This window comes from Angustibacter sp. McL0619, from assembly GCF_049994355.1.
Taxonomy (GTDB): Bacteria; Actinomycetota; Actinomycetes; order Actinomycetales; family Angustibacteraceae; genus Angustibacter.
Genome location: NZ_CP188257.1, coordinates 3,289,959 through 3,748,986 on the forward strand (window position 1 = coordinate 3,289,959; position 459,028 = coordinate 3,748,986).

The window sequence follows — 459,028 nt, forward strand, 5'->3', positions numbered from 1 at the left end:
GCCCACGACGACGGGGCGGGTCACGACGGCCGACGCTTGGTTCTGCCCGGCCGAGGAGTCGGCGAGGGCCAGCCGGCTGCCCACCTTCAGCCCGGCGTCCGCGGCAAGGGTCCGGGACACCACGGCTTGCCCGTCGCCCTGCGAGCAGGTGCCGGCGGACATCACCAGGTGCCGGCAGACCTGGTCGCGGGCGATCACGGGCACGAGGGTGGGGTTCTTGCCGATCACCAGACCGGGGGCGCTGCCGCCCCCCACCGACGCCTGCCAGGTGGACGACGAGAGCTCGGGCTGCATGGCCGCGCGAAGCTCGTCCGGGCTGAGCGGTTTGTCGGAGGACATGCTGACCGCAACACCACGGTCGTGCGGGGTGGCGGCGAGCAACGTGCCGCGCTGCACGGACTCCGCGACCGCCCGGGCGTATGCCACACCCAGCACCGCCGTGAGCGCGAGCATGCCCGAGAGCGCGCCCACGAGCGCGGCCTGTGCGGGCTGGGAGCGCAGTCGGGCAACCACCAGTCCCGTCACTAGGCAAGCCTCTCCGACCGGGACCCTCCCGGAAAGCGGCGCGCGGGCTTCGTGATGCAGTCGTGATCGCATCGTGAGCCTATGCACACGCAGTGCTAACGAACCCAGCGCTCCTCGATGACGCCGGTGCCGGGATGCGGCTTGGTCCGCCCGTCCGGAGCGAAGCCGAGCCTGCGGTAGAACGCCATCGCACGGTCGTTGCCGCGCAGCACCCACAGGCTCAGGGGCGCGTCGGGCGCCACGGCGTCGACAGCGGCCTCGAGCAGCGCTCGGCTGCGGCCGCTGCCGTGGTGCGCGGCGAGCACGTTGATCGCGTAGAGCTCGAAGGCGGGGTCCGCTGGGTCGTCGCGGCTCGGGCCAGCGGTCGCGATGCCGACCGGCTCGCCGTCCGCGCACAGCACGAACGTCCGGCGCGGCGCGGTGCCGTCGGCCTCACTGCGCAGCAGTTCGTGCCAGCGCTCGGTGAACGACTCGACCGACAGCTCGGCCAGATACGGCGCCGGCAGGACACCGGCGTAGGCCTCGCGCCAGACCTGCAGGTGCACCGGTCCGAGGCTGTGCTCGTCCCCGGGCCGTGCGGCGCGGATCGAGTACGGCACTAGCCCTGGTCCGTGGGCCCTGCCTCGATGGCAGCCTCGAGCCGGTCCAGCTTCGCCGTCATCTCGCCGGTCCGGCCCGGGCGGATGTCGGCCTTCAGCACCAGCGAGACCCGCTCACCGTGGGCGCCGACGACCTCGCAAGCCCGCTTGACGACGTCCAGGCACTCGTCCCACTCCCCCTCGATGGTGGTGAACATCGAGTCGGTGCGATTCGGTAGTCCGGACTCCCGCACGACGCGGACGGCGGCCGCGACGGCTGCCGAGACGGAGTCACCGGAACCGGACGGGGCGACGGAGAAGGCAACCAGCATGCCGGCAACCTACCTAGGCGTCGTCGCTGCGGACGAAGCGGGTGGTCGCCCTAGACTTTGCGCATGGCTGATCCGATCAGTGCCCTGACCCCGCGCGTCCAGGCGGCGATGGCGGCGGCACTGGGGCCACAGTGGTCCGACGCCGACCCGGTGATCCGACCGGCCAACAAGAAGCAGACCACGGCCGACCTTCAGGTCAACGCATCCATGGCCCTGGCCAAGACGATCGGCAAGCAGCCGCGCGATGTCGCCCAGGCCATCGCCGAGCACCTCGAGGCGCCCGACCTGATCGACCGCGTCGACCTCGCCGGCCCCGGCTTCCTCAACGTCACCCTGAAGTCCTCGTGGATCGGCGACGAAGCCACGGCGCTGCTCGACGACCCGCTGCTCGGCGTCGTTCAACCGCCCCAGGAGACGGTGGTCATCGACTACTCCGCGGCCAACGCCGCCAAGGAGATGCACGTCGCTCACCTGCGAACGACCGTCGTCGGCGACTCGCTCGCGCGGACCTTGGAGTTCCTGGGCCACAACGTGATCCGGCAGAACCACCTCGGCGACTGGGGTACGCCGTTCGGCATGCTGATCGAGCACCTCCTGGAGGTCGGCACCGACAGCGACGAGGCGAGGCTGCTCGAGACCGACCCGAACGCGTTCTACCGGGCCGCTCGGGCAAAGTTCGACGGCCCAGAGGGTGCAGAACCCGCGCTCGGCGCCGGTGACTTCGACGCGCGAGCCCGCGCGCGGGTAGCCGAGCTGCAGAGTGGAGACCCGCAGTCCCTCGCCCTGTGGAGCCGCATCATGGAGCTCACCCGCGGATACCTCAACCGCGTCTACCGCGAGCTGGACATCACGCTCACCGATGACGACATCCGCGGTGAATCGGCCTACAACGACCAGCTCGCCGAGGTCTGTGACTCGTTGCAGGCCAAGGGAATCGCCACCATCAGCGACGGGGCGCTGTGCGTCTTCCTGGACGGATTCACCGGCCGTGACGCCAAGCCGGTGCCGCTGATCATCCGCAAGTCCGACGGCGGCTACGGGTACGCCACCACAGACATCGCGACCATCCAGTACCGCTCCCTGGTGCTCAAGGCCGACCGGGCACTGTACGTCGTCGGTGCACCGCAGAACCTGCATTTCCGCATGTGCTGGGCCGCTGCCGACAAGGCCGGCTGGATACAGGGCACCGAGCCCGTCCACGTCCAGATTGGCAACGTCGTCGGCACCGACGGCAAGATCCTGCGATCCCGGACGGGCGACCTGGTCTCGCTGCAGTCGCTCGTCGATGCAGCCTTGGAGCGGGCAGCTTCAGTCGTCGCCGAGTCCCGGCCCGACCTCGATGAGCAGACCCGCGCCGACATCGCGCACAAGGTCGGCCTCGCCGCGATCAAGTACGCCGATCTCTCGGTCGGCCACGACTCCGGCTACACCTTCGACCTGGATCGGATGGTCGCGTTCCAGGGCAACACCGGCCCCTACCTGCAGTACGCCACGGCCCGCATCCGCTCCATCCTGGGGCGCGCCGATACCGTCGACCCGAAGGGGCCGATCGTGCTCACCGAGCCGGCCGAGCGCACTCTCGCCCTCAAGCTGCTGGACTTCGGCGCGGTCGTCGACCAGGTCGGTATCACCCTCGAACCACATCGGCTGGCGACGTACCTGTTCGACCTGGCGAGTGCGTTCACGACCTTCTACGAGGAGTGTCCGGTGCTCAAGGCGGAGTCGACAAAGCTGCGCGACTCGCGGCTGGCGCTGTCGCGACTGACCGAGAAGGTGCTCGTACAGGGCCTCGACCTGCTCGGCGTGGACGCGCCCGAACAGATGTGACCCGACGACCTGACCGCCGGCAAGCTGCCTAAGCGTCGTCCCAGCGGAAGAAGCGGGTAGCCACCGCCGTCAGCACGACCGCGAAGGCGAGCAGGATCAGGCACGGCCCGACGACCGCCTGCAGGCCCTGGTTGCGGGCCAGCACATCGAGCATGGCGTCGTTCATGTGCCGCAACGGGAAGACCTGGCTGATCCCGCGCAGCCAGGCCGGCGCCGCCGAGATGTCGAAGAACGTGCCGGACAGGAACGCCATCGGCAGCACGATGAAGTTGGCCATAGCGCTGGCCGCCTCCTCCGTCTTGGCGACCGACCCGACCAGCAGCCCGATGGACAGGAAGGCCAACGTGCCGCAGACCAGCAGCGGGGCAGCGAGCCACCAGCTGCCGGTCAGCTTCAACCCGAACGGTGGCGTCATGGCGAGCCCGACGTAGACGCCGGCCTGCACGAACGCGACCACCAGGCTCACCCCGACCCGGGCCGCCACCACCGTCCACGCCGGTGCCGGCGAGAGCCGCACCCGACGCAGCAGCTGCTTCTTGCGCCAGCTGACGATGGTCAGCGCCGCACCGAACGTCGCGGACGTCGCGATGCCCCAGCACAGGATGCCGCCGGTGGTGAACTGGATGGGCTTGAGCGACTGGTCCTCGACCCGTTGCGACTGCAGGTCCAGCTTCGGCGGCAGACCCGAGGCGGCCACGTTGGACCGGTCCACCACCGCGTTCAGGATGCCCTGCACGGTTGCCGCCTTGACCGGGTCGCTGGCCGCGTAGCGCAGCACCAGGGTGTCTCCCTGTTGCATCACCACCGCCGGGATGTCGCCCTTGCGGACCGCCGCTATCCCGGCGTCCAGGCTCGGGTAGGTCTTGGCGGTCAGCACGCTGGTCGGCAGGCCCTGTACCAGCACCCCGTCACCCACCACCCCGATCGTGACCTTGCTCGAGCCGGTGTTGGCGAAGATCAGCCCGAACACCACCAGGAACATCAGCGGGAAGAAGAAGGTGAAGAACAGCGCCATCCGGTCCCGGAAGAAGCTGCGCATCATCGCCCGGGCGAGGGTCCGCAGGCTGGTCCAGGAGGACGTCCTCGCGACGACCCGTGCGTACCCGGGCGCGTTGTCGTCGGGACGGTCGACGGCGGTTCTGGACGGCGAGGTCATGCCCGGTACTCCCGTCCGGTCAGGTTCAGGAAGACGTCCTCCAGGGTGGCGGTGCGGACGCTCACCCCGTCGAGGCGGTCCCGCTCGGCGAGCGCCTGCAGCAGGGCGGCCGGACGTCGGGTGCTCATCACCAGCTCGCCCTCGCCGTCCTGGACCCGGTCCGCGCCAGGCAGCCCGCGAGCCTCGACGGCGCTCAGCACGCCCTCGGGAAGCGCGACCCTGGTGTCGGCGTCCAGGCCGCGGACCAGGGCGGCCGGGGTGTCCATCGCGAGGATGCGACCGGCGTCCATGATGGCGACGCGGTCGCAGAGGACCTCGGCCTCGTCCAGGTAGTGGGTGGTGTAGACGACGGTGGTGCCGCGGGACTGGACCTCGCGCAGCACGTCCCACAGGTTGCGCCGGGCCTGCGGGTCGAGAGCCGCGGTGGGCTCGTCGAAGAAGACCAGCTCGGGGTCGTGCACCAACGCGCACGCGATCGAGAGCCGCTGGCGCTGACCGCCGGACAGCTTGTCCTCACGGGTGGATGCCTTGTCGGACAGGCCGACCAGCTCGAGCATCTCGTCGATCCGCGAGCCACGTACGCCGTACAAGGCACCGAACGTCTGCAACTGCTCGCGGGCGGTCAGCTTCTCGAAGAACGCCGAGGCCTGAAGCTGGACTCCCATCCGAGGCAACAGCTTCGGGTTTCGCGGCCACGGTGACTCACCGAGCAGCCGCACCGTGCCGGCATCCGGTTCGCGCAGCCCCTCGACCATCTCCAGCGTCGTGGTTTTGCCCGCGCCGTTAGGGCCGAGGATGCCGAAGAACTCACCGCGAGCGACGTCGAAGGACACGCCATCGACCGCGACGAGGTCGTCGTAAGACTTGACTAGGCCCTCGACCTGGATCGTCGTCCCCCGAGCAAGGCTCATGCCGCGCAACGCTACCCGAGGCCGGCGTTGACCACGTTATGTGTGTGAAGGCCCGCTTCTCGAGGCGCAGAACCCTGGTTAAGTGGGTATACGCCTACCTAACGTGGTCAACATCAAAGAGGGGCGCGGGTCAGTCGGTGGTGACGGCGGCGACGAGGGTGTCCGCGGCGGAGTACGGGTCGCGGTGGCCGTCGACGACCTCGGCGGCGAGCTCGTCCAGGCCTCGGCCGTGCCGCAGGTCGCCCATCCGCTCACGCAGCACGCCCATCGCGATCGCCTCGACCTCGTCGGCCGCGCGGCGCAGCCGGCGCTCGCGCAGGTGCCCGGTCTCACCCAGCCACGCCTGGTGCTTGTCGAGGGCCTCGACCAGGTCGTCCAGCCCCTCCTCCCGCGACGCCACGGTCTTGACCACGGGTGGCCGCCAGTCCCCCGGCGAGCGGGAGTCCCCCAGCGAGATCATGTGCCGGATGTCGCGCATCGTGGCGTCCGCGCCGTCCCGGTCGGCCTTGTTCACCACGAAGATGTCGCCGACCTCGAGGATGCCGGCCTTCGCGGCCTGGATGCCGTCGCCCATGCCCGGCGCCAGCAGCACCAGCGTCGTGTCCGCCATGGCGGCGACCTCGACCTCGCTCTGCCCGACCCCGACGGTCTCGACCAGGACGACGTCGCAGCCCGCCGCGTCCAGCACCCGCAGTGCCTGCGGGGTGGCCCAGGACAGGCCGCCGAGATGCCCGCGACTGGCCATCGATCGGATGTAGACGCCGGGGTCGAGCGCGTGGTCCTGCATCCGCACCCGATCGCCGAGCAGCGCGCCGCCGGAGAACGGGGACGACGGGTCCACCGCCAGTACTCCCACCCGCAAGTCCCTACCGCGCAAGGCTTTCACCAGCGCGGACGTCGAGGTCGACTTGCCGACCCCGGGGCTGCCGGTGATACCGATCACGTGCGCGTTGCCGGTGTGCGGCGCGAGGGTCGCCATCACCTCACGCAGCGCCGGGTGGGCATCCTCGACCAGCGAGATCAGCCGCGCGACAGCACGCGGACTGCCCGCCCTGGCCTGCTCGACCAGGGCGGGGACGTCGACCGCGCGCGCCACCGGCTGGTGTCTTCGACCGGACTCAGGCCTGCGGGACGCGCACGATGAGCGCGTCGCCCTGGCCGCCGCCACCGCACAGCGCGGCCGCGCCGACGCCACCACCGCGGCGCTTGAGCTCCAGTGCCAGATGCAGCGCGATGCGCGCGCCCGACATGCCGATCGGGTGGCCCAACGCGATGGCGCCGCCGTTGACGTTCACGATGTCCGCGTCGAGGCCGAGCTCGCGGGTCGAGGCCAGTCCGACGGCGGCGAACGCCTCGTTGATCTCGACCAGGTCGAGGGCGGACGGTGCGATGCCCTCCTTCTCGCAGGCCCTGGCGATGGCGCGCGCCGGCTGGCTCTGCAGGGTCGAGTCGGGGCCGGCGACGACGCCGTGCGCGCCGATCTCGGCGAGCCAGCTGAGACCGAGCTCCTCGGCCTTGGTCTTGCTCATCACGACAACTGCGGCGGCGCCGTCCGAGATCTGCGACGCCGAGCCCGCGGTGATCGTGCCGTCCTTGCTGAAGGCCGGCCGCAGCCGCGCGAGCGTCTCGATGGTGGTGTCCGCGCGGATCCCCTCGTCGTCCTTGAACACGACCGGGTCACCCTTGCGCTGCGGGATCTCGACGGAGACCACCTCGTCGTCGAACAGGCCGTTCTTCCACGCCTGCGCGGCGAGCTGGTGGCTGCGCGCGCTGAACGCGTCCTGCTCCGCGCGGGTGAACTCGTTGTCGGCGACGTTGGCGGACTCGGTCAGGTTGCCCATGGCCTGGTCGGTGAACGCGTCCCACAGGCCGTCGTAGGCCATGTGGTCGCGCATGGTGACGTCGCCGTACTTGAAGCCGGTGCGGGACTTCTCGAGCAGGTGCGGCGCCTGGCTCATCGACTCCTGGCCGCCCGCCACCACCACGTCGAACTCGCCGGCGCGGATCAGCTGGTCGGCCAGCGCGATGGCGTCGATGCCGGACAGGCAGACCTTGTTGATGGTCAGCGCCGGCACGTTCATCGAGATGCCGGCCTTCTGCGCCGCCTGGCGGGCCGGAATCTGGCCCGCACCCGCGGTCAGCACCTGGCCCATGATCACGTACTCGACGGCGTCCGCGGAGACGCCGGACTTGTCCAGCGCGCCCTTGATGGCGAACCCGCCGAGCTCGGCGCCGCTGAACCCGGACAGGGATCCGAGCAGCCGTCCCATCGGCGTCCGGGCTCCCCCGACGATGACGGACGTGCGCGGGTTCGCGGACTGCTGAGCGGACACGAAGGGCCTCCAGGCATCGACGTTCGGCGCGACGTCGCTGTCGCGCGCCCTCCAGCCTAACCGGGCTGGGAGGCGGCGGCGGCGTGGCGCTGGCCACACTGCGGCCTTCCCCGTTCCGCGAGCACGTGCCGTCCGCCTAGCCTGCGGGCATGACCGACGCGAGCCTGCCGACCCACCTGTTCACCGCGATCGACCACGTCGGGGTGGCGGTCCCCGACCTGGACGCCGCCATAGCGTTCTACCGGGACGGCTTCGGAATGCGGTTGGTGCACCAGGAGGTCAACGAGGAGCAGGGGGTGCGCGAGGCGATGATGGCCGTCGGCGACTCCGGGTCGTGCGTGCAGCTGCTGGCGCCGCTGTCCCCGGCGTCCACGATCGCGAAGTTCCTGGACCGCTCCGGCCCCGGCCTGCAGCAGGTCGCCTACCGGGTGCAGGACGTCGAAGCGGTCGCCGCGGTGCTTCGCGGACGCGGACTGCGCCTGCTGTACGACACCGCAAGGCGCGGCACCGCGGGCAGCCGCGTCAACTTCGTGCACCCCAAGGACGCCGGTGGGGTGCTCGTCGAGCTGGTCGAGCCGGCCGCGCACTGAGAGGCGTGTCGTCCCTCACATCGCCACCTCAGACCTGCCCCTGGCGGTAACCGGTCAGTAACGTCGTCGCCAGCCCCGCCACTCCTTGGAGGACGACGTGCAGCACATCCTTGACGCCATCACCGCCGGTGACACCTCCGCCGAGGACTTCGCCGCGCTGCAGGTCCCCGAGTCCTACCGCGCCGTGACCGTGCACAAGGACGAGGTCGACATGTTCGAGGGCGTCGAGTCGCGCGACAAGGACCCGCGCAAGAGCCTGCACGTCGAGGACGTCGCACTGCCCGAGGTCGGCCCGGGCGAGGCGCTGGTGGCCGTGATGGCCAGCGCCATCAACTACAACACGGTCTGGACGTCGATCTTCGAGCCGGTGCCGACGTTCGGCTTCCTGGAGCGCTACGCCCGGACGTCGCCGCTGGCCGCCAAGCACGACCAGCCCTACCACGTGGTGGGCTCGGACCTGTCGGGCGTCGTGCTGCGCACCGGCGCCGGCGTGCACTCGTGGAAGCCCGGCACCGAGGTGGTCGCACACTGCCTGTCCGTCGAGCTGGAGTCCCCGGACGGTCACAACGACACGATGCTCGACCCCGAGCAGCGGATCTGGGGCTTCGAGACGAACTTCGGCGGGCTGGCGCACCTGGCCCTGGTCAAGGCCAACCAGCTGATGCCCAAGCCGACGCACCTGACCTGGGAGGAGGCGGCCAGCCCCGGGCTGGTCAACTCCACCGCCTACCGGCAGCTGATCTCCAAGAACGGCGCCGGCCTCAAGCTCGGCGACACCGTGCTGATCTGGGGGGCGTCCGGCGGACTCGGGTCGTACGCCACCCAGATGGCGCTGGCCGCCGGCGCGACGCCGGTCTGCGTGGTCTCCAGCGAGGACAAGGCTCAGATCTGCCACTCGATGGGCGCCGAGCTGGTCATCGACCGGCGCGCCGAGGACTACCGGTTCTGGAAGGACGAGCGCACCCAGGACCAGAAGGAGTGGCGCCGGTTCGGCGCCCGGATCCGCGAGCTCACCGGCGGGCGGGACGTCGACGTCGTGTTCGAGCACCCGGGCCGGGAGACGTTCGGGGCCAGCGTCTTCGCCGCGCGCAAGGGCGGCACGATCGTGACCTGCGCCTCGACGTCCGGCTACCTGCACGAGTACGACAACCGCTACCTGTGGATGAACCTGAAGCGGATCATCGGCTCGCACTTCGCGAACTACCGCGAGGCTTGGGAGGCGAATGACCTGATCAAGCGCGGACTGATCCACCCGACCCTGTCGAAGGTGTACCCCTTGGACGACGTCGGCCAGGCCGCGCAGGACGTGCACGCCAACCTGCACCAGGGCAAGGTCGGCGTCCTGTGTCTGTCCCCGCAGCAAGGCCTCGGCGTGCGTGACACGGCCAAACGCGAAGCGCTGCTGCCGCTGATCAACCGCTTCCGCGACGTCTGACCCCCTAGGCTCCTTCGACGGGAGGAGCCAGATGATCCGCAGGAAGAACACCACGCCGGACGACGAGCCCACAGCCGTGGCCGGTGAGCTCGAGGCCACCGCCGGGACCGAGGCGGCGCAGACGACGTCCCAGGCGGCGCAGACCTCCGGCGCTGCTGTCGGTGAGCAGGCTGTCGGTGAGCAGGCTGTCGGTGAGCAGGCTGTCGGTGAGCATGCTGTCGCCGCCGCGCGCGCTCCCGTCGGCGGCGAAGACAGCACGTTCGGCATCCCCGGCGCGCCGCTGAACCGGCACTCGCCCTTCTACCTCGGTTTCTTCGGTGCCATCGGCGCGCTGCTGGGCTGGGCGCTGTTGGGCCTGGTCTCGCAGCTCTCCTCGGTGCTCACCCTGCTGGCGATCTCGCTGTTCCTCGCCCTGGGGCTGGACCCCGTCGTGCAGGCTGTGCAGGCCCGTGGCCTCAAGCGCGGGGCGTCGGTGACCGTGGTCTTCCTCACCGTGATCGCGCTGTTCGTCGGGATCATCGCGCTGCTCGTACCGCCGGTGGTCAGGGAGGCGGTGGAGCTGGCGAACAACGCACCCGACCTGGTGTCCCGGCTGCAGCGCAACGACCAGCTGAACAAGCTCGACGACCAGTACCACTTCATCGAGCAGATCCAGAACCAGCTGCACCAGAAGGACTTCTGGACCTCGCTGTTCGGCGGGGTGTTCGGCGCCGGCAAGGCCGTCGCCTCCGGGCTGTTCAGCGCCTTCACGGTGCTGGTACTGACGCTCTACCTGACGGCTTCGCTGCCCACGGCGAAGGCGTCGGTCTATCGGATGATCCCGCGGACCAGGCGCCAGCGGGTGACGTTCCTGTCCGAGGAGATCAGCAAGCGGGTGGGCGGATACTTCCTCGGCCAGGTGGGCGTCGCGACGCTCAACGCGGTCTGCAGCTACATCATGATGAAGATCGTCGGCGTCCCGTACAGCGCTGTGCTGGCGGTCACCGTCGGGCTCTTCGGGCTGATCCCGATGGTCGGTGCGACCATCGGCGCGATCATCGTGGTCATCGTGGCGTTCTTCAACTCGACCCAGTCCGCGATCATCGTGGCCATCTACTACGTGGTCTACCAACAGGTCGAGAACTACGTCATCGCCCCACGGATCATGAGCCGCACCGTCTCGGTGCCCGGAGCGATCACCGTCGTCGCGGCGCTGGCCGGAGGCACTCTCCTCGGGGTGCTGGGCGCGTTGATGGCGATCCCGGTCGCCGCGGGGTTGCTGCTGATCTACCGCGAGGTGCTGCTCCCCCGCCAGCAGGCGCACTGACCGGCGTCGTTCGACCTGACCACCCAGATGAACACCGTGTCCTGGTCGTGATCACCACCATTTCGCGGTGACTATCGCGGTGACTATCGCGGTGAGTAGCGGGGCCGCCGTCAGCGGGCCGACTCAGTCGGTGTGCAGCGCCTCACCGAGCGGGCCGTCCCAGGTGGTCGGCAGCGGCGAGCGACCGGGCGCCACCCGCGCGACGATCTCGTCCAGCACCCGGCGTACGGCCGGCTCGCCCACCCACAGGTGCTTGGCGCCGTCCACCCCAATCACCTCGGCCTGCGGGATGGCCGCGAACCGCTCGCGGGCCTCGGGCGGCTGCAGGTAGTCGTCGTGCTCGGGCACCAGGGCCAGAACGGGTTTGCCGGACGCCGCCCAGCGGGCCAGGTCGTCGGGTGTGGAGTAGCGCAGCGGCGGGCTGAGCAGGATGGCGCCGTCGATGGAGGGGTCGCAGCCGTGCATCAGCGTCAGGTCGGTGCCGAAGCTCCACCCCACCAGCCACGGGTGCGGCAGCTCGCGGAACTCCGCCAGCTCGATCGCCGCCGCCACGTCGAACCGCTCGGAGTCACCCCCGTCGAAGGTGCCCTGGCTGGTCCCGCGAGGGCTGCTGACCCCGCGCAAGTTGAACCGGAGCACCGCGATGTCAGCCAGCGCGGGCAGCCGGTAGGACGCCTTGCGGTAGACGTGCGAGTCCATGAACCCGCCGTGGGTGGGCAGCGGGTGCAGGGTGAGCAGCGTGGCGACCGGGTCGTGCTCGAGCGGCAGGGCCAGCTCACCGACCAGGGTCAGCCCGTCGGCGGTGTGCAGCTCGACGTCCTGGCGACGGGCCGGGAGCACCGTCCCGGAACGGATCATGTTCTGCCGGAAGGTGTGCGGGTCCTGCTGCGCCGGGTCGGCTGGCTGCTCGCTCATCGCGACCCAGGGTATCGGGGACGGCGTAGGGTCCGAGCATGCGCATCCTGCACGTGGCACTCCCCCAGGACTGGGCCCGCGGACACGACGACGGCAGCTACGACGTGTCCACCCGGGGCGTCTCGCTGGTGGACGAGGGGTACATCCACGCGTCCACCCTCGCCCAGGTCGGGCCGGTCCTCGACAGCTACTTCGGCGATGTCGCCGCCGTGGACCTGCTCGTGGTCGACCTCGACAAGCTCGACCACGAGGGAGCCCAGGTGCTCTGGGAGCACGTCGAGGGAGCGGACGACCCGTTCCCGCACGTCTACGGCGTGATCCCGACGCAGACCGTGGTGGAGGTTGTCCGGCTCGAGCACGAGCCCGGCTCGCCGTGGCAGGTGCCGCAGATCGACGACGTCGCCACCGGTCCAGCCTGACCACGAGGCACCGCGGCGGGTTCATACTCGGGCCATGGGCTACGAGGAGCTCGATGCCTCGGGCGCGCGCGACGGACCGGCGCGACTCGCTGCAACCTCGCCCGATGCGGTGGCTGTCGATCTCGGCGAGCCGCCCGCACCGGGGCCTCCCTCCCGGCTGCAGCAACTAGGAACGCCGAAGCGCATCATGTGGCTGCGCATCACCGTGGCCGGCCTGATCGGCATCGGCCTCGGTGCCCTGTTCACCGCGCAACAGACGCACCTGGCTCAGCAGGCCTCCTCGCGCTCGAGGGTTACCGGGCTGGCCACGGTGGTCGACGTGGCCCCCACCTACACGACGCAAGGCCCGGCGATGGGGTTCTCCATGGTCGTCAACAACCTTGGCCCCCAGCCGCTCACGCTGGTCGTGTCACCGCGCGGCGCCACCCTGGACGCCCACGCCGCGGTCTACGAGCTCACGGCCGGCCAGGAGCGGGTCGCGGCTGGCGACTACTCACGGGTCATCGCACGGGTCCTGCTCGACTGCGACGCTGACTCGGCTGTCCGGCTGGCGATACCGGTCCGCAGTCCCGACGGCACCCGGCAGCAGCTGCAGGTCCAGATGGCCAGCGCTTTCAACGCCACGCTGTCCCAAGCCGGTCTGTGCCAGCTGTCGGGCGACTACCGACCGCTGGTCGCGCGCATCGGTGGCACTGTCGCGGCCGCCGTTCTCGATCTCAAGAACACGACGAACCAGCCCCTGACGGTGAGCATCGACACAGCCCCCGGTGAGGCCACGCCCCGACGCATCAGGCTCACCACCGTCCCGGCCCTGCCGATCACCGTGCCCGCGCACACCGCGCGCCAGTCCCCGATCCGGCTCGACCTGCCCGGATGCAGCCCGAGCAGCCAGCTGCAGGCCTACAGCGGCTTCGAGCTGCTCGCCGTGCACGGGCTCACGCCGGCCGGTGAGGACGTCGGAGCGACCGAGCTGGACATCAGTCCGCTGCTCGGCTCGGCTCTGGGGGGCGCCTGCCACTGAGTTGCGAACGCCCCTGCCATCGGCCGATCTGCGGCCGCCTAGCGCCCTGGGCGCCGGCGGGCGCGGGCGGACCAGCACGGCGTGTGCCAGTGCCGTCGGTCGCCCAGCGAGTCCTCGTCGCTGCGGGCCCCGTCAGCGGGCCAGGCAACGGTGTGCGGCTGCCCTGGACGCACCTCCTGCGAGCACCCGGGACAGCGGTACGCCTTGCTGGACGACGGCCCGGCCACCGCGCGCACGAACCACTCGCCGTCCGGGTGGACCTCGCGCCGCGGAGCACCACCCAGCGCGCGAGCGACGTCCAGGTCGGACTCGTCGCGACGACGACGGTTGGGGCGGGGCACCCGACCATTCTCTCAGCCAGCCCTCCGCGACAGGATCCGACCAGCTCCGGGCGGCAAGTCGCCTCTCATGTCACACGAGTCACCGGCGTGACAGGACCCGGTCGGATCCTGTCGCGCTCAGGGGTAGGTGCGGAACCCGCGGCCGACCTTGCGACCGAGATACCCGGCGGTGACCAGCTGCTCGAGCAGCGGGGCCGGCGAGAATCCGCGCTCCCGGAACTCCAGGTAGAGCTCGCGCTGGATGGTGTGCGAGACGTCCAGGCCGACGACGTCGAGCAGCTCGAACGGGCCCATCGGGTAACCGCAGCCGGTCTTCATCGCCGTGTCGATGTCGTCCGCCGAGGCGTAGTGCGCCTCCAGCATCTTGACCGCGTCGTTCAGGTAGGGGAACAGCAGTGCGTTGACGATGAAGCCGGCGCGGTCACCGCAGCTGACCGGGTGCTTGCCGATCCGGCGACACAGGTCCGTGACCGTCGCGACCACGTCGTCCGCGGTCGACACCGTGTGCACGACCTCGACCAGCTTCATCACCGGCGCGGGGTTGAAGAAGTGCATGCCGACCACGTCAGCTGGCCGGGACGTCGCCGCCGCGCACTCCACCACCGGCAGCGAGGAGGTGGTGGTGGCCAGGATCGCGCCGGGCCGGCAGATCTCGTCGAGGTTCTCGAACAGCGCCTGCTTGACGCCGAGGTCCTCCACCACAGCCTCGACGACGAGGTCCACCGTGGCCAGGTCCTCCAGGCGCGAGCTGCCGGTGATCCGGGCCAGCGCTGCGTCCCGGTCGGCACCGTCGAGCTTTCCGCGCTGGACGGCCTTCTCCAGGCTCTTGGCCAGCGCCGCGCGCACGCCAGCCACCTTGGCATCGCTGCGCGCGATGTAGACGACGTCCAGCCCGCCCTTGGCCAGCACCTCGACGATCCCGGTGGCCATCGTCCCGGAGCCGACCACGCCGACCGACGACACGGGCCGAACCGCCTCGTGCTCCCCGGACACCTCGGCCGGCGTCAGGTTGTCGGTGACGACCGTGCTCGAGCCGGCCTCGGCGTACTTGTAGAAGCCCTGCCCGCTCTTGCGACCCTTCAGCCCGGCCGTGACCATCTGCTTCAGGATCGGGCTCGGGGCATGCAGGCGGTCCCGGCCCTGCTTGTACATCGTGTCCAGGATCTCGTAGGCGGTGTCCAGGCCGATCAGGTCCATCAGCGCCAGCGGGCCCATCGGCAGGCCGCAGCCGAGCTGCATGGCCGCGTCGATGTCCTCGCGGGTGGCGTAGCGCGACTCGAACATCGACACCGCGTGGTTGAGGTAGCCGAACAGCAGCGCGTTGGCGATGAAGCCGGCCTTGTCGCCGACGACGACCGGCATCTTGCCGATCCGGGCGGCGAGCGCGGTCACGTCGTCCACCACGTCGTCCTCGGTGACCACTGTGCGGATCACCTCGACGAACTTCAGCACCGGTGCGGGGTTGAAGAAGTGCATGCCGACGACGCGTCGCGGGTTGTGCGTGGCCACCGAGATCTCGGTGACCGACAGGCTCGAGGTGTTGGTGGCCAGGATGGCGTCGGAGCGCACGATGGAGTCGAGCTTGCCGAAGATCTCGCGCTTGAGGTCCAGGTGCTCGGGCACGGCCTCGACCACCAGGTCGCAGGCGGCCAGGTCGTCCAGGCTGGAGGCGAACCGCACGCGGGCGATCAGCGCGGCCTGCTCCTCGGTGCTGAGCTTGCCGCGGGCGACCGCACGGCCGGTGGAGTGCTCGAGGTGACCGCGGCCTCGCTCCAGGCCCGTCGGGTCGGCCTCGACGGCGACGACGTCCAGCCCGTTGCGGGCGAACACCTCCACGATCCCGGCCCCCATCGTGCCCAGGCCCACCACGCCGATCGTGCTCAGCTCACGCGCCATCGAGTTCGCTCCTGTGTCCGTCCGGGCGACTCCGCCGTCGAAACCGCCGACAGGCATCCTCCCAGAGCAGCGGCACGGCGCCGCACGCACGTGACGAACGCCACGCCTGCCGGACAGCACCAGAGGGCAGTCAGGTTAGGCTGCGCCGGTGCGTCTGGTCATTGCTCGCTGCTCCGTCGACTACGACGGTCGGCTCACCGCCCACCTCCCGCTGGCCACCCGGCTGCTGCTCGTCAAGGCCGACGGCAGCGTGCTCGTGCACTCCGACGGCGGCTCGTACAAACCACTGAACTGGATGAGCCCCCCGTGCACGCTGGACGTCGGTGAGCCCGGTACGGCGGACGTCGCGTCCGGGGTCAGCGAGGTCTGGACGGTTCGGCACACCAAGACCGACGACCGGCTCGTCGTCCGGGTGCACGAGGTGCTGCACGACTCCGCGCACGAGCTAGGCGTCGACCCGGGGCTGGTCAAGGACGGCGTCGAGGCGCACCTGCAGCAGCTGCTGGCCGAGCAGATCGTCACCCTGGGCGACGGGTACACGTTGGTCCGGCGCGAGTACATGACCGCGATCGGGCCGGTCGACATCCTCTGCCGGGACGCCAGCGGCGGCTCCGTTGCGGTGGAGATCAAGCGCCGCGGCGAGATCGACGGCGTCGAGCAGCTGACCCGGTACCTCGAGCTGATGAACCGCGACCCGATCCTGGCGCCGGTCACCGGGGTGTTCGCCGCGCAGGAGATCAAGCCGCAGGCCCGGACGCTGGCCACCGACCGCGGCATCCGGTGCGTGACGCTGGACTACGCGGCGCTGCGCGGGCACGACGACACGGACTCCCGACTGTTCTGAGGGAACAAACCGGGCACCGGCCTGGCTGACGCCAGCATGACGAACACTCCGAGAGAGATCCGGTACACAGCCCACGCGACCGCCCAGGGCGGCCGACGCGGCCACTCGACCACCGACGACGGCAAGGTCGACGTGAAGCTGTCGGCGCCGACCGAGCTCGGCGGCGACGGCGTCGGCACCAACCCCGAGCAGCTCTTCGCCGTCGGTTACGCGGCCTGCTTCAACGGCGCGCTGGCCGCGGTGGCCGGCAAGCGTGACATCGACGCGTCCGGCGCGACGACCCGGGTGGACATCGGCTTCGGCCCCGAGGGACGCAGCTACGGAATCACCGCCGAGCTGGTCAGCCAGGTCCCCGGCGTGGACCTGGCCACCGCGCAGGAACTGGTCGAGGCGGCGCACGAGTTCTGCCCGTACTCCAAGGCGATCCGCGGCAACGTGCCGGTCATCGTGAGGGCAGTCGAGTCGCTGTGAGCCGCGCCACCGCGCCACTCGATAGCGTGGCGCGGTGGGCACCACAGACCTGCTGATCGGCAGCTACACGACCGGGACCGGCTCACCGGGCGTCGTGCGGGCGAGCCTGGACGACGAGACCGGGGCGCTCGAGGCTGCGGGCGAGATCGCGCTCACCGACCCGTCCTGGATCGCCCTGTCCCAGGACAGACGGACGCTGTACGCAGTCGGGGAGCACGTAGCCGGCACGCTCACGTCGGTGGCACTGCACGACCCGTCGGTGCGAACGGAGCGGGACGGCGCCGGGGACGACCCGTGCCACCTCATCCTGCACCGCGGCCACGCGGTCGTCGCGGGCTACAGTTCCGGAACCGTCGCGGTGTTCGCGCTCGGTCCAGGCGGCGAGCTGGGCAGGCGCACGCAGCTGTTGCAGCACAACGGTTCCGGGTCGCACGAACGGCAGGAGGCCGCGCACGCGCACCAGGTCTGCAAGTCCCCGGACGGTCGCCACCTGCTGGTCGTCGACCTGGGCACGGACAGCGTGACCACCTACCGGCTGGACGACGGACCGGACGGCCCGCAGCTCGTGCCGGTCAGCCGCGCGCAGGCACCGCCGGGCAGCGGCCCGCGGAACCTGACCTTCCACCCGGGAGGCCGCGCCGCCCTGCTCGCCCTCGAGCTGACGCCCGGCGTCGCCGTCTGCACCTACGACCCGGACTCCGGCGCGCTGTCCATCGGCACCGTCGTCCTGGCCGGGGTGGACGGGTTGGCGTCGGCGCTGCTCATCACCCAGGACGGCCACCACGCCTACCTCGGTATGCGGGACCAGGACGGCACCGGGACCGACGCCGTCCTGCACTTCGCGATGGCGGTGGCCGGGTCCGCCGTCCGACGCGTCGGGCTCCATCCGAGCGGTGGCCGGGCCCCGCGCCACCTGCGGCTCTCGCCCGACGAGCGATGGCTGCTGGCCGCGAACCAGCTCAGCGGCACCGTGACCAGCCTGCCGGTAGACCGGCTTGGCGCGGTCGGCGCCCCCGTCGGCTTCCTGGACGTCCCTGGCGCCGCCTGCGTCGTACTGGCCTGAGCGCACGGGGCGAGCCAGGACTACGGTGCGCAGATGGCGACGGAGCCGGACCTGCCCTACGACGACCAGCGCCACGAGACGCGGAACCAGCGGTTGGACCGCAACTGGAACGAGCTGCTCCAGGAGCTGCGGGTCACCCAGACCGGCGTCCAGATCCTGGCCGGCTTCCTGCTGACGCTGCCGTTCCAGATCCGGTTCGCCGGGCTCGGGTCCTATGAGCGCTGGCTCTACCTCGCCACCGTGCTGGTGTCCTGCTTCGCGACGATCCTGCTGATCGCCCCGGTGGCAGTGCATCGGGCGCTGTTCCGCCGGCACGAGAAGGACCGGCTGGTCGAGGCCGGCGACGTGCTCGCCCGAGCTGGGCTGACGGCGCTCGGGCTCGCCGTGACCGGCGTGGTGATGCTGGTCTTCACCGTCGTCCTGGGGCGCTGGCAGGGAGTCGTGGCCGCCGGCGCGCTGCTGTGCTCGATCGTGGTCTTCTGGTGGGTGATCCCGCGCCGGCTGCGCCAGCGCACGCCGGCCGCGCCCGAACCCTGACACGGCAGCCGTACGCGCAAGCCTTGGCCTCGGGACCCTGGCGGCGGCTCCCTCGCACCGTCAAGATGGGTTGGGCCCGAGAGAGGACAGCCGATGTCGATCATGCAGCTCGTGGGGTTTCTGAGCGACGACGAGGCGGACCTGGTCCGCGAGACCGAGGTCGAGCGGATGGCAGTCCTCGACGAGGACGACCTGCTCGCGCTGCACGCGCGGGTGCGACGGGCGCGGACCAAGTACGTCAAGCTCTACCGCCGGCAGGCGGCGGCCCGAGTGGGTGCCAAAGGCGCACGCGGCAGCGCACGGCCGGCCAACCGCCGCAACGCCGACAAGGCCGAGGTCTTCGAGCTGGCGCTGGCCCGGGTGAGCAAGCGGGTCGACGTCGTCGCCCGGGCAGCCGCGGCCGAGCTGAAGGCCGAGCGGCTGGCCGCGGCCAAGGCCGCGAAGGCCGCGCCGGTGGACCGGCGGCAGTCGTCCGGTGCCGCGGCGAAGCCGACGGCCGGTACCGCGGCGAAGCCGACGTCCCGCACAGTCGCGCACAGCAAGACGACCGGTGCGAAGAAGCGCGACGCCTCATCCAAGGCGGCGGGTGCTCGGCGGCAGGCGAAGCGGGACAGCCGGTAGCCGGCTCGAGACGGGGGTCAACATGAGCGAGACGGGCAACACCGAGGGCAACACCGAGGGCAGCACGGCGAACCGCCCCGGCCGGCTCCGGCGGGTGCTCCGCGCGACCTGGCTGCCGCTCGCCGTGTGCCTGCTGGCGGTCAGCGTCATCGCGGTGGTTGCGGGCGTGGGGTGGTCCAGGGCCCGGGACAGCGCCCTGTGCAACCCGCGCGACGTCGCGAGCAAGGCCATGCCGTCCGTGGTGACCATCCTGGTCAGCACGAGCACCAGTGGTAGCAACGGTTCCGGCGAGTTCCTGGACACCGAGGGACACATCCTGACCAACAACCACGTCATCTCCCCCGCGGCCCTGAACGGCGGAACGATCGTCGTCCAGCGCCCCAACGGCGAGCAGCTGCCGGCGACCCTGGTCGGCCGGGACAACGACACCGACCTCGCGGTCATCAAGGTCTCCACCGACACCACGATCGCGCCGATCCCGTTCGGGCCGGCGCCGTCGGTCGGTGACCAGGTGTTCGCGATCGGCGCCCCGCTCGGACTGGCGGACACCTTCACGGCCGGTGTTGTCAGCGCCCTGGGCCGCTCGATCGGCGTGCCGGCGGACAACGGCAGCACCGCGCTGGTGACCTCGGCGATCCAGACCGACGCCTCGATCAACCCGGGCAACAGCGGTGGCACCCTGGCGAACTGCGACGGCGAGCTGGTCGGCGTCCCGACCGCCGGCGCGACGGCCAACGACTCCTCGGGCGCGGCCGTGGCCGGCAGCATCGGCCTGGGCTTCGCCATCCCCGCGGACTTCGCGCACCGGATCGCCGACGAGCTGATCGCGCATGGCACGGTCGAGCACGCGGACTTCGGCATGTCTGTCGTGCCGGTGACCCGGGCCGAGAGCGGGATCACTCCGGACGGTCTGTACATCACCGCAGTGGCGCCTGGTGGGGCGGCGGCCCGGGCCGGGCTGCGGCGCGGCGACATCGTGGTGACCCTGGACGGCCAGGCGGTCACCAGCGCCGACCAGCTGCAGGCGATCTCGTTGAACAAGAAGCCGGGCGAGGAGGTGGCGGTCGGCTACCTGCGCGACGGGCAGAGCGCCACCGCCACGCTGACCCTGGGAACGCGCACGTTCCCGGTAGGCAGCGGCTAGCCCGCAGCCGGGCCGAGGTGCACGTGTGTGGTCACCCGGCGGTAGCCGAGGCGCGAGTACAGGCCGCTCACCTCGTCCTCGCAGTGCAGCCACGCGATCGGCGAGCGTTGCAGCGCGCGCTGGGTGGCCAGTGCGGACGTCGCCAGCCCCCAGCCGCGGCCGCGCAGCTCGGGCCGCACGGTGATCCCGCCGACGTACGTCGTCCCGGCCAGGTCGCGAAGCCGCGCGCACGCCACCGCCGCGCCCTCGTGCCGCAGCACGACGAACTCACGGTCCGGCGCATCGAGCTGCCCCTGCACCATCGGTCGGAGATCGACTCCGAAGACCGAGAGGAACTCCTCGACGGAGTCGGCCGGCCCGAGCTCGAGGCCGTCGGCGGCCACGACGTCCGCCACGACGTCCGCCGCGACGTCCGGCACCTCCTCGCAAACCCAGGCGCCGTGCCGCATGAGCTCGACCAACCCGTGCCGAGCGGTGACCTCGGCGGCCCAGTGCTCGCCCACCACCAGGTGCCAGGCCCCCGGCGAGTGGGCGTCGAGCCACGCGGTCACCTCGTCCACCGCACCGGGCGACGGCGTGAGGCCCAGCCCGGTGACCGAGGCCTGGGTGGCCCACGCCTGGGCGATCGGCAGGCTGGCACAGGCGATGCCGCGGACCGTGGCGTAGGCCGACCCGGGCAGTGGCTCCCCGTCCGGCGGCAGGTTGCGTTCGCTGTCCGCGCGATCCACCAGCTCGGCCAGGTCACCCGGGTGCGGGTCGCTGCCCAGCGCCGGGCTCCGCGTCGGCCAGGCGAGGAGTTGCCAGCCGTCGGCGTCCCCCTGCATCTCGACCACGCCGCAGTTCGGCACGCCCGAGCCACGAGCCCGGTCGTCGCGGACGTCACCGGCCAGCAGCGGCAGCGCGAGGGCCATCGCGCCGCCGTGGCTGACCACGACGACCGTCTCGCCGCGGTGCTGGTCTGCGACCGACTCCAGCCCGGCGCGGACCCGGCTCAGCACCTCCAGCCCCGACTCCCCGCCGGGCAGGGTGTGCGACAGGTGCCCGTCCAGCCAGGCGTCGAACAGGCCGTCGACCCTCGCCCAGTCCTCGTCGGTCTCGCTGCCCTCGCACTCCCCCAAGGAGAACTCCCGGACCTCGTCGAGCACCTGCACCTCACCCGCACCGACCACCTGGGCGACGATCTGCGCGGTCTGCTGGGCGCGCAGCAGGGGGCTGGCGTACACGCGTGCGACGTTCCGGTCGACGAGCCTTGCCGCCGCGTCACGAGCCTGCTGGCGGCCCTGCTCGGTCAGCTCGCCGCCGGGGGCCGCGGACGACAGCCGCCGCGAGACGTTGCCGGCGCTCTGGCCGTGGCGCAGCACGAGCACGGTCGCCGGGCACTGGAGGTCGCTCACGCCACCAACGCTAGCGACTGGCAGGATCGGGGAATGCACGAGCCACTCATCGTGGACCTGACCGACGACGAGCTGCGCGGCCGCGGCGGACTCAAGTGGAGCTACCCGCCGCCCGACGTGCTCCCGGCATGGGTCGCGGAGACGGACGTCGAACCCGACCCGGTCGTGCAGCGCGCCGTGGCCGAGGCGGTGGGCCGGGGCGACTTCGGCTACCCGGCGTTCGACGCCGACTCCGGCCTGCCGGAGGTGCTCGCGGCCTATGCCGGGCAGCAGTGGCGCTGGACGGTGGAGCCGGGCCGGGTCTGCGTCACCGCGGACGTCATGCACGGCATCCACCTGGCCCTGACGCAGTTGTGCGAGGACGCACCGGTGGTCGTCCCGACGCCGACCTACCCGCCGTTCCTGCAGGCGGTCCCGCACGCCGGGCGGCAGATGGTCACAGTGCCGCTGGACCCGGACGCCGAGCGGGCCGAGCTCGACCTGGAGCGCATCGAGGAGGCGCTGGCCGCCGGGGCGCGCACCGTGCTGCTCTGCAACCCGCACAACCCGTGGGGGCGCGCGTTCGGGCGGGACGAGCTGACCGACCTGCTGGAGGTGGTGCACCGGCACGGCGCCAGGATCGTCAGCGACGAGATCCACGCCGGGCTGGTGCTGCCGGGGGCCGAGCACGTCCCGCTCGCTGCCCTGCCCGGCGGCGCCGAGGTGACGACCACGGTGCTGTCGGCCAGCAAGGCGTGGAACCTGCCGGCCCTCAAGTGCGCGCAGGTGGTGACCGGCACAGCAGCCGACGCGAAGGTGCTGCGCGCGCTGCCGATGATCGCCAACCACGGCACCTCGTCGCTGGGAATCGTTGCGGCACAGGCGGCCTACACCGGTGGCCAGCCGTGGCTGGACGCCTGGGTGGCCAGGCTGGACGGCAACCGGACGCTGTTCGCCGAGCTGGTTCGCGACCAGCTGCCGCAGGCTCGGTTCCGTCCGCTCGAGGCGACCTACCTGGCCTGGCTCGACGTTCGCACCTACGGCCACCAGGACCCGGCAGCCGTTGCGCTGCAACGAGGTCGCGTGATGGTCAACTCCGGACGCCCGTTCGGCCCCGGCGGCGAGGGGCACGTGCGGGTCAACCTCGCGACGTCCCCTGAGCGGGTCGAACGGCTCGTCGCGGCGCTCGCCGCCGGGCTCGTGGCCGACCCGAGCTGACGACCAGCTCGCTGGTGTCAGGGATGATCCTGCCGAAGGTCCGGGACCCGCGCTTCGTGACGATCCGCCGCGGCGGGACTCTCACCGACTCGGACCACCACCTTCTCGCGCTGTGGGCAGCATCGTGCGCGGAGCACGTCCTTCCGCTGTTCGAAGCCGTCCGGCCGCAGGACCCTCGACCGCTCCAGGCGATCGAGCAGGCCCGCGCCTGGGTGCGTGGCGGGGCCACGATGATGCAGGCTCGGGCCGCCGGCGGCCACGCGATGGGCGCCGCCAGGCACCTGCGTGGTGCACCGCGGCATGCTGCCTACGCCGCCGGCCAGGCGGGGGCCGTCGCCCACGTCGCCGCGCATGAGCTCGGCGCGGCCGCCTATGCGATCAAGGCCGCTCGTGCGGCCGCACCGGCGGGCCAGGGCGAGTCCGCGGGTCGACTCGAGTGCCACTGGCAGCGTGACCAGCTCCCGGGCGGGATTCGCGAGCTCGTGCTCGACGACCAGCGGTTGCGAAACGACCTCTGCTGGTCCGCGTTCGACTGCTGAACCTTCCGGCGGCGACCGTGAACACCCACTCGACAACCACCTTGCACCGTGAGGTCGTCTGGCTGCAGACGCTCCAGCCCGGCACGCACACCGTGAGGGTCGTGAACAAGGCGACGGTCGGTCACCCGCGGATCGACGTGGACGCCATGCTGAACCCGGCCGGCGACGACTGACGGACGCGCACGCCTGCGGCGACAACACCACTGGACGGCCGTCCGCGTCGTCCAGAGGTGACCGCGAGTGTTGCTGCGGTCGGTGACGCGGTCGGTGACGCGGTCGGTGACGCAGTCGGTGACGCAGTCGGTGACGCAGTCGGTGACGCAGTCGGTGACCGCCGACCGTCTGAGCCTTACAGCGCGCGGATCCGGGACAGATACACCTGGAAGTCTTGCGGCGCCCGCTGGAACGCAGCGGGGTCCGTGAGCCAGGTCTCCAGGACGTGGCCGAGGGTGGCTAGGGCCTGCGTGACACGCTCCTTCGATCCAGATTTGGTGGCCCCATACAGCTCCTGCTCTGCGCTGCGGACCATGGAGTCGAGCTTCGGGGCAGTCGTGTGCGCAATGGCTTCGATCACTGCGATGTGTCCGACCAGATCAGCGATCCACTCCTCCATCGCCGGCATCGGGTCCTTGGTCACCTGGAAGAACATCATCCACTTGGAGATCTCGGCCATGCCCGCTCGGACGGCGTCGAACGACCGAGCCTCGGTTGCCAGTTGCCGCTCATGCCGCAGCGCTAACCAGACGCCTGCAGCGGTCACGGCGCCACCGATGACCCCGCCGATCAGGCCGTCCAACAGCGTCTGCGGCCATCCACCACCGCCAACGGTGACATGGACGACTGGCGGGGTAGTGGCCGATGCCACCAGGAAGCCGAACGACATGGACGTGACCCTAGGGCAGCTCAGATGTCGCGGAAGGTCTCGATCTGGGCACCGAGTGCGTTCAGCCGCTCGGCGAGGTCCTCGTAGCCGCGGTTGATCACGTAGACGCTGCGCAGTACCGAGGTGCCCTTCGCGGCCAGCATCGCGATCAGGATGACCACGGCCGGCCGCAGCGCCGGCGGGCACACCACCTCGGCCGCCCGCCACCGGGTCGGCCCCTCGATCAACACCCGGTGCGGGTCCAGCAGCTGCACGCTCGCCCCGAGCTTGTTGAGCTCGGTGAGGTAGATGGCGCGGTTCTCGTAGACCCAGTCGTGCAGCAGCGTGCTGCCCTGAGCCGTCGCGGCGATGACGGCGAAGAACGGCAGGTTGTCGATGTTCAGGCCGGGGAAGGGCATCGGGTGGATCTTGTCCAGCGGCGCCTTGAGGGTGGAGGGGTAGGTGGTGATGTCCACCAGGCGGGTGCGACCGTTGAGCGCCAGGTACTCCTCGCTGCGGTCGTAGCGCAGCCCCATCTCCTCCAGCAGCGCGAGCTCGATCTCGAGGAACTCGATCGGTGCACGGCGGACCGTGATGGTCGACCCGGTCACGATGGCCGCCGTCATCAGGCTCATCGCCTCGATCGGGTCCTCGCTCGGCGCGTAGGTGACGTCACGGTCGATGGTGGTGAGCCCGGTCACGGTGAGGGTCGTGGTGCCGATCCCGTCGATCTGGACGCCCAGCTCGGTGAGGAAGAAGCACAGGTCCTGCACCATGTAGTTCGGGCTGGCGTTACGGATCACCGTAGTGCCGGCGTGGCCCGCCGCCGCCAGCAGCGCGTTCTCGGTGACCGTGTCGCCGCGCTCGGTCAGCACGATCGGACGACGGGGCTGGGTCGTCGGGTCCACCAGCGCGTGGTAGCTGCCCTCGGTCGCCTTGACCTCCAGCCCGAAGGGCCGCAGCGCGGTCATGTGCGGCTCTACCGTCCGGGTGCCGAGGTCGCAGCCACCGGCGTAGGGGATCTCGAAGGTCTCCAGCCGGTGCAGCAGCGGGCCGAGGAACATGATGATCGAGCGGGTGCGGCGCGCGGCCTCGGCATCGATGTGGGCCAGGTCGAGCTCGGCCGGCGGGACGATCTCGAGGTCGTTGTCGGCGTTCAGCCACCGGGTACGCACCCCGATCGACTCGAGCACCTCGATCAGCCGGTTGACCTCCTCGATCCGGGCGACCTTGCGCAGCGTCGTGGTGCCGCGGTTCAGCAGCGACGCGCACAGCAGGGCGACGCCGGCGTTCTTGCTGGACTTGACGTCGATCTCGCCGGACAGCTCGGTGCCGCCCGCGACACGCAGGTGGCTCGGGCCCGACGTGCCCAGCGAGACGATCTCGGAGTCGAGCGCCTCGCCGATCCGGGCTAGCATCTCCAGGCTGAGGTTCTGGCCGCCCTTCTCGATCCGGTTGATCGCGCTCTGGCTGGTGGCCAGTTCGTGCGCGAGCTGGGACTGCGTCCAACCACGGTGCTTGCGGGCGTCACGGATCAGGCCGCCGATGCGGACCAGGTAGTCGTCTGCCATCCCGTCAACGTATCTCATATGTGAGATACAGACGACCTGACACTCCCGACGTCCAGCCCGCGAGACGCCCGGACGACCTCGACGATACGGCCCATCATCGCGGTCAGCCCGAAGTCCTTCGGGGTGAACACCGCGGCCACCCCCAGCGCCCGCAGCGCCCGCTCGTCGGACTCCGGGATGATCCCGCCGACGATGACCGGGACCTCCCCCGCGCCTGCCGCACGCAGCCCGTCCAGCACAGCCGGCACCAAGGCCATGTGCGAGCCAGACAGCACCGACAGCCCGACGCAGTGCACGTCCTCGGCGACCGCCGCCGCGACGATCTCGGACGGCGTCAGCCGGATCCCCTGGTAGACCACCTCGAAGCCCGCGTCGCGGGCCCGCACCGCCACCTGCTCGGCGCCGTTGCTGTGACCGTCCAGGCCGGGCTTGCCGACCAGCAGGCGCAGCCGCTCGCCCAGCTCGTCGCCGGTGGCGCGCACCGCGGCGCGCACCCGGGCCAGCTCGTCGCTGACCTCGACCACGCCCACCGAACCGCTCACCCCGGTCGGCGCCCGGTACTCGCCGAACTGCTCGCGCAGCACCGCTGCCCACTCCCCTGTGGTGATCCCCGCTCGGGCGCAGTCCAGCGTCGCCGCGAACAGGTTTGCCGCGGTCGCCGCTTCGTCCCTAAGTCGTTGCAGCGCAACCGATGCGGCCGCTGCGCGGACCGGGTCGGCGTCCCGCTCGGAACGCCAGACCCGGACCGCGGCGGCAGCCCGCTCCTCGACGTCCGGGTCGACGGTCTGGATCGCGGTCCCCAGGTCAGCGGTCAACGGGTTCGGCTCGGTGGACTCGAACCTGTTCACCCCGACCACGACGTCCTCGCCGGACTCGATGCGGCCCCGACGGGCCGAGTGCGAGCCGACCATCGCCGACTTCATGTACCCGGACTCAACCGCAGCGACCGCACCGCCGAGCTCGGCCACCCGAGCCATCTCGGCCCGCGCACCCTCGACGATCTGCGCGACCTTGGCCTCCACGACCTTGCTGCCCTCGAAGAGGTCCTCGTACTCGAGCAGGTCCGACTCGTAGGCCAGCACCTGCTGGATCCGCAGCGACCACTGCTGGTCCCAGGGACGCGGCAGTCCGAGCGCCTCGTTCCAGGCGGGCAGCTGGACGGCGCGAGCCCGGGCGTCCTTGCTCAGCGTCACCGCGAGCATCTCCAGCACGATGCGCTGGACGTTGTTCTCCGGCTGGGCCTCGGTGAGCCCGAGGGAGTTCACCTGGACGCCGTACCGGAACCGTCGCGCCTTGTCGTCGGTGACGCCGTACCGCTCCCGGGTCAGCTCGTCCCACAGCTGGACGAAGGCGCGCATCTTGCACATCTCCTCGACGAAGCGCACGCCCGCGTTCACGAAGAACGAGATCCGGGCGACGACGTCCGAGAAGCGCTCCGGCGGCACCTGGCCGCTGTCCCGCACCGCGTCCAGCACAGCGACCGCGGTGGACAGGGCGTACGCGACCTCCTGCACCGGCGTCGCGCCCGCCTCCTGCAGGTGGTAGCTGCAGATGTTGATCGGGTTCCACCGCGGCATGCTCGAGACCGTGTAGGCGATCATGTCGGTGATCAGCCGCAGGCTCGGCGCGGGCGGGAAGGCGTACGTCCCGCGCGAGAGGTACTCCTTGATGATGTCGTTCTGCGTCGTGCCGGCCAGCGCGCGAGCTGCTTGCTGCGGGTCGCCGCCATCCGCGAGCGCCTGCTCCTCGGCGGCCACCTGGTAGAGCGCGAGCAGCCACATCGCGCTGGCGTTGATCGTCATCGACGTGTTCATGGTGGACAGGGGGATGCCGTCGAACAGCTGCCGCACGTCGCCGATGTGGCTGACCGGCACGCCGACCTTGCCCACCTCGCCGCGCGCCAGCTCGTGGTCGGGGTCGTAGCCGGTCTGGGTCGGCAGGTCGAACGCCACGGACAGCCCGGTCTGCCCCTTCTCGAGGTTGCGCCGGTACAGGGCGTTGGAGGCGCTCGCGCTGGAGTGCCCGGCATAGGTGCGCATCACCCAGGGGCGGTCACGGTCAGGCACGGTTCCTCCAACGTTCGGCTCGCCTTTGGACCGTACCCGTGGGTAACCCCGCAGCGGAACGGTTGAGCGCGGTGAGGGTCGTCACGTCCCCGCTCCCGCCCCTCCCCCCCCACCTCGAGTGCGGCCTCTGGGGATGTCGCGGCGCAACGCAGCTCCACTAGGAATGGAGTAGCGGCACGCAGTCCCAATCGGACGGCGTGCTCCAGGAGCGCTCGTGGTTGGAGTGGCGGCACGCAGTTGCGATAGGTGCGTAACTGCGTTGCGCCGCGACAAGAAGGGGAGGCCGCGACAAGAACCGCCGCGACAAGAACCGCCGCGACATGAACGGGAGGCCGCGACGAGAAGGGGAGGTGGGCGGCGCCGGGTCAGCCCTCGGCGATCCCCGCCGTCGCCAGCCGGCGGAAGCCGACGCGCTCGTAGACCCGTGCCACGTCCTCGTCCTGGGCGGCGAGGAACACCGTGTGCTGGCCGTCCTCGAGCGCGGCACTGGCCAGCACCCCCGCCAGCGCGGCCGCGATCCCGCGACGCCGGAAGGCCGGCAGGGTGGCGATACCGACGAGCTCCGCGACGCCCGCGGCGTGCTGGTACCCGCCAGACCCGACCGGCCCGTCTGCGGTCCGTGCCACTGCGCGCACCTGCTCACCACGACGGATCCCGTCGCGGCGGCTGGCCAGCCGAGCCGGGTCCTGCGCTGCCTCGGCCTGCGCCCGCTCGGCCAGACCCGCCTCACCAACCCGGGTGCCGATCCCGGCGCCGAATGCGACCGAGGCCACCGCCTCGGAGGCCGCCAGGTCGTCGTCGTCGGGCCCGCCGAGCTGCACCTCGACGTCGGCGACCAGCGGCACGGTCAGCGCATCCACGTCGAGCACCATCAACGGGCACCGCTGCACCGGCAGACCGTTGGACGCGACCGCCTCGGTCAGCGACGGCGTCAGGTCGTGCACCCACTCGAACTGGTGGGGCACGGCGAGCTGGCTCATCCGAGCCCGGACGGCGCGCACGTCCAGCTCAGTGATGTGCACGTCCGGGGACGTCGGTCGCGCGTAGTACGGCCAGCCGGCACCCTCGCGCACGAACAGCACCAGCGGGCCGAGCACCTCGGCGCGGGCGCCCAGCCGCGGCACCGCGTCGTAGAAGGTCTCGATCCGGCGCAGCAGGTCGGCGTCGGGCTCGGTCCGGGTCGTCACGGGTGAGTTCACCGCGCGATCATCCCAGCAGCTCGTCGACGAAGCACCAGCGCCAGTGCTCGTGCGGCTCGAAGCTGCGCATCACCGGGTGGTCCGTCTCGTCGAAGTGCCGCCCCGCGTGCTTCTCCGGCGAGCTGTCGCAGCAGCCCACGTGCCCGCAGGTCAGGCAGAGCCTCAGGTGCACCCACGTCGTGCCGTCCCGCAGACACTCCTCGCAACCATCCGGCGTCCCGGGCTTGACCAAGGTGGGGGCGGCCAGCAGGTGCTCGCAGCCCTGAGCCGTGCGCTCCGGCGCCAGTCGCTCGGCCAGCCGCTCGTTGCTCAGCTCGCGGCGGTCCAGCAGGGACTCCTCGACGTCCAGCACCGTCGTCCCGGCGCGCAGTACCTCGTCGTCGTAGCGGCCCTCGTCGCGCGCCTTGATCAGCGCTGCGCGCTCGGAGTCCAGCATGGCCAGGCGCAGCCGCAGGTACGTCGCGGACGGTGGTTCGTACTCGTCGTGCGGTCGCCCGAGCCGCTCCCAGGCGCTGGCCACCCGCTGCTCGGACTTGCCTCGCAGCGACTCGACGACGTCGTCCGGGTCGTCCGAGGTGCGCTCGCGGTCCAGGCGTTCGATGCCGGCCTTGGTCAGCTCGCTGAGCAGGGCCGCCTGGGCGAGCGCGTCCTCGGCCGGGTCGGGGCCCGGCAGCTTGAGCGCCCGGGCCAGCGCGGGAAGGGTCAGCCCCTGCAGGGAGAGCGTGCCGACGACCACCACGAACGCGACCAGCAGCAGGGTGCCGCGGTGCGGGGTCTGCTCGGGCAGCGCGAGCACCGCGGCCAGCGTGACCACGCCGCGCATGCCAGCCCAGGCCACCAGGGTCGACGTGCGCCACGTCCAGCCGTCGTCGATCTGGCGGTGCAACAGCAGCCGGACCAAGTACGCCCCGTACACCCAGACGAACCGGGAGAGCAGGACGACGAGCAGCACGCTCGCGCACACCATGACCAGGGTGGGGTCGCTCAGCTCCTGGCGCGCCTGGTCCACCACGAACGGCGCCTGCAGGCCGATCATCAGGAAGACGGCGTTCTCCAGCAGGAACTGGATGGTCCGCCAGTTGCTGGCCTCGGCCAGACGCGAGGCACCCGACTGCAGCAGGTGCGAGCGGTGGCTGAGCAGCAGTCCGGTGACGACGACCGCGAGCACCCCGGAGGCGTGCACCCGCTCCCCCACCAGGTACGCCACGAACGGCGCCAGCAGGGACAGCACCGTGTCGATGACCGGGTCGTTCACCCGACGCCGGACGAACGAGAACACCCAGGCCACCGCCACGCCGGCCAGCACGCCACCGACCGAGGCCCAGGCGAAGTCGAGCCCGACCTCCCAGACCGCGATGGTGGAGATGATCGCGGTTCTGGCCGTGTTCAGCGCCACCAGCGCGGTCGCGTCGTTGACCAGGCTCTCGCCCTCCAGGATCGACACGACTCGCCGCGGCATGCCCACCCGCCGGGCGATGGCGCTCGCTGCCACGGCATCCGGCGGCGCGACCACAGCCCCCAAGGCGAACGCCGCGGCCACCGAGAAGGGCGGCGGGATGACCCAGAAGGCGACCAGCGCGACAACGACCGTGGTGAACAAGGTGTAGCCGACGGACAGCAGCAGGATCGAGGAGCGGTTGGCCCGGAAGTCCACCAGGGACGACCGGATCGCTGCCGCGTAGAGCAGTGGCGGCAGGACGCCGACTAGGACGACCTCGGGGTTGAGGCGCACCTCCGGCACGAAGGGCAGGTAGCCGCACAGCACCCCGGCGGCGACCAGCACCAGCGGCGGCGAGGCTCCGTACCGTTGAGCCAGGCCCGCTACCAGCGTGACGACGACCGTGATCTCGACGAAGCCGAAAGCTGCGTGCACCGCCCAATCATGGCGGGTGCCGGACGACGGCGGCGCGCCGGCGGGGGCGGGTCAGCCGTCGTAGCTGTAGAAGCCCCGGCCAGACTTGCGGCCGATGTCGCCCGCGGTGACCATCCGGTTCAGCGTCTCGGGCGGGTTGAACTTCTCGTCCTGGGTCTCGAGGTAGATGTTTCGCGAGGCGTTGCGCAGGATGTCGACGCCGGTCAGGTCGACCGTGGCCAGTGGACCCATCGCGTGTCCGAAGCCGAGCTTGCACGCGATGTCGACGTCCTCGGCAGTGGCCACGCCGTTCTCCACCAGCTTCACTGCCTCGACGACCAGGGCAGCGATCAGCCGGGTGGTCACGAAGCCCGCGACGTCCCGGTTCACCACGATGCAGGTCTTGCCCACCGACTCGGCGAAGGCCCGGGCCCGGGCCAGGGTCTCGTCGCTGGTCTTGAAACCGCGGACCAGCTCGCACAGCTGCATCATCGGCACCGGTGAGAAGAAGTGCGTGCCCACCACGGACTGCGGCCGCTGGGTGGCTGCGGCGATCTGGGTGATCGGGATCGCCGAGGTGTTGGTGGCCAGCACGGCGTCCGCCTTGCAGATCCGGTCCAGGTCGGCGAACAGCGCCGTCTTGACGTCCAGGCTCTCGAAGACCGCCTCGACCACGAAGTCGCTGTCCGCCGCGGCGTCCAGCTCGGTGGTCGTGCTGATCCTCGCCAGGGCGTCGTCCGCGTCCTGCTGGGTCATCCGGTCCTTGGCCACGAACCGCGCGTACGACGTCTCGATGGCCGATCGGCCCCGGTCCAGCGCCTCCTGCGTGACGTCGCGCAGCACGACCTGGTGGCCTGCCTGCGCGCTGACCTGCGCGATACCCGAACCCATCAGGCCGGCGCCGATGACGGTGATCTTCTGCTCTGCGGACATGACCAGGACTGTAGCCAGCGGTTGGCGCGCCGAGCTGCCCGGGCCGACACTGGAGCGTGGCCTCGTGGGGCAGCTTCTCCTTCGTCTACGGCCCGCTGGTCGCGTTCGCCGTCATCGGGCTGCTGGTGCTGCTGCTGCGCTGGACGTTCCGCCGAGGCCACTCGCTGGTGGCCTCGACGCCGCGCCAGGGTGCGCCGGACGAGTACGGCCTGCTCGTGGCGGTCGCCGAGCCGGACTCCTTCGCCGAGGCCGAGCTGATCCGGCAGCGGCTGCTGGCCCAGGGCGTGCGGGCCACGCTCGCGCCGACCACGCAGGGTCCGCGGGTGATGGTGTTCGCGGACGAGGCCCGGGTCGCCAGGGCCCTGCTGCGCGGGCCGCGCTGACCCGCTCAGCCGGTGGTCGTGAACAGCTGGTCGCTGACCGTCTCGCGGACGACGTCAGCGCCGAGGGCACGCAGGTCGACGTCGAAGTCCGGGTAGCCGCGGTCCACGTGCCCGGTCCCCTCCACGGTCGTCACGCCGTCCGCGACCAGGCCGGCCAGCACCAGCGCCGCGACCGCCCTGATGTCGCTGCCCACCACCGGGGCGGCCGAGAGCCGCTCCCGGCCGCGCAGCAGCGCGTGGTGGCCGTCCACCCGGACGTCGGCGCCGAGCCGGGCCAGCTCGGACGCCGTGTGGAACCGTGCCTCGAACAGGTTCTCGGTGACCATGGCCGAGCCCTCGGCGACCGCGTCGAAGACCAGGGCGAACGGCTGCAGGTCGGTCGGGAATCCCGGGAAGGGCAACGTCATCACGTCGAACGCCCGCGGCCGGCGCGGGCAGGTGACCCGGACCCCGTCGTCCTCGCGGTCGATGACCACCCCGGCGTCCACCAGCTTGTCCAGCACGAAGCCCAGGTGGCGCGGCTGGAAGCCGCGGACCATCACGTCTCCCCGGGTCAGCGCGGCGGCGAACACCCAGGTGCCGGCGGCGATCCGGTCACCGACCACCTCGTGCTCGACGGGGTGCAGCTCGTCGACCCCGGTGACGACCAGCGTCGAGCTGCCGATCCCCTCGATCTGGGCGCCCATCGTGACCAGCATCGCGGCCAGGTCGCCGATCTCCGGCTCGCGCGCCGCGTTCTCGATCATCGTGCTGCCGCGGGCCAGGACGGCCGCCATCAGCACGTTCTCGGTCGCGCCGACCGACGGGAACTCCAGCGAGATCGGCGCACCCACCAGACCGCCTGGAGCCTCGGCGACCAGGTAGCCGTGGTCGACGTGCACGTTCGCGCCGAGCCGGGTCAGGCCATCCGCGTGCAGGTCCAGGCCACGCGACCCGATCGCGTCGCCACCGGGGATCGCGACGTCCGCCACGCCGCAGCGCACGGTCAGCGGCCCGAGCACGCTGATCGACGCCCGCATCGCCCGGACGAGCTCGTAGTCGGCGCGGTGGCCGAGCTCCTGCGGGACGTCGATCGTGACGGTGCCCAGCGAGCTGTCGTGCTCGACGGTGCAACCCAGTCGGCGCAGCAGCTCGGCCATCACCGCGACGTCCACGATGTTCGGCACCCGGGTCAGCGTCGTGCGCCCGACTGCCAGCAACGCCGCGGCCATCAGCTTGAGCGCGCTGTTCTTCGCGCCGGCCACCGTGACCTCGCCTGTCAGCGGTCCCCCGCCGGACACCCGGAACCTCTCCACGGCGCAAAGGCTAGTGTGCGGGTCATGGTCGTGCTCTCTCGCATCTACACCCGCACCGGCGACGACGGGACGACGGCGCTCGGCGACTTCAGCCGGACCGCCAAGACGGACCCGCGGCTGCAGGCGTACGCCGACTGCGACGAGGCCGGCGCCGCGATCGGCGTGGCCATCGCGTGCGGGGACCTGCCCGACGAGATGGCAACCCTGCTGCAGCGCGTGCAGAACGACCTGTTCGACGTCGGGGCGGACCTGTGCAACCCGCTGGCTTCCTCGTACGAGCACCCGCCGCTGCGCGTGCAGGACGCGTGGGTCGACGAGCTCGAGCAGGCGTGCGACACGTTCGGCGAGCCGCTGGCGACGCTGCGCTCGTTCGTGCTGGCCGGCGGGACCGTGGGCAGCGCGCACCTGCACGTGGCGCGAACCGTGGCGCGACGGGCCGAGCGGTCCGCCTGGGCGGCCATCGCGACCTACGGCACGGGTGAGGACGGCGGGGTGAACCCGCTCACGGCCAGGTACCTGAACCGGTTGTCGGACCTGCTGTTCGTCCTGGGCCGCGCGGCCAACCACGGCCGCGGCGGCGACGTGCTGTGGGTGCCGGGCGGCGGGCGCGACCAGCGCGAAAGCTAGGCGACGGAGACGTTCTGGCCGGGGGGCGCAGCCTCGAGCCAGGAGGCGAAGCCGGTGTACGACTGCTGGCTCATGGCGAGCTCGACGAAGCCGCCGCCGCGTCGACATCGCACGATCACGAACCCGCTCATCACCGAGAAGGCCTCAGGCCCACTCGGGTTGCGCGGCGGCTGGACCACCATGAGGTCCCCGCGGCGCAGCACCTGCCCTGGCCGCATCGACACGCTGAACACGCGATACCACTCGATCCGGTCGGCCTCGTAGCGAGCGACCCCGAGGTGCCAGCCCTTGCCCTGGCTGCTGCTGGAGGTCCGCAGTGAGCAGTCGAAGGTGCCGACCTTGCGACTCAGCCACCGCCTGCGCACGACCACCCCGACCAGCGCGGCGACAACCAGTACCAGCAGCAGTCCGACGACCTCGAGCGGAATGATCAGGCCGTCCACCGCTGCGCCGTATCAGTTTCCGGAGTCGGCGCCGACGCGGGCGCTGTCCGCGATGATGGTCACCCGGTCGTGGTCCACCGACAGGAAGCCGTGGTTCACCTCGGCGGTGAGCTGCTGCCCGTCGCCGGTGATGCGGACCTCGCCCTCCACCAGCACTCCGAGCAGCGGCGCGTGACCGGGCAGGATGCCGATCTCGCCGTCGGTCGTCCGAGCGACGACGTTCGTCGCCTCGCCGCTCCAGACCTTGCGGTCTGCGGCAACCAGCTCCACGGTGAGCGCCACGGGGGTCCTTCCGTCCAGGGATGACGCAACGATACCGGGTGCCGAGGGCTGGACAGGTCACGGGGTTGACGCGATACCGCATCGGTCAGCGGGCGGTGCCGCCGTAGGAGCCGGCCAGCGCGCGAGCGACCGCAGAGGCGTCCGCGGTGACCTCGGCCTGCGGGTAGGGCGGCAGCAGGTCGTCCCACACCACGAGGAACGACCCGCGCAGCTGTCTGAAGCCCTCGGGACGGGCGAAGAAGAAGACGTGCAGGTGCGCGCCGCCGTCCCCTATCCGCATCACGTGGCAGCGCGCGATCCGGGGCACAGCCTCGACTGCCCGGCAGATGTGCTGCATCAGCACGCCCATCTCGGCGGCCAGGTCGTCCGGCAGGTCAGGCAGGTCGTGGTGCGCGATGGGCACCAGCATCATCACCAGCGGTGCCCCGCTCGGCTCGAACGCGACCAGCCGCCAGCGCTCGTTGCTCCAGACCTCGCGGTCGTCGCTGGCCCGGGAGGCGACGCGCTCGCAGACGTCGCACGGACGTCCGCCCTCCCCGGTGCGCGGCGCCTCGGGCAGCTCGGGCGGCTGCAGGCGGGCGACCCGCAGTCCCTCGCCCTCGAACGGGAACGTGCCCCACGAGGTCATCCGAGACATCGCGGCCAGCTCCTCTGAGTCCCCCGCCGCCATCACCCGGTCATAGAAAGCCTGCGCATCCTCAGCCATGGGCCGCAGTTGACCACGTTAAGCAGGCAGACATCCACTTCTCGAGGCGTCTACGCATGGTTAGGCGTGCGTTGACCCACCTAACGTGATCAACGATCGGACGGCCGACCAGGGTGAGTGGGTAGCAAACGGGACGAGGGCCGGTGACCGCCGGGCGGCGTCAAACGAGCTTGCGAGAGCCGCCCAGAGGTCACCGGCCCTCGGCCGGTGCGTCAGATCAGAGGTTCTTCTGGATGTCCGCCCAGTTCCGCTCGACGTCGTCCAGCCCACCGCACATGAAGAAGGCCTGCTCGGAGATGTGGTCGTACTCGCCTTCTGCGATCTTCGTGAAGGCCTCGACGGTCTCGTCCAGCGGGACCGTGGAGCCCTCGATGCCGGTGAACTGCTTTGCGACGTAAGTGTTCTGCGACAGGAAGCGCTGGATACGGCGGGCACGGTTCACCAGCGTCTTGTCCTCCTCCGACAGCTCGTCGATACCGAGGATCGCGATGATGTCCTGGAGCTCCTTGTTGCGCTGCAGGATCTGCTTGACCCGCACCGCGGTGTCGTAGTGCTCCTGCGAGATGTAACGCGGGTCCAGGATGCGCGAGGTCGAGGTCAGCGGGTCGACCGCGGGGTAGATACCCAGCGAGGCGATGTCGCGGGAGAGCTCGGTGGTCGCGTCCAGGTGGGCGAACGTGGTCGCCGGTGCCGGGTCGGTGTAGTCGTCCGCGGGCACGTAGATCGCCTGCATCGAGGTGATCGAGTGACCACGGGTCGAGGTGATCCGCTCCTGCAGCACGCCCATCTCGTCGGCCAGGGTCGGCTGGTACCCCACGGCGGACGGCATGCGGCCGAGCAGGGTGGAGACCTCGGACCCGGCCTGGGTGAACCGGAAGATGTTGTCGATGAACAGCAGCACGTCCTGGTTCTGCACGTCGCGGAAGTACTCCGCCATGGTCAGGGCCGAGAGCGCGACGCGCAGCCGGGTGCCCGGCGGCTCGTCCATCTGGCCGAAGACCAGCGCGGTCTGGCCGATGACGTCGGACTCGGTCATCTCCTCGATCAGGTCGTTTCCCTCACGAGTGCGCTCCCCGACGCCGGCGAACACCGAAACGCCGTCGTGGTCGCGCGCCACCCGGGCGATCATCTCCTGGATGAGGACCGTCTTGCCGACTCCCGCACCACCGAAGAGGCCGATCTTGCCGCCGAGGACGTACGGCGTGAGCAGGTCGATGACCTTGATGCCGGTCTGGAACATCTCGGTCTTCGGCTCGAGCTGGTCGAACGCCGGTGCCTTGCGGTGGATCGGCCAGCGCTCGGTGATCTCGAGCGTCTCGCCCTCCTTGAGGTTGACGCAGTCGCCGGTCACGTTGAACACGTGGCCCTTGGTGACGTCGCCGACCGGCACGGAGATGCCGGCACCGGTGTCGCGCACGGCCGCGCCACGGACGAGTCCGTCGGTCGGCTTCATGGCGATGGCCCGGATCATGTTGTCGCCGATGTGCTGGGCGACCTCGAGCACGAGCGTGCGGGACTCACCCGTCAGCTCGTAGTCGATCTCGAGGGCGTTGTACATCTCCGGCATCGCGTCCGGCGGGAACTCGATGTCGACGACGGGGCCGATCACCCGGCTGATGCGGCCGACACCCGCAGTGCCGGCGTCCGCGGCCTTGTCGGTGGCAGTGGCAGTCATGTCTCTCACTCTCAGTTCTCGACTCCGGCGGAGGCCAGTGCGTCGGCGCCGCCGACGATCTCGCTGATCTCCTGGGTGATCTCGGCCTGGCGGGCCTGGTTGGCCAACCGGGTGTACAGGCGGATGAGGTCGGAGGCGTTGTCCGACGCCGACTTCATGGCGCGCTGACGGGCAGCCTGCTCACTCGCGGCGGCCTGCAGCATGCAGTTGTAGATGCGGCTGCTGATGTAGCTGGGCAGCAGCGCGTCGAACACGGCCTCCGCGTTCGGTTCGAACTCGTACAGCGGCAGGACGTCGTCCTCGGACGGCGCCGCCTCACCCTCGACGACCTCCAGCGGCAGGAGGCGGATGACCTCCGGCGTCTGGGTGACCATGTTGACGAAGTGCGTGTAGACGATGTGGATCTCGTCCACGCCGCCCTCGGCCGAGCCCTTCAGGAAGGCGTCGACCAGGACGTCGCCGACCTCCTTGGCGTCCGAGTGCTGGGGCGCCTCGCTGAAGCCGGTCCACTCCTGAGCCGTCTCGCGACGGCGGAACCGGAAGTAGGCCACGCCCTTGCGTCCGACGACATACGGCACCGTCTCGACGCCGCGCGCGCGAAGATGCTCGGTGAGCCGCTCGCCGGCCTTGAGGACGTTCGCGGAGTAGGCCCCCGCCATGCCGCGGTCGCTCGTGATGACGAGCACCGCGGCCTTGCGGACGTCGTCCTTCTCGGTGATCAGCGGGTGCTCGGTGTTCGAGTACGTCGCCACCGCCGAGACCGCTCGGGTGATCGCCCGGGCGTAGGGGGACGACGCCTCGACCGCAGCGCGCGCCTTGGCGATCCGGGACGTGGCGATGAGCTCCATCGCGCTGAAGATCTTCTTCAGTGACGAGGTGGAGTTGATCCGTTGGCGGTAGACCCGCTGCTGTGCACCCATGCCTCAGCCGCGCTTCTGACGGACGATCTTCTCGTGGGCGACGTCGTCGCCCTCCATCGCCTCGGCCTCTTCGTGACCGGCCTCGACCGGCTTGCGGTCATCGGTCTGGAAGGCCTTCTTGAACGCGTCCGTCTCGGACTTGAGCTTGTTCGCGGTGTCGTCCTCGAACTTGCCGGTCTCGCGGATCGTGGTGAGGACGTCGCTCGAGCGACGCAGGTGGTCGAGCAGCTCGCGCTCGAACTTGCGGACGTCGTCGACCGCGACGTCGTCCAGCTGGCCGGTCGTGCCGAGCCAGACCGAGACGACCTGCTCCTCCACCGGGTACGGCGAGTACTGACCCTGCTTGAGCAGCTCCATCAGCCGCTGGCCACGGGACAGCTGCTGGCGCGAGGCGGCGTCCAGGTCGGAGGCGAACAGCGCGAACGCCTCCAGGGCGCGGAACTGCGCCAGGTCGATCTTCAGACGACCGGAGACCGACTTCATCGCCTTGGTCTGGGCCGCGCCACCGACGCGGGAGACCGACACACCGACGTTGACCGCGGGGCGCTGGTTGGCGTTGAAGAGGTCCGACTCGAGGAAGATCTGGCCGTCGGTGATCGAGATGACATTGGTCGGGATGTACGCCGAGACGTCGTTGGCCTTGGTCTCGATGATCGGCAGGCCGGTCATCGAGCCGGCACCGAGCTCGTCGGAGAGCTTGGCGCAGCGCTCGAGCAGGCGCGAGTGCAGGTAGAAGACGTCGCCGGGGTAGGCCTCGCGGCCCGGCGGGCGGCGCAGCAGCAGCGACACGGCGCGGTAGGCCTCGGCCTGCTTGGAAAGGTCGTCGAAGATGATCAGGACGTGCTTGCCCTCGTACATCCAGTGCTGGCCGATGGCCGAGCCGGTGTACGGCGCGAGGTACTTGAAGCCGGCCGGATCGGACGCCGGAGCCGCCACGATGGTGGTGTACTCCATCGCGCCGGCCTCCTCGAGCGCACCGCGCACGGAGGCGATCGTCGAGCCCTTCTGGCCGATGGCGACGTAGATGCAGCGAACCTGCTTGCTCGGGTCGCCGCTCTCCCAGAACTCCTTCTGGTTGATGATCGTGTCGATCGCCACGGCGGTCTTGCCGGTCTGCCGGTCACCGATGATCAGCTGACGCTGGCCGCGGCCGATCGGGGTCATCGAGTCGATGGCCTTGATCCCGGTCTGCAGCGGCTCGTGCACCGACTTGCGATCGACCACCGAGGCGGCCTGCAGCTCCAGCGCGCGGGTCTCGGTCGACTCGATGTCGCCCAGCCCGTCGATCGGCGTGCCCAGCGGGTCGACGACCCGGCCGAGGAAGTTGTCGCCCACCGGGACCGAGAGGATCTCGCCGGTGCGCTGCACCTCCTGGCCCTCCTCGATGCCGGAGAACTCACCGAGCACGACCACGCCGATCTCGCGCACGTCGAGGTTCAGCGCGAGGCCCAGCGTGCCGTCCTCGAAGCGCAGCAGCTCGTTGGCCATGCACGAGGGCAGGCCCTCGACACGCGCGATGCCGTCGCCGGCCTCGCTGACGCGGCCGACCTCTTCGCGAGCGGCCGTTCCGGGCTCGTAGGACTGCACGAAGGTGTCCAGGGCGGCCCGGATCTCCTCCGGGCGGATCGTGAGCTCCGTCATCGTGGTTCCTGCCTTCTGTTCTCTGTCGTGGTGCGGGGTTCGGGAGATCTGGAGGTGGTGCGGTTCAGCGGGCCAGCTGGCGGCGGACGTCGTCGAGCCGGCGCGACACCGTGCCGTCGAGCACCTCGTCGCCGATCTCGACCCGGATGCCACCGAGGACCTTGGGGTCCACGTCGACGTTGAGGTGCACGCGCTTGCCGTACAGGGTGGTCAGCGCCGCTGCGAGCCGCGCACGCTGGTCGCCCTCGAGCGGCAGCGCCACCCGGATGTGAGCCACGAGCTTGTCGCGGCGGGTCGCGGCGAGCTGGACGTTGGCGTTCAGCGCGCGGTCGAGGTTCTGGCCACGACCGGTCAGCACCGCGCGACGGATCAGCACGACTGCCTCGGGGGCCGCCTTGGCGCTGATTAGCTCGTCGATCAGCGCCGACTTGCTGTCCACCGGTGCTGCGCGGTCGGCGAGCGCCCGGGCGAGCTCGGGGTCGGCGTCCACGATCCGCTCGAACCGGAACAGCTCGTCCTCGACCCGGTCGGCGCGGTCCTGGGCCTCGGCGCCGGCGATGACGGCCGACGAGCCGAGCTTCTCGATCGCGTCACCGAGGTCGCGCGCCCGCGACCAGCGCGAGCGGGCCATGTCGGCCAGCAGGGTGACGACGTCCGCCGACACCTTGCCCTCGAGCAGCCGGGTGATCAGGCCCGACTTGGCGTCGGGCTCGCTGGACGGGTCCGTCAGGGCCCGGCGCAGCGACACGTTCGCGTCCAGCACGTCGACGACGGCGAACAGCGCCTGGCCGATCGCCGTGCCGTCCGTGCCCGCCGTGCCCAGGAGAGCATCGAGCTGCTCCTCGGCCGTCGCGAGCGACTCACGGCTGACGCCCTGCATCAGGACTCCTGCTCGATCGCCGCGTCGGCTCGCGACACGAGCGACACCGACTCGATGTCACCGGCCTCGAGCTCGGCCAGGAAGCGCTCGACGGTGCGACGCTGGCGCGCCTCGTCCTCGAGGGACTCACCGACCACGCGCGAGGCGAGCTCGGTGGCGAGGGCGCCGACCTCGGCCCGCAGCGAGATGACAGCCTGCTGACGCTCGGCGGTGATCTGCGCCTGCGCGGAAGCGGTGATCCGCTCGGACTCGGACTGCGCCTGCGCCTTGAGCTCGGCGAGGATCTGCGCGCCCTCGGCGCGCGCCTCCTCGCGGATGCGGCTGGCCTCGGCGCGCGACTCGGCGAGCTGTGCCTTGTACTGCTCGAGCAGCTCGGCGGCCTCGGCGTTGGCCTTGTCCGCCTCCTCGATCTGACCCTCGATCGCGGCGGCGCGCGCGGCGTACATGACCTCGAGACGGGGCACGACCTTCTTGGCCACGACCCAGTAGAGGATGGCGAAGGCGACGATGCCGAAGATCAGCTCACCGGGGTGAGGGATGATCGGGGGCGCCGTCTCCCAGTCGATGGCGACGATGTGTGCGGTGTGCACGGTGTCTCCTCAGGGAGTCGGAGGTCGGGTCAGCCCTTGAAGACGAACGCGAGCGCGAGACCGAAGATGGCCAGCGCCTCTGCGAGCGCGAAGCCGAGGAAGGCGATCGGCTGGAGCATGCCGCGGGCCTCGGGCTGACGCGCGACGCCGTTGATGTAGGCCGCGAACACCAGACCGACACCGATACCGGGGCCGATGGCGGACAGGCCGTAGCCGAGGATCGCGATGTCGCCGGTCATGTCAATTCACTCTCTCTCTGGTTGCCTGCGAGCGGGAGTGCTCGAAGGTGACTTCCTCTGTGGTTGTGGCTGTAGGTCAGTGCTCGTCGGCGAGGGCGCCGGCGATGTAGATGGCGGTCAGCAGGGTGAAGATGTACGCCTGCAGCACCTGGACGAGGAGCTCGAACAACGTCATCACGAAGCCCATGCCCAGTGAGCCGACACCGGCGAGCTTCACGCCGAAGGCGCCGTGCTGGAGCATGTACTCGCCGCCGCCGATGAACAGCACGAGCAGCAGGTGCCCGGCGAACATGTTGCCGAACAGTCGCAGGGCGAGCGTGACCGGCCGGGTGAACACGTCGGTCAGCAGCTCGAGGATGAAGATGTACGGGATGAGGGCCAGCGGGAGCCCGGAGGGCACCAGCGACTTCCAGTAGCCGAAGAAGCCGTGCTTGCGGAACCCGACCACGTGGTAGATCACGAACACGAACAGGGCCAGCGCGGCCGCGAAGCCGATGCGGCTCATCGTCGGGAACTGGATCACCGGGATGATGCTGAACACGTTGTTCACGATGATCAGGCAGAACAGCGTGAACAGCAGCGGCACGTACTTCAGGAACTCCTTGCTGCCGATGATGTCCCGGCCGACGCCGTCCCGCACCAGGCTGTAGGCCACCTCGGTGCTGGCCTGCTTGCGGTTCGGGACCACGGACATCTTCTTCGTGCCGGCCAGCAGCAGCCATGAGATCAGGGCCACCGACAGCATGATCACGACCATCGCCCGCGTGATGGCGAACGGACCGTCGCCGATCAGCGGCTGCCAGAAGTCCTGGACCCCGGGCGGCTCGTAGGTCGAGCCTTCGGTGGCCAGCGCCACGATGCTCACGGCTTCTCCTCAACAGCTGGGGACGTCGTCAAAGAACAGGGACCGCAGTCGAATCCGATGCACGGGCGCACAACAGCGCCTCGACGCAATGCGTTCGGGGTCAGTGCGTACCGTACCGGAACCAGATCAGGTAGAGCGATAGCCCCATCCCGCCCACGATCCCGACCGGCAGCAGGAACTCCGTACCGAACCAGTTGTCCAGTAGCCAGCCCAGCCCGCCGTACACCAGCGGACCGGTGAGCAGGTAGGCGAACGCCCGCCACGCCTGGTGCGCCTCCAGTCCGGGGATCTCGTCTGACGGATCCGGCTGGGACTGCGGTGCGGGCTTGGGTGGGGTGGGCATCAGGGGCTCCACGGTAGCAACGGGTCATCGGGGGGCGCCCTCGTCCGAGACGTCGCTCGAAGGCCGGTCGGCGCCCGGTGCGACGAGGATCCGGAGCTTGGTGAACGCGCGCATCTCGAACGCCAGCCAGACGAGCGTGCAGGCGATGATCGACAGGGCGAGCGCCTGACCGGACAGCCAGCTCGCGTCGCGCAGCAGGACCATGGCGATGCCGAGGGCGAGGATCTTGCCGGTGTAGGTCGCCAGGACCACGGACATCACCGCGATCGGCTGCAGGTGCGCCGTCTGGCGCATCACCAGCAGGCTGAGCGAGAAGAACACCACTACCAGCGCGGCGCCCAGGGCGGCGGACCAGGCGGCCTTGCTGCCGCCGAGCAGTCCACCGAGGACGACGGCCCCGACGCCGGTCACCAGGGTGGGCATCAGCGCGGTGCGCAGCATCGCAGCGAACTGGGCGCGGGTCTGTGCGGCCTCCTGCTCGGAGACAGCTGGGGTGGGGGCGCCCTCGTCCACGGCACGAGCATCCTCGGATACGAGGCTCGTGGCGAGCGGACGTTCGTCCTTGGCCATCACGGGCGCCTGCCTTTCGGCGGCTCGAGGGGTGGTCTTCGGGCGGTGCTTCAACTGCTTGTGAATGCTATCACAAGCGTCTTCACATGTTGTTCACACCCCGGCGGGGCGGCTCGCCGAGACCCTGCGGTGGATCGGTCCGGCCGCGGTCATCGCCACCGCGAGCAGCAGCAACCCGGCGATCACGGCCAGCGCCCAGATCAGCGGGAGAAGGGCCAGCGCGGCCATCCCGAACGCCACGGTGGCCGCCCACAGGTACAGCGACAGCACGGCGCCGGCGTGCGTGTGCCCCAGGGCGAGCATCTGGTGGTGCAGGTGCTGGGCGTCGGGCTGCCATGGCAGCCGACCGGCTCGGGTGCGCCGGATGATCGCCAGCACGAGGTCCAGCAACGGGACCACCAGCACCGCGATCGGCATCAGCAGCGGGAACAGGTAGAGCAGCTCCGGCGGCAGGTCCCCCGCGCTGAGCGCGGCCGGGTCGATGTTGCCGGTCAGCGAGATCGTGGCGGCGGACAGCAGCAGGCCGAGCAGCATCGCGCCGGTGTCTCCCATGAAGATCTTCGCCGGGTTGAAGTTGAACGGCAGGAACCCCAGGCAGCAGCCGATCAGCACGGCAGCGATCAGCGAGGCCACCGAGAAGACGTTCGCCGAGTAGTCCTTCGAGATCGAGTACGCGTAAGCGAAGAAGCCGATGGCGGCGATGCACGTGATGCCGGCGGCCAGGCCGTCCAGGCCGTCCACGAAGTTCACCGCGTTCATCGTGGTCACCACCACGAGCACCGTGATCACGACCAGCACCGTGGTCGGCAGGTAGGTCACACCGAACACCGGCAAGGACAGCATCTGCACGCCCTGGAACGCCATCACGCCCGCGGCCAGCAACTGGCCGGCGAACTTCGTCCACGCCTCCAGGCCCCAGATGTCGTCGGCCACCCCGAGCACCACGACCAGCAGCGCCCCGATCAGCACCGCGTGCAGGTCGCTGTTGTCCTGGGTCACCGTGCGCAGGAACGGTAGGTGGCTGGCCACCAGCAGGGCCACCACGAATCCGGCGAAGATCGCCAGACCACCCAGCCGCGGCATCGGCACGGCGTGCACGTCCCGGTCGCGTACGGCGGTCACCCAGCCGCGCCGCACAGCGAGCGTCCGCACCACCGGGGTCGTCACGTAGGTGACGGTGGCGGCAACCAGGAGGACGAACAGGTACTCGCGCACTCAGCGTCCCCCGGCCGCCCGACGGGTCACCGGGTCAGCTCCGCGGATAGGCCGGGAAGGCCTCGACCAACTCACGCACCTCGGCGCGAACCTCACGGGCAACCGCGTGGTCGGGGTCGCCGTCCGTCTCCCGCACCGAACGCCCGATCAGCGCGGCGATCTGCGACATCTGCTCCTCGCCCATGCCCTGGGTGGTCACCGAGGGGCTGCCCACCCGGATGCCGGAGGCGATGCTCGGCGGCTGCGGGTCGTTCGGGATCGCGTTCTTGTTCAGCACGATGCCGGCCGCGTCGCAGCGCGCCTCGGCGTCCTTGCCGCTCACCCCGGTCTCGGCGAGGTCGAGCAGCGCCAGGTGCGTGTCCGTTCCGCCGGTCACCGGCCGCATGCCGTGCTCGCTCAGGCCCTTGGTCAGCGCCTGGGCGTTGGCGATGACCTGCCGCGCGTACGCCTGGTACTCCGGCGTCATGCACTCCTTGAGGTTGACCGCCTTGGCCGCCACCGCGTGCATCAGTGGACCGCCCTGCATCATCGGGAACACGGCCTTGTCGAGCTTGGCCGCGTGCTCGGACTTGCAGACCAGGGCCCCACCACGCGGACCGCGCAGCACCTTGTGCGTGGTGAACGTGACGACGTCCGCGTACGGCACCGGGCTCGGGATCGCCTTGCCGGCCACCAGGCCGATGAAGTGCGCGGCGTCGACCATCAGGATCGCGCCGACCTCGTCGGCGATCTCGCGGAAGGCCTTGAAGTCGATCAGCCGCGGGATGGCCGAGCCGCCGCAGATGATCATCTTCGGCTTGTGCTCGCGGGCCAGGTCGCGCGCCTGGTCGTAGTCGATGTCCTCGGTCTTGGCGTCCACGCCGTAGTGCACCGCGTTGAACCACTTGCCACTGAACGAGACCTTGGTGCCGTGGGTCAGGTGGCCGCCGTGCGGCAGGCTCATCGCCAGCACGGTGTCGCCCGGCTGGCAGAACGCGCCGTAGGCGGCGATGTTGGCGCTCGCGCCGGAGTGCGGCTGCAGGTTCGCGTGCTCGGCGCCGAACAGCTCCTTGGCGCGGGCGATGCCCAGCTCCTCGGCCTTGTCGACCTCGACGCAGCCACCGTAGTAGCGCCGGCCCGGGTAGCCCTCGGCGTACTTGTTGCTCAGCGTCGAGCCGAGCGCGGCGAGGACCGCAGGAGAGGTGAAGTTCTCGCTGGCGATCAGCTGCAGGCCGGATCGGAGCCGCTCGAGCTCGTCGACCACGACGGCCGCGATCTCGGGGTCCTGGGCGCTCAGGGCATCGAAATCCGGGCCCCAGTAGGTCTCGCTCATGACGGGTGCTCCGCGGTCTGCTCGGGGACGGGCCGAGGCCCACTCTATTGGGCCGACCGCCGCTAGTCCGACTCGACCTGCCCGGCCACCGCGCGCAACCTCTCCAGCGCGATCGGTCCCGCGCGAAGAACTCGGGGCACCGCTCCGGTGACGTCCACGATGGTGGACGCGACCCCGGACGGGCTGGTCCCGCCGTCCAGGTACACGCTGACCGCCTCACCCAGCTGGGCGACCGCCTCGTCGACCGTGGTCGCCGCCGGCTCGCCGGTGCGGTTCGCGCTGGTCACGGCCATCGGGCCGGTCAGCTCGAGCACGGCCAGGGCCACCCGGTGCAGCGGCATCCGCAGGGCCACGGTGCCGTTGGTCTCGCCGAGGTCCCAGTCCAGCGACGGCACGGCCCGGCATACCAGGGTCAGCGGCCCGGGCCAGAACGCGGCGACCAGCTCGCGCGTCGCGTCGCTGACGTCGGTGGCCAGGCCGTCCAGGGTTCGCGGGTTCGGCACCAGGACGGGCGGCGGGACGTCGCGGCCGCGACCCTTCGCCGCCAGCACGGCGGCGACGGCGCGGCGGTCGAACGCGTCCGCGCCGACGCCGTACACGGTGTCGGTGGGCAGGACGACGACCTCGCCGCGCTGGACGGCGTCCGCGGCCAGCCTGGCCCCAGTGGTGCGCCCGGTGTCCGTGCGGGCATCGATGCGGTTCACGGGCGCCATCCTGGCACCACGTCCCGCGCACCGTGGCAACGGTGTTCGCCAGGGCGCACGCCGTTGCCACGTTCTGGTCAGGCGCGGCGGGCGCTCACGTAGCGAGGAGTGCCGGTCAGGTCTGTGTGCCCGGCCTCGTCCAACCACAGCCCGGACGCCGTCAGGGACCGCAGGAGGGCAGCTTGCTGGACGTCGGCGTGCTCCATGACGACCAGTCCGCCCGGCCGCAGCAGCCGGGCGGCCGCGGCCACGACGGCCCGCGGAACCTGCAGGCCGTCCGGCCCGAGCCCGTACAGCGCCACCGCGGGATCGTGGTCGCGGACCTCCGGGTCGACCGGCTCGGAGTCGGGCGGGATGTACGGCGGGTTGCTCACCACGACGTCGACGGCGCCGTCCAGGTCACCGAACGCCTGCGCCGCGTCGCCGAGCCGCAGGTCAACGGCCGGCGCGAGGTCCTCGACATTGCGCGCAGCCCAGGCCAGGGCATGCTCGGACAGCTCGACCGCGTGGACCCGCGCGCCAGGCACCTCACGGGCCACGGCCACCGCGATGGCGCCGGACCCGGTGCACAGGTCGACCACCACCGGTGCCGGCAGCTCGCGGGCGAACGCGATCGCGGCGCCCGCCACCAGCTCGGTCTCGGGCCGCGGCACGAACACCCCAGGCCCGACCCGCAGCTGGACGTCGCGGAAGGGCGCCGTCCCGGTCAGGTGCTGCAGGGGTACCCGGCGGGCCCGCTCGTCGACGAGGTCGTCGAACACCACTGGCAGCACCACGTCGTCCCCCCGAAGGGCCATGACGGCGACCTGCGGGCGCGGGCGTCCCAGGACGTGGCCGGCCAGCACCTCGGCGTCATGACGTGCACTGGGCACCCCGGCCTCGGCCAGCCGGGCGGTGGCCGCCCGCAACTGCTCGGTCAGGCTCATCCTGCCGCGCTCATCGGGTCGCTCACTCGGCCATCGCGGCGAGCTGGGCGGCCTCGTCGGCCTCCACGGCGGACTGCACCACCGCGTCCAGGTCGCCGTCCAGCACGGTGTCGAGGTTGTACGCCTTGAAGCCGGTCCGATGGTCGCTGATCCGGTTCTCCGGGAAGTTGTAGGTCCGGATCCGCTCCGAGCGGTCGACGGTGCGGACCTGGCTGCGCCGGGCCGCCGAGGCCTCGGCCTGCGCCTGCTCCTGGGCCAGTGCGTGCAGCCGGGCGCGCAGGATCCGCATCGCGCTCTCGCGGTTCTGCAGCTGGCTCTTCTCGTTCTGGCAGGACACCACCAGGCCGGTCGGCAGGTGCGTGATCCGCACCGCGGAGTCCGTCGTGTTGACGCTCTGCCCACCCGGCCCGCTGGAGCGGAACACGTCGACCCGGATGTCGTTCGGGCCGATCTCGAGCTCGACCTCCTCGTCCGGCTCGGGCATCACCAGCACGCCGGCCGCCGAGGTGTGGATGCGTCCCTGGGACTCGGTCACCGGCACCCGCTGCACGCGGTGCACGCCACCCTCGTACTTCAGCCGCGACCACACGCCGTGCCCCGGCTCGGGCGTGCCACGCGCCTTGACCGCGACCGAGACGTCCTTGTAGCCGCCGAGGTCGGACTCGGTGGCCTCGAGCACCTGGGTGCTCCAGCCGGACCGCTCGGCGTAGCGCAGGTACATCCGCAGCAGGTCGCCGGCGAACAGCGCGGACTCCTCGCCGCCCTCACCGGCCTTGACCTCCAGGATCACGTCCCGGTCGTCGTCCGGGTCCCGCGGGACGAGCAGTCGGCGCAGGTGGTCGGCGGCGGCCTGCTCGGCCTCGACCAGGGACGGCAGCTCCTCGGCGAAGCCGGGGTCGTCGGCGGCCAGCTCGCGGGCGGCCTGGGCATCGTCCCGCGCGCCCACCCAGGCGGCGCGAGCGGCTACCAGCGGGGTCAGCTCGGCGTAGCGGCGGGCCAGCCGGCGGGCCAGCGCCTGGTCGGCGTGCACCGCCGGGTCCGCGAGCTGGCGCTCGAGGTCAGCGTGCTCGGCGACCAGCGCGTCGACGGCGTCCTGCACCTGGGGCTCCTCAGCTGGGCGAACGTGCCTGACCACGACCGGGATGGGGTCGCAGAGGCGGGGCGCAAAGCGACGGTGCCGGCACCCTCGCGGGTACCGGCACCGTGGTGGAGCTACTTGGCCTCGGCCTTGGCGTCGTCCTTCTTGCCGTAGCGGGCCTGGAACCGGGCTACGCGACCGCCGGTGTCCATCAGCTTCTGCTTGCCCGTGTAGAACGGGTGGCACTGGCTGCAGACATCGGCGTGCATCTTGCCGGAAGACAGGGTGCTGCGCGTGGTGAACTCCGCGCCACAGGTGCACGTGACCTGCGTCTCGATGTACTCGGGGTGGATGTCCTTCTTCACGATGCTCCTTGGCGTTTACGGTCGCCGGGTCGCCCGAGGCGGGATGCGCGGGGGCGTGAGCCGGAACCAACGGTCCAGTGTGCCAGACCTGGCACGGGAGTCATAACGCCCGCGCCAGGTCCGGCATTCCGGTCAGGGCACGAGCCGACCCAACGGGCCGGCCAGCGGACCGAACTGGCGAGTGGACATCGCCTGGATCCCCGCGGTGTGGTCGCCGTTGAACGGCGTCACCGTGGTCGGGCAGCCCGCGGCGGCAGCAGCGGCCGGCGAACCGAACCACAGCCCCAGGTGGAACATGTGCACCGGCGCGGACGCCGGGTTGCTGGCCGCGTCCGGGAACGTGCCACCGGAGTGCACGACGGGGGCCGCCGTGCTGCCCGGTGCCACCAGGAACGTCTCGCGGTTGAACCGCCCGACGTAGTGGCCGTGCCCGTCGCCGTTGGCGTCCGACTCCAGGTCGCCCTGGTACCAGGCGTCACCGAACGGTGCGTCCGGGACCTGGATGACGAAGAGGTCGAACTCCTGGCTCGGCGGCAGGTGGTGGGCGGTGATGTCCATGACCTCCACCTGACCCTGCTGCTTGATCGTGACCTGGGCGGTCGCGCCGCGAAGGCAGTTGGCCGCGACCACGCCGGTCGAGCGCTGCAGTGCGAAGCCCAGGGTCTTGCCCTGCTGCTTGCCGGACTGGGCGGTCGGGTCCCCCGACCCGCTCGCCGAGGCCGTGCCGGCCGCGAACCCGATGGCAGCGAGCGCCGTAAGGCCCGCAGTGAGTGCATGCGACTTTCGCATGGGTGATCTCCTTCTTGGTGGAGCCGGCCGTCGCCCGCGATCGGGCCGAGCCGGTGTCCCCCCCGGTTGGCAAGACGGCCGCGATGACCGCCTCGTCGATCCTCGCCGCCGTCCTGGCACGGCCGCATCGGGGAAAACCCGCACACTCCCGGAGGGCGGGAGCGCCCGGTCCGGGTCAGTCCGGTGGCGGCGCCAGCGCCGCCAGCCCGGCGCGGGAGGACAGCCCCAGCTTGGTGAAGATGTGCCCCAGGTGGCTCTCCACGGTCTTCTCGCTGACCACCAGCTCGGCCGCGATCTGCCGGTTGGTCTGACCGAGCGCCACGAGCGCGGCCACCTGGCGCTCGCGTGGCGACAGCACCGCGAGCGGACCGGCCGCCGGGTCGCCGGCCTCGGCGCGCTCGGCGGCGGCGCGCTCGGCGGCGGCGGTCGGCAGTCGCAGTCCCAGGCGGCGCAGCTCGAACCTGGCCTCGGCCAGCAGACGCCGTGCACCGCAGGTCGCGAACGTGGTCTGCGCCTCGTGCAGGACGGCGAGCGCAGCACCGCGCTCACCCGCCAGTGCGGCCGCCCGGCCCTGGACCAGCTGGGCCCTGGCCCGGTCGAGCTCGTAGCCGGCCCGGGCGAACAGCTCCGCCGCACGCTCGGCGTCAGTCGCCGCGGCCGCGCCGTCGCCCCGGGCCAGCAGCACCTCGGCCGACGCCAGCCGCGCGTTCGCAGCCGGTGCGGACAGCTCGACGGACGCGGCGCAGCGGGCCGATCGTGCTGCCAGGTCGGCCGCCAGCTCGTGCTGCCCTTCGAGGAGGGCTGCTCGGGTGGCCACCTCCCACCAGTCGCAGCGCGACGCCGGGTCGAACGACTCCAGCTCGATGCCGCCGCCCGCGTCGAAGATCGCCTGCACGCAACCCTGCGGATGCCCGGCCGCCAGCCGAGCCTGGGCCAGCGTGGCGACCGCCACCGAGGCGAACCAGTTCTCCCGCCCTTGCGCGGCACGCACCGCCCGAGCGCCAAGGGTCCGCGCCCGCCGCAGGTCGCCGAGCCAGGTCGCCGCCCGGCACTGCATCGTCACGGTCATGGTCTCCAGCTCCGGGCTGGCCGTCGGTGCCGCCGCCTCGGCTGCCTCGTCGAACACCTCGGCGGCCTCGCCGAGCCGGCCCACCGTCTTCAATGCGCTGCCGTAGCCGATCAGCAGGTGAGCCAGCACGTGCTGGTGCGCGCCGCGCCGGGCGATGGTCAGGCACCGCTCCAGGTGCCGGATCGAGTCCGCGAGCCGCTCCAGGAAGAGCTCGGCCCAGCCCAGCCAGGTGCCGGCCTCCAGCGACGCGGCGAGCTCGCTGTCGCTCAGCCCGTCCAACGCTGCGGCCGCCTTGGCGCACTCCTCGAGCCCCGACCGGACGTCTCCGCTGACCGCTGCGCCGAGGGCGATGACCCCGCCGGCGTAGGCCGCGAGCAGGTGATCGGACGTCGTCCCGAGCCGTCGCGCCCGCCGGGCGGCCAGCCGGGCCTCGGCGAAGGAGCCGCCCAGCAGTCGCGTCGTGGCCAGCTCCAGCTCGAGCTCGGCGCGGACCCTGGGACTGCCACGCCCGGTGGCGGCCAGCTCACGGGTGAGCATCGCCGCCGACTCGGAGTTTCGGCCCATCAGGTGCTCCACCCGGGCCGCGATCCGGCTGGCCGCCGCTCGCCGCGAGTCGCCGACGGGCAGCAGGGCGAGCAGGTCGTGCACGAGGTCGCGGGTGCGGTTCAGCTGTCCGACCGAGGTCAGCGCCTGGGCCCGGGCCAGCTGGACGCCGGCCGTGCCCCGCGATCCCCCGTCCGGCAGCACCGCCAAAGCCCCTGCGTACCACTGCTCGGCGAGCCCCGGAGCCTGTCCGGCCACACCGTCCGCCGCGTCCAGCAGCAGCTCGGCCGCCGCCACGTCCCCCGGGCGGGCGGCCACCAGCACGTGCCGGGCTCGTTGGGCCGGGGTGGCACCGGTGCGCGCGAGCTGCACCGCGGCCCGCCGGTGGTGCTCGACCCGGGCGCTGCTGGACTGCGCGTCGTAGGCGACCCGGCGCACCAGGGAGTGCCGAAAGCACCACCGGCCGTCCACTGTCGGCTGGCACAGGTCGCGGTCACGCAGCGCGTCCAGCGCAGCCAGGACCTCGCCCACCGGGACGTCGGCGACCGCTCCGACCAGCTCGGCGGCGAACGGGTCGCCGACCACGGCCGCGGCCTCGACGACCTGGCGCTGGCAGGGGTCGCAGGCGTCGATCTCGGCCCGCAGAGCGGCGTGCACCGCCGCCGGCAGCCGCGACCCGTCGTCCGCCGTGGACGTCGGCTGCTGCTGGGCGTGGTGCAGCGCCAGCAGGTAGAAGGGGTTCCCGGCACTGGACTCCAGCAGCGAGCGACGTCGAGCCGCGGGCGTGTCCGGAAGCAGCAGCGCGACGTCGTCGTCGTCCAGCGGTCCCAGCTCGATGCGCTGCCGGGTGGCGGACGCCGTGCCCTCCACCCGCCCGGGCGGCAGCCCGTGCAGCGCGGCGACCCGGGGCTGCGGACGGTACCCGAGCAACACGGTGACGGCGGCGTGCGGCGGACGCCTGGACAGGCTGGCCAGCACGTCCACCGAGCCCTCGTCCGCCCAGTGCACGTCGTCCACCGCGAGCAGCACCGGACGGCTGGCGGCGAGGTCCGTGAGCACCTCACGCAGCAGCCGTCCCACCTCACGCGCACCCGGCTCGGCTCCGCCCTCCGGGTCGGCCAGGCCGATCGCGGCCAGCCGGCCGAGCTCGGGGCCGGCCCCGCCCCTCGACCCGCCGGCCGACTCGGGAACGACGCTCAGGTAGTGCTCGAACGGGTCGGCGACGGCGCCGAACAGCCGTCCGGCGTCTCGTTCGGCCGCACTGCTGTGCAGCACGGTCGCTCCCTGGACCGCTGCCGTGGCGCAGGTCTGGGCGATCAGCCTGGACTTGCCCAGGCCGGGCAGCCCCGACAGGTGGACCACCGACGGACGGCCGCGCCGGGCCTCGGCAAGGGCCCGCTCCAGGACCTGCGTCTCACCTCGCCGGCCGACCAGCGGCCGCGCCGCCGGGTCCACTCGTTCGTACGCCGCCCCACCCACGCTCGTCAGGTCTACGCGAGTGGCGCCGGTCGCGCCAGCCCGTTTGTTTCGCGAGTCCGCTCAGACCCGCAGCACGTAGCCGGCCGCGCCGGAGGGGGCGTCGGCGTCCCACTTGGGCAGTGTGACGGTGAAGGTCGTCCCGCGACCCTCGACGGAGTCGACGTCCACCCGCCCGCCGTGCGCGGCCACGATGCCGCCGACGATGGCCAGGCCGAGCCCGGTGCCCGGGATCTGGCGCTGGGTCGCGTTGGAGGCCCGGTAGAAGCGGGTGAAGAGCGCCTGCACCTCGGCCTTCGGGATGCCTATCCCGGTGTCCTGCACGCGCACGATCACGTCGTCCGCCGCAAGCTCCACGCTGACCGTGACCCGGCCACGGCTAGGAGTGAACTTCACCGCGTTGCCGACCAGGTTCAGCAGCATCCGGTCGATCTGGCCGGGGTCGGCGAGCAGCATGGCGTCAGCCGGCACGGGGAAGGTGTCGATCCGCACCCCGGCCGCCTCGGCCTGCGGACGCAGCGAGTCGGCCACGTGGTCGACCAGCCCGCTCAGGGCGACCGGCATGCGCTCGCTGCGCACGGCGCCGGACTCGACCTTGGAGATCATCAGCACGTCCTCGATCAGGTCGCGCAGCCGCTGGGTGTTGCGCGCGACGATCTCGAGCATGTTGTCCTGCATGGGCTGCAGGTCGCCCGCGTCGCCGTCCCGCATCATCTCGACGTAACCGGCGATGCTGGTCAGCGGCGTGCGCAGCTCGTGGCTGATGGTGGACAGGAAGTCCGACTTCGTCCGGTCCAGCTCGCGCAGCTGGCCCACCACGGAGGTCTGCTGCTCGAAGAGCCGGGCGTGGTGCACGGCACGGGCCAGGTCGCCGGCGACGCTCTCGACCAGATCGCCGTCCCCGGCCTCGAAGCGCGGACCGCTGTCGGCCCGCGCGCAGACCAGGACGCCGATCCGCTCGGTGCCGACCACGACCGGGGCGACGATCATCGGGCCGACACCGGGATATCCGGCCCCAAGCGCCGACTCGGCGCGGACCTCGACGTGCACCCGGACGTCGTCCGTGACCAAGGCCCGGTGCCCGCGCGCGCTGACCGCGACCGCCGACTCCAGCGGGTGGGTCGGCCCCGGCGGCTCGGTGGCCAGCAGCGGCAGGCCCGGGGTGTTCCACTGGGCGACGACCCGGCCCATCCGGTTGCCCTCGACCAGGCGCAGGTGCACGCGGTCGGCGCGAACCATCGGACCCAGTCCGCTGACCACCTCGTCCGAAACCGCCCCCGGGTGCAGGTGGGCACGCATCCGGCGGTCGAGGTCCTGGGTCAACGAGTGGATCTGGGCGCGCACATGCTCCGCGTCGCGCAGCCTCGCGCTCTGCTCCGCGAGCCGGTTGATGCTGGACGCCACGGCACGCATCTCCTGCGGCCCGCGCTCCTGCACGCGGGCGTCCAGGTCACCGGCGGCCAACCGCCCCAGTGCCGTGCGCAGCCGGGTGAGCGAAGGCACGACCTGACGCACGGTGAGCCAGGCCAGCAGGCCGAGCCCCAGTCCGGCCAGCACTGTGGTGGCCACCAGCACCCACAGGCTCAGCCCCCAGCGTCGGTCCGCGTGCCGCAGCGAGGCGTCGATCTGCCGGTCGAGCTGCTGGGCGAGCGCGTCGTTGGCCGCGTAGAACGTGTGCAACGCCGAGCGCGAGGCCTGGTAACGGGCATCCGCCTTGCTGCGCGGGATCTCGCCGGTGGCGACCGGGTCGGCGATCTGGGTGAGCCACTGCTGCACTGCGACGTCCTGCTCGGCGATGCCCGCGCACGAACCGGGTGAGGTGATGCAGAGCCGGCGAGCGTGGCTCAGCGTGTCCTGGTAGCCGGCCCGGTCGGTCTGCAGCGACACCAGAGCCGCTTGGTCGCCGGTCACGATGTAGGCCCTCAGGTCGGAGGCCGTCGCAACCACCGCATCGCGCAGCTGGCTGTTGGCCCGCTGCAGTGGCAGCTCAGCACTGGCCACGTCCCGAAGCACCCCGGACGACGACCGGCTGAGCAGCAGCCCACCCACGCCGGAGCCGAGCACCACCAGACCGACGACCGCGAACGCGCCGAGCAACCGGTGCCGGATGCTCCAGGCGCGGCTCGAGGCCTGTCGGCTGGTCACGAGCCCACCCGCTCGGAGCGCTGCGAAGCGGGGGTGCGGAGATCCTGGCTCATGACGTCGGGACGGCGCGGTTCGGCCTGGGTGAAGCCGACCCGGGTCATCACCCCCCACTCGTAGCCGCTGCCGCGGATCTCGTCCCAGAGGCCCTGCAGCCGCCAGATCGCGGTCAGCTGCCGGTAGCCGATGTTCTCGGCGAGGGCCGCGGCGACCGTCCAGACCAGGTCCCGCCAGCGGCCGTAGCGGTGGAAAGAGAACTCCTCGAGCGCGGCCGAGGCCACGGTGAGCAGGAACGCGTAGCCGAACGCCACCGCCGTGAAGAGCAGCGCGAAGTGCAGGTTGATGGCGCCGACCGCGAAGCCGGCGGCCATGGCCAGCAGGCCGAACACCTCGACGACGGGCGCCAGCAGCTCGAATACGACGTAGTACGGCAGGGTCAACAGGCCGATGCGCCCGTAGCGCGGGTTGCCGATCATGTCCCGGTGCCGCCACAGGGTCTGGGCCAGACCGCGGTGCCAGCGTCGACGCTGGCGCCCGAGCACGCTGCGGGTCGGCGGCACCTCGGTCCAGACCACCGGCTCCGGGACGAACACCACCCGATAGTCGGTCCGCTCGCGGCGCATCCGCTGGTGGATCCGGGTGACCAGGTCGAAGTCCTCGCCCAGGTTGGTCACGTCCAGACCGCCCACAGACACCACGACGTCGCGGCGGAACATGCCGAACGCGCCGGAGATGATCGCCAGCGCACCCAGCCGCGACCAGCCGGTGCGGCCCATCAGGAACGCGCGCAGGTACTCCACCGCCTGGATCCGTGGCAGCCAGGTCTTCGGCATCCGGACGTCGACCACCCGGCCGGCGGCGACGGTGCTGTCGTTCACCGCGCGCACGACTCCCCCGGTGGCCACCACCCGGGCCGGGTCGTCCGCGAACGGCTTGCTCACCAGCAGCAGCGCGTCGGTGTCCAGCAGCGAGTCGGCGTCCACGAAGCAGACCAGGGGGTAGCGCGCGACGTTGACCCCGGTGTTCAGCGAGTCCGACCGGCCGCCGTTCTCCTTGCGGACGACGACCAGCGGTGCAGACGCGGACACGTGGACGTCGATGAGCGCGCCCACCGTGTGCACGTCGGACGGCACCTCGCGAGGAATCCTGCGCAGGTCGAACGCGGCGGCCAGCAGGTCGAAGGTGTCGTCGGTGCTGCCGTCGTCGACCACGACGACCTCGAACTCGGGGTAGCGCAAAGAGAGCATGCCGCGGATCGACTCCACGATGCCGACGGACTCGTTCCAGGCCGGCACGATCACCGAGACCGGCATGGTCAGCGGGCTGGCGTGCGCCTCGTCGTAGCCGGCGAACGGCACTCGGCGCAGCTGGCGGGCGAACTCCATCGTGGCCAGCACCAGCAGCAGTAGGTACGAGCTGTTGATGGCCAGGAAGTAGATCAGCACGGCGACATCCATCACCGACAACAGCTGCACGATCCCGGGTCGCAGCGCGTCCAGCGGGCCGCTCACCGGACCACGTCCGAGACCATCGCCGAGGCGATCGCCTGCACCTGGGCCGGCACGACCGACAGGCCGGCCCGCGCCGGTCCTGCGGACGCCAGCGCGTTCATCGCCAGCGACTCGGCCGCGTACACCGCGCCGGGACCGCCGCCGGCGGCGACCACCCGCAGCCGCTCGACCGCACGGTCACCGAGCCGGCCCAGGGCCCGGGCGGCGTTGCTGGCTACCCGGTGCTCGTCGTCCACCAGCAGCGGCTCGAGCAGATCGACCGCCTGCCGGCCGCCGACCTCGCCGATCGCGCGTGCCGCCACCGCGCGCAGCGCGACGGGTTCAGTGGGTCGAACACAGCGCTCCAGCACCGCCAGGCCGGTCGGGACGCCGATCCGCCCGAGCGCGCGGGCGCACCGGATCCGCACGTCGTCGTCCGGGTCGTGCAACGCGTGGTTGGCCAGCACGCTGACCGCCGTGACCGCGCCACCGAGCCCGAGGATCTCCGCGGAGACCGCCCGGACGGCCGGGACCTGAGCGCCCATCGCGGTGACCAGCACCGGCGCGGCGCCCGGCCCGAGCCGGGCCAGGCTGCGCGCGACGATCCGCATCGGCACCGGGTGCGGCCCGGCCACCGAACGGACCAGGATCTTCGTGGACGCCGGGTCGCCGATCTCGCCCAGGGCACGGGCGGCGACGATGCGGACCTCGGGGTCGCGGTCGTGCTCGAGCAGGAGCTCGAGCTCCGCGCGGGGTGCATGGGCGCCGAGCAGGCCGAGCAGCTCGGCCGCGCGGGCCCGTCCGACCGCGCCGGGGCTGTGCAGCCGCCGGGTCAGCCGCTCGATCGTGCCGCGTCGGTGCAGGAGCTCGACCAGGGCGGCGCGGGCGCCGCCGCGCAGCTTGCGGACCATCGACACGACCACCGGCTCAAGCGCCTTCCAGACCTCGTCGTCCAAGGCGAGTAGCCGCTCGACATGCGCGGCGTCGCGGCCCTCGTCGGCTACCACCGCCACGAGCAGCGGACGGTAGGGGTCGGCCAGCGCGATCCGGCGGCGTACCGAGCGCTGACGCAGGCCGCGACGCAGCACGATCGCGATGGCCAGGAGCACGCACAGCAGCGCGATGGCCAGACCACCGGCAGCGAACGCCGCCGCTGCGGTCACGAGGTGCTGCGCGCGAGCACCGCCTGCACCCGGCTCAACAGCTCGCGGGGGCTGAAGGGTTTGACGACGTAGTCGTCGGCGCCCATCGAGAAGCCGGACTCGACGTCCGCCTCCTGCGCCTTCGCGGTGAGCAGGATGACCCTGATCGTGCTCAGGTCGGGGCGGGCCCGCAGCTGCTGCAGCACCTGCATGCCGCTCATCCCGGGCATCATCACGTCCAGCACGGCGACATCCGGACGCGACTCGAGCGCAGTGCTCAGGGCCTGGTCACCGTCGCCCGCGACGAGCACGTCGAAGCCCGCTGCCTCGAGCTTGAACGCCACGAGGTCACGGATGTCGCGGTCGTCGTCCGCCACGAGCACGGTGGTCAAGATGACCCTCCCGGTGGGCCGATCGGGGGCGTCGGTGCGCGCCCCCTACCCGGTTCTTGTCGGCCTTCCGGGCAGATTCTTGAGCCGAACGGGTGAGACGTATCGGGCCGAACGCGCCAGGCCCCGCTCACCGAGGTGGGCGGGGCCTCGCAGGACGGGGTGCGTCAGTCGTCGTCACCACCCTTGCCGGGGACCGGCGTCGTCTTCTGCACCTGCATCAGGAACTCGGTGTTGCTCTTGGTCTCCTTCAGCTTCGACAGCAGCAGCTCGAGCGCCTGCTGAGAGTCGAGGCCGGACAGCACGCGGCGGAGCTTCCAACTGACCTGGAGCTCCTCACGGCCGAGCAGGATCTCTTCGCGGCGGGTGCTGGACGGGTTGACGTCCACCGCCGGGAACAGCCGCTTGTCGGCAAGGCGCCGGTCGAGCCGCAGCTCCATGTTTCCGGTGCCCTTGAACTCCTCGAAGATGACCTCGTCCATCTTGGAGCCGGTCTCGACGAGCGCGGTGGCCAGGATGGTCAGCGAGCCGCCGTTCTCGATGTTGCGGGCCGCACCGAAGAACCGCTTCGGCGGGTAGAGCGCGCTCGAGTCGACACCGCCGGACAGGATGCGCCCGCTGGCCGGAGCGGCCAAGTTGTAGGCGCGCCCCAGGCGGGTGATCGAGTCGAGCAGGACGACGACGTCGTTGCCCATCTCGACCAGGCGCTTGGCCCGCTCGATGGCGAGCTCGGCGACCGTGGTGTGGTCCTCGGCCGGGCGGTCGAAGGTCGAGGCGATGACCTCGCCCTTGACCGTGCGCTGCATGTCCGTGACCTCTTCAGGGCGCTCGTCGACGAGCACGACCATCAGGTGGGCCTCGGGGTTGTTGGTGGCGACGGCGTTGGCGATCGCCTGCAGGATCAGCGTCTTTCCCGCCTTCGGCGGCGAGACGATGAGGCCGCGCTGGCCCTTGCCGATCGGCGAGACCAGGTCGATGATCCGGGTGGTCAGCACGCCGGGCTCGGTCTCCAGCCGCAGACGCTCCTGCGGGTAGAGCGGGGTCAGCTTGCCGAACTCGACGCGCGCCTTGGCCTCGTCCGGGGTCATCCCGTTGACCGTGTCAAGGCGGACGAGGGCGTTGAACTTGCTGCGGTTGCCCTGGCCAGTGCCCTGCTGCTCGCCCTCGCGGGGCTGACGGACCGCACCGGTGACAGCGTCACCCTTGCGCAGGCCGTTCTTCTTGACCTGGCCGAGCGAGACGTAGACGTCGTTCGGGCCCGGCAGGTAGCCGGAGGTGCGGATGAACGCATAGCTCTCCAGCACGTCCAGGATTCCGGCGACGGGGAGCAGGACGTCGTCCTCGCTGATCTCCGGCTCCTCCATGCCGTGGCCGGGGTCGCCGACCCGGGTGCCGCCACGACGCTTGCGGTCGCGGTACCGACCACGACGGCGGCGGCCGCCGCCTTCCTCGTCGTCGTCGTAGCGGTTCTGGCCGCCCTGGGCCTGGTTCTGGTTCTGGCCGCCCTGGGCCTGGTTCTGGTTCTGGCCGCCCTGGGCCTGGCTCTGGCTCTGGCCCTGGTTCTGAGCGCCCTGGTTCTGGCCCGGCTGACGACTCTGGTTCTGGTTGCCGCCCTGCTGACGCTCGCCCTGCTGACGCTCGCCCTGCTGACGCTCGCCCTGCTGACGATCGTTGCGCTGGCTCTGCTGGCGCTCGCCCTGCTGGCGCTCAGCCTGCTGGCGCTGGCGCTCCTGGCGCTCTGCGCGGTCCGAACCGTCGGAGCGGCCGTTCTGCCTGTCGCCCGCGTCGGAGCCGGACGGGCTCTCACCGGAAGGGGCCTGCTGGGCCGGGGCGGTACGCGACGGCTGCTCGGTGCGCGTCTCGCGCGCCACCGGAGCCGTCGACTTGGCTCCGGAGCCGGCGCCGCGACGCTCGCCGATGGCGGCGATCAGGTCGCTCTTGCGCATCTTGCCGGTGCCGGTGATGCCGAGGTCCGCGGCCATGGCCTGCAGCTCGGGCAGCCGCTTGCCGGTCAGGCCGCCACTCTGGCGGGTCGTGCGCGCCTGCTCAGCCACATCTGTGGCTGGCGCCGCTGCACGTTCGGTGGTATCGGTCACGAAGGATCCTTCTCCCCTCGTCGCAGTCCGGCGCTGTTGCCGGCCGCGGGTGTGACACCCGGCGCTGCTGCCTGGGTGTAGATGCCGTCATCCGTGCGAGGTGGCAGTCCCGCCAGGGAGACGGGACAGCCGTGTTTCGGATTCGCCGAGCCGATCCCTGACGGGATGAGGCTTGGATGGCGACTGCGTCGGCTTCCGGAAGGCGGGGAGCGTGCCGGAGCGGGGACGCGCTGTCACGATAACACCATCAGGTGCTGAATGTGTTCCCGGGCACACTCCGTGTCGCCGCCGCGCCACCCGTTCAGCGCACGCCAGCGGGCGGTCGCGCTACCTGGCAGTCACGTTGCGCCACGAGCAGCGGGGCCTCGGGTACAACGGACGACGCCAGGCAGGCTCCGGCCGTTGCGGCACAGCGGCTGCGCGGATCGCGGTCCCGCCCGAGATCCATCGAAATCAGACGCGCCCTTCCCAGTCGACTGCAACGTCCGCCCAGTCCTGACCACTCAGGAAGTGGCAGCACGGCGCCTTCGAGCTCTCGAACTGGAGGCGCTTCTGCGCCTCCCTCAGGAATCAGGTCGTCCAAGCAGGCAGGCGGTCGCCTCACGGAGTCTCGAGGGGGCTGGTGACAACGCCAGCGAGGGCCAGGTCGGGCGCGATACTGCGCCACTCGTCTCCGGCGAGATCGGAAGACAACGCCATCGAAGCCTCGGCGTCTGCGCGGTCGGCCAACACCAACACGCTCGGTCCGGCGCCGGAGACCACGGCCGCCAGTCCTCGATCGCGCAGTGCCTGGACCAGCTCGAGCGTGATCGGCATGGCCGCCGAACGCTGCCGCTGGTGCAGGCGGTCCTCAGTGGCCGGCAGCAGTAGGTCGGGCCGGCTGGTCAACGCGTGCACGAGCAGCGCCGCGCGGCCGCTGTTGGTTGCCGCGTCCTCGTGGCTGACGCTGGCCGGCAGCACCGAGCGGGCCTGGTGCGTGGCCAGGCGGGTGTCCGGCACCAGGAGCTGCGCCACCAGCGCCGGGTGCGGCTCGAGCCGCACCGCCCGCGGCACGTCGTGCCCGGTCCAGGCGATGGTCAGGCCGCCGAGCAGCGCCGCGGCCGCGTTGTCCGGGTGGCCCTCGAAGGCAGTGGCGAGGGCCAGCAGCTCGCCGTCGTCCATCCCGTCGTCCATCCCGTCGTCCATCCCGCCGTCGACAGCGGAACCGGCCAGCCCACGGGCAGCAGCCAGACCCGCCACCACGGCCGCCGCGGACGACCCCAGCCCTCGGCCGTGCGGAATCGCGTTGCGACACACCAGGTCCAGCCCGGCAGGCTGCGCGCAGCCGCTCGCCGCCAGGCCGCGCAGCAGCGCTTGGACGACGAGGTGCCGTTCGTCGTCCGACACCTCGCCGGCACCCTCGCCGTGCACGACGACCCGTACGCCGGGGACGGCGGACACCCGGACGTCGACCTCGTCGTACACCCCGAGGGCGAGCCCGAGGCTGTCGAAGCCGGGCCCGAGGTTGGCGCTGGTCGCGCTCACCCGAACCCGGACCGCGGACCGCATAGGCCCTCGGCCAGGCACGCCGATCAGCCTTCGAGGCCGAGCGCGGAGGCGACCGACACCGTGTCCACCGGGACGCGCACTGGGGAGACAGTGGTGCCGTCCAGCGTCCGAAGGGCCCACTCCGGGTCCTTGAGCCCGTGACCGGTCACAGTGCAGACAACGCGCAGCCCCGACGTCAGCCGGCCCGCCTGGTGTGCGGCGAGCAGCCCAGCGACCCCCGCCGCTGAGGCAGGCTCCACGAAGACCCCCTCACGGCTGGACAGCCAGCGGTGCGCCGCCAGGATCTGCTGGTCGCTGACCGCCTCGATCCGCCCACCGCTGTCGTCGCGGGCCTGCTCGGCCTGCCGCCAGGACGCCGGGTTGCCGATCCGGATCGCGGTGGCGATGGTCTCGGGCTCGTCGATCGGGTGGCCGGCGACGATCGGCGCAGCACCCGCCGCCTGAAAGCCCCACATCTGCGGCGCACGGGTGGCCGGTCCCGGTTGCGCGGACGACGTCGTGTATTCGCCGTAGCCCTTCCAGTACGCCGTGATGTTTCCCGCGTTGCCGACCGGCAGGCAGTGCAGGTCGGGGGCGTCGCCCAGCGCGTCGACCACCTCGAACGCCGCGGTCTTCTGGCCCTCGATGCGGTACGGGTTCACGGAGTTGACGAGCTCGACCGGGTAGGCGTCCGCCAGCTTGCGGGCCACGGTCAGGCAGTCGTCGAAGTTGCCGTCCACCTGGAGCAGGGTGGCGCCGTGCGCGATGGCCTGGCTCAGCTTGCCCATCGCGATCTTGCCCTCCGGCACGAGCACCGCACAGCTCATTCCGGCCGCGGTCGCGTAGGCCGCGGCCGACGCGGAGGTGTTGCCGGTCGAGGCGCAGACCACGACGCGGGCACCGGCCTGGGCCGCCTTCGAGATCGCCATGGTCATGCCGCGGTCCTTGAACGAGCCGGTGGGGTTCATCCCCTCGACCTTGAGCCAGACCTCGCAGCCGGTCTCCCGCGACAGCTGCCGGGCGGGGACCACCGGGGTGCCGCCCTCGCCCAGCGTCACGACCGGCGTGTCCGCGTCGACCGGTAGCCGGTCGCGGTACTCCTCGATGACCCCGCGCCACTGGTGAGCCACTAGTCCCCCTCCACGCGCATCACGCTGGCCACGGCCTGCACGACGTCCAGCTTGCCGAGGTCGTCGACCGTCGCCGCAAGCGCCTCGTCGGTCGCCTTGTGGGTGACCACGACGAGCGCGGCGCGCGGCGCGGCCTCGCCCACGCCGGGGGTGAGCTGCTGGCGGACCGTCTCGATGGACACCTCGTGGGCCGCGAACACCTGGGCGACCTGGGCCAGTACGCCGGGGCGGTCCGCCACGTCGAGGCTGACGTGGTACCGCGTCCAGGTGCGACCCATCGGCAGCAGCCGCAGGTCCGCGTAGGACGACTCCCCCGGACCGCGACCGCCCTGCACCCGGTGCCGGGCGACCGAGACGACGTCGCCGAGCACCGCGCTAGCGGTCGGTTCGCCACCGGCGCCAGGGCCGTAGAACATCAGCTCGCCAGCGGCCTCGGCCTCGACGAACACCGCGTTGAACGCCCCCCGGACGCCGGCCAGCGGGTGGGTGCGCGGCAGCATCGCGGGGTGCACCCGCACCGAGACCCCTTCACCCAGCTCGGACGACGGGTCGCCGGACCGCTCGGCGATGGCCAGCAGCTTGACCACGCAGCCCATCTGCCGCGCCGCCGCGACGTCCGCCGCACTGACCTCGGTGATGCCCTCGCGGTACACGGCGGACGCCGGAACCCGGGTGTGGAAGGCCAGCGAGGCCAGGATGGCCGCCTTGGCCGCGGCGTCGAACCCCTCGACGTCCGCCGTCGGGTCGGCCTCGGCATAGCCGAGCGCCTGGGCCTGCTCGACGGCCTCGGCGAAACCTGCCCCGGTGGTGTCCATCTGGTCGAGCACGTAGTTGGTGGTGCCGTTGACGATGCCCAGCACCCGCAGGATGCGGTCGCCGGCCAGTGACTCGCGCACCGGACGGACCAGCGGGATCGCGCCGGCCACCGCGGCCTCGAAGTACAGGTCGACCCCGAACCGATCGGCGGCCGCGTAAAGCGCGGGGCCGTCCTGGGCCAGCAGCGCCTTGTTCGCAGTCACCACCGACGCGCCGTGCTCCATGGCGGACAGGATCAGGGTGCGCGCCGGCTCGATACCGCCGATCACCTCGATGACGATGTCGGCCTCGGTGACCAGGCTGGCGGCGTCCGTGGTGAAACGGTCGGGGGCGACCCCGGTGGCCTGCCGGTCGCGTCCGGTACGCCGGACCGCGATGCCGACGAGGTCCAGCGCGCGTCCGGACCGGGCGGCGAGCTCGTCGGCGTGCGCGGTCAGCAGTCGCGCCACCTGCGTGCCGACCACTCCGCAGCCGAGCATGGCCACCCGCAGCGGTGCGGTGCTCACCGGTTCTCCTGTCGCTGGACGCTGTCGTAGCGCATCATGCCGTCTGTCCGGGGGCCGACGGCGCCTGCGTCCGTGATCCGGACCCCGCTCACCCGACGTCCAGGGCCAGCAGGTCGTCCTCGGTCTCGCGGCGCAGCAGCACCCGGACCTCACCGTCGCGGGCGGCGAGCACCGGCGGGCGTGGCACGTGGTTGTACTGGCTGGCCATGCTCCGGCAGTAGGCACCGGTCCCAGGGACAGCAACGAGATCACCGGGGCCGACGTCGGAGGGAAGGAACTCGTCCTTGACGACGATGTCGCCGCTCTCGCAGTGCTTGCCGACGACTCGGGACAGCACCGGGGGGGCCTGCGAGCGGCGGTTGGCGAGCGTGGCCGAGTAGTCCGCGTCGTACAGGGCGGTGCGGATGTTGTCGCTCATGCCGCCGTCCACCGCGACGTACCGGCGCACGCCGCCGCCGTCCAGGTCGACGTCCTTGACCGTGCCCACCGTGTACAGCGTGAACGTGCTCGGCCCGGCGATCGCCCGGCCGGGCTCCACCGAGATGCGCGGGACATCGACCCCCAGGTCCGCGCACTCCTTGCCGACGATCTGGGCGAGCCCCGCGGCCAGCTCGGCCGGCGCGAGCGGGTCGTGCTGGGTGGTGTACGCGATGCCGAAGCCGCCGCCGAGGTCGAGCTCGGGCAGCTGGACGCCGTGCTCGGCGGCCACCGCGGCATGCAGTCCGAGCACCCGGCGGGCGGCGACCTCGAAACCCTGGACGTCGAAGATCTGCGAGCCGATGTGCGAGTGCAGGCCGCGCAGCTCGAGCTCGGGTCGGGCGAGCACCTGGGCGACTGCCGCGTGCGCCTGGCCGGAGCTCAGCGACAGGCCGAACTTCTGGTCCTCGTGCGCGGTCGCGATGTAGGAGTGGGTGTGCGCCTCGACGCCGACGGTGACCCGCAGCAGCACCGGCGCCCGCACGCCGCGCGCGCGGGCCAGGTCGGCCACCCGGTCGATCTCGGACGGCGCGTCGACCACGATCCGGCCGATGCCGGCGTCCAGTGCGCGACCGATCTCTGCGTCGCTCTTGTTGTTGCCGTGCAGGCCGAGCCTGGCCGGCGGCACCTGAGCCCGCAGCGCGACGGCCAGCTCGCCGCCGGTGCAGGTGTCCAGGCTGAGGCCTTCCTCGACCACCCAGCGCGCCACCTCGGTGCACAGGAAGGCCTTGCCGGCGTAGTAGACGTCCGCACCGCCGCACAGGTGCGCGAACGCCTCGTCGAAGGCGGTGGCGTACCCGCGCGCCCGGGCCCGGAAGTCGGCCTCGTCGATCACGTACGCCGGCGTGCCGAACTCGGCCGCGATCGCCACGACGTCCACCTCGGCGACCTTCAGCTTGCCGCACTGACTGCCCCGGCGCACGGTGCGGGCCCATAGTGCGGGCACCAGCTCGTTGACGTCGTCCGGCGGACGCAGCCAGGACGGCCCCAGGTAGCCCTCCGCGTGCAGGGCACCCGCCTCGTGCGCGCGCACTACATCTGCTCCGGTGCCGAGACCCCGAGCAGGTCAAGCCCGCGGGCCAGCACCGTGCGGGTCGCCTCGTTCAGCCACAGCCTGGTGCGGTGCAGGTCGGTGATCTCCTCGTCCGCTCCCTGCGGCCGGACCCGGCACTCGTCGTACCACTTGTGGTACTTGCCGGCGAGCTCCTCGAGGTAGCGCGCCACCCGGTGCGGCTCGCGCAGCTCAGCGGCCTGACCGACCACCCGCGGGAACTGCCCGAGGGTGGCGAGCAGCGCCGACTCGGTCTGGTGGTCCAGCAGAGCCGGGTCGAAACCGTCCTCGCGACGAACGCCGTCCTCGGCCGCGAGCCGGGACATCCGGCTGATCCGGGCGTGCGCGTACTGCACGTAGAAGACCGGGTTGTCGTTGCTGCGCTTGCGCAGCTGCTCGCCGTCCAGGTTCAGCGGCGAGTCGGCCGGGTAGCGAGCCAGCGAGTACCGGACGGCGTCGCTGCCGATCCACTCGATCAGGTCGCGCATCTCGATCATGTTGCCGGCGCGCTTGGACAGCTTGGCCCCGTTGAGGTTGATCAACTGACCGATCAGCACCTCGATGCTGGTGGCCGGGTCGTCCCCGGCGCACGCCGCGATGGCCTTGAGCCGACCGACGTAGCCGTGGTGGTCCGCACCGAGCATGTAGACCTTCTCCGGGAAACCGCGGTCCTTCTTGCTCAGGTAGTACGCCGCGTCGGCAGCGAAGTAGGTGGGTACGCCGTCCTGCCGGATCAGCACCCGGTCGCGGTCGTCGCCGAAGTCGGTGGTGCGCAGCCACACCGCGCCGTCCGCGTCGAACACGTGACCCTGCTCGCGCAGCCGCGCGACGGCCTGCTCCACAGCGCCGCCCTCGTGCAGCGTGCGCTCGCTGAACCAGACGTCGAAGTGCACGTCGAACGACGCCAGCACCTGCTGGATCTCCGCCAGCTGGGTCCGGTAGCCGATGTCGCGGGCTATCACGAGGGCCTCGTCGGGCGGCAGGTCGAGCAGGTCGGGCTGTGCGTCCAGCACGCGCTTGGCAAGTCCGTCGACGTACTCGCCCGGGTAGCCGTTCTCCGGCACCGGCTCCTGGCGGGCACGGGCCAGCACCGACGCCGCGAAGTTGTCCATCTGCGCACCGGCGTCGTTCACGTAGTACTCGCTGGTGACCGTCGCGCCGCTGGCCGCCAGCAGGCGGCGCAGCGAGTCACCCAGCGCGGCCCAGCGGGTGTGGCCGATGTGCAGCGGGCCGGTCGGGTTGGCCGAGACGAACTCCAGGTTGACCACGTGCCCAGCCAGGGTCGAGTTCTCGCCGAACCGCGGGCCGGCCTCGACCACGCTGCGGGCCAGCTCGCCGGCGGCCCCGGCGTCCAGGGTGATGTTCAGGAAGCCCGGTCCGGCGACGTCGACGCGCTGCACGCCCTCCACGGCAGCGAGCCGGCGGGCCAGCACCTGCGCGAGCTCGCGTGGCGGGATGCCAGCGCCCTTGGCGAGCTGGAGGGCCAGGTTGGTCGACCAGTCTCCGTGGTCGCGGTTGCGCGGCCGCTCCACCCGGACCTCGTCGGGCACGGCGGCACTGAGCTCGCCGGACGTGACGGCGTCGGCCAGGACGCCGCGGACGGCCAGGGACAGCTGCTCAGGGGTCACCCGGGAAAGGCTACCGGCGCAGCGGGCACGACCTCGCCGGGGATTACCCAGCGGTCCGGCAGATCAGTGCACCCGGCCGGCGGAGGCCAGGACGCCGACGATCGCCACCAGCTCGTCCGGGTCGAAAGGCTTGGCGATGAAAGCATCCACGTTGGCCTGCTCCGCCTGGGCCCGGTGGTGGCTTTGCACCGACGCGGTGACCATCACGACCGGCAGGTGCTCCAGCCGCGGGTCGCTGCGGATCATCGACACCGTCCACCAGCCGTCCCGGCGCGGCATCAGGGCATCGACGGTGACGACGTCGGGCAGGACGTTGTTGGGGTCACTGAGCAGGTCCAGCGCCTCCTGGCCGTCGTGCGCCTCCATCACGTCGTAGCCCTCGAGCTCGAGGTTCATCACGATCAGGGACCGCACGGAGTCGGTGTCGTCGCAGACCAGAACCCGAGGCGACGACAGGGAACTCACCGAGCGCCGTCGACGCCCCCGTCCCTCGTGACTCATTCAGCCAATGTAGGACCGCCGAGGTGATCTTGGGGTCCGAACAGGTGATGAGCCTGGCGACGGCTCGACCTACGGGATGGGTACTTGCTTGTGCTGGCGCAGCGTTCCCGTGAGCAGGGTGGCACTCAAGCCGGTTTCGTGGCGGCCGCAACCACCGACGAACCGAACGACAGGTCGCGGCGGTGAAGCCACCAAGCGTCAAGGCGACACAGGCCGCGCAGCACCCGGTCGGCCGCCGGAGATACCTTCGGCAGGGAAGCTTCGGCGGTCGGACGAAGGCGCCTCACCAGCCGCTCAGCCGTGAACGGGGGCAGTGTCCCGGCGAAGATGTGCGTACACCGGTCCACCGTGAACTCCGCTTCCGCCAACGCGTCGCGCAGCCGCCGGCGGGTGTAGCGGCGGTAGTGGCCGGCGGCCACGTCGAAGTCGGTCCAGGCCCACTGGTAGGCCGGGACCGACAGCAGGAACCGACCACCGGGAGCGAGGACACGGCGCACTTCTGCAAGCGCCACTGACTCCGGCTCGCAGTGCTCTACGACGTCGAACGCTGTCACCAGGTCAAACGCCCCGTCCGCGAACGGCAGAGCCAAAGCCGACCCGCACACCCCGCCGGGCATCAGGCCCGCCGGGTCCAGGTCGAGGGAAGTGCGCGGGGGCAACCAGTCGACCGACGGGCCGTCCGCGCTGCCCACGTCCAGCGTCCGGGCCGGATCGCCAACGTATTCGCCGACCGCCGCGGCCAGTAGCCCAGCCCGCGCGGCGTACCACCAATAGTCAGGCTTTTCGATGGACGCTGATGCCGGTTGAGACACGAGAGGCATCGCCACATCATGCCCTAGCGACCCACCCGAGTCACACGTGCAGCGCCTGAACGGGCGAGGTCCGGCGAGCAAATTGATCGGCGCCCCCGGCAGGATTCGAACCTGCGCCCCCGCCTCCGGAGGGCGGTGCTCTATCCCCTGAGCTACGGGGGCTCGGGCTTCACGAGGCTACCAGCCGCGGACCCGTGCCAGAGAACGGGGCTACTCCCCCGATGCCTGGGTCTTCGACTCGCCCTCGACGAACTCCCAGTGCCACGGTTCGGGCCGGCTACCGGTGCCGGGTCGGGCCCAGGCCGGGTTGTCCCAGCCGAACTTGGGTGCGTTGGCCAAGAACCAGGAGCGCCGCGCGCCGCCCGTTTGGTCGGGGCCGTCGCACACGTCGACGGCGAGTCCCCAGCCGTGCTCGCTGGTGCCCGGCCGCGCGGCCAGCCCCGGCTTGCGGGCGGCGACGCTGTACTGCGAGGCGAGCGACCGGTACGAGTCCGTCAGGCAGAGGCTCTGGCCGAACCGGCCCTTGTAGGAGTCGTTGAGCCGGATCAGCTGAACCGCGGCGTCGGCCCGCAGCCGGTGCCGCGGGGCGAAGGGCAGCGAGCACAGGATGGATGTCGGCAGCTCACCGTTCGAGTACGACTGGGTCGGCGCTTTCCCGCTGCAGCCGGCGATGGCGCCACGCTCCTGCGAGCGCGACACCGCGACCATCCGGAAGGCCTTGTCCAGGGTGCCGCCGGCGAGCTGAGAAGTGGACTGCTCGGTGCTGGGCTGGGAGCCGGTGCCGTCCAGGGCGCTGCCAGCCGCGGACGGCGAGCGCGGGCTCAGCGAGGTCGCCGCCTGGTCGGCGGCCTCAGTCGGCAGCGCACCACCGGCCACCGCGGCGACACCCATCGCCGCCACGGCCGCGAGGGCCCCGACGATGGCCAGCCCGCGGTGGCGCGACTGCGGCTCGGGCTGGACCTGCAGCCCGCGCAGCTGCGGTGCCCGGCGAACGTTCGGTGAGGGGCGCGTCGGCAGCACCGTCGTGGCCGGTCCGACGGCGAGCGCCGGCGGAGCTGCCGTCACAGGTGCCATCGTCCGTGCTGTGACGGGGTCGGCGGCCGACCTGCCACGCGCCTGCTCCTTGGCCGGCTCCGCCGCCCAGGCGGCCTTGGCCTCGGCGCGGGTCTGGAACTTCGGCGCCGCGGGCGCGATTTCGGCCAACGCGTCCAGCACGTCAGCACGGCGCACCGGCTCGGTGTCGTCGGCCGGCCCCACGGGCTGGGCCCGGCGGCGCCCGCGGTAACCGGGTTCGGCTTCGGGTTCTGCGGCCGACCAGTCGATGGACAGACGGTCGTCTGTCATCGAACGGGAGGCAGCAGGCACGCGAGAACTCCAGCTGGTCGGCTTCAGGGCACGTCGAACAGGGGGCTGAACAGGGGCTTACAGGGCTGAGCAGGGGCACCACACGTCTCACTCGCCCGCGAGGGGCGGCCACTACCTGGGCGGATAGCAGCGGAGGCGTCTGACAGACCCTAGGTGAATTGGGCGAATCACAACAGGGGCACTTGCACGAAATGTGACGCGGACCACATCAGGAAGACGTGTGGGGGCCGGCGGAGTGCCGGCGAGTCTCGTCCCGCACCTCGCCCACCAGCTCCTCGAGCACGTCCTCGAGGAACACCACGCCGGTCACCTCGTCGCCGTCGACCACCCGGGCCAGGTGCGCGCCCGAGCGCTGCATCGTGGCCAGCACGTCCTCGACCTCGTCCGCGGACGCGACGGTGACCAGCGAGCGCACCCGCTTGGCCGGCACCGGCTGGTCGTAGCGCTCGTCGTCCGCGTAGAGCACGTCCTTGAGGTGCAGGTAGCCGACGACCTCGTCGTCCTCCGTCACCGCGAACCTGGAGAAGCCCGTCCGCGACACCAGCCGCTCGACGTCCGCCGGTGTCGCGCCGACCGGCACGGTGACGAGCTCGGCCAGCGGCACCTCGACGTCGCGCGCGCACCGGTTGCTGAACTCCAGAGCGCCGGCTACCAGGAGGTGCGCACCACCGAGCAGGCCCTCGCGCTGGGACTCGGCGACGATCGAGGAGACCTCCGCCGCGGTGAACGTCGAGGTGACCTCGTCCTTGGGCTCCACCCGGAACAGCCGCAGGCAGGCGTTGGCCATCCCGTTCAGCAGCGAGATCACTGGGCCAAGGGCGCGCGAGAGCGCGACCAGGGGCGGGGCGAGCACCAGGGCTACGCGGTCCGGGCCGGCGATGGCCAGGTTCTTCGGGACCATCTCGCCGATCACCACGTGCAGGTAGACGACCACGGCCAACGCCAGGGCGAAGCCGACCGCGTGCACCAGCGCCGGCGAGGCACCGAGCGCCTCCAACGGCGACTCGATCAGATGCGCGAGCGCGGGTTCGGCCACCGCACCCAGGCTCACCGAGCAGACGGTCACCCCCAGCTGCGCGCAGGCCAGCATCACCGAGACGTGCTCCATCGCCCACAACGTGCTGCGCGCCCGACGGGAGCCCTGCGCGGCCAGCACCTCGATCTGGCTGCGCCGCGCGGCCATCACCGCGAACTCCGCACCGACGAAGAACGCGTTGGCCAGCAGCAGCGCCACGGCGACCGCCAACGCCACGCCGGCGCTCACCGTTCGCCGTCCTCGTCCGAAGGCTGCTCCTCGGGCACCGGGGTGACCAGCAACCGGTCGACCCGTCGTCCGTCCATCCGGGTCACCGAGAGGCGCCAGCCCGCGATCGAGACCACGTCGCCGACGTCCGGCACTCGGCCGAGCCGGGCCATCACGAAACCGCCCACGGTCTCGTAGGCACCGTCGTCCGGCACCGGCGCGCCGACCCGGTCACGCAGCTCGTCCGGTCGCCACAGCCCGGGCACCACCCACGCGCCGTCGCGCAGCCGACGCCCGACGGTCCGGCCGCGGTCGTGCTCGTCGGCTACCTCGCCGACGATCTCCTCGATGACGTCCTCGAGGGTGACCACCCCCGACGTGCCGCCGTACTCGTCCACCACAACGGCCAGCTGCAGCCCCTGCTCGCGCAGCTGGGCCAGCAGCGGGTCCAGGCGCACGGTCTCGGGCACCATCAGCGGCTCGGACATCAGTGCCGCGGCAGGCACCTCGCCGCGTCGATCCAGCGGCACCGAGACGGCTCGCTTGACGTGCACGACGCCGACGACGTCGTCCAAACCCTCGTCGACGACCGGGAAGCGCGAGTGCCCCGTCGAGCGGGCCAGCCGGACGACGTCCGCCGCAGACTCCTCACGCTGCACGACGGTGCAGCGCAGGCGGGGCGTCATCACGTCCTCAGCGGTGCGCTCGCCGAAGCCGAGCGAGCGGGTCAGCAGGCGCGCGGTGGACGCGCCCAGCGTCCCGGCCTCGGCGGAGCGGCGGACCAGGGACGCGAGCTCCTGTGGCGTCCGCGCGCTGGACAGCTCCTCCTTCGGCTCCACCCCGACCCGGCGCAGCAGGGCGTTGGCGCTGCCGTTGAGCAGCACGATCAACGGCTTGGCCACCAGCGAGAACATCCGCATCGGGACCGCGATCAGCTGGGCGGTACCCAGCGGGCGGGCGATGGCGAGGTTCTTCGGCACCAGCTCGCCGATCACCATGGAGAAGCCGGTGGCCAGCACGAGGGCGGCCGTGACCGCTACCGGCTGGACCGCGGACTCGGGAACCCCGATCGCCTCCAACGGGCCGCCGAGCAGCGCCGCGATGCTCGGTTCGGCGAGATAGCCGACCAGCAACGTGGTGAGCGTGATGCCCACCTGGCACGCCGACAGCTGGGTCGACAGCTGGCGCAGGGCGCTGAGCACCGGACCGGAACGCGCGTCACCTTCCGAGACGGACCTCTCCACGAACGAGCGGTCGAGGGTCACCAGCGAGAACTCGGCGGCGACGAAGACCGCCGTGCCCAGCGTGAGCACGACACTGGCGAGCAGCAGCAACCACTCGGTCACCGGGCCTGGCTCCTCGCCGCGCTGGGATGGTGGGGTTCGTCCGCTGGGTCGTCAGGCGCTGCGCTCACCTCATGGATCGTACGGTGCGCCGACGTCACCAGCCGGTCGGCAGGGGCCGACCCTCGTCGTAGCCGGCGCTGGACTGCAGCCCGACCACGGCCTTGTCGTGCAGCTCGTCCAGCGTGCGCGCCCCGACGTACGTGCAGGCACTGCGGACGCCTGAGGTGATCTGGTCGAGCAGGTCCTCCACCCCCGGCCGGGCCGGGTCGAGCATCATCCGCGAGCTGGAGATGCCCTCCTCGAACAGGCCCTTGCGAGCGCGGTCGAACGCCGACTCGTCCCGGGTACGGGCTGCGACGGCGCGAGCGGAGGCCATTCCGAAGCTCTCCTTGTACTCGCGGCCCTGCGCGTCGGACATCAGGTCGCCCGGGCTCTCGCTGGTGCCTGCGAACCACGAACCGACCATCACCTGGCTGGCCCCGGCGGCCAGCGCGAGCGCGACGTCGCGCGGGTGCCGGACCCCGCCGTCCGCCCAGACGTGCTGGCCGAGCTCACGCGCGGCGGCCGAGCAGTCCAGCACGGCCGAGAACTGTGGCCGGCCGACCGCGGTCATCATCCGGGTGGTGCACATCGCACCCGGCCCGACACCGACCTTGACCACGTCGGCGCCCGCGGCGACCAGGTCGCGCACGCCCTCGGCAGTGACCACGTTGCCGGCTACCACGGGGACCTGCGGCGACAGCGAGCGGACGGCCTTGAGCGCCTCGAGCATCTTGGCCTGGTGCCCGTGCGCGGTGTCGACCACGAGGGCGTCCACCCCGGTCTCCAGGATGGCCTGCGCCTTGGCACCGACGTCGCCGTTGATCCCGACCGCCGCCGCGACGCGCAGCCGACCGGACGCGTCCAGGGCGGGTTCGTAGATGGTCGAGCGCAGCGCGCCGGTCCGGGTGAGCAGGCCGACCAGGACGCCGTCGGAGACGACCGGCGCCAACCTGGCGCGCACGTCGTGCAGGGCGTCGAAGCCGGCACGCAGGGCCCCCTGGCCGGACAGGTCCGCAGCGTCGAGGGTGAGCAGCTCGGTGGACATCACGTCCTCGAGCGCGGTGTAGCGGTCGACCCGCGAGCAGTCCTCGGTGGTCACCACACCGACGGGGCGGTGCGCGTCGTCCACCACGACGACCGCACCGTGGGCGCGCTTGGGGATCAGGTGCAACGCATCCAGCACGGTGTCGCGGGCGTTCAGGGTCAGCGGGGTCTCGAAGACCGGGTGGCGCTCCTTGACCCAGCCGACCACCTCGGCGAGCACGGACAGCGGGATGTCCTGCGGGATCACCACGAGGCCGCCGCGACGGGCGACGGTCTCCGCCATCCGCCGTCCGGCGACTGCGGTCATGTTGGCCACCACGATCGGGATCGTGGTGCCCGTGCCGTCACCGCTGGACAGGTCCACGTCCAGCCGGGAGGTGACGTCCGAGCGGCCGGGGACCAGGAACACGTCGTGGTAGGTCAGGTCGCCGTGCGGGCTCTGACCGTCGAGGAAGCGCACCGCACCACGATATGCCCGGCGCGGCCGGGGCCGTAGAGTCCGACCATGAGCGGCCAGCAGCAAGGCGGTGCGGCGGCAGCGCCGCGACGTGTCCTCATCGTGGAGGACGAACCCACCATCGCCCTCTCGGTAGCGCACCGGTTGCGTGCCGAGGGCTACCAGGTCGAGATCGCCGGCGACGGCCCCTCGGCGGTCCAGTCGGCGCTGTCCAACCCGCCCGACGCGATCGTGCTCGATGTGATGCTGCCTGGCTTCGACGGCCTGGAGGTCTGCCGTCGGGTCCAGGCCGAGCGGCCGGTGCCGGTGCTGATGCTGACCGCTCGCGACGACGAGACAGACATGCTGGTCGGACTGGGCGTCGGCGCCGACGACTACATGACCAAGCCCTTCTCGATGCGCGAGCTGGTGGCCAGGGTCAACGCGCTGCTGCGTCGGGTCACCCGCGCGCAGCACCTGGTGGACGACCAGGAGGGCCCGACGTCGATCACCCTGGGACCGGTGGAGATCGACCGTGCCGAGCGACGGGTCCGCCGGGACGGCGCGGAGGTCCACCTGACGCCGATCGAGTTCGACCTGCTGGTCCGGCTGGCCGTCAGCCAGCGGACCGTGCTGACCCGCGAGACGCTGCTGGCCGACGTGTGGGACTGGGCCGACGCCTCTGGCACCCGCACTGTGGACAGCCACATCAAGGCGCTGCGACGCAAGCTCGGTCCCGGCCTGATCCGCACCGTGCACGGCGTCGGCTACTCCGTCGAGCCGGACGGCGAGACTGGCGAGAACGGCGAGAACGGGGACGACGAGTCAGGGAACGGGACGACGGACGCCGGACCCACGTGAGCCCGACCGTGAAGCCGACTACCAGCGCCCTGGTCCGCGACCTGCGGCCGCTGGACTCGTTCCACTCCATCAAGATCAAGCTCGGCATCCTCGTCGCGGCCACCTGCTCGACGTCCGCGATCTTCGTCTGGGCCGGGCTGCACAACGAGCTGGCCACCCGGTACACCCTGCCGCTGTCGGTCCTGTTCTCGCTGGCCGTGACCCAGGTACTGGCCCGCGGCATGACCTCGCCGCTGCGCGAGATGACCGCCGCAGCTCAGGCGATGGCGCGCGGCGACTACAGCCGCCGGGTGCGCGCCACCAGCAACGACGAGGTCGGTGACCTCAGCCGGGCGTTCAACCGGATGGCCGAGGACCTCGGCGACGCCGACCGGCAGCGCCGCGAGCTGGTCGCGAACGTCAGCCACGAGCTGCGCACCCCGGTCTCGGCGCTGCGCGCGGTGCTGGAGAACCTGGTCGACGGCGTAACCTCCCCGGATGACGCGTCGCTGCGGGCCGCACTGGCGCAGACCGAGCGGCTCGGCGACCTGGTGACCCAGCTGCTGGACCTGTCCAGGGTCGAGGCCGGCGCCGTGCCGTTGCACCTGGGAACCATTGGGCTGCAACGGTTCTTCACCACCTGCACCAACGAGGCTGAGCTGGCCGGCCGAGACGTGCGCTACGTGGTCGACGTCGAGCCGCCGGACCTGAGTTTCGTGGCCGACCAGGACCGGCTGCACCAGGTGCTGGCCAACCTGCTGGACAACGCGGCCCGGCACTCCCCACCTGGCGGCACCGTCACCGCGCGGGCCCGGGCCAGCGCCGGGACCGTCCAGCTCGACGTGATCGACCAGGGTCCGGGCATCGACGCTCGCGACCGGGGTCGGGTGTTCGACCGCTTCCACCGCGGCGGCGCGTCCGCCCTGGACGGCGGTACCGGACTCGGGCTGGCCATCGCCCGGTGGGTCGTCGACCTGCACGAGGGCACCATCCGGGTCGCGGAGTCGACCAGCGGGTGCGACATCCGGGTCACCCTTCCGCAGCGTCCGGACGACACGGGACACTGAAGATCGAGCCGAATCCCGCCGAAACGACTTGTGAGTGAGTGCTCACTCACATAAGGTCGAGGGGTGAGTCCACGTGCCCCGGCGATGTCCGCCGACCAGCGCCGCGCTGCCTTGGTCGACGCCACGCTGCCCCTGCTCCGCGAGCGCGGACCGGCGGTCAGCACCCGAGAGATCGCGGCCGCGGCGGGCATCGCCGAGGGCACGATCTTCCGGGTGTTCGACTCCAAGGACGAGCTGGTCCAGGCCTGCATCCACCACGCCTTCGACAGCGACCGGCTGCTGGCCGCTCTGCATGACGTCGACCGCGCCCTCCCCCTGCAGCCACGGCTCACCGCCGCCGTGGAGCTGCTGCAGGCGCACCTGCGCGGCGTGTTCTCGCTGATGATCACCCTGCGCAGCGGTCCGCCGTCGGCGGTGCACCGCCCCTCGTCCGAAGCCGAGGTGGCCGAGCATGCTGACCGGCGACGACGTGACACGGCCCGCATCGACGCCGAGATGACCGAGCTGGTGGGCGCGGACGCCGAGACGCTGCGGGTGCCTGTGCAGCGGCTGCTGGACTTCGTGCGGATGCTGACGTTGTCCAGCGTGCACCCGTTCATGCAGCACTCCTCGGCGAGCGCCGCCGAGATCGTCGACGTCGCCCTCTTCGGGCTGTCCGCAGCCGGCCCAATGACAAGGGGGAATTGATGCTCGTCCGCCTGATGCGCACGTACCTGACGCCGTACCGCAACCTGCTGACCGGACTGGTCCTGCTGCAGCTCGTGGCCACCATGGCGTCCCTGTACCTGCCCAGCCTGAACGGACGGATCATCGACGAGGGGGTCTCGCAGGGCAACACCGAGTACATCCTGCACACCGGCGCCGTGATGCTGCTGGTGTCCCTGCTCCAGGTGACGGCGACGGTGGGGGCGACCTACCTCGGCGCCCGCTCCGCCGCTGGTCTCGGTCGGGACCTGCGCACCGCGGTGTTCGCCCGGGTCGGCGAGTTCTCCGCGCAGGAGGTGTCCCGGTTCGGCGCGCCCACGCTGATCTCGCGGAGCACGAACGACGTGACCCAGGTGCAGACGGTCACGTTCATGGGCGCCGCGATGATGGTGTCCGCGCCGCTGATGATGGTCGGCGGCGTGATCATGGCGGTACGCGAGGACGTGGGGCTGGCGTGGCTGGTCGCCGTCGCCGTCCCGCTGCTCGCCCTGTCGGTCGCGCTGGTGATCCGCAAGATGATCCCGCAGTTCAAGCTGATGCAGCAGTCGGTGGACTGGGTGAACCGGGTGCTGCGCGAGCAGATCACCGGCATCCGGGTGGTGCGCGCCTTCGTCCGCGAGGACCACGAGCGCGGGCGCTTCGCCGAGGCCAACACGCAGTACACGGGCACCGCGGTCGCTGTCGGCCGGCTGATGGCCCTGGTGTTCCCGATCGTGATGCTGGTCTTCAACGCGTCCACCGTCGCGGTGCTCTGGTTCGGCGCGCACCGGGTCGAGTCCGGCGAGATGCAGATCGGCGCGCTGACCGCGTTCATGTCCTACCTGTTGCAGATCCTGATGTCGGTGATGATGGCGACCTTCATGTCGATGATGATCCCGCGCGCCGCGGTGTCGGCTGGACGCATCACCGAGGTGCTGGGCACCGACTCGACCGTGCTGCCGCCGATCCAGGCGACGCCCATCCCGGCCGGTCCGGTCAGCGTCGAGCTGCGCGACGTCGAGTTCGCCTACCCGGGCGCCCAGGTGCCTGTGCTGCAACGGATCTCGCTGACCGCCGAGCCCGGCAGCACCACCGCGATCATCGGCAGCACCGGCGCCGGCAAGTCGACCTTGCTGTCGCTGGTCCCCCGGCTCTACGACGCCACCGGCGGTGAGGTCCTGCTCGGCGGCGTCGACGTCCGCGACGCCGAGCTGGACGACGTGTGGTCCCGGATCGGGCTGGTGCCGCAGAAGCCGTACCTGTTCACCGGCACAGTGGCCAGCAACCTTCGCTACGGCGACCCCGAGGCCAGCGACGACGACCTGTGGGTCGCCCTGCGGATCGCGCAGGCCGAGGACTTCGTGCGCGACATGCCGGCCGGCCTCGACTCCCCCATCGCCCAGGGCGGCACGAACGTCTCCGGTGGCCAGCGCCAACGGCTGGCCATCGCCCGTGCACTGGTCGCCAAACCGTCCGTCTACCTGTTCGACGACTCGTTCTCGGCGCTCGACCTGGCCACCGACGCCCGGCTGCGCGCCGCGCTGCGTCCCGTGACCCGGAACGCCGCGGTCATCGTTGTCGCCCAACGGGTCTCCACCATCATCGACGCCGACCGGATCGTCGTCCTGGACGACGGACTGGTGGTCGGCATCGGCACCCACGACGAGCTGCTGGACGGCTGTCCCACCTACCAGGAGATCGCCCGCTCGCAGACCTCTGCGACGGAGGTGGCGGCATGAGCGAGGGCATCAAGACCGCAGAGGAGAAGGCGGCCGAGGCGCGCCGCGGACCGCGCACCCAGCGCGGGCCGGGCATGGGCATGGCCATGCCGACCGAGAAGTCGCAGGACTTCGTGCCCTCGGCCAAGCGACTGCTTCGCCTGCTCGAGCCGCAGCGGGTCCAGCTGACCGCCGTCCTGGCGCTCGCGCTCGGCGCCGTGTCGCTGTCCGCGCTCGGGCCGAGGATCCTCGGCGGCGCGACCGACATCATCTTCGCCGGCGCCATTGGCGCGAAGCTCGACGACGACGTGACCCAGGCCCAAGTCGTCGAGGGGCTGCGCGCGCGCGGCGAGAACCAGCTGGCAGACCTGATCTCCGGCATCAAGAACCTGGTGCCCGGGCAGGGCATCGACTTCGCCGCCCTCGGGCGGGTGCTCGTCTTCGTGATGATGCTGTACGTCGTGGCCTCGCTGCTGCAGTGGGCGCAGGGGTGGATCCTGACCGGCGCGGTGAACCGGACGATCTACAAGCTGCGCAGCGACGTCGAGGACAAGCTCGGCCGGCTGCCGCTGCCCTACTTCGACAACCAGCCCCGAGGTGAGCTGCTCAGCCGGGTGACCAACGACATCGACAACCTGGCGCAGGGCCTGCAGCAGACCCTCAGCCAGCTGTTGACCTCGCTACTCACCGTGGTCGCGATGATCGCGATGATGCTCTGGATCTCGCCACTGCTGGCCGTGCTCGCACTGGTGACCATCCCGGTGACGATGGTGGTCACGGCGATCATCGGCAAGCGTGCCCAGAAGCACTTCGTGCAGCAGTGGAAGAGCACGGGGCAGCTCAACGCGATCATCGAGGAGTCGTTCACCGGCCACAGCCTGGTCAAGGTGTTCGGCCGTCAGCACGAGAACGAGCAGGTCTTCGCCGAGAAGAACCAGGAACTGCACGACGCGGGATTCGGCGCCCAGTTCATCTCCGGCATCATCATGCCGACGATGATGTTCATCGGGAACCTGAACTACGTCGTCATCGCGGTGGTCGGCGGGCTGCAGGTCGCCAACGGGTCGATGACGCTGGGCAGCGTGCAGGCGTTCATCCAGTACTCCCGGCAGTTCACCCAGCCGCTGACCCAGGTGGCGTCGATGTCCAACCTGATGCAGTCCGCGGTGGCCTCCGCCGAGCGCGTGTTCGAGCTGCTGGACGCCGAGGAGCAGGAGCCGGACCATGCCGACGCGCAGGTGCTCGACGACCCCCACGGACGCGTGGCCTTCGAGTCCGTGTCGTTCTCCTACAGCAAGAACGAGCCGCTGATCGAGGACCTCTCGCTCAGCGTCGACCCTGGCCAGACCGTCGCGATCGTGGGGCCGACCGGGGCCGGCAAGACGACTCTGGTGAACCTGATCATGCGGTTCTACGAGCTCGACTCCGGGAGGATCACGCTGGACGGCGTGGACATCACGGACCTGACGCGCAACGCACTGCGCTCAGAGATCGGGATGGTGCTGCAGGACACCTGGCTGTTCGCCGGCACGATCCGCGAGAACATCGCCTACGGCCGGCCCAGCGCCAGCGACGAGGAGGTGATGGCCGCGGCCCGGGCCACCTTCGTTGACCGCTTCGTGCACTCGCTGCCGGACGGCTACGAGACCGTGCTGGACGCCGAGGCGAGCAACATCAGCGCGGGCGAGAAGCAGCTGGTGACCATCGCGCGCGCGTTCCTGGCCGACCCTGCGCTGCTCATCCTGGACGAGGCCACCAGCTCGGTGGACACCCGGACGGAGCTGCTCGTGCAGCAGGCCATGGCGGCCCTGCGCACCGACCGGACCAGCTTCGTGATCGCCCACCGGCTGTCCACGATCAGGGATGCCGACGTCATCCTGGTGATGGAGCACGGCGCCATCGTCGAGCAGGGCGACCACGCCGAGCTGCTCGCCCGCGGCGGGGTCTACGCGAACCTGTACGCCGCGCAGTTCAGCGGCGCAGCGATCGAGGCCGAGGACGCCGGGTCGAACGGTGGGTCGAACGGTGGGGCGCAGTCCGACCTCGTCCCGGCCGGAGCGCCGTCCCTGCCCGAAGCCGCCGACGACGCCGGACCACCTGCCTCCGGTCCGCCCGCTCCCTGAGCCACCCAGCCACCTACGCGCCGCGGCTCCGCACTTGTGGTGAGTTATGGGTGTCTCGCGCCGCTCTGAGACCCCCATAACCCACCACAAGTGGGGGAAGGCGGGCGGGTGGTGACGCGCCGACGCGTGATTACCAGGAGGCGGTCGGCGGCCGCGCTGACGAAGCACTAGCCTGGGGCGTGTCGGTCGCCTGCCGGTGACCGGAGCAGTGCATCACGCGATCGAGGAAACGAAAGAGGCGATCACCGCCGTGTCGCAGGAGTCCGCGAGCAGCGACCCGATGGCGGCCTTCGGGCCTAACGAATGGCTGGTGGACGAGCTCTACCAGCAGTACCTGAAGGACCGTTCGACGGTCGACAAGGCCTGGTGGGAGTTCTTCGAGGACTACACGCCCTCCGAGCTGGCGCCGACGAACGGCCAGGTCGCCGCCTCCGACGACACCGACCCAGGGCTCGCGCTGCCCGCCACGCCCGCCGAGACTCCGCCCGAGCGCTCCGCGCCGGCCGTGCCCTCAGCAGCGCCCACGCCGCCGGCTCCGGCTGCCGCCACCCCGGCACCGCCGGCACCACCCGCGGCGCCCGCGCTCCCGGCCAAGGCTGCCGCCAGCCCGGCCCCACCCGCACCGCCCGCCGCTAGCCCAGCACCGCCCGCACCACCCGCACCGCCGGCCCCGGTTGCCGCCCGGCCGGTACCCACCGCCGCCAGCACCCCTGCGCCGGCCGCCAAGACCCCGCGCCCCGCGGACGCCGAGAGCGACGTCCGCCCGTTGCGCGGCGCGTCCGCACGGGTCGTCACCAACATGGAGGCCAGCCTCCATGTCCCGACCGCGACCAGCGTGCGCGCCGTCCCGGCCAAGCTGCTGATCGACAACCGCATCGTGATCAACAGCCACCTCAAGCGCAGCCGCGGCGGCAAGGTCTCGTTCACCCACCTGATCGGCTACGCGGTCGTCAAGGCGCTCGCCGCGATGCCGGACATGAACTACAGCTTCGTCGAGGTGGACGGCAAGCCCGGCGTCTCGCGGTCCGAGGCGGTCAACCTCGGCCTGGCCATCGACCTGGCCAAGCCGGACGGCACCCGCCAGCTGCTCGTCCCGAGCATCAAGGGCGCCGAGTCGATGGACTTCGCTCAGTTCTGGACCGGCTACGAGGACGTCGTACGCCGGGCCCGCGCGCAGAAGCTCACCGCCGACGACTTCGCGGGGACGACGATCAGCCTGACCAACCCGGGCACCATCGGCACCAACCACTCGGTGCCGCGACTGATGTCCGGCCAGGGCACGATCGTCGGTGTCGGGTCGCTGGAGTACCCGGCCGAGTGGCAGGGCGCAAGCGAGGAGACGTTGAACCGCAGCGCGATCTCCAAGATCGTCACGCTGACCTCGACCTACGACCACCGGATCATCCAGGGCGCGCAGTCCGGCGACTTCCTGCGGCGCATCCACCAGCTGCTGCTGGGCGACGACGGCTTCTACGACGGGATCTTCCGGTCGCTGCGGATCCCGTACGAGCCGATCCGCTGGGTGCAGGACATCTCGGCCAGCCACGACGACGACATCACCAAGACCGCCCGGGTGCAGGAGCTGATCCACGCCTACCGGGTGCGCGGTCACCTGATGGCCGACACCGACCCGCTGGAGTACCGCCAGCGCCGTCACCCCGACCTCGACGTGATCACCCACGGGCTGAGCCTGTGGGACCTCGACCGCGAGTTCCCCACCGGCGGCTTCGGCGGCAAGCCCTTCATGAAGCTGCGCCACATCCTCGGCGTGCTGCGCGACTCCTACTGCCGCACCGTCGGCATCGAGTACATGCACATCCAGGACCCCGAGCAGCGAGCCTGGATCCAGAGCAAGGTCGAGCGCCCCTACGACCGGACGTCCGCGGACGAGCAGCTGCGCATCCTGCGCCGGCTCAACGCGGCCGAGGCGTTCGAGACGTTCCTGCAGACCAAGTACGTCGGGCAGAAGCGTTTCAGCCTCGAGGGCGGCGAGTCCGTGATCGCCCTGCTGGACCGCATCCTGTCCCGCGCCGCCACCGACCAGCTCGACGAGGTCTGCATCGGCATGCCGCACCGCGGCCGGCTGAACGTGCTGGCCAACATCGCTGGCAAGTCCTACTCCCAGATCTTCCGCGAGTTCGAGGGCACCCAGGACCCGCGCAGCGTGCAGGGCTCGGGTGATGTGAAGTACCACCTGGGCACCGAGGGCAAGTTCACCTCCGAGGAGGGCGACAACACCAAGGTCTACCTGGCCGCCAACCCCAGCCACCTCGAGGCCGTGAACCCGGTCCTGGAGGGCATCGTGCGGGCCAAGCAGGACCGGCTCGACCTCGGCGGCGAGTCGTTCACGGTGCTGCCGGTGCTGCTGCACGGCGACGCCGCGTTCGCCGGCCAGGGTGTGGTCGCCGAGACGCTGAACCTGTCCCAGCTGCGCGGGTACCGCACCGGCGGCACGATCCACGTGGTCGTCAACAACCAGGTCGGGTTCACCACCGCGCCGTCCGCCTCGCGTTCCTCGTTCTACTCGACCGACGTCGCCCGGATGATCCAGGCGCCGATCTTCCACGTCAACGGCGACGACCCAGAGGCCTGCGTCCGGGTCGCCGAGCTGGCGTTCGAGTTCCGCCAGGAGTTCGGCAAGGACGTCGTGGTCGACATGGTCTGCTACCGCCGCCGCGGCCACAACGAGGGCGACGACCCGTCGATGACCCAGCCCTTGATGTACCGGCTGATCGAGAACAAGCGCAGCGTCCGCAAGCTCTACACCGAGTCGCTGATCGGCCGCGGCGACATCAGCGTCGAGGACGCCGAGGCCGCGCTGCGCGACTACCAGCAGCAGCTGGAGCGGGTCTTCACCGAGACCCGCGAGGCCACCCGGACGACCGGCGACGGTGACGCCCGCGGCGGCCTGGAGCGGCCGAAGGCGCAGGTGGACGACGACGTGTTCTCGGTGTCGCGTCCGTCGGCGATCAGCCCCGAGGTGCTGGAGCGGATCGGCGACGCGTTCTCGTCGGCACCCGACGGGTTCACGGTGCACCCCAAGCTCGCGCAGCTGATGGCCAAGCGGACCCAGATGACCCGCGAGGGCGGGATCGACTGGGCGATGGGCGAGCTGCTGGCCTTCGGCTCGCTGCTGATGGAGCAGACGCCGGTGCGGCTGGCCGGTCAGGACTCGCGGCGCGGCACTTTTGTGCAGCGCCACTCGGTGCTGATCGACAAGGTGACCGCCGAGGAGTGGACGCCCCTGCTCTACCTGAGCGACGACCAGGCCCGGTTCTGGGTCTACGACTCTCTGCTCTCGGAGTTCGCCGCCATGGGCTTCGAGTACGGCTACTCCGTGGAGCGGCCGGACGCCCTGGTGCTGTGGGAGGCGCAGTTCGGCGACTTCGTCAACGGCGCGCAGACGATCATGGACGAGTTCATCTCGTCCTCCGAGCAGAAGTGGGGCCAGCACTCCTCGGTCGTCCTGCTGCTGCCGCACGGCTTCGAGGGCCAGGGCCCGGACCACTCCTCGGCCCGGATCGAGCGCTTCCTGCAGATGTGCGCGGAAGACAACATGACCGTCGCGATGCCCAGCACCCCGGCGTCCTACTTCCACCTGCTGCGGCGTCAGGCCTACGCCCGGCCACGTCGTCCGCTGATCGTCTTCACGCCGAAGTCGATGCTGCGGCTGAAGTCCGCGGTGAGCGGCACGCAGGAGTTCACCAGCGGGCACTTCCTGCCCGTGATCGGGGACGCGACCGTGGACGCAGCGGACGTCGACCGGGTGCTGCTCTGCTCCGGCAAGATCTACTGGGACCTGGTCGTCGAGCGCGCCAAGCGCGAGGACCACGCGACCGCCATCGTGCGGGTCGAGCAGCTCGCTCCCCTGCCGGTGGACGAGATCCTGGCCGAGATCGACAAGTACCCGGGCGCTCAGCTGGTGTGGGCGCAGCAGGAGCCGGCGAACATGGGCCCCTGGCCGCACGTTGCGTTGAACCTGCCCGAGTACCTCGCCGGCCGCGCGCTGCACCGGGCCAGCCGCCCGGCGTCCGCGTCCCCGGCCAGCGGGTCGTCCAAGCGCCACGAGGAGGAGCTCAACGCGCTGCTCGAGCAGGCTCTGGGCCGCTGACCGTGGGGGCGTGACGGATGTACTTCACCGACCGCGGGATCGAGGAGCTCGAGCAGCGGCGCGGCGAGGAAGAGGTCTCGCTGTCCTGGGTCGCGGAGCGGATGCGTGAGTTCGTGGACCTGAACCCCGAGTTCGAGATCCCGATGGAGCGGCTGGCCACCTGGCTGGCTCGCCTGGACGACGAGGACGAGTGATCCGGTGAGCGAGCAGGACGATGGACGGCGCGACGTCCGGATCTGCGTGGTCGGCAGCTCGATGGCGCTCGGGTACGGCGATCCCAAGGCACTCGGCTGGGTGGGACGCGTCCAGGCTCGAACCCCGCAGGACGAGATCGACCTGACGGTGCACAACCTGGGTGTGCGCGGCGACACCACGGCCGGCGTGGTGGAGCGGTGGCGTTCGGAGGTGGGGCGGCGGACGACCGGCGGCGCCGACAACCGGCTCGTCGTCTCCGTCGGAGCAGGCGACGTCGACACCGGCCTCTCGCTGGCCCGCACCCGGTTGAACCTGGCCAACGTGGTCGACGAGGCCGCTGCCGACGGCCTGAAACCGTTCGTGGTCGGTCCGCCCCCGCGGGCGGATCAGTCCTTCAACGACCGGCTGCGCGCCGTGGTGGACGCCGAACGCGACGTCTGCGAGCGGCGCTCGGTGCCGTTCGTGGACTGCTTCGAGCCGTTGCTGGCGCACGAGCAGTGGATCACCGACCTGTCGACCGGGGACGGCGTGCACCCGGGTCAGGCCGGGTACGGCCTGCTCGCCTGGCTCGTGCTGCACTGCGGCTGGCCCGAGTGGTTGGGACTCGAACCGCTTCCTTAGCCGAAGGGCTTGACGACTCGCGATAGTCGCGATATATCTTGAGTTCCCAAGACGAGATATATCGCGAATGGAGCACGAGATGTCGGAGAGCTGGAAGGTCGACGGACCCAAGATCCTCGAGATCGGTGGCGAGGGCGAGCCAGTGCACGTGCTCCGGGTGGGCCTGGTCGCCGGCCGGGTCGACGTCGTGGCCCACGAGGACGACGAGCAGGGCGCCCGCATCGAGGTGACCAAGGTCAAGGGCCGTCCGCTCGAGATCGAGTGGGCTGCCGGCGAGCTGTCCGTGGCCCACCCCAAGGTCAAGTGGGACGGCCTGCTGGACGGACTGAAGAGCATCGGCCGCCGGGACGACGCCGCCGAGCTGAGCATCGCGGTCCCCCGCGGCTGCGAGGTCAGGATCTCCACCGTGTCGGCGGACGGCCTGCTGGCCGGGCTACAGGCCCAGGCGTCGGTCCGCACGGTCAGTGGTGAGCTGGCCGTCTCCAGCGTCCGCGGCGACGTCAGCGCCCGTACGGTCTCCGGCCGGATCGACGTCCGCGACCTGCGTGGCAGCCTCAGCGGCGAGTCGGTCAGCGGATCGCTGATCGTGCACGCCGCCGAGCTCGACTCGCTGGACGTCAAGACGGTGTCCGGCGAGCTCGTGCTGGACCTGGAGTCCACGCCCAGCAAGGTCAACATGAAGAGCGTCTCCGGCGACCTGGTCGTGCGCATCCCGCGCGAGTCCGGGTTCCGGCTGGACGCCAAGACCATGTCCGGCCAGATCGTGGCCGACGGCCGCCGGCTGGGCTCCGGCCGCCCCGGACCGCCGCAGGGCGAGATCCGGCACGGCGACGAGTCAGTGCGGGTGTCGGCCATGACGGTCAGCGGTGATGTCACGTTGCTCCGGACGGCGACCCCGTGAGTCCGGTCTTCGCGCACGGCCAGCTCCGGCTGTACATGCTGATCTCGCTGGCGGACGGCCCACGCCACGGCTACGAGATCATCCGGGACCTCGAGGAACGCTTCGACGGCCTGTACGCGCCCAGCGCGGGCACCATCTACCCGCGACTGGCCCGACTGGAGGAGGAGGGGCTCGTCGTCCGCGAGGAGGAGGGCCGCAAGGCCGTCTACCGGATCACCGATGCCGGACGGGCCGAGCTCGAGCACCGCTCGGACGACGTGCAGGACCTCGAGGTCGACCTGGACCGCACGGTCCGACAGCTCGCCGAGGAGGTCCGCGCGCAGGTCCGCGGCGGCGCCAAGGACCTTCGCGCCGAGCTGATGGACGCCGCGCGCACGGCACGCCAGCACGCGCGCGACGAGCCGGCCGACCGAACGGCGCGGGACGCGTCGTACGGGCGGCACCCACAGATCGAGAACGCCGTGGAAGAGCTGCGGCGCGGGTTGCGATCGGCAACCCGCCGGCAGTGGATCGACCAGCAGTCGCTCAACGAGATCGCATCCATCATCGAGCGGGCTCGCGACGACGTCGTCGCCGTCGTGGAGCGCGCCGTCAAGAACGGGAGGCAGTCATGATCGCCGGAGCAAGCATCGACCTGATGTCGTTCGTCCAGCGCGAGCGGGTGCGGGCCGCATCGCGGCACCACCACGTCGAGCACGACCCGAGCCATGTGGCGTCACTGCGCCGCGGCCTGACCGACTGAGCCAGCGAACGACCGCCTGACCGGCGGACGCGCCGGTCAGGAGCGGGTGAACACGACCTTGCCGAACACGTCCGAGTCGAGCATCCGGGCGAACCCGTCCCGGGCCTGCTCCAGCGGCAGCACCTGGTCGACCAACGGGCGGACGCCGGTCACCGCGCACAGCCGCATCAGCCGCTCGAGCTCCTCGCGGGTGCCCATGGTTGAGCCGACCACCCGCAGCTGCAGGAAGAACACCCGGGTCAGCTCGGCCGGCGGCGCGTCACCGCTGGTGGCACCGCAGGTGACGATCACCCCACCCGGCTTGAGCGACTTGACCGAGTGCGACCAGGTGGCCTGACCGACGGTCTCCATCACGCCGTCCACCCGCTCGGGCAGCCGCTCGCCGGAGGCGAACCCGCGGTCCGCACCGAGCTCGAGCGCCTTCGCGGCCTTGGCCTCGTCCCGGCTGGTCACCCACATCCGGTAGCCGGCGGCCGAGCCGAGCGCCACCAGCGCGGTCGCCACCCCGCCGCCGGCGCCCTGCACCAGCACCGTCGAGCCCGGCGCCAGACCGGACCGGGTGAACAGCATGCGGTAGGCCGTCAGCCAGGCGGTCGGCAGGCAGGCAGCCTCCTCGAAGCTCAGCTCAGCCGGCTTCGGCACCAGGTTGCGCCTCGGCACGACCACCTCGTCGGCGAACGTGCCCTGGTGCTTCTCGGACAGCAGCGTGCGGCCGGGGTCCAGGGTCTCGTCGCCGCTCCAGCCGTCGGAGGGGATCACGGCGTGCACGACGACCTCGTTGCCGTCGTCGTCGATCCCGGCCCCGTCGCAGCCCAGGATCATCGGCAGCCGGTCGGCTGGCAGCCCCACCCCGCGCAGGCTCCACAGGTCGTGGTGGTTCAGGCTGGCCGCGCGCAGCCGGACGCGAGCCCAGCCTTCCGGTACGTCGGGTGCTGGTCGCTCCCCCAGCGTCAGTGCGGACAGTGGATCGTCGGAGGAGCTTGCGGAGGCGAAGACGGCAAACATGGTGCGACCCTAACGTCCGTGACCCGACCCGGCAGCAGCGCAGACACCGCCCCGTACATCGTCGTCGGTCCTGTCCTGCGGTTCGTCGACCAGAGTTCCGCGACGATCTGGGTGGAGGTCGACCGCGCGTGCGTCGTCGAGGTCCTCGGCCACGCCGCACCGACGTGGGACCTGTACGGGCACCACTACGCGCTGGTCGTCGTCGAGGGGCTGGCGGCGGCCAGCCGGACGCCGTACGAGGTGCACCTGGACGGTCAGCTCGCCTGGCCGCAGGCGGGTGACGTGCAGCCGCCGAGCGTGATCCGCACGCTCGGCGACGAGACCGTGGCGCGGGTCGCCTTCGGGTCCTGCCGTCGGGCGGCACCTTTCGACCGGCGCAGCCTGCGGGTCGTCGGCGCGGACGCGCTGGTCGCCCTGGCCGAGCGGATGATGGGCGGCGGCTTCGAGCTGTGGCCCGACCTGCTGCTGCTGGTCGGCGACCAGGTGTACGCCGACGACCCGTCCCCGGCGCTGAAGAAGCGGCTGCGCGAGCTGCACGACCACGACCAGCGCGAGACCGCCGCGCAGGGACCGGACAGCGACGACGTCCGCGAGGAGATCGTGGACTTCGAGGAGTACACCTGGCTCTATCACGAGTCGTGGCGGACCCCGGCCGTGCGCTGGCTGCTCGCCACCTTGCCGACCTGCATGATCCTGGACGACCACGACCTGCGCGACGACTGGAACAGCTCGTGGTCCTGGCGACAGGAGATGACCGCCAAGACCTGGTGGCGGGACCGCGTGGTCGGCGCCTTCTCGTCCTACTGGGTGTACCAGCACCTGGGCAACCTCTCCCCTGTCGATCTGGCCGAAGACGTGGTGTACCAACAGGTTCGGGACGTTGCGGACGCGACGACGCGCGAGCGCCTGCTGGCCGACTTCGTGCTGCAAGCCGACGCCGAGCCGGACACGGCGCGCTGGAGCTTCCATCGCGACCTCGGCCGGACCCGACTCGTGGTGCTCGACTCGCGCTGCTCGCGACGGCTCGACCCGGGCGACCGCGCCATCGTGGACGACCTCGAGTGGGAATGGTTCCGCGAGGTGACGGACGTCGACGTGGACCACCTGCTGGTCGGCACGTCGCTGCCGGTGCTGCTGCTGCACGGCGTGCACCACCTGGAAGGGTGGAGCGAAGCGGTCGCGGAAGGTGCCTGGGGTCGGTGGGGCATGTGGCTCGGGGAGCAGGTGCGGCTCAAGGTGGACCTGGAGCACTGGGCGGCGTTCCGCCAGTCGTTCGACTCCATGGTGACCCTGGTGCAGGAGGTCGCGGGCCGGCCGAACCCACCGGCCAGCCTGCTGTGGCTGTCCGGCGACGTGCACTGCTCGTACCTGGCGACCGCGCACGTGGGCGGGGTCGACGCCGCACGCACCACCGTGCGGCAGCTCACCATGTCGCCCTTCCGCAACCCGCTGCAGAACTGGGTCCGGGTCGCGAACGGACGGCTGGACCATCGGTTCGCGAGGGCCGTGCTGGGTTGGCTGGCCCGCCGGGCCGGCGTCCGCGAGCCCGCGATGACCTGGGACGTCGACCACGGGCCGTGGTTCGACAACGGGGTGATGACCGTGGTGCTGGACGGCCGGTCGGCGAGCGTCGAGGTCGAGCACGCCCGCGTGGTCGCCGGCCGTCAGGTGCTGGACCGCACGCTGACCCTGCCGCTCACCGCAGAGCCCACGCCCTCGCCCGCCTGACCGTGGCAACGGCGTGCGCCAGAGCGAACGCCGTTGCCACGATCACCGCTAGGCGCGGGCGATCCCCTCGCGGCGGGCCGCGTCCGCCACCGCGGCGGCGACAGCAGGCACGACGCGCTCGTCGAAGACGCCGGGCACGATCTCGCCCGCGGTCGGCTCGGGCACCAGTTCCGCGATCGCCTGAGCTGCAGCGAGCTTCATGCCCTCGCTGACCCGTGGGGCCCGCACGTCGAAGGCACCGCGGAAGACCCCTGGGAAGGCCAGCACGTTGTTGATCTGGTTCGGGAAGTCGCTTCGGCCGGTCGCCACGACAGCTGCGAAACGGGCCGCCACGTCCGGGTGCACCTCGGGATCGGGGTTGGCCAGGCCGAAGATGATCGCGTCCGGCGACATGCCCGCGAGGGCCGCCTCCGGCACGGTGCCGCCGCTGACCCCGATGTAGGCGTCGGCACCGCGCAGCGCGTCCGCCAACGTCCCCTGGACGGCGCGCGGGTTGGTGGTCAGGGCCAGTCGCCGCTTGTGCATGGCCAGGTCGCCGCGCGCGGCCCCCAGCACCCCTTGGGAGTCGCACACGACGACGTCCGCCACGCCGGCGCGCCGCAGGATGCAGCTGACCGCGACGCCGGCAGCGCCGGCTCCGCCGACGACCACGCGCAGTCCGGTCAGGTCCTTGCCGACCACCCGTGCCGCGTTGTGCAGTGCCGCGAGGGCGACGATCGCGGTCCCGTGCTGGTCGTCGTGGAACACCGGGATGTCCAGCAGCTGCTGCAGGCGACGCTCGATCTCGAAGCAGCGCGGAGCGGAGATGTCCTCGAGGTTGATCCCGCCGAAGGTCGGGGCCAGCCGGACCACGGTCTCCACCAGCTCGTCGACATCCGTGGTCGCCAGGCAGATCGGCACGGCGTCGACGTCGGCGAAGTGCTTGAAGAGCAGGGCCTTGCCCTCCATCACCGGCAGCGCGGCGGCCGGGCCGATGTCGCCCAGGCCGAGCACCGCCGTCCCGTCGGTGACCACGGCGACCGTGTTCGCCCGGCTGGTGTAGACGTCCGCCAGGCCGGGGTCGGCGGCGATCGCGAGCGACACCTCGGCCACCCCCGGGGTGTACGCGAGGGAGAGGTCCTCGCGGCCGGTCAGCGGACGTCGGGCCGCGACCTCGAGCTTGCCACCGAGGTGGTACCGGAACACGGCCGAGCTCGGATCATGGGACGAATGGGGCGGATGGGCAGCATGATGCAGCGGTTCGGCGGACACGGGTCCGGTCACCTCAATCAGGATCGCCAGTGCAACGGGGAGGACCTCGAGGAACGCTCTACGACCGGGTATGGCCGGAATGCCCTCGCACGGGGGTCTCCCGCAAGGCACTGCCCATGGTGCCACACCGACCGGGGCAGCACGAGGCCCGTTATCCGGGCGAGACGTGGATCACGCATGGATCGCCTGCGATCACGGAAGATCACGAGACGGTCCCGATCAGCGGCGGGGTATCACCGAGAGGAAGGTCGGTGGCAGGATGCCGCCATCAGATGAGCCTTAGGAGGCCCTCGTGTTGTTGCGTTCCCGTGGTGTGGCTGCTGCCGTCCTCTTCGGCGCAGGCGCCGCGCTATCCCTCACGGCCTGCGGGTCGAACTCCCTGTCGAAGGACAGCGGGAGCTCGAGCTCGCAGACGGTGGCGTCCGCGACGGTCGACGCCGCGCTCGCCGCGAAGCTCCCGGAGAAGGTCAAGACCGCCAAGAAGATTGTCGTCGGCACGGACGCCTCCTACGCGCCGAGCGAGTTCCTGGCGGCAGACGGCAAGACCGTCGAAGGCTTCGACGTCGACCTGTTCAAGGCGGTCGGCCAGAAGTTCGGCGTGGACGTCGAGTTCGTCCCGTCGTCCTTCGACTCGATCATCGCCGGCACGAACACCGGCAAGTACGACGTCGGCGTCTCGTCGTTCACCATCAACGACAAGCGCAAGCAGCAGGCCAACATGGTCTCCTACTACAGCGCCGGCACCCAGTGGGCCACTGCCAAGGGCAACCCCAAGAACGTGTCGCCGGACGCCGCGTGCGGCCTGAAGGTGGCCGTCCAGACGGGCACCACCCAGGAGCAGGACGACCTCCCGAAGAAGCAGGCTGCGTGCAAGGCCGCCGGCAAGCCCGCCATCGTCATCCAGTCCTACCAGGGCCAGGACGAGGCGACCGCAGCCGTGGCCACCGGCAAGGCCGACGCCATGCTGGCCGACTCCCCCGTCGGTGCCTACGCCGTGCAGAAGTCCGAGGGCGCGCTGATGACCATCGGCGACATCTACGACTCGGCACCGTACGGCTACGTCTTGCCGAAGACCGAGACGGACTTCAGCCAGGCCATCGCTGACGCACTCAAGGCACTCAAGGCGGACGGGACCTACGACAAGGTCCTGAGCAAGTGGGGCGTCCAGTCCGGCGGGATCAGCGACTTCGCCGTCAACCCGTGACCGACCACACTGCGTCGACCCCCGGGACGGGTGACCGTCCCGGGGCGATCGACGCGGTGCCGGTGCGCCACCCCGGCCGGATCGTCGCGATCGTCGTCATCGCCATCCTGGCGGCGATGTTCGTCCACCTGCTGACGAACCCGGCGTTCAGGTGGCACTTCGTCTTCCAGGCGATGATCCAGCAGCCGGTGATCAACGGCCTGGTCCGCGGCACGATCGTGGTGACGGTCGGCGCGATGCTGATGGGCATCGTCCTGGGCGTGATCCTCGCGGTGATGCGGCTGTCGCCCAACAAGATCCTGTCCTGGACGGCGTGGACGTTCACCTGGTTCTTCCGGGCCATCCCGCGCTACGTCCTGCTGTTCATCATCGGCAACCTGGCGATCCTGCTGCCTCGCATCGAGATCGGTATCCCCTTCGACTGGGTCGCGACCGACCTGCTGGGCATCAACGGGGACGCCCGTATCTTCGGCTTCGGCACCACGGTCATCGGGGCCACCGTCGTCGGCGGCATCCTGGGCCTCGGGCTGTCCGAGGCGGCGTACATGGCCGAGATCGCCCGGGCCGGCATCATGAGCGTCGACAAGGGCCAGAACGAGGCCGCCGAGGCGCTCGGCATGAGCCGCGGCAAGGCGATGCGCCGCGTCGTGCTGCCGCAGGCCATGCGGGTCATCGTGCCGCCGACCGGCAACGAGACCATCGCGATGCTGAAGGACACCTCGCTGCTGATCGCCCTGCCGCTGAACGCGGAGCTGTTCTTCCAGCTGCGCTCGATCGGCTCGCGCACCTTCCAGGTCTTCCCCGTGGCGGTCGCCGCCACGCTCTGGTACCTGATCATGTGCAGCGTCCTGATGGTCGGGCAGTACTTCCTTGAGCGTCGCTTCGGGCGAGGGTTCGGCACGTCCTCCAAGGCCAAGGCGCAGCCAGGAACCGTCCCCACCGCCGCCGGGCTCACCGTGACCGGGAACAAGTGATGACTACCGCCGACACCAAGCCGCTGGTGCATGCGGTCAACGTGCACAAGGCCTTTCACGGCACGGACGTCCTCAAGGGCATCGACATGGACGTCGCGTCGGGTGAGGTCGTCACCCTGCTCGGCCCCTCCGGCTCCGGCAAGACCACTTTCCTGCGCTGCATCAACCAGCTCGAGACGATCGACGGCGGCCGGATCTGGGTGGACGGCGACCTGATGGGCTATGTCGAGAAGGGCGGCCGGCTGCACACCCTGAACGACAAGCAGATTGCCGCCCAGCGCCGCGAGATCGGCATGGTGTTCCAGCGGTTCAACCTGTTCCCGCACATGACCGCGACCGAGAACGTGATGGAGGCGCCGGTCCAGGTCAAGGGCGAGAGCAGGTCCGATGCGCGCAAGCGGGCCGGTGAGCTGCTCGAGCGGGTCGGGATGTCCGACCGTTCGCACGCCTACCCGGCCCAGCTGTCCGGCGGCCAGCAGCAGCGGGTCGCGATCGCGCGGGCGCTGGCGATGCAGCCCAAGCTGATGCTGTTCGACGAGCCGACCAGCGCGCTTGACCCCGAGCTGGTCGGCGAGGTCCTCAACGTGATGCGCGAGCTGGCCAACGACGGCATGACGATGATCGTCGTCACGCACGAGATGAGCTTCGCGCGGGAGGTCGCCGACCGCGTCGTCTTCATGGACGGCGGCGTGGTCGTCGAGCAGGGCGACCCGCGCCAGGTCATCTCCAACCCGCAGCACGCGCGGACGAAGTCCTTCCTGCAGCGCATGCAGCGCGAGGAGGCCGAGGGCCACCACGGCGCCGCGATCGCCATCCCCGCCGACGTCGAGCCACCGGCCGACGCGACGGAGGCCTGAGCTGAGCGCTGACCCCCCCGCTGGACGGTGGGGTCAGGTCGTCGTCCGTGGGCGCTCGATGAGCCCGACGCTGTCGGACGGCGACCGGCTGGCCGTGCGCTGGGGTGCATCCCCCCAGGTCGGCCAGCTCGTCGTCGTCCGGCTCCCGGACGGCCCCGACGGTCCGCGCCCGGTCAGCGTAAAGCGGGCCGCGATGCGGGTGCACGACGGCTGGTGGGTCGAGCGGGACAACCCCGACGAAGGCGTCGACTCCTGGCTGGTGGGCGCGGTGGCGGACGCCGACGTCCTGGGCGTCGTGCACCTGCGGCTCTGGCCACGACCTGGTCGCGCGACCCGTCGACCCCGCAGGTAGGTTGACGTCGTACTCGAGCCGCGAAAGAAGGGAACATCCATGCTCTCCCGCCTGTTCGCCCGCACCGTCGAGGTCAGCGCCCACTGCGACCTCCCCTGCGGCGTCTACGACCCCGCCCAGGCCAAGATCGAGGCTGAGTCCGTCAAGGCCATCATCGGCAAGATGAAGGACAGCTCCGACCCGGAGTTCATCGCCCGGGCGGTGCTCATCAAGGAGCAGCGCTCGGAGCTGGTCAAGCACCACCTCTGGGTGCTGTGGACCGACTACTTCAAGCCGCCGCACTTCGAGAAGTACCCGAACCTGCACACCCTGTTCAACGAGGCCACCAAGCTGGCCGGTGCGGCCGGCACCAAGGGCACCTCGGACGCCGGCAAGGCCGACGAGCTGCTGGCCAAGATCGACGAGATCGCAGCGATCTTCTGGGAGACCAAGAAGGCCGCGTGAGCGGAGCACCGCAAGCCCCGGAGGCCGACCCCGCGACCTCGGGGCCGGCCTCCGACGGGCCGGGGCTGGTCGCGGCCGGGGTGAGCAAGCAGTTCGGGCGCAAGACCATCATCGGTGCGGTCGACATCGAGGTGGCTCCGGGCGAGGTGCTGGCCCTTGTCGGCGGCAACGGATCCGGCAAGACGACCTTGCTGCGCATCCTCACCGGGGCCATCGACCCGGACGCCGGTGAGGTCTCCTGGCGCGGACGCCCGCTGGACGAGTCCGACCCGTGGGTCCGCCGCGAGGTCGCCGTGCTGCTCGACGACGCCGAGACCTTCCCCGACCTGTCCGTGCTCGAGCACGTCGAGCTGCTCGCCCGGGCGTTCGGGCTGGACGACGCCCGTCGTCGCGCCACCGAGGTTCTGGACGAGGTCGGGCTGAGCGGCCAGGTCGGGCAGCTGCCGACGTCCCTGTCCAGCGGCCAGCGGCACCGGTTGGGCCTGGCCAGCGTCCTGGTCCGCCCGGCCGGGCTCGTCGTGCTGGACGAGCCCGAGCAGCGGCTCGACGAGAGCGGCCGGCTCTGGCTGTCCACCCGGCTGCGCCGGCTCGCGGACGACGGAGCCTCGATCGTGCTGGCCAGCCACGACGAGCAGCTGGTCGAGGACGTCGCGGACCTCGTGCTCGAGCTCGGCTGACGAGGCCGGATGGCCACCGCAGTCAGCGTCGAGCTCCCAGCGAGGGCAGTCCGCAAACACCTGCGCAAGACCCGCCGGGCCTCCAGCGCCGCCCGGCCGGTCACGGAGGTCCTGCAGGACCTCTACATCGGCCTGTTCGGTCTCGTGCTGGTGTCCGTGATGGTCGCGCCGCTGGCCCGCAGCGCGCTGAAGGACGTCGTCGCGCACGGCGGCGCCGGGCACGTCCCGCACGCCCTGGTTCCCGACCTCGGCCTCGCGCTCGCGCTGGTCGCCGCCGGCACCGGCCTGCGCGCGCTGCAGCTGATCGGGCCGGTGATCTGCGACCCGGCACGAGCGACCTGGCTGCTGGCGTCCCCGGTGTCGCGCTCCGGCCTGCTCGGCGCTGCCGCCGGCCTGGCGGTGGTCGGCACCGCACTGTCCGGCGCGGTGGCCGGCCTCGCGGTCGGACTGCTGCTGTCCTGGCCGGCCGTCGGGTCGGCCGTCGTCGGCGGTCTCGTCGCGGCCCTGCTGTCGCTGCTCGCGACCACCCTGCAGGGCCGCTCCTGGGGTGCGGCCTGGCTGCGCCGGACCGGTGACGTGCTGGCCGCCCTGGCCGTCCCCGTCCTGGTCGCCGGGTTGGTCGGGGTGGACGCCGAGCCGCCGTCGCCGTCCGAGCGCACCGCGCTGCTGGTCGCGCTCGCGCTGGGGCTGCTCACCGCCGGGTGCGCCTTGGGACTGCGCCGCGCGCTGGCCCGGCTGCGCCGGGCCGACCTGGTGGCCGGCACCGGTCTGGCCACCGGGCTGCGGGCCACGGTGACCGCGCTGGACGGTTCGTTCGTCGCCGAGACACTGCGCCTGCGCAGGTTGCTCGAGCGCGGCGAGGTCGGCTCCAAGCCGTTGCGCGGCAACGGGTTCAGTGCTCTGGCCTGGGCCGACGTCCGCCGGGCCTGGCGAGCGCGTCGGGGCTGGCTGGCCGCCATCGCCGCCACCACACTGGTCTGGGCCGCGGACGACCTGTACGGCCGGCTCGGGGCGGCGCTGGCGATGGTGCTGGTGGCCTGGGCCGGTGCTGGCGCGGCGGCCGCCGGGCTCCGTACGATCTCGCGCTCCCCCGCGCTCTCGCGCGCGCTGCCGTTCACCGACGCCGACCTGCGGGCGGCCCACCTGGTCGTCCCCGGCGCGGTCGCCCTGGTGATCGGCGAGATCGGCTGCGTGCTGGCGTCCAGGCCCGGGTGGTGGGCGGTGATCGCCACGCTGCTCGCTGTGGCCGGCGTGCTGCGCACCGCCGGCGGTCGACCGGACATCCGCTGGGAGCTGCAGGCCACCTCACCGATGGGGGCGCTGCCGGTCGGCGCCGTCACGGCGTACCTGGTCGGCCCGGACGTCGTCGTGCTGGCCGCGCTGCCGTTCGTGTTCGGGGCGGATCCGCTGCTCTCGTCGTTGCTGCCGCTGCTCGCGGTGGCCGTGCTGCTGCGCAGAAAGTCCCGTCGCGCCTGATCCGGTTGCCTCGTGCCGGTTTGGGAGTAACGTCCCGCCCGGTGGGCGGCATGCAGGCCGTCCGCAGCAGGGGCAACGGCATCGGAGGCGCGCACCGTGGGCACACCCGCAGAGGAAGACTCGAACGTCAACGGTCCCGCGCACCGAAACCTGCCGACACCGATGATCGTCGTGGTCGGCGTGCTGCTCGCCCTGCCGGTGGTCGCGCTGCTCTGGGTCTCGAGCTACGCCAAGGACACGCCGCGGCTGTGGGGGTTCCCCTTCTTCTACTGGTACCAGCTCCTGTGGGTGTTCCTGGCCGCGATCTGCACGTCTCTCGCGTACCGGATCGTCATGGGACACACCCGCCGTGACGGAGGCCAGAAGTGAGCGCCGGGCTGCTGGCGGCCAGCGGCGAGGACACCACCGGGATCAACTGGGTCGCGCTGACCATCGTGATCGTGCTGTTCTGCGTCGTCACCGTGATGGGCTTCATGGCCGCGAGGTGGCGGCGTCAGGACGCCAGCATGGGCAGCCTGCAGGAGTGGGGTCTGGGCGGGCGCAGCTTCGGCACGTTCATCACCTGGTTCCTGCTCGGCGGCGACCTCTACACGGCGTACACGTTCGTCGCGGTGCCGGCCGCGATGTTCGCCACCGGAGCGGTCACCGGCTTCTTCGCCGTCCCCTACACGATCATCGTCTACCCGATCATCTTCGTCTTCATGTCGCGGCTGTGGTCGATCTCGCACACCCACGGGTTCGTCACGCCGGCCGACTTCGTCAAGGGCCGGTACGGCTCGCGCGGACTGTCCCTGGCGGTCGCGCTGACCGGGATCCTGGCGACCATGCCGTACATCGCGCTGCAGCTCGTCGGCATCCAGGCTGTGCTGGAGGTGATGGGCATCGGCGGGTCGCAGAACAAGTTCGCCCAGGACCTGCCGCTGCTGATCGCCTTCGCCGTCCTGGCGGCGTACACCTACTCCAGCGGGTTGCGGGCTCCGGCGATGATCGCGTTCGTCAAGGACGGGCTCATCTACCTGGTCATCCTGGTCGCGATCGTCTACCTGCCGCAGCACGTCGGCGGCTGGGCGCACGTCTTCGACTCGGCGCAGGAGAAGATGGCCAAGACCAATCCGGTGACCAACAAGCCGGTCGGCGCGTTCATCCCGAACACCATGCAGTTCTGGCCGTACGCGACGCTGGCGCTCGGCTCGGCCATGGCGCTGTTCATGTACCCGCACTCCATCACCGCGGTGCTGTCGTCCAAGAACCGCAACGTGATCCGGCGCAACGCCTCGATCCTGCCGGCGTACTCGTTCCTGCTCGGCCTGCTCGCACTGCTGGGGTTCATCGCCATCGCGGCCGGCACCAAGCCGATCGGCCTGGACGGGCTGCCCAACCCGCAGCTCGTCGTACCTCAGCTCTTCGAGGACGAGTTCCCGTCCTGGTTCGCCGGCATCGCGTTCGCGGCGATCGCGATCGGCGCCCTGGTGCCCGCCGCGATCATGTCGATCGCAGCCGCGAACCTGTTCACCCGCAACATCTACCGGGACTTCCTGAAGCCGGACGCGACGCACGCCCAGGAGGCCAAGGTCTCCAAGCTCGCGTCGCTAGTGGTCAAGCTCGGGGCACTGGTCTTCGTCTTCGCCCTCGACAAGACGCTGGCGCTGAACTTCCAGCTGCTCGGCGGAGTCTGGATCCTGCAGACGTTCCCGGCGATCGTGTTCGGACTGTACACACGCTGGTTCCACCGGTGGGCGCTGCTGGCCGGCTGGGCGGTGGCGATGCTCTACGGCTCGATCACCGCGTACCAGCAGATCAACCCGGCCACCCACAAGCACTTCGGGACGTCCGTGGCGCCGATCGAGCTGATCGGCAGGAGCGGCTACATCGCCTTGACCGCCTTCGCGATCAACGTGCTGGTGGCCGCAGTCCTGACCGTGGTGTTCCGGCTGGCCAAGGCACCGGAGGGCAGCGACATCACGAAGCCGTCGGACTACAAGGCGGACGCCGGCGACCCGAGCGTGCACGACCTCCCCGAGCTCACCGACGCCTGAGTTCGGCAGCAAGGTGTGATGGATGGGGAAGGTCCCCTGCCCAGGCTGAGCGGCGCTCACAGGGCGCCCGCGAGCCATCGCTAGGCGACACCAGAGTGACTCCTGTGACAGTGGAAGACGTTGATCCGCCGTCTGCGGCGTGTCGCCAAGGCTCTAACCGTCGATGACCGCCCTTGTGACGGATAGGGCGTCTGTGGCTTCCTGGGTGCTTGGGCCCGGTGGGTTCAGCCCGAGCCCAGGGTTGGCCCCACGATGAGCGAGAGCTCGGCCGCGGCCTGCAGGGCGGTGTGCAGGTTGTGCGCGCCGAGTTTCCGGTAGATCCGCTCGGTGTGCTTCTGGACGGTGCGCACGGAGATGCCGAGCCTCATGGCGGTGCCCGTCGCGGTGATGCCGTCCTCGAGTAGTTGCAGCACGGTGAGCTCGCGTTCAGTGAGCTGCTGGCCAGTGGCCCGATAGGACAGCCGGTGCTGCTCGCGGCACTGGGCCTGGCGGGAGATGACGTCGAGCAGCCGGCGCAGCGCCTCTGCGGCTGCCCGGTCGGCCATGGTGAAGTCGTGCTCGCCGCGGCCGAGTACCCAGACGCGGGTCTCGGGGACGCCCGGCTCTGGGGTGACCGGGATGGCCAGCTGGTAGTTGCGACCCCAGTTCGGCCGCATCTGGCGGCACATCTCGAGGGCGAGCCATTCGCGCTCAGGCACCAGGTCGGTTATCGCGAACGGTTCGCAGGGTCCGCGGTGGGTGACGAGGAACTGGATGCCGGCGTGCATGGCGCCAGCCTCCGCGGTCGGCAGGTGACCGTGCGGTATGTGCTGCCACATCTCGTCCGGGACGATGCGCAGCGCCGTGGTCCAGCCGAACCACTCGTGCCGGTAGTAGCCCGCGACGTCAGCACCGATCGTGGACCGTAGCGCTTGCAGCACGGGGCCCACGACATCGGTGCTTGGCGGACCCTGCAGTGCGGCGGTGGCGACGTCGAGAACCGCGCTCGTTGTCCGGTTGAGCGAGCCCATGGCTCACCTCCGTACGCATCTTGCGTACAGACACGGTGCACCCGCTCGCCTATCGTCGACAACCGCCCCGGCGGCCTGACCGGCACCGCCGCCCCGGGTGGGAGGCCAAACCATGTTCGGACCAGATCACCAAGCCCCCTCAGCCCGCTCGCGAAGGCGCACGCGACACCGAGACCCTCGTGTGGTGGGGCTCATCGCAGCCGTTTGCGTGCTGCCAGTTCTGGCGGCGAGCCCTGCCGCCGCATCGCCCGTGCATGGGCGGCCCCACGTGCGCGACGGTCAGATCCTGTACACGCCCTTCGTGGACGCCGTCGGCGACGTCACCCTCTTCACGGTCAACCCCGACGGCACGCACGCCCGCCAGGCGTACCCGTACGCGATGGAGTGCCCGCACTGGTCGCCTGACGGCCGCCAGGTCGCCAGCTGCGGGACCCCTGGTGGAGATGGCACCACCATCCTCGACATCGACACCGGCCACACCCGGCTGCTGCCGTTCCTGGCACCTGGGCTGTTCAGCCCCTGCTTCGTGTGGTCACCAGACGGCTCCCGGCTGGCCTGCGAGGGCGCCACCGACGAGGGGACGCAGAACGGCATCTACACGGTGCGAGTGCGCGACTGGGGGGACGTGCGGAAGGTCACCAGCATTCCAGGCGGAGACGACCACCCCGGAGGCTTCTCACCCGACGGCAGGCGGCTGGAGTTCGTCCGCTTCACCGACCCGGACACCGGCCCGGGCGCACTGTACGTCGTGAACACCAACGGCAGCGGCCTGCGGAAGATCACCCCGGACTGGCTGAACGTACGCTCCGAGGGCGATTGGTCTCCTCGCGGCAACGAGATCGTGTTCTCGGCGCGCACACAAGACGACTTGCGCCAGCAGTTGTGGATGGTCCGCTCCGACGGGTCCGACCTCCGCACCATCACGGTGGCCGCAGACCCCCCGTGTGGTGGCCTGTCGGCCGACCAAGCATCAGTCGGCTGCACCGGGCCGACGTGGTCGCCGACTGGTGACCGGATCGCGTTCCGCCGTAACTCCGCCACCGGCATCGAGTTGGTCACCTCGTGCCCGGACGGAAGCCATGTCGCCCACGTGGCAGATGAGGGGTCGGACGCGGGCGACGCTGACTGGGGCGTGCACCCGCTCGCACGCTGAGGTTCCCGGCGATCAGGCCAGGACTTGGGGCACCACGGTGAAGCGGCGCGCCCGGACCAGACGTGGCTCACTCGGCTGATGGCGCCGGACTGGGATGGGGTTTGCCGTCTTCGTCGAGCTCGGTGGACAGCCGCACGAGCAGGCGGATGAGGCGCCCGGCGCGCTGGCCGCGCTTGGCTCGTAGCTCGGCCCAGCCGTCGGCGGTGTTGCCGTCCCAGGCACTGAGCGTCTCGGCGCAGACCTTGATGGCACGTTCGAGGGCCGTCGTGCTGCCATGGCCGGCGAGCCGGGCGTGGGCGGCGACGAGCCGCGGCTGGCGGCCGCCGGCGCGGTGGACGTAGCGGCCTGGTCTGCCGCTGAGGCGTCCTGTCCGTCGGCGCGGGTCTCCTTGTACAACAGGCAGGCGGCCGAGGAGGCAAGCTCAGCTACGCGTGCTGCGGGCCCAAGCGTGCGACTTTCGCCCACGACATCACACCTTGCTTGCCGAATTGACCGACGCCTGACTTCCCTGCCGTGCCCGCTGCGGTAGGGGTGGTCGTCAGGTCGGCAGGCGGCCCAGGAAGCGCTGGACGTCGACCACGACCCGGGTGACCTGCCCGGTGGCGAGCAGCCGGCCGTCGCGTCCGGTGACGACGACCGCGAACCGCAGCAACCGTCCGTCCTGGTGGCTCGGCTCGGCCCGCACCAGCACCTGCTCACCGACCGGGCTCGCGGCCAGGTGCTCGAGCTCGACGCGGGTGCCGACGCTGGTCGAGCCGTCGGGCAGCGGCTCGGCGGCCGCGCAGGTCACGGCCTCGCACCAGGCCAGCAGGCGCGGGGTGGCCAGCACCTCCAGCGTGCCGGACCCGAGCGCCCGTGCGGTGTCGACGTCCGAGACCTGGAAGGTTCGTTCAGCAGCGGCCACGCCCGTGACGCTACCTGGCCGGGCGGGCGCCGGAGCTCGCCGAACGAGCTTGCCGAACGAGTCAGGCGACCAGGCCGATGCGACGCAGCTCGACGGTGAGGTCGTGCGGGTTGCTGGCGGCGCTCATGGCGTCCTCCAGGGTCACCACGCCGTCCCGGATCAGCTGGGTCAGGTGCTGGTCGAAGGTCTGCATGCCGTAGAAGCTGCCCTCGGTGATCAGCTCGGTGAGGGTGTTGGTCTTCTCCGGGTCCGCGATGGCGTCCGCGACCCGACCGGTGTTGATGGCGATCTCCATCGCCACGCAGCGGCCCTGGCCGTCAGCGCGGGGCACCAGACGCTGGCAGATGATGCCGCGCAGCGAGCCGGCCAGCGCGAGCCGGACCTGCTTCTGCTCGTGCGGGGGGAAGAAGTCGATGATGCGGGCGACGGTCTCCTGCGCGTTGGTGGTGTGCAGGGTCGACATCACGAAGTGCCCCGTCTCGGACGCCGACAGCGCCGCCTTGACGGTCTCCGGGTCGCGCATCTCACCGACCAGGATGACGTCCGGGTCCTGGCGCATGGCGGCCCGCAGCGCGACCGCGAAGTCCTCGGTGTCCAGCCGGACCTCGCGCTGGTTGATCATGGACAGCTGGTCGCGGTGCAGGATCTCGATCGGGTCCTCGATCGTGACGATATGGCACTCACGGTGGGTGTTGATGTGGTCCACCATGCCCGCGAGGGTGGTGGTCTTGCCCGATCCCGTCGGACCGGTCACCAGCACGAGGCCGCGCGGCTCGAGCGCCAGCTGGCTGATCACCTGCGGGACGCTCAGCTCCTCCAGCGGCAGCGCACCGACCGAGACCCGGCGGAAGACCAGCCCGATCGAGCCCCGCGAGCGGAACGCGTTCACCCGGAACCGGCCGACGCCAGCCAGCGAGTACGCGAAGTCGGCCTCGTTCGTCCGCTTGAACACGTCACGCAGGTCGTCTCGCATGACCTCGTCGGCGATGGCGGAGGTCTGCTCGGGCGTCAGCGGCGGCCCCTGCAGCTTGCGCAGGCGGCCGTCGATGCGCAGCCGCGCCGGTGAGCCGACCTTGATGTGCAGGTCGGACCCGCGCAGCTCTGAGAGCGCGCGGAGGTACGGCGACACGGAGATCACGGCAGGCTCGTCCACGACTTCCAGATCGGCGCGGGCCGGGAGGGACTTGAGGAACCGAAGGCGCCCGGCACGACCGGAACCCGTGAAACAGCACGTCCCATGACCGGGTGCTCCGTTCGGGTTACTCCACTCGGGTGACGACCCGGGTCAGCGCCGACACCACGCGCGGGTCGTACTCGTAGGCCAGACCCAGGTGGATCCGCTCCAGCGCCTCGCGCCGGCGGGCCTGCGACCCGCCGTCACCGACCAGGTCGTCATAGGCGTTGGCCGCCTTGATGATGCGGCTGCTCAGCGGCACCGCCCGGTCGTCGGTCTGGTGGTGCCGGCGGTACGGCTCGCACTGGCGCTCGATGATGTCGGCGACGTCGTCCAGCACCCCGGTGCGACGCACCACGGCGGCGCCGAGGTCGGCGATCCGCCGCTGTTCCATCGGTGCGGCCATCACGGTCGCGCCGCCTGGGATGGGCTCGGCGAGGGACAGCTGGCCGATGTCGTGCAGCAGGGCCGCGTACTCCAGGTCGCGCAGCGCTCGCTCCACCATGCCCAGGTCGCGGCCCATGGCCAGCGCGAGTGAGGCGACCCGGCGGGAGTGACCCGTCTCCGTGTAGCCGCCGAGCTCGGTGACCCTGGACAGCGATCTGATGGTCTGGTTGTAGGTCTCACGGACCATCGAGTACCGCCGGAAGGCGAACTGGGTCAGCAGCAGGGGCGCGAGGAAGACCGGGACGGCGAGCAGTCCCATCGGCTCGGCCGCCAGGGCGATCAGCACGCCGCCGCAGCCGATGGCGCTGCCGAGCGCGGCGGTGAAGCGCAGCTCGTCGGCCAGCACGGACTTCAGCCGGGCGTTCTCGGCCCCGGCGCGCATCATCGCCGCGAGCAGCGCGTCCAGCACCAGGATGACGGCGACCGCGAGCAGCATGAGCAGCGCCAGGAGCCAGCGGTAGCCCTCCCAGGCCCGGCCGGCCTCGGCGAACGAGCCGTGCGAGGTGAACGGGATGACCCGCCAGATCACGGTCAGCGCCGAGATGGCCAGGAACCGGTGCACGATGCCGGCCAGTTCGAGCGGCCGTCCGGCCAGCAGGTGCGGGAGCACCCCGATGATCGTGGACATTGCCACCACGGCGACCACGGTCGCGGCGTCCACCGACCCGCCCCCGCTGGGCCCGATCTTCGTGGTGAGCACGAAGGCGACCGCGGCTGCGGTGCCGACCGGCGCAGCCTCGCGGTCGCCGGGCAGCCAGATGCGCAGCGCCTCGCCCAGCGTGATCGCCGCGGCGAAGACCACGACCACGTCGAGGTTCTGCACGCCGTGCTGGGTCAGGGCCGCCGCCGAGGCCCCCACGGCGGCTGCCGCGACGAGGGCGGCCAGGCAGGTGAAGGCCCAGGTGATCGACAGCCCCGGCCGGTTCACTCCCACCAGGGTCATCGAGGTCCACCGCCGCCGTCGGTCTCGGTGAGGTCCAGGGGACGGCGCCCCTCGGTGGCGAAGCCGGGGTCGTCGTGGTCGCGCGAGTCCGGGACGTCGGCGCCGTTGCCCTCGCGGATCGCGTGGTCCAGCAGCCGGTCTGCCGCGGTCTGCGGTGCCGGCGCGGCGGAGACCCACTCGGTGCGGGCCAGTCCGTCGGTCAGCGCCTCGACGAAGACCTGGTCGAACTGGGTACCGGTGCACCGCCGGAGCTCCTCGAGCGCCTCGGCGACCGAACGGGCCTGACGGTAGGAGCGGGTCGAGGTCATCGAGTCGAAGGCGTCCGCGACCGCGATGATCCTGGCGAACTCGGGGATGGCGCTGCCGGCCAGGCCCATCGGGTAGCCGCGCCCGTCGAGCCGCTCGTGGTGGTGCAGGATCCCCTCGAACGCCTCCCCCAGGAACTCGATCTCACGCACCATCTCGAGCCCGCGTACCGGGTGCCGAGCGATGGTGGCGAACTCCTCGTCGGTCAGCGCGCCGGTCTTCTGCAGCACTCGGGTGGGGACGCCGAGCTTGCCCACGTCGTGCAGCATCCCGGCGAAGTGCAGGGTCGAGGTCCGCTGCTGGGACAGTCCGGTCGACCGCGCGATGATCACCGACGCCCGAGCGACGCGCTCGCTGTGGCCACGGGTGTAGTGGTCCTTGGCCTCCACCGCCTGCACCAGCGCGGCCACCGTGCGCTCGTGGGCGGCGTTCTGCTCGGCGTACTGCGCGAACGCCCACCGCGCGACGAACAGCGGGGCCAGCACGAGCACCGCGGCCAGCGCGCCGACGCCGGCGGCCTCCCACAGCACGACCAGGAGCAGCCCGAACAAGCCGTAGCCGATGTAGGCGATCCCGCCGCTGCGCAGGGTGCCGCTGAGCACCTCCCGGTAAGGCGCGTGCTCAGAGACGCTGACGATGCCCGCGACCAGGCCGGCGTTCAGCAAGCACATCACGATGTTGGCCAGGACCAGGGGCAGCGCGAGGTTCGTCAGCAGGTCGGCGGTCGAGTGCCACGTATTGCGGTCGTCAGTGCCGCCGAACGCGTAGAACGTCGCACCGGCGGCTGCTCCGAGCAGTGCGAACAGGGCACTGTTCATCGCCCAGACGCGCGGCTTGGCCCGGCGCAGCTCCGGCAGCCAGGAGGCCACGCCGACGATGATCGCGCCGGTCGTGCCGACGAGCACGACCGCGGCCAGCAGCACGATCGAGCTCGTGCCCAGGTCCGTGCGCCCGTAGACGCTGCGAACCCGGGTCATGCTGCTCACGATGCACAGGAGGGACAGCACGATGATGCCGGCCCAGTCGTCCACCGTCGGTGGAGCGACGTGCCAGCTCAGGGCGAAGGCAGCGGCCGCAGCGAGGACGGTGGCGCCTACGTACAGCCGGACGCGACGCAGCGAACCCTTCACCTCGTTCCCCTTCACGTTGGATCCAGCGTGCGTGAAGGAGGCCGGAGGTCAGATCGGCTGCTGCTGTGCAATCCGGACTGGGCTGGGCTCAGCCGCCCCAGCTCCAGCCCGGTTGGGACGAGAGAAACTTCTCGACAGCGGAAACGATCTTGCTCACCGGACATCACTCCTTATTGAGGTCGTCACGGGTCCGCTAGCCCCCGTGCGCACTCCGCTCCGCTAAGGAACAGGACGTACCGGGCAAACGTACAGGGGGTGTCGTTTGCCCGGCAAAAGGCTCGCCCGCCGGCCTCCATCACGCACTCTGGAGTTGTGTGCGCGGCCACCGGGACCGCGCGGCTGTGCGTGCGGATCGTACTTCCCCACCAGTCACTTCAGCATCAAATCTGCGTGACGACCTTCGCGTCGTTGCGCTGTTCGGGTGAACCGCCTGGTCACAGAGTGCGACATTCCACCGGCGATCACGACCGGCAACCCCCTCTGGCACTACTTTCGGTGCTTACCGGGACGGGAGACCAGATGACGACGATGCGGTTGCGGCCTGACCTCGAGGACGCCCTGCGCGCCCTGCCCGGCGTCCAGGCGGTCAGTGTGGTGACCTCCGCACTGGGCGTGCCCACCGAGGTGCATGTCCTGGCCAGCCCCGGCAAGTCGCCCAAGCAGGTGGTCCGCGACGTGCAGTCGATGGCCATGACCGCGTTCGAGATGGATATCGACCGGCGGATCGTCAGCGTCGTCCAGATCGGCCAGCAGGAGGGCGCGCCGACCGCGGTCTTGGTCACGCCGTCAGGTCCCGACACGAACGAGGTGGATGCCCTGGAAGCCATGACCGACGGATCGGCCAGCGTGATCCGGCCGATCGTGCAGCGGATCTCGCTGACCTCGACCCGGACCAGCTCCTCGGCCAACGTCGTGATCCGGATGGGCAGCGACGAGTTCACCGGCGAGGTCACCGGTGCCGGGTCGGCCGCCGCCCGGGCCTGGGTGGTCGCCGAGGCGGCCGTGCAGGCGGTCAGCGAGCTGATCGGTACCGGCTGCGAGGTGGAGTCGGCCCAGGTGGTGGCCTCGGGATCGCGTGAGGTCGCCGTCGTCGTGCTCGTGCTGCAGGTGCCACGGGTGGGTGAGCACGTGCTCACCGGCAGCGCGCTGGTGCGCACCTACGCGGATGACGCGGTGGTGCGCGCCGTGCTGGACGCCCTGAACCGTCACCTGACCGGCTGAGCGCGGCTGCTCGCGTCGGGCGGCCCACCGTGGTGTGGGACGATGGTCGGCGAGCATGAGCAGCCAGCAGCAGGAAGGAGCAGCGATGAGCAAGCGCGCACGCAAGCGCCGCAGCCGCAAGGGCAACGCCGCCAACCACGGCAAGAAGCCCAACGCGTAGGCATCGCAGACGACATGACGAGGGGCCCGAACCATACGGTTCGGGCCCCTCGCTCGTACTCGGTCTGCGGCGGGTCGGCGCGGGCTACGCCTCGAACTGGATCCGCACCTGGGTGATCCGGGTGAGCACCCGGGTGCGCAGCTCCTCGGGGGCGGACTCGCACGCGCAGCTGCGCCGGATCAGTGCCTTGAGCGCCTGGTCGAGGTCGTACTCCTGCAGGCAGGGACCGCACTCCTCGAGATGCTGCTTGATCTTGGCGCAGTCCAGCTCGCCCATCTCGTTGTCGAGGTACTCGAACACGCGGTCCAGGACCTCGCGACAGTCAGTGTCGTGGTGGTTGCCGCAGCTCACGACTCCCCTCCGTTCGGGGTACCGGCGGCCACCAGGCCGCGCTCTCGTGCGTAGTCGGTTAGCAGCTCGCGAAGCTGGCGGCGCCCACGGTGCAGGCGGGACATGACGGTACCGATCGGCGTCCCCATGATGTCGGCGATCTCCTTGTAGGCAAACCCCTCGACGTCGGCGTAGTACACCGCCATCCGGAAGTCCTCGGGGATCTGCTGCAGGGCGTCCTTCACGTCGCTGTCGGGCAGGTGGTCCAGGGCCTCGGCCTCGGCGGAGCGCAGACCACGGGAGGTGTGCGACTCGGCCCGCGCCAGCTGGTAGTCCTCGACCTTCTCGGCGTCGGACTGCAGCGGCTCACGCTGCTTCTTGCGGTAGGTGTTGATGTACGTGTTCGTGAGGATCCGGTAGAGCCAGGCCTTCAGGTTCGTACCCGGGCGGTACTGGTGGAACGCCGCGAACGCCTTGGCGAACGTCTCCTGCACGAGGTCCTCGGCGTCGGAGGGGTTGCGCGTCATGCGCAGCGCCGCCGAGTAGAGCTGGTCGAGGTACTGCAACGCGTCCTGCTCGAACCGGTCGCTGCGCTCCTGCGCGCTCTCGGACTCCGGGGCACGCGTCGTGTCGTCGTCCGTCCCCTCGACGCCCTCGGCGCCGGCCGCTGTCCCGCTCGTCTCAGTCATTGCTGACCAGGGTATCGCCGTACCGACCCCGGCCTTGACGGTCGTCCGCTTGCGTGAAGCGTTTGGCAGCGACGCCGACGCTCCGGACGTCCACCAACCCATGGCCGGACCGTCCACCGCGCGGTCGGGTGCAGCAGTGAGCAACGCGACTCCTCCCAGTCCAGAGGCGCACCGGCTCGATCAGCTGTGCGCTCGTCCAGGAGGGTGAACGTCGTCTGGGCGGTGGTCATTCCGGCTGCGCTCACCGCGCCAGCTCGACGAGCAGCTCGCGGACGGCGGAAACGACCGCGGGCAGGTCGGCCGACAGGCCGTGGTCGCCGTCCACCGCCACCACCCGCCCGGAAGGCGGGAGCACGAGCCCGACGTCCTGCGGGCCACCGAACGGGTCCCTGCGGCCCTGCACGACGAGCAGCGGCAGGCCCTGGACCAGGGCCAGCTCGTCCGCCCGGCTGCGTTCCGGCCTGCCCGGCGGGTGCAGGGGAAAGGCCAGCGCCAGCACACCGGCGGCGCCGAGCGCGGTCGCCGTCCGGCAGGCCACCCGGGCGCCGGCGCTGCGACCGCCCAGCACCAGCGGGCCGGGCAGCGAGCCACGGCCGGAGCGCAGTGCCTGGACCACCGGCAGCCACGCCTCGTCCAGCCGCGGCGGCGGTGCCGCGACCCTCTTGCCGGCCACCCGCCAGGGCTGCTCGACCAGCACGACGGCCCAGCCGCAGTCGAGCCCCGCGCGGGCGGCCGCGGTGAGGTCCTTGGCGCCGATCCCGCCACCCGCGCCGTGACCGAGGACCATCGTGCCGACGGCGTTCACCGGACGCCGAACGTGTGCGCGAGCCGGCCCGGTCGGCGTCTCGACCTCCAGCACGCGGGCCGCAGGCGAGGCGGCCATCAGCTGCCCCCGAGGATCTCGCCGGTCATCGGGTCGACGACGCCGACCAGCTCTTCAGCTCTGGCCGGCTCCAGCAGCGTCGGGCCCTCGTTGCGCACGTCACCGACTCGCCGGGACACCGGGTAGGCGACGAACCGACCGGGCGGCAGGGGCTCGAGCAGCCCGCGCACCTCGTCGGGGTCGGTCAGCGCCGGGTCGAGCCAGGCGCCCCAGCGCTCGCGGGGCACGACGAACGGCATCCGGTCGTGCAACCGATCCAGCCCCGGCTCGGCCGGACCCGTGATGATGGTGAACGTGGTCAGCCAGGCGTCGTCGGCGTCGTCCGGCTTGGCCGGGTCGCGCCAGAACTCGTAGAGACCACCGAAGGCCAGTCGGCCACCGTCCGCGAGATGGGTGAAGAACGGCTGCTTGCGCGGCTTGCCCTTGGCGTCGTGCGCGGTCGGGCTGACCTGCCACTCGTACCAGCCGTCCGCCGGCACCAGGCAGCGTCGGGCCGCCGCCGCGCGCTTGAAGCCCGGCTTGTCGAAGAGCGACTCGACCCGAGCGTTGATCATCCGGCTGCCGACCTTCGGGTCCTTCGCCCACGACGGAACCAGCCCCCAGGTCAGCATCCTGAGCTGGCGCACCGGCGCGGCTTCGCGGTCGGCGCGCGGCGCACGCTCCAGAACGACCGGGACCTGGTGGGTCGGGGCCACGTTGTAGTCGGGCTGGACGGCCCCACCGGTCTCGTCGGACTCGATCTCGAGCTCTTCGACGAGGTCGTCGGGGTTGGCGCTCGCCGCGTACCTGCCACACATGGCGCCAGCCTGCCATCGAGCGCCGACAGCCGCATGGAGGGTCTGAAGAAGCCGGGCAGAAGCCGGGCAGAAGTCTGGCCGATGCCGGGCCGGGTCGCGTCGATCGCCGCAGGTCGGCAGGATGGGGACGGTCAGCCACTGGGGAGGTTCCATGTCCGTCGTCCGCCGGGTCGCCCGCCCGCTGCTCGCCCTGACGTTCATCGACGGTGGCTGGGACGCCTTCCGGCACCCCTCCGCCAAGGCCGAGCGAGCCGCACCACTGATCGACAAGCTCGCCCCCGCACTCGGTGTGCCCAACGACCCGGAGATGCTCGTGCGGGCCAACGGCCTGACCATGATGGGCGCCGGAGTGCTGTTCGCCCTGGGCCGGGCGCCGCGCACGTCCGCGACCGTGATGGCCGTCTCGCTGATCCCGACCACGCTGGCCGGCCATCCCTTCTGGGAGGCCGACGACCCCGCGCAGCGTCGCCAGCAGCGGCTGCACTTCCTGAAGAACCTCGGCCTGCTCGGCGGTCTGCTCATCGCGAGCGTGGACACCGCGGGCAAGCCCGGTATGAGCTGGCGTGCGCAACGAGCCGCCAAGGACGCCTCGCGCACCGCGAGGCAGGCCAAGCGGGACGCCCGGCACGTCGCGCAGACCGCCCGCCGCGAGGCCAAGCTGGCCCGAGCCCAGCTGGTGGACGCGCTGCCCATCGGCTGACCGCCGGCACGACGGGTCGAGCGGGTCGGACGGCCCGCGTCGAACCGGGTTAGACGGGGTCGACACCCAACCGCGAGACTGTGCGCCATGAGCGCCGACCCCACCAACACGCCCGTGCGCGACTGGACGGCGCCCACCGCCACCTCCCCGGTCCAGGCCGAGGTGGTCGTCCCCGGCAGCAAGTCGCTGACCAACCGGTTGCTGGTAGTGGGAGCCCTCGCCGACGGACCGAGCCGGCTGCGCCGGCCGCTGCGCTCGCGCGACACCCAGCTGATGGCCGACAGCCTGCGCGCCCTCGGTGCCGACGTCCGCGACGACGGCGAGGACTGGCTGGTCGACCCTGGCCCGTTGACCGGCGACGTGCAGGTGGACGTCGGCCTGGCCGGCACCGTGATGCGCTTCCTGCCTGCCGTCGCCGCCCTGGCCGACGGACCCGTCGCGCTGGACGGCGACCCGCGGGCTCGCGAGCGGCCGATGGCCCCGGTCCTGGAGGCGCTGCGCACCCTGGGCGTGCAGGTGGAGGACGACGGACGCGGCGTGCTGCCGTTCACGGTGCACGGCGCCGGGTCGGCGCCCGGCGGTGAGGTGACGCTGGACGCCTCGGCGTCCAGCCAGTTCGTGTCCGGGCTGCTGCTGGCCGCGGCCCGCTTCGATCGGGGCGTCGTGGTGCACCACGACGGCAAACCGGTGCCGAGCCAGCCGCACATCGCGATGACCGTCGAGGTCCTGCGCGACCGCGGCGTGCTGGTCGACGACAGCGAGCCCAACACCTGGCGCGTGCAACCCGGCACCATCAGCGGGTTCGACATCGAGATCGAGCCCGACCTGTCGACCGCCGCGCCGTTCCTGGCCGCGGCGCTGGTCACCGGAGGGCGGGTGCATGTAGCCGGCTGGCCGGACCAGACCACCCAGGCCGGCGACGGCCTGCGCGACATCCTGGACGCGATGGGCGCGGACGTGACCCTGGACCGCAGCGGGCTGACCGTCGTCGGCGGCGGCGCGGTAGAGGGCATCGACGTCGACCTGCACGACGTCGGCGAGCTGACCCCGGTGGTGGCGGCCGTGGCCGCACTGGCCCAGTCGCCGTCCTGGCTGCGTGGGGTCGGCCACCTGCGCGGGCACGAGTCCGACCGGCTCGCCGCACTGGCCACCGAGATCAACGGGCTGGGCGGCGCGGTCACCGAGACCGACGACGGACTGCGGATCCGGCCGGCAGCGCTGCACGGTGGCCGCTGGGCGACCTACCACGACCACCGGATGGCGATGGCCGGCGCGGTGATCGGGCTCTGCGTGCCCGACGTCGTGGTCGAGGACGTCGAGACCACGGCCAAGACGCTGCCGCGCTTCACCGAGCGCTGGGCGCAGCTGCTGGCCGGCGCATGAGGCGACCATGAGCCGGCGCAAGGCCAGCGACTACGACGAGTCCGACGCCCGGGTTCGCCCGTCGCGCAAGGGAACCAGGCCGCGCACCAAGGACCGTCCGGCGCACGAGGACGCCGAGTTCGCGCTGGTCGTCGGCGTGGACCGTGGGCGGTACACGGTGCTGGCCGGCACCGGCGACTACGAGCGCACCGTGCTGGCCATGAAGGCGCGCGAGCTGGGCCGCAAGGGAATCGTGGTGGGCGACGAGGTCGCGCTGGTCGGCGACACCACCGGCGAACCCGACTCGCTGGCCCGGATCGTGCGGGTGGAGCACCGGCGCACCGTGCTGCGCCGGACCGCCGACGACACCGACCCCTACGAGCGCATCGTGGTGGCCAACGCCGACCAGCTGGTCGTGGTGACCGCGCTGGCCGAGCCCGAGCCGCGCCCGCGGATGGTGGATCGCTGCCTGGTCGCCGCGTACGACGCCGGGCTCGCACCGCTGCTGCTGCTGACCAAGGCGGACCTCGCCGACCCCGGCCCGTTCGTGGGCAGCTATGCGCCGCTGGACGTCCCGTACGTGGTCACCCACCGCGAGGCGGACGGCACGATCGTCGGGCTGGACGACGTCCTGGAACGCCTGCGCGGCAAGCGTTCGGTGCTGATCGGGCACTCCGGAGTCGGCAAGTCCACGTTGGTGAACGCGCTGGTCCCCGGGACCTTTCGGTCGGTCGGCGTGGTCAACGTGGTCACCGGCCGCGGAAGGCACACCTCGACGTCCGCGGTGGCGCTGCGGCTGCCCGAGCGGGCCGGCTGGGTCATCGACACCCCGGGCGTGCGGTCGTTCGGGCTGGCGCACATCGACCTGGCGCGGATCATCAACGCCTTCCCGGACCTCGAGCCCGGCACCGAGGACTGCCCGCGCGGCTGCACCCACGACGAGCCCGAGTGCGCCCTGGACGCCTGGGTCGAGAACGGGAACGCCGGCCCAGCAGGGCGCTCGCGGCTGGACTCGCTGCGCCGGGTGCTGCGCGCGCGCACCGGAACGGCCCCGGCCGACTCCCCCGAGCAGGACGAGGAGCCCGGCTGACCCGGGCTACTTCGGGTTCGTGTTGGCGATGATGTCCTTCCAGACCGCGTTCGAGCCCGCCTCGCCGGTCCGGATGACCCAGCCGATCGCCGCCAGCGAGGCGACCACCGCGATCACCGCCGCGGCCGTCGGCAGGGGCGCAGAGCTGTTGCGCGCCAAGGCGACCAGCACGGAGGCGGCCAGCATCGCGAGGGCGAACCAGAGCATCTGGTCGCCGAGCTTGAGGTGGTGCTCGATGGCCGGTGAGCTGCCGATCCGTCCGAGCAGCTGGTTGCCGCTGAGCTGTGCGACCTTGACCAGTACCACCACGACGACGTTGCCGACCACGACGAGCCAGGCGACCTTGGCTCGCCAGCGCGGCAACCACGCGACCAGCGCGGTCAGCACCGCCATCAACGGTGTCAGCACCACCACCGCGTGCACGACGAGGACGTGCACCGGCAGACCACGAAAGGTGTCGAACACATCGTCCTCCTGATCGGGGTGACCGGATTGCTGCCGATGATGATGCCCCACCAGCCCCGACCAAGGTCGGCAGCCCGCGCGGGTTCAACCTCGGGGCGGGTCCTTGCGGGCCGGGTCGTCGGGTGCGTCGAGCAGCACGGTCCCGCCGCTTCGCCAGTACACCGACGCGCTGCGCGTCATGAACCCCTCGTCGACCAGGTAGCGGCGCAGTGCGGCCACATCGGGGTGGAAGGCGCGCAGCAGCGCGTTGACCTCTGACTCGGGGTAGCGCGTGCCCACGTCGAAGACCTGTGAGATTCGGTCCAGCACCACCAACCGCTTTGACCGCCTGGCCGGGATGGAGCTCAGGGAGCCGTCCGGGCGCACGAACGCCCGCAGCACCGCCTCGGCGCGGGCTGCGTCGTCCGGCGCGGAGTCCGCCACGTCCAGCACGTTACGTCAGCCGTTCCGGGTGGGCCAGGCGGTAGGTTGCCACCGTGCCGACCTACGACGACGACCTCCGGCTCGCGCACGTCGTGGCCGACCAGGTCGACGCGCTCACGATGGATCGCTTCCGGGCCACCGACCTGCGGGTCGAGTCGAAGCCGGACCTCACGCCGGTCTCGGACGCCGACCTGCGCGCCGAGGAGCTGGTCCGCTCCCAGCTCAAACGGACCAGGCCGCGCGACGCCGTCGTGGGCGAGGAGCTGGAGACCACCGGCCACGGGCCACGGCGCTGGGTGATCGACCCGATCGACGGCACCAAGAACTTCGTCCGCGGAGTGCCGGTGTGGGCCACCTTGATCGCGCTGGTCGACGAGGACCGCCCGGTGCTGGGCCTGGTCTCTGCGCCTGCGCTGCAACGACGCTGGTGGGCGGCGCTGGGCTCGGGCGCCTGGAGCGGGCGCAGCCTGTCCCAGGCGAGCCGCCTCGCGGTGTCGTCGGTGGGCTCCGTGGCGGACGCCTCGTTGTCGTACTCCAGCCTCGGCGGGTGGCGGGAGGCCGGTCGCAAGCGTGCGTTCTTGAACCTGTGCGAGCGCTGCTGGCGCACCCGGGCGTTCGGGGACTTCTGGTCGTACATGCTGGTGGCCGAGGGCGCGGTGGACATCGCCTGCGAACCCGAGCTGGCCCTGCACGACATGGCCGCGCTGGTGCCGATCGTCACCGAGGCCGGCGGCCGGTTCACCTCCCTGACGGGACAGGACGGCCCGTGGGGCGGCGATGCGGTGGCCACCAACGGGCTGCTGCACGACGAGGTGCTCGCGGCGCTCGGTCAGCCCACCGGCTCGAGCAGCTCCGACGGCTGATCGATCCTGGTCAGCGTGCGGACGCTGCGGCTGCACAGCGCGAACAGCGATGACGCGACCACCAGGACGGCGCACCAGGTCAGCGTCGTGCTGACCCCGTAGGCGTGCGCGATCGGGCCGACCAGGATCTCGCCGAGCGGGATGGCCACGAACGAGCCGACGGCGTCGTAGGAGTACACCCTGGCGAGCTTCTCCGCCGGCACCTGCTCCTGCATGGAGACGTCCCAGGCGACGCCGAACAGCTCGAACGTCAGCCCGGTCAGGAAGAGCGCGGCGGCCAGTGCCGCCAGCACTGGCAGGTAGGCCAGCGCGAGCAGCGGCAGCGCGGCCAGCGGCGACAGCGCGACAGCCAGCCGGAGGGCGTGCCGGGGCTGCCAACGCAGCGAGACCAGCCCACCGACCAGCATCCCCGCCGTCGAGGCGGCCAGTGCGATCCCCCAGCTGCGCCGTCCGATCGAGTCGTCGGCGACCGCCGGCCCGAGCACCGCGATGCCGCCCGTGTAGGCAGCGTTCAGGCCCATTGCGGCGACCACGACCACCCAGACCCAGGTGCGGCTGACGAACTCGCCCCAGCCCTCGCGCAGCTGGGTCAGCGTGCTGGTCGCGGCGCCCGGCGAGGACGGCAGGTCGGGCACCCGGATCCGCGAGAAGCACAGGCCGGCCACGGCGAAGCTCGCCGCGTCCACCGCGATCCCCCACCCCGGTCCGACGCCGGCCACCAGCACGCCACCGATCGCCGTGCCACCGATCAGCGCCGTGTTGGTGGCGAGCCGCAGCAGCGCGTTGGCCTGGCGGATCAGGGACCCGGGAACGGTCTGCGGGGTCAGCGCGGCCGAAGCCGGGAAGGACATGCCGGCGACCGCGCCGTTGAGCACACCGAGCACCATCAGCATCGGAATGGTCGCGGTGTGCGTGAGCACCACCACGGCGACGACGGCCTGGGTGAGCGCCGCAGCGTACGAGGACCCGCGCAGCACCAGGGCGCGTGGCAGCCGGTCGGCCAGCACACCGCCGAACAGGAGCAGCAGCACGTTGGCGATCGATCGGGCGCCGACGACGAGCCCGAGGTCGCTGACCGAGCCGGTCAGGTCGAGCACCGCGAACGCGAGTGCCACGGGCGCCACCGCGTTGCCGAGGTAGCTGGCGAACCGGCCAGTGAGCAGCCAGCGGAACCCGCTGTGCCGCAAGGGCTCTGCGGCAGCGTTCCTGGTGGTGGTCATCTCGGCTCCGGCTCGGGGTGCATGACGAACATGGACATCGTGGTGCTGGTGCGGATCGTGCCGGGGGCGCGGGGCGCCTGGGCGGCGTCGTGCAGGTCGGTCATCGCCTGCACCACTCGGTTGCAGACGTCCTCCCAGACCTGCGGGTCGACCCAGAGCTCAGCGTCGGTCAACGGACCGGGCACGCCCTCTCTGCGCCGCAGCGTGCGCCGACGAAGCTCCTCACCCAGAGCGGCCGCCAGTGTCAGGCGGTCGTTCGTGCCGGCCGGCGTGAGCCGGTTGCCGACCTGCGGGTCGTGCCGGTAGCGCTTTGCCATGCCGCCGCGCACGGAAACCGCCTCGGCGACGTCGAGCAGGCCGGCGTCGAGCAGCTGGCGTAGGTGGTAGCTGGCGTTGGCCTGGGTGCCACCGATCTCTCGCGCGACCTCGGCAGCGCTCATCGCGGTGCCGGTCAGCAGCGACAGGATCTGCAGCCGCAGCGGGTGCGCGAAGGCCCGTAGCGGGATCTCGGCGTCGCTCATGGCAGGAGTCTGGGGCGCCGTTGCAGAACTGTCAAACACTTCTTTGGGGGTATGCCCGCGCGCCACGGTTGCTGGCATGATCAAGGGATGGAAGACGTGGCCGTCGGTGAGGGTGGAATCCGGCTCGGGCAGCTCCTGAAGCTGGCCGGGCTCGCGGAGAGCGGCGCCGACGCCAAGGGACTGCTCGCCGCCGGGCTGGTCACCGTGAACGACGAGGTGGACACCCGGCGCGGCAGACAGCTCGAGCCGGGGGACGTCGTCCGGTGCGCAGGAAGGGCCGTCCGGGTCGTCTAACACGACGGATTCGCGCGGATACTCGCATTCGGCTCATCCGCGGGGCCAGTGCAGCCGATGATGCAGGTGTGAACCTGCCTGCGACCGCTGCGCGCGTCATGGCACTTGCTCAGGACGGCCAGGTCGACGCAGCGGACGAGCTCGCGGAGTCCGCACTCGCCTCGTGCGCAGGCGCCTCGCCCGCCGACCAGGCCGCGCTGAGCTATGCCGTCGCGGTCGTCGAGTACGTCCGGCAGGCGCCGCAGCAGCAGGTCGTCGCCGCAGAGCGTGCCCTCGAGCTTGCCGTGCAGGCATCCTCGGACGGATGGGCCGCCAATGCCCGCTCGTTGCGCGCCATCGCGCTGCTGCGGCAGGGCCACGTCGAGCAGGCGCTGTTGGACCTCGCGCGGGCCGAGGTGGAGCTCGCCGCCTGCGACGACCCGGGACTGCGCTGCTGGGCGCACACCGGCCTGGGCGTCTGCTACCTGAAGCTGCGGCTGTACGAGCTGGCGCAGCCGCACCTGGAGGCGGCTGCCCGGCTGGACGCGAGCCCGATCCCGCTGCCTTCGGCTCATGCCATCGACATGCTGAACCTCGCCGAGCTGCACCTGCGCTGGGCCGACGAGCTCGAACGTGTCGTCCAGCACGAGCCGGCCGAGCACGATCTCGACTACGGCGACGACGAGGCCGTCGCGCGGCACCGCGCGATCGGCCACGCGCACGCGATCGACGCGGTCGCCGAGGCCCGAGGCGTGCAGGCGTCGACCCTGCTCACCGCGTCGCTGGCGATGGAGCTGTGCTCGCGCCCGCTGCCCGACGCGCCGTCCTGGCTCCCGCAGATGCGCGCCGCGTTCGCCGACCCCGACCACCTGGACCACCAAGGCACCCGGGCTCAGGTGGGCGGGTGGCTGGCCCGCGCGCTGTGGACCGTCGGCGAGCGCGACGAGGCGCTGACCACCGCACGCGAGGCCGTTGAGCACGCCCGGGCCACCGGGGACTGGCAGGTCTGCGCCACGATCGGCTGGCTGCTCGTCGAGCTGGAGGCTGAGGCCGGCGTGCCCGGCGCGGCGGCCGGACGCTCGTACGGCCAGCTGCTCTCACGTGTGCTCTGGCAGCAGCGCCTGAGCACGCTCCAGGGGGCCAAGGCCGCGCTGGACGTCGAGCGGCTGCGCCGGGACACCGAGATCGCCCAGCGCGAGGCCAGCGAGGACCCGCTGACCGGGATCGGCAACCGCCGGGCCCTGAACGAGGCATTGCGCGCCGCCGCCGAGCGGGTCGGGGACGTCGCACCGGACGTCGGCCACCACCCCTGGCACAGCCTGCTGGTGATCGACCTGAACGCCTTCAAGGCGGTCAACGACGTGCACGGCCACGTGGTCGGCGACGAGGTGCTGCGCGCCGTCGCCGGCACGTTGCGCAGCGTGGCGCGGACCGAGGACGTCGTGGTGCGACTGGGTGGGGACGAGTTCGTGGTGCTCGCGCACGACGCCGACGAGAAGGTCGGGCGGGCGCTGGCCCAGCGGGTCACCGACGCCGTCGCCGCGCTGCGCGTGCCGTCACCGGCCGGGCCGATCACGCTGCGGGCCAGCGTCGGGGTGAGCACGACCGGGCCCGATCTCGACGTCGAGGGTCTGCTCGACGAGGCCGACCGGGCGATGTACCGGGTGAAGGCCGCAGTGGCCGCCGGGGTCGACGCGGAGCCGACGTCCGACGAGACCGTCCGCGGGGCCTGACGCCGGTCACGACTCGCCGCACCCACCACCGCACGCTCGGGCGCACCTGCGGGCCTGGCGCGAACGTGGACTGTCGGTGCCTTCTGACAGCGTGGCTTGACGTCGTCTTCGCGGCAGACCTAATATTCCGCGTGGAATAATCGGCGCGGTTCAATCCCGCCGGAGCAACCGAGGTGAGAGGAGCGCAACCATGGCCGCTGGCCTCACCCCGCTCGCCGTCTCGGTGCTCGCCCTGCTCGTCGAGCGACCGATGCACCCCTACGAGATGTTCCAGCTGCTGATGGAGCGCCACGAGGACGAGCTGGTGAAGGTGCGGCCCGGCTCGCTCTACCACACGGTCGAGCGGATGGCCGCGCTCGGCCACGTCCGGGCCTGCGGCACCGCACGCTCCGGAAACCGCCCCGAGCGGACGACGTACGAGATCACCTCGACCGGGCGGGCCGCGTTGCGCTGGCGGCTGCTCGAGATGCTGAACGCCCCGGTCAACGAGTACCCGCAGTTCCCCGTCGCGCTCGGCGAGGCGCACAACCTCGGCAGCGACCAGGTCATCAACCAGCTGCGCGAGCGCGCGTCCATGCTCGACTCGGACGTCGTCCGCGCCCGAGAGCTGATGGCCCAGGCCCGCGACCGCGGGGTCGCCGAGGCCTACTGGATGGCCGCCGACTACCTGGCCGCGGTGAAGTCCGCCGAACGCGACTGGATCCTCAACCTGATCGATCGACTGGAGCACAAGGAGCTGGAATGGCCGAGCGACAGCAAATAGTGAACCCGTGGCCGGCGCTGTGGGCGCTGGTCCTCGGGTTCTTCATGATCCTGGTCGACTCGACCATCGTCTCCGTCGCGACGCCGGCCATCCTGCGCGACCTGGACGCTGACGTGAACCAGGTCGTCTGGGTGACAAGCGCGTACCTGCTCGCCTACGCGGTGCCGCTGCTGATCACCGGGCGGCTCGGCGACCGGTTCGGGCCGAAGAACCTGTACCTGGTCGGCCTCGCCGTGTTCACGACCGCTTCGCTGTGGTGCGGCCTGACCGGCACGATCGAGCAGCTGATCGTCGCCCGGGTCTTCCAGGGTCTCGGCGCCGCGATGATGACGCCGCAGACGATGGCCGTGATCACCCGGACCTTCCCGGCCACCCAGCGCGGCCGCGCGATGAGCCTGTGGGGTGCCGTCGCCGGCGTCGCCACGCTGGTGGGCCCGATCCTCGGTGGCGTCCTGGTGGACGGCCTCGGCTGGCAGTGGATCTTCTTCATCAACGTTCCCGTCGGAGTGGTCGGCTTCGTGCTCGCCGTGCGGCTGGTGCCGAAGCTGGAGACGCACACCCACTCGTTCGACCTGCTCGGGGTGCTGCTGAGCGCGGTCGGGATGTTCCTGCTGGTGTTCGGCATCCAGGAGGGCGAGAAGTACGACTGGGGCACCATCAAGGGACCGATCACCGTGGTGTCGCTGATCGTGTCCGGGATCGTCGTGCTGGCAGTCTTCCTGGTGTGGCAGCACTACAACCGCAAGGAGCCGCTGCTGCCGCTGGGCCTGTTCAAGGACCGCAACTTCTCGCTGGCCAACGTGGGCATCAGCTCCGTCGGTTTCACCATCACCGCGATGGCGTTCCCGCTGATGCTCTGGGCCCAGGTGGTCCGTGGCCTGAGCCCGACTCGCTCGGCGCTGCTGCTGGTCCCGATGGCGGTCATCACCAGCGCGCTGGCGCCCGTCGTCGGCAAGATGACCGACCGGGTGCACCCGCGCTACATCGCCGGCGTCGGTCTGACCTGCCTGCCGATCTCCCTGGTCTGGCTGGCGGCTGTGCTCAGCCCGGACGACCCGATCTGGCACATGCTGCTGCCGATCGCACTGCTCGGTGTGGCCAACGGCTTCATGTGGGCGCCGCTGGGCACCACGGCGACGCGCAACCTGCCGATGCACCAGGCTGGTGCCGGCGCAGGCGTCTACAACACGACCAGGCAGGTCGGCGCGGTGCTCGGCAGCGCCGCGATCGCCGCACTCATGCAGTCCCGGCTGGCTGCCGAGCTGAGCGGTGCGGGCGGTGCCGCCAGCGGTGCCTCGTTCGGCCAGTCGCTGCCGGAGCTGGCTCGACAGGGCTTCAACGACGCGATGGCCCAGTCACTGCTGCTGCCGGCGGCCGTCGCCGTCATCGGGCTGGTCGCCGTGCTGATGTTCGAGCGTCCGGCGCACATGGTGCAGGGCGCCGCCGCGGTCACCGAGCCCGCGATCGCGGCCGGCTGAGCCTGCCTGCTGGATCCCGATCCGGCGCGATCTCGGCCGCTACGCGTCATCCGCGACGCGTAGCTGCCGGGATCGTTGCTAGGGCACGCTCAGCGGGAAGGCCTCGACCAGCTCGTGCACCGGTCGACCGCCCGGCCCCTGTCCGAGCCGCGACCGGACGAGCCGGATCTCCTCGGCCCACCACAGCGGCCCGCGGTACGACTCGAGCACTCGCACCCAACGCGTCAGGTCGTGCGGGTGCCGGCTACGGGCCAGGGTCAGGTGCGGGCGGAACCGGCCGCCGTCCGCGCCCGCCCCGGCCCGGTTCGCGGCGGCGCGTGCCCCGGTCGCCAGCCGATCCAGCTCGGTCTCGTCGTCGAGGTCCAGCCCGGCGTACAGAACGCGGGCGCGGGCGACGTCCGGGAACGCCCCTCCCCCGCTGACCGACAGCCCGAAAGCGCTGCGGCGCAACGCTGCGCGGGCCAGCCGGTCCTGCAAGTCGTCCAGGCTGCGCTCCGGGACGTCGGGCAGGAACGCCAGCGTCACGTGCCACTGGTCGGCGCTGCTCCAGCGGAGCTCAGGGTCGGCGTCCCGACGGGGTTCGACGAAGTCCGCCAGCTCCTGCAACGCCCCTGGGCTTGGCGTGAGCGCCACGAACATCCTCATCGGGTCAAGCATGGCACGTTGGTCAGGCCCTTCCCCCGTCGTTCGGCTGGCCGGTCTGCGACTGTGGCTGCACAGCCGGTGGAACGCCGTTGGCCGATGGCGTGGCAGAGTGTCGCACCGAGCGGTCCGGCAGCTGGATCGTGGACTAGGGGGAGGGCGAGGCAGCTGATGTCGGACGTGGACCTGTCGGCCGTGCGCAGACAACCGGGGCAGCAGCGCAGTCGAGAGCGCGTCGAGCACATCCTGAACGTCGCGGCCGAGATGATCGCCCGCGACGGGATCTCGGCGACGTCCATGAGCGGGCTGGCCAAGGCGGCCAAGGTCTCGCTGCCCTCGATCTACCGGTACTTCCCGAACAAGCAGGCGATCCTGCACACGCTGCTGGAACGCACCGCGATGCGAGTGCGCACGATGATGCTCGAGTCCGTGGGCAACGTCACCAGCACCGAACAGGCCCTGTCCGCGATGACGAGCGCCATGCGTGCCTACTGGGCCCTGTACCGCGACGATCCGAACTTCGCCGGGATCTGGACGGCGGCAGCGTCCGTGCCGGAGCTCGTGCAGCAGGACATCGAGGACACCCGGCGAACCGGAGGGATGCTGGCCGAGGCGTTCCGGGACGCGGTCCCTGCAAGCATGGTTGGGCACCTGGAGGTCCTGGGGTTCATGTGCGCACACCTGGCATCGGCCAGCGTGCGGTTGGCCGCCCAGCTCGGGCCGGCGGACGCCGAGGTGGTCATCGAGGCGATGACGGACCGGATCCTGCCGGCCGCGCTAGGACTGCCGCCGAGCGAGAGCTAGATGGAGCCACCCGAGGCCGCCGACCCGAGCGCCCTGGTCGTCCCCCCGACCAGATCTGTGCCGCGGCCCTGGACGGGTGGTCGCCTGCGACCGTTGCGACTCTCGGACCTCGATGACCTCCTTGCGCTGCAGGAGGAGGGCGCGGTGCAGGGGCTCGAGCACATCTTTCCCCAGCAGGAGCATCCGTTTCCTCGCGAAGCCGTCCGCCGTCGCTGGGAGGGGGAGATCGACTCCGGCGCTTCTACGAACGGCGAGGGTGGACCGACACCGGTCAGCGGTCGGCCTCGCAGTACCCGCCGTACCCGGTTCTCGTTCGCTACCGGCTGGAGCGAGGTCAGGCGCCCGGGTGACCCCCACCCGGCTCAGTCCTCGAAGTTCGGCACCGCGCCGCGCGTCGCGTCGGCGCGACCCTTCGGCTCCTCCCAGTCCTCCTGGCGGCCCAGCGCCGTCATGTCAAGGAACGCGTACCCGCCGCCGAGCTGCTCCGTGCCCCGCCCGAAGGTCGAGTACGTGTGGAACACCTCGTCGCCGTCCCGCAGGAAGCAGCTGTACCCCGGCTGCTCGGACGACTCCCCCGCCTTGCCCAGTCCGTCCGGCCAGCCGTGCTCGCGCCACTCGGCGTCCGAGCGGTAGTTGTACTCCAGTGGCGCCTTGCTGGCATCCAGCGTCACGTGGAAGTCGTAGTTGAAGTCGCTGCCGTACGAGGAGAACCACGGCACCGTCCAGCCCTTGCGGTCCCGGTAGTCCACGATCTTGGCCAGGGGTGCCCGCGCGACCAGCACGAACGTGGTGTCCCGGGACCGGACGTGGTCCAGCAGACCGTCGGACAGCTCGTCGATCGCAGCGGTGCAGCTCGGGCACGCGTCGTCCCAGGCCGGGTCGAACATCACGTGCTGCATGATCAGCTGCCGCCGGCCGTCGAACAGGCCGGCCAGGTCGGTCTCGCCGTCCGGACCGTCGAACCGGTAGTCCTTCTCGACGCGCACCATCGGCAGCCGCCGCCGATCGGCGTTGAGCGCGTCCAGGCTGCGCCGGTACTCCTTCTCGCGAACCAGCAGCTCCACGCGTGCCTTGCGCCACTGCTCGGGCGAGACGATGTCGGGCAGGGTCATCAGTGCCTCCTGAGATCGGTCGTCACCAGGGCAGACCGGACGGCGCCGCAAAACTCATCTCTGCACGGAGGTCGAGCTCCCGGCGAACTGCCGCATGGTCAGCCCGAACCAGCGGTCGGTCGGCCCCTCGTCGGCCATGCCGAGCCGGCGCGCGACAGCCTGCGACGGCTCGTTGTCCAGGTCGGTGAGGGCCAGCACCCGCGGGTAGCCGGCGGTGGCCGCCCGGTCGAGCAGTGCCCGCGCGGCCCGGGTGGCCAGGCCCTTGCCCTGGTGGTCGGGGTGCAGGTGCCAGCCGACCTCGACCTCATCGGTGCGACCGGTCTCGTCGTCCAGCGGCATCAGCATCGCCGTCCCGACCGGGACGCCGTCCACGGCCCCGGCCGAGAGCGGCACGATCGCCCACAACCCTTGCGGTGCACTCAGATCCAGGCCACGTTGAACCCAGCGGGCCAGCCGTTCAGCAGCCTCGTCGAGGTCGACCACGGCGCGGCGGGGCTGCGGACCGAGCCAGCGCATCACGTCCCAGCGCGAGTACACGTCGAAGAACCCGTCCAGATCGTCCGGGCGCCAGCTGCGCAGCAGCAGGTCCGGGGTCCGTGAGAGCTCCACGCCGGTGACCCTACTGACCGCGCACGGTGTCAGCCGAACACGTAACCGGTGGCCGCGTGGGCGTGGGTCACCGGCGGTGCGGTGATCGCGACGCTGCCGACCCGGTCACCACGGATGGTCAGCCAACCGACGCTGTTGGCCTGGAAACCGTCCGGCCGCACCGCCGCGACCTCCAGCGGGTGCAGGATCAGCTCCCCTTCCAGCGCCTTCCTGATCTCTTCCCGCAGGTCGTCCGGGGCCGTATCGCCCAGGTACACGAAGACCTGTCCGTCCAAGAAGATCAGGACGGGCCCGTAGGCCGTCCCGCCGTCGCCGTTGCTCGGATCGCTCACAACATGACCTCCTCGTCGAGCCCGAGGCGGTAGACCATGGCCGTCGCCTCCGAGCGGTTGTGCACCTGGAGCTTGGCCAGGATGTTGGACACGTGCACGCTCGCCGTCTTCTCGGTGATGTGCAACGCGCTGCCGATCTGCCGGTTGGTCTCGCCGCGCGCGATCCGACCGAGCACCTGCCGCTCGCGGACGGTGAGGTCGGCGAGCACCCCGCGGGCGGTAGACCCGTCCACGCCGTCCGGCTGCTCCTGGTCCGGGACCTGGAGCAGGTCGTCCACCGCCACCCGGCTGACGGACGCCAGCCGGAGCACCCAGGAGGCGAGCAGTCCCGGGCCGAGCGGCGCGAGCACCTGTGCGGCCGCGCGCAGCGGTCCGGTGACCGCCGCCGGTCCGCGCTGCGCCAGCGACTGCTCGGCCTGGCGCAGCCACGCGTAGCCGGCGAGCTGCGGTTGGCCGGCCGCCACGCAGTGAGTTGCCAGGTCGGCCCACCCCTGCGCGGACGCCGTCCCCCGGGCCCGGGCGAGCTCCTGCCGGCACACCACCAGCAACGTCTGGCACGGCGGCAGCCACGGGGCCAGCTCGGCCAACGTCTCGGCCTGTCGATCCAGCTCGTCCCCGTACCCGACGAGGACGTCGGCCGAGGGCGAGCCGGCCGGGCGAAGGGCCGGCGGCAGGGTGGCCAGGTCAGCGAGCGCCCGCAGCCCGAGCGCGCACATCCGCAACCCGGTCGTCGGGTCGTCCTGGGTGGACTCCTGGCGCCGCACGACGTCCAGCAGGGCTACCTGCGGCCGCCCCTGCTCCAGGGCGAGCGCCCCGGAGGCGATCACCAGCTGGTTCGCGGTCACGACGTCCCCGGGATCCACCGGCCCGACGTCCGCCAGTCGCTGCTCGGCCTCGTCCAGCGCGCCGTGCTCGACGAGCACCTCGGCCAGCACCGCCTGGAGGAACGAGCGTGAGGTGGCGGACGTCGGCCCGCTGGCCTGGGCGAGCAGCCCCTCCAGCACCGCCCTCGCCTCGACCCACTTGCCGCAGGCCAGCAACGACGTCGCCTGGTTGGCCGACAGCAGAGCGCCGGCGGTCAACGAGAGGCCGTTGCGTTCGGCGACAGCCAGGCCGGACGTCGCGGCCTGCACCGCCTCGACCCACCGGCCGGCGTTCTCCAGCACGTAGGTGAGATTCACCCAGGCCCGGACGGTCGCCTCGACGTCGCCGGACCGGTCCGAGAGCTCCAGCGCCTGCCGCACGGTGGCGACGGCGCGCTCAGGTCCGTCCAGGACGACCCGGTTGACCCCCTCCACGGCCAGTGCGTACGCGGTCGTGGCCAGGTCGTCGGCCGAGGCGGACAGCTCCAGGGCCCGCTGGCACTCCCCGTGCGACTCGACGTACTGCCCGCGCACCATCAGGATCGCGCCCAACGTGGCGAAGCACCGAGCAGCCAGGCTCTGTCCGGTTCGCCCGCGCAGCCGCGGAGCCAGCAGGCAGGCCTCGTGCGCGGCGACCAGGGCGTCGGCGCCCCACCCGCAGTCGTTCAGGTGCAGCGCGAGCCGCTCCAGCACCTGGGCGCGCCGGGCGTCGTCCGTCGGGTCGAGCTCGATCAGAGTCTGGTGGAGCGTCTGCACCCCGTCGCTCGCCTCGGGTCCCCACCGCAACGCGGCCGCGAGCTGCAGACGGGCCGCCGGCCGGTCCAGACCGTCCACCTGCGCACCCGGGTCGGTCGGCCACAGCTCGAGGGCCGAGCGCCACAGCCGGGCCGCGTCGGTCGGTGCACGGCGAACGGCGGCGGCTCGTGCAGCCCGCACCAGCGGACCGACTGCCAGGTCCGGCCGGCCGGCCGCCTGCCAGTGCTCGGCCAGTACGGCGGACGCCCGCTCGGGCCCACCCACCAGGCCGGGGTCGGCGGCCACCTGTTCGGCCACCTTCGTGTGCCAGGTGGTCCGCTCACCGGGTAACAGCTCGCCGTAGACCGCCTCCTGGACCAGCGCGTGCCGGACGACGAACTCGTTGTTGCCCCGCCGGCGCAGCATGCCGTCCCGCAGTGCGGTGCGCAGCGCGACGTTGAGCTCGTCGTCCTCCAGGTCGAGCAGCCTGGTCAGCAGCTCGTGGCTCACCGGGTCCACCAGGACGCAGGCCAGCTCGACGACCTTGCGGGCATCCGGCGGCAGCATCTCGTGCCGGACCAGCAGGACGTCGCGCAGCGCCGCCGGCAACGGCTGCCCCGGTCCACTTGCCCGCGCCAGCTCCTCGGCGAAGAACGGGTTTCCCATCGCCCGGCGCACCAGCGCGGTGACGGCGTCCTCGCCCAGCTCGGCGTCGACGTCCTTGATGATCCGGCGGACGGCAGCGTCCGGCAACGCTTCCAGGTCGAGTCGGGAGCAGCGCGGCAGGGAGCCCAGCAGTGCCAGCGCGGTGCGCAGCCAGGCTGGCTGCGACGGCTCGTCGAGCCGCAGCGTCCCGACCACCAGCAGGCGCTCGACGGACAGGTTGCCGGCCAGGAACGTCAGCAGGTCCATGGTGGCCTGGTCGGCCCAGTGCAGGTCCTCCAGGACCAGCACGACCGGCCCGGCCTGGGTGAGCTCGCCCAGCAGCGCGAGAGTCAGCTCGAGGACCTGCGCGCCCCGCCAGCGGTCAGCCGGCCCCGGGTCCGGCGCGGCGGCCGCCAGGACCGGCGACAGTGCGGTGACGGCGGCCGGATGCCAGTCGTCCAGCAGCGGCCCCGCCGCCACCGGGCGCAGCGCCTGCACCACCGGCGCGTAGGGCAGCGTGGTGGCGGCCAAGCGCTGGCAGGCCCCACGCAGCACGGTCACGTCGTCCAGACCGGCGGACCACTCGTCGACGAGCCGGCTCTTGCCTGCTCCGGCATCGCCCCGGATCAGCAGCAGGCGCGGCTCTGCCCGCACGACGTCCGCCAGGGCAACCCCCAGCAGTCCCCGCTCAGCTTCTCGCCCGATGAAGGCGGTCCGGAGCGCCGCTCCCACGACAACCCAGTATGCCCGTGCCGACGATCTTGGGCGGGACCATTCGCCCGAACCGGGACACCTAAGGGTTCTGCACGGCCCGACTAAGGCTTCCTGCCGATCCGGGCGACCGCGCGCCGGGCACATCCTCGAAGTTGCCGGCTCATCGCCGGCAAGGGGAATCACCACCAGAGGGGGCACGATGTCTTCCGCACACCAGCTGATCGCGATCGCTCGCGCCGAGCTCGGCGCCCACGAGCTACCGCCCGGCTCCAACGTCACGAAGTACGGCAAGGCCTACGGCCTGACGCCCGCGTTCTGGTGCGCCCAGTTCGCCTGCGCCTGGGTCTGGAAGCGGGCCGGACTCCCGATCCCGAAGGACGCCGACTCACCCGAGCACGGGTGGGCGAGCGTCCAGCACTTCCTGAACTCCGGCCATCGGCACGGCTGGGTGCTGCCCGGTGGCAAGACCGGGCACGCCAAGCCGGGCGACTACGTCTGCTTCGAGTGGGACAAGGACAGCTGGGCCGACCACGTCGGCATCGTCGTCGCCGTCTCACCGGCCGGCCGGCTGACCACCATCGAGGGCAACTCGGCGGGACCGCACGGGTACGACGCGGTCGCGTACCACCACCGCTCGCGCGGGACGGTCGCTGCCTTCGTGCGACCGCCCTACAGCCACAACGGTTCTGCGCCCACCGACGGAGCACCGAAGCACATGGCGCACCCGGCCAGCGGCAAGCGGCACCCGAGCACGCACCCGACGCTGCCGCACGGCGTCGTGCTCATCCCCGGTTCGCCACACCACGACCTGGTCGCCGTCTACCAGCACCGCATGCTCAAGCGCGGTTGGACGCCGATCCGACGGGTGGACGGCGTCTTCGACCGCCGCACCGAGGCCGTCACCCGGCAGTTCCAGAAGCGCCTGCACCTGGAGGTCGACGGCGTCGTCGGCCCCGAGACCTGGAAGGCCGCCTTCGGACCGGTCAAGCACTGAGCACCAACAACCAACCAGAAACCACGAGCAGGGGAAGATCATGAGCGCACAGCAGCACGAGACCGACTGGGGCCAAGGCCCCACCGCCACCGTCGCGACCGCCAGGACGTTGGTGCCGGCGCAGGAGCCGGACGACGACTTCAGCGACCTCGACGACCTGGACTCCTTCGAGCCCGGGTTCCCGGACGCTGACCCTCGCCCGACCGCCGCGGACGACGTCGTGGACGACAGCGCGGACGACGTCGTGGACGACAGCGCGGACGACGGCGCGGACGACGGCGCGGACGAGGCCACGGACGAGGCCACGGACGAGGCCACGGACGACGGCGCGGACGAGGCCACGGGCGACGGCCCGGCAGCCGAGGCCGAGGTGCGGCCCGTCACGTCACCGGGCGACGCCCCTGCCGCGCCGTCCGAACCGAAGAGGGGGATCCGCACCAGTGAGTTCTGGCAGACCTTCTTCACTCAGCTGCTGGCTTTCGGGGTGTCCGTCGCGGCGTTGTTCGGTGGTCACATCAACTCGGATGCCCTCCAGGCGTTCGTCCCAGCGGCTGCGTTGCTCGCCTCGGCGGGAGCGACCGCGCACTACAGCTCCTCGCGGAGCAAGGTGAAGGCCGCGCACGCCTCGACGCTGGCCCCACCGACCGCCGGTGGCGCCTGAGGGCGTCGACCTACCGGTCCGTGCTGGCGACGGCCACCGCTCCACGGCGCATGTCCAGCACGGGCCGGTACCGGTCGTACCAGGTCACGATCACGCTGAGCAGCAACGCGAAGAACAGCGCGTGCTCGATCTTGAACCGGTCGGAGATCAGGTGCAGCACCTCGGCGGTCGCCAGGTTCAGCGCGACCAGGCCGACGAACAGGTACACCGACGTCAGCATGGACCGCCGCCGCAGGTTCACCACGATGCTGTATGCCGAGTCGACAGTGACGAAGAAGGCCGCGCCGACCAGCACGTTGAGGTGGGTCGCCGTGGTGTCGGGCAGGATCTCGCTGAAGATGATGACGACCAGCGTGATCAGCACGATCTTCTCGAACAGGCTCCAGCTGAGCAGCTTGGGTCGGATGTCCGGCACCGCCGGCAGCCGGTCAGCCACGATCCGCAGCTTCCAGTCAGCCGCCGGCAGCCTCTTCCAGTTCAGCCACAAGGCGAGGATCCCGCCGACCACGAGCACCGCGATCGTGGGGTACACCCAAGAGTGCTCGTCCGCGAAGTCGGTGAAGTCGAGCTCGGCCACGTGGATCCACCACTCCTGCGGAAGCTTGATGAAGATCCAGATGAACGCGGCGAGGTAGATGACCGCACGAGGGGACATCCGTCTGGGGTCCCAGCGGAGCCGGACCGTCTCGTAGGCGATGAAGAAGTACTCGAAGGTGTTGGGGAACACCAGCAGCAGCCAGCGCCACGAGCTCGGGTCCGCCGCGTCGTGCAGGCTCTCGAAGATCGTGACCCCGACCAGCCGGTAGTACCAGAGGAACTGGGCGGTGGCGACGGCCGTGAGGTTCGTCCAGTTCCGCAGCGTCGAGATGTACGCCATCGACAGGTAGTAGATGTCCAGCGCCTTGTCGTAGCCCTGGTAGCCGCTCTCCACCGAGGCCCATGTCTGCGGGCTCAGGTGGGTCTGGAAGATCGTCTGGTCGGCCGCGTCGATGACCAGGCAGGCGATGATCGCGGGCAGCGGAAAGATCGGCAGCAGCAACGGCACCAGCAGCCGCAGACCTACCACGACCACGACGAGCGTGACGTCGTCCGCGGTCCATGAGCCCATTGCTGCCTCCAGGTCCGCCGGTCAGGCCTGCGGGTCGGTGACGGATCTCGCCCGGTGCCCGAGGGCGGCGAGGACCACGGCCACCGAGGCGACCGCGACGGTGAGGGAGACGAGCTTGGACCCGCGCAGCGGCCCAGTGCTGCTGGACTGCATCAGGCCGCCCTGCGAGCGCCAGGACATCACCGAGGAGCCGGACTGCCCGGACAGCACCGAGCCTTGGCTCTGGAAGGACAAGGCCGCGGTCATCGACTGGAACGACCCCAGGGACAGCATCGACATGGCCGACCCGACCGAGCCGAGCGAGAGCACCGAGCCGACCGACCCGATGGACAGGATCGATCCCACGGAGCCGATGGACAGGATCGAGTTGCTGGAGGCCAGCGACCACAGCGAGCCGCCGCAGCGGTCGCGGGTGGCGGACATGATCACACCGTAGCGACCCGCGGTCGATCGGTCAGGCAGCCGCGACGAGTGCGATCGGATCGTGCCGGGTGGCTGTGGGCCCCACCACAGCCACCCGGCCGGTCGATCAGTGGGCTACCGACAGGGTGCCCAGCAGCCCGTGGGACTCGTCCTGCGGACCTGCGGTGAACAGCACCTGGTCGGTGCCGGCCTCCATGCCGTTGCCCGGCAGCAGAGCCCACAGCCCGTCGATCTTGATCGGCGTGCCGTGCGCACCGCGCACGATGCCCTGGAAGACGAGGCTGTTGCGGTCGTAGGCGTGGATCCGGCCGTTCCCGAAGTTGCCGACGAGCAGGTCACCGGAGAAGGTGCCGAAGCCGGCGGGCGCGATCGTCATTCCCCAGGGCGCGTTCAGCGTGCGGTGGGCGGGCAGTCGACGGACCAGGTCACCCTGCAGGGTGAAGACGTCGACCCGGCCGCGGCCGGTGCCGGCCACCTCGTCCTCGCGGGCGGCGTCCTGCTGGGCGTAGGCGACGTACACCTGGTCGCCGGAGACCATCACGTTGAACGGCGCGAAGTGCGCCGGCAGCTTCGGGTCCTGGAAGTTGCCGGTGGTGATGACTCGTTGGAACAGTCCGTTGTAGACGTCGACCGTGCCGGCGGAGAAGTCGGCGGCGTACAGCAGCGGCCCGCCGGGGTCGGCGCCCATCGCCAGGCCCTTGTAGACCGCGCCGGGCGTGACGACGGCGTCAACGGCGTGGGTGGAGGGTACGGTCCCGCCGCCGCCGACAGTGGGCGCCCACCCGCTCAGGTGACCGCTCTCGCCGACGAACAGGAACTTGGCCGGCGCCGAGATGCCTGCGTCGTCCCGGACGAGGAACGACGTGGTCGGGTTCGAAACCTGACCGGTCGGCTTGCCGCCGGGCAGCGAGACGACGAGCGAGTTGATCGTCTGCGGCGTACCGTGCACGCCGCCGGCGTAGAGGGTGGTCACGTCCTTGCCGTTGTCGGACACCCACAGCGGGCTGGTGCCGAGGTAGGACGCGCCCCAGGGGTTGACCAGGTTGGGATCGGTGACCTGGGCAGCGCCGCGGACGTCGGAGACGAGGTTCACCTGGGTGTACCTCGTCGGGCCGACGGCCTCGGCGTTCGCAGTGCCCGCGGCCAGAGCGGACACCGCACACACGGCGGTCCCGACGGCCAGCCAGACGGATGGACGGCGCAGAGTGGTGCTCACGGACGCCTCCTTCGGCGTTGCCGCCCGCCACGGACGGAGGGCGGTCACGTGGTCCACGGGACTGCGGGGCCAGAGGTTCAACGGCCCGGGCGTGTCGCTTTCGACCGAGGCCCGAGGGGTTGCCGCAGCCGACCCGGCCGTGCTGACCATGGGTTGACGCTGGACCGATCGGGGCCAGGGCCTGTGACGCGAGGAGTCGTGGATGACCGAGCACGCGGTGGTGGTCGCCGGAGGCGGCCCGACCGGGCTGATGCTGGCGGCCGAGCTGGCACTGGCGGGGGTGGACGTCGTCGTCGTGGAGCGACGCACCAGCCAGACCGTCGACGGATCGCGAGCCGGGGGGCTGCACTCGCGCACCATCGAGGTGCTCGACCAGCGTGGCGTCGCGGACCGGTTTCTCGAGGCGGGGCAGACGGTGCAGGCTGTCGGGTTCGCCGGGCTCCGTCTGGACATCAGCGACTTCCCGACCCGCCACCCTTATGTGCTCGGGCTCTGGCAGAAGCTGTTCGAGCCGATCCTGGCGGACTGGGTCGCTGAGCTCGGGGTCCCGATCCGTCGCGGCTGCGACGTGGTGGGCCTGGCCCAGGACGACGGTGGGGTCGAGGTCCGGTTGTCCGGGGACGACTCGCTGCGGGCCGAGTACCTGGTCGGCTGCGACGGGGGACGAAGCGTCGTCCGCAAGGCGGCCGGTATCGACTTCGTCGGAGTGGCCGCCTCCACCAGCTGGATGATCGCCGAGGTCGAGATGGCCGACGACCCGGTGATCGGGGTGCGCCGCGAGGGTGGTGGGATCGGTCCCGCCAACCGCGGGGAGGATGGCGGGCCGTACCGGGTCGTGCTGACCGAACGGGAGCCCGAGCACACCGGCGAGCCGACCCTGCAGGATCTCAGTGAGGTGCTCGTCGATGCCTACGGCAGCGACTTCGGCGTGCACAGCCCGACCTGGATCTCCCGGTTCACCGACGTGTCCCGGCAGGCGGCCTCGTACCGGCGCGGCCGGGTGCTGGTGGCCGGGGACGCCGCGCACGTGCATCCTCCGCAGGGCGGCCAGGGCCTCAACGTCGGCGTGCAGGATGCGGTGAACCTGGGGTGGAAGCTGGCTCAGGTGGTCAGCGGCACCTCACCGGGGGTCCTGTTGGACAGCTACCACGCCGAACGGCACCCGGTCGGTGCCCGGGTGCAGCAGAACACGATGGTCGCGGTCACCCTCGGTGTCCCCGACGAACGTCACGAGGCCACCAGAGCCATGATGGCCGAGCTGCTGAGCCTGGACGAGCCGCGCCGCCGCATCGCCGGGATGCTCACCGGTCTCGACGTCCACTACGACCTCGGCGCCGGGCACCCGCTGCTCGGCCGGCGCATGCCGGACCTGGACCTGCAGACCGCGACGGGTCCCACGCGGGTCTACGCCCTGCTGCACAACGCCCGGCCGGTGCTGCTCAACCTCGGCGAACCCGGCGGCTTCGACCTCTCCGGCTGGGCGGACCGGGCCCGGCTGGTCGACGCGACGTACGACGGCAGGTGGGAGATCCCGGTGCTCGGCGAGGTCGACCCTCCCCCAGCGGTGCTGATCCGGCCCGACGGTCACGTCGCCTGGGTCGGGGACCTCGCGGATCCAGCGCTGCCGCAGGCGCTGGCGACCTGGTTCGGAGAGCCGACGGCGTGCTAGCCGTTCTCGCGCAACAGGTCTGCGGGCGGCGCGCCGGACCAGGCACGCTCGAGCAGCGCTCGGACGCCGTCCGCGGTGACCTCGCGGGGATTGGCGTACGGCGTGGCCAGCACCTCGTGCACCACCGGCTCGAGGTCGGCGTGCGGCATGCCGAGCTCGCGCAACGACGCCGGCGCGCCGAGCAGGCCGCTCAGCTCCCACAGGTCGGTCGCCGGGTCGCCGCCGCCCAGCAGGTTTTCGAGGCGACGGGACAGCGCGGGCAGCGCCGGCAGGTTGAAGGCCATCACATGCGGCAGGACCACTGCGTGGGTCGGCGCATGCGGCAGTGCTGAAACCCCACCCAGGGCGTGGCAGAGCTTGTGGTGCAAGGACATCGTGGTCCCGCCGAGGCAGGCGCCGGCCAGCCACGCGCCGTACAGCACCGTCGCCCTGGCCTCGATCCCGCTGGGGTCGGCAACGACGTCCGGCAGTGCCGAGACCAGGCTGCGGATCGCCTCCTGCGCCATCAACGTGATGATCGGGTTGCGGTCCGGAGCGTAAAGCGCCTCGACCGCGTGCGCCATGGCATTGAGCGCGCTGGTCACCGACACCTCGACCGGCAGGGCGAGGGTGAGCTCGGGGTCGTAGAGCACGCTGACCGGCAGGACCGCAGGGTCGCGTCCGGTCCGCTTCACCGTCCCCTCGGTCAGCCCCCAGACGGACGTCATCTCGGAACCTGCGTACGTCGTCGGCACCGCGAGCACGGGCAGGCCGGACGTCAGGGCGACGGCCTTTGCCAACCCGATCGCCGAGCCGCCGCCGACCGCGACCAGAGCGTCTACACCCAGTCGCGCCGCCTCGGCGCGGGCCGTCTCGGCCACCTCGACCGGTACGTGCATCCGCGCGTGGGCGTGCACGCCAGCGCACCGCTCCCCCAGCGGCGCGAGCACGTCGCGCGCGAGCTGGGCCTGGCCCGGCGTCGACAGGGCGAGCACGGACCCGAGGCCGAGCCGCTGCACCTCGTCGTCCAGCAGCCGCACCGAGCCCGCACCGAACCGGACCCGCATCGGCAGCGCCTGGTAGGCGAACCGGTCCAGGTCGTCGAGGGGCACGGGCACGAGTCCACCCCAGCCGCGGCACGCCGTCAACGCAGAGGAATCCGGCGAAGTTTCTTGCGCAGGCAACTACCGCCGGGACAAACCGGGAGTTACGATGCGCGAGTAGCGGCAACGAAGCCCAGCAGGAAGGTACGCGATGCCAACGGACGCTGAGCTGGTTGAGCTGGAGTCGCGCCGCCAGCAGCTTCGAGAGCAGTACCTGCAGCCGGTCCCCGAGCGACCGGCTACCAACGGGCGCGGCATCCATCACGCCGCGCTGATCTGCTCGAACGTCGAGCAGACCATCCAGTTCTACCAAGGCCTGCTGGGCTTCCCTCTGGTCGAGCTGGTCGAGAACCGTGACTACCAGGGGTCCTCGCACTTCTTCTTCGACCTCGGCAACCAGACGCTGCTGGGCTTCTTCGACTTCCCGGGTCTGGGTCTGCAGCCCGGCGTCGAGTCGATCGGCAGCGTGCAGCACATCGCGATCTCGGTGCCTCGGGACAAGTGGGAGAAGCTCCGCGAGCGCCTCGACACAGAAGGCGTCACATACGCCGGGCCGGATCTCGGGATCGAGGAGTCCATGTACTTCAAGGACCCCGACGGCATCCAGATCGAGCTGCTCAGCGACCCGCTGATGTACTTCGGCGGCGCGCAGCTCGACGAGTAGGGACCATCCAGAACGCAAGCAGGGGTTGTCGAGAGGCGTCGGTCATGACCGCATGGAACGCGATGACGTACGAAGGCAAGGACACCATCATGGGGGTGGTGCGCACGGAGGCCGAGCAGTTCTTCGCGCTCGCCGAGGCGCCCGGCGCCTGGGATCGGCCGACGCCGTGCGACGGCTGGTCCTCGCGGGACCTGGTGGCGCACATCATCGACACCACCGAGGGGTACTTCCGCGCGTTCGACGCTGCTCAGGGTGCCGGCGAGGTCCCCGAGCCCTACGGGCTGGCCGTGATGGCCGAGAAGGTGGACGACGCGGCCCGGACGTTCCGGGGCGTGCCGCAGGCCGAGATGATGGACCGGCTGCGTTCGGACTTCGCCAAGATGCAGGAGATCCTCGAGCCGATCGGGCCGCAGGACTGGACCGGCTACATGGTGACCCACCCGTACATGGGTCCGGTGCCGGCGTCTTTCTACGCCGCGGGCCAGCTGATGGACTACGGCGTGCACTCCTGGGACATCCGCCAGGGCAGCGGCCAGGCGCACGGGCTGTCCGGCGACGCCGCGGACCTGTTGGTGCCGTTCATGTTCGAGATCTGGCGCGGCACCGTGAAGATGGACCAGGTCAGCGAACCCTTCACCATCGGGATCCGGGTCACCGGCCGCAACGCCGGCGACTACCGGGTAACCGTCGGGCCGGAGGGGCTGAGCTACGAGCCGGGCGAGATCGAGAACCTGCCCGCCTACATCGAGTTCGACGCCGGGAGCCTGGTGCTGACGGCGTTCGGGCGCAGTAACTCCGGCACGGTGCGCGGGGACGCGGCCCTGGCCGAGAAGTACCTGAACCTGTTCTTCCGCATCTGATCTCACTGAGCGCGCCTAGCACCTCGTGGCAACGGCGTTCGCTCTGGCGACCTGGCGCGAGTGCCACGAACGCTGAGCACGGCTGCGGCACTTCGACGCACCCGTGCTCAGCACCTACGTTCGCGCCCTGGCCGTGTTCGACAGACGCATGTACGGCTCGACGCCTAGCCGCTCTTCGACTTCGGTCAGCTCGGGCCACCGAGCAGTGTCTAGACGGTCGCGGCGCTGCACTGGAGTTACCGGTTCTGCGACGAGCGGATGTGCCGCCTACCAGGAGGCAGTCGCCCAACCAGGCGATGAGGCTCCCGGTTGGGCCGCGCGCTGCTCGGCCATCGCGCGGAGACGAGGAGGCCGCGAAGCTCCGTCCACTGCGCGGCGTTGGGATGACGTTGGCGATGTCGCTGAGGAGGGCGGGCAATGGCTTCGGTTTTGGAAAGGGTGGTGTCTGGGGCAGCTTGGCCCCACGCGGCCTAGTCGAACTGGACGATTCCGACACGCCGTTCTCGGCGATGGCCGGGACCGACGCGATCACCGGCTGAACGTTTGTTGACACCGAACGTGAGGTCCTCCTGCTGAGGTCCAGGTCTAGGCTGAGTAGCGGATCGAAAGAGCGCGGGAAGTTCGATCGGAGTTCGGTCAAATGGCCGCTGCACCAGCCCAGGAGACGTGGTCGACACGGTGTGCCGCGCTTGACGACGCATTGGGCAAGGCGCTGGCCGAGGCTCGTCTGGTCGGGGCCGTGCTCATCGTGATGCAGGGCGGAGAGATCGTCTACCGGCGTGCGGTCGGTCTCGCCGATCGCGAGAGCCATCGCCCGATGACGGTAGACACACTGTTTCGCTACTCGTCTCTGACGAAACCAATTGTCGCCGCTGCGGCCCTGGTTTTGGTGGAGCAGGGCACCCTTGAGCTCCACGAGCCTGTCACGCGGTGGATTCGGACGTTTCGCCCGTCACTGGCAGACGGCACGCCTGCGACGATCTCCATTCACCACCTCCTCACCCACACCTCTGGGCTCTCGTACCCCTTCAACGAAGCTTCGCCGGACGGCCCCTACCACCAGGCGGACGTTTGCGACGGAATTGGGTCTTCCGGGCTGACCCTGGACGAGAACGTCGCCCGGATTGCCTCGGCGCCGCTCGACTTCGCTCCGGGCGAGTCATGGCAGTACTCGGTCAGCACGGATGTACTCGGCTCCGTGATCGAGCACGCGACCGGTGAGGCGCTGCCCTCGGTGGTCTCTCGGCTTGTCACCGAGCCGCTGGGGATGAACGACACCGCGTTCCAGGTCGCTGACCGCGCACGTTTGGCGGCTGCGTATGGCGACGGGACGCCCGAACCACTACTGATGGGGGAGGGTCACGTCGTCCCCGGCAGCCTGATCGAATTCTCCCCAGGACGGGCGTTCGACCCAACGGCCTTTCCTTCAGGCGGCGCTGGAATGATCGGGTCAGCGCCGGACTTCGTGCACTTCCTGGAGTTGATCCGAACGGGCGGCGGTCCGATCCTGACCCCTGCTACAGCGGCGCTGATGATGGGCAACCAACTCGGCGACTTGACCGTCGATGACCGGCCCGGCGAAGGCCACAGCTACGGAGGCAGCGTCATCATGGACCCGGACGCGGCCGGAGTGCCCCACTCGCCCGGTACCTGTTGGTGGGGTGGGATTTACGGGCACAGGTGGTTCGTCGATCCGACATTGGGCGTGACGTTGGCTCTGCTGACGAACACCGCAATCGAAGGTCTCTTCGGCAAGCTCGCCGACGATGTCGTGGCCGCCACACGCACGTAGGCAGTGAGTTCGTGCTGGTTGCGGCGCAAGGTTCATGATCGGCTGCATCTGCATACCGGTCGCCGCAGGCAGGTCCTGGACAACGTCGGCGAAGGGCTTGACGTCGCGCTTGCGTCTGGCGGCCATGCGTCGAAGGCTCCGTCGCACCCGAACTGAGCATCCGCTCATCAGCGTGAGGCGTTTAGCGTCAAGGGTGGGCGGGTGCCCGTGTCCTGGTCGTCGGTCCCTGCATAGCGGTAATCGAGGTGTGCTCGGCAGCGTGTGATCGGGTTGTGTCGACGACGGGACGGGGCGGCCTGTGATGAGCGTCGAGATACCTGGTGGTTCTCAATGCCGCGGAAGGCTCGCCCCGCCCCAGCCCTTGGGTCGCGTCCTGCTGGCTGACTGTGCGGTGCGGATCGGGTTATGCGGCGACCACCTCCAGCGTCTTGGTGCCGTGGGCGGCGACGACGGGGTCCCAGGCTTGGCGGTGGGTGATGACGTAGTGGAGCTGGCGCAGGATCGCTGCGGCGACGGCGGTCTGGGCTTGGGTCGGGGTCAGCCGGTTGGTTTCCCGGCCGGTCAGGTGCCGGTAGCGGGCGGCGTACACCCGGTTGGTTTGCAGGCAACCCCACACGGCCCGCCAGGCGGCGGCGCGCAGCAGTGGGCGGCCGGCGCCGGTGACGTGGGCACGGCCGGTGAAGGCGCCCGACTTACGTTCTCGGGGGGCCAGGCCGGCGTGTTTGACCACGGCCCGGGCGGAGGTGAACCTGTTCAGGTCGCCGGTCTCGGCCAGGATTGCCGCGGCCCCGACCGCCGACAGCCCGTCGATCGAGCAGGCCAGGGCGGTCAGGTCCAGTTCGTCCAGGACGGTGACCATCCGGGCCTGGGTGTCGGCCAGCTTGGCCTTGGCGTGGTCCCAGTCGTCGATCACCCAGGCGACTCGTTCGAACGCGGCCGGTCGGTGCGCGATCACCCCGGCGGGGTCAGCCAAGGCGGTGAACAGGCGGCGGACGATCCGCAGGCAGGGACGGACCTTCCCGCGGCGGGTCACTTCGCGGCGCACGGCGTGCTCGAACCGGGCCGGGCCGAGGCGTCGGGTGCGGGACAGGTCGCCACCGTCGCGGTCCATCACCACGGTCAGGGCGGCGACCCAGGTGGTCGACTTGAACGGGTGCTCGGCGGCGTCCAGCGCGGCCGGCCACACGCACTCGAGCAGGTCGCGGACCTGCTGCACGCACGCCACGTGCTCGCCGTTCAGCTGTTCGCGGCGGGTGCCGAGGTGCCGCAGCCTCGCCCAGGTCTCGTCGACCGGTTCGGGCAGGTAGCAGCGCAGCTGTGCGGTCAGGCGGGCGATCAGCACCGCGTCCTTGTCGTCGGTCTTGTCGCTGGTCAGGTCCTCGGTCTTGCGCACCCACGAGCAGACCGCCGGCTGCACGCACACCAACGCCATCCCGCGTTCGTCCGCCAGCTGGCCCAGGACCCGCCAGCGGTGCCCGGTCGGCTCCGCCGCGACCGTCACCCCCGTGAAGCCGGCCCGGGCACCGCGTTCGGTGGCCCAGTCCAACGCTGCGCCCAGGTCCCACGCCTTGACCCGGAACGTGCGCCGGGCCAGGACCTTGGAGTCGTGGTCGGTGACCACGACCATCTGCTTGCGATCGGCCAGATCGATCCCGACGATCGCGTTCGTCACCGGGACGGCCGCCCGCAGCCGCGACAGACGTGCGTTCCGGTTCCGATCACCACGAGAGACACCACTACCGTTACTCATGAACGTCCTCCTTCTTGCGCTTTGGGACACCAAGCCCGACAAGCGCATCAGGAGGACGTTCCCCACGCCAGACCGAAGACGCTCAACGCCTTCCTATGCCGCTGACCGTGCGCGGTCGTGCCGATGAGCAGATATCTGGTTGTCGGTGGGGTTTGCGTTCGTCGACACTCAGATGGTGAACGTTGACTCAAGCTCGGACTTGTGGGTCGAGTTCAGGGATCGGTACGAGCGATGCTGCGTGGCATGCCGCAGTCACGACGTCGAGGGGTTCCTCGCGTGGGCGGGCCCTGAGGGGACATTCGTCCGCGACGACGGCACCTTCGGTCGGTGGGCAGACACGGGGCCATTCTGGGAATGGCGGTTCACTCAGATACTCGAGGTAGGGCAGTTCGACATCACCGTCGAGAACATCAAGGTCGACGATGATGGCTTGTTCGTCGTCGACTTTCACGAAGTCAGCCGGCTCACAGTCCGAAACTTCACCGGGCACCCTGCCGTTCGGTTCGCAGACCTTCACAACCGGAACTGGTGGCGTCGCTCGGAGGCTGGCCTGTCGATCGTCAAAGGCGCCGAGCCGCGGACGCGCCGAACCCTGGACGGGATCCCGATAGAGGACCTCGACGATCCCATCGGCTTCGCGAGGTGGGGGCGCATCAGCCGGGGCGAAGACTCCGAGGCCCACGGCGGGTAGCCGCCCGTCGCAGCATGACTACCGAGGTATGGGCGACTCTCCCGAGGGCCCGGTCGGCGTCGTCGTCCGGATGCACTCTCATGCCGCTGTCCGTGCGCAGTCGCACCGATGTGCTCGCTGAGCCCGCGATCAGGCACCCGACGCGGTGCTTCCTAGTTCTGGCTGCGGGGATTGCCTGGCGAGCCTGCGCGCGATGGGGTGCCGAACGGCCAGGCCGAGGATCAGGAGGGCGATGCCCGCGAGGATCTGGAACCCGCGCTCTTCGGCCTCGAACTCGACGTCCCCCGGAGAGGCCAGGAAGAGCACAAGCGAGAACGTGTACAGGCCGTACATCCGCCAGTACGTCGCCCGCTGCATCACCGCGAGCACGAACGCGGCTACAGCAAGCGCGGTCTGCGCCCACGGCGACAGGCCGATGACGGCCACGGCCATGGCGGCGGCAGCGCCGACCGCCGTGCCGAGCACCTTCTCGCGTATCCGCTCACGATGTCCCATCAGTAGGTACATGACGAGCACGAGGATCGGCTCCGGCACCCAGTACGGCTCGGTCCACCCCAGTGCCACCCCGAGGGCTGCCGCGGCACCCATGACACCGCCGAAACAGAGCGCGATGACCGCGGCGACCGGCAGCGAGTACCGGTCGCCCTCGACCACCGACGGGGCACCGAAGCGGCGCATGATCACGACGCCGTACGCCGTGCCGATCGCGACGATTGCTCCGAAGGTGACGGCGGACCTGGCGGTATCCACCGGCGTCACGAAGGTGGCGGCGTAGGCACCTATCAGCAGCGGGGCGAACCACCCGAACCGGTACCCGACACCGGCGAGGACGCCCGTCACCGCCAGCAGAGCCACCCACCACCAGTCGTAGGCGGTGAACGCGCCCAGACCGGCCACGACCCCGACCAGGGGTGTCACGTACACCATCCGGCGTGTCCCCGCGAGCTTCGAACCGACCGCGCCCCACACCACGCCCGTGAACAGCGCCGAGACGCCCAACTCGCCCACCAACGCGCCGACCAGCACGGCCGGGAGAACAACCCCGACAAGCAGCGCCCCTAGGAGATGGAGCAGCCGATGACTACCTGACGATTCCTGCGGCGACGGTGCCGCGAGATCGCCCGGCTGCGAGTCTCCGGGGCCGACACCCTCGGCACCGCTCATACCCACAACCCATCGGCAGAGTCCCAGTCCCTGACGACTCTACGCGCCGATCACCCCGCGAAGGGCCCCGGAATCGAGGCGTCCTCGAACGCGCTCATCTGCCGCTGATCGCGCGCGGTCGTGCCGCCGAGCGTGCGCAGTCGTGCCGATGACAGTGCGTCAGACCTCAAGCAGAGTCTCGTCGGTCCATACGTCCTCGTGCCCCGGCGCGAGTGGGAATCGCGTGCCTGGAGGAAGCGAGAGAAACCTAGAGAGCAATGGCACGCGCTCGACAAGGTGTGCCGCCTGGAGCGGTTGAAAGAAGTCGTCTGCCTGGCTCAAGTCCCCGGTCCAGACGTACCAACCTGATGTGCCTGCCTCCGGTGGATGCCGCAGACCGTGAATCGGCCACTCCCAGCCGCCGTCGATTAGTGATCGAGATGCACCCAGCTTGTCGACGGATTCGTTTGGCTGACCCATGGCCGCCATCTTGCACGATGCAACGCCCGGATCTGCCGCAGACTGCGCGAATGCTGACGTCAGGCGAGGTAGCGGCCCGGCGCGTCTCAGGCGGGTCTTTCCACGAATGCGTAAAGCGTCTTGACCTTGTCGTCGGCCAAGACCGCGAAGTCCATCCCGCTGACGGGGCCGAAGCGCCAGTAGGTTCGTAGCGCGTCGCCGACGACGGAGGGCTCGCCCACCATCTCAAACAGCTGGCCGGGGAAGCGCTGTTGCAGGGAGTCGCTGAACGACTCGATACCGGCGTGGCCGGTGAAGACGCCATCGGGGTCGTGGAACACAACGTCATCGTGGTAGTGGGCGCCGATCGCGTCTCGACGGCCCCTCGGGTCGGTCTCGGTCCAGATCGCGAGCAGTTCGGTCATGAACTGCTTCGCCTGCTCCGTACTCAAGGCTGGCATCGTCGCGTCTCCGTCCAAGTGGGTGTCAAAGCAGGGCGCCCTAAGAGAGGCTGGGGACCAACTGACCGAAAGATGTGTCGGTACTTCGGGGAGGCACTCTGTGACTCACCGGCGCCTCGAGCGTATCCGCCACGGGACCCCGCTACGGCGACATCCCGATCTGCCGCGTTGAGGGCGGCCACGGCCGCCCGGATCTGCCGCCGTGCGGGCACGGTCGTGCCGGGATCCGGTGGTTCATGTGTATGGGCGATCATGCAGGTCCTTGCACGTTTGTCCGCCGGGCGGTCTACCCAGTTCAATCGTTGACGTTGTACGGGATCGCCGATTCGGGAGCACTTTAGTTCGATCGCTGCGGGGGGCTCGGCGTCGTGCTGCGCGAGTTGCTTGGCTGAGACCGCATGCTGGCGGCAGTCTCATTGACTAGACGCCAACGCCGTCCACCTCGCGGGCGACTGGTCCATGGCGCTCTGGAGGCTCTGCCAGGCTGGGACGATGAGGGAAGCGTTCCGGGCCGAGCCGTTCCGCATTCGGGTGAGCGACGAGGTGCTTGCCGACCTCCGCCGCCGCATCGAAACCACCCGGTGGCCAGAGGCGTCGCCGGACGCGCCATGGAAGCAGGGCACGGATCTTGCGTACCTCCAAGCTTTGCTGGCGTACTGGGCGGACGGCTTTGATTGGCGAGCGCAGGAACGCTCGTTGAACGCCCTCCACCAGTTCCGTGCTGAGCTCGACGGCGTTCGTATCCATTTCGTGCACGAGCGGGCACGCAGCGGCGACGGGATCCCGCTGGTCCTGACGAACGGATGGCCAAGCTGTTTCGCCGAGTTCCTCCCGCTCGTCGCCCGCCTGACCGATCCGGCCGCACACGGCCTGGCGGGACCCGGTTTCGACGTCGTGATCCCCTCCCTGCCCGGATACGGCTTCTCCGAGCGTCCGGCACGAGTCGGCATTACCAGCCGGTACACCGCCCGGCTGTGGCATCAGCTGATGCAGGGTCTCGGCTACCGCCGTTACGGCGCGCACGGAGGCGACTGGGGCTCTGCCGTGACGACGTTCATGGCGTTGGACGACCCAGCGCCAATGCTCGGCATACATCTGTCCAATCTGGACCTCGCCCCGTACATCGGACCAGGCTCGCGTCCGCTGTCGGACGCCGAACGCGCCTACCTCGCGCAGTACGAGCGTTGGCGCGAGGACGACCGCGGCTACGGCGCGGTCCAGGCGACCCGGCCGCAGACCGTCGGCTACGGGCTCAACGACTCACCCGCCGGGCTCGCCGCCTGGATCCTGGAGAAGTGGCGTGGATGGGCCGACTCCGCCGGCGACATCGAAGCCACGTTCTCCCGCGACTTCCTCCTCACGATCGTCACCCTGTACTGGGTGACCGAGACGATCACGTCCTCGATGCGGGAGTACGTGGACAATCGATGGCTGGCCGCGGAGCGGCGTCCGAGCGACTTCGTCACCGTGCCGACCGGCGTCGCGGTCTTTGCAAATCAGTTCATTGACGATGGCGCGCCGCCGCGCGAGTGGGCCCAGCGCCTGTACAACATCCGCCGGTGGACCCCGATGCCGAGAGGCGGTCATTTCCCGTCCGCCGAGGAGCCCGAACTGCTCAGCCGCGACATCACCGCCTTCTTCGACGAGTTGGGCGCCGGCTAGCGGCCCGTCGCGCCCGAATGACTGCGGGGGCGGGCATGCACGAGATCGGACTGATCTGAGCGATAACCGCCGGCGGTCCGAGGAATGCTGAGCCGACCGTCTTGGTGCGCCGCAGCACCGATCCCACAGGAGCGTCGACTGGCCACGAGTCGTGAACGCCGCCGCACGACACTCCACGCTCGGTCACGAGCCGGGGCCCGAAATTGGACACCCGTATGGATGCGCCCCCGGCTCAGACCGCATTGCGTGATTCAACTCTCGTCAACTTGGCCAGGACGGACGCCGATATACCAACAGACGCGTGTTTGCGCTGACATCGCAACCCGTATCGCGGCCCGCCACGACGACGACAGGACTGACTTGAGCGAGACAGGACACTCGGAGGCACCGAAGTCGCCGGGCCCCGGGTGGTACCCGGACACGGCGGGGACCCTGCGCTGGTGGGATGGGCATGCCTGGGGCCCAGCCGCTCCCTCGAACCAAGAGGGCCTCACTTGGGCAACCCTCTGTCACCTGAGCTGGATGTTGCTTCCGCTCGTGCTCCCGATCGTCCTGCGCGTGGTCGCGGGCCGGCAGGGCCGGTTCACGCGTCACCACACCAACGAGGCGCTGAACGCTCAGATCTGGTTTGCCATCATCTGGAACGCGTCGATCGTGACGCTGATCGTCGCCACCAACGGCGCCGAGGCGCCGTCGTGGATCGGGGTGCCCATCACGATCGTCATCCTCGACGGCCTCGCCCTGCTCGTTTTCGGCATCCTGGCAGCAGTGCGGGCGTCGCAGGGCAGGTACTGGCGATACCCACTGCCGTTCAGGTTCACGCCGGGATCCGTACGCGGGCAGGCAGACGCCTGAACCGGACTGCACATGCCGCGTTGCGTGCGCGGTCGTGCCGGTGGTCTCAATAGGTCGGCGCAACACTTCCTTGATCGACGTGTGTCGAGGAGGTCGTTGTGGGACATGGCGATTACGAGAGGTTGACGCCGGAGGCGATCGACCAGCTGTGGTTGCGGATGCGGGCCGGGATGGCGGCGAAGCCGTCGGCGCGTGAGCTGGGGTTGTGCACCGGGACGGTGCGGGCGTATCTGATCCGCTGCGGCGGGATCAGACCCGACCCGCGACGGCGGGCCGCGGGCCGGCTGAGCCTGGTCGAGCGGGAGGAGATCTCCCGCGGGTTGGCGGCCGGTGAGTCGTTGCGGGTGATCGCGGCCGGGTTGGGTCGGGCACCGTCGACGGTCTGTCGGGAGGTCAACGCCAATGGTGGCCGGCGTCGTTACCGGGCGGCGCGCGCCGATGTGTCGGCGTGGTCGCGGGCGACCCGGCCCAAGGCGTGCAAGCTGGCGAGCCGTCCGGTGCTGCGGGCGGTGGTGGAGGCGAAGCTGACGCAACGCTGGTCGCCGCAGCAGATTGCCGGTTGGCTGAAGCTGACCTTCCCCGACCGTCCGGAGATGCAGGTGTCGCACGAGAGCATCTACCGCACCCTGTTCGTGCAGTCCCGTGGGGCGCTGCGCAAGGAGCTGACCCGCTACCTGCGCACCGGGCGGGTGGTCCGGCGCCCGAAAGGGGTGCGCCTGCCCGACGGGCGCGGTGGACGCCCGAACACCCTGCACATCTCCGAGCGGCCGGCCGAGGCAGAGGACCGGGCGGTGCCCGGGCACTGGGAGGGTGACCTGGTGTTCGGCAAGAACATGAGCCCGGTGGCCACCCTGGTCGAACGCAAGACCCGGTTCCTGATGCTGGTCGGGCTGCCCCGCGGGGACCACCGGGCCGACGCCGTCGCCGACGCGTTGGCCGCGGCGATCACCACCCTTCCCGCCCAGCTGGCCAAGTCGCTGACCTGGGACCTGGGCCACGAGATGGCCCAACACCAACGGCTGACGATCCAGACCGGGGTGCAGGTCTACTTCTGTGACCCCAAGTCACCGTGGCAGCGGGGCAGCAACGAGAACGCCAACGGCCTGCTGCGCCAGTACCTGCCCCGCCGACTCGACTTCCGAGCCCTCACCCAGGCCGACCTGGACCTCATCGCCGCCGAGCTCAACGGACGCCCTCGACAGACCCTTGGCTTCAAGACACCATCACAAGCACTGGCAGAGGCGTTGCGTTGACCGCCTGAACCCGCACCGATGAGCGGTCGTTTCAGTGCCGAGTCGGTAGACGGTCCTCAGCGTCCTGGGAGGACAGCCCGCGACGCTCCAACTCGGCCTCGGCCTGCTGGATCTTCTCGCGCCACATGCGACCAGCCTTCGGGTTGCGTCCCATGCCCCTGTCCATGGACCAGCGCTCGAACTTGCGGGCCATCATCAACCGTTCGCGGACTCCCTCGTCGGTGAGCCCGGGCAGATCCTTCTCCCAGTTCTTGATCGTCTTGTCGCCCACGCACTCAGTATCGGCGAACATCCGCTTATGCCGCGGAGCGCGCGGTCGTGCCGATGTGCGGATGCCCCTACCGACCGGCCTCCCATGCCGCCAGTGCCTCATCGAGTTCCCGCACGACGTCCCACATGGACGCCACCCGCGCCTTGTCCCTCTGGTCAAAGGCGGCAGCCGCTGACGCTTGCTGCTCACGGAGCGAGCGTGCATTGGCAGCGTCCGATTCGGTCCACTGCTCGGGTCGGGACAGAAGATCACCGAGGGCTGCGTAGTCCTGGTTATCGGGCATGTCGCGAGGGTAGGCCGAACCGCACTCATCGGCCGCGTTGAGGGCGGCTACTCTCGCCCGGATCCGCCGCGTTGCCGGCCCCGCTCGGCGCAGGCCTACCGGGCTCAGGACAGTGCGAGACCGGAGTTCGAGCCCCATGCTGGGAGAGTCGTGGCCGGGGATTGTGGTGCTGGGTGAAGGGAGCCCCGATGGAGGTCAGTGGAGCCACGCGGCTGTTCCCGATCATTGGTGATCCGGTGACGCACGTCGAGTCGCCGGTCCGCTTGACGCGCACGCTCACGGAGGGTGGTCACGACGCTGTGTGCATCCCGGTGCAGGTGGCAGAGGGCCATCTCGGGCTCGTCATGGCGGGCCTGGCCGTGTCGGGGAACGTGGATGGGATTCTCGTCACGATGCCGCACAAGCGCGCGGCCTTCGGCTACTGCGCCACCAGCTCGGAGCGCGCCCGCATGCTGGGGGTGGTGAGTGTCATCCGGCGCAATCCAGACGGAACCTGGCACGGCGACATGCTCGATGGGCTTGCGTTCGTCAAGGCGCAGGTCGACCACGGCGCCCGCGTGGAGGGAGCGCGTGCCCTGCTGGTGGGTGCGGGAGCTGCGGGCGCCGCGATCGCCATCGCGCTGCTCGAGGCAGGTGTGCGTGAGCTTGTTGTCCACGATGCCGATGCCTCGCGTGTCGCGGACCTGCTCCGCCTGCTCGCGGGCCACGGTGATGGGGGGGTGAGTTCGGGGCCGCCAGACCCGCGCGGGTGCGACTTGGTGTTCAACGCGAGCCCGCTGGGGATGGACGACGGCGACCCGTTGCCCGTCGACGCTGGGTTCCTCGGGGCGTCGATGTTCGTTGGAGACGTGATCTCCGGACACGGGGCGACCCGGTTCATCGTGGCGGCGCGGGCCGCCGGCTGCGCTACGGCGGACGGCGCCGACATGGTCGAGGCCGTCCAAACGCTCATGGCGGACTTCATGATCGGCGGCCAGCGGCCGCCAGCCACCGATTGACCAACGTCCGCTCATCAGCGTGAGGCGTTTAGCGTCAAGGGTGGGCGGGTGCCCGTGTCCTGGTCGTCGGTCCCTGCATAGCGGTAATCGAGGTGTGCTCGGCAGCGTGTGATCGGGTTGTGTCGACGACGGGACGGGGCGGCCTGTGATGAGCGTCGAGATACCTGGTGGTTCTCAATGCCGCGGAAGGCTCGCCCCGCCCCAGCCCTTGGGTCGCGTCCTGCTGGCTGACTGTGCGGTGCGGATCGGGTTATGCGGCGACCACCTCCAGCGTCTTGGTGCCGTGGGCGGCGACGACGGGGTCCCAGGCTTGGCGGTGGGTGATGACGTAGTGGAGCTGGCGCAGGATCGCTGCGGCGACGGCGGTCTGGGCTTGGGTCGGGGTCAGCCGGTTGGTTTCCCGGCCGGTCAGGTGCCGGTAGCGGGCGGCGTACACCCGGTTGGTTTGCAGGCAACCCCACACGGCCCGCCAGGCGGCGGCGCGCAGCAGTGGGCGGCCGGCGCCGGTGACGTGGGCACGGCCGGTGAAGGCGCCCGACTTACGTTCTCGGGGGGCCAGGCCGGCGTGTTTGACCACGGCCCGGGCGGAGGTGAACCTGTTCAGGTCGCCGGTCTCGGCCAGGATTGCCGCGGCCCCGACCGCCGACAGCCCGTCGATCGAGCAGGCCAGGGCGGTCAGGTCCAGTTCGTCCAGGACGGTGACCATCCGGGCCTGGGTGTCGGCCAGCTTGGCCTTGGCGTGGTCCCAGTCGTCGATCACCCAGGCGACTCGTTCGAACGCGGCCGGTCGGTGCGCGATCACCCCGGCGGGGTCAGCCAAGGCGGTGAACAGGCGGCGGACGATCCGCAGGCAGGGACGGACCTTCCCGCGGCGGGTCACTTCGCGGCGCACGGCGTGCTCGAACCGGGCCGGGCCGAGGCGTCGGGTGCGGGACAGGTCGCCACCGTCGCGGTCCATCACCACGGTCAGGGCGGCGACCCAGGTGGTCGACTTGAACGGGTGCTCGGCGGCGTCCAGCGCGGCCGGCCACACGCACTCGAGCAGGTCGCGGACCTGCTGCACGCACGCCACGTGCTCGCCGTTCAGCTGTTCGCGGCGGGTGCCGAAGTGCCGCAGCCTCGCCCAGGTCTCGTCGACCGGTTCGGGCAGGTAGCAGCGCAGCTGTGCGGTCAGGCGGGCGATCAGCACCGCGTCCTTGTCGTCGGTCTTGTCGCTGGTCAGGTCCTCGGTCTTGCGCACCCACGAGCAGACCGCCGGCTGCACGCACACCAACGCCATCCCGCGTTCGTCCGCCAGCTGGCCCAGGACCCGCCAGCGGTGCCCGGTCGGCTCCGCCGCGACCGTCACCCCCGTGAAGCCGGCCCGGGCACCGCGTTCGGTGGCCCAGTCCAACGCTGCGCCCAGGTCCCACGCCTTGACCCGGAACGTGCGCCGGGCCAGGACCTTGGAGTCGTGGTCGGTGACCACGACCATCTGCTTGCGATCGGCCAGATCGATCCCGACGATCGCGTTCGTCACCGGGACGGCCGCCCGCAGCCGCGACAGACGTGCGTTCCGGTTCCGATCACCACGAGAGACACCACTACCGTTACTCATGAACGTCCTCCTTCTTGCGCTTTGGGACACCAAGCCCGACAAGCGCATCAGGAGGACGTTCCCCACGCCAGACCGAAGACGCTCAACGCCTTCCTATGCCGCGTTCCGCGCCCTGTGGAGCCTGACCCACTTCCCCGGACACCCGATCTGAGGTGACGATGTCACCTTCGAGGGGAGTCTGGATGCCTGTTGCCAAGCCGCGGGAGTTCCGCCGTCGGGCGGTGGAACTGGCTCGTCAGGGAGACAAGCCGGTGGCTCAGATCGCTCATGATCTGGGCATCAGTGAGTCGTGTCTGCGCCGCTGGATGAAGGTCGACGATGTCGAGGCCGGCCGCGTCGAGGGCGTCACCAGTTCCGAGCGGGCGGAGCTGGTTCGGTTGCGCCGCGAGCTGCGGGTGGCCCAGATGGAGATCGAGATCCTGAAGCGGGCCTCGGCCTACTTCGCTCGAGAGAACGTGCTGCCGAACCCAAAATAGTGTTCCGGCTGGTCCGTGAGCTCGCCGGCGACGGAGTGTCCGTCGCGGTGGCCTGCCGGTTGTTGAGGGTCTCGCGTTCGGGCTACTACGAGTGGTTGGGTCGCCCGCCATCACCGCGCGCGGTGGCTGATGCTGCGCTGACCGCCACGATCGTGCAGGTCCATCAGATGTCGCGGTGCTCCTATGGTGCGCCGCGGGTGCATGCCGAGCTGCGCCTCGGGCTGGGTCTGGCGTGTGGGCGCAAGCGGGTCGCCAGGTTGATGAGAGCCGCTGGCCTGCAAGGGATTTGCCACCGCCGCAAGCGGGGTCGGCACCGGCCGCTGCCGGCCCCGCACGAGGACCTGGTGCAACGCCGGTTCGTCGCCGACTCACCCGACAAGCTGTGGTGCACCGACGTCACCGAACATCCCACGAGCACCGGCAAGGTGTACTGCTGCGCGGTGCTGGACGTGTACTCCCGCACGATCGTGGGCTGGTCGATCGCCGACCACATCCGCGCCGAGCTGGTCGTCGACGCCCTGCAGATGGCCACCTGGCGGCGCCACCCCGAACCGGGAACCGTGGTGCACGCCGACCGCGGCCCGCAGTACACCTCGTGGGTCTTCGGGCACCGGCTGCGCACCGCCGGCCTGCTCGGCTCCATGGGCCGGGTCGCCTCCTCCGTGGACAACACGATGATCGAATCGTTCTGGTCCACGATGCAACGCGAGCTCCTCGACGTCCGCAGCTGGGACAGCCAGGAACAGCTCGCCTCGGCGATCTTCGAGTGGATCGAGGGCTGGTACAACCCCCGACGCCGGCACACCAGCCTCGGAGACCTCGCCCCAGCCGAGTACGAAGCCCTTCACACCACCGCCGCTCCGGCGGCATGATCAACACACCGAACGTGTCCGGGAGACCGGGTCAGGCTCCGCCGAGGTCTGCGACGTACTCAGCTGCCTCCTGTTCGGCCAGTTCGATTACGGCGTCGGCGTCGGCTGCGCGCCAGAGGGTGATCCTCTCCTCGCAGTCGATCTGACCAGGCTCGAGGTCGCGAGGTCCCCAGGGTCGGTTTTCGTTGTTGGCTACGACGGTCCGCACAGCGAACCAGACATCTTCGGGCATGGCCCCACACTGCCGGGTCAGAGCGCGCTCTCATGCCGCAGAGAAGTTGACCCGAGCGAGCCATGGTGAGCCCGATGCCTCGCGAAGGACCGCCCGCTACGGTCGCGGTCGTGACCAACGACCAGAGCCAGATCAACGATGTCGTGCGGACCTTCTTCGCCGCCTTCACCTCCGACTCCGACATCGGGCCGCGCCTCGACGGGCTCCGTGAGGTGCTGCTCCCAGAGGCATTGATCGTGCGGACGTGCGGCTCGCCGATGTCCTACGACGTCGACGGGTTCATCGAACCCCGGCGGCAGATGCTGACGAGTGGACGCATCACCGACTTCCGGGAGTGGCAGGTGGACGGCGCCACTGAGGTATACGGGGACATCGCCCACCACTGGTGCACCTATGCAAAGGAGTGGGTGGAGGGCGGAGAGCAGGTGACCGGCACCGGAGCCAAGACGATCCAGCTCGTGCGAACCGAGGCGGGCTGGCGGATCAGCGCCATCGCATGGGACGACGAGCGCTAGCCGTCATCAACCACTCGACATTGGGCCTCTCCATCCGAGTCCGCCGTTACCGTGCGGGCATGACTACCACGCACCCTGGTTGGCAGATCGACGAGCTCGCCACCATCGGACGGGAAAACCTGGACCCGAGGCACGTTCACAGGTACGACGAGAAGGAGGACGCCGGAGCCTCGCGCGAGGTGGCCCTGCTTCAATCGCTCGGATACGGGACCGAGTCCGTGGTCGTCGACCTGGGAGCCGGAACCGGGCAGTTCGCCCTGGAAGCCGCCGAGTCGTTCGGGCGCGTGGTGGCGGTCGACCCGTCGCCCGTCATGCTGGCCAAGCTGCGTGATTCGGTCCGGCAGCGAGACTCCAGCCTTGAAGTCGTCCAGGGTGGCTTCCTGTCCTATCAGCACCAGGGCCAGTGCGCCGACGTCATATACAGCCGCTGGGCTCTCCATCACCTGCCAGACTTCTGGAAGTCCATCGCCCTGCATCGCATGCGCGCGATGCTTCCCGCGGGTGGGCACTTACGCCTATCCGACGTGGTGTTCTGTTTCGACATCGACGAAGCGGAGGATCGCATCGAAGCCTGGTGCGCCGCTATCGGAGCGGATGAGACCGGGTGGACCCGAGTGGACGCCGAAGAGCACGTGCGCGACGAGCACTCGACCTACTCGTGGCTCTTGGAACCCATGATCGAGGCGGCCGGATTCGAGATAGGCGAGGCTGTGTACAGCGACGACCGGTTCTTGGCGCAGTACCTCTTGATCGCAGCTCCGTAGCAACCGATGCGACCCACGGAAACGTCCGCTTCTGCCGCGTTGAGGGCGCGGTCGTGCCGATGATGTCTGAGGGGCGAGTTCGTTCCGCCTGTATTACTCAGTGGTGAGGGAGTGCGGAGCGTGATTGGACTGCGCAGGTGCCACCGACGATGAGCGGTGGCGACTTTCGCGAGTTGTCTGTCGAGTTCTCTTCGGGCACGGCGTCCGCGCGTGAGGACGATGACGTGGTGCGTGAGTTCAGCTATCGGCTGCAGTTTCGAGACGGCCTCGTGGAGGATCCGCCGCAGCTTTCTTGGCAGTTCGACAGGGCCGACCCGCCGGGTGTGGTGTGGACGGACTGGGCGGTTCGCCTGGTCTCGCCGGCGGTCAAGCAGATCCTGAGTGCGCACGCCGGACCCCGCGACGTCATCCAGTGGATGCCCGCTGCGTTGACCGACGCGTCGGGCCGCGAGGCCGAGTACTGGACACCGCACTTTCCGGTCTGGCACGACGTCTTGCACGAGGAGCTGACTGAGATCGGCTCGAGCGGTCTGCCGATGCGGTGGGTGCTGGACCGATCCAAGCTCGACGGGCTGGCGGTCTTCATCGTGCCGCGAATGACGAGCCACGTGGTGGTCCGTCAGGACGTGGCCGACCTACTCTCCGCAGCCCGGGTAGGCGGATACAGCGAGCAGCGAGCACCACAGGCTTAGACCGAGGCGGAGTCTGACTCGCAATCGTCCGGATCTAGCCGCCGATAGGGCGCGGTCGTACCGTTCCGGGGATGTCCTCGTCAGGCTTGTGACGGCTGAGTGTTCGCGAGGTGTGGCCTGCTCCGGTGGTGCGTACGCTGCCGGACATGAGCGGCGGCGTGACGTACGCGCACCTGGGACGGTCGGGGCTACTGGTCAGCCGGATCGCGCTCGGGACGATGGACTTCGGGTACCTGCTGGACGAGTCCACCAGCTTCGACGTGATGGACGCCGCGGTCGGGGCCGGCATCAACCACTTCGACACCGCCGACGTCTACGGCGGTCCGCAAGCCGCGGACATGGCCATGGGCTACGGCGTGTCGGAGGAAGTGATAGGACGATGGCTGCAGCGCAGCGGGCATCGCGACGACATCGTGCTTGCGACGAAGGCGTACCAGCCGATGGGGCTCGGGCCCAATGACCGGCGTCTGTCCGCCTACCACCTTCGGCGGGCGTGCGATGCGAGCCTGCGCCGACTGCAGACCGACCACATCGACCTGTACCAGATGCACCACGTCGACCGGGCCACGCCGTGGGAAGAGATCTGGCAGGCGATGGAGCTGCTGGTCCGCGATGGCAAGGTCAGCTATGTCGGCAGCAGCAACTTCGCCGCCTGGGACGTCGCCTTGGCCCAGTCCGCAGCCACGACAAGGCACTTCCTCGGGCTCACTTCGGAGCAGTGCCTGTACAACCTGGCCAAGCGCAACGTCGAGATCGAGCTGGTGCCCGCACTGCGCAGTCTCGGCATCGGCCTGATCGCCTACAGCCCGCTGCACGCCGGGCTGCTGGCCGGCGCGTTGGAGGCCGTCACGGCCGGCCGCGCGTCGAGCGAGATGCAACAACGGGTCGCCACCCAGCACGATCAGCTCGAGGCTTACGAAGGGCTCTGCCGCGAGCTGGACGCCAAGCCAGCGAACGTGGCGCTGGCCTGGTTGCTGGGCACACCCGGAGTGTCAACAGCGATCGTCGGTGCCGGCTCTGTCGAGCAGCTTCGCGCGAACCTCGGCGGTGTCACGCTGAGTCTGGGGGCCGAGGCCGTGCAGAAGCTCGAGGACATCTGGCCAGGTCCTGGCGAGGCGCCGCAGGCTTACGCCTGGTGAGCCGCCCATACCAGCGTGTGAGGGGCGAGCGGGGTTCATGCATGCTGCGCGAGACGTCCGCTTCTGCCGCGTTGAGGCCGTTTCCGCGGTCAGCTAGGTTCGAGCGCTCGCCCGAAGGGGCTTCGCGCCCTCTATCGGTGCCGGATGAAGCCGGATACGTTGCGCCTGACCCGTTCGCATCAACACCAGGAGGCAGGCCGTGCCAAATTTCCCCCCACTCGCTCACGTCGCCGTAACGGTCACCGATCTGCAACGCAGCACGGCCTGGTACACCGCACTGTTCGGGTCGGAGCCTGTCCTCGATGAGGACGAGGAGAGTGGCGACTTCCATCACACCGTCTATGCCCTCTCGGGTGGACAGCTGTTCGGGCTGCACACCCATGCCGAGCCGGCCGCCGGGACCTTCGACGAGCGCCAGACCGGTCTCGACCACGTCTCCTTCGCCTGCAGCGGTCGCGGCGAGCTGCAGAAGTGGGCCGATCATCTGGCCACGCTTGGCGTCTCGCACGAGGGCATCAAGGATGCGTCCTACGGCTCCGGGGTCTCGTTCCGGGATCCCGACGGGATCGCGCTCGAGTTCTTCGCGCCACCCGGGGTCGAGTGAGTTAGGGCTTGCCGGCTGCGGCGCGGCCGAGGGCAGCACCTCGGGGCCACCGAACTCGATGATCTGCCCTGAGGAGCCACACCCTTGCTTCAGCCAAACTCATCCGCCCATGCCGATGAGCTGCCGCGAGCTCGCTAAGCATGCTCTTCTGCCGCTGTCCGTGCGCGGTCCTGCCGGTGGTCTCAATAGGTCGGCGCAACACTTCCTTGATCGACGTGTGTCGAGGAGGTCGTTGTGGGACATGGCGATTACGAGAGGTTGACGCCGGAGGCGATCGACCAGCTGTGGTTGCGGATGCGGGCCGGGATGGCGGCGAAGCCGTCGGCGCGTGAGCTGGGGTTGTGCACCGGGACGGTGCGGGCGTATCTGATCCGCTGCGGCGGGATCAGACCCGACCCGCGACGGCGGGCCGCGGGCCGGCTGAGCCTGGTCGAGCGGGAGGAGATCTCCCGCGGGTTGGCGGCCGGTGAGTCGTTGCGGGTGATCGCGGCCGGGTTGGGTCGGGCACCGTCGACGGTCTGTCGGGAGGTCAACGCCAATGGTGGCCGGCGTCGTTACCGGGCGGCGCGCGCCGATGTGTCGGCGTGGTCGCGGGCGACCCGGCCCAAGGCGTGCAAGCTGGCGAGCCGTCCGGTGCTGCGGGCGGTGGTGGAGGCGAAGCTGACGCAACGCTGGTCGCCGCAGCAGATTGCCGGTTGGCTGAAGCTGACCTTCCCCGACCGTCCGGAGATGCAGGTGTCGCACGAGAGCATCTACCGCACCCTGTTCGTGCAGTCCCGTGGGGCGCTGCGCAAGGAGCTGACCCGCTACCTGCGCACCGGGCGGGTGGTCCGGCGCCCGAAAGGGGTGCGCCTGCCCGACGGGCGCGGTGGACGCCCGAACACCCTGCACATCTCCGAGCGGCCGGCCGAGGCAGAGGACCGGGCGGTGCCCGGGCACTGGGAGGGTGACCTGGTGTTCGGCAAGAACATGAGCCCGGTGGCCACCCTGGTCGAACGCAAGACCCGGTTCCTGATGCTGGTCGGGCTGCCCCGCGGGGACCACCGGGCCGACGCCGTCGCCGACGCGTTGGCCGCGGCGATCACCACCCTTCCCGCCCAGCTGGCCAAGTCGCTGACCTGGGACCTGGGCCACGAGATGGCCCAACACCAACGGCTGACGATCCAGACCGGGGTGCAGGTCTACTTCTGTGACCCCAAGTCACCGTGGCAGCGGGGCAGCAACGAGAACGCCAACGGCCTGCTGCGCCAGTACCTGCCCCGCCGACTCGACTTCCGAGCCCTCACCCAGGCCGACCTGGACCTCATCGCCGCCGAGCTCAACGGACGCCCTCGACAGACCCTTGGCTTCAAGACACCATCACAAGCACTGGCAGAGGCGTTGCGTTGACCGCCTGAACCCGCACCGATGAGCGGACGTTGGCCGTGTCCGACGCGAGCGGTCGGCGTGCGTCACCACCAGTAGTTGTCCTGCGCGGCGTACGGGTCCTGCAGCGCCTGGATTTCGTCCGGGGTGAGGCGGACGTCCATGGCTGCCACCGCGTCATCGAGGTGTTTGGGCTTGGTGGCGCCGACGATGGGACAGGCGACGACGGGCTTGGACAACACCCAGGCCAGGGCCACCTGCGCCATCGACGCTCCGCGCGCCTCCGCGATCTGTTGGACGGCGTCGACGACGCCCTTGTCGGCGTCCCGGTCGAACGCCTTGGCCACCGCATCGGTGGAAGAGCGGCCGGTCTGCTCACCCCATGGACGGGCAGCCCGGCCCTTCGCCAGCGGCGAGTACGGGGTCAGACCGACCCCCTGGTCCAGGCACAGCGGGATCATGTCGCGCTCTTCCTCACGCTTAAGGACGTTGTACTGGTCCTCCATCGCCGAGAACCTGGTCCAGCCATTGACCTCGGCGGCGGTCTGCAGCTTGGCGAACTGCCACGCCCACATCGACGAGGCACCCAGGTAGCGCACCTTCCCCGCCCGGACGACGTCGTGCAGGGCCGCCATGGTCTCCTCGACCGGGACTTGCTCGTCGAACCGGTGGAGGTAGTAGACGTCGACGTAGTCGGTACCCAGCCGGCGCAGCGAGCCGTCCAACTGCTCGAGGACGGCCTTGCGCGACAGGCCGCTGCCCCCCGGTCCGTCATGCATCCTCCCGTGCACCTTGGTGGCCAGCACGATGTCCTCGCGGCGCGAGTAGCGGTTGATGGCCCGGCCGACGAACTCCTCCGAAGTGCCGCCCTGGTAGACGTTCGCGGTGTCCCAGAAGGTGACCCCGAGCTCGACCGCCTGCCGGAAGAACGGCGCCGCAGCGTCCTCGTCCAGGGTCCACTGGTGCATCCCAGATGCCGCCTGACCGTAACTCATGCAACCCAGGCCGATTCGGCTCACCGTCAGCCCCGACTGCCCCAGCCGTGTGTACTCCATGTGAAACACCTTCCGCGAAGCCCGGCTCGCCGCGACGAGACCACGGCAGGCCAGGCGGGTGCCGATGTGACCGACCTCCGATAGCGAGCCTAGGGGTGCGCCGGCGGTGGGGAGTCCCTGGCATCTGACCCTTCGCCGGGGCCCCGGACAACGCACTCATCTGCCGCTGTCCGCGCTCCGTCGTGCCGGGCGGAGGCTGCGACTGGATCGTCGCAACGAGACACCGCTCAAGGCGCAGGTGCGCTGGCCCAGCCCGTGTCGTTGCCGCCTGGAGGCTCTTCGCGCTGCTTGCCGCACCGCAGGCACTTCAGGAAGTAGCCATCCGGGCTGCCTGGATATCGGACAGCTTCCAGTTGTGCCCCGCCACCATGCACAGCTTCCGCCTTACCACGTCGCGCCTCCAGGCATGGCTCGCCCTGACGGCAGGAACTATCCACGCGCTGCGCGGACGCGTCAAGGTTGCCCGAGGCAACGCACTGCCGTAGAGCAGGCGCTCGGAGTCGAACGCTCGCTTCGTCCTCCGTGATGCTGCGTCGTCGCGGAACTTCGCCCTAGTCGCCATGCTCGGGCTACTCGGCCCTGCGGATCTTCGAAGCGACCAACCGCGACATCAACGACGTCGGCGAGGAACACGGCCACCGAGTCCTGCGAGTCGTCGGCAAGGGCAGCCGGATCGTGCTGGTCCCGGTGCCACCCGAAGGCTCCGCCGACTCGCCGAGACCGCCGGCGTTCGGCTGCCCCGAATGCACCCCCACATGCTCCGACACACCTTCGTCACCACCATGCTCGACGCCGGCGTCGACCTGCGCGACGTCCAGATCGCCGCCCGCCACGCCGACCCCAGAACCACCATGCGCTACGACCCGGCCCGCCCGAACCTGGACCGTCACCCCAACTACATCCTCGCCGCCTACATGGCCTCAGGCACCTAAGCCCTAACGTGCCGATGTCCGTTCACTCAGCGCAGCCACGAACGTGGTGTGCTTGTCGAAGGGATGCAGAGTTGGCTGCGCTCGTCGCGAGCCTCGAGGCTGTGTCGAAGCGGACAAGAGTGCAGGGTCGGGGTAGCTGACGACGTCACCTGGCACATGGGCATTCGCCGACAACGCGGCGTGGTCGCCGGGCTCGCGGTGGTTGGTCCTCGCGGGAGGGCACTTTGATCGTGGTCGGACGTGGTGCTACTCCCCGACGGAGGCCCCACCGATGCCACCAACGCTGAAGTATCGGTGTCCCAGGCCGAACAGCAGGATGGCCGGCGCCATCGCGACCAGAGCCACGGAGCTCCCCGCCGGCGATCCCGGACCGAAAATATCGAGGGCTACAGGCAGCGTGTACTTCGACTGCGAGCGCAGGAAAACGACGGCCATCAGGTAGTCGTTCCAGGACAGCAGGAAGGTGAAGATCGCCGTGGACAACAGGCCCGGCCACGAGTTGGGCAACACGATCCGCACGAACGCGCCGAAGATCGACGCACCGTCGAGCCACGCCGCCTGATCGAGGCTGGTCGGGATCGAGTCCATATACGTAGCGCTCATCCAGGTGGCGACGGCGAGCGAGGCGCCGACGTAGATGATCATCAGGCCGAACAGGCTGTCCACCAGGTGCAGGCCGACGAAGAGGATGAACAGCGGGATCACCGCACTGATCGTCGGCAATGATTGGATGATGAACAACAGAAGCGAGTAGCCGGAGAGCAGTCGACTCCGGCCGCGGGAGATGACGTAGCCGGCCGGAGCCGCGACAACGATGCAGACCATGACAGTTGACAGCGTGACTGCGAGGCTGTTAGCCAGCCATCGCGCCGTGTCGGAGTAGCGGAAAACGTCGACGAGATTCGTCGTGGAAAGGCCGAAGAAGCGATTCCCATGGCCTGGGGCGCGAAGCGCGCGAGCGAAGATGACTGCGATGGGTGCCAGGGCCACTGACGTCACAACCAGTGCGACCGTGAACCGCAACCACTTCCACCGATCACGCCGGCTGGCTCCCACCACTCAAGCCTAACTGCGTGAACGCGCTCCGCCAGGCCGAAACGAACTCTCATGCCGTAGCGTCCCCACGGCATTGCGCACGTGTCTCCCAGCGCGCCCTGCCAGGCGGCCAAGGCGCGAACGTCAGGTCTGCCCGATGACCTCACAGACATCGACGCTGACCAACGTGGCCGGCGCGTCGGGCATGTCCCGCAGCGTGTTGTAGGTCGCCTCGGCTGCTCGGGCGTTTGCTTCGGTGTCAAACAGCCAGAAGGAGTGTTGGATCAGTTCCCCGTCTACCGTTCGTGCCCAGTAGCCGCCGCCGGAACCGGGCATGCCGCGCACCATCGCGACCCCGCCCTCGATCATCGACAACGCCTCGTCGGCTCGGTTCGGCTTGATTTCGACTTTCCCGATGACCGCGTACATGGCGTTCCCCTTCCAACGACTCCGGGCCGGGGTCAGTCTTGCTCACTCATGCACCACGGTCCATGGGCTGAGCCCGGCACCCGTCTCTCGGGCGTCACCAATCGCACGCTCATGGCTCCCATCCGGGATGAGCCGCGACAGTTCCTCTCGAATCATGCCCGCACTTTCGTCGCGACGATCGAGCCCGAACAACCCGGAGGTCGATCCTGCGCCATTGCAACGCAAAGGGGCGATCGCGGTGCGACGAGCGAATCGGCAAGCTCGCGCTACGAGGAGCGCCATCGTCAGCTGTTGGCGCGCCTCCTCCTCACTGGCAAACCCGGTAACGGAAGCCAGCAAGGCCAGGCGCGCTGGCGCGGACCATCTGCCGATTCGCGGGCCTAGCGTCCTCGTGAACTACGGTTTGGCCGTGACGGATCCAAGCTGGACGCTCATGCATGAGATGAAGCCCGCTCTGTTGGAGGCATTGCGTGAATCGGGGGTGACCAGGATCGAGTATGTGACCAGGTTCCCGACCCGGGACGATGCGTGGGTGTGGCTGGGAACTGCTACGGACGCTGAGCGGGATGCCCTGTCCGAGTCGCAGGTGCTCCTACAGGTGCGGCTCATCGCCGAGCGTCTGGGATTGTCACCCGGGAAGGTCGCCGGGGTCACCGTGCAATCGGAGGAAACGGTCGCCCGGGACTTCGCGGGGAGTTGGTTCTATGCCCTTCGCTGATCATCCGGAGCCGCGTTCAGAGCGCTGTTATGCCGGTGAGCTCTGCGCCGTGGGTCGTGCCAAACTGCGAAGGTGAGCCTGTTCAAGACGCCCCAGGTCGTTCTGTTCAGTATGGACTTGCCTCGGACGGCGAGATTCTATGAAGCCCTCGGTTTCGAGGAGGTCTTCAGAACTCCGACGGAGGGTTCCCCCATTCACGTCGACCTAGTGCTCGACGGGTACCGAATCGGTCTGGCAAGCGAGGGCTCCACTCGCGACGACCATGGCCTCGAGCCAGTTGTGCGTGGCCAGCGTGCCGCCGTGATCTTGTGGACAGACGACGCCGCAGCTTCGTACGCACGCCTTCAAGAGGTGGGGGCCACGCCAGTGAAGGAGCCAGAGCCGTGGCTTGGGCGGCTCCTCATCGCTTGGGTCGAAGACCCGGACGGTCACCTGATCCAGGTAGCGGAAGCCGTCTGAAGGCCTGCAAGTAGCGACGCCCGGATCTGCCGCTGAGCGTGCGCGGTTGTGCCGATGAGCGCGCTCCCGTCAGGAATCGGCGAGCAACAACTCGGCCCAGACCTGCCGCGGCCAATCAGGCCGGTCGGCGGGGTCGCGCCGTACCTCGACGAACCCGTGGCGCGCATAGACAGCCGCGGCCCTGGCGTTGCCGTCGATGTACTCGATGGCAACGGTTCCTCGCGCGGCCGGAACTACCCCGATAAGAGCGGTGAGCAGTGAGCTTCCCACACCCTCGCCTTGGTGACCGGGATGGACGTACAGCTTCCAGATCACAGGTGGGTCGGGGCGCAGGTCGACGTTGCCCACGCCGACCACGTGGCCTTCGGACTCCGCAACCAGGGTCGTGGTCGTGGCGAGGCCACGCTCGACAGCGGCCGCCGACCACCAGGTTGCCAAGCCGTGCTCGACGAAGTCCTGCCCCGCGAACGCGTACGTTCCGGGCCACGCGGCACGGCCGATCTCACAGATTGCGTCGACATCGGTCTGGGTGGCACGCCGCACTTCTAGCGTCATGCTGAGAGCCTAGACACCCGGGGGATGCGGTCCCTCGGCCGGTACGCGTGCGCTCGCCGACGCAGCCCGACGCCGCGCAAGCCCTGTGGCCGTGGCTGCGCTGCTGGCGCTGTTGGCGGCCGGGATCGTCCTGGCGTCGGCCTGGCGAGCCTCGCGTTCGACCGGGGCCAACCGGTCCTGCACCCTCGGGCAGAGCTTGAAGGCTGCTGGACGGTTCGTGTTCGACTTCCTCCGATCGAGCGCATGCACACAGCGAACTCCCGGATCTCCCGCGATGAGGCGACGGCTCCAAGTGGATGGCATCCGTGCGACCTGCTGACTGTCTGTGTCGTACCGGCGACGGTTCGGCACGGCACCTAAGGCGAGACGGCGACGCCGAGCGACGTGGCGCCGCCGAACTTGGGCGCTCCCTGTTCGTAGAAGACGTCGACCGCCTCGACGCGGAACCCGGCACCGGTCAGCAGCTCCACGATCGGCCGGGTCAGGTGGCAACCGCCGACCAGCCGTTGCTGCCAGGGATCGAGCCGGCGCTGCCAACGCCGCACCTTCTCGTCCTCGGCCGGCGCCAGACCGTGCTCGAGGAAGTGCAGCGACCCGCCGGGCCGCAGCACCCGGCGCAGCTCACCCAGCGCAGTGCCGACGTCCGCGATGGTGCACAGCGTCCAGGTGGACACGGCCATGTCGAAGCTGTTGTCCTCGAACGGCAGTGCCTGGCCGTCCAGGCCGGACCGCTCCACGAGCACGCTGCTGGCCGCCAGTCGCTTCTCGGCCAGCCGCCATCCGAGGTCGGCCGGTTCGACGGCTGCCACCCGGGTGACGCTCGGCGGGTAGAACGGGACGTTGTGGCCGGTCCCGAAGCCGACCTCGACCACCTCGCCCACCAGGCCGCCGCAGACCCTCCGCCGCAATGCCTGCAGCTCCTTGCCGCCGCAGGCCACGTTCAGCAGTCGCGGCAGTACCCGCTCACCGTAGATGCCCATGACGCCTCTCAGCCGGGCTGTGCGATCGCCTGGCGCGGCGACGGTCCCAGGACGAACATCAGCGCGAGCAGTGACGCGACGATGATGGTGAGCGCTGGCGCCACCAGCGCCAGCACTGTCGCGACCGTGTACCCGACGAGCCCTGCCAGGTAGCGGACGTCGACGTCCCGGACGAACTCCGGCGACACCCCGCTGACCATGAGGCCGTGCCGGGTGACCCGGCGCCAGATCAGGTTGAAGGCGACCGCGCTGACCGTCAGCGTCGCGCCGTACAGGAGGGCGGCGGTCCGTCCGTCCGCGCCCGTCGTGTGCTCGGCGACGAGGCCGGTGGGCAGCGGGAGGAACGAGACGCTGGCCAGCAGCAGCAGGTTCTCCAGCAGCAGGATCTGGTCGACCTGCTCGACGAGCCGGAACAGCGCGTGGTGGTTGGCCCAGATGATGCCGATCTGCAGGAAGCTCGCGGCGTACGCGCCGATCTGCGGCAACGAGGAGTGCAGTGCGTGGGCGAGAGACTCCCCCTCGGCCGGCTCGACCCGGACGTCCAGGATCAACAACGTGACCGCGATGGCCAGGACGCCGTCACTGAACGCCTCCAGCCGGGCCGAGTCGCCACGCAGCGCGCTGCCGCCCCACCACCGACTGGTCGGCTGAGTCATCCTGCGAACACGATCATGCTGGGGCGGCAGCGGGGATGTCGACGTTCGCCTCTGCGGTCACAGTCGTGGTGCCGGACAGCGCCGACACCTTGACGACGTGCGCACCCGCGGTGGTGTCGGCGGGAACCGCGAAACGGACCTGCGAGCCGGTCGAGTCCAGCAGGTCCACCACCGTGTCGTCGAGGCGCACGGTCGCAGCCGCCCCGCCGAGGTTCAGCCCGCTCACGGTGAGGATACGCTTCACCGGGTCGAACGAGGCGGACGTGACCGTCGGCGTCGCCCCGGACACCGCCTTGTTCGCCGTGTAGGTCAACGCCGAGATGCTGGTCAACCCCGCGAAGGCGGTGGGCAGGTCCGGTAGCCCCCCGTGCGGCGAGATGCTGAACCGCACGACCACGTAGGCGAGCGCGACGGCGTTGAACATCAGGAACTGGAAGTCGACCAGGTCGCTCTGGCCGGCGTCGTTGGTGGCCAGGTCCTTGACCGAGAACGTCGGGTCCACGGCCGGCGGCTTGGACAGCGTGCCGTTGTTGATCCTGGTGACGGTGATGCCCTTGGCCAGCACCAGGGCCGCGAACGGCCCGCCGAGCAGCAGGAGGTAGCTGTCGGCCAGCTGGTCGAGGCTGTCGCCGAACGGCTTGTCGTCCACGATGGCGATGACGGACAGGGTGGCCAGCGCGTACACGACCGCGATCGTCCAGGCGAACGCCGTGGCCTTGCTGGTGGACAGGCGCCCGTCGTGGCCCATCATCAGCGCCCTGATGGGTGCGCTGGACTTCTTGGTGCCGGCCTCCGAACTGCCCGGCCGTCTGCGCTTGCCCAGCTTCCACGGATCGTCGCCGCCCAGGACGCCGAAGAGTCCCAGCAGCAGCAGGGTGACCGCGGCACCGATCAGGTCCGCGACGAAGGAGTTCACGAGGAACCGTCCATGGCGCGGACGATAGTCCGGTTCGCCCACCCGCGGAACGGTTTCGTTGATTCCTGCCGGACTATGACAAGGGTCGGCGCAGCCCGCTGGCCCGACGGACCGGTCGGCCGACGGCGGCCCGGACGGCGGCCTCGGTGCCGACGACGTGGACGTGCTCACGGGCGCGGGTCACCGCGGTGTAGAAGAGCTCGCGGGTCAGCAGCAACGACGACGGCCCTGGCAGCAGCAGGGAGACGTGCGCGAACTGGCTGCCCTGACCTCGGTGCACCGTCATTGCGTAGACCACCTCGGTGGCCGGGAGTCGGTGCGGCCGAACGAGAAGCGGCCGCTGGGGGTCGCCGAAGGCTGCGACCAGCCCGCTGTCGCCGTCCGCCACGACCACCCCGGTATCCCCGTTGAACAGCCCGGTGTCCCGGTCGTTCTTGGTGACCAGCAAAGGCTGGCCGGCGAACCAGGTTGCCGCCGACCCACCGGGACCCATCCCTCCACCCGATGGCTCGCCCAGGGCGACGCCCACCCAGGCCTGCACCTTCCCGGCCCAGTGCGCGACGCCCACCGCTCCTCGGCGGTGCGCCAGCAGCAGGCGGTGCGCGTCGAGCGCTTGCAGTGCCTGCCCGACGTCCCCCGACCGGGCGGCGGTGACGAGGGCGACCCCGGCCTGCTGGGCGGCTTCGCGCACCGCTGTGACGTCGGCCTCGCTCGGCCGCTCCTGGGCAGTCTCGGCGAACGTCACCGCGGCGGAGCCGGCGCGCAGCACCGCCAGGACCTCGTCGGCGTCCCCCGACCGCACCGCTCTGGCGAGCCGGCCGATGTCCTCGCCGTGCCGGTGCACGACCTCCAGCCGGACGACCCCGTTGCGCAGCGCGGTGCGGGCCGACGAGTCGTCCGGGACGTCGTCCGGGACGGTCGCCGTCAGGGCCGCGGGCAGCAGGTCCGCCGTGGGCGGCAACGCGACCAGGTCGCCGAGCACCGCGCCGACCTCCACCGAGGCCAGCTGGTCTGGATCCCCGACCAGCACCAGCCGGGCCTGCGGGGCAAGGGCTTCGAGCAGTCGAGCCATCAGCGGCAGCGACACCATCGACGTCTCGTCGACCACGACGACGTCGTACGGCAGGTGGTGGTCGCGGTCGTGCCGGAACCTGGTGGACGACCCGGGCCGCCAGCCGAGCAGCCGGTGCAGCGTCGTCGCGGTGGGGGTGCCCACCCGGACGCGGTCGTCCTCGTCGGGCAGCCTCGCCACCTCGGCGCGGACCGCCTCCTGCAGGCGGGCGGCCGCCTTGCCGGTCGGTGCGGCCAGCGCGACGCGAAGACCGGGCCCCGCAACGTCGTGCAGGACGGCGAGCAGCCGTGCCACGGTGGTCGTCTTGCCGGTGCCGGGCCCGCCGGTGAGCACCGTCAGCCGGCTGAGTGCGGCGGTGGCGGCGGCCAGCCGCTGGCGAGCGGCGTCGCCGGGCAGCACCCGGTGCACGGCTGCTGCCACCCGGGCGGGCTCGACGGGCTCTATGCCCGCGGCGAGCCGGTCGTCCACCGCTGCCCGGACGGTCTGTTCGTGGCGCCAGTAGCGGTCGAGGTAGAGCCGTCCACCCACCCAACGAACCGGGCGTTCCTCGGCGCCCGCGACGCCGACCGCGACCAGCGGGCTCGCCTCGACGGCGGCGCGCCACTGAGCCGGTTCGGGCCAGGGCAGGTCCTGCACCGGCTCGGCATCCTCCACCTCCGGCGCGGCCAGCGCCTCCAGGTCGTCGAGGTCGATGCACACCGACCCGCTGCGCGCACCCCGCACCGCCAACGCGACCGCGAGCAGCACCCGCTCGTCGTTCTCACCGGCCAGCCGACCCAGGCGCTGGGCGACGTGCACGTCGGCGGCGGACACCAGCTGGGCGGCGTTGAACACCGACAGCATCGGGCCGGCTCGCAACGCGATCCGCGGGCCGAACGTCTCGGCGCTCACCGCGCACCGCCGTCCAGCAGCGACGACAGCTCGACCACCAGTGCGGTCGGCGGCCGCCACGACAGCACTCCGCAGGGCGTGCCGTCGACCACCGGTGTCCGCGGACCGCACATCCCTCGCACGAACAGGTACAGCGCTCCCCCGAGCTGCTGGTCCGGGTCGTAGCCAGGCTGCCGCCACCTCAGGAACCGGTGCAGCGCAACGGAGTACAGCAGCAGCTGGAGCGGGTAGTGCGCCGCCATCATGGCCTCGGCCATCACCTGAGGGCGGTAGTGCCAGGTGGTCAGCTGCTCGTCGACGGGTGCCAACCTGTTGGTCTTGTAGTCCACCACCAGGTATCGCGGCGAGCCGTCGGCGGCTCGAACCCGCAGCACGGCGTCCAGGCTGCCGGTCAGGTAGCCGCGCAGCAGTCCCTGGCCGAGGCCGGCGGCGATCAGCCGCGCGCCGTACGACGCGAACGGGTCGTCGGACGGGACGTGACGGTTGATCAGGGCGGCGACCTGGTCGAGCGTGCAAGCGTTGCCGGACGGCGTGTCTCCGCCGGCCAGCGGCAGCTCGAAGTCGAGCTCGGCGAGCCGGTCGCCGACCGGGATGTCGCTGAGCGTCATACCTGCGGCCAGGTCACCCAACGGTGTCGCGAGAACCGGTGCCAGGCTGCGAGCGAGCTCCTCCGGGTCGACTCCGGGTACCCGCGAGGTGCCTGCCTCCTGGCACCGGCTGAGCAGCTCCGCGTCCAGGTCCGCGGCCATCGGGTCGACCCGTTCCAGGACCTCGTGCACCAGCGTCCCGAACGCCGCACCTCCGGGCAGCGCGGCCATCAGCGGGACCAGGTGACCGGTCTCGCCGGACGGCGCGACGGCGGCGGCCGCCTCGGCGGGCGGGACGTCCACCTCGTCCTGCACGCCAGTCACTTCCGGCTCGCTGCTGACGTCGGGCCGCGCCAGCTCATGGGCCGCCGCGGTGAGCCCGGAGTACGACGTCCGGCGCCAGGTCACGTCCAGCCGGCGGCGGAGCGTGCCCACCGACAGGTCCGGGGGGCGGGCGGCTGGCGCCGACCAGCGTCGGAGCGTGGGCCGGACGTCGACCTGCTCCACGGCGACCAGGTCGCCGACGCGCTCGGCGAAGCGGGCCAGCGACGCGGTCACCGTGGCGTCGACCGGGACCGAGACCCGCGGCGGCGGTTGCTGACCGGCCGACCAGTCGCCGAGCAGCATCCGCCCGAGCGGCCCGCTGGCCGAGTTCCGGGACGGCGCCCACCAGGCGACCACCTGCGACCGGGCCCGGGTCAGCGCGACGTACAGCAGGCGCAGGTCCTCGCCGCGGGCCTCGGCGAAGTGCCGCTCGCGAGCCGCGTCGTAGTCCGCGTCGTCGCTGCCGCCCAGGTGCAGCAGCCGCTGCCCGAGATCGTCGTGGAAGCGCAGGGTGTCCGGGGTGGCCGGCTCGAAGCGGTCCCAGCCGAACGGGACGTACACCACGGGGAACTCTAGGCCCTTGCTGGCGTGCACCGTCACCACCTGGACGGCCTCGGCGTCCGTCTCGAGCCGGCGGCTGCGGTCCTCGGCGTAGTCCTCGCCCGCATCGGCGACCCGACGGCGCAGCCAGTCGGTCAGCGCCGCGACCCCGAACTGGTCCTGCACGACCGCCAGGTGCAGGGACTGCCCGACGTGTCGCAGGTCGGTCAGCCGGCGCTCGCCGCTGGACGTGGCCATCAGGCGCTCGGCCAGGCCCTCCGCAGTGGCCGCCTCGAGCAGCGCGGCGACACCCCGGCCGGTCAGCACCTGCGCCCAGCCGCGCACCCGGTCGGACAGCTCGTCCCGCTCGGCGGCACTCGCCGAGGCCAGCCGGGCGGCGTCCCAGCCGACGAACGGGGTGAGCGCCACGGCGGCGGCGCGGCCGCTGTGACCGGGCTGCTCCAACGCGGTCAGCAAGGTCAGCCAGTCCTTCGCGGCGGCCGAGCCGAAGACGCTGGACAGGCCGGACACCACCGCTGGCACGCCGGCCTCGACCAGGGCGGCGCGAACCGTGCCGGCGTCGGCGTTGCGTTGTGCCAGCACCGCGATGTCACCCGGACGCAGCGCGCGCCAGGTGCCCCGGTCGAGCAACCTGGTCTGCTCGAGCTGCCGCACGACGTCCGCCGCGACGTCCGCCGCGATCAGCAGCCGGACGTCGCCGACCGGCGGCGTCCGGCTTCCCTTGAGGCCGAAGGGTTCTCGGGTGACCTGCCGCAACCGCAGCGGCGCGCCGCCGTCCAGCTCGCGCCCCTCGCGCGCGGCCCGCACGCCGTGCACGACGATCGCCGGGTCACCCAGCGCGGCGCCGCCCATCAGGTGGTCCAACGCCTGCAGCAGCGGCTCGTCGCTGCGCCAGCTGCGGTCGAGGGTCGCGGTGGCGTCCGCGTCGCGCCGGGCGGCGAGATAGGTCACCACGTCCCCGCCGCGGAACGCGTAGATCGCCTGCTTCGGGTCACCGATGAGCACCAGCGTGCGGTGTCCGTGGAACGCAGCCCGCAGGATCTGCCACTGCACCGGGTCGGTGTCCTGGAACTCGTCCACCAGCACGACCTGGTAGCGGTCCCGGACCCGTTGCGCCGCAGCGGAACCGGTCTGCGGGTCGACCAGGGCGTCGCGCAGCAGGACGAGCAGGTCGTCGTAGTCGAGCAGTCGGCGCGCCCGTTTGCGGTGCTCGACCTCGGCGACCACCTGCCGGGCGAACGCGAAGCGGTGTCCGGGCAGCGACCCGGCGGGGGCGCGGGTCGGTTCGAGCCCGGCCTGTGGGTCGCCGACCGCAGCACGGGCGACGCGGCGGGCGTCGTTGACGGTCAGCATCGGTGCCGGCTCCGCGGCGTAGCGCTGCAGGTAGACGTCGTCGACGACCTCGTCGAGCAGGTCGTCGATGTCCGGCACCAGCACTGCGTCCGGGTCGACGTCTGCGCTCGCCCCGAGCGAGCTGAGCATCTGCTGGCAGAAGCCGTGCGTCGTCGCGATGGTCGCCGCGTCGAAGCCGGACAACGCGGTGGTGAGCCGGCGGCGGCGCGCGGCGAGCTCGTCGTCGTCCACGTCGGCCAGGTGCCGGACCAGCTCGTCCACGCTGTCGCGGGCGTCAGGACGGCGCAGTGCCCGTTCCGCCGACACCAGCCGTTCGCGCACCCGGTCCCGCAGCTCGGACGTCGCGGCCCGACCGAAGGTGACCAGCAGCAGCTCGGACAGCTCGGCGACGCCCTCGGCGACGTAGCGGACGGCCAAGGCCGCGATCGTGAACGTCTTGCCGGTGCCGGCGCTGGCCTCCAGCACCGTCGTACCGGTCGGCAGCTCGCCGAACAGGTCGAAGACGGCGGACGGCGCGGTCAGCGGCGAGCTCACGGGGTCACCGTCGACTCGTGGTCCAGCAGCGGGTCCCAGACCCGACGGGCCAGCACGCCGAGGCGGCTGCTGTCCTGCGGCCACCACGCCTGCTCGGTCGCGTCCGGCGTCCCGAGCAGGTCGCCCAGCGAGGCCTGCTCGCCCCAGCACAGCACGTGGTACTCGTCGTCCGCCTCGAAGCCGTCCTGCCAGGTGTGCCGGGCGCTCTCCAGCGCCTGAACCTCTGCGTCCCCGCCGTGCCGGCTGCGGGCATAGGCGTGCGCCGTGTCGACGGGCATCGGCAGCGGCTCGCGGATCGCCCTGTCCCGCAACCGAACCAGGTCCTCCAGGCGCTGCACCGCCCACGGCGCGCTCGGCGTCCGGATCGCGACTACCGCCGCACTCGGTACCCGGGTCGGCGCGCGCCCGATGGTGACCGCCCGCCACGGGACGTCCGGCTCGGAGGCCACCAGCGCGAGGAGCTGGACCCACGCCCGGAGCCGATGCTTGGCCCCCAGCCGCGAGTACACCGTGCGGACCACGAGGTCGTCGTGCACCTCGGGCACCGAGCCGTTGACCACGACGCCGGACGGCAGGTCGGCTCGGACGTCGACCACCCGCGGCGCCCCGACCGCGTAGCGGCGGGCCGCCTGCGCGATGGGCTCGACCCGGCCCGCGACGTCCTGCAGCGTGGCTCGGCCGAGCTCCTTGGGAGGTACTTGCCCGCGTCGCCACTCCGCTGCGAGGGCCAGGCCCGGGTCGACCCCGGCCAGCCGAGCGGTCAGCAGCCGGTCGCCGATCCCCCACGACTGCAGTCCGTCCAGCTGCAGCGGCAGCCGGTCGTCCACCTCGTCCTCGTCGGTGACCACCGAGAGCTGCAACCGCTGCCGGGCGAACCACTTCACCGGGTGCTCGAGCATCCGGACCAGGTCGTCGAGGTCCACCTCGTCCGGGCGGGCCAGCTTGGGCAGGGGGCGGCTGAGGAACTCGACCCGGCCGGCCCGCTCGCCCCTTCCGGCAATCGCGGCGCGGTACCCGGTGGCGTCGAAGCTGAACGGTCCCCGGCGACCCAGCGCCCCAGCGGTGAAGTTGCGCTCGTCCACCGTCTGCAACGGATGCCGGACGACGACGTGGTCACGCAGGCTGCCACCGCCCGGACCGGTGGCCACGCCGTCCAGGGCGTCGAGCAGCTCGCTGACCGGAACCGCCGGTGGGCGGGCGGCGCCGGTGCGCTCGTCGGCCCCGGAGTACAGCACCACCAGGTGCTCGCCGGCCGCGGAGACCGCGTCGAGGAAGAGCTGTCGGTCTTCACCGCGGCGATCCCGCTCGCCGACCCACGGGTCACGCAGCAGCAGGTCGTCACCGTCGGACGACGTGCCGCGCGGGAACGTGCCGTCGTCCAGGCCCAGCAGGCACACCACCCGGTGCGGAACGGCGCGCATGGGTTCCAGCGAGCAGACGGTCAGCGCGCCGGTGCGAAAGCCCGACCGGCTTGGTCGTCCGGCCAGCCGGTCGGCAAGCAGCGAACGCACGTCCGGCAGCCGGATCGGGAGCAGGTCGCGACCTTGCGTCGACTGCCGGGCCTGGGCCAGCACCCGGCGCGCCTGAACGACCTGCCAGCCGTCGGCGACGGCGGTGTCCGCGAGCAGGTCGATCGCCGCGTCCAGGTGGTCCAGCCAGGCCCCGACCGGCTGCGCGCCGTCCAACGCGGCGAGGACCGCGGTGACCCGCTCGACGAGCTCCGCCAGCCGGCCGGCGAGCTCGATGTCCGTGCTGTCCACGTCGTCCAACGGGATCGCCGGCCCGACGAACCGCTCGTGCTCGTCGGCCATCGCGACCCCGAGCAGGATCCGGTCCAACGCGGTGTCCCAGGTCCCCTGGCGCAGCTCGGGCAGACCGAACCGGGCCCGGCGCGCAAGATCCTCGCCCCAGTGCACCCCGGCGGCCACCGACCACCGGCGGATCTGCGCCAGATCGTCGTCGGCGAAGCCGAACCGGCGTCGCACCGGTGCGGTGGCCGCCAGGTCCAGCACCTCGGACGCGCTCACCCGCCCGTCGGCCAGGCTCAGCAGACTCGCGATCAGTGACAGCACCGGGTTCGTCTGCCGCAGCGAGCGATCTGCCAGGCGCACCCGCAGCAGGTGCCCTGGGTGCACCGGCGTCGACGGTTGGTCCACGTCGGGCGCGAGCCCGAAGGTCGCGCCCACCAGCGGGGCGTACGCCTCGACGTCCGGGCACATCACGACGACGTCGCGCGGTTCCAACGTGGGATCGTCGGCGAACATCCCGACCAGGACCTCGCGCAACACCTCGACCTGCCGCGAGCGCCCGTGGCACGCGTGCACCTGGACGCTGCGGTCGGCTGCTGCGACGGCGGGCGGCACCTGGTTCGGGTCCGTGGCGGTGTCGTCCCGCAGGCTCCGCTGCAGCGCGCCGAGCAGGCTGGCCGGCGGTGGGGGTCCGGCGAACATGACGTCCTGGTCGACGCCGAGCGCCGTCAGCCGCAGCTGGAGCTCGGTGGCGTCGCGGGCCATCGAACCGAGCATCGGGTGCGCTGCGACGACGGGCCGTCCCCGGCGCGGCGACATCGGCGACGGTGACGACGTCGCGGAGACCTTCTGCCACAACGCAGGCGAGGGATGTGCCAGCCACAGGTGGACGTCGCGATGCCGGCTCAGCGCGTGCAGCACCAGGAGCTGGTCGGTGGGCAGCCGGGTGGGGCCGAACACCGACAGCCGCGCGGGCAGGTCGACCGCCGCCGCCGACCCGCCGAGCAGTCGGACCGCCTCGTCGAGCCGCTCGGCCGGGCTCGGCACTCCCAGGTGCGCGCGAACCCGGCGCCACAGCTGCGGCTGCCAGGCCAGGTCCGCCGGCACCGGCTGCCCGCCGCCGTCCTCGTCGCGGTCCGCGGCCCAAGCGAGCAGCATCGCCGGACGTTGCGCGCCGTAGCCGGCGAACAGCCGCGCGATGTGCCGGGCCACCCCGAGCCGGCGTCCGCGGCGCAGCTCGTCGTGGGTGTCGGCGCCGACGTGCCGGTTCAGCGCCGCGGACCACGGCTCGCCCGCGCAGGCGTCGATCACCTCGAGCAACGGCCAGCTCAGCGCCTCGGCTCGCCACGGGTCGTCGTCCGGGTCCACCCCGAGCACCCGGGACAGCACACCGGAGACGAGGCGGCCGGGCGAACCGAAGTCGACAGCCGCGCACACGCCGGCCTCGCCGTCCGGCCCAGCGCCGAGGTGGTGGGAGAGCCGCTGCGCGAGCCAGCGCTCCACCCCCCGGGTGGGCACCGCGATCACGTCCGGGATGAACGGGTCTTCCATCGGGACGCCGAGCAGTGCGGCGAGCGGTCCGACGAGCACGTCGGCGCGCTCGGAGCGATGCACCAGCAACACGCGGCCGCCTCCGATTCCTCGACGCAGCAGGCTACAGCGCGGTACCCCTCCCCTGGCCTTCGCCTCCTCGGCACCCTCGCCCGAAATGGGTGAGGACACCGCGAACGGCACCGATCTAGCGTCGTGTGACCGCAATCCCGCCGGGGGCTGCGCGAAAGGGGGCTGCGCGATGAGCGCGATGGACGTTCCGGTGCCGGAGCAGGGGCCCAGTCGGTCGGCGGCCGGGGAGCGCACGGCCGCGCGGGCCGTCCCCAAGAGCGCCTACATCTCCTGGCTCGCCCTAGCCTTCATGACGACCAGCTCGGTGGCCAGCCTGCGGGCCGCACCGACGATGGCGGTCTACGGACTGGCCTGCGTGTTCCTGTACATCGTCCCGGCGATCGTCTTCCTGCTCCCCCAGTCGCTGGTGTCGGCCGAGCTCGCCTCGGGCTGGAACGGTGGCGTGTACCGCTGGATCAGCGAGGGCATCTCCAAGCCGATGGGGTTCCTCGGCGTCTGGTGCCAGTTCGCCATGACGATCTTCTACTACCCCAGCCTGCTGGGGTTCGTGGCGAGCACCTTCGCGTACGTGATCAACCCCGAGCTCGCGACCAACGGCCTCTACACGGCGATCATCATCGTGGTCACCTTCTGGTCCGGCGTGTGGATCTCCTCGCGCGGCACCAAGGCGGTCGCCGGGCTCTCCAGCGGCGGGCTGATCATCGGCACCCTGATCCCGGGCGTGCTGCTCGTCGTCCTCGGCATGGTGTTCCTGGCCCAGGGCAACCCGTCGGCCGCGCCGATGGATGCCGCGCACATCCTGCCGCCGTGGGCCGGCGTGGCCAGCCTGGTGCTGATCGTGAACAACTTCCTGTCCTACTCGGGCATGGAGATGAACGCGGTGCACGTGTCCAGCCTGAAGAGCCCGGGCAAGGAGTTCCCCAAGGCGATGTTCCTGGCCTGCGGGCTGGTGCTGCTGATCTTCATCCTGCCGGCGCTGGCGATCTCCTGGGTGGTGCCGGCGGACGAGCTCAGCCTGACCGCCGGTGTGATGCAGGCCTTCGACGCGGTGTTCGCGAACTTCGGCGTGCAGTGGCTGACCCCGATCCTCGGCCTCATGCTGATCATGGCCTCGCTCGGCGGCATGCTCACCTGGCTCGCCGGGCCATCCAAGGGTCTGCTGCTGATCTCGCGCGAGGAAGGCTACCTGCCGCCATGGCTGCAGAAGCTCAACGCGCACGGCATCCAGCAGAACATCCTGGTCGCGCAGGGCATCGTCACCACGTTCATCGCGCTGCTCTACGCGTTCATCCCGGACGTGTCGAGCGCCTACTGGATCCTGTCGGTCATCACCACCCAGGTGTACCTCGTGGTCTACCTGCTGATGTTCGTCGCCGCCGTGAAGCTGCGACGCAGCCAGCCGGACCACCCGCGCGGCTTCAAGGCCCCAATGATCGGGCTGCTGTGCGTCGTCGGGTTCACCGCGTCGATGGCGGCCATGCTGATCGGCTTCGTGCCGCCCTCGCAGTTCGGTGACGGCTCGCCCTGGGTGTACTTCGCCATCGTGGGTGGCGGCCTGGTGATCGTCGGCCTGCTCGTGCCCTTCCTGTTCTACAAGCTGCGCAAGCCGAGCTGGCGCAACCCTGCGGACGCTGCCGCCGCAGCGGCCGAAGGAGGTGCGTCGTGAGCACCGTCCCGCAGGACCAGAACCCCCGCTCGCGATGGATCGTCTACACCACGGTGGGGCTGCTGTTCGTCGCGCTGATGATCGTGATGCTCACCCAGTACCGCGGCCAGCCCGACCCGCAGAGCGACGTGGCCCAGCAGAAGGCCCAACAGCTCGGCGAGGCCATCAACGAGGCCGGCTACCCCTCGCCCGACGTCGACTCCATCGCCCGGGTGCTGGGTCAGGACGGCGGCGCCGTCTGCGCCTCCCCGCAGGACGCGCTCACCCAGGGGCTGCTCAAGGTCACGATGTCCAACGGAGCGGCCGGCCCCGGCATGCGCCCGGTCAGGATCGACCGGATCGTCGTCGGCGGGCAACGGCTGATCATCCAGACCTACTGCCCCGAGCAGCTCGCCGACTTCGACGAGTTCGTCTCGACGCTCTCGTTCTCCGACACGGTGAAGAACTGATGGCAATGGACCTCGACGCGGTGCGCGGCACGGTGCACGGGCTGATGCCGCGCGCTCGTGCCGAGCTGTCCGAGCTGGTCGCCATCCCGTCCGTCGCGGACGCGCGCCAGTACCCGCCGTCCGAGTGCGCCCGGGCGGCGCAGTGGGTGCTGGACGCCTTCGCCGAGGTCGGGCTCGAGCAGCTGCGGCTCGAGCGCACCCCGGACGGCAGCGACGCGGTCGTGGGTCACGTCCAGGGTCCGGACGGCGCGCCAACGGTGCTGCTCTATGCGCACTACGACGTCCAGCCACCGCTGGACGACGCCGCCTGGCAGACACCGCCATTCGAGCTCACCGAGCGAGACGGACGCTGGTACGGCCGCGGCACGGCCGACTGCAAGGGAAACATCCTCATGCACCTGACCGCGCTGCGGACGCTGCGCGCACTCGACCCCGGCGGCGGCGCACCGTTCCCGGTCACGGTGCGGCTGGTCGTCGAAGGCTCCGAGGAGCAGGGCACCGGCGGGCTCGAGAAGCACGTCGAGGCCAACCCCGCCACCTTCGCCGCCGACGTCATCGTGGTCGCCGACACCGGCAACGCGGAGGTCGGCGTCCCGACCGTGACGACGACGCTGCGCGGCCTGGCGAACGTCGTGGTGTCGGTGCAGGCGCTGGCCGGCGAGGTGCACTCGGGGATGTTCGGCGGACCCGCCCCGGACGCGCTGGCGGCGTTGGTACACATCCTGTCCAGCCTGCGCGACGAGCGCGGGAACACCACGATCGACGGTCTGGACGCGACCGCGACCTGGACCGGTGTCCCCTACCCCGTCGACCAGTTCCGCAAGGACGCCGGCGTGCTGGACGGCGTCGACCTGCTTGGCGACGGGATGGTCGCGGACGTCGTGTGGGCGCGGCCGGCCGTTACCGTCCTGGGCATCGACTGCCCACCGGTGGTCGGCTCCGCGGCCGCCATCCAGGCGAAGGCCGCCGCTCGGCTGAACCTGCGGGTGCCGCCCGGGCAGGACGCCAAGGCGGCCCAGCAGGCCTTGGTCGCACACCTGACCAACGCCGCGCCCTGGGGGGTCAAGGTGACCGTGACCCCCGAGGCCGAAGGCCAGCCGTTCCGCGCCGCCACCGACGGTCCGGCGTACACCACGCTCGCCGCGGCGATGTCGGACGCCTACGGCCGCGACATGGCATCGGCGGGCCAGGGCGGCTCCATCCCGCTGTGCAACGTGTTCGCCGACACCTACCCCGGTGCCGAGATCGTTCTGCTGGGCGTCGAGGAGCCGGCCTGCCTGATCCACGCACCGAACGAGAGCGTGCACCCCAGCGAGATCGAGCACATGGCCATCGTCGAGGCGCTGTTCCTGGCTCGGCTGGGCGGGCACTGATGACCTCGACGTCGTCGACAGCAGCCGCGACCGCGGCCAAGGGCGGGGGCGTGCTGGCGGCCGCCTGCCTGTCCACGTTGGTGGTCAACGCGAACACCTCCGCCGTCACCATCCTGCTGCCCGCCATCAGCGAGGACACCGGGATGTCCGTGGACACGCTGCAATGGGCGGTCACCGGCTACTCGCTGGTCGGCGCCGCCGTCATCGTCACCTCCGGTGCGCTGGGTGACGTGTTCGGCCGCAAGCGCATCTTCCAGCTCGGCCTGCTGCTGTTCGTCGCCTCGTGCGTGTTGATCGCGTTGGCCCCCAACGGTGGCACGGTGATCGCCGGGCGGATGATCCAGGGTGCGGCCGGTGCCACGATCCTGGCCTGCGGGATGAGCCTGCTCTCGGTGGCCACCTCGGGTAACGCGCAGCTGCGCGCCATCTCGCTGTGGGGCGCCGCCTCCGCCGTCGGGGCCGCCCTCGGGCCGGTCCTGGGCGGGGTGCTCGTCGAGGTGACCGGCTGGCAGGGCCTGTTCTGGCTGGACGCCGGGATCGCGGTCGGGTGCATCGTGCTGACCGCCGTGACCGTGTCGGAGTCCCGCGACCCCACCAGGTCGCGCTCGATCGACCTCGCCGGCACCGTCCTGGTGGCACTCACGCTCGCGTCGCTGATCCTGGCGCTCAGCAAGGGCAGCGACTGGGGCTGGGCGTCCGCGGCCACCATCGGCTGCCTCCTGGTCGGAGTCGCCGCCGCCATCGGCTTCGTCATGGTGGAGCAGCGGGTCGACGCCCCGCTGCTGGACCTGGCGTTGCTGCGCAACCGGATCCTGGTCGGTTCCACGATCGCCATCCTGATCGGCGCGGGCACCATCAACGGTCTGATGTACCTGCTGAGCCTGTACTTCCAGGACCCCAGCGCCCTGAACTTCTCCCCCTTGCAGGCGGGCGTGGCCACCCTGCCCGCGGCCGCGGGTCTGGTCGTCATCGCACCGATCGTGCCGAAGCTGGCAGCTCGCGCCGGCGGCCGCAAGGTGATCGTTCTCGGCTTCCTGATCACCACCATCGGCTTCGTCGCCATCGGCTTCGTCGACGCCGACTGGAAGTACCGCGCGTTCCTGCTGCCGCTGATCGCGATCGCGGTCGGGATGGGGCTCTCGAACGGTCCGGCGTCCTCGGCGTCCACGGCCGCGGTGGCCCCCGAGCAGGTCGGCGCGGCGTCCGGGGTGTCGAACATGGCCCGGTACGTCGGCGCCGCGGTGGCAACGGCGCTGGCCGCGACCATCTACGCGAGCGTCACGGCGAGCGCCACCGCGGACGGCAAGAGCGCCAGCGTCGCACTGGCCAGCGGACTCGGTGCCGCGTCCTGGGTGATGGCTGCCTTCAGTGCCGTCGGGGTGCTGATGGGCGTCCTCGTGCGCCGTCACCAGCGCCAGGCCGGCACGCTCGCCGACTCGGCGGCGGCCGCCGCCGCGCATACCCACACCCTGCCCACCAGCGCGACGCCGAAGGTCCCGGAGGAGGGGGTGCGGGCCTGACGCCTGGACCAGCTCATCCTCGACCGCATCGACAGGGCGGCGTCGCGCCGTCAGTCTGGTGTGACAGGCTGCGATCGGAGTCGACGTGCGCCAGACCGGAACCCGGGACTACCTCAAGGGCGCGTTGTGGGTCTACCCCACGGTCGCGGCAGTACTGGCGCTCGCCGCCGGGTCGGTACTGAGCTCCATCGACGTCCCGCCGGGGTCCTGGCTCGAGCCGCTGCTGTTCCAAGGCACCGCCGACGACGCGCGTAGCCTGCTGATCGGCATCTCGGGGACGATGATGACCGTCATCGCGCTGGTGCTCGGCCTCACCCTCGTCGCGCTGCAGCTGTCCTCCACCCAGTTCTCGCCGCGCATCCTGCGGAACTTCCTGCAGGACAGGGTGAACCAGGTCGTGCTGAGCGTCTTTGTGGCCACGTTCGTCTACAGCACGGCGGGGCTGTACACGGTGGGCATCAACAGCGGTCGGCGTACCGACGAGTACCCGCAGCTGGCGGTCACCCTGGCGATCGCCCTGATGTTCGCGAGCCTGATCGTGCTGGTCTACTTCGTGCACCACATCTCGCACTCGATCCAGGTGGACCAGGTCATGGTGACCATCGAGAACCGCACGATGCTGGCCATCGAACACGACCTGCCCACGAAGGACGTGTACACCGAGGGGATCCCGTTGCCGCCCGCCTGGGCGGTCCCGGTCAGGGCCTACCGCTCCGGATACGTGCAGACGCTGCACCCCAGCTCGCTGGTGCGCGCCGCGAGCGCGGCCGGCGTCGTGGTCTCGGTCGTCCCGATGGTCGGCGAGCACGTGCTGGCCGACGAGCCGCTGGCCTGGCTCTGGCGACCGACGGCGGACGACCCGACGCCGGACCCGGCCGCCGTCGCCGGAGCGGTGCAGGACGCCGTGCGCATCGGCTTCGAGCGGACCGCCGAGCAGGACGTCGCCTTCGGCATCCGCCAGCTGGCCGACGTCGCGGTCAAGGCGCTGTCGCCGGCGGTCAACGACCCGTACACCGGCATCCAGGCGCTGGAGCACATCTCTGTGGTGCTCACCGCTCTCGCATCCAGGTCGCTGGGCAGCCAGCTGGTCCCGGACGACTCCGGTGCCCTGCGGGTGGTGCTCCGAGGGCGAGACCTGGAGTACCTCGTCGAGCTCGCCACCGGCCAGATCCGCCGGTACGGGCGCGACGAACCGCGCGTGCTGCAGGCCCTGCTGCGCACGCTCCGCCGGACCGGCTACTTCTGCCGGGACGACGAGGGTCGGGCGGTGGTGGCCCGACACGTCCGCCTCGTCATCGAGGCCGCCCGCACGAACGTGGGCCAGCAGGGGGACCTGGCTCCGGTGATCGAGCACGGCGAAGCCGTCCTGCGCGACCTGACCCGGTAGCCCTCAGTCGCTGGTGTGGTTGCAGACCTCCGGCGCACCCACCAGCTGAGGGTCCAGGTTGCGGTCGCGCAAGGGCTCGACGTGCACCAGGCCCGTCGTGTCCCGCAACGAGACCTGTGGCCGGATCGAGGAGCCCGGCTCGCAGGTCAGCATCACGACGGCGATGAACTCACCTTGCTGACCGGCCGGCACCGTGTCCGTGTCGGTCGGCGACACCAGAACGGTCCGGTTCACCGGCGCCGTCCCCTCCGGCCGCCCTCCGGTCACCACCACGACTGGCCGGTCACCGAGGTTGCGCACATGCACCTCGTAGGTCAGCACACCGTGGCCGCCGTTGCGGAACGACGACGTCAGCGAGGCGACGGCGACCACGGAGAGCCGGTGGCCCTCGGCGCCCTGCTGGGCCCGGTGGGCGCGATGCGTCGCCCACCCGGAACCCAGGGCGATACCGGCGACGAGGGTGAGGACCGCAAGGGCGGCGACCTGACGGGCCGACGGTGGGCGACGTCGACGGCGTCGACGGTGCGGACGTCGTCCGGCGACCGGCTCCGACGCGGCAGCATCCGGTTCGAGCTCCACCACGTCCGTGGGGTGCGGTGTGCCGAACTGCGGGTCGGCCAGCGGCGCTCCTGAGCCCAGGACCTCGTACCCCATGACTCGGAGTATGCGCTCGGATCGGTCCGGCGGCACCCGTGGTCGCGCTTTCAGTCCTCGAAGGTCTCCTGACCGGTCGGCTCGACGTGGTCGACGGCGTTCATCCGCTGGCGCAGCTTGGCCAGCTCCCAGTACATCCGCAGGCGGGCCCGGTTGGAGCTCCCCAGAGGGCGGTGCTCGGCCAGGCTGTGCCACGGGTTGTAGCGAAGAACGTCGGCGAAGCGCAGCTGGGCGTCGGAGTCGAAGCGCTGCCGCACCAGCCGCAGCTCGGCCACCGGGACGTACGGCGAGAGACGCTCGGGCCACTTCACGGTCGCGTTCTCCAGTGGCATCCGGTGCGAGTCGGTCTGCACCTGCACCATGAAGTCGAACGCCCACTCCCCCTCGTCGAGGGTGCGGACCATCGCATCACGAAGATAGTTCTCCGCCGCATGCACCGGGATCCGGGACCGCCTACGGTCCTTGGGGCGCAACGAGTACTGCACGGCCTGGCCCTCGCCGAGCAGGAACGGGACGTTGCTGTAGTACTGGTCCTCGAGCGGGTTCGCGTGCATCGGCGAGTAGAGCAGCTGCATGACCAGGTGCAGCCAGTGCCGCGGGTTGAACGCGTAGCCCAACGGCGCCTTGGCCCGCACCCAGCGCTGCATCTTCGCGTTCTCCCGGATGTCCGGGGTGACGAAGCTGGCCGGGGTGACCAGGATCAGGTCCTGGGTGCCCTGCTCGTCCTCCATCAGCTTCGGCCCTGGCACGCCCATCACCTTGATCCCCACCGAGCACTGGCCGAAGTCCTCGAGGTCGGGCGGGGCGTAGGGGCCGGGCCCGGAGAACCGCACCCAGGCGGGATACCTGCCGGGTTCGGCGAACAGCCCGTGCCGCAGCGGTTCTGGCAGGTCGTCCAGCACAGTGAACTCGGCGCGCAGCACGCCGTAGGTCTTGGTGTTGCCGAACCGCTGGACGGCGCCGGGCAGCCAGTTCTCGCGCATGAACTTGGCGATCTCGTCGATCACGTCCTGGATCAGCTGCTCCTCGCGGTCCAGCAGCTTCTCCTGCGCCAGCTCGAGGTGCTCGTTGCGCCGGAACAGGTTCTGCAGACCCTGGGCCGCGCTGAACAGCGGCGGGCGCAGCCAGCGGTCGAACCACCTGCGGTACAGGAACTCGAAGCGCCGCTCGATGTGCCACAGCCACAAGGTGAAGTCGCTCAACGGCCGCAGCACGTAGAACGTGAACCTGCCCTGGGGGTTCACCGCGGGTCCCCGACCGGACGCCCGGCCAGCTCGGCCAGGAAGCGCAGTGCCCCGAGCCCGGGCAGGAAGAAGTAGGAACCCCCGCGCACGTGCACGAACTGGGGCAGGTCGCGGTACCGACGTCGCAGCGGGACCGCCTGCACGCTGAAGGTCGCGCCGCCACCGTGCCGGACCCCGACGAGCGGGTCGGTGGCGTCGTCGAGCAGGTTGAAGCCCGGGTCGCCGAGCCAGCTGTGCTGGATGAACTCGAACTGGCGAGCCAGGTTCGCGTTGAAGCACAGGAAGTACAGACCGGTGCGCACGGTGCCGTCCGGGTCCTCGGAGCGGAACCCGCGTCCGCGGCGCAGGATGCGGTGCCGGTGGTTGATCTGGATGGACGCAGGGGTGCCGGGGCGCGGGTCCAGGCTGTCCCGGGGGTTGGCTCGGCGCACGTGCGCACCGATCGGGCAGGCCAGCCCGTCCGGATCCGTTGCCTGGTAACCGAAGTCGTTGCGGTCGCCGTGATCGGGGTTGTCGTGGTCCGGGTCCAGGACCAGTGGTGCCCCGCTGGGCCAGCGCCCGACGATCTTGGCCGCCAGGCGCTCGGCCGCGCTCGGGTCGCTGCGACCGGCTTCGTCGCGAGTAGCACGGTCCAGGTAGTCGCGGAAGCCGTCGACGTCCTGCTCGAGCTCGCGCAGTACCAGGTAGGACCCGTTGCGTCCCAGGTCCGCCGAGCCGCTGCCGTCGGCGTCGCGGGGCAGCAGCCGGTGCGGGTCCTGCTCGGCCGGCAGCAGCGGGCGCTCGGAGCGCTGGCCGTACTCGTTGCGGTATCCGAGCACGAACTCGCCGGCCCGGACGACGTCCGTGGCCCCCTGTGCGAGCGGCAACCCGGCGACGACCGGCTGGGAGATTCCGTCGTGGAAGCCGAACGGTTCGCGTTCGCCGAGGGTGTGCGTGTCGAGCTGCGCCACTACAGCCAGCCCGCCTGCCTGGGCCCGGGCTACCGCGGTGTCGCGCAGCGACTGCAGGCCGGCGGCACTGGCGGCGTAGAGCATCAGCAGGAGGTGCACCTCGGGGGTGCCCGGGCCACCCCACCTCCAGGTGCGCGGGTCGTCGTCCTGCACGTCGCCGAGCAGGCGGCTGCGGTACTCGGTGGCCATGCCCGAGGTGAACTGCTGAGAGAAGCCGCTCACCGAGCCGGCGAGGACCTGGATCCCCTGGGTGGTCAGCGCGAGGTGAGTGGCCACGTCGTCCGGCCGGGACGACGCCGGGGTGACCTGCTGCGCCCAGCGGGCCAGCAGGTTGCCGGCGGCCCGCCGGTCCTGCACGGCGAACAGCACGAACACCGCCTCCGGCAGGTTGGGGTACCCGCGCACCAGCAGCCCCTGGATGTCCTCCAGGTCCAAGGACTCGGCCTCCGTGGCGGTCACAGCGACGCCACCCAGCGCTCGGCCTGGGGCTGGTCGAGCTCGAGCCGCAGGCCCTCGCGCAGTGCCGCGTTGGCGTCCACCTTCGGGGCATGCAGTGTCGGGTAGGCCGAGAACCAGACCACCGTCGGCACCTGGTGGCGGCGCAGGTAGCGCTTGAAGGCCAGCTCGTCGTGCGCACCACCGAACAACAGCCAGCGGGTGCTGGGGTAGCCGACGCCGTTGCTGAACACCAGGTTGAGCCCCCAGGCGAGCCGGTCGATGAAGTCGTTCATGTAGCTCTCCTGGCTGCCGTCATAGCTGCTCGCGAAGACCAGCCTGCGGCCGTCGTCCAGCGGCACCCAGCGGGCGAAGTGCAGCGTGCGGACCCCGGCCAGGGTGTTGCGGGCGAAGAACCGCCGGTTCGCGAAGTCGAGGCCGGCCAGGGCGACGCGCATCGTCACCCGGCGGACCAGGCCCGCCTTGACGAACCCGATCGCGGTGAACGGGTTCTGGGTGGCCCAGTCCTCGTACTGCTCCACGTCGTGCACGTGCTTCGGGTCGACGGCCCCGGTCTCGGCGACGTCACGTCGCTCGTGCAGGCGGATGGCCACCAGGAAGACCACCAGCAGCGCGAGCAGCAGCGGCAGCAGGACGATCGCGAGGACGGCGAGCCCCGCGACCATGGCGATCGACACCAGCCTGGTCGGCGCACCGCTGCGGTCGGCGCCGTGCAGCGCCCACGCCAGGTCTGGCCGGGAGCGCACCTGCTCGCGCAGCCGAGCGTGCACGGCGAGCGCATCGCGGCCGGCACCGAGGTCGTCGTCGGTCATCTTCTCGAGCTCCTCGCGCAGCCGGGCCTCGTCCCTGACCTGCTGGAGGCTGCGGCCCCTGGTGTGCACGTAGACGGCTGCGGGAGAGAGCGCGTGCGCGCTGAGCCAGCCGACCCGGTCTTCGACGGACGGCTCGGCCGGGTAGTCGGGACTGCGTCCGAACAACGCGTCCAGGCCGTGCCCGGCGACCGTCGCCAGGTCCTGCAGGTGCCGATGCTGCGGGAGGTCGACGTCGCTCATGTACACCAGCGACGGGGCGATCGTCGCGCCGTCCGGGTCGCCAACCTGCTCGAGCACGAACACCCGCGCGAAGTGCACGCCCGGCAGCGACGCAAGCGGGAGCAGGACGCCCGACTCACCTTCGGCGCGGATCTGCCGGAGCAGCTCGACGACGGCGGGTACGGCGTCAGGCGGCAGGGGTGCGTGCACGGTGACCGCCGACTGCCGCGGCATCTGCGGCTCAGCTACGACCGGGGTTGCCGCGCAACGTGAACCACGCGACGCGTTTGTGCCAGGTCCACACCACGCCCAGGTACAGGCCAGGTGCCACCAGCCGGATCTCGTCCCGGACCATGCGCGCCACGAAAGAGGTGCGCGAGTAGTCCAGGACGACGCACTGCTCGCCGTCCACCCAGCTCGGCTCGTGCGCCAGTCGTGCGGCGATCAGCCGCAGCCGCAGCGGGGTGATCTTGTTACGCAGCATCCGTTGCCGGCCGTTGACCACCTTGCCCTGCCAGGCAACCGCGTAGGCCCCAACGGCTATCGGCTTGGCCAGCACCGTGCCGGGAAAGATCAGCACCGTCCCGCGCATGTTGCCGTCCGGGATCGCGCCGGGCGGGCTGGCCCGGAACAGCACGTCCAGCTCGGCGTTGCTCATGGCGAGCAGCGCGGACTCGTCGATCAGCGCAGTCGACTGCGGCTCGGGCTCTCCGGACAGCTCTGCGGCCATCGAGGTGCTCCTCTCGCCGGCCCTGCGGGCGGCGTCCCGCCGAACGCGCCCACGATCCTCCGGACCTCAGCCGGTTGTAAAGAAGAGCGTGCAGCTGATCGGCTGATACCGGCAGCCTGAGGGACCGTTGACAGTGCGTGTGGGCGCTGAGAGTGTGGCCACACCTGCAGGCCGCCGGGGAAGGGGCCGCTGCCATGGACCCGACTCTGGCCCGGAAGGCACTCGCGACGGTCCGGCTCGTCAACGGGACGCTGGGCTTGCTCGCCCCCCAGCTGCTGCTACGGCGGCTCGGGACCGATCCGGACATCGACCGGTCCGGCTACTACCCGTTCCGCATGTTCGGCATCCGGACCCTGGTCATCGGGGTGGAGCTGCTGGTGCTGAAGGGCGACCAGCGCCGCCGGGCGGTGCGCCTGGCCGTGCTGATCCACGCCAGCGACACCGTCTCGGCCGCACTGGCCGGCATCCGCGGCGACCTCGCCCGCAAACCGGCGGCCGTCACCACCGCGATCTCCGCCACCAACACCGCACTCGCGATCATCGCCACCCGGGAGTAGCGCCATGGCCCGCAGCTCAGCCGCGAACCCCCTTGCCCAGCCGTCCGCGTACCGGTCGGGCCTCGGCTGGCGGGTCTACGGCCAGGTGTGCGAGCGGCTGGACCACAAGGTGGGCTGGGACAAGCTGCCCAGACCGCTGGGGCTGCTGGTGCTGGTCGGACTGCGCAACGTGCTGCGGCGGGAGAACCTGTACGACACCAACGGTGCGCCAGCCCAGAACCTACCTCCGCTGGAACCGGCGTCCCCCACGCATCGCACGCAGCGCACCGCGGACGGCAGCCACAACGACCTCGACGAGCCGCGGATGGGCATGGCCGGCGCCCGGTTCGGCCGCAACGTCCCGCTGTCGGCCGGGGTCGCCGAGTCCGGCGATCGGCTGATGACACCGAACCCGCGGGTGGTCAGCCGCCGGCTGATGACCCGCACCACGTTCCAGCCGGCGACCACGGTGAACGTGCTGGCGGCCACCTGGATCCAGTTCATGGTCAAGGACTGGTTCTCGCACGGTCCCGGCGACGCGACCCGGACGTTCGACGTCCCGCTGCCGGCCGGGGACCCGTGGCCGGCCCCGCCCATGCTCGTGCCGCAGACCCTGGCCGACCCGACCCGCGCGAACCCGGACGACGGCCCGCCCACCTTCGTGAACATCAACACGGCCTGGTGGGACGGCTCGTCGATCTACGGCAGCAACCTCGACCAGCAGCGGATCATTCGATCCGGCGTCGACGGAAAGCTCAACGTGTCGGCGGACGGCATGCTGATCCTGCCGGACGAGCCCCAGCTCGACCCCACGCGGGTGCCGGGGTTCTGGGTCGGGTTGGCCGCCATGGGCGGGCTGTTCACGTTGGAGCACAACGCGGTCTGCGACCGGCTGAAGGCGGACAACCCGACCTGGTCCGACGAGGAGCTGTTCCAGCGAGCCAGGCTGGTGGTCTGCGCCCTGATCGCCAAGATCCACACCGTCGAGTGGACGCCGGCCATCATCAGCCACCCGACCACCGTCACCGGGCTGCGCGCCAACTGGTTCGGGCTGGCCGGCGAGCGGGTCAGCAAGACGTTCGGCCGGATCAGCCGCAGCGAGATCCTCAGCGGCATACCGGGTTCGGAGACGAGCCACTACGGGGTGCCGTACTCGCTGACTGAGGAGTTCTCGATCGTCTACCGGATGCACCCGCTGATCCCGGACGACTACGCGATCCGGTCCGCGGCCGACGACCGGACGGTGGCCGACTACACGTTCCGCGACCTGGCCGGACCGGCCGCGCGCATCGTGCTGGGGCAGGTGTCGATGACCGACCTGCTGTACAGCTTCGGGACGGCCAACCCGGGCGCCATCGTGCTGAACAACTTCCCGCGGTTCCTGCAGGAGTTCCAGCGCCCGGACGGAAAGCTCAACGACCTGGCAGCGGTCGACATCCTGCGCACCCGCGAGCTCGGCGTCCCGCGGTACAACGAGTTCCGCCGTCTGCTTCACCTCAAGCCGGCCGCGGACTTCCTCTCGCTCACCGGCGACGCGGACCTGGCCGCCACCATGCAGGACGTGTACGCAGGTGACATCGAGAGCGTGGACACCATCGTGGGGATGTTCGCGGAGCAGCGACCGACCGGGTTCGCGTTTAGCGACACGGCGTTTCGCATCTTCATCCTGATGGCGTCCCGACGGCTGAACTCGGACCGGTTCCTGAGCCAGGACTTCACCCCCGAGATCTACAGCCCGGCCGGCTTCGCCTGGGTGCGGGACAACGACTTCAGCTCCGTCGTGCTGCGACACCACCCGCAGCTGAGGGCCAGCCTGCACGGCGTGCAGAACCCGTTCGCGCCGTGGGTCAGCAGCGGCTGACCGCGCGCGCTCAGCTGCCGAAAGCGGTCAGGAAGCGGTCCCGGAACGCGTCCATCCGCCAGACCGGCGCGTCAGCGGCGGGGCGCAGCCCGGGCTGCCAGCCCCACCCGGAGATCCGGTCCAGCACCGCTGGGTCGCGGGCGATGACCGAGACCGGGACGTCGTGGCCGGCGTGCTGGCCGGACACGATCGTGGCCGGCTGGTGGTCGCCGAGCACGACGAGCACGAGGTTCGGGTCCTGCTGGTGGGTGACGAACGAGACCAGCGCGTCCATCGAGTACTGGATCGACTGCTGGTACGCGGCGCGCACCGCGCGCGGATCGCGCCACACGACGTCCGGCGTCTGGCCCTGCTCGGGCATGCCGTGGAACACCGACCCGTCGCCGACGTCCGCCGGGTCGACCATCCGCGGCAGCGGGGCCCACGGCGTGTGGCTGGACACCAGGTCGATCTCGGCCATCACCGGCGCTCGGTGGGTGCCGGTGAGCTCGCGCCGGCCGAACTCGGTGAGCGTGTACTGGTCGGGCATCGCCGCGTAGCTGAACGAGGGCCCGGCGTACCCGACGTTGGCCGCGTCGTAGAGCTGGTCGTAGTGGTAGAACGACCGGCCCTGCGGCCAGTCCCCCTGGTTGGACGGCACGTCGGCCACGGTGCGCCATCCAGCCCGCTGGAACGCCTGGCTCAGGGTGAGTCGATCCCCGGACACCAGCTGGTTGTAGCGCCGCTGGTCGTCCACCCAGAGGCCGGACTGCAGGGTGGAGTGCGCTAGCCAGCTGATCCCGCCGAAGGTCGGCGAGGTCAGGTACGCGCTGCGCGCGGCGAAGCCGGCCCCCTGCAGCTCGCGGGTGCCGGCGTCCAGGCCGGCCTCGACACCGGCGGCGGCGGGCGAGCCGTCGATGGCGACCCGGCCATAGCTCTCGACGAAGGCCACGATGACGTCCTTGCCGCGCAGGCCGGTCAGCAGCTGAGCGGCCGGAGTGCTGCGGAACGGGTCGACGGCCGCGGCACGGGTGAACGCCTGCTGGTCCTGGAGTCCGGCACGGACCTCGCGCACGTGGCGGACGGCCAGGTCGGTGACCGGGGCGCCGGCCAGCGGAGCACCCGGTACGAGCTGCAGGCCGAGCAGCGTAGCGGCCAGCCAGCCGGCCGCCACCAGGGCGAGCGCTCGCACCGACGCCCGACGGTGGGTCGCCAGCAGTTCGGTCAGCCGCCGCAGCGACAACGGCAGCAGCACCAGCAGGCCGAGCAGCACGCCGCCGGCGACGACCAGGAAGACGCCTGCCTCGACTCGCCCGATCGACTCGCGCAGCAGCCCTGCGGCAGAAGGGAAGTAGGCCCAGTCGCCGAGCGGGTCGAAAGGCCGACCCAAGGCGAGGTAGAAGCCCATGTCGAGGACCCGCACGACGGCCAGCACACCGAGCAGGGCGCCGCCCAGCAGCGCCAGCACGCGTCGTGGACGGTCCGGCAGCACGAGCGCGACGGCCACGACGAGCAGACCCTCGACCGGGATCCGGGCGAACACCAGCGGGGTGAGCTGGCTGACCCGGTCCGGGGCGACCAGCGCGAACCACACCAGAAGGCCGGCCAGCACCGTCGCCAGCACCCGCAGGACCGCACGTAGCCGGGGCCTCGCGTCGAGCCCCGTCAAGCCGTCGGGTTGCTTCTCCCCTGAGCCCAGCTGCGTCAGGGTCGTGGCAGCCACGCCTCAGCTCCGCTCTGCCAGGACCGGGACGACCACCAGCGGTTCAACCCGCTCGACCGGCTCGTACCGGCGGTCGTACCGATGCAGCCACAGCCAGCACACCTGCCGCCCGAACGACTCGACCAGCAGGGCGAGCGCGACCAGCAGGGCGAGCGTCGCCACCAGGTGCGGCAGCACCTGCGCCGCCGCCGCGGTCAGCACGACGCCCTGGACGACGGCGACGACCTTGCACCAGTAGCGCGGCGGGGACGACGCCCGCAGCCACGGCTGCAGCCGACCCAGGCTCACGAAGGCGTAGCGGGCCAGCCCGATGGCCAGCACCCAGGCACCGAACGACCCGGCCACCAGCACGCTGAGGACCAGGATGAGAAAGGCGTCCACCTCCATGTCGAACCGGGCCCCCAGCTCGGACGACGTCCCGGTCCATCGGGCGACCCGGCCGTCGACGCCGTCCAGCACCAGCGCCAGTGCGGCCAGGCCCACCAGCATCCACGTGCGGGCGGTCGGCACCGACGTCCCGGCGATGATGGAGTCCGCGACCAGCGCGGCGACGCCGCCGGCTAGGGTGGCCCGCGCCAGGGTCACCCAGTCCGCCGGTCCGAGCCGATCGCGCCCGTGCCGGACCACAGCGCCCGCCAGCACGACCGTCAGGGTCAGCGTCCACCCGACACCGGCCGCCCAGCCGGCCGCGCCGACACCGACCGTCCCGGCCAGGGCAGCGAGCAGCCCGACTTGGGCGACGAGCCCGGAAAGCGGGCCGGTTTGGACCATGCGCACCGTACCTCCGCCTCCTGGGTGTACACCGGTAGCACGGGAAACGCGAGGCTCCGGTTCAAGTCGGGGCACGGGAGGGGTGAGCCGGTGTCCACCGAGGCACTCGCCTACTGGCTGCGCGAGCCCGGTGTGGGCGAGATCCTGCCCACCACCGTGGCGGATCCCGGCCCCGGGGAGGTCCTGGTGCGGACCCTGCGCAGCGGTGCGAGCCGGGGCACCGAGACGCTGGTGTTCAGCGGCCGCGTCCCGCCCAGCCAGCATGCGGTGATGCGAGCTCCCTTCCAGGACGGCGACTTCCCCGGCCCGGTCAAGTACGGCTACCTGAACGTCGGCGTCGTCGAGCGGGGTCCAGCGCACCTGCGTGGCCGAACCGTCTTCTGCCTCTACCCGCACCAGACTAGCTACGTCGTCCCCGTCGAGGCCGTGACCGTCGTCCCGGACGACGTCCCGCCGTCCCGCGCGGTGCTGGCCGGCACCGTGGAGACCGCTGTCAACGCCCTTTGGGACGCCGCTCCCCTGCTGGGCGACCGGATCACTGTCGTCGGTGCGGGCATGGTCGGCTGCTGCGTGGCTCGGCTACTGCGCCGGTTCCCGCAGGTCGAGGTGTGCCTGGTCGACGTCGACCCCGCTCGGGCGGACGTCGCCAAGGCCTTGGACGTGGACTTCGCGCTGCCGGACGACGCCGCGGGCTCGCGCGACCTGGTGGTGCACGCCAGCGCGACCGCCGCGGGCCTGCAGCGTTCGCTGGAGCTGCTCGCCGCCGAGAGCACGGTGCTGGACCTCAGCTGGTACGGCGACACCGAGGTGACGTTGTCCCTCGGCGGCGCCTTCCACTCCGGGCGGCTCGGACTGCGCGCCAGCCAGGTCGGTGTGGTCGCTGCGGCCCGGCGCGGGCGCCGGACGACCCGTGACCGGCTCGCTCTCGCACTGGACCTGTTGCGCGACACCGCGTTCGATGCGCTAATCACTGGGGAGTCCCGATTCGCCGAGCTGCCCGAGGTCATGCCCCGGCTGGCCGACGCGAGCCTGCCGGCGCTCTGCCACACCTTCACGTACCCCGAGAGGTAGGTCCATGTTCAGCGTGACCGTCCGCGACCACATGATGGTCGCGCACAGCTTCCGTGGTGAGGTCTTCGGGCCCGCGCAACGCCTGCACGGCGCCACCTTCGTGGTCGACGCGACGTTCCGCCGGGCGGAACTTGACGATGACGGGATCGTGGTCGACATCGGCCGCGCGGGCGAGGCGCTGCACGCCATCCTGTCCGAGCTGAACTACCGCAACCTCGACGACGAGCCGCAGTTCGCCGGGACGAACACCACGACCGAGGTGCTGGCCCGGACCATCGCCGACCGGCTGGCCGAGCAGGTGCACGCCGATGCCTTGGGGGCCGGCGCCCGCGAGCTGTCCGGACTGGCCGTCACCCTGCGCGAGTCGCACGTCGCGTGGGCCAGCTACGAGCGGGACCTGTGAGCACCCTGCACGTGGTCGTGCCGCAGGGTATCGACGACCCCGCCGAACCCAGCGGGGGCAACGTCTACGACCGCCGGATCTGCACCGGCCTGGCCGCCAGCGGGTGGTCCGTCCGCGAGCGCGACGTCCCTGGCCACTGGCCTGAACCGGACGACGCGGCGCGCAATGCGCTGGCCGAGTCGCTGCGCGCGATCCCGGACGCCTCGGTCACCCTGCTGGACGGTCTGATCGCCTCCAGCACGCCGCAGGTGCTGGAGCCGCACGCCGACCGGCTGCGGATGGTGGTGCTGGTACACACGCCGCTCGGCCAGGGGTTGCCCCCGGACGCCCCGGTCGCGGTCGCCGAGCGGGCCGCTCTTTCCGCGGCCCGGGCGGTCGTCACCACCAGCCACTGGACCCAGCGGTGGCTGGTCGAGACGTACGGCCTGCCGACCGGGCGCGTGCACGTCGCAGAGCCCGGAGCAGACGTCGCGGACCTCGCGCCGGGCACGTTCGCCGGCGGACAGCTGCTGTGCGTCGGCGCGGTCACCCCGGGCAAGGGCCACGACGTGCTGGTGGCCGCGCTCGCCGCCGTCGCCGACCTGCCGTGGCGGTGCCTGTGCGTGGGACCGCTGACCCGCGACCGCGGGTTCGCCGTCCAGGTCGACCAGCAGGCACAGACCGACGGCATCGGCGACCGGGTGCGGTTCACCGGCCCTCGCCACGGTGCCGACCTCTCGGCCAGCTACGCCGCAGCCGACCTGCTGGTGCTGCCCTCGCGCGCCGAGACGTACGGGATCGTCGTCGTGGAGGCGCTGGCGCACGCGGTGCCAGCCGTCGCCTCGGACGTCGGCGGTGTGGGCGAGGCACTGGGTCGCGGGGCCGACGGGAGGCGGCCGGGGCTGCTGGTCGCCCCGGACGACCACGAGGCGCTCGCCGCCGCGCTGCGCAGCTGGCTGGTGGATCCCGACCTGCGCTTCCGGCTGCGCCGCAGCGCTCGGGAGCGCCGCACCACGCTGACCCGCTGGTCGCAGACCACCGAGCGGCTGGCGCACATCCTGGGGCAGCTGGCGGCATGAGCACTGCAGCCGGTGAACCGATGGCCTGCGACCCCCGTGTGTTGGGCAGGGCGCGCGAGGGGACATTGACATGAGCGGTACGTGGTTGAGGTGGGCGCGCGTCCTGGTGGGCGCGGCCATCGTCGTCGCCCTGCTCTGGCGGGTCGGCGCCGACCCCTTCCTGGACGCGTTGCGACGCATCGACGCAGTGTCGCTGGCGGCTGCCTTCGTGATCGCGGTGGTCACCACCGTGTGCTGCGCCTGGCGCTGGAGCCTGGTGTCCCGCGGCCTCGGCGTCGCGGTGCCGCTGCGAGTGGCGGTGCGCGCCTGCTACCGCTCCCAGTTCCTCAACACGACGCTGCCCGGCGGGGTGATCGGCGACGTGCACCGTGGCGTCCGGGCCGGCCGCGACGTCGGGGACGTCGGGCGCAGCCTGCGCGCCGTCGCCTGGGAGCGTTCGGCCGGGCAGGTCGTCCAGCTGGCGCTGGCGGTGGGTGTCCTGCTGGTGCTGTCCTCACCGCTGCGTTCGGTCACCGCGGTGGTGGCGGTCACGGTGGCGGGCGGTGTGGCCTGTGCGGTGCTGGCCGCGCTCGCGCTGTCCCGCGGCGGGCGCTCGTGGCCGGCCAGGCTGGCCCGGACGGTCCGCGCCGACGTCCGGCTCGGCCTGCTCGCCCGGCGCGCCTGGCCCGGTGTCCTGCTGGCGTCCGCGGTGGTGGTGGTCGGGCACGCGCTGACGTTCGTGATCGCGGTACGGACGGCGGGCTCGACCGCTCCGCTGACCCAGGTGCTGCCGCTGGCGCTGCTGGCCCTGCTGGCGATGAGCATCCCGGCGAACGTGGCCGGCTGGGGTCCGCGCGAAGGGGTGGCGGCCTGGTCGTTCGGACTGGTCGGACTCGGTGCGGCACAGGGGGTGACGGCCGCCGTGGTGTACGGCGTGCTGGCCTTCGTCGCGAGCCTGCCCGGGGCCGCCGTGCTGGTGGCCGAGGGGGTCGCTCGTGGCTGAGCGCCCCTACACGCTGCTCAGCTGCGGCATGTCGATCGACGGCTACCTCGACGGCGGCTGCAGTGAGCGCCTGGTGCTGTCCAACGAGGCCGACCTGGACCGGGTCGACGAGGTCCGGGCGGGCTGCGACGCGATCCTGGTCGGGGCGGCGACGGTGCGCAACGACAACCCGCGGTTGCTGGTGCGCGCGCCGGCCCGTCGGGCAGCGCGCGTCGCCCGTGGGCTGCCCGCCTCACCGACCAAGGTGACGGTGACCGCCAGCGGACAGCTCGACCCGGACGCGAGCTTCTTCCAGCCGGACGGCGCGTGCAAGCTGGTCTACTGCGCGAGCAGGGTCGTCGACGAGACCGCGGCGCGCCTGGGGGCAGCGGCCACGGTCGTCGACGGCGGGGCGCCGGTCGACCTGCGCCGGGTCACCGAGGACCTGTTCGAGCGAGGCGTGCGCCGGCTGATGGTCGAGGGCGGCGGGACGGTGCTGACTCAGCTGCTCACCGCAGACCTGGTCGACGAGCTCCAGCTGGTGGTGGCCCCGCTCTTCGTCGGCGACTCCCGGGCGCACCGGCTGGTCGGGGACGGCGCGTTCCCGTGGAACGCCGAGCGCCGCGCGAGGCTCGCCGAGGTGCGCGCGATCGGGGACGTCGTCCTGCTGCGCTACGCCCTGTCCCCCCGGTTCCGGACGGACTGATCGAGGAGAACTGAATGCCCCACGACCTGCCCGTCGCGACCATCCGCACCCAGCTGATGCTGCCCATGCGGTTCGCCGACGGCTTCGCCACGACGGCACGGGTGTTCACCTTCGACGGCCTGGTCGACGGCCGTGAGCACCTCGCACTCGGCCTCGGAGAACGCTCGAAGGCGCTGTGTCCCAACGCCTGTCCGGACGAGCCGGTATTGGTCCGCCCGCACAGCGAGTGCCTGACCGGTGACGTGCTCGGCAGCCAGCGATGCGACTGCGGGCCGCAGTTCCGAGAGGCCGTCGAGCTGATCGCCGAGGCCGGCGGGTACCTGCTGTACCTGCGCCAGGAGGGCCGCGGGATCGGCCTGTACGCCAAGCTGGACGCGTACGGCCTGCAGGACGCCGGCATGGACACCTACCAGGCCAACCTCGCGCTCGGCTTCGGCGCGGACGAGCGCGACTACACCGTCGCCGCGCAGATGCTGCGCGCCCTGGGACTGACCAGGGTCGCGCTGCTGAGCAACAACCCGGACAAGGCCGCCCAGCTCGACCGGCTGGGGGTCGTGGTCACCGATCGGGTACCGACCGGGGTGCACCTGTCCCCGGCAAACGCCGGCTACCTGGCGACGAAGGCCCGCCGCGGCGCGCACACGCTGGAGCTCTGACGACCCTGAGGGGGCCCTATGCGCGGGCGGATCGCGGTGCCAGACTCGGTTCGTCCTCGAGAATCCAAGGAGCTTTCCATGGCCGAGTCAGACGGCGTCTTCCTGTTCATCGCCACCTACCCCGACGAGGACTCGGCCAGAGCCGACTACGAAGTCGTCAAGGAACTGCACCTCGTCGACGCGATCGGGAACTTCGACGCGGCGGTCGTCACCAAGGACGACAAGGGCAAGATCCACGTGAACAAGGACGAGACGGTGACCCGCAAGGCGGCCTGGGGCGGGGTCGCCGCGGGAGCCGTGCTGGGCATCCTCTTCCCCCCGTCCATCCTGGCCTCGGCGGCAGTGCTGGGCACCGCCGGTGGCGTTGCCGGGCACCTGTGGAAGGGCATGTCCCGTAGCGACGTCAAGGAGCTGGGCGAGTTCATCGACGAAGGCCAGGCCGCCCTGCTGGTGGTCGGCGACATCACGGTCTCCGAGGCGCTGGAGAAGGCCGAGCTGAGGGCCGTGAAGGAGATGCGCAAGCAGGTCAACGTGGACCTCGACGAACTCGAGAAGGAGATCAAGGCGGCCAACGACTAGCTCGACGGAGCGGCGGGTGGACGCTGGCGGCGGGTCGACCCCCTCAAGGGTCGTCCGGCTGCTCCCGATCGTAGGCTGGCTGCGCGAGTACGAGCGGCCGTGGCTGCGCGCTGACCTGATCGCCGGCGTGACCGTCGCGGCGCTCATCGTGCCGAAGAACCTCGGTTACGCCGGCATCGCCGGGATCCCGTTGCAGAACGGGCTGTACGCCGCTGCCGCCGGTGCCATCCTCTACGCGGTGTTCGGCAGCTGCCGGCAGATCTCGATGGGACCGAGCTCGGGGCTGGCCGCAGTGGCCGCCAGCGCGGTCGCCACCGCCGGCCTGACCGGCGCGCAGGACATCGCGTCCTTCGTCGCCGGCATCACCCTCGCGTCGGGGGTGCTGTTCCTGCTCCTGGCGATCCTGCGGATGGGGTGGATCGCCCAGTTCCTGTCCCGAGCGGTGGTCACCGGCTTCCTCTTCGGCGCCGCCATCGACGTCGTCATCGGTGAGCTGCCGAAGCTCACCGGTACCGACACCGAGGGCTCGAACTCGTTCCAGGAGCTGTGGTCCTGGTTCGGCTCGCTCGCCGACGCGCAGACCGCGACCGTGGTCGTGGGGGCGCTGGCTCTCGTCGTCGTCTTCGGGTTGCGGGTCGTCGCGCCCAAGGTGCCCGGCGCGCTCGTCCTGGTGGTCGGCGGTCTGATCGCCTCCCACGTCTTCGACCTCGGTGCCCGCGGCGTCGCCCTCGTCGGCGACGTGCCCAGCGGGCTGCCCACCCCGCAGGTGCCCGACCTGGGACTGATGTGGGAGCACGCCGGCACGGTCACCGTGGCCGCGGTCGCGCTGATGCTGATCGGCTTCTCCCAGACGGCCGGCGACGCCCGGTTCTTCGCGACCAAGCACCGCTACCTGGTCGACGTCGACCAGGAGTCGGTCGCGCAGTCGGCCGCCAACATCGGTTCCGGTCTGCTGCAAGGGATGCCGGTCTCGACCAGCCTGTCGGCCAGCTCGCTCAACGACCACTCGGGGGCACGGACGGGGATCGCGTCCATCACCTCCGGCGTCACGGTGCTGCTCACGCTGCTGTTCCTGGCACCACTGTTCTCCGACCTGCCCAAGCCGGTGCTCGGCGCGCTGATCATCGAGGCCGTCGTGATGGGCATGATGAACCTTCCCGAGATGCGCCGGATCTACCGGGTGCAGCGGACCGACTTCTGGGTCGCCATCGCCGCCATCCTCGGCACCCTGGTGTTCGGGGTGCTGGCCGGCGTCGTCATCGGGATCGCGCTGTCGCTGGCCTGGCTGGTCGCAGTGGCCACCCACCCGGACATGCCGCGTCTGGGTCGCGAACCGGGAACGCAGGTCTACCGCGACACCGCCGAGAACCCCGACGACGAGCTGCCGGCCGGCGTGGTCGCGCTGCGGCTGGACGGCGGCCTGTTCTTCGCCACCTCGGACGCGCTCGAGGACCGGATCCGCGAGCTGCTGCAGGGCAGCGGAACGGTGTCCGGGCTGGTGCTGGACTGCGAGGGCATCAACTTCGTCGACTCGCAGGGCACGGCGAAGATGAACGACATCATCGACCTGTGCGAGCAGGCGGGCGTGACGTTGCGCCTGGCCCGGCTCAAGCCGAACGTCCGGACAGTCCTCGAGCGCGAGAACGTGGTCCAGCGGTTGGGTGCAGACCACATCCACGGGAACGTGCACCGCGCGGTCGAGGCGCAGCTGGATCACTAGCCCGACAGCCAGCTGCCCCGGCGGCGGCGCCGGGACAGCTGGCTGCGACCCGTCCGTCAGGCCAGGTCGAACCGGTCGAGCTCCATCACCTTGACCCATGCGCGGACGAAGTCGCGGACGAACTTCTCGTTCGCGTCGTCGGCGGCGTACACCTCGGCGATCGCCCGCAGCTGGGAGTTCGCGCCGAAGACGAGGTCGGCGGCGGTTGCGGTCCAGCGGGTCTGGCCGGTGCCACGGTGGCTGCCCTCGAACACGTTCTCGGCCGACGCCGACGCCTTCCACTGCGTGCCGTCGTCCAGCAGGTTGACGAAGAAGTCGTTGGTCAACGTCTCCGGCCGGTCGGTCAGCACTCCGTGCGGCGACTGCCCGGCGTTGGCGTTCAGCGACCGTAGGCCGCCGACCAGCACCGTCATCTCGGGGGCGCTGAGCCGCAGCAGGTTGGCCCGGTCCAGCAGCCGCACCTCGGCGGGCAGCTTCTCGCCCGCGCGCAGGTAGTTGCGGAAGCCGTCGGCCGTGGGCTCCAGCACGGCGAAGGACTCGACGTCCGTCTCGTCCTGGGTGGCGTCCGCCCGCCCGGGCGTGAAGGGGACCGTGACGTCGTGGCCGGCCCGCCGGGCGGCCTGCTCGATGCCAGCGCTCCCACCGAGCACGATCAGGTCCGCCAGTGAGACCCGCTTGCCGCCGGCCTGCGCGTCGTTGAACTCTCGCTGGACCCGTTCGAGGGTGGCCAGCACGTCGCCGAGCTCGGTCGGGTCGTTGACCTCCCAGTCCCGTTGCGGCGCAAGGCGTATCCGCGCTCCGTTGGCGCCACCACGGTCGTCGGTGCCACGGAAGCTGGACGCCGACGCCCAGGCCGTGCGCACCAGCTGTGCGGTCGACAGGCCCGAGCCGAGCAGGCTCGCCTTCAGGGCGGCGATGTCGTCGTCCCCGATCAGCTCGTGGTCTGCGGCCGGGACGGGGTCCTGCCACAGCTGGGCCGGCGGCACCCACGGGCCGAGGTAGCGCGAGGCCGGGCCCATGTCGCGGTGCAGCAGCTTGTACCAGGCCTTGGCGAATGCGTCCGCGAGCTGGTCCGGGTTCTCGTAGAACCGCCGGGAGATCGGCTCGTAGGCCGGGTCCAGCCGCAGCGCGAGGTCCGAGGTCAGCATCATCGGCGCGTGCCGTACCGAGGCGTCGTGCGCGTCCGGTACGGCGTCGGCCGCGGCGCCGTCCTTCGGCTTCCACTGCTTGGCCCCGGCCGGGCTCTCAGCCAGCTCCCACTCGTGGCCGAACAGCGTCTCGAAGAAGCTGTTGTCCCAGGCGGTCGGCGTCGGCGTCCAGGCGCCTTCGAGGCCGCTGGTGATGGCGTCCTTGCCCGCGCCGGTGCCGTAGGTGTTCTTCCAGCCCAGGCCCTGCGCCTCCAGGGGCGCACCCTCGGGCTCCGGCCCGACGTAGTCGGCCGGCGCCGCACCGTGGGTCTTGCCGAAGGTGTGGCCGCCAGCGATCAGCGCGACCGTCTCCTCGTCGTTCATCGCCATCCGGCGGAACGTCTCGCGGATGTCGCGGGCCGAGGCCAGCGGGTCCGGACGACCGTTCGGGCCCTCGGGGTTGACGTAGATCAGGCCCATCTGGACCGCGCCGAGCGGGCCGGACAGCTGCCGGTCGCCGCTGTAGCGCTCGTCGCCGAGCCAGGTGTCCTCTCCGCCCCAGAAGACCTCCTCGGGCTCCCAGACGTCCTCACGGCCGAAGCCGAAGCCGAAGGTCTTGAACCCCATGGACTCCAGGGCGCAGTTCCCGGCGAAGACGAGCAGGTCGGCCCACGAGATCGCGCGGCCGTACTTCTTCTTCACCGGCCAGAGCAGCCGGCGAGCCTTGTCCAGGTTCGCGTTGTCCGGCCAGCTGTTCAGCGGGGCGAAGCGCTGCGCGCCGTCGCCCGCGCCGCCGCGTCCGTCCTCGATCCGGTACGTGCCGGCGGCGTGCCAGCTGAGCCGGATGAAGAGCGGGCCGTAGTGGCCGTAGTCGGCCGGCCACCACTCCTGCGACGTCGTCATCACCTCGTACACGTCGCGCTTGAGGGCGTCCACGTCCAGGCCTGCGAACTCCTGCGCGTAGTCGAAGTCCTCGTCCATCGGGTTGCCCCGCGGCGAGTGCTGGTGCAGGACCTGAAGGTCGAGCTGGTTGGGCCACCAGTCCTGGTTCGTCCGGGGCCGCTGCCCCTTCGCCTCGGGGGGAGCGATTACCGGGTTCTCGCTTTCGCTGCCGTGCTCAGACACGTCGGTCCTTCTCCTCTTCGATGGGTCACTTCATGGCTGGTCGCTCAGACCGCTAGCGCGGCACACTCGGGGCATCGTGCCCAGTACGTCACCTCGGCCTCTTCGATCGCGAACCCGTGGTCGTCGGACGCGGTCAGGCACGGCGCCTCGCCGACGGCGCAGTCCACGTCGGCGATCGCACCGCACGACCGGCACACGACGTGGTGGTGGTTGTCGCCCACTCGGGCCTCGTAGCGGGCCACCGAGCCGGACGGCTGGATGCGTCGCAGCAGCCCGGCGCCGGTCAGTGCCCGCAGCACGTCGTAGACCGCCTGGTGCGACACCTCGCCCAGGTCGCGCCGGACCAGGCGGATGATCGAGTCGGTGTCCGCGTGCGGATGTGCATGCACGGCCGAGAGCACGGCCACCCGCGGGCGGGTCACCCGCAGGGACGCCGCACGCAGCAGCAGGTCGAGCTCGGACGTGCTGGGCACGTCGGCCAGTATCGACGATGATCTGGAACGAGTAAAGTCTTGCCGGCCGCCGAGCTCGCCGGGCGGCACGAAGGAGCCGGCCCACCGGTGATCCGGTGAGCCGACTCCGTGCGGGGCTGGTGACGCCTGGGGACTCAGGCAGCCGGGACGGACCGGAATCCCTTGACGGTCAGCCAGACCCCCAGCGAGAACTCCCACGCCGCGATCGGGAGGGCGCAGAGCGCACCCGCGCCGGACACCTGATCCCAGAGACCGAAGATGGTCGCGCTGGCCGACATCAGGATCAGCGGCGCACCGATCAGGCCGACGGTCGGGATGATCCGCGGGACGAGCCGTCCCTTGTACATGGCGTAGCCGAGGAAGAGACCGTTGACGCCGGCGATCACGCCGGGGCCGACCAGGAACGTCCACTGGCGCATCGCGACCAGCGCCTCACCTGTCACCCCGACCGCGTCGGCCTGGGCACCCGTGGCGCCGGCGAAGTGGCCCTGCAGCGTCACGACGGACAGCACGCACACGACGCCGACCAGGATGAGCGCTGACTCCACCACCCGGGAGGTCACGAAGCCGATGGCGGCGGTCCGGCTGATCCGGCGGGTGACCGGGTAGAGGGCGACGGCGGTGCCGATGCCGGCGGCTGCCGTGACGATCTCGAGCCAGCTGCCCCACAGCACCGGCGTGTTGCTGCCGGCAGAGCTGATGTAGCCGGTCGGGTCGTCGATGAGGTGTGCGAACAGCTTCAGCTGCGGGAACGAGGCTACGAAGGTGATCAGGTAAAGCACGCCGGCGGCGAGCGAGACTCGCCGCATGGGGTCCATCGTGCGGCGTGCGGTCGGTGACGCGGTAGGGGGCGTCGCGGGCGCGGTGTCGGTCTGCGTGGTCATGTCAAGCTCCTTCGGGTCTGTGCCGGGTCGGAAGGGATCGGGGTGACCGACAGGAGCGGCACACCGATGTCGCTGAGCTTTCGCAGCAGGCCGTGCAGGGCGGACTGGTCGACGACCGTCCCTTGGATGACGGTGGTTCCGTCGTCCTCCTGGGTGAGGGTCATGCCGTCGAACCAGTCCGTCCAGCGGGTTGCGAGGTGGCCGCTGACGCGGATCGCGTAACGCCCCGCACCGGGTTCGTGGCTCCTGGCTGCTTGGCTCATGGCCAGAAGGTGTCAGCCGATGTGGTGAGCGGTCATCACCACATGTGGTGAGCTCGTGGCCGGCCGGGTGAGAACGGCGGTCAGCTGGGTCGTCGGCCGGGCAGCAGGTCGAGCGCCTGCGCCTGGCGGACCGCATCGCGTCGGCTGGTGACGCCGAGCTTGGTGTAGATGCTCTTGGTGTGCGTCCGCATCGTGTTCAGGGACACGGACAGCGCGCGGGCGATGTCAGGCCCGCCCAGGTCGGTGCCGAGCAGTCGCAGCACGTCGAGCTCGCGCTCGCTCAACGGGTCCACGAGAGTGGTCGGGCCAAACGGGCTGGGCTCGGTGCCGGCTGTCGAGGCCTGAAGTCGCCGGAGGTGGCCCCGGGCCGACGCCTGTTTCGTCAGCTTCCTCAGCAGCGCGGCCATCGGCGCCCCCTCGTCGGCGAACACGCGCACGTAGCCGGGCGGCTGGGCGAGGTCCACGCCGCGGTCCAGCGCCGCGAGCGCAGCCGAGGTTTCGCCTCGGCCGTGCTCCGCCAGGGCCAGCAGCACCAGCAGCTCGATGACCGTGCCACCGCGGCCGCCTGCCTCGGCGGCGGCCAGCAGCCGCCGAAGCAGGCGGAGGGCGTCGTCGAGCGCCGCGTCGTCCCGCTCACCGCGGTGCCGGGCGATCAGCAGCCGGACGAGCGTGACGTGCTCGTACTCCCGCAGGTACGACAGCTCGTCGTCGGCTGACAGCTGACGTTCACCGGCCCAGGCCGCGGCCTGGCCCAGCTCGCCGCGACGCAGCAGCAGTCGGGCGCGCATCGCAGGAACCGGGCGCACGTTCGGGGAGTAGTCGCCGTCGTACACCCGGTTCGCCTCGTCGAGCAGCGCGAGGGCGGCGTCCAGGTCGCCCTCCACCTCCCTCAGCCGGGCCTCGACGACCCGCCGGCGATAGGGGTTCTGCGGCAGCCCGTTGTGCTCGCCCAGCCGGTCGCTGACCGCCAGGTGCTCCGCGGCGGCCGCCACGTCGTCCTGCTCGAGCAGCACCCCCGCCAGCCCGACGTGCATGTCGGCCGTTCCCCGCAACGGCTCGCCGCCGCCGGACTCCCGGGCTGCCAGGTCGAGGGCCTGCTGGTACGTGCGGACCGCGTCCGGCAGCCGTCCCTGGGTGCAGCAGATGTCGCCGAGCGTGATGGTGCAGCCGAGGACGTCCGCGAGAAAGCCGACGTTGCGCAGGCCGGCGACCGACTCGGTGTAGGCCGCGTGGGCGGCGGCGAGGTCCCCGTTGGCCCAGGACGCGAGCCCGGCGAGGGCACCTGCCGAGGCCCGCACGAGGTCTCCGTGCGGCGGCGCTAGGGACAACGCCTCCCGCGCTCGGGTGACTGTGCCGGTCAGGTCCCCGTGAGCCAGCGCCAGCGCGGCCCGGTACAGCTCGACGGCGGCCGGCACGGAGCGGTACGCCTCCTGGTCGACGACGACCAGGCCGGGGGGCGGCTGCGCGAACCACGTGCCGTCGTCCGACCGCACCGAGCGCTCGATGCCTGACAGCCGCTCGGCGACGGAGTCGAACTGCGACACCTGCGCCAGGACGCCGACGAAGGCGACGCCGAGCACCGGCCTGACCTGCACCACCTCGTCGGGCAGTACGCGCACCCACCGGGCGAGCTCGGCCTCCCGTCGGCCCTGCTGCATGGCCGGCATGGCGAGCTCCATCAGGTCCGCGGCACGGCCGACGTCACCCGCGGACAAGGCGTGGTTGATGGCCGGCGAGGTCTGCCCGGCGGCCTCGAACCAGCGGCTGGCGCGCAGGTGCAGCTCAGCCAGCCGGCTGGCGTCGTCCTCGAGCAGGTGCGCTCGAAGGACGTCTGCGAACAGGTGGTGGTACCGATACCACTGCCGCCGGTCGTCCAGCGGGACGACGAAGAGGTTGGCGCGCTCCAGCGACTCCAGCCGTGCCCTGCCACCGGACTGTCCGGTCACGGCTTCGCACAGCGAGCCGCACAGGCGGTCGAGGATGCTCGTCGTGAGCAGGAACTCGCGCAGGTCCACGGGCTGGCGGGCCAGCACCTCCTCGGCGAGGTAGTCAACGACGTAGCGGTCGTCGCCCGCGAAGCCGGCGATGAAAGCACTGGCGTCGCCGCGGTCCTGCATCGACAGCCCCGCCAGCTGCAGGGCGGCGATCCACCCCTCGGTGCGCTCGGCCAGCATCGCGACGTCCGATCCGTTGAGCGCGAGGCCCATCGGCCCGCTCAGGTACTCGGCCGCCTCCTGCTCGGTGAAACGCAGGTCGGCAGAGCGGATCTCGACCAAGTGGCCGCGGACCCGATGACGTGCCAGCGGGAGCGGCGGGTCGGCCCGGGTGGCGATCACCAGGTGGACCTGGGCCGGCAGGTGGTCCAGCAGGAAGGCCATGCCGTCGTGGATCTCCTGAGAGTCGATGACGTGGTAGTCGTCCAGGACGAGGACCAGCTCGCCGTCGTGAGCCTGCAGCTCGTTCAGCAGCACGGTCAGCGCCGCCTCGGTCCGCGGCGGCCGAGACTGCAGGAGCGCGAGGGCGCCGGCGCCGAGGCCCTCGACCCGGGCACGCAAGGCGGTGATGACATACATCCAGAACAGGGTCGGCTCGTCGTCGCCCTGGTCCAGCGACACCCAGGCCAAACCTGGGGCGGGGGCCGGCAGGTCGGCCAGCCACTGCATGAGCAGGGTCGTCTTGCCGAAGCCGGCCGGCGCGGACACCAGGGTGATCGCCGACGTCGCGCTCGTACCGAGTCGTCGGCCCAGCCTCGGCCGCGCCAACGTGCCCGGACGTCGTCCGGGCACGTTGGTCTTGCTGTCGAGCAGAGGACCTACCATCGCCGTCCAAGTCTCGCGCGCCGCACGGCACCATCCTCCCCCAGTCGCAACCTCTCAGGCGGTCATCAAGGTGTTGTGCGTCGAGGCGATCTGCCAGTCGCCCGCACCGTCGGGCCGGCGCACGAAGACGCTGGTCGACATTGCGTGGTGCCGGCCGGCCAGCGGACCCGACGGGGCGTCCAGCGTGCTCATCGCGATCGACAGCACGACCCCGGGCGCGGTCTCGGTGGCACTCACCAGCTCCATCCGGTTGACGCTGCCGGCGTAGATGCTGGCGAAGATGGCGCCATGTCCCGCGCCGATCGCACGGCTTCCGACGATGTGCTCGCCGCGGATGGTGACGAAGGACGCGTCTGCTGCGTACTCGGCGCCGAACGCCGCGCCGTCGCCGTCGTTCCACGCGGCTTCGAGGCGCGCAAGCACCTCGAGCGCCACGCGCCTCGCGTCGGTCGGCAGCTCTGTCGTGGTCGTGGTCATGGTCGTGGTCATGGTCGGAACCTTTCGTTGAGGTGTTACTCGATTCATTCGAGTGTTCCTCAGTGAATATAGAACATCTCACCGAACCTGTACAGTGGTTGCCGTGAGCCAATCCCGCCCGTACCGGTCCGAGCTGCGCGAGCAGCAGGCCGAGCGCACCCGCGAGCTGATCGCGACGTCGGCCCGCGAACGCTTCCTGGACAAGGGGTGGGCAGGCACGAGCGTCCGGTCGGTGGCCGAAGGGGCTGGCGTCTCCGAAGCCACGGTCTACAGCGTCTACGGCAGCAAGGCGGGTCTGGCCATCTCGTTGATCGACGCCGCCGAGCAGCGGGCGAACGTCCAGCAGGCGATCGCCGAGCTGAAGGAGCAAGCCGGCAGCCCGCTCGAACAGCTGCGCACCTTCGTCGACTTCGACCGGCGGCTCTTCGAGCAGGGCGGCGACGTGATCAGGATCCTGGGCGAGGGACGACGTCAGCATCCGGAGCTCGGTGTGGCGTACGACGAAGGCCGGCGACGCGGCACCAGCCAGCGCACCGACGTCTTCTCCTCCTGGCCCGCTACCGCTTGGGCACCCGGGATGGACGCCGCCCGGGCCGTCGCGGTCTACGCGGCGCTGGTGTCACTCGAGAGCTTCGACACCGCCACTCGCGAGTACGGGTGGAGCCCGGGCGAGGTCGGGGACTGGTGGGCGTCCACCCTGGCGCAGCAGTTCCTGAAGTAGGCGATCCCGCCCGGCTCACCGACGCTTCGAGGTCCCCGGGCCGAGCAGCAGCACGCTGCTCGTGGCGGCGATCCACGACTCGATCCGCTCCAGCGACCAGCCGTAGCTGTCCTGCAGCAGCATGGCGAAGCGGAAGTCCGAGACGGCCGCAAGGCTCTGCGCGGCAGTCGACACGTCGACGGAATCGTCCAGGGCGTCCAGCTCCTGGAGCAGCCCGATCACTGTCGCGGCTCCTTCGACGTGCCGGCGATGTCCCTCGGCGAGGACGACGGCGAGCTCCGGCTCAGCCGCCGCGCCGGTGACCAGCGCGTGCACGATGTCGCCGCAGTTCTCCAGGATCGAGCGGGTGATCCTGGCCGAGACCGCGACGACCTGCGCCGGGTCGCTCGCCTGGGCGGCCCCGCGCACGATGCCCGCGATGTCGGCCTCGGCGTCGACCAGGTCGTTCAGTCGCGCCACCAGCGCCTGCTTGGTGCCGATGCTGTCGTAGACCGTCTGCGCCGAGACGCCGGCCGCCTCAGCGATGTCCCGCACGCTCGTGCGTGTGTACCCGCGCTCGGCGAAGAGCCGCCGCGCGGCGTTCAGGATCTCGTCACGGGTCAGCTGGGCCTGGCGTTCCCGCAGGCTCGGTGGCTTGTCCGGCATGGGCCTCTTTCTATCACTTGACATTCTGTGTGTTGGTCTTATAGTCGTTCCAGTTACTTGATCATACATCAACCGACTGGAATGGAGTTCCATCATGACCGTCACCACCAGCATCGCCAGTGAGTCCGACCTGACGTCGACCGTCACCCAGCGGGCCGCCGGCGACATCAGCACCCGGCTCGCGGGGATCGGCGCCCTGACGTTCGCGGGCGTCGTCTTCGCGCAGAACGTCATCCGCGGGGCCACCGCGCCCGGCAACGGTGCGAGCAGCGCCGAGCTCATCGCCCACTACGGCAATGACGGGGCGATCCCGTACGTGCTGGCCGCCACGTACGTGCTGAGCGGCGTGGGAATGGCCCTGTTCCTGGGCGGTGGGCTGCGCCTGCTGCTGGCCGGCGGCAGGCGGGCGTGGGCCGTCACCGGGTTCGTCGGCGCCGTGTCGATCATGGCGCTGTTCGCCGTGGTCGTCGGGGCCGAACAGGCACTCGGCGTGGTCGCGCACCAGACCCAGCCGGACGTCGGCGCAGTCCAAGCCGTGTCGGCCCTGCACAACAGCGTCTTCACGGTGCTGGACTTCTCCATCGCCGTCGCACTGCTCGGCCTCGCCCGAGCCGGCGTCGCAGCCGGGATCACGCCCCGGGTGTTCCGTCGGCTGGCCCCGGTCGGCGCGGCCCTGCTCCTGGTCGGGACGCTCGCCGGCCCGTCGATCGCCGAGGGCGACGCCATGTCGCTGTTCGGCCTGACCGGCATCGGCTTCCTGATCTGGCTGTCGTTTCTGGTCGCCACCGGCGCTCGGCTCGTCCGCTCCGGGACCACCGCTGGCTGACCCGGTGAGAGTCGCAGCTGGGGCACCCGAACTCGTCGTGGTGCCCCTTCTGCGACCTCTCGCCGGGTATGGGCGGGTTAGGCGGCCTCGGACAACGCGTCGGTCAGCAGGGCCACCAACGCCTCGAGCTGGACGTCGGCCGCCGACCCCTCGTCGTCCGACCCGTCGAGGGCCCGGGCAGCGAGGCCGGCCTTGCTCTCGATCAGCTCGGCGATCCGCGCGTCGATGGTCTGGGCCGCGATGATCCGCCACGCGGTGACCGGCTCGGTCTGCCCTATGCGGTGGCTGCGGTCGATGGCCTGGGTCTGCTCCGCGTCGGTCCAGGACAGCTCGGCGAGCACGATGTTGGAGGCGACCTGCAGGTTCAGGCCCACCCCGGCCGCGGTCAACGAGCAGACCGCGATCGCGACGTCGGGGTCGTTGACGAACGCGTCGATCTGCTTCTGCCGCGCCGTCGACGTCTGGTCGCCACGGATCGAGGAGTACCGGATGCCGCGCTCGGCGAAGGTCTCCTCGGCGACGTTCATCACGTCGACGTGCTTGGCGAAGAACACGACCTTGCCGGCGCTGCGAGCCAGCTGCGCGGCATAGTCCGCGGCGGGACCGGCCTTCGCCCGACCGATCCGGCGCATCATGCTGAACACGTTCTCGCCGGACTTCGCCGCGGTCGCCTCCTTCCGCTCCCAGGTGGCGACCTGACGCACCAGCTCGTGATCGATGCCCTGGTCGAGGTCCTGGTGGTCGATGCCCTCGTGGTCGATGCCCTGGACCGCCGGGCGTTCGGCGCGGGCCGCGAGCGCGCTCTCGTACCGCGAGACCATCCGCCGGGCCAGGTCGCGCTCCGCCTTGCGGATCGAGCGGCTGGCCTTGTCGTCGAGCTCGACCGGCAAGTCGGCGATCCGGCGGGCCGGTATGTCGGCGGCGACATCGACCTTGCGGCGCCGGACGATGCCGAGGTCGACCACGCACTGGCGGGCCGCGGCGTAGAAGCCCGGATCGGCAGGGTTCAGCCCGGTCTCCTCCAGCGACGTCATCAGCTGGGCCCGCGGCTTCTTGTCGTCGATCCAGCCGAGGAACTGCCAGATGGCCCGGAAGTCCTCGATGTCGTTGATCAGCGGGGTGCCGGTCAGTGCCATCAGCAGCGGTCGAGGGTTGCGCAGCCGGATGCGCTCGGACAGCTCGAGCACGTGCTGCGAACGCTGGGACGACTTGTTCTTGATGAAGTGCGCCTCGTCGACGACCATGCCGTGGAAGCCGAGGTCGCCTAGCCACCCGACGTGCCGGTCGAGCACCTCGTAGTTCACCACGACGATGTCGGCGAAGCCGTCGATGGTGTCGCCGTTGCCGTGGATCACGGTGGCCGCTCGGTTCGGCGTCCAGAGCGCTGCCTCGCGCGCCCAGTTGGTCTTGACGACGTTGGGCACGACCACCAGCAGCGGGTACGCGTTCGCGGCCTGCGCCGCGAGCAGCGCCTGCGCCGTCTTGCCCAGACCGGGCTCGTCCGCGAGCAGGAACGTGCGGTGGCCGGCCGCGGCCGCCGCGACCAGCTCCGCCTGGTGCTTCATCAGCTCGTGCCCACCGGGCGCCCAGCGGGAGGACGGCGCGGGCAGGGCCATACCGGTCGACGCTCCGCCGCCGGCCCGCTCGAACGAGCTGAACAGCGGGCCGAGCAGCTCCCAGTCGGCCAGGTGGCCGGCCGGCACCTTCGGCCGAGGGGCCGAGAAGTCCGGCGCCAGGAAGGGGTTGGCGAGCTGTCGCGAGACCACCGACTGCGGGACCACCTGCCGCTCGGGCCGGACGCTGGTCGTGGCCACCGGCGGTGGCGGTGGCGCAAGCTCCTCGGGCACCGACTCCACGCCGGCCTCCCGGAGCATGTCCTGGCGAAGCGAGCGAGCCGCTGCCGAGACGGTGGCTTCCTCGCCGAGCAGGGCGAGCAGCGAGGTGTCTCGCGCCGCGGTCTTGGCGAGGATGAGCGCGATTCCGTCGAGCCGTTTGAGCTGCGCGGCCCGGTTGCTCTCGGTGCTGGTCGCGTCAGCCCGGATCCGGGACCGCTCCTCACGCACCAGCAGCGCCACGACCTGGAACTTCGTGCGCACCGACTGGGCCACCCGACCGCGCTGGACGGCGGCCTCGACCTCGCGCACTGTGCGGGCGAGCACCGGGATGATGCCGTCGTTGTCACGGGCGCGGGAGTGTGACTGCTGCCGCGCGGGGGCACGGCGAGCACTCGGCTGGCGTTGGCCACCTCGAGCCAAGGACTCCTCCTTCGGACGGCGCGCTCACCACGACGGACCGGGGCACCCGGCCGCGGGCAAGCGGTCGACGCGTCGGCGTCTGATCGGCCCGCGCGGTGGGAACCCGCCGCGGGGAACCTGCGGCCACGTCGATGGGCCGGTCACTGAGCAGCACGGTGAGAGCCGTCACCGTGCCCGTGCCGCACGAGCTGTGGGCACAACGTCAATCGTAGCGGGCCGCCGCGGGTTACGATCCCGCGGACGACGTCGCTCGAGAAAGGGTGTGCCGCGTGCCCGGTCCCGAGCTGTCGTTGCCCGCGGCTGCGCAGCGTCCGGCCGAGTACGGCCACGACGCGCTCGTGGTCTGCGACAACCTCGTGCGCATCTACCAGACCGAGGCGGTCGAGGTGCAGGCGCTGCAGGGTCTGGACCTGCTCGTGCACACCGGTGAGATGGTGGCGATCGTCGGCGCCTCCGGCTCGGGCAAGTCGACGCTCCTGCAGGTGCTGGCCGGCGTCGACGCGCCGACCGCGGGGCGGGCCCGGGTCGCCGGCCACGACCTGCTGGCCATGTCCCGGGCCGACCGGGTCCGCTACCGCCGGCACGTCGTCGGGTTCGTGCGCCAGCAGACGTCGCGCAACCTGGTGCCGTACCTCACGGCGTCCCAGGTCGTCGACCTGCCGATGACGCTGGCCGGCGTCCCGCGCAAGGAGCGGCGAGAGCGCGCCGGCCGCCTGCTGGAGGCCGTCGGAGTCGCGCACTGTGCTGACCGCCGTCCGAACCAGATGTCCGGCGGCGAGCAGCAGCGGGTCGCCATCTGTGTCGCGCTCGCCAACGACCCGCGCGTCCTGCTGGCCGACGAACCGACCGGCGAGCTGGACAGCGAGACGGCTCGGGAGGTGTTCACCGCGCTGCGCACGGCGAACCGCGACCTCGGCGCCACCGTGGTGGTGGTCACCCACGACACCGCGGTCAGCGGCCAGGTCGAGCGCACCGTCGCGATCCGGGACGGGCGGACCAGCAGCGAGGTGGTGCGTCGGCTGAACCCGGACGTCGACGGCGAGCACCACGCCGAGGAGTACGCCGTGATGGACCGGGCCGGCCGCGTGCAGGTGCCACGCGAGTACCGCGAGGCCCTGGACCTGACCCGCCGGGTACGGCTCAGCCTCGAGGCAGACCACGTGTCGGTCCGCAAGGACGGCGGCGAGAGCAGCCGATGACGACGGCGTCCGAGGAGGCGATGGTCTCCGTTCGCGGGCTGACCCGCACCTTCGGCACCGGCCCGGGCACCGTGCACGCCCTGCGCGAGGTCTCGTTCGACGTCGCACCCGGCGAGATGGTGGCCATCGTCGGCCGCTCGGGCTCGGGCAAGACCACGCTGCTCAACATGGTGGGCGGCCTGGACCGCCCGGACGCCGGCACCGTGCACGTTGACGGCACCGACGTCACGGCCCTGGACGACGAGGGTCTGAGCCGGCTGCGCCGGGACTCGGTGTCCTACGTGTTCCAGACGTTCGGGCTGGTGCCGGTGCTCACCGCGGCGGAGAACGTCGGGGTGCCGCTGCGGCTGCGCCGGACGCCGGTGGCCGACCGCGAGCGCCGGGTCGAGCTGCTGCTCGACCTGGTCGGCCTGCGCGAGCACGCCGACCAGCGGCCCGGCGAGCTGTCCGGGGGGCAGCAGCAGCGGGTGGCGATCGCGCGGGCACTGGCGGGATCGCCGCGGCTGCTGGTGGCGGACGAGCCGACCGGCCAGCTGGACGCCGAGACTGGCCTGTCCGTGATGGCGCTGCTGCGCGCGCTGGTCGAGTCTGAAGGCGTCACCGCGGTGGTGGCGACCCACGACCCGGTCATGATGTCGCTCGCCGACCGGGTGCTGCGGATCGCGGACGGACGCGTGCAGAGCTGAGATGGCAGCTCGGTGCTGAGGCTGGTCGCGCGACGGGCCGTCGTCCAGTGGCGTCTGCTCGCCGGGGTCGTCGCCCTCGTCACGGTCGGGGCGACGGTGCTCGGGGTGTGTGCGCTGCTGCTGAGCCGGACGCAGGACCGGGCGTTCGCCAAGGGGGTGCAGCAGGCGGAGCCAGCTGCGCTGGACGTGACGGCCTTCCTGGTCACCGTGCCGAGCAAGGACGCCCGCTCGGCCGGCGAGGCCAGCCGGGCGGTGATCAGCTCGGCGTTGGCTCCAATAGCGTCAACGACCACGACCAACGCGGTCTCGGCGTTGCGCCAGCTCGGCGGCCCTGACCGGCGCGCGTACCTCGGCAGCGGCGACGACCTGGCCGACCGGGCGGTGCTGACCGCGGGCCACTGGCCGCAGCCCGGTCCGTCGACCGCGGCGCCGCAGGCCGTCGTCCCGGAGGCCCCGGCACGCCTGCTGCACCTGGGGCTCGGCCAGCGGGTCAGGCTCGGCCGCGAGACCGGGATCACCGGCGTCGAACGTCCGGTGACCGTCGTCGTGGTGGGCACCTTCCGGCCTCGGTCGAGGCACGGTTGGGAGCGGGACCCGTTGTCCGGCAAGGGTTTCGCGGCCGCGTACAACGACGGCCGGGCCAGCACACCGACGTACGGGCCGTTCATGCTGGACGACGACGCGCTGCTGGCCAGTGGGTCGACCCTGGACGCACTGCAGGTCACCGGACGCCCCTCCCGGACCGGCGTCACCGAAGAATCGCTGGGTGCCGTGGCGACCTCGGTCGATGCCGCCGACGCCAGGCTGTCCGCGAAGCTGGAGGGCCGGGCCCGGATCAGCCGGGTCGCCTCGGACCTGCCAAGCACCGTCGACCTCATCCGCGCGCAGCAGACGGCGACCCGGTCCACCGTCCTGGTCGTCGTCCTGCTCGGCACGACGCTCGCCGTCGCCGCGCTGCTGCTCGCCGGGCGGCTGCTGACCGTACTGCGCTCCGACGAGCGCGCCCTGCTGGTCACCTTCGGGTCGGACCGGCGTCAGCTCCTCGCCGGTGCCACGACCGAGGCGGCGCTGCTCGCCGCGGTGGCGGCGTTGCTCGCGGTCCCGGCGTCCGCGCTCGCGCACGCTGCGTTGACCCGACTCCCGGCCCTCGCCGCGGCCGGGCTGACCCAGCCACCCGCCGTCACTGCGGGGCTGGTGCTGACCGTGACGCTCAGCGCACTTCTGCTGGCCTGCGCGCTGGTGCTTCCGTCGCTGCGCGCGGAGTCGACTCAGGTGGCGCCGCCGGGCCGCGGACGGCTCGCCCTGGCCGGCCGATCCGGGCTGGACGTCCTGCTACTCGGGCTGGCCGCGGTCGGCTGGTGGCAGGTGCGGTCCCAACCGTCGGGCAGTGCGAGCAGCGGCGATCTGGTGCGCATCGTGGCGCCGGTGCTCTGCGTGCTCGCCGCAGCTGTCGTCGCGGTCCGGTGCGTGCCACCGTTGCTGGACCTGGCCAGCCGACCGGCCCGCAGGGCCCGGGCACTGGTGCTGCCACTGGCGGTCTTCGAGGCCGCCCGCCGTCCGCACGCCGTCACCGCCTCGGTGCTGCTCGCGGTGGCGGCCGCGGCCAGCACGTTCGGGCTCTCGCTGCACGCGACGTGGGAGCGCTCGCAGGTGGATCAGGCCGCGCTGCAGGTGGGCACCGACCTGGCGGTCGCGCTCACCGCACCACCGACCAGCAGCGACGCGGCGGCAGTGGCCGCAGCGGCGGGTGGCGGCGTGGTGTCTGCGGTCACCGCTCGACCGGTCGCGCTCGGCCAGTTCGTCGGCGAGCGGCAGGCCGCTCCGGAGCTGGTGGCGGTCGACGCGCAACAGGCCGGCGCGCTGCTGCGCGGCCGGCTGGACGGACGGCGCACCTGGGCCCAGGTGGGCGCGGCGCTCGCCGCCAACGACGAGGTGGTCGGCCTCCCGCTGCCCGATGGGGCGCCCGGTCTGACCCTCAGCGGCAGCGCCCCGGCCGGGGCGCAGGTCACGGCGGCGCCGACCTTGGTCGTGCAGGACCGGTCCGGCCTGCGCAGCACGCTGTCCGGCGACCCCGTGCCGCTCGACGGGCGGCCGCACCGGCTGCGGTGGCGGACCGCGGTCGGGCCGGGGCAGCGGCTCGTGGCGATGGAGCTGGGGTTGTCTGCCGGCCAGCAGGCCGCCGCGGTCGACGATGCCGGTGACATCTCGGTCTCGGTGCGGGTCCCCGGCGCGGGCTCGGCGGCGTCCCGGTGGACGGCGCGCAGCCTGGGAGACCTGCCGACGGCGGCGACCTCGACCGCGGTCGCGGTGGACGAGGACGGTGGTGACGCGGTGGTCCGGGCGTCGACCCGGCTGTCTGTCGCCGAGCTCACCTACGCGCAGACCGACCTGCTGGCCACTGCGTTCGAGCCACCGACCACGCTGCCGGTCGCGGTGTCCCAGCAGCTCGCGGACTCGGTGGGCACCAAGGTCGGCGGCGGGTTCACCGCGAGCGTCGGCACCATCGACGTCCCGGTCAAGGTCGTCGCGATCGTGCCGTCCGTGCCGTCCGCGCCCGGTCAGGTCGCCCTGCTGGCCGACGCGGACACGTTGTCCCGCACGCTGATCGGGGCCGGTGAGCTGGAGCCCGTCGTCGACGCGTGGTGGGTCGGGCATCCGTCGCCCAACGCCGCGCGAGCCGTCGCCGCGCTGGATCTGGGCGACGTCACGACGCGCCGCGAGGTGGCGGCGCAGCTGGCTCGCGGGCCGTTGCGGGTCAGCGTGACCGCCGCGCTGGTGACCCTCGTGGTCGCCGCCGGGCTGCTGCTGCTGGCTGGCACGGCCCTGCTGCTGACCGCCGACCTGGAGTCCCGGGCCGTCGAGCTCGCCCGCTTGCGAGCGCTCGGCCTGACCAGACGCGAGGTGCTGCGGCTGCTGGTCACCCAGCACGGTGCCGTGCTCACGCTGCTGGTCGTGATCGGCGCGCTCGTGGGCGCCGGCGCGTCGCTGGCTCTCGGACCGAGTCTGGTGCGCTCCGACCTCGGCGGCGCACCGGCCCAGCCCGTGCTGGCCCGGTGGCCCTGGCCCACCGAGGCGTCACTGGTGCTCGGCCTCGTGCTGGGCTGCCTGGCGGTGACCGCGCTGGTCGCGGGTGTCCAGGTCCGCCGGTCCGACACCGCGCACCTGCGAGTGGGTGACGCATGAACCCGTTGCGGCTGCACCGCCCCAGCGTTGCCGGCCGTGCCCGGGCCGACGTCCTCCTGCTGCTGTTCGTCGCGGGCGTGGTGGCCCTCACCGGTCTGCTCTCGGCCGCCGTCCCGCCCGCGGCCGAGCACACTTCCGACCGGGCGGTCGCGGACACCGTCCGACAGTCCGGCTCGGACGGCGACCTGGTCGCCACGATCCCGTTCGAGGACGACACCCGGTCGCCGACGCGGGTGCGCGATCCCGGGTCGGTGGCGCAGGTGCGGCAAGCCGCAGCGCTGGCCAGGCTGCAGCTGCCGCGTGGTCTGGACGCCGTGGTCCGGCCGGGAGTAGCGAGCGTCAGCAGCACTGAGCTGCACGTGCTTCGCGAGGCGCCCGGGCAGTTCCTGCGGCTGGCCTACGTGGTCGGGCCGCGCGGTGCGCCGGCGGTCACTTGGACGTCGGGTGGCCCGCCGCGCGCGAGCGGGTCGGCCGGGAGCTCCTCGGTGTCGATCTCGACCGACGGGACCTGGCCGGTGCAGGTCGCTCTGTCGCAGGCCGCGGCCGACACCCTCGGACTGCGGCCCGGGGACCGGTTCGACGCCGAGGACGAGCAGTTCCGTCGGGTCTCCGTGGTGATCAGTGGCATCTACACCGCGACCGACCCACGTGACGCCGCGTGGCAGGCCGCGCCGCAGCTGCTGCACCCCGTTCGCGGGCGGTCGTCGAAGCTGCCCCGCTCCTCGGCGGCGGCGCTGGTGCTTGACGAATCGCTGCCGGACCTGCGGCTCGCCGTCCCGTTCGACGACCTGGTCCGCCGGGTCGTGTTCACGCCGCAGCCCGAGCAGCTGCGTTTTCGCGACACCGAGTCGTTGGTGCAGTCCGTGGTAGGACTCAAGGCGTCGGCTGTGGGCAACGCCGACGGCAGCACCGGGGAGTACTGGGACAGCCTGCTCGACCGGGTGCTGCTGGACGCCCACTCGCAAGTGACGGCGGCTCGGGCCCAGGCGACGGTGCTGCTGGTCGGACTGCTCACCTGCGCCGGGCTCGTCCTGGTCCTGGCCGCTCAACTGCTGGTGCGGCGGCGGACCGGTGCGCTGGTCCTCGAGCGCGAACGCGGTGCGGCCCTGCTCGGCATCGGCACCGAGCTCTTCGTCGAGGCCGGCGCGGTCGCGGTCGCCGGAACGGCGGTCGGGGTGGCAGCTGCGCAGGTGCTCGTGGGCGGGGTGTCCGTGACCTGGACGGTGCCCGTGCTGGTCGTCGCGGCGTTCGCCGGACCGGTCCTGGGCGTGCTGCTCGCCGCTCGAGCCACCCGACGTCGGGTGCCGGCCAACCGGTCCGCCCGGCGCACCGCGGCGCGCGCCCAGCAGGTGCGGCGGATCCTCGTGGAGACTGCCGTCGCGCTGGTGGCGGCGGCGTCTTTCGTCGCGCTGCAGCAGCGTGGTGTGCTGTCCGGTGGGGGCCAGGGGTCGGGCGCGGACCTGCTGTCGGCCAGCGCGCCGATCTGGTTGACCATCCTGGGCGCCGTCGTGGTGCTGCGCCTCGTGCCACTGGCGGTGAGCTTCGCGCTCGCCCGTTCTCGACGCTCGTCGCGCGGTGTCCCGCTGTTCGCGGCGGCCGGTGCGGCCCGGACGGCGACCCGTGCGCTGCCCTTCCTCATCGTGGTGGCGACCACCGCGCAGCTCACGCTCTGCCTGGCCCTGGCTGCCACCGAACAGCACGGGCAAGCGGCTGGAGCGTGGCTGCAGGTCGGCGCCGACGCCCGGCTGCAGACCGACCCGGACGGTGCCGTCCAGCAGGTCGCCGAGGCGGTGGCCGCGGCGCCGGGCGTACGTGGGGCGGTGGCGGCCAGGGTCGCCGACGGCGTCCCCGCGGCCTCCGCGCAGACGTCGGCGGTGGTGCGCCTGGTCGTCGTCGACTCGGCCGCGTTCGAGCGGCTGCTCGCGGCGAGCCCGCTGCCCGACGCGCCACAGCTCGCCCGGTTGCGCGCCCGCGGGCCGGGTACGTTGGCGCTGCTGCGCGGAGGCGATCCCGCGCTGCGCGAAGGGCTGCGGATCGGTTGGGACGACACGCGTCTGCCGCTGAACGTGGTGGGCACCGCGCCTGCCGTCGGCACCGGACAGGACCCGGTCGTCGTGGTCGACGCCGAGGCGTTCGCGGCCACCGGCGCGGTCGCGGATCCGGGGACGGTGTGGGCGGTCGGGCCGGGTGCGGCGAGCGCCATCGAGGCGGCTGCCGCGCGCGGCGGCACGGTGGTCCTGCGCGACGACGTGCTGCAGGCCCGACGGGACGCGCCGCTGGCCTCGGGGCTGCATCGCCTGGCGGTTGCCTGCGGCGCGCTGCTGCTGCTGTTCGCGATCCTCTCGATCGTGCTCGCGGCGTGGGTCGACGCACCGGTGCGTGGCGAGTCGTTGGGACGGCTGCGCTCCTTGGGGTTGCGTGCGGACGAGATGCGGCGGGTGCTCGGCGGCGAGCTCGTGCCACCGGTGCTGCTGGGCGCGGTCACGGGGTTGGCGCTCGGTATCGGGTGCGCTGCAACGATGTTCGCGCCGTTGGCGCTCGAGCGAATCACGGGGCAGACCCTGGCGCCGGTAGTCATGGTGCCTTGGTGGACGGCGGCAGTTGTGGCCGCGCTGCTGGTGGCCGTGCTCGCGGTGACCCAGGTCGAGTCGATCACGTTGCGCCGCAAGCAACTTGCGCAGCTCCTGCGCGAGAGCTGACTCACTGACCGCGGATCTCGGCAGCTACACGTCACCGGCGACGCGTACCTGCCGCGATCCTGAGGCGATCGCGCAGAAACCGACGCGACGGGGGCCGTGGCGGGCGGCTCGCCACGGCACCGGCGCCATGCTGGCGCCCCCGGCCGCGTCTCGGCGCATCGTGGCAACTTCGCATCACCGGCGACGCGAAGTTGCCACGATCCCCGAGGGTACGTACGGACGCGGAGCGTTGGTTCAGCCGTTCAGTCCGGCTGCACCCCGGATGCCGGCGTTCTCGCATCACGCTTTGGTGCGCGTGCGCTGCCGGACATGCCTGTAACGACGATCCCGGCCCGGCCGACCATGCGCATTCAGGTCCGGATGCGGCGCCGTCACGTGCCGTCCAGGGGCGGTGTTCTCCCCTTCCTCGACATCGTGTCCCGGCACCTGCCTCATACGGGAAAGGCCGTCTGGACAACGAAATGTCGATTCTTCACATCCGTGACGCGCAGAATTGCCTGAACCTCCTTGAGCACCCCCGTCACTTCCTCGACGCGTCGAACTGGCGCGTTCAATGGGTTCTGGTCATAGCCCTGCCAGGCCTGCGGATTGGCGTTGGGGGTGTTCTGACGGCGCTCCATAACCCGGTAGGCCTCGCCGATGCGACGTCGACAGTTCCATGTGATCGAAAGGTTCTCGCCGATAGCAACCCCTGGCGCATTGAACGCCTTCTGAATCCTGGAGCCGTTGCCCGCGATGGCCTCGTCCAAACTCTCGCGCATCACCTTCTCGGACAGGAAACGGCTGGCTTGACCCACCAAGCGATCACCTAGCCCTTCCGGCACGGCTCGCACAGGCCCCCCAGGAGCTGCGGACGCAACCGGAACGCCGCCGACGCGCTGCCGGAGGCCCTCCCGGGTGATTTGGACGTGTCGAGTGAGGAGGTGGACATCTGCGGCGGGACCTGGCGTCCCTTGATTCGTGGTGGTCGGAATTTCCGTTCCCTCCCAAGCCGGGTAACCACCAGGGGCAAGGCTGAACTCCCCGGAGCCGTCCTTGTCCTTTGTGTTGCGCCGTGGATTGAGCTCTACATAGACACGGAAGGTGCCCTTCGCCCCCTCGACGATCTTGATAGTGGTCAGCCGATACTTGTCCTTGATCGGCCCCAGTGCGGTCGCCACGGTTTCGCGGCTGGAACCCGACTTGTCCATGACCGCCTCTACCTCGGCAACCGCGCCGTCGACAGCAGCCCATTTCTGTTGCAGAGTACGATCGTCTTCGTTGCGTCTGGCACCGTTGCTGAGAAGTTGTCCGAGCAGCGCCTTTAGGTTCACCAACTGTGCGCCGGCGGTCGCCTCGATCTGCGCACGCGTGACCTTGGAGCCGGCAGCCGACGCGGCCGAGACGCTTGCCTTGACCCGGTCGTCTTTCAGGTCGTCCAGGGAGCCGAACAGCTCCGATGGGTTGGGGAGAATCTCGCCGGGTGCCCAGCGACCCCGCTTCTTCAGTTCCAGCGCAACCTCTGGCCGGGATAGGAACGCGTCCCTCTTCGCCTTCATTGCACTGATCATCGCCAAGTCTGAGGAGGTCTTGATTCGAGCCGCCTTGAACTTCCAGGTGACAGTCATCATGTTGGCGTACATCGCGTTGATAGCTGCCGACGCGCGCTCCAAGCCCAACCAAGCTGCGAAGAGCGCGCCGGGAACAATGTGCTCATGCTCGAACTCGCCCTTGCCGCCACGGGCCTGGAGATTGTATGGCCGGATCGAGCCCTCCTTCAGCTCCGCTTCCGGCACGAGCATCCCCTTGCGACGGCCCCACTTCGCTGCGTAGTCACGCAGCGCTGCAAGGAAGCGACCGAAGTGCGCCTTGGCCACGGCGATCGCGTTAGCGTCCTTGGTCTTACCCGCAGACTTGACCTTCTGCTCGGCATCCATAGCCGCAGCCAACATTTCCCACGCCTCACGCAATCGATCTGGATTCTTGGACTGGGCGGCGCGGTCGACCTCGTCCTTCATGTTGTCAACCGCGTCTCGCTCTGCTGACTGCATGAGCAAGCGCGGATTGCCACCCTCCGTCGCAATGACGGTGTGGCTTTCGCCTGCCCAGGGGACACGACGTCGCAACCCTTCCCACTTGCCCTTGACCCACTGCTTGCCCGCCTCGGCCTTGCCCTTCACCCAGGCCTTGCCGGTAGCGACCTTCGACTTCACCTTCCCGGCGATGCCCTTGACACCCCGGATGACCGGACCGGCCAGCTTGAGCCCGGTCTTGATCACGAAGTCGAGAGCCTTGGCGACCGGCTTCTGCAGCTTCTGGACGATCTCGCGGATCTTCGCCCCGATCCCGCCCAGCCCGATCACGCTCGCCAGGAAGCCGATGATGATCGGCACCATCTGGCCGAGGACGTCCTCGATCTTGGCCGCGACGCCACTGATGTTGCCACGCACGATGTCCGCGACCGAGTCGAGGATCGTATTGACGAACTTGGCGATCCGGCTGGCGTTGTCGACGAAGAACATCACCACGTCGTAGATCAGCTTGCAGGCCTTGATGAACGCGGCGGCCGGGTTGAGCAGGCTGATCAGCCAGGTGATGCCAGCGGTGATGATCTTCGTCAGCACGAAGTCCTTGACCTGCTCGAGGATCATCTCCTTGATGTCGCCGAGCTTCTCCAGCAACATCTCCCACAGCGCGCCGACGCCTCCAGCCGCCAGCTTCTGGAAGATGTCGACACCCTTCTCGACCGCCGCCATCGCCTTCTCGCCGATCTGCTTGACGATGCGGTCGCGAATGAAGCGCCAGGTCAGGCCGAACAGCGAAGCCAGCAGCTTGATGACGCCCTTGAGGTCGAACGTGTCCGGCAGCTCGACGCCGCCCTCGGCCAGCGCGCCGAATAGCCACGACAGCAGCCCCTTGCGCAGGTGGCCGAGGAAGTTGTCCTTGAACCGGTTGATGCCGCTCTTGATTCCGTCGATCAGGTTGCCCAGGAACCGAACCGGGTGCTTGATGATGTCGCCGACGACGCCGGCCACCCGGGCGAGCACGTTCTTGAGCATCGCGACGAGCTCGCGGATCGTGTTGACGATCGCCTTGATCGCGCCGATCACCTTGTCGACCAGGCCCCGGTTCTCGGCCTGCAGCTCTTCGATCCGCTCGTCGAGCCCCTTGCGTGCGGCGACGTACTTCGTGGCGAGGGTGTCGACGACCGACTCCTGCTTCGAGTCGACCTCACTCTCCAGCTGCTCGAACCGCTCGCCGATCTCCTGCGAGGCCTCGGACCCGACCTTCTTCAAGTCGTTCGGCAGGCTCTTCACGTAGGTCGAGATCTCGAGCTTGCCGGACGCGATCCGCTTCTTCGCAGCCGTCAGGTCGCCCCCGACGATGTCGGCGACACGGGCGATGGTGACGTTCATCTTCTCGAGGTACAGCTCACGCCCGGCCACGTAGAACTCGTTAACCTTGTCCGGCATCCCACGGATCTTGTCCCTGAGCCAGCGGAACTTGCCGGTCCAGCCGCCGTACCGGTCCTCCTTGTACGCCGACATCTTGGCCGACACGTAGTTCTCGAACGTCGCACGGGCGGACTTCTCGCCGTCCTCGAACTCCTTCTCTACCTTGGGATCGATCCCGTCCAGGATCTCCTTCACAGCAGTCTCGGTGGCGTTGAAGATCGACTGGATCTTCGCCGTGACCTCGGCGCGCTTCTGCTCGTCCTTCGACTTGGTCTTTCCCTTGTCCGCGACCAACTTTGCCAAGGCAGCGCCCTTGGCGCCCTGCATACCTTCGACGCCCTCCTTGGTCTCCGTCGCGGCGTCGGTCCTGCCCTGCTCGATGACCTGCTGCTCCTGCTTGCGGTACTCCCCCGGAGCGGTGTCTGCGTGCTCGGCCGCTTTTTTCTTGTCGACGAGCGCCTGCTCGAACTGCGGCTCACCCGAGTCCGCGAGCTGCTCCTCCGAGACCTCGCCGTCGGCCAGCTCCTGGTTGGCCTGGTGCTTTCCAGCCTCGAGGTTCAGCTGCTCGGGCGGGGCCGGCTTGGGCACCGCACCGGCGGCCGGGATCGGCACCGCCGAACCCGGCGGCTCCGGTCCCATCGGCGTCACCGGCTTCGGCACGGCCGTCGACTGGTCCGGTGGCGCCTCGGTGGCCGCCTCGATGTCCTTGGCCTGCCCCTCCTTGCCTTGCGTGACCAGACCCTTGACCTCGCCTTTGACCTCGCGCGCCTTGCCCGACTCCTTGTAGTCGTCCGCCTCTTTCAGGGTCTTCGGCGACTTCGCCTCGATGGCTGCCTTGACCGAGGCGATGAACGCCTTCTTGTCGAAGCTGCCCGGTTGCTGCGCGTCCATCGTGTCGGCCTTGGCCGCCTTGGCCTGACCGGTGAGGTCGTCCGTCGGTGCGAGAGCCGCATCCTGCGCCTCCTTGGCCTTCGAGGCCGCAGGTGGGTGCGCGCGCTTCGCCTTGGCGAACGTCTTCACGTTCTTCGTGACGCTGGTGAAGGCTGGGTCGCTCGCGGGTTCCACGCCTGGTGGCTCGACCGGCGGCTGCAGGAGCTCTTCGCCGGACAGGGCGGCGGGCTCGGCCGCAGCTGCGACCGCAGTCATCTCAGGTGCCGGGGCGGCACTGCCGGGACCGCCCCCGACCGGCTTCGCGCCCTTGGCGGCTGCCTTTCCCAGTGGGCTGGCGGCCGGTACCGGCTTGGGAGGTGGCACCGGCTTCTTGGCCCCGACCGCCTCAGGTCCGAAGCCGGTGGTGGTGACCGCGAGGGCGGACGCCGGGGGCCGGATCCCCTCGAGATCGACGGGGATCCCCAACTCCTTCGCCGCCTTGAGCCCCTTCTCGAGCGGGTCGACCGCCGGCTCGTCCTTGCGCAGCTCTCGTAGCCCCTCGTCGATGTCCGCCCTCGCCTCCTCCCCGGGAAACCTGAGGCGGGCGGCCATGAGGGCGTTCACGGCGGAGTTGCCGGCACTGCGCTGCATCGCCAGAAGAGCGCGCGCGCCGACCGCGGGGGCGGAAGGTCCGCCTCCTGCTTGTCGGTTCCCCTTCGCGAGCGCGCCACCCACGATCGCTCGCGCACCATCAACCGTCCGGCGTGCGCCGCCCATGGTTCGAGGGTCGCGGCTGCGGGTTCGCGGCACCCCGGACGGTCAGGCCGGCCTCGGGGCACGACCGGCTGCCCGAACGGGCAACCCGCCAGCCGGCGACCCGATACCGAGCAGAGCCGGCGGTCAAGGCCGAGATCGCCGAGCCGACGCTGAGCTGCGGTGCGGACTGCTCAGCGCCGCACGACGACGAGCCCGGCTGCGGCCGCCAGGACGACGGCGGCCGCAGGCAGCGGGATCGCGCCGACACCGCTCGCGGCGGCCAGCACCGACGCCAGCGCCGCTCCGACCGCGATTCCGCCGTTGAACAGGACCGGGATCAGGGCGCCAGCGGTGGCGCGGTGCTCGGTCCCGGCGCGGCGCATGATCTCGGTCTGGGCCAACGCCGGCAGAGCGCCGGATGCGACTCCCCAGGCGAGCACGGCCAGCAGTCCGACGATCGCGTGCCCGTCGGCCGCTCGCACTGTGACCAGGGTGGCCGCGGTCGCGGCGACCGAGATGACCAGGGCAGTGCGGGTCTGCTCGTGCACCCGGCCGGCGACGGCGATGCCGACCACCGAGGCGACACCGAAACCCAGGAGCAGCGTGCTGGTCCCACCGGGAAGTGCGTCGACCGGGGCCAGCAGCGTGATGAAGGTGAAGGCGCCGTAGTGGCCGACGAGCATGAGCGCCACCAGTCCGGTCAGGGCGAGCAACGGTGCGATCGACCGATGATGCGCGTTGTCGGTCCGCGCCGCAGCGGTACGGGTGGTCCGACGTCCCGGGGCCACCACCGCGCGGACCAGGACGGCGACGACCACGGCGAACCCGCCGAGGACGGCGAAGGAGGTGCGCCAGCCCGCGAGGTCGGCGACCAGACGCGCGACGGGCGTGCCCAGCACCATGCCGAGGGTGGCGCCGCCGAGCACCACCGAGATCGCCGCGCCCAGCAGACGCTCGGGGACCAGGTCGGCCAGGTGTGCGTTGACCGTCGCCCACAGCAGCCCGACCGCGCCCGCGCCCAGCAGCCGGGCCGCGACTGCGGTGTCGTAGCTGGGCGCCAGGGCCGTCAGTCCTGCCGAGGCAGCCAGCACGAGCATGGCCGTGACGACGACGCCACGGCGGTCGAACCGGCGGGTCAGCGCCACCAGCGGGAAGCTCGCGACGACGACCACGGCTGCCCAGAGCGAGACGAGCTGCGCGGCCTGGGAGTCCGCCACGCCGAGGCCCTGGCTCATCGGCACGAGCACCGCGGTCGGCAGCATCTCTGCGCTCACCATGGTGAAGGTCGCGACGCCCAGCACGAGCAAGCTGGGCCAGGGCAGGCGCTCTGTGGAACTGCTGGTCACGGCTTCGGTGGGCGTGGCCCGGACGAATGTCGTACTCATACGATCGACGCTAAACTCTGACACTAATGTCAATGTCAAGCCTGCGAGGTAACGAGCGATGAAGATCGGCGAGCTGGCCCAGCGCAGCGAGGTCGCGCCCCGGCTGATCCGCTACTACGAGCAGCAGGGTCTGCTCGCGCCGCCGCGCTCGGACAACGGGTACCGCAGCTACAGCGAGGACCACGTGGAGCGGGTGTCCCGAGTGGCCAGCCTGGTGCAGGCCGGCCTGCCGACCCGGCTGGTCAAGGTGCTGCTGGACGCCGAGGAGGCCGCCGCGCGCAACGAGGAGACCTGCCCGGTCGCGGTGGCCGAGCAGCTGGCCGAGGAGCTGCACGGCCTGGAGTCGCGGATCGCCTGTCTGAGCAAGAGCCGGGACACCATCCGGGACTACCTGGCGCGCACCCAGCACGAGGTTCTGCTGCGCGAGGCTGCCAAACCAACTCAGCAGCGATCGGCCGAGGCCTGAGACCAGCCCGCCTCAGGCAGGCTGGAACAGTTCCACCACGTTGCCCGACGGGTCCTCGCAGAGAATCTGCTGGCCGCCCGGACCGGACACGATGTCGTTGCGGAACGGCACCCCGCGCTCACGCAGCCTCGCCACCACGCTGGCCAGGTCGTCGACCTGCAGGACGAACCTGTTCCAGCCGCCCGGCCCCGGCTTCCGGCCGTCGGGCATCGGCCTGGCCGCCGAGGCGGTCGGCCCGGCCACCCAGAGCGTGAGGTCGTCGCGTCGCAGGATCGCGATCGCCGGACCGTACTGCTGCTCGACGGTGAACCCGAGTCCGTCGACGTAGAACGTGACGGCCTCGTCGACGTTCGTGACGAGGTATCGAACCGATGCCATGTTGCCTCCCGACGTCCGGCGCCCGGACACCCGGTCACCACTTCACATGATCTCGGCAACAACGCGTCGCCGGTGACGCGTACCTGCCGAGATCGCAGCCTCATCGGCACGACCACCTGACGATCTCGGCGGGTCCGCGCGCGGACGACGGCCGTCCAGGACGAGCCGTCGGATGGGATGCTGACCCGGTGCACGCATGGGTGGTGGACCATTGCGCCCCGATCGACGACGGGCCGATTGTGCGGGTGGAGCGCGCCGAACCCACTCCTGGACAGGGCCAGATCCTGGTGGCCGTCCGCTGCTGCGGCGTCTGCCGGACCGACCTCCACCTCGCCGAAGGCGATCTGCCTCCCCGCCGCCCGGGCGTCGTACCAGGTCACGAGGTGGTCGGTGTCGTGCAGGCGCGCGGCCCTGGGGCCGTCCGCTTCGACCTCGGTCAACGGGTCGGTGTCCCGTGGCTCGCCCGGACCGACGGCAGCTGCCCGTACTGCCGCCGAGGCGACGAGAACCTCTGCGCGGCCTCGACGTTCACGGGTTGGGACGTGGACGGCGGGTATGCGGACTTCTGCCTGGCTGACGAGGCCTTCGCGTACGCCCTCGCCGACGACCTGGACGACGAGAGCGCCGCACCCCTGCTGTGCGCCGGGATCATCGGGTACCGGTCCTTGCGGGCCGCAGCCGTGCCAGCCGGTGGCACGCTCGGCATCTACGGCTTCGGTGGGAGCGCTCACCTGACCGCGCAGGTCGCCCTCCACCTCGGCCTGCGCGTGCACGTCCTGACCCGCGGCGAGCACAACCAACGACTGGCGACGGACCTCGGCGTCGACTCGGTGGGCGCGGCCGCCGACGCACCGCCTGAACCCCTCGACGGCGCGATCCTGTTCGCCCCTGCGGGCGAGCTGGTTCCGGTCGCGCTGCGAGCCCTGGGCCCGGGCGGCACGCTCGCCGTCGCCGGCATCTGGCTCTCGGACATACCGTCCATCGAGTACGAGGCCGAGCTCTTCCGCGAGAAGAGGCTGCGCAGCGTCACCGCCAACACGCGACAGGACGGCGAGGAGTTCCTCGCGCTGGCTTCGCGCTTCGGCGTCGCCGCGACGACCGTCGCCTATCCGATGGACCAGGCGCCGCGAGCCATGGCGGACCTGATGCACGGACGCTTCGGCGGCGCCGCCGTCCTGCACAACTGACCTGGTGGTTCGACGCCCACAGAGCCGCGCACGACCGCTGCACTGATCCGGCTGTGCCGCAGAGCCGCCGGTCGTGGCCGAACATTTCGTTGGCGTGCATCGCAACGAAGTCGCCATGATGTTCGGTGGCGACCGCATCCGGGGGAAGGGGACGCTGTGATGACAGAGGCCGAGCCGGTGGTCCGGGTGGCAGCCGGTGCCGTGCGCGGCAGGCTGGAGTCCGGGGTGGCGGTCTTCAAGGGCATCCCGTTCGCTGAGCTGCCCGTGCGGTTCGGAGCACCTGCGCCGGTCGAGGGCTGGGAGGGGACGCGGGACGCGCAGTCGTACGGCCCGCCGCCTCCCCAGTCGGCCATGTTCGGCACAGACGCGCTGGCCGCGGCCCCCGATGGATGGCTCACGGTCAACGTGTGGACGTCCGATCCGGCGGCGAACCTGCCGGTGATGGTGTGGATCCAGGGCGGGGGCTACATGCTCGGTATGTCCGGCCTGCCCGAGTACGACGGCGGCCGGTTGGCACGGGACGGCGTCGTCCTCGTCACGTTCAACTACCGGGTGGGCATCGAAGGCTTCGCCCTGATCGACGGAGCGCCCGCGAACCGCGGCCTGCTCGACCAGGTCGCGGCGCTGGAATGGTTGCGGGACAACGTCAGCGCGTTCGGCGGGGACCCCGACCAGGTGACCATCTTCGGCCAGTCCGCAGGAGGGGGGTCGGTGGCCGCGCTGCTGGCGATGCCCAGCGCTGCTGGCCTGTTTCGCCGCGCGGTCGTGCAGAGCATGCCGGGCGTGTTCCTCACGCCTGAGCTCGCCACTGACATCGCCGGTGTCTTTGCCGCCGAGCTCGGACTGCAACCTGCCGAGCTGGCCTCGGTCGCACCTGACGCACTGCCGGCGGTCGCTGACGCGGTCCTGGCGACGATCGGCCAGCGGGCCGACCGGTGGGGCCTGGCCGCGCACCGCAGGGTCCCGTTGGGTCCCGTCGTCGACGGCGCGACGCTCCCGACCGACCCCTGGGCGGCGCTGGCCGGCGGGGCTGCCCGAGACGTCGACCTGCTCGTCGGACACGTCCGTCACGAGCAGCGGCTGTTCGACCTGATCGAGGGCACACTCGGCCAGATCTCCGAGGAACAGGCGGCGGCCGCGCTGAGCCTGTTCGCACCGGGCCCGGACGGCGAGGCCCAGTACCGTGCAGCCGGTGGTGGCCCGAACGAGCTGTACGACCAGGTCCACTCCGACTGGCTCTTCCGGATGCCCTCGCTGCACCTCGCCGAGGCGCATACCGGCCGGGTCCACGTGTACGAGCTGACCTGGCCCGCACCGGGCCTGGGGGGCGCGCTGGGCGCCTGCCACGGCCTCGACGTGCCGCTCGTGTTCGGCAACCTGACCAGCGGCCAGACGGCGATGTTGCTCGGCGACGACCTGACCGAGGCGGAAGTCGTGTCAGCGCAACTGCGTGGCTCGTGGACGAGGTTCGCCAACGACGGCGACCCCGGCTGGCCGGCCTACGATCGCGAACAACGCCTGACCCGGGTCTTCGTCACCGAGCCGTCGGTGGTCGCGTACCCGGAGGAGACATCGCGCCAAATCTGGCAGGACCACGTCTTCTCGGCTCTGCCGTTGCTCAGCCGGGGGTGACCCACCGCGTCGGCGGACCTTCGCGGGCCTAGGCGCGCCGGCCGAGGCGGGTCCAGGTCTCGACGACGGTGTCGGGGTTGAGCGACATGGTGTCGATGCCCTGCTCGAGCAGCCACTCGGCCAGGTCGGGGTGGTCGCTTGGGCCCTGGCCGCAGATGCCGATGTACTTGCCGCGGGCCTTGCAGGCGGTGATGGCGCGGCTGAGCATCTCCTTGACCGCGGGGTCGCGCTCGTCGAAGCCGGCCGCGACCAGGGCTGAGTCGCGGTCCAGGCCGAGGGTCAGCTGGGTCATGTCGTTGGAGCCGATGGAGAACCCGTCGAAGTGGTCCAGGAACTGGTCGGCGATGACGGCGTTGGAGGGGACCTCGCACATCATGATGACCTGCAGGTCGTTCTCACCGCGGCGAAGCCCGTGGTCGGCGAGCAGCTCGATCACCCCGCGGGCCTCGGTCAAGGTCCGCACGAACGGGATCATCACCTTGACGTTGGTCAGGCCCATGTCGTCGCGGACGAACTTCAAGGCCTCGCACTCCATTGCGAAGCACTCACGGAAGTCCTGCGACAGATAGCGAGAGGCGCCGCGGTACCCGATCATCGGGTTCTCCTCGTGCGGCTCGTACAGGTCGCCGCCGATCAGGTTGGCGTACTCGTTGGACTTGAAGTCCGACATCCGCACGATCACCGGCTTGGGTGCGAACGCGGCCGCGATGGTGGCCACCCCCTCGGTCACCCGCTGCACGAAGTACTCCCGCGGTGAGGCGTACGGCGCCACGGCGGCTTCCACCTGCTCACGGACCGTGCCGGTCAGCTGTTCGAGGTCGAGCAGGGCCTTGGGGTGGATGCCGATCTGCCGGTTGATGATGAACTCCAACCGGGCCAGCCCAACGCCCTCGTTCGGCAGCCGGGAGAACGCGAACGCCTGGTCGGGGGTGCCGACGTTCATCATGATTCCCACCGGGATATCCGGCATCGCCTCCATGTCGGTCTCCTCGACCGCGAAGTCCAGCAGCCCTTCGTACACGAAGCCGGTGTCCCCCTCGGCGCACGAGACCGTGACCTCACGGCCGTCGGCCAGCTCGCTGGTGGCGTTGCCGGCGCCGACGACCGCAGGGATGCCGAGCTCGCGGGCGATGATCGCCGCGTGACAGGTGCGTCCACCCCGGTTCGTCACGATCGCACTGGCCCGCTTCATGATCGGTTCCCAGTCCGGGTCGGTCATGTCCGCCACCAGCACGTCGCCGCGCTGGAAGTCACGCATCTGATCGGCCGAGGCCAGCACCCGCACCGGCCCCGCGCCGATCTTCTGCCCGATCGCGCGGCCCTCGACCAGCAGCGGCCCGCGCTCGCTGATCCGGTACCGCGAGACCGTCGTAGCCGACTGGCGCGACTTGACCGTCTCAGGGCGGGCCTGCAGGACGTACAGCTCGCCGTCCAGGCCGTCCTTGCCCCACTCGATGTCCATCGGACGGCCGTAGTGCTCCTCGATGACCAGGGCGTGCCTGGCCAGCTCCTCGACCTCGGCATCGGTCAGGCTGAGCAGGCCCTGCTCGGCCGCGTCGACGTCGACGAACTCGGTCGTCCTCCCGACCGCCGCGTCAAAGGTGTAGACCATCTTGGTCGCCTTGCCGCCGACCGACCGCTTGAGGATGGCCGGGCGCCCGGCGCGCAGGCCGGGCTTGTAGACGTAGAACTCGTCAGGATTCACCGCACCCTGCACCACGGCCTCCCCCAGCCCGTACGAGGAGGTGATGAACACCGCGTCGTCGAAGCCGGACTCAGTGTCCATCGTGAACATCACCCCGGACGCGCCGACGTCCGAGCGGACCATGCGCTGGACGCCGGCGGACAGCGCGACCGTCTCATGCTCGAACTCGTGGTGCACCCGGTAGGCGATTGCCCGGTCGTTGTACAGCGAGGCGAAGACCTCCTTGACCGCGAGCAGCACCGCGTCGATGCCACGGATGTTCAGGAACGTCTCCTGCTGCCCGGCGAACGAGGCGTCCGGCAGGTCTTCCGCCGTCGCGCTGGACCGGACCGCGAACGACGCCTGCGGGTTGGCGGCGACCAGCTCGTCGTACGCCGTGCGGATCTCGGCCTCAAGGTCGCCCGGCAGCGGTTGGGCGACGATCGCCGTCCGCACCTGCTGACCCACCTCGGCCAGCCGGACGACGTCCTCGGTGTCCAGCCCAGCCATCGCCTCGATGATCGTCGCCGACAGTCCCTCCTGCGCGATGAACCGACGGTAGGCGTCCGCGGTCGTCGCGAAACCGTCCGGCACCCGGACGCCGGCCGAGGCCAGGTTCGCGACCATCTCCCCCAGCGACGCGTTCTTGCCACCCACCTGGTCCAGGTCCGCCATGCCCAGCGTCGAGAACCACAGCACGTTGCTCATGGATGGCTTCTTTCGCGAGGGGACCGGGAACCGAGAGTCTGCAGGATCAACGTGGACATCTCCTCCACCGACCTGGTCGTCGAGTTGATCACCGGGATGCCGTGGGCCCGGTACAGGGCGTCGGCACGGCGCAGCTCCTTGGTGCACTGCTCGAGGGACGCGTAGCTCGAGTTGGGCCGTCGCTGCTGGCGCACCTCACTCAGCCTCGCCGGCGTGGCGATCAGCCCGAAGCACCGCTCCCCCAGGTGCGCGATCGGTCGCGGCAGGTCTGTGGTGTGCAGGTCGTCCTCGATCAGCGGGTAGTTAGCCACGAACAGCCCGTGCTGCAGCGCGAGGTACATCGTGGTAGGCGTCTTGCCACAGCGCGACGGCGCCACCAGGATCACGTCCGCGCGGTCCAGGGCTCGCAGGCTCTGGCCGTCGTCGTGCTCGATCGCATACTCGATCGCCTGCATGCGCGAGTTGTAGCGCTGGACGTCGCCGACGCCGTGCAGCCGGGCCGCCACCCGGGCGCCCGAGGCGCCGAGGATCGACTCGACCCGCTTCATGTGCAGCTCGAAGAAGTCGATGATCGGGCATCGCGAGGTCAGCAGCACCTTGCGGATCTCGTCCGTGGCGGCCGTGGTGAAAGCCAGCGGCGTGACCGGGCCGTCCATCGCCTCGTCGAGGATCGCGACGACCTTGCGGGCCTCCTCCTCGGTGGAGATGAACGGGATCAGTCGGCGCTCGAACCGCAGGTCCGGGAACTGGATGAGCAGCGCGTTGCCCATCGTCTCGGCGCTGATTCCCGTGCTGTCGGAGAGGAAGAACACCGGGACAGGCTCGTCCTGCATCAGATCTCCTCCCCACCGAGCCCGGCACGTTCGACCAGCACATCAAGAGGTTCGCGAAGGCACCCGGGGGCGTCCATCCAGACGAAGTGTCCGGCGTCCGGGACGACCACGACCGACGCGGCCGCTCCGATGCGCTCGGCGGTGTCCGTCGATGCTGTGACGGGCATCGGGCTCGCCGCGCCATGCACGAAGACGGTCGGCACGTTGCAACCGGCCAGCCGGCGGGTCAGTCCGGGGAGCTCTTCGACAGCTGACTGCAGCGTCGGGCCGGCCGATGCAGCGTTGACCCGGAGATCAGGAAACTCCGGCGCACGATCGGGGGAAGGAAAGTATGCCGGCCAGAAGATTCGCAACGACTCCACCGCTTCCGCTTCGGTGGCAACGCCATCCATCAGTCGCCGGTCCAACATCGCGGCACGCTCGACCTGTTCCGGGGGTGTGCGGCGTGTCATCTCCGCGTCGAAAGCCGGAAATCCGCCATCACCGACACCGCCCAAGGAGTCGACCACCAGAGCGCCCACCACTCGCTCGGGATGCGTCGCGAGCAGGTGCATCAACAGGTTCCCGCCCCAGGAGTGGCCACCAATGATCGCGCGTTCCCAGCCGAGCTGATCGAGCACCGCGATCACGTCCGCGAGGTGGGTCGAAACGTCATACGGCTCAGCCAACGTTGAGGGTTCCAAGCCGCGTTGTTGGTACGTCGCCACCCGGTAGTCGTCGCGGAGCTCATCGGCCAAGGGTTCCAGGTAGTTGGACACCGGCCCCCCGTGCAAGAGCAGGAGCTCAGGTCCCTGGCCACCGACGCGACCGACGAGCTCTCCTCCCGCAACTTCGGTGCGGAACTCGCTCGCAAGAACCGTCTGCTCGGCCATCGGCCCAATGTAGCCACTGGGTGCTGCGGCCCTCTCGTTGTGCACCGACCTCGCAGACGTCGCCGACCTCAAACCCGGCCAACACCAAGCCGACGCGCTCAACACCCACCTCGGTGTCGCCGTCCTAGTGACCATGGCGGCGGTAGGTCAGGTTCGCGCGAGGCCCAGCAGACGACTTTGGCCGCCACTGCCAGGCGTTGGGTGGGGACTCGCTCTCGGTGGAGAGGTGCGGGATCCGGCAGGGGGTTGCTGCGTGGTCGCGTGCCGCGTCGAGGATGCGGTGCAGGCTGGTGTCGATGAGCTTCTGGTCGGCACCGAATCGTCGGAACCGGGGAACAACGCTGGCCAGGATCCACCACCAGCGGTCATCGAAGCGAGTGATTCTCGGCCACCCCCGCGACTGCAGGACTCGGGGAAGGCCCCGGGTCAGCGAGTCAAGGTAGAACGAGGTGAAGTACCCGGCCTCCTGGCGCGCTCCACGCACCTCGAAGCTGGTGGCCGAGCCGAGGGAGACGAGCCTGGCGAAGGCACACGACAGGCGATCGAAGTGGGGTTGTACCAAGGCGCGCTGCTCGTGCTCGAGCAGTTGGACGTTGCCCGCCCAGATCAGATCTTCCGCAGCCTGCCGATCGAGCGTGGAGGCTGACCTGCCTTCCAAGACCCGGCGCCCTTGCTCGATCGCCTCGAAGCCGGCAATGACCGAACCGTAGTAGCTGTCGGCCTGCAGCAGGGCCCGAACCCGTCCGATGCCGTCGTCGCCGCTGACATAGGCGAGGTGGACCCAGAAGATGTCGTTGAAGATGGCGTTGTTCGTTTCCCGGATCGTGTTCACGTCCTCCATCAGCAGCAACCGCTGACGCCCCAGGCTTCGCGGGATGTTCACGTAGCCGCTGCGATCGGTATCCAGCCACAGCGGAACCAGCGCGAGGCGGACGTGGTGCGACGCGAAGGCGGCCAGCCCGACCCATTTGAAGCAGGCGGGCAGGAGCCCATACATCCAGGCATAGCGAGCCGAGATCTCCATGTTTCGATGGAATGCGCACGCCCGGTTCACCAGCAGGCCGTCGGCCAGAGCCTTCCACCCAGTGATGGTTTCCGGTTCGCCGACCCGCGAGACAAGCTCACGTAGCTCACTCGCGCCAGAGGCAGATGAGTCCACCATGGGCCGCTCCTCGTGAATGCTGCCAACGATAGTGGCGTCACGGGTGGCGGGTCCGGGCGCGTTGATACGGCTGGCTTCGAAGGTCTTGACGAACACGAAGAGCTAGCTTGGTCCGTCCGGCGATGCACCTGCGGGGACGGCGGACTGGGTGAATAGATAGGCTGAGAAAGTTCGGGGTGGGGCCCTGTCCCTCGACGCCGCGTCGTTCGTCAGCTGTCCGTCTAGTGCCGCCCGCCGGTTGGCGCTACGGTCAGCGTGCGCCGCCGGCCCGCACCCCCCCCTGTGGGGCCGGCGGCGTCTTCGCAATCGGACGAGTTCAGGTGCGGGCTCGTCGCCTATCGGTTTGAGCGGGCGCTGCCTCGCCGTCGGATCAGTTGAGGAGCGGCTCTGTTTACACCTGTCGCTCCGTGTGGAAATCTCAGACTCGGCTCCTGAATCACCCAATAGCGAAATCCTGGGGCAGGTCGCCACACTACGTGCCATTCGCGCACGTCAGTGACGTGCGAGCGAGGTGGCCATGGTCCAGCCAGCGCCCCCCAACATCACCGAGCCTCTGTCCTCGTGCAGCCGCCGGGTACGTCTGGACGGGATGGTGCGCGCGGCCGTCGTGGACCTGCGCGGCACCGCAGGCCGCCAGCTTGGCCGATGGACCGCAACGTGGCCAGATGAGCTGTTCGACTTCGACCCGGGTGTGCAGCTGAGGCCGGGCGAGCTGGTGTGGGCCAGGCAGACCGCACCCAGCGGCGAGGTCAGCAGCTGGACCACCTACCCGCAGGCAACGCAGGCGGCCGCCCCGTCGACACCGATGTTCGACCTTCCGGTGGTGGCCTGCGCACCTGAGGTCAGCGTGTCCTCGGTAACCCCCGGGTCCCTTGTCACAGTCCTGGACCAGACCGCCAAGGCCGACGTCGGCTCGACCTCGGGCGGGATCACGGAGAACGTCAAGCTCACCCGGGTCGTCGACCCGATCGATGTGCTCCAGCTGCGCGCCACCCCCTGCGGAGGGCTACCACCGGGGCCGTTGAGCACCGTGCCGACGATCGAGAAGCTTCGGACCCTGAGTGTAGAAGACCGCCGCCTTCCCCAGGTCGAGCTCGAAATGCCGTTGCGCGCATGCCAGCGGCTGCTGACCGTGCGCCACGGCCAGCCCGGAACCCGGCTCATCCTCAAACGCGGTGACGGCAGCGAGCTCGCGTGGTCCCTGCACGCCGGCAGCGAGGAGACGCTGCGGATCGATGAGCTGCACGAGAACGAGGACGTGCAGTGGTGGGTCACCCAGAGCGGCACGCCGTGCGACGTTCTGGACAGCGAACCGACCACCACCAAGGCCGTCAACTCGAAGCCCCCGCAACCACGCGTGGTCGCCGCACCCTGCCCCGGTTCACCGCAGCTGCAGCTGGGTGGGCTGGTCAAGAGCGCAACGGTGCGCCTACGCGTCGACGGTGTCGAGGTTCGCGAGCTGGTCGCGCCCGCGGACAGCTGCCCAATGGACATCGGCGACCTCAACCTGGTGCTGGGGCAGGTCCTGACTGTCGTGCAGCGCCTGTGCCACGACTGGAGCGACCCCTCACCCGATGTTGCCGTCAGCGCCGCCTGGGACCGCCAGCCCGTCATCGCCGAACCGCTCGAGGCGTGCTCGACCGTCGTCGTCGTCAACGACGTCTCCCCCGGCGCCCTGGTCGTAGTGCTGGATCTGGTCAGCGAGGTAGAAGGTGAGCTCGGCCGCACCGTCGCAGACGGCACAACCGCCGCCGTCCACGTCGCCCCACTCCTGCCCGACCACACCATCGTGGTCCGCGTTGTGGGCTGCCGCCCAGCTGACCTCAAGGCGCTGGTCCAACCCGATCGCGAACGTCTGGACCCGATTCTGCAGCAGGCCTACGTCGGGACCCGGACCGCCGTCGTGACCCAGGTGTCCACCGGCACCCGCGTCGACGTGTCCGTCAACGGTCACCATGGCGGCACGGCGATCGCCACCGGCCCCAGCGTCGACGTCACGTTGGACAACAAGCTGGCCGATGGCGACACGGTCGAGGTGCTGGCCAGACGTTGCAACATCCCCCGCAGCTCAAAACCGCGGCCAGCGGACGCACTCCCGGTCCCGGCTTACACGCTCCTGCAACCCGGCGGAGCGGACTGCGGCGGCGGGAACTGGGCGTCTGGTCGGGTCGAGGCCATCGTCGCCACCCCCGGTGACGTGCTGGTCCTGGGGTGCACCAACTCCGGGGTGTGGATCTCCCATCCCGACGGGTCCGCCGAGCCCGTCTCAATGACCTGGCCCAGCGCAGAGGTGGTCGCGCTGGCCAGCGACCCGAGCAACGTGATGCACGTGTTCGCGGCAACCAGGTACGGCCTGCATGAGAGCGACCCCACCGCGCCCGACCCGCTGCACACGTGGAAGGACATTCCCCTGCCACCCACCTTGGGCGGCGAGCTGCGAACGGTCGTCGTCAGCGACCAGAGGATCGTGCTCGTCGCCGGATCGGGCGGGATCGCCTGGGCACCCATCCCGGGCCCGGGTGCGCCATGGGCGCTGAGCGAGGACCCCAGCATGCGGGTCAGCTGGACCGGAGCAGCGCCTGGGCCGGACGGCTCGCTCGTGCTGGCCGCGGCAAGCATCCAACCGCCGCCGCCAGCTCCGGGGGTACCGCCGGTCCCGGTGATACCTGGCCGGCTCGCACGCGGGGCCTGGTCGCCGGCGGCGGGGACCTTCACCTGGACCGACAACGCCGGCACCGCCCCGCCCGCGTTCACCGCCCGGATGGGCCGCACCGTGATGACCTCCTGCCCAGCTGACCGCAACCACCTGTACGCCCTAGCCGCAAACGGCCTGGTCGGCCCGGACGCCGCGACCCTGCTAGGTGTGCTCCACTCCCCCGACGGTGGCCGGAACTGGGCCTGCCACCACTTCGACCCGAACGACCTGGACCAGTTCGCCGCCCCAAAACCTTGGGACATGGGCACTCAGGCCGGCGCCAACTTGGCGGTCGTGGCGCACCCCCTGGACCCGGCCAGGGTGCTCATCGCCGGCAGGAACGAGCGACTGCTGGGCTCAACGGACTTCTGTGCCACGTTCGACGCGGCCGGCTACCCGCGGGTCCTTGGGCCGACCTTCCACGCGGACAACCGGGCGCTCAACTGGGATATGAGCACTGGCCAGCTGCGAGTGCTGGTCGGCGGCGACGGCGGCATCTACGTCAGCACCGACGCCGACGGGCACGCGTTCAACAGCTCACGAAGCCGCGGGCTGTCCACCCTCATGGTTGACCGCGAGCGGGTCCCGGCGCTGGCCTCGGCACCAGATGTCCCGGGAAGCTGCTGCATCGGCCTGCAGGACAACGACGAGGCTGCGACGACGGCGGGGTCGGTGTGGCGGCAGAAGTTCGCCGGCGGTGACGGCAAGCACCAGATCATGATCAGTGGCAGGTTCCTGCTGCACAACGGCAACGACGCGCCACCGCTGCAGTGGTCGGAGGTGTCCTCGGCCGGGGTCGGTCCGAACGTCGAGGTCGGGCGGCCGCCCGCGGACCCGGGCGGGTCGCGGCCGACCTTCGAAAGGATCCTGAACGCCGTGGTGGCGCCCGCCTGGCGCAACGTCGACGGCCACCTGCTGGTCGCCTACGCCGCCGAGGTGTTGACGGGGGTGGACCAGGCGCGCCTGTACGGCATCTTCGAGGACCCGGACGCCGGCGCCGGACGATTCTTCGGGGTACAGCTGGCCGTGCTCACCGGGGTCCCCATAGCCGTCGCAAGCTTTGACGGCAGGACTGCCGTCGTGACAACGCAGACGTTCCCCAACCTGGTCCCACACGTGTACCGCTTCGACGCCGCGACCGGCGTCCTGCTCGAGTCCGTCATCCCCCGTCCAGCGCCGGTACCACCTCCTGCACCACCTCCCGCTCCTTCGGAGGTGTGGGGCGTGGTGATGACCGGACCGCATTCGGGGGCAGCGATCCACGACTACGAAATCCTGGTATCCGACGACCTGCAGGTGTGGACCCTGATGACCCTGCCACGCGCGCTACCCCCAGTCCGGGTCCTTGCCGCCGACCACGGGAGCCATCCTGCGGCGCTGCACGTGGGAACCGACTCGCTATCGGCGGTGATCCACGAGGGCGGTGCAGCGCTGACGGTGGCCACAGGGTTGCCGGTCAACTCCCTGACCCGACACCTGTCGATCGTCGCCGACGCCAACGGGGACCGTTGGGTCTACCTCGGGTCCTACGGCTGGTCGGTGTGGCGAGCCCGTCTGCCCTGACGCGGACAACGCGCCTCGGTGCGGCGAAGCCCACAGGACCTTGACGGTCCGCAAGACCAGGGCCAGGATCCAGGATGTCCGCACCGACTTGCGGGCATCACTCTGGAGACGCCGCCGCGCATCGCGCCCTTCTCGCGCTCGCGGCACGTGGTGTGGCGACGCCCCCTCAGCAGGGGCCGGCGCAGACCACCTGACAGCCCCTGCTCTCGGCATACCGGGAGGGGACATGCCAGGAGTCGGGACGCACACCACGACCATCCAGCGACTGGCGAAGGCCGGCCTCGGCGACCCGACGGTCCGGACCTTCCTCGGCGACCCGGACCTGAACGCGGACTGGCTGGCCTACTCGACGATCCCCGAGGCCCTGCAGGGGCGCTACGCCGTCCTCGGCGCCATGGGGCCCGACATCTTCTTCGCGATGCTCGACTACGGCGGCGGCATCCAGGAGGTGGAGGACGTCGTCCTCAAGCTGGCCGGCACGTTCCGCTGCGCGGGTCAGCTCTCGGCAAGGTTGAACAACCTGGTCGACAGCACGCTCGACGACTTCACCGACGACGTCTGGGGGGAGATCCAGACGATCTTCGCCCGGGTGAAGGGCATCCTGACCGAGGGCGCGATCGACCTGCTGATCGACGTGGTCAACCCGTGGTCGTTGTACCTGCCGCTGCGCCAGGTCGACGACATCCAAAACAACTGGTACTGGGGCGACTACCTGCACTACGTGAAGACGGGCTGCTTCACCCGCAAGCTGCTCGACCAGGCGCGCGCGCTGCACGCCGCGGACCCGAGCTCGGCGACGGGTCGGTGCCTTTCCGCGTACGCGCTCGGCTACCTGACGCACTACGTCTCGGACACTGTCGGGCACGGCTGGGTGAACCGGATCGTCGAGTCCCCGTACCGGAACCTGTGGCAGCGCCACCACCTGGTGGAGAACTTCATCGACGCCCACGTCTGGGCCAGCTGGCACGACGAAGGCGCGGACCCGACCCACCCCGCCGACGAGCAGGGCCTGGACACCATCCGCGCGATGGCCGGCGACCCGCTGCGCACCGGGGCGGCCCGGTACAGCTACGCGCGGCTGAACGACCTGTGCAACATCGGCTCGGCCGGCATCGACCCGTTCATCGACCACACCCTGGACCAGATCTGCAACGCCATCCAGAAGGGCCTGTTCCAGCTCGGAGCCTCGGTCGTGCCGGCGATGCAGTCCCCTGACGACCCGGTCTTCACGACCTGGACGCAGTTCGTCGCGGATGCGATCTGGCAGACCTACCCGCCGGGCCAGATGCACCCCAGCCGGATGGGCCGCTACCCCACCCCGGACGACGTGGCCGGCGCCTACGGCGCCTTCCGGATCCTGCTCTCGCTGGCCACCGAGGACGACGTCGAGCCGCCGAAGCCGCCGATGACGACCGACGTGGGTGCCGTCCTGGACCAGATGTGGAAGGACATCCAGAGCGAGGTGTCGATGATCCCGCCACCGCCGTCGACTGCCGGTGGTGGCGGCAGCTTCAGCCTGACGGCGCTGTGGAACTCGATCAAGGCCGAGCTGGCCTGGCTCGGCCAGGTCGCCGACGCGGCGCTGCATGTGTTGGGGAGCCTGGTCGAGGGCCTGATCAAGGCGGGTACCGCCGCCGTGGGGAACCTCATCAAGCCCGCCCTGTACGTGCTCGACACGATCCTCTACTCGATGTACCACACGCTGCGGATGGGCGTCGTGATGTCGGGGTACGCCGGACCGTTCACCGAGGACCTGACGGCGGTGTGGGAGGGGCTCGACCTGACGACGTTGTGGAACGCCGGCAGCGCCCAGACCAGCCCCCGGTACCCCCTCGAGCCGGTGGTGTCGCAGCGCGATCTGCTGCTGGACCCGTCGCACCCGTTCTCGCCGTACCGGCCATACTTCCAGCCGTCGATGATGGCCCCGGTGACCGTGGAGCAGCCGACCACGACGTTCCCGACCCAGGTGCTCGGCTGGTCGATGCCCGAGGACATGCTCGACTCGGCCGTGCCGGGCACCCACGACATGTTCTCCCGGCAGGGGCCGGCGCCGGCCGTGCTGTCCACGCTGCCGAACCCGGACGGCAGCACGAAGGCCCTGCTCGAGTCGTTCGACGGGAGCCAGCGCTACTTCGGCAGCATCATGGCCAACTGCGAGCGCGCCCTGGGCTTCGCCGTGCCGTACCTGTCAGGCGCGAAGTGGCCGAAGGGCGTCGTGCTGCCCGACTACAACATGGATGCCGACCGCGGCTATGCCTGGCCGTGCTGGGACGTCGACTGGTCTGCCCCGACGTCGTCCATGGTCCCCTTCCCCTGGAACGGCTGCGACCCTTTCCCGCTGGACACCGCGGCCCGGGTGTCGGCGACGCCGCCGCTCAGCTGGGGCGACGGCGAGAAGCCGCGCACCAACCCGAAGTTCCCCGGGCCAATGGTTTCCGTGAACGACCCGTGGGGCAGCCCGCGCTCCGGGACGGCCTTCGTCAACGCCAAGGCACTCAGCACCACCCCCGGGCAGTGCCAGTACGAGCCACTGCCCTTCCCGTGCATCGTGATCAACCCGAAGCCCGGGCCGGACAACCCGCAGGGTGACGCGCGCAGCGGTCTGGACGGCTGCAAGTTCAAGCTGCCGCTGGCGCGGCCCAGCATGCTCGAAGGCGAGCTGCTCAGTCCCGACTACCGGCTCGCCGATCCGCAGTTCCTGCACAGCGACGGCAGCATGACCAAAGACGACATGGTCAGCGTCTACCGGAACCTGCCGTACGACGATGTGACCAACACGAGGCAGGTGGAGAACGACGGGCGGCTGACCGACGTCCTGCGAGCGCTGGCGAGCGCCAGCATCCTCATCGACCCTCCGCTGACGATCCTCCCACCCGACGCGGAGCTGCCGCCCACCCACAAGGCCAACCCGAGGCTGGTCCTGGCCAACGCGGTGAGCCTACGGCTCGGCGGCGGGACGACGGCGCTGCAGTGGGATGGCGGCACCGTCCAGGTGACAACTACCGACCCTGACACCAAGCTGGCGACCGCGGTCGCCCAGCTCGCCGTCACCGGGCGCAAGATGTACGCCGAGTTCGCCCTCTGGTCGCCGCACGACGCCGACCTCGTCACGGAGTACGGCCACACGTTCCCGGCGTCGCTGTTCGCCGCGGCCGACGTGCAGACCGCGGTCACGAAGGTCCTCGACGACGCCTACACCGCGCTGTGGGCGATCAGGTCGAACGACCCGGCCTGGCGGCTCAGGCGCAGCGAGCTCGAGTGGATCGCGGTGTCTGGCTTCGACGACACACCGCACCGGCCGGTGAACGTGCCCACCGCGCCGTACCCGCAGTACGACCTCGACGTGCGGCTCACGGGCAAGGAGCGGTGGATGACGGTGACCACGCGTTACCTCGTCGCCTCGGCCGGTGGGTGGGTCGGGCCGATGGACGCGGCGAAGTCGTCGTTCGTCAACCCGAAGAAGGACGTGCTCGGTGACCCGCCGCAGGTGCCTTCGGTCGGCGCGCCACCGCGGGCGGTGCCGCAGGACTTCCCGGTGATCGGGGGCAACAAGATCATCCTGTACATCCACGGCGGCGGCTCGCGGGCCGAGGAGGCCGTGGACATGGCCAACTGGTTCATCGCCGACGGCGCACTGGCGGGAGACAAGTACACGGTCATCTCGCTGGACCTACCGAACAGCGCGTACGGCTCGACGTTCGACCTGTCCGACGTCGTCGGGCCTGACTACGACTACGTCCCGATGGACGTCCTGCACTTCGTGGTCCGGTACGTGATCGCCTTCATCGACACGCTGGACTCGCAGGTCGCCAACGTGAAGGACCGGATCGTGGCGGTGATGGGCGGCAGCCTCGGCGGCAACACCTCGCTGCTGCTGACCGACTTCTACGACGCGACGAACCGGCCCTGGCTGAAGACGATCGTCTCCTGGTCGGTGACGGCGACGGCGCCGGCGAAGTACGCCGGGCTGGTGCCCGCCGCCTGGCTGGCCGCCAAGAAGAGCCTGACGGAGGAGGCCCAGAACCCCGAGCCGCCGGGCAACCACAAGATCGAGGCGGCCTACATCTCGAAGATGTATGCCGAGCCGCTGACCCCCAAGGAGCTGTTCTGGGCGCTGCCTATTCCGGCGCAGCCCATCCTGTGGTTCCGCGGAGGCTACGCGCCGGACGGCAGGCTGGACTGGCAGTCGTGCAAGGACGCGTCCATCGCCCGATCGCGTTTCGACCGCTACGAGATCTACACGCCGGCCATCCGGCACTGGATCACCGCGCTGGACCTGGAGCAGATCGCGTTCACCTTCCAGGAGCGTCTGCCGAGGCAGTTCGCGCCGGAACAACGGCTGATGCTGGTCGCCGGCGAAATGGACAACTACTTCCCGAACGCCATCTACAACAGCACCATCGAGGTGGCCCGGGCCATCCGCGCGACGGCGCACGGCAAGGCCGAGTTCTGGCTGGCCACCGGGCACAGCATCCACAGCGAGCGGCCGCATCTCTTCGTGCAGGAGATCCTGTACTTCCTGGACAACCCTGATGCCGGCGACTCCCACAACGGCGTCGTCGTCTCGACGCCGCCCAAGGCGGTCTACTCGCTGGTGGACCGATGAGCACCGTCGACCGCACCAACCACGAGGCGTCACGGACGGCGCCCTGCCCGACGTGCGGCTGCCAGCCCCTCTGCGTCTGCGCCTGCACCTGCCACGGGCCGGGATCCGATGGGTCGGGCGGCGGCCGCGAGACCCTGCCGGTGCCGACGCCGTTCCTGGTCATCCCGTGCCGGCCCGGCGACGCCGGGGCCCGGCCGCTGCCGACGAGCCTGGCGATCTACAGCGACGCGATCGGCTGGAGGGTCGCGAACCCGAACGCCGCCGGCGGGTGGCACGACTTCCAGCTGTGGGTGTCGTGCGCCGTGGCCAACCTCGGGCCGGTGGCCAGCCCGGCGGCGATGATCGAGTTCTACACCGGGACGGCGATCGGGATCCGGCACCAGCAGCACGCGACCCTGACCCCCGCCGAGGTGCAGGCTGGGGCAAAGCTGCTGGGGCGTGCGTCGTTCACCGCGCCGCCCGGGGTGGTCACGACCGTCACCTGCCCGGTGCCCTGGATGCCGGGCGCGTACAAGGCTGCGCTGCAAGGGATCCTGGTGCAGGTACGAGACCTGTTCACCGACCCGTGGACGGCGCCGTTCGACGCGTTCGACGACCGCCACGTCGGGCGGAACGACGACACCATGCCGCGGATCTGGAACACGGGGGTCGACTACAACGCGGACCCGGTCCAGCCCAGTGCCGTGGACCAGCACTGGATGCTCGTCGCCGGACCCGGGGTCACCGACCCACAGCCATGCGTCGCGGTGGCGGAGCAGCACCCGGGTGGCGCCTACTTCCCGACGGTCGACTCCGCGTGGATCTGGCAGAACGCCGCGGGTACCGCGGACGTCGGCGTGCCCTATATGTTCCGGCTGACGATCGACGTGTCCGGGCTGGATCCCTCGTCGGTGACGATCGGCGGCGCCTGGGGGGTCGACAACGACGGGACGATCACGCTGAACGGCCAGGCGCCGACGGGCACGGGGACGTTCTCGCTGACCCGCGCGAACCTAGACAACTTCAACGTGCTCCACCCGTTCTCCATCACTGGTGGGTTCGTGGCCGGGGTCAACACGTTGGACCTCCAGGTGACGAACGCGGACGGGCCGGCGGCGCTGAACGTCACCGACCTGACGCTCAACGGGACGCCCGACTGATCCTCGCCGACGCCCGGTCAGCGCCGGGCCCGCCCGCCTTCCAGGTAGACCTTGCTGTGCCTACGCACGAGGGCTGCGATCACCGCGTCGTGCGCGACCCCAGGCCCGTCAGTTCGGCACTGTGTCCGCGTTGGCGGTCTCCTCGAGGTCGTCGGTGCTGATGATGCCGCGGCGCAGTGCGGCAGCGACGGCTTCCCCGCGACTGGCCGCACCGAGCTTGGTCAGGATGCGGGACACGTGCACGCTCGCGGTCTTCGGGCTCATGTACAGCGCGGACCCGATCTGGGGGTTGGACCGCCCTGCTGCCACCAGCCGCAGTACCTCCATCTCTCGCTCAGTAAGGTCTGTGGCCGACCGCTCGACAGCACCCGACCCGGGGCGTGTCAGCAAGGCCCGTACCGCCTCGGCACGCCCGGAGATGTGTGGGTGGCGGGCGTCCTGCCGGTCGATCGCTCGCGCCAACCAGCCAGGGCTGCGTGGGGCTGCTGCTCGGGCCGCCACGCCAAGCAACGGCCACAACAGGTAGGGCGGCACCGCCTCGCCACATCGCTCGAGGCAGCCGCTCGCGAGCCGCAGGGCGGCGTCCTTGCTGCCGGCCCGGAGGGCCAGCTCGGCATCGACCGTGGCCAGTGGGGCCACCCACTGGTCATCCACACACGACGCCGGGAGCCGCGCATGGGCCTCGGCTGCCGCCGCGCGCGCTCCCGCCGAGTCATCCAGCCGTAGGCAGGTCTGCGCGAGGCAGATGTACAGGCCCGCATGGCCCACCGAGGGGTCGTCGATGCTCAACGCGTCCTCGAGGACTGCCTTTGCCTGATCTGGTCGATCGGTGTCGAGAAGCACCTGGACGTACGTTCCCGTCCAGTAGGGGGGAGCCGGTCCGCTGCCTTCGGGCGCGAGGGCAAAGGCGCGGTCGATGAGGGCTTCGGCTTCTGCGGGCCGTCCAAGCGTGAGCAGGAAGTCCGCCTCCTGGTTCAGCCACCCGCGCTCGAGGTCTGACGATCCAGACGTACGAGTCTCTTCCCGGATGCTCCTGAACACCTCGAGCGCGGCGTCGGCCTCTCCCAGCGCGGCCAGGTGAACCGCGTACTCGCCGCGCAGGGCTACGCGCATAGAAGGGATGAGCTCGTCGAGCGGGCCATCGAGCGCGTCCAGCAGGATCGACGTCCGATCAGGGCCGCCGCGCCGATGTTCAGGACTGACCGTCAACAGGGCCTGACACAGGTAGGAGCGGGCGGCACTCCGGCCAGGTAGCAGCTCGGCCAGAGCCTTCTGGATCGCAGCGTGGACTTCCGGGAGCTCGCCGAGTTCCTGAACCAGGAACGCTTGCAAGTCGAGCAGACGTGCGCGCCGGGCGGGCTCGACGGGTGACGGCAGCGTCGTGATCGCCAACCCCAACAGCTCGAGGGAATGCTCGAAGTCTCCGGCGAACATCGCGGCCAGCCCTGCCTGCTCGGCCAGCGTCGAAATGTCCATGGCGATGCTGACCCGCTCGCCCAGCTCAAGGGCACGCAGCCGCAGCCGCAGCTCGTCGGCGACGGCACCCAGGTCGTGGGCGTGGCCGGCCGCGGCCATGGCGGCATCGAACGCGCGCTGCTCGTCGCCGGCCTGCCACCAGTGCTCCGCCGCCGCCATCGCCGCCGCCGGGTCGCCGACCCGCTGGTCCAGCAGCCGCGCGTAGGCCGCATGCAGTTCGGCCGCCTCCCCGGGCAGCACGTCCCGCTCGACGGCCTCACGCAGCAGCGCGTGCCGCAGTCGGTACCCGCCGCTGTGCTGGTCGACTACGAGCAACCCCACCTGCCGCAGCTCCCGGCATGCGGCGCGGAGCTCCGCCGCAGCAAGCCCCGTGGCCGCGCGCAGCATCGGCTCGTCGACCGATGTCCCGGCCACCGCGACGGCGCGCAGCACCGCCGTTGCCGGTGCGGGCAGGCCGGAGGTGCGCTGCCGCAACAGCTGCCCGACCTCGGCGGGCGGGCCGGCCCGGCCAACGGTCTCGTTCGCGACCAGCTCCTCGACGTAGAACGGGACCCCCTCGCTGCGTGCGACGATCCGTGCTGCCAGCGCCGCCTCCGGCGGATGACCGAGAAGCGCACGGACCTGCTCGACGACACCGTCCGGCTTGAGCCGACCGAGTTCCACGGTCACCGCATGCGGCAGCCGGGCCAGCTCCCCGAGGGCGGTCCCGACCGCGGCCGGCACCTCGGCCTCGTCGACGCGCGCGGTCGCCACCGTCATCACAGGCGCCCGCCGCAACCCCCGAGCCAGGTAGTCCAGCATCTCCATCGTGGCCGGGTCAGCCCAGTGCAGGTCCTCCAGCACCAGCAGCACGGGCCGCGCGGTCGCCGCGTCCAGCAGAGCCCGAGCGGCCTCGTCGGCCAGCTGACCCGGCCGCCGCTCCCGGCCGTCCAGCACACCCGGCCCGAACAGGGCCAGGAGCACGGGCACGAACCCGTGGAACGCCACCGCGCCGCCCGCGCCGAATGCGCACCCGCCCTGCAGCACTAGAGCGACACTCTCATCGCGGCTGACGCCGGCGGTGACCTCGTCCACCAGCCGGGTCTTGCCGATCCCGGCCTCTCCGGTAACCAGGACAACGCGCCCCGACCCGGCCACACTCGCTCGCCAGGCCCCCATCAAGGCGTCCAGCTCGTCCGCGCGACCTACCAGCTCCGGGCTGGTCAACCGGCCCACCCGTTCACTGTGCCACCCGACCAGCGCGCGGCACAGTCAAGAACCGCCCGCAGAGGCAAAGCAACCGCCGGACAGCAAGGAGACCGAACCACCGCGACCGAGGCTGCGTCACCGCTCCGGCGGCGCCGGCTAAGACAGGTCAGCCGCGAAAACTTGGTCAACTGCCGGACGCGCGAGGCCCTCCTTACCGAGCACCGTCGAGTCGTCAAACCCACCGCCCCAACCGGATCTTCGAGGCGGACCCCCAAGGGAGGAAGCCATGACCACTCGCACAGCCACCCGCAAGACGCTCATCGTCGCCGTGCTCACCGTCGCCGTACTCGCCGCCCCGGTGAGCATGCCGGCCGCGCAAGCCAGGATCGCACCACCCGACACCTCCCCGCAGGCGGCCGCCAGCAGCCAGCTGGCCCACACCCAGTCCGCGCTGGAAGCGTTCTACCAGGACCAGCAGAACCTCCAGCACTCACGACTCGCGAACATCGCAGCCGAGATGAATCGCCAGGACGCCCGCGACTGGCCCGTGCCGCAGACCGCAGTCGCATCGGGCACGACCTGCCCGTGAGCTCGGCCGACCCGTCGCACTGGCGACCCGCTCGCAAGCACAACTTCTGCAGGTCGCCAGGCGACGGTTCACTCCGCGCAGACCAGACCAACCAGCAAGGAGCCCTGGTCCTGGAGTTTAGGACGATGGCGGTCCGCGGCCTCGAGTTCGTCCGGATGAATAGGCGCCGTGGCGCATGAACAGACCACGCTGCGCTGCCTCCCACATCTAGTAGGTTCCAGAACGAGGCGCACCTAGGTGTACCCGGCTGTGGGTGGTGGCGCGTCGAGTACATCTAGCGCTGCAGCCTCAGCACCAGGGTTCCGGTGCCGTCTTCATTCTCATCAAGGGTGCCGTCCCCGCTGCCGGTCCGGAACTGTCCCGAGCCGCCGGTCACGGCAAGGACCTTGTGCGGTGGCGGGGCGTTGACGAAAGCGAAGGTGATGGTGCCCCGCCCCTTCAGCCGCACGACACCAGTGCAGTTGGCGAGGCCGTTGGGATCGACCAGGACGCAGCTCCCGATTTCGTCCCCGACGCCCTTGCCGCCCTGCTGCAGCCGGTCATGGAAGACGATGACGTCCGCGGCCGATGGTCCGGGGGCGCCGAGATCGGTGTAGTTGAACGGGCTGAAGACCACGTGGAAGGTCATGGCCCCGCTGTGTGGTGCCGACGCCTGTTCCGCGCTCGCGCTCGCCGTGTGGCCCGAGCCTTGGAGAAGGAGTGCGACCGCTGCGACGGTCACCCCTGCCGTCATGGTTCGTGTTGATCTGCGCACCGTGTTCTCCTGACTGCGGCCGGCGAGGCTGCCGACCTGACGTCGACGGGAGCCCGCCGCACCGGGGCGCCGCGGGCGCTGGTCTGCTGAGTGTGCGCGAGACCGTGGGCCCCGACAACCCAACCAACCTGGACAGGGCCGCCCTTCATGGGCGGCGCGAGGTCCGACGGAGAGCTGGATCTGGGTTTCCTCGCACAGCGACTCTCGATGGCATCGAGGGGCCGCGAGCTCACCCTCGACCTCAACAAGGACTAGCAGCCCGAAAATGACCAAGGCCCCGAACCCACTTCCACAGGTTCGGGCCTTGCCGACGTCCTGGGCATCACATCCGGAGCGTGCGTCACGGCCTCGAACAGACGTGTGTCGATCGCCTCGCTTTCGGGCTCCTCGCTTGCGGAAGACCGGGTGCGTGGCACCAACGTCGCTGAGCGCCAGGTCGGCGACTGTCCGCTCGACCAGTGCCAGACTGGCTCTGGTCCGCTCTATTGTGACCACGTGCGTCCTGCTAGCCCCGGCGTCTACGTCGATGTCCTGGTGCCGTTCTCCGGCCCGGTGCACGAGGCCGTGACGCACCGGGACCGAACCGCTCTTGGGGAGTTTCCACCGCGCCAGCGATGGAGCGGGGCGAGCACCGTGGCGGCGTTCCTGGGTCAAGCGGAGCTTGGCCCCTATGACCGCCCGATACTTCTGAGCGACTGGCGGCAGTTCGACGATACCTTCGGTCAGCGGCGGGACGGCATGCACCTTTCGACCGCCGTCCACGGGTTCTTCGCGAACGGCGGCACGCAATGCTACGTCGTGCGCCTCGAGGGGTACGACGTCAGTGCGGCCCTGGAGGAGCTGGACCGGCTCGACATCGCTCTGTACTGCGCCCCGGACCTGACCTCGGCTCCAGACACAGCGGCACAGCGCACCGCGAGCCTCTGCCTAGTGCAGGCGTGCGAGCTCCGTGGCGACAGGATCGTCGTCCTGGATGCTCCGCCGGACCTGTCCCCATCGGCTGTGAAGGAGTGGAGGTTGAACGTCGGTTTGGATTCTTCGCTAGCTGCGCTCTACTACCCGTGGTTGAAGGTGCGCGACCCAGATTTGGGGTTCGCGGAGTTGGCTCCGCCGTCCGGACACGTTGCCGGGCTGATTGCCCGGACTGACGCAACGCGAGGGTTCCACCAGTCCCCGGGCAACGAGACGGTCCGGGACGCCGACGATCTGGCAATCGACCTGTCCCAGCACGAGCTGGACCTGCTCACCCCTGTCGGCATCAACGCCTTGGTGCGCTCACCGTCGCGCGGTGTCGTGATGTGGGGAGCCCGCACCCTGTCGAGCGACCCGGCGTGGCGCTACCTTCGCCGTGCTCGCTTGGTGTCGTTTACGATCGGTAGCATTCGGCGAGGCACCGACTGGGTGATCCTCCGGCGCGCCGACCGCTCCACCCGCGCACAGGTCGCTTCGGAAGTGGCCGACCTACTTCACCTGCTATGGCGGGGGGCGCGCTCGCCGGAGACACCACCAATGAGGCCTACTCGGTCGCATATGACGACGAAAGCGGTGATGAAGGCGAGTTCTCGGTTGACTGTGTCCTTGCCGCCGACCCTGGCCTGTCAGTCCACCTACGCGTCCACTACGTCTGTGAGGCCTGATCAGATCGATCAAGCCTGCCGATCTCGCTGAGGTGGAACAGCGCCGCCGTGGTGCCGATCTCGCGCAGGGCATCGACCGCGGCGTCAGCTGCTGGTGGAGGAGCCTCGGTCAGTCCGATCAGTTCAGGGACAACGGCACCTCCCATGCCAACGGCGGCCCTGACTGATGCGCTCCGCCGGAGCGAGGCGTCGCTGTGCATCGCTCTGGCGACAGCGGGAACAGCCTCTGGGTATAGGCCCGCCAGTGAGTCCGCCGCAGCCTCCCGACAGATGACGTCGTCGTCGCCGAGCATGTGCTCAAGGCCGCCCAACGCTCGCGGCATGCGCATTCCACCCAGGACCGTTGCTGCAGCGGCCCGGACGCCCGCCTCCGAAGCGCCGAGGCACTCGATGAGCCCATCCGTCGCGGGCGCACCCACGACAGTCAGCCCCAGCGCAGCGGCCTCACGCGCCTCGCGGTCGTCGGACCGAAGCGCGTCGAGCAGGGCCGGAACGGCTGCATCCCCCTGACGCCCAAGGGCCTGGGCGGCTGCCACCCGAAGGCTCCGTCGTGGCGATCGGAGGCTGGTGGCCAGAGCCGGGACGACCTCCCGACCCATCGCCGAGAGCGCTGCGAGTGCGGCATGCCCGACGCGATCCTCGTGCGCGAGTGCCTCGGTCAGCGCGGGGACTGCTGGCGCACCGATAGCGGCGAGCGCTGCGACGGCGCACCACCAGACCTCGGCGTCGTCGCTTTCGAGAGACTGGACCAGGACGCCCACCGCCTCTGCGCTGCCTCGCTGACCCAACGCGCGAGCGGCGGACATTCGTACCGAGCGAGGCCCTTCGGCGAGCGCCCGGACCAGCACCGGGACGGCACGATCAGCGGCGCCGAGATCCCCCAATGCTTCCGCCGCGCGCCAGCCTTCCTCGTGGAACCCGTCGAAGCCGTACCCCATGCCCGCGCCGCTCTCGGCGGCCCGAGCGAGGCTCGCAAGCAGACCATCGAGGGAAACGGCCCCGGCGTCGACAAGGCCCCGTAGAGGCACTCGCGCCCGTTCTGCTGCGGTGGGATCGTCGGACAAGGTGGCGCGCCGAAGGGCGGCACGTGCTGGCCCCAGTTCGCCACCACGGATATGGCTCTCCCCCAGAGCGACCTCAGCGCGGGCCGACCAGCCGGGATACCCCCACTCGGCCACGCGCCTGAGCCAACTCTGCGTCGCCGGTTCGTCACCGGCGCTCCGCATCAGCTCGGCGCACGCGAACGCCCCGCGCGGCGAGTACTCGGGATGTCCCGCGTCAGCGGCAAACTCGTAGGCGGCAAGAGCGGCCTTGGTATCACGCAGCCTGTTGCGGAGGTCGCCGAGGTCGCAGGCAGCACGCGGAGCCCATTCCGGGTGGCCGTCGTCCACTACCACTTGATAAGCAATCGTCGCAGCGCCGAGGTCCCCTTGACGCTCCAGCAGCACGCCCAGACGATGGGCGGCCATCGTCGAGCAGTCACCCGCACCGGCATTGCTTAGCGTCCGATATGCGCGAGTCGCTTCGTACAGATCATTCCGGCGTTCCATCGCCAAGGCCGACAACAGGTTTCGGGTTCCGCCGGGCGACCCTTCAGCCACCACCGCCGTGGCGGCGCGGGCAACGGCGCTCGAGAACGCCGGCCATGGCCCGTGACCTTGGTCAACATCCACCCCGGCGCTCTCCTGCGAGGCCAGGGCCAGGGCCATCGTGAGCTCACCCACGGCCTGATCGAAGCTGCGCTGCGGGGTGGAGCCTGCCACTTCGCGCAATCGATCGCGGACGTAGTGGTACACATCGTCGATGGAGATCAGCCCGTCGCGATCGCTGTCGGGCGCCGCTCCCGTCAACGCCTGGGCCAGGTGGTGCGTGAAGGGGCTCGGTTCTGAAGCCGCGTCTGCATCGGAGGACAGCTGGGCGCGACGCGAGCTCGTCAGCACAAAGCGACCCTCCCCAGCAAGCCGGCGTGGCAGGACCGCCCCGCTCTTGAAGCTCCCCGAATAGCAGCAGTCCAAGACCACGATCTTGGCGCGGGCTCGGCACGCGGCGATCATCTGGCTGATATCGGCGGCACTAACGGCCGAGGAGACGAGCCTGTCAGTGAGCGTGTCCTGCACGCACAAGTAGAGCTCGTCCTCAAGGTTGAGCCTGCCGTGGCCGCTGAAGTAGATCAGCAGTTGGTCGCTGCGACGGCCGTCGGCGAAGAAGTCGTCGAGGGTGGACAGAATCTCGGCCCTCGTCCGGTTGGTCAGAACGGTCACCTCGTCCGGTCGATGCAGTCCGGTCTGCGGATGCGTCAGCGCCGCCTGCATCACCGGCAGGTCGTACTGCGGACCGCTGAGCGTCGGGAGTTGGTCAGGGTCGCGCGGGTATTGCCAGTTCGCGATGAGCAGGGCTCGGTAGTGGCGGTCATCCGCCATGCGGAAGCCGTTCAAGTGCCGAGGTCAAGGCCGACGTCATGGCACTGTCGCTCACTGTGGTGCCGTCGACCTCAACACTGACCTCCCGGTTGCCTTCCCGGAAAGTCAGCTTGAGTTGTCGGCTTCGGTCTCGCGACAACCAAGCGCGGATCACCTCGACAGCTGCGGTGATCGCTCCGGAAGTACCGAGGGCGATGATGAGCGACTCCGCGCCCGCCTTGTGACCCGGCGAGGGGATCTCCTCGCGTCGCACGTCATCGAGGTCGGCGTCCTGCAGTCCGCGACGCAGAGCGATCACCTGGGCACGCCAACCAGGGTCGTCGGGCGAGAAATCGGTGCTCGCGGGCTCGACCAAGACTTCCAGGAGCGAGGGATGGGTCCCCACGGTGCGATTCTTCCGCTTTCCTACCCATCGGTCCATACTGCAGCCATGGTCGACGAGCCGCGCCTCGACGACAGACGGTTCCAGGATCTCGTCGATGATGCCCGGCGGATTCTCGGCTCCCGGGTCGCTGGTGCCGGTCCCGCCGGCGAGGAGTCGGCGTTGGCGCTGATCGAGGCAGCTGCGCTGATGGTCGACCAGCTTCTCTTTCGTGTGAACCAGCTGCCGTCGCGGATGCAAGCTTCGTTGGTGGAACTCATTGGGATCCACCCCTATCCCGCACGCGCGGCCCAAACCGTGATGAACTTCTGGACGTCGACCGGGCTGGCCGACGACCTGGTTATCCCATCAGCGACACAGGTCTCCGTGCCGCATGGGCCAACCTTCACGACGCGACGGGCGCTGCGCTTGGCCGCGGTCCACTCGACCCGCGTCCTGGTCCGCCGAGCAGGGGTGGACCTCGAGCTGTCGGCACAACAAGCCGTTGACGATGTCCCCTCGGTCGGCGACGCCTTGCTGGTCGCGCTGTCCGACCCGGCACCCCACTGCATGGTCAAGCTGGACGTCACCTGTTCCGAGGGGCCCGTGGGAGTTGACCCGATGTCCCCACCTCTCACGTGGGAGGCAACGGTTGGCGACCAGTGGCTTCCCTGCGAGCTCCTGCTGGACGAGACCGGGGGCTTGGCACGGTCCGGGTCGGTAGTTGTGCACCTTCCCCGCGAGCATCACCAGCAGGTGATTGCCGATCACCAGGCTGCGTGGGTGCGAGGCCGCATCACCGAACCCGAGCCGGGAATGCCCCCCTACCTTCGCTTTCCTGTGGTTTCGGCGGTCGAGGCCGCCACCGTGGGCGGCAGCATCGAGGCTGTGCACGGTTTCGTGGTCCCCGAGGAACTGCTTGGCACGTCGTCCGGCCAGCCGGGACAGTCCTTCCGCATGCGCGCTCCCACCGCGATCGACCCCGATGACACCGTCATCGTGGAAGTGTTCGAGCACGACTCATGGGTCACTTGGCGGCTGGTATCCAGCTTTGCCGACAGCGCCGCGAACGACCGGGTCGTGCACCTGGCGGCGGGCAACGGGCTGCTGTTGTTCGGTCCGTCGGTCCGCCAGCCTGACGGCAGCATCCAGCAGTACGGCGCGGTGCCGGTCGAGGGCGCGCTGGTGCGGATACGCAACCACCTGGTCGGGGGTGGCCGCGCCGGGAATGTCGCCCAGGGGATGATCACCGTCCTCGAGACATCGATCCCCTACATCTCGAGGGTCGATAACCCGGTCCGTGCGATTGGCGGTCACGATGCCGAGTCAGCCGAGGAGGTGCGACGCCGAATACCCCTGACCCTTCGTAGCCGCGGCCGCGCGGTGACGAGCGACGACTTCGAGTATCTCGCCCGCGAAGCGGCTCCGGAACTCGCCCGCGTCCACTGCATCGCCAACGAGAGCGCCGGCTCCGCCACTGTGCTGGTCGTACCATGGATCGTCGAGGGCTCCGGCCGCATGGCGTTCCTGGACCTTGTGCCCGACCAGGTGCTGCTTGAACGGGTCAGGGACTACCTCGACGACCGTCGCATCGTCGGAACACGGCTGCTGGTGGAGCCCCCCGTATATCACGGCGTCACCATCGTGGCGATGATCAGAGGCACCAACCAAGTCCGTCCGGAAATCCTTCGGGACGCGGCCCTTGAGGCGCTCTACGGGTACTACCACCCCACGCGTGGTGGGCCCGCGGGCGACGGCTGGCCGTTCGGGCGGCCGGTGGTGCTCGGGGAGGTGTTCGCCGTGCTGCAACGGGTGCCCGGCGTCGACGTTGTCGAGGATGTGGCCCTCTTCCCGGCCGACCCGCGCACCGGGCACCGGGGAGAGTCCACGCAGCGCATCGAGTTGGGCAGAGGCAGCCTGGTCTTCTCCTTCGAGCACCAGATCAAGGTGGTCGGCCCGTGAGTGAACTCGACCTCACCTGGTGGCAGCTTCAAGAGTGGGAGGTGGCCTCGGTTGCCCATGCGATGAGCAAGATGGTCGAGCCGGTAGAGCAGCTCCTGGACCGCTTCGGCGACTATCTCGATCCCGCGACTGCGCCACCGCAACTGGTGAACTGGCTGAGCAGCTCCATCGGGATCGGGCTTAGCGCCGAGGCGCCCCATCAGCAGCAACGCCTCCTAGCAGCCGCGCCGGAGATGCTGTTGGCCTGGGGGACGGCCCATGGGATCAGGCTCCTGGTTAGCAGCTTTCTCGATGTCGAGTACGAGGACGTCTACCTGGACGAGAACGGGGCGTCAGGCGTCTCGGCGCAACCAGGGGGCCGCATGCCAGGCAGCACACCACCCCATCTCCACGTTCGCGTCCGCGTACCGAGTGACTCCCCCCACGACTCACGCACCCTGCAACAGCTACTGGCAGCCGCAGTCCCGGCCACCGTTCCGTTCGACGTTCAGCTCGAAGAGCAAGTCCCATAGGAGTTGGCTGACGGGCCTATCCCCCGCGGAGGAGATCCAACACCTCACCAACCTCGATACCGGCGGCGGTGGTTGACCTGTAACCGGTACCTAGGCCTTGTCCACCGCAAGGAGAGGTTCAGCGAGATGACTGCGGCGGCGTCCTGCCTGAGTTTGGGATCGACGCGACGTCGGCCCACTGGAAGCTGGCAAAGACTGACTTTGGTTCCCGCGCGTTCCGGGCCACGATCTGCTGTAGGGACGTCGTCTCGTCGATGATCTTGAGGCCTGTTCTCGTGAAGGTCGCCTCGTTGAAGACGTTCTTGGCCAGCAAGGGGTTCGTCAGCGCTTGAGTGAACGCGTCATATCCCACCATGGTGGTCAGCAACTCACCAACGAAGAAGTCGTCGGGATAGTCCTCGGCGAAGACCCCGACGTACCACTCGAGCTTGTCGACATCGTCTCCGTAGAGGGCCTTGAGGCGTTCTTGTACTTCGACGTCCTTGGTCAGCTGGTCGTAGTCCGTGAGCGGCGACAGCCCGAACTGACGGCGGTAGTCATTGAACGACCGGAGGTTCGCCTGACGCATGAGCGCGATCGTGCGCTCCTCAACCGCTGGATAGGCCGCGTCCTTCCGGTCGACAAGGAAGGCGGGGCTGTTGAACAAGCCGACCTTCGCGGCGCGAGATCGCGAGCACTGGGCGATCAGCCACTCGACACCCTTCGACACCACCACATCGTTGTTGTCCCTGAGGAATCCCTTGCTGTCGCTCACACCGTCGTCCGTCGTGATCGTGTCCGGCACCATCGAGTGCCAGCGATACAAGAGGTTGAACTCGATGGCGATCCAGTTCGACCTGTTCCAGTTCTTTCCGTCCGCCATCGCAGGGATGAGCTTGATCGGTGGATCGTCCGGTGCGATGTGCCCGATGTACTCCTCGACGACCAGCTTCAGCAGGAGGACCATCACGATGTTTCGGGTCGTCTGGAACAGCCGCTCGTCAAGGTCGGCGCGGCTTAGCGGACGACTCCACTGCGGCCGCTCGGTCCTTCGCTCGTACTCCTTCTCCAAGATGCCGGCGATGCGGTTGTGCTCGCGGACGAAGACTACGTCCAGAGCGATGCTGCCGACGGTGGAGTTTCCGTGCTCCAGCCCGACGGCGAAGAACAGGTCCTTCTGCCGGTCGGAGACACCGTTGAGGAGGACGTTCATCAGGAAGTCCTCATCGTGAAGCCCTTCGAACTCCGGCTTGACCGAGTGCGACCCCGTGGAGGTGCGCTCGAAGTAGAAGGGCGGGTATTCCTGACCGTCGATCTGTTGGGACTTCAGCCGCCCCCGGTCCATCTCGCGCAGCATGCGCGTCTGGGCCTCCGACAACCCGTAGATCTGGCAGAAGTCGATCTCCTGGGTGGACGTGTTCTTTCGCCAGTCGGTCCGGTCGGTTCTGAGAAAGCTGTCGGTGAACCACTGCGCGAAGAACATGAACATAACGCTGGTGTCCGTCGACGGAATCTCTCCACCCGGCTTGCGCCTGAAGAGCTCCTTGACGTCGGCTTCACTGGGCAGCCCGACGGCGCCGGGATTGGCCGGGGGCAGGTGCCGTCCGGTGAACGTCCGGTCGGTGAGGCTCAGCCAGCTGGTGTAGTCGCTCGCCAGGGTGAAGGGCCTGGGTCGTGGTGGAGTGGCGTTTGCCAGCTGGCCCACCAGCAGCTCAGTGACCAGCTTGGGCCCGAACGGCACATGGCGCAGTGCCCCGAAGACCCCCGGGAGAAATCGATCCAGCGCACGCGGAATCTGCATCTTGCCCTCCGGCGACCTTGCCTCGTGTGCTCAGGATCGTGGTCATCGGGTTCAGCGTCAACGCCGCCACCGGTGAACTCTTACCAGAGCTCACCCTTCGACCGGCGGCGCGCCGAACTGGGAGCCGGTCGAGTGGGCGACGCATCTGACCTCCGACCCGCGCGATTTCATCGCCCTACTCGAGCGGGTGGGCTCGGACCGACTGTGCGCTCCGTACGGTCAGCGACGCAGCCAGGCCAGTACGGCGAGAACCCGCCGGTGCTCGTCGGCGGTGGGATGCAGCTCCAGCTTGGTCATGATCCTGGCGATGTGGCTCTCGACCGTACGCAGGTCTATGACCAGGTCTGCGGCGATCGCGGCGTTCGACCGGCCCTGGGCTATCAGCTCCAGCACCCCTCGCTCGCGGGCGCTGAGCCTGTCGAGCTCGTCGGCGAGACCGGTGTTCCCCATCAGGTGCGAGACCACCGCCGGGTCGAGCACGGTGCCGCCGGCAAGGATGGTGTGCATCGCCTGGACGAGCACGTCGACATCGATCACCCGGTCCTTGAGCAGGTAGCCGAACCGTTGCGGGTGGGCACGCGCCAGGTCCGCCACGTACCGGCTCTCCAGGGACTGGGACAGCAGCAGGATGCCGAGTTCGGGGTGTCGCTCGCGGAGCTCGACCGCGGCGCGCGCGCCTTCGTGGGTGTACGTCGGCGGCATCCTGATGTCGATGACGGCAAGGTCTGGCCGGTGTTCGTCGACGGTCGCGATCAGACCAATGGCGTCCCCGACCGCCGCGACCACCTCCGTGCCGGTCTCCGCCAGCAGCCGGGTGAGTCCGTCCCGCAGGAGCCCGGAGTCGTCAGCGATCACGACGCGCACGGGAGCACCGCCTGGATGCTCGTCCCGGCACCAGCCGGGGAGTCGATTACCAACGTGCCGCCCGCCGCCTCGACCCGGTCGCGCATGCCCCGAAGCCCAGGCCCGTCGGGATTGGCCGCGCCGTGTCCGTCGTCGCGGATCCGGATTCGCAGCTGGCAGTCGTGCTGGTGCACCTCGACCGTTACCCGGGTGGCATGCGCGTGCTTCTGTGCGTTGACCAGTGACTCGCAGATCACGAGCCAGGCGGTGAACTCGAGAGCCGGGTCGAGTCGCGGAACCTCCACCTCGAGGTGAAGGTCGACCGGCGAGTGCCGGGCGAGGTCGTCGAGCGCCGCGGGCAGGCCGCCGTCGGACAAAGCTGCCGGGTGCAGGCCGTTGGCCAGGTCGCGGAGCTCGCGGACCGCCGACTGCGCTGCAGTCGCGCCGTCGGAGAGGGCCTGGCGCATGCGTTCATCGTTGCCACTCAGGTGGGCGGATCTGAGCTCCATCGCCAGCGCGAGGAGCTGCTGCTGTGCCCCGTCGTGGAGGTCGCGCTCGATCCGCCGGCGCTCGGTGCGCTGGGCTTCCGCGAGTCGGCGACGCGAGCTCTCGACGTCGCCGAGCCGGCGGGCGAGCTCCGCACGGAGGCCGGCGTTGTCCAGCTCGGCTGCAGCGATTCGGGCGCCCGCACTGACCACCTCGGCGTCCGTGCGTGTCGGGTCGTAGCCGATCCGGGCCACGATCTGACCGTGCCGCGCAACGCCCACCCAGTCGACCATCTTGGGCGGTGCCAGTCCGGCGTCTGTGACCCACGTGTCCGGCCGGGCACCCGGATAGGCCACCGCGACTGACGGATCATCGAACGCCCGACGGAACAACGCCGCGAGATCGCGGCCGGCCCGCTCATCCGCGAGCTCGGCTCCAACCAGGCGGACGGCGTCGTACCGCCGCCGGTTGAATCGCCGGTCTATGAGCTCCTGGATCGCACGCCGAGCCGGTGCAGCGATGGCCGCGACGACGAGGGCACCCACCGTGGCAGCGACCGCCGGCGAGGTCGACCAGCGCTGGGCACCGCGCGCGCCGAACCACACGATCAGTCCGTAGGTCCCTATCAGCAGCAAGCTGAGCAGGACATAGGTCGTGGTCCGGGCAAGGATTCGCTCGACGTCGTACAGGTGGTACCGGGTGATCGACAGTCCGGCAGCGATCGGGATGAGCACGACGAACCCGCCGGTCGACGCCACCGTGCCGACCGAGCTTCCAGCGTTCGAGGCGACGAACGCCGCGACGACGAAGACGGGCAGGGGCACCACGACCAGGGCGAGCCAGAGCAGTTGGCGTTTCTCGTCGCCACGGGCGCGACGCCAGCGGAGCAGGAGCGACACACCGGAGGCGACCAGGCCGGCGGCCACGAGCAGGACCAGGCCATACTCGACCCAAGCGGACGCCGGCTGGATCACCGGCACGGCCCAGGGGTTCTCGATATCCTGGAACGGCGATTCAAACGGGTCCGTCTTCAGAAGGCCCAGCAGGAACGCCACCGCACCAGCACCGACGACGACCCGGCCGAGCGCGCGCCAGCGTGGGGAGAGATAGGTGCCTGTAGGGGTGAGGAGCAGGATCAACGCCACGAGGACGAACCACGGGATCCAGGTGGCGTCGTTGACCGCCGCGACAGCGCCCGTTGCGGGCAGCGACCCCGGCCGCGCCAATTGGCCCCACTCGATCCAGGCCTCGAGAGGTCCGGAGACCAGGATCATGGCGCTCAAGGCAAGGAAGAGCCAACCGACAGGGTGTCGCGGCTCGGTACGGACGATCGCGAACCCCACCACTGCGGCCGAGGCGACGCCCAGCAGCAGGACCCAGGTCTCCCCGCCGAAGCTGACCACGTCCGCATGGCCTGCACGCACGAGCAACCGGTCCGAGACCAACCCCACGAGCAGGACGCTGGCCTCGATCGCGACGACCGAGGTCGCGATCCACCGTGCCCGGTGCGCACCCACCTTCGAATGCTGACACCAAATCACGGCTTCCGTATCCGTGATCGCACGGAACCTTCGTCGGGGTGGGCACGCCACCACAGTTCCGAGCGCGCTCCGATGTGCACAGCCGCAGCTGAAGCGAGGCTGGACGCATGACCATCACCAGCACCCCTCCTCGCTCCACCGCACTCGACGGCCCGCACGCGGGCCGCCGAACCATGGTGACGCTCGCCGTCGTCTACCTCGGGTTCTTCGCGCTTCTCATGGCCAGCGGCGCCGACCGCGAACCGGACGCCAATCCGGCCAAGCTGATCGCCGACTACGACATCAGCGCGACCGTTATCCAGATCGTCACCTACTCGACCGTCGTCGCGGGGGCCGTCCTCGTCTTCTTCGGGGCAGCGCTCCGATCCGCGCTGACCCTGCGTACCCGGCAGTGGACAGCGGATGTCGCGTTCCTCGGATTCGCGCTGATGGCGTTGACGCTGGTCACCTGGGCGACGAGTGCTCTCGCCCTCTATCACGCTGTTGACATCGGGGACACCGGCACCGTCAGAGCGATCAACGTCATCGACACCACGAACTTCCCGCTCGCGATGCTGTCCATGAGCTGCGCGATGATCGGGGTCGGTGTCACTGCACTCCGTGAGCAGGCACTGCCGACCTGGCTCTGCTGGGCATCCATCGTTCTGGGTGTGATGTCACCACTCGGACCCCTCGCGTTCGCACCGTTCCTCCTGTTCGCCATCTGGACCGTCGTGGTCGCCGCCACGGTCCGCCTGTCGGACGCCTGACCAGCCCAGCAGAACACCCAAACGCCCCACCAGAAACGACGAAACCGGGTGAACCCGTAGGTTCACCCGGTTTCCGATCTCTTGAGAGATCACATTTGTAGCGGCGGGACCGCACAGTTCTGCCCTTGTCCGTTTCGTGGAGTACTTACTCGTGCTCGGTTGCACCACTGCCCTGGCATCGGCCACCCCACTCACCACGTCGTCGAGCCTATGCAAGCACAGGCCGCGGACAGGATCGATCTGCCTGACCGCGCTCCAACGTACGGCCTGAGCACGCACGGCAGTTGAACCCGGGCATCGTCCGGCCCTTAAGCGAGCCGGGACATCGGCTCGGTCTCGCCCAGGAGGCCGCCGGATCCTCGAAACGCCGGGCTCCCGCCGATGCCAAGCGGCAGGCCCAGGAGCAGGTACGTCACTCACGGCTGGCTGATCACCTCCCAGGTCTCGACGTACGACCGGAATCCGGTGTGGCCGTCAGCCGGCGCCAGCGGGCGACGGTCGCGGGGTCCGCAGCGTCATCCTCACACTGCCGGTGTCCTGAACTTCGAAGGTCAGCGCGCACGTCGCTGACGTGGCAGACAAGATGACTCCCGTGGATGTGCGCGCATGGCTCCTGACCAACCCGGAGCGGGAGAACTCGCACACCCGGATCGACGACATCCGCGGCGACGGCACCGCGTGGAGCAGCGGCAACACCGTACGGGCCATCGTCCACGGGCGGCCCTGATGTCGCAGCGCGGGGCGGCGCGCGCCGCCCGCCCGCCCGGACGACTGCGCCGGCTGGCCCCACCGGAGCTGACCGACACCCAGCTCCGTTGGGCGCCCCGGCTGTACGACCTGCTGTTTGACCCCATGGCCGCCCACACCCCGGATCCGGAGCCTGAACGATGACCAAGAGACGTGACATCGGCGCTTGGAGCAAGGACCCGCGCGATGCCCTCCGCGCCGGCCCTGACTTCGACCTGGACACGATGGACCGCGGTGGGACTCCCGGGTGGGAGGACGACAAGAAGTCGGCCAAGCGGTTCAGCGCGCAGCGCGGCAGGCTGCTCAGCGAGCTGCAGGAGCGGCTGTTCGCCGAAGGCCGGGCGGGCGGGGACCGGGCGCTGCTGCTCATCGTCCAGGGCCTCGACACCGCCGGGAAGGGTGGCGTCGCCCGACACGTCATGAGCAAGGTCGACCCCCAGGGCGTGGCCTTACATTCGTTCGGGCCACCGACCGAGGAGGAGCAGCAGCACCACTTCCTGTGGCGGGTCCGCAAGGAGCAGCCCGAACCCGGTCTCATCGGGGTCTTCGACCGGTCTCACTACGAGGACGTGCTGATCGCGCGAGTCGACGAGCTGGTGCCACCAGCGACCTGGGAGGGTCGCTTCGACGAGATCAACCGGTTCGAGAGCGACCTCGCCGAGGCGGATACGACCGTGCTGAAGTTCGCGATGATGGTCAGCCACGACGAGCAAGGCGTTCGACTCATGAAGCGCCTGGACCGCCCCGACAAGCACTGGAAGTACAGCGCCAACGACCTCCCCACCCGGCGCCATTGGGACGAGTACCAGGAGGCCTACGCCGAGGTGTTCCGCCGTACCTCCACCGGTACGGCGCCGTGGTACGTCATCCCGGCTGACCACAAGTGGTACGCCCGCCTGGCCATCACCGAGATCCTGACCCAGACCCTGATCGACCTGGACCCCCATTGGCCGTCGGTCCGCTGGGACCCGATGGTCCAACGGCGCGAGCTCGCCCGGACCATGAGCACCAAGGCCCTCGCCGACTCCCTCGTCGAGACCGACGAGCAGGTCGGGAAGGCCATCAAGGACGACCGCAAGGTCGGCAAGGAGGCCGCCCGGGCCAGCACGGTCGGCGATGGCTCGGATCCGGTCGCCGATTCCGAGGCCAAGGCAAGAGCCGCCGAGGCATCTGCAACGGCCGCCGCCGCCTTGGCAGACCTACAGCGAACTCGCCAGCAGAAGGCCGATCTGCTGGCCGAGCGCGACGACACCTGAGCTGGCGCCTGTGGGCATGCGATCAAACTCGCGGAGATGTCCGCGCCAGGGCGACGACCGTCGACAACCCGCCTCCCCCGCCGGGGGCTCACGTCGGAGAGCTGGTTGCGCAAATGCAAGGGGCCCTCACTTCTCCTGGACGGCGCCGAGGAGACCCCGGGGTGCTGGCTGAGCAGCACGTCGATGTTGTCGAAGGTGAACGTCCGGACGTGCGCTTCGTGGAGCTCCGCGAGGGCATCGCGGCTGGGCTCGAGTACCGGTGCGCCAATGCGGTCCAGGTAGCCGGCGAGGTCGAGCACGTCGGTCTGCCACGGATCGGTCGGCCTGCGAACAGTCAAGCGCAGCGGCGGCCAGACCGCACGACGCAAGCGACGACCGGACTGGCTGCGCGTTGACCTTGCGCATCGTGCGGGCGCAGTGTTGACGTGACACGCCCGGGCAGGTTCTCGACGTGCACGTCCTGGAGGAGAAGCGAATGAACTCGGCTGAACAGGTCCCCGGAATCGTGCGCTGGACCCTGAGGCTGGAGAACGCCACGGTGCTCGATCGGCCGGTGCAGGCGTTGGAGCCGTCGATCCGGAACGTGTTCGGCATCGGGACTCGCGCTTCGGTGCTGCGCGGCGAGTGGCTCGGCCACGCCGTCCACCCGGTGCTCACCGATGTGGTGCTCGGCACGTGGACGTCGGCGAGTCTGCTCGACCTCTTCGGAGGGCCTGACTCGTCGGCCGCGGCTCAGCGGCTGGTGGGCACCGGTCTGCTTGCCGCCGGTCCCACCGCCTGGACCGGATGGGCGGAGTGGTCGGCAGCCGGGCCGCGCGAGAAGCGGGTGGGTCTGGTCCACGCGGTGACCAACGGCGTCGCAATCGGGCTGTACGCGGCGTCCTTGCTCGCCCGTCGGCGCGGCCGACACGCAGCCGGCGTCCGACGGGCTCTTGCCGGAGCGGTGGTTTCGGGGGCGGGAGCCTATCTGGGCGGCCATCTCAGCGCGGCCCGCAAGGTGGGGAGCCACGATCGCGCCTACGACGACGCACCGGCAGGGTGACCGCCCGCTGCCGTCACCAGACGTGGGGAACGAGCCGGGCCCGGCCGGCGGCGAACACTCGGTAGCGGTCGCCCAGGGCGGCCTCCAGGGCACGCTCCTCGATCCGTAGGCGAAAGATGAGAGCGGCCAGCAACACCCCCACCGCGCCGATGGTGCTCACCCAGTTGCCCATCATGAGACCGCAGCCTGCGAAGGCCAGCAGCACGCCCGTGTAGCTCGGATGTCGAAGCACCCGGTAGGGACCACGGTCCACCACGGGTTGGTCCTCGCTGGTCTGCACGACCACGGTGAAGTACTGCCCCAGGCTCACGAAGGACCACCAGCGCAGCAGCAGGCCGAGCCATGCGATCAGCAGCCCGAGCGCGAAAACCCAGCCGCCGCCTATCGCAGCGCCTGGTGCGACTGCTCGACCGAAGGGGAACAGGAGAATCGCGCAGAACAACATCGCCCGGAACAGGAGCTCTGCGCGCAGGCCGGCCCGGGTCGCGCCGCGGCGTCTGCGGAACGTCTGCCAGAGCTCGCCCACCAGGAAGGCGCCGACGGTGACTGCGAAGGCAGTACGCGCGAAGTCCGAGTGCAGCTCGTACGGCACGGGCGCGCTCAGAAGTGCAGTGTCGAGGATGCCTGCACGGGCCATCCCAGCAGTGTGTCAAGGCCGTTGGCAGCGGCGCGGGACGCTGTGACCCGGCCGGCACTGAGGAGCGTCGTCGGGTTCGTGGTGCCGAGAAAGCTGGCTGCGAGCTCTGCGACGTCCAAGGTGACGTCTGCCGCGCGCGACGTGGGCTCGATGGATGCGCGGCCGCCCGACAGCCGGATCAGCCATCTCCCGCTGGCTGGTCCTGTGCGGTCCGTGACGTCGACCGCCAGCTGGGCATCGGCGGCCGAGTACCCGCGCATGAGCAGCGCTCGAGCCGGGTCCACGATGCGAAGCGAGTAGCCGTCGTTCAGCCCGGTGACCCGCCACGCGGCCCGGTCCGTGAGCATCCACGGCAGCGGATCGTCAGGGCGCATATCGGTAGCGCACACCGTGCTCGCGATCCCCGTGGACGAGATCGCCTGCCAGAGCGCCGCGTGGGCGTCGAACGTGGAGTACGTCTCCGAGAGGACGTCGAGCACCTGCGCTTGCGGTGTCCAGCCCCGGAACACGTAGGTCAGGACGCCGTCGACGTTCCCGCGTTCGTCGGCGTGCACGAGGCATCGGGCCGGGTGTTCGTCGTCCGGCTGCTGGTTCCTGGCTGGGTGCGTGACCGCCAGCGCCCCGAAGCGGTAGGGGCCTGAGGACGCTGCGACTGCGCGGGCCTGCTCGTCGGCGTGGCGCGGGTCAGCGGCGTGCACGGTGCCCGGAGGATCGCGGAGCAACGCGAAGCGGGCGCAGTCGACCTCGACTGTGCTGGAACGGATTGCCGGCGAGAACCCGAAGCGCGCGTACAGCGCGGGATGCGCGGCGTGCAGGGCCAGGAGCGGAACCCCCGCGTCCACTGCTTCGGTCGTGACCGCCTCCATGAGTCGACGCATGAGGCCCTGCCCCTGGTGCGTCGCGCGCACGGTGACGTCCGCGATGAGGGTGCACGGGATGTCCTCGTCCTCACCCGCGTTCAGGCTGGCCCCGATCGTGGCCAGGGTGGCGACGGGTACGTCCGGGCTCAGGGCGGTGTCCGGCCGCGGGCCGCGGTCGTGGATCGCGTGCAGGATGCGTCCCTCGTCCTGCCAGGCCCCGGCGACGGCGGCGCGCTGGTCAGCTGAGGGCTCGGCCTGCAGGAAACCGTTGTACCGAGCCGTCATCCAGGCCCGGGTCTGCACGTCCGGGCCCTCGTCGGTGCAGCCGGCGGGGAACCTCCGGTACTGCACGTCGGCCACCCGGCTCACGTCGGCGCGCTCATCGACGACTGCACCTGCACGGCGCGTCCTCCCGACCGGGCCGACTCGATTGCGGCGGCCATGATCTCGACGGACCGGACCCCGGCCACTGCATCGGCGTCGATCGAGGCTCGCCCTCGGACGGCGTTGACGAAGTTGTCGATCATGTCGGCGTCCATGTCGGATCCGTACGCCCACCACTGGGGACCGCCGTCGGCGTAGCCCGCGACCCTGAGGTTGAACGGATCGATGCGTAGCCGGCCCTTCGTGCCGATGACGTCAAGGGTGAGGCCGCCCCAGGTCGGTGCTGTCCGGGGTTGGCTCCACGAGCAGTCGACCGTGGCGATGAAGCCCTGTTCGTACTCGATGGTGACTATCCCGCCCGTCTCGACCTCGGTGGGGGGCTCCTGCTCCAGGATGCGGTTGGTCACCGCACGGACGCGCACCGCCGGTCGGTCAAGGAGGCCGTCGATCAGGTCCGTGCAGTGCACGAGGTGGTCTGCGAGCGCGCCGCCCCCTGACCACTGCGGCTGGGTGAACCACGCCCTGTCCCGCGGCAGCATGCCGTTGTTGGTGCCGAGCAGGGACAGCACCGAGCCCAGCGCGCCGGCTTCGACCCGGGCCCTCAGATGGCGGTACGCCGCGGACTGCCGGACCGGGTGCGCGACCCCGAGCACCAGCCCGGCCCCACTGGCCGCCTGCCACATGTCGAGTGCGTCGGCGGCCGTGGTGGCCATGGGCTTCTCGCAGAGCACGTGGCAACCCTGCGCGAGGGCCGCCATCACGTCGTCGTGGTGCCTGGCGTTCTCGGAGCACACGATAACTACGTCCGAGCCGGCGAGCAGCTCGGTGGGGTCCTCGACCCAGCTCGCACCGCTCGCCTCCGCCAGCCGTGCACCTCGGTCGAGCTGATCGGGGGCCGAGTCCGGGTCGCTGAAGAGGACTGCGACGTCCCGACGTGCGCCGAGGTGTCCGAGGTATCCGGCGGCGTGTCCGTGGGCAGCCGACAGCACGCCGATACGCAGCATCGAATCGCTCACCGTGCACCGCCGATCTGCTCGCGCCAGGGTGTGAAGTCCACCGGTTCACCGCGGTTGACCGACTCTCTGGCCGCCTCGGCCAGCGCTACCGCGGTGACGCCGTCCCACACGTCGACGCAAGAGGGCGCGTCGTCGAGGAGCGTTCGGGAGAACTCTGCGAGCTGGGTGAAGTACGGGCTCTCCTCCGCAGTCTCGGGAGGCAGGTAGGACTGCTCCACCTCGAGCCCGGGCAGGTCCTCGAAGACCGTGAGCTCATGGGCCGGGCTGCTCACCAGACGGCCGGCACTGCCGGAGACGTCGAACGACGGCCCGAAGCTGAAGCCAGGGCTTCCCCAGAACGACTGGATCTGGGAGATGGCCCCGCTGTCGTGGACCAGCGTGGCGTGGGCCACGACCTCGGGGGGAACCTGCCCGTTCGAGCTGGCCGGATTCTGCACGGCGTGCACCGTGCGCACCTCACCGCCCAGCCAGCTCGCCTGGTCCAGGTCGTGAACCATCAGGTCGAACAGGATCCCACCGGACTGCGCCTCGTCGAGAAACCAGTCGCCGGTGGGCTTGGACCCGCCCCGCACGAAACGCAGGATCGCCAGGTCGCCGAGCGCGCCCGCACGGACGGCCCGATGCAGCGCGTCGTACTGGCCGAAGAACCTCACGACGTGTGCCGGCAGCACAAGCACGTCACGTCGGCGAGCCTCCTGCGCGAGGTGGAGCGCGTCCTTGAACGACAGCGCCATCGGCTTCTCGCAGACCACGGGGAGGCCCTGCCGGACGGCGGCCTCGGCCACCGCCGCGTGGCTCCCCGACGGGGTGCACACGTCGACGACATCGACGCTGGCGAGCAGGCCCTCCAGGGTTGGCTGGACCTGGAGCCCGTAACGCTCGGCCAACGACTGCGCCCCGTGCAGAGCGTGCACCGACACCTCCCAGCCGAGGCGTTTCCAGAACGGGACGTGCAGTGTCGTGACGCTGCCGGCTCCGACAATGCCCACCCGGCGCGCGCCCATCGCGACCCCTTCGATCCGAAACGTTTAGGCTGGACGACAATAGCGAACCCCTGGCGTCTGGACAGCCGGGCGAATCGTACGGTCGGAGGAATGGGAGCCATGCAGCCACGGGTCACGATCGTGGACGTCGCGAGAGACGCCGGCGTCTCCATCGCCACCGTCTCGGCCGCGCTGAACGACCGACCGGGGGTGTCCGAGCCCACCCGCAAGCGGGTCGTGGCGACGGCCCAGCAGCTCGGCTGGTCGCCCTCGTTGCGAGGCCGCAGCCTCTCGCAGAAGCGCGCCTTCAACGTGGGGCTGGTGATCCAGCGCAACCCTTCGGTCATCGCCTCCGACCCGTTCTTCGCCGGGTTCATCAGCGGCGTCGAGTCGGTGCTCGAGGACGGCGGGTACGCGCTCGTCCTCCAAGTGGCCCCGACCCGTCAGCGCACGGTCGAGCGGTACCGGCGCCTGGCCGCGGACCATCGCGTGGACGGCGTCTTCCTCACCGACGTGTCAATGCCTGACTCCCGATTCGACCTCGTGCGCAAGCTCGGCATCCCAGCCGTCGCCATCAACGCCGCGTCGCGTGGAGAGGGCATCTCCTCCGTCCGCCAGTCCCACGAGCCCGGCATCGACGCCCTGCTGGCCCACCTCGTCGACCTCGGCCACCGACGGATCGCGCACGTCTGCGGACCTAGGGACTACATCCACGCCCACGACCGCGAGAGGGCGTGGCGCGACTACCTGTCGGCCGCCCGGATCCGGCCCGGCGCCTGCGTCGAGGGGGACTTCTCCCTTGCGGGCGGAAGCCGCGCCGCAGCAGCGCTGCTGCGACGAAAGCCCCGACCGACCGCGGTGTTCTGCGCGAACGACCTGATGGCCATCGGGTTCATCGCCAAGGCGACGGAGATGGGGTTCTCCGTGCCCGGGGACGTCTCCGTCGCGGGGTACGACGGCATCGACTTCGGGGCCTATGCCCGCCCCTCATTGACCACCGTCACGACGGCCCCGCACGCACTCGGCGAGCAGGCGGCTCGAACTCTGCTGGGAATGCTCGACGGCAAGCCGGCCTCCCACGTGGACACCGAACCGGCCAGCCTCGTCGTCCGCGCCTCCACCGGCCCACTGGCCTGACCGACTCGACCCCGGTGCAATTGTCCGGTTGCGCATCCGAAACGTTTTGGTAAGGTCCGGCTCATCCAAAACGTTTCGGAGATTCGCGGAGGAACCATGCCGACAACGACGTTCCGCGCAGCGGCCCGACTCTCGCTCGTAGTGGCTGGGGTCACCGCCCTCATGGCCGCCACGGCGTGTAACAACGGCGCAGGTGGGTCCGCGGCTCCCACCCCCAAGGGCAGCGCCAGCGGCACTCTCAACATCCTGGTCTCCAGCGCCACCGGCTCGGACGCGGGCTTCCAGGCGGTCAACAAGGCGTTCGTGGCCAAGTACCCGGGCGTGAAGATCAACTTCTCGGCGGTGCCGAACGAGACCTACGCCCAGGCCCACGCCTCCAGGCTCACTGCCGGCAGCATCGACGTGGGCCTGGCCGGCCCGAAGGAGCTGCCGAGCTACGTCCCCGCCTCCAACGAGGGCGACGACGCGAGGCTGGCTGACCAGGGCGGCTACGTGGACCTGACGGACCAGGCGTTCATGAAGAAGTACAACCCGACCGTGCTGGACCAGATCAAGTACAAGGGCAAGAACTACACCGTGCCCACCGGCCTGAGCTACTACTCCGGGATGTTCTACAACAAGAAGATCCTCGCCGACAACGGGATCAAGGTCCCCACGACCTGGAGCGAGCTCACCGCGGCCTGCGACACCCTCAAGGCCAAGGGCATCGTCCCGCTGGGGATCGGCGGCAAGGACTCTGCCGGACTGAACATGCTCGGCGTGGCCCAGAGCCTCTACCCCACCGCGCAGGTCAAGGACGATCTCGCGAAGGGCCTGTACGACGGCTCGGTGAAGCTCAACGTGGACACCCAGCTCAAGGTGCTCCAGCAGGTCCAGAAGCTCTACTCCTACGCCGAGCCGAACTTCGCCGGCGTGTCCTACGCGACGATGACCTCGGACTTCGTCAACGGCAAGTTCGCCATGATGAGCGACGGCACGTGGAACACCACCACCATCCAGCAGGCCGGCGGGTCCAAGCTCGACTTCGGCTACTTCCCGCTGCCCGCCAGCGACAACGCGGCCGACAACAAGTTCCTCGGGGGGAAGGTCGAGCTGACCCTGGCCATCCCGAGCAACGCCAAGAACAAGTCAGCCGCGATCGAGTACCTGTCGTTCTTCACCGACAACTACCAGCTCTTTGACGACCAGGCCGGTTTCGCACCGTCCGTGACCGGCGCCAAGAGCAACCCGTTCTACACCGACATCGCGCAGTACACCAGCACCTTCCAGCCGGCCTGGGACACGATCTGGATCCCCAACACCAAGGCTGGCCCGGCGGCTCAGAACCCGTTCAACTGGGCGGGCATCGCGCCGATGGGCAAGTCCGACGCCCAAGGGGCGGCTGACGCCTCGCAAAAGGACTGGCAGGCGGGTCTGAAGTAGACCATGAGCCAGTCGCGTTCGTTCATCTTCGGACGGCGATGGTCAGCACAGCTAACCTTCGCGGTCGGGATCAGCCTCGTCGTCGTGTTCTCGCTCGTCCCGGCCGTCGGCATCTTCGCGATCTCCCTCACCGACATCCGGTCGCTGCCGTTTATCCCGATCCACTGGGTGGGGCTGGAGAACTACTCCACGTTCTTCTCCTCGGCCCAGCTCGGCTACAACCTGCACGCCTTGAAGAACACGTTCGTGTTCGCAATCTCGGTGACGTTGTTGCAGAACACGATCGCCCTGCTCATCGCCGTCCTGCTCAACCAGCGGCTGCGAGGGCGCAACTTCGCCCGCGCGGTGGTGTTCATGCCCACCATCCTGGGCGTGACCGTCATCGGGCTGATCTTCACGCTGATCTTCAATCCGAGCGGCGGGCCAGCGGCAAGCGTCTGGAAGTCTCTCGGGGCGTCCTCGGCGTTCTTCGGCGACCCGCACCTGGCCATGGCACTGGTGATCGCGGTGTCGGTGTGGGCCGGCATGGGCGTCGCCGTGGTCATCTACCTCGCCGGCCTACAGGCCATTCCCGGCGAGCTCTACGAGGTGGCGTCCATCGACGGGGCGACGTCCGCGCAGAAGCTCCGCCACATCACCTTCCCGTTGCTCGCTCCCGCGGTGACGGCGAACACCCTGCTGTCCATTATCGGTGCCCTGCAGAGCTACCAGCTGATCTACGTCCTGACCGGTCCGATCAACCCTGCCACCCAGGTCCTGTCGCTCGCGATCTTCACCCAGGGATTCGGTGGCGCCCAAGGAGGGGCGGTGCAGTCACAGGGCTATGCGGCCGCGATCTCGGTCGTCCAGTTCATCATCGTGATGATCGTCTCCGTGGCGACTCTTCTCTACCTCCGCCGGAAGGAGACGTCACTGTGAGCGAGCTCGTCACCGCCGTCCCGACCGTTGCCGCCCCGGGCAGCCCGCAGAAGCCGGGCCGCAGCACCGGTCGCCGATCCGTTTCGGCGAAGGTCGTGAACTACGGCCTGATGGTCGTGGTCACCGTGATCTACCTGTACCCGCTGGTGTTCCTGGTCAACACCGCCCTGAAGAGCAACGGCGAGTTCTTCAGCAATCCGACCGGCCTGGTCAAGGCGCCCCACCTGTCGAACTTCAGCACCGCGTGGCGGCAGGGCAACTTCGCGTCCTACGTCCTCAACAGCGCCCTGTACACGTTCGCCGCAGCAGCGATGGGGACGGTGATGTCGCTGATGGTGGCCTTCCCGGTGTCCCGCGGCTATCTCAAGCACAACAGGCTCTGGTACGTCCTGTTCGTCTCGATGTTGTTCCTGCCGAACACCCTGGTGACGGTCTTCCAGTTGGCGCTGCGCATGCACCTGTACGACACGCGGCTGGGCTACGTGCTGATCATGGCCTCGGGGATCGGCGTGGGTCCGCTGCTGATCGCCGGCTACCTCAAGTCGATCCCCAGGGAGCTCGACGAGGCCGCCGCCCTCGATGGTGTGGGCTACCTGCGCTACCTGTTCAGGTTCCTTCCGCCGCTGATCCAACCGGTGCTGGCGACGGTGTTCATCCTGCAGGCGATCGGGGTCTGGAACGACATCATCCTGGCGACCATCCTGCTGCCGGACCAGGCCAAGTCGCCTGTGACGCTCGGGCTGTTCGCCTTCAAGGGCACCTACGTGAGCCAGTGGAGCCTGCTGGCCGCCGCGACCATCATCGTCGCCGCCCCCCTGCTGCTCGTCTACGTGTTCCTGCAGAGGTACCTGGTCGCCAGTGCGGTCGGCGGCGCAGTGAAGGGCTGACCAGGATCGGAGAGGACACGATGACCACCGGACCAGTCCGCTTCCCGCTCGGCCCGTTCACGCCCTACGAGGGCAACCCCATCCTCACTCCCCAGGGCAGTGGCTGGGAGTCGGGCAGCGTGTACAACCCCGCCGCGGTCGTCGTTGACGGCAGGGTGGCCCTGCTGTACCGGGCCCACGCCGACGACATCGTCTCCCACGTCGGCCTGGGCTGGAGCGAGGACGGGATCACCTTCCAGCGCGAGCCGGAGCCCGTCCTGTCGCCGAGCGAGGACTATGACCGGTACGGCGTCGAGGACCCGCGCGTGACCCGCGTCGGCGACACGTTCTACCTCACCTACTCGGGCTGGGACCGGCAGACGGCTCTGCTCTGCCTGGCGTCGTCCCCCGACCTGCGTACGTGGACCAAGCACGGCCCGCTGTTCCCAGAGTTCGACACCTTCCAACCCCGTGGCCACGGCGGGCCTGGCCCGTGGTCCAAGGCCGGCGGCATCCTCGCGCAGCCCGTCGACGGGAAGTACCTGATGTACTTCGGCGAAGGGTCCATCTGGGCGGCCACCTCCGACGACCTCCTGCACTGGACCCCGATCACCCCGGACGACCAGTCCCCGATCATGGCGCCACGGCCAGGGACCTTCACCGACTTCCTCGTCGAGGTCGGCCCACCGCCGCTGGTCACGGACGACGGGCTCATCCTGCTCGTGCACAACGCGGCGACGAAGAACCCCGACGGCAGCGTCCGGTACACCGCGGGCCAGCTGCTGTTCGACCCACAGCGGCCGACCGAGATCCTCGCCGAGCTGACCCGCCCCTGGATCGAGCCCACCAGCTACGAGGACCTTCACGGCCTCGTCTCGAACGTCACGTTCGTCGAGGCGATGGTCTGGTTCAAGGACCGGTGGTTCGCGTACTACGGACAGTCCGACTCCACCCTGGCGGTGGCGACCTTCCGCCCCGGGGACCGGTACTCAGACCTCCACGCCTGACCACTTGACGAAGGAGACAGCTGTGCACAGGACGTTGCGAAAGGGGTGCCTGGTCGCCCTGGTCACCGTGAGCATTATCGGCCTCCAGGTCGCCGCACCTCTCCCCCGATCCCGGGCCGAAGCGGTGAGCGGAGCAGCGCGGCCGAGGCTCACGAACCTCGCGCACCTCAACTTCTTGACGAGCACCGTCACTCCCCCGCAGCAGCAGGACCACACGACCTATCGTCTGGGCGAGGAACCGGGCGTCGAGGTGCTGTGGGTCTACGCAGACCACCAGGCTGACGGCAGCTTTCGCAGGGTTGGTGGCGGGGACTACGACGCCGCGACGAATTCCTACGGTCAGGGCGCGTTCGATGCCGACGACATCAGCCGGGCAGCGGTCGCCTACCTCACGGCGTGGCGGCAGTTCGGCGACGAGCAGGCACGCCAGCACGCCTTCGAGCTCCTGCGCGGGTTGACCTACCTGCAGGACGCGTCCGGACCGCACGCGGGCAACGTGGTGCTCTGGATGCAGCCGGACGGCACGCTGAACCCCTCCCCGACTCCGGCCGACGACCCCAACCCCGCGGACTCCGGCTCGTCCTTCTGGTTGGGTCGCACGATCTGGGCCCTGGGTACCGGGTACGCCGCGTTCAAGTCCGCTGACCCCGAGTTCGCCCGCTTCCTGCGCCACCGCCTCACGCTCGCCCTGGACGCCGTCGAGCGGCAGGACCTCAGCACCTACGGACAGTGGCAGGTCGTGGACGGTCTGCGCTGGCCCTCTTGGCTCATCGCCGACGGAGCTGACATCTCCTCCGAGGCCATCTACGGTCTCGTGGCGTACTACCGCGCCAGCGGGGACGAGCGGGCCCGACGCGACCTGACCAAGCTGGCCGTAGGCGTCGCCGCCATGAAGACACCAGGGTGGCCGTACGGGGCCCTGCTGCCGTGGACCCACTCCAGATCCTTGTGGCATTCCTGGGCCGGCGAGATGTCCGGGGCCCTCGCGGCCGCCGGTTCGGCTTTGGGTCGAGGCGACTGGACTCGCACCGCAGTCGGCGAGACGGCTCAGTTCACTCCTCATCTGCTCGTGCAGGGCGGCCCGGACAACGAGTGGCTGCCAGCGCCTATCTACCGGGACCAGATCGCCTACGGCGCCGACGTCACGCTGCGAAACCTGCTGAGCACCGCCGACGCAACGCAACGAAGGTCGTTCAGACAGCTCGCCGGGGTGGCCGCCAGCTGGTACTTCGGAAACAACCCAGCGCACGCACCGATGTACGACCCGGCCACCGGAGTCACGAACGACGGCATCAGCCCCACCGGTGACATCAACCAGAACTCCGGTGCGGAGTCGACCATCCACGGCTTGATGTCGATGCTGGCGCTGGACGCCGCACCGGACGTCGCGGCAGCGGCGCGCATCGCGCACGTCGCCGATCGAGTGACCTGGGCGTACACCGAGGCCGAGTCGGGAGAGCTGTCCGGCAACGCCTCCGTCATCACCCCGGCCGAGTCGTGGACGGGTGAGTCGCAGTGGAGCGGCGACCGGTACGTGTCCCTGAGCTCCGGTGGGCGAGTGACCGTTCCCGTGCAGCTGCCGACCACCGACCGGTATCTCGTGATGCCGGTATTCGACCGGCAGATCGCACCGCGTGACTCCGTTGGCGGCCGGCTCGCTCTTGGTGACGTCCCCGCGGGCGTTCAGCAGCAGGGCGGGGCGGGCCCGCAGGGGGTGACGTCCGTTCCGGGCTACCTGGACGTCGGCTCGCGTGCGACCGCACGTCGCGTTGCTTCCGGGTCGAACCGGCTCAACATGTCCTACGTCGGGGACGGTCGACCGGCTCGGATCGACGGGGTCCTCCTGCAGCCCGAGCTCGAATGGGTCGTCCTCGGCGGATCCGGGGCGCGGGGGCAGGCGCTCCTGCGCAGCTTCTCACCGAACCCGCGGCACAAGGTGATCACCGTGGGCAGCGGTCACCTCACGGCGTACGCCTACGACCGGCAGGGAAGGCTCGTCGACACCGCATCGGGCGCGCACGGTCGGGTGGACGCACCGGTGGCACCCTTCGGCTTCACGATCGTGCAGGTCGGCTAGCCGCGCCGGGACTCAGGAGTCAGGAGCTCTCGACGTACCAGGTCTCGTGGATGGTGCGGCGCAACGCGGCCCGCTGACGGGCTTGGTTGAAGATCCCGGCCAGTGCCAGGACCAGCAGGAGCAGCGACCAGGCCCAGCCGTTCTCGATGGTGCTGGTGAAAACTGCTTCAGCGCCAGGTCGCGCGTACGGAGCAGGTACTCGTAGTACTTGAGCATCAGCCGCTCCGACGGGGGCCCGTCCAGCGTGTAGTGCGAGGTACTGGCCTGGAGCAGGTTGTGAAATCTACTCAGGAGGCGGAACTTAGCCTTGGCCTTGGCCTTGGCCTCGTCCAGCTGGGCGAGGACGGTCTGGGAGAGGAACCCACGGTCCTCCTCCAGGCTGGCGATGCTCTGGCATGTCACGCCGTCGGCGCTGCGCACCGGCTGCTGCACCGACGACATTGTCTATCTACAGCTTCATCGCGCCGCTGCTGACCGAGCGGACCGGGCTTGCACAAGGGTGGATCCCGGTCGCCCTACTGGCCTTCGGCGCCGGCGCTTTGGTCGGCTCAGTCATCGGCGGCCGGCTAGGTGACAGCTACCCGTTTGCGACGCCGCTGACCACGGCCGCAATCACAGTGGTCGCCGCTGGTGGCTTGTGCTTCTTCTCGACCCTTCCGGTGCCGACCCTGCTGCTGTTCACCCTGCTCGGTCTGGTCGGTCTGTCAGCCAACCCGGTGCTGTCCATCTCGCCGTCCACTACGGCGGCGAGACACCAACTCTGGCCAGAGCGATGGCGACTTCGATGTTCAACTTCGGCACCGCGGTCGGCACCTCGATCACCGCTCTCGCGCTGGCCGGCAGCCTCGGTGCCCTCGCCCCCGTGGTGGTCGGCCTCGGGTTCGCTGTCGTGGTCTTCCTTCCACTCGTCACGCTCACCAGGATCGAGCGCCGGGCTCGGCCGGCGGTCAGCGCGCCGGCGGGCCTTCGAGTGTGACTGCCAAAGCTGGTCTGGCGGACCTCAGCTTCCACCCTGCCAACGCGCGATGGTGTGATCGATGTAGGCGCTCACCAGGCCAGCCAGGTCGGTCGACGGGTCCAGGAGCCACTGCAGCTCGAGGCCGTCGAGTACGGCGGTTATGAGACGCGCTTCCTGGTCGATCTCCACTGCGCTGAGGGAAGTCACCTCTCCGTCAGCCACGGCCTGCTCGAGGTGTGCGCGGAGGTTGGCGAGGCTGTCGGCGTAGCGCCGCTGGATGAACTCGCGCGCAGGATGGGTGGGGCTGGACGCATCGGCAGCACTCGTGATGAACAGCTCGAGAAGCCGCCGGTTCCGGATGTGGAACTCCATCAGTGCGGGGAAGGCACGGAAGTAGGCCAGGCCGGACCCGGTCAAACCGTGCTCGGTTGTGCGACGTCCCCACTCGTCCAGAACCTCGGCCAGTAGCCCCTCCTTGCTGCCGAAGTGCTGCAGCACGGTGGCGGGGGAGACACCAGCCCCGTCGGCGATGGTGCGGATGGATCCGCCGGCGTAGCCGAACTCGCCGAAGACCTCCATCGCGACGTCGATGATCTCCTTCCGCCGGCGGACCCCGTTGCGGTAGGGACCGCGGACGCCGGCGGTTGGGCTGGCAGTGGTCATGTGGTCTCCGGTCTCAGGGTATTGACGAAACCTTACCATTCGTTTATGGTTCTCAATATATACGAACGTTCGTTTATTTTCTAAGGAGCGACGGATGCCACGACCATTGGGTGTCGGGTTCCTGGGCGCCGGTCCGGTCACCCAGGCCATCCACCTTCCGACGTTGGCGCGGATCGGTGAGCTGTTCACCGTCAGCCACGTCACCGACATCAACCCCGACGTCGCGGCGTCGGTGGCGGCCAGAGTTGGAGCCCGACACTCCACGTCCATGGACGCGCTCCTCGAGGACCCCAGCGTGGAGGTCGTGGCGGTCTGCAGCCCGCACCAGTTCCACGCCGACCAGGTCATCGCGGCATGTCTGGCCAACAAGCGGGCGGTGCTGTGCGAGAAGCCGTTCGCGATGAGCGCCGAGGAGGCCTCCCGGATCGCGGACGTGTCCGCGGAGACCGGAGTGCCCATCTTGGTCGGCGCGATGCACACGTTCGACCCGGGCTGGCGGGCCGGCGCGGCAAGTTGGGGGGACCTGCCGGAAACTTGCCACACCATCCGTTCGTCGATCGTGCTGCCCCCGAACCCGCGGTTCGAGGATGTGGCCACCGAGGTCCTCGCGAGGCCGGGATGGCCGGCGGCCGACATGACGGACGTCGAGGTGCGAGCGGCCATGGTGCATGCCGGCGTGATGGGCTTGGCCATCCATGACCTGCCGCTGGTGCGCGCGCTGCTGCCGGGCTTCGACGACCTCCAGGTCCACGCAGCAGCCACCCTGGTCCCGTTCGGCTACCAGATCGTGGCTAGTTCGGGTGGACGACGTGTCGAGCTGCACGGTGCGGTCACCGAGACCTGGCAGCCCTCCTGGGTGTTCGAGGCGTACAGCGACGACGAGGTGCTGGAGACCGAGTTCACCCCGTCCTACGTCCAAGCCGGTTCAGCCACCACGACCCTGCGCACTGCCGGGGGGACGCGAAGCTTCGGGCCCGACACCTTCAACGGCTACGAAGGCGAGTGGCGCGAGATCGCCGCGATCGTCAACGAACAAGCCCCAGCCCCGGATCTGCCGGGACTGATCGAGGACCTCCGCTTCGCCCTGAAGTTGGCCGATCAGGCCGCCGACGTTGTCCGACACGCTGCCCGGGGGGCCGCCGCATGACCAGCCAACCCACCCCTGTGACAGTCGATCCGCTCCCCCAGCTGGTGCCCACCGAGTCAGGCACCGCAGACCTGGCGCGAGCCGTACTGGCCTCCTTGCCGCTGTCCTTCGCGGAGCGGAGCGGCACCTCCGCGTCGGCCCCCGGAGCTGTGGTGATCATCGACGGTGGGCCGGGCTGGCCGGAGCACGTCGCGGCCGCCGCACATCAGGGTGCGGCAGGTGTGGTGGTAGTCCAGCCGGAACCAACGGACTGCTCCCGCCTGCTCGCGACACTGGTCGACACCGCCGTCCCACTGGTCTTCGATTCGCCCTGGGTCGCCAACCCCGCCGTCAGCGACGCCGCTGGTCTGTTCGGACCAGCCGCCGTTCCCGGCAGCCGACTCGAGTGCCGCATCATCCTGCAACCGGGTCGTGACCTGGCTGCTGCCCTGCTGCACCAGCTGGCTCTGGTTCGACAGTTGGTCGGACCGGCCACCGAGGCACGACTGCTGACCTGGTCGGAACAGGGCTACGCGCTACAAGCCACGACCGGCGACTGCATGCTGGACCTGAGCGTGGTCACCACCCGCGCGGTACCCGAATCCGCCCTGGCCCGCCTGCTGACCAGCGACGGCAGCATCGAACTGTTCATCCCATCGCCCGACACAGCACGGCCGGCCAAGCTGACCACCGTTGGTCCCTCCGGGAGCCTGCTCGCCCCGACGGTGTACGAGTCGGGTCACCGCGCGAGCTGGCGCCGCCTGCACGCACTGATCACCTCCGGCGACTTCTCCGCCGGGGTTGACGAGCTGCAGGCCCTCCAAGACGACGCCGCAGAGGTCACCTCCGTGCTTTCCCAGCACGTCTCCCCAGCCGTCCGGACGGCAGCGGCCCCATCCCCGTCCCACTTCCAGAAATGAAGGACTCAGCCATGTCAACACCCAGCATCTCCGTGCAGCTCTACTCGATCCACGAGGCTCTCGATGCAGACCCCGACGGTTCCCTCGGCCGGCTGGCCGACATCGGCTTCCGCACGGTGGAGGCCTTCGACTTCGTTCGACGCGCTGACGCGCTCAAGGAGTCGTTCCAGCGACACGGCCTGTCGGCGCCCACCGCTCATGCCTTCCTGATCGAGGAGGAGGGCATCCCCACTCCCGACGGCCTGTGGGCGGTGCCGCCGGCCGAGGAGGTCTTCGCCGCGGCCACGACCCTTGGCGCCGACGTGGTGATCGACCCGTTCGTCCCGCCGAACCACTGGCAGAACCTGACCGACGTCCAACGCAACGCCGACCGGCTCAACGCCCGAGCCGTCCAGGCCGCCAAGCACGGACTGCGAGTCGGCTACCACAACCACGACCACGAGCTGGCCCTGCAGCTCGATGGCCGCCCTGCCTTCGACGTGTTCGTCGAGCTGCTCGACCCATCCGTGCTCCTGGAGATCGACCTCTACTGGGCCGCCGCCGCCGGCGCCGACCTCGTCGCGTTGGTGAAGCAACACAGCGACCGGCTACACGCCGTCCACGTCAAGGACGGCCCGCTCCGGCCCGGCATCAGTGCCCGTCAACTTCCCACCGACCAGCTTCCCGCCGGCCAAGGTGACGTCCCATTGTCCGCCGCACTCGCCGCCGCTCACGACCTCGCCTACGCCGTGGTCGAGTTCGACCACTACGAGGGAGACATCTTCGACGGCATCAGGCAGAGCTACCAGTTCCTCACCCGTCAGCACGCTGCAAGCTAGCGGAGACACCATGACCACCATCCGGATCACCGTCGCCGATCAGGTGCGCACGGCCCAGCTGGCAGACACCCCGACCGCGCGTGACCTTCTCGACCAGCTACCGCTAACCCTGTCCTTCCGCGACTACAACGGCGTCGAGAAGGTCGCGGCGCTGCCCCGACCGCTCAGCACCGACGAGGCCCCGGACGGCTCAGCTCCTGACGTCAACGACATCGCCTACTACGCCCCGAACGGCAACCTCGTCTTCTACTACGGCGACGTGGGCTTCTGGGACGGGATCGTTCACCTCGGCCAGTTCAACGACGACATCGCGTTCGTCCAGCCGCAACCAGACGGCTTCGACGTCACGATCGAACGCATGTAGCCGACCCGCACACACACTCGAAGGAGCCCACCATGCCACGCGCCCCACAGAGCACGATCGACCTGCTCAACGACTACTTCGACGCCATGGAGTCCAAGGACTACGAAGACTGGGCTCCTACTACGCCGACAACATCACTCTGACCTTCGCCAACGCCGCGACGGTGACCGGCCGCGACCCCCATGCTCTCCCGCATGGGCGACCCGCTCGGAAAGATCCGCTCACTCGCGCACAAGCTGACCAGCGTCTGGCAGGAAGCTGACGGCGTTGTCATCCTTGAGGTCGCCAGCATCTGGCACTTCTACGACGACTCCGTCATCGAGACCAACGCCTGCTCTGTCTTCACCATCGCCGACGGCAAGTGAGCGACCAGCGCATCTACGTCGACAACGCCCCCGTCGACAAGCTGCTGGGCTGACCAGCTGGCCGGAAGGAACACCATGGCCCGCATTCTCATCACAGGCTCGGCCCAAGGACTTGGCCGCGGCGCGGCGACGGCCCTGATCGACGACGGCCACCAGGTCGTCGTGCACGCTCGCGACCCTCGGCGGGAGGCCGCGCTGGCGGAACTGGTCCGCCGCGGCGCCACCGTCGTTGTCGGAGACCTCGCCAGCGAGCAGGAGACCCGGAACGTGGCCGCTCAGATCAATGATCTCGGTCGGATGGACGCGATCATCCACAACGCCGGGGTCTACGGCGACAGCCAACCGCACCCCACCCCCGAAGGTCACCCGAGGACACTTGCGGTCAACACTCTCGCGCCGTACCTGCTGACGGGTCTGATCCAGCGTCCAGACCGGCTGATTTACCTCACCAGCGACATGCACCGCAGCGGGGACGACAGCCTGCAAGACCTCGACTGGTCTACGCGCCCGTGGAACGGGACCCAGGCATACTGCGACAGCAAGCTGTTCGTCACCACCCTCGCACTCGCCATAGCCCGCCGCTGGCCTGGCATGATCAGCAACGCGGTAGACCCAGGATGGGTGCCCACACGCATGGGCGGATCAGGCGCCCCTGACAACCTCGAGCAGGGACACATGACCCAGGTCTGGCTCGCCGTCACGGACGCATCCGAAGCCGATCTCAACGGCAAGGTCTGGCACCACCACCAGCCAGTTCCAGCGGCCAGCGCCGCCCACAACCCCGACTTCCAGAACCGGCTCATCAACCGGCTCGCCGAACTCACCGGACTCCAGTTTTCCGATGCGCCCACCAAGACGTTCTAGGAACGATCCCAGCTACCAGTCGTACGCCTGCCGGGCCTCACCCGGGGCCCGGTCAAATGACGCCCAGCTGTTCGAGGACGTCAAGGTCCAATCGAACCTCGAAGGCGCCGACACCACCGGGTTCTGCAGTACCCAGGCCACCGCCACGTAGGCCGGTGCGGCACCGACGCCCCGGTACAGGGCTTCATACGCCTTCAGCTGTCAGCGGATGGCCTCGACGCGGTCCAACCTCGCTGCGTCCTTGGTCAGTCCGGTTGTCGCGGACTTCAAGTGCGCCGGCGAGCAGGCCGGCGTGCAGCCCCACAGCGCTGACCGCCAGGTTGTAAAGACTTTGCTCCGAGGGACATCCTCGAGGGCCGCGTGATCTGGGCAGCCCATGAGGCCTTGAAAGCGTTCCTCCGTGGTCCTTGACTTCGGATGTTGGTCCCCGGAGGAGCGGTACGCAATCCGTGCAGCAGACCCGAAAGCCGCAAGCCTGCCAGCAGGTCTGGCGCCCAAGACGGTTCGGAACGTGCACGTGATGCTTCGGCGAGCGTGTCGCGACGCCGTTAAGTGGGGCTACCTTCCGCGCAACCCCGCCGAAGATGCTGAGCCGCCGGCGGCCCAGACAACGAAGCGCCGCGTCTGGACCCCGGAGCAGCTGCGCACATTCGTGGAGCAGGCGCAGGACGACCGATTCCATGCCCTCTGGCTCCTCGCCGTCACTACGGGCCTACGGCGCGGCGAGCTGGCCGGCCTACGGGAGGTGGATGTCGACTTGCGCGCAGCTCGGGTCACCGCGACGGTTCCCCGCGTTGTTGTGGATGGCTACGCGCAGCCGTCTGAACCCAAGACCAGCAGGGGCTATCGCAGCCTCTCCCTCGACCCTCTCACCGTCGAGGCTCTACGTGTGCACCTCAGGCGGTGGCGGGAGGAACGGCGCGCGGTCGGCCACACGTCGGAGCTGCTGTTCTGCTGGCCGGACGGAGAGCCGGTGCATCCACAGACGATCACCGATCGGTTCTTCCGGCTCTCCCGGTCAGCGGGACTTCCTGTCATCCGGCTGCACGACGTCCGACACAGCTATGCGACGGCGGCGCTCAAGACCGGGGTCCACCCGAAGATCGTGAGTGAGCGGTTGGGGCACGCATCGGTGGCGTTCACCTTGCAGGTGTACAGCCATGTGCTGACGGGCATGGACGAACTGGCCGCAGCGCAGGTGGCTGACCACATCTTCGGTGCGCCGCTGCTGGCTCCCGAGGCATCGCCCTTGATCGATGGCGACACCTGAACGCGTCCGTCACATGAAAGCGTGACAGCTCGAGCGCTGCGGTTGAGTCGGGCGCGCTCATCCCGAACGCTACGGGTTCCTGTCAAGCTCGATGAGCGCGTCAGCGACGGAGCCGCATGACGGCAGCCGCCTGTGCCACTCGTCCTCCCTGGCCTGCAGTTCCGCGTGTTCTTGCGCGACTCCCCTGCCGTCCATCGCTCCCCACAGGGCCAGTGCCAGCGTGCTGCGAGCCAACTGGTTTGCGAAGGGCGCCACCGAGCGGGCGACGTCCAGATTCAGAGGTCCGCCATGGCTCATGGAGTTGCGGCAGCGGGCCAGCCTCTCGACGTCCGCCTTGAACTCGGCCACCAGCTCGCCGACCCACGCGGTGAGGTCGGCCACGGTGGCCGTGCGGCGGGCTACCTCGCGAACCCGGCGCGCCCGGGCGTGGTGGAACGACAGATCGCGGGCCAGCCCGGGCAGCCAAGCCAGGGCCAAGTCGTCGCGCGGTCGGAACAGGGGCCGACCTCTGTGGTCTGACGAATACTCGCGCAGCTTGTCCCGTGGCAGCTGCACATGCTGGCGCAGGTCGAAGTCTGTGACGGCCTGCTCGACCGCGTTGAAGATCTCAGCCAGGACGTGCATGCGCGCCCAGTAGACCGCGTAGCAGTCGACCAGGTGCTTCTGCCAAGGCTTGGCGCCGCACCTAGCCGCCATCGACTCGATGGACCGCACGTCCGGCAGGATCCCGGCCGGGTCGTTGTTAGCTCGGCTGGACTGCACGATCGCCGAGGCCGCGATCAGGTCGCCGAGGTGAGGGTCTGTGGCTGGCAGGTGGCTGTCTACCCGGTCCGCCAGGTCCTCGAGCGCCTCCCCGGTGTGGTCGGATCGCACAAGTGGCTCCCGCCGAGGTCCGAACGGGTGGCTCTGTGCGTGCAGCTCGCCGTCCACGACGACCTTGTAGCTGCCGAAGGCTTCCCAGGAAGTTCCCCCGGCCTCGAAGCCGGCCAGCTGGACCAGCGCGTCGGCTTGCTCGCGCGCGGACCTGACCGGGTCGGCGAAGACACCGTTGCCCAGGTCGACGCGCACGGCGACCCACTCCCGCAACTCCTTTGGCCAGTCCAGGTCGCGTGCGTTCGGGTCGGCCAGCCGCGTGCCAGGGCGCAGCTCCGGGGGCAGACTGCGGACTGCGCGCTCGTCGGCGTCCTCCGAGCTCGCCTGCGCCATCAGGTCCATCAGCTCGGAGCCGTCGTAGAAGGTGACCGGCCCGAGCTCGACCTTCCAGAAGCACCGCGCCTTGTCGTAGCCCAGCCAGACCACATGGTGAGCCGCAGTAGGGGTTCGCCGAAGCCACCGTCGACACAGGTCCAGGCGCTCTGCCCAGGCCAGCCCGGCGTCGGCGTTCACCGACTCCGGGGAGTCCTCGAGGGGTGTTCCGTCGAGCTGATGGCGCGCGAGGCTCGGTCGAGCAGATCGTCGTCGACCACCCCCGCGATGATCGAGCACTCGCCGCTCATGGATCGGCCGGCCCGGCGCACGGCACACGAGAGCGCGTCCACCAGCGCCAGCAGCTGCGCTGGGCTGGAGTCCGCCGCGGTCACGGCATCGGTGAGGTCGTCGAAGGCAGCAACCATGGCATCGGTCTCTCCAAGCTCGCCGCGGCCGTCGAAGAGCAGCGCCACGACCTTGGCTCGGCGTGCGATGTCGGCGCCGAGCCCACCGATGGATAGCTCGCCAGCCAGAGCCGTCAGCGCTGGAGTGCCTTCCGCCAACCGCGGCCCGCGGGATGCCAGCAGGCGAAGGATGTCCGCGGTGACCGAAAGCCACCCCGACTCGTGACGCCGGTGGTACGGCCTCGAGTCCTGGACCCAAGCCTCCATCTCGACAAGCAGTGCCGCAAGGTCGAGGCGCTGGGGGTCGCCACGGCGCAGACCGGCCCAGTGGGCCTCCCCGAGCAGGCCACCCAACTCCTGGCCCGGTTCTGGCGGCCACCGCCGCGGAGAGCCGAACGACCTCACGCGTTCACGACTCCTTCCAGGTGCGACTCATCGACCTAACCCAGGTTCACCGTTGCGCGGAAAGGCGGTGCTACGTCACCTTGCGCACCACGGGATCGGGTCCGGTGGTCGCGGGGCTTACGTTGACCGGCGTCGGCGGGTACCAGCGCAGCTCATAGAACCAGTCGACGCCCTGCTGCCCAGCCCTGTCGCCGACGATGACGCCCGCCTCGTCCCGCACCGCGACGCGCACCCGATGCCAGTGCGCCTTGCGGATGTGCGGTGGCAGCCGCCAGCCGCCCACGCCGGACAGACGTTCGGCGACAGCCTCTCGGGGCTCGATGCTCGTTCATGCCGCAGCCCAGCTCGAAGGCCCGCCTGGTCATCACGGCCCTCTTCGTCGACCACCAGACACCCGCCGAGGTCGCCGCCCGCTACGGCGTGCACCGCGCCTGGGTCTACAAGCTCAAGGCCCGCTTCGAGGCCGAGGGCGAGACGGCGCTGGAGCCCCGCTCCCGCCGCCCCAGGACCTCCCCGGCCGCCCTATCGGCCGTGGTGGTCGACCTCATCGTGCGCGTCCGTATGGAACTGACCGACGCGGGACTGGACGCCGGGCCGGAGACCATCGCCTGGCATCTCCAGCACCACCACGGACACCAGGTCTCGCGATCGACCATCAGCCGTCACCTCACCGCGGCCGGGCTGGTCACCCCCGAACCCAAGAAGCGGCCGAAGTCGTCCTACGTCCGGTTCCAGGCATCCATGCCGAACGAGACCTGGCAGTCCGACTTCACCCACTACCGGCTCACCCGCCCCGACGGGCGGCCGGGCGTCGACGTGGAAATCATCAGCTGGCTCGACGACTGCACCCGCTACGCCCTGCACGTGTCTGCACATCCGCGGATCACCACCCCGATCGTGGTCACGACCTTCCGCGGAGCCCTTGCCCGGCACGGGATTCCCGCCTCCACGCTCACCGACAACGGGATGGTCTACACCGTCAGACTGGCCGGCCACGGTCGCCGGGGAGGCAAGAACTCCTTCGAGGCCGAGCTATCCCGCCGCCACATCGTGCAGAAGAACTCCCGACCGGGTCACCCCACCACCTGTGGGAAGGCGGAGAGGTTCCAGCAGACGATGAAGAAGTGGCTGCGTGCCCAGCCGGTTCAGCCGAGCACGATCGTCGAGCTCCAGGCACACTTGGACCTCTTCGTCGACGAGTACAACCACCGGCGACCGCACCGCTCGCTGCCCCATCGGGCGACGCCAGCGACGCTCTACGACTCGATGCCCAAGGCACTGCCGGGCCCGGCCACCGACCCCGAGACCCACGAACGGATCCGCCACGACCGCGTCGACAAAGCCGGCTCGGTGACGCTGCGGCACAACAGCCGCCTGCACCACCTCGGCATCGGCCGAACCCACGCCGGAACCTACGTCATCCTGCTCGTCCAGGACCTCCAGATCAGGGTCGTCAACGCCGCCACCGGAGAACTGCTTCGCGAGCTGATCCTCGACCCCAACCGCGACTACCAGCCCACCGAAACACCCAAAGGCCCTGCCCGACGACCCCCGAAATGAACGACACCCGGACCTGCATTCGCAGGTCCGGGTGTCGCCGATGTCCTGAGACATCACACTGTAGCGGGGGCAGTGTGCTGGGTCAGGACATCGGCGACAGATGTCTCAAGACATAGGCGACACCTGTCTCGGGTCATCGGCGACAGCCTCTCGGGGCTCGATGCTCGTTCATGCCGCAGCCCAGCTCGAAGGCCCGCCTGGTCATCACGGCCCTCTTCGTCGACCACCAGACACCCGCCGAGGTCGCCGCCCGCTACGGCGTGCACCGCGCCTGGGTCTACAAGCTCAAGGCCCGCTTCGAGGCCGAGGGCGAGACGGCGCTGGAGCCCCGCTCCCGCCGCCCCAGGACCTCCCCGGCCGCCCTATCGGCCGTGGTGGTCGACCTCATCGTGCGCGTCCGTAAGGAACTGACCGACGCGGGACTGGACGCCGGGCCGGAGACCATCGCCTGGCATCTCCAGCACCACCACGGACACCAGGTCTCGCGATCGACCATCAGCCGTCACCTCACCGCGGCCGGGCTGGTCACCCCCGAACCCAAGAAGCGGCCGAAGTCGTCCTACGTCCGGTTCCAGGCATCCATGCCGAACGAGACCTGGCAGTCCGACTTCACCCACTACCGGCTCACCCGCCCCGACGGGCGGCCGGGCGTCGACGTGGAAATCATCAGCTGGCTCGACGACTGCACCCGCTACGCCCTGCACGTGTCTGCACATCCGCGGATCACCACCCCGATCGTGGTCACGACCTTCCGCGGAGCCCTTGCCCGGCACGGGATTCCCGCCTCCACGCTCACCGACAACGGGATGGTCTACACCGTCAGACTGGCCGGCCACGGTCGCCGGGGAGGCAAGAACTCCTTCGAGGCCGAGCTATCCCGCCGCCACATCGTGCAGAAGAACTCCCGACCGGGTCACCCCACCACCTGTGGGAAGGCGGAGCGGTTCCAGCAGACGATGAAGAAGTGGCTGCGTGCCCAGCCGGTTCAGCCGAGCACGATCGTCGAGCTCCAGGCACACTTGGACCTCTTCGTCGACGAGTACAACCACCGGCGACCGCACCGCTCGCTGCCCCATCGGGCGACGCCAGCGACGCTCTACGACTCGATGCCCAAGGCACTGCCGGGCCCGGCCACCGACCCCGAGACCCACGAACGGATCCGCCACGACCGCGTCGACAAAGCCGGCTCGGTGACGCTGCGGCACAACAGCCGCCTGCACCACCTCGGCATCGGCCGAACCCACGCCGGAACCTACGTCATCCTGCTCGTCCAGGACCTCCAGATCAGGGTCGTCAACGCCGCCACCGGAGAACTGCTTCGCGAGCTGATCCTCGACCCCAACCGCGACTACCAGCCCACCGAAACACCCAAAGGCCCTGCCCGACGACCCCCGAAATGAACGACACCCGGACCTGCATTCGCAGGTCCGGGTGTCGCCGATGTCCTGAGACATCACACTGTAGCGGGGGCAGGATTTGAACCTGCGACCTCTGGGTTATGAGCCCAGCGAGCTACCGAGCTGCTCCACCCCGCGCCGATCCGGCCTTGCGACCGAACTTCGTCAACCTTACGTCAGACCGGCCACCGAACCAAATCGGTACCCGGCCACCCGGCGTCTGCCCCCGTTGAGCATTGCGCCACCGACCCGTGTCGCCCTCAGAGCGACGTGCTTCTCGAGGCCTAGTGCCACTTGTCCAGGGTCCTACGCCTGCATAACCAGCACTGCGCCTACTTAACGTGATCAACATCGCGGCAGCCGACCTCACGCCAGGGAGACGGTGCCGTCAGCGGCCACGGACCACGAGGGGTTGTGCGCGATCTCCCAGACCACCCCGTTCGGGTCGCGCACGTGGGCGTTGTAGATCCCGCCGAACGCGCTCTCGCTCGGCGCCCGCAGCACCACCCCACCGACCGACTCCAGCAACGCCACCGTCGAGTCGACGTCCGCCCGCGAGCCGAGGTTGTGCGACAAAGTCACGCCACTCACCGCCGGCGGCGGCCCTCCCCCGGCATCGGCCGCGAACTTGCCGGCCTCGAAGAACCCGAGCACCTGCCCCGGCGCGACCTGGAAGAACACGATCTCGTCAGGGACGTCCAACAGCGGCGTCCAGCCGAGCCCGGACACGTAGAACGCACGTGCCGCGTCCAGGTCCGCCGTGGCGAACGTCAGGAAGCTGACCTGTGGTTCCACGCGTGCCCTCAGGGAGTTGCCGAAGCCGAGGGTGACGCGGTGGCCGACGGGCTCGCCGTGGCCGACGGGCTCGCCGTGGCCGACGGGGCCGGCGTCTGCAGCTGGTTCTCTGCATCCACAGCCCGCTGCAGCGCGTTGTCCAGCTCCTTCTGCGCCTCGCCGTACGCCGCGAAGTCACCCTTGGCCAAGGCAGCCTGCCCGGTCTGGATCGCCCGCTGCGCCGCCGCAAGCGCCGCCTTGAGCTCCTGGTTGGCAGTCAGCTGCTGACCCGAGCCACCGGTCCCACCGGTTCCACCGGTCCCACCCGTGCCACCAGCACCGGCGTCCCCGGCGGTCGCACCGGAGTTCCCGCCGAAGACCTGGTCCAGCGCGCCGTCCAAGGTGTCGTCGAAGCCGATCTTGTCGCCAAAGCCGACCAGCACCTTCTGCAGCAGCGGGTAGGACGTCGTGCCGGTGCTGCGCACGTAGACCGGCTGCACGTACAGCAGACCGCCACCGACCGGGAGCGTGAGCAGGTTGCCGCTCTCCACCTTGGTCGAGCCGCTCTGCCGCAGCAGGGTGAGCTGGCTCGTGTACGGCGGATAGGCGTTGAAGTTGTTCTGCACCTGGCCCGGCCCGGAGACCACCGTGTCCTTCGGCAGCTGCAGCACCCGCAGCTTGCCGTAGCCCTCGCGCTTCTGTCCGGCCACGTCACCGGCGTTCGCGTCGACGGCGGCGAAGGCCGTCAGCACGTTCCGGGTGCCGGCACCGCTGGGGATGAACGTCGACGTCAGCGAGAACGACGCGCCCTTCTGGTCCGGCATCTGCAGGGTCAGGTAGTACGGCGGCTGGTCCACCGCGCCGGCGTGCGTCGGGTCGTCCGGCACGCCCCAGAAGTCGCTGCCGCCGTAGAAGGCGCTCGGGTCGCTGACGTGGTACTTCGCCAGGATCTGGCGCTGCACCTTGAACAGGTCCTCGGGGTAGCGCAGGTGCGCCATCAGCTGGGCGGAGATCTGCGACAGCGGCCGCACCGTACCCGGGTAGACCTTCATCCAGGTCTTCAGCACCGGGTCGGTCGGGTCCCACGCGTACAGCCGCACGGTGCCGTCGTAGGCGTCCACCGTCGCCTTCACCGAGTTGCGCAGGTAGTTGACCTTGTTGTTCGCCAACGCCTGCACGCTCTGGGTCTGCGCCGTCAGCGAGTCCGCGGTGGCGTCCCCGAGCTGCGAGCGCTGAGCGTTCGGGTAGCGGTCGGACGTCGTGTAACCGTCCAGGATCCACTGCACCCGGCCGTCCACCACGGCGGGGTACGGGTCACCGTCCACGGTCAGCCACGGCGCGACCCTCTCGACCCGGTCGCGGGGCTTGCGGTCGAACAGGATCCTCGAGTCCTTGTTCACCCGGTCCGAGACCAGGATGTTGTACTCCTGGTTGGCGATCGCGAACGCGACCTGACGCGGGAACGACCCGATCGAGACCCCGCCCTTGCCGGTGTAGGTGTTGTTCTTCTGCCCGGTCGCGCTGGCGTCCGGGTAGTCCAGCTCCACCGGCGCCGTGCCCTTGGGCGCACCGACGATCGAGTAGGACGGCGACTGCTCGCCGAAGTAGATCCGGGGTTCGTAGGTGCCGAGCTCGCCGGTGGGCGGGATGTCACCCTCGGAGAAGACCGGCTTGCCGTCGGTCTCGCGCTTGTTGCCGAACGCGGACACCACGCCGAAGCCGTGCGTGTACGTCGTGTGGTCGTTGACCCAGTTACGCTGCGCGGTCGCCAGGCCGGCCAGCTCCAGCTCGCGCACCGCGAGCACGGTGTCCTGGGACTTGCCGCCGATCACGTAGCGGTCGACGTCGAGGCTGTCCGGGAACGCGTAGTACTGGCGCACCTGCTCCAGCTGGCGGAACGCGTCCGAGACCAGCGCAGGGTCGAGCAGCCGGATGCCCGGCACCGTCTCGGCGTCGTTGCGCAGCTGACCCGTCGTGACACTGGTCTTGGCGTCGTACTCCTGCACGTCGACGTCGTTCAACCCGTAGGCCGCTCGGGTAGCTGCGATGTTGCGCTCGATGTAGGGCCGTTCGCGGGTCGATTCGCTCGGCTTGACCTGGAACCGTTGCACCGCAGCGGGATAGATGCCACCGACCACGATCGCGCAGATGATCAGCAGGCCCACCCCGAGCCCGGGCAGCCGCCACGACCGCATCCAGATCGCGGCGATCACCACGAGCCCGACCACGATGGAGGCTATGGCCAGGAACATCTTGGCCGGCAGTACCGCGTTGACGTCGGTGTACGTCATACCGGTGAAGTCGCGGGCCAGCGAGTGGCTGGCGGTGGTCAGGCCGTAGCGGTCCAGCCAGTAGCCGGCGCCGCGCAGCAGCAGGAACAGGCCGACCAGCACCGACAGGTGCACCCGGGCGGCCGTCGTCGTGCGCTGCTCCCCGCCCTGCAGCCGCAGGCCTCCGTACAGGTAGTGCACGACGAACGCCGCGATCGCGGACAGCACCACCGCAGCGGTCAGCACGCTCAGCACCAGCCGCAGGAAGGGCAGCGTGAACACGAAGAAGCCGACGTCGAGGCCGAACTGCGGGTCCTTGATGCCGAACGGCGTGCGGTGCCGCCACATCAGGTAGACCTGCCAGCGTCCGGACGTCGCGGCGCCGGCCACCAGGCCGACGGCCAGCGGCAGCACGATCGTGGCCAGCTTGCGCAGCGGCTCGACCTGCTCGCGGTAGCGGTCCAGGCTCGCCTGCTCCGGCGAGACCGGTGCGTAGACCGGCCTGGTCCGGTAGGCCACCGACAGCGAGATCGCCACCGCTCCGCCGACCAGGACCGCCCCGATGAAGAACAGCAGCACCCGTGCCCACAGCGTGGTGGTGAAGACCTTGGTGAAGCCGACGGACTGGAACCACAGCACGTCCACCCACAACCGCGAGGCGAACACCACGAGCAGCACGAGCCCGACGACCACCAGGATGGTCGGCAGCAGCGGGCCGCGCCGTCGCGGCGTGACCACCGGCCGGTCGCCGTTGCGACGACCCGAACCACCCCACGGTGGGTTGACGCTCACGTTTGCTCCTCTGCTGACTGCGTGCAGGCACGACCAGGCGCCTCGTCCGGACAACTTACCGGCGCTTCCTGTGGTTCCCGTTGGATGGTCACGGTCTGGTGTTTGGCACGATGAGCACCGTGACCGAGCATCCAGACCCAGCCGACTCGCTGACCCGGGCGCTGCTCGAGACCGAGCGGCACGTCGGGTCGGCGGGCTGGGACCAGCCTCCGCGGCTGTTCGCCCTGGTCCGCACCGCCACCCTGCTCGAGCGCGAGCCGGCGCTGCGCAGCCAGCTCGAGCCGGGCGCCATCACCGCGGCGGACGCCGACCCCGGTCACCTGATCGCGATCGAGCAGGAGGGCCTGCCAGCCACCTCGCACCTGGAGTCGATCCTGGGCCAGCTCGCCTGGGGCCCGGACGTGGATGGCGTCGCGCTGAGCATCGAACGGGTCGTCGTCCCGCCCGAGGCCGAGCGTGACCTGCCCCCGGGGCCGGAGGAGGCCGTCGAGTACCTGGCCGCCCACCCGGCCCGCCAGGACGTCCGGCTGGTCGTCGCGGTGCTGCGCGGGGGCGAGCACCAGTGCGGGGTCCGGCAGCGCCAGCAGGACGACGCGTCGTCCGTCGCGGTCGGTCCCGACCTCGTGCCCGGGCTGGTCGCGGCACTGACCGCGACCCTGCAGGACTGAACGCGAACGGACGTCGGAACCGCCCTGGAGCGTCAGGACTTGCAGGTGGGCAGGGACGACCCCTTGCCCGCGGCGATCTGCTCGACGTCCGTGCGCGACTGGCTCAGCGTCGAGGTGGACACCACGTGCAGCCCGCGCGGGATGTGCCCGACGACCTCGTTGCAGTTGGACTCGGGAGCGATGAACCACTCCGCACCGGCTCGCCGCGCACCGACCAGCTTCTGCGCGATCCCACCGATCGGCCCGACCGTCCCGGCGCCGTCGATCGTTCCGGTGCCGGCGATCTTCGCCCCGCCACCGAGGTCGCCCTCGGTGAGCAGGTCGTAGATGCCCAGCGCGAACATCATCCCGGCGCTCGGGCCACCGACGTCCTTGGTCGCGAACTCGACGTCCACCGGGAAGACGTAGGTGGTCTTCAGGTCGACGCCGAGCACGGTGCGGTTGTCCGAGGCGCCGGTGACGGTGTGCACCTCGGTGGTGGTTCCGTTGCGGCGCACCGTGACCAGGATCGGGTCACCAGGCTTGAGCTTCTGCACGGCCTCGCGCAGCTTGGTGCTGTCCACCACCTTGGTGCCGTTGATCGCGGTGATCACGTCGCCGGCCTTCAGCACCTTCGCTGCCGGCAGGCCGGCACTCACATCGGCGATGGTGACCGTCTCGGGCACCGTGTACCCGGCCAGCCGCAGCCCAGCGGCGGTCGCCTGCTGCTGCGAGTCCGACATCTCTGCCGCGGTCTCGGCCTCGGCCTGGCCCTCGGTCTGCCCGGGCGGGAACACCTGCTCGACCGGGACCACGGTGCGGGTCGGCGACACCCAGCTGCGCAGCACGTCGAGCACCGTCACCTTGCGGCCGGGACCACCGAAGACCGACACGGTGGTCATGTCCAGCGTGCTGCCCTCGGTGGGGCGGTAGCTGCTGGTCGGAGGCTTGATGGTGATCAGGGCGAGGTCACCGACCTTGCCCAGCACGTTGGTGGCCGGGCCGGGCGCGTAGATCGCGTACGGCGTGGGCAGCAGCGCGATGACCGCGCCGAGCGCGATAGCCAGCACACCGGTCACCGCGATGGTGAGGCTGCGCGACGTCAGCCCGGACGACGACCCGGGGGGTGGGGCGTCGACGAACGACCTCTGGCTGTCCAGCTGGCTCATGCTCGGTCCTGTCCCTGCCGGCGCAGCTGCGCCATCGCCTCACGAAACCGGGTGTAGTCGTCGATCGTGTCTGCTCCGTCGCGCGGCCTGCGCTCCCGCCGGACGAGCCCGACGACCACGAGTACCAGCACGGTGGCCGCGACCGGCACCAACCACCAGAACCAGAACGGCGCGCTGGACACCGACAGCGCCGCGATCGACGGCTCACCCACGAACACTCACTCCACGAGGGTAGACCGCCTCAGGGCCACCTCGGGACGACTCAGGGCAGCCCCACCCACTCCTGGCCGCCGTCGCCGAACGCCTGGTTCTTCCAGATCGGCACCGTGGACTTCAGGGTGTCGATCAGGTCGCGGGCCGCCTCGAAGGCGGTGCCGCGGTGCCGCGCGCTCGCAGCGAGCACCACGGCCAGGTCGCCAACCTCCAGGTGCCCGACCCGGTGCACGCTGGCGAGCGCCACCACGTCGTGCCGGCCGGCGACCAGCTCGCAGACCTCGCGCAGCCGATCTGCGGCGCTGGGGTGCGCCGAGTAGTCCAGTGCGGTCACCTCGCGCTCGTGGTCGACGTCACGGACCATCCCGACGAAAACGCAGACACCACCCGCGGCCGGGTCGGCGACCGAGGCGAGCACCTCGTCGACGGACAGCGGCTCGTCCCGAAGCTCGCAGAGCCGGACCTGCCCGCTCACGACCGCCGCCCCCGACGACGGCGGACCAGCGCTGCGGTACCGACCAGGGCGACGGCCGCACCGGCAGCACCGAGTGCGGCGTCCTTGCGGTCCAGCCGCCGGGAGGCCACGGCGTGGTGGCCGCGCACCTCCTCGAGCAGCTCGCCGAGGCAGGTTTCGTTGTCGTGGACCGGCGCCCAGCCGGCCTCCCGCAGCCGAGCGGACGAGACCACCCACGGGTGCACGACGAAGGCCAGGTCGCTGGCCGGCGCGGGCAGCACCCCGACCCGGTGCAGCCGCTCGGCGGTGCCGAACGCCAGGGCGGCGGGCAGCTCGACCCGACGCATGCCGGACAGCCGCTCCACGTCGTCCTGCTCGAGCCAGCTCTCGCTGGCCACGGTGAGCGCGCCGTCCAGCTGCTGCACGACGGCCGTGGCGACGGCGTCGGCCAGGTCGGCGACGTGGCAGAACTGCCAGCAGGTCTTGCCGTCCCGCAGCACCAGCAGCCGCGGCGCCTCGAAGTGCCGGGACACGATGGTGTCGACCCCGGGCCCGACCAGCGCCGACGGTCGCAGCACGGTGACCGCAACCCCCGGGTGGGTGCGGTGCACCCGGGCCAGCACCCGCTCGATCTCCAGCAGGTCGCCCACCGTGCCAGCGTCCGGCACCGCGGCGATCGGGGCGTCGTCCGGCAGCGGCACCGGGTTGTCGGCCGCCGCGCCCAGCACCATGGCGCTGGTCACCGCGACCAGCCGCTGGGCGCCGACGGCGGCGCAGGCGGTCGCCACGGCCTGCGCCCGGCGCACCGCGTGGTCGCGCCGCTTCGCCGCCGGAACCGCGAGCGCCGAGGCGAGGTCGGTCGGGGCAGCCAGCATCACCACGACGTCCGCGCCGCGCAGCTGCTCGGCGACGTCGGGGGCGTCCAGCGGGCCGACCCGCCAGGTCACGTGCTGCGCGGTGCCGCGCTCGACGTCCAGCGCCAGCACCTTGCCGATGGCACCGGCCTCGACCTCGGCGACCAGCCGTTCGGTGACCAGGGTTCCGAGGTGGTCGGCGGCGCCGACGACCGCGACGGTGGGACGGCGGGCTCGTCGCCCGGCCCGGCGTCTGGACGAGCCGGCCGATTCAGCCTTCGGCGAAGATCCAGGGAATGCTGGCGCCGCAGGGGAACTCACGGGAGACCTCCCTGGTTATCGTCGTGACGGTGCCGACCGACGGCCGGCGGCCATCTTCGCAGAGCGGCGCGGACGGCGCGGGCAACCCGGCGGGTGGAGCGAGGAGCAGACATGAGCGACCGACCGATGGGCTTCGGCCCGTCCGACCCGGACGACCAGGGCCGCGACGACGAGGGCCGCGACGACGGCCCGGCCGACGGCGATCCGTTCGCCGCGATGTTCGCCGGCGGTGACCCCGAGGCGATGGCACAGGCTCTGCGCGCGGCCGGTGCCGGCGACGTCGACGCCGACCAGGTGCGGGCGATGATGGGACAGGTCCAGCGGATGCTCAACACGCCGGGCGACGGCGGACCGGTCAACTGGCAGATCGCCGGTGAGGTCGCCCGGCAGGTGGTCAGCGAACACGGTGACGCGAGCGTGTCGGAGGCCGAGCGTCGCGCCGTCGACGAGGCCCTGCGCCTGGCCGACACCTGGCTCACGGATGCGACGACGCTGCCCGCTGCGGGTGCACGCAGCCTGGCCTGGAGCCGGGCCGAGTGGGTCGAGGGCACCAAGCCGGTGTGGCGGCGGCTGGTCGAGCCGGTGGCCGAGAGCGTGGCGCGGGCCATGTCGGACGCGCTGTCCAAGCAGGTCCCGCCGGAGCTGGCCGGTCCGCTGGCCGCGACTGGTCCCGGGGGTGCAGGTGCGGGGCTGATGCGCCAGATCGGCGGCTCGGTCTTCGGCATGCAGGTCGGCCAGGCGGTCGGCACGCTGTCCACCGAGGTCGTCAGCGGCACCGAGATCGGCCTGCCACTGGTCGAGTCCGGCGCCGTCGTGCTGATCCCGTCCGGGGTGGCGGCCTTCGGCGAGGGGCTGGACGTCCCGGCGGACGAGGTGCGGCTGTACCTGGCGGTCCGGGAGGCAGCACGGTCCCGCCTGTTCGCGCACGTGCCCTGGCTGTCGTCGTCCCTGCTCGGCGCGGTGGAGGAGTACGCCCGCGGCATCACCATCGACACCGAGCGGATCGAGTCCGCGCTGCGTGAGACCGACCCGAGCGACCCGGCGTCCATGCAGCAGGCGCTGTCCAGCGGCCTGTTCGAGCCCGAGCGCACGCCGCTGCAACAGGCCGCACTGGACCGGCTGGAGACCTCGCTCGCGCTGCTCGAGGGGTGGGTCGAGGTCGTCACCGACGCCGCCGCGAGCGCCTTGCCGCACGCGGACGGCCTGCGTGAGACCGTCCGCCGCCGTCGCGCCATCGGCGGCCCGGCGGAGCAGACCTTCTCGGCGCTGGTCGGTCTCGAGCTCCGCCCGCGCCGGCTGCGCGACGCGGCAGCCCTGTGGCGGGTGATCGGTGACGCCAGTGGCGTCGAGGCCCGCGACGCGGTGTGGTTGCACCCCGACCTGATGCCGACGGCGGCCGACCTGGACGACCCGATGGGCTACGCCGAGCGGCGGGCCGAGGCGGCCGCCGAGTCGGCGGACGTGGACGCCGCGATCGAGCGCCTGCTGTCGGACCAACCGGACGAGTCGTGAGCGGTCTGCTCGACGACGTCCGCCGGGTGCTTGGCGAGTGGGAGCCGCCCACGTCCGCCCAGGCCGAGCTGCGCGAGGGCTACCTGGCGCACCTGCGCGTGCACGAGGACGGCATCTGGCGCGACGGTCCGCCCGCGCACCTGACCGCCAGCTGCTTCGTGCTGGACCCCAGCGGCGAGCGCGCCCTGCTGACGCTGCACCGCAAGGGCGGTTTCTGGGTGCAGTTCGGCGGGCACCTCGAACCGAGTGACACCAGTCTGGCCGCCGCCGCGCTGCGCGAGGGGGTCGAGGAGTCCGGCGTGCCGGGGCTGCGGCTGCTCGGCTCGGCCGGGCTGGCTCCGGTGGACCTTGACCGGCACGCGCTCTCGTCCCGGTTCGGTCGCTGCCGCGAGCACCTGGACGTCGCCTTCGTGGCGATCGCCGCCGCGGACTCCGTCCCGGTGGTCAGCGACGAGAGCGACCACGTCGCGTGGTGGCCGGTCGACCAGCTGCCGTCCACCGCGGTGGACGACCTGCCCGGCCGACTGGCCAGGGTGGCGGCGCGGGTGCGTCAGCTCGCGGCGTCGTCGGTGGTGACCTCGGTGGCGTCGGCGGCTGCGGCGCCGTCCTCGGCGCCGTCGTCCTCGCCCATCGCGGAACCGGCTGCCGCAGCAACTCCCTCGAGGTAGCCGCGGGCCCGCTCGGTACGCGGGTAGGACTCCAGCAGGGCCCAGAAGGCCGCGCCGTGCCGCGGCTCCACCAGGTGGGCCAGCTCGTGCAGCAGCACGTAGTCGAGCACCCAGGCGGGCATGCCCTGCACCCGTGAACTGATGCGGATGGTGCCATCCGAAGGGGTGCACGAACCCCAGCGGGAGGCCTGGTTGGACACCCAGGCGACTGAGGTGGGGTGAGCCTGACCGCCCAGGTAGCGCGCAGACAGCTCAGCCGCCCGGCGGGCCAGCGCCGCGTCTGACGGACGACGGCGCCGGTCCTGCGCCTCGAGGCGCTGGACCATGGCCGCGACCCACTCCACCTCCTCGGCGCGGGTGAAACGCTCGGGGATGAGCACGATGGTGCGACCGCCCTCGCGGTAGGCGCTGACCGTGCGCCGGCGACGACGGCTGCGCCGCACCTCGACCTCAGCCATGCATCGACGCTACCCCCGTGCACCGACGTCGCCCGTGCTTGAGTCCGTGACGGGCTGCGTGTCGGGGGACCGGCCGAGGTGCCGACGAGTTTCAATTCACAGGGTGGGGACGAGCATCTGCGCAGGTCAGCGGCTGTTTGCCGACACGAAATTCTTTCCCGTCCACAGCGTGGTCCCCCGGTCTCCCACAGGGAGGCACGGGGATGTCCACAGGTTGTCCCGAGGCCCGTCCACAGGCACCACGCCGATCGCGTTGACCGCCCGGCGGGTGCGGTCCTAGCGTTGCGGGTCACGAGGCCCCCCGGGATAACCAGGCTTCCCACCCGCACACGGGGAAGGTGCGGGAGCAGTCGCGCGCGCCCTGGGGGGTCTCGCTGCTCTTTGCGGTGGGTCACCGGTCCGCCACGCCACGCCCCCCCAAGGGGTCCCCCTCCACCGTGCTGAGCACGACCTGGACTATGGTGAGGGCCGCTCGGTGAGCACGAAGGCATCCGTCTTCCAGGTTCGGCGTCACCCCGACAGGGGCGCCGGAACGCCGACCGCCACCGACAGACCACCCGAGACGACGAGGAGAAGCACATGGCCGACGAGACCTGGAGCGGCGAGTTCTACTGCGTGAAGTGCAAGGAGAAGCGCGAGGCCGAGGGCAAGGTCGTCGAGACGAACGGCCGTCGCATGGCCAAGGGCGTCTGCCCCGTCTGTGGCACCAACCTGAACCGCATCCTCGGCAAGGCCTGAGCTACGCCAGCAGAGCCCCGAGAGACTCCGCCGAAGGGCGGTCCGCGCGAAGCGGGCCGCCCTTCGGTGCGTTCCCGCTCGGATCCTGCCCCTGTGGACGACGGCAGCGCCCGACCTGGCAGGTCTGTCACGGTTGGCAGGTGCATAGACCCCAGGTCCGCCCCGGACTCCGCCGCGTGTGGCGGGATGCCACCACGCTCCAGCTCGGGCTCTCCCCGCAGCAGGGCACGGTGCTCACCGGCCTGCAGCGCGGCGACGACACTCTGATCGCGGCGTTGGACGGCCGGCACGACCTGGCCAGGCTGGACGACCTCGCGCGAGAGCACAACCTGCCGTCGTCACGGGTCGGCGAGCTGGTGCGGGCCCTGGCCGGCGCCGGCGTGCTGGTGGACGCCGCCACCGGGTCGACCGGTCAGCCCGACCGCGCGCACCTGAGCGTCCTCGGGGGGTCGGCCCGCCAGCGGCTCGCGGCCGACGCCGAGGCGTGGTCGCTGGCCTATCCGTGCGGCCCGGACGGCGTCCGCGTGCTCGCCGCCCGGGCGGCCCGCACGGTCCTGGTGGACGGTGCCGGGCGGCTGGGCGCCGCGCTGGTCGGCCTGCTCGCCGCGGCCGGCGTCGGTCGGGTCAGCACGACCGACGTGGGCGTGGTCCGCGAGCAGGACGTCGGGCCGGGTGGTCACACGCACGAGGACGTCGGCCGCTCCCGGCAGAGCTCGGTGGCGGACGTCGCGTCGCGGGCGCGCGGTCCGGCCCCGGGGCCGGGGCCGGTGGGCGCGCAGGGCGCGCCGGACGTCGTGGTGCTGGTGCGCGACGACGCGGTCGACGTGCGGCACGGCGACGACCTGGTGCAGCGGGACCAGACCCACCTGGCCGTGGTGTGTGGCACCGACCGCGTGGTGGTCGGTCCGCTGGTCACCCCAGGGCGCGGGCCGTGCCTGCGCTGCCTGGACCTGCACCGCCGCGATCGCGATCCCGGCTGGCCGCACGTCGCCGCCCAGCTGGTCAGCCAGAGCGCCGCCGCGCCGGGCCGGGCCGAGACGGGACTGGTCTCGGTGGCCGCCGGGTTGGCCGCCTTGCAGGTGCTCACCTACCTGGACGACGAGGTCGAACCCAGCGCCCACGGACGCACGTTCGACGTCCTGCTGCCCGATGCCACGGTGCAGCGACGACGCTGGCGCGCGCACCCAAGCTGCGGCTGCGTTCGTCCCGCCGCCGGCGTACGCGACAATGACTCTCGTGACAGAGGCCTCTCGTGACTGAGCTCCCCCGCAGGGCCGTGACCCGCACGGCGAAGCTGGCCACCCTTCCGCTGGGGTTCGCCGGTCGCACCGCGCTGGGCTTCGGCCGGCGGGTGGGCGGCCGTCCGGCCGAGCTCGTCGCAGCCGAGGTGCAGGCGCGCACCGCCGAGCAGCTGTTCAAGGTGCTCGGCGAGCTCAAGGGCGGCGCGATGAAGTTCGGCCAGGCCATGAGCATCTTCGAAGCCGCCCTGCCGGAGGAGATCGCCGGCCCCTACCGCGCCACCCTGACCAAGCTGCAGGACGCCGCACCGCCGATGCCCGCCAAGACCGTGCACGCCGTGCTCGCGGCCGAGCTCGGCAGCCAGTGGCGACGCAAGTTCACCAGCTTCGACGACGACCCGGCCGCCGCCGCGTCGATCGGTCAGGTGCACCGTGCGGTGTGGAAGGACGGCCGCGAGGTCGCGGTGAAGGTGCAGTACCCCGGCGCCGGCCAGGCGCTGCTGTCCGACCTCGCGCAGGTCTCCCGGGTTGCCCGGATGTCGGCCGGCTGGATCCCCGGCATCGACATCAAGCCGATCATGGAGGAGCTGCAGCGACGAGCCCGCGAAGAGCTCGACTACGAGCTGGAGGCGCAGGCCCAGCGGGGGTTCGCCGAGGCGTTCGACGGCGACCCGGACTTCGCCATCCCCGCCGTGGTGACCAACAGTGAGCACGTGATCATCTCGGAGTGGATGGACGGTACGCCGCTGTCCAAGGTGATCGCCGAGGGCACGCAGGAAGAGCGCGACCTGGCGGCCGGGCGGTACCTGGAGTTCCTGCTCGCCGGGCCGCAGCGCGCCGGGCTGCTGCACGCCGACCCGCACCCGGGCAACTTCCGGCTCACCCCGGATGGCCGCCTCGGCGTGCTGGACTTCGGCGCGGTCAACCGGCTGCCGGACGGCCTGCCGGTGCACATGGGCAGGTTGCTGGAGCGCGGGCTGGCCGGCGACCACGAGGCAGTCGTCGCCGGGCTGCGAGAGGACGGCTTCATCAAGCCGACGATCGCGGTGGACGGCGAGGCCCTGCTCGCCTACCTCGAGCCCTTCCTGGCTCCGGCACGCGAGGAGAGGTTCCGCTTCACCCGCAAGTTCCTGCGGGACCTGTTCGGCCACATCAACGATCCGCGGCGACCGCAGTGGGGTGTCGGTCTCAAGCTCAACCTGCCGCCGCAGTACCTGCTGATCCACCGGGTCTGGCTCGGCGGCATCGGGGTGCTGTGCCAGATCGAGGGCGAGGTGGCCGTGCAGGAGGTGCTGAGCAAGCACCTGCCCGGTTTCAGTGCCGGCGAGCGGGACTAGCGCCCGCCTACCACCAGGCGCTGTCCAGCTTGGCCTCGATGCTGCGCAGGTTGTCCCTCGAGCACCGGTCGCAGACCCGGACGGTTCGCCCGCGCTCGACGCTCGACGTCCACGTGAGCCGCCAGGTGCCGTCCTTCGGTGAGGTCGCACCGCAGGCCGAGCACGTGACGGCGTCGATGACCGTGGCGGCCGGTTCCGACGTCCTTGCCTTCATGTCTTTCGACGCTACGCCTGACTCACGCGCCCCGCTTGTTGTTGCACGAAAAACTACGGTGTGTCGAGATAGATCAGCCCAGGCCCCTCGTCGCGAACCGCGACGCCCAACCCGTCGAGCGCCGAGCGCCAGGAGCCGGTGCACCCCGGGTCGGCCGACTCGAACCCGTGGTCGGCGGTCAGCACGATCGTGACGTCGTCCAGCACCCCCAGCCCGCTCAGGTGGTCCAGGAATGCCTGCAGCCTGCGGTCGCTGTCCCGCAACGAGTCGCGCGCGATCGCCGAGCGCGGCCCGCCGGCGTGATGACCGGCGTCGGTCACCACGTTGGCCCACCACGTCAGGTCCGGTGCGGTGGTCGGCGAGTCCCAGAGCTGCAGCATCTGCTGCAGCCCCAGGTCGTCTACCTGCGAGCTCCAGTGGAAGTACTCGTCCTGCAGGTGGGCCAGCTCGCCGACGAACCGCGACGCGAACGGGTCGGGCAGCAGGCTGTCCAGGTCGCCGGAACCCATCGTGGAGCCGCTGGCCCGGATCACGCCCATCGTCGAGTAGTCGGCGCCACGGTCGATCGCCTCGTCGACGCTCGCCGTCCGCGGGGAGCCGTCCATCCGGGCCGGCACGTTGTCGTGCACCATCTCGAAGACCGTGCGCACCCCCTCCCGCAGCCACTCGCCGCTGCGGTGCCAGGTGCTCGCGTCATTCGGCACCACCCGCTCACCGGTCCGCCGGTCGTAGAACACGTTGCCCAGCACGCCGTGCCGCCCCGGCCCGACGCCGGTCAGGATCGAGGTGTGGTTGGTCAGCGTGATGCTCGGAAAGTGCGCGACCGCCCCGCCGCGCAGCGCCGAGCCCCGCTCGACCAGCTGGGCGATACCGGGCAGCTCACCCTGCTCGGCCAGGTGCAGCAGGTCGCCGCAGTGCCCGCCGTCCCACAGGATCCCGATGACCTTGCGCCGTCCGGGTTCGACGTACTGCGTCAGCGGGGCGCCGTCCAGCGTCCGCCCGGCGCCGTCCACCAGCCCGTCCAGCGGCACCCCCGCGGCCGCGGCCAGGGTCGGTCCGACGTCCACCAGCCAGGCGTGGTCGTCGACGTACCCGAGACGAGCGACACCGGCCCCGGACAGCACCAGCGGGGCGCGGGACTGGATCACGTCCAGCGAGCCGTGCTCGCCGGGGTGCCCGCCTTCGTCGACGAACCAGTGCGAGGGCGTGTGCACGACCGCCAGGTCGGGGCTGCGGTCCGGGTCGTCGAACAGCGAGACCAACCGGCGGTAGGCGTAGGGGTAGGCGTTGCGCTCGTTCGGCGGCGAGGGGTCGGCGACCTCGCGCTCGTACGGCAGGAACGCCATCGGGTTCTCGTCGGCGACCGGGTCGGCACCGGCCAGGACCTCGTGCCGGCCGTCGGCGTGCAGCCGCACCCGGCCCCGGTGGTTCGCCACCAGGGCGGTGCGCGCGGACCCTTCCCCCTCGCACCAGGCGACCAGGTCCACGGCATGGGCCAGGCCCGGCTCGGTGAGTGCTGCGACCACCTGCTCGCGCAGGTTGGCTTCAGTGGACGGCGACGGCCCGGCGTCAGGGTTCACGCCCGAACCCTAGGACGACGGGGGTGCCGCCGTGAGGCGACACCCCCGTCGGGCGGTGCGGTGCTCCGTAGTTCAGCTGGCCAGCACGCGCAGCTGGAGCTGTGCCTTCTCCGCGTGCTGACGAGCCTTGCGCTGCTTGCGGCGCGCTCGCGCCAGTCGCAGGACGTACAGGCCCAGTCGTTCTCGCTCGGCCTCTGCCAGCCTTTGGTTCAGATGGGCTCGAGCCAGGTCTTCATGCATGAGTTGATACATCTGAGTGCTCCTTGAAGAAAGTGAACGGGTTCCCCGACCGTCGGTGACGGACAGGACGGAAGTGACATCTGCTACGCGGGCGGCGGCGATCATGCTGCGGCCTCGCACTTGCGCGGGCGGCCCCGCGGACGCTTGCGCGCCACGATGGCTCCCTGGACGAGCAGCTGGCCGCCCCAGACACCCCATGGCTCGCGACGCTCGAGGGCGCTGGCGAGGCATTCGGTGCGGACGGGGCAGTCCCCGCAGAGGGACTTCGCGTGCTCGACGTCCGCCGGCGACTCGGCGAACCAGAGCTCCGCGTCGTTGGCGCGACACGGGATTGCACGCTGGTTGGCCCGGCCGTCGAGGGTCGGTTCGAGCAAGGTCGTGAGCTGCATGGGTGTCACCTCCATCTCGTGGGTGGGGGGTAGTGCGGTTCGGCAGGGTTCTGCCTGCTTGGGGAGGCGGAGCGGGCGCTGCGCCAAGGTGGTGGTCATCGGTATGGAGTCCTTGCCGGTCGTCGGTGGGCGGATGGCAAATACAGAAAGGCCGCGGATCCCGGGGTTCGGGTTCCGCGGCCTGTGGAGGGCCGGTCAACTGCTTAGACCGGTGGACTCCAAGTCGTGATACCCGAGGGGCTGTCCGTGCGCACCCGAACGGTGGCCGGGGTGACGATGGACTGAGCATCGAAACCGCCGAAGGGCAGACCCGTCCCCTTGTACTGAGCGCCGAAGTCCGCGGAGACCACCCCAGATCGCGGAGAGGCGTGCGGACGCGAGAGCGCGCTGCAGGTCGGCATGACCTCCAGCTGGGTGCTGATGTTCTCCACGCGTCTCACCTCCATCTCTCGTCCGGGGCACGTCTTTGGCAGACGGCAGTCTCTGGCGTTGGATGTAAGGCTAGACCCAGCCCCCGAAAGGCCACAACGGATTTAACGCCGCGTCCGGAATCCGTGACCGTTCCGTGACTCAGCGCGCCGCGTGCGCCCGCCCCGTTGGGCCTGCCGCGACCGCAGCCGGATCCCAGAGTCGTTGTCTGCCAACGGTTCTCGCGGACGTCAGGCGATCTGGCCCAGCGCCCGCTCGAGGGCGGCGCGCATCACGGCCTGGTCGGGTTCCAGCCCCGTCCACAGCCTGATCGCGTGCGCCGCCTGCGCGACGAGCATGCCCAGCCCGTCGACCGTCCGGCAGCCGCGCGCAGAGGCGTCGCGCAGCAGCCGGGTGCGCGGCGGGTTCGGGATCACATCGGCGACCACGCAGGAGGGCGGCACCGACGCCAGGTCCAGCGGCACGCGCGCCTCCGCGTCGCCGAGGCCGATCGGCGTGGCGTTGACCAGCACGTCGACGTCGTGGCCGAGCACGTCGAGCGAGAGATCGCCGTCCCAGCCGGCGTGCTCGGACGTCGCGCCGGTGCGGGCGCGCAGCACCTCGACCAGGGATCGCCCTGGCCCGGCGGACCGGCTGACCACGTCCACCGACAGCGCCCCGGCCAGCGCGGACTCCACTGCCACCGCCCGCGCCGCGCCGCCCGACCCGAGCACGACCACGCGCGCCCCGGTGAGGTCGACCACGCCCGCCAGCGAGGCCACGAAGCCCTGGCCGTCGGTGTTCTCCCCCACCAGACGCCCACCGCGGAGCACGACGCAGTTCACGGCGCCGATCAGGCCGGCGGACTCGGCGAGCTCGTCCAGGTGCTCGATCACGGCCAGCTTGTGCGGGATCGAGCAGTTGAAGCCGGCCCAGCCCATCGCGACCGCACCGCGCACCGCGGCGGCGAGGTCAACGTCTCGCACGTCGCAGTTCAGGTACCTGGCGTCCAGCTCGTGGTGCCGGTAGGCCGCCTCGACCATGGCCACGGTGGGGTTGTCACCGGCCGGGTGCGAGAACGAGCCGGTGATCGTGCTGACGAACGGACCCTGAGCTGCCATCGCGGCATTCCTCCCTCGAGCGGGCCGACCTCGCCGAGCCGGTGTTTGATAGCCAGTGTGACGGTCCTGTCCGCGTCCGTCGTCGTCGTCGGCTCGGGAATGGGTGGCGCGACGACCGCGCTGGCCCTGGCCCTACGCGGCGTAGACGTGCTCGTCCTCGAACGGGGTGAGCGACTGCCGCGCGAGCCCGAGAACTGGTCAGCGCGTGCGGTGTTCGTCGAGCGCCGCTACAAACCGGACGAGCAGTGGCTGGACGGGCGCGGGCACCGCTTCTCGCCGGGCGTGCACTACGTCGTCGGCGGGAACACCAAGGTCTACGGCGCCAGCCTGCCGAGGTTCCGGGAGAGCGACTTCGAGGCCGTCGAGCACCTGGAGGGGACCTCGCCGGCGTGGCCGTTCGAGTACCGCGACCTGGAGCCGTTCTACGGCGAGGCGGAGCGGCTGCTCGGCGTGCACGGCACGACCGGTGAGGACCCCACCGAGCCGTGGCGCAGCGTCGACTACCCGTTCCCGGCGCTGCCGCACGAGCCGTACGTCGCCGACCTGGCCGTTCGGTTGCGCGAGGCGGGGGTGCACCCGAGCTCGACGGCCATGGGACTGGACCGTCGACCTGGCGGCGCGTGCCTGCGGTGCGGCACCTGCGACGGCTTCCCGTGCCGGGTGGATGCCAAGGCGGACGCCGAGACCCGCGCGCTGGAACCGGCCCTGGCCACCGGGCTGGTCCGTCTCGCCACCGGCGTGCGGGTCCGCCGCATCGTGACGGACCGCAGCGGACGTCGGGTCGACCACCTGGTGGCGCAGGGACCGGACGGCGAGGTGACGGTGCGCGCGGGGCGGTTCGTGCTCTCGGCCGGCGCGGTCAACTCGGCGGCACTGCTGCTCGCCTCGGCGGACGACGCGCACCCGTCCGGGCTGGCCAACTCCAGCGACCAGCTCGGACGCCGGTTCATGATGCACAACAACGCGCACGTCGCGGCGGTGTCCGCCAGCCGGCGCAACGACGTGACGTTCCAGAAGACGCTGGCCGTCAACGACTGGTACCTGGACGGCGGCGACGGCTACCCGCTGGGGTCGCTGCAGCTGATCGGCAAGGTGCAGGGGGTGATGATCCAGAGCTGGCGGCCGCGGGTGCCACTGGCAGCCCTGGACCGGCTCGCCGCGCGCAGCGTGGAGTGGTTGGTGATGTCCGAGGACCTGCCGTCGCCGGACTCCCGGGTGCGGCTCGACCCCGCCGGGCGGATCGTGACCGACCGGCACGCGGTCGGGCGGTCAACGCACCGCCAGCTGCACCGGCGAGCCACCCGGCTGCTGCGTTCGATCGGGTACCTGGCCGTCTTCACCCAGTGGTTCGACATCAGCATGAACAGCCACCAGTGCGGGACGGTGGTGGCCGGCGTCGACCCCAAGACCAGCGTGCTGGACCCGTGGTGCCGCACCCACGACCTGTCGAACCTGTGGGTGGTGGACGGCGGGTTCTTCCCCTCTTCTGCCGCGATGAACCCCGCGCTGACGATCGCGGCGATGGCCCTGCGGGTGGTCGCCGAGTCCGAGCTGGCGACCTGAGGTCAGTCCGCGTCAGCGGCCGCGGCCGAGTTCGCGGCCGAGTTCGCGGCCGAGTCCGCGGCCGAGTCCGCTTCGGCATCCGCGGCCGGAGCTGACGCGGCTGCCCCGGCGGCGATCTCGGCCGGGTCGGCGCCGCCCAGTACGGCGAGCACCTGCTCGCCGTACCGCTCCCGCTTGGTCGCCCCGATGCCGGGGATCCTGGCCAGCCCGGCCAGGTCGTCCGGGGTGGACTCGGCGAGCGCCACCAGCGTGGCGTCGGTGAAGACGACGTACGCCGGGACGCTGGCCGCACTGGAGACCGCGAGCCGCCAGGCCCGCAGGTTCTCGAACGTGCGGTCGTCGTAGGTCGGCGGGCAGTCGTCGCACCGCCCGACCTTGCGTTCCGCGCCGGTCATCAGCGGCTTGCCGCAGGTGCGGCACTTGGCCGGCGCGGACTGCCGCCGACCACCACGCGCGCGAGGGTTGTGCCCCGCCGCACCCGCGCCGCCGCCGTCCTCGGTCTCGGGGCGGAGCCCGTCAAGGAACCGAGACGGCTTGCGGCTGGCCCGGCCACCAGGGGTGCGGGCCCGCGCCCAGGACAGGTGGAGGTGCTCACGCGCCCGGGTGATGCCGACGTAGAGGAGCCGGCGCTCCTCCTCCACCGCGATCTGACCGTCGGCCATCGAGATGGGCATCAGGCCCTCGGACATCCCGGTGAGGAAGACGGCGTCCCACTCCAGGCCCTTGGCGGAGTGCAGCGAGGCGAGCGTGACGCCCTCGACCGTCGGTGCGTGCTGCGCGGCCGAGCGTTCGTCCAGCTCGGTCACCAGGTCGGCCAGCGACGCCCCGGGGCGGGCGGCCTCGACCTCGTCGGCCAGCCCGGCGAGCGCCTGCAGCGACTCCCAGCGCTCACGGACCGCCCCGCTGGCGCTCTGCGGCTTCGCCGTCCAACCACCGCTGACCAGGACGTCTCGGGCCGCCTGGCCGAGCGGCAGGTCGACCTCGCCGGCTCGGGCCGCACCGCGCAGCAGCATGATCGCCTCGCGGACCTCGCGCCGGCTGAAGAACCGCTCGCCGCCGCGCAGCAGGTAGGCGACGCCGGCCTCGCTCATCGCCTGCTCCAGAGGCTCGGACTGCGCGTTCGTCCGGAACAGCACGGCGATCTCGCGCGGCGGCACGCCCTGCTCGACAAGCGCCAGGACCCGCCGGGCGATGCCGGCGGACTCTGCCACGTCGTCGTCATACTCGGTGAACGTCGGCTCCGGGCCAGCCGGGCGCTGGGCGACCAGCTCTACCCGCGCCGCGCGGTGAGCGGCCGGAACGCGGTCCAGCAGCCGGTTGGCCAGGTTCACCACCTGGGGCGTGGAGCGGTAGTCGCGGACCAGCCGGACCAGCTGGGCCTTGGGGAAGCGCTTGGGGAAGTCCAGCAGGTACTTCGGGCTCGCCCCGGTGAACGAGTAGATGGTCTGGCTGGCGTCGCCGACCACGCACAGCTCGTCGCGCCCGCCGAGCCATAGGTCGAGCAGCCGCTGCTGCAACGGGCTCACGTCCTGGTACTCGTCGACGACGAAGTGCCGATACTGGCGGCGCACCGTCTCGGCGATCTGTGGGTAGTCCTGCAGCACGCCGGCGGTGACCAGCAGCACGTCCTCGAAGTCGATCACGCCGCGCTCGGACTTCACCTCTTCGTAGAGCGCCAGCAGCCGGGCGGTGGCCGTGGCGTCCAGGCCGGCCGGGTCGCGACCGGCTCGGCGCGCAGCCGCCGGGTAGGTCTCGGGCGTGAGCATGCTGACCTTGGCCCACTCCACCTCCGCGGCCAGGTCGCGGATGGCCGTGCGGTCCAGCTGCAGCCGCAGCCGCGATCCCGCCTCGGCGACCAGGCCGGCCTTGTGCGGCATCACCTCAGGCGCTGCGCCACCGATGGCCTGCGGCCAGAAGTAGTGCAGCTGGCGCAGTGCAGCCGCGTGAAAGGTGCGCGCCTGCACCCCGTGCACGCCGAGGTCGCGCAGCCGCGTGCGCATCTCGCCGGCGGCGCGTGCGGTGAACGTGACGGCGAGCACCTGCTGGGGCGTGTAGACGCCGGCGTGCACGCCGTAGGCGATCCGGTGGGTGATCGCGCGCGTCTTGCCGGTTCCGGCCCCCGCGAGCACGCACAGCGGCCCACTGAGCGTGCTGGCAACCTGGCGCTGCTCGGGGTCGAGGGCGTCGAGCACCGCATCGGCACCGAGGGGGCGGCTCGCGGAGGCGGCCCCGGACGTGGTCTGAGTCATCACCGCACATCCTCGCACCGGGCGGCGACAGTCTCTGCGATCCGTCCACAGGTGACGCTGTTCACGTGGTGGGAACGGTCGCAGCGGGAAGAAAGCCGCCGCACCGCCTGGTTACGCTCTGCGTACGTCCCCTCACGTCAGGAGCAGCATGAGCACGCCCACGCCCCCGCCCGCCGGCACGATCACGATGTACTCCACCACCTGGTGCGGGTACTGCCGCCGGCTGAAGACCCTGCTGGACCGCGAGGGCATCGGCTACACCGAGATCAACATCGAGCACGACGAGGCGTCGGCCACCTTCGTCGAGCAGGCCAACGGCGGGAACCAGACGGTCCCGACGGTGCTGTTCCCGGACGGCTCGGTGATCACCAACCCGATGCTGGACCAGGTCAAGGACCAGCTCACCGGGGCTGCCTGAGCCGGCGGTGCCGGTCAGTGCGCTCAGCCCCGAGGCCCTGGCCGACCAGCTGATCAGCCGGGCCCGGCGGCTGGCCACGGCCGCCATGGCGGCAGGGCACGCCGTCCGCGTCGGAGTGGACGGCTGCGTGCCCGCCGACGGCACCGCGCTGGCCGACCTGGTCGCCAGACGACTGACCGCGGACGGCGTAGCAACGGCCCGGGTGCGCCAGGCCGACTTCCAGCTCCCTCGCGCGCAGCGGCTCGAGCACGGCGCTCGTGACTCGGACGTGCTGTGGGACGGCTGGTACGACGACGGCGCGCTGCGCCGGGAGGTGCTCGACCCGCTCGGGCCGGGCGCGGCGTCCACCCGGCACCCCATGCAGTGGCTGCCGACCCTGCGTGACCCGGCGACCGACCGGTCCACCCGCGAGGCACCGCGTGACTGCCCGCCGGGCGCAGTCCTGGTGGTGGACGGGCGGTTCCTGCTGCGCTGGGAGCTGGCGGACGGCTTCGACATGGTTGCCCACCTGCAGACGTCGGCTGCGGCGCAGGCCCGGCGGCTGGCGGACGACGATGAGCGCGCCCGGGCCGTGCCGTCCTGGCAGCGCTACCTGGACGGCACCGATCCGGCGTCCCGCGCCGACCTGGTCGTGCGGTTCGACCACCCCGACCGGCCCGCCCTGCTCGGCTGACGAGCGAACGGCTCAGGGCGGCGGGTCCGGCAGCCGCTCGCCGTACCAGTGCTCGACGAGGGCGCGCGAGATCGACAGCCGCGGCGAGAGCCCGACCACCTTGCGCTGCACCAGATCCAACAGCTCGGCACGCTCGAACCAGCGCGCCTCGGCGATCTCGGCACCGTCCGGGTGCAGGTCAGTGGTCAGCGCCCGCGAGTCGAAGCCCAGCATGATGGACGACGGGAACGGCCAGGGCTGGCTGCCCAGGTAGCTGACCTCACCGATCCGGACGCCGACCTCCTCCAGCACCTCGCGGCGGACCGTGCTCTCCAGCGACTCCCCCGGCTCGACGAACCCGGCCAAGGTCGAGAACCGGCCGGACGGCCAACCGGCATGCCGGCCGAGCAGCAGCCTGTCGTCGTCGTCCACCACGGTCATGATCACCGCGGGGTCGGTCCGCGGCCAGTGCTCACTGCCGTCCGCCGGGCAGCGCCGGGTATATCCCGCGGCCACCACCTCGGTCTGGGTGCCACAGCGCGGACAGTGCTGGTGCACGGCATGCCAGTTGAACACCCCGACCGCCTGCACCAACATGCCGGCCTGCTCCGCCGGCAGGGCGACCGCGAGCGCGCGCAGGCCCTGCCACTGGGGATCGTCGTCCGCGGCCTCGACCTCGACGGCCAGGTACGACGTCGCCTCGCGGTCCTCGCCGAGGAACAGCGCGAGCCGCTCGGCGTCCGCCGGCTCGGGTGCCCGCAGGGTCAGCGCCGAGCCACCCTTGGTGCGCGCCCGGCCGGTTGCCACCTCGAGCACCCGGGTCGCCGGGTCGGCGACCAGCTCGGCGATCAGCAGCGGCCCGCGACGGTGCCCGGCGCGGTCCGTGATCGGCGTGGCCAGCGGCAGGTCGGGCAGCGCTGCGGCAGCGGGGTGTCTCACATGAGGCACGCTACCCAGCGCCGCCAACACGCCGGAGCGAGCCACACCGCGACCGCCACCCACCGTGAGCCGTACCGTGATCGGGTGACCCGCACCGCACTGCAGCTCGCTGCGCTCGCCAGCGCTGCCGTGCCCGGGCTGGATCCGGTCTCGGTCGCACCGCCCGAGATCGACGGGATGGACTTCGACGTCGCCGTGGTGACCGACGACCAGCAGCGCCGCTGGGTGGTCCGGGCACCGCGACGGACCGCCGCAGCGGTGACCGCCGACACCGAGTCCCGGCTGCTGCCGTTGCTCGGCCGGCACCTGCCGGTCCCGGTGCCCCAGCCCGCCGGTCGCGCAGCGCTGCCCGAGGGCGGCAGCTGCCTCGTCTACGCCTACCTGCCCGGACGCCCGGTCGACCCGGCCGAGCTGACCGGCGGGTCCGCCCTGGCCGCGGAGGTCGGGCGAGCCATCGCGGCGCTGCACGACCTCGAGCCGGCGCTCCTCGAGGACGCCGGACTTGCGTCGTACACCGCGGACGAGTACCGCCGGCGGCGCCTCGACGAGGTGGACCGCGCCGCCCAGAGCGGCCACGTGCCGGCCGCCCTGCTGACCAGGTGGGAGAAGGGCCTCGAGGACGTCGCGCGCTGGCACTTCGTGCCGACCGTCGTGCACGGCGACCTGGCCCCCGAGCACGTGCTGGTCGACGGCGGAACGCTGAGCGCGATCATCGACTGGGGCGACGCCTGTGTGGCCGACCCGGCCGACGACCTGGCCTGGGTGGTCTCGGCGCTCGACCCGGCCGGCGCGGACACCGTTGTGGAGGCGTACGCGATGGGCCGCGGGCAGCAGCCCGACCGGCACCTCGCGCAGCGCGCCGAGCTGGTGGCCGAGCTGGCGCTCGCCCGATGGCTGATGGGCGGGCTCGCAGCGGAGGACACCTCGGTCGTCGACCGGGCCGCGGCGGCGATGCGCGACCTGGCCCTGCGGGTCGGCGACGAGTCCACCGGGTGATCCTGCGGGTCGCGACGTTCAACCTCTGGTCGGGGCGGGGTCGCGACGGCGAGGTCGAGGTCTCGCGGTTGGTGGCTGCCGCGCGGGCGCTGGCCGCCGCTGGTGCCGACGTGCTCGCGGTGCAGGAGGTGGACCGCGACCAGCCGCGCTCTGCCGGGGTGGACCAGCTCGCTGTTGTCGCGCAGGCCTTCGGGGCGGTCGATGCGCGGTTCTGCCCGACCGTCTCGGGGGTGCCGGGGCCGGGTCACGGCTGGACGCCGGTCACCGACGACCGCGAGGTCGCCGGGCCGACGTACGGGATCGGGCTCGTCTCGCGGGTGCCGGTGCGCGGCTGGCGGGTGCGTCGACTGCGCGGCTCGCGGGCCGTGCTGCCGGTGGGGGTTCCTCGGGCGAGTGGGCGTGGAGTGCGAGTGCTCTGGGTGCCTGACGAGCCGCGGGCCGCGCTGTCCGCGGTGGTGGACGGGGGGTCCGGGCCGGTCACCGTGATCGCGACGCACCTGTCGTTCGCGCCGCCGGCTGCCGTGCGGCAGCTGCGGGCGGTGCGGCGCTGGGCCGACTCGCTGCCCGGACCGCGGGTGCTGGCCGGCGACCTCAACCTGCCGGGCGGGGTGCCCGCTCGGGTCACCGGGTGGCGATCCCTGGCGCGGGCGTCGACCTTCCCCGCCGAGTCGCCACGAGTCCAGCTGGACCACGTGCTGACTGATGCCGGTTCCAGCCTGGCGCGCGGGCCCGGCGGGGCCACGCTGCTGCTCCCGGTGTCGGATCACCGAGCCTTGATCAGCGCCGACGTGACAATGTGACGCGTCTCACATCGTGAGAACATTGTCGGAAGTGCGATCGAAACTGGCCCTATTCGCGTCTGTGTTAGTGCCGGCCATGGTGAGCGCTGCAGGGGGTTGCTCACCTGGCCGGCAGTATTTTGCCGCTCACGCGAGAAGTTGGCCGGCCGTTCGGCGCGTCAACGCCGTCATAGCCGTCATAGCCGCGCAGCAGCGCCGCGAGGTCCGCGTCGTCGAGCAGGTCGACGGGGCGGACGGTCTGGCCGGTGGACACGTAGCAGAACGCGGCCCCTACCAATGCGAGCGGGATGCCGTGCAGCCGGTGCCAGGCGAGCCGGTAGACCGCGAGCTGGACGGCCCGCGCCTCGGCCTCCTGCCCCGTGGCAGGTGGCCCCGTCTTCCAGTCGACCACGTCCACACCGCCGTCGTCGCGGGCGAACACGGCGTCGATCCGGCCGCGCAGGATGGTGCCGTCCAACGGCGTCTCCACCGGCACCTCGACCGCGACCACCTTGCGGCTCGCCCACTCGGTGGCGAGGAACCGCTCCTGCAGCACCGCCAGCTCGCGGTCGTCGGCGTCGTCGTCCCCGGCACCGGGCAGCTCGATGACGTCCAGGATCGAGGCCGCGCCCAGGTACCGCTCCACCCAGGCGTGGAAGGCCGTGCCCCGCCGGGACGCCGGGTGCGGCCGGCGCGGCATCGGGCGGCGTAGCGCCAGCGCCAGAGCGGCCGGGTCGGAGCGCAGCTGCACCAGGCGGGACGCCGACAGGTGGCTGGGCAGCTCGACGTCGATCGCGGTGTCCTGCAACCGGTCCCGCTCGGCGAGCAGCAGCGTGATGGCGCGGTCCGAGGCATCCTCGATGTCGGCGTCCGGCTGGCCGGCCGGGGCGAGGTCCAGCGGGAGTGCGGACATCGCGTCGCCCACCAACGAGGCACCGGCCTCGACCTCTGCGCGGCGCCGCCCCAACGGGTCCACCGGCCAGGCCGCTACGGATAATGCGCGGTCCGACGGCTTGTCTTCGCCCGGGCCGGGCATCGGCTGCACCTCACCCAACCGAACGGCCTCCGCGACCTGGGCGCCGAGCGTCGGCTCACCGTCGGGCAGGCCGGGGACGAGCTCGCACAGGAATCGGGACGGCATCCTCGGGTTGAGCGCCGAACCCCAGCAATGGCTGGTCAGCAGCAGGCAGTCCTTGGCGCGGGTGAACGCGACGTAGGCCAGGCGACGCTCCTCGGCCAGCTCGTGCTCGCCGCACGCCGCATAGAAGCCCTTCAGCTCGCCGAGCAGCGCCTTCTGGTCGGGCGCCGCCGACCAGCGCACGTCCGGGAGCCCGTCCCGGTCGCCGCGCAGCTCGTGCGGCACCTTGCCCAGCCCACCCAGCCAGCCCTTGTCGTTGACCTGCGGCACCGCCCAGCCGTCGCGGCCGGCCCGCACTTGTACACGGTGCTGGGGAAACCCGCCCTCGACCAGCCCGGGGACGGCGACGACATCCCATTCCAGGCCCTTGGCCGCGTGCACGGTCATCACCTGGATCGCGTGCTCGGTGGTCTCCACCTGGCCGGGCTCGAGGCCGTGCTCCTGCTCGTCAGCGGCGGCCAGCCAGGTCAGGAAGGCGCCGAGGGTCGCGCGCTCCGCGGTCGCCTCGAAGCCGGCGGCCACCTCGGCCAGGGCGTCCAGGTGGGCGCGTGCCTGGCCGGGACTGACCCGGGGCCGGGAAGCGACCTCGACGTCCAGCAGCAGCGCCCGCTCGACCTCCGCGACGAGGTCGGGCAACGCCAACGAAGTCCGACCGCGCAGGCCACGGACCGTGTCGGCCAGCCGCAGCAACCTGGTGCGGGCCGAGGTGGACAGCTCGCGACCCTCGCGGTCGGTCCAACCGGTCGGCGGCAGCTCGTCCAGCGCCTCCACGATGCTTGGCTCGTCGAAACCGGTGCCACCGCGGCCAGCACCGCTGCGGCGGGCATGCAGCTCGCGGGACCACCCGGCCAACGCGGTGAGGTCGTACGCACCGAGCCGGCAGGTCGGCCCGGTGAGCAGGCGCATCAGCAGGTCGCCCCGGGTCGGGTCGTGCACGACGTGCAACGCGCAGACCAGGTCGGCCACCTCGGGCGTCGAGAGCAGGCCGCCGATACCGACCACCTCGTACGGGAGCCCGGCCGCCAGCAAGGCGGCCTCGACGTCGGTGAACTGAGAACGCTTGCGGCACAGCACCGCGGCCGTGCGCCCGGCCACCCGCTCGCCGTTCGAGTCGAGCCAGTTCTCGGCGAGCCACTGCGCGACCGACTTCGCCTCGAGCGCGCTGGTCTCCAGCGACCGCACCTGCACCGATCCGGAGCCCGCGCCGGGTCGGGCCACCAGGTCGCGGACCTCGACGGCGGTCGCCGCCCGCAGCGGCCCAGCCACCGCGTTGGCGACGGTCAGTACCGCGGTCGGGTTGCGCCAGCTGGTCGACAGGTGCCGGACGGTCGCCGGCTCGCCGTCGCCGGTGCGGAACCGGGCGGCGAAGCCGGCGAGGGTGTCGGCACTCGCCCCGCGCCAGCCGTAGATGGACTGGTGCGGGTCACCGACCGCCGTCACACCGTGCCCGCCGCCGAACAGAGCCTCCAGCATCACGAGCTGGGCGTGGCTGGTGTCTTGGAACTCGTCGAGCAGCACTGCGCGGTACTGGTCGCGCGCCTGTTCGGCGAGCAGCGGCACCGAGGTGGCGAGCTCAGCGGCGAGGGCGAGCTGGTCGCCGAAGTCGAGCCGGTCACGGGCCCGCTTGGCCTCGGAATAGGCCCGCACGATGGGCAGTAGCTGGCGCCTGGCCCGCAGCCGTTGCAACAGCTCGCTGACGTCGGCGTACCGTTTGAGCGAGCCCGTCGGGGCCGCAGAGTCGTTGTACGGCAACGCCTCCACGTGCGCGACGCGGTCGGCTAGGAACGTCTCCAGGTCGTCCGGGTCCACCAGGTGCTCAGCGCATTCCCCGGATAGCGCCAGCACTGCGTCGACGACGGTGGACAACGCGAAGTCGACCGAGTCCATGTCGCCGAGCCACCCCTCGACGACCTCGCTGGCCACCTGCCAGCAGGACGCCTCGGTGAGCAGCTGGGCCTCGGGCTCGATGCCGAGTCGCATGCCGTGCTCGCGAACCAGCCGTCCGGCGAACGCGTGGTAAGTCGACACAGTGACGTCGAGGTCGTGGCTCGCCGCCACCCAGAGCCCACCGCGGCGCAGCGAACGCAACCGACTGCGGATGCGTTGCGAGAGCTCGCCGGCCGCCTTGCGCGTGAAGGTCAGGCCGAGCACCTCGTCCGGCGCCACGTCCCCACCGGCGACCAGCCAGACCACCCGGGCCGCCATCGTCTCGGTCTTGCCGGACCCGGCCCCGGCGACCACCAGCAGCGGTGCCGGCGGAGCCTCGATGACCGCGACCTGCTCCGGCGTCGGCTCGGGCCGGCCGAGCGCGCGGGCGATCTCGACCGCCGACGGACGATCGCTCACGCGGTCACCTGCCGGCCCTCGCCGCGCGCCGGGCACGACGTCCGCACCGGGCAGCGGTCGCACACCTCGTTGAGCTGCGCGTCGAACCCGGCCGACGCCATACCCTGCGCCACGCCGTCGACCAGCTCGACGGCCCAGCCACCGTCGTCGGGCAACGCCGGCTGGTCCTGCGGGCGGTAGGTCTTGGCGGTGGTGCCCAGCTGCACGAGCGCCGCACCAGCCGTCGGCTCGCCGGGAGCGACGTCGTCGAAAGCGCCACCCTGCACGGCGACCTGGTAGGCGCCAAGCTGGGGGTTGGTCGCCAGCTCCGCGGCCTTCGGTGCCGACTTGCCGGTCTTCAGGTCCACCACCCGCAGCCCGTCGGCGGTGCGCTCCAGCCGGTCGACCCGACCCACCAGCCGCACCGGCCCACCCGGCAGCTCGAGCCGGACGTCGATGCCCAGCTCGGCGCCCACCAGGTCGCGCCCGCCGGCGTCAGCGAGGTAGCCGGCGAGCTTGTGCACCACCTGCTCGGCGCGCCGGCGCCCGATGTCCCCCACCCAGCCTGCTCCCAGCCCCAGCACGTCCCAACGCTCGTGCAGGGCAGCCACCAGCTCGGTCTCGCTCGCCTCAGGCAGGTCGGCCGCGAGGTCGTGCACGAGGTTGCCGAGGGCCTGCGATCCCGAGCTCGGCCCCGACCCGCCGGCCTGTCCGAGCAGCCAGCGCAACGGGCAGCGGTCGAACTCCTCGACCTTGGACGGCGAGACCCGGACCGGCTCGTCGGTCGCCAGCGCCCGGTCGTCGGTGAGCGGAGCGAGCCCGTACCAGTCCTGGGGGGCCGCGCCCGGTACGCCGGCCAGAGCCAGACGGGCCAGCCGGCGGGCGAACTCGCGCGACGCCTCGCGCGGCGTGCGCGGGTCAGTCAACTCCTGGCGCAGGGCGGCCACCACGCCACTGAGCGACATGGGCGCGCCGGGCGTCGTCACCAACCGGACGCCGTCGTCGTCCCACCGCGTGCCGGAAGCTGCGGCGGGGCCTGCGGTGACCTCGGCAGCAACGTCCACCGGGGGCGGGTCGACCAGGTCGAGGAACGGCGAGGGCTGCTGCTCGTCGTCCCGCACGCAGGTGACCAGCAGCGACTCGCTGGCACGACTGACCGCGACGTGGAACAGCCGCGTCTCGTCGTCCCGGACGGCAGCGGCGGCGGCGCGGCGGGATCCCTCTCGGCCGGTCAGCACGTCGACCAGGTGCTCGGCGCCGAGCAGCGAGCCACGCGGACGCAGGTCCGGCCAGGTGCCCTCCTGCAGGCCCGCGACCACGACGACTCGCCACTGCTGCCCGGCGGCAGCGGCCGCGGTGAGCAGCGACACGGCCTCGTCAGCGCCGCGCTCGGCGAGCGTGTCGGCGGGGACGTCCTGGCCGCGCAGGTAGTCCAGGAACTGCCGCGGGCCGGCCTGCGGCAGCCGGTCCACGAAGCGCGCGGCGGCATCGAAGAGGGCCACCACCGCGTCCAGGTCGCGGTCGGCACGCCGACCGGCCGGACCACCCGCGAGGGCCACCCGCTCCCAGCGGTCCCCGAGCCCGGTGGCGGCCCAGATCGTCCACAGAGCCGTCTCGGCCGTCGCGTCGTCCGCGGCGCAGGCCTGCGTCGCCGCAGCCAGCACGGCGGCCACCCGCCGGGCCGGGGCGGCGGTGACGCGGTCGAGCACCGCCAGCCGCACCGGGTCGAGCAGCGCTTGGACCAGCAGGTCGTCGGTGTGCGGCGGCGGAGCTGCGTCGGCGTCCTCCTGTGCGCGCAGAGCTCGCCGAAGCCGGCGCAAGGTCATCGCGTCAGCGCCACCCACCGGCGAGAGGAGCAAAGCCTGGGCCTGTTCGGCGTCGAGGAACGGCAGCCCAGCCGCGGCGGCCAGCCCTACCGCGAAGGCGTCGAGCAACGGGACGACGGCAGGCTGGTCGCGCACCGGCAGCTCGGTCAACGGGACCTCGACCGGCACGCCGGCCTGGGACAGGCCGCGGCGCAGTTCCGCAGCGCGGGCCCGACCACGGACGAGCACCGCCATCTGCGACCAAGGCACCCCGTGCAGCAGGTGCTTGCGTCGCAGCGCGTCGGCGACGAGCGCCACCTCGTGCTGGGCAGTGCGCAACACGTGCACCGCCACCTCAGCCTCGTCGGGACGGTCCGGCTGTCGCACCTGGCGCTGCCGCGCACCGCCGGCCGCCCCGATCCGGTCGGCCACCCGCCCGGTCACGGCCCGCAGGTCGGAGCCCTGCCGCCAGGACGTGCGCAGCACGATGGTCTCGGCCGCGGCCGGGTCCAGCAGCAGCCCGAGGTCGGCGCCGCGGAACGACTGGACGCCGGAGTCCGGGTCGCCGGTGAGCAGCAGTCCCGACCGACCGCCCACCACGACCCGGAGCAGGTCGGCCACGGCCGCCGTGGCCTCGTGCGCGTCGTCCATCGCGACCAGCTGGACCTGGTGGCGCACCAGGGTGAGCAGTTCATCGTCGGACAGCAGCGCGGCCACCGCCTCGCTGGCGATCGCGGCCGGGTCGTAGCCGCCGGGGGTGGCGAGCGCCGTGACGTCCAAGTACTCCTGCAGCACCCGCGAGCCCGCCACCCACTCCGGCCGCCGTTGCTCGAGACCGAGCTCGGCCAGCTCGTCAGGCGAAACCCCCCGTTCGACGGCCCGCATCAGCAGGTCGCGCAGCTCACCCCGGAACCCGCGGGTGGCCAGCGCCGCAGCCAGCTCACCCGGCCAGGCCGGGGCGCCGCCCTGACCGGCCTGGTGGCCGGCCAGCAGCTCGCGCAGGATCACGTCCTGCTCCGGGCCCGTGATCAGCCGCGGCGGCGGCTCACCCTGGGCCACGGCGGCCAGCCGCAACACTCCGAACGCGAAGGACGCCGGGGTGCGGCCGAGCGGCTCCTGCACCGTTGCGGCGAGCCGCGCCGACACCTGCTCGCGCAACCGGGACGCCGCTAGCCGGGTCGGCGCCAGCACCAGCACCCGACCAGGGTCGAGCCCGTCGGCCACCCGCGCGGCCACCGCCTCGACCAGCACGGTCGTCTTGCCGGTGCCCGGGGCGCCGAGCACCCGCAACGGCCCACCCCGGTGCCGGACGGCGGTGAGCTGCTCGTCGTCCAGCTCAAGCGGCGGGCCGGCGACGGCTCGCGCCCGGCGCAGGCGCAGCGCGGGGGCGGAGTCGGTGCGGGGCAACGGATTCACGAGGACGAGTCCATCACAGCACTCTGACAGCGATGCTCAGCCGCCGTCCCACCGGGCGCGTCGCAGGTCCACCCGGGTGCCGTCCGGGCGAAGCGGCGTCCCCTCGGCCCGCAGGTTCGCGAGCTGCTCGCCGGCGATGTGCGGGGCGGGAGTGCCGTCCGCCCGCAGCACCCGCCACCACGTGGTGCTCGAGCCGTAGCGGCTCAGCACCGCGGCCACCTGGCGCGGACCGCCCTCACCGAGGTACTCGGCCACGTCCCCGTACGTGAGCACCTTGGTGGCCGGGACCTGGTCGACGACCTCCAGCACCAGCGCGGCGTACCGGGGAAGCTCGTGGTCGTCGGGCACCGTGCCAGTCTGCCGGTGCCGTGCCACACTCTGCGCGTGCACCACGCCACCCGCTCAGCCCTGGTCGCTCTCGTCGCGGCCGCCGCGTGCTGCCTGACGGCCTGCGACTCCGCGCAGCACGCCGCCGAGAGCACCGCGTCCAAGGCGGCCGACAAGGCGGCGGCCGAGGCGAAGGCGGCGGCCAGCTCGGCGGCCAGCAAGGCAGCCGAGGCCGCCAAGCAGCAGGCCCGGCAGACCGCGACGAACAAGGTCTGCGACCTGGTCAACGGCGACGGTCCGCTGGCCGACGGGCAGGTCAGCACCTCGGACCGGGCACTGGTGAAGGCACTCGGGCCGGTCGCCGCGCAAGCCGGCGTAGCCGACAAGTACCTCAAGCCGCTGCAGGCGCTGGGCGACGCGAACAGCACCGGTCACACCACGAGAGCGCTGATCGCTCAGCTGACCAAGGCGTGCACCACCTAGCTCGCTCTACGCGCTAGAGCGTCAGCAGAGCTAGTACGTCGGCAGGCTGGGATCCACCTGCTCGACCCAGGCGAGCACTCCACCCTCGAGGTGGCGCGCGTCCGGGTGACCGGCAGCCTGCAGCAGCGCCAGCGCAGTGCCGGACCGCACCCCCGAGCGGCAGTGCAGCACCACCGGCCGGTCGAACGGCAGCTGCTCGAACGCGCTGCCGTCGTCGAACGCCGCCCGCCGCACCGCGACCGCCCCGGGGATCGACACGATGGCCCGCTCCCCCGGCTCACGGACGTCGACCAGCACGACGTCCGCCTCGCCGCGCTCGCGGGCGTCCAGGAGGTCGGCGAGCTCCTTCGCGGTGACGGACGCCAACGGCTGCGACTCCTGCGCCGCGCCGGCACCAGGCAACCCGCAGAACTCCTCGTAGTCGATCAGCCCGGTGTCGCGGGTGATGCTGGGCGACCGGCCGCAGACCACGCACGCCGGGTCCGGCCGGACGGTGAGCTCGCGCCAGGTAGCCCGCAATGCGTCATGCACGAGCAGCCGACCGACCAGGGACGTGCCGATTCCGGTGATCAGCTTGACCGCCTCGGTCCCCTGAGCGGCGCCGATTGCCGCGCAGAGCAGCCCGAGCACCCCGCCCTCGGCACAGGACGGCACGCTGCCGGCGGGTGGCGGCACCGGGAACAGGCAGCGGTAGCACGGTCCGTGCCCGCCCCAGAACACAGTGGTCTGGCCGTCGAAGCGGTAGATCGACCCCCAGACGCAGGGCACGCCGAGCAGCACGCAGGCGTCGTTGACCAGGTAGCGGGTGGCGAAGTTGTCGGTGCCATCGACGACGAGGTCGTAGCCGGCGAGGACGTCCAGAGCGTTCGAGGAGTCCAGACGCACCGGGTGGGTGACCACCTCGACCAGCGGGTTGACCTCGGCCAGCGTCGCCCGGGCTGAGTCGACCTTGAGCCGACCCACGTCGCTGACGCCGTGCACCACCTGCCGCTGCAGGTTGGAGGCCTCCACGACGTCGGGGTCGATCACCCCGATGACACCGACGCCGGCCGCAGCCAGGTAGAGCAGGGCCGGGGAGCCGAGGCCGCCGGCCCCGACCACCGCCACCCGGGCGTTCGCCAGCCGGCGCTGGCCGAGCTCACCGACGTCCGGGATCAGCAGGTGCCGGGCGTACCGGGCGACCTGGTCCCGGTCCAGCGGCGGTCCGGGCTCGACGAGGGGCGGCAGGCTCACCAGGCCACTCTACGAACGGGGTCCACGCCGGGCTATCGGAACGGCTACGGGAAGGGCCAGGCGTTGGGACGGCAGGGCGCCACCATCTTGGTCTGCTGCTGCATCACCGGCGCCAACCGGCCGGGCCCCGGGCACTGCTCGTGGCCGTGGCCCAGGACGTGCCCGACCTCGTGGTTGACCACGTACTGCCGGTACACGGACAGCTCGGGGAACTCCGGAGTCCCCCGGATCCACCGGTAGGACGTGAGCACGGCCTGCTTGCCGCTGCGACAGGACAGCTTGCCGAAGGTCTGCAGCGGAAGACACATCCGGGCCGAGGTCGCCGGGCTGGCGAGCACCACGTCGACGTCCGCCGCGCCGTCGGTGCGCGCAAAGGTCCGCCGCCCGCCGTGACCCCAGGAACGCGGGTCGTTCAGGGTTGCCATCACCTGTCTCGCGAAGTCCTGCGGGTCGACGTCCACCCCCTGCTCGACCCGGACCCGCACGGTAGTGCGGGGCCCGCTCCCGGGCGCACTGACCTCACCGGGGACTGTCACCAGGGTCCCGGTACCCCGGGTGGCCACTGCGGTAGACGTTGGCTCGGACGTCGGCTCGGCCGTCGGCTTGGACGTCGGGCTGACGATCGCGGTCGGGGTCGCCGTCGCCGGGGCGGCCGACGTCGAGGTGGACGGCTGCAGGGCCGGGCCGGAACCGTCGTCGGTCGGTCCGACCAGCCACCAGGCGAGGCCGGCGGCGACCGCGACGACCACCAGGACCGCCAGGGTGCGGCGACGGCGAACTGCTGCGCTGGCCCGGGGGCGTGACGGCTCGGCCGGGGTGGTCACCGGGTCAGGGTGCCATGCCCGGTCAGGCGGAGGCGCCCCGGTCCCCGCCGAGGCCCGCGCGCCGGTTCAGCGCGTCGAGCGTGGCGCGAACGACGGCGTCCTGGGCGTCGCCGCGGACCAGCGCGGAGCCGGTCAGCCGGTCGATACCGGCCGGGCCGAGCAGCGACAGGACCACCACGGCGACGTGGTCGTGACCGACCTGGAGCATGTCGACCTGGTCGACCTCGAGCCTGGCCGGGGACGGCACGACCCGCTCCACCGCGGACGCCGTGGCCGAGGCGAGCGCGCGGTGGGCGCCGCTGCCGGTGGCTGGTCGGGTCGCGGTGCCCTCGTGCACGGTGTCGCCACTGCGCAGGTGCACCGAGGCGATCACCTCGTTGTCCTCGCTGGTGACGACCATCCGCTCCACCACTACCCGGGGGGACTCGGCGAACGGCGCGGCCCGACGAACCGGCTCGGCCGGCTCGGTGACCTCAGCCTCTACCTCTACCTCTACCTCTACCTCGCGGACCTCAACTTCAACCTCGACCTCAGCGAGCGCCTCGACCTCGTTGTCGGCCTCCCCACCCAGGCCTGGCTGGTTGGCCGGCTCGGCCGGCTCGGCCGGCTCGGCCGGCTCGGCCGGCTCGGCCGGCTCGGCCGGCTCCGCCGGCATGTGGAGCATCGCAGGCGCCGGCGGCACGAAGGCCTCAGGCTCGCGCCGCTTGGGACTGACCGCGTCCGGCAGCGCCCGCTCCTCCTGCTGCGGCGGCGCCTCAGCCACCGAGCCCGGCCGCCGCTCCACCGGCTGCTTCGGCACCGCGCGGTGCCTGGCTGCCCGGTGCTCGAAGGTCTCGGGGCCGACCCCGTCGAAGACGTCGTCGATCGCGCTGCGCAGCTCGGGGTCAGCGGTCAGGTCCGGCCAGAAGTCGGGGAGCCGGGCCGGGGCGACGCGGACGAGCTCGTCGTGGGCCAGGTCGGCCCGCACTTCGTCCACGGGGAGGCCCGGCACGGTGTCCTCGAAGCCGTTCGCGCCGTGTGCTTCCCCGGACGTCTCGGCTTCCGCCTCGACGTCCGGGACGTCGGGCTGAGCAGCCTCGGGCTGCGGCGTCTGGACCTCGGGCTGCGGGGCCGGGACAGCGGGCTGCTCGCCCGTGCCGGCCGCCTGCTCGAGCTCCTGCATCGCCACCATCTTCTGCAGCTCGTCGTACAGCGTGGCGGGCTCGTAGTCGCCCTCCACCTCGAACAGCGGGTCGGGCTCGCCGAGCGTCGGCGGCGTCGCGATCGTCTCGACCACCGCGACGACAGGGCGTCCGGCGGGGCCGGTCAGCTTCAGCCGCTGGTGCTCGATGCCGAGCCCGAAACGGTGACGCATCTGGTGCACGGCGGCACCGAGCACGGACGCGTGGTCCAGGTCGCCGGACACCTGCACGCGCAGCACGCCGTCGCCGCGCTCGTCGAACTCGAGCACGATGTGCTCCACGCCGGGCACGTGGCTGAGCGCGTCGCACATGGTGGCAGCGTCCACCTCGTACGCACTCACAGCAGGTCCCCGGTCACCTTGTGAGTGTCGCACCGCGAGGCACCTCGCACGAGCCTGCGCGCTGCCCTACCCTCCGAATGGGCTACCGCCGAGCCCCACACGGAGTACGCAACCGTAGGATCGACCCTCAAGCGGCAGGACACAGGAGGAGAACAGTGACCACGTCACCGGCAACCCGGGGTCGCAGCACACGGCTGCCCAGGGACGCTCGGCGTGCCCAGTTGCTGGTCGCCGCCCAGGAAGTCTTCGTGCGCTCCGGCTACCACTCAGCGGCGATGGACGACATCGCCGACCAGGCGGGGGTGTCCAAGCCGGTCCTCTACCAGCACTTCCCGAGCAAGCTCGAGCTGTACCTCGCCCTGCTGGACCAGCACACCGAGGCGATGGTCTCGGCGGTGCGCCAGGCGCTGGCCTCGACGACCGACAACAAGCAGCGGGTCGCCGCCACCATGGCGGCCTACTTCGAGTTCGTGGACCGCAAGGGCGAGCCCTTCCGGTTGGTCTTCGAGTCGGACCTGACGAACGAGGCCGCCGTCCGCGAGAAGGTGGACGCCGTCACCGCGCGCTGCGCGGAGGCGGTGGCCGAGGTCATCCGTGAGGACACCGCGCTGCCCGAGGACGAGGCGAACCTGCTGGGCGTCGCCCTGACCGGCATGGCCCAGGTCACCGCGCGGTACTGGATGACGACGCGCGGCTCGATCCCGCGCGACGCCGCCAGCCGGCTGATCGGCCAGCTGTCCTGGCGCGGCCTGGGCGGCTTCCCGAAGACTGACGGTGCGCGCGCCGACGGCGCGACCCGCGACCCGGCGTCCACCCTGGGCGAACAGCCCGCCTGAACGGAACAGGCAGGCCGCTGCGCCCGTTAGCCTGCTCGCAGCAGGTGCCGCCCGAACCCGCACTCGCTCGTCCCGTCCGCACCAGCCAAGAAGCCAGGAGGCCACCCCAGTGGAGGTCAAGATCGGCGTCCAGAACGTCGCCCGCGAGATCACGGTCGAGTCCACCCAGACGGCCGCCGAGGTGGCGGCGCTGGTCAGCGAGGCCATCTCCGCCGGCTCGCCGCTGCAGCTGGTCGACGAGAAGGGCCGCACGGTCATCGTGCCCGCGGCCGTCCTGGGGTACGTCGAGGTGGGCGCCGAGGTCGAGCGCCGGGTCGGCTTCGGCACCGTCTGAGCACGCCTGAATGGCTCGTGTGGCGAGGCAGTCGCCGCGATGCCAGGCTCCTCGCATGACAATCGAAGGATTTCTCGGCGCGATCATCATCGGCGCCGTCATCGGAGCACTCGGCCGCCTTCTGCTGCCCGGCCGCCAGCCGATCGGCATCCTGTGGACGATCCTGGTCGGTATCGTCGCGGCCCTGGTCGGCACGCTGATCGTCGGCTCGATGCGCGACACGAACGGCATCGACTGGGTCGAGGTGATCGTGCAGGTGGTGCTGGCCATGATCGGCGTGGCAGCGGTGGCGTCCATGAAGCGAGGCCGGACCACCTGACCACGACCTGACGAACTGGCGACCAGCGCGACAACCAGCGCGACCCAGATGGGTCGGCTCAGGCGGACAGCCCGAGCCGGCCCATCCGTCGCGTGTGCTCGCCGGTGAGTCGGGCGAACATCCGCCCGATCTCGGCCAGGTCGGCGCCGCCGGAGTGGTACCCGCCACCGACCAGCAGCCCGCCGAGCGCGTCGCGCTCGGCGGCGACCCGCTGGGCCTGCGACAGCGCCTCGCCGACCAGCCGGCGTCCCCACAGGGCGAGCCGACCGCCCACCGAGGCGTCCCGCTCGATCGCGTCTCGCACCGCGCGGACGGCGAACTCGGCCTGGCCCATGTCCTGCACGACCTCGAGCACGAGCCCCTGCGTGCCGGGGTCGAGGTAGGCGGACACCTCGCGGTAGAAGTCGGTCGCGATGCCGTCCCCGACGTAGGCCTTGACCAGGCCCTCGAGCCAGCTCGACGGCCTGGTGCGGTCGTGGAACTCGTCGATCGCCGCCACGAACGGCTGCATGGCGTGCGCGGGGTCGGCCTCGAGCTCCTTCAGCCGCACCTCGAGCAGCTCGTAGTGGTGGAACTCGTGCGCCGCCTGCCGCCCGAGGGCGGCCTTGTCCGGCAGCGTGGCGGCCAGCTCGGCGTCCGCGGCGAGGCGGCTGAAGGCGGTGAGCTCGCCGTACGCCATCGCGCCGAGCAGGTCGACGACCGCCTCGCGGTACTCGGGGTCGGAGAACGGGTCGGGGTGCTCGCCGTCGGACGAATCGCTCATGGCAACGGAGCGTAGCCGGGCCGGGTAGACTGGTGAGCATCCCGGATGCCCGGTCGGACATCGAGAGCACCAGACGACGCCTCGTCGTCACGCAAGAGCCTGCAGACACCGATCGGCTTCCTCCAGCGCAGCGGCCCGCTGAGCGCGAACCCGCGCCCGGCGTGCGGCCCCGCCCGACCGAAGGCTCCATGTGACGAACACCGAGAACGACATGCGCACGATCGACAACAGCGCAGACATCGACCAGACCACCGACACCACCGACAGCACCAACAGCGCAGAGGGCACCGAGGCCCCCGCAAAGGTCACCCCGGCACCCACATTCGAGGACTACGGCGTGCGCGCCGACCTGTCCCAGGCCCTCGCGCTGGTCGGCATCACCTCGCCGTTCCCGATCCAGGCGATGACCCTGCCGGTCGCCCTGGACGGCCACGACATCATCGGCCAGGCCAAGACCGGCACCGGCAAGACCCTCGGCTTCGGCCTGCCCCTGCTGCAGCGCAGCGTCGCGCCGGGCGAGGACGGCTGGGACGCCCTCGCGGCCCCCGGCAAGCCGCAGGCCCTGGTGGTCGTACCCACCCGCGAGCTGGCCGTCCAGGTCGCCGGCGACCTGGACACCGCGAGCGCCCTGCGCCAGACCCGCGTGCTGACCGTGTACGGCGGCCGCGCCTACGAGCCGCAGGTCGAGGCGCTGCGCAAGGGCATCGAGATCGTTGTCGGCACCCCCGGGCGCCTGCTCGACCTGGCCCAGCAGGGCCATCTCGACCTCGGTCACGTGCGCGCGCTCGTGCTGGACGAGGCCGACGAGATGCTCGACCTCGGCTTCCTGCCGGACGTCGAGCGGCTGCTCGCGCTCACCCCGGACGGCCGTCAGATGATGATGTTCTCGGCCACCATGCCGGGCGCCGTCGTCTCGCTGGCCCGCCGCTTCATGACCCAGCCCACGCACATCCGGGCCATCGACCCGACCGACGACGGCGCGACGCTGAAGGCGATCAGCCAGTTCGTCTACCGCGCCCACGCGCTGGACAAGGTCGAGATGATCGCCCGCATCCTGCAGTCCCGCGAGCGCGGGCTGACGATGATCTTCGCCCGCACCAAGCGCTCGGTCGCGAAGGTCGCCGACGACCTGGCCGAGCGCGGCTTCGCCGCCGCCGCCATCCACGGCGACCTCGGCCAGGGGGCCCGCGAGCAGGCGCTGCGCGCCTTCCGCAACGGCAAGGTCGACGTCCTGGTGGCCACCGACGTCGCGGCACGCGGCATCGACGTCGAGGGCATCACGCACGTCATCAACTACCAGTGCACGGACGACGAGAAGACCTACCTGCACCGGATCGGCCGGACCGGCCGCGCCGGCCGCACCGGCGTTGCCGTGACGTTCGTCGACTGGGACGACATGCCGCGCTGGGGCCTGATCAACAAGGTCCTCGACCTGGGCATCCCCGAGCCGCAGGAGACGTACTCCAGCTCGCCGCACCTGTTCACCGACCTCGACATCCCCGAGGGCACCAAGGGCCGGCTGCCCAGGGCACAACAGACCCGCGCCGGGCTGGGCGCCGAGCAGGTCGAGGACCTCGGCGAGACGGGTTCGCACCGCGGTGGCCGCGACAGTGGCCGCGACAGCGGGCGCGGCAGCAGCGGCCGCGACTCCGGCCGTGCGCGAGGCCGGGACGGCGGACGCTCCGGCAGCTCGGACAGCTCGCACGGCACCTCGGACGGCGAGCACGCTCCGCGCGAGCGCAACCGTCGCCGCACCCGCGGCGCCGCGTCCGACGCGGCTGGTGGCGGCGAGCAGTCCGCCAGCCAGCAGTCCGCCGGCCAGCAGTCCGCCGGCCAGCAGTCCGCCGGCCAGCAGTCCGACGACAGTGCGGCGGGCAGCGGCGAAGGTGGCGCACCGCGCCGTCGTCGCCGTCGCGGCGGCCGTGGCCGGGGTGCCGGCTCGGGTTCGGGTGCGGGCACGAACGCGACCGCCAGCGCCCCCGTCGCGGACTGACCCCCACCGCATGCTCACTCCGGCACCGGCCAGGTTCACCACGGGCCTGCTGCTCGCTCTACCGGAGCTGGCCGAGTTCACCTCGCCGTGGCGCTCGACGTCGTATGCACCGGACCACCCGGGCCTGCCCATCGAGCGCCGCTTCCCGCCGCACATCACGCTGCTCACGCCCTGGGCGAGCGCTCAGGACGACGACGCGATGAGTCGGCTGCGGTCGGTCGCGGCCCGGCACCAGCCCCTCGACCTGATGTTCGCCGACGCGGAGATCTTCGATGGGTCGCAGGTGGTCTGGCTGCGGCCGGCCACCGACCCGGCACTGGACGCGCTGCTGGCCGACGTCCTGACCACGTTCGCCGAGTTCCCGCCGTACGAGGGGGCGCACCCCGAACCGACGCTGCACCTGACGGTCTCGGCCGACGGCGACCGGGTGGTCCTCGACCAGGTGCGCCGCGCCCTGCAAGACCGTGGCCCGCTGCGGGCGCCAGCCACCAGGCTCAGCGTCTTCGCCCGCGGCGAGGACGACGTCTGGAGCCAGACGGCAGCCGTCCCGCTGGGTGCTCAGTCCCAGCCGGCCAGCACCGCCGCAGCGACCTCGCGGTAGGCGGCGGCGCCCTTCGAGCCGCGCGCGGACGCCAGGATCGACCGGCCCACGGCAGGGGCCTCGGCGAACCGGACGGACTTCGGGATCGGCGGCGAGAGCACCGGCACGCCGTAACGCTCCGGCAGGTCGGCGAGCACCGCACGGGCGTGCGTGGTCCGGCCGTCGAACATGGTCGGCAGCATGCCCAGCACCTGCAGGTCGGGGTTCAGGATCTTGCGGACGTCGGCGACCGTGTCCAGCAGCTGGCCGACACCGCGGTGGCTGAGCATCTCGCACTGCAACGGGATCAGCACCTCCCCCGCGGCGGTCAGCGCGTTCAGGGTCAGCACGCCCAGCGACGGCGAGCAGTCGACCAGCACGATGTCGTAGTCGTCCCTGATCGGCTCCAGCGCCGAGCGCAGCACGAACTCACGGGCGGGTCGAGCCAGCAGCTGCGCGTCCGCTCCGGCGAGCTCGATGGTGGACGGGATCAGGTCCATGCCGTCCTCGGTGGTCAGCACCGCCTCGGGCGCCGACGCCCGGCCCAGCAGGACGTCGTCCACGGCGACCTCGACCGCCTCCGGGTCGATGCCCAGGGAGAAGGTCAGGCAGGCCTGCGCGTCCAGGTCGACCAGCAGCACCCGCCGGCCCGCCTCGGTGAACGCCGCACCCAGCGCGGCGACCGTCGTGGTCTTGGCCACCCCGCCCTTCTGGTTGGCGACGGCGAGCACGTGCGGTCCGTGGTTCGGGGTTCGGCTCGGAGTGCGGGGCACCCTGTCCTCCTGAAGATGTGACAGTCGTACAAGAAAGTGACGACAGTGATTTCTGCTCACGCGTCGTCGCTCTAGGCAAGAATGCCTTGCGTGGAGCTCGTGGAGACCGTCAGGGGTGAGCCGCGTGAGGTCTCGCGCGTGCGACACGCCTTGGCCGCGGCGCTCGCCGACTGGGGAGTCAACGGCGAGGACTTCGAGGTGGCGGTGCTGCTGACCAGCGAGATCGTCACGAATGCCATCCGCTACGGCGGTCCGCCGATGGAGCTGCACGCCCAGATCACCGGTGCCGAGCTGCTGGTGTCCATGGACGACGGCGGGCACGAGGCCGTCGTCCCGGTCGAGAACGTGCAGTGGTACGACAAGGGCGGACGCGGCCTGCATCTGGTCGAGGCGCTGTCCAACCGGTGGGGTGTGCGGGACTGCCTGCGCGGCAAGCAGGTCTGGTTCGAGCTGAAGCTGGCCGGATAGTCGAACCGGCCAAGATGCAACGCCCTAGCAACGCTGTCATGGTCGAGGGGTGAGGACGTCGCGCACGCCAGGGCCTGACCCCGGGTTGTTCGGCCCCGGGTCGGTCACCTGGCGGCTGCACGCGGACCCGGTGCTCGGCGTCGCAGGCCTACGCGCGCTCATGCTGCAGGCCCTGCATCCCCGGGCGGCCGAGGCGATCAGCCAGAACTCCGCGTTCCGCGAGGACGTGTGGGGTCGGTTGTCCCGGACCACCGAGTTCATCGGGGTGACGACCTACGGAACAACGGCCCAAGCGCTGTCGGCGGGTGCCCACGTGCGCGCGGTGCACGCCGCGATGGCGACCGTCGACCCGATCAGCGGGCACGGTTACCGGGTGGACGAGCCGGAGCTGCTGGCGTGGGTGCACTGCGCCCTGGTCGACTCGGTGATCGACGTGCTGCGGCGCTCCGGGGTCGCCCTGGACGACGAGCAGGCCGACCGGTACGTCGACGAGCAGGTGCGCTCGGCCGCACTGGTCGGCCTGGAGCCGACCGACGTCCCGCACGACGGGGCCGCGCTGGCCGAGGCGGTGCGTGAGTTCCGCCCGCAGCTACGGGCCACCCGGGTGGCCCGCGAGGAGGTCGGCTACGTGGTCGCGCCACCGATCCCGACGCGACTTGCCCCGGTGGCCCGTCCGGCCTGGTCGGCGGTGGCCGGGCTGGCCTTCGCGGCGCTGCCGAGCTGGGCGCGCCGGATGTACTCGATGCCTGACCTGCCCGGAGCCGCCGCGCTGCACGGAGCCGCGACCACGGTGGCGCTGCACGCCCTGCGCGCTAGCCTGCGCGGCGTGCAGACCATCGTCCCGCCGCTGCGCGCCGGACCGCACCTGCGTACGGCGCGCGAGCGGCTCGCCGCTCGCCCCGACGGCTGAGGCAGCCGGCCCGGTCGGGCCTCAGCCCTGCTCGACGAACGCGCGGACGGCATCCGCGACCAGCTGGACGGCGATCGCGGACAGCAGCAGACCGGCGATCCGGGTCACCAGCGTCGTCCCGCCGTCACCGAGGATCCGATGGATCCGGCCGGCGAACCGCATGGCCAGCCACAGGCACACGTGGACCAGCAGTACGCCCAGCGCGATCGCCACGTAGGCGGCGGGGTGGTGCCGGGACTGGTTGGCCGACTGGACGAAGACCATGGTCGCCACGATGGCGCCCGGCCCGGCCAGCAGTGGGGTGCCGAGCGGCACGAGCGCGACGTTGACGCCCTCGGCCGAGGCCGGTGCCTCGTCCTTGCCGGTCAGCAGCTCGAGTGCGACCAGCAGCAGCAGCAGACCGCCGGCTCCTTGTAGCGCGGGCAGGCTGATGTGCAGGTAGTCGAGCAGCGCCCGGCCGAAGACGGCGAACGCGATGATCACCGCGAAGGCCACGGCCACCGCCTGCCGCGCGGCGCGGACCCGCTGGCGACCGGTCATCGACGAGGTCAACGCCAGGAAGATCGGGACGGTGCCTGGTGGGTCCATGATGACGAAGAGGGTCACGAACACCGACCCGAGCAGCTGGGCGTCCACCACGGTGTCGATCCAGGAGTCCATCAGCCGACCACCCTGGTTCCGCTCGCGCGCGCCTCGATCTCGGCGAGCACCTCCGGCTCGGTGGTGTTCTCCGCCAACATGTTCGGCTTGCCGGTGCCGTGGTAGTCGCTGGACCCGGTGACCAGCAGGTCGAGCTCTCGGCTCAGGTCGAGCAGGTGGGCCTGCGCCGCGCCGTCGTTGTCGCGGTGGTAGACCTCCAGCCCAGCCAGTCCCGCGTCGGCCATCGAGGCGATGACCTCGTCGCCGACCACCCGGCCGCGCAGGTGCGCCATCGGGTGCGCCATCACGGGCACGCCGCCGGCCGCGACGACCAGCCGCACCGCCTGCACCGCGTCCGGAGCGTAGTGCCGCACGTAGTAGGCGCCGCGGGCGGACAGCAGTCCGGCGAACGCCTCGGTCCTGTCCCTCACGACCCCCCGCGCGACCAGCGCGTCGGCGATGTGCGGACGCCCGACCGAGCCGCCGTCCTGCACCTGGTCACGGACGTCGTCCCAGCTGATGTCGACGTCGCGGGAGAGCAGCTCCACCATCCGCTCGGCCCGGGTGAGCCGGCTGTGCCGGGTGCGTTCGACCACGTCCAGCAGGCCCGCGTGGCCGGGGTCGTGCAGGTAGCTCAGCAGGTGCACGCTGATGCCCTCGGCGGTGCTGGAGATCTCCATCCCCGGCACGAGCCGGACGCCTTCACGCACCGCCTGCTCAGCGGCCGACGACCACCCGGCCGTGGTGTCGTGGTCGGTCAGCGCGACGACGTCGAGCCCCGCCTCCGCCGCGCTGTGCACGACCTGGGCGGGTGACTGCGTGCCATCGGACACCGCAGAGTGGGTGTGGAGGTCGATGAGCACCGGCCCAGCCTAGGGGGCGTACGAACGCCGGATCTCATCCATGAGTCCTGGGTACGGATCCTCCAGCGGGCTTCGCGCCGACTTGATCTGTTCGCGGATGTCGACCAGCGGCCCCGCCGCCACGTAGTACCTGCCGCGCGTTTGGCCGACTGGCTCCAGCAGGCCCTCTTTCACCAGCCGCACCAGGTCGCGCGTAGCAGTCCGCTCCTCGAGATCGTGACGTTTGCGATAGGTCGGTCGGGTGACCCGTGACCCGAGCAGCGCGTCGAACAGCGGATCCGCGACACGGTCGGGCAGAGAGCGCCGGGCGACCAGGTCATCCAGGTGGTTCCACATCAGCTCAGCGTCCGCGAACCGGCGCTGCAGGGTCTGGGCCTGCATGTGATGCGCTCGCAGGTTGAACTTCAACCAGAGGTGCGCGTCGTTCTGTGGCTGCCAGCTTCCGCGGCCGGTGGCGGCCAGCACCCGGTAGTAGTCCTCGGTGTTGCGTCCCAGCCACTCCTCGATGCTGCTGAAGGTCGGCTCGACCACGTGGTCCTGCGCCAGCACCAGCGTCTGCAGTGCGCGCGCCATCCGCCCATTGCCGTCGCGGAACGGATGGATCATGACCAGGTTCAGGTGAGCCATGGCGGCACGCACCATCGGGTCGGCGCCGCGTCCCGCCGCGAGGGACTCGACCAAGACAGCCATCAGCGCTGGGACCCGGGTGCTGTCGGGCCCTTCGTAGACGGTCTTTTCCCTGGCGTCGTCGCGGACGAACACGTCACCGCGGCGGTACTGGCCCGGTCCCTTGGCCAAGTCGTGCTCGAGCAACATGAAATGCATCGACCGCAACGTCTGCATGTCGACGACGAAGTCGTCCTCGACCGCCACCTGCATCACGTAGGTGAGCACGCGGCGGTAGCCCAGGATCTCGGCCCAGGTCAGTTGGTCCGCCGTCAGCGGTGCTTCGTCCTCGACAGCCGCCATAGCGTCCTGCGCCGAGACCGTGTAGCCCTCGATGCTGTTGGACCCTTGGATCGCTCGCGCCTGAGTGGTCCTGCGCAAGCCTCCGGACCAGCGCCGCGGAGCCCTGAGGACGGAGGCCATCGCCTCGCGGAGTGAGTGCACGTCGTCGATCGTGCGCTGATCCTCGAGGTCTAGATCGGGTGTGACGAACAACGGTTCCAATGTCTCTATGTCCTTATCATTGAGACATCCACTCTAACCAAAGTCGTTCGATGTCTCAATGATAAGGACATAAGGACATCGAGTTTCTGACGCTGAGCCTCAGAGCGGGCGCAGCGCGTCCCCGATCCGCACGCGAGCGCCGGTGCGCATCACCGAGTTCGCGTAGATGCGTCCGGTGATACCGACCAACGAGACGGTCAGGCCCACCGACAGCACCAGGGAGAGCGCGATCTCCCACGGCGCGGCGACCCCGAGCGCGATCCGCACCGGCATCAGCGTCGGCGAGAAGAACGGGATCAGCGAGAGGATCTTGACCAGCTGGTTGGTGGGGTCGGCCGGCAGCACGCTGATCCCGATCACGTACGGAACGATGATCAGCATGAGGATCGGGGCGGTCACTCCCCCGACGTCCTCCTGACGCGAGACCAACGCACCAGCGGCCGCGAACAGCAGCGCGTACATCAGGAAGCCGACGATGAACCAGACCACCGCCCAGACGGCGGTGCTCAGGGCGAGGGACGACGGCATGGTCAAGGCCCCGGTGGCCAGCCCGGCGCCGATCCCCGCGCCGACGACCAGCGTCATCTGCACCAGCCCAGCCGCACCGATGCCGGCCACCTTGCCGAGCATCAGCTGCCAGGGCCGCACGGTCGCCAGCAGCAGCTCGACGACCCGGCTGGTCTTCTCCTCCACCACACCCTGGGCAACGGTCTGCCCGTAGACCATCAGCGCCAGGTAGACCAGGATGCCGGCGGCCAGGCCCAGCACCACCCGCTCGGCCTGGTACTTCGTGGCCGGCTCGAGGGCGGTCACCTGGACCTGCGCACCGCTGATCGCGGCGTTCACCGTGGCCGGGTCCCCGCCGGCGGCCGCTACCGCGCTGTCCTGGGCCAGCTGGCGGGACAGCACGGTCAGCGTCGCCTTCAGGCCGTCGTCGATCTGCTTCTTGACGACCACCTGGACCGTGCCGCCGGTCTGCACCACCAGCGCGTCGAGGTCGTCGTCGCGCAGACGCTGCTGGCCGGTCGCAACGTCCGGCACCACCTGCGTGCTGATCTTCTGCCCGAGCGCGTCACCGGTCGCCTGCAGCGCGGCCGCGCTGGCGGCGGACTGCGGGACCAGACCGACGTGGACGGACGACGTCTGCCCGCTGACCGCGTTCAGGATCAGCGCGGTGGCGATGACCGCGACCACCATCAGCGCGGTGCTGATGCCGAACACCTTGCTGCGCACCCGCTGGGTGAACTCGCGGCGAGTGACCAGCCCGATCGCCTCGCGCGGCGAAGCCTCGGTGCTCATGCCGCCACCTCCTCTTCGCTGACCACGTGCCGGAACAGCTCGGTCAGAGACGGACGTCGTCGGCTGAACTCGCGCACCGGGCCGGTGGCCAGCGCGGCTCGCAGCACGACCTGGTCGTCCACCTCGGGCCCGATCTCGAGCACCGTGCGACCCTCCTCGACGCCTTGCTCGGTGACCCCCGCCAGCCCTGCGGCCCAACCGGGCCGGGCCGAGGGTGCGTCGACCACCAGGTAGGCCGGACCGCCGGCGCGCAGGTCGTCCACCGTGCCCTCGGCCACCAGCCGACCCTGGCGGATGATCGCGACCCGGTCGCAGAGCCGCTGCACCAGGTCGAGCTGGTGGCTGGAGAAGATCACCGGGACGCCGCGGGCACAGGCGTCACGAAGCACCTGGCTCATCACGTCCACGGCCAGCGGGTCGAGGCCGGAGAACGGCTCGTCGAGCACCAGCAGCTGTGGGTCGTGCACCAGCGCGGCGGCCAGCTGCACCCGCTGCTGGTTGCCGAGGCTGAGCTTCTGCACCTCGTCGTCCACCCGGTCGGCGACGCCGAGACGTTCGGTCCACTCCTGGACCGCCCGGCGCGCCTGGGATGGTGAGAGCCCGTGCAGGCGGCTCAGGTAGACCAGCTGCTCGCCGACCTTCATTCGCGGGTAGAGCCCTCGCTCCTCGGGCATGTAGCCGATGCGGCGGCGGTCGGCGGCCGTGATCGCACCGCCCTGCCAGCGCACCTGACCGCTGTCGGACGCCAGGACGCCCAGGACGATCCGCATCGCGGTGCTCTTGCCGGCACCGTTGCTGCCCACGAAGCCGAGCAGCTCGCCGGCCCGCAGGTTCAACGAGAGGTGGTCCAGCGCCACCACCGTGTCGTAGCGCTTGCAGATGTCGTCCAGCTCGAGCTCTGCCACCGGTCCGCCTCTCCCGGCCCGCGCGCGGTCGGCGGGTCCAGCCCTCGACCCTAGCGAGCGCCGGCGGTCAGCCCTCGCGCAACGCCGGACGGCCCGGCTGCTCGCCGCCGCGCGCGTCCAGGTAGCTCTGCTTGGGCACCATCACCTTGCGCCGGAAGATGCACACCAGCGTGCCGTCCTGCTTGTAGCCCTTGGTCTCGACGTGCACGACGCCGCGGTCGTCCTTGCTCTGGCTCTCGCGCTTGCCGAGCACCGTCGTCTCGCCATAGATCGTGTCGCCGTGGAAGGTCGGCGCGACATGCCGCAGCGACTCGATCTCGAGGTTGGCGATCGCCTTGCCGCTGACGTCGGGCACCGACATGCCCAGCAGGATCGAGTAGACGTAGTTGCCGACGACGACGTTCCGGCCGAAGTCGGTGGTCTGCTCCGCGTAGTTCGCGTCCAGATGCAGCGGGTGGTGGTTCATCGTCAGCAGGCAGAACAGGTGGTCGTCGTACTCGGTGACCGTCTTGCCGGGCCAGTGCTTGTACACGGCGCCGACCTCGAACTCCTCGTAGCTGCGACCGAACTGCATGAGGCTCGTCTCCTTCGCGCGGGGCGGACGGCGACCATGCTGCCGGACGGCACCGACCGCGGGAACCTCAGCCCGACGTGCCCTTGCTCACTCGGGGCTCGGCGTCGGTCCGGCAGTGCAGGCCCGACGTCGCATCCGTGGTTGCAGCCAGCTGGGGGTGATCGCCCCCACCCGAGTGCAACCACACATGCAACATCGACGATGACAGCCTCCACGTGATGACGGGAGATCGTGCGGCCCGCGACTCGGGACTCGCTACAGGGCGAGGCGGTGCGGGCTGGCGAACAGCATCAGGTTGCCTCCGGCGGCCTTCGCCGCGGCCAGCCGCTCGTCGGCGACCCGGAACAGGTCGCCCTGGGAACGGATCGTCGCCGACGTGGTCGCGACCCCGATCGAGGCGGTCACCGGCGCGGACCCGGCGATCGACGTCCACTCCCGGTCGGCGATCGCCGCGCGCAGCCGGTCCGCCAGCGCCGCTGCCTGGTCCGTCGAGTGCCCTGGCAGCACGGCGAGGAACTCCTGGCCTCCCACCCGGGCCAGGTAGGAGGGCTCGGCGAGCTCGTCGTCCAGCCGGGCTGCGACCGCGAACAGCAGGTGGTCGCCGGTCTGGCTGCCGAGCGTCTCGTTGATCTGGGCGAAGCCGTCCAGGTCGATCAGCGCCACCGAGACCGGTCCGCTGGCCGCCGCGATCACGCTCGGCAGGGTCGCCTCGAGCTGGCGCCGGTTGGCCAGCCCGGTCAACGAGTCCCGGGACGACGGCTCGCGGAGCTGGTGAGGGGGTTCGTGCCGCTCGGCCGGACGTCCCAGGTCCGCGAGCGTGTTCAGCCTCGCCAGCGCCTCGCGGTCTCGCACCTGCATCATCTCGCCGACGAAGGCGAGGTGCTGCTCGAAGGCGTCGCGCCACCTGCCTTGGGCGGCGAGAAGCTCCGAGCGCTCGCGCTGGGCCAGCGCCCTGGTGTGCGCCATCGAGTCGTCCCCGGCCAGCTGCAGGCACAGGTCGAGCACGGTCGCGGCCCGCTCCAGCTGGCCGAGGCGACGGTGCGCCTCGGCGAGCGCGAGCAGCGCGTCGGCGGCGCCCTGCGCGCGGGTGGTGCTGCGCGGCGGGGTGAGGCTGAACGGGGTGATCAGCTCGACCACGGCCTCGGCCCGGTCGGTGGCCAGGTAGATGCGCCCCAGCGTGTCCAGCACGCCGGGCCGCAGGACCACCCCCCTGGCCTCGGCGACCGCTACCAGGTGGACGCCGACCTCGCTGGCCCGGTCGAGGTCGTCCGCCAACAGGGCGCTGAAGGCCAGGTTGTTGAGCACCTGGACGTAGAGGGCCCAACTGCCGTGCAATCGCGCGGTACGGGCCGCCATGTCGAGCTGCTCGCCGGCCAGGTCGAAGCAATGAGCGCTGGCCAGCGCGACACCGAGGGTCAGGTGATGGCTTGCTGCCACCTCGGGCGGCTCCTGGCCGTCCAGCAGCTCCACGCCCAGCAGGCCGTGCTCGATGGCCCGCAGCCCGTCGCCCAGGTCGTTGAAGAACGGGCTGAGCTGGTAGTGGCAGCGAGCCTGAAGGTACTGCTCGTCGTGCGCCTCCGCCCAGCGGCTCACCCCGCGCACGATCCGAGCGCCGGCCGCGATCCGGCCGCTGCGGGACAGCACGTTCGCGCGCAGCAGCTGGGCGCGGTGCCGAGCGACGTCGTCCCCAAGCAGTACCGCCTGGTGCTCGGCCTCGAGTGCCCGTTCGTGGGCCTCCGGCGGAGGCTGGAAGGACGTCATCTCGAGGGCGAGCAGCTCGTGGCGCAGCACGTCGCCGCTGTCCGGCGCGACGCCCAGGGGCTTCGGATGCCGGCCCGCTCCGGGCTCGGACGACGACGCTGACGACATGCCTACCAAATCGGCCGATCACGTTGCCGTCTTGAGGGACGACAGCTGACGACCTGGTCACGTCTGGTCACATCTAGGGGACCAGCTTGCCCGGGTTCAGGATCCCCAGCGGATCCAGCGCGTTCTTGATCCGGCGGGTCACCTCGACGACGTCCGGCCCCAGCTGTGCTGCTAGGAACGGCGCCTTGACCACCCCGACGCCGTGCTCGCCGGTGAGCGTGCCGCCGAGCGAGAGCGCGAGCGCGACGATCGCCGCGAAAGCCGCGTCGGCGCGGGCCACGGCGTCCGGGTCCGCCGGGTCGAACGTGATCAGGGGGTGCAGGTTGCCGTCGCCTGCGTGACCGACGGTGGCGATCGTCGTCCGGTACTGCTCGGCCACCTGCTCGACGCCCACCACGAGCTCGGCGATCCGCGGGATCGGCACCCCGACGTCCTCGATCAGCGTCGTGCCCAGCTCGAAGAACGCCGGGAACGCCTCCCGGCGAGCCTGCATGAACATCTCGCCCTCGTCCGGGTCGTCGGTCACCGCGACGTACGTCGCACCCTCGGCCCGGCAGATCTCCTCGATGGCCGCCATCTCGGCCGCGCTCGCGGCGCCGGCGTCGCATTGGGCCAGCAGCGTCGCGCCGGCATCGACGTCCAGCCCGCGCGGCTTGTAGGCCTCGACCGCGCGGACGGTCGTGCGGTCCATCAGCTCCAGCCCCGCCGGGCGCCAGGCGGCCACGATCGCGCTGACGGCCCGCCCGGCCTGCTCGACCTCGGCGAAGGTGGCCACCATCGTGGTGAACGGTGCGGGTGCCGGGCGTAGCCGCAGGGTGGCCCGGGTGATCACCCCGAGGGTGCCCTCGGAGCCGACGAACAGCCGTTTGAGGTCGTAGCCGGCGACGTCCTTGATCGTCCGGCCGCCCAGGCGCAGCAGCGTGCCGTCGGCCAGCACCACGTCGCAGCCGAGCACGTAGTCCGTGGTCACGCCGTACTTGACGCAGCAGAGCCCACCGGCGTTGGTGGCCAGGTTCCCGCCGATCGAGCAGAACTCGAAGGACGACGGGTCCGGCGGGTACCACAGCCCGCGCTCGCTGGCAGCCCGCTTGAGGTCCCCGTTCAGGACGCCGGCGCCGACCACCGCGAGCATCGCCGGGGCGTCGATCTCGATGTCCCGCAACGCATCCAAGGACAGCAGCAGGCAGCCGTCGGTCGCGCTGGCACCGCCGGACAGGCCGCTGCCGGCGCCACGCGGGACGACGGGCACCCGGAACCGGCTGGCCACCCGCAGCGTCTCCTGGACGTCGTCGGTGCACGTGGCCCGGACCAGGGCCAACGGCCACCCCGGTTGCACGGTGTCGGCGCGGTCCCTGCGGTAGGCGTCCACGACGTCCCGGTCGGTCACGACCGCGCCGGCAGGCAGCAACGCCGCGAGCTGGTCCAGGACGTCGTCAGCCACCTGCCCAACCTATGCGGCTCAGGCCATGTGCGGGTAGCGGTGGTCCTTCGGCGGGTCGAAGGTCTCCTTGATCGAGCGGGTGGACGTCCAGCGCATCAGGTTCTGCATCGCGCCCGCCTTGTCGTTGGTGCCGGAGGCCCGCGCACCGCCGAACGGCTGCTGGCCCACGACGGCACCGGTCGGCTTGTCGTTGACGTAGAAGTTGCCTGCGGCGTAACGCAACCGGGCGCGGGCCGAGGCGATCGCGTGCCGGTCCTGGGCGATGATCGAGCCGGTCAGCGCGTACGGCGAGACGGACTCCATCTGGTCCAGCACCTTGTCGTACTGGGCGTCCGCGTAGACGTGCACCGACAAGATCGGGCCGAAGTACTCGGTGGTGAAGATCTGGTCGGTCGGGTCCGCGGACTCCAGCACGGTCGGGCGCACGAAGTAGCCCTCGCTGTCGTCGTACGTGCCGCCGGCCAGGACGTTGATGTCGGCGGTGGCGTGCGCGCGGTCGATGGCCGCCTTGTGCTTGGCGAACGCGCGGTCATCGATCACGGCGCCCATGAAGTTCGACAGGTCGGTCACCGGGCCCATGGTCAGCGACTCGGTGAGCTCGACAAGGTCCTTGCGCAGCCGGCGCCACAGGCTGCGCGGCACGTACGCACGCGAGGCGGCCGAGCACTTCTGGCCCTGGAACTCGAAGGCGCCGCGCACCATGGCGATCCGCAGCACGTCCACGTCGGCACTGGGGTGGGCCAGGATGAAGTCCTTGCCACCGGTCTCGCCGACGATCCGCGGGTAGCTGCGGTAGCCGGCGATGTTGGCTCCGATCTGCTGCCACAGGTGCTGGAACGTGGGTGTGGAGCCGGTGAAGTGGATGCCCGCCAGGTCTGGGTCCTTGAGCGCGACCTCGGACACCGCGATGCCGTCACCGGTGACCAGGTTGATCACGCCGGCCGGCAGACCTGCCTCCTCCAGCAGCCGCATCGTGTAGTGCGCGGCGAGCTGCTGGGTCGGCGAGGCCTTCCAGACCACCGTGTTGCCCATCAGGGCCGGAGCGGTCGGCAGGTTGGCACCGATCGCGGTGAAGTTGAACGGCGTGATCGCGTAGACGAAGCCTTCGAGCGGGCGGTGGTCCAGCCGGTTCCAGATGCCCTTGCTGTTCGCCATCGGCTGCTCCTCGATGAGCTGCCGGCCGAACGCCACGTTGAACCGCCAGAAGTCGATCAGCTCGCAGGCCGCGTCGATCTCGGCCTGGATGACCGTCTTGGACTGGCCGAGCATGGTGGCCGCGTTCAGCGTCTGGCGCCACGGACCGGCCAGCAGCTCGGCGGCCTTGAGGAACACCGCGGCGCGCTCGTCGTAGGGCAGGTCGCGCCAGGCCGGCGCGGCCTTCTTCGCGGCGTCCACCGCGGCCCGGGCGTCGGTCTGGGTGGCGTGCTTGAGGACGCCGACCGCCTTGCGGTGCGCGTGCGGCTGGACGACCCGGGTGCGGCGTCCACCGCCCATCCGCTGCTCGCCACCGATCGTCATCGTCAGGTCGATCGACTCGCTGCCCAGCCGGGCCAACGTCGCCTCGACCTCGGCGCGCTCGGCGCTGCCCGGCGCGTAGTTCAGCACCGGCTCGTTGACGGGGGTGGGCACGGTCGTACGCGCGTCCATGATGGGTGCTCCTCGGCGGTCTCGTCGTTGAGGGTTGGCCTCAGCACCCAGCATGTCACGGCCCCGCGGAGCAGGTTCTAGGCGTCGTCCCGAGCCAGCGCCAGGACGTCGTCCAGCTCGCTGACGTCGTACCAGAGCAGCTCGTGGCCGGCGGCCTGGTCCACGGTGAACTGGGCGTCGTCGTCCCCGTCGTCCGCCGCCGCCAGCGCGCGGACCGCCTGCGACACATCGGTTCGGGCCTCGGCGCCGTCCACGTGGACGCTGGCCACCCACCCGCGGTCGACGGCCGCCGTCACGACCACCGACGAACGGTAGCTGCCACCGGTGGACACCGCGGAGTCCGGGACGTCGGCCGCGACGACCACCCGACGGCGCGCCTGACCGTCGTCGTCCGCCAGCAGGCGCAGCGACGCGTGCGCGGCCTCGTCCCCGGCGGCGTACTCGAGCTCGTCGGCGTCGCCGTCGGCGTACCACTCGCGCAGCTCGCCGGTCACCGCGTGCGCCGGCAGGGGCGGCTGGAACCCGTTGTCGCGCAACGCGGACAGCGAGCCCAACGTGGCTGGCAGGTAGACCCTCATCACTCCCCCACCGCTCGGTGCGGCAGCTGGGCGGGGGCCTGCTCCGAGGTCGTCTCGACGTCCAGGTCCGGCTCGGACCCGACCGCCTCGCCGGCGATGCTCACCCGCTGCGGCAGCATGTCCAGCGGCTCGGGGTCGTGCAGCGCGATCGCCGACGTGCGCAGCGAGGTCTCCAGGACCTCACGCCGCCGGCCGACGTCCATCAGGTTGCCACCGATGGCGGTCAGGTCCTCCGGCCCCGGGCCGAGCACGGTGACGTCGGTGCCGCCGGCGTGCACCTTGGCGACCTCGCGCAGGCAGCGCCTGGTCACCCTCACCCGCCACTGCCGCTCCAGCCGGGTGCCGAGCGCCTCGGGCGAGTCGAGCAGGAAGCTCACGGACGGCGCGATCACCCAGACCTCGTCCAGCCCGGACCCGGCGAGCAGGTCGACGCTGGTCGACGAGCAGGCGCCGCCGTCCACGTAGCGGTTCGTGCCGATCCGGACCGGGCTGTACCAGCCGGGGATGGCGCAGGAGGCCATCACCGCGTCCGCGAGGTCGGCCTCCGGTGCACCGGGGCGGCCGAAGGCCACCCGCCGCCCCGTCTCGAAGTCCATGGTGACCACCTGCAGGCCGGAGTGCGGCGCCCAACCGGAAGGGGCCACGTGCCGCATCATCGCGCCGACGCTGTCCAATGAACCGCGACCCTCGGGCAGCAGCGCGGAGAGCACGGCGGTGGGCGGCAGCCGGCGCAGGTGGCTGACGTTGCGGGCCAGCATCCCGGCCGAACCGAGCCCTGGGCGGGGCCGAGGAGGGCGTCCCCCGCCGGTCGCGGTCTCGTAGTCCCAACCGAAGCCGACCAGCGGACCGGTGCGGAGCTCGTCGCCGACCTGGTGGCTGCGCAGCTCGCGCACGCTGACCCCGCAGGCCAGCAGAGCGCCGACCACCGAGCCGGCGGACGTGCCGACGATCGCCTCGCACTCGCGCAGGTCCGCACCGAGGTGGCCCTCCAGGGCGCTCAGCGCACCGACCATCCACGCCGCGCCCAGCACGCCCCCGCCGCCGAGCACCAGGCCACGTCGTGGCGTGCTCATCGGGCCGTCTCACGCAGCTCGGCCAGCGCCTCCACCAGGCACTGACCCAGCACCGCGACGTCCGGCATGGCGTTGCGGTCACCGTTCACGCCGTAGTAGACCCCGCCGTCGTACGAGGTCAGCCCGATGCTCACCGCCTGGCGCTTGGCCAGCGGCATCACCGGGTAGCTGGCCAGCATGTGCGCACCCGCGGCGTACAGGGGGTGCTGGGGGCCGGGCACGTTGGTGACCATCAGGTTGAAGACCCGCCGCGAGGCGGCGTTGGCCACCCGCGCGCCCAGCGAGTGCAGCGTCGGCGGAGCGAACCCAGCGAGGCCCACCAGGCTGTCGGCGCTGACCGCGTCCCCGACCTCGGCCTGAACCCGCATCGAGTAGGCGATCTGGTGCAACCGCACGGCCGGGTTCGGCTCACCGACCGGCAGGTCGACCACGAACGCCTTGACCCGGTTGCCGGCCCGCTGGGTCAGCTCGTCCTCGCCCGCGTGCACGCTGACCGGGACCAGCGCGCGCACCACCGTGGCCGGCACGACCGGTTCACCCCGGGTGAGCAGCCAGGCCCGCAGCGCGCCGGCGACCGTGGCCAGCACCACGTCGTTGACCGTGAGCTCGCGACTGCCCCGGCGGCTGTGCTTGGCCCGGACCTTGCGGTGGTCCTCGAGCGAGGTGGCCACCATCGCCCACCGGCGTTGCTCGCTGATGTGCGCGTTCAACGGGCTGGTCGGCGCCGGGCGGGCCGCCGTGCGAGCGGCGGCCGACAGCAGGTGCCCGGCCTGGCCGAGCACCCGGCCGAGGGTGGCCCGAAGGTCGTGCGCACCGCCCTCGAAGGCCTCGATCGCCGCACCCGGGCTGCGGACCGCGTCGGCCACCGCGGCCACGACCAGCTCGACGTCGGTCGGTTCCTTGGCGGGCTTCCAGGTGTCCGCGGTGGGCTCGGGCGTCTTCGGGTCCGCGTCCAGGATGACCTGCGAGATGTCGACCGCGCTGATCCCGTCGACCATCGCCTGGTGGGTCTTGGTGAGCAGCGCGAAACGGCCCTTCTCCAGCCCCTCGACGAGGTAGACCTCCCACAGCGGACGGGACCGGTCGAGCGGGCGGGACTGCACCCGGCCCACGAGCTCGCTGAGCTGCTCGTCCGAACCCGGCCGAGGCAGCGCCGAGCGCCGCACGTGGTACGTGAGGTCGAACTGCTCGTCGTCGACCCAGACCGGGTTGGCCAGCCGCCCGGGGACGCCGCGCACCCGCTGGCGGTACCGCGGCACGAACGCGATCCGGGCCGCGACCAGCCGCAGCAGCCGCTCGTAGTCGAACCCGTCGGCCGGCGGCTCGAAGACCGCGACCGAGCCGACGTGCATCGCCGTCGTCGGATCCTCGAGGTAGAGGAACGACGCGTCGAGTGCGCTCAACCGGTCCGGCACTTGCTCATCCTGCCACCAGCGGCCACTTAGACTGCGCAGATGCTCCGAACCACACGGCATCGTGCCGTGCCGATGACGCTTGCCCTGCTGCTCCTGTGTGCGGTCGCGGCCTGCGGCAACGCGGACGACGGGGCCCGGCCCGGGCTGTCGCCCAGGCCCAGCTCGTCCGCTGGCCAGGCGTCGTCCAGCCCGGCCGACTCGGCCACCGCCGGCACCGACGCGGACGCGGACGTGAAGACCCTGCAGATCACCGTGAACGGCAAGCAGGTCACGCCTGCCCCGGCGCGGGTGAAGATCGCACCGGGGCAGACGTTGCGGCTGGTGGTCACTGCCGACCACGACGACGAGCTGCACGCCCACGGGTTCGAGGTGGAGAAGGAGGTGACGGCCGGCGTGCCCACCACGGTCGACCTGACCACCGACGAGCCGGGGCTGTACGAGGTGGAGATGCACCATCCCGAGCTTCGGCTGCTCCAGGTGCAGGTGGGGTGAGCGGCAGACTCGCGGACGGCGGCGCGATCCTCGCCCACGGCGTCGGCAGCCGTCAGGACCTCCCCCTGCCGTTCGCACTTGCGGTGACCGCTGCGGCGGTGGCGCTGGTCGTCTCGTTCGTGCTGCTCGCGGTGCTGTGGCGCGAACCCCGGCTGGACGGCGCCCACGCAGGCCGGCCGCTGCCGCGCTGGGCCGCCGCGCTGCTGGACTCGCGCGCGACCCGGACGGTGCTCGCGGCCGTCGGCGCGGTCTTCACGGTGTACGTGCTGGTCCCACTGCTCCTCGGCAAGGACGACGCGGACAACCCGGTGCCTTTCGTGGTCTTCGTTCTGCTGTGGGTCGGGCTGGTTCCGCTGTCGGTGCTGTTCGGTCCGGTCTGGCGGCGGCTGAACCCGTTGCGGCACCTGCACTCCGGCGTCATGCGGCTGGCCCGTCTGGACCCGCGTCAGGGTGCGCTCGCGCTACCGCGGTGGCTCGGCTACTGGCCGGCTGCGCTGGGGCTGCTCGGGTTCACCTGGCTGGAGCTGGTGGCGCCCAACAACTCCACGCTGCCGGTGATGCGGCTGGCGATCACCGCGTACGCGACCCTTCAGCTGCTGGCCGGGTTCCTGTTCGGCTCGCACTGGTTCGACCGCGGGGATCCGCTCGAGGTGTGGTCGGGGCTGTTCGGCCGACTCAGCGTCTTCGGGCGGCGTGCGGACGGGGTGCTGGTGCTGCGCTCCCCGTTGGCCGGGCTGGACGCCCTGCAGCCGGCTGCGGGGCTGGTCGCCACGGTTGCGGTGATGCTCGGCACCACCGCCTACGACGGGGCGTCGAACGCGCCGAGGTGGTTCACCTTCGTGCAGACCTCGCCGATGCCGCAGGTGCTCACCAAGACGTTGGGGCTGCTCGCCGTCGTCGGCCTGGTGGCCGCACTGTTCAGCGCGGCGACCGCCCTGGCCGGTTGGGTCGGCGGGGTGTCGCCACGGGCGATGCCAAGGCAGTTCGCGCACTCGTTGGTGCCGGTGGCGCTGGGGTACGTGATAGCGCACTACTGGTCGCTGCTGGTTCTGGAGGGCCAGAACGCGTTCATCTTGCTGAGCGACCCCTTGGGCACCGGACAGGACTGGCTCGGGCTGAGCCATCGGGCTCCTGACACGACCCTGCTGACGCCGCACCTGGTGGCGGACGTCCAGGTGAGCGCGATCATCCTCGGCCACGTGGTCGGCGTGGTGCTCGCGCACGACCGTGCCGTGCGGCTGTTCCCGCGGCGGCACGCTCTGGTCGGGCAGCTGCCACTGCTCGCGCTGATGGTGACATACACCTGCGGTGGGCTGTTCCTGCTGTTCGCCGCCTGAGCGGTCACGGCCCGGCCGACAGGTCGAGGTCGAAGACCGCCTCCAGCTCCCGCAGCGTCTTGTCGTAGGACTCGTGCAGGACGCCGACCATGCCGACCTCGACCGCAGCGCGGACGTTCGGCGCCAGGTCGTCCACCATCACCGCGCCGTTCGGCTCGACGTCGAGCTGCTGCAGGGTGTGCTGGTAGATCCGGTGCTCCGGCTTGCGCATGCCGACCTCGCCGGAGATGACCACGGCGTCGAACAACGTGTCCCAGCCCTCACGCGGGTAGTCGTTGCCCCACGAGTTGGACAGCAACGCGGTACGCAGACCGTGCGCCTTCGCCCGTCGTACCAACCCGATCATCGACTCCTCGACCAGCTCGAGGCCGACGAACATGCGCCCGACCAGGCCCTCGGCACGGACCGGCGAGCCGTGCTCGCTCAGCGCCTGCGCCAGCCGCCGTTCGAAGTCCGGGACCTCCATCTCGCCGCGCTCGAAGGCGTGCACGGGGTTCTGCGACGGATCCACCGCGTCCGGGCCGATCCACTGCCGCAGCGCCGCCAGGTAGTGCCCGTAGTCGACGCCCTCGGCGGCAGCCCACTCGGAGAACGCGTCCGCGATACCGGAGGTGAGCACACCACCCCAGTCGACGACGAGCGCGTGCGGTCGCGGCGGATCGGTTGCTGGCGCGTGGTCCGGTCTGCTCACCGGTTCATCCTAGGCAAGAGCCGGGACCCCCCTGTCCGCCGTGACCCGGACGACAAGGTCTTGCAGCGACTGGCGCACCGGACTCGACCGGCACTGCTCGGCGAGGGTGCGTCCGGTCAGCAGGGCCGCGTCCATCGAGGCCGGGTCGTTGGCCACCAGCACCACGTCCCGCACGTCTGCGTAGCGGCGCAGCGCGTCACGCACCCGACGTCCGGGGTTGCTGCCCACCGGCCCGGACCGGAGCCGGTTCACCACCACGATCGGCGGTCCCTGGCAGACCTGCTTCAGCTCGTCCAGCCCGCGCACCAGCCGTTGCAGGCCAACGGGATCCGAACTGCCGACAGCCAGCACGACGTCGGCAGCCGCGAGCGCCGCCAACGTGGCCGCGTTGCGTCGTGGCGCGGCGGTGTCGAACGACAGCTCCTCGTCCTGCTCCAGGCAGAACCCGACGTCGACCACCGTCCAGGTGGCCAGCGAGCGGGTCAGCTCCAGCACCGCGGACACCGACCCGGCTCGCAGCTCAGGCCACCGATCGGCGCGCGTCGTGCCGGTCAGCACCCTCAGCCGGTCGGCCACCAGTGGCGCGAGCCGGGACAGCGTGGGCAGGTCGAGCGAGCCGCGGTCGGCCGCCCTGGCCGCCGTCGCCAGTCCGGACGACTCGTCGAGCAACCCCAAGCACTGGGCGACACTGGCGCCATAGGTGTCGGCGTCGACCAGGACGGTCGGGTGGCCGGAGCCAGCGAGCTCGGCCGCGAGGCCGATCGCCAGGGTGGTGCGCCCCGGAGCCCCGGTAGGGCCCCAGACCACGGCCACCCGCCCTGCTCCGGTGGCCAGCGGGTCATGGTCCGCCGGTGGAACCGGTTGCGGGAGAGCCGCTCTCGGCTCACTGTGACCCAGGGTGAGTCGGTCTGAACGCGGGCGTCCGACCCTCGGCGGTGTCACCGGGTCGGCTCGGGCCGACGCACCGATAACCGGAGCCGAACGGTGAGCCGGCGTCGCGGCGCTCGCCGGGGGCGTCGCGGCTCGGCAGGCGCTGAGCAGCGCGCCGGCGACGTCCGCCGGCGCGGTACCTGCCGCCAACACGTGGTCGAGCCCCAGCCGCCGCAGTCGCACCAGGTCGCTCGGGTCACCGGCGGTGGCCAGAACCACGCAGGCCGACCCGTCCAGCCGCAGCCGGTCGAAGGCCTCGGCATCCAGCCCACGCTGGTCGGCCGAGACGACGACCGCCTGGGCGAGGCCCGACGCGCTGCAGGCCAGCAGGTCAGCAAGGTCCGCGCAGCGGCGTACAACCTCGACGCCCGGGTGCTCGCCCAGCCCGGCGACCAGCGCCGGCTCGTCGTCTCCGGTGACCGCCATGGCCACGCGGACGACTGCCGTCACGAGCGCCGCTCCGGCAGAGTGCCCGGCACCGGGACGAGGGTGATCCGCGCCTGGTTGTCGACCGCCTCGATCAGGTCGGGGACGAGGTCCGGACCCAGCAGCAGGTGCACCGCGGACGACGTGGACGAGCCGAGGGCACCGTGCTGGGTGGAGGTGGCCGAGACCTGGACGCCGGCCGCAGCCAGGTGCGGCGGTTCGAAGGCGTCGCTGCGGTCGCCGCGCCGCGCCGCCACCCAGACGTCGACCATCACGCCCGGCGCCAGCCGCTCGGCGACCTCGGGCTCGATCGACACGGCCACCGGGCGCAGGTCCACCTGGGCACGGTCGCCGACCGCACTGCGAGCCACCAGCTCACCGGCCGGCACCGCGCGCAGGACGACGGCCCCCGCCGGCGGCGTCGAGCCGGCGGCGGCGGCCAGGTAGGCCCCGGCCCCCGAGCCCAGACGCACCCGGACCACGGTCAGGTCGTCGGTGGTCAGGGCGTCTCCAGGCGTCAACGTGTGCCGGGCCGCATAGACGGGCACCGTGTGGTCGGCGCTGCGGACCACCCAACCCCCGGCGACGACCGACATCAGCACCAGCAGGACCCCGAGCAAGAGCCTCGGTTCCCGCCAGGAAGGCGGGCGCAGCCGGTGCGCTGCCCGCTCGTGCAAGGCCTGAGCAGCCCCGGTCCTGGCGTCCGGCATTGTCGACGTCGACATGTTCCCCCCGTGCGGTCATCATGAATGCGGCCTCAGACATTCTTGCCCATACCGGACGACCGGGTGACCGGTTGTCCACAGCCGCGACGACGCGTTACGGGCTCGCAGTGCCATACTCGGCGCCGGTCCGATCGCGGGCCGCCGACCCTGTCGCCGCCGCCTACGGAGCCTCGATGCCACCCCGGTTCCTCACCCTGCCGGACGTCGCCGAGCAGCTGAACATCTCGGCGGCGCAGGCGTACGCCCTCGTCCGCTCCGGCGACCTGCCGGCCATCAAGGTCGGTGGACGCGGCCAGTGGCGGGTCGAGACCACTGAGCTCGAGTCCTACATCCAGCGGATGTACGTGCAGACCCGCGACTTCGTGCAGTCGCACCCGTTCGGCGGGGCCGACGAGGACGTCGAGGAGCCCGTCGAGTCAGGCCAGTGAGGTTGTGCCGGGAGCCGGCTGCACGGTGACCAGCGAGGCCAGCGGGACGGTGCGGACCCCCAGCACCGATCGTGGCCGGCGCGGCTCGTCGGCCGGGTGTTCCGCGAGGTCGAAGTGGTCCGCACCTGCCGCGTCGATCGTCCCGGTCAAGGTGGCACCGCCGTCGAGCAGCAGTCGCACCGGCGACCGGTCGCGGGCGATGGCCCGCAGCACCGCGGTCAGCCGGTAGCGCCGACGGGCGAGCTCCAGTCCCGGCGCGGTCGTCGCAGCACCTAGCCCGCCCAGGCTGCTCACCGCCGCGGCCGGCACCAAGGTGAGCGCGGGTCCGTCCACCAACAGCCAGTCCGACCCGGCATCCGCGAGCCGCCCGGCCACCTGGTGGCCGGTGACCAGGTGCGCGACGATCGGCTGGCCGAGCCAGCCGAGCAACCGGTCGGCCAGCGCCAGCCGGGAGCGCTCCAACCTGGTCCGCTCACCGATCTCGGCCGACAGCTCGTCAGCGTCCTCCGCGGCCAGCTGGCCCTCGAGGTCCTCGAACAGCCGCTCCCACCGCACGCCAGGAATCTAACAGGCCGCTTTGTCCACAGATCCTCCGGTTGAACTTGACCGAGCGGCTACGCCACATCATGGTGAACACACGCAAACATAGGCAAACGAACGCTAGGGGGCGTGGATGCGAGCTCGTGTGGCGCTGATCGGGGTGGTGTGGCTGGCTGGGGGTGCCGCGGCGACGGCCATCGGCTGGTCGCTGACCTGCTTCGCCTGGCAGACCCAACACTCGGCGCAGCAGCCGGCCGACCTGCTGCTGGCCCTGGCGGCGGTCGCTGCGGCGGCCTTGCTCGCCAGGTTGGGTTGCTGCGCCCTGGTCACCGGGATCGCCGCGGCGTGCGGCGCGCTTGCGAGGCCGCGAACCTCGGGCGTCGCGGTGGACGGCCCGGCGGGGAGGGCGGCGGGCAGGCTCGCGGTCCGGCTCAGCCCGGCCCTGCTGCGACCGGTGATCGTCGCGACCCTGACTGTCAGCGTCGGACTGGTCGGTGCCGGTGCTGCCAGCGCCGCCTCGGTCGCCACCGTCACCACCGGGACCACGGCCACGCCCACGGCCACGCCCACGGCCACGCCCACGGCCAGTGCCACTGCCACGGCCACGGCCACCACGCCAGGGTCGAGCACGGCCCTGCCATCGCCCGGCTGGGGAGCGAGTCCCCAGGCTGCGGCGCCGGCTCCCACGCCCGGCTGGGTCGCGCAAGCCCCAGCGACGCCGACGACCCCGCCGGCCGACGTCCACCTGGTCAGCGCCGGATCACTCACTCCACGGACGCCGCTGACCGACCGGACCGCGAACGATGTGGTCGTGCGGCGAGGCGACTGCCTGTGGACGCTCGCCGCCCGGCAGCTCGGCGGCGGAGCCAGCGACGCGCAGGTCGCGGCGCAATGGCACCGGTGGTGGGCCGCGAACCGAGAGGCGGTCGGCGCCGATCCGGACCACCTCGTGCCCGGCACCAGGTTGGTCGCGCCCGGGCTCGCCGGTGGCTCCCGATGACCGCCACCGCACTGCGCCCGATGCCCGTCCCGGACGCCGCCCCGCCGATCGAGGTGGGGGACGTGCAGGTGCGGCTGGTGCGCCACCGCCGGGGCGGCGCGCCGGGACCACTCGCCGTCCAGGGCACCCTGCGGCTGGTCCTCGCCGACGGCGAGGACGATCCGGACGACGACTTCGGCCCGGTGGCCACGCCGCGGCGCGACCTGCCCGACCCGGATGCCTGGAGCCGGGGCCTCGTCCAGGTCCTCGTCGAGGTGGTGGCCGGCCAGCGCCCCTGCACCCAGCTGCTGCGCTGGACCTCTACCGGCGTCTACGAGCAGGTGCGGCGCGAGCGGATGCCACCGCCCGCGCCGGGCGGAGCACCCCGTCGCCGACCGCAGGTGCGCAGCGTGCGCGTCTGCGAGCCGGCTGACGGGGTGGCCGAGGTGTGCGCGGTCGTCAACGGGCAACAGCGCACGCATGCGGTCGCGCTGCGGCTCGAGGGCCACGACGGCCGCTGGCGGATCACCGCGTTGGAGACCCGCTGATGGCTAGGCCAGGCCTTCTCCGTGGCACCGCTTGTACTTCTTGCCGGACCCACATGGGCACAGCGCGTTCTTCGGGGTGCCCGGGTACTGGACCTCGGCCGTGGCGACCGCGGAGGCATCGCTGTCGCGCACCTCGAGGCCACCCTCGCCGTCCACCGTCGGGGCGGAGTACTGCAGGTGCGAGGGACGCTGTGGCTCCTCCAGACCCTTGGCCACGATGTGCGGCGCCGGCTCTGCCTCGGCCTCCTCGCCGTGCTCCTCGCCCTCGACCTGCACCTCGAGCTGGAACAGGTACCCGACCGACTCCTCCTTGATCGCCTCGTTCATCGCGGTGAACAGCAGGAAACCCTCACGCTGGTACTCGACGAGCGGGTCGCGCTGGGCCATCGCCCGCAGGCCGATGCCCTCCTGGAGGTAGTCCATCTCGTAGAGGTGCTCGCGCCACTTGCGGTCCAGCACGCTCAGCACGACCCGGCGCTCCAGCTCGCGAGTGACCTCGGCGCTCAGGCTCGCCTCGCGGTTGTCGTAGGCCACCTGGGCATCCGACCTCAGCTCGGCCAGCAGCATGTCTGCGGTCAGACCCTGCCGCCCACCGGACTCCTCGAGCAGCTCCTCGACGCTCAGGCCCACCGGGTACAGGGTGCGCAGGGCGTTCCAGAGCTTTTCGAGGTCCCACTCCTCCGAGTAGCCGTCGGCCGTGGCCTCGTGCACGTACCCGCTCACCACGTCGTCGATGAACAGGCGCACCTGCTCGTGCAGGTCCTCGCCCTCCAGGACGCGGCGACGCTCGGCGTAGATGACCTCGCGCTGGCGGTTCAGCACGTCGTCGTACTTCAGCACGTTCTTGCGGATCTCGAAGTTCTGGCCCTCGACCTGGCTCTGCGCCGAGGCGATCGAGCGGGAGACCATCTTCGACTCGATCGGCACGTCCTCGCCGATACCCGACGTCGCCATCACTCGGTCGACCAGGCCGGCGTTGAACAGCCGCATCAGGTCGTCCTCGAGCGAGAGGTAGAAACGGCTCTCCCCCGGGTCGCCCTGGCGGCCGGAGCGACCCCGCAGCTGGTTGTCGATGCGGCGGGACTCGTGCCGCTCAGTGCCCAGCACGTACAGGCCGCCGACCTCAGTGACCTCGTCGTGCTCCTTCGCGACGGCCTTCTGCGCCGACTCCAGCGCACCGGCCCAGGCCGCCTCGTAGTCCTCCGGCGTCTCGACCGGGTCCAGGCCCTTCTGCTTCAGGGCCGCCACCGCCATGAACTCGGCGTTGCCGCCGAGCATGATGTCGGTGCCGCGACCGGCCATGTTGGTGGCGACCGTGACCGCACCCTTGCGACCGGCCTGCGCGACGATCGCGGCCTCGCGCTCGTGGTGCTTGGCGTTCAGCACCTCGTGTGCGATCCCGCGCTTGCGCAGCTGCTGAGACAGGGTCTCGCTCTTCTCCACGCTCGTGGTGCCGACCAGCACCGGCTGCCCGGCCGTGCTTCGCTCGGCGATGTCGTCGACGACCGAGCCGAACTTCGCGGCCTCTGTGCGGTACACGAGATCGGGCTGGTCCTTGCGGATCATCGGCCGGTTGGTCGGGATCTCGATGACGCCCAACTTGTAGATCTGGTTGAACTCGGCGGCCTCGGTCATGGCCGTACCGGTCATCCCGCCGAGCTTGTCGTACATGCGGAAGTAGTTCTGCAGGGTCACTGTGGCCAGGGTCTGGTTCTCGTTCTGGATCTCCACACCCTCCTTCGCCTCGATGGCCTGGTGCATGCCCTCGTTGTAGCGACGCCCGGCCAGGATGCGCCCGGTGTGCTCGTCGACGATCAGCACCTCGCCGTTCATCACGACGTAGTCCTTGTCGCGCTTGAACAGCTCCTTGGCCTTGACCGCGTTGTTCAGGTAGCCCACCAGCGGGGTGTGCGCGCTCTCGTACAGGTTCTCGATGCCGAGGTAGTCCTCGACCCGGTCGATGCCCGACTCCAGCACGCCGACGGTGCGCTTCTTCTCGTCCACCTCGTAGTCGCGGTCGCGCTGCAGCCGGCCGACGACCCGGGCGAACTCGACGTACCACTTGGTCGGCTGGTCGGCGGGGCCACTGATGATCAGCGGCGTGCGGGCCTCGTCGACCAGGATCGAGTCGACCTCGTCGACGATCGCGAAGTGGTGCCCGCGCTGCACCAGCTCGTCGCTGCTCCAGGCCATGTTGTCGCGCAGGTAGTCGAAGCCGAGCTCGTTGTTGGTGCCGTACGTGATGTCGCACCTGTACATCTCGCGCCGCTCGGCCGGGTTCATCGGCGACAGGATGCAGCCGGCGGTCAGCCCGAGGAAACGGTGCACGCGGCCCATCAGGTCGGACTGGTACTCGGCCAGGTAGTCGTTGACGGTGACGACGTGCACGCCGTTGCCGGCCAGCGCGTTCAGGTACGCCGGTGCGGTGGCGACGAGGGTCTTGCCCTCGCCGGTGCGCATCTCGGCGATGTTCCCCAGGTGCAGCGCTGCACCACCCATCAGCTGCACGTCGAAGTGCCGCTGGCCCAGGGTGCGCTTGGACGCTTCGCGGACTGCCGCGAAGGCCTCCGGGAGCAGGTCGTCCAGCGACTCGCCGTCCGCGATCCGGGCCTTGAAGCGGTCGGTCTCCTCGCGCAGCTCGGCGTCGGTGAGCGCGACGAAGTCGTCCTCCAGCGCGTTGACCTGCATCGCCAGCTCGTGCAGCTTCTTGACCTGCCGCTTCTCGCCTGCGCGCAGCAGCTTCTCGACGATCTTCGGCACGCCATGTCTCCCGGAGGCTCGGGTGCGCATCGTCCGGGCGGGTCGCGACGGGGGACGGCACCGGCCCGCCGTACGCGGGCCGCATCCATCGTACGCACCACGCGCGGGGGCTTCGGCGATACTGCCGCCATGAGCGAGGAAGCCCCCGACCCCCAGCACTTGGTACCGGCCACCGGACGCTGGCCCCAGGGTGGGTTGAGCGCCGCCGGGATCCGTCTGCGGGTCTGGAGCACCGACGACGTGCCGGCCTTGCTGGAACTGCAGGAAGACCCCGACATGCGGCGCTGGTCGCCCGTGTTCAACACGCCCGACGCGGCCGACTGCGTCGAGCGGGTGCGCAAGGCAGTGCAGGCGGAGGAGGAAGGCAGGCCGAACTCGTTCGCCATCGTGGACGACGACGACCCGCGGCAGGTGCTCGGCAGCATCGACTGGCGCAACACCCACCCCATGTGGCCGTTCTCCATCCTCGACGTCGGCTACGGGGTGTCCCCCGGCGCCCGAGGCCGCGGGGTGGCGAGCACCGCGCTGCGACTGCTGGCCGAGTGGCTGCTGGACCCGGCCGGCGGCGACGTGCACCGCGTCCAGCTCGACCACGCCGTCGAGAACGAGGGCTCGTGCCGGACGGCGGTGCGGGCCGGCTTCGCGATCGAAGGACGCCGGGACGTGTTCCTGCCGCTGCGCGAGAGCCCCGACGCTGCGGTGGTCCGGCACGACGTCTGCCTGCACGGACGGGTCCGTCGCTAGACGACCAGGTCGGCGTACTCCGGGTGCCGCGTGAGGTACGCCCGCACGAACGGGCACAGCGGGTGCACCTTCAGGCCGCGCCGGCGGACGTCGTCCAGCGCCCCGCCGACCAGCGCTGAGCCGACACCCTGGCCCTCGAACGCGTCGTCCACCTCGGTGTGGGTGAACGTCAGGACGTCGTCCGCGTGCAGGTAGTAGGCCGCGCCCGCGTGTTCACCGTCCACGCTCGCCTCGTACCGGTGTCGTTCCGGCTGGTCGTGCACCTCGACAGTCATGGCGTCATCCTGAATGAGATTGCGCGCGGCCGCGACCACGCGACAGGCTTGGGCGATGCAGCCGCCGACGCTCACCGACGACGAGCAGCCTGACGCCATCACGCTGCGCCAGCACACGGTGGCCGACGTGGACGCCTGCCTGCAGATGTGCCAGGACCCGCAGATGCAGCGTTGGACGACGGTGCCGGTGCCCTACCAGCGCCAGCACGCCGAGGAGTTCATCGCGGGCCGGGCCGCCGAGTGGGAGCGGGACGGCGACTGCACCTGGGCGATCGAGGCGACGGACCAGGACGGGGCGCGCCGGTTCGCCGGGAACCTCAGTCTGCGGCCGAACGGCACAGGCGCCGCCGAGCTGGGCTTCGCGCTGGCCCCGTGGGCCCGTGGGCGGGGCGTGATGTCGCGGGCGGTGCGGCTGGCTCTCGGCTGGGCGTTCGCTTCGATCGACGAGGGCGGTGCCGGCCAGCTGGTCGTGCACTGGCGGGCGCACGTCGGCAACTGGGCCTCGCGCCGGGTGGCCTGGGCGTGCGGCTTCCGGATCGAGGGGACGGTGCGCGGGCTGGTCCCCCAGCGCGGCGTCATGCACGACGCCTGGATCGGGTCCGTCGTGCCCGGCGACGAGCTGGCACCGACCTCGGCGTGGCTCGAGGTGCCGACCCTGGCGGACGAACTGGTCCGGCTGCGACCGTGGCGCGCGGACGACGTCCCGCGGGTGGTCGAGGGCTGCGCGGACGAGCGCACCCAGCGCTGGCTGCCGGGCCTGCCGTCGCCGTACACGCTGGCGGATGCGCAGTGGTACGTCGGCTCACGAGAGGAGGAGGCTGCCTCGGGCACCGGGATCTACTGGTGCGTTGCCGACGCCGCCAGCGACACGTGCCTGGGGGCGATCAGCCTGATGAAGCTGGACGGGCCGTTGGCCGACCGCGAGATCGGTTACTGGGCTCATCCGGACGCTCGCGCTCGCGGCGTGCTCACCGCGGCGGCGCGCCTGGTGATCGGCTACGCGCTGGCACCGGTGGACGAAGGTGGCCTCGGCGTGGACCGGGTCACCCTGCGGGCCGCGACCGACAACAGCGCCTCTCGGGCCGTGGCCGAACGAGCCGGGCTGTGTCACTACGGCACCGCCCACCGGGTGGATCGGCTGCGGGACGGGTCCGTCCAGGACCTCGAGCTGTACGAGGCTCTGGCGGACGTCGTCCCGCAGGCCTGAACCTGTCGAGTGGCCGAGTGGTCGAGTGGCCGAGTGGCCGAGTGGCCGAGTGGCCGAGTGGTCGAGTGGTCGAGTGGCCGACGTTCACGCGGTCAGGCTGGGCGGGCGACGTGCCGGCCGACCTGCTGGCGGCGTGACGAAGAGTGCGCCCGGCGACCGCTGAGCCGGGTTGAGGCCTCGGCGGTCAGGTCGGCAGCGACCCGCTGCGCGTCGCGGTCGAGCTGCGCCGTGCCGGGGGCAGCGTCGACGCCGCCACGCGAGCGCTTCGCGTTGTTCTCGAGCTGGCGCAGCACCAGCGCGACGAAGGCGGTCAGGACCAGGAGTGTCAGTACGGTGCTCATGGCAGTAATTATGCGCTCATCGAGTATCCGCCACGAGTGGCAGAGATGTCATTGTGCAAAAAGATTCTGCCACATAGGGTGGCAGGCATGTTGAGAACCGTCGCCGTGCTGCTGGTCGAAGACTGCGCACCCTTCGAGTTCGGGGTGATCTGCGAGGTCTTCGGCATCGACCGGACCGAGGAGGGGGTGCCGCCGTTCGACTTCCGGATCTGCGGCGAGCACCCGGGCAAGCCGCTGCGGCTCAGCGTCGGCGCGCAGGTCGTGCCCGACCACGGGCTGGACGACCTGGTCCATGCCGACCTGGTGGCGGTGCCGGCCGCGCGGATCCGGGACGACTACCCGCCCGCGGTGCTGGAGGCGCTGCGCCAGGCCGCGGCGAACGGCGCCATTCTGCTTTCGGTGTGTAGCGGAGCCTTCCTGCTCGGCGCCGCCGGCCTGCTGGACGGGCGCCCCTGCACCACGCACTGGGCCCACGTCGACGAGCTGGCCGGACGCTTCCCCTCGGCCGACATCGACCCCGACGTCCTGTTCGTCGACGACGGCAAACTGATCACCAGCGCTGGAACGGCGGCCGGCATCGACGCGGCTCTGCACCTGGTTCGGCGCGAGGTCGGCGTGGCCGCGGCCACCACCATCGCCCGGCGGATGGTGGTCGCCCCGCAGCGCGACGGCGGTCAGCGCCAGTTCATCGAGCAGCCCATCCCCACCTGCGAGGCGGACAGTCTGCAACCCGTGCTCGAGTTCATGCTGGCGGAGCTCCGCACCGAGCACACCGTGGCCACCCTCGCCCGTCGGGCGGCGATGTCCGAGCGGACCTTCGCCCGCAGATTCGTCGCCGAGACCGGGACGACGCCACACCGCTGGCTGACCACGCAGCGGGTTCTGCTGGCCCGTCGGCTGCTGGAGGACACCTCGATAGGTGTCGACCAGATCGCCGAGCGCAGTGGCTTCGGGTCGGCCGCGCTGCTGCGGCACCACTTCCGCAAGGTGGTCGGCGTCCCGCCGGCTGACTACCGCCGCACGTTCTGCCGCAGCGCCTAGCCCTGCGCGTCACCGACGAAGAGGGCGGCACACGGCGCGCTGACGGCGGAGTCGACCGGACCGGTCCGCCCGAGGAGAGCCGCCGCCCGGGAGCGCCCGAGGTTCCAGGCCCGCAGCCCGCGCTGGCCGTCCCGTGGCGCATTCCAAAGCAGGCACGTTCGCAGTGGTTCGGCGAGCTGGTCCATGGCAGGCACCGCGTCCGAGGACAGGCCTGCCAGGTACGACACGTCCGGCTGCCGGGCCAGGCCCGCCCGCGTGTCGTACTGGACGATCCGGGCGTCCGGGTTCACCGCCGCCAGGCCGAGCACTGCGGCCGCGGCCGCGAGGACGACGGCACGAGGCAGCCAGCTGGCCCGCCCGCGCAGCCCGGCCGCGATGACCAAGACGAACACAGCCGCCAGGAACAGCTCGGCCGTGATCGCCACCAGCCGCAGCCTGGTCATCCCGAACGTCTCGACGTAGAGGTCGACCCGCCGCAGCGCGGACGCGACCACGCCCAGCGAGGCCAGGCACAGCACATCGAGCGCGACTCGCACCACCAGGCGGTCGGACGCCGTCTCGCGCGGTGCCCGGCGCGCCGCCACGGCCACCACGACGAGCGTCAGCGCGGTCACGACGACGAGCTGGGCGAAGCCGTGCCGGGCGTACTGGGCGTAGGTCAGCCCAGCCGTCCGCAGCACGTGATGGTGTCCGCCGAGCAACGCGCCGAGCTGGACCAGGACGAAGGCCAGCACCAGGACGTCGAGCGACACGACGGGCAGCAGCCACTCCGCCCGGCGGGCCGGTCGACCGGGCGGGAGCGCGAGCTCGGACCAGCTGGGCGGCCGCCGGGACAGGTGGGCGAGCGTGGCGCTGACCACCAGGGCCAGCACGCCGACCACGAACTGGGCGGGGACGCGGCTGAGCCGCGGGATCGGCAGGTAGCTCGCGAAGACCCGGTCGGCCTGGGCCAGCAGCAGCCCGAACACCAGCAGCAAGCACAGCGTGAGCGCCAGACTACGGAGCAGTCCGGACAGGCGCTCCCGGCGCCCACCCAGCGCTGTGACCACGCCGGACCGCAGCCACGGCACCGCACGCAACGAGGCGGCCGCCGCGCTCGGCCCGCTCAGGCCGATCCCGGCAACCGTGCGCGCGGCCCCGGCGGCGATCACCGCGGTGCCGACCGCGCCGAGTAGGCACAGCCCGACGACCCAGCCGGCGTCGCGAACCGCCACCATCGCCGCCAGGGCCACGGACACCGCGGCCGTTGCCAGGTCGAGGCGGCGACCCCGGCGCAGCAGCGCGGGCATCGCGGCGAACCAGACGAGCGCAGCCAGCACCGCCAGACCGAGGCCCGGGCGGTAGCCGACCGTCAGCGGTCCGGCCACGACGGCCACCGCACCACAGCAGGCCAGCGCCCCGACCGAGGCGGCCGGACGTCGGTCCGCCCAGAACTCGCGAGCGGCAGTCGTCAGCGCTGACGGCGGGCGGTCGGGCCAGCGCGGCCAGGCAGCGGAGACACCCTGCCCTGGCACCGGCCCTGCGACCGCGGGGACCGGCCCGGTGAGGGCGTTCGGCGGGATCGAACGGTCGGGAGGTCGCTGTTCGTCGCTCATGCCACAGAACCTAGAAGCCACGTAACCCTTGTCGCACAGCACTTTCGGGAAGGTTCTGTGGACGTTCAGCCGTACATGTGCAGGTCTGGTGTGCAGGTCTGGTGTGCAGATCTACAGTGCAGGTCCAGAGTGCAGGTCACAGCTAGCCGACCGGCGTGGGCATCAGTTCGCGTGCTCGTGCTCGTCGCCCGCCGGGGGTCGGGATGCCCAGCACCGCGACGGCGGCGGCCAGGCACAGCGCACCCGCCGTCCACCACGCGACCTCGTAGGAGCCGGTCCGCTCCCGGATCGTCCCCGCGAAGGTCGCGGCGATCCCCGCCCCGATCATGTGCGACGCGTATACCCAGCCGAACACGATGCTGGACCGTTCGAGTCCGAAGTGGCTGCGGCACAACGCGATCGTCGGTGGCACGGTGGCCACCCAGTCGAGTCCGTAGAACACGATGAACAGGAACAGGTTGGGGTGCACGCTCGGCCCGAGAAGCGCCGGCACGACCAGCAAGGACAGCCCGCGCAGCCCGTAGTAGACGACGAGCAGCAGGCGAGGGTCGACCCGGTCGGTGAGCCATCCGGAGGCAACCGTGCCGACGATGTCGAAGATCCCGATCACGGCCAGCAGGTTCGCGGCGGTCGTCACCGGCATGCCGTGGTCATGCGCAGCCGGCACGAAGTGGGTGCCGATCAGGCCGTTCGTGGACCAGCCGCAGATGAAGAACGTGCAGGCCAGGATCCAGAAGGCCGGCGAACGTAGCGACTGCCGCAAGGTGTGCACCGCCAGCCTGGCCGCCGAGGTCGGCTGGCCAGAGGACTGATCTGTCGGTAGGCCGGCGGGGAGGTTTGTCGGCGGGTCCGGGTCCGGGTCCGCCTGCTCCGCCGCCGCTGCCTCGCCGTAGGCGGTGGAACCGACGTCCGACGGCCGGTCCGCCAGGAAGAGCAGGACCAGCGGCACCAGCAGCAGCGCCGCCCCCGCAACCACCCCGGCCGACCACCGCCAGCCGACATGCACCGCGAGGTAGGCGATCCACGGCAGGAAGATGAGCTGGCCCGTCGCCGAGGCGGCCGAGAACAGGCCGGTGACGAGGCCACGATGGCGCACGAACCAGCGGTTGGCCACGATCGCGCCCAGCACCAACGCCATCGCACCGGTGCCCAGCCCGACGGCCAGCCCCCACAACGCGACCAGCTGCCAGGATGCGGTCATCAGCACGGTGAGGCCGGAGCCGACTGCGACCAGGCACAACGCGCTGGCGACCACCCGTCGGATGCCGAACTTCTCCATCAACGCGGCAGCGAACGGCGCGGTCAGCCCGAACACCACCAGGTTGAGCGTGACCGCTGCCGAGGTCAGCTCGCGCGACCAGCCGAACTCGTTCTCCAACGGCTCCATCAGCACGCCCGTGCTGGACCGGAACCCGGCCGCGCAGAGCAGCGCGCCAAAGGTCACCAAGGCGATCAGCCAGGCACGGTGGACGTGGAAGCGCTTCACCCCACCATCTTCGCTGGCTCGGCCGGAAGACCTCCATCAGACATCCAGCCAACCGTCGACGAAATGGCGCGCGGCCTGCCGGGAGGCTCGTCCGCGCACCCCGGCAGCGACAGTGCTGTCGTCGTCACCGACAGGCCCCCGGTCATCGACCAGCTGACCCGTCGCGGCCCTCGACCGGGACCGGCAAGCAGGTCGGACCGCACCAACCGGTGCGTCTTCAGCTGGTGGTGGCGCCGGCACTTGGGATCGAGGTTCGTCACGGCCGTCGGACCCCTCGGCCACGGTTCGTCGTGGTCCAGGTCGCAGGCCCTGGACTGCCGTGGACAGTCGTAGAACGAGCAGGTGGCCGCCTCGGCCCGCACGTGAGCCGCGATGGCCGACGTCGGGGCGTACCGCGCAGTGCTCAGCGGGCTCAGGCTGCCGAGCCTGGGAAGCGCCTGCTGGACGGCGTCGATCAGGGCTGCACGAGTCCACGGGTCCCCTCCTGCAGAAGCGCTGGACAGCGGGACCAGGCGCTGCAGCGCGCCAGTGTCGTCGACCACCAGAACCTGCAGACCCGTTCCCCCGGCCAGCTGGCGCGAGGCCTCGCGGGACGCGCTACGGGGATCGAGCGGTGCGGGTCGGCCGAGCCCTCGCTGCTCGCCCAGCGCGCGGGCAGCCGGGCCGTACCGGAACAGGGTGTCGGCGTGCAGGACCAAGCCGATGTCACGCGCCGCCCGCACCGGCACCCGAGGCAGCGGGGCGTCGATGGCCGCCCGTGCTTCGGTGGTTTCGGCCAGCGAGTGGCCGCGGATCCGTCGGAACACTTCGACGACCGCATCGGTGCGCCGTTGGTCCAGCGTGCGCCGCGATCCGTCGGCATCCACCGACGGCAGGCTCGTCGCCAGGTCCGTGACGACCTGGTCGATCATCGCGACGTCGGCGGCACCGGCGCGCACCTGCAGCACCCCCATCCCGTCCGGCTCGGCCCACGCGCGTACCTGCCGAGCCGCGAGCGCCAGTTGGCGTCGTCGCTCCGCAGCCGTGAGGTCGGCCGCGACAACAGCGCGTTCCACCCGCGCGCGCCACGCACGCGGCGACGGGCCCTGCCATGGCCTCTCCCCCGCGTCAGCCAGCACCACGCTGGCGACCTGCCGAGCATCCGGATCGGCGAGCACCTCGGTAGCCTGCGCGAGCGCGCTGACCCTGGGAAGGTCGATCCGGCCGTCGCGCAACGCCTGCAGTGCCTGCGGAAGAACGCGGACGACCCGGTCCGCCAGCACGAGCATCCGGGCCGCCTGCGGCCCGCTGATGCCGAGCGTCACCGACAGCTCCGCCTCGGCCAGCGTGCAGGCCATCGCCTCTGCGTCGGACGACGAGCTGATGCCGCGGCCACCGCCCGGCACGTCTGCACGGCACTCGGCGAGCAGGGTCGCCACCAGCTTCAGCTGCTCGGCCTGGCGAGCCGCGATCTCGCCGGCCAGTGAACGGAGCCCATGCGTGCGACCAGACAGCAGAGCATCAGACGGCACGGCCGCCGCAGCGCGCGTGCCGTCCGCCGGCATCTCCCACCCCTGTCCCATGCGGACAAACCTAGACAGCGCCACCGACAGCGGGTGCCGCGCACGCACCGACTCCTGTGGACAGACCACCTGTGCCACAACGAATCTGGATGGGCAGCCGTCAGGCGCGCAGCTGCTCGGCAAGCGCAGGCGCCAGGTCGCCGAGGCCAGCCACCGTGACCGCGCCCAGCCCGAGCCAACCGGCCAGCTCGTGCAGCTCGGCCGCCAGCTCGGCCGGGGTCTGCACTGGCGCGCCGGACTCGGCCCACGCCGCCTGGACCCGAAGCACGCCAGCCCCAGCGGCCGCCTGCCGGTCGGCCTTCAGGTCGACCCGTGCGACCAGGGTGTCACCGAGCAGGAAGGGCAGCACGTAGTAGCCGAACCGCCGCTTCGGCGCCGGCACGTAGATCTCGATGCGGTAGTCGAAACCGAACAGGTCGAGCGTGCGGGCCCGCTCCCAGACCAGCGAGTCGAACGGGCTGACCAGCGCCCGCGCCTGCACCCGCCGTGGTCGCCGGGCCTGTGCGTGCAGGTAGCCAGGACGCGGCCAGCCCTCCACTCGGACGGGCACCAGCTCACCATCGGCGACCAACGACGCGATCGCCTCGCGAGCGGCGACCGGAGCCAGCCGGAAGTGGTCGCGCAGTGAGAACTCGGTGGCCACCCCGAAGGCCCGGGCCGAGATCGACACGAGCTGGCGGTGCGCCTCGTCGTCGGAGGGTGTCGGTGCCGCATACGCCGTCGGCGGCAGCACCCGCTCGGGTAGGTCGTAGAGCCGAGCGAACTGGCTGGTGCGGCCCGACGAGCTGATCTCGCCCGCCCAGAACAGCAGCTCGAGGATGCGCTTGACCACGGACCAGTTCCAGCCCCACTCGGTGCGGTCTCTCGGGGCGTCGTGCGCGATCGCCGCCTCGAGCTCGACGGAGGTGATCGGCCCACGGTCTCGGACCTCGTCCAGGATCACCTGGACCAGGCCGGGGTGCTCCTGCTCGGCCCGGACCATGCCGCCCCAGGCCTCCTCGCGGGCGCGCTCCATCCGCCAGCGCAGCAACGGGATCGTGGACGGCGGGACCAGGCTGGCCGCGTGCCCCCAGTACTCCACCAGCCGGCGCGGACGACGGTCCCTCGCCCGGTCGAGCAGGCCGGTGTCATAGGGGCCGAGGCGGGAGAAGAACGGCACGTACTGGCTGCGGGCCAGCACGTTGACACTGTCGATCTGCACGATGCCGAGCCGGTCGATCGTTCGCTGCACGTGCCGCATGGTCACCGGACCCGTCGGCCTCGGCTCCGCGAAACCCTGTGCGGCCAACGCGATCCGGCGCGCCGAGGCTGCGGAGAGCCTGTCCGGGAGCGGCACGTCAGCTGCTCGCGCGGTGCTGGAAGTCCCCGGTCGCGCCGTCGATCCACTCCCGCAGGAAGTCGGCGTGCCCGTTGTGCCGCGCGTACTCCTCGATCATGTGCAGGAACACCCAGCGAAGGGTGACGTGTCGACCCGAGTGCGTCGTCACCGGCGCGTCCAGGCCCAGCCCGGCGGTCGCGGCCTTGGAAGCGGAGACCTCGGACCAGAACCGCTCGAGGTCGAGGGCGGGGTCGGCGTCCGGCACCCCGTCGAAGTCCGCGTTGGGGTCCGCGTCGGTGCAGTACACCGGGACAAACGGCAGACCGGCGCCCTGGTAGCTGAACCACCAGCGCTCGCAGTCCGTGAGATGGCGCACCAACCCGAGCAGGTTCAGCACGGACGGTGGGTTGGCCGCTTCCTTCAGCTGCTCAGCGGTCAGGCCCGAGCACTTCCACAGCAGGGTCGACCGATGCTGGTCGAGCCACTCCTCGAGCTGCTCGCGCTCGGCACCGGTGCCCTGGGTGTCCGCCGCCTCGGGAAGGGGTGCAGTCCATGTCATGGGCCTGATCCTGCCGGAAGCCACCGACAGAGCCTGACTCAGGTCAGGTCGAGGATCTTCTCCCGTACGGCGTACACGACCGCCTCCATCCGGGAGTGCAGCTGCAGCTTCTCGAGGATGTTGCGCACGTGGTTCTTGACCGTGTTCTCGCTGATGAACAGCTCCTTGGCGATGTCCTTGTTGGCCATGCCACGCGCGACCAGCTTGAGCACCTCGAGCTCGCGCTCGGTCAGTCGCGGCACCGGCAGCTGCGGGCGCTCCTCGCTCTTCTTGATCATCGACGCGAACTCGGTGAGCAGCTTGCTCGCCATCGAGGGACTGATCAGCGACTGCCCGCTGGCCACCGCCCGGATGCCAGCCGCGATCTCCTCGCCGGGCACGTCCTTGAGCAGGTACCCGTTCGCCCCGGCCCGGACGGCCTCGTAGAGATCGGACTCCTCGTCCGAGATCGTCAGGATGACGATCTTGGTCGACGGCACCACGTCCTTGATGGCGGTGCACGCCTCGATGCCCGAGCGCCGAGGCATGCGGATGTCCATCAGCACGACGTCGGGGAGCAGCTCCTCCACGCGCCGGATCGCCTCGGCACCGTCGCTGGCCTCGCCGACGATCTGGATGCCTTCCTCGGCACCGAGCACCATCTCGAGCCCGCGCCGGTACAGGGCGTGATCGTCAGCGACCAGAACCCGGATCGACTCGCCTTCAACCACGAGGATTCCCCACTCTCCGTCGTCCCTAGCGGGCGACCTGAGCATTCTGTCACGGGTCGACCTCAGCCCGTAGCGGCTTGCCTGTCGTGAGCGTGCGTGGCTGAGCCGTTGTGCTCCACGTCCAGGTGCAGGACGCCGTACTGCCAGCCGCGTCGGCGGTACACCACGCTCGGCTGGTCCGTCTCCGCATCGCAGAACAGGAAGAAGTCGTGGCCGACGAGCTCCATCTCGTACAGCGCCTGCTCCAGCGTCATGGGCGGGGCGGCGTGCACCTTCTCGCGAATCTCGATCGGGCTGTCGTCCAGCGAGTTCTCGGCTCCGTCAGCGGTTCCGTTGGTCTGCGGCTGTCCGAGCTCGGGCAGCTCCGGGGCGAGTCTCGCCGACGCCTGAGCCAGCGACTCCGTGCCACGCCCACGACGCTCGACCTTGCGGCTGTGCGCTCGGCGCAGCCGTTCCAGGAGCTTCGTGTGCGCCTTGTCCAGCGCGACGTACGGGTCGACCGCGGCCGCTTCGGCCCGCACGACGGGGCCCTTGCCGTGGCAGGTGATCTCGACCCGCTCGCAATTCTCGGTCTGCCGCTTGTTCGGTTCGTGGGTGATGACGACGGATAGACGCTGGATCCTGGGGGCTACCTCCTCCACCTTGGACAGCTTCTCCTCCAGATGGCGGCGGAACCGGTCCTTGACGTCGACGTGCCGTCCGGTGACCACGATCTCCACAGTGGGACCTCCCTCTCCACACTCACCCACCCGCTGGTGGGGAGCGGCGGTCTGCCAGCAACAAGGCTGCAGCAGCGAGAACGATCGACGGGCTGCTCACCCGGACTCAACCGCGGCACCACCCCCGATGCCCTCGAGTTCGCGGGTCCGGGCGGAGCCGTCCGCGGGAGCGGACCTCGCCCTGGGGACCCATCTACCGACCGTACGCCAGGGCGGACCCCGGCGGCAGACCAATCCGGCGTCTAGTTGTAGTTCCTACACAGGTTGTGAGCGTGAAGGCGTAGACGGATAGCGAGGACCTCCAGTACGGAGGGGGTTACGACACCAACCCTCGACTGGAGGTCCTCGTGACTCACGCTAATGCCCCGCTGACGCCTGAGGGGCGTCGACGCCTGGCGGTCCTGATCGTCGAGCAGGGGTGGACGGTCCGTCGTGCTGCGGAGCGGTTGCAGGTCTCGCCCGCGACAGCGGCCAAGTGGGCCCGGCGCTACCGTGATGGCGAGCCGATGACGGACTGCTCGTCTCGTCCAGCGCGGTCGCCGCGGCGCTGCCCGCGCCGCCTTGAACGGCGCATCGTGAAGCTGCGGTACTGCCGGCGTTGGGGTCCGCACCGGATCGGCTATCACCTCGGGGTTCCGCGATCGACGGTTGGTCGCGTCCTGGCGCGTTATCGGATGCCGCTGCTGGTCCACCTCGACCAGGCCACCGGCCTGCCGGTCCGCAAGCCATCGCCGATCCGCTACGAGGCGGCGGCCCCGGGCGACCTGGTCCATGTGGACATCAAGAAGCTGGGCCGGATCCCGGACGGTGGTGGCTGGCGGGCCTTTGGTCGCGACTCCGAACAGCACCGACGCGCCCATGCCAGGACCGAGCGGGCCGGTCATGGTGGCGCGCCGACGTCGCGTGGCTACGTCTTCTTGCACCACGCGGTGGACGATCATTCCCGGCTGGCCTACTCCGAGCCGCTGCCTGACGAGCGCAAGGAGACCGCCGCGGCCTTCTGGGGCCGCGCCAACGCGTTCTTCGCCCAAGCCGGGATCACCGTCCGGGCAGTCATGACCGACAACGGCTCCTGCTACCGCTCACGCGACTTCGCCAACGCCCTCGGGCCCGCCATCAAACACCGACGGACCCGCCCCTACCGACCCCAGACCAACGGGAAGGTCGAGCGGTTCAACCGGACCCTGATCGTCGAATGGGCCTACGCCCAGGTCTATCTCTCCGACCAAGCCCGCGCAGCGACCTACCCCGACTGGCTCCACTCCTACAATCATCACCGACCCCACACCGGCATCGGAGGCCTCGTCCCCGCAGCCCGCGTTCACAACCTGTCGGGGAACTACATCTAGTTCAGATCCGGCGGACGGTCGCGGCCACGCAGACCGCGCCCCGGACCTGCACGCCGGCCGTCTCGAGTGCCCTGTGAGCCTCGAGGAGGGTCGCGCCGCTGGTCACCACATCGTCGATGAGCAGCACCGGCCCCGCTGAGCGCAGCCGCGCCAGCCAGCCGGCCCGCACCCGTAGCGCCCCATGCAGGTTGCTCGCCCGGGCGGCGGCGTCCAGCCCCGCCTGGTCGGCCAGCGGGCGAGCGTGACGCAGCCCGGGCAGCACCCGACGGCGAGGGCGGACGGCCAGGGCCAGGTCGCGCACCGGGTGGCGCCCGCGTGCGCGACGGGCGGAAGCGGACGACGGAACCGGCACCAGCGCTGCCGGCTGGCCCGGGCGGTCTGTGTCCGGGTGGTCCGGGTGCGCCTGGTCCGGGCCAGGCTGGTCCGGGCCAGGCTGGTCCAGGTCCACCTGGTCCGGGTCCACCTGGTCGAGGACGCCGGCCAGTGCCATCGCGAGCACGCCGTCCAGATCCGCGCGCCCGTGGTCCTTCCAGGCGTTCAGCGCCTCGCGCAGCGCTCCGTCGTAGTTGGCGGCGCTCCAGACCTGCAGCGGGCCACGGTTCGTGGCCAGCACCGGTCCGATCAGGCTGGACGCGCAGGACGGGCACCACCGAGTGCCGGTGACGCCACAGCCGCCGCACGTCCTGGCCAGCAGCAGGTCGGCCAGCCCGGTCACCCGCGGTGGGTCACGAGGGGATCGTGACCGAGGTCGCGGCCCCGAGATCGCGCCAGCCGCTGCCCGCCCGGACCACGACGTGTCCGTTCGCCAGGGTCAGGTACACCGAGGACACCCCCGAACCCGCCATCACCCCGACGGCCGACGGCAGCTTCGGCAGGGCGCTCACCTCACCGCCGACCTCGACCTGGTAGGGCTGGCGCTGACCCGACTGCCCGCCGAGCACGACCAGCGTGGTGCGGTCGGCCCAGGACACGTCGGAGACCGAGGCCAGCGACTGTCCGACCTGCCACGGCTGGGCCAGGGACGTCGGGCGGCCGGAGTCGCCGCGAACCACGCCCGCGACGTCCAGCCTCGTACTGCCGTCCGCCGCCGCGGAGACCACCGCGACGCGGGAGCCGTCGCGGGCCACGTCGAGCGCGATGACGGTGCGGCCGGTGAGCCAGCGGGGCTCCATCCGCACCGAGCTGTCGGGGCTCTGCGACGCAGCGGCACCCGAGCTGGTGGCGGGCGCGACCAGCATGCGACCAGCCGCGGCGCGATCCGCCGTCCACGCCCAGCCGGAACGGTCGATGACCGGCGGCACCAGGTCGCCGCCACGGCCCAGCTCCTCGGGAGCGGACTGGGCGGCGATCGACAGCAGTCGGGTGCCGGAGCCGTCGACACCGACCACCGCGTCGTCGTGCGGGCCGGCCGCGATGGAGCGCAGGCCGCTGACGTCCAGGCGTCCGGCGAACCGGCCGCTGATCTGCGGGCTCAGCGCACCGGCGGCGTCCAGGGTCTTCAGGCGGCCACCGGACAGCACCAGCACCGGGCCGGCGACCTGGACGTTGTCGCGGAATCCGAGGTCGGCGTCGGAGCCGCCGGCGCCGACCCCCGGCACCTGGAAGGCCCCGCCGCCCGCGGTCACCTCGATGTCGTTCACAGTCGGCAGCTGGTGCAGGGTCGCGAACAGCTGCGACCACAGCTGCTGGCGCTGGTCCGGGGAGGCGGCCAGGGCTCGGGTCGAGAGGTCGATCTGGGCCGTTCCGCCAGACGTGGGCACCGCGTCCACCCCGAGCGTCGTGCCGGTCGGGAAGCCGGTGGTCACCGCATCCTTCAGGTACGCCGGAGGGCCGGCCAGCAGGGCGCGGACCGCTGCGGTGGCCAGGCTCGCACGGCTGCCGGCGAACCAGCGCTGGTCGGAGACGAGCTGCCGGGTGCCGGTGGCCACGAACGAGATGCGCAGCGGTGTGTACGAGCGCTGGAACTCGTAGCGCGGCATCCACAGCCCGAACTGCGCTGACAGCGTCTCGATCCGCCAGACCTGGCCGAGGCGGCGCACCTGGAAGGTGGTGCGCGCGGTGGTGCCGGGCTTGGCCGGAGCGAAGCGACCGTCGGCGTCGATGGTGCCGTACACCGGCGCGCTGACGACCACCTCGCGGTTGACGCCACTGCCGTGCGAGACCACCGTCAGGGACGGGTCGTCGGGGTAGACGATCGTCCCCTGGGCCGGGCGCCAAGCAGCACGCGCCTCGCCGTCCAGGAACGTTCGGGCGACCGCGTGGTCACCGTCGAAGCCTGCGCCGGCCTTCAGGAAGCCACCGACGATCTCAGCCGGTCCGGCGTCCGGGCGCGGGCCGACCGGGGCGATCTGCAGCGGCTCGCGCGACGACCCCTCACCGATTGGCCGGCCGGCGCCGGCGACGCCGGAGTCCGGCATCGCGGAGCCGCACGCGGTCAGCGAGGCGACCAGGGCCAGCGCCAGGCCGCCCAGCAGCACCGATCGGCGGCGGCTCACTGCCGGCCCACCCACGGCGCGCCGCCGAAGTTGACCGGCGGGGACGGCAGACGCTGGTAGGCCTTGCCGACCTCGACCGGGGCCTCGTCCTCCTCGGGTGCCAGCGGCAGCGGGGACGACGTCAGCTCGCCGGCCGCAGTGCGCGGCAGAGTGAGTCGGAAGCAGGATCCCTGGCCAGGCTCGCCCCAGGCCTGCAGCCAGCCATGGTGCAGGCGCGCGTCCTCGATGGCGATCGACAGGCCGAGCCCGGTGCCGCCGACGGTGCGGGCACGCGACGGGTCGGCCCGCCAGAACCGGTTGAACACCAGTGCGGCCTCGCCCGGACGGAGCCCGACGCCGTGGTCGCGCACCGAGATCGCCACGCCCTCGTCGTCGATCGCGGTCCGCACCTCGACCGGCCGACCCTCGCCGTGCTCCAGGGCGTTGACCACGAGGTTGCGCAGGATGCGCTCGATGCGGCGCGGGTCGACGTCGGCCAGCGCGGGCTGGCCGGTGTCCACCACCACCAGCTCACTGCCCGTCCGGATGGCCAGCGGGGTCTCGTTCTCGATCACCCGGCTGACGATGTCGCGCAGGTCGACCGGCTCCACGTCCAGCAGGTCACCACCGGCGTCGATCCGGCTGATCTCGAGCAGGTCGGACAGCAGTGCCTCGAACCGGTCGAGCTGGGTCTGCAGCAGCTCGGCGGAGCGGGAGACGCCCGGCGCGAAGTCGGCCCGGGCCTCGTGCAGCAGGTCGCCGGCCATCCGGATCGTGGTGAGCGGAGTGCGCAGCTCGTGCGAGACGTCGCTGACGAAGCGCTGCTGCACGCGCGAGAGGTTCTCCAGCTGGCTGATGTGCGTCTGCAGGTTGTGCGCCATCGTGTTGAACGACCCGGCCAACCTGGCCAGGTCGTCCTCGCCGCGCGGCACCATGCGCTCCTGCAGCCGCCCGGAGGACAGCCGCTGGGCGACCATGGCGGCCTGCCGCACTGGCCGGACCACCTGCCGGGTGACCACGTACGCGACGCCGCCAACCAGGAGCACCAGCACCGCTCCGCCACCGACCAGGCTGCGCTGGACCAGGTTGATGGTGTCCTGCTCGCGCTCCAGGCTGAAGACGAAGTAGAGCTCGTAGGCCCCCGCCAACGGGACCTTCACGTTCGAGCCGATGGCGATGCCGGGCACGGTCTTGTCGGAGTCGTTGTAGCGGATCCGGACGAACTGCTCCTCCTGGTCGCCGGACCCGGTCACCCGCTGGCGCATGTCCGCCGGGATGATCGAACGGTCGACGGTGCGCGAGTTCAGGTCCGGCAGCACGGCGGGCAGGTCGTTGCCGAGGCTGCGCAGCAGGACCACGTCGCGGCTGCGGTCCGGGCTCGGCGAGGCGAGCCGGGGCAGCATGTCGGTGACCAGCAGGTTGAGACCGGTCGAGTCGGTGGCGGTCGCCAGCTGGGCCTGGGCGTCGACGAAGCCTCGCGTCGCCTCGCCACGGGCAGCGGTCAGCCGCTCGGCGACGAGACCGGACTGGATCCTCTGGAGCACCACCGTGCCGAGGGCGAACACGACGATCAGGCCCAGCAGCATCGTGGTCGACACCACGCGCAGCTGGAGCGAGCGCCGCCACCGGTGTCGCACCGCTGCGACCGGGCGGCCCAGGAGCTGCCACAAACCGTTCAGCTGCGTCACCCGGTGGTACCTGCCTTGTAGCCGACGCCACGGACGGTCACCACGATCTCGGGGTGTTCGGGGTCGAGCTCGATCTTCGAGCGCAGCCGCTGCACGTGCACGTTGACCAGGCGGGTGTCGCCGGCGTGCCGGTAGCCCCAGACCTGCTCGAGCAGCACCTCGCGGGAGAAGACCTGCCAGGGCTTGCGGGCCAGCGCGACCAACAGGTCGAACTCGAGCGGGGTCAGCGAGATGGGCGTGCCGTCGCGCACCACGGAGTGGCCGGCGACGTCGATCGTCAGGTCGCCGATGTCGAGTCGCTCCGGCGCGGCGTCCCCCGAGCTGCGCAGCCGGGCACGAACCCGGGCGATGAGCTCCTTGGGCTTGAAGGGCTTGACCACGTAGTCGTCGGCGCCGGACTCGAGGCCGACGACGACGTCCACCGTGTCGCTCTTGGCGGTGAGCATCACGATCGGCACCCCGGACTCGGCGCGGATCCGCCGGCAGACCTCGATGCCGTCGACACCGGGGAGCATCACGTCGAGCAGCACCAGGTCGGGGCGGACCTCGCGGAAGGTCGTCATGGCACCCTCGCCGTCACCGCAGTGAACCGGCTCGAAACCCTCGCCACGAAGCACGATGCCGAGCATCTCGGCCAGAGCAATGTCGTCATCGACGACCAGTACGCGACCCTTCATCGACCCGTTCCTCGTCCGCCCGGGGGCATGTGCAAGTCATGGCGGGGGATCCGCCTCATCCATGATCCCACCCCTGTGGTAGTCGACACACCAATCCATCCACAGGCTTGGTGCAGGCAGTGTGTCGGCCGTGTGCAGAGTCGCGCCCGAAACCGCCCAGGGGCGTGGCACGATTGCCCCCTGCTCACCGCGTGCCGGCGGGCTCAGGATCGAGGGGGAACGTCCGATGGTTCATCCACCTGGGTGGGAACCACCCGGTGCCGACGACCAGCGGTCGGGCGGCTGGGGGCAGCCGCGGTACGTCCCCATCCCGCCGAGCCAGGGACCGCCACCGCTGTACGGCGCCACCCCCGGGTACGGCCCCGGGCTGCCGCCCGGTCAGGCGTGGGCGCCACCGACCCCAGGAGTGGTCCCGCTGCGACCGCTGGGTCTGGGCGACGTGCTGGACGGCGCGGTGCGCACCATGCGGCACAACCCGCGGGTCATGTTCGGTCTCTCCGCACTGGTGATGGGTATCGCGGTCGTGCTGTCGACGGCGCTGCTGCTGCTCGGGCTGCCGCAGGCGCTCGACGCACTGGATCCCGCCAACGGCAGCTTCGGCGCTGACCAGGCGGCCGACCTGGTCGGTGCTGGGGTCGTCGCCGTGATCATCCCCGCCCTGGTCCAGGGGCTGGCCCTGTCGGTGCTGAACGGCATCCTGATCAGCGCGGTCAGCGACGCGGTCATCGGGCTGCGTCCGAGCACGGCCGAGGTGATCCGCCGGGTCGGTTGGCGCGGTGTCGGCCGCCTCGTGGCGCTCACGCTGCTCAGCAGCCTGCTGCTGCTGCTCGCCCTGGTGGTGATCGCCCTGCCGGTCGCCGGCCTCTACTTGCTCGCGCTGCCGGCCGGGGTGCTGGCCACCGTGGTCGGCGTGCCCCTGGCGATCTGCACGCTGGTCTACCTGTACATCCGACTGGCCTTCGCGGCACCGGCGATGCTGCTGGAGCGGCTGGGAGTCTGGGCCGCGCTGCGTCGCTCGTGGCGGCTCGGCACCGGCTCGTGGTGGCGGGTGCTCGGCGTCCTGCTGCTCACCGGGCTCATCGGCTGGGTGGCCTCGAGCCTGCTGCAGCTGCCCTTCGGCATCATCGGCGAGCTGGTCGGGGCGGCCATCGGGGTCGGCGACGACACCTCCACCATCACCATCTCGCTGCTGGTCTCGTCCGCCGTCTCGAACCTCGGCACGGTGGTGTCGGCCGCCGTGGTGTCACCGTTCGGGGCCGCGGTGGTCTGCCTGCTCTACATCGACCTGAGGATCCGGCGCGAGGGGCTGGACGTCGCGCTGGCCCGCGCCGCAGCCAACAACGCCAGCGCCCAGCGCGCCGAGGACCTGCCGTGATCCGGCCGACCCGGCCGACCCGGCCGACCCGCTTGACGCGGCGCCGCCTCGTGGGCCGGTGCCGGTGAGCCTGGGCTGGTCCACCGCACCGCTCGAGCCGGGCCGCATCCTGGCGCGGGAGTGGGCCCGACAGGAGCTGAGCGACCCGGTGTATGCCAGGGCCCGGCCCGGCCTGCTGCACCGCGCGGTGCAGTGGGTGCTCACCAAGCTGGGTGAGATCGACTTCCGGCCGTCCGCGCTGACCAACCCCTACGCGGCGCTCGCCCTGCTCGCCCTGCTCGTCGTGGTCGTCGCCGTGGTGGTCCGACTGCGCACCGGACGACTGCGTGGACCCAGTCGCGGCCCGCGCCAGGACGGACTGTTCGACGACGCCGTGCTCAGCGCCGGCCAGCACCGGCTGCTCGCCGAGCATGCCGCGGCGCAGGGACGCTGGGCCGACGCCGTCCGGGAGCGGTTCCGGGCCGTCGTCCGCTCGCTGGACGAGCGCGCGCTGCTGGACGACCGCCCCGGCCGGACCGCCGACGAGGCGGCCCGCGAGGCCGGCCGGGTGCTCCCCGACCTGGCCGACCGGCTGACCCTGGCCGCAACCGTCTTCGACGACGTCAGCTACGGCGACCGGCCGGCCACCGCCGAGGACGACGAGCGGCTGCGGGCGCTGGACACCGCGGTCGCCGGTGGCCGGCTCGGCGCGGGGACGCCGCGGTGAGGCGGGGCTGGCGTTTCCCGGCGATGCTCGCCGCCGTGCTGGTCGCCGCGGTCGGGCTGAGCCTGCTCCTGTTGCGTCCCAGTTCCGGGGCCCGGCTGGACCCGGCCAGCGCTGCCCCCGACGGCTCGCTGGCCCTTGTCCACGTGCTGCGCGACCACGGAGTCGACGTCCGGGTCCGGCACCGGTTCGCGGATGTCAGCAGGGACGTCGGCCAGGCCTCCGGCCCGGTCGGAGTGGTGGTCGCCCGGCCGGATCTGCTGGGCGTGGGGCGGGCGGCAGACCTGCGCCGGCTGACCCAGGACGGCCGTTCCGACCTCGTGGTGGTCGCCGCTGGCAACGACGTGCTGGCCGACCTCGACCTGCCCTACGGATCGGGCCCGGCCGCCGAGACCGGGCTGCTGCACCCGGCCTGCGGTGCCGCCCTGCCGACCCGGGCCGGCACCGCGTACTTCGACGACCTCGCCTACTCCCGCAACGACATCGCTCAGACGCACGGCCAGACCGCGTCCTGCTACCCGGTGCAGCGGCTGCCCGGCCAGCCGGCCGCCGCGGCCTACGTGGAGATCGCCTTCGACGACGGACGCATCACCACCCTGCTCGGCTCCGGCACCGCGATGACCAACGACCGGATCGGCACGGACGGCAACGCGTCCCTGTCCGTGGGCGCTCTGGGACGTCGGGCCGAGCTGGTCTGGTGGACGCCTGACCCGCTGGACGGCGCGCCGCAGGCCGAGGCACCGACGATCAACGAGCTGCTGCCGGACGCCGTGCGGTACGGGGCACTGCAGCTCGTCGTCGTCCTCGCGGTCGTCATCATCTGGCGGGCGCGCCGGTTCGGACGGCTGGTCCCCGAGCCGCTGCCGGTCGTCGTCCGAGCGATCGAGACCACCCGCGGACGGGCCCAGCTGTACCGCCGGGCGCGGGCGCGCGGGCGCGCCGCGCAGGTGCTGCGGGTCGCTGCCGTCCGGCGGCTGGCCACCCGAACCGGCCTGGCCCGCACGGCTGACGTCTCGGCCGTCGCCGCCGCCGTGGCCACCGCCACCGGACGACCCGCCGACCAGGTCGAGGACCTGCTGGTGGGACCTGACCCCGCGGATGACGCCACACTGGTGCGGCTTGCCCGCGACCTGGACGCCCTGGAGAAGGAGGTTCACCGACCGTGACCCAACAGCCCGCACCCGAGCCCCCCGGCGACCGTGCCGAGGAGGCGCGCGAGGCGCTGCGCGCGGTGCGCACCGAGGTCGCCAAGGCCGTGGTCGGCCAGGACGCCGCCGTCACCGGTCTGGTGATCGCCCTGCTGGCCGGCGGGCACGTGCTGCTCGAGGGCGTGCCCGGGGTGGCCAAGACCTTGCTGGTCCGCACCCTGGCCGCGGCGCTCGACCTGTCCACGTCGCGCGTGCAGTTCACCCCCGACCTGATGCCCGGTGACGTCACCGGCTCGCTGGTCTTCGATGCGCGGACGGCGGAGTTCTCGTTCCGCGAAGGCCCGGTGTTCACCAACCTGCTGCTTGCGGACGAGATCAACCGGACACCGCCCAAGACCCAGGCCTCGCTGCTCGAGGCCATGCAGGAGCGCCAGGTCAGCATCGACGGCACCCCTCGACCGCTACCCGACCCGTTCGTGGTCTGCGCGACCCAGAACCCGGTGGAGTACGAGGGGACCTACCCCCTGCCCGAGGCGCAGCTGGACCGCTTCCTACTGAAGCTGAACCTGCCGGTTCCGGCCCGCGAGCAGGAGGTGCAGGTGCTGCAGCGGCACGCGGACGGCTTCGACCCGAGCGACCTGCCCGGCGCCGGCGTCCGGGCCGTGGCCGGCCGCGAGCACCTGACCGCGGCCAGCGCCGCCGTACGGACCGTGCACGTCGCCCCCGAGGTGCTCGGCTACGTGGTCGACCTGGCCCGGGCGACGCGGGTGTCGCCGTCGCTGTCGCTGGGCGTCTCGCCGCGTGGCGCCACCGCGCTGCTGGCCACCAGCCGTGCGTGGGCCTGGCTGGCCGGCCGCACGTACGTGACGCCCGACGACGTGAAGGCCTTGGCGGCGGCGACCTTGCGACACCGGGTCTCGCTGCGACCGGAGGCCGAGCTCGAGGGCGTGACCGCGGACGCCGTGCTGGACGGGGTGCTGGCTTCGGTACCCGTTCCCCGATGAGGCGGCCGGCGTGGCGCTGACCGGTCGGTGCGCCCTGCTCGCCCTGCTCGGGGTGGGCTGGGTGGCGTTGGTGCAGCCCAGCGTGGCGGGCGTCGGCGTCTGGTTGCTCGTGCTCGCGACCGCCATCGCCCTGGACCTGCTGCTCGCGGCCAGCCCAGGAAGGCTGACGGTCACCCGGGCGGCGACTGGCTCGGTCCGGCTGGGTGAGCCGACGTCGTCCGAGCTGACCGTGCTGAACTCCGGACGACGCCGGCTGCGCGCGCTGGTCCGGGACGCCTGGCAGCCGTCCGCCGGTGCGTCCGACGTCCGCCAGCGGCTCGACGTCCCGGCCGGCGAGCGACGTCGGGTCAGCACCGCGCTGCTGGCCCGCCGGCGCGGCGACCTGCGGGCGGATCGCCTGACGGTGCGCTCGCTGGGGCCGCTGCGGGTGGCCGCCCGCCAGCGCTCCATCGCGACGCCGGGTCGGCTGCGGGTGCTGCCCCCGTTCACCTCGCGCAAGCACCTGCCGAGCCGGTTGGCTCGGCTGCGCGAGATCGACGGCCGGTCCAGCGTGAACGTGCGCGGCCAGGGCACCGAGTTCGACTCGCTGCGCGACTACGTCGCCGGGGACGATGTGCGCAGCATCGACTGGCGGGCCACCGCCCGGCGCAGCGAGGTCCTGGTGCGCACCTGGCGCCCGGAGCGGGACCGCCGGGTCGTGCTCGTGCTGGACACCTCACGCACCGCAGCGGCCCGGGTCGGTGACGAGCCGCGGCTGGATGCGGCGATGGACGCCGCCCTGCTGCTTGCCGCACTCGCCAGCCGGGCCGGTGACCGGGTCGACCTGATCGCGGTCGACCGCCGGCTCCGGGCTCGGGTCGAGGGTGCGGGCGCGTCGTCCCTGCTGTCGGCGCTGGTCAGCGCGATGGTGCCGCTGCAGGCCGAGCTGGTCGAGGCGGACTGGTCGGTGGCGGTCGGTGCGATCGCCGGGCGGCTCACCCAGCGCTCGCTGGTGGTGCTGCTGACGTCGCTGGACTCCGCGGTGGTCGAGGAGGGACTGCTCCCGGTGCTCGGCCAGCTGACCCGGCGGCACCAGGTGGTGGTCGCCTCGGTCGCCGATCCGGAGATCGAGCGGATGAGCCGGGTGCGGACCAGTGCCGAGGACGTGTACGCCGCCGCGGCCGCCGAACGGACGCGGCTGGAGCGCGAGCGGGTGGCCCGGCTGCTCGGCCGACTCGGTGCCGACGTGGTGGACGCCTCCCCCGTCGACCTGCCGCCGCGGCTCGCGGACCGCTACCTCGAGCTCAAGGCCGCCGGCAGGCTCTGAGGGCAGCTCAGGCCGCCGGGCACTGACCGCGTCAGCTGAACTGGGTGAGTGAGAGGACGTTCCCGTCGGGATCGCTGAACCACGCGATGCGGTCGCCGTTCGGGGTGGTCCACACGCCCTGGGCGTCCTGCTCCATGCCGTCGTAGCGGGCGAACACCACGCCGGCGGATTCGAGGCCGGTGACCGTCTCGCCGATGTCGGCGACCCGCCAGCCCAGGACGGTGTAGCCGGGCTTGGCGACCTCACCCACCGCAGTGACGCGCAGCATCGTGCCGTGCGCCTCGAACACACAGGCGTACGGGTTCTCATCGACGACCGGGAGCCCGAGAACGGACTCGTAGAAGGTCCGCGCCCTGGCCAGGTCGGCGGTGGGAGCGAAAGCAATCAGGTCACTGTCAGCGAGCACGTCGACTCCTCGGGCTCTGGTCCTCGACCGTCCGGCGCATGACCCAGCGCCACTTCGCGATGCGACGGTCACGGTCGAAGCCGAACTCCTCGAACAGGCTCTCCGGGCCGGTGTGCAAGTAGGCGCCTCGCTGCGGTCCGCGGCCCTCCAGCTGCTCGGGGTACGCCTCGACGACACCTCCGCCGGCCTGGCCGATCGCGCTCAGCGCCGCGGCCAGCGCGGCCCGGACCACGCCCTGGCGCCGGTGCTTGCTGTCGGCGAAGACGCAGCCGATCCGCCAGTCGGGCAGGTCCACGAGCTCCTTCTCGTAGGCCTTGGCGTTCTTGATCGTGGCGACCTCGCCGGGCGGCCCGTACTGGCACCAGCCCACGCACTCACCGTCGAGATAGGCGAGGATCTGGTGCACCGTTCCGTTCTCGACGTGCGCACACTTCGCCGCGCGGTTGCCCTCCCGCGTCTCCTGGAATCCGTCCGGGTGGAAGCCGATGCACCAGCACCCACCCCAGACGCCGTTGTTCGCCTCGACCAAGGCAGCGAAATCGGCCCACGTCTGCGGCGTGAGCGGCTTGGTCACGTACTCCCCCATCGGTGGCGTCGTCACCACACCACCCTGCCTCAGCCGCTGACCGGCAGCGAGTCCCCGACGTAGGCCTCTTCCAGGTCGCCGATCTCGCCGCGTGCCACCGCCCACCGGCCGAGCGTGAACACGTACGTCAGGAACGCGGCCTCCACCAGCACGCCGATGCCGATCCGCGCCCACGTCGGCAGCGGGGACGGCGTCACGAACGCCTCGATCACGCCGGAGACCGCCAGCACCAGCACCAGTCCCATCGCGATGGCGACCGCCGCGCGACCCTCCTCGGCCAGCGCCCGCGAGCGGGTCCGTGGCCCGGGGTCGATCCAGGCCCAGCACAGTCGCAGCCCGGCACCCGCGGCGATGAATACCGCGGTGAGCTCGAGCAGGCCGTGCGGCAGGATCAGGCCGAAGAAGAGGTCCAGCCGTCCGCCGCTGGCCATCAGCCCGCCGACCACACCGACGTTCATCGCGTTCGAGTAGAGGATCCACAGCACGGGCAGGCCGAGCACCCCCGAGGCGATGCACAGTGCGGCGATCCAGGCGTTGTTGGTCCACACCTGGGCGGCGAAGCTGCCGGCCGCGTACTGCGAGTAGTAGCTCTCGAAGTCGTTCTGCACCAGGCTGCGGATCTTGTCGTCCGTGGCCACCGCCGCCTGCACCTGCGGGTGGGTTGCGACCCACCAGCCCATCGCGAGCGCCACCAGCAGGGACGCCAGCGCGCACATCCCCCACCACCAGCGCGTGCGGTACAGCGCGGCCGGGAACGACGTCGTGAAGAACCGGGACAGGTCACGCCAGGCCGCCTCGTGGCTGCCCGTCGTCGCCGCCCGGGCCCGGGCCACCAGGGTGGACAGCCGGGCGACCAGCGCCGGGTCCGGCGCGGTGGACCGGACGACGGACAGCTGGGTGCCGACCCGCTCGTACAGGGCCACCAGCTCGTCTGCCTCGGCTCCGCTGAGCCGCCGTCGACCGCTCAGGTCGTGCAGCCGCGCCCACTCGTCACGGTGCGCGCTGACGTAGGCGTCCAGGTCCACTCGCCGACCCTATTGCCTGCTCACGTGGACTGCGGGGGCAACCCGCTAGCCTGCCCGAATGGACGCGATGGTGACCGGCGACGCGGTCCTGCTCGACGTCCGTCCGGCGTCCTTCGCCTCGCGCGCGGTGTCCGGCTCGATCGACCTCGGGACCGAGGTGCTCGTCCTGCTCGGGCTGTTCGTGGTCATGACCCAGCTGGTCGCTGGCCTGGACGGCGCGGCCGCGGCGGCTCTCACCCTCGTCGTGCTCATCGCGGTGGCGGTCGGCGTACCGGTCACCATCGAGACGCTGACCCGCGGCCGGACGCTGGGCAAGCTGATCATGGGGATGCGCGCGGTGCGCGACGACGGGGGCCCCATCCGCTTCCGGCACGCCCTGGTACGCGGCCTGGTCGGCTTCGTCGAGATCTGGGTGCTTTGGGGGGTGCCGGCACTGATCAGCTCGCTGGTCTCGCCCGACGGCAAGCGGCTCGGCGACCTGGCGGCCGGCACGTACGTGGTGCGCGAGCGTCCGTCCCGGCAGGTCTCGGTGATGGCCACGATGCCGCCGCAGCTGGCCGGTTGGGCCCGGCACGCCGACATCGGGCGGCTGCCCGACGGGCTCGCGCTGGCCGTCCGGCAGTTCCTGAGCCGCGCGAACGGCATGCACCTGGCGGCCCGAGCCGACATGGCCCACTCGCTGGCCGACGCCGTGTGCGAGCACGTGTCGCCGCAGCCGCCACCTGGCACCCACCCCGAGCTGGTGCTGGCGGCGGTGCTCGCCGAGCGACGCAACCGGGACGTCGTCCGGCTGGCCCGTGAGCAGCAGCAGCGGTACCGGTTGGCCGGCACGAACTCGGTGGAAGCAGCACTGGCGCGGGTGCACCGCCCCTGAGGACGGCGCACCCGCGCCAGTCATGGACCGCCCGGCGGGCGGCCGGTCAGCTCAGTACCGGTAGTGCTCCGGCTTGTACGGGCCTTCGACCGGCACGCCGAGGTACTCGGCCTGGGCCTTGGACAGCTCGGTCAGCTGGACGCCGAGGGCGTCCAGGTGCAGCCGGGCGACCTTCTCGTCCAGGTGCTTAGGCAGCACGTGCACGCCGAGCGGGTACTCCTCGCCGCGGGTGAACAGCTCGATCTGGGCGATCGTCTGGTTCGAGAAGGAGTTGCTCATCACGAAGCTCGGGTGACCGGTGGCGTTGCCGAGGTTCAGCAGACGCCCCTCGGACAGCACGATGATCGAGTGGCCGTCCGCGAAGGTCCACTCGTGCACCTGCGGCTTGATCTCGGTGCGGGTGACACCGGGGAGGCGGGCCAGCCCGGCCATGTCGATCTCGTTGTCGAAGTGGCCGATGTTGCCGACGATCGCCTGGTGCTTCATCTTCTGCATGTGGTCGGCGGTGATCACGTCGTAGCAGCCCGTGGTGGTGACGAAGATGTCGACGTCGCCGACCACGTCCTCGAGGCGGGCGACCTGGTAGCCCTCCATCGCGGCCTGCAGCGCGCAGATCGGGTCGACCTCGGTGATCAGCACCCGAGCGCCCTGGCCGCGCAGTGAGTCCGCGCAGCCCTTGCCGACGTCACCGAAGCCGGCGACCAGCGCCACCTTGCCGCCGATCAGCACGTCAGTCGCCCGGTTGATGCCGTCGATCAGGCTGTGCCGGCAGCCGTACTTGTTGTCGAACTTGCTCTTGGTCACCGAGTCGTTGACGTTGATCGCGGTGAACAGCAGCTCGCCGGCCTCGGCCAGCTGGTAGAGCCGGTGCACGCCGGTCGTGGTCTCCTCGGTCACGCCCTGGATGCCGTCGGCGACCGTCGTCCACTTGGTCGGCTCGGCCGCGATGGTGGAGCGCAGCACGTCGAGGATGACGCGGTACTCCTCGGAGTCGGCCTCGGTCGTCTCGGGCACCGCGCCGGCACCCTCGAACTCCTTGCCCTTGTGCACGAGCAGGGTGGCGTCGCCGCCGTCGTCCAGGATCATGTTCGGACCCTCGCCACCGGGCCAGGTCAGGATCTTGACCGTGCAGTCCCAGTACTCGGGCAGCGTCTCGCCCTTCCAAGCGAAGACCGGGACGCCCTGCGGGTCGTCGACGGTTCCGTTCGGGCCGACGACGGCGGCCGCGGCCGCCTCGTCCTGGGTGGAGAAGATGTTGCAGGAGGCCCAGCGCACCTGCGCGCCGAGAGCCGTCAGGGTCTCGATCAGCACGGCGGTCTGCACGGTCATGTGCAGCGAGCCGGCGATCCGGGCGCCGGCCAGCGGCTGGCTCGGGCCGAACTCCTCGCGCAGGGACATCAGGCCGGGCATCTCGTGCTCGGCCAAGCGGATCTGGTGCCGGCCGGCCTCGGCCAGGTTGAGGTCGCGGACCTGGTAGTCGAACGTCATGGGTGTGCCTTTCGGGTTCGCCGTGCTTCATCGGGTGCGTCATCGGGTACGAGGAACGGACCAGCCCAGGGGCCAGCACGCTCGCACCCGGCGCGGCCCCTCTGGGCCTGCGGCATCACCGACGCCGGAAACGACATCCACCTTACCGCGTCCGGCCACGACCCACCGACTCGTGGTGGGTTGCGGGGGTCTCACCGGCCCGTGAGACCCCCGCAACCCACCACAAGTGCGGGAAAAGGGGCGGGCGGGAAGGGGGCGGGCGGGAAGGGGGCGGGAAGGGGCGGCGGGGGGTGGGGGGACGGGGGATCAGGGGCGGCGGATGTCGGGCTCGAGGTAGATCACGCTGGCGATCGGGACGGCGTCGCGCACCCGGCGCTCGGCGGCGTCGATCGCCAGGGCCACGTCGGCGGCGGTCTCGGTCGCGCCGACCGCGATCTTGGCGGCGACCAGCAGCTCCTCAGGGCCGAGGTGCAGGGTCTTCATGTGGATCACGGACTCGACGCCCGGCCCGACCAGGGCGGCCTCGATGGCGCGCACGTTCGCCACCGTGGCCGACTCCCCCAGCAGCAGCGACTTCATCTCGACGGCCAGCACCACGGCGACGCTGACCAGGAGCGCGCCGATCATCGCCGTGCCCGCGGCGTCCCAGCGTCCGTTGCCGGTGACCAGCGTCATCGAGACGCCGAAGAGCGCGAAGACCAGGCCGATCAACGCGGCCAGGTCCTCCAGCAGCACCACCGGCAGCTCGGGTGCCTTCGCCGTCCGCACGAACTGCACCCACGACAGGCCGCCGCGCACCTCGTTGGACTCGTGGATCGCCGTCCGGAACGAGAACGACTCCATCGCGATCGCGCCCAGCAGCACCACGATCGGAACCCATCTCCAGGCGTCGATCCCGTGCGGGTCGTGCCACTTGTGCCACGCCTCGTAGAGCGCGAACAGGCCACCGATGCTGAACAGCACGATCGAGACGATGAAGCCGTACACGTACCGCTCGCGGCCGTAGCCGAACGGGTGCTCGGCGGTCGCCTCCCGCTCGGACCGCTTGCCGCCGACCAGCAGCAGCACCTGGTTGCCGGAGTCGGCCAGCGAGTGGATGCCCTCGGCCAGCATCGAGCTCGACGCGGTCAACGCGAACGCGCCGAACTTGGTGACCGCGATCCCCAGGTTCGCGGCGAGCGCCGCGACGATCGCAGTCTTGCCACCACTTGCCGACATGCCGGTGCTCCAGTGCTCGAATCGGTGGGCTCAGCGCGCGTCGCGCAGGTCCGCGACGTGCGGTGACAGCCCGGGGTCCAGCCCGAGCGCCAGGGCGAGGTAGACGGACGCGAAGTCGGTGCGCGCCACCAACCCGGACAGCCGCTCGAGCGGGTGCCCGGGATCGGCGGCGACCTCGCTGACCGCGACCCCGACGTCCTCGGCCAGCCCGCGCACCCGGTCCGCCAGCTCGGCGGCCTCGAAGACGTCCTGGCCGTCCCGCGCCGGGTCCGGTGGCGGCTCGCGCAGCATCAGCAGGCGCAGGCTCGGCCCGGTCGGTGCGTCCAGGAACGGGTCGGCGAACACGTCGTCCGGCCGTCCGGTGAACGGTCCGTCGAACGTCGCGACCACCTCGCTCGCGTCGTCCGGGAGTGAGCCGAACACGGCGGGCGTGCGCGCGGTGCGGGCCAGCATGGCGGCGGCCCGTCGCGCCGCCACGCCGGTGACGAGGCCGTCACCGAGCACCACCGGCACGGAACCGGCCAGCTGCACCGCGAGCACCTTGGCGGGGTTCACGAACGACTCGGACGCCGGACGGGCCGCCTCGGCCTCGTCGTCCAGCCGGTCGGCCACCCGGGCGAGCAGCGCGTCGTCCACGTCCACCATGCCGAGCGCGTAGGCGGCCTGCAGCACCGGGACGAGCAGCGACCAGAACGAGGTGCGCGAGCTGGCACCGGCCGCCGACCGGCCCGGCTCGTGCGGCCGCTTCACCGGGACGTGCACGCCCCGGGCCCGCGCGCACACGTCGGCCAGCGGCGAGTCCGGCGCACCGACGGTGAGCAGCCGGGCGCCGCGGCGTCCGGCCTCCGCCGCCAGTGCCAACGGGCCGCCCGCGCGTCCGGACAGCGACACGGCGACGACCAGGTCCAGCGGACCGACCCAGCCGGGCAACGGCAGGCCGCGGCGCACCGTGACCGGGATCGGGGCACCGGCCCCGGCGAGCAGGGCCAGCACGTCGGCCACCATCGCCGACCCACCGAGCGAGGCCACCAGCACCGATCGGGGGCGGTCACCGTCCCCGATGGAGGCGACGCCGGCCTCGTGACCGCGGACGATCGCCTCGCGCACCTGGGCGCCGGCCGTGGCCAGCGCGCGCAGCACGCCGGTCGGGTCCGCCGACCCGATCGCCTCGGCGTCGTCCAGCAGCTCGGTGTCCATCAGGGTCGCACCCGCTCAGGTCGACGGCGGACGGGCCTCGTCGATCAGCATCACCGGGATCCCGTCGTCCACCCGGTACGCGAGGCCGCAGTCCGCGCCGGTGCAGACCAGCTCGGGCGCACCCGTGGGGCCGGTCTCGTCACGGACTTCGGACAGGCACTTGGGGCAACGCAGGATCGCGCGCAGCCACGGCTCGATGGCATTCGGTGTGGTCACGGGGACAGCCTGCCAGGTCAGGCCCGGATGAGCGCCAGTGCCCGGTCACGAACCTGCGCCATCGTCGCCCGGTCGACCGCCTCGACGTTGAGCCGCAGCAGCGGTTCGGTGTTGCTGGCCCGCAGGTTCAGCGACCAGGTCAGCCGGCCGTCCGGGGCGTCGCAGGTCAGGCTCAGCCCGTCCAGGTGGTCCTCCTGCACGCCGTCGCCGGCGAACGCCAGCCGGACCGCCTCGGTGCGCTCGACGGGGTCCGACACAGTGCTGTTCAGCTCACCGGAGGCGACGTACCGCTCGTAGCGGCCGACCAGCGCGGACAGGGGGCCGGCCTGCTCGCCGAGTGCGGCCAGCACGTGCATCGCGGCCAGCATCCCGGTGTCCGCGAACCAGAAGTCGCGGAAGTAGTAGTGCGCCGAGTGCTCGCCGCCGAACACGGCGTCGTGCTCGGCCATCTGGGCCTTGATGAATGAGTGGCCGACCCGGGTCCGCACCGCTCGTGCGCCGAGCTCGCCGACCAGCTCCGGGACGGCCCGCGAGGTGATCAGGTTGTGGATCACGGTGGGGCTGCCGCCAGCGGCCAGGTCCTGCTCGATCTCGCGGGCGGCGACCAGGGCGGTGACCGCGCTCGGGCTGACCGGCTCGCCGAGCTCGTCGACCACGAAGCAACGGTCCGCGTCGCCGTCGAAGGCCAGCCCGAGGTCGGCCCCGTGCGCCAGCACCGCGGCCTGCAGGTCCACCAGGTTCGCCGGCTCGAGCGGGTTGGCCTCGTGGTTGGGGAACGAGCCGTCGAGCTCGAAGTACAGCGGGACGACGTCCAGCGGCAGGGGGGCCAGGCCGCAGGCAGTGCCGAGCACCGCGGGTGCGGTCAGTCCAGCCATCCCGTTGCCGGCGTCGACGACGACCTTGAGCGGACGGCTCTCGCGCAGGTCCACCAGGTCGCGCAGGTGGCGGCCGTAGTCGACCAGTACGTCGCGACGCACCTGGCCGGCGGCGGGCGCGCGCTCCTCGCCGCGCGCGAGCAGTTGCTCGGCGATCCGCCGGACGTCGGCCAGGCCGGTGTCCTGGCCGACCGGCCGGGCCCCGGCCCGGCAGAGCTTGATCCCGTTGTACTGCGCCGGGTTGTGGCTCGCGGTGAACATCGCGCCGGGGCAGTCCAGCGCCCCCGAGGCGTAGTACAGGGCGTCGGTGGAGACCAGCCCGACCAGGATCACGTCCTTGCCGCGCGAGCGCGCCCCGGCGGCGAAGGCGTCGGCCAGCCCGGGCGAGGAGTCACGCATGTCATGGCCCACGACCACGGAGCCGGACCGGTCGTCGGCCACCACCTCGGCGAAGGCCGCGCCCAGCGCTCGGGCGACCCGCTCGTCGAGCTGTTCGGGGACCACGCCACGCACGTCGTACGCCTTGACGATCGAGGACAGGCTGGGCATCCGGGCTCCGCGGTCGGTGTTGAGCGGACCCTCGGGGCCGGGGTCGCGGTGCCCGAGCCTAGCCGGGGCCACGACGGACCCCGGCGTCGGTCAGCTGACCTTGCGGGTGCGCTCGATCACGTCGCTGACGGACAGCTCGATACCCAGGTGGCTCCAGGTCTTGTGACCGCAGACGCGGCAGGAGATGAAGTCGACCGGGGTGCCGTCGGTGAGGTTCATCGACAGCGAGGTGACCCGCGGCGACGAGCACCCGAGGCAGGACGCGACGGTGCGGGCCTCGCGCTGGGTCAGCGAGCCGAGCGGCAGGGAGGGGCGTGCGGCGGCGGAACGAGCCATCAGGGTGACCTTCCGAGCGGAGCAGGAAACGCGCCGGGCGAGCGCGACATTTACAACGTCGTCCAGCCGCCCGGAAACCTTGAGCAGTCGGCGTGTCGCGACTATTCGGACAGCGCCGACCACAGTCCTCCCGCCCATCTCATACCTGGTCTCAGACGCGGTCTCAGATCTGGTCGCGGTCGCGCAGCACCCGCAGGTGGCCCCGGCGCCCGATCTCGACCGTGCCGGCGGCGACCGCGGGAGCGGCCGGCATCACCGGACGCGCGGCCTCGCGGACGGCGTTCGCCAGGGCCAGCAGGTCGTCGTCGCTCGGACCGGCCGGCTCGACCTCCGGCGCCAGACGCATCACCTCCCACCCCCGGGGGGCGGTCAGCCGCTCGGCGTGCACGGCGCACAGGTCGTAGCAGTGCGGCTCGGCGTAGGTCGCGAGCGGACCGAGCACCGCCGTGGAGTCCGCGTACACGTACGTCAGGGTCGCGATGGCCGTGCGGGTGCACGCAGGGCGGGTGCACCGACGCAGGGGGTTCACGAGGTTCGACGTTACCGGCCCGGAGCGACACCGAGCGGGATTGCCGGACCGGGCGCAGGTCGTGTCGGGCGCAGCGACGTCAGCGCCGTCCGGGTCGACCTAGACTGGCGGGGTGCTGCGCCGGCCCCCTCCCATCCCAGACCCGCGCTCAGGTGCCCGGGTCCCTCGGCGGGACCGCCGCGGCCGCGGGCTGCGTGGCCCCCTCGCTCCGGCCGACCTGCCCGCGCACCGCTCCCGCCGTGCCCAGTTCGACGACCTCGTACTGGACGCCGCCGACCGGCTCGAGCAGCGCTGGTCGCGCGAGCTGGACGGCGTCGAGTTCGCGGTGGAGGACGTACCACCCAGCGACCCGGCGCCGTGGGAGCACGGCGAAGTGCCGCTGGGCCGGCTGTTCCCCGCGCAGGGCGCGCTGTCCGCCCGGGTGGTCGTCTACCGGCGTCCGCTGGAGACCCGCGCACCGGACCGCGAGGCGCTGGCCGCGATGGTGCACGAGGTGGTCGTCGAACAGGTGGCGCACCTGCTCGACCTGGACCCCCGCCAGGTCGACCCGGGGCTGGACGACGACTAGCGCCGAAGCGCGCTAGTCGGCCGCCGCGGCGATGTCCGCCGGCACCCGGGACAGCACCACCGGACGCAGCGGCAGCGAGGTGATCAGCAGCCCGGTGGCCAGCTGGACCCGCATCTCGCGAGCCGCCAGCACCGGACCGCCGCCCGGCCGCGGCTTCAGCCAGACGGATGCGCCGACCAGCGGCACGACGCGCGTGATGCCGCCAGTCAGATCCACCGTGCTGGTGGTGATGGCGCCGTCCGCACCCACGGACACCACGTCGATCGAACCCGCCTTGGCAGGGGTGCTGAGCAGCAGGTCCGTCTGCCAGCCCGCGGGCTGGGCCACGTAGGCCAGCCCGATCAGCGAGGACACCGGCGAGCTCGATGCCGACCAGGCGAGGTCCGCGCCGGCAGCGGTCTGCGCGGTCCGGACCATCGCGCCGGCGACGACCGGCTCGTCCGACGTCACCTGCACCGCGTAGGCACCGGCCGGCACGGCCGACAGGTCCACGTCGTGCGAGGACCCGGCCGGGACCCGGACGACGGCTTCGTCCCCGAGGTCGACGTCGCCCTTCTCACCGATCAGTCGCACCTGGGTGACCGCCTCGCTCGGTCCAGGGACGGCGATGCGCAGCAGCGCACCCGCGCCCTGCACCCGCACCCCCGGCACGAGCACGGTCCGGGCGGCCGGCAGCGAGGCGACCACGTCGTCACCGCCGAGCGGCGTGGTGCCATCCAGCCACGAGTCGTTCAGCACCGCGCTCACCGTGCCGCCGCTGCTGCGCACGTGCACCACCGGCGCCTTGACGTCCGGCGCGAGCGCGTCCAGCAGCAGCACGGTGCGCGAGTGCGCGGCCAACGCGACCGTGCTGCCCGGCGTCCGGGTCACCGGACCGGTCTCGCCGAGCACGTCGACACTGACCTGCGCGGTGGACTCGTGCGGGTTGCTGAGCACCAGCCGGCCCCGGCGTCCGACGTCCGTGCCGCCGCCGACCAGCCAGATGTCGTCGGAGGGCTCGGTGCAGGTGGCGCTGCTCAGAGCGCGCAGGTCGCCGGTCGGCACGAGGGTGACCTGCTCGGCGACGGCGCCGGGGGCGGCGGCCCCGCGTGCCCGGACGACCGGTGAGACGTCGGACGTCACGCCGGTCCCGACCCGCGCGGACAGGTCCTGACCGGTGCCGATCGGCGCCGAGGACTGCTTGCCCGCCACCACCTGGAGGGTCCCGGTGGCGGCGGCGCCGCCGACGTTCGCGGCCGGACGCAGTGCGGCCGACGGCGCGGCCCCGAACACCTGCGCCGGTGCCGGAGCGGTCGAGCTGGCGGCACCGCGGACGCCGACCGTCTCCGGGCCCGGACAGACCAGGTCACGGGCGTCCACCGGCACCGCGTGCGGCGTGCGCGGTTTGGCCGAGGTCGGCTGGCCGGCCCGCGCCGGCGGGATCGTCACCGCCACCGCGACCACGCCCAGCCCCAGCACCGGAACCGCCAGCTTGGCCCCCAGCTGGGCCCAGCGGGCCACGCTCATCGCAGCTCTCCGGTCGGACGCCGCACCGGCAGCGCGAGCAACGTCACGAGTGCGAGCAGGGCGAGCTGCAGCCAGCGCCAGCTGGTCACTGTCCTGTCGCCCGCGGTGATCACCAGGTGCCCGCCCGCGGCCGGCACCCGGTACGCCTGCCGCCAGCTGCCGTCGCCGGCCAGCCGGACCGCCTGCAGCGGCGTGCCGTTCAGCTCGGCGTGACGCAGCGCGGTCGGCTTCTCGGACAGCACCACGACGCGACCCTTGCCACCGGCCGGCACCTTCGTGTCGACCACCCCGTGCGGACCGGACGTCGGGACGGCGCTGAGCGCCTTGCCCGACGAGGACACCAGCTGCACGCGAGCCGTGGCGTCCAAGCCGCCGGACCCGACCCGGTAGAGCTGGCCGTCGGCCGAGCGGCCGATCCGGGCCAGGCCGGCGGTCGACTCCAGCCGGTCGGTGAGCTCGGCCGGTGCCGGGTCGCGGACCAGCACGAAGCCGACCGCGAGCTGGCGCAGTGCGTCGACGACGTCCTTGCCGCGAGGCACCGTCCCGGGGTCGACCAGGGTGGCGACCACTGCACGCGCCGGGTCGACGTCCGCACCGGACCCGGCCGGGGCCCGGACATCGCGCGCGACCGCACCGGGCTCGCCGCCGTCCAGCAGGTAGGTCAGTCGGCCGGCGTCGGCCGCCAGCACGAGGGTGCGGACCGCGAGCGGACCGTAGGCGGCGTCCGCGGCGACGGCGGGCAGGCCGCCGCCCTTCGTGTGCTGCAGCGGCCCGTCGGCGCCCTGCCAGGCCCAGCCCGCCGCGGCCACCAGCGGTGCCAGGACGGCGACCACGACGAGGGGCGCGAGCAGCAGCTGGCGCCAGCCGAAGCCGTACCGGGCCAGCCGGGTCTGCAGACCGTCGACCGCGACCAGCGGTGCGGCCAGCAGCGCGAGCAGCGCCAGCAAGGCACCGCTGCCCGCCCAGCCGGTCAGCACCTGCTGCCCCGGCCGGCTGACCCGGACCGTGGGAGCCAGCACGGCCAGCGCGAGCCCGAGCACGGCGATCATCCCGAACGCGGCGACCACCCAGCCACGTCCACCGCCGCGCAGCAGCGCGACCAGCGCGAGCAGAGTGAGCGGTCCGAGCCACAGCGCCACGGTCCACAGCGGCCAGCCCTGGTGCAGCCCGAGGACGTCCGTCCAGGCCCGCCAGACGCTCAGGCCGTCCGCCAGTTGGCCGACCGGTGCCGGGTCGGCGACCGCGCCGGGCCCGGCGAGCAGCAACCGCGGATAGTCCAGCAGCTCGACCAACCACGGTCCGAGCAGCGCCACGGACAGCACCGCGACCAGCAGGGCGCGCAGCCGGGCAGTACCCCGAGCCAGCAGCACGCCGGCCAGCGCGATCGCCACACCCGCAGCGCCCAGCGCCGGGACGGCGGAGCCGACCACCGCGATGCCCAGCGCCGCCGCGAAGGTCGCGGTCAGCCGGCCCGGACCCTGCCTGGTCAGCGCGCGGCCCAGCACCGCAGCGACCAGCGGGAGGATGACAGTCACGGCCACCGGGCCGACCCGGCCCTGGCTGACGGCCGTGGTCAGGATCGGTGCGGCTCCCCAGACCAGGGCCGCCCAGGCACGCATCCACCGGGAGCGGGTGGCGAAGCCGGCAGCCGCGTAGGCGGACAGTGCCGCGAGCACCGGCGCGGCCACCAGCAGCACGGTGATGCTGCGCGCTGGAGCTTCGACGCCGGCCACGGTCTGGACCAGCCGGATCCACCCGGCGTCCAGCAGGGCGGCCGGCGAGGCGAGCTGCTCGGTGCCCAGGCCGGGGCCGCGGACGGCGTCGAGTCCGGCGTGCCAGTGCTGCACGGCGTCCGCAGGGCTCGGTCGCAGCTCGCCGCCGGTTAAGGACCCGGTGCCCAGCCCGGCGTCCGCGAGCCGGCGCCAGGCCACCGCGGTGACCGTGACCAGGACGGCGATCACCCAGGTCAGCGGGTGCCGCAGCACCCGTCGCGGCCAGGTGAGCGGGGTGATCAGTACGGGTTCGGCCTCTTCGGCCGTCGGCCCGGTCTCGCCCAGCGCGGCCGCTGGGTCCGCCGGGTTGCCGATCGGGTGCGCGGCGTCGTCCTCGCCGGCGGCCCAGCCGCTGAGCACGTCCGCGGCCCGGCGCATCGGCGCCATCCGAGGGCTGAGCAGCGAGGACAGGCTGCGGCCGGGAACGCGACGGCGGCCGCGGGCCCGCCAGCGCGACCCGAGCCAGCGCCAGGGCGCGACCAGGGTGACACCGAGCGCGAGCACCTCGTCGGCGGCCCGGCGCGGCGACTTCGCGGCGAGCAGCGCGGCGGTGCGGGCCAGCGCCACCAGCGTGAGCCAGCAGAGCAGGAAGGGCAGCGCCAGCAGTGAGCACCGGGCCAGCGCCACGTGCTGCCCGTGCTGCAGATCGACCCTGCGCACCGGGCCGGGCGCGGCGTCCGCAGGCCGCAGGCCATTGCCCATGGCCTGCGCGTCGGCGACCACGGCCCCGGGGGCCAGCACCACGCGGTGGCCGGCCAGATGGGCCCGCCAGCAGAAGTCGATGTCATCGCGGAGCAGGACGAGAGCGGGGTCGAAACCGCCGAGCTCGTCCCAGACCGCCATCCGGACCAGCAGTCCGGACGACGGGACGGCGAGCACGTCGGTGCGGTGGTCGTGCTGGCCCTGGTCGCGCTCGATGCCGTCCACGCCGGTGTCCCGTCGGCCGGCCCGGCCGACGGTCAGACCGACCTCGAGCAGCCGGTCGGCGTCGTCCCAGTCGACCACCTTGGGACCGACCACGCCGACGGACGACGAGGCGCCGGCCGCGACCAGCAGCCGGTCCAGTGCCGCCGGCTGCGCGGCGGTGTCGTCGTGCAGCAGCCAGAGCCAGGCCACGTCATCCAGGCCGGACTGCCCGCGCACGTGCTCCACGGCCAGCCGCACCGCGGCTCCGAAACCGGTCTTCCGCGGCGCGCTGAGCACGGAGCCCTCGCCCAGCTCGGCCCGCAGCAGATCCAGGGACCCGTCGCTGGAGCCGGTGTCGACTGCGAGGACGGCGTCCGGCTCGCGGGTCTGCTCCCGCAGCGACCGCAGGGCACGCCGCAGCCAGGCCGCCCCGTCGTGAGCGACCAGCACCGTCAGGACCCGGCCGACCGTCGGCGCTGTCGCCGGCCGAGTGATGGCCAGGGCACCGTCCGGCGGGGCCGGTGTGGTGAGTGTGATCAGACCGCCTGCTTCTTCAACCGGCGACGCTCACGCTCCGACAGCCCACCCCAGATGCCGAACCGCTCGTCGTGTGCGAGCGCGTAGTCGAGGCACTCCGAACGCACCTCGCAGGACACGCAGACCTTCTTGGCCTCGCGTGTCGAGCCGCCCTTCTCGGGGAAGAACGCCTCCGGATCGGTCTGCGCGCACAGTGCGCGTTCCTGCCAGGACAGCTCGGCGTCGCCGGCGTCAGCCAGCTCGAGCAGCCTCGGCATCTCCATCGAGCCCAACGTCACCGGCGCTGCCGGTGCGAGCGAGGCCTCACGGCGCAGGAACGCGTCGAAGTCCTCGCCAACGGGCGGGTGGTCGATACCGGGGAAGTCCTCCGTGCCGCGCTGCCGTCCGATCATGCTGCCTGCGGGTGCTGCATCCAGCTGGTTCACGGCCCCTCCTCGACCCTAGATGCCTGCCGCCCCCTCCCCGAGGGCAACATGACACGTTTGGAATTACACGCGTGTCATGCCCTTCTCGTCAAGCCGTCTGGTGATATTCAGCGATTGGCCGCCAGATAGGTCCGAACGGGTGACGGGCCGCCGCTTCGCCGGTGCGGGCGGCTGACAGACTCGGGCCATGCGAATCACTGCCATCGCCGGAGGCGTCGGTGGCGCCCGCTTCGTCCGCGGGCTGCTCGCCCACCTGCACGGCTCGGCCGATCCTGATCTGCGCGACAGCCAGGTCACGGTGATCGGCAACACCGGCGACGACATCACCCTGTTCGGGCTGCGGGTCTGTCCCGACCTGGACACCGTGATGTACACGCTCGGTGGCGGCATCGACGACAGCCAGGGCTGGGGCCGCCAGGACGAGACGCACGTGGTGCAGGGCGAGCTGGCCGCCTACGGCGCGCAACCGCAGTGGTTCGGGCTCGGCGACCGCGACTTCGCGACGCACATCGCTCGCAGCCAGCTGCTCGACCTCGGCGTGCCGTTGTCCCAGGTGACCGAGGTGCTCTGCGCGCGGTGGGGGCTGCCCGAGCGCGGGGTCCGGCTGCTGCCGATGAGCGACCAGTCGGTGGAGACGCACGTCGTGGTGGACGACGAGCAGGGACGCCGCGCGATCCACTTCCAGGAGTGGTGGGTCCGGCACCAGGCCGCCCTGCCGGCCGAGCAGATCGTGGCCGTCGGCGTGGAGCGAGCAGTGGCCGGACCCGGTGTGCTGGACGCGATCCGGGACGCCGACGTGGTCCTGCTGCCGCCGAGCAACCCGGTGGTCTCGATCGGCATCGTGCTGTCCGTGCCCGGCGTGCGCGACGCGGTGCGCGGCACCCGAGCCCCGGTTGTCGGGGTGTCCCCGCTGATCGCCGGACGCCCGGTGCGCGGACACGCCGACGCCTGCCTGGCGGCGATCGGGGTCGAGACCTCGGCGCTGGCCGTGGCCGGCCTGTACGAGGACTTCCTGGACGGCTGGCTGGTGGACGACGCCGACGCCCAGGCGTCGTGGCCGGCCCGGCTGGCGGTGCGCTCGCGGCCGCTGCTGATGACGGACGTGGACGCCGCCGCGGCGATCGCCGGCGCGGCCCTGGACCTCGCGCTCGAGCTGCAGGGCGACCGTGCCCGAACCTGATGCGCTCTGCGTGCGGGCCGTCGCACTGGCGGAGGTGCGCGCGGGCGACGACCTGGCCGCACTCCTGCTGGCGGGCTGCGGCGAGCTGCTGGACGGTGACGTGCTGGTGGTCTCGTCCAAGGTGGTCTCCAAGGCCCTCGGCCTGACCGCGGACGTCGGTGAGCGCGATGCCGTCGTGGCGGCGCAGTCTGTGCGGGTGGTGGCCGAGCGACGCACGCCGCGAGGGTTGGCCCAGGTGGTCGAGTCGGTGGCCGGGCCGGTGATGGCGGCGGCCGGGGTGGACGCCTCGAACACCGCGGCCGGCACTGTCCTGCTGCTGCCGGCCGATGCCGACGCCGAGGCCCGCACGCTGCGCGCTCGGCTGCGGTCGGCCGGTGCGCCCACGGTCGCTGTGGTGGTCAGCGACACCGCCGGGCGGCCCTGGCGCACCGGGCAGACCGACTTCGCACTCGGCGCCGCCGGGCTTCGTGTTGTGGACGACCTGCGAGGCAGCCTGGACGCGGGTGGCCAACCCCTGGAGGTCACCGAGCGAGCGGTCGTCGACGAGCTGGCCGCCGCGGCCGACCTGGTCAAGGGCAAGGCTGCTGGGACGCCGGCCGCCGTCGTCCGCGGATTCGGCTCGTTCGTCACCGACGAGGACGGACCTGGCGCTTCGATCCTGTTGCGCGACAGGGGTTCTGACTGGTTCCGCTACGGGCACGCGGAGGCCGCCCGGGCAGCGCTCGGCGTCGAGCCCGGGGTGGTCGCGCCGCCGTCCGTGCTGCCGGAACCGTTGCAGCACAGGGTGGAGCGGGCGATCGAGGTGGCCCGCGCGGGGGCCCCGCAAGACGTCTCGCTGGCCGTCGCGGCGTCGGACGGCACGGTTCGAGTGACGGTCCGCGGCGGCGGCTTCGACTGCGGCCGGTTCGTGCAGCGCCTGCAGGTCGCCCTGTGGGCCGAGGACCTGGTCGGGCGGCTCGACTCCCTCGAAGACACCGGGGCTCAGGTGGTCGCAGCGGTGGTTGCAGCGAACCGGGGGTGATCACCACCACCTGGCTGCAACCACGGCTGCAACCACGGCTAGCGACGCACTGGGACGTGGAACCTCGGCGTCGGCCGCGGCGCGCGCCGGCTCTGCCGCGGCCCCTCGAGCTGCACCAGCCGCTGCACCCGGTAGCGGTGCGGCCGGTACGGCTCCAGCAGTTCGGCCAGCCCCGCGTCGTCCACCCGCTCGCCGACCAGCGCCAGCCCGATCTGCCCGGGCACGTGGAAGTCCCCGAAGCTGACGGCGTCCGCGTCACCGTGCGCGCGGTGCCGCACCTCGGCTGCGGTCCACACCCCGACGCCGGGCAGCGAACGGATCCGCTTTTCGGCCTCGGCCCCCGGCAGGTCGAGGGTCTGTTCGAGCCGGCCCGCCGCTCGGGCCGCCCGGACGACGGTCGCCGACCTCGCGCCGTCCACGCCCGCCTGCAGCCACTCCCAGGACGGGATGGCCGTCCACTGCGCGGCGCTGGGCGGAACGCGCATGCCCGCCGCGCCGGCCGGTCCGGGCGCGAGCTCGCCGAAGCGGCGCAGCAGCCGCCGCCAGGCTGAGAACGCCTCCTGGCCGGTGACCTTCTGCTCGATCACCGCCGGCACCAGCGCCTCCAGCACCAGGGCCGTGCGGGGCACCCGCCACCCCGGACGGCGGACGAGTGCTAGCTGGACGGTCGGGTGCTGCGGCTCGAACCCGGTCGGATCGTCCCGCGCGCCGAGCAGGTCGGGCACGCCGTCCACCGCCCAGGCCGCGCCGGGACCCCACGCGCTCGCCTCGACGTCCCCGTGACTGACCCTCAGGTGCAGCGTGACCGGGCCCTGCGGAGTGCGACTGGCGCGCCACAGCTGACCGTCGGCCGTGAGCCGGTGACTCGGATCGGCGGACCCGCGCACCAGCACGCTCAGCGTCGCCGGCAGGTCGACCGGCCGGCCCGGGCGCCAAGTGCTCTGCACGTCCGGCGCCGCACCGCTGGAGTCCGGTCCGCTGGGCACCTGGCCAGTGTCGCACCGCCGACCGTCGGGACCTGACCGAAGCACCCACGGACGCCGCATAGAATGTCCGCGAATCACGAGCCGGTGCGCACCGTCCACCGCTCCAACGGTGTGACGGCCTTCGTCGCGCCCCGACCCGCGAGGACCATCAGTGGCTGCCAAGAAGGCCGACCAGGACCGCAAGGCGCGCATCGCGCAGATGCAGCGCGAGGCGAAGGCCGCCGAGCGGCGGCGCACCCTGCTCATCGTCGGGGTCGCCGTCGTGGCCGTGGTGGCTATCGCGGCCGCGGTCACCTTCTCGATCATCGCCGACGACTCGCGGGTGCCCGGCGGCGAACTGAAGAGCCTCGGCGTCGCGGCGTCCGCCGCGTCCTGCGACCCGATCACCAACGACCCCACCACGGGCAGCGGGACGCACGTCGGCCCGGGCACCGACAAGCCGGACGTGACCAGCGTCAAGTACTCGACCGTGCCGCCCACCTCGGGCGAGCACTTCGTCACCCCCGAGTACCCGAACCGCCAGTTCTACACCGCGGACGACCGCCCCCGGATGGAGACGCTGGTGCACAACCTGGAGCATGGCTACTCGATCCTCTGGTACGACGACACCGCTAGCACGTCGCAGATCTCCGACCTGAAGGCGATCACCCGCGAGGCCAACAAGCAGGCCGACGCCCAGGACAAGTTCATCGTCAGCGCCTGGGACACCGCCTACGGCGCCTTCCCGTCGGGCAAGCACTTCGCGATCTCGCACTGGTCGGCGGACCAGCAGGACACCACCAAGCAGACCGGCCACCGCGAACTGTGCGGGAACGTGTCCGGCGAGGTCGTGGCCAAGTTCATCGATGCGCACCCGCGCACCGAGGCCCCCGAGCCGAACGCCCAGTGACGTCGTCCAGAGTGGTCGCGCTGCGCGAGGCCGAGGAGCGGGACTGGCCGTCGATCTGGCCGTTCTTCGCCGCGATCGTCGCCGATGGCGAGACCTACGCCTACCCACAGGACCTGACCTCGGACGCCGCCCGCGGGCTGTGGATGGAGGGTGCGCCCGGCCGGTGCGTGGTGGCGGTGGACGCGGACGGTGCGGTGCTGGGCTCGGCCAAGATGGGGCCGAACCGGCCGGGGCGCGGCGCGCACGTGGGCACCGCGAGCTTCATGGTAAGCCCGGCCGCGCGCGGTCTCGGCGTCGGTCGGCTACTGGCTGAGGATGCCGTGCAGTGGTTGCGGCGCAGCGGTTTTCGTGGAGTCCAGTTCAACGCAGTGGTCGAGACGAACGCCGCGGCCGTCCGGCTCTGGCGCTCGCTGGGTTTCGAGATCCTCGGCACCGTGCCGGAGGCCTTCGACTCGCGCACCCACGGGCTGGTGGGGCTGCACGTGATGTACCTCGACCTCGACGTCGATGTCGACCGGGGCCCGGACCTCGACTGAGCCGGGAGTTCCTTCGGTTATCCACAGATTGCCTGCGACACAGCGGTTCTGTCGGAGGCCACCACTAGGCTTGACACATGACATCGAGCCCGACCGGCGTGACCAGCGAGGCGGCAGCCGCCCTCGCGCAGGTCGTGGCGGGGTTGGGCCGGCTGGCTGCGGTGCCCTCCTGGCAGGCGAGCGACGGCGACCTCAGCCACGCCGTGGCGGGGCTCGACCGAGTCCTCCGATTGGCACAGGCCCAGTCGACGCGGCTGCTGGCCGAGGCCGGCACCCGCGGCCTGCCTGGCAGCAGGGGCACGCCCGCTGGGAGCACTGGCTCCGGGCCGCCGCGCCGACGGCCAGCCCGAGGGCGGCTGCCCTGCAGGCGCGGCGGGCCGAGCGGTTGTACGCGAGTGCCGTGGCGGCCGAGCTCGCCCCGACCCGTGAGGCGATGCTGACCGGTCGGATCGGTCCCGAGCAGGTGGACGTGGTGTCCCAGACGGTCGAGGTGCTGTGCGCGCCGTCCTGTCCCGCCGACGTGGTGGACGACGAAACGCTCCGCGAGGCACAGGAGGTCCTGCTCGAGTACGCCGAGTCGTTCGACCCGCCGCGGCTTCGCACCATCGCGCAGCGGCTGCGTGACCGGCTGGACCCGGACGCGGACGACCGTTTGGCGCGGGACGAGGACGCCCGCCGGCGCGCCCGCTGCCTGTCGGTGAGCAGCGACCCGTCCGGCATGGTGCACCTGGCCGGCGCTCTGACGCCGGAGGCTGGCGCAGCGCTGACCACGGCGCTGGATGCCTGGTCCGCGCCGCAGCCGGCGCAGGACGGTTCGCCGGATTCTCGCACCGCCGGGCAACGACGTCACGACGCGCTGCAGCGGCTGGCCGAGACCACGCTCGCCGAGCCGGGCCTGCTGCCGACGACGCACGGCAGCGCGTACCGGGTCGTGGTCCAGGTCCCGTTCGACACCTTCGCTGCTGCGCTCGCCGACACACCTCGCCCAGGCGACGCCCCCGCGACGCTCGGCGACGGCATGCCGCTGTCGTCGCTGAGTACCCGGATGCTCGCGTGCCAGGCCGAGGTCGTGCCGGTCCTGGTCGACGACCTGGGCAACCCGCTGGATGTCGGCGACACCCAGTACTCCTTCACGCCGAAGCAGCGCGCCGCCGTCTCACTTCGCGACGGCGGGTGCACCTGGCCGAACTGCCAGGCGCCGCCCGCCTGGTGCGACGTACATCACCTGGTGCCGTTCAGTCGCGGCGGGCCTACAGCGGTCGGCAATGCGGGGCTGCTGTGCGGGCACCATCACCGGCACGTGCACCGGATCGAGGCGGTGGGTCGGGTCGAGGACGGTCAGGTGATGTGGGACCTGTCCCCGCCGCCGACACCACCGGCGCTGCCCAGCGTTCCCCCGGGACCACCGGTCATCACCCGTGCCCAGCGCGCGATCGACGCGCTCGTTCGGCGATTCCACGCGCGCCGACAGCAGTGAGGACCGAGCAGCCTGGAGTTCCCCGCTGCGCTATGACTGCAGCTTCGTGCGCACTTCGCGCGGTGCGACGCGCAGCGCGGGGCCCTTGGCCTGCAACGGCGAAGGCGAGGCCACCCAGAGGTACGTCGGCAACAGCGGGAGCATCGCGGCGAGCGCCTGCTCGGGCAGACGAGTGACAAGGCCGGGCACCTGGCCGTCGTCCGCGAACGCGGCCGGCTCAGCGAGCACCGGCAGCGTGTAGTCCAGCACCGACCAGTCGGCCAGCATCTTTCGCAGTCCGGGCCTGGTCCGGTACTGCTCGTAGTAGTGGTCGGCCCGGCCGAAGGCGCGCACGTAGCGGTCCGCCGCTCCCTGCGGCAGGTACGACAGGAACGGCAGCTTGTAGTGCGGCTCGATCACCCCGAGCCGGTTGCCCAGCCCGAGGTACAGCACGCCGTCCGGCTTGAGCACCCGGCGGACGTCGGCCAGCACCGCGTCCGGGTCGACGACGTGCTCGTAGATGTGGTTGAACACGGCGACGTCCACCGACTCGTCCGCCAGCGGCAGCGCCTCCCCCGCGGCGCAGACGAAACGCACCCGCTCGCCGAACCGGGACTGCGCTACGGCCAGGCCCGGTACGTCGATGTCCACGCCGTACGTCGTCGCCGCGCCGGCCAAGGCCAGCTCGTCGGCGATGAAGCCCTGCGAGCAGCCGATGTCGGCCACGGCCAGCCCGGACAACTCCTCGGACTCGCTGCGACCGAGCACGTGCCGCAGCACGGCCAGGATCTTGGCCGCCTTGCGGCGGCGCTTGTCCTCGTCGCGCATCGCCGCCATCTGCTCGCTGTACGCGAGCTGGGCGGTGCGCTCGGTTCCGCGCGGCGCTGGCTTCGACACGTCGGTGAGCCTACGGCTGGGCCGGGGGCTGGGCCGGTGGCTGGTCCTGCGACTGGTCCTGCGCACCGCTGGCCCGCCGGGCCGCCATCAGGTGGTGGCTGCGGTCGTACAGCCAGCCGACCGCCGCGGCCACCACGTCCGAGCCGGTGATGATGAACCGCGAGAGCAGGACGACGGCGCCGGCCGCCGACTTGCTCAGCGGCCCGGTCAGCAGCAACACCAGCACCGCCTCGCGCAGCCCGATCCCGGCCGGCAGCAGCACCACGATCATGCCGATCGCCGCAGCCAGGGCGTAGCCGAAGACCGCCGGGACGAAGGACTGCCTGGCAGACCCACCGAGATCGAGGACCAGGGTGAACACGTGCAGCCCCAAGCACGTCCACGCTGCCAGGAACGCCGACATGGTCACCGCGATCGCCCGGCCGGACAACGGGTGCTCGAGCGGCGGTCGGCGAAACCGGTGCAGCACCTTGGTGATGATGGCGTTCAACACCCGCGGGTACAGCACGACCAGTCCGACCGGCACCACCAGCAGCACCAGCAGGTAGCTGGAGTCGCCACCCGAGGACAGCAGCGCCGGCAGCGCGATGAGCCCGATCCCGAGGCCGGCCATGGCGCTGAGCACCACCGACAGCAGCCCCGCCACCGCCGTGCGCTGGCGTGGCACGCCGAGCGCACTGGCCACCTCGGCCTGCACCACGACCGTCCACACGCTACCCGGCAGGTACTTGCCGAGCTGGCCGATGAACAGCACCCCGGACGCCGGTCCGAGCGGCAGCGGCGAGCCCAGGTCCGCCATCAGCGCCCGCCACCCGATCAGCGTGAAAACCAGCGACAGCAGGGCCAGCGCCGACGACAGGGCCAGCGCCCCGGCCGAGACCCGCGCGATGTCCGCGCTGACCGCGTCCCAGTTCTTCACCACGGCCAGCACCACGGCGGCCAGCACGAGCAGCCCGACGACCACCCGGACCACCATCAGCCAGCGTCCCTTGGTCATCGCGCCCCGGCGTCCTGGCCCGCGTCACCCAGCAGCGCGGACAGGTAGTGCTTCCAGGGGGTGTCCAGGTCGGGCGGGCGGATGCCGGCACACAGCCGGTCGAGCTCGCCCGGCCCGGTCAGCCGGCGCAGCGCCTCGGACAGTGCGGGGACGTCGTCCGGCTCGACCAGCAGACCGTCCACGCCGTCGTGCACGTCCGCGGCAAAGGTGCCGGTGCGGGTGGCCAGCACCGGCAGCCCGTGCGCGAACCCCAGCTGCGCGTTCTGCGAGGACGTCGCGGAGCGGTACGGCAGGGCCAGCACGTCGTGCTCGGCCAGCAGCCCGGCGAGCGCGGGCCCCGGAACATAGCCAGAACGCAGCACCACCCGGTCGGCCAGCTCCGGCGAGGTGGCCAGCCGGCGTACCCGCTCCCCAGCGGCGCCCCACAGCTCGCCGGCCACGGTCAGCCGGACGCCCGGCACCCCTCGCAACGCCTCGATCAGCAGGTCGGTGCCCTTGTACTCGCGGACCATCCCCAGCGCCAGCAACCGCAGCGGCCCGTCGGACGGCGTCCGGGCGACGGCCGGGCCGCCGGGCAGGTGCGGCGGCAGCGCAACCTGCCGGACCTCGGGCGCGCCTAGCGACGTGGCCAGCTCGGCCTGCTCCGCCGAGTGCACCAGGACGGCGCCCGCCCGGCGCAGCAGCGCGCGGACCAGCCGCTCGTCGCCCCGGTGCGGCTCGTGCGGCAGCACGTTGTGCGCGATCACGGTCACCGGGACGTCGCGTCCGAGCGAGCGCAGCAGCGCCAGGTGCGCCGGCACCACCGCGGGCACGACGTGCACCAGTGCGACCTGGTCGACCCCGCGCAGCGACCGGCCGGTGCGCACCCAGGTGTCCGGACGGCCCCAGGACAGCGGCCTGATGGTGGCCGGGAACGGCGGCACGTCGGGCACACCGCCCGGGACCGCCTGCTCGCCGGGGTAGAGCAGCTTCGGGTACAGCCGCGACCACGAGACCAGCTCGGTGCGGTGCCCCGCGCCGGCCAGCCGGTGCGCGAGCTCGGTGGTGTGGGCGGCGACTCCGCCCTTCAGCGGGTAGGTCGGCCCGACGACCGCGACCCGCACCTCACACGCCGTCTCGGGACCGGACGACGAGGTCGGACAGCAGAGCCAGCGAGCCGATCATCAACCCGCTGACCACCAGCAGCACCGTGCTGGCCGGGAAGTAGAAGGGGTGCCGGACCATGTCCACCACGCCCTTGAGCAGGCCGATGCCGGCCAGCCACAGGGCCAGCGGCATCAGCACCTTGAGCGGGTCGAAGTACATGACCATCCGCAGCACCTGAAGGATGTAGCGGTAGGCGTCGCGCACGAAATGGAACTTCGAGACCCCGGCGCGCTTGGCGTAGTGGATGTCGACGTACTTGATGTCGTGCTGGTTCTGCAGGAACGCCAACGTGATCGTGGTGACGCAGCTGAAACCGGGCGGCAGCAGGCGCAGGTAGGGCAGCGACACCTCGCGACGGAACGCGCGCAGCCCGGAGTTGAGGTCCGGGATGCGCTGGTTGCTCAGCCGCTCGGCGACCTTGCGGATCAGCCACTTCGCCGGCACCCGCAGGATCTTGTGGGTGCCCTCCTCCGTCGTCCGGGCGCCGACCACCTGGTCGTACGACGGGTCGTCGCGCAGGATCCGGACCAGCTCCGGAATCCGCTCGTTCGGGTAGGTCATGTCGGCGTCGGTCCAGACCACCACCTGGCCGCGGGCCATCGTGGTGCCGATCCGACGCGCCGTGCCGGAGCCGCCGTTGCGCCGGAACGGGACCACCTTGACGTGCGGGAAGCGCTCCTCGGCGGCGCGCAGCACGGCAAGTGTGCCGTCGGTGCTTGCGTCGTCGATCGCGAGCACCTCGTAGCTGAACTCGCTCTCGTCGAGGGCGCCGCAGATCCGCTCGACCTCGGCCAGGACGTGGTCCTGCTCGTTGTACGCGGGCAGCACGACGGTGACGTACGGCGGCGTCGGCGCTGCCGGTTCGGACGTCGGAAGGACCTGGGTGGCGGGGTGCTCAGTCATGTCGGCGATGAGCGTACCTGGGCCGGTCAGGTCGCCCGCGCCAGCCAGAGGTCGACCGCCAGCGGCGCGTCGCCGGACGGACGCCGGGTGAGCAGCCGCTGGTCCTCGATGGTGCCCAGCCGCACGACCTGGCTGGGTGCGGCGCCGAGCCGGGTCAGCGCGTCCGGCGACCCGGCCGCGACGACCACCGGACGCCGTCCGGCGGCCACCACGGCCTGGGAGACCGCGACCACGGTGGACACGTCGGCCGGTACCGCGGTGGTCGAGGCGACCACGACCGTGGGCACGTCGCAGACCCCGCGCAGCACCTGCGTCCACTCGTTCGCGGCCCGGCTGTCCACCAGGATGGCGGTGTCGCCCGGCCCGAACGCGTCGCAGGCGTCGGCCACCGCTGCGACCTCGCCGTGCTCGGTGCGCTGCCCGGCCAGCGGCAGGGTGGCCAGCACCGCCGGCAGCAGCACCGCGGCCGACAGGACGACGACGGCCAGCGGCCGGGCCACCCGGACCGGCCACCGCTCGGCCACCGCCGCGCAGAGCCAGCGCGCGGCCGCCACGGCGAGCAGCAGCACGGTGGGCAGAACCACCGGGACGAGCCGGCGGTCGGCCCATGGGTGGTCCGGGGTGATCCCCGGGCGGTACAGAGTCAGCACCGTGGAGCCGATCGCGGCGATGGCCAGCGTCGTCCAGGCCGGTAGCTGGTCGTCGTCCGCCCACGCCCGGCCGACCCGGCGTGCGGCACCGATCGCGGCGGCGTAGGCCAGCAGCAGCACCGGGAGCCCGACCCACCACGGCACCCACTGCACGCTGTGCTCGGCGTAGGTCCGGCCACCGTCCACCGGCAGGCCCTGGCGCGCCTGCAGGGCCGCGACCACCCGCGACCCCGGATCGGTCGCGCTCTGCCGGACGGTCTGCCACAGCGGCCGGGTGGCCACCAGCAGCCCGACCAGCCCGACGCCGCCCGGCAGCACCCACGGCAAGGCCAACCGGAGCCGGGCCGGCAGCCGTACGCCGCGACGACCGAGCAGCACCACGGCGGCGGCGAACAGCGCGAGCACTACCGCGAGCCCGCCCAGCGGCAGCAGCGAGCCGGAGATCGAGGCCAGGTAGGGCCGGCTCAGCAACACCGCTGCCGCCGCGGCTGCGGCAGTCGACAGAGCCAACCCAGCGACCAGCCGACCAGCCACCGCGCGCTCGGCACGGCCGCGGGTGGCCAACAGCGCAGCCGCCGGCAGCAGCAAGGCGGTCTCGCGCAGCGCGTCCACCCGGACCAGCGCGACGCCGCCGAGCAGCAGCCCGGCGAGCAGGGCCAGCCGGCGGGCCCGGGTCGGGTCGTCGTCCCAGCCGTCCGGACGGGCGCACGCGGCAACCAGCAGCGACGCACCCGCGCACCCGACCAGCAGCGCGAACGGCTCGGAGTACGTGGACCGGCCGGCGTGCAGCACTGGCTGGCACACCACGAGTGCCGCCGTTGCCAGCAGCCCCCACCAGCCGCCGACCACCCGGACGGCGAGCGAGCCGAAGGCCAGGACGGCGGCCGCGAGCGCCACGGCCGGGACCAGCAGCAGCCCGGTCCACCCGCCCAGCCACCAGCCCACGGACAGCCACACCGGGGTGGCGACCAGGAACTGCGGGACGACGTAGGTGCCCTTGCCGGAGCCCTGCTCGTAGAACCCCGGCGACCCGACACCCACGCCGGGCAGGGCCAGGGCCGCCGGGCCGCCCAGGTCGGCCACTGACACCTCGACCCGGGCCTGGTGGGCCGTGCCGAGGTGCTGGCCGAAGAGGGCGTAGGTCCCGGCGTCGCGGCGCAGCACGGTGTGCTCGGCGTGGGTGGCGCCGGCCCATAGACCGGCGGCGACGGCGACCGCGAGGATCAGCCCGGCGGCCGGCGCCGGCACCACCGCGACCGGCACCCGACGCGCCAGCAGGACACCGGCGACCGCTCCGGCGAGCAGCACGAGGGCCGCCAGGGCAGGCGCCCACCGACCGAGCACGAGCAGCGGGACGGCGAGCACGCAGACGGTGACCACCCACACGGCGAGCGCGGTCCCGCAGCGCGCGAGGAGAGTCGAGAGCACCTGGGCCGGCCGGGACTCAGCCGCGCCGCAGCGGCTGCCACCAGTCGCGGTGATCGCGGTACCACTGGATGGTCGCTGCCAGCCCCTGCTCGAACGGCACCTGGGGGGTGTACCCGAGCTCCTGCCGGATCTTGCTGATGTCGACGCTGTAGCGCCGGTCGTGGCCCTTGCGGTCCTGGACCGGCTCGACGCTGGACCAGTCCTTGCCGCTGGCCTGCACGAGCAGCTCGGTGAGCTCGCGGTTGGTCAGCTCGGTGCCGCCGCCGATGTTGTAGATCTCGCCTGGGCGCCCCCCGTCGCGCACCAGCTCGATGCCGCGGCAGTGGTCGTCGACGTGCAGCCAGTCGCGAATGTTGAGGCCGTCGCCGTAGAGCGGCACCTTGGCGTCGTCCATCAGGTTGGTCACGAACAGCGGGATGACCTTCTCCGGGAACTGGTACGGCCCGTAGTTGTTCGAGCATCGGGTGATGTTGACCGGCAGGTGGTGCGTGCGGTGGTACGCGCGCGCCATCAGGTCGCTGGACGCCTTGCTGGCCGAATAGGGCGAGTTCGGCAGCAGCGGCTCGTCCTCGGTCCACGAGCCCTGGTCGATGGACCCGTAGACCTCGTCGGTCGAGACGTGCACGAACTTCTCGACGCCGTGCCGCAGTGCGCCGTCCAGCAGGGTCTGGGTGCCGACCACGTTGGTCTCGACGAACGCCGCGGCCCCAGCGATGGACCGGTCCACGTGCGACTCGGCGGCGAAGTGCACGACCTGGTCGACTTCGGACATCAGCTTCTCGACCAGCCCAGCGTCGCAGATGTCGCCATGCACGAAGCGCAGCCGCGGCGAGTCGGCCACCGGATCGAGGTTGGCCCGCACGCCCGCGTAGGTCAGCTTGTCCAGCACCACGACCTGCGCGTCGGCCAGCGCGGGGTAGGTGCCGTCGATGGCGCTGCGGACGTAGTGGGAGCCGATGAAACCGGCCCCGCCGGTCACCAGGACCTTCACGGTTCGGACCTCCAAGGTGGACGCTGGGGTGCGCGTCATCCTTGCAGGTTCCCCGGACCGACCGGATCACGGCCGAGCCAGGGTCACGGCCGGGCTAGGGTCAGGGCCGGGCTAGGGTCACGGCCATGGAAGGGACCCGGCCGGAGGCCCTCGCGGCGGACCTGGCCCGTCGGGACGCCAGTTCACCGCGGCTGACCTGGTACGACGAGCCCACCGGTGAGCGGATCGAGCTGTCTGGCCGGGTGCTGGCCAACTGGACGGCGAAGACCGCCAACCTGCTGGTTGACGAGCTCGGGCTGCAGACGGGCGATCGGGTCCGGCTCGATCTGCCGGCACACTGGCGGTCGGTGTACTGGGCGCTGGCCACCTGGTCGGCCGGCGGGGTGCTCACCCTCGGACGGCCGGACGACACCACGCCGCCGGTGGTGCTGGTCACCGACCGGCCAGCCGGGCCAACAGCCACCGCAGGGCCGCTCGCGGTCGCGGTCTCGCTGGCCGCGCTCGCCCGCCGGTGGGCGGGTGCCGACCCGCTGCCCGCCGGCTGGACCGACGAGGCGGCCGAGGTGATGCTCCAGGCGGACGTGTTCGACCTTGACGACGAGGCGCCGGTCCTGGTGGCGATGGACCCGGACGGTCAGAGCTGGGACGCCGCCCGCCTGGTCGCCGCCGCCCGCGAGCTGGCCAGCGCACAGAGCTGGACCGCGGGGTCGCGGATCGGCCTGGCCCTCGGCCCCGCCGAAGGCAGCGACCGGGCAGTCCGCTGCTGGTGGCTGCTGACCTGCTCCCTGGCGGCATGGTCGGTCCAGGGTTCGCTGGTCGCCGTGTCCGGCGAGCTCTCCCCCGACGCGCTGGACGCCAGGTGGGCGTCCGAGCGGGTCACCAGTGTCGCTGCCCCAGCGGGTAGGCCTGCCGCTCGATCGTGACCCAGGTCAGGACGCCGACCACCCCGGTGGAGGCGATCTTGCCGCGCTGCTGCGCAGCCTTGACCGCGGCCTTCGTGCGCGGGCCGAACTCGCCGTCCGCGGTCAGGTGCAAGGCATGCTGCAGCGCCTTGACCGCCGTCCCCCGCGAGCCTTCGCGCAGCACGATCGACCGGTAGGACAGCAACGGGTAGGCGGACCGCTCCACGGCGTCCCAGGTGGGCCGGTTGACCACGCCGGTGACCGGCAGCTTGCTGGCGCGCTGAAGGCGCTTGACGGCTGCGGTGGTCCCGCTGCGGAAGTCCACGTTGGTCGTGTGCAAGCCGAGTGCGCGCTCCAGTGCCTGGACGGCGGGCCCGTGCGAGCCCTCGCGCACGGTGAGCGACTTGTACCTGGACACGATCGTCTGGGTGCGCACCGACTCCGCGGACGTGCTGGGTGCGGGGGTCGGCGTGGGGGTGGGGGCCGGCGTGGGGGTCGGCGTGGGCGTCGGCGTGGGCGTCGGCGTCGGGGTCGGCGTGGCCGAGCCCGCCGGCACCAGTCGGCGACCCAACGGGTAGGCGGACTGCTCGAGCGCGATCCAGGTTGCCGGGTCGGTCACCGCGGTCTGCGGCAGGTGGGCCGTGGCCTGGAAGCCCTTCAGCGCAGCGGCGGTCAGCGGCCCGAACGCACCGTCGGCGTGGATCCTCAGCGCCAACTGCAGCTGGGTGACGGCAGCGCCGCTCGCCCCCTGGACGAGCACCCGGCCGCGGTAGGCGAGCAGCGGGTACGCGGCCCGCTCGACCGTGACCCAGGTGGCCGGGTCGACGACGCCCGTGACCTTCAGGCCCAGGGCCGCCTGGAACTCCTTGACCGCCTGCGTCGTGCCGCTGCCGAACGTGCCGTCGACGGTGATGCCCAGCGCCTTCTGCAGCGCGCTGACCGACGCGCCCTTGGCGCCGGCACGGACGGTCGTGGACAGGTACGGCGTCAGCGTCGTCGTCAGGGAGGCGGGCGGTACCGGGGTGCTGGGTACCGGGGTGCTGGGTACCGGGGTGCTGGGTACCGGGGTGCTGGGTACCGGGGTGCTGGGTACCGGGGTGGGAGCGGTCGTCGCCGGCACCAGCTTGGCCCAGGTCGGCTTGTCCAGCACGCCGGTGACCGGGACCTTCTTGGTCCGCTGCCAGCTCATCAGCGCGGTGCGCGTGCCGGACCCGAAGGACCCGTCCTGCTTGAGACCCAGCGCCGCCTGCGCCACCTTCACCGTGCTGCCGCTCTCGCCCGGCCAGACCAACGCGTACCGCGAGGACGGCGCCGCCGGCAGGTGGGTGGGGCACGGCGCGGTGCGACGGGTGGTGTAGACCGGCGCGGGCTGCCCGCCGTAGACCATGCAGGTGCCCTGGTCGGCCTGGGTCACCGGCGTCCCGGTCCACCAGGACGTGCGCTGCATCGCGCCGTCCCAGCTGAAGCTCGTGTGCACGTGGTCGGTGTGCGGGTTCGGCCCGGTGTACGTGCGCCACGTGTTGGTGTACGAGCTCCAGAACCTGCGGTTCCAGATCAGGTACATCACACCCAGCCGTCGTGCGTTACCGGCGACCACGCCGTGCTCGTCCGGACCGGTCAGCCACTTGGTGAGCGCGTCACCGACCGCCTTCTCCTTGGGGTCCTTGACGCTGAGCATGTAGTCGAACGCCCGGCCCTCTTTGTGCTCGCTCGTCGACCCCAGGCCGCAGCCGCGCACGATCCCGCCGCTGTGCCCGGCCCGGAACGTGGTCAGGACCATCCGCGCGTACGCCTCGACGCCCGGCTTGGCCGCCGGGTCGCAGCTGTTCTGCCCGAGATACCCCGACGCGGTGTCCACTGCCCTCGGCAGCGGACGCGGCGCCTTCGGCATGGCCGGTGCCGCGCCCTCCGCGGTGACGGCCATCGCCGGTTGCAGGGCGATGGCTGCCGCGGTCGCGGTCATCACGACGCGGCCCGATACGACGGAGGTGCGGTTCGCGGTAGCGCGGTGCCGGCCGGGCATGGGCGTCTCCTGGGGTTGAGGCTGCTGCCTCATCTCCCTCGGCGCCAAGCGCCCAACACTTGATACCCGTGTTGCAGATGTTGCGATCCCGGGCGTGTCGCGGGCGTGGCTCAGGGCCCGTAGACCCGCGATCCCGTGGCGGCCCCGCCGAGCAGGTCGTTGCGCCAGAAGAAGCTGCTGGAGCGCGCGATGCCCGTCGTCGTCGAGTGGTTGCCGTCCCAGTCCCCCGGGACCGGCTGGTCACCCGCTCGGCCGAACGTCACCGTGCGATGGACCGCGGGGTGGGTGATCAGGTTCGACAGGTGCCAGACCCCGTTGCCGAACCAGCCCGGGGTGTCCATCCCGTTGCCGTCCCAGTCGCCGAGCATCGGCTTGCCCGAGCCCGGGAAGGGCGCGATCAGCGTCGGCTCGCCGGCAGTCGCCGTGGGGCGCATCCGCCAGACGCCGGCCCGGACCACACCGATGTTCGCGGCCGCTGCGGCCGTCCAGTGTCCGGCGATCGGCAGGTCGCCGGCCTGGCCGTAGGTGAACGTGGTCACCACGCCGGCCCCCGAGAGGGAGTTGCGGGTCTGCCACACGCCGTTGCGGAACACCCCGATGCCGTCCCGGTGCTCACTGTCGCCGTCCCAGTCGGCCACTACCGGGATGTCACCGGCCTGGCCGAGCTCGATCCGCCGCGTCGTGCCGTCCGGCCACCGCAGCGAGAAGACCCCGTCCTTGAACCAGCCGACGTCGTCGACGCCGTTGCCGTCCCAGTCACCGCTGATCGCGATGCCGTTGGAGGCCGGCGGCAGCGGGGTCTTGCGCACGATGGTGAAGCCGGGCGAGCGGACGCCGAGCAGCGACCGGGCGGCCATCCCCGTGTAGTTCTTGGTCACCGTGGCCCCGCTCTTCTTGCCGGTCACGGTCACGCCGGACAGCCGTGCCTCGGTCGCCGGATTGGCCAGGCTGACCGAGGTGACCGAGTCCATGCCGAAACGGCTCGCGAAGCTGGCGTTGCTGTAGCCGACCGTCCAGGCCCGCAGCGGGTTGCTGGACGCGAGGTCCCACTGCGAGTCGTCCACCGACACCAGGTAGGGGATCTTCGTGGTGCCGCCGAAGGAGTAGCGAACGTCCTCGCTGTGACCGCCGTGGCTGGAGGTGTACATGGCGTCGATCACCGACGACCCGTACATGATGATCCGGCCGGGGACGTTGTCCACCGCAGTACGCCAGTGGCCACCGGCCGCCGCGTCATCGCTCTCGTGTGTGTAACCCTGGTAGTTCTGGTCCTGCGTCGTCGCCCACACCGTGTAGGCGCCGGTGGCGGCGACGTAGCGCCGCACCAGGTAGGTACGCGCGGCGGTGGCCTGCGCGTAGAGCGCCTGCTGAGGCCAGCTCGACGGCACCTCGGCCAGGCCCCACAGGTACTTCTGCACCGCGTCGCCGGCCGAACTGGTCCGCAGTGCCTGCGTGCTGTCCAGCCCGGCGCTCGAGGTCAGGAACTGGGTCTCGTCCCAGCGCATCGTGCGGTCGGTCACCAGGCTCGTGCCGTCGTAGGAGCGAACCCGCACGATCCGGCCGTTCTGGTACGCACGAACGGTCTGCCCGGCGGCAGCGCTGAACACGTTGTGGTCGGCCGCGTCACGCACGAACTGGCTCGTGCCGCTGAGCACGACGGACCACGTGCTGCCCTTCGGCTGGGTAGCGGTCTTGCCATCGGGCCCGTACCACGGGATGTCGAGCGACACCGCGGTCAGCAGCACCTTGGACCCGCCACGCATCAGCTTGACGTCGACCTTGGTGGCGAGTGTCCTGGTCAGCACGGTGGTGCCCGGGTAGTAGGCGGCCAGGATCTCGCGGTAGGTGCAGCCGAGGGAGGCGGCGCCCTGGGCGCCGTACTGGCTCATCCCGACCGAGTGACCGAAGCCGTGCCCGCGGACCACCCAGTCGACGCCGCTGGGGTCTGGGGCGTTGGAGATCGAGCCGGTGCCCGGGGCGGGACAGGTCGCAGCGGACGCGGGTACGGCGCTCAGCACGGCCTGGACCGGGACGAGGAGCCCTAGGACGAGGACACCCGCCGCGATCGACCTCCCGCGCCGCGGCGCGTTGACCCGAATATCACTCGAACGGCGCATGACACCTCCTCGACCGGTACCGCTTCTACCTTGAGCCCAGCCCCGGCCACTCACAAGGCCAGGGCCGATCCGCGCGAGAACAGGATCGCCTTCTTCTCGACCGGCAGGTCCTGCCGGTCGAAGCCCTCCAGCAGCGGGCTCCACAGCTCGGCGATCTGCTGCTCGTCCTCGCGGATCGCGTCGTCCATCACGACCACCGCGCCGGCGGACAGCCGGTCGGCCAGCAGCGGCATGGCCGGGAAGCGAGCCAGCCCCCCGGTGGCCGCGGGCGGCCCGTCCACCAGGACGAGGTCCAGGTCGGAAAGGTCCTGCCAGCCGGACGGGTCATACCAGAGCCAGTTCTTCCCGTCGATCTCCTGCTCGGTGAGCGGGGCCAGCCGGATGTCGACGAGGTCGGCCAGCCCGTGCGTCACCAGCATCCCGCGGACCTTGTCGGCCCAGAACGGGTCGTGCTCGAGCGTGATGATGCGGGTCGACGCGCCCGTGCTGCGAAGCACGTGCGCCAGCCACACGGTGGACGACCCGCCACCGAGCTCGAGCACGGTTCGCGGTCTCCGCTGGCCGATCAGGTCGATCACGGCCAGCAGCAGGTCCGGCGAGATGGCCCAGTCGCGCAGCCCGGGCATCCGCTGGGTGGGCGGGAACCGGGCGTAGAGGTTGAGCAGACCCTCGACCTGCGCGAAGTCGTTGCGCCGGTCCCGGCGTCCGATCCGCTGGACCTCGCGGTCGGCGTGCCGGTCTGCCTTGCGGGTCTCGGCCCGCCGCTTCTCGGCCGCGGCCACGTGCTGGCGCAGCGCGCGCAGCTGCGCGTGCGCGGACGTGGACTCCGACATGTGCTTGCCGTTGGCCCGGCCCCCGAGCTCCATGGCCACCCGGCGCAGGCCGTCCAGCACGGCGTCCTCGCGGCGCAGCACCTGGCCTTGGCGGCGCCACAGCTCGAGCAGAACAGCCAGCCCGAGCGCCTGCAGCACCCCGATCAGCACGATCAGCTGCCGCCCCCGAAGCAGCACCAGAAGAACGACGGCGACGACGAGTACGACGAGCGGAAGGGCTCGTCGACGGACGTGCACCATGACGCCGCCGGCGCGCGACGCGGGACCGGAACTGGCCGGGGTCTCAGGCATGGGGGGAGTTTGACACAGGGTCGCCACGGCACCGGTCAGGCTGGCCCCAAAGGCCTGGCGTCATGGGCAGCCAGGACGGCCCGGTAGGTTTCGTCGGCGATCGCGGTCACCGCCGACCAGTCCCGTTCGCGCCGCACCCAGGCCAGCCCGGCCTCGCCGAGCTGGGCCCGCAGCTGCGGCGACTCGAGCAGCAGCCGCAGGATGCGCGCCAGGTCCTGCGCGTTCCCCTTCTCGAACACCAGCCCGGTCACGCCGTCCTCGATGATCTCGGTCAGCGCCGCGACGCTGGAGACCACCACGGCCTTGCCCATCGCGAGCGCCTCGAACGGCTTCATCGGCGAGATGAGCTCGCAGACCGGCAGCGGCAGCCGGGGGAACGGGGTGACGTCGACCAACGACAGGTAGCGCGACACCTGGTCGTGCGGCACCCGCCCGGTGAACGTCACCCGGTCCGCCAGACCCAGCTCGTCGGCCGCCGCCCGAACGGACGCCTCCTGTGGACCGTCGCCGACGACGAGCACCCGGAAGGCAACCTCCTGCTCGCGTAGCACCGCGACCGCGGCCATCAGCAGCTCCAGGCCCTCGTAGTCGACCAGGCTGCCCGCGTAGCCGATGACCGGGATGCCCTCGACACCAAGTTCGCGCTCGAGGTCGCGGTCCCGCTCGCGCGGCGCGAACTGGTCGGTGTGCACACCGTTGGGCAGCACGACGAGCTTGTCCTCGGCGACGCCGCGAGCGGCCATCTCGACCCGCAGCGCCTCGGTGATCACGAACACCGCGTCCGCCTCGTGGCAGACCTCGGTCTCGACGTGGTCCAGGAACTGGTAGCGGTCCGTACTGGCGAAGTCGGGGTCGCGCACGTTCTTCATGAGGTCCTCGAGGCCGCGCATCTCGTAGACGAACGGTAGGCCCAGCCGTCGGGCGGCCGACGCCGCGGCGAGGCCGGTGACGTAGAAGCTGGAGGCGTGCACCAGCCGGGCGCGGTGCCGGCGCGCGACCGTCTCGACGCCGTCCGCGAAGGTGCCGACGTAACGGGCCAGCGGGAACTGCGGGTAGGCCCGGACGCCGTCCTGCAGCAACCGGTGGTACCGGATCCCGTCGACGACGTCCGACTCGGGCACGGTGCGCGGATCGGCGCCCGGCCAGCGGTCGTAGGGGAAGCCGAGCCGGGTCACCGCCTCGACGTCCCAGCCGCGGGCGACCAGGCTGCTCAGTACGCCGTGCGTCCGGGTGGCGTACCCGCCGGAGCGGATCGGCAGCGACTGCGACAGCACGGACAGCACGGCGTCGGGTCGCGGCTCGTACGACGGGGCGGCGACCGGCGGCGGCTGCCAACGTTGCGCGACCACCTGAAGCTGGTCCTGCCCGTTCTCGACGACGGCGAGCGCGCCGCGGTGCCGGGCGTTGCGGGACAGGGCCTGCTCGGCGATGCTCACCGCAGCACGAGTGTGCCCGGCGCGCAGCGCGCGAGCGCCCCAGCGGGCCAGCTCTGCCGCGGTCAGCCCGGAGGCGGCCAGCGCCGCCGGCGGGCAGTCGGCCAGGCACTGCGACAGCTCGTCCCAGCGAGCCAGGCCGCCCAGGGCTCGGGCGGTCAGCCGCGGTCGCCGGCGGTCGGGAAGGGCGGCTACGGCCGCAGCAAAGGCCTCGGGACCGTCCGCGTGCCGGGCCATCAGCTGCCAGGTGTCCAGCTGGTCGTCGAGGGTGGCCAGCGGCTTGCGGAAGCCCGACGCGGCGAGCTGGGGTCGGTAGGCCCGCGCCAGGACGGCGTCCCCATGGTCGCGCAGCGCGCTGACCACCGCCTTCGCCTGGTCGTTGTCCGCGGGTGCCCGCGTCACGAGGTCGGACAGCACGCTGGCCCGCTCGCTTGCCGCGGCCGAGCCGGGCAGCAGCTTCAGGTGGAGCAGCGCCGCCGCCACGGAGCGCTCGTCCCCGGCCGCTGCACTCCCGCCGGCGCCGTTCACCTCGCGCACGGCGTCGAGCGCGGCGGCGCGGTCGCCGATCGCGTCCAGCGCCCGGGCGCGCACCAACGGGTCCGTCGAGGTCATCAGCGGCGCGGCGGCGCGGCGGGCCCCGGCGGCGTCACCCGCGCGGCCCGCACGCCCCGCGGCCTGCAGCCGGGCCTGCTCGACAGCACGGCGCATCGCGTTCGGACCCGCGACCGGGGCGTGCTCGGCGGCCCGGCGCAGCAAGGCGACCGTGGCCTGCCGGGCCCGACCGCCCAGGGAGGCGGCGGACCTAGACGTCGACGTGCTCACGAGGGTCTCCAAAGAAGGTCAGCAGGCCCGTGGGCGTCATGAACGTGTGGTCGGCGACGGTCCAGGTGTGTGCCGTCCGGTCCGTCCCGCGGATGCTCACGAAGTTGAACCGGTCGGCGCTGAACACCTTGGCACCCCGGTCCATCGCCCGGTCGAGGATGTCGCTGTCGACGGCGCGGGGGATGTCGCTGAACCGCACGCTGCGGACCAGGTCGGCCTCGAACAGCATCGAGCCGCCCTGCACCCGGCGCTCGTAGGTGTTCTCTGCGGTCGGGTGCCGCAGTACCACGGCACCGGTGGCGCGCAGCCACACATAGTGCGCCCACTTGCCGGCGATCTGCGCGTCGCTGTTGCGCAGTGCGCTGACCAGGTCGCCCAGATAGTGCGCGCCGTAGTGGTTGTCGTCGTCCATCTTGGCGACGTAGCGACCGTCCGAAGCCTCAACCCCGAGGTTCATGCAGGCACCCAGCGTCAGTGAGTGCTCCGCGTGCACCAGCACCAGGTTGCCCACTCCGGCGGCCTCGGCTCGCGCGCGTAGTGCCGGTTCGTCGACGTCCAGGCCGTGCAGCACCAGCACCAGCTGGACGCCGGCGTGCCGCTGGCGGCCCAGGTTGGCCAGGATGTTGTCGATCTCATGCTCGCGGTTGGTGGGCACGACGGCCGACACGCTCGTGTCGACGGCCTCGACCTGGCGCCCCACAGCCTGCAGCAAGGAGTCGACGCGATGGCGCAGCGTGTGCGCGCCCAGCACAGCCCGCTGCAGCTGCAGCCCCTCGCGGTCGCGCAGCTCGGGCTGGTTCACCCGAGCGCTCACCGCGCCGGCCAGGTCGTCAGGGTTGTCGACCACGCAGACCCGGTCGCGCAGCTCGTCCGGCAGCAGCCGGGCGTGCGCCGCGTCTGTGATCACGGCGGTCTGTGCGGCGCCCGCACGGAGCAGGCCCCAGCTCGAGGTCGGCTCGCCGCGGCCGGCGTCGAGCAGCACCCGGTAGCCGCGCGCCACGCCGGCCGCCGTACCGGGATCGACCGGCGCGGTGACCCGGCCGGCGAGCGGCTCGGGGACGTCCCGGGTCTTGCCGGCGGCGTCGCCGATCGGCCAGATGTCGACCGAGCGGATCAGCGACCGAGGCATCGTCGTCTCCAGGAGCGGGTCCGGAGCACGGCGCAGCGACCCGTTCGCGGCCGGCGGGTCCATCAGCACGCAGGCCGCAGGCACTCGCGCGTTGCCGCCGGCTCCAGGGTGGTTGAGCCGGGGCTGAACGGCGGGCAGCAGCAGCTCGACCTCGGCACCGCCGACCCGGGTGCGCCACTCCTCGAGGCGGCTGGGGGCGCTGACGAAGACCCGGGTCGCCAGCTCGAGCAGCGGCTTCAGCGCGGGCAGCGCCTCCGGGTCGAGCCCGTCACCAGTCGCCCACACCACGACCGGGACGTCCGCCTGGCGCGCGGCCTCGGCCAGCTGGGCCAGACCAGCGGCGACGCCGCGCGTCCACCCCGGGACGCCGCTGCGGGCCACCTCGACGAGGAGCAGGTCGGGCAGCGGCTGGGTCCACGCGCCCGGACGCGCCGGGTCGACCGGCGACGTCCGCACCTCCCACTTCAGCTCGACGGCGAGCCCGGCGCCCACCGCGGTCGCCAGGTGCACGTCCGGGCGGTCGGGGGCACCCGCGACTGCTTCGAGCGCGGCCTGGCGAACCTCCGCGAGCCGCTGCCGGCGGATGCTCAGCTGCTCGTTCGTCGAACGGCCGAGCAGCCGGAGCGCGACGGCGCGTGCTGTGCGCCGACCTTTCGACAGGACGCGGCGCACCAGTCCCCGCTCGGACATCCAGTGAGCTCCTCACGACGTTTGCGGGCCAACGGGGGCCATCGACCCCGGTCGGACAATTCGACGCTCAACCTACCCGGCGGTGCTCGCCGTCATCGCGTCGACCAAGGGGCCGTGCAGCCGGGACGCCAGCGACGCTACGTAGGTGGCCGTCAGGTGCGAACCCTGACGGAACACCAGCACGTGGCCGATCACCGGCGCGCACGCCTGTCGGGGGCAGATCGCGTCCGTCAGGTCGAGCAGCCTCGCCTCCGGGACCTTGGGCGCCGCCATCAGCTGCGGCGTGCCGCCACTGACGCGCAGACCGTCGGTCCGGTCGAAGGTGCACCTGGTGAGCTGGTTGGGGTTCTCGGCGACGCACTCGTCCATGTCCACCCCGGCAGGCGCCGGGTTGTCACGGATGACGACGACCTGGCTGCCGGCCGCGGCGACCCGCCTCCAGGCCCGCTGGAGGCCGCCGGCCATCGCCTCGACGGAGCGATTCGTGCGGCTGCCAGGAAGCAGCGCGACGCGCTTGCCACTCGAGGTGACCACGACGTCCGCCGGGTGGGCGGCGAGCGCCTGCTGGACCTTGCGGTTCCAGGTGCGGCACTGGTCGTAGACGCCATCATCGCTGGTGACGAGCGCGTCGGTGAACGCGCAGTCCGACTTGGTGTACGTGACGATCCGCCAGTGCTCCTGCCCGGCGATGGCCTGCAGCGCAGGCAGCCACTGCAGCGCCTTGGAGTCCCCGACCAGCGCGACGGTGCGGTCGCTGTTCTTGTCGCCGTACTCGCACATCTTGGGCGCAGTACCGGCGAACGTCTGCTGGCAGTCGTCGGCGTAGGCGACCGGGACGTCGTCCGCAGCCTGCAGCGGTCCGGGGGTCATCCAGTCGACGCGGTCGACCGCGATACCGGCCGGAGACGTCCGCGGATGGTCGCCGAGAGCCTCGGCACCGATCGCGGTCGCGGCCTTCGCCGTGCCGGGTTTGACCCCGACCTCGGGGACCGCGGCCCGCAGGCCGAAGCCGACCAGGATGCCGACGGCAGTGAACGCCGCGCCGACCGCGAGCGCGGTGCGCGGCTGCCGGGACAGTCGTGGCATGTAGCGGAACGGGTTCTCGACGAGCCGCAGGCTCAGGTACGCCGGCACGAACGACAGGGCGATGACGAACACGCCCTGCGCGACGGTGAGCCGGCCACCCCAGTGCTCGGTCGCGACCACGACGATCGGCCAGTGCCACAGGTACAACGAGTAGGAGAGCCCGCCGACCCAGACGAACGGGGTGGTGCCGAGCAGCGCCACCGGGCCGGCGCGGCCGGACGCCGGCCCACAGGCGATGACCAGTGCCGTACCGACCGTTGGCAGCAGTGCGAGCGCCCCGGGCCACGGGTAGCTGGTGTGGATCACGAGGGCGGACACGCCGATCAAGGCCAGGCCGGCCCAGCCGGACACGGCGGCGACCCTGGACGGCAGCCTGGCGAGGCTGGTTGCGGCGATCGCCACGGCGGCACCGACGGCCAGCTCCCACATCCGGGTGGTCGTGACGAAGAACGCGACGGACGGGTTGTGCGCGGTCTCGTAGACGGACCAGATGAACGAGGGGATGGCGATCACCGCGAGCCCCACCCACAACGGCCCGTTCGTGACCTGGCCGGCGCGGCGGCGGCGGAACCACAAGGCGGCCAGCAGCAGCAGCAGCGGCCAGACCAGGTAGTACTGCTCCTCCACCGCCAGGGACCAGAACTGTTGGACCGGCGAGACCGCCTGGTCCTCGTTCAGGTAGTTGACCGAGCCGGCAGCCAGCCGCCAGTTCACCACGTAGGCCGCGGCGGCCATGATGTCGCCACCGATGGACCGCCAGGAGATGCGGGGCAGGAAAGCGATGGTCATCAAGGCGGTGCCGGCGAGCACCACCGCGGTCGCCGGCAGCAGCCGCTTGGCCCGCCGCGCGTAGAACCGGGTCAGCGAGATCGTCCCGGACCGTCGCAGCTCGCGCAGCAACAGGCCGGTGATGAGGAAGCCGGAGATGACGAAGAACACATCGACGCCGACGAAGCCGCCGGGGACGTAGCTGATACCGGCGTGGTACAGCAGCACGGTGCCGATCGCGATGGTCCGCAGGCCCTCGACGTCTGGGCGGAAGCCCTCTCCCTTGCGGTCTTCCTGCACGTCTCGCGCCGCTGCTCCCGGGGCGGGAACGGTGCGCAGGTCGGTCACGGAACTCCTCGTGCAGGGCGATGTGCAGGGGCGATGTGCTGGGGCGGTGTCGCAGTGGGCAGGAAAGGGATCGCGGGGTGGAGTCCCGGGTGACGGACTCCGGCTTGGGCCGCGTCAGTCTACGACAACCGAGCACGAAGACCCGATTCGCGCAGATCGCCGAGGGGACGGACCGGACGGACCGTGAGGTAGCCTGTGGCCCGCCAATCCGTGGCGCCAGGAGTCAGGTCGACACCTCGCGAGCCGCCCGGAGACCACTCGCCAGGGACTGGAGCCATGGACCAACCGAGAGACCGCACGTCCTCCCGATCGGACTCCGGCACCCGTTCCGCCGCAGCCTGGCTGAAGGATCCGCGGGTTCGTGCGGTCGGCTGGGTGCTGGCTTTCGCGTGCGTCCTGGTAGGCGCTCTGGTGATGCTCTGGCCGGTGCTGATCGCACCCCTGGCCGCCGACCAGCGACACATGTACGCAGAGGCTCCCGGTCAGACGGCCGGGCACTGGACGCGGATGTTCACCATCCCGATCGGCGACATCAGATTTCGGCTGAACCAAGGCCGGTTCGCCCCACTCGCCTTCATCGTGCAGTGGGTGTCCTACACGGGTGTGACGCTGATGGCGATGGCCACCAGCACCTCGGTGGCGACCGTGCAGGCCGCCCAGAAGATCGTGCTGCTGATACTCAGCCTGGGCAGCGTGGTCGGCTTCGCGGCGGCCCTGCGCGGGCGCACCCCCGCCGGCACCCTGGTCCGGTTCGGCCGGGGCGCGCTCCTGCTCGTCGCCGCCGCGGTCACCGTGCTCGGCGCGGTCGGTACGCAGGCGCAGCTGCAGCCGGCCAACGGATGGACGACGTATGCGGTGCTCACCTACGGCGCGATCATCGTGGGGTTCGGGGTCCCGGCCCTCGCGCTGTGGCTGGCACGACGTCGGACGGTCGCACCGTCCCGCCTGCTGACAGTGCTCACCGTGCTCGTGCTCGGGCTCGTCGCGGCAGGGCTGAACAGCTCCTACGAGCTGTACTACGTCGCTGTGCCGGTCGCGGTGGTGACGCTCGCGCTCCAGCCTTTGGCGCCGGCAGCGGACCGCGCACGCGAGCGACGGGCCAAGCTCTTCGTCGGCGGCACTCTCACGGCGCTCTTCCTGGTCGCCCTCGTCGCGGTGCGCGCGGCCATCTCGTACGCCTGCGCTTCGGGTCCCTGCTACATCGGCACCTCGCCCAAAATAGACGCCGGGATCGTCAAGACGTGGCTGTACAACTTCGGGTCGAGCGTGCCGCTGTCCGGCCGCAGCGAGGTTCTGACCACCCTGAAGGCGGTGGGCCAGGACACGCTGCCAGGACCGTTCTCCTCACCTCTGGTGGTCTTCGCCTTCCTCGCGGCTGGCGGCCTGCTGCTGGTCCGGCTGCTGCTCGGACCGCTGGGCCTCGGCCGGATCGTCGCGCCCGGCACCGCTGGTGAGACTGCGGACGACGCCGCGGTGGACACCGCTGACGAGACCGCCGACGAGACGGTGGACGCACCAGCCGCTCGGAAGGCGCTGTCCGTGGCGGCCCTGCACGGGGCCATCGCGGCGCTGCTGATCGCCTTCGGCAGCGCGGCCATGATGTCGATCTCGAGGCAGGCGCAGGACGTCATCCTCTCGTTCGGCCACGTGTACCGACACACCGTCGTCACCTGGGTGGCGCTCGCAGCCACCGCGACGTTCGTCGCGCTGGCGATCGACCTTCGGGCGACCTGGCGCAAGTCGATCGTGCTGTGGTCCGCGGTCGCGCTGGTCGCGGCACTGGTGGGCGGCGCGGTGCTGCCGATCAACCTGGCGGCGACGCACGCGGCGTCCGTCGACCCCGGCACCCTTGCGGTGACCCGGATCTACGACGAGCTCGTCCTCGCCGACCCCTCCGACGCCGGCGAGCAGCGGCGCTGCGACGCCGTGCGCCAGGCCAGGAAGGGCCTCGCCGGCAAGGGCCCGACGTCCGGCAGGATGCTCAAGGGCCTGTACCAGATCTACCGGTACAAGTACGGCAAGCCGTTCTGTTCGTCGATCACGATCCGGGGGGCCTGAGCGCCGGCAGGTCCTCAGCCCCGGCGGTCAGCCGTCCAGCAGCCCGCGGCGCACGCAGTGCACGGTCTCGACCGCGCCGAACGGCCGTAGTCCAGCGCGGGCCCACGCCCGCTGCACGCGCACGTTGTGCGTCTGCGTGGAGATGATGGTGTCCGGCAGCCCGCGCGCGCCGGCCAGATCGGCGCACCCGGCGAGCAGGTGGCCGTAGCCACGCTGCCCTTGAGCGGCCGGGACCAGACCGGCCAGCAGGATCTCCAGGTGCCCCGACGGCTGCCCCACGGACTCCTCGCAGGTCGCCAGGCCGACCACCCGATCCTGCTCGAGCAGCAACAGGACGTCGTCCGGCTGGCGGGCTACGCACCCCCGCGCCCACTCCTGGTAACCCGCCAGCGCGTCCGCCGGGGCGAACAGGGGGTTGGCCAGGTAGTGGTTCCCGTAGCCCTCGAAACTCGCGGCCACCACGTCGTCGACCACGTCCTCGACGCGGTGGTCGGCGCCGTGGTCGACGCGGTGGTCGGCGCCGTCGTCCAGCGCGGCGGCGGACCGAATGCGCCAGCGGTCCGGCTCGGGGCGCAGAACCTCACTGCTGGGTGCCCCCCAGTACGTCAGCGACCCCGCGGGCAGCACGTCACGACCGCAGCCGGCGACCACGGCGGCCAGTGCCAGCCGGTCCGCCGGGTAGCGGACGACGAGCACGTCCTGCCCGGCCTCAGCCAGGACCTCGCGCAACTGCCCCGCACCGTCGGCGCCCGGGTCGCTCGCCGAGCCGACGGTGACCCTGGCGACGGAGACACCGAAGCGGCGGGACTCCGCCGGGCTGTCCGCGACCTCGACCCGATCGCCGGTCAGCGCCTGCCAGGCCAACGGTCAGCCTGCCGCGACGGGCGTCCGCGCGACGTAGGCGGTCACCGCGTCCAGCACCCGGTCGACGTCCGCCTGGGTCATCCCTGCGTACAGCGGCAGCCGGACCAGGCGCGCCGACAAGTCTGCGGTCACGTCGCACGGGCTCGGCGTACGACCGAAGCGCCGGCCCGCTGGGCTGCTGTCCAGCGGCACGTAGTGGAAGGTGCCGGTGATCGCCCGCTCGCGCAGGTGGGTCAGCAGCGCGGTCTGGTCCTCGTGCGTCGCCATGATCAGGTAGAACACGTGCGCCGGGTGCTGCGCGTCGTCCGGGACGTGCATCAGGCGGGCGCCGTTGGCGCTCGCCCAGCCGCCGAGCGACTGCTGGTAGGCGTCCCAGATCTCGTGCCGCAGCCGCTGCACGAGGTCGAACGACTCCAGCTGGCTGAGCAGTACAGCGCAGAGCAGGTCGCTCGGCAGGTAGCTGGAGCCGACGTCGTTCCAGGTGTACTTGTCGACCTGGCCGCGCAGGAACCGGGAACGGTCGGTTCCCTTCTCGCGCAACACCTCTGCGCGCTCAAAGAACGACGCGTCGTTCACCAGCAGCGCGCCGCCCTCACCACATTGCACGTTCTTGGTGGAGTGGAAGCTCTGGGTGGCCATCGCGCCGACCGTGCCAAGGGTGTACCCGCCGCGACGGGCGCCGAGCCCGTGCGCGTTGTCCTCCACGACGGCCAGGCCGTGCCGGTCGGCCAGCGCGAGTAGCGCCGGGATGTCGGCTCCGATCCCGCCGTAGTGGACGACGAAGACGGCCCGGGTCCGGTCGGTCACCGCCGCCTCGGCCGCCTGGACGTCCAGGTTGAGGGTCAGCGGGTCGATGTCGACGAACACCGGCGTGGCACCGCGGATCGCCACCGCACCCGCCGTCGAGGAGAAGGTGAAGCTGGGCACCAGCACCTCGTCACCGGGACCGAGATCGAGCAGCATCGCGGACATCTCAAGGGCATGCGTGCACGAGGTGGTCAGCAGTGCCCGCTCGGCACCGCTCACCTCGAGCAGCACGCGGGTCGCGGCCTTGGTCATCGGGCCGTCGCCCTGCAGGATCCCCGAGCGTAGGGAGTCCAGCAGGTACTCCTCCTCGCGAGGTGTGACGTAGGGGCGCGTGAAGGGGATGAAGGCTTGACTCACCCCACGAGAATGCCACATCACCAGCCCGTACCATCAGAGCGTGACAGAGCGAGGGCCGGACGTGCTGGACCACTTGGCCCGCATTCGTCTGGGCCCGCTCGGACGGCCGCTGGCTGGTCTGCTGAGCACCTCACAGGGCAGGTACCTCGTCGTCGCCGGCAGCGTCCAGCTGGGGTACCTCGTGCTGCTCGCGGCTCTGCTGTCCACCGGAATCTGGTACATGGCAGCCATCGCCATGGCCCAGGTGGTGGCCATCAGCGTCGCTTTCCCCACCTACCGCCGGCTGGTGTATCGCTCGACCGGCCCGTGGCGGTCCGAGATCGGCCGGTTCGTGTCGGTATGGGCCGGCGGCGCCACCGCGGGTTTCGTGGTGACGCCGTTGCTGGTCGAGCTGACGCCGATCCCACCGCTGGCCGCCCAGGTGATCGCCGTCGTCGTGGTGGCGTGCGGGAGCTACCTGGGCCACCATTACGTCTCGTTCCGGCACCACCACGCTGATCGGAAGGCAGACGCGGGTCCCGAAGGACCGGCCGGTCTCAGGGAAGGCTGACCGTCGAGTGGTCGCCGAGCATCAGGCGCTGCGCACGCGGCACCTGCTCGGACCGGACCACGGTCACCGACTTGCCGAGCAGCGAGTCCTCGATCCGGCCGGCACCGGTGATGACGCAGTCCTCCAGGATGATCGAGTGCTCCAGCTCGGTCCCGGTGATCGTGCAGCCGTGGTAGATCGAGGTGAACGGCCCGACGTAGGAGTCCTCGAGGTGCGTGCCACGACCGATGATCGCCGGGCCGCGCACGGTGCTCCGGACGATGGTCGCGCCCTCCTCGATCACCACCCGGCCGACCAGCTGGCTCTCCGCGTCGACGTCGCCGCGCACGTCCGGCGCGATCCCCTCAAGCACCCGGCGGTTGCACTCGAGCATGTCCTCCAGACGGCCGGTGTCCTTCCAGTAGCCGGTCACCAGATGGCTGCGCACGTCGAGGTCCTGCGCGATCAACCACGCGATGGCGTCGGTGATCTCCAGCTCGCCACGGGCTGACGGCTCGATCGCCCGCACCGCGTCGTGCACGACGGACCGGAACAGGTAGACCCCGACGACGGCGAGATTGCTGGGTGGGTTCGCCGGCTTCTCGACCATCTGGACGACCGATCCCGCCTCGTCCAGCACCGCGACCCCGTAGAACTGCGGCTCGGCCACCTCGGTGAGCAGGATCTGCGCCGCAGCCGTCGAGGACTCGAACTCGGCGACGAAGTCGCTGACCCCACCGAGCAGGAAGTTGTCGCCGAGGAACATGCAGAAGTCGTCGTCGCCCAGGAAGTCGCGCGCGATCAGCACCGCGTGCGCGAGGCCGAGCGGGGCGTCCTGCGGGATGTAGGTGACCTGGATTCCGAGCTCGCTGCCGTCCCCTACGGCCGCCATCACCTCGGCGCGGGTGTCGCCGACGATGATGCCGATGTCGGTGATCCCGGCGTCGCGCAGCTGCTCGAGCCCGTAGAACAGGACCGGCTTGTTGGCGACCGGGATCAGCTGCTTGGCCGAGGTGTGGGTGATGGGTCTCAGACGTGTCCCCGACCCGCCGGCCAGCACCAATGCCTTCATGCAGTGCATCCTAGGGGCATGAAACTGTCCGTCGTGATCCCGTGCTACCGCTCGCGGGACACCCTGCGCCCACTGGTCACTCGGCTGCACGACGTGCTCGCGACAGCGGTCGAGGACTACGAGGTGATCCTCGTGGTGGACGGCAGCCCCGACGACACGTACGCCGTCGCGCACACCCTCGAGCTCGAGTCCACCCACGTGCGAGCCGTGCTGCTGCGGCGCAACTACGGCCAGCACAACGCCTTGCTGGCCGGCATCCTGCGCGCGCACCACGAGGTCATCGTGACGATGGACGACGACCTGCAGCACCGTCCGGAGGAGCTGCCCGTACTGCTGGAGCCGTTGTCCAACCCGCTGGTCGACCTCGTGTACGGCGTCCCGACGGTGGAGGAGCACGGCTTCGCCCGGTCGATCGCGTCACGGAGCGTGAAGGCCGCGCTGGCCGCGTCCGGGGTGGACAACGCTCGCGACGTCAGCGCGCTGCGCGCGTTCCGGACCGACCTGCGCGAAGGCTTCTCCAACGTCAACGACCCGTTCGCCTCGGTCGACGTCCTGCTGTCCTGGACCACCACCGGGGTGCGCCGCCAGTCGGTGCAGATGGACCGCCGCGAGGTCGGCCGCTCGGCGTACAGCCTGCGCAAGCTGGTCCGGCACGCGGTCACGATGGTGACCGGATACAGCGCCCTGCCGCTCAAGCTGGTGACCTATCTCGGCGCCCTCTGCGGCCTGCTCGGTCTGCTGCTGTTGGGATTCGTGCTCTACCGCTTCGCCTCGGGTGGGACGACGGTGGCCGGGTTCACCACGCTGGCCTCGATGATCGCGCTGTTCTCGGGCGCACAGATGGTCTCCATCGGCATCCTCGGTGAGTACGTCGGCCGGATGCATTTCCGGGGGATGCAGCGACCCACCTTCGTCGTCCGGGTGGACGGCGCGGACGACGGGCCGCGAGCGGGCGTGCCCTCCGAGCTGCCGGCCGGCAGGGCTCAGCACCAGTCGCCGGACAACGTGGCGGCCGCGATGAAGAAGGCGTGAGAACGGCAGCTCAACTGGGCGAAGTCGTCGTCATCGCAGAGCTCTCAGGAGCAGGCGCTCGAGCTCGCCAGACATGCTGCGCACGAAGGTCGCGGTCAGGTGCGAACCCTTGCGGTAGACCAGCAGGTCGCCGATCACGGGCTGGCACGGGGACGCCGGGCACAGCTGCGGCGTCAGGTCGATCATCGTCGCCCGTGGCTGCTGGCTGAGAGCCAGCAGCTGGGCCTGCCCACCGCTTCGGCGCAGCCCGGTGGCGCGCGGGAAGCTGCAGTCGCGGACGTCGGCGCGGTGCTGGGCGACACAGGACGGCACGTCCAGGCCGGGGTCGGGAGTGTCCCGCAGCACGACCACCGTGCTGCCGGACCGGGCCAAGGCTCCCCACGCCGCGCGCAAACCAGGGGCGAGCGCGAGCGAGCCGCCGGGGCTGGCGGCCGTCCGCATCACGCTGCGCTTGCCGTTCGACGTCACCACGACCTCCGGCGGGTCGTGCGCCAGCCGCGCGGCCAGCCGGCTGTTCCAGGTGCGGCAAGTCGTGTACGGCGCCCCGTTCAGCAACGTCGTGACCCCGCGGACGAACGCGCACGCCGACTTGGTGTACGACTCGATCCGCCAGTTCTGGCGGCGAGCCACCTCCTGCAGCGCCGGTAGCCACTGCAGTGCCTTGGAGTCGCCGACCAGCGCCACCGTGATGCGCGCCCGGGGGTTGCCGTACACGCACCGCACAGGGGTCGTTCCCGGCGGCAGCACCTGGCAGCCGTCGGCGTAGGCCCGCGGCACGTCGTCGTCCGCCGCCGCCGGCGCCGGGACGATCCGGCCGGGTGAAGGGTCGAACCGCGAGGACCGCACCCGGGCCACCAGGACCTCGCCGCCGGTCGGGCGCGGCTCGGGTCGGGCCGTGGGCGGCGCGGACGGCGTGCCAGGCGTGGGCGCGGCGCCGGCCGGCGTCCCCGCACCCTGTGCCACGTCCCGGTCCAGGCCGGGGGCGCCGTCGAAGAGTCCTCCAGCCAGCGCTACCCCCAGGACGAGGACAGCAATGGCCAGCACCACCGCGAGCGCCGGCCCGGGCAGCCGGTCACGCCGACGGACCGGCCGCTGATGCGCGTCGTGCGGCGCACCGTCCGGCCGTCCCGTCGCCTCGTCCTGGTACGGCACGCCTCAGCACGCTACGCACGATCGCACGGGGGCGCACGGGTGGGCCGCTCGGGGGCGCGCCGGGGGCGCCGTCACACGCGGGCGTGCGTCGTGGGGTCGCCGTAGAAGAGCAGCTCGGCCTGCCCGGCCAGCAGCTGCTCCTCCGGGATCGTCCAGGTGTGGCTGGCCGGGTCGGGTCGGCGCACCGAGACGAAGTTGAACCGGTCCGCGCTGAAGACGGTGCCACCGCCGGCGTGCACCTTGTCGAGGAACGTCGTGTCGACCCGCCGAGGCAGATCCTCGAAGCGGAGCCGTGCCGCGGTCTCGCGGCGGGTCAGGATCGTGCCGCCCTGCACGAGCTGGGTGTACCGGTGCTCGGCGTGCGGGAAGCGCAGGAGAGTCGCATTCGACCCCTCGAGATGGACCAGGTGGGCCCACTTGCCGACCACCTCGGCGTCCGTGAACGAGAACGCACGGACCAGGTCGCTCAGGTAGTGCTCGAGGTAGAGGTTGTCGTCGTCCATCTTGGCGACGAAGGTCCCGTCGGCCGCGTCCACTCCGAGGTTCATGCAGGCACCGAGGGTGAGGGCGGCGTCCGCCTCGAGCGCGACGTAGTCGCGCACCCCGTGCTCGTGCGCCAGCCGGGCGAGCTCGTCGTCCGCGGTCGCGAAACCGTGCTGCACCAGGACGAGCTGGACGTCCGGGTGCACCTGACGCCCGATGAACGACATGACGTTCTCGAGCTGCTGCGGGCGGTTGGTCGCCACCACGGCGCTGATCGGCGCGCGCGGCGTCGTCCGGGTCAGGCCCCCGGCGTCCTGCAGGCCGACGGCGCGCAGTACGTCGTCGACCCGGTGGGTGTACAGGTGCTCGTCGAAGACGCGCCGGTGGGCGCGCAGCCCGACCCGGTCCCGCAGCTCGCGGTGCCGCACCAGCGCGGTCATCTCCTGGCGCGCCTGGTCGGCGTCCTGCACCACCCGGATCGTGTCGCCGAAGAACGGCTGGACGGAGGCTGCGGGGGCGGACACCACGGCGGTCTGCGCCGCGGACAGCTCGAACAGCCGGCGCGAGCACATCGTCGGCGACCCGGTGACCGAGTTCACGTTGATGAACACCTTGTACGACGAGTAGGCGCCGACCATCTGGTCGTAGTCGAGGCTGCCGACGACGAACGGCACGAGGTCCTTGGGGAACCGGTAGCGCGGGTCGTCGCTCTGCAGCCTGGAGTAGATGTGCAGCCCCAGCTCGCTGGCCGGACGCAGGAGGTAGTCCATCTGCTCGCGCCGCTCGGCGTGTTTCTCGGCGAAGTACGTACCGGCGAAAGCCAGCTCGCGCACCCGGCCGGCGCCGCGCTCCACCGGGTTGTGGATCCGCGGCTGCGCGGCGAAGGCCAGCAGCGCGACCCGCTCGTGCCCCAGGTCCCGGTGGTAGTCCGGGATCCGCTCGGCGTCCACCGTGAAGACCTGGTCGAACAGCTTCGCGGTCTCGATGAACACGTCGTAGTTCGGCGGGTCCTCCTTGTTCCAGAAGACCGTGGGGATGCCGTTGGTCTGGCACCAGGAGACCAGCGCGCGCAGCTCCTCGCTGGGCCGGCCGTCTCGGGTCATGTGCAGCCGCCAGCGCCCGTCGTTGCCGTTCCACGCCGACTCCACGAACAGCAGGTCGGGCCGACGCTGTGGCAGGACCTGGCGCCAGTCGTCCGGTCCGAACGTGAGCTGGTCCCACTCGTAGCGAAGGCACAGCTCGGAGAAGGTGTCCAGGATCGTCGCGACCACCAGGCCGGGACGGGCGACGGGACCGTCGGGCAGCTCGACCCGCGGGGGCTTGCCCAGCTCGCGCGGGTGCACCGTCCGCTCCGGCGGGTCCACCAGCGCCTTGGCGAGGTCGCGCGGCAGTGCCCGACGCCGGTTCGGCTGCCGGACCGCCGTGCGCACCACCCGGGCCGCGACGCCGAGCCGGGACTGGCGCGGGACGGCCAGCTGGGCCTCGAGCTCGGCGATCCGCTGGCGCAGCAGATCGTTCTCGAGGGAGCCCTCGCTCACCCGAGCTCCCGCGCGATGACCTCCGCGATCCGGGGGCCGGCCTTGCCGTCCCACAGCGGCGGCACCGGCCACGTCGAAGCCCGCCCGGCATCCAGCACACCCTTCACGGCCACCGCCAGGCCCTCGCGGGTCACCAGCTGGTTGGTGCCGTGCGTGATGGTGACCGGGCGCTCGGTGTTGGGGCGCAGCGTCAGGCACGGCACTCCGAGGATCGTGGTCTCCTCCTGGACGCCGCCGGAGTCGGTGACCACGGCGTCCGCGCCGCGCACCAGGCCCATGAACTCCACGTAGCCGAGCGGGTCGACCACGTTGATCCCGGGGTGCTCGAACAGGCCGGCCGCCTCCAGGCTGGCGCGGCCGCGCGGGTGCAGCGGCAGCACGATCTGGACCTGGTCGGCGACGGCGTGCAGTGCTGTGGTCAGGTTCGAGGCGTCCGCCGGGTCGTCGACGTTCGCCGGCCGGTGCAGGGTGGCCACCGCATAGCGGCCCTCGAGGTCGTGCGCGGCCCGCGCAGCCGCTGCGTCGAACCGGTCGAGGTTGGCCAGCAAGGTGTCGATCATCGGGTTGCCGACGAGGTGGATCGCGTCCGGGTCGACGCCCTCGCGGGCCAGGTGGGCGATGGCGTCCGGGCTGGTCGCGAAGAGCAGCGATGCGAGCCGGTCGGTCACCATCCGGTTGATCTCCTCCGGCATGGTCAGGTCGAAGCTGCGCAGCCCGGCCTCGACGTGCGCCGAGCGCACACCGATCTTGGCGCCGACCAGGGCCGCGGCCACCGTGGAGTTGACGTCTCCGTAGACCACGACCAGCTGCGGGCGCTCGGCCAGCATGAGGTCCTCGAGGCCGGTCATGATGGCCGCGGTCTGGCGGGCGTGCGAGCCCGATCCCACCCCGAGGTTGATGTCCGGCTCCGGCAGGCCGAGCTGGTGGAAGAAGACGTCGGACATCTTCTCGTCGTAGTGCTGACCGGTGTGCACGAGCTGCTGCTGCACGCCGAGCGCATCCAGCGCCCGGATCACGGGTGCGGCCTTGGGGAAGTTCGGGCGGGCACCGGTCACGTGCAGGACGTCGGCGGGCATGCGGGCCTTTCAGCGGGACTGGAACGGTCGGGGAAGCAACAAACCTGGCGGCTATCATGACAGACGTCCCGTGCCCGCCCCGAACCTCGCGAGGAGCCTCGTGTCACTGGCCGGACGCGCTGAGCAGCAGGTCCGACGGGGGCTTCGGATCGCGCACAACCTCCCGCTCGCGTCGTCCGTCGCGCTGCGGCACATCGGTTGGGACGCCGCGCACGCACAGCTCATCGGCCTGCGCGCCCTGCCCGGCGGGGCCCGCCGCCGGGTCGCGTCGTCGGCTGCGCTGCCGCCGGTCACCACCGCGTTGGCAATGGCCGCGGACGGACGCCGGGCGGACGCCGCCACCCTGCTCGAGTCGGTTGGTGCCGGCGCTGTCGGGCCCGGCGGCGTCCGGTCCGGCGGCGTCCGGTCCAGCGCCGTCCGGTCCAGCACCGCGCGGCTGCGTCGCGCAGTGGCCGCGGCGTGCGCGTTGGACGACGCGGAGCTGGCCGCGCGGCTGCTGAGCCGGCTGCCCGCGGACGACCCGGCGGCCGACCGCTTGGCGGCGCTGGTCGCCGCCCGCCGTGGCGACCTGCGGCTCGCGCAGGAGGCCGCCGAACGGGCCGGGCGTCCCGGACGCCGCCTACGCCGTCGGGTCAGCGCCGAGCTGGCGGCCCTGCAGCCAGAGCCGCTGCCGCCAACCGCCACAGCGACCACAGCCACCACCTCAGCCACAGCCTCAGCCACATCCTCAGGCACAGCGCAGCCACTCGACGGCGAGCGGATCCTGCACCTGGTGACCAACGCGCTGCCGGAGGTGCAGGCGGGGTACACCGTGCGCACCCAGGACATCGCAGCCGCGCAGCGCCGGATCGGCCGGGACGCGCAGGTGGCGACCCGGCTCGGCTTCCCCGTCACGGCCGGGGCCGTCGCCGCCGCCGCCGAGGTCGAGGTGGACGGCGTCCCGTACCACCGGCTGCTGCCCGCGCGCCCGCTGCCGCGGCTGGACGACGCGCGCCTGCTCGCCGACGTCCGGGCCACCGACGCGCTGGTGCGCCGGCTGCGGCCGACCGTGCTGCACGCGCACAGTAAGCACGTCAACGCCCAGGTGGCCCTCGCGGTGGGGCGGGACCACGGGCTGCCCGTGGTCTACGAGGTCCGAGGCTTCCTGGAGGAGACCTGGCGCAGCCGCGGCGGCAGCGCCGACTCCGACTTGTACCGGCTCAGCCGCGACCTGGAGACCTGGTGCATGCAGCAGGCGGACGCCGTCGTGGCGCTCTCGCAGAGCATGCGCGACGACATCCTGGCCCGCGGACTGCCCGCCGAGCGGGTGCACGTCGTGCCGAACGCGGTTCACGACGGCTACCTGGCCGAGCCGGGCTCGGGTCTGCAGGCCCGGGCCGAGCTCGGCATCCCGGCGGACGCCCTGGTGGTCGGGTCGATCAGCACGCTGAACGACTACGAGGGGCTGGACCTGCTGGTCGACGCGACCGCTGAGCTGCGCGCTGCGGGGAGCCCGGCGCACCTGCTGGTGGTCGGCGACGGCCCGGCCCGGCACGCGCTGGTCGAGCGCGCCCGGGCCGCCGGCCTCGGCGAACACGCGACCTTCACCGGCAGGGTCCCCCGGGACGTCGCCCAGCGCGCCCACCTCGCCCTGGACGTGTTCTGCGTGCCCCGCCGCGGCACGCCGGTCACCCGGCTGGTGCCACCGTTGAAGCCACTGGAGGCGATGGCCAGCGGCCGGCCCGTCGTCGCGAGCGACCTGCCACCGCTTCGCGAGACGGTCCAGGACGGCGTCACGGGCGTCCTCGTGCCCCCGGACGACGCCCGCGCGCTGGCGGCGGGGCTGAAAACGCTGCTGTACGATGTCCGGACCCGCCAGCGGATGGGCCAGACCGCCCGAACCTGGGTGCTCGACCACCGGACCTGGCATCAGGCCGCTCGGTGGTACGACACCTTGTACGAGCGTCTGCGAGCGCATCCGACCACCCCGCAGGACGCGACCGAGCACGCGCCTGCGCCGCCAGAACCTCACTCTCAAGGAGCCAATCGGTGAACGTCGATCTCGTGGTCATCGGGCTGGGCTACGTAGGCCTCCCGCTCGCCCAGGAGGCGGTCCGTTCCGGCGTGTCCGTCGTCGGGCTCGACCTCAGCGATGCCGTTGTCGACGGTCTGAACCAGGGGCGCTCGCACGTGGACGACCTGGCCGACGCCGACGTCACCGAGATGCTCGGCAAGGGGTTCCGGGCGACCACCGACGAGGCCGTCCTGGCGGACGCCGCGGCTGTGGTGATCTGCGTGCCCACCCCGCTGTCCGAGGACAGCGGCCCCGACCTGCGCGCTGTGACCTCCGCCACCAAGGCGGTCGGCCGGCACGTGCACGAGGGCATGCTCGTCATCCTGGAATCGACCACCTACCCCGGCACCACCGAGGAGGTCGTCAAGCCGCTGCTGGAGGAGTCCGGCCTGGTGGCCGGCGAGAGCTTCCACCTGGCGTTCTCTCCCGAGCGCATCGACCCGGGCAACCCGAAGTTCGGCATGCGCAACACCCCCAAGGTCGTCGGCGGGCTCACCCCCGAGTGCACCGAGGCCGCGGCAGCGCTCTACGGCCGGTTCGTGGACACCGTCGTGCGCGCCCGCGGCACCCGCGAGGCCGAGACGTCCAAGCTGCTCGAGAACACCTACCGGCACATCAACATCGCGCTGGTCAACGAGATGGCCCGGTTCTGCAACGAGCTCAACATCGACCTCTGGGACGTCATCCGCTGCGCGTCGAGCAAGCCGTTCGGCTTCCAGGCGTTCTACCCCGGGCCGGGCGTCGGCGGTCACTGCATCCCGATCGACCCGAACTACCTGAGCCACAACGTCCGGGCGAAGCTCGGCTACCCCTTCCGCTTCGTCGAGCTCGCACAGGAGATCAACGCGACGATGCCGGCGTACGTCACGCACCGCGCGCAGAACATCCTCAACGAGGCGCAGCTCGCCATGAACGGTGCCAACGTGCTGCTGCTCGGCGTCACCTACAAGCCGGACATCGCCGACCAGCGCGAGTCCCCCGCCGTCCCGGTCGCCCGACAGCTGCAGGCGCTGGGCGCCCAGCTGAGCTACCACGACCCGCACGTCACCGAGTGGCAGGTCACCGGCCTGGACGCCAAACGCGTCGACGACCTGGACGCGGCCGTCGCCGAGGCCGATCTCGTCGTACTGCTGCAGAACCACTCCAGCTACGACGTCGACGCGCTCGCCAACGGGTCACGCCGGTTCTTCGACACCCGGGGTGTGTCCACGAACGGGAACGCCGTCCGACTGTGAGTACCGGCACGACCACCGAGGCTCCCCCGACGGGGAAGGATGCCGCCGAGCTGGCGGCGCGGTACGGCCTGTCCCCGATGGGGATCCGGCCGGGCCTCATCGAGTACATCGGCCAGCTCTGGTCCCGTCGGTACTTCGTCAGCACCCTGGCGACCTCGCGCGCGTACGCGCGCCACGAGGGCAACTACCTGGGTCAGCTGTGGTCGGTCCTGACGCCGATGCTGAACGCGGCGGTCTATTACTTCATCTTCGGCGTCCTGCTCGGCACCAGCCGCGGGGTGGACAACTTCCCGGCGTTCCTGGTGATCGGGGTGTTCCTGTTCCGGTTCACCACGAGCTCCATCATCAGCGGTTCGCGAAGTCTGTTGTCCAACACCAGCCTGCTGCGGTCCCTGCACTTCCCGCGGGCCGTGCTGCCGGCCGCCAACGTGATGGCCGAGCTGGCCCACCTGGGGCCGGCGATCCTGGTCATGGTCGGCATCACCGTGATCACTGGCGAGCAGCCGAAGTGGACGTGGCTGCTGCTGCCCTTCGTGATCGCGATGCAGTGGCTGTTCAACACGGGCATGGCGTTCATGGTCGCCCGGGCCACCGTGCGCATCCCCGACCTGACGAACCTGCTGCCCTTCACGCTGCGGCTGCTGATGTACGTCTCCGGCGTGTTCTTCAGCGTCGACCACTACGTCGGAGACACCCCGCTGGGCCACCTGATGACCTACCAGCCGGTGGCCGTGTACCTCTCGTTGGCGCGGGGCTGCCTGCTCGACCAGTTCACTCCCGAGCCGGTGATGTGGGCCTTCGGGTTCGGCTGGGCCGTGCTGTTCCTGGTCGGCGGCTTCGTGCTCTTCTGGCGCGGCGAGGAGACCTACGGCCGTGACTGAGCACATGGACGAAGAGGTCGACTTCGAGGCCGACACCCCGCATCTGGTGGTGCGCAAGCCGACCCACCTCGGCGACCCCTCGCTGATCGTCGACAACCTGCACGTGACGTACCGGGTGCTGGGTGGCAAGCGGGTCGGGCCGCCGCCGACCCGGCTGCAGCGGCTGATGAACCGGTCCACCGGCCACGTGGGCTCGGTGGTCGAGATCAAGGCCGTGCAAGGCGTCTCGTTCATGGCGCGGCACGGTGAGGCGATCGGCATCGTGGGCCGCAATGGCTCCGGCAAGAGCACTCTGCTGCGGGCCGTCGCAGGGCTGATCCCGCCGACCCGGGGCGCGGTCTACGTCAGTGGCGAACCGTCCCTGCTGGGCGTCAACGCGGCGCTGATGAGCGACCTGACCGGCGAGAAGAACATCATGATCGGCGGTCTCGCGCTGGGCCTGTCCCCCGCCCAGATCCGCGAGCGGTTCGACGACATCGTCGAGTTCGCCGACATCGGGGACTTCGTGTACCTGCCGATGAAGGCGTACTCCTCCGGCATGCAGGCCCGGCTGCGCTTCGCCATCTCGACGGCCGCGGTGCCCGACGTGCTGATGATCGACGAGGCCCTGGCCACGGGCGACGCGGAGTTCCGTGCGCGCAGCGCCGAGCGGGTCGCGCAGATCGTCGAGAACGCGGGCACGATCTTCCTGGTCAGCCACTCGCTCGCCTCGATCCGCAGCATGTGCACCCGCGCATTGTGGATCGACAAGGGCATCCTGAAGATGGACGGGCCGGTCGACGACGTCTGCGACGCGTACTCGGCTTCGAGCCAGCCGAAGGGCAAGTCGGCCAAGTCCTCACCGGTCGGGGCGGCGAGCGCCACCGGCGAGAACCCCACGGTGGCTCCGGCCAGCCGGTGAGCTCGTCGGGGCGGCGCCGTTCGGTGCTGGTGGTCACGGTCGTGCACCACCCGCTGGACGCCCGCATCCGGTTCCGTGAGATCGCCGCGCTGCTCGACGCCGGGTGGCAGGTCACGTACGCGGCACCGCTGCGCGGCTACGGCCTGGCGGACGACGCGGTGCGGCTCGGTTCGGACCTGACGCTCGTCGACCTGCCGCGGGCGCTCGGACGACGCCGCCTGGCGGCGCTGCGTGCCGTGCGGTCGCTGCTGTCGCGGCGGGGACGCGAACACGACCTCGTGCTGCTGCACGACCCCGAGCTGCTCGCCGCGCTGCCCGGGCTGCGGCTGCCGCCGGTGGTGTGGGACGTGCACGAGGACACCGCCGCCGCCACCAGCCTCAAGCCGTGGCTGCCCCGGCCGCTGCGCAGGGTCGTCGCCTCGAGCGTGACCGCCGCGGAACGGCTCGCCGAGCGGCACACCCACCTGATCCTGGCCGAAGACCTTTACCAGCAACGGTTCCGGCGTCCGCACGTGGTCGTGGCAAACACGGTGACCGTGCCGGACACCGTCTCGGCGGCCGGGTCGGCGTCCGGTCCGGCGCGGGTGCTCTACATCGGCCACCTCACCCGGGCGCGCGGGGTCGAGGTGATGGTGGCCGCTGCTCAGCGGCTGGCCGACGACGGCGAGCGGATCGAGCTGCACCTGGTCGGGCACGCGGACGCGACCAGCGGGTCGATGCTCGAACAGGCCCAACGCGACGGCCTGCTGCGCTGGCACGGCTTCGTGCCTTCGGACCAGGCCAAGGCCATGCTGGACGGCGCACTGGCCGGGCTGTCCCTGCTGCGCGACGAGCCGAACTACCAGGTGAGCATGCCCACCAAGGTCGTCGAGTACATGGCCTACGGCGTGCCGGTCGTGACCACGCCGCTGCCTCTCGCGGCGGATCTGGTGCGCGGCACGGACAGCGGGGTCGTCGTCCCGTTCGACGACCCAGGCGCGGTCGCGGACGCCGTCCTGGCGCTGCGCGACGATCCGGCGCGCCGCAACCGGCTCGGCGCCAACGGACATCGTGCGGCCCGTGAGCGGTTCGACTGGCGGAGCCAGTCCACCGCGTTCGTGCGGGAGATGGAGCGGGTGGCCGGGGGCTGAGTCGGCGCAGCGACCGAGTCAGCCGGCGCGCTCGGGAACTGCGCCCAGGGCACCCGGCCCCTCCGAGGGCCGAAGGTGGCGGGGGCTGGTCAGGAAGCCGGTGCCCCAGCTGAGGTGCATCGTGGCCAGCGCCACCGGCAGGGCGGCCAGCGCCCGGGCGGGCAGGCCGCGGCCGACGGCGAGCGAACCGACCAGCACGCCGGCCAGGTAGCCGCCGGGCAGCACCAGCGCCCAGGGCTGCCAGGGCGCCGCGACGAGCCCGACCACGCAGGCCACCACGGTGACCGGGGCGGCCAGGTAGCGCACGTTGATCGTGCCGCGGTGGTGCCTGCTGACCACCCGGCGCCAGCGGCCGTACTGGTAGTACTGGCTGGCGAGTGCGCGGACCGAGCTGCGCGGCCGGTAGGTGACCTGCAGCGCTGGGGTGAACCAGACCAGCCCGCCGGTGCCGCGGATGCGGTGGTTCATCTCCCAGTCCTGCGCGCGCTGGAAGTGCTCGTCGTAGCCGCCGACCCGCATCAGTGCGGAGCGACGGAACGTCCCGAGGTAGACGGTGTCGGCCGCCCCGGCCTCGCCGCCGACGTGGAAGCTCGCCTGGCCGACGCCGATCCGGCTGCGCATGGCACAGGCCACGGCCGTCTCGAACGCGGTGGTGCCTCTGGCGTCCATGACGCCACCGACGTTGTCGGCGCCGGACTCGATCAGCACCCGGACACCGGTCTCGACGTAGCCGGCGGGCAGGATGGCGTGCCCGTCGACCCGCACCACCACCTCACCGGTGCTGGCCCGGATCGCCGCGTTCAGGCCGTTCGGCGTGCGGCCGGTGGGGTTGTCCAGCACACGGACGCGCGAGTCCTGCTCGGCGAGTGAGTCGGCCACCTCTCGCGTCCGGTCGTGCGAGGGTCCGACGGCGAGGACGAGCTCGAGCGGGAGCGGATACCCCTGGTCGAGCGCCCGCTCCACGGCCTCGGCCAGATGACGTTCCTCGTTGCGGACGGTCATCACGAGACTGACCGACGGCCAGGAGATCTTCCCGTCCTGGACGTCGGACGTCGACTCGTTCACGGCGTGCATCCTACCGGGGGCGTGTTGTCCCACCGACCTAGCCCGCGGAGCAGACTGCACGCGGGCGCGCCGCGGACACCGTGGCAGCGGCGGTTGCACTCGGCGAGGCGGGACTCGCCGAGCCGGTGGACGGTCGCGACGTCGTCGTGGACCCGGCTGTGGGCTGTGCCGTGGTCGACGCCCGCTCGGAGGCGGCGATGGTGGAGGCGGCCAGCGCCCGCATCGCAGCGAAGTCGGGATGCGCCGGGACAACCAGCGGCGGCACGAACTGGACGCTGCTGATCTTCTGCGACTTGGCCTTCAACGCGAGCTCCACCAGCATGCCGATCTGGGACTGCGGGACCGACGTGCGGACCAGACCGGTGGACGCCAGAGCGATGCTGCGAAACCGGGTGAGTACGGTCTGCGGGTCGAGCTGATCGAGCATCGCGGTCATCACGCAGCGCTGGCGCGCCATCCGGGCGTAGTCGCTGTCGGCGTGCCGGGACCGGGCGTACCAGAGGGCGTGGTAGCCGTTCAGGGTGTGCGTCCCGGTCTTGAGCGTCGTGCCGTTGCCGATCGGCAGGGCTTGCCGGACGTTGATCCGGACGCCGCCCACCGCGTCGACCAGGTCACTGAAGCCCTGCAGGTCCATCAGCACGTAGTAGTTGACCTTGAGCCCGGAGATGGCTGACACCGCGTCCATCGTGGCCTGTGCGCCCGGGTCCTTGACCTCCGGCGGGTACAGGCCCTTGTGCTCGGTCGCGTACGTGTAGACCGCGTTGAGCAGGCAGGTGTCCCCGCAGTCGAAGCCGTGCGGCAGCGCGGCGTGCATCGGCGAGGAGGCCGGGAACGGGATGTTCTGCATGTTGCGCGGGAACGACAGCAGCACGGTGCGGCCGGTCGACACGTCGATGCTGGCCAGGGTGAGGCTGTCGGGCCGGACGCCGATCCGGTCGGACCCGGCGTCCCCGCCCATCAGCAGCACGTTCAGCCGACCGTCGTGCACGGCCGAGACCTCGTTGCCGCCGAAGACCTGGGTCAGGACGCTGCGTCCCACCGCGACCTGCCGGGCGGCATACACCAGCGGGACACCGGTCACCAGCACCAGCGCCGCGGTCAGCGCGGCGGTGAACCGGCGGACCGGCAACGTCTGCAGCGCGGGGCGACCCAGTCGCCAGGCGTCCACCAGTAGCACGGCCCAGAGAATCGCGAGCGCCACCAGCGCGACCGCCAGGACGAGCAGCACCCACGAGGTGGTGAGCAGGCGCAGCACCAGCCCGCGGTCCAGCCAGGCCGTGATCCCGGTCAGCGCGAAGAGGGCGAGGCAGCCGCACCAGACCCGGAGGCCGAGCCGGCCGAGCTGACGTCGTCCGGCTGCGATCTGCGCGCTGCCGGGAAGCACCAGCGTCAGCAGGATCAGGGTGACGGCGCGTCGGCGGCGTCCACGCTCATCCAGGTAGCGCGGGTCGGCGAGGCGTCGCGCCGACCGCGCCAGCCCGGGCGACCGGACTTCGGGCTCGTGCGGCGGCGACAGCTTGGGCCTGCCCGGAGGCGCCGAGGTTGTGCTCATCGCCGTTCATTATGGGCGACGGCGGCTCGCTCACCGCGCCGACGCGCCCAACGCGGATCGAGCTGCAACCGTCCGGGAACGGGCCGGTTGCGCCTACGAGCCGGGCCGCCGGGGCGACCTTGATGGAAGCACTCGGCCAGCCGGCGATCCGCGCTGCCCGTCACCATCTCGGGAGTGTGTCATCTGCCGACCGGGCCTGCGCTCGCCCGGTGTGAAGGGCCGGGTGCTTAGGCGCTGGCAACGGCACGGAGCAGGTGCGGCATGTCCTGGGAGGCCAGGGCGTCGACCACCGCCGTCCAGTACCCAGTAGCGCCATCCCAGTAGCCTTCGTCGCTCAGGACCACCGCCTGGATCGCGCAGTAGAGCGACCAGCCAACATTTGCCAGGACCGCCCACAGCTCCATGCGGGCAAGGAGCGATGGAGTCGCCTCACCGAAGTAGCTCTCGCAAAGAACCTGGCGGAGATTCGCATCGAGTTCGGCCTCCGACGCAAGGACGCCGAGGTCGAAGCACGGGTCGTTGTTCCCGCTGAACTCGAAGTCGATGATCCACAGCCGATCGCCGTCGTCGAGCAAGTTATACGGCGCGAGGTCGTTGTGACTCGGCACGGTCGGCAGCGGATTGAGAGCAAGGGCCCCGGCGATGGCCTCGAGCTCGCCCATTCGACCTTCAACGTCCCCGGGAACTCGGATCGAGAGTGAGCGGCACGCTGCCAGCCACCGCTGAGCCCTGGCGAACACGGCCGCATCGTTGGTGAACCGGGGTCCGCCGTGCAGAGTGCGCACTGCCGCGGCGATCCGTTTGACCTGATCCGATGTCTGGAGATCCTCGGACGTGGGCACATGCCCGTCAACGAACTTCAGAACCATGACGTCGAGGCCCTCGACATAGTCCACGACGTCGGGTGCGATACCCGATCTAGCCGCCATCTCGGCGTTGTACCGCTCGTCGGCCCGGTTGATCTCCAGCACCTCCGACGACTGACCCGGCACCCGAAAGACGTATCGCTCATCATCTGCCCGGACCAGGAAGACGCCGTTCGTGTAGCCACCAGCCAGGATCGACACCTCGACCTCGCGACCCGCGAGCGCCGAAACCCTGCGCACCGCCTCTGTGATCGCTTCGTCATCCGGCATGGGGCACGTCCTCGTCAGGTCGATGGAGAGTCTGCTACCGGTCCGCAAACCCGTCGGACTCAGCGCGGGGCGACCACGACATCGAGGTGTAGCCGCTCACTGGCTCGAAGCCCGCGTTGGCGTACAACTCCAGGGCGGCCCCGTTGTCTGACTCCGTCACCAGCGACAGACGTGCCGCGCCGTTCTCCTGAGCAGCTCCGCACACGCTCTTGAGCAATGCCTTGCCCACCCCGACCCGACGATGTCGAGGTGCGACGAACAGGTCCCGCAACTGCCAGAAGTGGCCAAGACGCTGTGATGCTGGGATCGGCGCTACCAGGGCGAGACCGGCAGCCTCGTCGTCCCGGTTCGCAACAAACGCCACCAGGGCGCCAGAGCTCAAGTACTTCAGCAGCCACGTCCGAGAGCCGGCTGGATCGGGCCGCGCGCCGTAGTGCTCTCGATACTCGTCAAACAGGCGAACCAGCTGTCCCGTTGGCGCGGTCACCTCGCCGACCTCGATGCCTGGAGCTACCACACCGAAATCGTAGAGGCGCCACTAGGCAGTTGACGAACACGACTCTGAGCCATATCGTTTCTCAATATCCATCTCGTTTTTCGATACGCCTGGAGCGACGATGTCCGCGAGTCTCAACACCTGGTTGCGCTGGCTGCACGCCGCCGCCACGTTCGTCTACATCACCGCGCTATGCCTCGCAGTGGCGCTGCTGGTCATCGCCCTGATTCCCGGGTCGACCGTCAGCCAAGAGCTACCCGCTGCTGCGCTGACCGGGCTGGACCGGCTCGGTGGAGTCACAGCCGGGGTAGTCGTTGATCCCGCCGGCTGGGCGCCGTTCCAGATCCACGACCCGTCGCTGATCCAGCAGCTTCTCCAGGTGCTGACCGAGGTGCCCGGCCTCGTCCTCATCGCCGAGATCGGCCGTCGCATGGCCAAGCTCGTCCGCGTCGCACAAGACACTGACCCGTTCACCACGCAGACTGCGCGGGCGCTGGCAACTCTCGGCAAGCTCACCGCCTGGGTTGGCCTAGGCACGTGGATCCTGAGCCAGGTCGCGCAGGGGGTGCTGTCCGCGATGATGTTGACCTCGTCGTTCACCTACAAGCCTCAGGACACCCCCCTGGGCTGGCTTGCTGTCGGGCTGATCTTCGCGGCCTTCGGTCGGATCCTCGACCGGGGTGTGGCCATGCGAGCCGAACTCGACACCGTCATCTGATGGCCGTGACCCCTGAGCATCGGATTGCAGTCCACCTCGATGAGCTCCTCGAAGCCAACGAGATGACGCTGGTCGAGTTGTCGTCCCGCGTCGGGGTAACCGTCGCGAACCTGTCCATCCTCAAGAACAGCCACGCCAAGGCGGTCCGCTTCAGCACCCTCACGGCGATCTGCGACGCCCTCGGCTGCACTCCCGGCGACCTCCTCAGCCTGCAGAGCTGACCGAGGTCACCCACTCGCCGGGCAGATGCGCGCTCATCTCTGATCCGAGCACGTCGGATCTGGAAACGACAGGAACGGCATGTGCGGTGAGTGCGCCTACGAGTTCGAGCACGATCAGCGGGATACTCCTGAACCAGGGTGCTTGCGGCCGGCTCCCTCGCTCACCTGATCGGCAGTCCGGATGGTGCGCCAAGTCGTAGCCCGGCAGGCAGGATGGGCTCGTGGGCAGACCCTTGGTCAGGGATGTCGTGGAGTGGTAGCTGGGACGGATCAGTTGCGCAGGTGCGCAGAGCACGTGGGCTCGGCGGCAGACATTCGGGCGAGCGTAGCCGCCCTCACGCGGCCAAGAGCGTGCTCTTTCCAGCGTCGTTCCGGAGACGAGCGGTGGCGAGTCGGCATACTTCCGGGGTGAGCGAACCGGTTCGGCAAAGCGTCAGGACGCTGGCGCTTGCCGCGTTTCCGCGCGCAGTTTGTCCGGGTGCCGCTCACCTTGCGCCAACTCGTTGCAGCGGCCTCATTGGCGATCGTCAGAGCCGGCGGAATCGGAAGGGACAGCTATCCGATAGCATCGGGCCGTGCTCGATGCGGTGGTTTCGGCGGTCTCGCGGGACGAGACTCACCGGTTCAGCAAGGTGGCGCAGGCGTCGATCACTCTGGTCGCAGGGATGGGCGTGGCCGGGGACGCACACGCTGGCACGCTTGTGCAGCACCGCTCTCGGGTGCGTCGTGACCCGAATCAACCCAACCTGCGTCAGGTGCACCTGATCCACGAGGAGCTCCTTCACGAGGCGCGCGCCGCCGGCCATGACGTGGGACCTGGCGGACTTGGCGAGAACATCCTCACCGCCGGACTCGACCTGCTCGCCCTGCCGACCGGGACGCGACTGCGGATCGGTGACGCGGTCCTGCGCCTCACGGGCCTTCGAAACCCGTGCCGTCAGATCAACGACTTCTCCGCCGGGTTGCTGAAGGTCGTCGTGGCACGGGTCGACGGACACCCCTCTTCCTCGGACGTCGCTCTCGGCCGGACCGGCGGAGCAGAGTCGATCGACGGGGTCGGAATCATCCGCAAAGCGGGTGTCATGGCTGTCGTCGAACGAGGCGGCGATGTCCACGCGGGTATGCAGATCACCGTCGAGCTTCCGGTCGGCCCCTACGAAGCCCTCGCCCCGGTCTAGGCCCGTAACCCTCTCGGCGAGTAACCCGGAGGATGTGCACGAGGTTGGTCGTCCGGATCTCGGCATGCCGCGTAACGCGGCTACTTAGAGACTTCTCCCAGGATCGGTGTCTGGCCAGACTCGGTCCAGGTGTCCGGCGGGATGTTCTCAATCGCGGCTGCCCACCCTGTCTGGGTGTGGCTCTCATCTGGGCTGCGGACCGCCGTTCACCGTGACGAGGCGTGGCTCCAGAGGGGACTGCCCTGCTCGAAGTAGCACTGCCCACCTCGCCGACCAGTGATCGGTTCGAGGAAGGCAGGAGGCTGATGGATGCAGTGATCATCGGGGTTGATCCGCACAAGCTGTCGGCCACCATCGAGGTCGTCGACGCCCGCGAGCAGCTGTTGGGTTCGGGCCGGTTCAGCACCGACCGGGCTGGCTATGCGGCGATGCGTGCCTACGTGAAGGGGTGGCCGCGGCGGGTCTGGGCGGTCGAGGGCGCCAACGGTGCCGGGCGGGCGTTGGCGGCCCGGCTGGTGGAGGCCGGTGAGCAGGTGCTGAACGTGCCGGCCAAGCGCGTTGGATGCGCACTCGATCGCGGTGGTCGCGGTGCGCACCCCCGGCTTGCGCGTGCTGGCCCCCGACGGGGAGCTGGAGGCGTTGCGGATGCTCACCGACCGCCGCGACGAACTGGCCCACCGGCGGGTGCAGACCGTGAACCGGCTGCAGCGGCTGCTGTCCGAGCTGATCCCGGGCCAACGCAAGCGGGACCTGTCCGCGTTGCAGGCCAAGGCAATGCTGGCCTCGGTGCGCCCGCGGGACGTGGCCGGCAGGACCCGGCGCCGGATGGCCGCCGAACAGCTGGCCGACCTGGTCGCGGTCGACGTCAAGCTGAAGAAGGTCACGGCCGAGCTCAAGACCATGGTCGTGGCTCGCGGCTCCACCCTGCTCGAGGTGTCCGGCATCGGCCCGGCCGGCGCCGCCCGCATCCTGTCCGACGTCGGGGACATCGCCCGGTTCGCTGACCGGAACCGGTTCGCGTCCTGGACCGGCACCGCACCCCTGGACGCGTCCTCCGGCGAGCAGATCCGTCACCGGCTCTCCCGGGCCGGGAACCGGCGGATGAACCACGTCCTGCACATCGCCGCGATCGTCCAGATCCGCCACGACACCGCCGGCCGGGCCTACTACCGGCGCAAGCTCGCCGCCGGCAAGACCCCAATGGAAGCCCTGCGGTGCCTGAAACGGCGGCTGTCCGACGTCATTTACCGACAGTTGGTCGCCGACGCCCGAGCCGCCCGAGCCGTCGAGAACATTGACACTGACGCGGGTCCGGGAGGGCACTGCGGGGCGGCTCTCACATCCAGCGCGGTCGACCTACCCCCGCACATCGACACTTCGGATCAGCCACTTCCCGGACCCGCAGACCAGACGCTACGCCCGACACCACCAGCCCGGAAGGCCCCGCCCGGCAACGCCCTCAGACCAGCAGGTTGACAACAGAAGTGTCCCTATCTGATTCGTCAAGCCGCGGAGGGTGACTCGGAGGTCGGCGGGCGTGAAGGGTCGAGCCGGTCGGCTTGGTAGCACTGGCGGTCTCGGATCATCGCGTGGAGAACGTCAACTCGGCGCCGGGCCAGACAGGTCAGCGCCGCGGTGTGCGTCTTGCCTTCGGCTCTCTTGCGGTCGTAGTAGGTGCGGCTGGCTGGGTGCCTGAGGCTGGCGAACGCCGACACGTACAGGGCGCTGCGAAGTGAGCGGTTGCCGCGTCGAGCCTGCTGTTCTCCGCGGATGCTGCGCCCGGACTGGCGGGTCGTCGGCGCCAGACCGGCGTAGGAGGCGATGTGTGCGGCGCTGGCGAAGTTCGACCCATCACCGATGGTGCGCAACAGCTCGATGGCCGTGCGCGGACCGACGCCCGGCATCGAGGTCAGGATCTCGGCCATTGGGTGGGTGTCGAGCAGCTCTTCGAGCTCGGCCGCCAGCGCCTGGCGTAGTTCCAGGACCGACATCAGCTGTGCTGCCAGGGCGCGGATGACCTTGCCGTACTGCTCGGTGGCGGGGACCACGACCGTCTGCTCGGACAATGCGGTCAGGATGTCGCTGGTCACGGCGGCCGCGATCCGTGGGGACCCCGCCGCGATGATCTTCTTGATCCGAGCGTGGCCGAGGTTTGCGATCGCGCCCGGAGTGCCCGTCGCGGCCAGCAGGCGCAGGACGCCAGGGCGGCGAAAGTGCCTGCCCAGCAGCCGTTCCAGCGCCGGGTGGACGTGGAGCAGTGCGTCATGCAGGCGGTTGGTCACGCGGGTGGCCTCGGTGGCCAGGTCGGCGTCATAGCCGGCCAGCACGGCAAGCTCGACGGTGGTCTGCTCCTCGAACCCCACCCGGCGCAGCGCGTGCGGCAGGGTGCGTGCTGCGTCGGCGATGATGTGGGCGTCGCGTGCGTCGGTCTTGGCTTCTCCCGGGTAAAGGTCGGCGATTCGTCTCATCGACAGACCAGGCAGGTAGGCCACGGCCACACCTCGTGAGCGGGCGACGGCGACCGCCAGCGCGCCGATCGAGGCAAGCTGGTCGACCACCACCAAGACCCGTCCGTGCACCTCGAGCTCGGCGAAGAGCGCGATCAGCTCAGGTTCGGCGTTCGGCAGTGGGCGGTCGATCAACCGCCGCCCACCAGGATCGAGGGCGACGGCGTGGTGAGTCTCGCGGGCGACGTCGATCCCCGCAGAACACTTCGAATCCGGCCGCGGCCGGCGGGTGGGACAGGCTGGATCTGGACAACTGGCTTCCTTCCTCCGAGCGGGCAGACCAGCCCTGGACGAAGCGCCGGCAGCCACGTTACGAGAAGGCATCCACAAGTGGGCCCAAGTCCCTATCAGCGGTCACACACGTCCTGCGATCCCCGGTGACAACACCTCTGTGATCATCAACGACAGGAGCCAGAAGTCATGCCGAGGAACGCTGGCCTGCACCCTCAATCTGAGGGTCCGAAGAAGGTAACGGGAGCCAGATGAGTGCGTTTCCCGAGTCAGCGTTTAGTAGCGCCACAGCAGCGCCAGGGTGGGCCAGGGCGTAGATCGGGGTGATCCCCGATGATGATTGCGGCTACACAAGCGCATACTGTGGCCGTGAACAAGGTTTCGCTGACGGCGCCGACCCCGGCGTTCGGGGAGCGGGTCGTGGGCGCGGCGGCGATCGCGTTGGTAGCGTCGTTGGTCATCCAGAATGCGGTGCTGGTCTGGGCCGGAGCGCCCGGCTTCGGCGACCCGATCGAGAAGGTGCTCGCCTTCCACGCGGAGAACCGGGGCGCGGTCGCGATCGCGGTCGGCTCAGAGGCGCTGAACCTGCCGCTGCTGCTCGTGTTCGTGACCGGTTTCCACGGGCTGGTCGGGCGTCGCGGGGGTGCGGGCGCCGACTGGTCGCGCCTCGCGGTGGCCGCGGGCGCGACTCTCGCGGCGGTCTTCGCGCTCTACGCCGTTCTGTGGAACGGAGTCGTATTGTCCGCCGGCGAGCTCGCCGAGCCGAGCCCGCTGTTCAAGCTCGTCTGGCAGCTGCATGCAGGAGCATTCGCTCTGGCAATGTCGGCGCTCGGCACCACCTTCATCGGCGCTGCGCTGGCGGCGCATGCGAGTCGGCTGGCGGCGCCGTGGCAGCGTGTGCTCGGCGTGGCCGGCGGAGGCCTGCTGATCGCCGCCGGGGTGGCCAACCTCGCGATCGCTGACGGCTCGCCGATCGTGTTCGTGGGGCTGCTGGGCTACGCCGCCTGGCTCGTGTGGCTGCTGGTGACCGGGGTACGGCTGGTTCTGATGCCCATGAAGGTCGGCGCTGCCTAGCAACCGTTCCCGCCACGCGGCAGCCCCGATACAACGATTGCTTCAATCTGGGCGACCGAAGTGACACGACCGCTCATCGGCAGATCCGGTACCTCACATGACTGACCGACAGGGCCAAGAGACACAACACCCGCCGTGCAGCGAAGGGCGTCGGACCCGAAGCGCTGCAGGTGGAGTCCCTGCGGCTTCGGGTGAGATCGTGCTCCACTGCTCACTGCGTGACAGTTGCGAGGGTGCAGGCGGCTGTTCGCGAAGGGTCAGTGGGCCGTGGCCAGGGCCGGAGAGCTGACAGCGCGGGTGGAGCGCAGCGGCCGGAATCCCTTTGCGATCAGCCAGATCGGAAGGAACACCAGCTCGAAGAGCCCGCCGGGGACAACAAGGAGCATTCCGGCTCCCGCGCTCATGTCGAGGACGCCGAGGAGGTCGAGTGGTACTCCGATGGTGAGTGAGGCGTAGCCCACGAGCCCGAGTAGGGCGATTGGTCGTGGGACCAGCCGCCCAACGAGGAGTAGGTAGCAGAGGACGATGCCGCCGATGCCGGTCGGGACGTACACCCACAGGAGGTGGTTCGGGACGACCTCGGACGCGGCCAGGAGGTAGACGCCGCAGGCTGCCGAGACGAGGCACTCGACGACCCTGAGGGTCGGGTACCAGACGGCAAGGGTTGGGTTGACCTGCTTCAGCACCGGGAGCATCAGCAGGCCGATGCCGACGACAGCCAAGCCGGAACACGCCATCAGTGCGACGCCGACCGTCATCGGCGCCTGATCGGGGTTGCCGTCGACGAACGCCTGGATCAACGACGTGCCGAACATGGCGGTGACCATCTGGACGACGAAGAGGATCCCGACCGCCCGCGCACGTCCCCTCATGGACAGCGGATGCCTCGTGCTAGACGTCGTGGCTGTCGTGGTGATCGTGGTGGTCATGGCGTGCCTTCCGATTGGGTCAGGAGCGGGTCACAACTCGAATCTAACGATGTTAGATTGGTTCGGACACTACCCTAACGGTGTTAGATTGTCGAGCCCTGGGCGGCGGCAGCTACCCGAAGGACCACCAGGAGAGGCGGGGCCCATGGGCCGTAGGCCGACCGAGGTCGCCAACAGAGTGCCGTTGAACCTGGAACGGACTTTGCAGGTGGCGCTGGTCATTGCCGACGACGATGGCCTGGAGGCGGTCACGATGCGCCGGCTCGCCCGCGAGCTGGGCGTCGAGGCGGCCTCGTTGTACCACCACGTCAACGGCAAGGATCAGATTCTGGACGGGCTGGTTGAGGTCGTCGCCGCCGAGATCGAGCGCCCCAAGCCGTCCACGGACTGGCGGGCGGCGATCAGCGAACGGGCCCACAACACCCGCGCGGGCCTACGCCGCCACCCCTGGGCCGTGAGCCTGATGGCGTCGAGGACGAGCCCAGGGCCGGCCACGCTGGGACTCCTGGAGACGGGGATCCGGTGCTTCCGCGAGGGTGGGTTCTCGGTCCTCCAAGCCGCCCATGCGATCTCGGCGCTCGACAGTTACGTGCACGGCTTCGTGCTACAGGAGGTCAACCTGCCCTTCCGAGGCGAGTCGGAGCTGGCAGCCATGACTGCGGCCATCATGGAGATGTTTCCCGCCTCCAAGTTCCCATACCTCTTCGAGATGACGGTCGAGCACGTCCTTCAGCCGGGCTATGACTATGGCAAGGAGTTCGACTCCGGGCTGAAGGTCGTACTTGACGGTGTCGCTACGTTGCTTGACGAGCGGTAGGTGGACTTGCCCCGCCCGGTTCGTCCTCGACCCGCTTGCGAGGTCGGCGGCAGCCGGCCCGGCCGGGGCCCCCCACGCACAGCCCCCGCCTGGCGGCCGAAGCTGCATCGTGGCTGGATGGCGGATCCGGGGGGCGCGGCCGTCCGATGAGCCACGGTCCTGCGCGTCCCGTGTGCTGAGATGCGATCGAGGATCGCCGACACGTAGGGCCACGTGCACGGACGGACTGCGCTTGACCGACGCCCCGAACATCTCGAGGCTATCCATTTACCAAATAGAGGAACACACTGCGGTAGTAGCGGCCAACACGCCGCACTTTCGAGGCGGTTCCCCCGCACCTTGAGGGCATATGCCGCAAAAGGGGAACCCAAAATGAAGATGACGAACGCTAACCTGCTGCGCCTGGCCGGGCTATCGGCCCTGATTGCAGGATTGTGCTACGTATTCGTGGGAGTGTTCCATCCGGCGAACGCCGTGGTGTCCGTCAGCACGACCCGGTGGGCGGTCGTGCACGTGGTCGCGTGTGCAATGTCCTTCTTCGGAGTGCTTGGCCTGGCCGGCATCTACGCCCGCCAGGCGCTGAAGACCGGCTGGCTTGGCCTGGTCGGCTTTCTCATGCTGAGCCTGTGGATGGTGCTCATCATGGGCTTCAGCTTCGTTGAAGCCTTCGTCCTGCCGCATCTGGTGACCGCGTCGCCGGAATTCATCGACGGCTGGATGAAGATGTTCAACGGCGGCACCAGCACCATTAACATGGGTGTTCTGCCATCGGTGTGGACGTCAACCGCGCCGCTCTACATTCTTGGCGGGCTGCTGTTCGGTATTGCGACGTTCCGAGCCCGCATTCTGCCGCGCTGGGCTGGTGTGCTGCTCGCGGTGGGCACGCTGCTGGCCCCGCTGGCCAGCCAGCTTTCGCTGGCGGCGATGCCGAAGATCGCGATACCAACCGGCTTGGCGCTGGCCTGGATGGGGTACGCGCTGATGACCGAGCGGACGGCGTCCGGCCAGACCCCGAGCTCGCAGGCCGTCGAAGCGGCCGCCGTATGACCACGGCCGGCGTGCGTCGCGCGCCCCCCGACACCTCGACCGGCGACCCGTCCTACCGACGGGTGTCGCGGGCGGCCGGCATTCTGTACGTGCTCACGTTCGTCTCGATTCCCACGCTCGCCCTGTACGGGCCGGTCAAGGGCGCGAACTACGTCCTGCGGTCCGGGCCGGATACGGCCGCGGTGGTAGGCGGCCTCCTGGAGGTCACCATCGCGCTGGCCGGCATCGGCACCGCGGTCGTGCTCTTCCCGGTGCTGAAGAAGCAGAACGAGACGCTCGCCCTCGGCCTGGTCGCGGCCCGCATCCTGGAGTCGGCCACCATCTTCGTCGGGGTCGCCTTCCTGCTGTCCGTCGTGACCTTGCGACAGGACGGTTCCGGCGCGGGCGCGCTAGTGAGCAGCCACGTGCTCGTCACGCTGTATGACCGGATCTTCCTGCTCGGCCAGAGCTTCATGCCCGCGGTGTGCGACCTGCTGCTGGGCTACATGCTGTACCGATCCCGACTGGTTCCACGTGGTCTGGCGATGGTTGGGATGGTCGGGGCGCCACTACTCGTGGTCGGTTACGTCGCCATTCTGTTCGGCGGAATCGACCAGCACGGTGCTGTGGCTGGACTGTCCGCACTTCTGGTCGCCGCCTTCGAGTTCTCACTTGGCATCTGGCTCATCGTCAAGGGATTCGACACAAGAGCCGCTCTCAGGCTCGACTCCAACGAAGACCTCGTCCGCAGTTGAGGCCGCCAACAACGGGTCCGGGGTCAAAGACTTCAGCAACGTCGTCCGGACAAGCCAGCTCCTAGGCGGCGCGACGACGCAGGGGTCGCGGTGATTCAGCCGCTCATGCCCTCGGCAAATGGTTTCAGCCCGGGCGACGCGGGCCGCTCCCCTCGCCGTCACCGGGCTCGGAGGAACCCGCGCGGCGAGGGGACGGCAGGCTTCAGTGGTGCATGTGCCCGACGGGGCCAGTGACGCGTGTGGCGGGCATCCGCCAGAACGCGAGGAGGGCCGCGACGCCGGCGATGGTGGCGGCAGCGAGCAGGCCGCGGGTGAAGCCGTTTGCTGCGCCGCCCGCAGTGGTCAGGGTGCCCGCGGACGTGGCGATGGCCGACAGGACGGCAACACCGAGAGCTGCCCCGACCTCGTGGCCGGTCATCAGGAACCCGGAGGCCATGCCGGCGTGCTGTGGCGGGATGCCGGCCATCGCCGTGACCGACACGGGTACAAAGACCGCTCCGACACCAACCCCGATGACGAGCAGTGCGGGCAGTATGCCGGTCCCATATGCGGAGGACGCGTCAGCACGTGAGAGCAGGACGGCGCCGGCGCCGGTCACAACGAGTCCGACCATGCTGACCGCACGAGGGCTGCCGTGGGCCAGTGCATGCCGAGCGACCAGGGTGCCACCGGTGATGGCAAGTGCGAACGGCAGGAACGCCAGGCCGGCCTGCAGCGCGGAGAAGCCGAGAACGGTCTGCAGGTAGATGGAGGTGAGGAAGACGGTGCCGACCAGGATGCCGGTCACGGCGAGCATCACGGCGGTGCCGGTTACTAGGGTGCGGACCTTCCACGTGTGCGGGGGGAACAGCGGGGCAGCCGCTCGGTTCTCGATCCGGATGAATGCGGTGAACAGCACCGCGCTGACTGCCAGCGCCACGAGCACCTTGGCTGAACCCCAGCCATCAGGTCCGGAGGCACCGAGGCCGTAGATGAGCGCGACGAGCCCACCGATGACGGTGACCGCGCCCGGGATGTCGAAGCGGCGCAGCGTAGAGACATAGGCCCGCTGTGTCGTGGACGCCAGTTCCTTGACCGGCGCGTTCGCGGGGATTGCGCTGATGCCGGCGATGAAGGCGGCGGCTCCGATGGGCGCGTTGATGAAGAAGATGGCCTGCCATCCGAGCCAGGTGGTCAGGGCGCCGCCGAGCAGGACGCCAGCGGCAACGCCGAGGCTGCCGACTGCACCCCACAGGGCCAGACCGGTGCGACGTTGCCGCCCGCTGTACGCGGTCGAGATGATGGACAGGGCGGCTGGAGTGAGTAGGGCGGCCGCGAGGCCCTGGCCGGCCCGGCTCAGGGTGAGCTGGGTAGCGGTGTCCGCTAGGCCGCTCAGGATGGAAGCGACCGTGAAGACGGCCAGCCCAACCAGGAAGACGACCTTGCGAGAGAGCAGGTCGGCGATGCGGCCACCGAGCAGGAGTCCACCGCCGGACATCATCAGGTACGCCGTGACGAGCCACTGCAGCTCCGCCCCTGTGAGGTGGAGGTCGGCTCCGATGGATGGCAGAGCGGTGTTGACCACTGAGATGTCCAGGACGACGAGGACCTGCGCGACCAAGGCGATTGCCGCCACAGTCCAGGTCCGCCGTTGCTCGTCTGGCTCGTCGTGGGTAAGGGGACCTGGGCGGTTGCCATGCTCCTGTACTGCGTGTGCGGACAGGTCGGAGTTCGGCTGCGGCATGGGCTGCGTGGTGGTCATGATGGTCTCCGTTCCGGGCCTTGCTGGCGCGCTCGGCCTCAGCACTCACGGTGGTCGCACTCGCGTTGGGTCGCCCCGGTCAGATGACCGGCATCGGCCGCGAGTTGTGCCGATGTCGGAGCGGCGGTTCAGGGCGTCGTGGGCGTCGACCCATCTGGTGTCCGGGTCGATGCGGATGCTCGGGTCGAGTGCGGCGAGCTCACTGACCGCAGCCCAGTGCGTGGTGGCGGGCTTGTTGTGCAGCATCCCAGCGGTGGCGTAAACCAGGCTGCCGGTGCAGACGCTCATCATGAGGCGCGCGGTCAGGCTCTGCTCGAGGACCCACTCGAGGTGGGCGGGATCGGCCGTCATGGCGCGGGTGCCGATGCCGCCAGGATGGATGAGGACGTCCAGGTCTGGTGCGCCGGCCCGGCTGTGGTGGGCGCCGATGACCAAGCCTTTCGCGCAGCGGACTCTGCCGCCGTCGGCGGACAGTCACGAGATCGTTCATCCGTCCAGCGGGTGGAAGTGGGTCCAGGCAGACAGGACCTCCCACGGCCCGACGGCGTCGAGCTCCTCCATGTCGTCGAACAACAAGATTCCGATGTGACGGCCACGTTCCGGCTGCCGAGCATCGGTGCTCGCGCTCGAATGTGACTGCTCGTCGGGATGGTTGGGCATGTCTCTCCTGGGGGTCGAAATGCTGACTTGGCTGGATCGTCGATGTGAAAGTGGTCGGTGCAGGCTGTGGTTACCGGATCGTCAGCGGAGTGCCGGTACGGACTGCGGTGACGACGGCGGCGATCGCGCGGTCCGAGTTCTGCGACCCGGACCTCTCGTCGAGTAGACCGACGTGGCTGGTGTCAGCGGTCCAGTGGATGCTGTTCGTGGACAGGGTGGCCATCCGGGCCTGCGCAGCCGCCCACCCCTTAGTTCCCTCGTTGTTCTCCCGGGCTGTGACGACGGCGAGGGGCTTCGAGTCGAACGTGGTGAGGGCCTGTGCCTGGGCGAAGACGTTGCGGAGCTCGGACTGCTCGTCGCGCATGTTGCGGGCGCCACGTGGGCTGGTGATGAAAGCCTGGATCTGAGCGGCCGCCTCGGGTGAGAGCGCAGGGGACGCGGACGCAGGGATGAGCCGGGTGGCCGCGACCCGGGCGAGCGCGGGCATCACTGGCAGGACGTGGCGCATCATCGCGTACGTGCCGGCGAAGTCGGGCTGGTCGGTGTACTGGTGGGGGCTGGACGAGTCCAGCAGCACCAAGCCGGCGACCTGGGCCGGGTACCGGGCGGCGTACGTCATGGCGAGGGTGCCACCGGAGGAATGTCCGGCCAGGACGTACGGGCCGTGCTCGCCGGCGCGCTCCAGCAGGGTGTGCAGGTCGGCGGCGACGGCGTTTCCGTCCTGCGGGCGGGAGATGTCGTCGCTCCACCCCTGACCGACACGGTCGTACGCGCACACCCTGGTGGTGTGGGAGACCTCCGCGGCGACTGCGCTCCACAGTGGCGAGATCTCGTTCAGGCCGTTCTCCAGGACGACGGTGGGGCTGCCGGTGCCGATGCAGTTGAGGTGCAGGCGGTGACCGCCGACGTCGTACCGGGCGCCGGGCATCGAGTCGCCGGTGTCGTCGAGGGCGAGCGTGACAGTGGCGAATGTCCCGCCTAGCGCAGCAGCGGTCACGAGGACGACGACAGGGTAGACGAGCCACCGGCCGCCGCGGTTGGTGGTGCGCCGGGCGGTGCGCGCCACCCAGATGGCGAGGCCCAGCGCGGCCGGTGGCCACACCCAGCTGGCTGCGGTGAGTACGTCGTTGCCAGGCCGGGTGATGAGCAGGGCGACGCCGGAGCCTGCCATCGCAATGGCAGGCACGCGTGCCCACCGCTGCGGCTGGCTGGTCCAGCGGGTGGTGAGCAACGCGAGGATGGCCCACCCGGAGCCGAACCCCACCAGGGCGGCGCCGGTGATGACGGGTTCGCTGGCGCCGGCGAAGACGACCAGGACGAGAACCAGCGCGGCAGCGGCGCCGGTCAGTAGCGACCCGGCCACGACGAGCGCGACCGGCATCTGGCGCCGACCCGTACGACTTGTCCTGCTCCGACGGGCGCCTCCGGTGTCGGCCGGTGTGGGACTCAGAGGCTGGCTCGTGGTGGTCATGACGGTCTCGCTTCCAGGTGGTGTTCTCGTCGGATGGCGGTACTACTGAGCGTGGCCGCCACCGGGTGTGATCGCGCCGGCGAAACGGCCGGGTCACCCTCGCGCAGGTTTCGCGGTTCGGTTTGGCGCCGCATATGGCGGTGCCTGAGGATTACGCCGGGGCTGTGGTGCTTCGCGGGTTGCGTGTCAGATCGGAGGCACTGGGTACTGGATCTCGCTGCGGACCGTCCGCGCGCGCTCCACATCGGCGAGCCGAGCCACGAGGTGCAGTGCCATGTCGATGCCGGAGCTGACCCCGGCACTGGTGATGAGGTCACCGTCGTCAACGAAGCGCGAGCTCACGTCGGTGACGACCGTGGGGTCCAGCTCGGACAGCAGGTTGAGTGAGTCCCAGTGCGTGGTCGCCCTGCGGCCGACCAGCAGCCCGGCGGCCGCGTAGACCAGGCTTCCTGTGCTGACCGACGTCATCAGGGGAACTGCGGCGCGCTGCCGGCGGACCCACTCGAGATGGTTGTGGTCGTGCAGCATCGGTCGGATGCCCGGGCCGCCGGGATGAACCAAGACGTCCATGACCGGCACATCGTCGATCGAGTGTTGCGCCCCGAGCATCAGCGACCTGGCGCCGCGGACTGGCCGGCCATCGGTCGACAGACAGAAGATGTCCCAGCCGTCCTCCGGGTGCTGCTGGGTCCAGGCAGACAGCACCTCCCAGGGGCCGACGGCGTCCAGTTCTTCGACACCGTTGAAGAGGATGAGCCCGATCTGGCGCCGGCGCCTGTCGTCGGGAGACGAGTCGTCGGCCTCAAGGCAGTGTCTGTCATTCATGTCTTGAAGCCTCACTTCACGCGGCCCTGGTCGCCCCGGTCAAACAGCCGGTATGCCCGGCGGCCACCGCAGCGCGGTGTACGTTTCGTCGCGTGTTGGTCGGTCGCAAGTCTGAACAGCGGCTCCTTGGATTGCTCGTCGAGTCGGCACGAGACGGGACTGCGGGCACGCTGGTTATCCGGGGCGAGCCTGGTGTCGGCAAGTCGGCCCTGCTCGACGAGCTCGTGTCAGGTGGCGGCGACGTCACCGTGCTGCGTACGCAGGGCCTGGAGGTCGAAGCGCCGCTGCCGTTCGCGGCGCTGCACCGCCTGTTGCATCCGGTCTCCCGGCTGCGCGATGGACTGCCCGAGCCGCAGGCGCGGGCCCTACGCGTGGCATTCGGCGAGGAGGACGGCGCCTCGGTCGAGCCGTTCCTGGTTGGGGTAGCGACGCTTGCAGTCCTCACCACCGCGGCGGAGGAGAGCCCGGTGCTATGCGTCGTGGACGACGCGCACTGGCTGGACGCAGCCTCGGCCGGGGCCCTGCTCTTCTGCGCCCACAGGCTCGGTGCCGACCGTGTAGCGCTGGTCTTCGCTGCCCGGGACGACGCTCCGGGGGCCTTCAACCCGCAAGGGCTCCCTGCGCTGCTCGTGACCGGTCTGGACCCTGACGCGTCCAACACCTTGCTGCAGGCACGCCTCGGCGCCGCCGCCAGAACTGAAGTCTTGAAGCGGATCGTCGCCGAGACCGGCGGGAATCCTCTGGCGCTGCTGGAGCTCCCCGCCGAACTGACCCTGGACCAGCTCAGTGGGGTGGCCCCCCTGCCATCGCAGCTCCACCTGACCTCCCGCGTCGAGCAAGTCTTCCTCGAGCGGAGCCGACGCTTGCCGCCGACGGTCCAGACGATGCTGCTGCTCGCGGCGGCCGATGACAGCGGCGACCCCGTCCTGGTGCGGCGTGCCGCAGCCACTCTGGGCCTCGTCGACGCCGACGTACAGGCAGCAGTTGACTCGAACCTCATCATCGAGAGCGCAACGGCGCTGTCGGTCCGGCATCCGTTGGTCCGCTCGGCGGTCTACCAAGCCGCGACCGGAGCCCAGAGACGACAGGCGCACCGGGCGCTCGCGGACGCACTGTCGGGGCACGGCGATCCCGACCGGGAAGCCTGGCACCGTGCCGCCGCTGCCGAAGGGCCTGATCCGGAAGTGGTCGTGGCCCTGGACCTGGCCGGCGCCCGGGCCCAGCGACGAGGCGGCCACGCCGCGGCGCTCGCGGCGTACGAACGCGCCGCGGCCCTGTGTGACGAGCCAGCGAAGCGCAGCGAGCTCACCTTCGCCGCCGCTCGAAGCGCCTGGGCCTGCGGTCAGGCCGGCAGGGCGCAGGGACTGCTCTCGAAGACGCGCGAGGCGACGCACGACCCCCTCCTGCTTGCTGACGTCGCACGCCTGCGCGGTCATATCGAGGTCAACCTGGGTTCGGCGTCCGAGGCGCACCGGATCTTCGTGGAGGCCGCCCAGTTGGTGTACCCGACCGATCCGGCCAGGGCCCTCGACATCGGTGTTGCTGCTGCCGTCATGCGGAGCTTCGGCGCCGACAGCGGTACACCGCTCCCTGTGACCGACGCGCTCGTCGTGCCCGTCGTGGGCGAGGCGCCGCGGACGCTGTGCCTGCGTCACATGCTTGTCGCGATGACACAGGTGGCCGAGGGTGACTGGCACGCCGCTACATCTGCCCTGGACCGCGCGTTGGAGCTCGGCGAGCAGGTCGACGACAGGGACGTGCTGTGGAACCTCGCCAACGCGGCCCTGCAGCTGGGCGCCGACGAGGCGCAGCAGCACTTCTACGGCTACGCGCTCGCTCGAGCGCGGGAGGCCGGCGCGGTGACGGCAGTGATGTATTGCCTGCAGAGGCTCTGCTTCGGTCAATACTTGGCGGGCGACCTCGTCGGGGTGCGCAGCAGTGCCGAGGAGGTCATCTCGCTTGGCCAGAGCATTGGTCAGCGGGCGATGACGGCCCCGCCCAGCGCCTGGTTGGCGGTGCTCGCGGCCCTGCAGGACCGCGCCGACTACGACGATCAGCTTGCACGTGTAGACGAGCTGGTCGGGGCCTACCCCCTCGGGATTCTGACCGATCCCGTCCACGACCTGAAGCGCTGGGCCAAGGGACTTCGTGCGGCCGGATCCGGCGACAGTGTCGGCGCGCTGCACCATCTCGCACGGTTCCGTCTGCCCGTCCTCGCGCGAATGTCCGCCGCCGAGCGCATCGAGGCGGCTGTGCGCGCCGGGGACCTCGCGGCTGCTCGTGGCTGGACCGACGAGATGGCACCCTTCGCGGATGCCACTGGCAGGCCATGGGCGGTCGCCACTGTGGCCTTCGGCCGTGCGCTTACAGCCGAGCAGTCGGAGGCCGACGAGCTCTTCCGAGAGTCACTGATGCACCATGCCAAAGCCAGTCGGCCGCTGGACGCGGCGCGGACCCAACTGGCCTACGGGGAGTGGCTGCGCCGCAGCCAGCGACGGGTTGATGCCCGGCAGCACCTGCGCGAGGCGTTCGAAACCTTCCAAGACGTGCGCGCTCAGTCCTTGGCTGCGAGGGCCAACCAGGAGCTACGGGCGTCGGGGGAGACAGCACGCAAGCGTGACCCCTCGACACTGGTCGAGCTGACCCCGACGGAGCTCCAGATCGCGCGGCTGGTGAGTTCGGGCTTGTCCAACAAGGACGTCGCGGCTCAGTGCTGGATCTCGCCCAGGACGGTCGCCTTCCATCTGCGCAACGTCTTCACCAAGGCGGGGATCACCTCGCGCGGCGAACTCGCCCATCTTGACCTGGCCTGATTGGACCACCTGACCGGCGGAGAAGTAGGAGGACTGCGCTCCGCCTGTGTCTGTCTGGTGGACCTCGACAATCATGGCGGTCAGCGCAACGTCGGTCACCGCGACGGACACCCCGTCGCCGGCAAGTCACGGACCAGCCGGGGGTCTTCGCGGAGCCGCGGCGGACAGGTCGACGTGTCACGAAGGACCGTAGGGGAACTACGTTGACGCGGACCGACCTGGCGATTGTGCCGGTGCGATGGCTCCCGGGCCGGGTGGACTCTTGAGGTGCCAAGTTCTGCGCTAAAGGAGTCTCCAATGATCAAGCTCCAGACCCGGGGCGACCTGTCCGGCTGCGCCGCACCATGACAAGCCAGGCAACGCCTCCACCTCGCGCCCGTACCCGGCGAGTCCGGCTACCGTCGGTTCTGCGCGAGGAGCCGCAGTACCGCCTTCTGTTCACCGGCCAGGCGCTCTCAATCCTTGGCGACCGGGTGATGATGGTCGTGCTGCCGTTTGCCGTGCTCGCCGTTGGCGGTCACGTGGGCGACGTGGCGATCGTGTCGGTGGCCCAGTTCCTACCCTTTGCTGTGCTCGCGCTGCCTGCGGGTGTCTGGGCTGACCGGCTCAACAGGAAGACGATCGTCGTAGCCTCGGACGTCACCCGGTTCGTCTGCCAGCTGACCGCTGGTCTGCTGCTGGTGACCGGGACGGCGCACGTTCTCCACCTCGCGGTCCTGGCCGCCGTGTACGGCGCCGCCGATGCATTCTTCGCCCCCGCCTTCACCGGCCTCCTGCCCGGCACGGTGTCCCCCATCAACCTGCAACCAGCCAACGCGCTGCGCGGTCTCAGCTACTCCACGAGCTCCATCGTCGGCCCCGTACTGGCCGGGTTCCTGGTTGCGTTCGCGGGCGGACCGGCCGGGGCGTTCCTCTTCGACGCCGCGACCTTCGCGATCTCGGTGGCCTGCCTCATCCCGCTGCGGCCCCGGGTAGTTGCTGACGGATTGCACGACGAGGACCCCAATGCCTCGACAACCCACTTCCTCACCAGCCTCAAGGAAGGCTGGGCGGAGGTGCGCAGCCGCCCGTGGGTCACTGCCTTCCTCGGCGGCATGGCGTCCTACCACGCCATAGTGCTGCCGGCGATCTTCGTGCTCGGGCCGGTGCTCGCTGCCGAAGAGATGAACGGCGCCCGATCCTGGGCCATCATCACCGCCGGCTTCGGTGTCGGCTGCGTGCTCGGCGACCTACTCCTGCTGCGCTGGCGGCCGCAGTTTGCGCTCCGGGTCGCCAGCCTCATGCTGATCGGCGCGTCCTGCCAGGCCGCCTTCATCGGCAGCGGGCTCGGCGAGTGGGCGATCGCCGGGCTCGAGGTGCTCGCGGGCATCTGCGTGACCGGCACCTTCACCCTGTGGCAGACGTCCCTGCAGGAGCACGTTCCCGACCGTGCGCTCTCCCGAGTCTCCAGTTACGACTACCTCACCAGCACCGGCCTGATCCCGTTGGGCAACCTCACGGTCGGCTTCGTGACCGCTGCGATCGGGCTACATCACGCCTTGCTTGCCATGACGGTTCTCGGGGTGACGGCCGCGGTGGCGATCGCTGCCGTTCCCGCCGTACGTCGCTTGCCCCGCGCGGCCGCGAGCGCAGCGGCTGACCACAGCTAACAAGCACCTCCAGGCACCACAGCCAATCCTGGCCCCACTGTTGGCCGCGCGTTCTCGGGTTCGGTCTGCGCCGGCCCAAGAACCGTGTACCCGGCCTTGACGTCGCCGGCACCATCGTTGCTGTAGGGCCCGCCGTGACCCGCTTCTCGGTTGGTGACCTGGTGTACGGGGTGGCTCGCGGCTCCTACGCCGAGTCCGCTGTCGCCCACGAGGACAAGCTGGCGGTCAAGCCGACCAACCTGAGCTTCGAGCGGGCAGCCGTCGTGCCCACCTCTGGGCTCATCGCCCAGCGAGGTCTCCTTGACGTCGGCCAGTTGCAGCGAGGCCAGAGCGTCCTTATCACCGGCGCGTCTGGCGGCGTCGGAAGCTACGCGGTCCAGCTCGCCAAGGCTTTCGGCGCCGAAGTTAGCGCGGTGGCCAGCACCGGCAAGGTTGATCTGGTCAGGTCCCTGGGCGCCGACCATGTCATCGACTACACCCGTGAGGACTTCGCCGACGGCACCCGCCGCTACGACCTCATCCTCGACATCGGCGGCAACCCGACGCTGGCCCGCCTGCGGCGCGCGCTCACTCCACACGGAACCGCGGTCCTCCTGGGTGGGGAGCAGGGCCGCGGCCGGGTCACCGGCGGCTTCGGCAGGACGGTGCGGGCGCCGCTGCTCTCGCCCTTCGTCCGCCAACGGCTCGCGATGGTCACGGCCAAGGAGAACGGCCGCGACCTGGAACGGCTCACCGCCCTCATCGAGGCTGGGCGGGTGACGCCACACATCGACCGCAGCTACCCACTCGACGAGCTCCAAGAGGCAATGGGACGCCTCATCGCCGGCGAGGTCGGCGGCAAGATCGCCATCACCATCTGAACAACACCCGCGAAGGCACGCACCCGACCCTCGCTGTTGTGCTTCGCCCACCCGCCTGTTGCACCGCGGTGTATCGGTATCGCTACATGGGTTGTCCACCGGCCCGTGAGCGACGACGCTCCCAGACATGAGCGAATACGAGGTGGTGATAATCGGCGGCGGTGCCGCTGGGCTGTCCGCAGCCCTGGTCCTCTCGCGAGCCAGGCGCGCGGTGGCGGTCGTCGACGCCGGGCAACCGCGCAACGCACCGGCCGCACATATGCACGGCTTCCTCGGCTGGGACGGCGCGTCACCGGCGGCGCTCCTCAAACAGGGACGTGACGAGGTCACCAGCTACGGAGGCCAACTGATCTCCGGCATCGTCACCGACCTGGTCGCCGACAGCATTGACGGCACGACACGGTTCGAGGTGACGTTGGCCGGTGGGAAGTCGCTGCAGGCCGGGCGGGTGCTGATCACGACCGGACTGCGCGACGAGCTGCCCGACATCACGGGCGTCGCCGAGCGCTGGGGCCGCGATGTGCTCCACTGCCCTTACTGCCATGGCTACGAGGTCCGCGACCAGCCCCTGGGGGTGCTCGGCGGCACGCCCGAAGCGGTCGCGCACGCCCTTTTGGTGCGCCAATGGTCGCCAGACGTTGTGTTCTTCACCAACACCAGCGAGCTCACTGTCCAGGACCACGAACGACTGACCGCGCGTGGCATCGGCATCGTCGAAAGCCCCGTCGCTCGACTCACCGTTGCCAACGACCGGTTGAGCGGTGTCCAGCTCGAATCGGGGAAGGTCGTAGCCCGGTCCGCAGTGTTCGTCCGCCCCCAGTTCGTTGCCAATGGTGACCTTCTGGTTCGTGTTGGGTGCGCCACCCACGACAACGGGTGGGTTGTTGCCGACAGCGTCGGTGCCACCACCGTGCCCGGGGTATGGGTCGCCGGAAACGCGGTGAACCCCCGCGCCCAGGTCGTCACCGCGGCCGGGGAAGGCTCGGCAGCGGCCATCGCGATCAACGCCGACCTCGTCGAGGAAGACACCGCCACCGAACTGACGGGATTCCGTCAAGGACTCCCTCTCTGAGTCGCAGCGCTCCGTACACCAGCGGGTTCCTCAGCGCAGAGCCCGGGGTTAGGTGGCCCCGAGGTGCTGCCCTCGGCCGCGCCGCAGCCGGCAAGCCCTAACTCACTCGACCCCGGGTGGCGCGAAGAACTCGAGCGCGATGCCGTCGGGATCCCGGAACGAGACCCCGGAGCCGTAGGACGCATCCTTGATGCCCTCGTGCGAGACGCCAAGCGTGGCCAGATGATCGGCCCACTTCTGCAGCTCGCCGCGACCGCTGCAGGCGAAGGAGACGTGGTCGAGACCGGTCTGGCGCTCGTCGAAGGTCCCGGCGGCCGGTTCGGCATGGGTGTGCAGCCCGAACAGCTGTCCACCCGAGAGGGCATAGACGGTGTGATGGAAGTCGCCACTCTCCTCGTCCTCATCGAGGACAGGCTCCGACCCGAACAGTGCGGTGTACCAGGCCGTGCTGCGTTGCAGATCGGTGACCGTTACGGCGACGTGAGCGAGTGGGGGGAAATTTGGCACGGCCTGCCTCCTGGTGTTGATGCGAACGGCTCAGGCGCAACGTATCCGGCTTCATCCGACACCGAAAGAGGAGCGGTCATTCGCCGATACTGAGTGCATGGGCGACAAGACGATCAAGAACTGGGAGAAGGACTTGCCCGGGCTCACCGACGAGGGAGTTCGCGAGCGGTTGACGACGGCCCGTAAGTTCGAGCGCTGGTCCATGGCCAAGGGCATGGGTCGCCACCCGAAGGCTGGTCGCATGTGGCGTGAGAAGATCCAGCAGGCCGAGGCTGAGTTGGACCGTCGCGGGCTGTCCTCCTAGGCCGCTGAGGGACCGCCGACCGACTCGGCACTGCACGTCCGCTCATCGGGGTGGTCTCAATAGGTCGGCGCAACACTTCCTTGATCGACGTGTGTCGAGGAGGTCGTTGTGGGACATGGCGATTACGAGAGGTTGACGCCGGAGGCGATCGACCAGCTGTGGTTGCGGATGCGGGCCGGGATGGCGGCGAAGCCGTCGGCGCGTGAGCTGGGGTTGTGCACCGGGACGGTGCGGGCGTATCTGATCCGCTGCGGCGGGATCAGACCCGACCCGCGACGGCGGGCCGCGGGCCGGCTGAGCCTGGTCGAGCGGGAGGAGATCTCCCGCGGGTTGGCGGCCGGTGAGTCGTTGCGGGTGATCGCGGCCGGGTTGGGTCGGGCACCGTCGACGGTCTGTCGGGAGGTCAACGCCAATGGTGGCCGGCGTCGTTACCGGGCGGCGCGCGCCGATGTGTCGGCGTGGTCGCGGGCGACCCGGCCCAAGGCGTGCAAGCTGGCGAGCCGTCCGGTGCTGCGGGCGGTGGTGGAGGCGAAGCTGACGCAACGCTGGTCGCCGCAGCAGATTGCCGGTTGGCTGAAGCTGACCTTCCCCGACCGTCCGGAGATGCAGGTGTCGCACGAGAGCATCTACCGCACCCTGTTCGTGCAGTCCCGTGGGGCGCTGCGCAAGGAGCTGACCCGCTACCTGCGCACCGGGCGGGTGGTCCGGCGCCCGAAAGGGGTGCGCCTGCCCGACGGGCGCGGTGGACGCCCGAACACCCTGCACATCTCCGAGCGGCCGGCCGAGGCAGAGGACCGGGCGGTGCCCGGGCACTGGGAGGGTGACCTGGTGTTCGGCAAGAACATGAGCCCGGTGGCCACCCTGGTCGAACGCAAGACCCGGTTCCTGATGCTGGTCGGGCTGCCCCGCGGGGACCACCGGGCCGACGCCGTCGCCGACGCGTTGGCCGCGGCGATCACCACCCTTCCCGCCCAGCTGGCCAAGTCGCTGACCTGGGACCTGGGCCACGAGATGGCCCAACACCAACGGCTGACGATCCAGACCGGGGTGCAGGTCTACTTCTGTGACCCCAAGTCACCGTGGCAGCGGGGCAGCAACGAGAACGCCAACGGCCTGCTGCGCCAGTACCTGCCCCGCCGACTCGACTTCCGAGCCCTCACCCAGGCCGACCTGGACCTCATCGCCGCCGAGCTCAACGGACGCCCTCGACAGACCCTTGGCTTCAAGACACCATCACAAGCACTGGCAGAGGCGTTGCGTTGACCGCCTGAACCCGCAGGCATGACCGCGCTTGCTTCGCGCCGGTCCCGTCGGGCCCAGCCACCCTCAGCTCGCCAGCTGCGCGCGTCGAGTTCGCGGGTTCAGACGACCGCAGCCGGCTCGGCTTGCAACGAGGATGAGGCGCGGTGCGAGACCAGCGCAATCCCGAGGACCACCGTCCAGAGCAGGTAGATGAAGAACGTGAAGAAGAAGGGCGCGAGGATGCCGCACACACCAGCCACGGCCGAGAAGACCCGGAGCCAACGGGGAAGCGAGGCAGCCCGGGAGAGCAGGATCGCCACTATGCCCATGAAGAGCGCCGGTGCGCACCAGCTGACCAGGTTGCCGATCTCGGTGAGCGTGTAGACGGACGGGTGCGTGACTGCCGACTTGACGGTGGACCCGCCCTCGGCCATTGCGACGTCGACCCCGCCCGTGATGAACCAGCCGATGACCCCGGTGGTGGCCGCGGCGACACCGAGTCCCCACGCGAGCTCGCCGAGGTGCCCCAGCTCAGCACGCATCCCGAGCACGAACGGCAGCAGTGCCACCGAACCCAGACAGCCGACGTATGCGGCTGCAAAGGCAATCGCGTAGTGACCGCTGGAGACGAAGTCGCCGACTACCTTGGCCTCGTACTCGCCTCCCGGCGCCGCGATCAAGCTGTTCGCGGCGAATGTTGCCAACGCGTAGACCAGAAGCGCGGCCCCCGCTGTACGTCGAGTGATCATCGGTGTCCTCCCGGTGTCGTCGGAGCGACGCTCTGCCTCGCCCGTCGTGTGGTGTGGTTGACGCTAGGTCGGCGCCGAACGCCGGCGCGTCAGCCGGCAACATGAGATCTGCTTGCCAGCCGGTGAACCGGAGGTCATCCCGAGGTCGGATCCCGGAATCCCCCGCGGGGATGACCTCAGCCGCCTCACCGCGGCGGTAACTTCGGCAGGTGACCCGTCGCCTCGCCGTGTTCGACCTGTTGGTCGCCGGTGCATGCCTGGTCTTGGGACAGCTCGAGGTGTGGACCGGTGCGGGCGCAACGCACCGGCAGGGGCCTCACTGGGCGGAGGCTCTCGGTTACGCCCTTGGTGCCCTGCTGCTCTTGGGACGTCGGCTCTACCCGCTGGAGGTCTTCGCTGGGATGGTGGCCG

417 protein-coding genes, 2 tRNA genes and 3 pseudogenes (2 of these 422 only partly in view) are annotated in these 459,028 nt (G+C 71.0%); 188 read left to right on the forward strand and 234 right to left on the reverse strand.

The window, feature by feature from the left end; translation table 11 throughout:
• The 3 genes from ACPPVT_RS15245 to ACPPVT_RS15255 form a co-directional block, all read right to left on the reverse strand.
• On the reverse strand, positions 1 to 525 hold the start of the coding sequence (locus ACPPVT_RS15245) for an FtsX-like permease family protein (protein WP_426561683.1). 2,586 nt of this gene lie to the left of the window's left edge; only the first 525 of its 3,111 coding nucleotides appear in the window; the start codon lies at positions 523 to 525; the stop codon falls past the left edge of the window.
• Between the two features lie 95 nt (positions 526 to 620).
• Positions 621 to 1,124, reverse strand: coding sequence for an N-acetyltransferase family protein (locus ACPPVT_RS15250; protein WP_426561685.1), 504 nt, complete (start codon positions 1,122 to 1,124; stop codon positions 621 to 623).
• Positions 1,124 to 1,435, reverse strand: coding sequence for a thiamine-binding protein (locus ACPPVT_RS15255; protein WP_426561687.1), 312 nt, complete (start codon positions 1,433 to 1,435; stop codon positions 1,124 to 1,126). The genes ACPPVT_RS15250 and ACPPVT_RS15255 overlap by 1 nt, the downstream gene beginning before the upstream one ends.
• A 63-nt stretch (positions 1,436 to 1,498) precedes the next feature.
• Here ACPPVT_RS15255 and argS (ACPPVT_RS15260) point away from each other — a divergent pair, with 63 nt between their 5' ends.
• Complete coding sequence (gene argS, locus ACPPVT_RS15260; RefSeq protein ID WP_426561689.1) at positions 1,499 to 3,262, forward strand: arginine--tRNA ligase; 1,764 nt, start codon at positions 1,499 to 1,501, stop codon at positions 3,260 to 3,262.
• 28 nt (positions 3,263 to 3,290) lie between these two features.
• Here argS (ACPPVT_RS15260) and ACPPVT_RS15265 read toward each other — a convergent pair whose 3' ends face one another.
• The 4 genes from ACPPVT_RS15265 to ACPPVT_RS15280 all read right to left on the reverse strand — a co-directional run bounded on the left by ACPPVT_RS15265 (position 3,291) and on the right by ACPPVT_RS15280 (position 7,599).
• Positions 3,291 to 4,418 carry an ABC transporter permease gene (locus ACPPVT_RS15265; RefSeq protein ID WP_426561690.1) on the reverse strand — a complete coding sequence of 376 codons (1,128 nt, stop codon included), beginning with the start codon at positions 4,416 to 4,418 and terminating at the stop codon, positions 3,291 to 3,293.
• A complete protein-coding gene (locus tag ACPPVT_RS15270) occupies positions 4,415 to 5,329 on the reverse strand; it encodes an ABC transporter ATP-binding protein (protein WP_426561692.1) in 915 nt (304 codons plus the stop codon). The genes ACPPVT_RS15265 and ACPPVT_RS15270 overlap by 4 nt, the downstream gene beginning before the upstream one ends.
• A gap of 130 nt (positions 5,330 to 5,459) precedes the next feature.
• A complete protein-coding gene (gene meaB / locus ACPPVT_RS15275) occupies positions 5,460 to 6,425 on the reverse strand; it encodes a methylmalonyl Co-A mutase-associated GTPase MeaB (RefSeq protein ID WP_426561694.1) in 966 nt (321 codons plus the stop codon).
• 22 nt (positions 6,426 to 6,447) lie between these two features.
• The gene (locus ACPPVT_RS15280) at positions 6,448 to 7,599 is read right to left on the reverse strand and encodes an acetyl-CoA C-acetyltransferase (RefSeq protein WP_426567171.1); all 1,152 of its coding nucleotides are present in this window, start codon (positions 7,597 to 7,599) and stop codon (positions 6,448 to 6,450) included.
• 212 nt (positions 7,600 to 7,811) lie between these two features.
• On the opposite strand from ACPPVT_RS15280, the gene mce reads away from it, so the two are divergent.
• The 3 genes from mce (at position 7,812) to ACPPVT_RS15295 (ending at position 10,993) form a co-directional block, all read left to right on the forward strand.
• A complete protein-coding gene (mce, locus tag ACPPVT_RS15285; protein ID WP_426561696.1) occupies positions 7,812 to 8,252 on the forward strand; it encodes a methylmalonyl-CoA epimerase in 441 nt (146 codons plus the stop codon).
• Positions 8,253 to 8,349: 97 nt separating this feature from the next.
• On the forward strand, positions 8,350 to 9,687 hold the full coding sequence (ccrA, locus tag ACPPVT_RS15290; RefSeq protein WP_426561698.1) for a crotonyl-CoA carboxylase/reductase: 1,338 nt from the start codon (positions 8,350 to 8,352) through the stop codon (positions 9,685 to 9,687).
• A gap of 31 nt (positions 9,688 to 9,718) precedes the next feature.
• Positions 9,719 to 10,993 (forward strand): AI-2E family transporter, encoded by a 1,275-nt coding sequence (locus ACPPVT_RS15295; protein ID WP_426561700.1) that lies wholly within the window; start codon positions 9,719 to 9,721, stop codon positions 10,991 to 10,993.
• 123 nt (positions 10,994 to 11,116) lie between these two features.
• On the opposite strand, the gene ACPPVT_RS15300 is transcribed toward ACPPVT_RS15295, so the two are convergent.
• Positions 11,117 to 11,851 (reverse strand): alpha/beta hydrolase, encoded by a 735-nt coding sequence (locus ACPPVT_RS15300; protein WP_426567172.1) that lies wholly within the window; start codon positions 11,849 to 11,851, stop codon positions 11,117 to 11,119.
• Between the two features lie 95 nt (positions 11,852 to 11,946).
• On the opposite strand from ACPPVT_RS15300, the gene ACPPVT_RS15305 reads away from it, so the two are divergent.
• Both ACPPVT_RS15305 and ACPPVT_RS15310 read left to right on the forward strand, forming a co-directional pair.
• Complete coding sequence (locus tag ACPPVT_RS15305; protein WP_426561702.1) at positions 11,947 to 12,327, forward strand: DUF952 domain-containing protein; 381 nt, start codon at positions 11,947 to 11,949, stop codon at positions 12,325 to 12,327.
• A 34-nt stretch (positions 12,328 to 12,361) separates the two neighbouring features.
• Entirely contained in the window at positions 12,362 to 13,348 is a 987-nt protein-coding gene (locus ACPPVT_RS15310; protein WP_426561703.1) for a hypothetical protein, read from the forward strand.
• A gap of 38 nt (positions 13,349 to 13,386) precedes the next feature.
• Here the strand turns inward: ACPPVT_RS15310 and ACPPVT_RS15315 are convergent, their stop codons facing one another.
• Complete coding sequence (locus ACPPVT_RS15315; RefSeq protein ID WP_426561705.1) at positions 13,387 to 13,689, reverse strand: hypothetical protein; 303 nt, start codon at positions 13,687 to 13,689, stop codon at positions 13,387 to 13,389.
• A 117-nt stretch (positions 13,690 to 13,806) separates the two neighbouring features.
• Positions 13,807 to 15,585 (reverse strand): 3-hydroxyacyl-CoA dehydrogenase family protein, encoded by a 1,779-nt coding sequence (locus ACPPVT_RS15320; protein WP_426561707.1) that lies wholly within the window; start codon positions 15,583 to 15,585, stop codon positions 13,807 to 13,809.
• 148 nt (positions 15,586 to 15,733) lie between these two features.
• Between ACPPVT_RS15320 and nucS the strand changes: the two genes are divergently transcribed.
• From nucS to ACPPVT_RS15350, 6 genes are all read left to right on the forward strand, one after another.
• The gene (nucS, locus tag ACPPVT_RS15325) at positions 15,734 to 16,429 is read left to right on the forward strand and encodes an endonuclease NucS (protein ID WP_426561709.1); all 696 of its coding nucleotides are present in this window, start codon (positions 15,734 to 15,736) and stop codon (positions 16,427 to 16,429) included.
• 36 nt (positions 16,430 to 16,465) lie between these two features.
• Positions 16,466 to 16,900: an organic hydroperoxide resistance protein gene (locus tag ACPPVT_RS15330; protein ID WP_426561711.1), complete on the forward strand. Its 435-nt coding sequence runs from the start codon at positions 16,466 to 16,468 to the stop codon at positions 16,898 to 16,900.
• A gap of 34 nt (positions 16,901 to 16,934) precedes the next feature.
• Complete coding sequence (locus ACPPVT_RS15335) at positions 16,935 to 17,963, forward strand: lactonase family protein (RefSeq protein ID WP_426561712.1); 1,029 nt, start codon at positions 16,935 to 16,937, stop codon at positions 17,961 to 17,963.
• A gap of 33 nt (positions 17,964 to 17,996) precedes the next feature.
• The gene (locus ACPPVT_RS15340; protein WP_426561714.1) at positions 17,997 to 18,500 is read left to right on the forward strand and encodes a DUF6328 family protein; all 504 of its coding nucleotides are present in this window, start codon (positions 17,997 to 17,999) and stop codon (positions 18,498 to 18,500) included.
• A gap of 93 nt (positions 18,501 to 18,593) precedes the next feature.
• Positions 18,594 to 19,121: a hypothetical protein gene (locus ACPPVT_RS15345; RefSeq protein ID WP_426561716.1), complete on the forward strand. Its 528-nt coding sequence runs from the start codon at positions 18,594 to 18,596 to the stop codon at positions 19,119 to 19,121.
• A 22-nt stretch (positions 19,122 to 19,143) separates the two neighbouring features.
• Positions 19,144 to 20,265 carry a S1C family serine protease gene (locus ACPPVT_RS15350; RefSeq protein WP_426561718.1) on the forward strand — a complete coding sequence of 374 codons (1,122 nt, stop codon included), beginning with the start codon at positions 19,144 to 19,146 and terminating at the stop codon, positions 20,263 to 20,265.
• Here ACPPVT_RS15350 and ACPPVT_RS15355 read toward each other — a convergent pair.
• Positions 20,262 to 21,659: a GNAT family N-acetyltransferase gene (locus ACPPVT_RS15355; RefSeq protein WP_426561720.1), complete on the reverse strand. Its 1,398-nt coding sequence runs from the start codon at positions 21,657 to 21,659 to the stop codon at positions 20,262 to 20,264. The two genes, ACPPVT_RS15350 and ACPPVT_RS15355, sit on opposite strands and share 4 nt — an antisense overlap.
• A 33-nt stretch (positions 21,660 to 21,692) precedes the next feature.
• On the opposite strand from ACPPVT_RS15355, the gene ACPPVT_RS15360 reads away from it, so the two are divergent.
• The 3 genes from ACPPVT_RS15360 to ACPPVT_RS15370 are packed head-to-tail and all read left to right on the forward strand — an operon-like array spanning position 21,693 to position 23,568.
• Complete coding sequence (locus ACPPVT_RS15360) at positions 21,693 to 22,856, forward strand: MalY/PatB family protein (protein ID WP_426561722.1); 1,164 nt, start codon at positions 21,693 to 21,695, stop codon at positions 22,854 to 22,856.
• A 23-nt stretch (positions 22,857 to 22,879) separates the two neighbouring features.
• Complete coding sequence (locus ACPPVT_RS15365; RefSeq protein ID WP_426561724.1) at positions 22,880 to 23,395, forward strand: putative immunity protein; 516 nt, start codon at positions 22,880 to 22,882, stop codon at positions 23,393 to 23,395.
• A 17-nt stretch (positions 23,396 to 23,412) separates the two neighbouring features.
• Positions 23,413 to 23,568 carry a hypothetical protein gene (locus ACPPVT_RS15370; RefSeq protein WP_426561725.1) on the forward strand — a complete coding sequence of 52 codons (156 nt, stop codon included), beginning with the start codon at positions 23,413 to 23,415 and terminating at the stop codon, positions 23,566 to 23,568.
• Positions 23,569 to 23,744: 176 nt separating this feature from the next.
• Here ACPPVT_RS15370 and ACPPVT_RS15375 read toward each other — a convergent pair whose 3' ends face one another.
• From ACPPVT_RS15375 to ACPPVT_RS15400, 6 genes are all read right to left on the reverse strand, one after another.
• The gene (locus ACPPVT_RS15375) at positions 23,745 to 24,278 is read right to left on the reverse strand and encodes a hypothetical protein (RefSeq protein ID WP_426561727.1); all 534 of its coding nucleotides are present in this window, start codon (positions 24,276 to 24,278) and stop codon (positions 23,745 to 23,747) included.
• A gap of 20 nt (positions 24,279 to 24,298) precedes the next feature.
• Positions 24,299 to 25,828: a helix-turn-helix domain-containing protein gene (locus tag ACPPVT_RS15380; protein ID WP_426561729.1), complete on the reverse strand. Its 1,530-nt coding sequence runs from the start codon at positions 25,826 to 25,828 to the stop codon at positions 24,299 to 24,301.
• 14 nt (positions 25,829 to 25,842) lie between these two features.
• On the reverse strand, positions 25,843 to 27,867 hold the full coding sequence (locus ACPPVT_RS15385) for a protein meaA (RefSeq protein ID WP_426567173.1): 2,025 nt from the start codon (positions 27,865 to 27,867) through the stop codon (positions 25,843 to 25,845).
• A gap of 392 nt (positions 27,868 to 28,259) precedes the next feature.
• Entirely contained in the window at positions 28,260 to 29,093 is an 834-nt protein-coding gene (locus ACPPVT_RS15390) for a GNAT family N-acetyltransferase (RefSeq protein ID WP_426561731.1), read from the reverse strand.
• 7 nt (positions 29,094 to 29,100) lie between these two features.
• Positions 29,101 to 30,966, reverse strand: a complete 1,866-nt coding sequence (locus ACPPVT_RS15395) for a Na+/H+ antiporter (RefSeq protein ID WP_426561733.1) — start codon at positions 30,964 to 30,966, stop codon at positions 29,101 to 29,103.
• A gap of 51 nt (positions 30,967 to 31,017) precedes the next feature.
• Positions 31,018 to 31,878: a 3-hydroxyacyl-CoA dehydrogenase family protein gene (locus ACPPVT_RS15400; RefSeq protein ID WP_426561735.1), complete on the reverse strand. Its 861-nt coding sequence runs from the start codon at positions 31,876 to 31,878 to the stop codon at positions 31,018 to 31,020.
• Positions 31,879 to 31,934: 56 nt separating this feature from the next.
• On the opposite strand from ACPPVT_RS15400, the gene ACPPVT_RS15405 reads away from it, so the two are divergent.
• Entirely contained in the window at positions 31,935 to 32,261 is a 327-nt protein-coding gene (locus ACPPVT_RS15405) for a hypothetical protein (protein ID WP_426561737.1), read from the forward strand.
• A 5-nt stretch (positions 32,262 to 32,266) separates the two neighbouring features.
• Here the strand turns inward: ACPPVT_RS15405 and murA are convergent, their stop codons facing one another.
• Complete coding sequence (gene murA / locus ACPPVT_RS15410) at positions 32,267 to 33,556, reverse strand: UDP-N-acetylglucosamine 1-carboxyvinyltransferase (RefSeq protein WP_426561739.1); 1,290 nt, start codon at positions 33,554 to 33,556, stop codon at positions 32,267 to 32,269.
• 24 nt (positions 33,557 to 33,580) lie between these two features.
• On the opposite strand from murA, the gene ACPPVT_RS15415 reads away from it, so the two are divergent.
• Entirely contained in the window at positions 33,581 to 34,183 is a 603-nt protein-coding gene (locus ACPPVT_RS15415) for a cob(I)yrinic acid a,c-diamide adenosyltransferase (RefSeq protein WP_426561741.1), read from the forward strand.
• Here the strand turns inward: ACPPVT_RS15415 and ACPPVT_RS15420 are convergent.
• From ACPPVT_RS15420 to ACPPVT_RS15600, 37 genes are all read right to left on the reverse strand, one after another.
• Positions 34,180 to 34,617 carry a DUF2550 domain-containing protein gene (locus tag ACPPVT_RS15420; RefSeq protein ID WP_426567174.1) on the reverse strand — a complete coding sequence of 146 codons (438 nt, stop codon included), beginning with the start codon at positions 34,615 to 34,617 and terminating at the stop codon, positions 34,180 to 34,182. The genes ACPPVT_RS15415 and ACPPVT_RS15420 overlap by 4 nt on opposite strands.
• 21 nt (positions 34,618 to 34,638) lie before the next feature.
• Positions 34,639 to 34,908 (reverse strand): F0F1 ATP synthase subunit epsilon, encoded by a 270-nt coding sequence (locus ACPPVT_RS15425; protein WP_426561743.1) that lies wholly within the window; start codon positions 34,906 to 34,908, stop codon positions 34,639 to 34,641.
• A gap of 85 nt (positions 34,909 to 34,993) precedes the next feature.
• Positions 34,994 to 35,614, reverse strand: a complete 621-nt coding sequence (locus ACPPVT_RS15430; RefSeq protein WP_426561745.1) for a hypothetical protein — start codon at positions 35,612 to 35,614, stop codon at positions 34,994 to 34,996.
• 217 nt (positions 35,615 to 35,831) lie between these two features.
• Entirely contained in the window at positions 35,832 to 37,289 is a 1,458-nt protein-coding gene (gene atpD, locus ACPPVT_RS15435; protein ID WP_426561747.1) for a F0F1 ATP synthase subunit beta, read from the reverse strand.
• Between the two features lie 11 nt (positions 37,290 to 37,300).
• Positions 37,301 to 38,209, reverse strand: a complete 909-nt coding sequence (locus ACPPVT_RS15440) for a F0F1 ATP synthase subunit gamma (RefSeq protein WP_426561749.1) — start codon at positions 38,207 to 38,209, stop codon at positions 37,301 to 37,303.
• A 3-nt stretch (positions 38,210 to 38,212) separates the two neighbouring features.
• Positions 38,213 to 39,850 carry a F0F1 ATP synthase subunit alpha gene (atpA, locus tag ACPPVT_RS15445; RefSeq protein WP_426561751.1) on the reverse strand — a complete coding sequence of 546 codons (1,638 nt, stop codon included), beginning with the start codon at positions 39,848 to 39,850 and terminating at the stop codon, positions 38,213 to 38,215.
• Positions 39,851 to 39,914: 64 nt separating this feature from the next.
• Complete coding sequence (locus tag ACPPVT_RS15450; RefSeq protein ID WP_426561753.1) at positions 39,915 to 40,730, reverse strand: F0F1 ATP synthase subunit delta; 816 nt, start codon at positions 40,728 to 40,730, stop codon at positions 39,915 to 39,917.
• Positions 40,730 to 41,320, reverse strand: a complete 591-nt coding sequence (locus tag ACPPVT_RS15455; RefSeq protein ID WP_426561755.1) for a F0F1 ATP synthase subunit B — start codon at positions 41,318 to 41,320, stop codon at positions 40,730 to 40,732. The genes ACPPVT_RS15450 and ACPPVT_RS15455 overlap by 1 nt, the downstream gene beginning before the upstream one ends.
• A gap of 29 nt (positions 41,321 to 41,349) precedes the next feature.
• On the reverse strand, positions 41,350 to 41,559 hold the full coding sequence (atpE, locus tag ACPPVT_RS15460) for an ATP synthase F0 subunit C (RefSeq protein WP_056672920.1): 210 nt from the start codon (positions 41,557 to 41,559) through the stop codon (positions 41,350 to 41,352).
• Between the two features lie 76 nt (positions 41,560 to 41,635).
• Positions 41,636 to 42,424, reverse strand: a complete 789-nt coding sequence (gene atpB, locus ACPPVT_RS15465; protein ID WP_426561757.1) for a F0F1 ATP synthase subunit A — start codon at positions 42,422 to 42,424, stop codon at positions 41,636 to 41,638.
• Positions 42,425 to 42,524: 100 nt separating this feature from the next.
• Complete coding sequence (locus ACPPVT_RS15470; RefSeq protein WP_426561759.1) at positions 42,525 to 42,767, reverse strand: AtpZ/AtpI family protein; 243 nt, start codon at positions 42,765 to 42,767, stop codon at positions 42,525 to 42,527.
• Positions 42,768 to 42,791: 24 nt separating this feature from the next.
• The gene (locus tag ACPPVT_RS15475) at positions 42,792 to 43,280 is read right to left on the reverse strand and encodes a hypothetical protein (RefSeq protein WP_426561761.1); all 489 of its coding nucleotides are present in this window, start codon (positions 43,278 to 43,280) and stop codon (positions 42,792 to 42,794) included.
• Between the two features lie 150 nt (positions 43,281 to 43,430).
• A complete protein-coding gene (locus tag ACPPVT_RS15480) occupies positions 43,431 to 44,552 on the reverse strand; it encodes an MraY family glycosyltransferase (RefSeq protein WP_426561763.1) in 1,122 nt (373 codons plus the stop codon).
• 34 nt (positions 44,553 to 44,586) lie between these two features.
• Complete coding sequence (gene glyA, locus ACPPVT_RS15485; protein ID WP_426561765.1) at positions 44,587 to 45,864, reverse strand: serine hydroxymethyltransferase; 1,278 nt, start codon at positions 45,862 to 45,864, stop codon at positions 44,587 to 44,589.
• A gap of 62 nt (positions 45,865 to 45,926) precedes the next feature.
• Positions 45,927 to 46,568, reverse strand: a complete 642-nt coding sequence (locus ACPPVT_RS15490) for an L-threonylcarbamoyladenylate synthase (protein ID WP_426561767.1) — start codon at positions 46,566 to 46,568, stop codon at positions 45,927 to 45,929.
• A gap of 77 nt (positions 46,569 to 46,645) precedes the next feature.
• Positions 46,646 to 47,494, reverse strand: a complete 849-nt coding sequence (gene prmC, locus ACPPVT_RS15495) for a peptide chain release factor N(5)-glutamine methyltransferase (RefSeq protein WP_426561769.1) — start codon at positions 47,492 to 47,494, stop codon at positions 46,646 to 46,648.
• Between the two features lie 22 nt (positions 47,495 to 47,516).
• Entirely contained in the window at positions 47,517 to 48,593 is a 1,077-nt protein-coding gene (gene prfA, locus ACPPVT_RS15500) for a peptide chain release factor 1 (RefSeq protein WP_426561771.1), read from the reverse strand.
• A 113-nt stretch (positions 48,594 to 48,706) separates the two neighbouring features.
• A complete protein-coding gene (rpmE, locus tag ACPPVT_RS15505) occupies positions 48,707 to 48,937 on the reverse strand; it encodes a 50S ribosomal protein L31 (protein WP_426561772.1) in 231 nt (76 codons plus the stop codon).
• Between the two features lie 132 nt (positions 48,938 to 49,069).
• Positions 49,070 to 49,726, reverse strand: a complete 657-nt coding sequence (locus ACPPVT_RS15510; RefSeq protein ID WP_426561774.1) for a hypothetical protein — start codon at positions 49,724 to 49,726, stop codon at positions 49,070 to 49,072.
• 175 nt (positions 49,727 to 49,901) lie between these two features.
• Positions 49,902 to 52,817: a helix-turn-helix transcriptional regulator gene (locus ACPPVT_RS15515; RefSeq protein ID WP_426561776.1), complete on the reverse strand. Its 2,916-nt coding sequence runs from the start codon at positions 52,815 to 52,817 to the stop codon at positions 49,902 to 49,904.
• A 60-nt stretch (positions 52,818 to 52,877) separates the two neighbouring features.
• A complete protein-coding gene (locus ACPPVT_RS15520; protein ID WP_426561778.1) occupies positions 52,878 to 54,959 on the reverse strand; it encodes an ATP-binding protein in 2,082 nt (693 codons plus the stop codon).
• Positions 54,956 to 56,467 carry a glycosyltransferase family 2 protein gene (locus ACPPVT_RS15525; protein ID WP_426561780.1) on the reverse strand — a complete coding sequence of 504 codons (1,512 nt, stop codon included), beginning with the start codon at positions 56,465 to 56,467 and terminating at the stop codon, positions 54,956 to 54,958. Before ACPPVT_RS15525 ends, ACPPVT_RS15520 begins: the two co-directional genes overlap by 4 nt.
• A complete protein-coding gene (locus tag ACPPVT_RS15530; protein WP_426561782.1) occupies positions 56,464 to 57,609 on the reverse strand; it encodes a HEAT repeat domain-containing protein in 1,146 nt (381 codons plus the stop codon). The genes ACPPVT_RS15525 and ACPPVT_RS15530 overlap by 4 nt, the downstream gene beginning before the upstream one ends.
• The gene (locus ACPPVT_RS15535) at positions 57,606 to 57,980 is read right to left on the reverse strand and encodes a response regulator transcription factor (protein ID WP_426561784.1); all 375 of its coding nucleotides are present in this window, start codon (positions 57,978 to 57,980) and stop codon (positions 57,606 to 57,608) included. Before ACPPVT_RS15535 ends, ACPPVT_RS15530 begins: the two co-directional genes overlap by 4 nt.
• Before the next feature lie 164 nt (positions 57,981 to 58,144).
• The gene (gene rho, locus ACPPVT_RS15540) at positions 58,145 to 60,073 is read right to left on the reverse strand and encodes a transcription termination factor Rho (protein WP_426561786.1); all 1,929 of its coding nucleotides are present in this window, start codon (positions 60,071 to 60,073) and stop codon (positions 58,145 to 58,147) included.
• Between the two features lie 600 nt (positions 60,074 to 60,673).
• Complete coding sequence (gene thrB / locus ACPPVT_RS15545) at positions 60,674 to 61,639, reverse strand: homoserine kinase (RefSeq protein WP_426561788.1); 966 nt, start codon at positions 61,637 to 61,639, stop codon at positions 60,674 to 60,676.
• A gap of 5 nt (positions 61,640 to 61,644) precedes the next feature.
• On the reverse strand, positions 61,645 to 62,730 hold the full coding sequence (gene thrC / locus ACPPVT_RS15550) for a threonine synthase (protein ID WP_426561790.1): 1,086 nt from the start codon (positions 62,728 to 62,730) through the stop codon (positions 61,645 to 61,647).
• Entirely contained in the window at positions 62,730 to 64,025 is a 1,296-nt protein-coding gene (locus tag ACPPVT_RS15555) for a homoserine dehydrogenase (protein ID WP_426567175.1), read from the reverse strand. Before ACPPVT_RS15555 ends, thrC begins: the two co-directional genes overlap by 1 nt.
• 115 nt (positions 64,026 to 64,140) lie before the next feature.
• Entirely contained in the window at positions 64,141 to 65,562 is a 1,422-nt protein-coding gene (gene lysA, locus ACPPVT_RS15560) for a diaminopimelate decarboxylase (RefSeq protein WP_426561792.1), read from the reverse strand.
• On the reverse strand, positions 65,562 to 67,208 hold the full coding sequence (gene argS, locus ACPPVT_RS15565; RefSeq protein WP_426561793.1) for an arginine--tRNA ligase: 1,647 nt from the start codon (positions 67,206 to 67,208) through the stop codon (positions 65,562 to 65,564). The genes lysA and argS (ACPPVT_RS15565) overlap by 1 nt, the downstream gene beginning before the upstream one ends.
• Before the next feature lie 63 nt (positions 67,209 to 67,271).
• A complete protein-coding gene (locus tag ACPPVT_RS15570; RefSeq protein ID WP_426561795.1) occupies positions 67,272 to 67,709 on the reverse strand; it encodes a response regulator in 438 nt (145 codons plus the stop codon).
• A gap of 125 nt (positions 67,710 to 67,834) precedes the next feature.
• Positions 67,835 to 68,530, reverse strand: coding sequence for a class I SAM-dependent methyltransferase (locus ACPPVT_RS15575; protein WP_426561797.1), 696 nt, complete (start codon positions 68,528 to 68,530; stop codon positions 67,835 to 67,837).
• A gap of 81 nt (positions 68,531 to 68,611) precedes the next feature.
• Positions 68,612 to 68,683: transfer RNA gene (locus tag ACPPVT_RS15580), tRNA-Arg, on the reverse strand.
• A gap of 48 nt (positions 68,684 to 68,731) precedes the next feature.
• Positions 68,732 to 69,865, reverse strand: coding sequence for a D-alanyl-D-alanine carboxypeptidase family protein (locus ACPPVT_RS15585; protein WP_426561799.1), 1,134 nt, complete (start codon positions 69,863 to 69,865; stop codon positions 68,732 to 68,734).
• Positions 69,866 to 70,094: 229 nt separating this feature from the next.
• Positions 70,095 to 71,150, reverse strand: coding sequence for a hemolysin family protein (locus ACPPVT_RS15590; RefSeq protein ID WP_426561801.1), 1,056 nt, complete (start codon positions 71,148 to 71,150; stop codon positions 70,095 to 70,097).
• The gene (locus ACPPVT_RS15595; protein ID WP_426561803.1) at positions 71,147 to 72,475 is read right to left on the reverse strand and encodes a hemolysin family protein; all 1,329 of its coding nucleotides are present in this window, start codon (positions 72,473 to 72,475) and stop codon (positions 71,147 to 71,149) included. Before ACPPVT_RS15595 ends, ACPPVT_RS15590 begins: the two co-directional genes overlap by 4 nt.
• Before the next feature lie 94 nt (positions 72,476 to 72,569).
• The gene (locus tag ACPPVT_RS15600; protein WP_426561804.1) at positions 72,570 to 74,021 is read right to left on the reverse strand and encodes a GuaB1 family IMP dehydrogenase-related protein; all 1,452 of its coding nucleotides are present in this window, start codon (positions 74,019 to 74,021) and stop codon (positions 72,570 to 72,572) included.
• 45 nt (positions 74,022 to 74,066) lie between these two features.
• Between ACPPVT_RS15600 and ACPPVT_RS15605 the strand changes: the two genes are divergently transcribed.
• The 11 genes from ACPPVT_RS15605 to ACPPVT_RS15655 all read left to right on the forward strand — a co-directional run bounded on the left by ACPPVT_RS15605 (position 74,067) and on the right by ACPPVT_RS15655 (position 86,999).
• Positions 74,067 to 74,858 (forward strand): response regulator transcription factor, encoded by a 792-nt coding sequence (locus tag ACPPVT_RS15605; RefSeq protein WP_426561806.1) that lies wholly within the window; start codon positions 74,067 to 74,069, stop codon positions 74,856 to 74,858.
• A complete protein-coding gene (locus ACPPVT_RS15610) occupies positions 74,855 to 75,904 on the forward strand; it encodes a HAMP domain-containing sensor histidine kinase (protein ID WP_426561808.1) in 1,050 nt (349 codons plus the stop codon). The genes ACPPVT_RS15605 and ACPPVT_RS15610 overlap by 4 nt, the downstream gene beginning before the upstream one ends.
• Positions 75,905 to 75,967: 63 nt before the next feature.
• Entirely contained in the window at positions 75,968 to 76,591 is a 624-nt protein-coding gene (locus tag ACPPVT_RS15615; RefSeq protein WP_426561810.1) for a TetR/AcrR family transcriptional regulator, read from the forward strand.
• Entirely contained in the window at positions 76,591 to 78,327 is a 1,737-nt protein-coding gene (locus tag ACPPVT_RS15620; protein ID WP_426561812.1) for an ABC transporter ATP-binding protein, read from the forward strand. The genes ACPPVT_RS15615 and ACPPVT_RS15620 overlap by 1 nt, the downstream gene beginning before the upstream one ends.
• Complete coding sequence (locus ACPPVT_RS15625; RefSeq protein ID WP_426561814.1) at positions 78,324 to 80,429, forward strand: ABC transporter ATP-binding protein; 2,106 nt, start codon at positions 78,324 to 78,326, stop codon at positions 80,427 to 80,429. The genes ACPPVT_RS15620 and ACPPVT_RS15625 overlap by 4 nt, the downstream gene beginning before the upstream one ends.
• A 250-nt stretch (positions 80,430 to 80,679) precedes the next feature.
• Positions 80,680 to 84,540, forward strand: a complete 3,861-nt coding sequence (locus ACPPVT_RS15630; RefSeq protein WP_426567176.1) for a multifunctional oxoglutarate decarboxylase/oxoglutarate dehydrogenase thiamine pyrophosphate-binding subunit/dihydrolipoyllysine-residue succinyltransferase subunit — start codon at positions 80,680 to 80,682, stop codon at positions 84,538 to 84,540.
• A 17-nt stretch (positions 84,541 to 84,557) separates the two neighbouring features.
• Positions 84,558 to 84,734 (forward strand): DUF6104 family protein, encoded by a 177-nt coding sequence (locus tag ACPPVT_RS15635; protein ID WP_426561816.1) that lies wholly within the window; start codon positions 84,558 to 84,560, stop codon positions 84,732 to 84,734.
• Between the two features lie 4 nt (positions 84,735 to 84,738).
• Complete coding sequence (locus ACPPVT_RS15640; protein ID WP_426561818.1) at positions 84,739 to 85,356, forward strand: GDSL-type esterase/lipase family protein; 618 nt, start codon at positions 84,739 to 84,741, stop codon at positions 85,354 to 85,356.
• Between the two features lie 79 nt (positions 85,357 to 85,435).
• The gene (locus ACPPVT_RS15645; RefSeq protein ID WP_426561820.1) at positions 85,436 to 86,257 is read left to right on the forward strand and encodes a DUF4097 family beta strand repeat-containing protein; all 822 of its coding nucleotides are present in this window, start codon (positions 85,436 to 85,438) and stop codon (positions 86,255 to 86,257) included.
• A complete protein-coding gene (locus tag ACPPVT_RS15650; protein WP_426561822.1) occupies positions 86,254 to 86,871 on the forward strand; it encodes a PadR family transcriptional regulator in 618 nt (205 codons plus the stop codon). The genes ACPPVT_RS15645 and ACPPVT_RS15650 overlap by 4 nt, the downstream gene beginning before the upstream one ends.
• Complete coding sequence (locus ACPPVT_RS15655; protein ID WP_426561824.1) at positions 86,868 to 86,999, forward strand: hypothetical protein; 132 nt, start codon at positions 86,868 to 86,870, stop codon at positions 86,997 to 86,999. The genes ACPPVT_RS15650 and ACPPVT_RS15655 overlap by 4 nt, the downstream gene beginning before the upstream one ends.
• Before the next feature lie 36 nt (positions 87,000 to 87,035).
• Here ACPPVT_RS15655 and ACPPVT_RS15660 read toward each other — a convergent pair whose 3' ends face one another.
• A complete protein-coding gene (locus ACPPVT_RS15660; protein WP_426561826.1) occupies positions 87,036 to 88,004 on the reverse strand; it encodes a zinc-binding dehydrogenase in 969 nt (322 codons plus the stop codon).
• A gap of 18 nt (positions 88,005 to 88,022) precedes the next feature.
• Between ACPPVT_RS15660 and ACPPVT_RS15665 the strand changes: the two genes are divergently transcribed.
• Entirely contained in the window at positions 88,023 to 89,732 is a 1,710-nt protein-coding gene (locus ACPPVT_RS15665; RefSeq protein WP_426561828.1) for an alkaline phosphatase D family protein, read from the forward strand.
• Positions 89,733 to 89,780: 48 nt separating this feature from the next.
• Here ACPPVT_RS15665 and ACPPVT_RS15670 read toward each other — a convergent pair whose 3' ends face one another.
• Positions 89,781 to 91,007 (reverse strand): NAD(P)-dependent malic enzyme, encoded by a 1,227-nt coding sequence (locus ACPPVT_RS15670; protein ID WP_426567177.1) that lies wholly within the window; start codon positions 91,005 to 91,007, stop codon positions 89,781 to 89,783.
• A 268-nt stretch (positions 91,008 to 91,275) separates the two neighbouring features.
• Between ACPPVT_RS15670 and ACPPVT_RS15675 the strand changes: the two genes are divergently transcribed.
• The 9 genes from ACPPVT_RS15675 to mctP all read left to right on the forward strand — a co-directional run bounded on the left by ACPPVT_RS15675 (position 91,276) and on the right by mctP (position 99,003).
• Complete coding sequence (locus ACPPVT_RS15675; protein ID WP_426561830.1) at positions 91,276 to 92,187, forward strand: ABC transporter substrate-binding protein; 912 nt, start codon at positions 91,276 to 91,278, stop codon at positions 92,185 to 92,187.
• Positions 92,184 to 93,161: an amino acid ABC transporter permease gene (locus ACPPVT_RS15680; protein WP_426561832.1), complete on the forward strand. Its 978-nt coding sequence runs from the start codon at positions 92,184 to 92,186 to the stop codon at positions 93,159 to 93,161. Before ACPPVT_RS15675 ends, ACPPVT_RS15680 begins: the two co-directional genes overlap by 4 nt.
• Complete coding sequence (locus ACPPVT_RS15685; RefSeq protein ID WP_426561834.1) at positions 93,161 to 94,018, forward strand: amino acid ABC transporter ATP-binding protein; 858 nt, start codon at positions 93,161 to 93,163, stop codon at positions 94,016 to 94,018. Before ACPPVT_RS15680 ends, ACPPVT_RS15685 begins: the two co-directional genes overlap by 1 nt.
• Before the next feature lie 58 nt (positions 94,019 to 94,076).
• Positions 94,077 to 94,370, forward strand: coding sequence for a peptidase S24 (locus tag ACPPVT_RS15690; protein ID WP_426561836.1), 294 nt, complete (start codon positions 94,077 to 94,079; stop codon positions 94,368 to 94,370).
• 39 nt (positions 94,371 to 94,409) lie between these two features.
• A complete protein-coding gene (gene sodN / locus ACPPVT_RS15695) occupies positions 94,410 to 94,814 on the forward strand; it encodes a superoxide dismutase, Ni (protein ID WP_426561838.1) in 405 nt (134 codons plus the stop codon).
• Positions 94,811 to 95,491 (forward strand): ABC transporter ATP-binding protein, encoded by a 681-nt coding sequence (locus ACPPVT_RS15700; RefSeq protein ID WP_426561840.1) that lies wholly within the window; start codon positions 94,811 to 94,813, stop codon positions 95,489 to 95,491. The genes sodN and ACPPVT_RS15700 overlap by 4 nt, the downstream gene beginning before the upstream one ends.
• Positions 95,492 to 95,500: 9 nt before the next feature.
• Positions 95,501 to 96,967 (forward strand): DUF6297 family protein, encoded by a 1,467-nt coding sequence (locus ACPPVT_RS15705; RefSeq protein ID WP_426561842.1) that lies wholly within the window; start codon positions 95,501 to 95,503, stop codon positions 96,965 to 96,967.
• A 96-nt stretch (positions 96,968 to 97,063) separates the two neighbouring features.
• Entirely contained in the window at positions 97,064 to 97,336 is a 273-nt protein-coding gene (locus tag ACPPVT_RS15710; RefSeq protein ID WP_426561844.1) for a DUF3311 domain-containing protein, read from the forward strand.
• Positions 97,333 to 99,003, forward strand: coding sequence for a monocarboxylate uptake permease MctP (mctP, locus tag ACPPVT_RS15715; RefSeq protein ID WP_426561845.1), 1,671 nt, complete (start codon positions 97,333 to 97,335; stop codon positions 99,001 to 99,003). The genes ACPPVT_RS15710 and mctP overlap by 4 nt, the downstream gene beginning before the upstream one ends.
• A 224-nt stretch (positions 99,004 to 99,227) precedes the next feature.
• On the opposite strand, the gene ACPPVT_RS15720 is transcribed toward mctP, so the two are convergent.
• The gene (locus tag ACPPVT_RS15720; RefSeq protein ID WP_426561847.1) at positions 99,228 to 100,013 is read right to left on the reverse strand and encodes a response regulator transcription factor; all 786 of its coding nucleotides are present in this window, start codon (positions 100,011 to 100,013) and stop codon (positions 99,228 to 99,230) included.
• Positions 100,014 to 100,281: 268 nt separating this feature from the next.
• Here ACPPVT_RS15720 and ACPPVT_RS15725 point away from each other — a divergent pair, with 268 nt between their 5' ends.
• The gene (locus ACPPVT_RS15725) at positions 100,282 to 101,166 is read left to right on the forward strand and encodes a TolB family protein (RefSeq protein WP_426561849.1); all 885 of its coding nucleotides are present in this window, start codon (positions 100,282 to 100,284) and stop codon (positions 101,164 to 101,166) included.
• A 538-nt stretch (positions 101,167 to 101,704) separates the two neighbouring features.
• Here ACPPVT_RS15725 and ACPPVT_RS15730 read toward each other — a convergent pair.
• The 4 genes from ACPPVT_RS15730 to ACPPVT_RS15745 all read right to left on the reverse strand — a co-directional run bounded on the left by ACPPVT_RS15730 (position 101,705) and on the right by ACPPVT_RS15745 (position 106,085).
• Complete coding sequence (locus ACPPVT_RS15730) at positions 101,705 to 102,070, reverse strand: thioesterase family protein (RefSeq protein ID WP_426561851.1); 366 nt, start codon at positions 102,068 to 102,070, stop codon at positions 101,705 to 101,707.
• A 61-nt stretch (positions 102,071 to 102,131) separates the two neighbouring features.
• Positions 102,132 to 103,223, reverse strand: a complete 1,092-nt coding sequence (locus ACPPVT_RS15735) for a type IV pilus twitching motility protein PilT (RefSeq protein WP_426561853.1) — start codon at positions 103,221 to 103,223, stop codon at positions 102,132 to 102,134.
• A gap of 106 nt (positions 103,224 to 103,329) precedes the next feature.
• Positions 103,330 to 104,634, reverse strand: a complete 1,305-nt coding sequence (locus tag ACPPVT_RS15740; RefSeq protein WP_426561854.1) for an HD-GYP domain-containing protein — start codon at positions 104,632 to 104,634, stop codon at positions 103,330 to 103,332.
• Positions 104,631 to 106,085 carry an HD-GYP domain-containing protein gene (locus ACPPVT_RS15745; RefSeq protein WP_426561856.1) on the reverse strand — a complete coding sequence of 485 codons (1,455 nt, stop codon included), beginning with the start codon at positions 106,083 to 106,085 and terminating at the stop codon, positions 104,631 to 104,633. The genes ACPPVT_RS15740 and ACPPVT_RS15745 overlap by 4 nt, the downstream gene beginning before the upstream one ends.
• Before the next feature lie 504 nt (positions 106,086 to 106,589).
• On the opposite strand from ACPPVT_RS15745, the gene ACPPVT_RS15750 reads away from it, so the two are divergent.
• Entirely contained in the window at positions 106,590 to 107,291 is a 702-nt protein-coding gene (locus ACPPVT_RS15750) for a hypothetical protein (RefSeq protein ID WP_426561857.1), read from the forward strand.
• A gap of 85 nt (positions 107,292 to 107,376) precedes the next feature.
• Positions 107,377 to 107,451, forward strand: coding sequence for a 50S ribosomal protein bL37 (locus ACPPVT_RS15755; RefSeq protein WP_369853652.1), 75 nt, complete (start codon positions 107,377 to 107,379; stop codon positions 107,449 to 107,451).
• Positions 107,452 to 107,535: 84 nt separating this feature from the next.
• Here ACPPVT_RS15755 and rsrA read toward each other — a convergent pair whose 3' ends face one another.
• From rsrA to ACPPVT_RS15775, 4 genes are all read right to left on the reverse strand, one after another.
• Positions 107,536 to 107,802: a mycothiol system anti-sigma-R factor gene (rsrA, locus tag ACPPVT_RS15760; protein WP_426561858.1), complete on the reverse strand. Its 267-nt coding sequence runs from the start codon at positions 107,800 to 107,802 to the stop codon at positions 107,536 to 107,538.
• Positions 107,799 to 108,572 carry a sigma-70 family RNA polymerase sigma factor gene (locus ACPPVT_RS15765; protein ID WP_426567178.1) on the reverse strand — a complete coding sequence of 258 codons (774 nt, stop codon included), beginning with the start codon at positions 108,570 to 108,572 and terminating at the stop codon, positions 107,799 to 107,801. The genes rsrA and ACPPVT_RS15765 overlap by 4 nt, the downstream gene beginning before the upstream one ends.
• A 139-nt stretch (positions 108,573 to 108,711) precedes the next feature.
• Positions 108,712 to 109,353, reverse strand: a complete 642-nt coding sequence (locus ACPPVT_RS15770) for an alpha/beta family hydrolase (RefSeq protein WP_426561860.1) — start codon at positions 109,351 to 109,353, stop codon at positions 108,712 to 108,714.
• On the reverse strand, positions 109,353 to 110,150 hold the full coding sequence (locus ACPPVT_RS15775) for an SOS response-associated peptidase (RefSeq protein ID WP_426561862.1): 798 nt from the start codon (positions 110,148 to 110,150) through the stop codon (positions 109,353 to 109,355). Before ACPPVT_RS15775 ends, ACPPVT_RS15770 begins: the two co-directional genes overlap by 1 nt.
• A gap of 151 nt (positions 110,151 to 110,301) precedes the next feature.
• On the opposite strand from ACPPVT_RS15775, the gene ACPPVT_RS15780 reads away from it, so the two are divergent.
• The 3 genes from ACPPVT_RS15780 to rsgA all read left to right on the forward strand — a co-directional run bounded on the left by ACPPVT_RS15780 (position 110,302) and on the right by rsgA (position 113,302).
• Positions 110,302 to 110,850: a DoxX family protein gene (locus ACPPVT_RS15780; RefSeq protein ID WP_426561864.1), complete on the forward strand. Its 549-nt coding sequence runs from the start codon at positions 110,302 to 110,304 to the stop codon at positions 110,848 to 110,850.
• Positions 110,851 to 110,937: 87 nt separating this feature from the next.
• On the forward strand, positions 110,938 to 112,233 hold the full coding sequence (gene aroA / locus ACPPVT_RS15785; RefSeq protein ID WP_426561866.1) for a 3-phosphoshikimate 1-carboxyvinyltransferase: 1,296 nt from the start codon (positions 110,938 to 110,940) through the stop codon (positions 112,231 to 112,233).
• Between the two features lie 7 nt (positions 112,234 to 112,240).
• Positions 112,241 to 113,302: a ribosome small subunit-dependent GTPase A gene (rsgA, locus tag ACPPVT_RS15790; RefSeq protein WP_426561868.1), complete on the forward strand. Its 1,062-nt coding sequence runs from the start codon at positions 112,241 to 112,243 to the stop codon at positions 113,300 to 113,302.
• A gap of 6 nt (positions 113,303 to 113,308) precedes the next feature.
• Here rsgA and ACPPVT_RS15795 read toward each other — a convergent pair whose 3' ends face one another.
• The gene (locus tag ACPPVT_RS15795; RefSeq protein ID WP_426561870.1) at positions 113,309 to 113,767 is read right to left on the reverse strand and encodes a DUF2231 domain-containing protein; all 459 of its coding nucleotides are present in this window, start codon (positions 113,765 to 113,767) and stop codon (positions 113,309 to 113,311) included.
• An 84-nt stretch (positions 113,768 to 113,851) separates the two neighbouring features.
• Complete coding sequence (locus ACPPVT_RS15800) at positions 113,852 to 114,190, reverse strand: DUF2087 domain-containing protein (RefSeq protein ID WP_426561872.1); 339 nt, start codon at positions 114,188 to 114,190, stop codon at positions 113,852 to 113,854.
• A 53-nt stretch (positions 114,191 to 114,243) separates the two neighbouring features.
• Here ACPPVT_RS15800 and hisN point away from each other — a divergent pair, with 53 nt between their 5' ends.
• Complete coding sequence (gene hisN, locus ACPPVT_RS15805) at positions 114,244 to 115,053, forward strand: histidinol-phosphatase (RefSeq protein WP_426561874.1); 810 nt, start codon at positions 114,244 to 114,246, stop codon at positions 115,051 to 115,053.
• On the opposite strand, the gene ACPPVT_RS15810 is transcribed toward hisN, so the two are convergent.
• Both ACPPVT_RS15810 and ACPPVT_RS15815 read right to left on the reverse strand, forming a co-directional pair.
• Positions 115,020 to 116,273: an MFS transporter gene (locus ACPPVT_RS15810; RefSeq protein ID WP_426561876.1), complete on the reverse strand. Its 1,254-nt coding sequence runs from the start codon at positions 116,271 to 116,273 to the stop codon at positions 115,020 to 115,022. The two genes, hisN and ACPPVT_RS15810, sit on opposite strands and share 34 nt — an antisense overlap.
• The gene (locus tag ACPPVT_RS15815) at positions 116,270 to 116,794 is read right to left on the reverse strand and encodes an ArsR/SmtB family transcription factor (protein ID WP_426561878.1); all 525 of its coding nucleotides are present in this window, start codon (positions 116,792 to 116,794) and stop codon (positions 116,270 to 116,272) included. Before ACPPVT_RS15815 ends, ACPPVT_RS15810 begins: the two co-directional genes overlap by 4 nt.
• 87 nt (positions 116,795 to 116,881) lie before the next feature.
• On the opposite strand from ACPPVT_RS15815, the gene ACPPVT_RS15820 reads away from it, so the two are divergent.
• The 4 genes from ACPPVT_RS15820 to ACPPVT_RS15835 all read left to right on the forward strand — a co-directional run bounded on the left by ACPPVT_RS15820 (position 116,882) and on the right by ACPPVT_RS15835 (position 121,041).
• On the forward strand, positions 116,882 to 117,088 hold the full coding sequence (locus ACPPVT_RS15820) for an RNA-binding S4 domain-containing protein (protein WP_426561880.1): 207 nt from the start codon (positions 116,882 to 116,884) through the stop codon (positions 117,086 to 117,088).
• A gap of 68 nt (positions 117,089 to 117,156) precedes the next feature.
• The gene (locus tag ACPPVT_RS15825; RefSeq protein WP_426561881.1) at positions 117,157 to 118,800 is read left to right on the forward strand and encodes a diguanylate cyclase; all 1,644 of its coding nucleotides are present in this window, start codon (positions 117,157 to 117,159) and stop codon (positions 118,798 to 118,800) included.
• 190 nt (positions 118,801 to 118,990) lie between these two features.
• On the forward strand, positions 118,991 to 119,563 hold the full coding sequence (locus ACPPVT_RS15830) for a PadR family transcriptional regulator (protein ID WP_426561883.1): 573 nt from the start codon (positions 118,991 to 118,993) through the stop codon (positions 119,561 to 119,563).
• Positions 119,542 to 121,041: a DHA2 family efflux MFS transporter permease subunit gene (locus ACPPVT_RS15835; RefSeq protein ID WP_426561885.1), complete on the forward strand. Its 1,500-nt coding sequence runs from the start codon at positions 119,542 to 119,544 to the stop codon at positions 121,039 to 121,041. Before ACPPVT_RS15830 ends, ACPPVT_RS15835 begins: the two co-directional genes overlap by 22 nt.
• 78 nt (positions 121,042 to 121,119) lie before the next feature.
• On the opposite strand, the gene thpR is transcribed toward ACPPVT_RS15835, so the two are convergent.
• Positions 121,120 to 121,686, reverse strand: a complete 567-nt coding sequence (gene thpR, locus ACPPVT_RS15840; protein ID WP_426561887.1) for an RNA 2',3'-cyclic phosphodiesterase — start codon at positions 121,684 to 121,686, stop codon at positions 121,120 to 121,122.
• 168 nt (positions 121,687 to 121,854) lie between these two features.
• Here thpR and ACPPVT_RS15845 point away from each other — a divergent pair, with 168 nt between their 5' ends.
• Positions 121,855 to 122,487, forward strand: a complete 633-nt coding sequence (locus ACPPVT_RS15845) for a TetR family transcriptional regulator (protein WP_426561889.1) — start codon at positions 121,855 to 121,857, stop codon at positions 122,485 to 122,487.
• A gap of 362 nt (positions 122,488 to 122,849) precedes the next feature.
• Here the strand turns inward: ACPPVT_RS15845 and ACPPVT_RS15850 are convergent, their stop codons facing one another.
• From ACPPVT_RS15850 to ACPPVT_RS15865, 4 genes are read right to left on the reverse strand one after another with little or no spacing between them, the layout of a single operon-like run.
• Entirely contained in the window at positions 122,850 to 123,599 is a 750-nt protein-coding gene (locus ACPPVT_RS15850; protein WP_426561891.1) for a DUF899 domain-containing protein, read from the reverse strand.
• A 54-nt stretch (positions 123,600 to 123,653) separates the two neighbouring features.
• The gene (locus ACPPVT_RS15855) at positions 123,654 to 124,208 is read right to left on the reverse strand and encodes a GNAT family N-acetyltransferase (protein WP_426561892.1); all 555 of its coding nucleotides are present in this window, start codon (positions 124,206 to 124,208) and stop codon (positions 123,654 to 123,656) included.
• A 29-nt stretch (positions 124,209 to 124,237) separates the two neighbouring features.
• On the reverse strand, positions 124,238 to 124,540 hold the full coding sequence (locus ACPPVT_RS15860) for a hypothetical protein (RefSeq protein ID WP_426561894.1): 303 nt from the start codon (positions 124,538 to 124,540) through the stop codon (positions 124,238 to 124,240).
• Positions 124,537 to 127,515: a helix-turn-helix transcriptional regulator gene (locus ACPPVT_RS15865; RefSeq protein WP_426561896.1), complete on the reverse strand. Its 2,979-nt coding sequence runs from the start codon at positions 127,513 to 127,515 to the stop codon at positions 124,537 to 124,539. The genes ACPPVT_RS15860 and ACPPVT_RS15865 overlap by 4 nt, the downstream gene beginning before the upstream one ends.
• A 181-nt stretch (positions 127,516 to 127,696) precedes the next feature.
• Between ACPPVT_RS15865 and ACPPVT_RS15870 the strand changes: the two genes are divergently transcribed.
• Entirely contained in the window at positions 127,697 to 128,491 is a 795-nt protein-coding gene (locus ACPPVT_RS15870; protein ID WP_426561898.1) for a peptidoglycan-binding protein, read from the forward strand.
• 40 nt (positions 128,492 to 128,531) lie between these two features.
• The gene (locus ACPPVT_RS15875; protein WP_426561900.1) at positions 128,532 to 129,152 is read left to right on the forward strand and encodes a hypothetical protein; all 621 of its coding nucleotides are present in this window, start codon (positions 128,532 to 128,534) and stop codon (positions 129,150 to 129,152) included.
• Between the two features lie 10 nt (positions 129,153 to 129,162).
• On the opposite strand, the gene ACPPVT_RS15880 is transcribed toward ACPPVT_RS15875, so the two are convergent.
• From ACPPVT_RS15880 to ACPPVT_RS15890, 3 genes are all read right to left on the reverse strand, one after another.
• A complete protein-coding gene (locus ACPPVT_RS15880) occupies positions 129,163 to 130,260 on the reverse strand; it encodes a hypothetical protein (RefSeq protein WP_426561902.1) in 1,098 nt (365 codons plus the stop codon).
• A gap of 21 nt (positions 130,261 to 130,281) precedes the next feature.
• Positions 130,282 to 130,683, reverse strand: coding sequence for a hypothetical protein (locus ACPPVT_RS15885; protein WP_426561904.1), 402 nt, complete (start codon positions 130,681 to 130,683; stop codon positions 130,282 to 130,284).
• A gap of 106 nt (positions 130,684 to 130,789) precedes the next feature.
• On the reverse strand, positions 130,790 to 131,899 hold the full coding sequence (locus tag ACPPVT_RS15890; RefSeq protein WP_426561905.1) for a TIGR03118 family protein: 1,110 nt from the start codon (positions 131,897 to 131,899) through the stop codon (positions 130,790 to 130,792).
• A 202-nt stretch (positions 131,900 to 132,101) separates the two neighbouring features.
• Here ACPPVT_RS15890 and ACPPVT_RS15895 point away from each other — a divergent pair, with 202 nt between their 5' ends.
• Positions 132,102 to 133,568 carry an FAD-dependent monooxygenase gene (locus ACPPVT_RS15895; RefSeq protein ID WP_426561907.1) on the forward strand — a complete coding sequence of 489 codons (1,467 nt, stop codon included), beginning with the start codon at positions 132,102 to 132,104 and terminating at the stop codon, positions 133,566 to 133,568.
• Here the strand turns inward: ACPPVT_RS15895 and ACPPVT_RS15900 are convergent.
• Positions 133,565 to 134,614 carry a maleylacetate reductase gene (locus ACPPVT_RS15900; protein WP_426567179.1) on the reverse strand — a complete coding sequence of 350 codons (1,050 nt, stop codon included), beginning with the start codon at positions 134,612 to 134,614 and terminating at the stop codon, positions 133,565 to 133,567. The two genes, ACPPVT_RS15895 and ACPPVT_RS15900, sit on opposite strands and share 4 nt — an antisense overlap.
• A 187-nt stretch (positions 134,615 to 134,801) precedes the next feature.
• Here ACPPVT_RS15900 and ACPPVT_RS15905 point away from each other — a divergent pair, with 187 nt between their 5' ends.
• From ACPPVT_RS15905 to ACPPVT_RS15915, 3 genes are all read left to right on the forward strand, one after another.
• A complete protein-coding gene (locus ACPPVT_RS15905; RefSeq protein WP_426561909.1) occupies positions 134,802 to 135,314 on the forward strand; it encodes a VOC family protein in 513 nt (170 codons plus the stop codon).
• A gap of 44 nt (positions 135,315 to 135,358) precedes the next feature.
• Complete coding sequence (locus tag ACPPVT_RS15910) at positions 135,359 to 136,174, forward strand: maleylpyruvate isomerase family mycothiol-dependent enzyme (protein ID WP_426561910.1); 816 nt, start codon at positions 135,359 to 135,361, stop codon at positions 136,172 to 136,174.
• Positions 136,175 to 136,814: 640 nt separating this feature from the next.
• A complete protein-coding gene (locus ACPPVT_RS15915; protein ID WP_426561912.1) occupies positions 136,815 to 137,966 on the forward strand; it encodes a serine hydrolase domain-containing protein in 1,152 nt (383 codons plus the stop codon).
• Between the two features lie 403 nt (positions 137,967 to 138,369).
• On the opposite strand, the gene ACPPVT_RS15920 is transcribed toward ACPPVT_RS15915, so the two are convergent.
• Positions 138,370 to 139,638: an IS110 family transposase gene (locus ACPPVT_RS15920; RefSeq protein ID WP_426561914.1), complete on the reverse strand. Its 1,269-nt coding sequence runs from the start codon at positions 139,636 to 139,638 to the stop codon at positions 138,370 to 138,372.
• 223 nt (positions 139,639 to 139,861) lie between these two features.
• On the opposite strand from ACPPVT_RS15920, the gene ACPPVT_RS15925 reads away from it, so the two are divergent.
• On the forward strand, positions 139,862 to 140,407 hold the full coding sequence (locus tag ACPPVT_RS15925; protein WP_426561915.1) for a hypothetical protein: 546 nt from the start codon (positions 139,862 to 139,864) through the stop codon (positions 140,405 to 140,407).
• A gap of 129 nt (positions 140,408 to 140,536) precedes the next feature.
• On the opposite strand, the gene ACPPVT_RS15930 is transcribed toward ACPPVT_RS15925, so the two are convergent.
• From ACPPVT_RS15930 to ACPPVT_RS15940, 3 genes are all read right to left on the reverse strand, one after another.
• Entirely contained in the window at positions 140,537 to 141,433 is an 897-nt protein-coding gene (locus ACPPVT_RS15930) for an FUSC family protein (RefSeq protein WP_426561917.1), read from the reverse strand.
• A gap of 297 nt (positions 141,434 to 141,730) precedes the next feature.
• Entirely contained in the window at positions 141,731 to 142,039 is a 309-nt protein-coding gene (locus ACPPVT_RS15935; RefSeq protein WP_426561919.1) for an immunity protein Imm33 domain-containing protein, read from the reverse strand.
• A 77-nt stretch (positions 142,040 to 142,116) separates the two neighbouring features.
• Positions 142,117 to 142,434 (reverse strand): nuclear transport factor 2 family protein, encoded by a 318-nt coding sequence (locus tag ACPPVT_RS15940; protein ID WP_426561921.1) that lies wholly within the window; start codon positions 142,432 to 142,434, stop codon positions 142,117 to 142,119.
• 528 nt (positions 142,435 to 142,962) lie between these two features.
• Here ACPPVT_RS15940 and ACPPVT_RS15945 point away from each other — a divergent pair.
• The 3 genes from ACPPVT_RS15945 (at position 142,963) to ACPPVT_RS15955 (ending at position 146,240) form a co-directional block, all read left to right on the forward strand.
• Positions 142,963 to 144,132 carry an epoxide hydrolase family protein gene (locus tag ACPPVT_RS15945; RefSeq protein ID WP_426561923.1) on the forward strand — a complete coding sequence of 390 codons (1,170 nt, stop codon included), beginning with the start codon at positions 142,963 to 142,965 and terminating at the stop codon, positions 144,130 to 144,132.
• Between the two features lie 219 nt (positions 144,133 to 144,351).
• Entirely contained in the window at positions 144,352 to 144,987 is a 636-nt protein-coding gene (locus ACPPVT_RS15950; protein ID WP_426561925.1) for a DUF4870 domain-containing protein, read from the forward strand.
• A gap of 158 nt (positions 144,988 to 145,145) precedes the next feature.
• A complete protein-coding gene (locus ACPPVT_RS15955) occupies positions 145,146 to 146,240 on the forward strand; it encodes an IS30 family transposase (RefSeq protein ID WP_426567180.1) in 1,095 nt (364 codons plus the stop codon).
• Positions 146,241 to 146,271: 31 nt separating this feature from the next.
• Here the strand turns inward: ACPPVT_RS15955 and ACPPVT_RS15960 are convergent, their stop codons facing one another.
• Positions 146,272 to 146,511 carry a hypothetical protein gene (locus tag ACPPVT_RS15960; protein WP_426561927.1) on the reverse strand — a complete coding sequence of 80 codons (240 nt, stop codon included), beginning with the start codon at positions 146,509 to 146,511 and terminating at the stop codon, positions 146,272 to 146,274.
• Positions 146,512 to 146,578: 67 nt separating this feature from the next.
• Positions 146,579 to 146,794, reverse strand: a complete 216-nt coding sequence (locus tag ACPPVT_RS15965; protein ID WP_426561929.1) for a hypothetical protein — start codon at positions 146,792 to 146,794, stop codon at positions 146,579 to 146,581.
• Positions 146,795 to 146,982: 188 nt separating this feature from the next.
• On the opposite strand from ACPPVT_RS15965, the gene ACPPVT_RS15970 reads away from it, so the two are divergent.
• On the forward strand, positions 146,983 to 147,792 hold the full coding sequence (locus ACPPVT_RS15970) for a shikimate dehydrogenase family protein (RefSeq protein ID WP_426561931.1): 810 nt from the start codon (positions 146,983 to 146,985) through the stop codon (positions 147,790 to 147,792).
• A 250-nt stretch (positions 147,793 to 148,042) separates the two neighbouring features.
• On the opposite strand, the gene ACPPVT_RS15975 is transcribed toward ACPPVT_RS15970, so the two are convergent.
• Positions 148,043 to 149,311, reverse strand: coding sequence for an IS110 family transposase (locus tag ACPPVT_RS15975; RefSeq protein ID WP_426561933.1), 1,269 nt, complete (start codon positions 149,309 to 149,311; stop codon positions 148,043 to 148,045).
• A 260-nt stretch (positions 149,312 to 149,571) separates the two neighbouring features.
• On the opposite strand from ACPPVT_RS15975, the gene ACPPVT_RS15980 reads away from it, so the two are divergent.
• From ACPPVT_RS15980 to ACPPVT_RS16015, 8 genes are all read left to right on the forward strand, one after another.
• Positions 149,572 to 149,865, forward strand: coding sequence for a transposase (locus ACPPVT_RS15980; protein WP_426561342.1), 294 nt, complete (start codon positions 149,572 to 149,574; stop codon positions 149,863 to 149,865).
• Entirely contained in the window at positions 149,865 to 150,737 is an 873-nt protein-coding gene (locus ACPPVT_RS15985; RefSeq protein ID WP_426561340.1) for an IS3 family transposase, read from the forward strand. Before ACPPVT_RS15980 ends, ACPPVT_RS15985 begins: the two co-directional genes overlap by 1 nt.
• A 342-nt stretch (positions 150,738 to 151,079) precedes the next feature.
• Positions 151,080 to 151,484, forward strand: coding sequence for a DUF4440 domain-containing protein (locus ACPPVT_RS15990; protein WP_426561935.1), 405 nt, complete (start codon positions 151,080 to 151,082; stop codon positions 151,482 to 151,484).
• A gap of 59 nt (positions 151,485 to 151,543) precedes the next feature.
• On the forward strand, positions 151,544 to 152,248 hold the full coding sequence (locus ACPPVT_RS15995) for a class I SAM-dependent methyltransferase (RefSeq protein WP_426561937.1): 705 nt from the start codon (positions 151,544 to 151,546) through the stop codon (positions 152,246 to 152,248).
• Positions 152,249 to 152,397: 149 nt separating this feature from the next.
• Positions 152,398 to 152,940 carry a hypothetical protein gene (locus ACPPVT_RS16000; protein ID WP_426561939.1) on the forward strand — a complete coding sequence of 181 codons (543 nt, stop codon included), beginning with the start codon at positions 152,398 to 152,400 and terminating at the stop codon, positions 152,938 to 152,940.
• 158 nt (positions 152,941 to 153,098) lie between these two features.
• Complete coding sequence (locus ACPPVT_RS16005) at positions 153,099 to 154,079, forward strand: aldo/keto reductase (RefSeq protein ID WP_426567181.1); 981 nt, start codon at positions 153,099 to 153,101, stop codon at positions 154,077 to 154,079.
• 199 nt (positions 154,080 to 154,278) lie between these two features.
• The gene (locus ACPPVT_RS16010) at positions 154,279 to 154,683 is read left to right on the forward strand and encodes a VOC family protein (RefSeq protein WP_426561941.1); all 405 of its coding nucleotides are present in this window, start codon (positions 154,279 to 154,281) and stop codon (positions 154,681 to 154,683) included.
• 294 nt (positions 154,684 to 154,977) lie between these two features.
• Entirely contained in the window at positions 154,978 to 156,072 is a 1,095-nt protein-coding gene (locus tag ACPPVT_RS16015; protein ID WP_426567180.1) for an IS30 family transposase, read from the forward strand.
• A gap of 62 nt (positions 156,073 to 156,134) precedes the next feature.
• Here the strand turns inward: ACPPVT_RS16015 and ACPPVT_RS16020 are convergent, their stop codons facing one another.
• Complete coding sequence (locus ACPPVT_RS16020; protein WP_426561943.1) at positions 156,135 to 157,103, reverse strand: aldo/keto reductase; 969 nt, start codon at positions 157,101 to 157,103, stop codon at positions 156,135 to 156,137.
• Between the two features lie 743 nt (positions 157,104 to 157,846).
• Between ACPPVT_RS16020 and ACPPVT_RS16025 the strand changes: the two genes are divergently transcribed.
• Positions 157,847 to 158,035 carry a tyrosine-type recombinase/integrase gene (locus tag ACPPVT_RS16025; RefSeq protein WP_426561945.1) on the forward strand — a complete coding sequence of 63 codons (189 nt, stop codon included), beginning with the start codon at positions 157,847 to 157,849 and terminating at the stop codon, positions 158,033 to 158,035.
• A 246-nt stretch (positions 158,036 to 158,281) separates the two neighbouring features.
• On the opposite strand, the gene ACPPVT_RS16030 is transcribed toward ACPPVT_RS16025, so the two are convergent.
• Both ACPPVT_RS16030 and ACPPVT_RS16035 read right to left on the reverse strand, forming a co-directional pair.
• Entirely contained in the window at positions 158,282 to 159,025 is a 744-nt protein-coding gene (locus ACPPVT_RS16030) for a carbohydrate ABC transporter permease (RefSeq protein ID WP_426561947.1), read from the reverse strand.
• 189 nt (positions 159,026 to 159,214) lie between these two features.
• Entirely contained in the window at positions 159,215 to 159,499 is a 285-nt protein-coding gene (locus ACPPVT_RS16035; protein ID WP_426561949.1) for a hypothetical protein, read from the reverse strand.
• Between the two features lie 391 nt (positions 159,500 to 159,890).
• On the opposite strand from ACPPVT_RS16035, the gene ACPPVT_RS16040 reads away from it, so the two are divergent.
• Together ACPPVT_RS16040 and ACPPVT_RS16045 are read left to right on the forward strand one after the other, a co-directional pair.
• Positions 159,891 to 160,217 (forward strand): hypothetical protein, encoded by a 327-nt coding sequence (locus tag ACPPVT_RS16040; RefSeq protein ID WP_426561951.1) that lies wholly within the window; start codon positions 159,891 to 159,893, stop codon positions 160,215 to 160,217.
• Between the two features lie 72 nt (positions 160,218 to 160,289).
• Positions 160,290 to 160,676, forward strand: coding sequence for a VOC family protein (locus tag ACPPVT_RS16045; RefSeq protein ID WP_426561953.1), 387 nt, complete (start codon positions 160,290 to 160,292; stop codon positions 160,674 to 160,676).
• A gap of 69 nt (positions 160,677 to 160,745) precedes the next feature.
• On the opposite strand, the gene ACPPVT_RS16050 is transcribed toward ACPPVT_RS16045, so the two are convergent.
• The 7 genes from ACPPVT_RS16050 to recC form a co-directional block, all read right to left on the reverse strand.
• Positions 160,746 to 161,219, reverse strand: a complete 474-nt coding sequence (locus tag ACPPVT_RS16050) for a GNAT family N-acetyltransferase (protein WP_426561955.1) — start codon at positions 161,217 to 161,219, stop codon at positions 160,746 to 160,748.
• Between the two features lie 368 nt (positions 161,220 to 161,587).
• Positions 161,588 to 162,211: a class I SAM-dependent methyltransferase gene (locus tag ACPPVT_RS16055; RefSeq protein ID WP_426561957.1), complete on the reverse strand. Its 624-nt coding sequence runs from the start codon at positions 162,209 to 162,211 to the stop codon at positions 161,588 to 161,590.
• An 8-nt stretch (positions 162,212 to 162,219) separates the two neighbouring features.
• Positions 162,220 to 162,867, reverse strand: coding sequence for a TMEM175 family protein (locus ACPPVT_RS16060; RefSeq protein ID WP_426561958.1), 648 nt, complete (start codon positions 162,865 to 162,867; stop codon positions 162,220 to 162,222).
• A 13-nt stretch (positions 162,868 to 162,880) separates the two neighbouring features.
• Positions 162,881 to 163,783 carry a hypothetical protein gene (locus ACPPVT_RS16065; RefSeq protein ID WP_426561960.1) on the reverse strand — a complete coding sequence of 301 codons (903 nt, stop codon included), beginning with the start codon at positions 163,781 to 163,783 and terminating at the stop codon, positions 162,881 to 162,883.
• A 73-nt stretch (positions 163,784 to 163,856) separates the two neighbouring features.
• Positions 163,857 to 165,746: an exodeoxyribonuclease V subunit alpha gene (recD, locus tag ACPPVT_RS16070; RefSeq protein WP_426561962.1), complete on the reverse strand. Its 1,890-nt coding sequence runs from the start codon at positions 165,744 to 165,746 to the stop codon at positions 163,857 to 163,859.
• Complete coding sequence (locus ACPPVT_RS16075) at positions 165,743 to 169,105, reverse strand: UvrD-helicase domain-containing protein (RefSeq protein WP_426561964.1); 3,363 nt, start codon at positions 169,103 to 169,105, stop codon at positions 165,743 to 165,745. The genes recD and ACPPVT_RS16075 overlap by 4 nt, the downstream gene beginning before the upstream one ends.
• Entirely contained in the window at positions 169,102 to 172,476 is a 3,375-nt protein-coding gene (gene recC, locus ACPPVT_RS16080) for an exodeoxyribonuclease V subunit gamma (protein ID WP_426561966.1), read from the reverse strand. The genes ACPPVT_RS16075 and recC overlap by 4 nt, the downstream gene beginning before the upstream one ends.
• A 169-nt stretch (positions 172,477 to 172,645) precedes the next feature.
• On the opposite strand from recC, the gene ACPPVT_RS16085 reads away from it, so the two are divergent.
• The 5 genes from ACPPVT_RS16085 (at position 172,646) to ACPPVT_RS16105 (ending at position 178,871) form a co-directional block, all read left to right on the forward strand.
• Positions 172,646 to 174,142 carry an APC family permease gene (locus ACPPVT_RS16085; RefSeq protein WP_426561968.1) on the forward strand — a complete coding sequence of 499 codons (1,497 nt, stop codon included), beginning with the start codon at positions 172,646 to 172,648 and terminating at the stop codon, positions 174,140 to 174,142.
• Positions 174,139 to 174,591: a hypothetical protein gene (locus ACPPVT_RS16090; RefSeq protein ID WP_426561970.1), complete on the forward strand. Its 453-nt coding sequence runs from the start codon at positions 174,139 to 174,141 to the stop codon at positions 174,589 to 174,591. The genes ACPPVT_RS16085 and ACPPVT_RS16090 overlap by 4 nt, the downstream gene beginning before the upstream one ends.
• A gap of 5 nt (positions 174,592 to 174,596) precedes the next feature.
• Positions 174,597 to 175,964 (forward strand): dipeptidase, encoded by a 1,368-nt coding sequence (locus ACPPVT_RS16095; protein ID WP_426567182.1) that lies wholly within the window; start codon positions 174,597 to 174,599, stop codon positions 175,962 to 175,964.
• Positions 175,964 to 177,484, forward strand: coding sequence for an MFS transporter (locus ACPPVT_RS16100; RefSeq protein ID WP_426561972.1), 1,521 nt, complete (start codon positions 175,964 to 175,966; stop codon positions 177,482 to 177,484). The genes ACPPVT_RS16095 and ACPPVT_RS16100 overlap by 1 nt, the downstream gene beginning before the upstream one ends.
• Positions 177,485 to 177,569: 85 nt before the next feature.
• Complete coding sequence (locus tag ACPPVT_RS16105; protein ID WP_426561974.1) at positions 177,570 to 178,871, forward strand: DUF2254 domain-containing protein; 1,302 nt, start codon at positions 177,570 to 177,572, stop codon at positions 178,869 to 178,871.
• Between the two features lie 3 nt (positions 178,872 to 178,874).
• On the opposite strand, the gene ACPPVT_RS16110 is transcribed toward ACPPVT_RS16105, so the two are convergent.
• Genes ACPPVT_RS16110 through ACPPVT_RS16130 form a run of 5 tightly spaced genes read right to left on the reverse strand, consistent with a single transcriptional unit; the run spans position 178,875 to position 183,936 of the window.
• Positions 178,875 to 179,525, reverse strand: a complete 651-nt coding sequence (locus ACPPVT_RS16110) for a hypothetical protein (RefSeq protein WP_426561976.1) — start codon at positions 179,523 to 179,525, stop codon at positions 178,875 to 178,877.
• Positions 179,526 to 179,575: 50 nt separating this feature from the next.
• A complete protein-coding gene (locus ACPPVT_RS16115; RefSeq protein ID WP_426561978.1) occupies positions 179,576 to 180,769 on the reverse strand; it encodes a catalase family protein in 1,194 nt (397 codons plus the stop codon).
• On the reverse strand, positions 180,766 to 182,178 hold the full coding sequence (locus ACPPVT_RS16120; RefSeq protein ID WP_426561980.1) for a Dyp-type peroxidase: 1,413 nt from the start codon (positions 182,176 to 182,178) through the stop codon (positions 180,766 to 180,768). Before ACPPVT_RS16120 ends, ACPPVT_RS16115 begins: the two co-directional genes overlap by 4 nt.
• Positions 182,175 to 183,440 (reverse strand): hypothetical protein, encoded by a 1,266-nt coding sequence (locus tag ACPPVT_RS16125; protein WP_426561982.1) that lies wholly within the window; start codon positions 183,438 to 183,440, stop codon positions 182,175 to 182,177. The genes ACPPVT_RS16120 and ACPPVT_RS16125 overlap by 4 nt, the downstream gene beginning before the upstream one ends.
• A gap of 7 nt (positions 183,441 to 183,447) precedes the next feature.
• On the reverse strand, positions 183,448 to 183,936 hold the full coding sequence (locus ACPPVT_RS16130) for a hypothetical protein (protein WP_426561983.1): 489 nt from the start codon (positions 183,934 to 183,936) through the stop codon (positions 183,448 to 183,450).
• A gap of 194 nt (positions 183,937 to 184,130) precedes the next feature.
• Here ACPPVT_RS16130 and ACPPVT_RS16135 point away from each other — a divergent pair, with 194 nt between their 5' ends.
• Positions 184,131 to 184,493, forward strand: coding sequence for a hypothetical protein (locus tag ACPPVT_RS16135; RefSeq protein ID WP_426561985.1), 363 nt, complete (start codon positions 184,131 to 184,133; stop codon positions 184,491 to 184,493).
• Positions 184,494 to 184,497: 4 nt separating this feature from the next.
• Positions 184,498 to 186,333 (forward strand): peroxidase family protein, encoded by a 1,836-nt coding sequence (locus ACPPVT_RS16140; RefSeq protein ID WP_426561987.1) that lies wholly within the window; start codon positions 184,498 to 184,500, stop codon positions 186,331 to 186,333.
• Positions 186,334 to 186,343: 10 nt separating this feature from the next.
• Here ACPPVT_RS16140 and ACPPVT_RS16145 read toward each other — a convergent pair whose 3' ends face one another.
• Both ACPPVT_RS16145 and ACPPVT_RS16150 read right to left on the reverse strand, forming a co-directional pair.
• On the reverse strand, positions 186,344 to 188,035 hold the full coding sequence (locus ACPPVT_RS16145; RefSeq protein WP_426561989.1) for a hypothetical protein: 1,692 nt from the start codon (positions 188,033 to 188,035) through the stop codon (positions 186,344 to 186,346).
• 3 nt (positions 188,036 to 188,038) lie between these two features.
• On the reverse strand, positions 188,039 to 188,806 hold the full coding sequence (locus ACPPVT_RS16150) for a CDP-alcohol phosphatidyltransferase family protein (RefSeq protein ID WP_426567183.1): 768 nt from the start codon (positions 188,804 to 188,806) through the stop codon (positions 188,039 to 188,041).
• Between the two features lie 90 nt (positions 188,807 to 188,896).
• Between ACPPVT_RS16150 and ACPPVT_RS16155 the strand changes: the two genes are divergently transcribed.
• From ACPPVT_RS16155 to ACPPVT_RS16190, 8 genes are all read left to right on the forward strand, one after another.
• Entirely contained in the window at positions 188,897 to 189,877 is a 981-nt protein-coding gene (locus ACPPVT_RS16155) for a zinc-dependent alcohol dehydrogenase (protein ID WP_426561991.1), read from the forward strand.
• A gap of 4 nt (positions 189,878 to 189,881) precedes the next feature.
• The gene (locus tag ACPPVT_RS16160) at positions 189,882 to 190,280 is read left to right on the forward strand and encodes a 6-pyruvoyl trahydropterin synthase family protein (RefSeq protein WP_426561993.1); all 399 of its coding nucleotides are present in this window, start codon (positions 189,882 to 189,884) and stop codon (positions 190,278 to 190,280) included.
• On the forward strand, positions 190,277 to 191,338 hold the full coding sequence (locus tag ACPPVT_RS16165) for a glycosyltransferase family 4 protein (RefSeq protein WP_426561995.1): 1,062 nt from the start codon (positions 190,277 to 190,279) through the stop codon (positions 191,336 to 191,338). Before ACPPVT_RS16160 ends, ACPPVT_RS16165 begins: the two co-directional genes overlap by 4 nt.
• Positions 191,339 to 191,408: 70 nt before the next feature.
• A complete protein-coding gene (locus ACPPVT_RS16170) occupies positions 191,409 to 192,320 on the forward strand; it encodes a lysylphosphatidylglycerol synthase transmembrane domain-containing protein (protein ID WP_426561997.1) in 912 nt (303 codons plus the stop codon).
• Positions 192,313 to 193,005 (forward strand): RibD family protein, encoded by a 693-nt coding sequence (locus ACPPVT_RS16175; protein ID WP_426561999.1) that lies wholly within the window; start codon positions 192,313 to 192,315, stop codon positions 193,003 to 193,005. Before ACPPVT_RS16170 ends, ACPPVT_RS16175 begins: the two co-directional genes overlap by 8 nt.
• Positions 193,006 to 193,019: 14 nt before the next feature.
• Complete coding sequence (locus ACPPVT_RS16180) at positions 193,020 to 193,661, forward strand: GTP cyclohydrolase II (RefSeq protein WP_426562001.1); 642 nt, start codon at positions 193,020 to 193,022, stop codon at positions 193,659 to 193,661.
• A 78-nt stretch (positions 193,662 to 193,739) separates the two neighbouring features.
• Complete coding sequence (locus ACPPVT_RS16185; RefSeq protein ID WP_426562003.1) at positions 193,740 to 194,240, forward strand: DUF1269 domain-containing protein; 501 nt, start codon at positions 193,740 to 193,742, stop codon at positions 194,238 to 194,240.
• 16 nt (positions 194,241 to 194,256) lie between these two features.
• Positions 194,257 to 195,960, forward strand: coding sequence for a SulP family inorganic anion transporter (locus ACPPVT_RS16190; RefSeq protein WP_426562005.1), 1,704 nt, complete (start codon positions 194,257 to 194,259; stop codon positions 195,958 to 195,960).
• Positions 195,961 to 196,016: 56 nt separating this feature from the next.
• Here the strand turns inward: ACPPVT_RS16190 and katG are convergent, their stop codons facing one another.
• From katG to ACPPVT_RS16220, 6 genes are all read right to left on the reverse strand, one after another.
• Complete coding sequence (gene katG, locus ACPPVT_RS16195; RefSeq protein ID WP_426562006.1) at positions 196,017 to 198,212, reverse strand: catalase/peroxidase HPI; 2,196 nt, start codon at positions 198,210 to 198,212, stop codon at positions 196,017 to 196,019.
• A 44-nt stretch (positions 198,213 to 198,256) separates the two neighbouring features.
• Positions 198,257 to 198,685 (reverse strand): Fur family transcriptional regulator, encoded by a 429-nt coding sequence (locus ACPPVT_RS16200; RefSeq protein ID WP_426562008.1) that lies wholly within the window; start codon positions 198,683 to 198,685, stop codon positions 198,257 to 198,259.
• A gap of 134 nt (positions 198,686 to 198,819) precedes the next feature.
• The gene (locus ACPPVT_RS16205) at positions 198,820 to 199,569 is read right to left on the reverse strand and encodes a DUF4386 domain-containing protein (RefSeq protein ID WP_426562010.1); all 750 of its coding nucleotides are present in this window, start codon (positions 199,567 to 199,569) and stop codon (positions 198,820 to 198,822) included.
• Complete coding sequence (locus ACPPVT_RS16210; protein ID WP_426562012.1) at positions 199,566 to 199,832, reverse strand: hypothetical protein; 267 nt, start codon at positions 199,830 to 199,832, stop codon at positions 199,566 to 199,568. Before ACPPVT_RS16210 ends, ACPPVT_RS16205 begins: the two co-directional genes overlap by 4 nt.
• A gap of 80 nt (positions 199,833 to 199,912) precedes the next feature.
• Positions 199,913 to 202,651: a LuxR C-terminal-related transcriptional regulator gene (locus tag ACPPVT_RS16215; RefSeq protein ID WP_426562014.1), complete on the reverse strand. Its 2,739-nt coding sequence runs from the start codon at positions 202,649 to 202,651 to the stop codon at positions 199,913 to 199,915.
• A 54-nt stretch (positions 202,652 to 202,705) separates the two neighbouring features.
• Complete coding sequence (locus tag ACPPVT_RS16220) at positions 202,706 to 203,140, reverse strand: SgcJ/EcaC family oxidoreductase (protein WP_426562016.1); 435 nt, start codon at positions 203,138 to 203,140, stop codon at positions 202,706 to 202,708.
• Between the two features lie 91 nt (positions 203,141 to 203,231).
• On the opposite strand from ACPPVT_RS16220, the gene ACPPVT_RS16225 reads away from it, so the two are divergent.
• A complete protein-coding gene (locus tag ACPPVT_RS16225; RefSeq protein WP_426562018.1) occupies positions 203,232 to 203,849 on the forward strand; it encodes a TetR/AcrR family transcriptional regulator in 618 nt (205 codons plus the stop codon).
• A gap of 15 nt (positions 203,850 to 203,864) precedes the next feature.
• On the opposite strand, the gene ACPPVT_RS16230 is transcribed toward ACPPVT_RS16225, so the two are convergent.
• Positions 203,865 to 204,494, reverse strand: a complete 630-nt coding sequence (locus ACPPVT_RS16230) for a TetR/AcrR family transcriptional regulator (protein ID WP_426562020.1) — start codon at positions 204,492 to 204,494, stop codon at positions 203,865 to 203,867.
• Positions 204,495 to 204,588: 94 nt separating this feature from the next.
• On the opposite strand from ACPPVT_RS16230, the gene ACPPVT_RS16235 reads away from it, so the two are divergent.
• A complete protein-coding gene (locus tag ACPPVT_RS16235; RefSeq protein WP_426562022.1) occupies positions 204,589 to 205,320 on the forward strand; it encodes a hypothetical protein in 732 nt (243 codons plus the stop codon).
• 77 nt (positions 205,321 to 205,397) lie between these two features.
• Here ACPPVT_RS16235 and ACPPVT_RS16240 read toward each other — a convergent pair whose 3' ends face one another.
• The gene (locus ACPPVT_RS16240; protein ID WP_426562024.1) at positions 205,398 to 207,575 is read right to left on the reverse strand and encodes a DEAD/DEAH box helicase; all 2,178 of its coding nucleotides are present in this window, start codon (positions 207,573 to 207,575) and stop codon (positions 205,398 to 205,400) included.
• A 260-nt stretch (positions 207,576 to 207,835) separates the two neighbouring features.
• Here ACPPVT_RS16240 and ACPPVT_RS16245 point away from each other — a divergent pair, with 260 nt between their 5' ends.
• The 4 genes from ACPPVT_RS16245 to ACPPVT_RS16260 are packed head-to-tail and all read left to right on the forward strand — an operon-like array spanning position 207,836 to position 215,342.
• Entirely contained in the window at positions 207,836 to 208,774 is a 939-nt protein-coding gene (locus tag ACPPVT_RS16245) for an ABC transporter ATP-binding protein (RefSeq protein ID WP_426562026.1), read from the forward strand.
• Positions 208,771 to 209,460 (forward strand): ABC transporter ATP-binding protein, encoded by a 690-nt coding sequence (locus ACPPVT_RS16250; RefSeq protein WP_426562028.1) that lies wholly within the window; start codon positions 208,771 to 208,773, stop codon positions 209,458 to 209,460. Before ACPPVT_RS16245 ends, ACPPVT_RS16250 begins: the two co-directional genes overlap by 4 nt.
• A gap of 12 nt (positions 209,461 to 209,472) precedes the next feature.
• Complete coding sequence (locus ACPPVT_RS16255; protein ID WP_426562030.1) at positions 209,473 to 212,643, forward strand: FtsX-like permease family protein; 3,171 nt, start codon at positions 209,473 to 209,475, stop codon at positions 212,641 to 212,643.
• The gene (locus ACPPVT_RS16260; protein ID WP_426562032.1) at positions 212,640 to 215,342 is read left to right on the forward strand and encodes an FtsX-like permease family protein; all 2,703 of its coding nucleotides are present in this window, start codon (positions 212,640 to 212,642) and stop codon (positions 215,340 to 215,342) included. Before ACPPVT_RS16255 ends, ACPPVT_RS16260 begins: the two co-directional genes overlap by 4 nt.
• A 431-nt stretch (positions 215,343 to 215,773) precedes the next feature.
• Here ACPPVT_RS16260 and ACPPVT_RS16265 read toward each other — a convergent pair whose 3' ends face one another.
• Both ACPPVT_RS16265 and ACPPVT_RS16270 read right to left on the reverse strand, forming a co-directional pair.
• Positions 215,774 to 220,423, reverse strand: a complete 4,650-nt coding sequence (locus tag ACPPVT_RS16265; protein WP_426562034.1) for a phage tail protein — start codon at positions 220,421 to 220,423, stop codon at positions 215,774 to 215,776.
• 170 nt (positions 220,424 to 220,593) lie between these two features.
• The gene (locus tag ACPPVT_RS16270; RefSeq protein WP_426562036.1) at positions 220,594 to 221,787 is read right to left on the reverse strand and encodes an MFS transporter; all 1,194 of its coding nucleotides are present in this window, start codon (positions 221,785 to 221,787) and stop codon (positions 220,594 to 220,596) included.
• 58 nt (positions 221,788 to 221,845) lie between these two features.
• Here ACPPVT_RS16270 and ACPPVT_RS16275 point away from each other — a divergent pair, with 58 nt between their 5' ends.
• Complete coding sequence (locus ACPPVT_RS16275) at positions 221,846 to 222,253, forward strand: MerR family transcriptional regulator (protein ID WP_426562038.1); 408 nt, start codon at positions 221,846 to 221,848, stop codon at positions 222,251 to 222,253.
• A 12-nt stretch (positions 222,254 to 222,265) separates the two neighbouring features.
• Here the strand turns inward: ACPPVT_RS16275 and ACPPVT_RS16280 are convergent, their stop codons facing one another.
• Positions 222,266 to 222,631: a VOC family protein gene (locus ACPPVT_RS16280; RefSeq protein ID WP_426562040.1), complete on the reverse strand. Its 366-nt coding sequence runs from the start codon at positions 222,629 to 222,631 to the stop codon at positions 222,266 to 222,268.
• A 188-nt stretch (positions 222,632 to 222,819) separates the two neighbouring features.
• On the opposite strand from ACPPVT_RS16280, the gene ACPPVT_RS16285 reads away from it, so the two are divergent.
• The gene (locus ACPPVT_RS16285) at positions 222,820 to 223,818 is read left to right on the forward strand and encodes a zinc-dependent alcohol dehydrogenase family protein (protein ID WP_426562042.1); all 999 of its coding nucleotides are present in this window, start codon (positions 222,820 to 222,822) and stop codon (positions 223,816 to 223,818) included.
• A 159-nt stretch (positions 223,819 to 223,977) separates the two neighbouring features.
• A complete protein-coding gene (locus ACPPVT_RS16290; protein WP_426562044.1) occupies positions 223,978 to 225,450 on the forward strand; it encodes a carboxylesterase/lipase family protein in 1,473 nt (490 codons plus the stop codon).
• Positions 225,451 to 225,478: 28 nt separating this feature from the next.
• Here ACPPVT_RS16290 and ppsA read toward each other — a convergent pair whose 3' ends face one another.
• From ppsA to ACPPVT_RS16310, 4 genes are all read right to left on the reverse strand, one after another.
• Positions 225,479 to 227,842, reverse strand: a complete 2,364-nt coding sequence (ppsA, locus tag ACPPVT_RS16295; protein ID WP_426562046.1) for a phosphoenolpyruvate synthase — start codon at positions 227,840 to 227,842, stop codon at positions 225,479 to 225,481.
• Complete coding sequence (locus ACPPVT_RS16300) at positions 227,839 to 228,675, reverse strand: pyruvate, water dikinase regulatory protein (protein WP_426562048.1); 837 nt, start codon at positions 228,673 to 228,675, stop codon at positions 227,839 to 227,841. The genes ppsA and ACPPVT_RS16300 overlap by 4 nt, the downstream gene beginning before the upstream one ends.
• Complete coding sequence (locus tag ACPPVT_RS16305; RefSeq protein WP_426562050.1) at positions 228,675 to 229,547, reverse strand: alpha/beta fold hydrolase; 873 nt, start codon at positions 229,545 to 229,547, stop codon at positions 228,675 to 228,677. Before ACPPVT_RS16305 ends, ACPPVT_RS16300 begins: the two co-directional genes overlap by 1 nt.
• A 124-nt stretch (positions 229,548 to 229,671) precedes the next feature.
• Positions 229,672 to 230,805 carry a DUF2515 family protein gene (locus ACPPVT_RS16310; RefSeq protein ID WP_426562052.1) on the reverse strand — a complete coding sequence of 378 codons (1,134 nt, stop codon included), beginning with the start codon at positions 230,803 to 230,805 and terminating at the stop codon, positions 229,672 to 229,674.
• A gap of 421 nt (positions 230,806 to 231,226) precedes the next feature.
• Here ACPPVT_RS16310 and ACPPVT_RS16315 point away from each other — a divergent pair, with 421 nt between their 5' ends.
• From ACPPVT_RS16315 to ACPPVT_RS16325, 3 genes are all read left to right on the forward strand, one after another.
• Positions 231,227 to 234,967 carry a hypothetical protein gene (locus tag ACPPVT_RS16315; RefSeq protein ID WP_426562054.1) on the forward strand — a complete coding sequence of 1,247 codons (3,741 nt, stop codon included), beginning with the start codon at positions 231,227 to 231,229 and terminating at the stop codon, positions 234,965 to 234,967.
• A gap of 226 nt (positions 234,968 to 235,193) precedes the next feature.
• A complete protein-coding gene (locus tag ACPPVT_RS16320; protein WP_426562056.1) occupies positions 235,194 to 239,573 on the forward strand; it encodes a zinc dependent phospholipase C family protein in 4,380 nt (1,459 codons plus the stop codon).
• Positions 239,570 to 240,712: a hypothetical protein gene (locus tag ACPPVT_RS16325; protein ID WP_426562058.1), complete on the forward strand. Its 1,143-nt coding sequence runs from the start codon at positions 239,570 to 239,572 to the stop codon at positions 240,710 to 240,712. Before ACPPVT_RS16320 ends, ACPPVT_RS16325 begins: the two co-directional genes overlap by 4 nt.
• A gap of 108 nt (positions 240,713 to 240,820) precedes the next feature.
• On the opposite strand, the gene ACPPVT_RS16330 is transcribed toward ACPPVT_RS16325, so the two are convergent.
• Positions 240,821 to 243,403, reverse strand: coding sequence for an ATP-binding protein (locus ACPPVT_RS16330; protein WP_426562059.1), 2,583 nt, complete (start codon positions 243,401 to 243,403; stop codon positions 240,821 to 240,823).
• A 259-nt stretch (positions 243,404 to 243,662) separates the two neighbouring features.
• Here ACPPVT_RS16330 and ACPPVT_RS16335 point away from each other — a divergent pair, with 259 nt between their 5' ends.
• Positions 243,663 to 243,965, forward strand: coding sequence for a hypothetical protein (locus ACPPVT_RS16335; RefSeq protein WP_426562061.1), 303 nt, complete (start codon positions 243,663 to 243,665; stop codon positions 243,963 to 243,965).
• A 274-nt stretch (positions 243,966 to 244,239) separates the two neighbouring features.
• Here ACPPVT_RS16335 and ACPPVT_RS16340 read toward each other — a convergent pair whose 3' ends face one another.
• The gene (locus ACPPVT_RS16340; protein ID WP_426562063.1) at positions 244,240 to 244,593 is read right to left on the reverse strand and encodes a hypothetical protein; all 354 of its coding nucleotides are present in this window, start codon (positions 244,591 to 244,593) and stop codon (positions 244,240 to 244,242) included.
• A 486-nt stretch (positions 244,594 to 245,079) separates the two neighbouring features.
• On the opposite strand from ACPPVT_RS16340, the gene ACPPVT_RS16345 reads away from it, so the two are divergent.
• Positions 245,080 to 246,387, forward strand: coding sequence for a phage tail sheath family protein (locus ACPPVT_RS16345; protein WP_426562065.1), 1,308 nt, complete (start codon positions 245,080 to 245,082; stop codon positions 246,385 to 246,387).
• Here ACPPVT_RS16345 and ACPPVT_RS16350 read toward each other — a convergent pair.
• Both ACPPVT_RS16350 and ACPPVT_RS16355 read right to left on the reverse strand, forming a co-directional pair.
• Entirely contained in the window at positions 246,338 to 248,791 is a 2,454-nt protein-coding gene (locus ACPPVT_RS16350; RefSeq protein WP_426562067.1) for a caspase, EACC1-associated type, read from the reverse strand. The genes ACPPVT_RS16345 and ACPPVT_RS16350 overlap by 50 nt on opposite strands.
• On the reverse strand, positions 248,766 to 249,161 hold the full coding sequence (locus ACPPVT_RS16355) for an effector-associated constant component EACC1 (RefSeq protein ID WP_426562069.1): 396 nt from the start codon (positions 249,159 to 249,161) through the stop codon (positions 248,766 to 248,768). Before ACPPVT_RS16355 ends, ACPPVT_RS16350 begins: the two co-directional genes overlap by 26 nt.
• Before the next feature lie 45 nt (positions 249,162 to 249,206).
• On the opposite strand from ACPPVT_RS16355, the gene ACPPVT_RS16360 reads away from it, so the two are divergent.
• Together ACPPVT_RS16360 and ACPPVT_RS16365 are read left to right on the forward strand one after the other, a co-directional pair.
• Positions 249,207 to 251,099 carry a putative baseplate assembly protein gene (locus ACPPVT_RS16360; RefSeq protein WP_426562070.1) on the forward strand — a complete coding sequence of 631 codons (1,893 nt, stop codon included), beginning with the start codon at positions 249,207 to 249,209 and terminating at the stop codon, positions 251,097 to 251,099.
• Positions 251,096 to 251,611 (forward strand): phage tail protein, encoded by a 516-nt coding sequence (locus ACPPVT_RS16365; protein WP_426562072.1) that lies wholly within the window; start codon positions 251,096 to 251,098, stop codon positions 251,609 to 251,611. The genes ACPPVT_RS16360 and ACPPVT_RS16365 overlap by 4 nt, the downstream gene beginning before the upstream one ends.
• Positions 251,612 to 251,729: 118 nt before the next feature.
• Here ACPPVT_RS16365 and ACPPVT_RS16370 read toward each other — a convergent pair whose 3' ends face one another.
• From ACPPVT_RS16370 to ACPPVT_RS16380, 3 genes are all read right to left on the reverse strand, one after another.
• Positions 251,730 to 253,391 carry a peroxidase family protein gene (locus ACPPVT_RS16370; RefSeq protein ID WP_426562074.1) on the reverse strand — a complete coding sequence of 554 codons (1,662 nt, stop codon included), beginning with the start codon at positions 253,389 to 253,391 and terminating at the stop codon, positions 251,730 to 251,732.
• Positions 253,392 to 253,610: 219 nt separating this feature from the next.
• Complete coding sequence (locus ACPPVT_RS16375; protein WP_426562076.1) at positions 253,611 to 254,255, reverse strand: LuxR C-terminal-related transcriptional regulator; 645 nt, start codon at positions 254,253 to 254,255, stop codon at positions 253,611 to 253,613.
• Positions 254,243 to 256,237 (reverse strand): sensor histidine kinase, encoded by a 1,995-nt coding sequence (locus tag ACPPVT_RS16380; RefSeq protein WP_426562078.1) that lies wholly within the window; start codon positions 256,235 to 256,237, stop codon positions 254,243 to 254,245. The genes ACPPVT_RS16375 and ACPPVT_RS16380 overlap by 13 nt, the downstream gene beginning before the upstream one ends.
• 131 nt (positions 256,238 to 256,368) lie before the next feature.
• On the opposite strand from ACPPVT_RS16380, the gene ACPPVT_RS16385 reads away from it, so the two are divergent.
• The 5 genes from ACPPVT_RS16385 (at position 256,369) to ACPPVT_RS16405 (ending at position 260,055) form a co-directional block, all read left to right on the forward strand.
• On the forward strand, positions 256,369 to 257,010 hold the full coding sequence (locus tag ACPPVT_RS16385) for a hypothetical protein (RefSeq protein WP_426562080.1): 642 nt from the start codon (positions 256,369 to 256,371) through the stop codon (positions 257,008 to 257,010).
• Positions 257,011 to 257,602: 592 nt separating this feature from the next.
• The gene (locus ACPPVT_RS16390) at positions 257,603 to 257,737 is read left to right on the forward strand and encodes a hypothetical protein (protein WP_426562082.1); all 135 of its coding nucleotides are present in this window, start codon (positions 257,603 to 257,605) and stop codon (positions 257,735 to 257,737) included.
• Positions 257,737 to 257,901 (forward strand): hypothetical protein, encoded by a 165-nt coding sequence (locus ACPPVT_RS16395; RefSeq protein WP_426562084.1) that lies wholly within the window; start codon positions 257,737 to 257,739, stop codon positions 257,899 to 257,901. Before ACPPVT_RS16390 ends, ACPPVT_RS16395 begins: the two co-directional genes overlap by 1 nt.
• Positions 257,898 to 259,013: a PPK2 family polyphosphate kinase gene (locus tag ACPPVT_RS16400; protein ID WP_426562086.1), complete on the forward strand. Its 1,116-nt coding sequence runs from the start codon at positions 257,898 to 257,900 to the stop codon at positions 259,011 to 259,013. The genes ACPPVT_RS16395 and ACPPVT_RS16400 overlap by 4 nt, the downstream gene beginning before the upstream one ends.
• A 475-nt stretch (positions 259,014 to 259,488) precedes the next feature.
• Entirely contained in the window at positions 259,489 to 260,055 is a 567-nt protein-coding gene (locus tag ACPPVT_RS16405) for a DUF2231 domain-containing protein (protein ID WP_426562088.1), read from the forward strand.
• A gap of 13 nt (positions 260,056 to 260,068) precedes the next feature.
• Here ACPPVT_RS16405 and ACPPVT_RS16410 read toward each other — a convergent pair whose 3' ends face one another.
• The 4 genes from ACPPVT_RS16410 to ACPPVT_RS16425 are packed head-to-tail and all read right to left on the reverse strand — an operon-like array spanning position 260,069 to position 263,956.
• On the reverse strand, positions 260,069 to 260,692 hold the full coding sequence (locus ACPPVT_RS16410; RefSeq protein WP_426562090.1) for a methyltransferase family protein: 624 nt from the start codon (positions 260,690 to 260,692) through the stop codon (positions 260,069 to 260,071).
• Positions 260,656 to 261,912: a GNAT family N-acetyltransferase gene (locus tag ACPPVT_RS16415; RefSeq protein ID WP_426562092.1), complete on the reverse strand. Its 1,257-nt coding sequence runs from the start codon at positions 261,910 to 261,912 to the stop codon at positions 260,656 to 260,658. The genes ACPPVT_RS16410 and ACPPVT_RS16415 overlap by 37 nt, the downstream gene beginning before the upstream one ends.
• Positions 261,913 to 261,917: 5 nt before the next feature.
• On the reverse strand, positions 261,918 to 262,952 hold the full coding sequence (locus ACPPVT_RS16420; RefSeq protein ID WP_426562093.1) for a Gfo/Idh/MocA family protein: 1,035 nt from the start codon (positions 262,950 to 262,952) through the stop codon (positions 261,918 to 261,920).
• Positions 262,949 to 263,956, reverse strand: coding sequence for a Gfo/Idh/MocA family protein (locus ACPPVT_RS16425; RefSeq protein ID WP_426562095.1), 1,008 nt, complete (start codon positions 263,954 to 263,956; stop codon positions 262,949 to 262,951). The genes ACPPVT_RS16420 and ACPPVT_RS16425 overlap by 4 nt, the downstream gene beginning before the upstream one ends.
• A gap of 90 nt (positions 263,957 to 264,046) precedes the next feature.
• Between ACPPVT_RS16425 and ACPPVT_RS16430 the strand changes: the two genes are divergently transcribed.
• From ACPPVT_RS16430 to ACPPVT_RS16455, 6 genes are all read left to right on the forward strand, one after another.
• Entirely contained in the window at positions 264,047 to 265,072 is a 1,026-nt protein-coding gene (locus ACPPVT_RS16430; RefSeq protein WP_426562097.1) for a LacI family DNA-binding transcriptional regulator, read from the forward strand.
• Between the two features lie 96 nt (positions 265,073 to 265,168).
• Positions 265,169 to 266,494, forward strand: a complete 1,326-nt coding sequence (locus tag ACPPVT_RS16435) for an ABC transporter substrate-binding protein (RefSeq protein ID WP_426562099.1) — start codon at positions 265,169 to 265,171, stop codon at positions 266,492 to 266,494.
• 3 nt (positions 266,495 to 266,497) lie between these two features.
• Positions 266,498 to 267,412 (forward strand): carbohydrate ABC transporter permease, encoded by a 915-nt coding sequence (locus tag ACPPVT_RS16440; protein WP_426562101.1) that lies wholly within the window; start codon positions 266,498 to 266,500, stop codon positions 267,410 to 267,412.
• On the forward strand, positions 267,409 to 268,299 hold the full coding sequence (locus ACPPVT_RS16445) for a carbohydrate ABC transporter permease (RefSeq protein ID WP_426562103.1): 891 nt from the start codon (positions 267,409 to 267,411) through the stop codon (positions 268,297 to 268,299). Before ACPPVT_RS16440 ends, ACPPVT_RS16445 begins: the two co-directional genes overlap by 4 nt.
• A 20-nt stretch (positions 268,300 to 268,319) precedes the next feature.
• On the forward strand, positions 268,320 to 269,285 hold the full coding sequence (locus ACPPVT_RS16450) for a glycoside hydrolase family 130 protein (RefSeq protein WP_426562105.1): 966 nt from the start codon (positions 268,320 to 268,322) through the stop codon (positions 269,283 to 269,285).
• A 22-nt stretch (positions 269,286 to 269,307) separates the two neighbouring features.
• Entirely contained in the window at positions 269,308 to 271,362 is a 2,055-nt protein-coding gene (locus tag ACPPVT_RS16455) for a hypothetical protein (protein ID WP_426562107.1), read from the forward strand.
• Positions 271,363 to 271,521: 159 nt separating this feature from the next.
• On the opposite strand, the pseudogene ACPPVT_RS16460 reads toward ACPPVT_RS16455, so the two are convergent.
• Positions 271,522 to 271,803: pseudogene (locus ACPPVT_RS16460) on the reverse strand (helicase); the annotation flags it as partial.
• 331 nt (positions 271,804 to 272,134) lie between these two features.
• Between ACPPVT_RS16460 and ACPPVT_RS16465 the strand changes: the two are divergent.
• Complete coding sequence (locus ACPPVT_RS16465; protein ID WP_426562108.1) at positions 272,135 to 272,338, forward strand: hypothetical protein; 204 nt, start codon at positions 272,135 to 272,137, stop codon at positions 272,336 to 272,338.
• A gap of 24 nt (positions 272,339 to 272,362) precedes the next feature.
• Here the strand turns inward: ACPPVT_RS16465 and ACPPVT_RS16470 are convergent, their stop codons facing one another.
• A complete protein-coding gene (locus tag ACPPVT_RS16470) occupies positions 272,363 to 272,983 on the reverse strand; it encodes a TetR/AcrR family transcriptional regulator (RefSeq protein WP_426562110.1) in 621 nt (206 codons plus the stop codon).
• Between the two features lie 94 nt (positions 272,984 to 273,077).
• Here ACPPVT_RS16470 and ACPPVT_RS16475 point away from each other — a divergent pair, with 94 nt between their 5' ends.
• The 7 genes from ACPPVT_RS16475 to ACPPVT_RS16505 all read left to right on the forward strand — a co-directional run bounded on the left by ACPPVT_RS16475 (position 273,078) and on the right by ACPPVT_RS16505 (position 278,710).
• On the forward strand, positions 273,078 to 274,130 hold the full coding sequence (locus tag ACPPVT_RS16475) for a Gfo/Idh/MocA family protein (RefSeq protein WP_426562112.1): 1,053 nt from the start codon (positions 273,078 to 273,080) through the stop codon (positions 274,128 to 274,130).
• Between the two features lie 44 nt (positions 274,131 to 274,174).
• Complete coding sequence (locus tag ACPPVT_RS16480; protein ID WP_426562114.1) at positions 274,175 to 275,029, forward strand: hypothetical protein; 855 nt, start codon at positions 274,175 to 274,177, stop codon at positions 275,027 to 275,029.
• Positions 275,030 to 275,040: 11 nt separating this feature from the next.
• The gene (locus ACPPVT_RS16485; protein WP_426562116.1) at positions 275,041 to 275,847 is read left to right on the forward strand and encodes a sugar phosphate isomerase/epimerase family protein; all 807 of its coding nucleotides are present in this window, start codon (positions 275,041 to 275,043) and stop codon (positions 275,845 to 275,847) included.
• A 10-nt stretch (positions 275,848 to 275,857) separates the two neighbouring features.
• Positions 275,858 to 276,211, forward strand: a complete 354-nt coding sequence (locus ACPPVT_RS16490; protein ID WP_426562117.1) for a cyclophilin-like fold protein — start codon at positions 275,858 to 275,860, stop codon at positions 276,209 to 276,211.
• A gap of 194 nt (positions 276,212 to 276,405) precedes the next feature.
• Positions 276,406 to 276,576, forward strand: coding sequence for a hypothetical protein (locus ACPPVT_RS16495; protein WP_426562119.1), 171 nt, complete (start codon positions 276,406 to 276,408; stop codon positions 276,574 to 276,576).
• 75 nt (positions 276,577 to 276,651) lie between these two features.
• A complete protein-coding gene (locus tag ACPPVT_RS16500; RefSeq protein ID WP_426562121.1) occupies positions 276,652 to 277,440 on the forward strand; it encodes an SDR family NAD(P)-dependent oxidoreductase in 789 nt (262 codons plus the stop codon).
• 520 nt (positions 277,441 to 277,960) lie between these two features.
• Positions 277,961 to 278,710, forward strand: coding sequence for a tyrosine-type recombinase/integrase (locus ACPPVT_RS16505; RefSeq protein WP_426567184.1), 750 nt, complete (start codon positions 277,961 to 277,963; stop codon positions 278,708 to 278,710).
• 69 nt (positions 278,711 to 278,779) lie between these two features.
• Here the strand turns inward: ACPPVT_RS16505 and ACPPVT_RS16510 are convergent, their stop codons facing one another.
• The 3 genes from ACPPVT_RS16510 to ACPPVT_RS16520 all read right to left on the reverse strand — a co-directional run bounded on the left by ACPPVT_RS16510 (position 278,780) and on the right by ACPPVT_RS16520 (position 280,990).
• Complete coding sequence (locus ACPPVT_RS16510) at positions 278,780 to 280,096, reverse strand: hypothetical protein (RefSeq protein WP_426562123.1); 1,317 nt, start codon at positions 280,094 to 280,096, stop codon at positions 278,780 to 278,782.
• Positions 280,093 to 280,707 (reverse strand): hypothetical protein, encoded by a 615-nt coding sequence (locus ACPPVT_RS16515; protein ID WP_426562125.1) that lies wholly within the window; start codon positions 280,705 to 280,707, stop codon positions 280,093 to 280,095. The genes ACPPVT_RS16510 and ACPPVT_RS16515 overlap by 4 nt, the downstream gene beginning before the upstream one ends.
• Positions 280,708 to 280,777: 70 nt before the next feature.
• Entirely contained in the window at positions 280,778 to 280,990 is a 213-nt protein-coding gene (locus ACPPVT_RS16520) for a hypothetical protein (RefSeq protein ID WP_426562127.1), read from the reverse strand.
• A gap of 47 nt (positions 280,991 to 281,037) precedes the next feature.
• Between ACPPVT_RS16520 and ACPPVT_RS16525 the strand changes: the two genes are divergently transcribed.
• A complete protein-coding gene (locus ACPPVT_RS16525; RefSeq protein ID WP_426562129.1) occupies positions 281,038 to 282,267 on the forward strand; it encodes an IS481 family transposase in 1,230 nt (409 codons plus the stop codon).
• 170 nt (positions 282,268 to 282,437) lie between these two features.
• Positions 282,438 to 283,667, forward strand: coding sequence for an IS481 family transposase (locus tag ACPPVT_RS16530; protein WP_426560424.1), 1,230 nt, complete (start codon positions 282,438 to 282,440; stop codon positions 283,665 to 283,667).
• A gap of 61 nt (positions 283,668 to 283,728) precedes the next feature.
• Here ACPPVT_RS16530 and ACPPVT_RS16535 read toward each other — a convergent pair.
• The 3 genes from ACPPVT_RS16535 to ACPPVT_RS16545 form a co-directional block, all read right to left on the reverse strand.
• A tRNA-Met gene (locus tag ACPPVT_RS16535) sits at positions 283,729 to 283,802 on the reverse strand.
• A 228-nt stretch (positions 283,803 to 284,030) separates the two neighbouring features.
• Positions 284,031 to 284,459: a VOC family protein gene (locus tag ACPPVT_RS16540; RefSeq protein WP_426562131.1), complete on the reverse strand. Its 429-nt coding sequence runs from the start codon at positions 284,457 to 284,459 to the stop codon at positions 284,031 to 284,033.
• 8 nt (positions 284,460 to 284,467) lie between these two features.
• Positions 284,468 to 287,500 (reverse strand): UPF0182 family protein, encoded by a 3,033-nt coding sequence (locus tag ACPPVT_RS16545; protein WP_426562133.1) that lies wholly within the window; start codon positions 287,498 to 287,500, stop codon positions 284,468 to 284,470.
• 110 nt (positions 287,501 to 287,610) lie between these two features.
• Here ACPPVT_RS16545 and ACPPVT_RS16550 point away from each other — a divergent pair, with 110 nt between their 5' ends.
• Complete coding sequence (locus tag ACPPVT_RS16550) at positions 287,611 to 288,168, forward strand: PPA1309 family protein (protein WP_426562135.1); 558 nt, start codon at positions 287,611 to 287,613, stop codon at positions 288,166 to 288,168.
• Between the two features lie 32 nt (positions 288,169 to 288,200).
• Here ACPPVT_RS16550 and ACPPVT_RS16555 read toward each other — a convergent pair whose 3' ends face one another.
• From ACPPVT_RS16555 to ACPPVT_RS16570, 4 genes are read right to left on the reverse strand one after another with little or no spacing between them, the layout of a single operon-like run.
• Positions 288,201 to 289,316: a YlbL family protein gene (locus tag ACPPVT_RS16555; RefSeq protein ID WP_426562137.1), complete on the reverse strand. Its 1,116-nt coding sequence runs from the start codon at positions 289,314 to 289,316 to the stop codon at positions 288,201 to 288,203.
• Positions 289,313 to 289,528: a hypothetical protein gene (locus tag ACPPVT_RS16560; protein ID WP_426562139.1), complete on the reverse strand. Its 216-nt coding sequence runs from the start codon at positions 289,526 to 289,528 to the stop codon at positions 289,313 to 289,315. Before ACPPVT_RS16560 ends, ACPPVT_RS16555 begins: the two co-directional genes overlap by 4 nt.
• A 50-nt stretch (positions 289,529 to 289,578) precedes the next feature.
• The gene (locus ACPPVT_RS16565) at positions 289,579 to 290,004 is read right to left on the reverse strand and encodes a molybdenum cofactor biosynthesis protein MoaE (RefSeq protein WP_426562141.1); all 426 of its coding nucleotides are present in this window, start codon (positions 290,002 to 290,004) and stop codon (positions 289,579 to 289,581) included.
• On the reverse strand, positions 290,001 to 291,158 hold the full coding sequence (locus ACPPVT_RS16570) for an NAD-dependent epimerase/dehydratase family protein (protein WP_426562143.1): 1,158 nt from the start codon (positions 291,156 to 291,158) through the stop codon (positions 290,001 to 290,003). The genes ACPPVT_RS16565 and ACPPVT_RS16570 overlap by 4 nt, the downstream gene beginning before the upstream one ends.
• Positions 291,159 to 291,269: 111 nt before the next feature.
• Here ACPPVT_RS16570 and ACPPVT_RS16575 point away from each other — a divergent pair, with 111 nt between their 5' ends.
• Both ACPPVT_RS16575 and ACPPVT_RS16580 read left to right on the forward strand, forming a co-directional pair.
• Positions 291,270 to 292,670: a zinc-dependent metalloprotease gene (locus ACPPVT_RS16575; protein WP_426562145.1), complete on the forward strand. Its 1,401-nt coding sequence runs from the start codon at positions 291,270 to 291,272 to the stop codon at positions 292,668 to 292,670.
• On the forward strand, positions 292,667 to 293,338 hold the full coding sequence (locus ACPPVT_RS16580; RefSeq protein WP_426562147.1) for an NUDIX hydrolase: 672 nt from the start codon (positions 292,667 to 292,669) through the stop codon (positions 293,336 to 293,338). The genes ACPPVT_RS16575 and ACPPVT_RS16580 overlap by 4 nt, the downstream gene beginning before the upstream one ends.
• Here the strand turns inward: ACPPVT_RS16580 and ACPPVT_RS16585 are convergent.
• The gene (locus tag ACPPVT_RS16585) at positions 293,221 to 293,796 is read right to left on the reverse strand and encodes a M48 family metallopeptidase (protein WP_426562148.1); all 576 of its coding nucleotides are present in this window, start codon (positions 293,794 to 293,796) and stop codon (positions 293,221 to 293,223) included. The two genes, ACPPVT_RS16580 and ACPPVT_RS16585, sit on opposite strands and share 118 nt — an antisense overlap.
• A gap of 579 nt (positions 293,797 to 294,375) precedes the next feature.
• Here ACPPVT_RS16585 and ACPPVT_RS16590 point away from each other — a divergent pair.
• From ACPPVT_RS16590 to ACPPVT_RS16600, 3 genes are all read left to right on the forward strand, one after another.
• Complete coding sequence (locus ACPPVT_RS16590) at positions 294,376 to 294,534, forward strand: DUF5679 domain-containing protein (protein ID WP_426562150.1); 159 nt, start codon at positions 294,376 to 294,378, stop codon at positions 294,532 to 294,534.
• Positions 294,535 to 294,674: 140 nt separating this feature from the next.
• Positions 294,675 to 295,790, forward strand: a complete 1,116-nt coding sequence (locus ACPPVT_RS16595; RefSeq protein WP_426562152.1) for a ThiF family adenylyltransferase — start codon at positions 294,675 to 294,677, stop codon at positions 295,788 to 295,790.
• A complete protein-coding gene (locus ACPPVT_RS16600; RefSeq protein WP_426562154.1) occupies positions 295,787 to 297,109 on the forward strand; it encodes an ABC1 kinase family protein in 1,323 nt (440 codons plus the stop codon). The genes ACPPVT_RS16595 and ACPPVT_RS16600 overlap by 4 nt, the downstream gene beginning before the upstream one ends.
• Positions 297,110 to 297,116: 7 nt before the next feature.
• Here the strand turns inward: ACPPVT_RS16600 and ACPPVT_RS16605 are convergent, their stop codons facing one another.
• From ACPPVT_RS16605 to ACPPVT_RS16630, 6 genes are all read right to left on the reverse strand, one after another.
• A complete protein-coding gene (locus ACPPVT_RS16605; RefSeq protein ID WP_426562156.1) occupies positions 297,117 to 297,323 on the reverse strand; it encodes a hypothetical protein in 207 nt (68 codons plus the stop codon).
• Positions 297,324 to 297,376: 53 nt separating this feature from the next.
• Positions 297,377 to 298,903 carry an alkaline phosphatase family protein gene (locus ACPPVT_RS16610; protein ID WP_426562158.1) on the reverse strand — a complete coding sequence of 509 codons (1,527 nt, stop codon included), beginning with the start codon at positions 298,901 to 298,903 and terminating at the stop codon, positions 297,377 to 297,379.
• Positions 298,904 to 298,975: 72 nt separating this feature from the next.
• Positions 298,976 to 299,155 (reverse strand): hypothetical protein, encoded by a 180-nt coding sequence (locus ACPPVT_RS16615; protein ID WP_426562160.1) that lies wholly within the window; start codon positions 299,153 to 299,155, stop codon positions 298,976 to 298,978.
• Between the two features lie 89 nt (positions 299,156 to 299,244).
• Positions 299,245 to 299,532 (reverse strand): WhiB family transcriptional regulator, encoded by a 288-nt coding sequence (locus tag ACPPVT_RS16620; protein WP_426562162.1) that lies wholly within the window; start codon positions 299,530 to 299,532, stop codon positions 299,245 to 299,247.
• A 203-nt stretch (positions 299,533 to 299,735) separates the two neighbouring features.
• Complete coding sequence (locus tag ACPPVT_RS16625; protein ID WP_426562164.1) at positions 299,736 to 299,963, reverse strand: hypothetical protein; 228 nt, start codon at positions 299,961 to 299,963, stop codon at positions 299,736 to 299,738.
• Positions 299,964 to 300,191: 228 nt separating this feature from the next.
• Positions 300,192 to 301,061 carry a shikimate dehydrogenase family protein gene (locus ACPPVT_RS16630; protein WP_426562166.1) on the reverse strand — a complete coding sequence of 290 codons (870 nt, stop codon included), beginning with the start codon at positions 301,059 to 301,061 and terminating at the stop codon, positions 300,192 to 300,194.
• 57 nt (positions 301,062 to 301,118) lie between these two features.
• Between ACPPVT_RS16630 and ACPPVT_RS16635 the strand changes: the two genes are divergently transcribed.
• Positions 301,119 to 302,624 (forward strand): FAD-dependent oxidoreductase, encoded by a 1,506-nt coding sequence (locus ACPPVT_RS16635; RefSeq protein WP_426562168.1) that lies wholly within the window; start codon positions 301,119 to 301,121, stop codon positions 302,622 to 302,624.
• A 2-nt stretch (positions 302,625 to 302,626) separates the two neighbouring features.
• On the opposite strand, the gene ACPPVT_RS16640 is transcribed toward ACPPVT_RS16635, so the two are convergent.
• Positions 302,627 to 304,873: an ATP-dependent DNA helicase UvrD2 gene (locus ACPPVT_RS16640; protein WP_426562170.1), complete on the reverse strand. Its 2,247-nt coding sequence runs from the start codon at positions 304,871 to 304,873 to the stop codon at positions 302,627 to 302,629.
• Between the two features lie 148 nt (positions 304,874 to 305,021).
• Between ACPPVT_RS16640 and ACPPVT_RS16645 the strand changes: the two genes are divergently transcribed.
• Positions 305,022 to 305,291, forward strand: coding sequence for a mycoredoxin (locus tag ACPPVT_RS16645; RefSeq protein WP_426562172.1), 270 nt, complete (start codon positions 305,022 to 305,024; stop codon positions 305,289 to 305,291).
• A 7-nt stretch (positions 305,292 to 305,298) separates the two neighbouring features.
• Complete coding sequence (locus ACPPVT_RS16650; protein ID WP_426562174.1) at positions 305,299 to 305,964, forward strand: uridine kinase; 666 nt, start codon at positions 305,299 to 305,301, stop codon at positions 305,962 to 305,964.
• A gap of 12 nt (positions 305,965 to 305,976) precedes the next feature.
• Here the strand turns inward: ACPPVT_RS16650 and nudC are convergent, their stop codons facing one another.
• Positions 305,977 to 306,882, reverse strand: a complete 906-nt coding sequence (gene nudC, locus ACPPVT_RS16655; RefSeq protein WP_426562176.1) for an NAD(+) diphosphatase — start codon at positions 306,880 to 306,882, stop codon at positions 305,977 to 305,979.
• Between the two features lie 84 nt (positions 306,883 to 306,966).
• Between nudC and ACPPVT_RS16660 the strand changes: the two genes are divergently transcribed.
• Both ACPPVT_RS16660 and ACPPVT_RS16665 read left to right on the forward strand, forming a co-directional pair.
• The gene (locus tag ACPPVT_RS16660; protein ID WP_426562178.1) at positions 306,967 to 307,878 is read left to right on the forward strand and encodes a macrolide 2'-phosphotransferase; all 912 of its coding nucleotides are present in this window, start codon (positions 306,967 to 306,969) and stop codon (positions 307,876 to 307,878) included.
• Positions 307,875 to 308,678: an endonuclease/exonuclease/phosphatase family protein gene (locus tag ACPPVT_RS16665; RefSeq protein WP_426562180.1), complete on the forward strand. Its 804-nt coding sequence runs from the start codon at positions 307,875 to 307,877 to the stop codon at positions 308,676 to 308,678. The genes ACPPVT_RS16660 and ACPPVT_RS16665 overlap by 4 nt, the downstream gene beginning before the upstream one ends.
• A gap of 100 nt (positions 308,679 to 308,778) precedes the next feature.
• On the opposite strand, the gene ACPPVT_RS16670 is transcribed toward ACPPVT_RS16665, so the two are convergent.
• The 3 genes from ACPPVT_RS16670 to ACPPVT_RS16680 are packed head-to-tail and all read right to left on the reverse strand — an operon-like array spanning position 308,779 to position 315,689.
• Positions 308,779 to 312,141 (reverse strand): ATP-dependent helicase, encoded by a 3,363-nt coding sequence (locus tag ACPPVT_RS16670; RefSeq protein WP_426562182.1) that lies wholly within the window; start codon positions 312,139 to 312,141, stop codon positions 308,779 to 308,781.
• A complete protein-coding gene (locus ACPPVT_RS16675; RefSeq protein WP_426562184.1) occupies positions 312,138 to 315,341 on the reverse strand; it encodes an ATP-dependent helicase in 3,204 nt (1,067 codons plus the stop codon). Before ACPPVT_RS16675 ends, ACPPVT_RS16670 begins: the two co-directional genes overlap by 4 nt.
• A gap of 36 nt (positions 315,342 to 315,377) precedes the next feature.
• Positions 315,378 to 315,689 carry an MGMT family protein gene (locus ACPPVT_RS16680; protein ID WP_426562186.1) on the reverse strand — a complete coding sequence of 104 codons (312 nt, stop codon included), beginning with the start codon at positions 315,687 to 315,689 and terminating at the stop codon, positions 315,378 to 315,380.
• A gap of 36 nt (positions 315,690 to 315,725) precedes the next feature.
• On the opposite strand from ACPPVT_RS16680, the gene ACPPVT_RS16685 reads away from it, so the two are divergent.
• A complete protein-coding gene (locus tag ACPPVT_RS16685) occupies positions 315,726 to 316,151 on the forward strand; it encodes a hypothetical protein (protein ID WP_426562188.1) in 426 nt (141 codons plus the stop codon).
• A 30-nt stretch (positions 316,152 to 316,181) separates the two neighbouring features.
• On the opposite strand, the gene moeB is transcribed toward ACPPVT_RS16685, so the two are convergent.
• Genes moeB through ACPPVT_RS16700 form a run of 3 tightly spaced genes read right to left on the reverse strand, consistent with a single transcriptional unit; the run spans position 316,182 to position 319,730 of the window.
• Entirely contained in the window at positions 316,182 to 317,384 is a 1,203-nt protein-coding gene (gene moeB / locus ACPPVT_RS16690) for a molybdopterin-synthase adenylyltransferase MoeB (RefSeq protein ID WP_426562190.1), read from the reverse strand.
• Between the two features lie 44 nt (positions 317,385 to 317,428).
• Positions 317,429 to 318,208 carry a DUF3152 domain-containing protein gene (locus ACPPVT_RS16695; RefSeq protein ID WP_426562192.1) on the reverse strand — a complete coding sequence of 260 codons (780 nt, stop codon included), beginning with the start codon at positions 318,206 to 318,208 and terminating at the stop codon, positions 317,429 to 317,431.
• Between the two features lie 22 nt (positions 318,209 to 318,230).
• Positions 318,231 to 319,730, reverse strand: coding sequence for a hypothetical protein (locus ACPPVT_RS16700; RefSeq protein WP_426562194.1), 1,500 nt, complete (start codon positions 319,728 to 319,730; stop codon positions 318,231 to 318,233).
• Between the two features lie 155 nt (positions 319,731 to 319,885).
• Here ACPPVT_RS16700 and ACPPVT_RS16705 point away from each other — a divergent pair, with 155 nt between their 5' ends.
• From ACPPVT_RS16705 to ACPPVT_RS16715, 3 genes are all read left to right on the forward strand, one after another.
• The gene (locus ACPPVT_RS16705) at positions 319,886 to 320,566 is read left to right on the forward strand and encodes a TetR/AcrR family transcriptional regulator (RefSeq protein ID WP_426562195.1); all 681 of its coding nucleotides are present in this window, start codon (positions 319,886 to 319,888) and stop codon (positions 320,564 to 320,566) included.
• 109 nt (positions 320,567 to 320,675) lie between these two features.
• A complete protein-coding gene (locus tag ACPPVT_RS16710) occupies positions 320,676 to 320,900 on the forward strand; it encodes a DUF3107 domain-containing protein (protein WP_426562197.1) in 225 nt (74 codons plus the stop codon).
• Between the two features lie 55 nt (positions 320,901 to 320,955).
• A complete protein-coding gene (locus tag ACPPVT_RS16715) occupies positions 320,956 to 321,219 on the forward strand; it encodes a GlsB/YeaQ/YmgE family stress response membrane protein (RefSeq protein ID WP_426562199.1) in 264 nt (87 codons plus the stop codon).
• A 58-nt stretch (positions 321,220 to 321,277) separates the two neighbouring features.
• Here the strand turns inward: ACPPVT_RS16715 and ACPPVT_RS16720 are convergent, their stop codons facing one another.
• Positions 321,278 to 321,982 carry a ferritin-like fold-containing protein gene (locus ACPPVT_RS16720; protein ID WP_426562201.1) on the reverse strand — a complete coding sequence of 235 codons (705 nt, stop codon included), beginning with the start codon at positions 321,980 to 321,982 and terminating at the stop codon, positions 321,278 to 321,280.
• 211 nt (positions 321,983 to 322,193) lie between these two features.
• Between ACPPVT_RS16720 and ACPPVT_RS16725 the strand changes: the two genes are divergently transcribed.
• Positions 322,194 to 323,975: a DEAD/DEAH box helicase gene (locus ACPPVT_RS16725; RefSeq protein ID WP_426562203.1), complete on the forward strand. Its 1,782-nt coding sequence runs from the start codon at positions 322,194 to 322,196 to the stop codon at positions 323,973 to 323,975.
• A gap of 10 nt (positions 323,976 to 323,985) precedes the next feature.
• Complete coding sequence (locus ACPPVT_RS16730; RefSeq protein ID WP_426562205.1) at positions 323,986 to 324,576, forward strand: 2'-5' RNA ligase family protein; 591 nt, start codon at positions 323,986 to 323,988, stop codon at positions 324,574 to 324,576.
• Here the strand turns inward: ACPPVT_RS16730 and ACPPVT_RS16735 are convergent.
• Complete coding sequence (locus tag ACPPVT_RS16735) at positions 324,534 to 325,328, reverse strand: ParA family protein (RefSeq protein WP_426562207.1); 795 nt, start codon at positions 325,326 to 325,328, stop codon at positions 324,534 to 324,536. The genes ACPPVT_RS16730 and ACPPVT_RS16735 overlap by 43 nt on opposite strands.
• A gap of 90 nt (positions 325,329 to 325,418) precedes the next feature.
• Between ACPPVT_RS16735 and ACPPVT_RS16740 the strand changes: the two genes are divergently transcribed.
• A complete protein-coding gene (locus tag ACPPVT_RS16740) occupies positions 325,419 to 325,796 on the forward strand; it encodes an ATP-binding protein (protein ID WP_426562208.1) in 378 nt (125 codons plus the stop codon).
• Between the two features lie 49 nt (positions 325,797 to 325,845).
• Entirely contained in the window at positions 325,846 to 326,706 is an 861-nt protein-coding gene (locus ACPPVT_RS16745; RefSeq protein ID WP_426562210.1) for an oxygenase MpaB family protein, read from the forward strand.
• A 21-nt stretch (positions 326,707 to 326,727) separates the two neighbouring features.
• Here ACPPVT_RS16745 and ACPPVT_RS16750 read toward each other — a convergent pair whose 3' ends face one another.
• The 12 genes from ACPPVT_RS16750 to ACPPVT_RS16805 form a co-directional block, all read right to left on the reverse strand.
• Complete coding sequence (locus ACPPVT_RS16750; RefSeq protein ID WP_426562212.1) at positions 326,728 to 327,366, reverse strand: MarC family protein; 639 nt, start codon at positions 327,364 to 327,366, stop codon at positions 326,728 to 326,730.
• Positions 327,366 to 328,208 carry a PHP domain-containing protein gene (locus ACPPVT_RS16755; protein WP_426562214.1) on the reverse strand — a complete coding sequence of 281 codons (843 nt, stop codon included), beginning with the start codon at positions 328,206 to 328,208 and terminating at the stop codon, positions 327,366 to 327,368. Before ACPPVT_RS16755 ends, ACPPVT_RS16750 begins: the two co-directional genes overlap by 1 nt.
• Before the next feature lie 9 nt (positions 328,209 to 328,217).
• Positions 328,218 to 329,318: a Fic family protein gene (locus tag ACPPVT_RS16760; protein WP_426562216.1), complete on the reverse strand. Its 1,101-nt coding sequence runs from the start codon at positions 329,316 to 329,318 to the stop codon at positions 328,218 to 328,220.
• A gap of 159 nt (positions 329,319 to 329,477) precedes the next feature.
• Positions 329,478 to 330,677 carry an ABC transporter permease gene (locus ACPPVT_RS16765; RefSeq protein ID WP_426562218.1) on the reverse strand — a complete coding sequence of 400 codons (1,200 nt, stop codon included), beginning with the start codon at positions 330,675 to 330,677 and terminating at the stop codon, positions 329,478 to 329,480.
• Positions 330,674 to 331,582, reverse strand: coding sequence for an ABC transporter ATP-binding protein (locus ACPPVT_RS16770; RefSeq protein WP_426562220.1), 909 nt, complete (start codon positions 331,580 to 331,582; stop codon positions 330,674 to 330,676). Before ACPPVT_RS16770 ends, ACPPVT_RS16765 begins: the two co-directional genes overlap by 4 nt.
• A 67-nt stretch (positions 331,583 to 331,649) precedes the next feature.
• Positions 331,650 to 332,156: a MaoC family dehydratase gene (locus ACPPVT_RS16775; RefSeq protein ID WP_426562221.1), complete on the reverse strand. Its 507-nt coding sequence runs from the start codon at positions 332,154 to 332,156 to the stop codon at positions 331,650 to 331,652.
• Positions 332,157 to 332,411: 255 nt separating this feature from the next.
• Positions 332,412 to 334,025, reverse strand: a complete 1,614-nt coding sequence (locus tag ACPPVT_RS16780) for a GGDEF domain-containing protein (protein WP_426562223.1) — start codon at positions 334,023 to 334,025, stop codon at positions 332,412 to 332,414.
• A gap of 73 nt (positions 334,026 to 334,098) precedes the next feature.
• Positions 334,099 to 335,466 carry an FAD-binding oxidoreductase gene (locus ACPPVT_RS16785; protein ID WP_426562225.1) on the reverse strand — a complete coding sequence of 456 codons (1,368 nt, stop codon included), beginning with the start codon at positions 335,464 to 335,466 and terminating at the stop codon, positions 334,099 to 334,101.
• A gap of 18 nt (positions 335,467 to 335,484) precedes the next feature.
• On the reverse strand, positions 335,485 to 337,113 hold the full coding sequence (gene pruA, locus ACPPVT_RS16790; RefSeq protein ID WP_426562227.1) for an L-glutamate gamma-semialdehyde dehydrogenase: 1,629 nt from the start codon (positions 337,111 to 337,113) through the stop codon (positions 335,485 to 335,487).
• A gap of 77 nt (positions 337,114 to 337,190) precedes the next feature.
• The gene (locus ACPPVT_RS16795) at positions 337,191 to 337,691 is read right to left on the reverse strand and encodes a DUF6912 family protein (RefSeq protein WP_426562229.1); all 501 of its coding nucleotides are present in this window, start codon (positions 337,689 to 337,691) and stop codon (positions 337,191 to 337,193) included.
• Complete coding sequence (locus tag ACPPVT_RS16800) at positions 337,691 to 338,764, reverse strand: patatin-like phospholipase family protein (protein WP_426562231.1); 1,074 nt, start codon at positions 338,762 to 338,764, stop codon at positions 337,691 to 337,693. Before ACPPVT_RS16800 ends, ACPPVT_RS16795 begins: the two co-directional genes overlap by 1 nt.
• Positions 338,761 to 340,179 carry a WS/DGAT/MGAT family O-acyltransferase gene (locus ACPPVT_RS16805; RefSeq protein WP_426562233.1) on the reverse strand — a complete coding sequence of 473 codons (1,419 nt, stop codon included), beginning with the start codon at positions 340,177 to 340,179 and terminating at the stop codon, positions 338,761 to 338,763. The genes ACPPVT_RS16800 and ACPPVT_RS16805 overlap by 4 nt, the downstream gene beginning before the upstream one ends.
• 39 nt (positions 340,180 to 340,218) lie before the next feature.
• On the opposite strand from ACPPVT_RS16805, the gene ACPPVT_RS16810 reads away from it, so the two are divergent.
• Together ACPPVT_RS16810 and ACPPVT_RS16815 are read left to right on the forward strand one after the other, a co-directional pair.
• Positions 340,219 to 340,671, forward strand: coding sequence for a cupredoxin domain-containing protein (locus tag ACPPVT_RS16810; RefSeq protein WP_426562235.1), 453 nt, complete (start codon positions 340,219 to 340,221; stop codon positions 340,669 to 340,671).
• Positions 340,668 to 342,008: a hypothetical protein gene (locus ACPPVT_RS16815; RefSeq protein ID WP_426562237.1), complete on the forward strand. Its 1,341-nt coding sequence runs from the start codon at positions 340,668 to 340,670 to the stop codon at positions 342,006 to 342,008. The genes ACPPVT_RS16810 and ACPPVT_RS16815 overlap by 4 nt, the downstream gene beginning before the upstream one ends.
• 4 nt (positions 342,009 to 342,012) lie before the next feature.
• Here the strand turns inward: ACPPVT_RS16815 and ACPPVT_RS16820 are convergent, their stop codons facing one another.
• Genes ACPPVT_RS16820 through ACPPVT_RS16830 form a run of 3 tightly spaced genes read right to left on the reverse strand, consistent with a single transcriptional unit; the run spans position 342,013 to position 344,780 of the window.
• Positions 342,013 to 342,699, reverse strand: coding sequence for an HAD family hydrolase (locus ACPPVT_RS16820; protein WP_426562239.1), 687 nt, complete (start codon positions 342,697 to 342,699; stop codon positions 342,013 to 342,015).
• Between the two features lie 9 nt (positions 342,700 to 342,708).
• The gene (locus ACPPVT_RS16825) at positions 342,709 to 344,079 is read right to left on the reverse strand and encodes an AAA family ATPase (RefSeq protein ID WP_426562241.1); all 1,371 of its coding nucleotides are present in this window, start codon (positions 344,077 to 344,079) and stop codon (positions 342,709 to 342,711) included.
• Positions 344,076 to 344,780 carry an SAF domain-containing protein gene (locus tag ACPPVT_RS16830; RefSeq protein WP_426562243.1) on the reverse strand — a complete coding sequence of 235 codons (705 nt, stop codon included), beginning with the start codon at positions 344,778 to 344,780 and terminating at the stop codon, positions 344,076 to 344,078. Before ACPPVT_RS16830 ends, ACPPVT_RS16825 begins: the two co-directional genes overlap by 4 nt.
• 173 nt (positions 344,781 to 344,953) lie before the next feature.
• Here ACPPVT_RS16830 and ACPPVT_RS16835 point away from each other — a divergent pair, with 173 nt between their 5' ends.
• Positions 344,954 to 345,208 (forward strand): helix-turn-helix domain-containing protein, encoded by a 255-nt coding sequence (locus ACPPVT_RS16835; protein ID WP_426562245.1) that lies wholly within the window; start codon positions 344,954 to 344,956, stop codon positions 345,206 to 345,208.
• Here ACPPVT_RS16835 and ACPPVT_RS16840 read toward each other — a convergent pair.
• Positions 345,197 to 345,763, reverse strand: coding sequence for a hypothetical protein (locus tag ACPPVT_RS16840; RefSeq protein ID WP_426562247.1), 567 nt, complete (start codon positions 345,761 to 345,763; stop codon positions 345,197 to 345,199). The genes ACPPVT_RS16835 and ACPPVT_RS16840 overlap by 12 nt on opposite strands.
• Positions 345,764 to 345,881: 118 nt before the next feature.
• Here ACPPVT_RS16840 and ACPPVT_RS16845 point away from each other — a divergent pair, with 118 nt between their 5' ends.
• Together ACPPVT_RS16845 and ACPPVT_RS16850 are read left to right on the forward strand one after the other, a co-directional pair.
• Positions 345,882 to 346,748 carry a LysM peptidoglycan-binding domain-containing protein gene (locus tag ACPPVT_RS16845; protein ID WP_426562249.1) on the forward strand — a complete coding sequence of 289 codons (867 nt, stop codon included), beginning with the start codon at positions 345,882 to 345,884 and terminating at the stop codon, positions 346,746 to 346,748.
• The gene (locus tag ACPPVT_RS16850; RefSeq protein ID WP_426562251.1) at positions 346,745 to 347,275 is read left to right on the forward strand and encodes an Rv3235 family protein; all 531 of its coding nucleotides are present in this window, start codon (positions 346,745 to 346,747) and stop codon (positions 347,273 to 347,275) included. The genes ACPPVT_RS16845 and ACPPVT_RS16850 overlap by 4 nt, the downstream gene beginning before the upstream one ends.
• Positions 347,276 to 347,278: 3 nt before the next feature.
• Here ACPPVT_RS16850 and ACPPVT_RS16855 read toward each other — a convergent pair whose 3' ends face one another.
• Together ACPPVT_RS16855 and secA are read right to left on the reverse strand one after the other, a co-directional pair.
• On the reverse strand, positions 347,279 to 347,431 hold the full coding sequence (locus ACPPVT_RS16855) for an SEC-C metal-binding domain-containing protein (RefSeq protein ID WP_426567185.1): 153 nt from the start codon (positions 347,429 to 347,431) through the stop codon (positions 347,279 to 347,281).
• Positions 347,432 to 347,443: 12 nt separating this feature from the next.
• Positions 347,444 to 350,035, reverse strand: a pseudogene (secA, locus tag ACPPVT_RS16860) (preprotein translocase subunit SecA); the annotation flags it as partial.
• 129 nt (positions 350,036 to 350,164) lie between these two features.
• Between secA and ACPPVT_RS16865 the strand changes: the two are divergent.
• Positions 350,165 to 350,779 (forward strand): GNAT family N-acetyltransferase, encoded by a 615-nt coding sequence (locus ACPPVT_RS16865; RefSeq protein WP_426562253.1) that lies wholly within the window; start codon positions 350,165 to 350,167, stop codon positions 350,777 to 350,779.
• On the opposite strand, the gene ACPPVT_RS16870 is transcribed toward ACPPVT_RS16865, so the two are convergent.
• Positions 350,776 to 351,054: a GNAT family N-acetyltransferase gene (locus tag ACPPVT_RS16870; RefSeq protein ID WP_426562255.1), complete on the reverse strand. Its 279-nt coding sequence runs from the start codon at positions 351,052 to 351,054 to the stop codon at positions 350,776 to 350,778. The two genes, ACPPVT_RS16865 and ACPPVT_RS16870, sit on opposite strands and share 4 nt — an antisense overlap.
• 55 nt (positions 351,055 to 351,109) lie before the next feature.
• On the opposite strand from ACPPVT_RS16870, the gene ACPPVT_RS16875 reads away from it, so the two are divergent.
• The gene (locus tag ACPPVT_RS16875) at positions 351,110 to 352,261 is read left to right on the forward strand and encodes a GNAT family N-acetyltransferase (protein WP_426562257.1); all 1,152 of its coding nucleotides are present in this window, start codon (positions 351,110 to 351,112) and stop codon (positions 352,259 to 352,261) included.
• A gap of 92 nt (positions 352,262 to 352,353) precedes the next feature.
• On the opposite strand, the gene ACPPVT_RS16880 is transcribed toward ACPPVT_RS16875, so the two are convergent.
• The gene (locus ACPPVT_RS16880; protein ID WP_426562259.1) at positions 352,354 to 352,602 is read right to left on the reverse strand and encodes a hypothetical protein; all 249 of its coding nucleotides are present in this window, start codon (positions 352,600 to 352,602) and stop codon (positions 352,354 to 352,356) included.
• Positions 352,603 to 352,689: 87 nt separating this feature from the next.
• Here ACPPVT_RS16880 and ACPPVT_RS16885 point away from each other — a divergent pair, with 87 nt between their 5' ends.
• Complete coding sequence (locus ACPPVT_RS16885; protein ID WP_426562261.1) at positions 352,690 to 353,643, forward strand: GlxA family transcriptional regulator; 954 nt, start codon at positions 352,690 to 352,692, stop codon at positions 353,641 to 353,643.
• Here ACPPVT_RS16885 and ACPPVT_RS16890 read toward each other — a convergent pair.
• From ACPPVT_RS16890 to hpf, 7 genes are all read right to left on the reverse strand, one after another.
• The gene (locus ACPPVT_RS16890; protein WP_426562263.1) at positions 353,640 to 355,238 is read right to left on the reverse strand and encodes a DUF4153 domain-containing protein; all 1,599 of its coding nucleotides are present in this window, start codon (positions 355,236 to 355,238) and stop codon (positions 353,640 to 353,642) included. The two genes, ACPPVT_RS16885 and ACPPVT_RS16890, sit on opposite strands and share 4 nt — an antisense overlap.
• 142 nt (positions 355,239 to 355,380) lie before the next feature.
• Positions 355,381 to 356,724 carry an MFS transporter gene (locus ACPPVT_RS16895; RefSeq protein ID WP_426562265.1) on the reverse strand — a complete coding sequence of 448 codons (1,344 nt, stop codon included), beginning with the start codon at positions 356,722 to 356,724 and terminating at the stop codon, positions 355,381 to 355,383.
• A complete protein-coding gene (locus ACPPVT_RS16900) occupies positions 356,721 to 358,286 on the reverse strand; it encodes a DUF222 domain-containing protein (RefSeq protein ID WP_426562267.1) in 1,566 nt (521 codons plus the stop codon). The genes ACPPVT_RS16895 and ACPPVT_RS16900 overlap by 4 nt, the downstream gene beginning before the upstream one ends.
• A 100-nt stretch (positions 358,287 to 358,386) precedes the next feature.
• A complete protein-coding gene (locus ACPPVT_RS16905) occupies positions 358,387 to 359,622 on the reverse strand; it encodes a winged helix-turn-helix domain-containing protein (RefSeq protein WP_426562269.1) in 1,236 nt (411 codons plus the stop codon).
• Position 359,623: 1 nt separating this feature from the next.
• Positions 359,624 to 360,163, reverse strand: coding sequence for a DinB family protein (locus ACPPVT_RS16910; protein ID WP_426562271.1), 540 nt, complete (start codon positions 360,161 to 360,163; stop codon positions 359,624 to 359,626).
• A 38-nt stretch (positions 360,164 to 360,201) separates the two neighbouring features.
• Positions 360,202 to 360,918, reverse strand: a complete 717-nt coding sequence (locus tag ACPPVT_RS16915; protein ID WP_426562273.1) for a response regulator — start codon at positions 360,916 to 360,918, stop codon at positions 360,202 to 360,204.
• Between the two features lie 17 nt (positions 360,919 to 360,935).
• Entirely contained in the window at positions 360,936 to 361,592 is a 657-nt protein-coding gene (gene hpf, locus ACPPVT_RS16920; protein WP_426562275.1) for a ribosome hibernation-promoting factor, HPF/YfiA family, read from the reverse strand.
• A gap of 347 nt (positions 361,593 to 361,939) precedes the next feature.
• Between hpf and ACPPVT_RS16925 the strand changes: the two genes are divergently transcribed.
• On the forward strand, positions 361,940 to 362,941 hold the full coding sequence (locus tag ACPPVT_RS16925) for an IS481 family transposase (RefSeq protein WP_426562277.1): 1,002 nt from the start codon (positions 361,940 to 361,942) through the stop codon (positions 362,939 to 362,941).
• A gap of 1 nt (position 362,942) precedes the next feature.
• Here the strand turns inward: ACPPVT_RS16925 and ACPPVT_RS16930 are convergent, their stop codons facing one another.
• Genes ACPPVT_RS16930 through mtrA form a run of 4 tightly spaced genes read right to left on the reverse strand, consistent with a single transcriptional unit; the run spans position 362,943 to position 367,780 of the window.
• Entirely contained in the window at positions 362,943 to 363,656 is a 714-nt protein-coding gene (locus ACPPVT_RS16930) for a ComF family protein (protein WP_426562278.1), read from the reverse strand.
• Positions 363,657 to 363,666: 10 nt separating this feature from the next.
• Positions 363,667 to 365,436, reverse strand: coding sequence for an LpqB family beta-propeller domain-containing protein (locus tag ACPPVT_RS16935; protein ID WP_426562280.1), 1,770 nt, complete (start codon positions 365,434 to 365,436; stop codon positions 363,667 to 363,669).
• Positions 365,433 to 367,103 carry an MtrAB system histidine kinase MtrB gene (gene mtrB, locus ACPPVT_RS16940; protein ID WP_426562282.1) on the reverse strand — a complete coding sequence of 557 codons (1,671 nt, stop codon included), beginning with the start codon at positions 367,101 to 367,103 and terminating at the stop codon, positions 365,433 to 365,435. The genes ACPPVT_RS16935 and mtrB overlap by 4 nt, the downstream gene beginning before the upstream one ends.
• Positions 367,100 to 367,780 (reverse strand): MtrAB system response regulator MtrA, encoded by a 681-nt coding sequence (gene mtrA, locus ACPPVT_RS16945; RefSeq protein ID WP_426562285.1) that lies wholly within the window; start codon positions 367,778 to 367,780, stop codon positions 367,100 to 367,102. The genes mtrB and mtrA overlap by 4 nt, the downstream gene beginning before the upstream one ends.
• 226 nt (positions 367,781 to 368,006) lie before the next feature.
• On the opposite strand from mtrA, the gene ACPPVT_RS16950 reads away from it, so the two are divergent.
• The 5 genes from ACPPVT_RS16950 to ACPPVT_RS16970 are packed head-to-tail and all read left to right on the forward strand — an operon-like array spanning position 368,007 to position 373,316.
• Positions 368,007 to 369,155 (forward strand): glycerophosphoryl diester phosphodiesterase membrane domain-containing protein, encoded by a 1,149-nt coding sequence (locus tag ACPPVT_RS16950; protein ID WP_426562287.1) that lies wholly within the window; start codon positions 368,007 to 368,009, stop codon positions 369,153 to 369,155.
• A gap of 58 nt (positions 369,156 to 369,213) precedes the next feature.
• Positions 369,214 to 369,861: a DUF4129 domain-containing protein gene (locus ACPPVT_RS16955; protein WP_426562289.1), complete on the forward strand. Its 648-nt coding sequence runs from the start codon at positions 369,214 to 369,216 to the stop codon at positions 369,859 to 369,861.
• Positions 369,858 to 371,024 carry a DUF4350 domain-containing protein gene (locus tag ACPPVT_RS16960; RefSeq protein WP_426562291.1) on the forward strand — a complete coding sequence of 389 codons (1,167 nt, stop codon included), beginning with the start codon at positions 369,858 to 369,860 and terminating at the stop codon, positions 371,022 to 371,024. Before ACPPVT_RS16955 ends, ACPPVT_RS16960 begins: the two co-directional genes overlap by 4 nt.
• Positions 371,021 to 372,010, forward strand: coding sequence for an AAA family ATPase (locus tag ACPPVT_RS16965; protein ID WP_426562293.1), 990 nt, complete (start codon positions 371,021 to 371,023; stop codon positions 372,008 to 372,010). Before ACPPVT_RS16960 ends, ACPPVT_RS16965 begins: the two co-directional genes overlap by 4 nt.
• A 10-nt stretch (positions 372,011 to 372,020) precedes the next feature.
• Positions 372,021 to 373,316 (forward strand): DUF58 domain-containing protein, encoded by a 1,296-nt coding sequence (locus tag ACPPVT_RS16970; RefSeq protein ID WP_426562295.1) that lies wholly within the window; start codon positions 372,021 to 372,023, stop codon positions 373,314 to 373,316.
• Positions 373,317 to 373,347: 31 nt separating this feature from the next.
• Here the strand turns inward: ACPPVT_RS16970 and ACPPVT_RS16975 are convergent, their stop codons facing one another.
• Genes ACPPVT_RS16975 through ACPPVT_RS16985 form a run of 3 tightly spaced genes read right to left on the reverse strand, consistent with a single transcriptional unit; the run spans position 373,348 to position 375,333 of the window.
• Positions 373,348 to 373,722: a VOC family protein gene (locus tag ACPPVT_RS16975; protein ID WP_426562297.1), complete on the reverse strand. Its 375-nt coding sequence runs from the start codon at positions 373,720 to 373,722 to the stop codon at positions 373,348 to 373,350.
• Positions 373,712 to 374,323 (reverse strand): GNAT family N-acetyltransferase, encoded by a 612-nt coding sequence (locus ACPPVT_RS16980; protein WP_426562299.1) that lies wholly within the window; start codon positions 374,321 to 374,323, stop codon positions 373,712 to 373,714. The genes ACPPVT_RS16975 and ACPPVT_RS16980 overlap by 11 nt, the downstream gene beginning before the upstream one ends.
• Before the next feature lie 14 nt (positions 374,324 to 374,337).
• Positions 374,338 to 375,333, reverse strand: a complete 996-nt coding sequence (locus ACPPVT_RS16985) for a stage II sporulation protein M (RefSeq protein ID WP_426562301.1) — start codon at positions 375,331 to 375,333, stop codon at positions 374,338 to 374,340.
• A 58-nt stretch (positions 375,334 to 375,391) separates the two neighbouring features.
• On the opposite strand from ACPPVT_RS16985, the gene ACPPVT_RS16990 reads away from it, so the two are divergent.
• Positions 375,392 to 376,207 (forward strand): RDD family protein, encoded by an 816-nt coding sequence (locus tag ACPPVT_RS16990; RefSeq protein ID WP_426562303.1) that lies wholly within the window; start codon positions 375,392 to 375,394, stop codon positions 376,205 to 376,207.
• Between the two features lie 51 nt (positions 376,208 to 376,258).
• Here ACPPVT_RS16990 and ahcY read toward each other — a convergent pair whose 3' ends face one another.
• The 7 genes from ahcY to ACPPVT_RS17025 all read right to left on the reverse strand — a co-directional run bounded on the left by ahcY (position 376,259) and on the right by ACPPVT_RS17025 (position 382,615).
• Entirely contained in the window at positions 376,259 to 377,695 is a 1,437-nt protein-coding gene (gene ahcY, locus ACPPVT_RS16995) for an adenosylhomocysteinase (protein WP_426562305.1), read from the reverse strand.
• A gap of 306 nt (positions 377,696 to 378,001) precedes the next feature.
• Positions 378,002 to 378,913: a cation diffusion facilitator family transporter gene (locus tag ACPPVT_RS17000; protein WP_426562307.1), complete on the reverse strand. Its 912-nt coding sequence runs from the start codon at positions 378,911 to 378,913 to the stop codon at positions 378,002 to 378,004.
• A 30-nt stretch (positions 378,914 to 378,943) separates the two neighbouring features.
• On the reverse strand, positions 378,944 to 380,110 hold the full coding sequence (locus ACPPVT_RS17005; protein ID WP_426562309.1) for an SIS domain-containing protein: 1,167 nt from the start codon (positions 380,108 to 380,110) through the stop codon (positions 378,944 to 378,946).
• Positions 380,111 to 380,125: 15 nt separating this feature from the next.
• Complete coding sequence (locus ACPPVT_RS17010) at positions 380,126 to 380,326, reverse strand: Trm112 family protein (protein ID WP_426562311.1); 201 nt, start codon at positions 380,324 to 380,326, stop codon at positions 380,126 to 380,128.
• 17 nt (positions 380,327 to 380,343) lie between these two features.
• Complete coding sequence (locus tag ACPPVT_RS17015) at positions 380,344 to 381,750, reverse strand: phosphomannomutase/phosphoglucomutase (protein ID WP_426562313.1); 1,407 nt, start codon at positions 381,748 to 381,750, stop codon at positions 380,344 to 380,346.
• A gap of 90 nt (positions 381,751 to 381,840) precedes the next feature.
• Positions 381,841 to 382,086, reverse strand: a complete 246-nt coding sequence (locus tag ACPPVT_RS17020; RefSeq protein ID WP_426562315.1) for a hypothetical protein — start codon at positions 382,084 to 382,086, stop codon at positions 381,841 to 381,843.
• A 163-nt stretch (positions 382,087 to 382,249) separates the two neighbouring features.
• A complete protein-coding gene (locus ACPPVT_RS17025) occupies positions 382,250 to 382,615 on the reverse strand; it encodes a DUF3499 domain-containing protein (protein ID WP_426562317.1) in 366 nt (121 codons plus the stop codon).
• Between the two features lie 112 nt (positions 382,616 to 382,727).
• Between ACPPVT_RS17025 and ACPPVT_RS17030 the strand changes: the two genes are divergently transcribed.
• Complete coding sequence (locus ACPPVT_RS17030) at positions 382,728 to 383,183, forward strand: metallopeptidase family protein (protein ID WP_426562319.1); 456 nt, start codon at positions 382,728 to 382,730, stop codon at positions 383,181 to 383,183.
• Between the two features lie 12 nt (positions 383,184 to 383,195).
• Here the strand turns inward: ACPPVT_RS17030 and ACPPVT_RS17035 are convergent, their stop codons facing one another.
• The 3 genes from ACPPVT_RS17035 to ACPPVT_RS17045 form a co-directional block, all read right to left on the reverse strand.
• On the reverse strand, positions 383,196 to 384,689 hold the full coding sequence (locus ACPPVT_RS17035; RefSeq protein ID WP_426562321.1) for a DUF5719 family protein: 1,494 nt from the start codon (positions 384,687 to 384,689) through the stop codon (positions 383,196 to 383,198).
• Positions 384,686 to 387,817, reverse strand: a complete 3,132-nt coding sequence (locus tag ACPPVT_RS17040; protein WP_426562323.1) for a glycosyltransferase — start codon at positions 387,815 to 387,817, stop codon at positions 384,686 to 384,688. Before ACPPVT_RS17040 ends, ACPPVT_RS17035 begins: the two co-directional genes overlap by 4 nt.
• Positions 387,818 to 387,903: 86 nt before the next feature.
• Positions 387,904 to 388,161 (reverse strand): WhiB family transcriptional regulator, encoded by a 258-nt coding sequence (locus ACPPVT_RS17045; protein WP_426567186.1) that lies wholly within the window; start codon positions 388,159 to 388,161, stop codon positions 387,904 to 387,906.
• Between the two features lie 355 nt (positions 388,162 to 388,516).
• On the opposite strand from ACPPVT_RS17045, the gene cofD reads away from it, so the two are divergent.
• On the forward strand, positions 388,517 to 389,509 hold the full coding sequence (cofD, locus tag ACPPVT_RS17050; protein ID WP_426562325.1) for a 2-phospho-L-lactate transferase: 993 nt from the start codon (positions 388,517 to 388,519) through the stop codon (positions 389,507 to 389,509).
• Positions 389,496 to 390,530: a coenzyme F420-0:L-glutamate ligase gene (gene cofE / locus ACPPVT_RS17055; protein ID WP_426562326.1), complete on the forward strand. Its 1,035-nt coding sequence runs from the start codon at positions 389,496 to 389,498 to the stop codon at positions 390,528 to 390,530. Before cofD ends, cofE begins: the two co-directional genes overlap by 14 nt.
• A gap of 38 nt (positions 390,531 to 390,568) precedes the next feature.
• On the opposite strand, the gene ACPPVT_RS17060 is transcribed toward cofE, so the two are convergent.
• The gene (locus ACPPVT_RS17060) at positions 390,569 to 391,516 is read right to left on the reverse strand and encodes a DNA-3-methyladenine glycosylase family protein (protein ID WP_426562328.1); all 948 of its coding nucleotides are present in this window, start codon (positions 391,514 to 391,516) and stop codon (positions 390,569 to 390,571) included.
• A gap of 151 nt (positions 391,517 to 391,667) precedes the next feature.
• Between ACPPVT_RS17060 and ACPPVT_RS17065 the strand changes: the two genes are divergently transcribed.
• Genes ACPPVT_RS17065 through ACPPVT_RS17075 form a run of 3 tightly spaced genes read left to right on the forward strand, consistent with a single transcriptional unit; the run spans position 391,668 to position 394,418 of the window.
• The gene (locus ACPPVT_RS17065; RefSeq protein ID WP_426562330.1) at positions 391,668 to 392,405 is read left to right on the forward strand and encodes a DUF3105 domain-containing protein; all 738 of its coding nucleotides are present in this window, start codon (positions 391,668 to 391,670) and stop codon (positions 392,403 to 392,405) included.
• A complete protein-coding gene (locus ACPPVT_RS17070) occupies positions 392,402 to 392,941 on the forward strand; it encodes an N-acetyltransferase family protein (RefSeq protein ID WP_426562332.1) in 540 nt (179 codons plus the stop codon). The genes ACPPVT_RS17065 and ACPPVT_RS17070 overlap by 4 nt, the downstream gene beginning before the upstream one ends.
• Positions 392,913 to 394,418, forward strand: a complete 1,506-nt coding sequence (locus tag ACPPVT_RS17075; RefSeq protein WP_426562334.1) for a DUF222 domain-containing protein — start codon at positions 392,913 to 392,915, stop codon at positions 394,416 to 394,418. The genes ACPPVT_RS17070 and ACPPVT_RS17075 overlap by 29 nt, the downstream gene beginning before the upstream one ends.
• A 30-nt stretch (positions 394,419 to 394,448) precedes the next feature.
• On the opposite strand, the gene ACPPVT_RS17080 is transcribed toward ACPPVT_RS17075, so the two are convergent.
• From ACPPVT_RS17080 to rfbB, 6 genes are read right to left on the reverse strand one after another with little or no spacing between them, the layout of a single operon-like run.
• Positions 394,449 to 395,294 carry a methyltransferase domain-containing protein gene (locus tag ACPPVT_RS17080; RefSeq protein WP_426562336.1) on the reverse strand — a complete coding sequence of 282 codons (846 nt, stop codon included), beginning with the start codon at positions 395,292 to 395,294 and terminating at the stop codon, positions 394,449 to 394,451.
• Between the two features lie 10 nt (positions 395,295 to 395,304).
• Positions 395,305 to 396,291 (reverse strand): lysylphosphatidylglycerol synthase domain-containing protein, encoded by a 987-nt coding sequence (locus ACPPVT_RS17085; RefSeq protein WP_426562339.1) that lies wholly within the window; start codon positions 396,289 to 396,291, stop codon positions 395,305 to 395,307.
• Complete coding sequence (locus tag ACPPVT_RS17090) at positions 396,288 to 397,394, reverse strand: glycosyltransferase (RefSeq protein ID WP_426562340.1); 1,107 nt, start codon at positions 397,392 to 397,394, stop codon at positions 396,288 to 396,290. Before ACPPVT_RS17090 ends, ACPPVT_RS17085 begins: the two co-directional genes overlap by 4 nt.
• 1 nt (position 397,395) lies before the next feature.
• Positions 397,396 to 398,340, reverse strand: a complete 945-nt coding sequence (locus ACPPVT_RS17095) for a glycosyltransferase family 2 protein (protein ID WP_426562342.1) — start codon at positions 398,338 to 398,340, stop codon at positions 397,396 to 397,398.
• Positions 398,341 to 398,366: 26 nt separating this feature from the next.
• A complete protein-coding gene (locus ACPPVT_RS17100) occupies positions 398,367 to 400,418 on the reverse strand; it encodes a hypothetical protein (RefSeq protein ID WP_426562344.1) in 2,052 nt (683 codons plus the stop codon).
• A gap of 16 nt (positions 400,419 to 400,434) precedes the next feature.
• Positions 400,435 to 401,409: a dTDP-glucose 4,6-dehydratase gene (rfbB, locus tag ACPPVT_RS17105; protein ID WP_426567187.1), complete on the reverse strand. Its 975-nt coding sequence runs from the start codon at positions 401,407 to 401,409 to the stop codon at positions 400,435 to 400,437.
• 125 nt (positions 401,410 to 401,534) lie between these two features.
• Between rfbB and ACPPVT_RS17110 the strand changes: the two genes are divergently transcribed.
• Positions 401,535 to 402,332 carry a TIGR03089 family protein gene (locus tag ACPPVT_RS17110; protein WP_426562346.1) on the forward strand — a complete coding sequence of 266 codons (798 nt, stop codon included), beginning with the start codon at positions 401,535 to 401,537 and terminating at the stop codon, positions 402,330 to 402,332.
• On the opposite strand, the gene ACPPVT_RS17115 is transcribed toward ACPPVT_RS17110, so the two are convergent.
• The 6 genes from ACPPVT_RS17115 to ACPPVT_RS17140 all read right to left on the reverse strand — a co-directional run bounded on the left by ACPPVT_RS17115 (position 402,286) and on the right by ACPPVT_RS17140 (position 413,851).
• Positions 402,286 to 404,334, reverse strand: coding sequence for a peptidoglycan-binding domain-containing protein (locus tag ACPPVT_RS17115; protein ID WP_426562348.1), 2,049 nt, complete (start codon positions 404,332 to 404,334; stop codon positions 402,286 to 402,288). The genes ACPPVT_RS17110 and ACPPVT_RS17115 overlap by 47 nt on opposite strands.
• A 110-nt stretch (positions 404,335 to 404,444) precedes the next feature.
• Positions 404,445 to 406,451: a SpoIID/LytB domain-containing protein gene (locus ACPPVT_RS17120; RefSeq protein WP_426562350.1), complete on the reverse strand. Its 2,007-nt coding sequence runs from the start codon at positions 406,449 to 406,451 to the stop codon at positions 404,445 to 404,447.
• Between the two features lie 50 nt (positions 406,452 to 406,501).
• The gene (locus tag ACPPVT_RS17125; protein ID WP_426562352.1) at positions 406,502 to 407,575 is read right to left on the reverse strand and encodes an O-methyltransferase; all 1,074 of its coding nucleotides are present in this window, start codon (positions 407,573 to 407,575) and stop codon (positions 406,502 to 406,504) included.
• 35 nt (positions 407,576 to 407,610) lie between these two features.
• The gene (locus ACPPVT_RS17130) at positions 407,611 to 409,830 is read right to left on the reverse strand and encodes a glycosyltransferase family 4 protein (protein WP_426562354.1); all 2,220 of its coding nucleotides are present in this window, start codon (positions 409,828 to 409,830) and stop codon (positions 407,611 to 407,613) included.
• Positions 409,811 to 411,649 carry a glycosyltransferase gene (locus ACPPVT_RS17135; protein WP_426562356.1) on the reverse strand — a complete coding sequence of 613 codons (1,839 nt, stop codon included), beginning with the start codon at positions 411,647 to 411,649 and terminating at the stop codon, positions 409,811 to 409,813. Before ACPPVT_RS17135 ends, ACPPVT_RS17130 begins: the two co-directional genes overlap by 20 nt.
• 72 nt (positions 411,650 to 411,721) lie before the next feature.
• Complete coding sequence (locus ACPPVT_RS17140; RefSeq protein ID WP_426562358.1) at positions 411,722 to 413,851, reverse strand: acyltransferase family protein; 2,130 nt, start codon at positions 413,849 to 413,851, stop codon at positions 411,722 to 411,724.
• A 276-nt stretch (positions 413,852 to 414,127) separates the two neighbouring features.
• On the opposite strand from ACPPVT_RS17140, the gene ACPPVT_RS17145 reads away from it, so the two are divergent.
• A complete protein-coding gene (locus ACPPVT_RS17145) occupies positions 414,128 to 415,909 on the forward strand; it encodes a hypothetical protein (protein ID WP_426562360.1) in 1,782 nt (593 codons plus the stop codon).
• A gap of 27 nt (positions 415,910 to 415,936) precedes the next feature.
• Here the strand turns inward: ACPPVT_RS17145 and ACPPVT_RS17150 are convergent, their stop codons facing one another.
• Both ACPPVT_RS17150 and rffA read right to left on the reverse strand, forming a co-directional pair.
• Positions 415,937 to 416,773 carry an N-acetyltransferase gene (locus tag ACPPVT_RS17150; RefSeq protein WP_426562362.1) on the reverse strand — a complete coding sequence of 279 codons (837 nt, stop codon included), beginning with the start codon at positions 416,771 to 416,773 and terminating at the stop codon, positions 415,937 to 415,939.
• Positions 416,774 to 416,776: 3 nt separating this feature from the next.
• Entirely contained in the window at positions 416,777 to 417,937 is a 1,161-nt protein-coding gene (rffA, locus tag ACPPVT_RS17155; RefSeq protein WP_426562364.1) for a dTDP-4-amino-4,6-dideoxygalactose transaminase, read from the reverse strand.
• A gap of 40 nt (positions 417,938 to 417,977) precedes the next feature.
• Here rffA and ACPPVT_RS17160 point away from each other — a divergent pair, with 40 nt between their 5' ends.
• The gene (locus ACPPVT_RS17160; RefSeq protein WP_426562366.1) at positions 417,978 to 418,487 is read left to right on the forward strand and encodes a GtrA family protein; all 510 of its coding nucleotides are present in this window, start codon (positions 417,978 to 417,980) and stop codon (positions 418,485 to 418,487) included.
• Here ACPPVT_RS17160 and ACPPVT_RS17165 read toward each other — a convergent pair.
• Entirely contained in the window at positions 418,474 to 419,538 is a 1,065-nt protein-coding gene (locus ACPPVT_RS17165; protein ID WP_426562367.1) for a glucose-1-phosphate thymidylyltransferase, read from the reverse strand. The two genes, ACPPVT_RS17160 and ACPPVT_RS17165, sit on opposite strands and share 14 nt — an antisense overlap.
• Before the next feature lie 18 nt (positions 419,539 to 419,556).
• Between ACPPVT_RS17165 and ACPPVT_RS17170 the strand changes: the two genes are divergently transcribed.
• Complete coding sequence (locus ACPPVT_RS17170; protein WP_426562369.1) at positions 419,557 to 420,570, forward strand: glycosyltransferase family 2 protein; 1,014 nt, start codon at positions 419,557 to 419,559, stop codon at positions 420,568 to 420,570.
• A 30-nt stretch (positions 420,571 to 420,600) separates the two neighbouring features.
• Here ACPPVT_RS17170 and ACPPVT_RS17175 read toward each other — a convergent pair whose 3' ends face one another.
• From ACPPVT_RS17175 to wecB, 3 genes are all read right to left on the reverse strand, one after another.
• Positions 420,601 to 421,722 carry an SGNH hydrolase domain-containing protein gene (locus tag ACPPVT_RS17175; protein ID WP_426562371.1) on the reverse strand — a complete coding sequence of 374 codons (1,122 nt, stop codon included), beginning with the start codon at positions 421,720 to 421,722 and terminating at the stop codon, positions 420,601 to 420,603.
• Between the two features lie 71 nt (positions 421,723 to 421,793).
• Positions 421,794 to 423,743 carry a glycosyltransferase family protein gene (locus ACPPVT_RS17180; RefSeq protein WP_426562373.1) on the reverse strand — a complete coding sequence of 650 codons (1,950 nt, stop codon included), beginning with the start codon at positions 423,741 to 423,743 and terminating at the stop codon, positions 421,794 to 421,796.
• Positions 423,740 to 424,819 (reverse strand): non-hydrolyzing UDP-N-acetylglucosamine 2-epimerase, encoded by a 1,080-nt coding sequence (wecB, locus tag ACPPVT_RS17185; protein WP_426562375.1) that lies wholly within the window; start codon positions 424,817 to 424,819, stop codon positions 423,740 to 423,742. Before wecB ends, ACPPVT_RS17180 begins: the two co-directional genes overlap by 4 nt.
• A 100-nt stretch (positions 424,820 to 424,919) precedes the next feature.
• Here wecB and ACPPVT_RS17190 point away from each other — a divergent pair, with 100 nt between their 5' ends.
• The 5 genes from ACPPVT_RS17190 to ACPPVT_RS17210 are packed head-to-tail and all read left to right on the forward strand — an operon-like array spanning position 424,920 to position 431,019.
• Entirely contained in the window at positions 424,920 to 426,851 is a 1,932-nt protein-coding gene (locus tag ACPPVT_RS17190) for a glycosyltransferase family 4 protein (RefSeq protein WP_426562377.1), read from the forward strand.
• Positions 426,848 to 428,107, forward strand: coding sequence for a nucleotide sugar dehydrogenase (locus tag ACPPVT_RS17195; protein WP_426562379.1), 1,260 nt, complete (start codon positions 426,848 to 426,850; stop codon positions 428,105 to 428,107). The genes ACPPVT_RS17190 and ACPPVT_RS17195 overlap by 4 nt, the downstream gene beginning before the upstream one ends.
• Positions 428,104 to 428,988 carry an ABC transporter permease gene (locus ACPPVT_RS17200; protein ID WP_426562381.1) on the forward strand — a complete coding sequence of 295 codons (885 nt, stop codon included), beginning with the start codon at positions 428,104 to 428,106 and terminating at the stop codon, positions 428,986 to 428,988. Before ACPPVT_RS17195 ends, ACPPVT_RS17200 begins: the two co-directional genes overlap by 4 nt.
• Positions 428,989 to 428,992: 4 nt before the next feature.
• Entirely contained in the window at positions 428,993 to 429,889 is an 897-nt protein-coding gene (locus ACPPVT_RS17205; protein WP_426567188.1) for an ABC transporter ATP-binding protein, read from the forward strand.
• The gene (locus ACPPVT_RS17210) at positions 429,886 to 431,019 is read left to right on the forward strand and encodes a glycosyltransferase (protein ID WP_426562383.1); all 1,134 of its coding nucleotides are present in this window, start codon (positions 429,886 to 429,888) and stop codon (positions 431,017 to 431,019) included. Before ACPPVT_RS17205 ends, ACPPVT_RS17210 begins: the two co-directional genes overlap by 4 nt.
• Before the next feature lie 18 nt (positions 431,020 to 431,037).
• Here ACPPVT_RS17210 and ACPPVT_RS17215 read toward each other — a convergent pair whose 3' ends face one another.
• From ACPPVT_RS17215 to ACPPVT_RS17230, 4 genes are all read right to left on the reverse strand, one after another.
• Positions 431,038 to 432,093 carry a glycosyltransferase family 2 protein gene (locus ACPPVT_RS17215; protein ID WP_426567189.1) on the reverse strand — a complete coding sequence of 352 codons (1,056 nt, stop codon included), beginning with the start codon at positions 432,091 to 432,093 and terminating at the stop codon, positions 431,038 to 431,040.
• 28 nt (positions 432,094 to 432,121) lie between these two features.
• Entirely contained in the window at positions 432,122 to 433,636 is a 1,515-nt protein-coding gene (locus tag ACPPVT_RS17220) for an LCP family protein (protein WP_426562385.1), read from the reverse strand.
• Positions 433,637 to 433,863: 227 nt separating this feature from the next.
• Positions 433,864 to 434,772 carry a phosphotransferase gene (locus ACPPVT_RS17225; RefSeq protein WP_426562387.1) on the reverse strand — a complete coding sequence of 303 codons (909 nt, stop codon included), beginning with the start codon at positions 434,770 to 434,772 and terminating at the stop codon, positions 433,864 to 433,866.
• Positions 434,773 to 434,806: 34 nt separating this feature from the next.
• Positions 434,807 to 435,259, reverse strand: coding sequence for an N-acetyltransferase family protein (locus tag ACPPVT_RS17230; RefSeq protein ID WP_426562389.1), 453 nt, complete (start codon positions 435,257 to 435,259; stop codon positions 434,807 to 434,809).
• 130 nt (positions 435,260 to 435,389) lie between these two features.
• Here ACPPVT_RS17230 and ACPPVT_RS17235 point away from each other — a divergent pair, with 130 nt between their 5' ends.
• From ACPPVT_RS17235 to ACPPVT_RS17250, 4 genes are all read left to right on the forward strand, one after another.
• Positions 435,390 to 435,986 (forward strand): hypothetical protein, encoded by a 597-nt coding sequence (locus ACPPVT_RS17235; RefSeq protein WP_426562391.1) that lies wholly within the window; start codon positions 435,390 to 435,392, stop codon positions 435,984 to 435,986.
• Positions 435,986 to 436,207, forward strand: a complete 222-nt coding sequence (locus tag ACPPVT_RS17240) for a helix-turn-helix domain-containing protein (protein ID WP_426562393.1) — start codon at positions 435,986 to 435,988, stop codon at positions 436,205 to 436,207. Before ACPPVT_RS17235 ends, ACPPVT_RS17240 begins: the two co-directional genes overlap by 1 nt.
• Before the next feature lie 575 nt (positions 436,208 to 436,782).
• Positions 436,783 to 437,385, forward strand: coding sequence for an MOSC domain-containing protein (locus tag ACPPVT_RS17245; protein ID WP_426562395.1), 603 nt, complete (start codon positions 436,783 to 436,785; stop codon positions 437,383 to 437,385).
• A 588-nt stretch (positions 437,386 to 437,973) separates the two neighbouring features.
• Positions 437,974 to 438,861 carry a transposase gene (locus tag ACPPVT_RS17250; RefSeq protein WP_426562397.1) on the forward strand — a complete coding sequence of 296 codons (888 nt, stop codon included), beginning with the start codon at positions 437,974 to 437,976 and terminating at the stop codon, positions 438,859 to 438,861.
• A gap of 26 nt (positions 438,862 to 438,887) precedes the next feature.
• Here the strand turns inward: ACPPVT_RS17250 and ACPPVT_RS17255 are convergent, their stop codons facing one another.
• Positions 438,888 to 440,084, reverse strand: coding sequence for an IS110 family transposase (locus ACPPVT_RS17255; protein WP_426567190.1), 1,197 nt, complete (start codon positions 440,082 to 440,084; stop codon positions 438,888 to 438,890).
• 408 nt (positions 440,085 to 440,492) lie between these two features.
• On the opposite strand from ACPPVT_RS17255, the gene ACPPVT_RS17260 reads away from it, so the two are divergent.
• A complete protein-coding gene (locus tag ACPPVT_RS17260) occupies positions 440,493 to 441,197 on the forward strand; it encodes a hypothetical protein (RefSeq protein WP_426562399.1) in 705 nt (234 codons plus the stop codon).
• A gap of 257 nt (positions 441,198 to 441,454) precedes the next feature.
• Here ACPPVT_RS17260 and ACPPVT_RS17265 read toward each other — a convergent pair whose 3' ends face one another.
• Positions 441,455 to 442,069, reverse strand: a complete 615-nt coding sequence (locus tag ACPPVT_RS17265; RefSeq protein WP_426562401.1) for a DUF4386 domain-containing protein — start codon at positions 442,067 to 442,069, stop codon at positions 441,455 to 441,457.
• A 265-nt stretch (positions 442,070 to 442,334) separates the two neighbouring features.
• Here ACPPVT_RS17265 and ACPPVT_RS17270 point away from each other — a divergent pair, with 265 nt between their 5' ends.
• The 3 genes from ACPPVT_RS17270 (at position 442,335) to ACPPVT_RS17280 (ending at position 444,724) form a co-directional block, all read left to right on the forward strand.
• Complete coding sequence (locus tag ACPPVT_RS17270; RefSeq protein WP_426567191.1) at positions 442,335 to 442,943, forward strand: TetR/AcrR family transcriptional regulator; 609 nt, start codon at positions 442,335 to 442,337, stop codon at positions 442,941 to 442,943.
• Positions 442,944 to 443,315: 372 nt separating this feature from the next.
• A complete protein-coding gene (locus tag ACPPVT_RS17275) occupies positions 443,316 to 443,990 on the forward strand; it encodes a hypothetical protein (protein ID WP_426562403.1) in 675 nt (224 codons plus the stop codon).
• Entirely contained in the window at positions 443,987 to 444,724 is a 738-nt protein-coding gene (locus ACPPVT_RS17280) for a DUF4386 domain-containing protein (protein ID WP_426562405.1), read from the forward strand. Before ACPPVT_RS17275 ends, ACPPVT_RS17280 begins: the two co-directional genes overlap by 4 nt.
• 202 nt (positions 444,725 to 444,926) lie before the next feature.
• On the opposite strand, the gene ACPPVT_RS17285 is transcribed toward ACPPVT_RS17280, so the two are convergent.
• The 5 genes from ACPPVT_RS17285 to ACPPVT_RS17305 form a co-directional block, all read right to left on the reverse strand.
• Entirely contained in the window at positions 444,927 to 446,465 is a 1,539-nt protein-coding gene (locus ACPPVT_RS17285; RefSeq protein ID WP_426562407.1) for an MFS transporter, read from the reverse strand.
• A 45-nt stretch (positions 446,466 to 446,510) separates the two neighbouring features.
• Entirely contained in the window at positions 446,511 to 446,900 is a 390-nt protein-coding gene (locus ACPPVT_RS17290; RefSeq protein ID WP_426562409.1) for a DJ-1/PfpI family protein, read from the reverse strand.
• A 51-nt stretch (positions 446,901 to 446,951) separates the two neighbouring features.
• Entirely contained in the window at positions 446,952 to 447,125 is a 174-nt protein-coding gene (locus tag ACPPVT_RS17295) for a hypothetical protein (protein ID WP_426562411.1), read from the reverse strand.
• Positions 447,126 to 447,195: 70 nt separating this feature from the next.
• Positions 447,196 to 448,506: an alpha/beta fold hydrolase gene (locus ACPPVT_RS17300; protein WP_426562413.1), complete on the reverse strand. Its 1,311-nt coding sequence runs from the start codon at positions 448,504 to 448,506 to the stop codon at positions 447,196 to 447,198.
• 276 nt (positions 448,507 to 448,782) lie between these two features.
• The gene (locus ACPPVT_RS17305) at positions 448,783 to 449,421 is read right to left on the reverse strand and encodes a DJ-1/PfpI family protein (RefSeq protein ID WP_426562415.1); all 639 of its coding nucleotides are present in this window, start codon (positions 449,419 to 449,421) and stop codon (positions 448,783 to 448,785) included.
• Between the two features lie 92 nt (positions 449,422 to 449,513).
• On the opposite strand from ACPPVT_RS17305, the gene ACPPVT_RS17310 reads away from it, so the two are divergent.
• From ACPPVT_RS17310 to ACPPVT_RS17325, 4 genes are all read left to right on the forward strand, one after another.
• Positions 449,514 to 452,234, forward strand: a complete 2,721-nt coding sequence (locus tag ACPPVT_RS17310) for a helix-turn-helix transcriptional regulator (protein ID WP_426562417.1) — start codon at positions 449,514 to 449,516, stop codon at positions 452,232 to 452,234.
• 344 nt (positions 452,235 to 452,578) lie between these two features.
• The gene (locus ACPPVT_RS17315) at positions 452,579 to 453,883 is read left to right on the forward strand and encodes an MFS transporter (RefSeq protein ID WP_426562419.1); all 1,305 of its coding nucleotides are present in this window, start codon (positions 452,579 to 452,581) and stop codon (positions 453,881 to 453,883) included.
• 134 nt (positions 453,884 to 454,017) lie between these two features.
• The gene (locus ACPPVT_RS17320) at positions 454,018 to 454,743 is read left to right on the forward strand and encodes an NAD(P)-dependent alcohol dehydrogenase (protein ID WP_426562421.1); all 726 of its coding nucleotides are present in this window, start codon (positions 454,018 to 454,020) and stop codon (positions 454,741 to 454,743) included.
• A 127-nt stretch (positions 454,744 to 454,870) separates the two neighbouring features.
• Positions 454,871 to 455,815, forward strand: a complete 945-nt coding sequence (locus ACPPVT_RS17325; RefSeq protein ID WP_426562423.1) for an NAD(P)/FAD-dependent oxidoreductase — start codon at positions 454,871 to 454,873, stop codon at positions 455,813 to 455,815.
• Between the two features lie 102 nt (positions 455,816 to 455,917).
• Here the strand turns inward: ACPPVT_RS17325 and ACPPVT_RS17330 are convergent, their stop codons facing one another.
• Positions 455,918 to 456,322, reverse strand: a complete 405-nt coding sequence (locus tag ACPPVT_RS17330; protein ID WP_426561941.1) for a VOC family protein — start codon at positions 456,320 to 456,322, stop codon at positions 455,918 to 455,920.
• A 97-nt stretch (positions 456,323 to 456,419) separates the two neighbouring features.
• On the opposite strand from ACPPVT_RS17330, the gene ACPPVT_RS17335 reads away from it, so the two are divergent.
• Together ACPPVT_RS17335 and ACPPVT_RS17340 are read left to right on the forward strand one after the other, a co-directional pair.
• On the forward strand, positions 456,420 to 456,626 hold the full coding sequence (locus ACPPVT_RS17335; protein ID WP_426562425.1) for a hypothetical protein: 207 nt from the start codon (positions 456,420 to 456,422) through the stop codon (positions 456,624 to 456,626).
• 168 nt (positions 456,627 to 456,794) lie between these two features.
• Positions 456,795 to 457,889 (forward strand): IS30 family transposase, encoded by a 1,095-nt coding sequence (locus ACPPVT_RS17340; RefSeq protein WP_426567180.1) that lies wholly within the window; start codon positions 456,795 to 456,797, stop codon positions 457,887 to 457,889.
• Between the two features lie 98 nt (positions 457,890 to 457,987).
• Here ACPPVT_RS17340 and ACPPVT_RS17345 read toward each other — a convergent pair whose 3' ends face one another.
• Positions 457,988 to 458,617, reverse strand: coding sequence for a hypothetical protein (locus ACPPVT_RS17345; protein ID WP_426562427.1), 630 nt, complete (start codon positions 458,615 to 458,617; stop codon positions 457,988 to 457,990).
• 401 nt (positions 458,618 to 459,018) lie between these two features.
• Between ACPPVT_RS17345 and ACPPVT_RS17350 the strand changes: the two are divergent.
• A pseudogene (locus ACPPVT_RS17350) lies at positions 459,019 to 459,028 on the forward strand (histidine kinase); its annotated part runs 461 nt beyond the window's last position; the annotation flags it as partial.

Coding starts and splice junctions, on each gene's coding strand:
- wecB (WP_426562375.1), bottom strand. CDS start 424,819: ATGCCCGCCGACGTCCTGCACGTGACCGGTGCCCGCCCGAACTTCCCC.
- ACPPVT_RS17225 (WP_426562387.1), bottom strand. CDS start 434,772: ATGCCGGATGACGAAGCGATCACAGAGGCGGTGCGCAGGGTTTCGGCG.
- ppsA (WP_426562046.1), bottom strand. CDS start 227,842: ATGAGCAACGTGCTGTGGTTCTCGACGCTGGGCATGGCGGACCTGGAC.
- ACPPVT_RS17075 (WP_426562334.1), top strand. CDS start 392,913: ATGTCGACCGGGGCCCGGACCTCGACTGAGCCGGGAGTTCCTTCGGTT.
- ACPPVT_RS17005 (WP_426562309.1), bottom strand. CDS start 380,110: ATGGACACCGAGCTGCTGGACGACGCCGAGGCGATCGGGTCGGCGGAC.
- ACPPVT_RS16875 (WP_426562257.1), top strand. CDS start 351,110: ATGCAGCCGCCGACGCTCACCGACGACGAGCAGCCTGACGCCATCACG.
- pruA (WP_426562227.1), bottom strand. CDS start 337,113: ATGGACGCGCGTACGACCGTGCCCACCCCCGTCAACGAGCCGGTGCTG.
- ACPPVT_RS15330 (WP_426561711.1), top strand. CDS start 16,466: ATGACGAACACTCCGAGAGAGATCCGGTACACAGCCCACGCGACCGCC.
- ACPPVT_RS16725 (WP_426562203.1), top strand. CDS start 322,194: ATGCGCACGATCGACAACAGCGCAGACATCGACCAGACCACCGACACC.
- ACPPVT_RS16950 (WP_426562287.1), top strand. CDS start 368,007: ATGGTTCATCCACCTGGGTGGGAACCACCCGGTGCCGACGACCAGCGG.
- ACPPVT_RS17215 (WP_426567189.1), bottom strand. CDS start 432,093: ATGCACGCCGTGAACGAGTCGACGTCCGACGTCCAGGACGGGAAGATC.
- ACPPVT_RS16320 (WP_426562056.1), top strand. CDS start 235,194: ATGCCAGGAGTCGGGACGCACACCACGACCATCCAGCGACTGGCGAAG.
- ACPPVT_RS16215 (WP_426562014.1), bottom strand. CDS start 202,651: ATGGTAGGTCCTCTGCTCGACAGCAAGACCAACGTGCCCGGACGACGT.
- ACPPVT_RS15415 (WP_426561741.1), top strand. CDS start 33,581: ATGGTCGTGCTCTCTCGCATCTACACCCGCACCGGCGACGACGGGACG.
- ACPPVT_RS16055 (WP_426561957.1), bottom strand. CDS start 162,211: ATGGGCATCTACGGTGAGCGGGTACTGCCGCGACTGCTGAACGTGGCC.
- ACPPVT_RS15400 (WP_426561735.1), bottom strand. CDS start 31,878: ATGTCCGCAGAGCAGAAGATCACCGTCATCGGCGCCGGCCTGATGGGT.
- ACPPVT_RS16470 (WP_426562110.1), bottom strand. CDS start 272,983: ATGACCACTGCCAGCCCAACCGCCGGCGTCCGCGGTCCCTACCGCAAC.
- ACPPVT_RS16525 (WP_426562129.1), top strand. CDS start 281,038: ATGCCGCAGCCCAGCTCGAAGGCCCGCCTGGTCATCACGGCCCTCTTC.
- ACPPVT_RS15585 (WP_426561799.1), bottom strand. CDS start 69,865: ATGACAGACGACCGTCTGTCCATCGACTGGTCGGCCGCAGAACCCGAA.
- ACPPVT_RS16590 (WP_426562150.1), top strand. CDS start 294,376: ATGGCCGACGAGACCTGGAGCGGCGAGTTCTACTGCGTGAAGTGCAAG.
- ACPPVT_RS16150 (WP_426567183.1), bottom strand. CDS start 188,806: ATGGTCCAAACCGGCCCGCTTTCCGGGCTCGTCGCCCAAGTCGGGCTG.
- ACPPVT_RS16025 (WP_426561945.1), top strand. CDS start 157,847: ATGCACCCCCACATGCTCCGACACACCTTCGTCACCACCATGCTCGAC.
- ACPPVT_RS17115 (WP_426562348.1), bottom strand. CDS start 404,334: ATGCCCGGCCGGCACCGCGCTACCGCGAACCGCACCTCCGTCGTATCG.
- ACPPVT_RS15835 (WP_426561885.1), top strand. CDS start 119,542: ATGGCCGAGCGACAGCAAATAGTGAACCCGTGGCCGGCGCTGTGGGCG.
- ACPPVT_RS16865 (WP_426562253.1), top strand. CDS start 350,165: ATGAGCGAGGAAGCCCCCGACCCCCAGCACTTGGTACCGGCCACCGGA.
- ACPPVT_RS15345 (WP_426561716.1), top strand. CDS start 18,594: ATGTCGATCATGCAGCTCGTGGGGTTTCTGAGCGACGACGAGGCGGAC.
- ACPPVT_RS15915 (WP_426561912.1), top strand. CDS start 136,815: ATGGCCGCTGCACCAGCCCAGGAGACGTGGTCGACACGGTGTGCCGCG.
- ACPPVT_RS16360 (WP_426562070.1), top strand. CDS start 249,207: ATGGTCGACGAGCCGCGCCTCGACGACAGACGGTTCCAGGATCTCGTC.
- ACPPVT_RS16385 (WP_426562080.1), top strand. CDS start 256,369: ATGACCATCACCAGCACCCCTCCTCGCTCCACCGCACTCGACGGCCCG.
- ACPPVT_RS16095 (WP_426567182.1), top strand. CDS start 174,597: ATGGACCTCGACGCGGTGCGCGGCACGGTGCACGGGCTGATGCCGCGC.
- ACPPVT_RS16160 (WP_426561993.1), top strand. CDS start 189,882: ATGTTCAGCGTGACCGTCCGCGACCACATGATGGTCGCGCACAGCTTC.
- ACPPVT_RS15685 (WP_426561834.1), top strand. CDS start 93,161: ATGACTACCGCCGACACCAAGCCGCTGGTGCATGCGGTCAACGTGCAC.
- ACPPVT_RS17280 (WP_426562405.1), top strand. CDS start 443,987: ATGACCACGGCCGGCGTGCGTCGCGCGCCCCCCGACACCTCGACCGGC.
- ACPPVT_RS15945 (WP_426561923.1), top strand. CDS start 142,963: ATGAGGGAAGCGTTCCGGGCCGAGCCGTTCCGCATTCGGGTGAGCGAC.
- ACPPVT_RS17295 (WP_426562411.1), bottom strand. CDS start 447,125: ATGCCCAACCATCCCGACGAGCAGTCACATTCGAGCGCGAGCACCGAT.
- ACPPVT_RS16750 (WP_426562212.1), bottom strand. CDS start 327,366: ATGGACTCCTGGATCGACACCGTGGTGGACGCCCAGCTGCTCGGGTCG.
- ACPPVT_RS16430 (WP_426562097.1), top strand. CDS start 264,047: ATGGGAGCCATGCAGCCACGGGTCACGATCGTGGACGTCGCGAGAGAC.
- ACPPVT_RS15305 (WP_426561702.1), top strand. CDS start 11,947: ATGCGCATCCTGCACGTGGCACTCCCCCAGGACTGGGCCCGCGGACAC.
- ACPPVT_RS16110 (WP_426561976.1), bottom strand. CDS start 179,525: ATGGGGTACGAGGTCCTGGGCTCAGGAGCGCCGCTGGCCGACCCGCAG.
- ACPPVT_RS15775 (WP_426561862.1), bottom strand. CDS start 110,150: ATGTGTGGCAGGTACGCGGCGAGCGCCAACCCCGACGACCTCGTCGAA.
- ACPPVT_RS16505 (WP_426567184.1), top strand. CDS start 277,961: ATGCTTCGGCGAGCGTGTCGCGACGCCGTTAAGTGGGGCTACCTTCCG.
- ACPPVT_RS16720 (WP_426562201.1), bottom strand. CDS start 321,982: ATGAGCGATTCGTCCGACGGCGAGCACCCCGACCCGTTCTCCGACCCC.
- ACPPVT_RS15320 (WP_426561707.1), bottom strand. CDS start 15,585: ATGGCGCGTGAGCTGAGCACGATCGGCGTGGTGGGCCTGGGCACGATG.
- ACPPVT_RS17300 (WP_426562413.1), bottom strand. CDS start 448,506: ATGCCGGTCGCGCTCGTCGTGGCCGGGTCGCTACTGACCGGCGCCGCT.
- ACPPVT_RS17170 (WP_426562369.1), top strand. CDS start 419,557: ATGAAACTGTCCGTCGTGATCCCGTGCTACCGCTCGCGGGACACCCTG.
- ACPPVT_RS16900 (WP_426562267.1), bottom strand. CDS start 358,286: ATGGGACAGGGGTGGGAGATGCCGGCGGACGGCACGCGCGCTGCGGCG.
- ACPPVT_RS16405 (WP_426562088.1), top strand. CDS start 259,489: ATGAACTCGGCTGAACAGGTCCCCGGAATCGTGCGCTGGACCCTGAGG.
- ACPPVT_RS16000 (WP_426561939.1), top strand. CDS start 152,398: ATGAGCGGTGGCGACTTTCGCGAGTTGTCTGTCGAGTTCTCTTCGGGC.
- ACPPVT_RS16870 (WP_426562255.1), bottom strand. CDS start 351,054: ATGACTGTCGAGGTGCACGACCAGCCGGAACGACACCGGTACGAGGCG.
- ACPPVT_RS16425 (WP_426562095.1), bottom strand. CDS start 263,956: ATGGGCGCGCGCCGGGTGGGCATTGTCGGAGCCGGCAGCGTCACGACA.
- ACPPVT_RS16340 (WP_426562063.1), bottom strand. CDS start 244,593: ATGACCTTCCACGTGGTCTTCAGCCCGTTCAACTACACCGATCTCGGC.
- ACPPVT_RS16130 (WP_426561983.1), bottom strand. CDS start 183,936: ATGGCCGCAGAGCTGTCCGGAGAGCCCGAGCCGCAGTCGACTGCGCTG.
- ACPPVT_RS15895 (WP_426561907.1), top strand. CDS start 132,102: ATGACCGAGCACGCGGTGGTGGTCGCCGGAGGCGGCCCGACCGGGCTG.
- ACPPVT_RS15815 (WP_426561878.1), bottom strand. CDS start 116,794: ATGAGCGACGCCGAGATCCCGCTACGGGCCTTCGCGCACCCGCTGCGG.
- ACPPVT_RS16400 (WP_426562086.1), top strand. CDS start 257,898: ATGACCAAGAGACGTGACATCGGCGCTTGGAGCAAGGACCCGCGCGAT.
- ACPPVT_RS17235 (WP_426562391.1), top strand. CDS start 435,390: ATGTCCGCGAGTCTCAACACCTGGTTGCGCTGGCTGCACGCCGCCGCC.
- ACPPVT_RS16230 (WP_426562020.1), bottom strand. CDS start 204,494: ATGCCGGACAAGCCACCGAGCCTGCGGGAACGCCAGGCCCAGCTGACC.
- ACPPVT_RS16435 (WP_426562099.1), top strand. CDS start 265,169: ATGCCGACAACGACGTTCCGCGCAGCGGCCCGACTCTCGCTCGTAGTG.
- ACPPVT_RS16370 (WP_426562074.1), bottom strand. CDS start 253,391: ATGCAGATTCCGCGTGCGCTGGATCGATTTCTCCCGGGGGTCTTCGGG.
- mtrA (WP_426562285.1), bottom strand. CDS start 367,780: ATGAAGGGTCGCGTACTGGTCGTCGATGACGACATTGCTCTGGCCGAG.
- ACPPVT_RS15950 (WP_426561925.1), top strand. CDS start 144,352: ATGCGCCCCCGGCTCAGACCGCATTGCGTGATTCAACTCTCGTCAACT.
- ACPPVT_RS16575 (WP_426562145.1), top strand. CDS start 291,270: ATGAGCGACCGACCGATGGGCTTCGGCCCGTCCGACCCGGACGACCAG.
- ACPPVT_RS15910 (WP_426561910.1), top strand. CDS start 135,359: ATGACCGCATGGAACGCGATGACGTACGAAGGCAAGGACACCATCATG.
- ACPPVT_RS17015 (WP_426562313.1), bottom strand. CDS start 381,750: ATGCCCAGCCTGTCCTCGATCGTCAAGGCGTACGACGTGCGTGGCGTG.
- ACPPVT_RS16250 (WP_426562028.1), top strand. CDS start 208,771: ATGACGACGGCGTCCGAGGAGGCGATGGTCTCCGTTCGCGGGCTGACC.
- ACPPVT_RS15750 (WP_426561857.1), top strand. CDS start 106,590: ATGACGACGATGCGGTTGCGGCCTGACCTCGAGGACGCCCTGCGCGCC.
- ACPPVT_RS17205 (WP_426567188.1), top strand. CDS start 428,993: ATGGACGAAGAGGTCGACTTCGAGGCCGACACCCCGCATCTGGTGGTG.
- ACPPVT_RS15385 (WP_426567173.1), bottom strand. CDS start 27,867: ATGCGCACCTATGCCGGGCACTCCAGCGCGAGCGCCTCCAACGCCCTG.
- ACPPVT_RS16205 (WP_426562010.1), bottom strand. CDS start 199,569: ATGACCACGCAGACCGACACCGCGCCCGCGACGCCCCCTACCGCGTCA.
- ACPPVT_RS15660 (WP_426561826.1), bottom strand. CDS start 88,004: ATGTTTGCCGTCTTCGCCTCCGCAAGCTCCTCCGACGATCCACTGTCC.
- ACPPVT_RS16015 (WP_426567180.1), top strand. CDS start 154,978: ATGCGGGCCGGGATGGCGGCGAAGCCGTCGGCGCGTGAGCTGGGGTTG.
- ACPPVT_RS15450 (WP_426561753.1), bottom strand. CDS start 40,730: ATGCAGGGCGTCAGCCGTGAGTCGCTCGCGACGGCCGAGGAGCAGCTC.
- ACPPVT_RS15970 (WP_426561931.1), top strand. CDS start 146,983: ATGGAGGTCAGTGGAGCCACGCGGCTGTTCCCGATCATTGGTGATCCG.
- ACPPVT_RS17325 (WP_426562423.1), top strand. CDS start 454,871: ATGAGCGAATACGAGGTGGTGATAATCGGCGGCGGTGCCGCTGGGCTG.
- ACPPVT_RS15940 (WP_426561921.1), bottom strand. CDS start 142,434: ATGACCGAACTGCTCGCGATCTGGACCGAGACCGACCCGAGGGGCCGT.
- ACPPVT_RS16715 (WP_426562199.1), top strand. CDS start 320,956: ATGACAATCGAAGGATTTCTCGGCGCGATCATCATCGGCGCCGTCATC.
- ACPPVT_RS15880 (WP_426561902.1), bottom strand. CDS start 130,260: ATGGGCTCATGGACCGCGGACGACGTCACGCTCGTCGTGGTCGTGGTA.
- rsgA (WP_426561868.1), top strand. CDS start 112,241: ATGAGCCGGCGCAAGGCCAGCGACTACGACGAGTCCGACGCCCGGGTT.
- ACPPVT_RS16615 (WP_426562160.1), bottom strand. CDS start 299,155: ATGTATCAACTCATGCATGAAGACCTGGCTCGAGCCCATCTGAACCAA.
- ACPPVT_RS16060 (WP_426561958.1), bottom strand. CDS start 162,867: ATGACTCAGCCGACCAGTCGGTGGTGGGGCGGCAGCGCGCTGCGTGGC.
- ACPPVT_RS17240 (WP_426562393.1), top strand. CDS start 435,986: ATGGCCGTGACCCCTGAGCATCGGATTGCAGTCCACCTCGATGAGCTC.
- ACPPVT_RS15935 (WP_426561919.1), bottom strand. CDS start 142,039: ATGGCGGCCATGGGTCAGCCAAACGAATCCGTCGACAAGCTGGGTGCA.
- ACPPVT_RS16605 (WP_426562156.1), bottom strand. CDS start 297,323: ATGAAGGCAAGGACGTCGGAACCGGCCGCCACGGTCATCGACGCCGTC.
- ACPPVT_RS17135 (WP_426562356.1), bottom strand. CDS start 411,649: ATGTCCGAGCGGGGACTGGTGCGCCGCGTCCTGTCGAAAGGTCGGCGC.
- ACPPVT_RS17265 (WP_426562401.1), bottom strand. CDS start 442,069: ATGAGGGGACGTGCGCGGGCGGTCGGGATCCTCTTCGTCGTCCAGATG.
- ACPPVT_RS17110 (WP_426562346.1), top strand. CDS start 401,535: ATGGAAGGGACCCGGCCGGAGGCCCTCGCGGCGGACCTGGCCCGTCGG.
- ACPPVT_RS16485 (WP_426562116.1), top strand. CDS start 275,041: ATGTCAACACCCAGCATCTCCGTGCAGCTCTACTCGATCCACGAGGCT.
- ACPPVT_RS16765 (WP_426562218.1), bottom strand. CDS start 330,677: ATGAGCACCGAGGCTTCGCCGCGCGAGGCGATCGGGCTGGTCACTCGC.
- ACPPVT_RS15310 (WP_426561703.1), top strand. CDS start 12,362: ATGGGCTACGAGGAGCTCGATGCCTCGGGCGCGCGCGACGGACCGGCG.
- ACPPVT_RS16835 (WP_426562245.1), top strand. CDS start 344,954: ATGCCACCCCGGTTCCTCACCCTGCCGGACGTCGCCGAGCAGCTGAAC.
- ACPPVT_RS16550 (WP_426562135.1), top strand. CDS start 287,611: ATGAGCACCGTGACCGAGCATCCAGACCCAGCCGACTCGCTGACCCGG.
- ACPPVT_RS15365 (WP_426561724.1), top strand. CDS start 22,880: ATGATCCTGCCGAAGGTCCGGGACCCGCGCTTCGTGACGATCCGCCGC.
- ACPPVT_RS17020 (WP_426562315.1), bottom strand. CDS start 382,086: ATGGCTCGTTCCGCCGCCGCACGCCCCTCCCTGCCGCTCGGCTCGCTG.
- ACPPVT_RS16800 (WP_426562231.1), bottom strand. CDS start 338,764: ATGAGCACGCCACGACGTGGCCTGGTGCTCGGCGGCGGGGGCGTGCTG.
- ACPPVT_RS15900 (WP_426567179.1), bottom strand. CDS start 134,614: ATGCGGGTCCGGTTCGGTGCGGGCTCGGTGCGGCTGCTGGACGACGAG.
- ACPPVT_RS15720 (WP_426561847.1), bottom strand. CDS start 100,013: ATGGGCTCGCTCAACCGGACAACGAGCGCGGTTCTCGACGTCGCCACC.
- ACPPVT_RS15645 (WP_426561820.1), top strand. CDS start 85,436: ATGTCGGAGAGCTGGAAGGTCGACGGACCCAAGATCCTCGAGATCGGT.
- ACPPVT_RS15360 (WP_426561722.1), top strand. CDS start 21,693: ATGCACGAGCCACTCATCGTGGACCTGACCGACGACGAGCTGCGCGGC.
- aroA (WP_426561866.1), top strand. CDS start 110,938: ATGAGCGCCGACCCCACCAACACGCCCGTGCGCGACTGGACGGCGCCC.
- ACPPVT_RS15655 (WP_426561824.1), top strand. CDS start 86,868: ATGATCGCCGGAGCAAGCATCGACCTGATGTCGTTCGTCCAGCGCGAG.
- ACPPVT_RS17000 (WP_426562307.1), bottom strand. CDS start 378,913: ATGTCGGCAAGTGGTGGCAAGACTGCGATCGTCGCGGCGCTCGCCGCG.
- ACPPVT_RS15570 (WP_426561795.1), bottom strand. CDS start 67,709: ATGAGTCACGAGGGACGGGGGCGTCGACGGCGCTCGGTGAGTTCCCTG.
- ACPPVT_RS15850 (WP_426561891.1), bottom strand. CDS start 123,599: ATGACCCTGCCCGACATCGTCTCGCCCGAGCAGTGGCGCAAGGCACGC.
- ACPPVT_RS15375 (WP_426561727.1), bottom strand. CDS start 24,278: ATGTCGTTCGGCTTCCTGGTGGCATCGGCCACTACCCCGCCAGTCGTC.
- ACPPVT_RS15980 (WP_426561342.1), top strand. CDS start 149,572: ATGCCTGTTGCCAAGCCGCGGGAGTTCCGCCGTCGGGCGGTGGAACTG.
- ACPPVT_RS16140 (WP_426561987.1), top strand. CDS start 184,498: ATGGCCCGCAGCTCAGCCGCGAACCCCCTTGCCCAGCCGTCCGCGTAC.
- ACPPVT_RS15870 (WP_426561898.1), top strand. CDS start 127,697: ATGTCTTCCGCACACCAGCTGATCGCGATCGCTCGCGCCGAGCTCGGC.
- ACPPVT_RS16395 (WP_426562084.1), top strand. CDS start 257,737: ATGTCGCAGCGCGGGGCGGCGCGCGCCGCCCGCCCGCCCGGACGACTG.
- ACPPVT_RS16085 (WP_426561968.1), top strand. CDS start 172,646: ATGAGCGCGATGGACGTTCCGGTGCCGGAGCAGGGGCCCAGTCGGTCG.
- ACPPVT_RS16260 (WP_426562032.1), top strand. CDS start 212,640: ATGAACCCGTTGCGGCTGCACCGCCCCAGCGTTGCCGGCCGTGCCCGG.
- ACPPVT_RS15555 (WP_426567175.1), bottom strand. CDS start 64,025: ATGCTCGGCTGCGGAGTGGTCGGCACGCAGGTGGCGCGACTGCTGACC.
- ACPPVT_RS15635 (WP_426561816.1), top strand. CDS start 84,558: ATGTACTTCACCGACCGCGGGATCGAGGAGCTCGAGCAGCGGCGCGGC.
- ACPPVT_RS16620 (WP_426562162.1), bottom strand. CDS start 299,532: ATGCAGCTCACGACCTTGCTCGAACCGACCCTCGACGGCCGGGCCAAC.
- ACPPVT_RS15255 (WP_426561687.1), bottom strand. CDS start 1,435: ATGCTGGTTGCCTTCTCCGTCGCCCCGTCCGGTTCCGGTGACTCCGTC.
- ACPPVT_RS17165 (WP_426562367.1), bottom strand. CDS start 419,538: ATGAAGGCATTGGTGCTGGCCGGCGGGTCGGGGACACGTCTGAGACCC.
- ACPPVT_RS16325 (WP_426562058.1), top strand. CDS start 239,570: ATGAGCACCGTCGACCGCACCAACCACGAGGCGTCACGGACGGCGCCC.
- ACPPVT_RS17145 (WP_426562360.1), top strand. CDS start 414,128: ATGGACCAACCGAGAGACCGCACGTCCTCCCGATCGGACTCCGGCACC.
- ACPPVT_RS16300 (WP_426562048.1), bottom strand. CDS start 228,675: ATGCAGGACGAGCCTGTCCCGGTGTTCTTCCTCTCCGACAGCACGGGA.
- ACPPVT_RS15625 (WP_426561814.1), top strand. CDS start 78,324: ATGAGCGAGGGCATCAAGACCGCAGAGGAGAAGGCGGCCGAGGCGCGC.
- ACPPVT_RS16585 (WP_426562148.1), bottom strand. CDS start 293,796: ATGGCTGAGGTCGAGGTGCGGCGCAGCCGTCGTCGCCGGCGCACGGTC.
- ACPPVT_RS16465 (WP_426562108.1), top strand. CDS start 272,135: ATGGCGACTTCGATGTTCAACTTCGGCACCGCGGTCGGCACCTCGATC.
- ACPPVT_RS15820 (WP_426561880.1), top strand. CDS start 116,882: ATGGAAGACGTGGCCGTCGGTGAGGGTGGAATCCGGCTCGGGCAGCTC.
- ACPPVT_RS16035 (WP_426561949.1), bottom strand. CDS start 159,499: ATGTACGCGGTCATCGGGAAAGTCGAAATCAAGCCGAACCGAGCCGAC.
- ACPPVT_RS15770 (WP_426561860.1), bottom strand. CDS start 109,353: ATGGCCGCCTCGCCTGCGGCCCGCGTGCTGGAGGTCGAGACGCCGACC.
- ACPPVT_RS17125 (WP_426562352.1), bottom strand. CDS start 407,575: ATGCCTGAGACCCCGGCCAGTTCCGGTCCCGCGTCGCGCGCCGGCGGC.
- ACPPVT_RS17340 (WP_426567180.1), top strand. CDS start 456,795: ATGCGGGCCGGGATGGCGGCGAAGCCGTCGGCGCGTGAGCTGGGGTTG.
- ACPPVT_RS16440 (WP_426562101.1), top strand. CDS start 266,498: ATGAGCCAGTCGCGTTCGTTCATCTTCGGACGGCGATGGTCAGCACAG.
- ACPPVT_RS17285 (WP_426562407.1), bottom strand. CDS start 446,465: ATGACCACCACGCAGCCCATGCCGCAGCCGAACTCCGACCTGTCCGCA.
- ACPPVT_RS16730 (WP_426562205.1), top strand. CDS start 323,986: ATGCTCACTCCGGCACCGGCCAGGTTCACCACGGGCCTGCTGCTCGCT.
- ACPPVT_RS16185 (WP_426562003.1), top strand. CDS start 193,740: ATGGCCGAGTCAGACGGCGTCTTCCTGTTCATCGCCACCTACCCCGAC.
- ACPPVT_RS17120 (WP_426562350.1), bottom strand. CDS start 406,451: ATGCGCCGTTCGAGTGATATTCGGGTCAACGCGCCGCGGCGCGGGAGG.
- ACPPVT_RS16475 (WP_426562112.1), top strand. CDS start 273,078: ATGCCACGACCATTGGGTGTCGGGTTCCTGGGCGCCGGTCCGGTCACC.
- ACPPVT_RS17335 (WP_426562425.1), top strand. CDS start 456,420: ATGGGCGACAAGACGATCAAGAACTGGGAGAAGGACTTGCCCGGGCTC.
- ACPPVT_RS15765 (WP_426567178.1), bottom strand. CDS start 108,572: ATGGGTTGGTGGACGTCCGGAGCGTCGGCGTCGCTGCCAAACGCTTCA.
- ACPPVT_RS16850 (WP_426562251.1), top strand. CDS start 346,745: ATGACCGCCACCGCACTGCGCCCGATGCCCGTCCCGGACGCCGCCCCG.
- ACPPVT_RS17345 (WP_426562427.1), bottom strand. CDS start 458,617: ATGATCACTCGACGTACAGCGGGGGCCGCGCTTCTGGTCTACGCGTTG.
- ACPPVT_RS16100 (WP_426561972.1), top strand. CDS start 175,964: ATGACCTCGACGTCGTCGACAGCAGCCGCGACCGCGGCCAAGGGCGGG.
- ACPPVT_RS16305 (WP_426562050.1), bottom strand. CDS start 229,547: ATGGCCGAGCAGACGGTTCTTGCGAGCGAGTTCCGCACCGAAGTTGCG.
- ACPPVT_RS15270 (WP_426561692.1), bottom strand. CDS start 5,329: ATGAGCCTTGCTCGGGGGACGACGATCCAGGTCGAGGGCCTAGTCAAG.
- ACPPVT_RS16490 (WP_426562117.1), top strand. CDS start 275,858: ATGACCACCATCCGGATCACCGTCGCCGATCAGGTGCGCACGGCCCAG.
- ACPPVT_RS15690 (WP_426561836.1), top strand. CDS start 94,077: ATGAGCCCGACGCTGTCGGACGGCGACCGGCTGGCCGTGCGCTGGGGT.
- ACPPVT_RS16885 (WP_426562261.1), top strand. CDS start 352,690: ATGTTGAGAACCGTCGCCGTGCTGCTGGTCGAAGACTGCGCACCCTTC.
- ACPPVT_RS16640 (WP_426562170.1), bottom strand. CDS start 304,873: ATGACTCAGACCACGTCCGGGGCCGCCTCCGCGAGCCGCCCCCTCGGT.
- mce (WP_426561696.1), top strand. CDS start 7,812: ATGACCGACGCGAGCCTGCCGACCCACCTGTTCACCGCGATCGACCAC.
- ACPPVT_RS16410 (WP_426562090.1), bottom strand. CDS start 260,692: ATGGCCCGTGCAGGCATCCTCGACACTGCACTTCTGAGCGCGCCCGTG.
- atpA (WP_426561751.1), bottom strand. CDS start 39,850: ATGACGGAGCTCACGATCCGCCCGGAGGAGATCCGGGCCGCCCTGGAC.
- ACPPVT_RS17045 (WP_426567186.1), bottom strand. CDS start 388,161: ATGCCGAGGCTGCTCGAGCTGGCTGACGCCGGCGACGCCGAGCTGTCC.
- ACPPVT_RS16990 (WP_426562303.1), top strand. CDS start 375,392: ATGGACGCGATGGTGACCGGCGACGCGGTCCTGCTCGACGTCCGTCCG.
- atpD (WP_426561747.1), bottom strand. CDS start 37,289: ATGACTGCCACTGCCACCGACAAGGCCGCGGACGCCGGCACTGCGGGT.
- ACPPVT_RS16915 (WP_426562273.1), bottom strand. CDS start 360,918: ATGCTCAGGTCGCCCGCTAGGGACGACGGAGAGTGGGGAATCCTCGTG.
- ACPPVT_RS16335 (WP_426562061.1), top strand. CDS start 243,663: ATGACCACTCGCACAGCCACCCGCAAGACGCTCATCGTCGCCGTGCTC.
- ACPPVT_RS16290 (WP_426562044.1), top strand. CDS start 223,978: ATGACAGAGGCCGAGCCGGTGGTCCGGGTGGCAGCCGGTGCCGTGCGC.
- ACPPVT_RS16135 (WP_426561985.1), top strand. CDS start 184,131: ATGGACCCGACTCTGGCCCGGAAGGCACTCGCGACGGTCCGGCTCGTC.
- prmC (WP_426561769.1), bottom strand. CDS start 47,494: ATGAGCCTGACCGAGCAGTTGCGGGCGGCCACCGCCCGGCTGGCCGAG.
- ACPPVT_RS16890 (WP_426562263.1), bottom strand. CDS start 355,238: ATGAGCGACGAACAGCGACCTCCCGACCGTTCGATCCCGCCGAACGCC.
- ACPPVT_RS16210 (WP_426562012.1), bottom strand. CDS start 199,832: ATGAGCCAAGCAGCCAGGAGCCACGAACCCGGTGCGGGGCGTTACGCG.
- ACPPVT_RS15430 (WP_426561745.1), bottom strand. CDS start 35,614: ATGGCTGAGGATGCGCAGGCTTTCTATGACCGGGTGATGGCGGCGGGG.
- glyA (WP_426561765.1), bottom strand. CDS start 45,864: ATGAGCGAGACCTACTGGGGCCCGGATTTCGATGCCCTGAGCGCCCAG.
- ACPPVT_RS16280 (WP_426562040.1), bottom strand. CDS start 222,631: ATGGCATCGGTTCGATACCTCGTCACGAACGTCGACGAGGCCGTCACG.
- ACPPVT_RS16810 (WP_426562235.1), top strand. CDS start 340,219: ATGCTCCGAACCACACGGCATCGTGCCGTGCCGATGACGCTTGCCCTG.
- ACPPVT_RS15955 (WP_426567180.1), top strand. CDS start 145,146: ATGCGGGCCGGGATGGCGGCGAAGCCGTCGGCGCGTGAGCTGGGGTTG.
- ACPPVT_RS15295 (WP_426561700.1), top strand. CDS start 9,719: ATGATCCGCAGGAAGAACACCACGCCGGACGACGAGCCCACAGCCGTG.
- cofD (WP_426562325.1), top strand. CDS start 388,517: ATGCGAATCACTGCCATCGCCGGAGGCGTCGGTGGCGCCCGCTTCGTC.
- ACPPVT_RS16795 (WP_426562229.1), bottom strand. CDS start 337,691: ATGAGGGTCTACCTGCCAGCCACGTTGGGCTCGCTGTCCGCGTTGCGC.
- argS (WP_426561689.1), top strand. CDS start 1,499: ATGGCTGATCCGATCAGTGCCCTGACCCCGCGCGTCCAGGCGGCGATG.
- ACPPVT_RS15350 (WP_426561718.1), top strand. CDS start 19,144: ATGAGCGAGACGGGCAACACCGAGGGCAACACCGAGGGCAGCACGGCG.
- ACPPVT_RS16235 (WP_426562022.1), top strand. CDS start 204,589: ATGACCGTCACCACCAGCATCGCCAGTGAGTCCGACCTGACGTCGACC.
- atpE (WP_056672920.1), bottom strand. CDS start 41,559: ATGACCGGCGACATCGCGATCCTCGGCTACGGCCTGTCCGCCATCGGC.
- ACPPVT_RS15340 (WP_426561714.1), top strand. CDS start 17,997: ATGGCGACGGAGCCGGACCTGCCCTACGACGACCAGCGCCACGAGACG.
- ACPPVT_RS16630 (WP_426562166.1), bottom strand. CDS start 301,061: ATGGCAGCTCAGGGTCCGTTCGTCAGCACGATCACCGGCTCGTTCTCG.
- ACPPVT_RS17315 (WP_426562419.1), top strand. CDS start 452,579: ATGACAAGCCAGGCAACGCCTCCACCTCGCGCCCGTACCCGGCGAGTC.
- ACPPVT_RS15995 (WP_426561937.1), top strand. CDS start 151,544: ATGACTACCACGCACCCTGGTTGGCAGATCGACGAGCTCGCCACCATC.
- sodN (WP_426561838.1), top strand. CDS start 94,410: ATGCTCTCCCGCCTGTTCGCCCGCACCGTCGAGGTCAGCGCCCACTGC.
- ACPPVT_RS16555 (WP_426562137.1), bottom strand. CDS start 289,316: ATGAGCCAGCTGGACAGCCAGAGGTCGTTCGTCGACGCCCCACCCCCC.
- ACPPVT_RS16180 (WP_426562001.1), top strand. CDS start 193,020: ATGCCCCACGACCTGCCCGTCGCGACCATCCGCACCCAGCTGATGCTG.
- ACPPVT_RS16780 (WP_426562223.1), bottom strand. CDS start 334,025: ATGTCGTCAGCGTCGTCGTCCGAGCCCGGAGCGGGCCGGCATCCGAAG.
- ACPPVT_RS15380 (WP_426561729.1), bottom strand. CDS start 25,828: ATGGCAGACGACTACCTGGTCCGCATCGGCGGCCTGATCCGTGACGCC.
- ACPPVT_RS15875 (WP_426561900.1), top strand. CDS start 128,532: ATGAGCGCACAGCAGCACGAGACCGACTGGGGCCAAGGCCCCACCGCC.
- ACPPVT_RS17035 (WP_426562321.1), bottom strand. CDS start 384,689: ATGAGCGTGGCCCGCTGGGCCCAGCTGGGGGCCAAGCTGGCGGTTCCG.
- ACPPVT_RS15280 (WP_426567171.1), bottom strand. CDS start 7,599: ATGGGACGGCTGCTCGGATCCCTGTCCGGGTTCAGCGGCGCCGAGCTC.
- ACPPVT_RS15830 (WP_426561883.1), top strand. CDS start 118,991: ATGGCCGCTGGCCTCACCCCGCTCGCCGTCTCGGTGCTCGCCCTGCTC.
- ACPPVT_RS15620 (WP_426561812.1), top strand. CDS start 76,591: ATGCTCGTCCGCCTGATGCGCACGTACCTGACGCCGTACCGCAACCTG.
- ACPPVT_RS15810 (WP_426561876.1), bottom strand. CDS start 116,273: ATGACCACCACCAGGAACGCTGCCGCAGAGCCCTTGCGGCACAGCGGG.
- ACPPVT_RS15740 (WP_426561854.1), bottom strand. CDS start 104,634: ATGACCCTGGTGGGAGTGAACCGGCCGGGGCTGTCGATCACCTGGGCC.
- ACPPVT_RS17220 (WP_426562385.1), bottom strand. CDS start 433,636: ATGAGCACAACCTCGGCGCCTCCGGGCAGGCCCAAGCTGTCGCCGCCG.
- ACPPVT_RS16830 (WP_426562243.1), bottom strand. CDS start 344,780: ATGTCGACGTCGACAATGCCGGACGCCAGGACCGGGGCTGCTCAGGCC.
- ACPPVT_RS16500 (WP_426562121.1), top strand. CDS start 276,652: ATGGCCCGCATTCTCATCACAGGCTCGGCCCAAGGACTTGGCCGCGGC.
- ACPPVT_RS16125 (WP_426561982.1), bottom strand. CDS start 183,440: ATGCCGCGGCAGTCGGCGGTCACCGTGCACGCACCCCTGCCGCCTGAC.
- ACPPVT_RS17305 (WP_426562415.1), bottom strand. CDS start 449,421: ATGAATGACAGACACTGCCTTGAGGCCGACGACTCGTCTCCCGACGAC.
- ACPPVT_RS15705 (WP_426561842.1), top strand. CDS start 95,501: ATGGCCACCGCAGTCAGCGTCGAGCTCCCAGCGAGGGCAGTCCGCAAA.
- ACPPVT_RS16530 (WP_426560424.1), top strand. CDS start 282,438: ATGCCGCAGCCCAGCTCGAAGGCCCGCCTGGTCATCACGGCCCTCTTC.
- ACPPVT_RS15905 (WP_426561909.1), top strand. CDS start 134,802: ATGCCAACGGACGCTGAGCTGGTTGAGCTGGAGTCGCGCCGCCAGCAG.
- ACPPVT_RS16910 (WP_426562271.1), bottom strand. CDS start 360,163: ATGACATGGACTGCACCCCTTCCCGAGGCGGCGGACACCCAGGGCACC.
- ACPPVT_RS15965 (WP_426561929.1), bottom strand. CDS start 146,794: ATGCCCGATAACCAGGACTACGCAGCCCTCGGTGATCTTCTGTCCCGA.
- ACPPVT_RS15575 (WP_426561797.1), bottom strand. CDS start 68,530: ATGCCTCTCGTGTCTCAACCGGCATCAGCGTCCATCGAAAAGCCTGAC.
- ACPPVT_RS15885 (WP_426561904.1), bottom strand. CDS start 130,683: ATGTCCGCCACCCGCGACCGCTGCGGCGGCTCGCTGTGGTCGCTGGCC.
- ACPPVT_RS16495 (WP_426562119.1), top strand. CDS start 276,406: ATGGGCGACCCGCTCGGAAAGATCCGCTCACTCGCGCACAAGCTGACC.
- ACPPVT_RS16020 (WP_426561943.1), bottom strand. CDS start 157,103: ATGGAGTACACACGGCTGGGGCAGTCGGGGCTGACGGTGAGCCGAATC.
- ACPPVT_RS15510 (WP_426561774.1), bottom strand. CDS start 49,726: ATGCGAAAGTCGCATGCACTCACTGCGGGCCTTACGGCGCTCGCTGCC.
- ACPPVT_RS15440 (WP_426561749.1), bottom strand. CDS start 38,209: ATGGGTGCACAGCAGCGGGTCTACCGCCAACGGATCAACTCCACCTCG.
- ahcY (WP_426562305.1), bottom strand. CDS start 377,695: ATGACGTTCGACTACCAGGTCCGCGACCTCAACCTGGCCGAGGCCGGC.
- ACPPVT_RS17095 (WP_426562342.1), bottom strand. CDS start 398,340: ATGACTGAGCACCCCGCCACCCAGGTCCTTCCGACGTCCGAACCGGCA.
- ACPPVT_RS16220 (WP_426562016.1), bottom strand. CDS start 203,140: ATGACCACGACCATGACCACGACCACGACAGAGCTGCCGACCGACGCG.
- ACPPVT_RS16845 (WP_426562249.1), top strand. CDS start 345,882: ATGCGAGCTCGTGTGGCGCTGATCGGGGTGGTGTGGCTGGCTGGGGGT.
- ACPPVT_RS16315 (WP_426562054.1), top strand. CDS start 231,227: ATGGTCCAGCCAGCGCCCCCCAACATCACCGAGCCTCTGTCCTCGTGC.
- ACPPVT_RS15780 (WP_426561864.1), top strand. CDS start 110,302: ATGTCCGTCGTCCGCCGGGTCGCCCGCCCGCTGCTCGCCCTGACGTTC.
- ACPPVT_RS15265 (WP_426561690.1), bottom strand. CDS start 4,418: ATGACCTCGCCGTCCAGAACCGCCGTCGACCGTCCCGACGACAACGCG.
- ACPPVT_RS17085 (WP_426562339.1), bottom strand. CDS start 396,291: ATGACCAAGGGACGCTGGCTGATGGTGGTCCGGGTGGTCGTCGGGCTG.
- ACPPVT_RS15845 (WP_426561889.1), top strand. CDS start 121,855: ATGTCGGACGTGGACCTGTCGGCCGTGCGCAGACAACCGGGGCAGCAG.
- ACPPVT_RS15605 (WP_426561806.1), top strand. CDS start 74,067: ATGAGCGGCCAGCAGCAAGGCGGTGCGGCGGCAGCGCCGCGACGTGTC.
- ACPPVT_RS16170 (WP_426561997.1), top strand. CDS start 191,409: ATGAGCGGTACGTGGTTGAGGTGGGCGCGCGTCCTGGTGGGCGCGGCC.
- ACPPVT_RS16275 (WP_426562038.1), top strand. CDS start 221,846: ATGAAGATCGGCGAGCTGGCCCAGCGCAGCGAGGTCGCGCCCCGGCTG.
- ACPPVT_RS17275 (WP_426562403.1), top strand. CDS start 443,316: ATGAAGATGACGAACGCTAACCTGCTGCGCCTGGCCGGGCTATCGGCC.
- ACPPVT_RS16270 (WP_426562036.1), bottom strand. CDS start 221,787: ATGAGTACGACATTCGTCCGGGCCACGCCCACCGAAGCCGTGACCAGC.
- ACPPVT_RS16645 (WP_426562172.1), top strand. CDS start 305,022: ATGAGCACGCCCACGCCCCCGCCCGCCGGCACGATCACGATGTACTCC.
- ACPPVT_RS16880 (WP_426562259.1), bottom strand. CDS start 352,602: ATGAGCACCGTACTGACACTCCTGGTCCTGACCGCCTTCGTCGCGCTG.
- ACPPVT_RS16265 (WP_426562034.1), bottom strand. CDS start 220,423: ATGGGCGGCGCACGCCGGACGGTTGATGGTGCGCGAGCGATCGTGGGT.
- thpR (WP_426561887.1), bottom strand. CDS start 121,686: ATGAGGATGTTCGTGGCGCTCACGCCAAGCCCAGGGGCGTTGCAGGAG.
- ACPPVT_RS16450 (WP_426562105.1), top strand. CDS start 268,320: ATGACCACCGGACCAGTCCGCTTCCCGCTCGGCCCGTTCACGCCCTAC.
- ACPPVT_RS15470 (WP_426561759.1), bottom strand. CDS start 42,767: ATGCCCACCCCACCCAAGCCCGCACCGCAGTCCCAGCCGGATCCGTCA.
- ACPPVT_RS16775 (WP_426562221.1), bottom strand. CDS start 332,156: ATGCAGTTCGGTCGCAGCTACGAGGAGTTCGAGGTCGGCGCCGTGTAC.
- ACPPVT_RS15300 (WP_426567172.1), bottom strand. CDS start 11,851: ATGATCCGTTCCGGGACGGTGCTCCCGGCCCGTCGCCAGGACGTCGAG.